General features: G+C 68.9%; 300 protein-coding genes, 4 pseudogenes and 1 riboswitch. Of the genes and pseudogenes, 149 read left to right on the top strand and 155 right to left on the bottom strand.

Going from position 1 to position 328677, the window contains the following annotated elements:
* The first annotated feature begins 119 nt into the window (after window positions 1-119).
* The 3 genes from IG04_RS0112455 (at window position 120) to IG04_RS0112440 (ending at window position 2954) form a co-directional block, all read left to right on the top strand.
* Entirely contained in the window at window positions 120-515 is a 396-nt protein-coding gene (locus tag IG04_RS0112455) for a mannosyltransferase YkcB-related protein (RefSeq protein WP_030476761.1), read from the top strand.
* A 218-nt stretch (window positions 516-733) separates the two neighbouring features.
* Window positions 734-2044 (top strand): DUF2252 domain-containing protein, encoded by a 1311-nt coding sequence (locus tag IG04_RS0112445; RefSeq protein ID WP_030476760.1) that lies wholly within the window; start codon window positions 734-736, stop codon window positions 2042-2044.
* A 46-nt stretch (window positions 2045-2090) separates the two neighbouring features.
* On the top strand, window positions 2091-2954 hold the full coding sequence (locus tag IG04_RS0112440) for a Scr1 family TA system antitoxin-like transcriptional regulator (RefSeq protein ID WP_030476759.1): 864 nt from the start codon (window positions 2091-2093) through the stop codon (window positions 2952-2954).
* 95 nt (window positions 2955-3049) lie between these two features.
* On the opposite strand, the gene IG04_RS46415 is transcribed toward IG04_RS0112440, so the two are convergent.
* Complete coding sequence (locus tag IG04_RS46415; RefSeq protein ID WP_169745992.1) at window positions 3050-3193, bottom strand: hypothetical protein; 144 nt, start codon at window positions 3191-3193, stop codon at window positions 3050-3052.
* 144 nt (window positions 3194-3337) lie between these two features.
* Window positions 3338-6301 (bottom strand): AfsR/SARP family transcriptional regulator, encoded by a 2964-nt coding sequence (locus IG04_RS43920; protein WP_051769678.1) that lies wholly within the window; start codon window positions 6299-6301, stop codon window positions 3338-3340.
* Window positions 6302-6535: 234 nt separating this feature from the next.
* Between IG04_RS43920 and IG04_RS0112425 the strand changes: the two genes are divergently transcribed.
* Window positions 6536-7657 (top strand): hypothetical protein, encoded by a 1122-nt coding sequence (locus IG04_RS0112425; RefSeq protein WP_051769698.1) that lies wholly within the window; start codon window positions 6536-6538, stop codon window positions 7655-7657.
* A 103-nt stretch (window positions 7658-7760) separates the two neighbouring features.
* Here the strand turns inward: IG04_RS0112425 and IG04_RS0112420 are convergent, their stop codons facing one another.
* Both IG04_RS0112420 and IG04_RS43915 read right to left on the bottom strand, forming a co-directional pair.
* On the bottom strand, window positions 7761-9776 hold the full coding sequence (locus tag IG04_RS0112420; protein WP_051769672.1) for a tetratricopeptide repeat protein: 2016 nt from the start codon (window positions 9774-9776) through the stop codon (window positions 7761-7763).
* Between the two features lie 226 nt (window positions 9777-10002).
* The gene (locus IG04_RS43915; RefSeq protein ID WP_051769670.1) at window positions 10003-10812 is read right to left on the bottom strand and encodes a GGDEF domain-containing protein; all 810 of its coding nucleotides are present in this window, start codon (window positions 10810-10812) and stop codon (window positions 10003-10005) included.
* Between the two features lie 336 nt (window positions 10813-11148).
* Between IG04_RS43915 and IG04_RS43910 the strand changes: the two genes are divergently transcribed.
* From IG04_RS43910 to IG04_RS0112395, 4 genes are all read left to right on the top strand, one after another.
* Window positions 11149-11856 (top strand): helix-turn-helix transcriptional regulator, encoded by a 708-nt coding sequence (locus IG04_RS43910; protein ID WP_051769665.1) that lies wholly within the window; start codon window positions 11149-11151, stop codon window positions 11854-11856.
* Between the two features lie 64 nt (window positions 11857-11920).
* Window positions 11921-12478 (top strand): hypothetical protein, encoded by a 558-nt coding sequence (locus IG04_RS43905; RefSeq protein WP_144065215.1) that lies wholly within the window; start codon window positions 11921-11923, stop codon window positions 12476-12478.
* Window positions 12465-13682: an MAB_1171c family putative transporter gene (locus tag IG04_RS0112400; RefSeq protein WP_030476752.1), complete on the top strand. Its 1218-nt coding sequence runs from the start codon at window positions 12465-12467 to the stop codon at window positions 13680-13682. Before IG04_RS43905 ends, IG04_RS0112400 begins: the two co-directional genes overlap by 14 nt.
* Window positions 13683-15050, top strand: a complete 1368-nt coding sequence (locus IG04_RS0112395) for an FAD-dependent oxidoreductase (RefSeq protein ID WP_030476751.1) — start codon at window positions 13683-13685, stop codon at window positions 15048-15050. It abuts the gene before it with no gap.
* A 27-nt stretch (window positions 15051-15077) separates the two neighbouring features.
* On the opposite strand, the gene IG04_RS0112390 is transcribed toward IG04_RS0112395, so the two are convergent.
* A complete protein-coding gene (locus IG04_RS0112390) occupies window positions 15078-15551 on the bottom strand; it encodes a VOC family protein (RefSeq protein WP_030476750.1) in 474 nt (157 codons plus the stop codon).
* Between the two features lie 82 nt (window positions 15552-15633).
* On the opposite strand from IG04_RS0112390, the gene IG04_RS0112385 reads away from it, so the two are divergent.
* A complete protein-coding gene (locus IG04_RS0112385; protein ID WP_030476749.1) occupies window positions 15634-16587 on the top strand; it encodes a helix-turn-helix transcriptional regulator in 954 nt (317 codons plus the stop codon).
* Between the two features lie 110 nt (window positions 16588-16697).
* Here IG04_RS0112385 and IG04_RS0112380 read toward each other — a convergent pair whose 3' ends face one another.
* On the bottom strand, window positions 16698-17177 hold the full coding sequence (locus IG04_RS0112380; RefSeq protein ID WP_030476748.1) for a DUF4262 domain-containing protein: 480 nt from the start codon (window positions 17175-17177) through the stop codon (window positions 16698-16700).
* Window positions 17178-17430: 253 nt separating this feature from the next.
* Here IG04_RS0112380 and IG04_RS0112370 point away from each other — a divergent pair, with 253 nt between their 5' ends.
* The 5 genes and pseudogenes from IG04_RS0112370 (at window position 17431) to IG04_RS0112355 (ending at window position 22964) form a co-directional block, all read left to right on the top strand.
* Window positions 17431-20484 (top strand): TIR domain-containing protein, encoded by a 3054-nt coding sequence (locus IG04_RS0112370; RefSeq protein ID WP_030476747.1) that lies wholly within the window; start codon window positions 17431-17433, stop codon window positions 20482-20484.
* A gap of 95 nt (window positions 20485-20579) precedes the next feature.
* Window positions 20580-20822 (top strand): annotated as a pseudogene (locus tag IG04_RS48905) (sigma factor); the annotation flags it as partial.
* A gap of 94 nt (window positions 20823-20916) precedes the next feature.
* Window positions 20917-21078: pseudogene (locus IG04_RS48075) on the top strand (RNA polymerase sigma factor); the annotation flags it as partial.
* Entirely contained in the window at window positions 21071-22102 is a 1032-nt protein-coding gene (locus IG04_RS43900) for an NsdA family TPR-like regulatory protein (protein WP_030476746.1), read from the top strand. The pseudogene IG04_RS48075 and the gene IG04_RS43900, both read left to right, overlap by 8 nt.
* 58 nt (window positions 22103-22160) lie before the next feature.
* Window positions 22161-22964, top strand: coding sequence for an SAM-dependent methyltransferase (locus IG04_RS0112355; protein ID WP_030476745.1), 804 nt, complete (start codon window positions 22161-22163; stop codon window positions 22962-22964).
* Window positions 22965-22970: 6 nt separating this feature from the next.
* Here IG04_RS0112355 and IG04_RS48070 read toward each other — a convergent pair whose 3' ends face one another.
* The gene (locus IG04_RS48070; protein ID WP_063758253.1) at window positions 22971-24584 is read right to left on the bottom strand and encodes a PI-PLC domain-containing protein; all 1614 of its coding nucleotides are present in this window, start codon (window positions 24582-24584) and stop codon (window positions 22971-22973) included.
* 162 nt (window positions 24585-24746) lie between these two features.
* On the opposite strand from IG04_RS48070, the gene IG04_RS0112345 reads away from it, so the two are divergent.
* The 6 genes from IG04_RS0112345 (at window position 24747) to IG04_RS0112320 (ending at window position 32402) form a co-directional block, all read left to right on the top strand.
* Complete coding sequence (locus IG04_RS0112345) at window positions 24747-25253, top strand: SigE family RNA polymerase sigma factor (RefSeq protein ID WP_030476743.1); 507 nt, start codon at window positions 24747-24749, stop codon at window positions 25251-25253.
* Entirely contained in the window at window positions 25250-26125 is an 876-nt protein-coding gene (locus tag IG04_RS0112340) for an LCP family protein (RefSeq protein WP_051769659.1), read from the top strand. Before IG04_RS0112345 ends, IG04_RS0112340 begins: the two co-directional genes overlap by 4 nt.
* 86 nt (window positions 26126-26211) lie before the next feature.
* Entirely contained in the window at window positions 26212-28971 is a 2760-nt protein-coding gene (locus IG04_RS0112335) for a helix-turn-helix transcriptional regulator (RefSeq protein WP_030476741.1), read from the top strand.
* Window positions 28972-29114: 143 nt separating this feature from the next.
* Window positions 29115-30035, top strand: coding sequence for a hypothetical protein (locus IG04_RS0112330; RefSeq protein WP_030476740.1), 921 nt, complete (start codon window positions 29115-29117; stop codon window positions 30033-30035).
* Window positions 30036-30158: 123 nt separating this feature from the next.
* A complete protein-coding gene (locus tag IG04_RS0112325; protein ID WP_030476739.1) occupies window positions 30159-31235 on the top strand; it encodes a nucleotide disphospho-sugar-binding domain-containing protein in 1077 nt (358 codons plus the stop codon).
* Between the two features lie 21 nt (window positions 31236-31256).
* Window positions 31257-32402, top strand: coding sequence for a glycosyltransferase (locus IG04_RS0112320; protein ID WP_030476738.1), 1146 nt, complete (start codon window positions 31257-31259; stop codon window positions 32400-32402).
* 15 nt (window positions 32403-32417) lie between these two features.
* Here IG04_RS0112320 and IG04_RS0112315 read toward each other — a convergent pair whose 3' ends face one another.
* The gene (locus tag IG04_RS0112315) at window positions 32418-32801 is read right to left on the bottom strand and encodes an STAS domain-containing protein (protein WP_051769656.1); all 384 of its coding nucleotides are present in this window, start codon (window positions 32799-32801) and stop codon (window positions 32418-32420) included.
* Between the two features lie 361 nt (window positions 32802-33162).
* On the opposite strand from IG04_RS0112315, the gene tuf reads away from it, so the two are divergent.
* Window positions 33163-34344: an elongation factor Tu gene (gene tuf, locus IG04_RS0112305; protein ID WP_030476736.1), complete on the top strand. Its 1182-nt coding sequence runs from the start codon at window positions 33163-33165 to the stop codon at window positions 34342-34344.
* 89 nt (window positions 34345-34433) lie between these two features.
* Here the strand turns inward: tuf and IG04_RS0112300 are convergent, their stop codons facing one another.
* The 7 genes from IG04_RS0112300 to IG04_RS0112270 are packed head-to-tail and all read right to left on the bottom strand — an operon-like array spanning window position 34434 to window position 39888.
* A complete protein-coding gene (locus IG04_RS0112300) occupies window positions 34434-35099 on the bottom strand; it encodes a DUF6766 family protein (protein ID WP_030476735.1) in 666 nt (221 codons plus the stop codon).
* 27 nt (window positions 35100-35126) lie between these two features.
* Window positions 35127-36077, bottom strand: coding sequence for a TIGR03557 family F420-dependent LLM class oxidoreductase (locus IG04_RS0112295; RefSeq protein ID WP_030476734.1), 951 nt, complete (start codon window positions 36075-36077; stop codon window positions 35127-35129).
* Window positions 36074-37831, bottom strand: coding sequence for a thiamine pyrophosphate-requiring protein (locus tag IG04_RS0112290; RefSeq protein WP_030476733.1), 1758 nt, complete (start codon window positions 37829-37831; stop codon window positions 36074-36076). The genes IG04_RS0112295 and IG04_RS0112290 overlap by 4 nt, the downstream gene beginning before the upstream one ends.
* Window positions 37828-38550: a metallophosphoesterase family protein gene (locus tag IG04_RS0112285; RefSeq protein WP_030476732.1), complete on the bottom strand. Its 723-nt coding sequence runs from the start codon at window positions 38548-38550 to the stop codon at window positions 37828-37830. Before IG04_RS0112285 ends, IG04_RS0112290 begins: the two co-directional genes overlap by 4 nt.
* Window positions 38547-38753: a BON domain-containing protein gene (locus tag IG04_RS0112280; RefSeq protein ID WP_420843949.1), complete on the bottom strand. Its 207-nt coding sequence runs from the start codon at window positions 38751-38753 to the stop codon at window positions 38547-38549. The genes IG04_RS0112285 and IG04_RS0112280 overlap by 4 nt, the downstream gene beginning before the upstream one ends.
* A 4-nt stretch (window positions 38754-38757) precedes the next feature.
* Window positions 38758-39348: a nucleotidyltransferase family protein gene (locus tag IG04_RS0112275; RefSeq protein WP_030476730.1), complete on the bottom strand. Its 591-nt coding sequence runs from the start codon at window positions 39346-39348 to the stop codon at window positions 38758-38760.
* Window positions 39349-39384: 36 nt separating this feature from the next.
* On the bottom strand, window positions 39385-39888 hold the full coding sequence (locus tag IG04_RS0112270) for a GNAT family N-acetyltransferase (RefSeq protein WP_030476729.1): 504 nt from the start codon (window positions 39886-39888) through the stop codon (window positions 39385-39387).
* Window positions 39889-39973: 85 nt separating this feature from the next.
* Here IG04_RS0112270 and IG04_RS0112265 point away from each other — a divergent pair, with 85 nt between their 5' ends.
* The 3 genes from IG04_RS0112265 (at window position 39974) to IG04_RS0112250 (ending at window position 42025) form a co-directional block, all read left to right on the top strand.
* Window positions 39974-40198, top strand: a complete 225-nt coding sequence (locus tag IG04_RS0112265) for a zinc-ribbon domain-containing protein (RefSeq protein WP_030476728.1) — start codon at window positions 39974-39976, stop codon at window positions 40196-40198.
* Window positions 40199-40517: 319 nt separating this feature from the next.
* On the top strand, window positions 40518-41201 hold the full coding sequence (locus tag IG04_RS0112255; protein ID WP_030476727.1) for an SRPBCC family protein: 684 nt from the start codon (window positions 40518-40520) through the stop codon (window positions 41199-41201).
* Complete coding sequence (locus IG04_RS0112250) at window positions 41198-42025, top strand: alpha/beta fold hydrolase (RefSeq protein WP_030476726.1); 828 nt, start codon at window positions 41198-41200, stop codon at window positions 42023-42025. Before IG04_RS0112255 ends, IG04_RS0112250 begins: the two co-directional genes overlap by 4 nt.
* A 22-nt stretch (window positions 42026-42047) precedes the next feature.
* On the opposite strand, the gene IG04_RS0112245 is transcribed toward IG04_RS0112250, so the two are convergent.
* Window positions 42048-42644, bottom strand: a complete 597-nt coding sequence (locus IG04_RS0112245; protein WP_051769653.1) for a Pr6Pr family membrane protein — start codon at window positions 42642-42644, stop codon at window positions 42048-42050.
* A gap of 23 nt (window positions 42645-42667) precedes the next feature.
* Window positions 42668-43066, bottom strand: coding sequence for a DUF2000 domain-containing protein (locus IG04_RS0112240; RefSeq protein WP_030476724.1), 399 nt, complete (start codon window positions 43064-43066; stop codon window positions 42668-42670).
* Between the two features lie 99 nt (window positions 43067-43165).
* Between IG04_RS0112240 and IG04_RS42535 the strand changes: the two genes are divergently transcribed.
* A complete protein-coding gene (locus tag IG04_RS42535; RefSeq protein ID WP_338043524.1) occupies window positions 43166-43882 on the top strand; it encodes an AraC family ligand binding domain-containing protein in 717 nt (238 codons plus the stop codon).
* A gap of 57 nt (window positions 43883-43939) precedes the next feature.
* A complete protein-coding gene (locus tag IG04_RS0112230; RefSeq protein ID WP_030476723.1) occupies window positions 43940-46537 on the top strand; it encodes an AfsR/SARP family transcriptional regulator in 2598 nt (865 codons plus the stop codon).
* Here the strand turns inward: IG04_RS0112230 and IG04_RS0112225 are convergent.
* From IG04_RS0112225 to IG04_RS0112215, 3 genes are read right to left on the bottom strand one after another with little or no spacing between them, the layout of a single operon-like run.
* Entirely contained in the window at window positions 46506-47528 is a 1023-nt protein-coding gene (locus IG04_RS0112225; RefSeq protein ID WP_051769650.1) for an FAD-dependent monooxygenase, read from the bottom strand. The two genes, IG04_RS0112230 and IG04_RS0112225, sit on opposite strands and share 32 nt — an antisense overlap.
* Window positions 47529-47578: 50 nt before the next feature.
* On the bottom strand, window positions 47579-48175 hold the full coding sequence (locus IG04_RS0112220) for a DUF305 domain-containing protein (RefSeq protein ID WP_030476721.1): 597 nt from the start codon (window positions 48173-48175) through the stop codon (window positions 47579-47581).
* A 4-nt stretch (window positions 48176-48179) separates the two neighbouring features.
* Window positions 48180-48929: a lytic polysaccharide monooxygenase gene (locus IG04_RS0112215; protein ID WP_051769644.1), complete on the bottom strand. Its 750-nt coding sequence runs from the start codon at window positions 48927-48929 to the stop codon at window positions 48180-48182.
* A 279-nt stretch (window positions 48930-49208) separates the two neighbouring features.
* Between IG04_RS0112215 and IG04_RS0112210 the strand changes: the two genes are divergently transcribed.
* The 3 genes from IG04_RS0112210 (at window position 49209) to pip (ending at window position 51478) form a co-directional block, all read left to right on the top strand.
* Entirely contained in the window at window positions 49209-49682 is a 474-nt protein-coding gene (locus IG04_RS0112210) for a hypothetical protein (RefSeq protein WP_030476719.1), read from the top strand.
* A 75-nt stretch (window positions 49683-49757) separates the two neighbouring features.
* On the top strand, window positions 49758-50300 hold the full coding sequence (locus IG04_RS0112205; RefSeq protein ID WP_030476718.1) for a DUF305 domain-containing protein: 543 nt from the start codon (window positions 49758-49760) through the stop codon (window positions 50298-50300).
* Window positions 50301-50473: 173 nt separating this feature from the next.
* Window positions 50474-51478 carry a prolyl aminopeptidase gene (gene pip / locus IG04_RS0112200; protein ID WP_084589998.1) on the top strand — a complete coding sequence of 335 codons (1005 nt, stop codon included), beginning with the start codon at window positions 50474-50476 and terminating at the stop codon, window positions 51476-51478.
* Here the strand turns inward: pip and IG04_RS0112195 are convergent.
* The 3 genes from IG04_RS0112195 to IG04_RS42530 all read right to left on the bottom strand — a co-directional run bounded on the left by IG04_RS0112195 (window position 51475) and on the right by IG04_RS42530 (window position 57188).
* Window positions 51475-52908 (bottom strand): tannase/feruloyl esterase family alpha/beta hydrolase, encoded by a 1434-nt coding sequence (locus tag IG04_RS0112195; protein WP_245815946.1) that lies wholly within the window; start codon window positions 52906-52908, stop codon window positions 51475-51477. The two genes, pip and IG04_RS0112195, sit on opposite strands and share 4 nt — an antisense overlap.
* 149 nt (window positions 52909-53057) lie before the next feature.
* On the bottom strand, window positions 53058-55031 hold the full coding sequence (locus IG04_RS0112190) for an APC family permease (RefSeq protein WP_030476715.1): 1974 nt from the start codon (window positions 55029-55031) through the stop codon (window positions 53058-53060).
* 27 nt (window positions 55032-55058) lie between these two features.
* The gene (locus IG04_RS42530) at window positions 55059-57188 is read right to left on the bottom strand and encodes a bifunctional diguanylate cyclase/phosphohydrolase (protein ID WP_245815944.1); all 2130 of its coding nucleotides are present in this window, start codon (window positions 57186-57188) and stop codon (window positions 55059-55061) included.
* A 353-nt stretch (window positions 57189-57541) separates the two neighbouring features.
* Here IG04_RS42530 and IG04_RS43895 point away from each other — a divergent pair, with 353 nt between their 5' ends.
* Window positions 57542-60214: an AfsR/SARP family transcriptional regulator gene (locus tag IG04_RS43895; RefSeq protein ID WP_051769640.1), complete on the top strand. Its 2673-nt coding sequence runs from the start codon at window positions 57542-57544 to the stop codon at window positions 60212-60214.
* Here the strand turns inward: IG04_RS43895 and IG04_RS0112175 are convergent, their stop codons facing one another.
* From IG04_RS0112175 to IG04_RS43890, 3 genes are all read right to left on the bottom strand, one after another.
* Window positions 60215-61081: a M23 family metallopeptidase gene (locus IG04_RS0112175; RefSeq protein WP_030476712.1), complete on the bottom strand. Its 867-nt coding sequence runs from the start codon at window positions 61079-61081 to the stop codon at window positions 60215-60217.
* Window positions 61082-61270: 189 nt separating this feature from the next.
* On the bottom strand, window positions 61271-61702 hold the full coding sequence (locus tag IG04_RS42525; protein ID WP_036014404.1) for a hypothetical protein: 432 nt from the start codon (window positions 61700-61702) through the stop codon (window positions 61271-61273).
* A gap of 77 nt (window positions 61703-61779) precedes the next feature.
* Window positions 61780-62199 carry a DUF2690 domain-containing protein gene (locus tag IG04_RS43890; protein WP_051769638.1) on the bottom strand — a complete coding sequence of 140 codons (420 nt, stop codon included), beginning with the start codon at window positions 62197-62199 and terminating at the stop codon, window positions 61780-61782.
* 130 nt (window positions 62200-62329) lie between these two features.
* Between IG04_RS43890 and IG04_RS0112160 the strand changes: the two genes are divergently transcribed.
* The 7 genes from IG04_RS0112160 (at window position 62330) to cobF (ending at window position 70637) form a co-directional block, all read left to right on the top strand.
* Window positions 62330-62992, top strand: coding sequence for a DUF2306 domain-containing protein (locus IG04_RS0112160; RefSeq protein ID WP_051769632.1), 663 nt, complete (start codon window positions 62330-62332; stop codon window positions 62990-62992).
* Window positions 62993-63025: 33 nt separating this feature from the next.
* Window positions 63026-63664 (top strand): peptidylprolyl isomerase, encoded by a 639-nt coding sequence (locus IG04_RS0112155; protein WP_030476708.1) that lies wholly within the window; start codon window positions 63026-63028, stop codon window positions 63662-63664.
* Between the two features lie 269 nt (window positions 63665-63933).
* A complete protein-coding gene (locus IG04_RS0112150) occupies window positions 63934-65055 on the top strand; it encodes a GNAT family N-acetyltransferase (protein ID WP_030476707.1) in 1122 nt (373 codons plus the stop codon).
* A 23-nt stretch (window positions 65056-65078) separates the two neighbouring features.
* Window positions 65079-66188, top strand: coding sequence for a LuxE/PaaK family acyltransferase (locus tag IG04_RS0112145; protein ID WP_211257739.1), 1110 nt, complete (start codon window positions 65079-65081; stop codon window positions 66186-66188).
* A complete protein-coding gene (locus IG04_RS0112140) occupies window positions 66185-68656 on the top strand; it encodes an acyl-CoA reductase (RefSeq protein WP_030476705.1) in 2472 nt (823 codons plus the stop codon). The genes IG04_RS0112145 and IG04_RS0112140 overlap by 4 nt, the downstream gene beginning before the upstream one ends.
* Before the next feature lie 3 nt (window positions 68657-68659).
* Window positions 68660-69880, top strand: a complete 1221-nt coding sequence (locus tag IG04_RS0112135) for a phenylacetate--CoA ligase family protein (protein ID WP_030476704.1) — start codon at window positions 68660-68662, stop codon at window positions 69878-69880.
* Window positions 69881-69893: 13 nt separating this feature from the next.
* On the top strand, window positions 69894-70637 hold the full coding sequence (cobF, locus tag IG04_RS0112130) for a precorrin-6A synthase (deacetylating) (protein WP_030476703.1): 744 nt from the start codon (window positions 69894-69896) through the stop codon (window positions 70635-70637).
* Between the two features lie 12 nt (window positions 70638-70649).
* On the opposite strand, the gene IG04_RS0112125 is transcribed toward cobF, so the two are convergent.
* Window positions 70650-71177, bottom strand: a complete 528-nt coding sequence (locus IG04_RS0112125; RefSeq protein ID WP_030476702.1) for a TetR/AcrR family transcriptional regulator — start codon at window positions 71175-71177, stop codon at window positions 70650-70652.
* Between the two features lie 205 nt (window positions 71178-71382).
* Between IG04_RS0112125 and IG04_RS0112120 the strand changes: the two genes are divergently transcribed.
* A complete protein-coding gene (locus tag IG04_RS0112120) occupies window positions 71383-72273 on the top strand; it encodes a helix-turn-helix transcriptional regulator (protein WP_245815942.1) in 891 nt (296 codons plus the stop codon).
* A gap of 176 nt (window positions 72274-72449) precedes the next feature.
* Window positions 72450-74219 carry an alpha/beta hydrolase gene (locus IG04_RS0112115; protein WP_245815940.1) on the top strand — a complete coding sequence of 590 codons (1770 nt, stop codon included), beginning with the start codon at window positions 72450-72452 and terminating at the stop codon, window positions 74217-74219.
* Between the two features lie 105 nt (window positions 74220-74324).
* Here IG04_RS0112115 and IG04_RS0112110 read toward each other — a convergent pair whose 3' ends face one another.
* Window positions 74325-75020, bottom strand: a complete 696-nt coding sequence (locus tag IG04_RS0112110; RefSeq protein ID WP_036014401.1) for a PP2C family protein-serine/threonine phosphatase — start codon at window positions 75018-75020, stop codon at window positions 74325-74327.
* A 54-nt stretch (window positions 75021-75074) separates the two neighbouring features.
* Here IG04_RS0112110 and IG04_RS0112105 point away from each other — a divergent pair, with 54 nt between their 5' ends.
* Both IG04_RS0112105 and IG04_RS0112100 read left to right on the top strand, forming a co-directional pair.
* Window positions 75075-76457, top strand: a complete 1383-nt coding sequence (locus IG04_RS0112105) for an HsdM family class I SAM-dependent methyltransferase (protein ID WP_030476698.1) — start codon at window positions 75075-75077, stop codon at window positions 76455-76457.
* A gap of 107 nt (window positions 76458-76564) precedes the next feature.
* Window positions 76565-77512: a serine/threonine-protein kinase gene (locus IG04_RS0112100; RefSeq protein ID WP_084400926.1), complete on the top strand. Its 948-nt coding sequence runs from the start codon at window positions 76565-76567 to the stop codon at window positions 77510-77512.
* Here IG04_RS0112100 and IG04_RS45145 read toward each other — a convergent pair.
* Window positions 77418-78329, bottom strand: a complete 912-nt coding sequence (locus IG04_RS45145) for a DNA-3-methyladenine glycosylase family protein (RefSeq protein ID WP_245815938.1) — start codon at window positions 78327-78329, stop codon at window positions 77418-77420. The genes IG04_RS0112100 and IG04_RS45145 overlap by 95 nt on opposite strands.
* A gap of 91 nt (window positions 78330-78420) precedes the next feature.
* On the bottom strand, window positions 78421-79134 hold the full coding sequence (locus IG04_RS0112090; protein WP_084400924.1) for a response regulator: 714 nt from the start codon (window positions 79132-79134) through the stop codon (window positions 78421-78423).
* A gap of 204 nt (window positions 79135-79338) precedes the next feature.
* Between IG04_RS0112090 and IG04_RS0112085 the strand changes: the two genes are divergently transcribed.
* Window positions 79339-81747 carry an ATP-binding protein gene (locus tag IG04_RS0112085; protein WP_030476694.1) on the top strand — a complete coding sequence of 803 codons (2409 nt, stop codon included), beginning with the start codon at window positions 79339-79341 and terminating at the stop codon, window positions 81745-81747.
* Here the strand turns inward: IG04_RS0112085 and IG04_RS0112080 are convergent.
* From IG04_RS0112080 to IG04_RS0112070, 3 genes are read right to left on the bottom strand one after another with little or no spacing between them, the layout of a single operon-like run.
* The gene (locus IG04_RS0112080; protein WP_084400962.1) at window positions 81737-82402 is read right to left on the bottom strand and encodes an HAD family hydrolase; all 666 of its coding nucleotides are present in this window, start codon (window positions 82400-82402) and stop codon (window positions 81737-81739) included. The two genes, IG04_RS0112085 and IG04_RS0112080, sit on opposite strands and share 11 nt — an antisense overlap.
* A gap of 43 nt (window positions 82403-82445) precedes the next feature.
* The gene (locus tag IG04_RS0112075; protein WP_030476692.1) at window positions 82446-82625 is read right to left on the bottom strand and encodes a DUF397 domain-containing protein; all 180 of its coding nucleotides are present in this window, start codon (window positions 82623-82625) and stop codon (window positions 82446-82448) included.
* A gap of 11 nt (window positions 82626-82636) precedes the next feature.
* Window positions 82637-83470, bottom strand: a complete 834-nt coding sequence (locus IG04_RS0112070) for a helix-turn-helix domain-containing protein (RefSeq protein ID WP_030476691.1) — start codon at window positions 83468-83470, stop codon at window positions 82637-82639.
* A 235-nt stretch (window positions 83471-83705) separates the two neighbouring features.
* Between IG04_RS0112070 and IG04_RS0112065 the strand changes: the two genes are divergently transcribed.
* Window positions 83706-85316 (top strand): glycosyl hydrolase family 18 protein, encoded by a 1611-nt coding sequence (locus IG04_RS0112065; protein WP_030476690.1) that lies wholly within the window; start codon window positions 83706-83708, stop codon window positions 85314-85316.
* 62 nt (window positions 85317-85378) lie between these two features.
* On the opposite strand, the gene IG04_RS0112060 is transcribed toward IG04_RS0112065, so the two are convergent.
* The 4 genes from IG04_RS0112060 to recD2 all read right to left on the bottom strand — a co-directional run bounded on the left by IG04_RS0112060 (window position 85379) and on the right by recD2 (window position 91180).
* On the bottom strand, window positions 85379-86443 hold the full coding sequence (locus IG04_RS0112060) for a serine hydrolase domain-containing protein (protein WP_030476689.1): 1065 nt from the start codon (window positions 86441-86443) through the stop codon (window positions 85379-85381).
* A gap of 2 nt (window positions 86444-86445) precedes the next feature.
* A complete protein-coding gene (locus IG04_RS0112055; RefSeq protein WP_030476688.1) occupies window positions 86446-87537 on the bottom strand; it encodes a serine hydrolase domain-containing protein in 1092 nt (363 codons plus the stop codon).
* Between the two features lie 140 nt (window positions 87538-87677).
* Entirely contained in the window at window positions 87678-88955 is a 1278-nt protein-coding gene (locus IG04_RS0112050) for a M14 family zinc carboxypeptidase (protein WP_030476687.1), read from the bottom strand.
* A gap of 59 nt (window positions 88956-89014) precedes the next feature.
* Entirely contained in the window at window positions 89015-91180 is a 2166-nt protein-coding gene (recD2, locus tag IG04_RS0112045) for an SF1B family DNA helicase RecD2 (RefSeq protein ID WP_030476686.1), read from the bottom strand.
* Window positions 91181-91264: 84 nt separating this feature from the next.
* Between recD2 and IG04_RS0112040 the strand changes: the two genes are divergently transcribed.
* The 5 genes from IG04_RS0112040 to IG04_RS0112020 all read left to right on the top strand — a co-directional run bounded on the left by IG04_RS0112040 (window position 91265) and on the right by IG04_RS0112020 (window position 99938).
* Window positions 91265-91954 carry a response regulator transcription factor gene (locus IG04_RS0112040; RefSeq protein ID WP_084400923.1) on the top strand — a complete coding sequence of 230 codons (690 nt, stop codon included), beginning with the start codon at window positions 91265-91267 and terminating at the stop codon, window positions 91952-91954.
* 23 nt (window positions 91955-91977) lie between these two features.
* On the top strand, window positions 91978-92949 hold the full coding sequence (locus IG04_RS0112035; RefSeq protein WP_030476684.1) for a HAMP domain-containing sensor histidine kinase: 972 nt from the start codon (window positions 91978-91980) through the stop codon (window positions 92947-92949).
* 71 nt (window positions 92950-93020) lie between these two features.
* Window positions 93021-94907 (top strand): DUF4153 domain-containing protein, encoded by a 1887-nt coding sequence (locus tag IG04_RS0112030; RefSeq protein ID WP_084400922.1) that lies wholly within the window; start codon window positions 93021-93023, stop codon window positions 94905-94907.
* A gap of 100 nt (window positions 94908-95007) precedes the next feature.
* A complete protein-coding gene (locus IG04_RS0112025) occupies window positions 95008-98745 on the top strand; it encodes a Pls/PosA family non-ribosomal peptide synthetase (RefSeq protein WP_084400921.1) in 3738 nt (1245 codons plus the stop codon).
* Window positions 98742-99938 carry a M1 family metallopeptidase gene (locus tag IG04_RS0112020; RefSeq protein WP_036014454.1) on the top strand — a complete coding sequence of 399 codons (1197 nt, stop codon included), beginning with the start codon at window positions 98742-98744 and terminating at the stop codon, window positions 99936-99938. Before IG04_RS0112025 ends, IG04_RS0112020 begins: the two co-directional genes overlap by 4 nt.
* Before the next feature lie 121 nt (window positions 99939-100059).
* Here the strand turns inward: IG04_RS0112020 and IG04_RS0112015 are convergent, their stop codons facing one another.
* The 4 genes from IG04_RS0112015 to IG04_RS0112000 are packed head-to-tail and all read right to left on the bottom strand — an operon-like array spanning window position 100060 to window position 103877.
* Window positions 100060-100689: an NUDIX hydrolase gene (locus tag IG04_RS0112015; protein ID WP_248782521.1), complete on the bottom strand. Its 630-nt coding sequence runs from the start codon at window positions 100687-100689 to the stop codon at window positions 100060-100062.
* A complete protein-coding gene (locus tag IG04_RS0112010; RefSeq protein WP_051769626.1) occupies window positions 100676-101890 on the bottom strand; it encodes an adenylosuccinate synthetase in 1215 nt (404 codons plus the stop codon). The genes IG04_RS0112015 and IG04_RS0112010 overlap by 14 nt, the downstream gene beginning before the upstream one ends.
* Window positions 101890-102870, bottom strand: coding sequence for a hypothetical protein (locus IG04_RS0112005; protein ID WP_030476678.1), 981 nt, complete (start codon window positions 102868-102870; stop codon window positions 101890-101892). The genes IG04_RS0112010 and IG04_RS0112005 overlap by 1 nt, the downstream gene beginning before the upstream one ends.
* Before the next feature lie 2 nt (window positions 102871-102872).
* On the bottom strand, window positions 102873-103877 hold the full coding sequence (locus IG04_RS0112000; protein ID WP_030476677.1) for a protein kinase family protein: 1005 nt from the start codon (window positions 103875-103877) through the stop codon (window positions 102873-102875).
* A gap of 106 nt (window positions 103878-103983) precedes the next feature.
* Here IG04_RS0112000 and IG04_RS0111995 point away from each other — a divergent pair, with 106 nt between their 5' ends.
* Together IG04_RS0111995 and IG04_RS0111990 are read left to right on the top strand one after the other, a co-directional pair.
* Complete coding sequence (locus tag IG04_RS0111995) at window positions 103984-105066, top strand: mechanosensitive ion channel family protein (RefSeq protein WP_051769624.1); 1083 nt, start codon at window positions 103984-103986, stop codon at window positions 105064-105066.
* 148 nt (window positions 105067-105214) lie between these two features.
* A complete protein-coding gene (locus tag IG04_RS0111990) occupies window positions 105215-105490 on the top strand; it encodes a hypothetical protein (protein WP_144065214.1) in 276 nt (91 codons plus the stop codon).
* 51 nt (window positions 105491-105541) lie between these two features.
* On the opposite strand, the gene IG04_RS0111985 is transcribed toward IG04_RS0111990, so the two are convergent.
* A complete protein-coding gene (locus IG04_RS0111985) occupies window positions 105542-108775 on the bottom strand; it encodes a S8 family serine peptidase (protein ID WP_030476674.1) in 3234 nt (1077 codons plus the stop codon).
* 254 nt (window positions 108776-109029) lie between these two features.
* Window positions 109030-109620: a hypothetical protein gene (locus IG04_RS0111980; protein WP_169745991.1), complete on the bottom strand. Its 591-nt coding sequence runs from the start codon at window positions 109618-109620 to the stop codon at window positions 109030-109032.
* A 55-nt stretch (window positions 109621-109675) separates the two neighbouring features.
* Here IG04_RS0111980 and IG04_RS0111975 point away from each other — a divergent pair, with 55 nt between their 5' ends.
* Window positions 109676-110362, top strand: coding sequence for a hypothetical protein (locus IG04_RS0111975; protein ID WP_051769622.1), 687 nt, complete (start codon window positions 109676-109678; stop codon window positions 110360-110362).
* Here IG04_RS0111975 and IG04_RS0111970 read toward each other — a convergent pair.
* Both IG04_RS0111970 and IG04_RS0111965 read right to left on the bottom strand, forming a co-directional pair.
* Window positions 110346-110789, bottom strand: a complete 444-nt coding sequence (locus tag IG04_RS0111970) for a DUF6098 family protein (protein WP_030476671.1) — start codon at window positions 110787-110789, stop codon at window positions 110346-110348. The two genes, IG04_RS0111975 and IG04_RS0111970, sit on opposite strands and share 17 nt — an antisense overlap.
* 275 nt (window positions 110790-111064) lie before the next feature.
* Complete coding sequence (locus IG04_RS0111965) at window positions 111065-111484, bottom strand: cupin domain-containing protein (protein ID WP_051769619.1); 420 nt, start codon at window positions 111482-111484, stop codon at window positions 111065-111067.
* Window positions 111485-111556: 72 nt separating this feature from the next.
* On the opposite strand from IG04_RS0111965, the gene IG04_RS0111960 reads away from it, so the two are divergent.
* The 3 genes from IG04_RS0111960 (at window position 111557) to IG04_RS0111950 (ending at window position 116432) form a co-directional block, all read left to right on the top strand.
* Window positions 111557-113212: an FAD-binding dehydrogenase gene (locus IG04_RS0111960; RefSeq protein ID WP_030476669.1), complete on the top strand. Its 1656-nt coding sequence runs from the start codon at window positions 111557-111559 to the stop codon at window positions 113210-113212.
* A gap of 289 nt (window positions 113213-113501) precedes the next feature.
* Entirely contained in the window at window positions 113502-115535 is a 2034-nt protein-coding gene (locus tag IG04_RS0111955) for a putative bifunctional diguanylate cyclase/phosphodiesterase (RefSeq protein WP_159460430.1), read from the top strand.
* A 66-nt stretch (window positions 115536-115601) separates the two neighbouring features.
* Window positions 115602-116432: a S1C family serine protease gene (locus tag IG04_RS0111950; protein WP_030476667.1), complete on the top strand. Its 831-nt coding sequence runs from the start codon at window positions 115602-115604 to the stop codon at window positions 116430-116432.
* A 50-nt stretch (window positions 116433-116482) separates the two neighbouring features.
* Here the strand turns inward: IG04_RS0111950 and IG04_RS0111945 are convergent, their stop codons facing one another.
* Entirely contained in the window at window positions 116483-117715 is a 1233-nt protein-coding gene (locus IG04_RS0111945; protein WP_030476666.1) for an SAM-dependent methyltransferase, read from the bottom strand.
* Complete coding sequence (locus IG04_RS0111940) at window positions 117716-118966, bottom strand: FAD-binding oxidoreductase (RefSeq protein WP_084400960.1); 1251 nt, start codon at window positions 118964-118966, stop codon at window positions 117716-117718. It abuts the gene before it with no gap.
* 170 nt (window positions 118967-119136) lie between these two features.
* Here IG04_RS0111940 and IG04_RS0111935 point away from each other — a divergent pair, with 170 nt between their 5' ends.
* A complete protein-coding gene (locus IG04_RS0111935; protein WP_030476664.1) occupies window positions 119137-120672 on the top strand; it encodes an acyl-CoA dehydrogenase family protein in 1536 nt (511 codons plus the stop codon).
* Here the strand turns inward: IG04_RS0111935 and IG04_RS0111930 are convergent.
* From IG04_RS0111930 to IG04_RS0111910, 5 genes are all read right to left on the bottom strand, one after another.
* A complete protein-coding gene (locus tag IG04_RS0111930) occupies window positions 120669-123392 on the bottom strand; it encodes a hypothetical protein (protein WP_245815933.1) in 2724 nt (907 codons plus the stop codon). The two genes, IG04_RS0111935 and IG04_RS0111930, sit on opposite strands and share 4 nt — an antisense overlap.
* Window positions 123393-123536: 144 nt before the next feature.
* A complete protein-coding gene (locus IG04_RS0111925; protein ID WP_030476662.1) occupies window positions 123537-124688 on the bottom strand; it encodes an acyl-CoA dehydrogenase family protein in 1152 nt (383 codons plus the stop codon).
* A 5-nt stretch (window positions 124689-124693) separates the two neighbouring features.
* The gene (locus tag IG04_RS0111920) at window positions 124694-126607 is read right to left on the bottom strand and encodes an acetyl/propionyl/methylcrotonyl-CoA carboxylase subunit alpha (protein ID WP_030476661.1); all 1914 of its coding nucleotides are present in this window, start codon (window positions 126605-126607) and stop codon (window positions 124694-124696) included.
* Window positions 126608-126609: 2 nt separating this feature from the next.
* Window positions 126610-128199, bottom strand: coding sequence for a carboxyl transferase domain-containing protein (locus IG04_RS0111915; RefSeq protein ID WP_030476660.1), 1590 nt, complete (start codon window positions 128197-128199; stop codon window positions 126610-126612).
* Between the two features lie 141 nt (window positions 128200-128340).
* Window positions 128341-128796, bottom strand: coding sequence for a hypothetical protein (locus tag IG04_RS0111910; protein WP_144065213.1), 456 nt, complete (start codon window positions 128794-128796; stop codon window positions 128341-128343).
* 204 nt (window positions 128797-129000) lie between these two features.
* Between IG04_RS0111910 and IG04_RS0111905 the strand changes: the two genes are divergently transcribed.
* Complete coding sequence (locus IG04_RS0111905; protein WP_051769610.1) at window positions 129001-130605, top strand: helix-turn-helix domain-containing protein; 1605 nt, start codon at window positions 129001-129003, stop codon at window positions 130603-130605.
* Between the two features lie 166 nt (window positions 130606-130771).
* Here the strand turns inward: IG04_RS0111905 and IG04_RS0111900 are convergent, their stop codons facing one another.
* Window positions 130772-131557: an SGNH/GDSL hydrolase family protein gene (locus IG04_RS0111900; protein ID WP_030476657.1), complete on the bottom strand. Its 786-nt coding sequence runs from the start codon at window positions 131555-131557 to the stop codon at window positions 130772-130774.
* Between the two features lie 164 nt (window positions 131558-131721).
* Here IG04_RS0111900 and IG04_RS0111895 point away from each other — a divergent pair, with 164 nt between their 5' ends.
* Window positions 131722-132294: an SACE_7040 family transcriptional regulator gene (locus tag IG04_RS0111895; RefSeq protein WP_030476656.1), complete on the top strand. Its 573-nt coding sequence runs from the start codon at window positions 131722-131724 to the stop codon at window positions 132292-132294.
* On the opposite strand, the gene IG04_RS0111890 is transcribed toward IG04_RS0111895, so the two are convergent.
* Genes IG04_RS0111890 through IG04_RS0111880 form a run of 3 tightly spaced genes read right to left on the bottom strand, consistent with a single transcriptional unit; the run spans window position 132291 to window position 135117 of the window.
* Entirely contained in the window at window positions 132291-132911 is a 621-nt protein-coding gene (locus IG04_RS0111890; RefSeq protein WP_030476655.1) for a response regulator, read from the bottom strand. The two genes, IG04_RS0111895 and IG04_RS0111890, sit on opposite strands and share 4 nt — an antisense overlap.
* Entirely contained in the window at window positions 132908-134029 is a 1122-nt protein-coding gene (locus IG04_RS0111885; protein WP_063758257.1) for a sensor histidine kinase, read from the bottom strand. The genes IG04_RS0111890 and IG04_RS0111885 overlap by 4 nt, the downstream gene beginning before the upstream one ends.
* 5 nt (window positions 134030-134034) lie before the next feature.
* Window positions 134035-135117: a DUF418 domain-containing protein gene (locus tag IG04_RS0111880; protein WP_245815932.1), complete on the bottom strand. Its 1083-nt coding sequence runs from the start codon at window positions 135115-135117 to the stop codon at window positions 134035-134037.
* A gap of 159 nt (window positions 135118-135276) precedes the next feature.
* Between IG04_RS0111880 and IG04_RS48795 the strand changes: the two are divergent.
* Window positions 135277-135744, top strand: a pseudogene (locus tag IG04_RS48795) (hypothetical protein); the annotation flags it as partial.
* 1354 nt (window positions 135745-137098) lie between these two features.
* Here the strand turns inward: IG04_RS48795 and IG04_RS48055 are convergent.
* The 4 genes from IG04_RS48055 to IG04_RS0111850 form a co-directional block, all read right to left on the bottom strand.
* Window positions 137099-138121 (bottom strand): acyltransferase family protein, encoded by a 1023-nt coding sequence (locus tag IG04_RS48055; protein ID WP_084400920.1) that lies wholly within the window; start codon window positions 138119-138121, stop codon window positions 137099-137101.
* Complete coding sequence (locus IG04_RS0111860) at window positions 138118-138828, bottom strand: alpha/beta hydrolase (protein ID WP_030476650.1); 711 nt, start codon at window positions 138826-138828, stop codon at window positions 138118-138120. The genes IG04_RS48055 and IG04_RS0111860 overlap by 4 nt, the downstream gene beginning before the upstream one ends.
* Before the next feature lie 62 nt (window positions 138829-138890).
* Entirely contained in the window at window positions 138891-139544 is a 654-nt protein-coding gene (locus IG04_RS0111855) for a response regulator transcription factor (protein ID WP_030476649.1), read from the bottom strand.
* A complete protein-coding gene (locus IG04_RS0111850) occupies window positions 139541-140659 on the bottom strand; it encodes a sensor histidine kinase (protein ID WP_030476648.1) in 1119 nt (372 codons plus the stop codon). The genes IG04_RS0111855 and IG04_RS0111850 overlap by 4 nt, the downstream gene beginning before the upstream one ends.
* A gap of 120 nt (window positions 140660-140779) precedes the next feature.
* On the opposite strand from IG04_RS0111850, the gene IG04_RS0111845 reads away from it, so the two are divergent.
* Window positions 140780-141286: a hypothetical protein gene (locus tag IG04_RS0111845; RefSeq protein WP_030476647.1), complete on the top strand. Its 507-nt coding sequence runs from the start codon at window positions 140780-140782 to the stop codon at window positions 141284-141286.
* On the opposite strand, the gene IG04_RS0111840 is transcribed toward IG04_RS0111845, so the two are convergent.
* Window positions 141258-142385 (bottom strand): erythromycin esterase family protein, encoded by a 1128-nt coding sequence (locus IG04_RS0111840; RefSeq protein WP_030476646.1) that lies wholly within the window; start codon window positions 142383-142385, stop codon window positions 141258-141260. The genes IG04_RS0111845 and IG04_RS0111840 overlap by 29 nt on opposite strands.
* A gap of 78 nt (window positions 142386-142463) precedes the next feature.
* On the opposite strand from IG04_RS0111840, the gene IG04_RS0111835 reads away from it, so the two are divergent.
* Window positions 142464-143144: a TioE family transcriptional regulator gene (locus IG04_RS0111835; RefSeq protein WP_030476645.1), complete on the top strand. Its 681-nt coding sequence runs from the start codon at window positions 142464-142466 to the stop codon at window positions 143142-143144.
* Between the two features lie 122 nt (window positions 143145-143266).
* Complete coding sequence (locus IG04_RS0111830) at window positions 143267-144274, top strand: Gfo/Idh/MocA family protein (RefSeq protein ID WP_030476644.1); 1008 nt, start codon at window positions 143267-143269, stop codon at window positions 144272-144274.
* A 261-nt stretch (window positions 144275-144535) separates the two neighbouring features.
* Here the strand turns inward: IG04_RS0111830 and IG04_RS0111825 are convergent, their stop codons facing one another.
* A complete protein-coding gene (locus tag IG04_RS0111825; protein WP_063758251.1) occupies window positions 144536-145813 on the bottom strand; it encodes an MFS transporter in 1278 nt (425 codons plus the stop codon).
* A gap of 87 nt (window positions 145814-145900) precedes the next feature.
* Between IG04_RS0111825 and IG04_RS0111820 the strand changes: the two genes are divergently transcribed.
* Both IG04_RS0111820 and IG04_RS0111815 read left to right on the top strand, forming a co-directional pair.
* Entirely contained in the window at window positions 145901-146770 is an 870-nt protein-coding gene (locus tag IG04_RS0111820) for an SGNH/GDSL hydrolase family protein (protein WP_036014395.1), read from the top strand.
* A gap of 87 nt (window positions 146771-146857) precedes the next feature.
* Window positions 146858-147253 carry an SSI family serine proteinase inhibitor gene (locus tag IG04_RS0111815; RefSeq protein WP_030476641.1) on the top strand — a complete coding sequence of 132 codons (396 nt, stop codon included), beginning with the start codon at window positions 146858-146860 and terminating at the stop codon, window positions 147251-147253.
* Between the two features lie 56 nt (window positions 147254-147309).
* On the opposite strand, the gene IG04_RS0111810 is transcribed toward IG04_RS0111815, so the two are convergent.
* The gene (locus tag IG04_RS0111810; protein ID WP_245815930.1) at window positions 147310-149433 is read right to left on the bottom strand and encodes a glycosyl hydrolase family 95 catalytic domain-containing protein; all 2124 of its coding nucleotides are present in this window, start codon (window positions 149431-149433) and stop codon (window positions 147310-147312) included.
* A 252-nt stretch (window positions 149434-149685) separates the two neighbouring features.
* On the opposite strand from IG04_RS0111810, the gene IG04_RS0111805 reads away from it, so the two are divergent.
* The gene (locus IG04_RS0111805; protein WP_030476639.1) at window positions 149686-151563 is read left to right on the top strand and encodes an ABC1 kinase family protein; all 1878 of its coding nucleotides are present in this window, start codon (window positions 149686-149688) and stop codon (window positions 151561-151563) included.
* 14 nt (window positions 151564-151577) lie between these two features.
* Here IG04_RS0111805 and IG04_RS0111800 read toward each other — a convergent pair whose 3' ends face one another.
* Entirely contained in the window at window positions 151578-151982 is a 405-nt protein-coding gene (locus IG04_RS0111800; RefSeq protein ID WP_030476638.1) for a hypothetical protein, read from the bottom strand.
* Between the two features lie 70 nt (window positions 151983-152052).
* On the opposite strand from IG04_RS0111800, the gene IG04_RS0111795 reads away from it, so the two are divergent.
* The 3 genes from IG04_RS0111795 (at window position 152053) to IG04_RS0111785 (ending at window position 155215) form a co-directional block, all read left to right on the top strand.
* A complete protein-coding gene (locus IG04_RS0111795) occupies window positions 152053-152703 on the top strand; it encodes a TVP38/TMEM64 family protein (RefSeq protein WP_159460429.1) in 651 nt (216 codons plus the stop codon).
* 489 nt (window positions 152704-153192) lie between these two features.
* Window positions 153193-154782, top strand: a complete 1590-nt coding sequence (locus IG04_RS0111790) for a TROVE domain-containing protein (RefSeq protein ID WP_030476636.1) — start codon at window positions 153193-153195, stop codon at window positions 154780-154782.
* Window positions 154783-154858: 76 nt separating this feature from the next.
* The gene (locus tag IG04_RS0111785) at window positions 154859-155215 is read left to right on the top strand and encodes a winged helix-turn-helix transcriptional regulator (protein ID WP_051769602.1); all 357 of its coding nucleotides are present in this window, start codon (window positions 154859-154861) and stop codon (window positions 155213-155215) included.
* On the opposite strand, the gene IG04_RS0111780 is transcribed toward IG04_RS0111785, so the two are convergent.
* Window positions 155216-156580 carry an L-serine ammonia-lyase gene (locus IG04_RS0111780; RefSeq protein WP_030476634.1) on the bottom strand — a complete coding sequence of 455 codons (1365 nt, stop codon included), beginning with the start codon at window positions 156578-156580 and terminating at the stop codon, window positions 155216-155218.
* Window positions 156581-156608: 28 nt separating this feature from the next.
* Window positions 156609-156992: a glycine cleavage system protein GcvH gene (gene gcvH / locus IG04_RS0111775; RefSeq protein WP_030476633.1), complete on the bottom strand. Its 384-nt coding sequence runs from the start codon at window positions 156990-156992 to the stop codon at window positions 156609-156611.
* A 63-nt stretch (window positions 156993-157055) separates the two neighbouring features.
* Window positions 157056-157148, bottom strand: a riboswitch (glycine riboswitch).
* A 225-nt stretch (window positions 157149-157373) separates the two neighbouring features.
* On the opposite strand from gcvH, the gene ald reads away from it, so the two are divergent.
* A complete protein-coding gene (ald, locus tag IG04_RS0111770) occupies window positions 157374-158486 on the top strand; it encodes an alanine dehydrogenase (protein ID WP_030476632.1) in 1113 nt (370 codons plus the stop codon).
* A gap of 55 nt (window positions 158487-158541) precedes the next feature.
* Here the strand turns inward: ald and IG04_RS0111765 are convergent, their stop codons facing one another.
* Both IG04_RS0111765 and IG04_RS0111760 read right to left on the bottom strand, forming a co-directional pair.
* Window positions 158542-159222, bottom strand: a complete 681-nt coding sequence (locus IG04_RS0111765) for a TetR/AcrR family transcriptional regulator (protein ID WP_084400919.1) — start codon at window positions 159220-159222, stop codon at window positions 158542-158544.
* A 9-nt stretch (window positions 159223-159231) separates the two neighbouring features.
* On the bottom strand, window positions 159232-160680 hold the full coding sequence (locus tag IG04_RS0111760) for an MFS transporter (protein WP_030476630.1): 1449 nt from the start codon (window positions 160678-160680) through the stop codon (window positions 159232-159234).
* A 358-nt stretch (window positions 160681-161038) separates the two neighbouring features.
* Between IG04_RS0111760 and IG04_RS0111755 the strand changes: the two genes are divergently transcribed.
* The 9 genes from IG04_RS0111755 (at window position 161039) to IG04_RS0111715 (ending at window position 173613) form a co-directional block, all read left to right on the top strand.
* Window positions 161039-161221, top strand: coding sequence for a hypothetical protein (locus IG04_RS0111755; protein ID WP_045312139.1), 183 nt, complete (start codon window positions 161039-161041; stop codon window positions 161219-161221).
* The gene (locus tag IG04_RS0111750) at window positions 161221-161658 is read left to right on the top strand and encodes a hypothetical protein (protein ID WP_030476628.1); all 438 of its coding nucleotides are present in this window, start codon (window positions 161221-161223) and stop codon (window positions 161656-161658) included. Before IG04_RS0111755 ends, IG04_RS0111750 begins: the two co-directional genes overlap by 1 nt.
* Before the next feature lie 22 nt (window positions 161659-161680).
* Complete coding sequence (locus IG04_RS0111745; RefSeq protein WP_084400959.1) at window positions 161681-162634, top strand: ABC transporter ATP-binding protein; 954 nt, start codon at window positions 161681-161683, stop codon at window positions 162632-162634.
* The gene (locus tag IG04_RS0111740) at window positions 162634-163509 is read left to right on the top strand and encodes a hypothetical protein (RefSeq protein ID WP_030476626.1); all 876 of its coding nucleotides are present in this window, start codon (window positions 162634-162636) and stop codon (window positions 163507-163509) included. Before IG04_RS0111745 ends, IG04_RS0111740 begins: the two co-directional genes overlap by 1 nt.
* Window positions 163510-163535: 26 nt before the next feature.
* Entirely contained in the window at window positions 163536-167273 is a 3738-nt protein-coding gene (locus IG04_RS0111735; RefSeq protein ID WP_030476625.1) for an ABC transporter ATP-binding protein, read from the top strand.
* A gap of 633 nt (window positions 167274-167906) precedes the next feature.
* Window positions 167907-168725, top strand: a complete 819-nt coding sequence (locus IG04_RS0111730; protein ID WP_030476624.1) for an ATP-grasp domain-containing protein — start codon at window positions 167907-167909, stop codon at window positions 168723-168725.
* A 301-nt stretch (window positions 168726-169026) separates the two neighbouring features.
* A complete protein-coding gene (locus IG04_RS0111725) occupies window positions 169027-172722 on the top strand; it encodes a multifunctional oxoglutarate decarboxylase/oxoglutarate dehydrogenase thiamine pyrophosphate-binding subunit/dihydrolipoyllysine-residue succinyltransferase subunit (protein WP_030476623.1) in 3696 nt (1231 codons plus the stop codon).
* An 80-nt stretch (window positions 172723-172802) separates the two neighbouring features.
* A complete protein-coding gene (locus IG04_RS0111720) occupies window positions 172803-172982 on the top strand; it encodes a DUF6104 family protein (protein ID WP_030471325.1) in 180 nt (59 codons plus the stop codon).
* Window positions 172983-173100: 118 nt separating this feature from the next.
* Window positions 173101-173613 carry an RICIN domain-containing protein gene (locus tag IG04_RS0111715; RefSeq protein ID WP_030476622.1) on the top strand — a complete coding sequence of 171 codons (513 nt, stop codon included), beginning with the start codon at window positions 173101-173103 and terminating at the stop codon, window positions 173611-173613.
* Between the two features lie 56 nt (window positions 173614-173669).
* Here IG04_RS0111715 and IG04_RS0111710 read toward each other — a convergent pair whose 3' ends face one another.
* Entirely contained in the window at window positions 173670-174662 is a 993-nt protein-coding gene (locus IG04_RS0111710) for an aldo/keto reductase (protein WP_030476621.1), read from the bottom strand.
* Window positions 174663-174817: 155 nt separating this feature from the next.
* On the opposite strand from IG04_RS0111710, the gene IG04_RS0111705 reads away from it, so the two are divergent.
* Window positions 174818-175987 carry a S8 family peptidase gene (locus tag IG04_RS0111705; RefSeq protein WP_084400918.1) on the top strand — a complete coding sequence of 390 codons (1170 nt, stop codon included), beginning with the start codon at window positions 174818-174820 and terminating at the stop codon, window positions 175985-175987.
* Window positions 175988-176035: 48 nt separating this feature from the next.
* Here IG04_RS0111705 and IG04_RS0111700 read toward each other — a convergent pair whose 3' ends face one another.
* The gene (locus IG04_RS0111700; protein WP_144065212.1) at window positions 176036-176920 is read right to left on the bottom strand and encodes a hypothetical protein; all 885 of its coding nucleotides are present in this window, start codon (window positions 176918-176920) and stop codon (window positions 176036-176038) included.
* Between the two features lie 179 nt (window positions 176921-177099).
* Between IG04_RS0111700 and IG04_RS0111695 the strand changes: the two genes are divergently transcribed.
* On the top strand, window positions 177100-178272 hold the full coding sequence (locus IG04_RS0111695; protein WP_030476618.1) for a S8 family peptidase: 1173 nt from the start codon (window positions 177100-177102) through the stop codon (window positions 178270-178272).
* Window positions 178273-178401: 129 nt separating this feature from the next.
* Here the strand turns inward: IG04_RS0111695 and IG04_RS42520 are convergent, their stop codons facing one another.
* The 8 genes from IG04_RS42520 to IG04_RS0111655 all read right to left on the bottom strand — a co-directional run bounded on the left by IG04_RS42520 (window position 178402) and on the right by IG04_RS0111655 (window position 187578).
* Window positions 178402-179283, bottom strand: coding sequence for a hypothetical protein (locus IG04_RS42520; protein WP_144065211.1), 882 nt, complete (start codon window positions 179281-179283; stop codon window positions 178402-178404).
* A 66-nt stretch (window positions 179284-179349) separates the two neighbouring features.
* The gene (gene hutI, locus IG04_RS0111685) at window positions 179350-180483 is read right to left on the bottom strand and encodes an imidazolonepropionase (RefSeq protein ID WP_030476616.1); all 1134 of its coding nucleotides are present in this window, start codon (window positions 180481-180483) and stop codon (window positions 179350-179352) included.
* A complete protein-coding gene (locus IG04_RS0111680; protein WP_030476615.1) occupies window positions 180480-181754 on the bottom strand; it encodes a formimidoylglutamate deiminase in 1275 nt (424 codons plus the stop codon). The genes hutI and IG04_RS0111680 overlap by 4 nt, the downstream gene beginning before the upstream one ends.
* The gene (locus IG04_RS0111675; RefSeq protein ID WP_030476614.1) at window positions 181751-182920 is read right to left on the bottom strand and encodes an allantoate amidohydrolase; all 1170 of its coding nucleotides are present in this window, start codon (window positions 182918-182920) and stop codon (window positions 181751-181753) included. The genes IG04_RS0111680 and IG04_RS0111675 overlap by 4 nt, the downstream gene beginning before the upstream one ends.
* Window positions 182920-184560, bottom strand: a complete 1641-nt coding sequence (hutU, locus tag IG04_RS0111670) for a urocanate hydratase (RefSeq protein ID WP_030476613.1) — start codon at window positions 184558-184560, stop codon at window positions 182920-182922. Before hutU ends, IG04_RS0111675 begins: the two co-directional genes overlap by 1 nt.
* Window positions 184560-186065 (bottom strand): histidine ammonia-lyase, encoded by a 1506-nt coding sequence (gene hutH / locus IG04_RS0111665; RefSeq protein WP_030476612.1) that lies wholly within the window; start codon window positions 186063-186065, stop codon window positions 184560-184562. The genes hutU and hutH overlap by 1 nt, the downstream gene beginning before the upstream one ends.
* A gap of 77 nt (window positions 186066-186142) precedes the next feature.
* Complete coding sequence (locus tag IG04_RS0111660; RefSeq protein WP_030476611.1) at window positions 186143-187054, bottom strand: hypothetical protein; 912 nt, start codon at window positions 187052-187054, stop codon at window positions 186143-186145.
* Window positions 187051-187578 (bottom strand): SigE family RNA polymerase sigma factor, encoded by a 528-nt coding sequence (locus tag IG04_RS0111655; protein WP_030476610.1) that lies wholly within the window; start codon window positions 187576-187578, stop codon window positions 187051-187053. Before IG04_RS0111655 ends, IG04_RS0111660 begins: the two co-directional genes overlap by 4 nt.
* 113 nt (window positions 187579-187691) lie before the next feature.
* Between IG04_RS0111655 and IG04_RS0111650 the strand changes: the two genes are divergently transcribed.
* From IG04_RS0111650 to IG04_RS0111635, 4 genes are read left to right on the top strand one after another with little or no spacing between them, the layout of a single operon-like run.
* Window positions 187692-188477 (top strand): IclR family transcriptional regulator, encoded by a 786-nt coding sequence (locus IG04_RS0111650; protein ID WP_030476609.1) that lies wholly within the window; start codon window positions 187692-187694, stop codon window positions 188475-188477.
* Window positions 188478-188498: 21 nt separating this feature from the next.
* Window positions 188499-188918 (top strand): MarR family winged helix-turn-helix transcriptional regulator, encoded by a 420-nt coding sequence (locus tag IG04_RS0111645; RefSeq protein ID WP_030476608.1) that lies wholly within the window; start codon window positions 188499-188501, stop codon window positions 188916-188918.
* 9 nt (window positions 188919-188927) lie between these two features.
* Window positions 188928-189773 (top strand): haloalkane dehalogenase, encoded by an 846-nt coding sequence (locus IG04_RS0111640; RefSeq protein ID WP_030476607.1) that lies wholly within the window; start codon window positions 188928-188930, stop codon window positions 189771-189773.
* A 5-nt stretch (window positions 189774-189778) separates the two neighbouring features.
* Complete coding sequence (locus IG04_RS0111635) at window positions 189779-190750, top strand: GNAT family N-acetyltransferase (RefSeq protein ID WP_144065210.1); 972 nt, start codon at window positions 189779-189781, stop codon at window positions 190748-190750.
* Window positions 190751-190802: 52 nt separating this feature from the next.
* Here IG04_RS0111635 and IG04_RS0111630 read toward each other — a convergent pair whose 3' ends face one another.
* From IG04_RS0111630 to IG04_RS0111615, 4 genes are read right to left on the bottom strand one after another with little or no spacing between them, the layout of a single operon-like run.
* On the bottom strand, window positions 190803-191699 hold the full coding sequence (locus IG04_RS0111630; protein WP_030476605.1) for an ABC transporter substrate-binding protein: 897 nt from the start codon (window positions 191697-191699) through the stop codon (window positions 190803-190805).
* Window positions 191696-192358, bottom strand: a complete 663-nt coding sequence (locus IG04_RS0111625) for an ABC transporter permease (RefSeq protein WP_030476604.1) — start codon at window positions 192356-192358, stop codon at window positions 191696-191698. The genes IG04_RS0111630 and IG04_RS0111625 overlap by 4 nt, the downstream gene beginning before the upstream one ends.
* A gap of 6 nt (window positions 192359-192364) precedes the next feature.
* Window positions 192365-193003 (bottom strand): ABC transporter permease, encoded by a 639-nt coding sequence (locus tag IG04_RS0111620; protein ID WP_030476603.1) that lies wholly within the window; start codon window positions 193001-193003, stop codon window positions 192365-192367.
* Window positions 193000-194082 carry an ABC transporter ATP-binding protein gene (locus IG04_RS0111615; protein ID WP_030476602.1) on the bottom strand — a complete coding sequence of 361 codons (1083 nt, stop codon included), beginning with the start codon at window positions 194080-194082 and terminating at the stop codon, window positions 193000-193002. Before IG04_RS0111615 ends, IG04_RS0111620 begins: the two co-directional genes overlap by 4 nt.
* Window positions 194083-194214: 132 nt before the next feature.
* Here IG04_RS0111615 and IG04_RS0111610 point away from each other — a divergent pair, with 132 nt between their 5' ends.
* A complete protein-coding gene (locus IG04_RS0111610) occupies window positions 194215-195765 on the top strand; it encodes a bis-aminopropyl spermidine synthase family protein (RefSeq protein ID WP_051769590.1) in 1551 nt (516 codons plus the stop codon).
* On the opposite strand, the gene IG04_RS42515 is transcribed toward IG04_RS0111610, so the two are convergent.
* Together IG04_RS42515 and IG04_RS0111600 are read right to left on the bottom strand one after the other, a co-directional pair.
* Window positions 195727-198903 carry a bifunctional diguanylate cyclase/phosphodiesterase gene (locus IG04_RS42515; RefSeq protein ID WP_030476600.1) on the bottom strand — a complete coding sequence of 1059 codons (3177 nt, stop codon included), beginning with the start codon at window positions 198901-198903 and terminating at the stop codon, window positions 195727-195729. The two genes, IG04_RS0111610 and IG04_RS42515, sit on opposite strands and share 39 nt — an antisense overlap.
* Before the next feature lie 224 nt (window positions 198904-199127).
* Window positions 199128-200324 (bottom strand): NAD(P)-dependent malic enzyme, encoded by a 1197-nt coding sequence (locus IG04_RS0111600; protein WP_420843948.1) that lies wholly within the window; start codon window positions 200322-200324, stop codon window positions 199128-199130.
* 333 nt (window positions 200325-200657) lie between these two features.
* On the opposite strand from IG04_RS0111600, the gene IG04_RS0111595 reads away from it, so the two are divergent.
* The gene (locus IG04_RS0111595) at window positions 200658-201257 is read left to right on the top strand and encodes a dTDP-4-dehydrorhamnose 3,5-epimerase family protein (protein WP_030476598.1); all 600 of its coding nucleotides are present in this window, start codon (window positions 200658-200660) and stop codon (window positions 201255-201257) included.
* Here IG04_RS0111595 and IG04_RS45135 read toward each other — a convergent pair.
* Window positions 201247-201522: a S24 family peptidase gene (locus tag IG04_RS45135; RefSeq protein ID WP_276326668.1), complete on the bottom strand. Its 276-nt coding sequence runs from the start codon at window positions 201520-201522 to the stop codon at window positions 201247-201249. The two genes, IG04_RS0111595 and IG04_RS45135, sit on opposite strands and share 11 nt — an antisense overlap.
* Before the next feature lie 102 nt (window positions 201523-201624).
* Here IG04_RS45135 and sodN point away from each other — a divergent pair, with 102 nt between their 5' ends.
* Window positions 201625-202032: a superoxide dismutase, Ni gene (sodN, locus tag IG04_RS0111590; protein WP_030476597.1), complete on the top strand. Its 408-nt coding sequence runs from the start codon at window positions 201625-201627 to the stop codon at window positions 202030-202032.
* Window positions 202033-202109: 77 nt separating this feature from the next.
* Here sodN and IG04_RS0111585 read toward each other — a convergent pair whose 3' ends face one another.
* Both IG04_RS0111585 and IG04_RS46405 read right to left on the bottom strand, forming a co-directional pair.
* Window positions 202110-204770 (bottom strand): alpha/beta hydrolase family protein, encoded by a 2661-nt coding sequence (locus IG04_RS0111585; RefSeq protein ID WP_051769587.1) that lies wholly within the window; start codon window positions 204768-204770, stop codon window positions 202110-202112.
* 354 nt (window positions 204771-205124) lie between these two features.
* Window positions 205125-205286: a hypothetical protein gene (locus tag IG04_RS46405; RefSeq protein WP_157512905.1), complete on the bottom strand. Its 162-nt coding sequence runs from the start codon at window positions 205284-205286 to the stop codon at window positions 205125-205127.
* 68 nt (window positions 205287-205354) lie between these two features.
* Between IG04_RS46405 and IG04_RS0111570 the strand changes: the two genes are divergently transcribed.
* The 3 genes from IG04_RS0111570 (at window position 205355) to IG04_RS0111560 (ending at window position 206979) form a co-directional block, all read left to right on the top strand.
* Window positions 205355-205951 carry a histidine phosphatase family protein gene (locus IG04_RS0111570; protein WP_030476595.1) on the top strand — a complete coding sequence of 199 codons (597 nt, stop codon included), beginning with the start codon at window positions 205355-205357 and terminating at the stop codon, window positions 205949-205951.
* Window positions 205951-206424: a GNAT family N-acetyltransferase gene (locus IG04_RS0111565; protein WP_030476594.1), complete on the top strand. Its 474-nt coding sequence runs from the start codon at window positions 205951-205953 to the stop codon at window positions 206422-206424. Before IG04_RS0111570 ends, IG04_RS0111565 begins: the two co-directional genes overlap by 1 nt.
* 126 nt (window positions 206425-206550) lie before the next feature.
* Entirely contained in the window at window positions 206551-206979 is a 429-nt protein-coding gene (locus IG04_RS0111560; protein ID WP_211257737.1) for a DUF5684 domain-containing protein, read from the top strand.
* Between the two features lie 97 nt (window positions 206980-207076).
* On the opposite strand, the gene IG04_RS0111555 is transcribed toward IG04_RS0111560, so the two are convergent.
* From IG04_RS0111555 to IG04_RS0111545, 3 genes are all read right to left on the bottom strand, one after another.
* Window positions 207077-207892 (bottom strand): SAM-dependent methyltransferase, encoded by an 816-nt coding sequence (locus tag IG04_RS0111555; RefSeq protein WP_063758256.1) that lies wholly within the window; start codon window positions 207890-207892, stop codon window positions 207077-207079.
* Between the two features lie 142 nt (window positions 207893-208034).
* On the bottom strand, window positions 208035-208745 hold the full coding sequence (locus IG04_RS0111550) for a S1 family peptidase (protein ID WP_030476591.1): 711 nt from the start codon (window positions 208743-208745) through the stop codon (window positions 208035-208037).
* 83 nt (window positions 208746-208828) lie between these two features.
* Window positions 208829-209248 (bottom strand): hypothetical protein, encoded by a 420-nt coding sequence (locus IG04_RS0111545; RefSeq protein WP_030476590.1) that lies wholly within the window; start codon window positions 209246-209248, stop codon window positions 208829-208831.
* 251 nt (window positions 209249-209499) lie between these two features.
* On the opposite strand from IG04_RS0111545, the gene IG04_RS0111540 reads away from it, so the two are divergent.
* Window positions 209500-210435 carry a diacylglycerol/lipid kinase family protein gene (locus IG04_RS0111540; protein ID WP_030476589.1) on the top strand — a complete coding sequence of 312 codons (936 nt, stop codon included), beginning with the start codon at window positions 209500-209502 and terminating at the stop codon, window positions 210433-210435.
* Between the two features lie 245 nt (window positions 210436-210680).
* Window positions 210681-210935 (top strand): WhiB family transcriptional regulator, encoded by a 255-nt coding sequence (locus IG04_RS0111535; RefSeq protein WP_015104912.1) that lies wholly within the window; start codon window positions 210681-210683, stop codon window positions 210933-210935.
* A 141-nt stretch (window positions 210936-211076) separates the two neighbouring features.
* Here IG04_RS0111535 and IG04_RS0111530 read toward each other — a convergent pair whose 3' ends face one another.
* Complete coding sequence (locus tag IG04_RS0111530) at window positions 211077-212555, bottom strand: PAS domain-containing sensor histidine kinase (protein ID WP_030476588.1); 1479 nt, start codon at window positions 212553-212555, stop codon at window positions 211077-211079.
* 55 nt (window positions 212556-212610) lie between these two features.
* Here IG04_RS0111530 and IG04_RS48900 point away from each other — a divergent pair, with 55 nt between their 5' ends.
* Complete coding sequence (locus IG04_RS48900; protein ID WP_369809028.1) at window positions 212611-212685, top strand: 50S ribosomal protein bL37; 75 nt, start codon at window positions 212611-212613, stop codon at window positions 212683-212685.
* A gap of 72 nt (window positions 212686-212757) precedes the next feature.
* Here the strand turns inward: IG04_RS48900 and rsrA are convergent, their stop codons facing one another.
* Window positions 212758-213018, bottom strand: coding sequence for a mycothiol system anti-sigma-R factor (gene rsrA, locus IG04_RS0111525; protein WP_030476587.1), 261 nt, complete (start codon window positions 213016-213018; stop codon window positions 212758-212760).
* Window positions 213015-213689: a sigma-70 family RNA polymerase sigma factor gene (locus IG04_RS0111520; protein ID WP_084400915.1), complete on the bottom strand. Its 675-nt coding sequence runs from the start codon at window positions 213687-213689 to the stop codon at window positions 213015-213017. Before IG04_RS0111520 ends, rsrA begins: the two co-directional genes overlap by 4 nt.
* 50 nt (window positions 213690-213739) lie before the next feature.
* Here IG04_RS0111520 and ybaK point away from each other — a divergent pair, with 50 nt between their 5' ends.
* Window positions 213740-214216 (top strand): Cys-tRNA(Pro) deacylase, encoded by a 477-nt coding sequence (gene ybaK / locus IG04_RS0111515; RefSeq protein WP_030476585.1) that lies wholly within the window; start codon window positions 213740-213742, stop codon window positions 214214-214216.
* On the opposite strand, the gene IG04_RS0111510 is transcribed toward ybaK, so the two are convergent.
* From IG04_RS0111510 to IG04_RS0111495, 4 genes are all read right to left on the bottom strand, one after another.
* On the bottom strand, window positions 214213-214401 hold the full coding sequence (locus IG04_RS0111510) for a hypothetical protein (protein WP_144065209.1): 189 nt from the start codon (window positions 214399-214401) through the stop codon (window positions 214213-214215). The two genes, ybaK and IG04_RS0111510, sit on opposite strands and share 4 nt — an antisense overlap.
* Before the next feature lie 134 nt (window positions 214402-214535).
* The gene (locus tag IG04_RS0111505) at window positions 214536-215078 is read right to left on the bottom strand and encodes a DinB family protein (RefSeq protein WP_030476583.1); all 543 of its coding nucleotides are present in this window, start codon (window positions 215076-215078) and stop codon (window positions 214536-214538) included.
* A 10-nt stretch (window positions 215079-215088) separates the two neighbouring features.
* Complete coding sequence (locus tag IG04_RS0111500) at window positions 215089-215700, bottom strand: alpha/beta hydrolase family protein (protein ID WP_030476582.1); 612 nt, start codon at window positions 215698-215700, stop codon at window positions 215089-215091.
* Entirely contained in the window at window positions 215697-216425 is a 729-nt protein-coding gene (locus IG04_RS0111495; RefSeq protein ID WP_030476581.1) for an SOS response-associated peptidase, read from the bottom strand. Before IG04_RS0111495 ends, IG04_RS0111500 begins: the two co-directional genes overlap by 4 nt.
* 84 nt (window positions 216426-216509) lie before the next feature.
* Here IG04_RS0111495 and aroA point away from each other — a divergent pair, with 84 nt between their 5' ends.
* From aroA to IG04_RS0111475, 4 genes are all read left to right on the top strand, one after another.
* Window positions 216510-217778 carry a 3-phosphoshikimate 1-carboxyvinyltransferase gene (gene aroA, locus IG04_RS0111490; protein WP_030476580.1) on the top strand — a complete coding sequence of 423 codons (1269 nt, stop codon included), beginning with the start codon at window positions 216510-216512 and terminating at the stop codon, window positions 217776-217778.
* Window positions 217779-217780: 2 nt separating this feature from the next.
* Window positions 217781-218785 carry a ribosome small subunit-dependent GTPase A gene (rsgA, locus tag IG04_RS0111485; protein WP_030476579.1) on the top strand — a complete coding sequence of 335 codons (1005 nt, stop codon included), beginning with the start codon at window positions 217781-217783 and terminating at the stop codon, window positions 218783-218785.
* Complete coding sequence (locus IG04_RS0111480) at window positions 218782-219237, top strand: hypothetical protein (RefSeq protein ID WP_144065208.1); 456 nt, start codon at window positions 218782-218784, stop codon at window positions 219235-219237. The genes rsgA and IG04_RS0111480 overlap by 4 nt, the downstream gene beginning before the upstream one ends.
* A gap of 78 nt (window positions 219238-219315) precedes the next feature.
* The gene (locus IG04_RS0111475) at window positions 219316-220044 is read left to right on the top strand and encodes an NAD-dependent epimerase/dehydratase family protein (protein WP_030476577.1); all 729 of its coding nucleotides are present in this window, start codon (window positions 219316-219318) and stop codon (window positions 220042-220044) included.
* On the opposite strand, the gene pruA is transcribed toward IG04_RS0111475, so the two are convergent.
* Window positions 220041-221669 (bottom strand): L-glutamate gamma-semialdehyde dehydrogenase, encoded by a 1629-nt coding sequence (pruA, locus tag IG04_RS0111470; protein ID WP_030476576.1) that lies wholly within the window; start codon window positions 221667-221669, stop codon window positions 220041-220043. The genes IG04_RS0111475 and pruA overlap by 4 nt on opposite strands.
* Before the next feature lie 36 nt (window positions 221670-221705).
* On the opposite strand from pruA, the gene IG04_RS0111465 reads away from it, so the two are divergent.
* Entirely contained in the window at window positions 221706-222092 is a 387-nt protein-coding gene (locus tag IG04_RS0111465) for a VOC family protein (RefSeq protein WP_030476575.1), read from the top strand.
* A 124-nt stretch (window positions 222093-222216) separates the two neighbouring features.
* Here IG04_RS0111465 and IG04_RS0111460 read toward each other — a convergent pair whose 3' ends face one another.
* Genes IG04_RS0111460 through IG04_RS0111450 form a run of 3 tightly spaced genes read right to left on the bottom strand, consistent with a single transcriptional unit; the run spans window position 222217 to window position 224772 of the window.
* Complete coding sequence (locus tag IG04_RS0111460) at window positions 222217-222708, bottom strand: DUF6912 family protein (RefSeq protein WP_030476574.1); 492 nt, start codon at window positions 222706-222708, stop codon at window positions 222217-222219.
* Entirely contained in the window at window positions 222705-224096 is a 1392-nt protein-coding gene (locus tag IG04_RS0111455; RefSeq protein WP_030476573.1) for a WS/DGAT/MGAT family O-acyltransferase, read from the bottom strand. The genes IG04_RS0111460 and IG04_RS0111455 overlap by 4 nt, the downstream gene beginning before the upstream one ends.
* Window positions 224097-224106: 10 nt before the next feature.
* A complete protein-coding gene (locus tag IG04_RS0111450; RefSeq protein WP_030476572.1) occupies window positions 224107-224772 on the bottom strand; it encodes a phosphotransferase in 666 nt (221 codons plus the stop codon).
* A 105-nt stretch (window positions 224773-224877) separates the two neighbouring features.
* Here IG04_RS0111450 and IG04_RS0111445 point away from each other — a divergent pair, with 105 nt between their 5' ends.
* Entirely contained in the window at window positions 224878-225624 is a 747-nt protein-coding gene (locus IG04_RS0111445) for a TrmH family RNA methyltransferase (protein WP_030476571.1), read from the top strand.
* Here IG04_RS0111445 and IG04_RS0111440 read toward each other — a convergent pair whose 3' ends face one another.
* Window positions 225625-225924, bottom strand: coding sequence for a hypothetical protein (locus IG04_RS0111440; protein WP_030476570.1), 300 nt, complete (start codon window positions 225922-225924; stop codon window positions 225625-225627).
* Between the two features lie 84 nt (window positions 225925-226008).
* Window positions 226009-226419 carry an HAD-IA family hydrolase gene (locus IG04_RS0111435; protein WP_030476569.1) on the bottom strand — a complete coding sequence of 137 codons (411 nt, stop codon included), beginning with the start codon at window positions 226417-226419 and terminating at the stop codon, window positions 226009-226011.
* Window positions 226420-226488: 69 nt separating this feature from the next.
* On the opposite strand from IG04_RS0111435, the gene IG04_RS0111430 reads away from it, so the two are divergent.
* On the top strand, window positions 226489-226896 hold the full coding sequence (locus IG04_RS0111430) for an Rv3235 family protein (RefSeq protein ID WP_144065207.1): 408 nt from the start codon (window positions 226489-226491) through the stop codon (window positions 226894-226896).
* Window positions 226897-226967: 71 nt separating this feature from the next.
* Here the strand turns inward: IG04_RS0111430 and secA are convergent, their stop codons facing one another.
* Together secA and hpf are read right to left on the bottom strand one after the other, a co-directional pair.
* Window positions 226968-229910, bottom strand: a complete 2943-nt coding sequence (gene secA, locus IG04_RS0111425; protein WP_030476567.1) for a preprotein translocase subunit SecA — start codon at window positions 229908-229910, stop codon at window positions 226968-226970.
* A 366-nt stretch (window positions 229911-230276) separates the two neighbouring features.
* Window positions 230277-230942: a ribosome hibernation-promoting factor, HPF/YfiA family gene (gene hpf, locus IG04_RS0111420; RefSeq protein ID WP_030476566.1), complete on the bottom strand. Its 666-nt coding sequence runs from the start codon at window positions 230940-230942 to the stop codon at window positions 230277-230279.
* A 953-nt stretch (window positions 230943-231895) separates the two neighbouring features.
* Here hpf and IG04_RS0111415 point away from each other — a divergent pair.
* Window positions 231896-232513, top strand: coding sequence for a ComF family protein (locus tag IG04_RS0111415; protein WP_030476565.1), 618 nt, complete (start codon window positions 231896-231898; stop codon window positions 232511-232513).
* A gap of 365 nt (window positions 232514-232878) precedes the next feature.
* Here IG04_RS0111415 and IG04_RS0111410 read toward each other — a convergent pair whose 3' ends face one another.
* From IG04_RS0111410 to IG04_RS0111390, 5 genes are all read right to left on the bottom strand, one after another.
* Window positions 232879-234615, bottom strand: a complete 1737-nt coding sequence (locus IG04_RS0111410; RefSeq protein ID WP_030476564.1) for an LpqB family beta-propeller domain-containing protein — start codon at window positions 234613-234615, stop codon at window positions 232879-232881.
* Window positions 234612-236366, bottom strand: coding sequence for an MtrAB system histidine kinase MtrB (gene mtrB / locus IG04_RS0111405; protein ID WP_051769585.1), 1755 nt, complete (start codon window positions 236364-236366; stop codon window positions 234612-234614). Before mtrB ends, IG04_RS0111410 begins: the two co-directional genes overlap by 4 nt.
* A gap of 10 nt (window positions 236367-236376) precedes the next feature.
* On the bottom strand, window positions 236377-237054 hold the full coding sequence (gene mtrA, locus IG04_RS0111400) for an MtrAB system response regulator MtrA (protein ID WP_030476562.1): 678 nt from the start codon (window positions 237052-237054) through the stop codon (window positions 236377-236379).
* 185 nt (window positions 237055-237239) lie between these two features.
* Window positions 237240-238070, bottom strand: coding sequence for an SAM-dependent methyltransferase (locus tag IG04_RS0111395; RefSeq protein ID WP_211257736.1), 831 nt, complete (start codon window positions 238068-238070; stop codon window positions 237240-237242).
* Window positions 238071-238145: 75 nt separating this feature from the next.
* A complete protein-coding gene (locus IG04_RS0111390; protein ID WP_030476560.1) occupies window positions 238146-238790 on the bottom strand; it encodes a dTMP kinase in 645 nt (214 codons plus the stop codon).
* A 142-nt stretch (window positions 238791-238932) separates the two neighbouring features.
* Here IG04_RS0111390 and IG04_RS0111385 point away from each other — a divergent pair, with 142 nt between their 5' ends.
* The gene (locus tag IG04_RS0111385; protein WP_030476559.1) at window positions 238933-239901 is read left to right on the top strand and encodes a hypothetical protein; all 969 of its coding nucleotides are present in this window, start codon (window positions 238933-238935) and stop codon (window positions 239899-239901) included.
* Between the two features lie 192 nt (window positions 239902-240093).
* On the opposite strand, the gene IG04_RS0111380 is transcribed toward IG04_RS0111385, so the two are convergent.
* On the bottom strand, window positions 240094-242136 hold the full coding sequence (locus IG04_RS0111380; RefSeq protein WP_051769583.1) for a TerD family protein: 2043 nt from the start codon (window positions 242134-242136) through the stop codon (window positions 240094-240096).
* On the opposite strand from IG04_RS0111380, the gene IG04_RS43885 reads away from it, so the two are divergent.
* From IG04_RS43885 to IG04_RS48895, 3 genes and pseudogenes are all read left to right on the top strand, one after another.
* Window positions 242120-243073, top strand: a complete 954-nt coding sequence (locus tag IG04_RS43885; protein ID WP_144065206.1) for a DUF5753 domain-containing protein — start codon at window positions 242120-242122, stop codon at window positions 243071-243073. The two genes, IG04_RS0111380 and IG04_RS43885, sit on opposite strands and share 17 nt — an antisense overlap.
* A complete protein-coding gene (locus IG04_RS45130) occupies window positions 243048-243227 on the top strand; it encodes a DUF397 domain-containing protein (protein WP_245815927.1) in 180 nt (59 codons plus the stop codon). Before IG04_RS43885 ends, IG04_RS45130 begins: the two co-directional genes overlap by 26 nt.
* Window positions 243228-243330: 103 nt before the next feature.
* Window positions 243331-243540: pseudogene (locus IG04_RS48895) on the top strand (Imm1 family immunity protein); the annotation flags it as partial.
* Between the two features lie 178 nt (window positions 243541-243718).
* Here IG04_RS48895 and IG04_RS47145 read toward each other — a convergent pair.
* From IG04_RS47145 to ahcY, 3 genes are all read right to left on the bottom strand, one after another.
* Window positions 243719-244144 carry an Imm1 family immunity protein gene (locus tag IG04_RS47145; RefSeq protein WP_159460428.1) on the bottom strand — a complete coding sequence of 142 codons (426 nt, stop codon included), beginning with the start codon at window positions 244142-244144 and terminating at the stop codon, window positions 243719-243721.
* A gap of 385 nt (window positions 244145-244529) precedes the next feature.
* Window positions 244530-244997, bottom strand: a complete 468-nt coding sequence (locus IG04_RS0111355) for a hypothetical protein (protein ID WP_030476555.1) — start codon at window positions 244995-244997, stop codon at window positions 244530-244532.
* 48 nt (window positions 244998-245045) lie between these two features.
* A complete protein-coding gene (ahcY, locus tag IG04_RS0111350) occupies window positions 245046-246509 on the bottom strand; it encodes an adenosylhomocysteinase (protein WP_030476554.1) in 1464 nt (487 codons plus the stop codon).
* A gap of 98 nt (window positions 246510-246607) precedes the next feature.
* Here ahcY and IG04_RS0111345 point away from each other — a divergent pair, with 98 nt between their 5' ends.
* Window positions 246608-249013: a hypothetical protein gene (locus IG04_RS0111345; protein ID WP_030476553.1), complete on the top strand. Its 2406-nt coding sequence runs from the start codon at window positions 246608-246610 to the stop codon at window positions 249011-249013.
* A 10-nt stretch (window positions 249014-249023) separates the two neighbouring features.
* Window positions 249024-249548: a GNAT family N-acetyltransferase gene (locus tag IG04_RS0111340; protein ID WP_030476552.1), complete on the top strand. Its 525-nt coding sequence runs from the start codon at window positions 249024-249026 to the stop codon at window positions 249546-249548.
* Here IG04_RS0111340 and IG04_RS0111335 read toward each other — a convergent pair.
* The gene (locus IG04_RS0111335) at window positions 249541-250119 is read right to left on the bottom strand and encodes a TetR/AcrR family transcriptional regulator (RefSeq protein ID WP_245815925.1); all 579 of its coding nucleotides are present in this window, start codon (window positions 250117-250119) and stop codon (window positions 249541-249543) included. The two genes, IG04_RS0111340 and IG04_RS0111335, sit on opposite strands and share 8 nt — an antisense overlap.
* Before the next feature lie 77 nt (window positions 250120-250196).
* On the opposite strand from IG04_RS0111335, the gene IG04_RS0111330 reads away from it, so the two are divergent.
* Complete coding sequence (locus IG04_RS0111330) at window positions 250197-250676, top strand: DUF2975 domain-containing protein (protein ID WP_030476550.1); 480 nt, start codon at window positions 250197-250199, stop codon at window positions 250674-250676.
* Entirely contained in the window at window positions 250676-250894 is a 219-nt protein-coding gene (locus tag IG04_RS0111325) for a helix-turn-helix domain-containing protein (RefSeq protein ID WP_030476549.1), read from the top strand. The genes IG04_RS0111330 and IG04_RS0111325 overlap by 1 nt, the downstream gene beginning before the upstream one ends.
* On the opposite strand, the gene IG04_RS0111320 is transcribed toward IG04_RS0111325, so the two are convergent.
* Complete coding sequence (locus IG04_RS0111320; RefSeq protein WP_036014380.1) at window positions 250891-252126, bottom strand: glutamate mutase L; 1236 nt, start codon at window positions 252124-252126, stop codon at window positions 250891-250893. The two genes, IG04_RS0111325 and IG04_RS0111320, sit on opposite strands and share 4 nt — an antisense overlap.
* Before the next feature lie 394 nt (window positions 252127-252520).
* Between IG04_RS0111320 and IG04_RS0111315 the strand changes: the two genes are divergently transcribed.
* The gene (locus IG04_RS0111315) at window positions 252521-252667 is read left to right on the top strand and encodes a hypothetical protein (protein WP_157512903.1); all 147 of its coding nucleotides are present in this window, start codon (window positions 252521-252523) and stop codon (window positions 252665-252667) included.
* On the opposite strand, the gene IG04_RS0111310 is transcribed toward IG04_RS0111315, so the two are convergent.
* The 8 genes from IG04_RS0111310 to IG04_RS0111275 all read right to left on the bottom strand — a co-directional run bounded on the left by IG04_RS0111310 (window position 252664) and on the right by IG04_RS0111275 (window position 260254).
* Entirely contained in the window at window positions 252664-253119 is a 456-nt protein-coding gene (locus IG04_RS0111310; RefSeq protein WP_036014378.1) for a MarR family winged helix-turn-helix transcriptional regulator, read from the bottom strand. The two genes, IG04_RS0111315 and IG04_RS0111310, sit on opposite strands and share 4 nt — an antisense overlap.
* A 25-nt stretch (window positions 253120-253144) precedes the next feature.
* A complete protein-coding gene (locus tag IG04_RS0111305; protein WP_030476545.1) occupies window positions 253145-254680 on the bottom strand; it encodes an amino acid permease in 1536 nt (511 codons plus the stop codon).
* Between the two features lie 293 nt (window positions 254681-254973).
* Window positions 254974-255897 (bottom strand): cation diffusion facilitator family transporter, encoded by a 924-nt coding sequence (locus IG04_RS0111300; protein ID WP_030476544.1) that lies wholly within the window; start codon window positions 255895-255897, stop codon window positions 254974-254976.
* 47 nt (window positions 255898-255944) lie between these two features.
* Window positions 255945-257159, bottom strand: a complete 1215-nt coding sequence (gene manA, locus IG04_RS0111295; protein ID WP_030476543.1) for a mannose-6-phosphate isomerase, class I — start codon at window positions 257157-257159, stop codon at window positions 255945-255947.
* A 19-nt stretch (window positions 257160-257178) separates the two neighbouring features.
* Entirely contained in the window at window positions 257179-258243 is a 1065-nt protein-coding gene (locus tag IG04_RS0111290; protein ID WP_030476542.1) for a hypothetical protein, read from the bottom strand.
* A gap of 5 nt (window positions 258244-258248) precedes the next feature.
* The gene (locus IG04_RS0111285) at window positions 258249-258449 is read right to left on the bottom strand and encodes a Trm112 family protein (protein WP_030476541.1); all 201 of its coding nucleotides are present in this window, start codon (window positions 258447-258449) and stop codon (window positions 258249-258251) included.
* A 10-nt stretch (window positions 258450-258459) separates the two neighbouring features.
* Window positions 258460-259812, bottom strand: coding sequence for a phosphomannomutase/phosphoglucomutase (locus IG04_RS0111280; protein ID WP_030476540.1), 1353 nt, complete (start codon window positions 259810-259812; stop codon window positions 258460-258462).
* Between the two features lie 82 nt (window positions 259813-259894).
* Window positions 259895-260254, bottom strand: coding sequence for a DUF3499 domain-containing protein (locus tag IG04_RS0111275; protein ID WP_189154299.1), 360 nt, complete (start codon window positions 260252-260254; stop codon window positions 259895-259897).
* Between the two features lie 93 nt (window positions 260255-260347).
* Here IG04_RS0111275 and IG04_RS0111270 point away from each other — a divergent pair, with 93 nt between their 5' ends.
* Window positions 260348-260791 (top strand): metallopeptidase family protein, encoded by a 444-nt coding sequence (locus IG04_RS0111270; RefSeq protein ID WP_030476538.1) that lies wholly within the window; start codon window positions 260348-260350, stop codon window positions 260789-260791.
* 25 nt (window positions 260792-260816) lie between these two features.
* On the opposite strand, the gene IG04_RS0111265 is transcribed toward IG04_RS0111270, so the two are convergent.
* Both IG04_RS0111265 and IG04_RS47140 read right to left on the bottom strand, forming a co-directional pair.
* A complete protein-coding gene (locus IG04_RS0111265; RefSeq protein WP_030476537.1) occupies window positions 260817-263987 on the bottom strand; it encodes a glycosyltransferase family 2 protein in 3171 nt (1056 codons plus the stop codon).
* 39 nt (window positions 263988-264026) lie between these two features.
* Window positions 264027-264332, bottom strand: coding sequence for a WhiB family transcriptional regulator (locus IG04_RS47140; protein WP_051769582.1), 306 nt, complete (start codon window positions 264330-264332; stop codon window positions 264027-264029).
* A 245-nt stretch (window positions 264333-264577) separates the two neighbouring features.
* Here IG04_RS47140 and IG04_RS0111255 point away from each other — a divergent pair, with 245 nt between their 5' ends.
* Genes IG04_RS0111255 through IG04_RS0111240 form a run of 4 tightly spaced genes read left to right on the top strand, consistent with a single transcriptional unit; the run spans window position 264578 to window position 268159 of the window.
* Window positions 264578-265333, top strand: a complete 756-nt coding sequence (locus IG04_RS0111255) for a site-2 protease family protein (RefSeq protein ID WP_030476535.1) — start codon at window positions 264578-264580, stop codon at window positions 265331-265333.
* 33 nt (window positions 265334-265366) lie between these two features.
* Window positions 265367-266320: a 2-phospho-L-lactate transferase gene (cofD, locus tag IG04_RS0111250; RefSeq protein WP_030476534.1), complete on the top strand. Its 954-nt coding sequence runs from the start codon at window positions 265367-265369 to the stop codon at window positions 266318-266320.
* The gene (locus tag IG04_RS0111245) at window positions 266313-267635 is read left to right on the top strand and encodes a coenzyme F420-0:L-glutamate ligase (RefSeq protein ID WP_030476533.1); all 1323 of its coding nucleotides are present in this window, start codon (window positions 266313-266315) and stop codon (window positions 267633-267635) included. Before cofD ends, IG04_RS0111245 begins: the two co-directional genes overlap by 8 nt.
* On the top strand, window positions 267632-268159 hold the full coding sequence (locus IG04_RS0111240; protein ID WP_030476532.1) for an NUDIX hydrolase: 528 nt from the start codon (window positions 267632-267634) through the stop codon (window positions 268157-268159). The genes IG04_RS0111245 and IG04_RS0111240 overlap by 4 nt, the downstream gene beginning before the upstream one ends.
* On the opposite strand, the gene IG04_RS0111235 is transcribed toward IG04_RS0111240, so the two are convergent.
* Window positions 268156-269037, bottom strand: a complete 882-nt coding sequence (locus IG04_RS0111235) for a DNA-3-methyladenine glycosylase family protein (protein WP_030476531.1) — start codon at window positions 269035-269037, stop codon at window positions 268156-268158. The genes IG04_RS0111240 and IG04_RS0111235 overlap by 4 nt on opposite strands.
* Window positions 269030-270097, bottom strand: coding sequence for a mannose-1-phosphate guanylyltransferase (manB, locus tag IG04_RS0111230; protein ID WP_030476530.1), 1068 nt, complete (start codon window positions 270095-270097; stop codon window positions 269030-269032). The genes IG04_RS0111235 and manB overlap by 8 nt, the downstream gene beginning before the upstream one ends.
* A 101-nt stretch (window positions 270098-270198) precedes the next feature.
* Between manB and IG04_RS0111225 the strand changes: the two genes are divergently transcribed.
* A complete protein-coding gene (locus tag IG04_RS0111225; RefSeq protein ID WP_030476529.1) occupies window positions 270199-270585 on the top strand; it encodes a hypothetical protein in 387 nt (128 codons plus the stop codon).
* Window positions 270586-270605: 20 nt separating this feature from the next.
* On the opposite strand, the gene IG04_RS0111220 is transcribed toward IG04_RS0111225, so the two are convergent.
* The 3 genes from IG04_RS0111220 to IG04_RS0111210 all read right to left on the bottom strand — a co-directional run bounded on the left by IG04_RS0111220 (window position 270606) and on the right by IG04_RS0111210 (window position 273661).
* Window positions 270606-271460, bottom strand: coding sequence for a glycosyltransferase family 2 protein (locus IG04_RS0111220; protein ID WP_173849961.1), 855 nt, complete (start codon window positions 271458-271460; stop codon window positions 270606-270608).
* Window positions 271461-271481: 21 nt separating this feature from the next.
* A complete protein-coding gene (locus tag IG04_RS0111215) occupies window positions 271482-272609 on the bottom strand; it encodes a glycosyltransferase family 4 protein (protein ID WP_030476527.1) in 1128 nt (375 codons plus the stop codon).
* Between the two features lie 80 nt (window positions 272610-272689).
* Window positions 272690-273661, bottom strand: a complete 972-nt coding sequence (locus IG04_RS0111210; protein WP_030476526.1) for a glycosyltransferase family 4 protein — start codon at window positions 273659-273661, stop codon at window positions 272690-272692.
* 20 nt (window positions 273662-273681) lie between these two features.
* On the opposite strand from IG04_RS0111210, the gene IG04_RS0111205 reads away from it, so the two are divergent.
* The 4 genes from IG04_RS0111205 (at window position 273682) to IG04_RS0111190 (ending at window position 278803) form a co-directional block, all read left to right on the top strand.
* A complete protein-coding gene (locus IG04_RS0111205) occupies window positions 273682-274584 on the top strand; it encodes a glycosyltransferase family 2 protein (RefSeq protein ID WP_245815923.1) in 903 nt (300 codons plus the stop codon).
* Window positions 274585-274654: 70 nt separating this feature from the next.
* The gene (locus tag IG04_RS0111200; RefSeq protein WP_144065204.1) at window positions 274655-275206 is read left to right on the top strand and encodes a hypothetical protein; all 552 of its coding nucleotides are present in this window, start codon (window positions 274655-274657) and stop codon (window positions 275204-275206) included.
* 3 nt (window positions 275207-275209) lie between these two features.
* A complete protein-coding gene (locus tag IG04_RS0111195) occupies window positions 275210-277696 on the top strand; it encodes a glycosyltransferase (RefSeq protein ID WP_030476523.1) in 2487 nt (828 codons plus the stop codon).
* A complete protein-coding gene (locus IG04_RS0111190) occupies window positions 277697-278803 on the top strand; it encodes a glycosyltransferase family 4 protein (protein WP_030476522.1) in 1107 nt (368 codons plus the stop codon).
* Window positions 278804-279040: 237 nt separating this feature from the next.
* On the opposite strand, the gene rfbD is transcribed toward IG04_RS0111190, so the two are convergent.
* Both rfbD and rfbB read right to left on the bottom strand, forming a co-directional pair.
* Entirely contained in the window at window positions 279041-279889 is an 849-nt protein-coding gene (rfbD, locus tag IG04_RS0111185) for a dTDP-4-dehydrorhamnose reductase (protein WP_030476521.1), read from the bottom strand.
* A 4-nt stretch (window positions 279890-279893) separates the two neighbouring features.
* The gene (rfbB, locus tag IG04_RS0111180) at window positions 279894-280880 is read right to left on the bottom strand and encodes a dTDP-glucose 4,6-dehydratase (protein ID WP_030476520.1); all 987 of its coding nucleotides are present in this window, start codon (window positions 280878-280880) and stop codon (window positions 279894-279896) included.
* 195 nt (window positions 280881-281075) lie between these two features.
* On the opposite strand from rfbB, the gene IG04_RS0111175 reads away from it, so the two are divergent.
* From IG04_RS0111175 to IG04_RS0111165, 3 genes are all read left to right on the top strand, one after another.
* Complete coding sequence (locus IG04_RS0111175; RefSeq protein ID WP_245815921.1) at window positions 281076-282545, top strand: LCP family protein; 1470 nt, start codon at window positions 281076-281078, stop codon at window positions 282543-282545.
* A 69-nt stretch (window positions 282546-282614) separates the two neighbouring features.
* Entirely contained in the window at window positions 282615-283805 is a 1191-nt protein-coding gene (locus IG04_RS0111170; protein ID WP_036014370.1) for an LCP family protein, read from the top strand.
* Window positions 283806-283814: 9 nt separating this feature from the next.
* Entirely contained in the window at window positions 283815-284501 is a 687-nt protein-coding gene (locus tag IG04_RS0111165; protein ID WP_030476517.1) for a TIGR03089 family protein, read from the top strand.
* Here IG04_RS0111165 and IG04_RS0111160 read toward each other — a convergent pair.
* A complete protein-coding gene (locus IG04_RS0111160; protein ID WP_036014367.1) occupies window positions 284482-284898 on the bottom strand; it encodes a DoxX family protein in 417 nt (138 codons plus the stop codon). The two genes, IG04_RS0111165 and IG04_RS0111160, sit on opposite strands and share 20 nt — an antisense overlap.
* A gap of 300 nt (window positions 284899-285198) precedes the next feature.
* Here IG04_RS0111160 and IG04_RS42500 point away from each other — a divergent pair, with 300 nt between their 5' ends.
* Together IG04_RS42500 and IG04_RS0111150 are read left to right on the top strand one after the other, a co-directional pair.
* Window positions 285199-289392, top strand: coding sequence for an ALF repeat-containing protein (locus tag IG04_RS42500; protein WP_084400911.1), 4194 nt, complete (start codon window positions 285199-285201; stop codon window positions 289390-289392).
* Between the two features lie 13 nt (window positions 289393-289405).
* Window positions 289406-289666 carry a hypothetical protein gene (locus tag IG04_RS0111150; protein ID WP_030476515.1) on the top strand — a complete coding sequence of 87 codons (261 nt, stop codon included), beginning with the start codon at window positions 289406-289408 and terminating at the stop codon, window positions 289664-289666.
* A gap of 44 nt (window positions 289667-289710) precedes the next feature.
* Here IG04_RS0111150 and IG04_RS0111145 read toward each other — a convergent pair whose 3' ends face one another.
* Together IG04_RS0111145 and IG04_RS0111140 are read right to left on the bottom strand one after the other, a co-directional pair.
* The gene (locus tag IG04_RS0111145) at window positions 289711-290484 is read right to left on the bottom strand and encodes an META domain-containing protein (protein WP_144065202.1); all 774 of its coding nucleotides are present in this window, start codon (window positions 290482-290484) and stop codon (window positions 289711-289713) included.
* Between the two features lie 8 nt (window positions 290485-290492).
* Window positions 290493-291254: an META domain-containing protein gene (locus IG04_RS0111140; protein ID WP_030476513.1), complete on the bottom strand. Its 762-nt coding sequence runs from the start codon at window positions 291252-291254 to the stop codon at window positions 290493-290495.
* Window positions 291255-291389: 135 nt separating this feature from the next.
* On the opposite strand from IG04_RS0111140, the gene IG04_RS0111135 reads away from it, so the two are divergent.
* From IG04_RS0111135 to IG04_RS0111120, 4 genes are all read left to right on the top strand, one after another.
* Window positions 291390-291716, top strand: a complete 327-nt coding sequence (locus tag IG04_RS0111135; RefSeq protein ID WP_030476512.1) for an ArsR/SmtB family transcription factor — start codon at window positions 291390-291392, stop codon at window positions 291714-291716.
* Window positions 291713-292192 (top strand): SRPBCC family protein, encoded by a 480-nt coding sequence (locus tag IG04_RS0111130; protein WP_030476511.1) that lies wholly within the window; start codon window positions 291713-291715, stop codon window positions 292190-292192. The genes IG04_RS0111135 and IG04_RS0111130 overlap by 4 nt, the downstream gene beginning before the upstream one ends.
* Window positions 292193-292283: 91 nt before the next feature.
* A complete protein-coding gene (locus IG04_RS0111125; RefSeq protein ID WP_030476510.1) occupies window positions 292284-292643 on the top strand; it encodes a hypothetical protein in 360 nt (119 codons plus the stop codon).
* A gap of 60 nt (window positions 292644-292703) precedes the next feature.
* On the top strand, window positions 292704-293159 hold the full coding sequence (locus tag IG04_RS0111120; RefSeq protein ID WP_030476509.1) for a macro domain-containing protein: 456 nt from the start codon (window positions 292704-292706) through the stop codon (window positions 293157-293159).
* A gap of 30 nt (window positions 293160-293189) precedes the next feature.
* On the opposite strand, the gene IG04_RS0111115 is transcribed toward IG04_RS0111120, so the two are convergent.
* Window positions 293190-294425 carry a hypothetical protein gene (locus tag IG04_RS0111115; RefSeq protein WP_051769580.1) on the bottom strand — a complete coding sequence of 412 codons (1236 nt, stop codon included), beginning with the start codon at window positions 294423-294425 and terminating at the stop codon, window positions 293190-293192.
* 192 nt (window positions 294426-294617) lie between these two features.
* Between IG04_RS0111115 and IG04_RS0111110 the strand changes: the two genes are divergently transcribed.
* Together IG04_RS0111110 and IG04_RS0111105 are read left to right on the top strand one after the other, a co-directional pair.
* Window positions 294618-295382 (top strand): GntR family transcriptional regulator, encoded by a 765-nt coding sequence (locus IG04_RS0111110; protein ID WP_030476507.1) that lies wholly within the window; start codon window positions 294618-294620, stop codon window positions 295380-295382.
* A 70-nt stretch (window positions 295383-295452) separates the two neighbouring features.
* Window positions 295453-296082, top strand: coding sequence for a hypothetical protein (locus IG04_RS0111105; RefSeq protein WP_030476506.1), 630 nt, complete (start codon window positions 295453-295455; stop codon window positions 296080-296082).
* Here the strand turns inward: IG04_RS0111105 and IG04_RS0111100 are convergent.
* From IG04_RS0111100 to IG04_RS0111070, 7 genes are all read right to left on the bottom strand, one after another.
* Window positions 296072-297235 (bottom strand): acyl-CoA dehydrogenase, encoded by a 1164-nt coding sequence (locus IG04_RS0111100; RefSeq protein WP_030476505.1) that lies wholly within the window; start codon window positions 297233-297235, stop codon window positions 296072-296074. The genes IG04_RS0111105 and IG04_RS0111100 overlap by 11 nt on opposite strands.
* A gap of 78 nt (window positions 297236-297313) precedes the next feature.
* Entirely contained in the window at window positions 297314-297802 is a 489-nt protein-coding gene (gene purE / locus IG04_RS0111095) for a 5-(carboxyamino)imidazole ribonucleotide mutase (RefSeq protein WP_030476504.1), read from the bottom strand.
* Entirely contained in the window at window positions 297799-298986 is a 1188-nt protein-coding gene (locus tag IG04_RS0111090; RefSeq protein WP_030476503.1) for a 5-(carboxyamino)imidazole ribonucleotide synthase, read from the bottom strand. The genes purE and IG04_RS0111090 overlap by 4 nt, the downstream gene beginning before the upstream one ends.
* A 62-nt stretch (window positions 298987-299048) precedes the next feature.
* Window positions 299049-300071, bottom strand: coding sequence for an ABC transporter domain-containing protein (locus tag IG04_RS0111085; protein ID WP_030476502.1), 1023 nt, complete (start codon window positions 300069-300071; stop codon window positions 299049-299051).
* Window positions 300068-300862, bottom strand: coding sequence for an ATP-binding cassette domain-containing protein (locus IG04_RS0111080; protein WP_030476501.1), 795 nt, complete (start codon window positions 300860-300862; stop codon window positions 300068-300070). The genes IG04_RS0111085 and IG04_RS0111080 overlap by 4 nt, the downstream gene beginning before the upstream one ends.
* Window positions 300859-301239 carry a GntR family transcriptional regulator gene (locus tag IG04_RS0111075; protein WP_030476500.1) on the bottom strand — a complete coding sequence of 127 codons (381 nt, stop codon included), beginning with the start codon at window positions 301237-301239 and terminating at the stop codon, window positions 300859-300861. The genes IG04_RS0111080 and IG04_RS0111075 overlap by 4 nt, the downstream gene beginning before the upstream one ends.
* 113 nt (window positions 301240-301352) lie before the next feature.
* A complete protein-coding gene (locus tag IG04_RS0111070) occupies window positions 301353-302120 on the bottom strand; it encodes a GGDEF domain-containing protein (RefSeq protein WP_245815918.1) in 768 nt (255 codons plus the stop codon).
* A gap of 142 nt (window positions 302121-302262) precedes the next feature.
* On the opposite strand from IG04_RS0111070, the gene IG04_RS0111065 reads away from it, so the two are divergent.
* The 3 genes from IG04_RS0111065 to IG04_RS0111055 all read left to right on the top strand — a co-directional run bounded on the left by IG04_RS0111065 (window position 302263) and on the right by IG04_RS0111055 (window position 305654).
* Complete coding sequence (locus IG04_RS0111065) at window positions 302263-304479, top strand: sigma-70 family RNA polymerase sigma factor (RefSeq protein WP_030476498.1); 2217 nt, start codon at window positions 302263-302265, stop codon at window positions 304477-304479.
* A 112-nt stretch (window positions 304480-304591) separates the two neighbouring features.
* Window positions 304592-305191 carry a GtrA family protein gene (locus IG04_RS0111060; protein WP_051769683.1) on the top strand — a complete coding sequence of 200 codons (600 nt, stop codon included), beginning with the start codon at window positions 304592-304594 and terminating at the stop codon, window positions 305189-305191.
* Window positions 305121-305654 carry a GtrA family protein gene (locus IG04_RS0111055; RefSeq protein WP_030476496.1) on the top strand — a complete coding sequence of 178 codons (534 nt, stop codon included), beginning with the start codon at window positions 305121-305123 and terminating at the stop codon, window positions 305652-305654. The genes IG04_RS0111060 and IG04_RS0111055 overlap by 71 nt, the downstream gene beginning before the upstream one ends.
* 53 nt (window positions 305655-305707) lie before the next feature.
* Here IG04_RS0111055 and IG04_RS0111050 read toward each other — a convergent pair whose 3' ends face one another.
* The gene (locus IG04_RS0111050) at window positions 305708-306982 is read right to left on the bottom strand and encodes an ATP-binding protein (protein ID WP_030476495.1); all 1275 of its coding nucleotides are present in this window, start codon (window positions 306980-306982) and stop codon (window positions 305708-305710) included.
* Complete coding sequence (locus IG04_RS0111045) at window positions 306982-307656, bottom strand: response regulator transcription factor (protein ID WP_030476494.1); 675 nt, start codon at window positions 307654-307656, stop codon at window positions 306982-306984. The genes IG04_RS0111050 and IG04_RS0111045 overlap by 1 nt, the downstream gene beginning before the upstream one ends.
* 32 nt (window positions 307657-307688) lie before the next feature.
* Here IG04_RS0111045 and hisN point away from each other — a divergent pair, with 32 nt between their 5' ends.
* Window positions 307689-308468: a histidinol-phosphatase gene (gene hisN, locus IG04_RS0111040; RefSeq protein ID WP_030476493.1), complete on the top strand. Its 780-nt coding sequence runs from the start codon at window positions 307689-307691 to the stop codon at window positions 308466-308468.
* On the opposite strand, the gene IG04_RS0111035 is transcribed toward hisN, so the two are convergent.
* Genes IG04_RS0111035 through IG04_RS42485 form a run of 4 tightly spaced genes read right to left on the bottom strand, consistent with a single transcriptional unit; the run spans window position 308449 to window position 312020 of the window.
* Entirely contained in the window at window positions 308449-308709 is a 261-nt protein-coding gene (locus IG04_RS0111035) for a hypothetical protein (RefSeq protein ID WP_030476492.1), read from the bottom strand. The genes hisN and IG04_RS0111035 overlap by 20 nt on opposite strands.
* Window positions 308706-311222, bottom strand: coding sequence for a TNT domain-containing protein (locus IG04_RS43880; RefSeq protein ID WP_051769578.1), 2517 nt, complete (start codon window positions 311220-311222; stop codon window positions 308706-308708). Before IG04_RS43880 ends, IG04_RS0111035 begins: the two co-directional genes overlap by 4 nt.
* A 1-nt stretch (window position 311223) precedes the next feature.
* Window positions 311224-311538: a WXG100 family type VII secretion target gene (locus IG04_RS42490; RefSeq protein ID WP_036014362.1), complete on the bottom strand. Its 315-nt coding sequence runs from the start codon at window positions 311536-311538 to the stop codon at window positions 311224-311226.
* Window positions 311535-312020 carry a YbaB/EbfC family nucleoid-associated protein gene (locus IG04_RS42485; protein WP_036014360.1) on the bottom strand — a complete coding sequence of 162 codons (486 nt, stop codon included), beginning with the start codon at window positions 312018-312020 and terminating at the stop codon, window positions 311535-311537. Before IG04_RS42485 ends, IG04_RS42490 begins: the two co-directional genes overlap by 4 nt.
* A gap of 97 nt (window positions 312021-312117) precedes the next feature.
* On the opposite strand from IG04_RS42485, the gene IG04_RS0111015 reads away from it, so the two are divergent.
* Window positions 312118-312555 (top strand): MaoC family dehydratase, encoded by a 438-nt coding sequence (locus tag IG04_RS0111015; RefSeq protein ID WP_030476488.1) that lies wholly within the window; start codon window positions 312118-312120, stop codon window positions 312553-312555.
* Between the two features lies 1 nt (window position 312556).
* Here the strand turns inward: IG04_RS0111015 and IG04_RS0111010 are convergent, their stop codons facing one another.
* The 3 genes from IG04_RS0111010 to IG04_RS0111000 are packed head-to-tail and all read right to left on the bottom strand — an operon-like array spanning window position 312557 to window position 314814.
* On the bottom strand, window positions 312557-313486 hold the full coding sequence (locus IG04_RS0111010; protein ID WP_030476487.1) for a hydroxymethylglutaryl-CoA lyase: 930 nt from the start codon (window positions 313484-313486) through the stop codon (window positions 312557-312559).
* Complete coding sequence (locus IG04_RS0111005) at window positions 313473-313997, bottom strand: PH domain-containing protein (RefSeq protein WP_030476486.1); 525 nt, start codon at window positions 313995-313997, stop codon at window positions 313473-313475. Before IG04_RS0111005 ends, IG04_RS0111010 begins: the two co-directional genes overlap by 14 nt.
* A 13-nt stretch (window positions 313998-314010) precedes the next feature.
* Complete coding sequence (locus tag IG04_RS0111000) at window positions 314011-314814, bottom strand: biotin--[acetyl-CoA-carboxylase] ligase (RefSeq protein WP_030476485.1); 804 nt, start codon at window positions 314812-314814, stop codon at window positions 314011-314013.
* 117 nt (window positions 314815-314931) lie between these two features.
* Here IG04_RS0111000 and IG04_RS0110995 point away from each other — a divergent pair, with 117 nt between their 5' ends.
* Both IG04_RS0110995 and IG04_RS0110990 read left to right on the top strand, forming a co-directional pair.
* Window positions 314932-316578 (top strand): acyl-CoA carboxylase subunit beta, encoded by a 1647-nt coding sequence (locus IG04_RS0110995; protein WP_030476484.1) that lies wholly within the window; start codon window positions 314932-314934, stop codon window positions 316576-316578.
* On the top strand, window positions 316575-316796 hold the full coding sequence (locus tag IG04_RS0110990) for an acyl-CoA carboxylase subunit epsilon (protein WP_030476483.1): 222 nt from the start codon (window positions 316575-316577) through the stop codon (window positions 316794-316796). Before IG04_RS0110995 ends, IG04_RS0110990 begins: the two co-directional genes overlap by 4 nt.
* 89 nt (window positions 316797-316885) lie before the next feature.
* Here IG04_RS0110990 and IG04_RS0110985 read toward each other — a convergent pair whose 3' ends face one another.
* Window positions 316886-317275 (bottom strand): hypothetical protein, encoded by a 390-nt coding sequence (locus IG04_RS0110985; RefSeq protein ID WP_030476482.1) that lies wholly within the window; start codon window positions 317273-317275, stop codon window positions 316886-316888.
* 77 nt (window positions 317276-317352) lie between these two features.
* Between IG04_RS0110985 and IG04_RS0110980 the strand changes: the two genes are divergently transcribed.
* The 3 genes from IG04_RS0110980 to IG04_RS0110970 all read left to right on the top strand — a co-directional run bounded on the left by IG04_RS0110980 (window position 317353) and on the right by IG04_RS0110970 (window position 320789).
* Window positions 317353-318762 carry an MFS transporter gene (locus tag IG04_RS0110980; protein WP_245815916.1) on the top strand — a complete coding sequence of 470 codons (1410 nt, stop codon included), beginning with the start codon at window positions 317353-317355 and terminating at the stop codon, window positions 318760-318762.
* Window positions 318722-319321, top strand: a complete 600-nt coding sequence (locus tag IG04_RS0110975; protein ID WP_030476480.1) for a Maf family protein — start codon at window positions 318722-318724, stop codon at window positions 319319-319321. The genes IG04_RS0110980 and IG04_RS0110975 overlap by 41 nt, the downstream gene beginning before the upstream one ends.
* A gap of 181 nt (window positions 319322-319502) precedes the next feature.
* On the top strand, window positions 319503-320789 hold the full coding sequence (locus IG04_RS0110970; RefSeq protein ID WP_030476479.1) for a dicarboxylate/amino acid:cation symporter: 1287 nt from the start codon (window positions 319503-319505) through the stop codon (window positions 320787-320789).
* On the opposite strand, the gene IG04_RS0110965 is transcribed toward IG04_RS0110970, so the two are convergent.
* Window positions 320786-321442: a hypothetical protein gene (locus IG04_RS0110965; RefSeq protein ID WP_030476478.1), complete on the bottom strand. Its 657-nt coding sequence runs from the start codon at window positions 321440-321442 to the stop codon at window positions 320786-320788. The two genes, IG04_RS0110970 and IG04_RS0110965, sit on opposite strands and share 4 nt — an antisense overlap.
* A 134-nt stretch (window positions 321443-321576) precedes the next feature.
* Here IG04_RS0110965 and IG04_RS0110960 point away from each other — a divergent pair, with 134 nt between their 5' ends.
* The 8 genes from IG04_RS0110960 (at window position 321577) to IG04_RS0110920 (ending at window position 328429) form a co-directional block, all read left to right on the top strand.
* Window positions 321577-323340, top strand: a complete 1764-nt coding sequence (locus tag IG04_RS0110960) for an acetyl/propionyl/methylcrotonyl-CoA carboxylase subunit alpha (RefSeq protein ID WP_030476477.1) — start codon at window positions 321577-321579, stop codon at window positions 323338-323340.
* Between the two features lie 293 nt (window positions 323341-323633).
* Window positions 323634-324020, top strand: a complete 387-nt coding sequence (locus tag IG04_RS0110955) for a DUF1707 SHOCT-like domain-containing protein (protein ID WP_036014357.1) — start codon at window positions 323634-323636, stop codon at window positions 324018-324020.
* 5 nt (window positions 324021-324025) lie between these two features.
* Window positions 324026-324775: an HAD family hydrolase gene (locus IG04_RS48050; protein WP_245815914.1), complete on the top strand. Its 750-nt coding sequence runs from the start codon at window positions 324026-324028 to the stop codon at window positions 324773-324775.
* A gap of 10 nt (window positions 324776-324785) precedes the next feature.
* Entirely contained in the window at window positions 324786-325352 is a 567-nt protein-coding gene (locus IG04_RS0110940; protein ID WP_051769574.1) for a GNAT family N-acetyltransferase, read from the top strand.
* Between the two features lie 6 nt (window positions 325353-325358).
* A complete protein-coding gene (locus IG04_RS0110935) occupies window positions 325359-325943 on the top strand; it encodes a DUF3558 domain-containing protein (RefSeq protein ID WP_030476474.1) in 585 nt (194 codons plus the stop codon).
* A 157-nt stretch (window positions 325944-326100) separates the two neighbouring features.
* On the top strand, window positions 326101-326406 hold the full coding sequence (locus tag IG04_RS0110930; protein WP_245815912.1) for a transcriptional regulator: 306 nt from the start codon (window positions 326101-326103) through the stop codon (window positions 326404-326406).
* Window positions 326407-326408: 2 nt separating this feature from the next.
* The gene (locus IG04_RS0110925; RefSeq protein WP_030476472.1) at window positions 326409-327623 is read left to right on the top strand and encodes a PPE domain-containing protein; all 1215 of its coding nucleotides are present in this window, start codon (window positions 326409-326411) and stop codon (window positions 327621-327623) included.
* Window positions 327623-328429, top strand: coding sequence for an ESX secretion-associated protein EspG (locus IG04_RS0110920; protein ID WP_030476471.1), 807 nt, complete (start codon window positions 327623-327625; stop codon window positions 328427-328429). Before IG04_RS0110925 ends, IG04_RS0110920 begins: the two co-directional genes overlap by 1 nt.
* Window positions 328430-328677 lie beyond the last annotated feature (248 nt).

Below are 328677 nucleotides of genomic sequence, written 5' to 3'. Positions count from 1 at the left end.
GAGGTGTTCGCGGCGGAGGCTTCGGCCGACGCGTTCCGCGGTCAGTCCGGGCTGCTGTCCTCGTTGCAGGGCAAGGACGTCGTCTTCACGTTCGTGGAGTTCGCGGTGGCCGGCAGCCGATGCAGGGTGGCCCTCCCGGCGGTGGCCGAGGTGAACTCACCGACGAACAGAAGCGAATCCTCAGCTACGCCAAGGAGAACAGCGGTGGCGCGGGGATCACGCTGGCGGTCGCCGGTCCGGCGCAGATGGCGTCGCCGTTCATCATGGGTTCCGACGAGGTGGTGATCGGCATGGGCGGGTTCTCCGGCTCGGACGACGCGCCGTCGGTCGGCCAGTTGCAGGCGTGGCTCACCGAGGGCAGGCTCAAGTTCGTGCTCGGCGGTGAGATGGGTGGCCGCGGTCCTGGCGGCCGTGGTGACAACGGCCGTCAGGAGTGGATCGCCGTGCACTGCTCCACAGTGGACCCGAGCGCCTACGGTGGCGGGTCCGCGCAACTGCTGGAGTGCCGCGCGTGACATCGATCCCTAGTCTTGAGGCCGGTCTTCGGCCTCGACCTCCTCGTCGGCCTGCCGCGCCTCTTCGAGGACGCGACGCACCTGCTCCTCACTCGCACCGAACATGAAGCACATGCCTGCGACGTTAGGCGCCTCGTCCTCGTGAGTGCTTCTCGATTCCTGCTCGCTCTTTTGCGCGCCCGGCTTCTCTCGCGGACATCGGCGTGCTGTTATGCACCATGACAGATCGCGGCGACCGCATCGTGAGCGTGCTCGAGGAGGCCTTCGCCGGCCTGATGGCCGCCGACCCCGCCGCGTTCCGGCACAAGTTCCGCAAGATGGCGGCCGAACCGTTCACGTTCTACCGGGGCAGCGCGTGCCTGTTCTACGCCGACATGGCCGACCTGCCCGACGAGTGGGCTGACGAACGCACCGGCCGCATCTGGATCCAGGGCGACCTGCACGCGCAGAACTTCGGGACCTACATGGACTCCGAGGGCACGCTGGTGTTCGACGTGAACGACTTCGACGAGGCCTACCTCGGCTCGTTCACCTGGGACCTCCGCCGCTTCGCCGCCTCGATGGCCCTCCTCGGCTGGCGCAAGGCCCTGCCCGACAGCGCGATCACCGACCTGATCCGCACCTACGTCGCTTCCTACGTCGCGCAGGTCCGTTCGTTCGCCGAGCGCCCGGACGACGAGCTCTTCAGCCTCCGCCTCGACAACACCGACGGCGCCCTGCACCGCGTACTGCAACACGCCCGCCTCGCCACCCGAATCGGCCTGCTGGACGAGAAGACCACGATCGTCGGCTACGAACGCCGCTTCCGCCGCGACCGCGAAGGCACCCACGAACTGCCGTCCGACGTCCTGGCAGCCGTCCTGCTCGCCTACGAGTCCTACCTGGACACCATCCCGACCGGCAAACGGGCGTCGAGCCGCACCTACGCCGTGAAGGACGTGGTGGGCCGCAGCGGTTTCGGCATCGGCTCAGCCGGCCTGCACGCCTACAACATCCTGGTGGAGGGCCGCTCCCAGGCGTTGGAGAACGACGTCGTGCTGTCCATGAAGCAGGCCAACGTCGCCGCCCCCAGCCGCATCGTCCCGGACGCCAGGATCCGCGAGTACTTCACCGACCACGGCCACCGCACCGCCGTCTCGCAGCGGGCCCTGCAAGCCCACGCCGACCCGTGGCTCGGCCACACCGAGATCGGCGGCGTCGGCTACGTCGTCTCCGAGCTCTCCCCGTACGAGGCCGACCTGGACTGGTCGGACCTCACCGAGCCCGCCGACATGCTGCCCGTGCTCGGCTACCTCGGCCGCGCCACCGCGAAGATGCACTGCGTGGCCGACTCCGACTCCGCGCAGACCCTCGTCGACTTCCAGTGCGAGGAGGCGATCGCTGCGGCGATCGGGGGCCGGGACGCCGAGTTCTCCGAGTCCGTCGTGGCGTTCGCCCTCGGCTACGCGCGGCAGACCAGGGAGGATCACCGGCTGTTCGTGGACGCGTTCCGGGACGGCCGGATCAAGGGCGTGGGCTCGACGGCCTAGGCCGTCCAGCGGTACGTTTGCGGCCAATCGAACGACAGGAACCTCGATGGCCCGCTCCGACGACGCCCAGCACGACCTCGACGACCTGGGCGCCCTCCTCCGTGTGCACCGCAAGAAGGCCCAACTCACGGGTGTCGAAGCGGCGCGGCGGGCCGGGTTCACGCAGTCCAAGCTCTCCAAGATCGAGAACGGTGTCCTGCTGCCGAGCCAGGACGACGTGCGTCGCCTCACGACGGCTCTGGGCATGGATTCCGTCGCGGCGGCGCACGCGCTTGAGTTGATCGACCGCCTGCAGGACGATCCGGCCGCGCGGCGAATCGTGATACGCCGTGGAGCACTCACCGAGCACACGGCGCTGTTGGCGAAGTTCGGCGACGCCGGCTGCGTCGTGGCCGCCGATCCCGCCGTCGTGCCGGACTGGCTGCGCACCCGCGAGTACCTGCTGGCGGCGACCGGTCCGTTGTCCGAGCGCAACACCAGAACAGCGATGGCGTTGCTGCGCAAGCGGAAGCGGCTGATGGCAACGCCGGGCCTGCGGTTCGAGTTCTTCGTGTTCGAGTCGGCACTGGGTACCCACGTCGGTTCGGCGCGGATCATGAGCGAGCAGATACTCGAACTCTCCGCAGTCGGCGAGCGTCACCCGGACGTTGTCGTGCGCGTGATTCCCGCGCGGACCACTGTCACTCCCGCGCTTCTGCACGGCTTCGAGGTCCACGGCGACCAGCAGGTGGTGCTCACGCTGATGCCGGGCGTCGTGGTGATCACGTCGGAGGACGACGTGCAGCCGTTCCGGCGGATGGTTGCCGCGCTGCGGGTCTGTGCGCTGAGCGAGGACGCGTCGCGGCACCGCCTGCGCCACTTCGGGCTGGCTTACCGGTTGAACGCGCTGACCGAGAAGTTCGCGAGTTGATCCCAGGCGGGCGTGCGACCGCCCACCTGGAAAAGCAATCAACCTGAAGCGATTTCGACTGCCGGAGCGGGGGAACACCCGGCGTCGGGACCAGCTCAGACCAACGGACCTGACTGCTCGATCATGTTGATCCAGAAACGGCTGGCCACGATCGCTGACAGCGGATTGGTGTAGACCAGCGCGACAACAACCGCGAGCATGCCGGACATGGGCAGCAGGCGGCGCAGGACCTTCTTCAACTGGTTGTACTCCTGCATCTTCGGGGAGATTCCGGGTTCAGCTGGAATCGGATACTCACAGAGATGAGATGCAAAAGTCAAATTCCTACTAACGGGCGACACCCATCAGGTACGAGCTGGTTCAATTACCTACCGGTAGTACCACTAACTTCCAGGCTCGCAGCCGGGTTCGAGCACCGGCGACTCGGAGCGAGCGGTCGGCAATGCCAGCTCCACCTGGAGTTCCCGCAGCTCAGCAGCAATAACCTCCGCGCGTTCCCGATCCAGGTCGGCGAATATGACATGCGCACGCTCCAGCGCCTCGACGGCACCGTCGAACTGCGCCACCCGTTCGAGGATCCTGCTGAGCACGTGCAGCGCCGTCGCCTCGTGGAGCGACGCGCCCGCTCTGCCGCAGAGTCTGATCGCCTGGCGGGCATATTGCTTCGCCTCAAACAACCTTCCGTCTTCCAGTTCGATCTCGCTGAGAAGGGCGCAAACCTCACCAGCGAGGGCGACCGCGTGCAGCCGGGCATACTTGAGGAGTGAGGCCTCTGCGAATCCGCGGGCCTCTGCCGCATGTTCACGAGCGAAATTCAACGCTCCGAGCAGGTGCAGGACCGTCGCCTCAGACGCCTCGTCGCCCACTTCACGCGCGAGCGCGAGAGCTTGGTGGTAATAGGACGCGGCGCGCGCGTATTCAAAAGCGTGCTTGTACGCCTCACCTGCGCGATAGAGAAAACCAATCTCCATGCTGCGAGCCTCGGACCCTGACTGGCGCAGCATCAGCAATGCACGTTCATGTGAGTCTATTCCCATGACGATACTGCCGGTCGCGACCAGAATGCGGGCACCGGTGTGCAGACAGGTGGCGATGGCCAGGCTTTGGTCACCCTCGGCACGGGCGAACCCCAGATGTGCCAGGTGCACGTGATGTTCCGCGCGTCCGTACTCCTGCCTGAGCAGATAGGTGAAGCCGATCTGGAGCAGCAACGCAGAGGACTCCTCCTCGGCGGACGCACCGAGGAACTTCGCCGCGGCGAGTCCGGCGTGCAGGAGGTTGAGCACCTCCACCGTGTTCCCCTGCCGCAGCCATATCTCACCGACCAACTGCGGGATCGACACGGCGTGCTCGTAGTGCCCCGCGTGAAAAGCGAGGCGCACCGAGGCAAGGAGGTTTTGCGCTTCGGCCGAGCACCAGTGATGCGCGGCGGCCGCGCTCTCGAACTCGATCGCTCCGGCGTCCTGCTCGCTGTCGGGCGTGGGCACCCTGACCCTCGTCGAGAACATCATCTGGTCCGCGCGCTCGGCCGTCCGGAGGTAGTGCTCCAGCATGCGGAGTTCGAGCGCGCTCCGTTCCTGTTCATCCTCGAGCAGACCCGCGGAGAACTCACGCAGCAGGTCGTGCAGTTTGAAACGGTCCAACTCCCCCGCCTGCTCCAGCAAATGAGCCTCAGCCAAGGCGTCCATCGCCTCGTGGACCCTCCGCCTGGGCAACTCCGCCATCACGGCCGCCAAGCCGACCGTGATGCTCGGCCCCGGATGCGCGCCGATCGTCCGGAAGAGCACACCCGCGTCGGAATCCAATGCGCGCAACGACTGCATGAACACCGCCCGTGGACCGTGGGTGGCGCCGAGGTCGAGCACATCGCGTTCGCGGAAGTGCTTGACGAACTCGCTCAGCGGCACCGCGGGCCGCGTGGCGATGTGATTCGCAAGCACCTTCAAGACGATCGGCAGGCCCTGACACACCCTCGTCAACTCGACGAGTTCCACACGGTCGCGAGCACGCCCTCCGATGCGGTCGACCAGAAGCGCGCCAGCGTCGTCCATGCTGAGGGGGCCGATCGAGATCCGTTGCGGTGCAAGGCGTGCCGACAGTCCGGACAGTCGCGAACGGCTCGTCACGATCACCACGCTCGACGAGAACAACGGCAGCAGTGAATGGATCTGCGTGGTGTTGCGGACGTTGTCCAGCACCACCAGAACTTCGCGTCCGGACAACACGGACTGCAGCTTCGCCATGCGGTGGTCCGGATTCGCGATGCGGTCCGGCGGAACACCCAAGCCCTGCAGGAACCGGTCGACGACGAACGACGCATCCACGATCGCGCTGTCGGAGAAACCTTGCAGGTCAGCGAAAAGCACGCCGCCAGGGAACTGTTGCCGCCGGGTGTGGGACCAGTGCACGGCGAACGCGGTCTTGCCGACGCCACCAACGCCGTCGATGACCACCACGCCGGGATTCGCGGCTGCGGTGTCGAGTTCGGTGAACTTCTCCTCGTGGCCGACGAACATCGGCACGTCGAGCGGGAGTTGTTCGGGTACGAGCACGCCCGCGACGCTTTCCCGTTGCCGACTGCCGGCGATGCCGTACTCCTTCAAGTGGTCGTGGAACTCGCGCAGGTCATCAGCCGCGGCGTCGTTGACGTCGGCCTTGAAACCCTTGTAAGCGCTGAAGAACAGCTCAGTGGCCTCCTCGGTGCGGGAGAGCCGGTAGAGCGCCTCAAGGCGCCGCTTCAGCAACGCCGGGTGTTCCTTGTGATCCAGGTCTTCCAGCACTTCCAGGACCTCGGGGTAGTAGCCCAGGACCAGGTACTCCCCGCACAGCAGGTCGTAGGCGGGCAGCAGGACGTTCAGGCGGATCCGATGCCGCCAGGCGTCGGCCCGCCCGGATCTGAGGTCTTCGAGCAGGCGCTGATCACCCCAGAGGGAGAATGCGCCGCGAATGACGTCCAGAGCCTGTTGATGATCTCCGCGGCGCACCAGACCTCGCGCACGTTCCAGGCGATCGCGAAACTGGAAGTAGTCCACGGATCTGCGGTCGACGTCGAGCCGATAAGCGCCGTTCGCGACCACCAATTCCACTCGATCCTGCATGGAATCGAGTGCGCGCCGGATCCGCCAGGAATACGAGTACAGGGTTTGCACGGGGTTCCGCGGGAGGTCACCGTCGTCCGACCAGACCCAGTCGGCCAGCTCCGCCGCAGGTAACGACACTCGAGGCTGTGCCAGCAACGCCCCGAGCATGGCCCTGAGCTTGAGCGGGCCCCACTGCCTGTCGACCGCGTCGCCGACCCGTATTCCCGTCTGTCCCAAAATCATGAATCGCGCATCCACCAGCGCCACCCCTCGAGTCCCCGACCAAAGAGTGTCCTCCCAGTTCAGCATCAATGCAATGCACTCGATCGGCCCAAGATGACAGTTCCGTGACAGTCCATTGACATATGGACATGAATTGCCCCCCGGAGAGGACACGGGACTTGATCGAAAGCGCATTGAAGTGCGCGAAGAGTTTCTGACAGCTCGATGAACACTCGGGCCGGGACGGTCTTGGCATTGCTTCGACCGATGGAGGCCGCGATGAACTGGTTCACCACCCCGCTCGGTGCGGGAGGCGCGCACCGGGTGACGGTGCCGGGATGCCGCAAGGTGCTCGTGATCGTGCCCAGCGTGGTGGCGGGTACGCGCCTGTTCGACCTGTTGCCCCTGCTGGACAGCGATTTCCGGGTCCAGACCTACTTCACGCTGCCCGAGCCGGACGCGGCCACCGCACGGTTCGTCAGTGCGGCCGGAGGGTTGGTGATCGGATGGGAGATGGCTCTGCAGCACGAGTTCGACCTCGTGCTCGCGGCCAGCTACCGGTTCATCGACCGGGCGCCGGGGCCTGTGCTCGTGTTGCCGCACGGGGCGGGCTCGATGAAGTCACGCCGGCGGGTCCGGGCTGCGGGACCGGAAGCGGAGCCCGTGCACGGGCTCGACCGGCAGATGCTGACGCGCGACGGGAAGGTGCAGGCCTCGGCGATCGTGCTGTCACACGACGACGAACTCGAAGTGCTCGCCGAGTCGTGCCCTGAGGCGCTGCCCGCCGCTGTGGTCGCGGGTGACATCTGCCTCGACCGGATGCGGGCCAGCCTGCCCTTCCGCGAGCAGTACCGGCGGGCGCTGGGTGTGGAGCCGGGCGACACGCTCGTCACGATCAGTTCTACGTGGACCGCGGAATCGACCTTCTACCAGCGCCCTGAGCTGTATCGGGAGCTGACCGGCAAGGCACGGGTGGCCGCGGTGCTGCACCCGAACATCTGGGCCGTGCACGGCGCCTGGCAGGTGCGGTCCTGGCTCGCCGACTGCGATGTGGTCGTCGTTCCGCCCGAGGAAGGCTGGCGCGCGACGATGATCGCGAGCGACGTCGTCATCGGTGACCACGGTTCGACGACGCAGTACGCCGCGGCTGTCGGTGCACGGGTGCTGCTCGCCACCTGTCCCGACGTCCGTCACGGCAGCCTCGCGTACACGATCAGCGAGAGGGTGCCGAGGTACACCGGCGACATCGCGGAGGCCGTCGCCGTCCCGGACTTCGCGTGCCTGATCAGCTCGCGACTCGACCGGTCCGGCGAGATCCTGCGCGCGGCCATGTACCGCCTGCTCGGCATCCCGGAGCCGGCGCACGCCGTGCCGGTCTCGCCGGTGCGCCATGGTCGTTGACGAAGGTGTGGTCAGGCACAACGGCGTGTTGCTCGTCCGCGGCGACCGGGCGGCACCGAGGTGGCGCACGCTGGCGGACGTGCTGCTGGCCGGGCCCGAGCCGTCAGCCGAGATCGCGCTCGCGGTCGCCGGGCTGCTGCTGTCGCGGTACGTCGGGTGTTCGCTCGTCGTCGTGCCGATCCAGCGCCGCGAGCCGGCCCCGGACGCGGTCGGCGCTGGGATCGAAGGATTCGCCGTAGCAAGCGAGCGCGGAGCGGTAGTGGTCACGAGCGTGCACGAGCTCGCCCTGCCGCTCGGCGATCTCGCCCTTGAGCTCGAAGGCATCGGCCACGTGCAGCGGTGATCCGGCGGCACGGACGTCGGCGAGCACACCGTCAGCGAGGCGCGCGGCTTCGTCGCACCGGTCCGCATGGAGAAGCGCACGGGACTGGAACAGCCGTGCGCGCGCCTTGTCGATGACGTTGTCGAGCAGTGTCTCGGACTCACCGAGTTCGGTGATCGCCTCGTCGAGGCGGCCCATCTCGATGAGCACCTCGCCGACGCGCCGCCGGGCCAGGCCGATGCCGCGGATCCGTCCGTGGCGGGTCTCCAGGTCGACTGCCTCGCGGAAGTACCGGAGCGCGATCTCGAACTCGCCCTTCAACCTGTAGGTGTAGCCGAGCTGCACCAACGCGGTCGCCCTGCTGCCGAGATCGTGCTCGCCTGCGAGGTCGAGCACGATCCGGACCTGGGCGGTCGCCTCGTCGAGCCGCCCGAGGTTGCGGAACGCGACGGCGAGCTGGTTGCGCAGCCGGGCTTCGGCGGTCTTCTCTCCGCACGACTGCGCGGCCCGCACGCCGAGCTCGTGGGTGAACAGCCAGTCGGAGTAGTGGTGCCGGCGCTGGAACAGCGCGAACATCGCCTCGGCCAGTTGCCAGACGAGGTCCGGCCGGCCGTAACCATCGGCGGCACGCAGCGACTGCACGAGGTTGTCGCGTTCGTGGTCGAGCCAGTCCAGAGCCTCGGCTCGCGAGGCGAACACGTCCGGATCGGCGGACTCGAAGCGCGGCCCCACGCGCGGCCGGCCAGGGATCGCGGCCGCGTCCGCGACAACCGCCTTGTCCAGGTAGAACTCCACGGCCCGTCGGACCGCCTCTTCGCGTTCGTCGTCGTTCTGCCCGCGAGCGTGGAGGCGCAGGAGGTCGTGGAACCGGAACCTGTCGTCGCCCGCCTCGATGAGGAGGTTCTTCTCCACCAGGTCGTCGAGGTCGTCCTCGACCTCACCGACGTCGTCCGCGAGCATCGCCGCCGCGGCCCCCACACCGAAGCTGACACCCGGATGCCACGAACTCAAGCGGTAGAGCCGGGCCTGACGCGGCGGCAGTTCCACATAGGACAGGTCGAGCACCGCGCTCACCGACGTGGCGCCGCCGCCGAGGTCGAGGCCGGCGAGCCGGCGGTTCTCCGCGCTCAGCTCGTCGACCTCCTTGGCCAGCGTGCGCCGCGGCCGCCGGGACAACCGCGCTCCGATCACCCCGAGCGCGATCGGCATTCCGCCGCACAGCCGCGCAAGCTCCCGTGCCGCGTCGGCCTCCACGGCGAGCCGGGGCTCCCCCACCACCCGCTCCAGCAGTGCGACCGAATCCCGCAGGTCCATCGGATCGACTTCGATGAACCGGGCGCCGTCCATGCCGAGCGGACTGAGCCTCCACCGGCTGGTCACCACCACCGCACAGCTCGGCGACGCCGGGAGCAGCGGCCTGACCTGGGCCGCACTGGCGGCGTTGTCCAGCAGGATCGCGAACGACCTGCCCGCGGTCAGCGACCGGAACAGCGCCTGCCGCTGGGCCAGGGTCGGAGGCACCACCTCGACGCCGAGCGCACCGAGGAACCACTCGAGCACGTCGTCGGGCTGCGCGGCTTCCGCGTGGGCGCCGAGATCGACGTACAGCTGTCCGTCGGGGAACTGGTCGCGTGTGTCGTGCAGCCATCTCAGCGCCAGCGAGGTCTTGCCGACACCGCCGGGCCCGCTGACCACGACGAGCAGCTGGTGATCACGCCCGTGCCAACTGTCGAGTTCGGTCAGCTCGTCCGCCCGCCTGACGAACAGCCTGGGCGCCGGTGGAAGCTGTTGGGGCACAGGTTTTCCAGGTGATCCGGAATGGACGTGCACCGTTCCGATCGATCCTGCCTGCACCAGGTTCCCGTAGGAGGCCCCGGACACGGTGTTCTCGACTCTTGCCACCCGGCATCACCCCGAAGACCACGCTACGACTTCGTGCGCCTCCAAAACACCCGCCCTACGGCGTGATCCCGCGAAAATGACTGATCGAGGCAACCGCTGACACAGGCGAACGGGTGACGTTCTAGTGGACGAGGCCGTGGTGGCGGTTCGTCCACGCGGCGACGGCCGGCAGCACGTCGGTGATCCATTCGCGGGCGGCGGCCGTGAGTTCGTAGCGGGCCGCGCGGCGTAGCACGAAGCCGTTGTCCTGCAGGCGTTCCAGCGTGAGGATCACCTTCGGGCCGAGGATCGAGAGCAGCTCTTCCGCGTTCTTGGCGCCGTCGGACAGCGCGACGAGGACCTGCGGCAGCTGGTCGCTGCTCATCAGGTCCTGCAACGCGAGCAGGTGGTGCAGGGCCGCGGAGTCCGCCTTGCGCTCGGCGGCGAACGCGCTCGGGTCGTGGACCTGGACGCGGGCCCGGCCGCCACGCTTGGCTCGCTGCAGGGCCGCGTCGGTGTCACGGACCAGGTCGATCAGCGTGTCGTCGGCGGTGGGCACGTGCGAAGCGACGCCGATGGACGCCGTCTGGCCGTGCAGGGTGACGTGGTAGCCGTCGTTCGTGGTGATCTCGGTCTGCAGTGCGCGGATGCCGCGCAGGATGCGGTCGGCCACCATGGCCGCTTCTCCGCCCGTGGTGCGGGGCAGCAGCACGAGGAACTCGTCGCCACCATGGCGGCACACGAGGTCCGTAGGGCGCGTGTGGGCGGTCAGCACGGCGGCGACATCGCTGAGCACGACGTCGCCTGCGGGGTGGCCGTACTCGTCGTTGATCTTCTTGAACCGGTCGAGGTCGATCATGAGCAGCGCGACCTGTTCCCACCGGCGCTGGGCCCGGCGGTACGTCGCGGGCGCCTGGTCGTCCCAGCCCCAACGGCCGAGGAGGCCCGTCAAGCGGTCAGTTGCCCACGCGCCAACGGGTTGTGCGCACGAACCGCAGCGCGAGGGAGCGCTCTCGTCGTGCAGGCGCAGAGAACCGTGGTCCACCGGTAGCCCCATCCGCACAGTCGCCATGAGTCCCCCCAGACTTCAGCTCTGACTGGCCCGATCTGCCCCTTTCAACTGAGGTGACGTCGTTCGGATCAAACGCGACACATCAGTGCAAGCGGCGGAGTGTGATCATAGGGCTACTGACAGGTGGATTCAACCCTTGTGATGCCATATGCTCTTCGGGTTCCACAGCAGTGGAAAGATCCCCCGGGCCCTTGGTCGCTCCAGCGGAGGTGTGGCGTGAGGCCGTTCGCCGAGGTCCTCAACGAGCTGTGCAACAACCCGCCCGATGGCCGAGGCAAGGTCACCAACGTAGCGCTTGCGGCCGCGGTGAAGTCGCGAGGCGGGGACATCGGGCACGGCTACATCTCGCAGCTGCGGCTCGGTGTGAAGGACAACCCGACGTGCCAGGCGATCGTCGACCTCGCCGACGCGCTCGGCGTGCACCCAGCGGCGTTCCTGAATGGTCGCCGTGACCTGCACACGGCAGAACAGCCCGGTTGGCGCCCAACGGCGTTGAGCACGCTCTTCGAGGCAGTGCACCCGCCGGACCGCGGGCCCTGGTCACCGGAGGAGGTCGCGGCCGCGATCAGCTCGTCCGGTCAGTTCGGCAGCATCTCCGCCAGCTACATCCGCGAACTCCTGAGCAACACCAGCGACAACCCGCGGCTCAAGCACATCCTCGGCCTGGCCGACCACTTCGGCGCCGATCCGGCGTACTTCTTCGACGACGACCTGGCGGCACGGGTCGACTCGGAGCTGACGGACTTCCTCGCCCTGCGCGAGCTCGGCGTCGTCGAGTTCGTCACCCGTCTGGCCGAACGTACCGGCGATCTGTCCCCACAGGCCAGGGCCGCTGCGGTAGAAGGGTTCCGGCAGGCGCTCGAAGTCGGCGAGGGGTGGTCGTTCCCACTGAACAGCCGCCGTACGTCCGCGGACCACACTTGATGACGACGCCCGCGTGAAGATCTCGGCCTGGACCGCTGCAGACGACATCGAGAGGAGGCGACGGGTGAACCGCAGGAAACTGCGCAAGCTGGTCGACGAGGTCGCCCGGGACCTCGACCTGCCGCCCGACGCCACGCACCAGGAGGCGAGCCGCCGGGTCTGCGAGCTGATGAGTGAACGGCTCGGGCGTGCTGTCGACGTCCGCTTCTCCGCCATCACGAACGCGGTCTGCCTGAGCGGTGCGACCGCGTTGCTCGAGAACGGCACGTACCTCGTCATCTGCGCGGACTCCCCGTCCTGGTACCACCGCCTGCACGTGCTGCTGCACGAGTTCGCGCACGTACTGCTGAAGCACCAGCCCGTCGCGCTGACCCGCGACGAGGGCATGCGCAGGCTCGCGCCGCACCTGCTGCCGCGGATGGCGAAGATCATCGCCGGGCGGACGACGCTGACCGAGGACGAGGAGCGCGAGGCCGAGAACCTCGCCGACCACCTGCTGGAAAGGCTGACGGAACACCGGGTGTGGGCCGACACGGCCACCACCGAGGAGCCCGCGCACGTGCGCCGGGTGGCCGAGTCGCTCGAGGGAAGATCTCGCTGGGTGCGTCGTGGCGATCTTTAACCTGATCTACCTCTCCTGCGGCATCGTCGGTCTGCTCCTCCTCGCGTACAAGATCCGCGCGCTGCGGTCCAGCTGGGGCAGTCCCCGTGTCGTCGCGCTGATCTCGACCGTGTTCTTCTCGGCGTTCGCCGTGCTCTTCGCGGCTCCCGCGAACATCACCTGGATCAACTGGACGAGTGGCGTGCCGAACTTCGCCGCCCTGCTCGTCTACAGCCTGGTGGTCTGCTTCGCCGGAGCGGCGTTCGCGCTGGTGATCTACTGGCGGTACCCGGCGACCCAGGCGTGGCAACGGGTCCGGCTGATCGTCGTCAGCTACAGCACGATCGTCGCGGCGATGGTCGTGCTGTTCTTCAAGTCCGAGGTCGGCGAGGAACGCCAGGTCGACTTCGACACCTACTACGCGACGCAGCCGACGATCGCGGTCTTCCTGTTCATCTACTTCGTCGCGACCATGGTCGGCTGCGGCGGTCAGGCCTACCACTGCTGGCAGGGCTCGCGGGACGAGGCGATCTCCGCGCGGCGGTGGCTTCGCCTCGGGCTGCGCTGGTACTGCGCGGCGGCGCTGTTTCCCATGGCGTTCGCGGTAATCAAGCTGTTCGTGCTGCTGATGGACTGGGCCGGTGAGCGCAGCTTCGACGTATTGAGCACGGCGGCGCCGCTGATGGCATCCCTGAGCATGTTCCCGCTGGTGATCGCGATGGCGCTGCCGGTCTTCGGGCCGCGCCGCCCGTCGCCCTCACTGTGGGTGCGGCGGTGGCGCACGTACTTCGCGCTGCGGCCGCTGCACCGCGCGCTGGTGCACGTGAACCCCGGCATCGTGCTGGTGGCGCCGGGCAAGTTCCTCAACCCGCACCACCGCGTGCGCCGGCAGATCATCGAGCTCAACGACTGGCGCTGGGCGCTCACGCCGTACTTCGACCTGAGCGTCGGCGAGGCCGCGACGTGCCTCGCGCGCCAGGCCTCGCTGCCCACGGACGAACTCGCCGCCGTCGTGGAGGCCGCCCAGCTGCGCGCCGCGGGTTCGTCCGACGGCCGCGCGCGGGCGCCCGAACGCCGTCCCGCCTCGGTGATCGTCGACGGCACCGACCTCGCCGCCGAACACGACAGGTGGGTCCGGATCTCGCGTGCGTACCAGCACTCGCCGATCGTCGACGCAGCCGTCGCCGGCGCGGCACGCGTCGAAGCAGCAGGGGGAATGGATTAGATGGCACCCACACACGCCGTAGTCCTCGGCGGTGGACTCGCGGGCATGCTCGCGGCGTCCGTCCTCGTCCGGCACTTCGACGAAGTCACCGTGGTGGAGCGCGACAAGCTGCCGGACGGCCCGTCGCCGCGTTCCGGCGTGCCCCAGGCCCGGCACGCGCACCTGCTGATGTCCGGTGGCGCGCGGGCGATCGAGTCGTTGCTGCCGGGCACGCTGGACGCGTTGCTCGCCGCCGGGGCGCACCGGATCGGGGTGCCGAACGACCTGGTGTCGCTGAGCGCCCAGGGCTGGGTGCCGCGGTTCCCCGAGATGCAGTTCATCGTCTCGTGCAGCCGCGGGCTGCTGGACTGGGTGGTGCGCAGCCAGGCGTTGCGGGACAACAAGATCTCGGTGCTGACCGGCACCGAACCGGTGTCGTTGCTCGGTGACCGGCACGCGGTGGCCGGGGTGCTGGTCGAGGACAGGATCTCCCGCGAGCAGATCTCGCTGGAGGCCGACCTGGTCGTGGACGCGACCGGGCGCGGCTCCCGGTTGCCCGCCTGGCTGGTGGACTTCGGGCTGCCCACCGTGCACTCCGAGAGCGTGGACTCCGGACTTGCCTACGCCACGCGGATCTTCCAGGCGCCGCCGACGGCCGCCTCCGGTTTCCCGATCGTCAACGTGCAGGCGAACCCGCGTGACCCGTTCCCCGGTCGCACCGCGACCCTGCTGCCCGTCGAGGACGGCAAGTGGCTGGTCACGCTGTCCGGGACGCGCGGCGGTGAGCCGTCGACCGACGAGTCGGAGTTCGTGTCGTTCGCCCGCTCGGTGCGCAACCCGGTCGTGGGCGAGCTGATCGCCGAGGCCGAGCCGCTGTCGCCGGTGTACGGGTCGCACAGCACCGCGAACCGGCGGATGTTCTTCGAGCGCTTGAAGTCGTGGCCGCGCGGCCTGCTGGCGCTGGGCGACTCGGTGGCCACCTACAACCCCGTTTACGGGCACGGCATGTCGATCGCGGCGCAGAGCGCACAGACACTGGACGCCGGTCTGGCGGCCGGGCACTCCGCGCAGCAGGTCCAGCGCGGCATCGGCAAGGTGGTCGACGAGGCCTGGGCGATGGCGACCAACCAGGACATCCTGTACCCCGGTGCGGTCGGGAAGCCGTTGCCGCTGGCCGGCCGGGTGCTGCAGCGTTATGTGGACCGGCTCGTCCGCACGGCGACCACGGAGGCGGCGGTGACGCGGGCGTTCCTGGACGCGTTCACGTTGTCCGCGCCGATGGCGAACCTGGTCAGCCCCAAGATGATCTGGGCGACGATGCGCGGGCCCCGGTCGGCGGCACCGGAGCCGACGCTGACCGCGGACGAACGGGATCGGGTCACCGGCTGACGTTGTCCGGACGCTCCGGTGGCTCGGTCACGTCCGCGGGGTGAACTCGGCGCTCTGCACGTAGTTCATGGCCTCGACGAACTTCGGGTCCGCCATCCTGGCGGCCAGCTCGTCCCCGGTGGGTTCCGCGACCCGCTGGTGCAGCCACCACAGGTTGCCGACCGGGTCGGCGAACCGGCTGACCCGGTCTCCCCAGAACAGCTCGGTGGGCTCGGTGACGACCCTGCTGCCGAGTTCCACGGCGCGCTTGAGCGTGGCCGCGTCGTCGGCGATGTAGAGGCGCAGGAATGCGGGCGTGGGCTGCCAGTTCGGCTGGTCGAACAGCATCACGACCGAGTCGCCGATGCGGACCTCCGCGTGGCCGATCTCCGGTGCCTCGCCGACGCGGCCGAGTTCGGTGGCGTCGAACACCTCGGTGATGAAGTCGATCAGCTCGGCCGTCCTGCCTCGGCTGATCAGCCACGGCGTCACGGTGTGGTAGCCCTCGGGCACGATGTTCATCTGGTCTCCCCTTTGCTCGTCGGGATGACCGTATGAGCCATGTAGGACGATGTCGGTCCTAGTTCTTGACTAGGTTCCTGGCATGAGTGATGCGGCCCGGTTGTTGCGCCTGCTGTCGTTGCTGCAGACACCGCGCGAGTGGCCCGGCAGCGAGCTCGCGGCACGGCTGGAGGTCACGCCGCGAACGGTGCGGCGCGACATCGACCGGCTGCGCGACCTCGGCTATCCCGTTGAGGCGTCGATGGGCGTGCTCGGCGGGTACCGGCTCGGCGCGGGCGCGGCGATGCCGCCGTTGCTGCTCGACGACGAGGAGGCCGTGGCCATCGCGGTCGGCCTGCGCACCGCCGCCCGGCAACCGGTGGCGGGCATCGCCGAGGCGTCGTTGCGCGCCCTGGCGAAGCTGCAGCAGGTGCTGCCGCCCCGGCTGGCGCGGCGCGTCTCGTCGCTCACGGCGGCCACCGCACCCGCCCCGGCCTCGTACGCCGCGCTGGTCGACCCCGGCCAGCTGACCGTGATCGCCGGCGCGGTCGCCGCCCGCGAACGGGTGCGGTTCGCCTACGTCGCCCACGAGAACGTGGTGTCGAAACGGCACGTGGAGCCCATTCAGTTGGTAGCGCTCGGCCGGCGCTGGTACCTCCTCGCTTTCGACGTGGACCGTGACGACTGGCGGATCTTCCGGCTGGACCGCGTCTCAGCCGCGCTGGCCACCGGGGCCCGCTTCACACCCCGCGTGCCGCCCGGCGGGGACGCGACGGAGTTCGTGACGCGGAAGATGTACGACTCGGCCCCGACCTTCCGGGCCCGCGCGACTCTGCGGCTGCCCGTGGAACTGGCACGGGCCCGGCTGGCGGACTTCGCCGGCGACCTGACCGCCGTCGACGACGGGTCGTGCTCCTGGCACAGCGTCGAGGACACGATCGACTACCTCGCGTTCCGCCTGACCTTGCTGGGATGCGACTTCGTGGTGCACGGGCCCGGCGAACTGGTGGAGCACCTGCGGGGGCTGGGTGAGCGGATCAGCCGGGCAGTGGGCTGAACCTCCTGCGCTGGCGGGCCGCGTGGTCGAGAACTGCGGCGCCGGGCGGTGGGCTGAGCCTCTGCACAAGCAGATGTCGCGTGGCTGGGGACTGCCGGCGGCGGCGCGGCTCACCCGTCCGGCGGCCCCGCTCTCACCCCCAGCACCGGCTGGCCTCCCACCACCCCCTCGTAGGACCGGTCCCAGGGCCAGCGCCCGGACTCGTCGGCGTGCACGAGTTGCAAGGCCTCGATGCCCTCCCCGTACAGCCGCGCGGACACCAGCAGGTGGGCCCAGGGGCGCGCCACGCGGACGACCTCCAGCAGCGGGCCGCCGGGCACGGTGAAGCGGTGGCCGGGTGCGGGCAGGCAGCTGTGGACCAGGTGTTCGGCCATGTCGTCGAGCAGGCGGCCCGCTTCCAGGACAGCCATGCCCGTCACGACGAGTTCCGGGAGGCCGCGCGGGGTCAGGCCGACGGTGTAGGCCCAGGGTGGATGAGCTCGGTCCCGTTCGATCGCCTGCACGGCCCAGCCCCGCACGTCGATGCAGCGGCGCAGGGTCGCCAGGTGTTCTTCCATGCGGCCGGCGGGGTGGTCGCAGTTCCAGCACATGACGGTCTCCTCGGATCGGTGGTGGATCCAGTGTGCCGAGGAGCACCGACAAGATCGTTTGAGCAGTTCGTTGACAGAAAGTGGACAAACGATCTGTGGGCCGTCTGGATCGTTAATCTGCGACGCACGGAGGATCGTGCATGCGCCAACGAACGCTTCTCATCGCGTTGGCCGCGGCCGTGCTCGTCGCGGCCGTGGGCAGCGGCAAGCCGACCACAAAGGACAGTGCAGGCATTCTGGGCTGCGGGAACTGATGCACTTCGAACCCGGTACCCCACTCACGGACGCGGTCAAGGCCGCCAGGTCCGCCGCACTGCGCGGCAACGTCCTCGGCGTCGACCTCGCCTACGCGAGGGCCGCGAAGATCAGCCCGGCCGTCGCCCACGACCACTGCACGACCCTGCTCAACCTCGGTGCCATCGCCAAGGCCGCACGGCGCTGCGACGAGTACCTGGGCGCGGGCAACGACACCACCCTGAGGATCCTCCGGGCACAGATCCGCAGTGCCGCAACGGATCACGTCGCGGCCGAACGGGACGTGCGCGAGCTGCGGAAGCTGAAACTCACCGAGCTGGAGCAGGCGAGGCTCGCGCGCGTCGCCGCGCTGGCCGCCGCCGACCGCTACGACTACCCCACCGCGGAAAGCGAGCTCGACGCCGCCGAACGCCACTTCCGCCGCGCCGGCCATCCCGAACACCTGGAGCACATCGGCAGGGACCGGCTCCTGCTGGACGTGCGCAGGGGCGCCCGCGTCTCGAAGCTCCGCGACCGGACTCCCCGCACGCCGGCCGAGTTCCTGCAACGCGCCGCCGCGCTGCGGCGCGAGGTCCGGTACGAGGAAGCGCTGGCGTTGATGACGAGGTGCGTCACCAGCTACCAGATCGAACCCGCGCTGAGGTTCGCCGTCCTGTACGAGCTGACCGTGCTGCTCGTCATGACGCGGCAGGCGGGCACGGCTCGCAGACTCTTCCCGCTGCTGGCCGCCGCGGCCGGTCCGGAGGTGATCTCACAGCTCCCCGACGCCACCCACACGCTCCGGCCGGAACGACGGCTCACCCACGTGCGCCGCCTGATCGCCAGGGACGAGCTGCTCAAGGCCGAAGGCATGCTGGGCGAGGGGAACTCGCCGCTGTGGCACCTGACCGCCGCCGAACTCGCCTACGCGCAGGGCCGGCTCGAACAGGCCGCGCAGCACTTCGAGATCGCGAGCCGGGCGGGCCACGCCGAGCTCACCGCGCTGGCGCTGCGCAAACTCGGCGACACGTTCGCCGACGCGGGCCACGAGGACATCGCCGCCCGGCACTGGGCCGAGTCGCACCGACTCGAGGAGGACCTCGCGGACCACCGGGACAGCCCCAGCGTCAAGCTCCGGATGCTGCGCGCCGCCCCCGACGTGCGGGACGGCCGCGTGTGTGCCGCGGCTCGCCGAGCCAGGCGCGACGGCCGCAAAGCATTGGCGGGCCTGGTGGTCGCCGTCGAGGCGGCACGGGCCGGACCTGGCCCCACCGAGCCCGGGCCGCGCGAGCTCCCGGGTTTCGCCGACCTGCGGGCGGCCAGACGCTGGCTGGCCGGGACGACGAGGCACCTGCCGAAGGACCAGGTCGTGTGGATGATGCACGCGACGCCGGACCAGCTCCACCACGTGCTCGTCGGCCGCCGCAAGATCACGCACGTGACGACCTCCGTCCACATCGGCGACCTCACCGACACGATCCGCCGGCTCAAGACCTGGAAACCCAAGTACGACAAGGCGATCCTCGGCGCACTGCTCGCCGAGCTGGCCCGCCTGATCGGGCTGCGGGACGTCGTCGCGGCCCTGCCGCCCAAGACCGCCAGGATCGTCGTCGTGGCGGGCGACGTCCTCGCGGACGTCCCGCTGGCCGGCCTGCCCGTCCCCGGCACGAACCTCTTCCTCGGCATGACCCACGCGCTGTCCAGCCTGCCGTGCCTGTCCGCGCTGCGCCCCCGGCAACGCGGCGCCCGCGGGCAAAGGGGCGACGAGGCGGCGACCTGCGAGGAAGCCTCGCAGCTGCGGCGAACTCTCGAAGAAGGCCGCTCCCAACGCGTCCGCATCGACGCCCAGGCCGCACACGACCACATGAACCCCGATCAGTCGTGGCTGCAGTTCGCCGACGAACGGGTGTCCGTGGAAGCACTGGGAAAGATGGACTTCAGCGCGTGCGGCACGGTCGTACTCGGCGCCTGCGAGTCCGGCATCGTCCACGCGGTCACGTCCGCGGGGGCCGGAGCGGTCGTCGCCGCCCGCTGGCAGGCGGAGGAAACGGCCGCACGGCAGGTGCTCGACGCGTTCGACCGCCACCTGGCGAAGCTCCCCCGAGATCGCGCTCTGCAGCACGCGCTGGTCGAAGTCGCCGATCGGCACCCGGCGGACTGGGCGTGCTGGTCCCTGCACGGCGACGCGGGCTTCCAGACCTCAGCGGGCCCGCTGCGCAGAAGACTCAGGAAGAACGGAGACCCCGTGCCGCTCGAAACCCGTCCCAAGGTGTTCCTGTCGTTCGCCGGAAAGGACCGTGCGCACGCCGAGCAACTCCGTGCCGAACTGGAGTCCCGCAACGTCAGCGCCTATCTGGCCGAGGACGAGATCGCGCCCGGTGACAACGCCGCCACCGCCATCGACGAGGCACTGGCCACCTCCGACTACCACGTCCTGCTGTGGTCGGCGAACACCCCGCGACGCGAACCGGCCGCGGAGTGGACTGCGGCGTTCACCCTGGAGATGACGCGCCGCCGCGCCTTCCTGTTCATCGTGCGGCTGGACGAGGAGCCGCTGCCGCCCCTTCTCGCGCCCCGCAAGCACATCGACCTCGTGGACGCCGCCGACCGTCTCGTCGCCACCTGGCGCTCCGACCGCAAGTCGGAGCTTCCCGTGTTCCCGCAACCGGTCCCGCCGAAGCCGGGCGGCCCGACCGTCGCGATCGCGGTGCGCAGCCACGACCTGGGCACCACGCACGTCGTGATGACCCCGCTGCACCTCACCGGCGCCTCGTTGTACCGGGCGGTGTTCGACGCGATGCGGCTGCCGACCGAGCAGATCACCTTCGACGGCACGATCGGCATGCGGTTCTCCTACGAGCTGTACCAGCAGAACGAACCGATCCCGGACGACGAGTCCATTGTGGAACTGGCGTCGGACGTCGTGGACATCGCCGTGCGCGTCGAGTCGTTCGGTGGGCAAGGCTCCCCCGGCAACCGGGAGTACCGCCAGGACGAGGAGCTGGACGAGGGCGTGGACGTCGACCAACAACGCATGCTGCTGGTCGCCGCCTTCCGCCACCTACTCCCCTAGGACGTCCGAACGGGTGAATTCCCTTCCGTCTGTCAGCCTTCGCTGGTTTCAACGCCTGTAACCGGTGAAGGTCGCCCCAGGGCGGTTAACGACACGTGCGGACGCTGAAGGGAAGGCCGTTGAGCGCACCGGATCTGGGCTTCGCGGAGTTCTTCCGCGAGTGCCTGCCCGTGGTCACCAGGACGCTGACGGCTCTGAGCAGCGACACTCGCGCGGTAGACGACATCGCGCAGGACGCCATGCTGATCGCACAGCACCGATGGAGCGACATCCAGGCGTACGACAAGCCCGAGGCGTGGGTGCTCAAGGTCGCAATCCGGCTCATGAGGCGCTGGCAGCAGCGGTACGGACGCGAAACGCTGCTGGCAGAGGTGCCCGAGGTCGTTCAGCCGGCGCACGACGTGGAAGCGCTGCACGCGGCGTTGCGCGAACTCTCCCCCCAGGCACCGCGAGACCGTGGCGCTGCACCACCTGCTCGGTTACTCGGTCAGCGAGATCGCCGCGGTGCTGGTGGTCGGCGAGTCGACCGTGCGCACGCACCTCACCCGCGGCCGCGCCGAGCTGCGGCGAATCCTCGGAGGCAGTGATGAGTGAGCTGCTGGCCCAGTTCGAGCTCGACGACGCCGTCGAGCGGCAGTACCGCCTGGGAGAGGCCGCGGAACGGGCCGGTCGTCTGCGCGAGGCGGCCGTGCACTTCCGGGTCGCCGCCGACCAACGCCTCGGTGACGCCGCCGTGCGGCTGGCGCACGTCCTGTTCGCGCTCGGCGAGGAACCCGAGGCCGCGCAGTGGTGCACGGCCGCCGTGGCGGACGGGTTCCCCGAGGCCGAGGAGCTGGGCAGGGAGAACTCGCAGGCGCGGCAACGGTTCCTGGAGCACGCCGCCCGGATCACGGTCGGCGCGCCCACGTTCGACTGGCTGCCGCCCGCGATGCCGTCTCGCCGCCTCTCCCCCGAAGCGATCGCGGCGCGCACCCAGGCATTGCGGGTCCTGGACCAGCGTTACGGCGGCATCGCCTGCCACAGCTCGGTTCTGGAACACCTCGCCGCCGTCGAACCGATGATCGTCGTGGACGACACCTCGTGGACCGCCGTCGCCGAGGTCCACGAACTGGCGGGCTGGACGGCGTTCGACAGCGGCCAGCCCGGCACGGCCCTGCCGCACTTCGCGAAGGCGCTGACGTTGGCGCGACAGGCGGAGAACGAGGCACTCATCGCCTCCGTGCTGACCCGCGTGGGCCGAATGTTCCTGCACCACAACGCTCCCGACGACGCGCTGAAGGCGTTTCAGCTCGGATTCGTGGCGGCGCACAACGCCTGGGCCGACCGGCGCGCGTTGAGCAATCCCGCGCAAGCCGTTGCCGCGCTGGCCACAAAGGTCGGCACATATGGCGAAGGCCGGGCACGCACCCTGACGTTGACGGCGCTGGCCCGCAACCATCTCGCTCTGGGCGATCTCCCCGCGGCGACCGAGTTCGCGGAAGAAGCCGTGGAGTCGGCCAGGAACCTCCGTTCGGCACGAGCGGAGGACCACCTGCGCTGGCTCGACCAGGAAGCGCGGGCGGCCGGCGCTTTCCTGCTGGCAGAGCAGATCTCGGCTCGTTTCACGCGTTCCGGATGACGCTTTCACCCGATCCGGGCCGATACACGCGTGCGCGCGAGCTAGTAAGTTCTGCGGCATGTCCGAGCCTTTCTCCTGGGTGCCCGCAGAAATCAACACGGATGTGCCCAGCGCGGCGCGTGTCTACGACTTCCTGCTGGGAGGTGGCCACAACTTCGCCTCGGACCGCATGGTCGGCGACAAGGTGCTGCAAATCCTGCGAGACGGCCGTGCGATCGCCGCGTCGAACCGCTCGTTCATGCGCCGCGCCGTCCTGCTGATGATGGAACAGGGCATCACGCAGTTCCTCGACCTCGGCTCAGGCATTCCCACGGTCGGCAACGTGCACGAGATCGCACAACAGGCAAACCCCGACGCACGAGTCGTGTACGTGGATTACGACGAGGTGGCGGTCTCGCACAGCCAGCTCATCCTGGAGGGCAACGACAACGCGGGCGTGGTGCAGGCGGACATGTGCCGCCCGGACGACGTCCTGTCCGACCCGGTCGTGAAGGACCTGATCGACTTCTCGAAGCCCGTCGGCCTGCTCATGATCGCCGTGCTGCACTTCGTCTCGGACGCGAAGGGCCCGGCCGAGGTCGTCGCCCGCTACCGCGACGCCGTGCCCGAGGGCAGCCTCATCGCGCTGTCGCACCTCACCGCCGACTTCAAGCCGGACGAGATGGGCGCCGTCGTCGAGGCCATGCAGCACAGCCGCGACCCGATGTACTTCCGCACCTTCACGGAGTTCGAGCCGATGTTCGCCGGCATGGAGGTCCTCCAGCCGGGCGTCGTCCCGGCGCCGAACTGGCACCCGGAACTCGGCCCGGCCGGAGAAGGCGGCCCGGAGGACGTCTACGTCGGAATCGGCCGCAAGAACTAACGAGGTCTAGCGGAACTTCCAGGCCTGGGCCGCGGAACCGTTGCAGCTCCAGATGTTCAGGCGCGTACCGGGAGTGGTGGACGCACCGGGGTTGTCCAGGCACAGCCCCGACTGCGGGTTCTGCACGGAGCCGTCCGACCGCACGCGCCATTGCTGCGCGCCCGTGCCGTTGCACTCCCACAGCTGAACGCTCGTGCCGTTGGTGGTGCCGCCGTTGTTGACGTCGAGACACTTGCCGGCGATGGCGATGGTGCCGTCGGCGACGACGCGCCACTTCTGCGCGTAGGTGTTGTTGCAGCTCCAGATCTGGACCGGGTTGCCATTGGCGGTGCCGCCCTTGTCGTTGTCCAGGCAGAGGGTCGAGGTGGCCGACAGCGCGACGGATCCGGCGCCGGACGGGTGGCGTTCGGCCGGGAGTGACGGCGTGTTGAGGTGGTAGAAGTCGACGGCCAGGTAGTTCGGGGTCTTGCGGGCCGCGGGTTCGCAGAAGCGCTGGGCCCTGTTGACGAGCTTGGAGTTGTCCGTGGCGACGGTGCCCTGCATCGGGACGTCGCGGAAGTGGTTCATCACGAACAGCGGGCGGAAGCCGGTTTCGGTTGCGGTGAGCGGCTTCTCGCCCCAGCGGGAGTAGCAGGACCAGTCGGAGGCGCCGGTTCCGGAACCCATCGACCAGTAGTTCTCGACGGTCCAGTCCCGCTGGTAGAGGACGCCGGAGTTCTCGCGGCCGTCGCGGCTGTGGTCGGTGAAGATGAGCAAACGCTTGCCGGATGCCCTCATCTGCGACAACGTCGGCCAGCCGTTCTCCCGGACGCCCTCGGCGCGGAACAGGACGTCGTTGAGGCCCTGCACGCGGGCGAGTTCGTTGCGCAGGACGTCGGCGGAGACGTAGTCCTCGAGGAACACCGTGACGACTTCGGTGGGGCGTGCCTTGAGGAAGTCGACGATGCGCTGGATGTCGACGTTCAACGCCACGGGCCTGCTGACGGCCGTGCAGCTGTTGTGGCAGAGGATCGCGCCGTCAGGGGTCTGGTGGATGTCGAGCATGAAGCCGCGGACGCCGTCGTTGAGCTGCTGCACGATGCCGCGGGACTGGTTCGGGGCGATGTTGGCGAACATGAAACCGCCGTCGACGCCGTTCGCGTAGGCGTTGTGGGAGGTCAGGAACGTCATCTCGTCCAGGCGCGGATCGGCCGGGGGCTGGACGCGGACCGGGTTGACCGGGGTGAGGAACCACCTGTCGTTGCCGGTACCGACGCGGATCTGGTCGGTGCCGGACGCGATGAGGTAGCGGTCGGCGCCGGGGTCCTTGAAGCGGTATCTGTCCTGGTCGTCTAGGAGCCCGACCCACTTGGCCTCGGCACTGGAGCAACTGACCATCTGGGCAGCGTCGCCTGACCGGCCGAGGCACTGGCCGCCCTCGGAGAGGGTGCTGCCGTTCCAGGAGAACTGCTGGCGGTCCTCGTTGCCCTTGGGGCGGTGCTGGACCACGGACGAGCCGGAGACGGCGGCGTTCTGGCCGGTCACGGCGCTTTGCAGGTAGTAGTTGCCGTTGGGAGCGGCCGCCGCGTCCACAGGGACGAGCAGCAGCGACAACAGCGCGAGCACAGGGATGATGCGCATGGGGTGAAGGCTCGACCATGGACGTGAACATGAAAAGACTTCACTTCGAAATCCGTCCAAACCGAGACATCTGTGGTCCGGGCCACAAAAGCCGATGCAGCGGATCGAGGGGTGAAGGGGGTTTCCCACACCGCAAACGACCAAGGACGAGAAGGGGGCGGCGTGGGGTTCGACCAGTTCGTGGCTGATCGCCTCGACCGGCTGTTGGGGTACGCCACAGCCATCACCTGTGACAAACACCTGGCGCAGGACATCGTGCAGAACGTGCTCATGCGCGCGCAGGGCAAGTGGGAACGCATCGGGGCGATGGACGCGCCCTATCTCTACGTGAAGCGCATGGTGACCAACGACTACCTGTCGTGGCGGCACCGCAGGGCCGCGCGGGAGATCGCCGTGGAACGCGGTGAGCTCGCAAGGCACGTGCCGTCGATGGCCGATCCGGCTGAAGCGCACGCCGAACGCGAGGCCATGCGCGCACGGATCGCCATCCTGCCGCGTAAGCAACGTGCCGCGTTGGTGCTGCGGTTCTACGAGGACTGCAGCGACGCGGAGATCGCACAGGTGCTCGGGTGCACGGAATCGACCGTGCGCAGCCAACTCTCTCGCGCATTGCAAACGCTGCGCACTCACGAACTCGCCCGGTCCGTCACCCTGGGGGTGCACTCATGAACGAACTGATCCGTCAGGCCATCAACGCTGAGGCCGAGGAGCGTGTCGACTCCCGGACGGTGCTGGCCAACCTGCACAAGGCCAGGAAGCGCAAGCCGCTGGGCCTGATCGTCGGCGTCGCGACGCTGACGGCGGCTGCCGCGGCCGCCGCCGTGATCATCCCGGCGACGATCAAGAAGACCGAGGCCGCGCCGCCGGCGGCGCAGACGACGCCCGCGCAGAGCGTGCTGCTGCTCGGCACCGACGACCGCAACCGCACCGACGCGATCGTCCTCGCGCGCTTCGGCGAGGACGGCTCGGTCGACGCCCTCTCGCTGTCCCGGGAACTCGAGTACCAGTCGACCAGGCTCAGCCAACTGGAGTCCCCGGCGAAGGTCGTCGAGGCCGTCGAGAACCTGACCGGGACCAGGGCCGATCACCACGCCGTGATCAAGATGGCCGACTTCGGCAAGATCTCGCAGGCCGTCGGAGGCGTCGAGGTCTGCCTGAACTCGGCGACGAACGACCCGTACAGCGGCGCGAACTTCCCCGCCGGCAAGAGCACCCTGGCGGGCGACCAGGCGCTCGCGTTCCTGCGTCAGCGCTTCAACCTTCCCCGCGGTGACCTGGACCGGATCGCACGCCACCAGGCGTTCCTCGCCGGGATCGGCGCGAAGCTCACCAAGGACAACGCGGTCGCGATGGCCCGTGAGGTGAGCAAGTCGATCCAGGTCGACGCCGGCTGGGACGTGCTGGAGTTCGCCCAGAGGTTCCGGGGGCCGGTCAAGGTCCGGACGAAGACGTTCGAGAGCGCCGCCGGGAACCCGAACGGGCAGGCTCCCGAATCCGGCGCCCCGGAGCCGGACAAGGGCCCCTCGGGATGCGTGAACTGACGATCACTCCAATGGAGCATCAAGTCGCCCTTCTGCGCAGCCGATGATCTGCATGTAGCGCGCGAGACGGCCGCTACGATCAATTCGTGCGCGAACCACTTGAACGTGACTCCGAGATCGCGCACATTCGTGAAGCTCTGGACGCAGCCACCCGTGGTGAGGGTCGCGTCGTCGTCATCGAGGGCCGTGCGGGCATCGGCAAGACCAGGCTCGTGCACGAGTGCCGCGAGCTGGCCAAGGAGCGCGGATTCGGGCGGCTGCAGGCCGTTGGGGACGCCATGGAGAGCGCGATGGCGTGGGGCGTCGTCCGGCAGATGGTCGAGCGGTCGGTGTCGCGGTACTCCGGCGAGCTGCGCGAGAAGATCCTCGCAGGGCCGTCCGGGGCGGCGCTGAAGGCCCTGGACGACGCCGCGCTCGACCCGAGCCAGGCCGAGCTCGCCCGCACGCTGCACTCGTTGTGGTGGGTCGCGGTGGACCTCTCGTCCACCCGGCCGCTGCTGATCACGGTGGACGACGCGCACTGGGCCGACCACTCGTCGCTGCAGTTCCTCGTCTACCTGTCGCGCCGGATCGCGGACCTGCCGATCGCGCTGGTCGTCGCGACCAGGCCGCCGATGGACAACTTCGGGCCGCTCGCGCAGCTCAGCGTGTCCGCCGACCGCTTGCTGCCGCGTCCGCTCACCACGGAGGCGCTCAGCGCGCTCGTCGGCGGGCACCCCGAGGTGATCACCGCCCTGCACGCGGCCAGCGGCGGGAACCCGTTCCTGTCCGGCGTCCTGGTCGACGAACTCGCGGCGCTCGGGCTACCGCTGGACGACGCCGCGACGGCCGGGAAGGTCGGCACGCTCGGCCCCAGCACCGTCTTCCGCGCCACGCTCGGGCGCCTGCCGGCACCGGCGGTCAAGCTCGCCGGCGCGGTCGCCGTGCTCGGCACGCACGCCGATCCGTGGCAGGCCGCGGAACTGGCGGAGGTCACCGATCTCCCGGCCGCGGCCGAGGCGTTGACGGCGGCGAACGTGCTGATCACCGGCGAGCACCTGGAGTTCGTGCATCCCGTTGTGCGCGAGGCGGTGCTGACCAGTCTCGGGCCGATCGCGCGTGCCTCGTTGCACGCACGGGCCGCGACGTCGTTGCAGGAGGCGCACGCATCGGCTGATCGCGTGGCCGCACACCTCGTCCACGCTCCCAAAGGGACGTTGCCGAACGCCGCGGACGTGCTGAGGAAAGCCGCGGCGACGTTGCTCTCGGCCGGCGATCCGCGCACTGCCGCAGGACATCTGGCACGAGCGGTGGACGAGCGGCCCACCGACGCCGGACTGCGTGCGGAACTCGGGCGCGCGTTGCTGCGGCTCGGCGACGCGGTCAACGCCCACCGGCACCTGAAGGCGGCGGCGCAAGGACTTCCGGACGCGGAACTGGTGGCGGCCGCGGCCTCGGCGACGGCCGCACTCGAAGGCCCCGCGGCGGCGATCGCGGAACTCACCGAAGCCATCGACGCCCGCCCGGACGGCGAGTCGCGCCTGCACCTGGAGGCACGGCTGGCGGTGTTCCGCTCGTTCCTCCCCGACCAGCGCCAGATCGCGTCCGCGCACCTCAGCGGCTACTCCGGCCTCGCGGGCGGCACCCCGGACGAACGCACGCTGCTCGGCCTGCTCGCCCAGATGGGCCGCTACGAGGTGTGGCCGCACGACGAGGTCGCCGCGACCGCGACGCGCGCGCTGGCGAACGGTGCGTACCTGGACGACGCGACGGGCAGCACGGACGCGATGGTCGCGTGGCTGGTGGCGTTGCTCGCGCTGATGGCGGCGGACGGCGTCGGCACCGCACGGCACGAGATCGAGCGGGCCAGGCTGAAGGTGCGGGCCCACGGGTCACCGATCGAGTTCGCGATGGTGGCGAACGCGTCGCTGTTCCTGAACTGGCGCTGCGGCAACATGCAGGCCGTCGAGGCGGAGGCCGAGGGCGCGCTGGCCGCCGTCGCGCTCGAGGACCCGGTGTCCGAGGTGATCAGCCTGCGCGCCACCTCGACGCACTTCGCGGTCTACGCGGCGCTCGAACGAGGTGACATCGCGGCGGCGTCCGCGTTCATCGGCGCGTTCGAGGGTGCACACGCCGATGCCCGGCTGACCATGCCGATGATCTGGTTGCACGAGGTGCGCGCGTTGATCGCACTGGCCGAGGGCGACGCACGGCGGGCAATGTCCGAGGCCTACCGCCAGCGCGACGCGATGCACCAGGTGCACGTCGATCCGCCCACGATCCCGTGGCGCGGGCCGGCCGCGCGCGCGGCGTTGCTGCTCAACCAGCAGGAACTCGCGCTGGAACTGGCCGCCGAACAACTCGAGGTGGCCCGCAAGTGGGGCGCGGCCACAGAGGTCGGCGCGGCTCTGCGGTTGCTCTCGAACGCCGACGCGGACTCGCGGCTGGAGCTGCTGACCGAGTCCGTGACCGTGCTGGAGGCCTCGCCTTCACGCCTGGAACTCGCCCGGTCGCTGGTGGACCTGGGCGAGGCCCTCAGGGTGGCGCGGCGGCGGACCGATGCGCGGGAGCCGTTGCACAGGGCGATCGAACTGGCGGGCGACTGCGGTTCGGCGGTGCTGCAGACCCGCGCGGTCGAGGCGCTGGAAGCCCTCGGCGACCGGCCGCGAAGGCAGATCGTGCTGGGGGCGGAGGCGCTGACGGCATCCGAACGGCGGGTGGCCGACCTGGCGGCGGTGGGCCGGGCGAACAGGGAGATCGCGCAGGAGCTGTTCGTGACGCCCAAGACCGTCGAGAACCACCTCGGCCGGATCTACACGAAGCTCGGAATCGCAGGTCGCAGGGATCTCGCACGCGTCCTTGCCTAAGGCAGAGCGACGTGGGGGTGTCCCTGATACACCCATCTTTCCGGTTGGAGGGTTGAGGGATCTCCCCTCATGCCCTTGGGGGGTCGCCTCGGCGAATCTTGTGTCACCGCAGGGGAACACAAGATCTCAAAGGGGAAACCGAAATGATCCGCAACGCTCTGATCGCCGCCGCCGCTCTCACCGCCGTCGTCGCTCCCGCCACCGCGGTGGCCGACCCGATCATCGGCACGCCGCCCCCGTGCGTCGGTGCCGCCGACCTGGCCGGTGCGGACTTCAACGTCAAGAAGTGCGGTGTCAGCGACGTGGATCAGCACCGCGCCGGCCTGGAGAGCAACGGCGGCGCCTACTGCGGCCCCGCGTCGCTCTACAACGTCCTGCACTACTGGGGTCACCAGAAGGACGCCCCGGTCGGCTGGCTGACCACCAAGGTCGGCAACCTCAACCCGAAGGACCCGGCCGACTTCGGCGTCATCACCAACTCGATCGGACGCATCGGCGTCGACGCCCAGTACAACGGCGGCACGAACCTCACGAACCTGCGCAAGGCGTGGGACATCGCCACCAAGCCCGCCCGTGACGCCGGTTGGACCACCTCCACGGGCGTCACGAGCACCCACAACAACGCCGACTTCGCCGGTGAGCTCGCGAAGAAGCTCAACGAGGGCCCGTTGCAGCTCGTGTACGGCCGCTACAAGGCCGGTCCCACCACGGGTTCGTTGCAGCGCAGCGGTGGCCACATCGTCACCGTCGTGTCCGCGACCGGTTCGTTCAACGGCAGCACGATCAAGCTGAAGCTGGCCGACCCGGGCCGTGCGCTCGACAGCGGTGAGGGCAACTACCTCTACACGCAGTCCGCGTACGAGTCGCTCGACGTCACCCTGGCCAAGAAGTCCATCAAGGAGTACATCCCGGTCAAGGACGACGAGAACACCCGCGCGGACGAGTCGCTGGAGCCGGGCACCTACCGCACCGTGACGCGCTGGGAGCTCACCGGCCCGCGCTACGTCAGCGACACCACCCGTCAGATGGTCGAGGGCTTCAACTGGTTCGACATGGCCAAGTAGTTCTCCAGCAAGACCGGGGCCGCACTCTTCAAGGGTGCGGCCCCTTCGCCATAGCCTGGTTCCATGCTCAGCCGCGATCGGGAACGCATCGAGGCACCCAGCGCGTGCGGTTAGCCTGGATTCATGCGTGTTCTCGTGGTCGCCGCTCCCCTCCTGGGTCATGTGTTCCCGTTGATGCCGCTGGCCCTGGCGTTGCGCGAGGCGGGTCACGAGGTCGTGGTCGCGACGGGCGGCGAGGCGCTGCGGGTCCGCGACTCCGGCCTGCGGGTCGAGGACGTCGTGCCGTCCGGCGTCCGATTCGGACCGATCGCGCTGCGCATCATGCTCGCGCATCCGCTGGTGGCCAAGAGGGAGCTGCGGGGTAGCGGCCGGCTCGACTTCGTGTCGCGGATGTTCGGCACGGTCGGCGACGCGATGACCGAGCCGCTGCGGACGTTCGCCCGCGGGTGGCGCCCGGACGTCGTGGTGCACGAACCGCTCGCCGCCGCCGGGTCGGCGCTGGGCGTGCCGTCGATCGTCCACGACGTGTCGCTGTTCGACGGGCTGGTGCTGACGGCCGCGGTCGGCGCGCGTATGAAGGCCGAAGTGCGTTCTCCCGCAACGGTTCTGCGCACCGCGCCGCCGTCGCTCGCGGAGTTCCCCGGCGGTGAGCGGATGCGGTTCGTGCCGTACAGCGGCGACGGCGAGGTGCCGCAGTGGCTCGCGGAACCGTCCGGCACGCCGCGCATCCTGGTCAGCCGCAGCACCGCGCCCGGTCCCGGCGCCGGGCGGATGATGGCGGCCGTGGTCAGGGCAGCCAGGCAGGTGGACGCCGAGTTCGTGCTGGTCCGCCCGGACCGGACCGAGGGCCTGCCGGGCAACGTCCGCACGGTCGGATGGGTGCCGATTCCGCAGGTGCTGCCGTTCTGCGACGGGATCGTGCACCACGGTGGGGCGGGAACGGTGCTCGGCTCGCTCGCGGCCGGGGTGCCTCAGCTGGTCGAGCCCGGGCCCGGCGACCGGACCGTGCACGCGACGGCGATCACCGGACGCGGGGCAGGGTTGCGGGCCGAGCCGCGTGAGGTCACGGCTGCGCTGCTCACCCGGCTGATCGAGGACTCGAAGCTGCAGCGGGCCGCCGGCGAGGTGCGCGCCGAGATGGCGGCGATGCCTTCACCCGGCGAGGTAGCTGAACGCTGGGAAAGTCTCGCGATGCAATAGAACAGCACCTAATCTGGCCGGGTGCGCATTCTCTTCTCGAGCTTAGGCTCGCACGGACACGTTTATCCGTTACTTCCGCTCGCGATCGCCGCGCGAGCGCAAGGACATGACGTTCTCTACGCCGTCGACCCGGGATTCCACCCGACCGTGGGAAAGCTCGGGTTCACGGTGGTCGACGCGGGCATCAGCATCTGGGACGCGTTCCGCCAGGCGAACGCGCTGCACGGCACGGCCGGGTTCCGCCGGGACATGCTGCGGCAGACCGCCGTGGACGCCTTCGGGTCCTTACTGCCCAGGGCCTTCGTGACCGATCTGGAACCGGTACTCGAACGGGACAAGCCCGACCTCGTCGTCTTCGAGCTCATCAACCCCGGCGCGGGCCTCGCCGCCCTGCGGGCCGGGATTCCGGCGGTCTGCCACGGGTTCGGCAAGATGGACGGAACCCTCGTTCCGGAGGCAATGAGCGACCTCCTTCTGGAGTACGTCGCCGAGCTCGGTATCACGCTGCCCAATGGGCACCATTACGGACTCGGATCGACGTATCTGGACGTCTTCCCGCCGTCATTGCAGGATCTGGACTTTCTTGCGGACGTGGATCGAATTCCGATGCGGCCGGTTCCGTTCGCCGAACCGGGCGATTTGCCCGATTGGGTTGTCGAGCACGAGAGGCCGCTGGTCTACCTGACGTTCGGCACCGCGTTCTCGAACCCGGACGTGCTGCGCACCGCGATCGCCGGGCTGTCCGGAGTCGACGCCGAGGTGCTGGTCGCGACCGGGCCGCAGGTCGACCCGTCCGTGCTGACCGACGTGCCGGGCAACGTGCACGTGCTCCCGTGGGTGCCCCAGGCGGATCTGCTCGCGCACGCAGATCTCGTCGTGCACCACGGCGGCGCCGGCACCACGGTCGCCGCGATGACGCGCGGCCTGCCTCAGCTCGTGCTGCCGCAGGGTGCCGACCAGTTCCGTAATGCCGAGATCGTCACGAACACCGGGCTGGGCTCCCAGCTCGCCGGTGAGGACTTCACGACGGACGCGGTGCAGGAGGTCGCGCGGAAGTTGCTGCGGGACAACGATGTTCGAGCCGCGAACGCCGGTATCGCAGCGGAGATCGCCGCCATGCCGTCCCCGGACGACGTGGTGCCGAAGCTGGTCGACCTGGCCGGTTGAGGACGGGGCCGGTGCCTACTCGCTGGGCACCGGTTTCAACGCCGACACCGCCTCCTCGACGGAGTCGTACAGCGAGAGGACGTCCGCCACTCCCGTGACCTGCAGCGGTCTGCGGACGGCGCGCTGCGGGGCGACGATGTGGAGCTTCTTGCCGTGCTCCTCGGCCAGTTCGTGGGCCGAGATCAACGTCGAGATGCCGGTGGAGCCGAAGAAGCTGACCAGCGTGAGATCGGCGATCAGAGCGGGCCTCTCGGAGGCGAACCCGAGACGAACGGCGTTCAGCACGTCGTCGGCGGTGTCGACGTCGATCTCGCCTTCGACTGCGACGACCATCAGCCCGGCCACCTCGGCGGCACGCACTGTGAGCAGCGATGACTCCTTGAACTGTTCTTCGTTCACCAGCACTCCCCGGTGGCCGAAGCGCTTGGGACTCTGACTCCGAGCACGCTGCTGAACCCGGCTACATCCCCGACGTTACGGCCGTTGCTTCCCCACCACAACCTACCCGCCCGCGGAAAACCAGGTGACAACGATCCAGCCGCGCTGTCACGATCACCGCATGTTCCTGACGGCTGAGCACAACACGTTCGCAGGTGTTCCTGCGGGCGCGCTCGCCGTTGCACTCGCCGATGTCTCGGCACAGCTGGCCGGCGCCCGACTCTGACCCTTCTCCAGTCCATCCTTCAGGACCACTGGAGGAGGGTGGCAGCGGTCCATCGGTTCTGAACCTCCAGCTGTGACTCCTGAGGGACATAGGGCAATGAAGCAAGAGTTCGTGCGTGCCAAGCCGCACCTCAACATCGGCACGATGGGGCACGTCGACCACGGCAAGACCACGCTGACCGCGGCCATCACCAAGGTTCTGTCCGAAATGGACCCTTCGGGCACCACCTTCACGGCGTTCGACCGGATCGACCGGGCGCCCGAGGAGCTGGCCCGCGGCATCACGATCAACATCGCGCACGTCGAGTACGAGACGCCGACGCGTCACTACGCGCACGTCGACATGCCCGGCCACGCCGACTACGTGAAGAACATGATCACGGGGGCGGCGCAGCTGGACGGCGCGATTCTCGTGGTGTCCGCGGAGGACGGCACGATGCCGCAGACGCGCGAACACGTGGTGCTGGCGCACCGGGTGGGCGTGCCGTACGTGGTGGTGGCGCTGAACAAGGCCGACGCGGTGAGCGACCCGGAGCTGCTCGACCTGGTGGAGCTGGAGATTCGTGACCTGCTCTCGCAGTACGGCTTCGACGGCGACGCCACGCCGGTCGTGCGGGTCTCCGGCCTGCGCGCGCTGCAGGGCGACCCGGAGTGGGTGCGGTCGGTGGTGTCGTTGCTCGACGCCGTGGACTCGCACGTGCCGGTGCCCGAGCGGGATCTGAATGGCGCGTTCCTGATGCCGATCGAGAACGTCCTGACCATCACCGGCCGCGGCACCGTCGTGACCGGTGCGGTCGAGCGCGGTGTGCTCGGCCTCGGCGACACGGTCGAGGTGCTCGGCCTGGGCGACTCCGTGTCGTCCGTGGCCACCGGCATCGAGACGTTCGGCAAGCCCATGCAGCAGGCCCAGGCGGGCGACAACGCCGCGATCCTGCTGCGCGGGGTGAAGCGCGGTGACGTCCGGCGCGGCCAGGTGCTGGCCCTGCCGGGCAGCGTCGCGCCGCACACCCGGTTCCGCGCGTCCGTGTACCTGCTCTCGCACGCCGAGGGCGGCAGGCACACGGGTATCGCGTCGAACTACCGCCCGCAGTTCCACTTCCGCACCGGCGACGTCGTCGGCGTGGTGGAGCTCGACAGGACGCTGGCCCTGCCAGGTGACACCGTCGAGGTCACGGTGGAGCTGGGCAAGGCGGTGGCGATGGACACCGGGCTGGGCTTCGCGATCCGCGAGGGCGGCAAGACCGTGGGTGCCGGCACGGTCGGCGAGATCCTCGCCTAGGGCGGCGGCGACGACCCGCGAAGGTGGTCGCGCTGCCTTGGAGAGCGCGGCAGGACAGCCTTGTCCTGCCGCGCTTTTCGTCAGGCGTGCTAGCCCGACTCGTCGCTCACGGAGTGCGCGGTGCCGACCGGCTTCGACTCGGGCGACCCGCGCTGCCGCAGGTAGACGCTGAGGATCGCCATCGACGCGATCGCGAGGAACTCGGACTGCCAGTTCTGCAGCGACCGGTTCCAGAAGTCGGCGGAGAGGAAGTAGCCGAACAGCCCCATCTTCTCGGCCAGCGGGTCGGAGTTGTTGGCGTACCAGCCGGCGACCCACTGCAGGGTCCAGGAGAACAGGAACAGGACCAGCATCGCGAGGCCGAGCGACTTCGAGAACACCGCGGTGCGCCAGCCACCGGCGCGAGCCCACTTCGGCGACGACTCGTCGGCGTACCGGCCGACCTGCTGGTCCTTGTCAGTCCCCTCGCCGACCTTGCCGGCCGGCTTGGACTCGGGCGATCCCTTCTGGATCAACCAGACGGTCGCCGTGACGTACAGGAAGAACTGCAGGTACTCGGACTGCCAGTTCTCCACGACGTCGACGAGGAAGTCGGCGGAGAACAGGTACGTCCCCAGAGTCAGCAACGGCCGCCCCAACGCGGCCTGACGCTCGTTGAAGTCGGCGTGGCCCGTGAAGAACTGTCCGACCAGAGCCGCGAGGAACAACCCGGCGAAGACGAGCGTCAGGCTGTGCTCGCGCAGGAAACTCCTCATAGGACCGGGTGCCCTGCGCCAAAAGCATCAAACATCGATCAAAGGCACTACTTCCTTGGCCCAGAACTCGAAGAATTCCTGCTGCTGCGGCCCGATCTGCTGCACGTGGAGCTCGTCGAACCCGGCCTCGGCGAACTCCTTGACCTTCTCCGCGTACTTCTCCGGATCCGGGCCGCACGGGATCGCCTTCGCGATCATCTCGGGCGTGACCAGCTCCGACGCCTGCTCGAAGTGCTTGGGCGTCGGCAGCACCTGGGCCAGCTCGCCGGGCAGGCCGTCGTTGGGCCACACCCGGTGTGCGGTCGCCACCGCGTCCTCCTCGGACGCCGCGTAACAGACCTTCAGCCCGCTCTGCGCCGGGCCGCGGCCGCCCTCGGCGCGGTACTTCTCCACCAGGTCGCCGGCCGGGCCGACGCTGACGTAGCCGTCGCCGCAGCGGGCCGCGAGCCGGACCGCCTTCGGGCCGAACGCCGAGACGTAGATCGGCACCGGGCGTTCGGGCACGGTGTAGACGCGGGCGTTCTCGACTGTGTAGTGCTTGCCGTGGTGGGTGACCTCGTCGCCCTGGTGCAGCGTGCGGATGAGGCCGATCGCCTCCTCCAGCATCTCGAGCCGCACGTCGGCGGACGGCCAGCGGTCGCCCAGCACGTGTTCGTTCAGGGCCTCGCCGCTGCCGACGCCGAGCACGAACCGGCCTTCGGTCTGGACGGCCGCGGTGGCGGCGGCCTGTGCGATGACGGCCGGGTGGATGCGGACGGTCGGGCAGGTCACGGCCGTGGTGATGGGCAGCGACACGGTCTCGGACAGCGCGCCGATCGTGCCCCAGACGAACGGTGACTGGCCCTGCTCGTCGTTCCACGGGTGGTAGTGGTCCGAGATCCACAGCGACTCGAAGCCGTGCTCCTCGGCCATCTTCGCGTTCCTGACCAGCTCACGCGGTCCGTGTTCTTCTGAAGAGAGGAAATAGCCCAGTTTCACGGCAGCAACTCCTGGATCTTGGTCTTGAGGCCGCGCGTCATGAACTGCCAGGCGTCCGGGTCGCCGCGCAGCACCGCCTCGGTCATGTCCTTGATCTGTTCGAACGTCGCGTGGGGCGGGATCGGCGGCACGTTCGGATCGCAGTGCACGTCGAGGACGGTCGTGCCGTCGAACGCGAGCGCCGTCTCCCACGCCGTGCCGAGCTGCGTGGGGTCGTTGATCTCGATGCCGTGCAGGCCGATCGACCGTGCGAAGGCGGCGTACGAGATGTCCGGAAGGGTTTGCGACTCCTCGAACTTCGGCGCTCCGCCCATCGCGCGCAGCTCCCACGTGACCTGGTTGAGGTCGTTGTTGTGGAACACACACACGACGCAACGGATGCCGTATCGCCGCAGTGTCAGCAACTCGGCCATGCCGTTCATCTGCATCGCCCCGTCGCCGACCAGCGCGATCAACGGCCTGTTCGGCTGCGCGAAAGCGGCACCCAGCGCGTACGGGACGGCGCAGCCCATGGTGGCCAGCGTGCCGGACAGCGAGGAGCGCACGTTGCCACGGATCTTGAGCAGCCGCGCGTACCAGTTCGTCGCGGAACCCGAGTCCGCCGTGACGATCGCGTTGTGGGGCAGGCGTTTCGAGAGCTCGGAGACGATCCGCATCGGGTTGACGGGATCGGCCGGCACCTGCGCCTGCCGTTCTACGACCTCCCACCAGCGCTCGACGTTCGCCTCGATCGTCTCCCGCCAGGAGCGGTCGGTCTTGTTGTCCAGCAACGGGATCAGCGCCCGCAACGTCTCCCGCGCGTCGCCGACGAGGTTGACCTCCGTCGGGTAGCGCATGCCGATCGCGCGGCCGTCGAGGTCGATCTGCACTCCGCGCGCTTTGCCGTACTGCGGCAGGAACTGCGAGTACGGGAAGTTCGATCCGATGATCAGCAACCGGTCGCAGTCCCGCATGAGCTCGTAGGACGGCCTGGTGCCGAGCAGTCCGATCGACCCCGTGACGTACGGCAGGTCGTCGGGTAGCACGTCCTTGCCCAGCAACGCCTTCGCGACGCCGGCACCGAGCAGGTCGGCGACCGCGCGCACCTCCTCGGCGGCGTCGCGGGCGCCCTGCCCGATCAGGATCGCGACCTTCTCGCCGCTGTTGAGCACCTCGGCCGCGCGCCGGATGTCGTCGAGGGCCGGCACGACGAACGACACCGGACGGGACGGCGGGCTCGACGGGATGTACTTGAACTCGTGCTTGGGCGCGGCGTACTCCTGCTCCTGCACGTCGTTCGGGATGATCAGCACGGCGGGCGCGCGGTCGGCGGCGGCCGTGCGCATCGCCCGGTCCAGCGCGTTCGGCAACTGCTCGGGCACCGTCACGTCGACCAGGTACGAGGCCACGTCGCGGAACAACGAGTGCAGGTCGACTTCCTGCTGGTAGCTGCCGCCCTGAGCGGTGCGGGCTGTCTGGCCGACGATCGCGACGACCGGCACGTGATCGAGCTTCGCGTCGTACAGCCCGTTGAGCAGGTGGATCGCACCGGGACCGCTGGTGGCCAGGCACACGCCGACGTCGCCGCTGAACTTCGCGAAGCCGACCGCGGCGAACGCGGCCATCTCCTCGTGGCGGGTCTGGATGAACCTCGGGTCGTTGTCCGCCTTGCCGAACGCCGCCACGATCCCGTTGATGCCGTCGCCGGGATACGCGAACACCTGCTTCACGTCCCAGTCGCGCAGGCGTTGGACGATGAAGTCCCCGACGGTCATGAGGTGTTCCCTTCCAGTACGTAGACCGTGTAGGCGGAGCGGATGATCGGCTGCGCGACGTTGCGGACCCGCACACCGCCCGGCGTGATGCCCTGCTCGGTGCCGAAGTGCGCGTGACCGTGCACGGCGAGATGCGTGCCCGTCGCGTCGATGGCCTCGCCGAGCAGGTACGAGCCGAGGAACGGGTAGATCTCCGGCGGTTCGCCGCGCAACGTGTCCGGCACGGGCGCGTAGTGCATCAGCGCGACCTTGATGTCGGTGTCCAGTTCCGACAGGGCCTGTTCGAGGTTCTCCGCGATGTCGGAGGTGTGCTGGATGAACGCCTTCATCTCGCGCTCGCCGAACGCGCTCCCGCATTTGCCCGCGAACCCGCCGCCGAACCCCTTCACACCCGCGATGCCGATCGAGCAGCCGTTGACCCGGTAGGTGAACGTCGTGCCCTCCAGCACGTGGATGCCCTTGTCCTGCAACGTCTTCGTGACTTCGAGCGGCTTGTCGTCGTGATGGTCGTGGTTGCCCAGCACGGCGACCACGGGCACCGGCAGGTCCGCGAACTCGTCCGCGACCACCTCGGCCTCGACGACCGTGCCGTGCCGGGTCAGGTCACCGGCCAGCAGCAGGATGTCCGCGTGCTCGCCGACCTTCTCCAACGCCGGGCGGAGGTGCCCGCGCATGTCCTCGCCGAGGTGGATGTCCCCGACCGCTGCGACTCGGATCATCGCAGGTCCTCCTCACCCTCCGGTTCGCCCGCAGGTGTCACGCGCACGTCGTTGAAGATCGTCAGCTCGGGGGCGGCCTCGTGCAGGACCTCCTCCAGTGCGGCCCGCCGTTCGGCGCAGGCGACATCTCCGGAAAGCATCACGTGGTCGCCGCGCACGGTGACGCGCACGCCGAGTTCGGCGGTCCGCGGGTCCTCGGCCACCGCCCTACGCAGATTTGCCGCCAGATACTGCTCGGAACTCATGGCCTCTCCCGATGATGTCCAGGCGTTCGATGAGCATCAGGAACGCTTCGGCGTAAGGCGACTCCTTGGTCTCCTCGCGCACCTGCTCCCAGTCGATCTGTTCGCGCAGCGCTCGGGCGAACGGCAGCAGCTCGCTGAAGTCGCACCGGTGGCCGTCCAGCACGAGCAGCTTGCTGGTCAGCACGAACGTCGCCGGCATCACCGGCAGCATCACCGAACCGACCGGCATCTCCTCGGCCATCGCGAGGGTCTCGTCGGTGACGATGCGCTCGTTCGGCCGGAACAGCAGATCCACCAGCGAGTCCCCGTCGTAGACCTTGAGCAGCCAGTCCTCCGGCGGTTCGGCGGCGCGAAGCCCGCGCTTCACCAGCACGCGCACGGCCTCCGTGGCGTCCTCCGGGCGCACGAGAAGATCGACGTCGTGCTCACTCGCCGGCCCGCCGCGCGCGTAGCCCGCACAGCCGCCTGTCAGCGCGAAGGGGATCTCCGCGCCACGTAGAGCGTTCGCGACCTTGACCAACGTCCGCAGCAGCTTGTCCTGCAGTCCGCTCATGCACTCCGGGCTACCCGCCGATCAGCGGCGTGAACCTCAGTCGGTGGCGAGTCGCGCGTGGGTCTCCGTGTCGAAACGGACGCCGTCGTAGAGCAGCCTGGCCCGTTCGACACCTTCCACCGCGAAGCCGGCGCCCGTCGCGACGCGGCAGGAAGCGGGGTTGTCCAGCCGATGCGCGAGCTCCAGGCGGAACAGGCCGAGCTCGGCGAAGGCGAACTCGCTGACCTCGCGGCACGCCCTGGTCGCCAGCCCCTTGCCCCGCGCCTGCTCCCGCATCCAGTAGGAGACCCACCCGGTCAGGTGACGGCGCTCGACGCTCGACACGGCGACGTTGCCCACGGGAACGCCCTCGTGCAGCACGGCGAACGAATAGGCGGTGTCCTCGTTCCGGCGGGACGTGAGCAGCGCGATCCACTCCTCGGCGGCGGGGAGCGAGTCGATCTGCGAGGTGAACTGGCGGTCCATCATCTCCTCGCCCGACGCGGCCAGGATGATCGGTGCGTCGTCGGGGCGCCAGGGCCGCAGCAGAGTGTCGTCCACCCGTCCACCTTCCGAATTCCGCGGGCCGGCTGCAACTCAGCGGGGTACTCAGACGTCAGAAGGACATCCGGCACAAGGAGAGCAGATGGTCATTTTCGGCTGGCGGACGACGATCGAGCAGCTGCGGATGCTGACGCTGGTGTGCGGGCACTGCCACCACCAGTCGGCGCACAACCTGTTCCGGCGCTACACGAAGCCGACCATCTTCTTCATCCCGCTGTTCACCATCCGCAGCACGTACGGGCTGCAGTGCACGTTCTGCGGGGTCTCGTACGACATCAGCAGGATGCACGCACATCAGCTCGTCTGACAGGCAGGGCACCCAGGCGCGTACTCGTCGGTGGTGACGCGCCCGCACTCCGGGCAGATCAGCTCGAGAAGGCAGGCCGGCTCAGCTTCGGGGACACGACCGAGGTCCACACCCAGCCGATCGTCGCGACCGCGTAGAGCACGCCCGTCAGGGCGCTCGTCTCCGTCAGCCATCTCCCGAGCCTACGCGTCCAGGAGTTCGGTGAGGCGAGGACGGCACCACCGACAACTTTTTTTGTCCAGACTAGTGTCACTGTCTTGACGAAGAGAATCGTCGGCGGCAGGATGGGACCATCCACGAACCAGGACAGGGAGAACCGATGGGCCACGAGTTCAAGAGCACCGACGAGATCGAGGTGCCGGCGTCCGTCGACGACGTCTGGACGGCCATCGCGACGGGGCCGGGCATCGACTCGTGGTTCATGGGCCGCAACGAGGTCGCGAACGGCCAGGTCAAGATGGCCTTCGGCGGGTACGAGCCGACGAGCGAGATCACCGCGTCGGAGCCGGGGCGCCACTTCGCGTACGACAGCGGCAAGGCACCCGACGGCCGGTTCATCGCCTACGAGTTCCTCGTCGAGGGCCGCGAGCACAGCAGCACCGTGCTCCGCATGGTCACGAGCGGCTTCCTGCCCGGCGACGACTGGGCCGACGAGTTCGAGGCGATGACGCTGGGTGGCGCGCTGTTCCGGCGCACGCTGCTCGAGTACCTGACGCACTTCCCCGGCCGCACGGCCCGTCCGCTCACGGTCTTCGGGCCGATGATCGGCGACTGGGACGAGGCCTGGAAGAAGCTCGACGTGGCGATCGCGGCCAAGCTGCCGGACGCCGTCGAGTTCCACCGCAACGAACACACGCTCGGCCTGCGCACCGACAACGGCATGTACCGGTTCATGCGCGGGTTCTTCGGGCCGGTCATCGCCGCCCATCACGTCTTCGGGGGCGACGAGACCGAGCAGGACTGGCAGGAGTTCCTCGACACCACCCTGGGAGAGCAGAAATGACGCGCTTCACGACTTCCGCAGACGGCACCGAGGTCGCCTACTCGATCACCGGCTCCGGCCCCGCGCTGATCATCGTGGACGGCGCGATGTGCCACCGCATGTTCGGCCCGACGACCGAGCTCGCCTCGGTGCTGGACAAGAACTTCACCGTCTACACCTACGACCGGCGCGGCCGCGGCGAGACCGGTGGCGGCGCGACGCCGTGGTCCCTGGAGCGCGAGGTCGAGGACATCGACGCCGTGATCAGTGAGGCCGGCGGCAGCGCGTTCGTCTTCGGCGTGTCCTCGGGCGCGGTGCTCGCTCTCGAAGCGGCCTCACGGCTGCCGGGCATCTCACGGCTCGCGATCTACGAGGCGCCGTTCGTCGTGGACGACACCTACCAGCCGCGTCCCGCGGACATCGTGCGGCAGATGAACGACATGCTCGCCCGTGACGACCGCTCCGGCATGCTCTCGACGTTCATGAAGATGGTCGGCGCGCCCGGCTTCGGTGTCGCGATCATGAAGCTGACGCCGGTGTGGAAGAAGCTCAAGCTGGTCGCGCACACGCTGCCGTGGGACCTGACGATCCTCGGCGACGACGGCCGCGGCTCGAAGCTCCCGGCCGACCGCTGGACCGTCAAGGTGCCGACGCTCGCGATGGACGGCGGCAAGAGCCCCGAGTACCTCCGCAACGCCATGAAGAACGTCTCGGAAGTGCTCGGGGCGGACACGGAGTACCGGACGCTGCCGGGTCAGACGCACATGTACAAGCCGTCGGTCATGGCGCCGGAACTGGTGGAGTTCTTCTCGCGGGCCCAGCGCGCCGCCGGTCCCATCGCATAACCGGCCACGACGATCGAGCTCGTCAGCTAGGCGTACGCGAGTCGCCGTGGGACATCGACAAGCTGCGTTTCCCAGCCAGTTTGTTGCCGGTCCACGACACCGCGTACGCCAGCAGGCCGAACACCACCGCGACGAACACGCAGCTCACGAGTACCTCGCCGTAGCCGTTCTGGCGCGGATCCATGAACGGGTAGGGGTACCAGCCCACGATCGGGCCCCTGACCAGCGTGTACGTGAGGTAGGCGAGCGGGAACGACAGCCAGATCCACGCCCGCTTGGTCTTCTCCGGAGCGAGCAACCACTCCACGACGACGAGGATCGGCACGATGGTGTGCAGCACCCAGTTCGCGTAGGAGGGTGTCTGCACGTCGATGCCTCGCAGCAGCAGCCAGTACACGATTCCCGTGGTGCCCATGTAGAGCACGGCCGCGCCCCTGACCTGCGCTGACACCGGACTGAACACGCCCAGCAACGCCACGCACGCCGCGAAGACGTTCGAGAGCACGGTGAAGTAGCTGAAGTGGTTGACCGGCTGGAACCGGTCCCCCAGCACGACGATCAGGTAGATCTCTGCCGAAAGTACCAGCAGGAACACGGCCATCCGGAGCAGCTTGATCACGCACGCATTAGAACCCGGTTTCGTCAGGGGTGCATCCGGGCGCCCTTGAAGATCTTGTCGACGGCGTTCTTCTGACCGTGGATCGCGAGGCCGACCAGGTCGAGGTCCTGGGTGTGCACCTTGCGGACGGCTGCGCGGTTGTCGTCGTCGTTGCCGGTGGCGAACAGATCGGCGGTGAAGATGCTCATCGGCTGCTTGCGACTGAGGGCGCGTTCGTGGGCCTTCTTGAGCAGGTCCTGGTCACCCTGCAGGACCACGACGGGCTGGCCGAACATCGACAGGTAGTGCACGTCGTCGGCGTCGATGTAGGGCTCGCCGCGCAGCGTCTCGGGCAGCCCGCTGACGAGGAAGGCGGTGACGTTCAGCGCCTGCCAGCCGGCCAGGTCGTCCCGCAGCAACACAGCGATCTTGGTGTCGAACATGGACTCAACGATCGCGGTCACGCCTGTCGCGCGTCTTGTACGTTTCTTACATGAGCGTCGCAGCCTGGCGACTGTGTTAGGAACGAGTAACCAGTACAGATGGGGCTTGAGCAGAGCTCGGCCTGGCGGCCGGCCATCGAGGGCGTGAGGGAGGTCTTCCACGCCTCCTTCACCACGCACGTCTACCCAGCGCACACGCACGACGCGTGGACGTTGATGGTGCTCGACACCGGTGCCGTGCGGTACGAACTGGACCGTCATGAGCACGGCGCGCTCGTGGATGGCGTCACGCTGTTGCCGCCGCACGTGCCGCACGACGGCCGCTCCGCGCACCCGGCTGGGTTCCACAAGCGCGTGCTGTACCTGGACGACTCGGTGCTGCCGTCCTATCTGATCGGCAAGGCCGTCGACACGCCTATGCTGCCCGATCCGCTGCTGCGGCAACGGGTCCATCAGCTGCACCTGACGCTGGACGAGCCCTTCGAGGCGGCGAGCAGGCTGGCGTTGATCACCGAACGTCTCACCCACCACTTCGCCGGCACCGCACCCGTCGTGCACTCGGACCCGACGCTCGCCGACCGGTTGCGGCAGCTGCTGGACGCCTCCCTTCCGGACGGGATGACCCTGAACGCGGCCGCGCGGGAGTTGCAGACCAGCCCGACGCACCTGGTGCGGGCGTTCAGCCGCCGGTTCGGGTTGCCGCCGCACAAGTACCTGACCGGCCGCCGGGTGGATCTCGCACGTGGCCACCTGGTCGGGGGACGGTCGGCGGCGGAGGCGGCGGTGCTGGCCGGGTTCACGACCAGTCTCACCTGACGCGTCACTTTCGCCGGGTCCTGGGTACGAGTCCCGGGCGCTTCGTACGCTGACACCGTGCACATCGGCATCCTCGGGCCAGTTGAAGCGCACTCTCCCGACGGCAAGATCGCGGTAGGCGGCCCACGGCCGCGCACTCTGCTGGCGTTGCTCGCGATCCGGGCGGGCGAAATCGTCCCGCTCGGCCGCCTGGTCGACGAGCTCTACGGCTCCGAGCCGCCGTCGGACGCCGCGAACGCCCTGCAGGGCCAGGTCTCGCGCCTGCGCCGGGCGCTCGGGGACGCGTCGCTGATCGAGTTCCACCCGGCCGGCTACCTCCTGGCGCTGCCCGCCTCGCAGGTCGACGCGCACCGGTTCGTCGCGCTGGCGACGGATGGCCGGCAGGCGTTGGAGCAGGGCGATCCGCAGGCAGCGGAATCCCTTTTGTCCGAAGCACTTCGGCTCTGGCGCGGCCCCGCGCTCGCCGACGTCGCCCTGGCCGACCACACGACCCGCCTGGAACAGCAACGCTCCGCCGCCGCGGGTTCGCTGGTCGCGGCACGGATCCGGCTCGGCAAGGCCGACGTGGCCGAGATCGGGGACCTGGTGCGGCAGAACCCGTTGGACGAACGCCTCCGCGGTTACCTGATGCAGGCGCTGAACCAGCAGGGCCGCCAAGCCGAGGCGCTGCAGGCGTTCGAGGACGCGCGCGCCCTGCTGGCCGACGAACTGGGCACCGACCCGTCGCCCGAACTGCGTGCCGTGCACCTGCAGGTCCTGCGCGGACAGACACATCGCGAACTACCGGCCCAGCTCACCAGTTTCGTTGGCAGGCAAGAAGAACTCACGCGGATCGCCTCGCTTTCCGCCCGGCTCATCACCCTCACCGGCCCAGGAGGCGCGGGCAAGACCAGGCTCGCGCTGCAGGCCGCCGGTCCGGGCGCGATCTTCGTGGACCTGGCACCGGCCAAGGACGTCGCGGCGGCGACCCTGCAGGCGTTGGGGCTCAAGGAGACCGTGCTGGAGCCGGAGGACCGGCTGACGCTGGCGCTGCGCGAGCGCGACACGTTGCTGGTCCTGGACAACTGCGAGCACCTGATCGTCCAGGCCGCGCAGCTGGCCCAGCACCTGCTCAGCACGTGCCCGTCGGTGCGCATCCTCGCCACGAGCCGGGAGGCGCTCGGCATCACCGGCGAGACGCTGTGCCCGGTGCCACCGCTGGACCCCGAGCAGAGCGTGGCGCTGTTCGCCGACCGCGCCCGGCTGGTCAACCCCGCGTTCGTGCGCGACCGGCACACGATCGACATCTGCCGGGAGCTGGACGGCCTGCCGCTGGCGATCGAACTGGCCGCGGCGCGCACCCGCACGTTGACGACCGAGGAGATCGCCGCCCGCCTGAACGACCGCTTCCGCCTGCTCACCAAGGGAAACCGTGCGGCCGCGCCCCGCCACCAGACGCTGCGGGCCGTCGTGGAGTGGAGCTGGGACCTGCTGACGGAGGACGAACGCGACCTGGCCGCGTGCCTCGCGACGTTCAGCGGCGGGGCGAGCCTGGAGGCCGTCGAGGAGGTCTGCCGGCACGACATCGGGACGCTGGAAGCGTTGGTGGACAAGTCCTTGGTGGAAGCCGCCGACGGGCGCTACCGGATGCTGGAGACCATCCGCGAGTTCTGCTCGGAGCACAAGCGCGTCGACGCCTTGCACGCCACTTACTTCCAGGAGCTGGCTCGCCGTGCGGATCCCGAGCTGCGCCGGCGGGACCAGGTGCGGTGGTTCACCCGGCTGACCGCCGAGCACGCGAACCTGATGCAGGCCCTGGAATGGACCACCTCGTTCGCGCCCGAGCAGGCGTTGCGGCTCGTCAGCGATCTGGCCTGGTACTGGTACCTGAAGGGCAGCCGCACAGAGGTCCGGGGCGCGGCCCGCCGGCTGCTGGACCGGGTGCCCGAACAGTCCACAGAGGAATACACGGTCCTGCTCGCCCTGGCCGAACCCGAACACGTCCAGGAGAAGCTCCTGGCGTTGTGCGGCCCGATCAAGCAACCGTTCGTACTCATCGCCTGGGCCATGCTCAGCGGCCCGCCCGACCCGTCCGAGCCGCGCACCGCGCTGCAGGACGAGGTCGAGAACAGCGAGGACCCGTGGATCCAGGGCCTGATCGGCTTCAGCAACGCCTACACCACATGGGCTGCCAGCGGCGACCGCGCCGTCGCGATCGAGCAGTCCCGCGAAGCCCTGCGGCGGTTCCAGGACCTGGGCGAACGCTGGGGATCGGCCCAGGTCCTGGACGTACTGGCCACCATGACCGAGGACCCGGCCGAAGCTCTCGCGCTGACGGACCAGGCACTCCAGGCCGTCGCCGAACTGGGCGCGGTGGAGGAGTTGGCCGAACTGCGGGGCCGGCGCGCGGACCGGTTGCTCGACATCGACCAGGACCAGGCCGAGCGTGACTACCTCCAGGCGCTGGAGATGGCGGCACAGGCAGGCCTGGCCGCCACTCGGGCGCTCGCCAACGCCGGACTGGCCAAGATCGCCCAACGCCGGGGAGATCCGGCACGGGCCGAGGAGCTCCTGCTGGCAGCACAGCAGGAGCTCGGGTTCGGGTGGATGCACACAGCGGCCAAGCAGCAGGTGGACGAGGCGCTCAGTGAACTGTGGCGTAGTCGGGAAGTGTGATCGCGGTAGCGGCCCGCAGATCCATCCGCGCGAACATCGGCATCTTCGGGAGCAGCCCGAACATCCGGTCCCGCACCCACATCCCGAGCCTGCTGCCGGGTGCGAGGAACGGCCCAGGGTTACCCTGGCTGCCGCGGGCGTACGGCCCGATCAGTGCCTCGTACCGGGCGAAGGCGTCGCCTCCCGCCGCCATCTCCCCCGCCAGGACGTAGGCCGAGACGACCGCGAGCCCGGTTCCCATGCCGCCCAGCGTGGATCCGTATCCGGCGTCGCCGATCAGCGTGACCCGCCCGGAACTCACCGCGGGCATGCGCACCTGGCTGATCGAGTCGAAGTAGACGCCCTGCGCCACCACCTCGTCCGGCATCAGTTCGGGAGGGATCGGCGACTTGTACAGCAGCCACCCCGGTGAGGTCAGCACTCCCGGTGAGCAGGTCAGGTCCCGGTCGTCGCCCTCCGCGTCCCAGATCGCGAAGTAGTAGCCCTGGAACTTCGGCCGGTACTCCGGGAAGACCAGCCGCCGCACCCCGGACCGCATCCCGTCCGCGCCGATCACGAAGTCGAACCGCCGTGATCTCCCGTGCGCGAACGTGACGTCCACGCCGGCGCCGTCGTCGTGCAGCGCCGTGATCCAGTCGCCGAACACGTACTCCACGTCGGAGGCGGTCTGCTCGTACAGCAGACGCGACAGATCACCGCGGCGGATCTCCACGTCCCCGGCGGTGAACGCTGCGGGCAGCCGTGCCCGCTCGCGTCCGTCGACGCCGCGGAACACCATGTCACGCGGCGTGGTCTGCGCGGCGAACACCGCGTCGAGCACACCCATCCGCCTGAGCACGGACAGGTGCGCCTCGCCACGGAAGTCCACGGCCTGACCACCGTCACGCAGCGACGGCGCCCGCTCGACCACCACCGGGGAGAAGCCGAAACGCGTCAGCCAGTGCGCGAGAGCGGGCCCGGCGATTCCCGCTCCCGAGATCAGTACGTCCATGCTCGGGATGCAACGCCGGGCCGCTGACCAAACCCTGGTGAAACGCTGACCTACGCCCCGCCGATGATCTTCAGCATCTGCGAGATCTGGCCTTGCCGGGTGTTGACCACCCGTTCCGCGTAGGCCGTCGTCTCGGGGTTCATGCCGTCCTTCTTCTCCGTGAGCGCCATCTCCACGCCGGCACCCTGATGCCCGGTCATCAGGTTGAGGAAGAGCTGGTCGAACTCGGCTCCGCTCTTCTCCTTGGTCTCGTTGATGACCTTGTCGTCGAGCAGCGGCTGGCCGCCGTGGGCGGCGTGCAGGTCGGCACCGTCGCCCTCCGGCTTGCCCCAGAGCTTCAGCCACGACTTGAGCATCGTGAGTTCCTCGCGCTGCGTCACGTCGATCGCGCCCGCGAGGTCCTTCGCCTCCTGCGTGGTCGCCTTCGCCAGGCCGACCTGCGAGAGGCTGATGCCGAGTTGCAGGTGGTCCACCATCATCTGCACGAACATCACGTCCGCGTCGTTGAACCTCGCACTGGCGGCAGGAACGGGTGGTGCGGCGGAGCTCGCGCCGTGCCCGTGGGCTCCTTGGCCCTCCGGCACGACCGCCTCTCCGCCGCACCCCGCCAGCGCCAGGACCGCGGCCGCGATCACCAGGCGCTTCATCAGGTCAGACCTTCTCCCACAGCGCCGCCACGTTCGGCGGTTCCCAGCCGGTCAGTGACGTGTGCGCCTGCCGGCAGCGGTAGGTCGAACCGCCGTAGGTGACGGTCGATCCGGTCGCGTAGGAGGTGTTCGCCGCCCACGTGCCACCGGCGGGCGGTGGCGTCGTGGTGCTGGACGTCGTGGTGGGAGGAGGGGTGGTGGTCGTGGTGGTGGGCGGCGGGGTCGTGCCTCCACCACCGTTGATGTTGAGGTCGATGCACGAGTAGAACGCGTTGACCGTGTCGCCGATGTTCCAGATCGCGTACAGCTTCTGGCGGCCGGAGAACCCGCCGAGGTTGATCGTGTGCGTGGTCGGGTTGGTCGGCTGCTGGTTGTTGCCGGCGACGTAACCGACGCGCGTGCCGCCGATGAAGTACTCGTAGTCACGCGTGGCGTGGCGGGCGGTGAAGGTCCACGTCAGCGACAGGGTCTGACCGGTGTTGGTGACCTTCCAGGGCAGCCCGTCGTTGTCGAGAGGCGCGAAAGCACCGTTCGCACCGCTGCAGTTCTTCAGGCCCTTGGGGCCTTCGGCACTCTGCGGCTCGTACTTCGCCTGGCCGCAGAGGTCGACGGAGACGTCTCCCCTGGCACACTGCGCCGAACGGCTGGCCGGCGACGACACGTAACCGTGCGCGCTCGCCGAACCGACCGGCGTGATGAAGACGATGGCAGGGACAGCGGCCATGACGAGCGCCGCTTTACGCATGAGTTTCATTCGTCCGAACTCCTTGGATCGTTCCCGAACGGGTTGACCCGTAGGCAGGGGGAGGGAACCGGGAGCGCTCTAGATCGCTCGCCGATCCAGTTTCGGTCTGTGGTCTAGACCATAAACCGGGATTCGGAAAACGGTCAAGCAATCACCGGACACGAACGAAAAAGTGCCGCCTGCCAACAAGTTCACTCGAATCGATGACTTCGACTCCACCATTCGGGTCACAGGATCAGACCAGTCGGCTCATTGGTACGAACTCCGCCCAGTGGGTATCCCCGTGCCATGCGCGAATTCGACGAGCCCAGCAGGGCAGCCGGCCCCGGCGTTGTCACCGACGGACCCGCAGGTGCCCCGACTGTCCTCGTGATCGATCCAGCGGGAGAATCAGTCCACCACGAGATTCCCGCGACCTGGCGACCGCTGACCGAACACCTGCGGATCGTGTGGCTGCGAGTCCCCGCCGCGCCGACCTGGAAGTCCACAGTGGACACCGTGCTGACCAGGCACCGCGACGACACGCCGACCGTGTTCGACATCGTCACGAGCGGACCGCTCGCGGCCGACGTCCTCGATCTCGTGGCGGCTCACCGCGACCTCGTGCGCTCGGTCCTGCTGGTGGACCCCGAAATCCAGGTGCACGCGCCGTTCGCCCAGGTCATCCCCCACACCAACACCACCCCGGTACCGCTCCCGCTCGGCCACCCCGACGTCGTCCAGGGCGTGCTCGCGGCACTCGAACTCCACCGAACCACTTAGGCTCCGAAAGTTTCGCTGAACCGGACACTTCGGCCACCCGTATCCCTCGGCAGGGAACACGAGACGGGAGGCTTCATGCGAGCGCGTCTGCTCATCATCGTGCTGGGGCTGCTTGCGCTGACGGGCTGTTCATCTGTCGGCGGCAGCAGTTCGGGCGAACCGGCGGCCAACGAGGCGGACGCGACGTTCTCGTTGCGAATGATCCCCCACCACCGCCAGACGATCGAGATCGCCAAGGTCGCCAGGCAGAAGTCCAAGGACGAGTTCGTCGTCAACGTGGCCGACAAGATCGCCACCGCCGAGTCGGGCGAAATCGAGCAGATGGCAACCTACTTGCGCAGCTGGAACATCCAGGTGCCCGGCGACGACGCCAACGCCACGCACAAGATGGCGGGCATGATGACCGTCAAGGACGTCGAGGCGCTGAAGTCCGCCACCGGCAAGCAGTACGACGACCTCTTCCTCGCCACCCTCTCCCGCCACCTCCGCAGTGGCGTGGACATGGCGAAGGACGCGCAGGCCAAGGGCGAGCACATCGGCTCCAAGGCCCTTGCCGGGAAGATCATCGTGTCGCAGACCGAGGTGCTGGACCAGATCAGCGCCAAGCAGAAGTCCTGACGCCACACCAGGACTCGCACGCCAGTCACACGTCCACGGCCGCCGCGGCAGTGGGCGTGTCGGCGTATCCGCTGTGACCAGCCCGCTGAAACGCGACACGCGAACGCAAGCCGACCCGCCCGCCCTCAAAATCCGGTCGGCCCCCGCCCCACACCCCCAATAACCTCCCCGGCATGTACCCACAGGTGGAGCCCTACGCCCAAGGCATGCTCGACGTAGGAGACGGTCAGCAAATCCACTGGGAAGCCAGCGGCAATCCCAACGGCAAACCGGCGTGCGTCTTCCACGGCGGTCCAGGGTCAGGCTCGAACCCCAGATGGCGCGAGGACTTCGACCCGGACCACTGGAACCTGATCCTCTGGGACCAGCGCGGCAGCGGTCAGAGCACCCCTTCGGTGGCAGACCCGGCGACCAGCATGGAACACAACACCACCCAGCACCTGATCGACGACGCCGAGAAGCTCCGCGAGCACCTCGACATCGACAAGTGGCTGCTGGTCGGCGGTTCCTGGGGCTCCACCCTCATCCTCGCCTACGCCATCCAGCACCCCACCAGGGTCAGCGAGATCATCATCCCGGCGGTCACCACCAGCCGTCCCGAAGAGCACGCGTGGATCACCCGCGGCCTCGGCATGTTCTTCCCGGACCACTTCGACGCCTTCCGCGACGGCGTCCCGGAGGAGGACCGCGACGGCAACCTGGCACTGGCCTACAACAAGCTCCTCAACTCACCGGATCCGGCGGTCAGGGACAAAGCCGCCTGGGACTGGAGCAAGTGGGACCTGTCCACGATCACAGGCGGCGACAACGACTTCGAAGGTACGAGGTACGCCGACCCCGTCACGCGCTACCGGCTCGCGCGGACCGTGACCCACTACTGGGGCAACGAGGCGTTCCTGGAGCCGAACCACATCTTCGACAACCTCGACAGGCTTCAAGGCATCCCAGGTGTGCTCATCCACGGCCGCAACGACTTCGGTGGGCCGTTGTACACGGCGTGGGAAGTGGCGAAGCGGTGGCCCGACGCCGAACTGGTCATCCTGAACGACGCCGGGCACGTCATCATGGAGGGCAACAGCATGCCCGAGTACTGGACGTACGGGGGCGCGGGGACGGTGCCGCGAGGCGCCCTGCTGAGCGCCGGAAGACCCGGTGAAGGTTCGTGGTCACCGCACTAGGGCGCGACGGGTCCGGACCGGTAGAGGTCCTCGCCCGCCCACCTGATCCGGTCGTTGAAGCCGAAGCCTGGTGCGGCAACGAAGTTCGTCGCGTCGTCCACCGAACCCGAACCGTCGTACTCGGCGCGCAACGGGTACGGGAACACCGGGCGGGTGCGCACGACGTTGCCGTCCGAGTCACGTCCCGTGGCCAAGATCCGGGACGGTGCCTGGCCTCCTTCGACCCACGAGACGAGTGCGCGGAACGGGTCGAATTCGGTCAGGGTGTCGCCGCCGGCGCAGTGCCACATCGACGGCACGACGAAAAGCCTTGCCCAGGACGGGGTCTTGCCGCCGGTGAGGCGTTGCCAGTAGTCGAGCGTGCCCTCGAACGGGATGCCCTGGTCGCCCGCGCCGTGCCAGATGATCAGCTTGCCCCCTGCGCGCTGGAACGCCCGCAGGTCCAGCGAGAGCGAGTTCGCCTTCACGGTTTCGGGCACCAGGCGACGGAACTCGCGCACGGTGAACTCGAAGGACTCCAGTGACGAGTGCGGCCTGCCGATCGGATAGACGAGGTGCTTCAGGCCGTTGTCGGCGAGTTCGGGGGCGATGCCCCTGCCCAGTCCGGGAGACGGGTTGAGCCAGAACGTCCACGAGATCTCGGAACCGTAGGGCTGGCCGCCGGGGTAGAGCCGCACGCCGCCGTCGGACGGGCCGGCGTAGAGGCGGCGGACGCGGGCGATCTCGTCGTCGGTGAGCCGGCCTGCCAACGAACCCGGATCGAAGGTGCACAGGCGCGGATCGTCGATCTGGCCGTCGACGAGGCCGTCCAGGCCGTCGCAGGCCGCCATCACCGCGTTGTGCAGCACGACGATCTTGTCGTTCGGGATTGTGTTGCGCGCGATCCACGCCTGGTAGCCGATCAGCGCGGTGTAGTACGCGCCCGGTGCGGCCGCGATGACGCCGTCGAAGTCGCGCGGGTAGCGCTGGGCCAGCAACAGGCCCTCCCGGCCGCCGTTGGAGCAGCCGCTGAAGTACGACTTCGACGGCGCCTTGCCGTAGAAGACCGAGATGATGTGCTTCGACACCTTCGACAACGCGTGGGGCGCGCGGAAGAAGTAGTCGTCACGGGCCTTCTGGTCCGACACGGCCCACGTCGTGTCGAACGGGTTCTCCGGCGGGGCTTGGTGTCCGTCGTCGGTCGCGGCCACCGCGGCGTCACCGAAGGCGGGCCCGCAGCCGGCGGGAAAGGCCGGATCGCCGATGGCCCCGCAGAATCCGCCACAGCCGTACTGGAGGTAGCGGCCCTGGTAGCCGCGCACCGGCAGCTTCAGCTGGAAGCCGATGTTCGGTTCGATCGTGCCGCGCACGTCGCAGAACTCCGTGGCACCCGTGACAACCGCGGCTGACGTGACGCGCGTGCGGGCGTCCGGCACGTCGAACGATCGCATCAGATCGGCGCACGAACGCGTTGGACCGGTGGCGGTGGCGGGAGCGATCCCCGCCGCCACCGTTCCCAGGACAGTGAGTGATGTCAACAAACTGCGGAGCATGGAGCGTCCTTCCCCCTGTAGTAGGACGTACGGGGGGAGTTTTCCAGCTAACTGACGTGCACGCGTGGCCTTCGAGTCGGATCCGACTCAGCCGAGCGGATGATCTCGCGTACGACCGGAGGCGTGTCGCCGCGCCCGAGGATCAGGTAGCGGAAGAGGTGCGCCAGCGGATTCCCCTCCGACCACTCGAAGTGCGCGTGCGGGATCACGCCGGTCGAGTCGCGCAACGCCAGCAGGATCGCCGCGATCGCGTTCGGTGAGGCGGGAGCGGAGGCGCGCAGGACGCGGTGGCCGTCCACCTCGGCGCCGGACACGCACAGGACGTTGCTGAACGCCGACGGGTCGACGATCTCGATCTCCAGGAAGAGCACGTCCGCGGATCCCGGCACCGGGTTCATGCCGCGCTGTTCCGCCTCCTTCTCGTCGTACTCCGCCTTGTCGCCGACCTGGCGGCGGTTCGCGATCAACGTGATCAGGCCGTCGTTCTCGATCGTGTCGGTGACGAACCGGCGGGCCTGCTCGTCGAACTTGATGCTGTCGACACGCAGTTCGGTCGTGCGCGAGATGCGCGACACCAGGGAGATCACCACGATGCCGATGATGAAGCCGAACGAGATCGTGATGCCGTCCGGCTTCTCGATCACGTTCTCCACCAACGCGTACAGCAGCACCAGCGTCAGCACGGTGAACCCCATTCCCGCGCCGCGCTGCCTCTTGCGCCACGCGGACACCGCCACCGCGAACGAACCCGACACCATCATCGCCAGGATTCCGGTGGCGTAGGCACCGGCCTGCGCGTTCACGTCGGCGTTGAAGATGATCGTGATGATGATGCAGATGATCGTGTAGACGATCACGACGGGGCGGACGGCACGGCCCCATTCCGGTGCCATGCCGTAGGAAGGCAGATAGCGCGGCACGATGTTGATGAGGCCGGCCATCGCCGAGGCGCCGGCGAACCACAGGATCAGGATGCTGCTGATGTCGTAGACCGTGCCGAACACCTCGCCGAGCATTTCGTGCGCGAGATATGCCAGAGCACGCCCGTTCGCGGGACCACCGGAAGCGAACTTCTCCTGCGGCACCAGCACGGTGGTGATGAACGACGTCGCGACCAGGTACACCGACATGATCAGCGCGGCGGTCGTCAGCAGCTTGCGCGTGTTGCGCACACGGCTGTCGAGGCGCTTCTCCGGCGTGTCACCGGACGCCGCGACCAGCGGCATCATGCTCACGCCGGTCTCGAAGCCGGACAAACCGAGCACCAGCAACGGAAACGCCAGAATCGCCGGGCCGATGACGCCGAAGAACCCGTCGCCGTGCGCGCCCAGCGCCGACACCCAGTGGTCAAGCGCGTCCGGCGTCGCGAAGACGTCCACGAGGCCCACCACGACCACGACGGCGTTCAGCGTGAGGAACACCGCCACCAGCGGGATCGCGACGCCCACGGCCTCGCTGAAGCCCATCAGGAACACGCCGCCGAGGATCAACAACAGCACGATCGTCAGCCAGAGCTCGGCGCCGTGCAACGACTCCGGCACGTACGGGTTCTCCAGCGCGTGCACGGAGGCGTCGGCGGCGGACAGCGTGATCGTGATGATCCACGACGTCGCCACGAAACCGAGCAGCACCAGCACGAAGATCTTGCCCCGCCAGAACGGCAGCAGGTTCTCCAGCATCGCCACGGAGCCCTGGCCGTGGGGACTCTCCCGCGCCACCCGCCGGTACATCGGCAGCATGCCGAGCAGCGTCAGCGCCACGATGAGCAACGTCGCCAGCGGGGACAGCGCGCCGGCGGCCAGAGCGGCGATGCCGGGCAGGTACGACAGGGTGGAGAAGTAGTCGACGCCGGTGAGCGTCATGACCTTCCACCACGGATGCGGCCTGGCGTGCGACTCGTGGCTTTCGGGACCCGAAGGCGCCACCCGGTCCGCGAGCAACCACCTGCCCAGAGGTCCGCCGGGAGGCGCCGGGCGTTCCGGGCTCGGAACCTCGGCGGGGATGGCGAACTCCGTGCTCATGGCGCAGAGCATGCCACCGTCAGCTGATCACGGCCGGAACTCAGCCGGAAAACCAGCCTCCTGAACAGACAATCCGGACGGACGCAGCGTTCCGATGCTGCCCTGCGTGTGCAGGTCGAGAAAAAGGTCCACAACGTCCGGATCGAACTGCTGCCCGCGACCCGACCAGAGTTCGCGCCGCGCGCGGTTCTCGTCCAGCGCGGTCTGATGTGGACGGTTCGACCTCATCGCGGCCCACGCCACGCACACGGACAGGATCCTTGCTTCCGCACGGATGTCGGCGCCGCGCAGGCCGTCCGGATAACCGGCGCCGTCGTAGCGCTCGTGCTGCTGCCTGATCACGTACGCCACGCCCGCGAACCCCGGCACCATCCGCGCGAGCCGGTAGCCGAAGTCGGGGTGCTGGCGCAGCAGCCGCCATTCCTCTTCGGACAGTGCGCCGGGCTTGGTGAGCACCACCTCGGGGATGATGACCTTGCCGATGTCGTGCAGGCGCCCGGCGAGCTGGGTGACCCTGATCGTGGGCGCGTCGAGCCCGAACTCCCCCGCGGCCACGCCGGCCCAGCGCGACACCGACCGGCTGTGGTCGTAGCGGTGCAGCCAGCCGTCCACGCGGTCGGCGACCTGGCAGAGGAACTCCGCCATCGCGCCGTCGGTGTCCGGATCGACCGCGGGCAGCGGCTCCGGACCGACCGCGATCCTGTTGCGTCCCGCCGCTTTCGCCGCGTACAGGGCCCGGTCCGCGATCACCACGATGTCGTCGGGACCGTCGCCGTGCGTCGGGAAGCTCGCCGAGCCGACCGACACCGTGACGAACAACGGGATGTCGTCGTTGCCCGCGTTGACCGGAATCGGTTTCTCCGCAACGCGTTCGCGCAGCCGGTTCGCGATCACGGACAACCGGCCGGGACCGGCGTCCGGCACCAGCAGCGCGAATTCCTCGCCGCCGTACCGAGCGAGCACCTCACCGGCTCTGGACGCCGCGCGCAGCCGCGCCGCGACCTCGATCAGCACGTCGTCGCCGGCGGGGTGGCCGTAGTTGTCGTTGATCGACTTGAAGCGGTCCACGTCGATGATGAACACCGCGACCGACCCGTCGCCCCGCCGGGCGCGGGAGATCTCCAGCGGCAGCTGGGCCTCGAAGAACCTGCGGGTGTGCAGCCCGGTAAGACTGTCGGTGATCGCGAGCTTGCGCTGGTCCGCGACCAGCCCCGCGAGGCGCGCGATGATGAGCAGCGACAGCAGCCCGCTGCCGGCGGCGATCACCAGGACGTCCTGCGACGACTGGCCCACGTCGTGCACCAGCATCAGGATCGGGGCGGCGAGAGCGGCCGAGCACAGCGCGATGATCCGCCCGCGGCTCAGCCCGACGTCCTTGACGTGCGCGCGGTCCACGAGCCGCGCCATCGTCGGGTGCAGTGCCGCCGCGCCCATGCACAGGTTCGCCGACAGCCAGATGGCGTCGAGGAAGTTGCCCGCGTGGTAGCTGCCGTCGAGGCGCTGCAGCACGTAGATCGTGTCCGCGGTCAGGATGCCCAGCAGGTTGCACGTCAGCAGGATGAACGCGCGCGGCCGGGGGCCCGCCCCGAAGATCAGCCGCAACGCCACCACGAACAGCGCCAGGTCCATCATCGGGTAGCCGAGCGACGCGATCTTCACCAGAACCGGTGAGGTGAGGCGGGCCTGCGGGCCGATCACGTAGAGCCAGGACGCCATGCCCGCGACGACCGCGAGCACCGCGGCGTCGAGCAGGCTCGGCAGGTCGAGGCCCGGGGTGCGGCGGCGGATCAGCAGGATCACACCCGCGACCATCAACGGGTAATGACCCAGGTAGAAGATGTCCGCGTACGAGGGGTAAAGCGTGTTCTCGAAGATGTAGTGCGATGCGTAGAACGTCAGGTCGGCGATCGCGTAAACGACCTGGCTGAGTGCGAGGAACACCCATGGCCGCCTCCATTGGGGGCGGTTGCGCTTGACACCCGCGAATGTCGCGATCGCTGCCGAAGCGCTGATCGTGCAGTAGAGCACCACCCGTACCGTTTGGCCCGCTGTCCCCGCGGGACTCACCGGAATCAGGTAGTAGACGCCCAGCAGCAGGTGACCCGCCACCAGGTACATCCACCACGCCCCGGTGTGGCCGGTACGGAAGATGGTCACACGAGACCCCTCGTTCTACGACATCGGTCGAGCCAGGTGATGATGCCCGACTTGGGATGATCGCGGCACCGTCGTTACTCCAATGAGGTGACCCACCATTACGGACGCTACCGCGAATCCCTGTTCTGTTTTCCACCACTGCGACTGCGGTGATCTCGCCGATCGCCGATCCGTGCCTGCGGGTGGTACCCAACGATTTTCGCACGACTTTTCGCTGCTCGACGGTGATTCGTGCACCTTGTGCCACTGATATTTCCGACCTGTTGGTCGGTAAACGGGTTCACCAGACGTTCGTCGTTGACCGTTGCTCGTGTGCGGGCCGGGAGCGACGATCAACGGACTATCGTGAGCCGGTGGACGGCGTTCGGTTCGGGGTGCTTGGGCCGCTGCTCGTCACGTACGAGGGGCGGGACGTCCGCATTCCCGCAGGCCAGCCGCAGCAGGTCCTGGTGCTGCTGCTCCTGCACACCGGTCAGACCGTCAGCGTCGACCACCTCATGTCGATCCTCTGGGACGGCGATCCGCCCGCCAGCGCGCGCAAGGCCGTGCAGGTGCACGTCTCGCAGCTCAGGAGGGCCCTGAAGGACCTTCCCGGGGTGTCGCTGGAGTGGTCGCGGCAGGGGTACCGGCTCGACATCCCCGAGCGGTCGCTCGACCTGCGGCTCTTCCGCGACGCGCAGGACCCGGACGAGGCGCTGGGGTACTGGCGCGGGCCCGCGCTGGCCGAGCTGACCACGAACACCCAGCTCGCGAACCAGCTGGAGGAGGAACGGCTCGCGGCCGTCGAGCGCCGTGCCGACAGGGCGATCAGGGACGGCCGGCACCACGAGATCATCGGCGAGCTGACCGGGTACGTCACGCAACACCCGACCAGGGAACGGCTGCGGGGCGCGTTGATGGTCGCCCTGCACCGGAGCGGACGGCAGGCGGACGCGCTCAGGACGTACGACGAGGGCCGTCGCCGGCTCGCCGAGGAGCTCGGGCTCGATCCCGGCCAGGAGCTCCAGGACCTGCACGCCGCGATCCTGCAGGGCGACATCCCCGCCGTGCCGCGCGAACTGCCCGCCAGACCTGACCCGTTCGTGGGCCGCCGCGCGGAGATCGAGTTGATCACGGGCTCGGCCGAGACGGTGATCGCCGTGCACGGGCCGGGCGGGCAGGGCAAGAGCGCGCTCGCCACCACCGCCGCGCACGCGATGGCCGAACGTTTCCCGGACGGACAGTTGTACGCCGACCTGCACGGCGCCACGCCGGGCCGGTCGCCGCTGTCCCCCGCCGAGGTGATCAGGCGGTTCCTGCGCGCCCTGGGCACGCCACCGCTGGCCGTCCCGACGGACGTCTCCGAGGCCGCCGCGCTCTACCGGTCGACGCTGGCCAGGCGGAAAGTCCTGGTACTGCTCGACAACGCGGTGGACGCGGCGCAGGTCGGCCCGCTGCTGCCCGGCGAGCCGGGTTCCACCGTGCTGATCACCAGCCGCCGGATGCTGGCGACGCTGAGCGCCCGGCACGTCCGGCTCGACCCGTTGCCGGAGGCCGACGCGCTGCGGTTGCTGGGCGACGACAGCGAGGCGGCGAAGCAGGTCGCCCGGGCCTGCGACCACCTGCCGCTGGCGCTCACGATCGCGGCCGCGCGGCTGCGGTCACGGCCGGACTGGACGACCGGGACGCTCGCGAGACGGCTCGCGGACCAGCGTCATCGGCTGGACGAGCTCGACTTCGACGACCTCGGTGTGCGGTCGAGCTTCCAGCTGGGCTTCGAGGGCCTGAACGCCGTCTCGACCAGGGCGTTCATCCTGTTGTGCTGCCTCAACGTGCCGACCGTCGGCGAGCCGGTGGTCCGGGCGTTGCTCGGGCAGGACGACGTGGACCGCGCGCTGGACCCGTTGGTGGACGCCAGACTCGTGGAGCCGTGCGGGCCGGAGCGGTACCGGGTGCACGACCTGCTGCGGTTGTTCGGCGCCGAGCACGTGAACGACGAGAAGCAGGACGCGCTCGCCCGTGCGCTCACGCACTACCGCTCCACGCTCGCCGCTGCCCTGAAGAAGCTGCGGCCACACGCTTACGGCGCGCTCACGTACTCCGCGACCAAGCAGGACATCGACGAACCGTTGCGGTGGCTGACCGACGAGGCCGAGAACCTGCTGGCCGCGGCGCGTTCCACCGTGGCGTCCGCCGCGTTGGCCGAGCACGGGCTGGCCATCGCGCACATGCTCTACCCGCACCTGTTCAAACAGGACAGGGTCGCGGACCTGGTCGAGCTGGGCCAGATCGCGGACCAGGCCGCTCGCACCGTCGGCACCTCGGCCGCGTTGCAGACGGCGCTCCTGGTGCGGTCGGCCGCGAACCGCAGGATCGGCGCGTTCGAGATCGCCCTCGCCCAGCTGGAAGAAGTGCTGGAGGCGCGCGCCGACGACCCGTTCGGGCAGGGTCGTGCGCTGTCCGGCATCGGCACGATCCAGCGCGAACTGGGTGAGCTGGAGCAGGCCGAGTCGACCCTGGCGCGGGCGATCGAGCTCACGTCGGAGCACGGACCCGCCGGCGCGCAACGGGTTCCGTTGTCCGCACTGGCCCAGGTGCACCAGGTCGCCGGACGGTACGAACAGGCGCTCGACGCCGCCGAGCTGAGCCTGAAGCTCGCCCGTGAGCACGCGGACGAGGCTGGAACGGCGTACGCGCTGGCCTCGCAGGGACAGGCGTTGTTCAAGCTCGGCAGGCCGGCGGAGGCCGAGGCCTCGCTGAGCGAGTGCATCGAGCTGTGCCGGGTCACGGGCGAGCACAACGACGAGTGGCAGGCGCTGCTGTGCCGCGCGGAAGTGTTGCTGGCCGCGGGAAAGCCCGAACGGGCCACAGTGGACGCCGAACGCTGCCTGGAGATCACCGCCGCTCGCGGCGACCGGTACGGCGAGGGGGTCGCCCACCTCGTGCTCGCCAGGACAGGCCGGGAAAAACACGCGGACCGGGCGGCCGAACTGCTCGGCACACCCGGTCTGCGCAGGGACAACCTCCTGGACAGCCTGATCGGCTGATCAGGCGCAGTGCTCGAAACCGCTGGTGTAGCTGGAGGAACCGACCATGCCGCCCCACTTGACGCACTTGCCGGGCGCCTTCTTCTTCACCGGGCCGGCGTAGTAGCCGTACTTGTCACGGTCGGTCGTGCGTGCGGCGCCCTGCACCTCGAGGAACGCGCCGACGTCGGACGCCGTGCCGATCTTGGTGGTCTTGATCGCGACCACGCAGTTGTAGCCGTTGGAAGCGTTGTACAGCAGGGAGACCCGCGCACCGGTCACGTTCGCGCCGTCGATGACCTTGTAGCCGTCGCCGCAGGCCTCTTCCGGCGTGTACGGGTTGGTGGCGCCACCGCCGCCGCAGTTGTTGCTCTTGTAGCTCTTGGAGCCGTAGTACAGCGCCTGCGAGCCGTTCATCACGACGCGCTGCGGGGTGCCGTTCTTCAGCTGTTCGAAGTGCAGGTGCGGGCCGGTCGAGCCGCCGGTGCTGCCGACGTTGCCGATCTTCTGGCCCTGCGTGACGCTCTGGCCGACCGAGACGCTCTGCACGGACAGGTGGGCGTAACGGGTGGTCCAGCCGCTGCCGTGGTCGATCTCGATCCAGCGGCCGTAGCTGGTGTTGCCCTCGTTGCGGACCTTGCTGACCTTGCCTGCCGCCGACGCGACGACGACGTCGCCCTGGGCGTTGGCGCGGCTGAAGTCGATGGCGGCCAGCGGCTTGTGCGGGTTCGCGTCGTTCGGACCGCGGGTCTGGCCCGTCCACGTCTGCCCGCACGGGAACGGCATCTGCCAGTTGGTGGCGGCCGAGGCCTGCGGCGCGATGGCCACGAGCACCCCGATTCCGACGGCGAGGCCCGCGACGGCGGACACGATTCTCTTGACGTTCATGACTTCCCCTCGTTCACCCGAAGATCCGGCGGACCTTGGAGTACGGCGTGCCATGGCTGTTGAGCTCGCAGATCCGGACGCTCCGCCCGTCGCGGTGAACGTGCGGACCTCGGCCTGGGCCGTGCCGGCGCTCGTGAGAGGCACCGGCACGGCCAGGCTGCGACCGCCGCGAGGACGGTCGTCCGCATGTCAGCAGCGGATGCTGGTCCGGGCGGTCGGCGTGTTGCCGCTCCACTTGATGTTGCCGACGGCGTGGGTGCACACGCTCAGCGTGTTCGTGCCCGACGACCAGTTGTCAGCCTTGTTGCTGATGCACTTCAGGCCTTCGAGCATGTACGGGGCGCTGGAACCGGTCGCGACCGAGACGCAGACCTCCCAGTTGGAGTGCGAGGAGCGGAAGCCCTGCCACACGTAGACGTAGGCCCAGTTCTTGTTGCAGCCCTTGAACTGCTTGACCGAGCCGATGTTGGTGCCGCCGCTCGTGATGTAGGCGGTGGAACCGATCTGCGTCACCGGGCCACAGCCAGGCGCCGACTCGGCCTGCGCGGGCGAGGTGAGCCCGAGCATCGCGCCACCGACGATCACGGCTGCCCCGAGCGTACTGGCGATCTTGCTGAACATGCTTCTCCCTCAATGGTTCTGCGATGGTGCTGCGGAGATTGGTCAGTCGGTGATGTAGCCGGTCACGGCGCGCCCCCTCAGCAAGCGCTCGACGCGAGACGGGCGGTGCGGTGCACGCCGTTCTTGTCGACGTAGAGCACCTCGCCACGGGCGCAGCCGGGCGCGTAGACCATGTTTCCCCAGTGGTTGCCGGGCGTTCCCGCCGCGACGAAGCCGACGCGGTCGCTGCTCGACCACACGGTGATGCGCAGAGCCGAGTCGCCGCCCGAGTAGTTCGAGACCCGCACCCAGTTCGTCCGGCAACCGGGCGACCACCGCAGCTCCGCCGTACCGCCCGTGTACATGGGCGCGGTGTCCGCGGTCGTCGAACCACTGCTGCACCCGGCGGACACCGGGTCCTTGTCGTTGCACCCGCGTCCGCTGCAGGACGCGGCCTGCGCGTCCGGCGCCATGAGGAGCGTGAACGCGGCCGCGGCGATCAGGGCTGTCGACTTCATGGCGCTGACACTGCCGACCGGCGCTCACAGCGACCTGACAGCTACACCCCGTCCGGTGTCAGCGAGGTGTCAGAAGGCCACGTCAGCGAGCGGTGCGCGATCGGTCAGCGGCGGTGGCCATGGTGTCGCCATGACGTGGTTGCGCAAGCCCTGGGTAGGCCCGTTGGCGTTCGTGGTGGTGGCCTTCGTGGCGTTCTCCGTGCCGCCGTACCTGACCGGTGATCGTCTGCAAGCACGCGTGCAGTCGGACTGGGGACCGCACTACCCCCTGCTGGTGATGCACGTCGTCTGCGCGTCGATCGCCATCGTCACGTGCGTGGTGCAGATCTGGCCGTGGTTCCGTGGTCGTTTCCCCGTGTGGCACCGCCGCATCGGCCGTGTGTACGTGTTCGCCGGTGTGCTGCCGGCCGGGTTGTCCGGGCTGGTGATCGGCTGGATGACGCCGTTCGGCCCGGTCGCTCAGGTGAGCAGCGTGCTGTTGTCCGTGCTGTGGCTGGCGTTCACGTTGCTGGCGTGGCGCGCGGCCCGGCAGCGCCAGTTCCGCGACCACCGAAAGTGGATGATCCGCAGCTTCGTGCTGACCGTCTCGACCATCACGAACCGGATCTGGGGCACCGTCGCGTTCCTGCTGCTGGCGGACCGCGTGCCGGAGGCGGACCTGCCGCAGACGATCGCCGGGATCTCGACTTGGGCCGGGTGGACGATTCCGTTGCTGCTTTCGCAGTGGTGGCTGGAGCGCAAGCCTCGCCGGCGTGCCGTGGTCGAGCAGCGGGAGGCGGTCAGCGTGAGCTGACAAGGGGTTACGCGGCGACTACGGTCGGCACTCATGAGGCTACTGCTCGCTGTCCTGATGATGGTCGTCCTCGCCCCGGTCGCATCAGCCGCACCGACCGCACCGCCGACCGCGAGGTGCGAGTTCATCCCGACGCCGGAGAACCCGGCCGCCCGCCCGGTCCAGCCGCCCAAGGCCGTCGTGCCGGCTCGCGGCATCGTGAAGGTCACCATCGTGACGAACTACGGGGTGGTCGTCGCGAACCTCGACCGCGCCAACGCCCCGTGCGGCGTGGAGAACTTCGCCCACCTGGCGCGGAGCTGGTTCTACACGATGTCGCAGTGCTGGCGCCTGACCGACACTTCGCGCCTGGGCGTGCTGCAGTGCGGTGACATCTACCGCGCCGAGGAGGGTGGGCCCGGTTACCGGTTCGCCGACGAGGTGACTGGCAAGGAGACCTACCCGCGCGGCACCATCGCGTACGGGAACCAGGGGCCGGGCACGAACGGCAGCGAGTTCTTCATCGTGCACTCGTTCGCCAACATCAAGCCGCTCTACACCGTGATGGGTCACGTCACCTACGGCATGGACACGCTGGACCGGATCGTGAAGGCCGGGATCGTGCCGCAGCCGGACGGCCTGCTCGACGGCGCGCCGAAGAAGCCGGTGCGGATTCTGCACGTGCTCGCCTAGTTGCTCATTTTCCGAGTAGTCGCCGTTTTGCTGAAACGGCGACTACTTTGCGTTTCAACCAGTTAGGGCGAAATTCCGGTAAGCGATCTTGGTCACACGGCCTACCTGCGCATATTGAGCCATTCGCACCATCGCGCATTAAGGCGGATTTGATACTGGTTGTGATCCCGCTCGCCCCCAGGAATCAATTCCGCAGCTCCTACGCTTCTGTCACCTGAATGGCGGCTGTACCAGCCAGTAGCCTCATTTCGGTCAAAGGAGGCACACAGGTGACACCCGAGTTCGAGCCGGCTCGACTCGACGACGTCGACGATCTACTCAGGCTCTACCGGCGGGCGCACGGCGCGAACTACCCCATCGCGATGGGCACCGACCCCGACGTCATGGCCGCCGAGATCGAGGCCCCGCACACCACGTGGCTGGTGTGGCGCAGGGACGGCCGGGTCGTCGCCTCGATCACCGGGCACATCGAGAGCGCGGACCGCCTCGGCAAGATCGCCGGGCTGGTCGTGGACCCGGACGTGCAGGGCGGCGGCATCGCGCACCACGCCGTCGGGCAGATCACCGGCCGCATGCTCGCGAGCGGCGATGTCGACTCGGTCTACGGCACCGCGCGGACGATCCACCTCGCGCCGCAGCGGGTGTGCCTGCGCAACGGGTTCCACCCGCTCGGGCTCGTGCCGAACCTGTTCAAGCACGCCAAGCGCGAGACGATGACGTTGCTGGCCAAGCACCGCGACGGCGTACTGGAGCAGCGGGCGGAGGTGCACAAGGTGCCCCAGAGCCTGGAAAGGCTCGTCAGGGCCACGCACGCGACGATGCCCACGCTGCCCGAGTTCGTCGAGGACACCACCTTCACCGCCGCCGAGGTGTCGCGGCTGGAGGTCATCGAGGCGCCGCAGTTCGTGCAGCGGCACTTCGAGCACACGATCAACGACCCGGCACGGCGGTTCTACCCGTTGCACAGGCCGAACGTGCTGCTGGCCGACGAGCGCGGCGAGTACCAGATCTACGGGCACCTCAACCGGCACGACGGCTACTGCACGATCTTCGGTGCCACGCCGAGCCCCCAGGCACTGCTCCCGCACCTCGGCGGCGTGATCGACACGCTGGCCGGGCTGGGCGCGCCGCACGTCGAGACGCTCGTGCCGCTGCACGAGTTCGACGAGCTGAGTGCGTTGGTGGCCTTCGGCTTCCTGCCTGTCGCGCTGTACCCGGCGATGCGCAAGGACGGCGAGGTCTACCACGACTACGTGGTCATGGTGCACACACCGCAGCCGCCGGACTTCCGCGGACTCGCGATCGACGAGGCGTTCCGGCCCTTCACCGAGCAGTACATCGAGCTGTGGACGCAGAAGTTCCTCAACACCAACGGAGTCTTTCGAGCATGAACCCGCATTTAGGTCCAGCAACAGTGCCGGACCCATCGCTGCGCGCCGTCCAGGCGCTGTGCGACATCGCGGCGCCGTACGACCACAGCGACGAGGACCTGTTCCTGGAAGCGATGAACGAGTCGAACCGCTGGCACGCCCAGCGCAACGAGTTCTTCCGCAGCCTCTGGAACGGCAAGCCGCTCAAGGACATCACCGACCAGCCGTTCGTGCACGCCAACTTCTTCAAGATGCACGAGGTGCTGTCGGTACCGCGCGCCGAGGTCGTCGTGCACGCCACCTCCTCCGGCACGACCGGGCAGAAGTCGCAGATGTTCTGGGACGCCTGGACTCTGCGGGCGGGTCAGCGGATGGTCGCGCGGATCTACGACCACAACGGGTTCATCTCCCGCGAGCCGGCGCACTACCTGATCAACCTGAACCAGCCGGCATCCGACGTCAAGCTCGGCAGCTCGTTCACCGGCCAGTTCATGACGGACTTCGCGCCCGTGGAGTCCGTCGACTACGGCCTCGCGCACACCGGCAGCGGGCACGAGTTCGACGCGTTCGGCAGCATCCGTGCGCTGCAACGGTTCGCGGACAGCGGCCGGCCGGTGCGGATCTTCGGGTTCCCGGCGTTCCTGAGCTTCACCATCGACCGCATGCGCGCGATGGGGATAGAACCGTTGCGGCTCAACGACCGCTCGATGGTGTGGTTCGGCGGCGGCTGGAAGGGCAACGCGGACAAGCAGATCTCCAAGTCCGAGTTGCGCGCGAAGGTGACCGGCATGCTCGGCATCCCGGACGCGCGGATCCGTGACAGCTACGGCTCTGTCGAGCACTCGGTGCCCTATGTCGAATGCGCGCACCACAACCTGCACGTGCCGACGTGGTCACGTGCGATCGTCCGGGACGTCCGGACGCTGGAACCGTTGCCGTACGGCGAGTCCGGCTACATCCAGTTCGTGTCCCCCTACATCACCTCGGCGCCCGCGCAGAGCGTGCTGATGGGTGACCTGGCCGCGCTTCACGCACCTGAGGAGTGCGGTTGCGGCAACAAGACCCCGTGGTTCGAGATCCTCGGCCGCGCCGGCGTCTCCCGCAACCGTTCCTGCGCCATCGCGGCAGCAGAGCTCCTGAAAGGCAGGGCATGAGACACTTCTGGCAGGGCGAGTGGGTCGGCGACGAGGCTGTGGCGCTGCGGCTCGACACGCTGGACGACCGCACCCAGCAGGTCATCACCGGACCGCGCCTGAACCCGCTCGTCGTACTGGCCGCCGCCGAGAAGCTGGATCTGGAGCAGCACCGCGCGTCGCTGGTCTCGTGGGGCCTCGACGAGGTGGAGGTCGACGAGACGCTGGACGCGCTGCGGCACGCGTTGAGCCGTGATTCGCTGGAACGCAAGCTGAAGCGCGAGCTCGGCAACCTCGACCCGGCCCGCATGGTCCGCTTCGACTTCCGCACTCCCACCTACGAGGCCTGGGTGCCGCTCGGCCTGCTGGCTCACGTGACGGCGGGCAACGCACCCGCCGCCGGCGTCCTGAGCGCCGTCGAGGGCCTGCTCTCGGGCAACCTCAACGTCATCAAGGTCGCGTCGGACGACTCGGGCTTCACCGCCGAGGTGCTCGCCGCGCTGGCCTCACACGACCAGACCGGTCAGATCGCCGCGCGGCTCGTCGTACTGCACTTCTCCTCTTCGCGCACCGACTGGATGACACGCATGCTCGGCGCCGCCGACGCCGTCGCGGTGTGGGGCGGCGAGGAGGCGATCACCGGCGTCACCGAGCTGGTCAAGCCCGGCGCGCGGGTGATCGACTGGGGACCGAAGCTGTCGTTCGCCTACCTGACCCGCGACTCGTGGTCCGATGTGGACACCCTGCGCGCGCTGGCCGCCGACGTGTGCCGGCTGGAACAGCAGGCCTGTTCCAGCCCACAGGTGATCTACCTCGACACCGAGGACTCGTCCCAGGTCTTCGCCTTCGCCGAGCGCTTCGCCTCCGTGCTGGAGCAGGCGGGACCACCGACCCGCGAGCCGTCACAGGCCGAATGGGCGGAGATCACGAACACCGTCCTCGTCACGCAACTGGAAGAACACCTCGGGTTCACGAAGGTGCACGCCGGCGGGAACTGGCGCGTGCTGGCGGACGTGCGGTTCGCGCCGCGCACCTCGCCGCTGTACCGGACGGTGTGGGTCAAGCCCCTGCCGCGCAAGCAGATCACCTCCGTGCTGCGGCCGATGCGCCGTTACCTGCAGACCGTCGGCCTCGCGGCGGACCGGCCCGACACGGCCGCGCTCGCGCGTTCGTTCGTCTCGGTCGGCGTGCAGCGGATCACCACGCCGGGTTCGATGCTCGGCGGCTACAGCGGTGAGCCGCACGACGGCGTCTACGCGTTGCAGCGCTACAGCAACCGGGTGTCCGTGCAGCTCGACGACAGGTTCGCCACGGACGCCTCGCTGGACGACCTGGCCGAGTCGCGCCAGCTTCCGGTTCCTCCGGTTCCGGTGACCCTGAAGTCGGACTTCGAGACGCTGCAGGACCGTCCGGCGGACGTGTACTTCCGCAGCGGTGGCAGCTCCGGCGCGCCCAAGCTGTCCGCGTACACCTGGGCCGACTGGGACGAGCAGATGTGGGTCGGCGCCGAGGCGTTGCTCGCCACCGGACTCGACCCGCGCCACGACCGCGTCATGAACCTGTTCTTCAACGGCCACATGTACGCGAGCTTCGTGAGCTTCTTCTCCGCGCTGGAGCGGATGAACGCCGTGCAGTTCCCGATGGGCGGCGAGTGGGACCAGCTCGACGCGATCGCCCAGGCCATTGTGGACAACCGTGTCGACACGCTGCTGACCGCGCCGTCGTTCGTGCAGCGGCTCTTCGCCGAGCACGGTTCGATGCTGAAGGAGTACGGCGGCATCCGCAAGATCTTCTACGCGGGCGAGCACTTCGGTGCGCAGGCCATCGCGCGGTTGCGGGACGAGTTCGGCGTCGAGACCATCCGTTCGGCGGCATACGCGACCGTCGACGCGGGGCCCGTCGGCTACCAGTGCCAGGCTTCGGCCGGCAAGGTGCACCACCTGTTCACCAGTCTGCACACGCTGGAAATCCTTGATCGCGAGACGGACCGTCTCGTCTCGTCGGGCGAACCCGGCAGGCTCGTCTTCACCACGCACACGCGACGGGGCCAGCGGCTGGAGCGCTACGAGATCGGCGACCTGGGCCGCTGGGTCCCCGGTGACTGCCCGTGCGGCCGTCAGACGCCCCGGTTCGAGCTGCTGGGACGCACCGGAGACGTGTTCCGGGCCGCCGCGCAGACGCTGAACTACCGGCGGTTCCTCACGATCCTGGAGGACGAGCACAGCTACTCCGGCGCGTTCCAGGTCGAGCTGAACGAGGACGCTCGCGGCGAAGAGCTGGTCGTACGGCTGGAAAACGGCCGCGCGCCGGAGCCCGCGGTCACCCACCGCACGCTGCTGTCGTTGTATCCGGAGGTGTCCGAGGCCGTCGAGCAGGACGGGCTGCTGACCGTGCGCGTCGAGAACGTTCCACTCGCGGAATTCCAGCGGACGAAGAGCAGCGGCAAGTTGATCGCGGTCGTCGACCGGCGCAGCAGCAGGAGTGTGTGAACGATGTCCGTGCTCGACCTCGTCTGCTACGCCCGCACGCACTCCCCGTTCTACAGGGACCTGTACGACGGCTACGACTCCTCGACGCCGTTGTCCGAGCTGCCGGCGGTCGACCAGGCCGCGTTCTGGGCCGCGAACACCGTCCGCGACAACCACGTGCTGACCAGCGCGCACACCGACGGCCTGATCTTCAAGACCGGCGGCACCACCAAGGCCCCTCGCGTCTCCTTCTACACCAACGGGGAATGGGACGCGATGTGCCGCACGTACGCGGAAACGCTGCCCGCGGCCGGACTGCGGCACGGCGACCGCGTCGCGAACCTCTTCGCCGCCGGTGAGCTCTACTCCAGCTTCATCTTCGCCCTGAACGCGTTGCAACACTCCCCGATCGACCTGGTGCAGCTGCCGATCACCGGCAGCGCGCCGGTCGAGTTCACGCTGACCACGATGCAGGACTTCGACGCCACCGTCGTGGCGGGCTTCCCGACGACGCTGTGCCGGCTGGCCGCGCACGTTCGTTCCGAGGCCGGCTCACTGCCGTCGGTGCGGCTGGTCCTGTTCAGCGGTGAGGCTCTGTACGACGACCAGCGCGCACTCCTGCTCGAGGCGTTTCCCGGCGCCGAGTTCCGTTCGTTCGTCTACGGCAGCGTGGACGGCGGGATCATCGGCACGGCGGTGCTCGGCTCGGACGACCCGAGGGTGTTCCGTTCCTTTGTGGACAGCTCGGTGCTGGAGATCGTCGACGCCGACACCGGCAAGCCGATCACCTCGCCGGGCCGGCCGGGCCGGTTGCTGCAGACCGACCTCACCCGGCGACTGCAGCCGATGATCCGTTACCCGGTCGGCGACCTGGCCGAATGGGTCGACGTGGAGGACGGGATCTTCCGCCTGCTCGGCCGCGCCGACGAGGGCGCACGGGTCGGCCCCGTGACTTTGCACCTCGACCACCTGCGGGCCGCCGTCGACCGCGCCGGGATCACGCACAACGGCGTGCAGGTCGTCATCCGCCGGATCGACGCGCGGGACCAGCTGGTGCTGCGCATCGCCGGTGCGGCACAGGACGTCTCCGCCGTCCAGGACGAGGTGCACCGGATCAGCCCGCGGTTCGCGCTGCAGGCCGGTCGGGGTGTCGTGGCACCGCTCGCGGTGGAGTGGGTGCACGCGCTGGAGGTGAATCCCCGCACAGGCAAGACCGTGCGGCTCCTCGACGAGCGCCCCGTGTAGTTAGTGTGTGCCGGTGCGAAAGATCCTGGTCATCGGTATCGGCGCGGGCAATCCCGACCACCTGACGGTGCAGGCCGTCAAGGCGTTGCAGACGGTCGACGTGTATTTCGTGCTGGACAAGGGTTCGGTGAAGCAGGAACTCGTCGACCTGCGCGCGTCGATCCTGGCGGAGCACGTGACGCGCCCGTACCGCTGGGTCGAGGGCCGGGATCCGGAACGCGACCGCAACCCCGCCGACTACAAGGCGACGATCGACGCCTGGCGCCGCGACCGCGCGGACGTCGTCCGGGGGCTGCTCGCGGAACTGGGCGAGGACGAGGTCGGGGCGTTCCTGGTGTGGGGCGACCCGTCCCTGTACGACTCGACGCTGGCGATCCTCGACGACCTGCTGGCCCGCGGCGAGTCGTTCGAGGTAGAGGTCATCCCCGGCGTGACGTCGGTGGCCGCGTTGACCGCGGGCCACCGCGTGTCGCTGAACCAGGTCGGCAAGCCGGTGCAGATCACGACCGGCCGCCGGCTGGCCGCCGGATGGCCGTCCGGTGTGGACGACGTGGCCGTGATGCTGGACGCGACGTACTCGTTCGAGGGCGTCGACCCGGACACGTGGATCTACTGGGGCGCCTACCTCGGAATGCCGGACGAGATCCTGGTGTCGGGGCGGGTCGGGGACGTGGCGGCGCGGATCCGCGAGGTGCGTGACGAGGCCCGTGCGCGCAAGGGCTGGATCATGGACACCTACCTGCTGCGCCGTAGCTGACGAGGAAACCCCCTACTCTGCGATCAGGCGGCTGACCGAGCGTTCGACGAGTGCACGGGTCGCATTCGGGGTGGTGAACGCCAGGATCGACATGTGCACGACCATGTCCAAGAGATCGTTGGCGTTGAACTCGGCCGAGATCTTGCCTTCCATCTGCGCCAGCCCGATGGCCTCGACCTTGTGCCGGTACGCCTCGGCCTCGGCCTCGGGGATGGCCTCGAAGCCGTTCTCGAGCCGGTGGTAGGCCGCGAGCCTGAGCAGCCGCGGCTGGTCACGGTAGGAGTCGAACAACCGGCCCGCGTAGCCGGGCAGGTCGTCGGGCGTGATCGGGACCTGCTGGATCATGCGGTCGATCTGGATCTTCAGCAGCTCGTCGTACAGCCTCTCCTTGCTGCCGAAGTAGGCGTAGATCATCGCCTTGTTGCACCCGGCCTTGGCCGCGATGCGATCGACCCGCGCGCCGGCGAGGCCGTACTGGGCGAACTCGTCCATCGCCGCGTCGAGGAGGTTGGCCTTGGTCGCTTCCTTGTCCCTCACCACGCCTCGCATTCTAACCAACCGGTTGGTCGAGACAACTAACCGGTTGGTTGACGGCTCGGGGCGCAGCAGATCCTGTTCGCGCGCAGGGTGTTGTCCGACCGGGCGTTCGACGCCCTGTTCGTCGGGGCGATGCGCCGGTTCGTCTAAGGCGGGTTCCTACTGTCTGACCAGGTACCTTCGGTTCAGAACCATCGAGGGGAGTCGTGTGCACGAGGGGCTGTCGCCAGAGGCCGAGAAGCTCTACCTGGCGATGCTGCGCGGAGCCGTCACCGAGCCCGGCCCGGCACACGAGGAGCTCGAACAGCTCGGGCTGCTCCGGAACGACGACGTGCGCCCGCCGCGTTCCGCGCTGGCCGCGATCGCGTCGGGGCATGAGGTCGCGGCAGCGCGGGCCAGGGAGACCGCCGAGGTCCTGGCCGCCGCCTATGCCGAGCGCGGTGCGAAAGAGGTCGACTTCGTCGAGGTCCTCAAGGACGCGGACGAGGTGATCAGCGCGTTCGAGGAGATGCAGAGCCAGGCCAAGTCGGAGATCCGGGCGCTCGATCCCGGTTCGTACCTGAGCCCTCAGCCGGAGGCGAGTCCCGCGCAGCCTCCGGCGCTGGCCCGCGGTGTCGCCTACCGGGTCGTGTACGAGTCGGCGTTGCTGCAGACCGAACGCGGGTTCGCGTCCGTGCAGGAGAGCATCGCGGTGGGCGAGCAGGCGCGGACGTTCCCCGGCGTGCCGCTGAAACTCGTGATCGCCGACTCGGACCGGGCGTTGATCGCGGTGCCGACCGTCACGGGCGGGAACGTGGTCGCGCTTCTCATTCACCCGTCCGTGCTACTGAGCGCGTTGATCGAGTTGTTCGAGGCGTTCTGGCGGATGGCGGTGTCGATCACCCCCGGTGGTCAGGGGGACGCCCAGCAGGAGCCGACCACGGCTACCCGGAGGTTGATGGCGCTGCTCAGCGCCGGTCTGACGGACGAGTCGATCGCACGCGAGCTCGGCGTCAGCGAACGCACGGTGCACCGCCGGGTGAGCCGGCTGCAGCAGTTGCTGGGGGCGCAGACCCGGTTCCAGCTCGGCGTCCAGGCATCACGGCGAGGTTGGCTGTAGTCACCCAATGTCACAGAGTTGACGATCTTCATCACTCTGTGAACACGATCGGTGACGGTTTCCAGACATGGCGACTTTCTGCCATCACCCAGGAGTGTTAAACGCAGTTTTTTCCTTTCTCCTCTGTTGCAAGCGCGGTCTTACCCAGGCCGTGCGGGGGCAGGAAGGGATCTACCGTGAGGCAGTACTTCAGAGGCGGCATCGCCGCGGTCACAGGGGCGCTGATCGCGACGAGCATCGTGCTCACGCCGACGGCGAGCGCGGCCGCCAAGCAGGACCCGGACACCCAGGCAATCGCGGGTGCCCTCGCCACGCAGAAGGTGACCTGGGAGGAGTGCACCTTCCCCGGCGTGGCAGAGGAGACCGTCAAGAGGTTCAAGACCGTCAAGGGTCTCGCCTGCGCGACCATCCAGGTCCCGCGAGACTGGCACAACCCGGCCGACGGCAACACGATCGGCATCCGCGTCTCCAAGACCGAGACCGCGCACAAGGGCACCAGCCGTCAGGGCATCGCGCTGGTCAACCCCGGTGGCCCCGGCGGCTCCGGCCTGCCGTGGGGCGCGGCGATGGCCCTGCGCACCCCGGTCCTCGCCGGCCAGTACGACTTCATCGGCTTCGACCCGCGCGGTGTCGGCCTCTCCACGCCGCTCAAGTGCAGCTACACCGTCCCGAGCAGCACCGACATCAACGTGCTGAACAAGGCGAAGGTCGACGGCTGCCTCGAGAACCCGCTGACCAAGTTCATCACCACCGAGCAGACCGCATACGACATGGACTTCATCCGCGTCGTGCTCGGCGAGAAGAAGATGAGCTACATCGGCTACTCCTACGGCACGTGGCTCGGCACCTGGTACGCCGCCACGTTCCCGAGCAAGGCGCACCGCTTCCTGCTCGACTCGGCCGTCGACGCCTCGCAGACGACCCTCGAGAACACCTGGGATCTGCAGCCGCGCACCCGCGACCGCCAGTTCCAGGAGGCGCTGCTGCCGTACATGGCGCGCAACGACGCCGAGTACGGCCAGGGCACCGACCCGATGGAGATCCGCCGCAACTGGGAGAAGACCGGCGGCACGCGTGAGTTCCTGGGTCAGCTGTTCGTCGCGTGGTTCGTGATCCCGGCCATGTACGACACCTCCCAGTACCCGACCGCCGCCGCCGCGGTGTCCGCGGTGATCGGCACCCCGGCCGCCGGCACGGACGCGGAGAAGGTCGAGCAGCTCGTCTCGAAGATGCTGGCCACCAAGGGCCTCACCGACGAGAACAAGGCGTTCATCGCGAAGGCCAAGTCCAACGCGCTCGCCGCGATCGCCAAGAAGGAGCGCGTCGCGGTGAAGACCACGACCGCCGCCGCCGAGGTCGAGACCTGGGACGCGACGTTCGAGGCGATCCGCTGCCAGGACGGTCAGTGGAACCAGAACCTGCACTACTGGAACTACTGGCTCGCCGACCTGACCGTGAACGCGCCGTTCATCGCGCCGTTCATGGGCACCCCGCTGTGCGCGTACTGGCCGACGAAGAACGCGATGCCGAAGCCGGACAAGAAGACGTTCCCGCGTCTGCTGGTCGCGCAGTCCGAGCTCGACGCCGCCACCGCCTACGAGGGCGGCCTCGCCACGGCGAAGGCTCTGCCGAAGGCCAAGCTGATCAGCGTCGACAACGAGGGCTCGCACGGCCTGTTCCCGTACAACACGGACTGCGTCGACGACCCGATCGTCTTCTTCTTCCAGACCGGCGCCACCCCGCGCAAGCAGTTCACGGGCTGCCAGGCGCTTCCGCTGCCCGGTGAGGACAAGACGTTCGACGTCGGCGGCAAGCTCACCAACGGCAAGGTCAAGATCAAGATGATCACGCCCGCGGTGAAGGAAGCCAACAAGATCGTCAAGGACCTGCTGAGCGGTTCCTCGACGGCGGCTGCCGACGAGTCGGGCATGCCGGCCAACCTGTAACACCCTTGTAGAGCAACGGTCTCCGGCACGCTGTGCCGGGGACCGTTTCCATTTGCAGGTAGTCACATACGAGGATCAAACCAGCGTGTCGATGATCAGCGGACCCTAACGCTGCCACCACTTCTTGCGGACCACGTCGATGACGACGCAGGTGATGTTGTCCGGGCCGCCGTTGCCGTTCGCCAGTGCGATCAGCTGCCAGGCCGCCTCGGTTCCGTCCTCAGTGGACAGGAGGACCTCGTGGACGTCACCGAGGTCGGTGTAGTCGGTCAGGCCGTCGCTGCAGAGCAGGTAGCGGTCCTCGACCTTGGCCTGGTGCCACGAGAGATCCGGGTCGTGCGAGTTGCCGGACTGCAGGGCGCGCAGCACGTAGGCGCGGCGCGGGTGCACCAGGGCTTCTTCCGGTGTCATGCGACCGGCGTCCACCAGAGCCTGGACCATCGTGTGGTCGTGGGAGATCTGGCGGAGTTCGCCTTCCCTGAGGACGTACGCGCGCGAGTCGCCGATGTGCGCCAATTGGAAGGCGAGGCCCTCCCACCGGATGGCGGTCAGCGTGGTGCCGGCGCCCTGGGGTGTTTCGGCGTCGAGTCTGCGCGCGATCTCGGCCACGGCCGGCCCCAGGTCGCCCTCCCAGCCCGCGAGGACGTTGACCGCGAGTGCGCTGGCCACTTCGCCGTGCTCGTGGCCGCCCATGCCGTCCGCCACGGCCTGCAGATCCGCGCGGACGTAGACCGAATCCTCGTTGTGCTCGCGGACGAGCCCAGGATCGGTCGCCACGGCGATGCGCAGCTCGTGTGTCATGTTCTCCAGTAGATCAGTTGTGAAGTGAGTTCACAAGCAATACGGTTGTGAACCATGGATGAGACTGTCAACGCCGGTGACATAGCGCGCCTCGCCGATGTGGGGCGGGCGGCCGTGTCGAACTGGCGGCGGCGGTTCGAGGACTTCCCGTCGCCGGTCGGTGGGACTGCCTCCAGTCCGTTGTACCTGTTGCGCGACGTGGAGTCATGGCTTCGGCGCAACGGAAAGCCGTTCCGGGTCTCCCCGGCCGAGCGGCTGTGGACGCGGTTGCGGACCGCGGACGACCTGAAGCTCGGCGAGGCACTGGCCGCGGTCGAGGCCGACGCAGAGACGTTCGAGTTCCTGCACGAGCGGTACCTGGAGGCCCACTCGCGGCTGCTGAACCCCACTCCGCCCGAGGTCGTCGAGGTCGTCCTGGCCACGACGGACGGTGACACGGTGATCGATCCGGCGTGCGGCACGGGGAGTCTGCTGAAGGCGTCCAGGGCGCGGAACAAGATCGGGCAGGAGCTCGATCCCGTGTCGGCGGTCATCGCGCGGCGCCGGATGCCGGCCGCGCAGATCTTCACCGGCGACTCGTTGCGGCACAACGGGGTGCAGGTGAAGGCCGACGCGGTGGTGTGCGATCCGCCGTGGCACGACCGGGCCTGGGGACACGAGGAACTGGTCGGCGACGCCCGGTGGACCTACGGCCTGCCGCCCCGCGGCGAACCGGAGCTGGCCTGGTTGCAGCACGCCCTGTCGCTGGCGAAGCCCGGCGGGCTGGTGGCGGTGCTGCTGCCGTCCGCGACGGCGTCGAGGAGGCCGGGCAAGCGGATCCGCGGCAACCTGCTGCGCGCCGGGGCGTTGCGCGCGGTGATGACCGTGCAGCCGGGACGCGATCTGTGGCTGCTGCGCAACCCGATCGGCCGCGCGCCCGAACACATCGCGCTCCTGGAGGCACCGGGTCCGCTCGACCCGAACACGCGGGTCATCGACCTGCTGGACGACGACGTCGACCTCAGTCCGTCGCGCCGCAGCGGCACGGACGCGTCCGCCTACCTCGCGGCGCAACCGACGTTCGGTCTGCCCCCGCTGCCCGAGTTGCAGCAACAGGACGCTCCCCCGATGACCACGATCGGCGAGCTGGTCCGCGCGGCCCCCGGCCGGCACGTCGTCACGTCCCCCACCGGCGCGACGTACGAGATCGACCCGCGCAAGCTCGACCCTGACTTCCTCGAAGGCGTGCTGCGCGCCGCGTTCGCCAGGACGCCGACCGGCTCGACCCGGCTCGACGTGCGCCGGACGCAGGTGCCGTCACTGCCGCTGGCGGGACAACAGCGGTACGGACGGGCGTTCGCGCAGCTCAAAGCGCTGGAAGCGGGCCTGGACGAGGCCGCCACGCTGGTCCGTTTGGGCTACAGTGGACTCCTGAGCGGACAGGTCGGGCCGGCGTGATGGCGGCAGATTCACCCGATCGGGATGTCCTGAAACGCTGTTACCGTCGCCTCGCGTACGAGGAAGCGCGGGGTGGGCGAACAGGTGACGGCAGTTAGGCTCCCGGGGTGCTGATCGCCGACCGCTATGAGATCGACGACCTGCCGCTGGGGCGGGGTGGCATGGGTGCCGTGCACAAGGGCCGGGACCTGCGGCTGGATCGGCGCGTCGCGGTCAAGCTGCTGCGGCTGCCCGGCAGCGACGACGAGGTGGCGCAGCGCTTCGCGCGCGAAGCGCGGATCGTCGCCAGGCTGGAACACCCCGGAGTGCCCGTCCTGTACGACTTCGGGACGTTCGAGCAGCGCCTCTTCCAGGTCATGCAGTTCGTCGACGGCGTCACGGTCGCGGACCTGGTCGGCGAGTTCGGCCCGCTGCCGCAGGCCTGGGCCGCGAACATCGCCGCGCAGACCGCCGCGGTGCTGGCCGCGGCGCACGAACGCGGCATCTGCCACCGGGATCTCAAGCCCACCAACCTGATGCTGTGCCCGGACGGGGCGGTGAAGGTGCTGGACTTCGGCCTCGCGCTGCTGCGGGAGAGCGACGTCGCGCCGTTCAGCCGAGCCGGCCAGATCCTCGGCACACCCTCGTACATGGCGCCGGAACAGATCCAGCGCGGCACCGCCGAGCCGCGCAGCGACCTGTACGCGCTGGGGTGCGTGCTGCACGAGATGCTGACGGGCGAACAACTCTTCACCGGGCCGACGGCCTACGCGGTGTTCGACAAGCACGTCAAAGAGGCGCCGCGCCCGGTCGAGGGCGCGCTCGACCCGTTGGTGCAACGGTTGCTGGCCAAGGAACCCGACGGGCGGCCGGCGACGTCGCTGGAGGTTTTCGAGGACCTGCAAGGGTTTGCGCAGGACCCGCCGGCGTTGCCCGGCTTCGTGCGGGACGGCTCGACGGCGATGTACTCGAGCGTGCAGGTCAGGCCGGGATTCGGTTCACTTCGTGATCACCGGTCGCCCATAGGTGCTGCACCGCGTACGCACGCCACGGCCGCCACGCCTCCGAACGCCTGACCAGCGCCGCGGGCGTCGACGGCAGCCCCAAGGCCTCCGCGGCCAGCCGGATCCCGAGATCGGTCGGCAGGAACGCGTCGGGATCGCCCAAAGAGCGCATCAGGATCGACTCCACGGTCCACGGACCGAAGCCCGGCAGCGACGAAAGCCATTCGCGCGCAACGGCTCGGTCCGCGCCGGGAGACAGGTCCAAACCGGACTCGAGGGCATCCAGCAACGCGGCCATCGTGCGACGGCGGGACTCGGGCATCGCCAGCGCCGCGGGATCGAACGACAGCGGGAACAGGTACAGGTCCCCCACCGGCGTACCGAAAGCCGCCACGAGACGTGCGGCGTGCGTGCGCGCGGCCTTCGTCGATACCTGTTGACCCAGCACGGCGCGAATAGCGAACTCCGCGCCGTCGACCGTGCGCGGCACACGACGCCCCGGAGCAGCCGAAACCAACGGCGCCAAAAGAGGATCCGCGGACAACGCCGCATCGACCGCCAATGGATCGGCGTCGAGGTCCAGCAGAAACCGGCAAAGGTCTAGAGCACTAGCCGAATCGCGAGAATCCGACAGTTCCAGCGTGCACGCGACGTGATCCGGGAACGGCCGCAAAGACGCGATGCCGACACCGCGAGGAAGTCGCAAGGATCGCCGATAGACACCGTTCCGCCACTCCTCCACCCCGGGTACGGCGGTGGCGATGAGGTGGCCGAACAGGTTGTCGGGCCACAACGGTGCTTGAAAGTACAACTGTTCCGAGAACGTGGCCGGCGGCATACCCGCCAGCATGACGCCATTCCAATCGGGACGCTGGCGGGAAAGCGACATCATTCCGGACGGGGCCAACCGGGTGACCTGCTTCGCGGCGCGAAAATCCGTGGCTAGGCTGACCGTCGCGCCGTGGCAACAGTTGTCGGTTTCAGCATGGAAGGGCGGCGTCGCGTGCGATGAGAGCGGCCTGGACGCGGTTGTCGCATCGAAGTTTCGTCAGCAGTCGGCTGACGTGGGCCTTGATAGCCCCTTCTGAGAGGTACATGAGCCGTGCGATCCGTGCATTCGCCATGCCCTGCGCCAGGTACACCAACACTTCCTGCTCGCGTCGGGTGAGCAGGCCGATGCGGCTGCGCGCGGCGTCACGGCGTTCCGAGTCGGCGCCGGTGAAGTGGTCGATCAACGCACGCGTCGCGGACGGCGAGAGGATCGCCTCTCCGGCGGCGACGGCGCGCACGGCGTTCACCAACGCGTCGGGTTCGCCGCTCTTGAACAGGAATCCCGCCGCGCCGGCGCGCAACGCGGGGAAGAGCATCTCCTCGGTCGGCGGGGTGCACAGCATGATCACCTGCGTACCCGGCACGTGCCTGCGCACCAGCCGCACCGCCGCGAGGCCTTCCATGCCCGGCATGGAGGCGTCCATCAGCAGTACCTGTGGACGCTGGCGCCGCGCGAGTTCGAGCGCTCCGCCGCCGTCGCCGGCCTCGCCGACCACCACGACGTTGCCGGAACGCTCCAGCACACCGCGTACTCCCGTGCGGATCAGAACCTCGTCGTCGGCGATGCCGACCGTGATCGTGCGCGGTTTGTCCACCAGTTGCAGACCTGCGCTCGCCCACGAGGTGCTCGTCGTCAACGTCATGCGCACTCCCTGTCAGACCGGACCAGTCACCAGTTTGTTCCCGAACGAGGACTCCGGGAAGGCAGGCATAACGAAGAGGTTGCGAACCGTCTCACGCACACGCAGGCGTAACGGGTTGCACATAACGGGTCACCACACACGACCTGCGAGAACGCCGGACCGAGACAGGAACAGCCTGCCGTTACGGCTTGAGGAGAGGGACTCATGACCAGCAACGGACGTTGCGCGCTGTGCGACGGCACGATGCCTCCCGCCACCTCCGAGCAACGCAGGTCCTACTGCTCCAACGCATGCCGCCAACGCGCGTATCGCCGCCGGGTCACCGTGTCCACGGCAACGCCCGTCACCAGGCAGAACATGCGCGTGCTCTCGAACCTGCCCGCCGCGCGCGACACGTTCATCGGCCGCCAGCAGGAGCTCTCGAAACTCGACCAGCTCCTGCGCAGGCATCGTCTCGTTACGCTCGTCGGCAGTGCGGGTGCGGGCAAGACGAGGCTCGCGCTGGAGGCCGCCGGAAGACTGCGGCGCGGGAGAACCGACCGGGTCCTCCTCGTCGCGCTGGGCGAGATCACCGCTTCCCGAGACGTCATGCCAGCCCTCGCTGACGCGCTCGGGGTCACCGTTCAGTCCGACGAACCGTTGCGCGACACCGTGGTCGAGACGCTCGTGAACATGAAAGTGCTCGTGGTCCTCGACAACTGCGAGCACCTCCTCGACACGTGCGCCGAACTCACCGACATGCTGCTCAACCGCTGCCCCGGCGTCCGGGTGCTCGCGACGTCACGCGAAGCCCTCTGGATCACCGGCGAGGTCAGCTTCCACGTCGAGGGTCTGCCTGTTCCCTCAACGGATCGGGACCTGGTCACGATGGCAGCACCACGCTCGGAGGCCGTGAAGCTGTTCGTGGACAGGGCTCGTGAGCGCAAGCCCGACTTCCGGCTGACCCTCGACGACACCGCCGCGGTCGCCCTGTTGTGCGCACGGCTGGAAGGCATGCCGCTCGCGATCGAACTCGCGGCGCGCTGGGTGCAGTTGTTGCCGGTCACGGCCATCTGCGACCGCATGGACGAGCCGCTGGAACTGCTGACGCTGGGCTGCCGCAAGTCGCCGTCGCGCCAGAGTTCGCTGCGCGAGGCCATCGACTGGAGCTACCAGCTGCTGCAGCCGGACGAGCAGTTCGCGCTGCGACGGCTTTCCGTCTTCGACGGCGGGTTCGACCTCGCCGCCGCCAACGAGGTCTGCTCGTCGGAACGCTCCGCGGAACCCGTGCTCGACGTGCTGTCGCGGCTGCAGGCGAAGTCGTTGCTGGCGGCCATCCCCGGTACGACGCGGTTTCGCCAGCTGGAAACGATTCGCTTGCACGCCAGGGAGAAGCTGCTGGCGGCCGGCGAGCTGGACGTCGCCTACGAGGCACTGGCCCGCTGGTTCACGGACCTGTCGGACGTGCTGATCACCGCGCCGCTGTCGATGCCCGCGGACGTGCAGCACAAGCTCGACAACCACGTCGACAGCCTGCTCGGCACCGTCGAGTGGGCGGCCGATCGCGCCGACGAACGGTTGCTGCTGCTCACCGCGGCTCTGGCGGACTGCACCGCTCGGCGCGGACTGCTCGGCCAGGCGCGGGTGATGCTGCGGGACGCGCTGCGGCGACCGTCCACCCGGGACGACTACCGCTGCGTGGCGCTGAACCACGCCGCCAGGTTCGCGGCCGAGCAGGGCGATCACGACGAGGCCGCCGAACTCTCCGCCGAGGCGTCGCGGCTGGTCAGGGACATCGGACAGCCCGCGCTCGTGATGAGCAGCCGCAGCACGCTGGCGGCCGTCCAGCAGTCGTCCGGCGAGTGGGAGGCGTCGGTCGAGAACAACACCGAGTGCCTGCGCGTCGCGGAGTTGCTGGGCGAACCCCTCGCCCGTGCGACGGCGTTGGTCGATCTGGCACGCACGGCGTTGTCGCTGGGCAAACACGAACGCGCCGAGAAGAACGTCATGTCCGCGTTGCCCATCTCGCGCGCGTCAGGCGTTCCCGCGCGCATCGCCTCCGCTCTCAACACGCGCGGCGCCGTCGCGTTGGTGCAGGGCGACCTGGACGAGGCCACGCACGCCTTCCAGGAGGCGCTGCGGATGGACGGCCTCAACCCGATGACCGCGCCTGACGCCCTGGAAGGTCTCGCCGTGGTCGCGTTGACGCGCGGTCAGGCCGAGCGCGCGCTACGGCTCGAAGCGACCGGACGGGCCATGCGCCGGTCTGTCGGTGTGGTGCCGAACCCGTTCTGGGCGGAGAAGGTCGCTGGGGCCATGCGAACCGCACGGCTGATGCTGCCCGTCGCGCGCGCAGAGGCTGCGGCTACCCCGTTGACCGCCGCCGACACCGAGGCGTTCATCCAGGACGAGGTGTGGCTGGACCGCACCGAGGCGGCGTTCGACTCGCTCGACGACCACGAGCGGCGGGTGATCGCGTTGCTGGCGAGCGGGCTCACGAACCAGCAGATCGCGAACCGGCTCAACGTGTCCGTGCGGACCGTGGCCTCCCGGCTGCAGCGGCTGCGGGACAAGCTGGGGCTGCAGAGCCGGGAGGACATCGCGGCCTGGGGTGCGGAGCGCGCTATCGGCTGAGCGTGTAGACGTCCAACCACAGCTGACACATCACCTTCGCCGCCAGCCTGGCGTCGGCGGCCTGGTCGGCGGCGAGCCCGAGCGCCTCGAAGTCGGTGGTCGCGCCGGGAATGGCGAGGACCGTCATCCCGGCCGCGTGCGCCGAACGGATGCCCGGCCCGGAATCCTCGACCGCGAGGCACTGCGCGGGCTCCAGCCCCAGCTTGCGCGCGGCCACCAGGTACGGGTCCGGCGAAGGCTTGCCGTTCGCGACCTCCTCGCCGCTCACGATCACCTGCACGTGCCGCAGGAGCCCGGATGCCGACGCGGCAGCCCGCACGTACCGCCGCGGCGCCGCCGACACCAGTCCGACGGCACCGAGTTCCGCCGCGAGGCCGACGAGTTCCGCGGCGCCCGGCTGAAGCCCGAACGTCCCGCGCGCGATCGCGTCGACCATGCCGTCCACGCACTCCGCCACGGCGCGTTCCGGCGTGAGGCCGTCGCACCGGCCGGCGAGGTAGGCACCCCAGCTCGTCCTGCCCTGGATCGCGGCCCAGTCGGCGCGCGTCCAGGAACGGTCGTGGCGGGCAGCGACAGCGCCGATGACCTGGTTCCAGGTCGCCGCGCTGTCCACGAGGGTGTCGTCGAGGTTGAAGACGGTCGCGAGAAGCGTCACGTCGATCATGGTTGGGGCATGACGCGCGGGGACGCTCGGCGGACTAGCCGGTTTGACCCGATGGTGCGAACTCGCCGGCCTTCACGGAGAGCAGGAACGCGGACCACGAGCCGGGCGCGACAGCGAGGTGGGTGGCGGGGGCCTTGGTGTCGCGGATCCCGACGCCACGGCCGATCTCAACACAGTTGCTGGCTCCGGCGCTGTAGCTGCTCTTGCGCCACATGTGGCGCCTCCTCAGGTCGCTAGCTTGGAGATCCTCTCTCGGGATTCTTCCGCACTCAAAGCGATCCGATCGAGTGCTTTGAGGATCTCCTCGTAGTCCTTGACCGAGTCCTTGCGCTCGATGATGAAGTTGGAGTTCTCGCCCTCCAGGAAGACCATGGGCTCGAACCGGTCGAACCTCATCAGCTCGAAGCTTCCGCAGAGTCCAGCGTGAGCACCCGCGTCAACCGGAACGACCCGCAGCTCGATGTACGGCCGCACCAGCATCATCAGCAGGTGGTGCAACTGTGTGCGCATCGCGTCCTGGCCGCCCACCGGCAGTACCAGCGCCTGTTCGTGGATGTAGAACTTGCACTTGAGCCCCTGCCGGAAGACTTGTTGCATGGCCATACGCGCGGCCACTCGCTGCTCGACCTCATCTCGGGGACAGGTCGCAGACGCGAGGCAGAGTGCCCTGACGTAGTCAGCGATCTGGAGCAGGCCAGGGATCAACAGCGGCATCCAGCTGATGAACGTCGAGGCTGTCCTCAGGTGCTCCTGGAAGGTTCTGATCCGAACCGGCAGAGGAGCACCGTTGTGGTGTTGCCACCAATCCTTCATGTCGGTCTCGCGGTAGATGGTAAGCAGGTGCTCACGTTCGTCCGGCGGTGTGCGGCAGAAGCCGAGGAGAACGGCCAGGTCCACCTCTGAGCAACCGCCCTTGCCGTTGACGAGGTCGGACAACTTCCCTGGGTCCCAGTCGATCTTCTCGCAGATCTCGCGCGCGGTCATGCCCGTGGCGGACAGCGCGGCTCGTACCGCGTCGCCGAACTCGCGCCCGCGCGCCGTGGAGAAACGCTTTGGCATGGAACGAAGTTAGGGCCGACCGTCCTCTTTGTGCAGTCACCGGCCGAAACTCGACCCGAAGGGCTGTCGTCTCGGAACCCCTCCAATGGTTAACCAACTAGACCGAAACAGGACATCCGGACCTTACTAAACCGTTTTCGAACTACTCCATTCGAGTGACGGCAGAGGTCTAGACCTTGACCATTGAGTGGTCTAAACCACATCGTTCCGGTACCCCCTGCGACTGAGGAGACCGATGTCCAAGTCCCGATGGCATCTAGCTGCTCTCTTCGCGGCTGTCGCCGCGATGGTCCTCGGAATCGTCGTCGTGCCCGCTGCTAGCGGCGCCGGTGGCGTTTCCGCCACGTTCTCCAAGGGTTCTGACTGGGGAACGGGCTTCGAGGGCAAGTACACGATCAAGAACAACAGCGCGGCGGCCCTGACCGCGTGGACCGTCGAGTTCACGCTCCCCGCCAACCACAAGGTCACCTCGCTGTGGGACGGCTCGTACACGACGAGCGGTCAGACCGTCACGGTCAAGAACACCTGGAACGGCAGCATCGGTGTCGGCGGGACGGTGAGCTTCGGCTTCAACGGCTCCTACTCCGGCACGTTCGGTGCGCCGACCAACTGCAAGCTCAACGGTGGCTCGTGTGAGGCCGGCGGGACCGACCCGACGACGACCACGACGACCAGCACCACGACTACGACCACCACCACGACGACCACGACCGGCCCGCCCCCGCCTCCGGGGAAGATCAACCTGGGCTACTTCGCGGAGTGGGGTGTCTACCCGGCGCGCAACTACCAGGTGAAGAACATCGACACCTCCGGTTCGGCGTCGAAGCTCACGCACATCAACTACGCGTTCGGCAACGTGGTCGGCGGCAAGTGCACCATCGGCGAGACCTACCCTGCCATCGAGAAGTCGATGACGGCGGCGGAGAGCGTCGACGGCGTCGCTGACACCTGGGACGCGCCGGTGCGCGGCAACTTCAACCAGCTGCTCAAGCTGAAGAAGAAGTACCCGCACCTCAAGGTGCTGTACTCGTTCGGCGGCTGGACCTGGTCCGGTGGCTTCGGCGATGCGTCCAAGGACCTGAACACGTTCGTGAACTCCTGCTACAACCTGCTCAAGGACCCCCGCTGGGCGGGCCTGTTCGACGGCATCGACATCGACTGGGAGTACCCGAACGCCTGTGGTCTGAGCTGCGACACCAGTGGTCGGGCGGCGTTCGCGAACATGGCGTCGGCGCTGCGCACCAGGTTCGGCCAGAACTTCCTCGTGACCGCGGCCATCACGGCTGACGGTTCCGCCGGCGGCAAGATCGACGCCGCCGACTACGGTCCCGCGGCGGCGCACCTCGACTGGTACAACGTCATGACGTACGACTACTTCGGTGCGTGGGCGGCTCAGGGCCCGACGGCTCCGCACTCCCCGCTGACGTCGTACACCGGCATCCCGCAGGCCGGCTTCAACTCCGAGGCCGCGATCTCCAAGTTGCGCTCCAAGGGCGTTCCGGCCAGCAAGCTCCTGCTCGGCATCGGCTTCTACGGCCGTGGCTGGACGGGTGTGACGCAGGCTGCCCCCGGTGGCACGGCGACGGGTCCGGCTCCGGGCACCTTCGAGGCGGGTATCGAGGACTACAAGGTCCTGAAGACCAAGTGCCCCGCCACCGGCACCGTCGCCGGTACGGCCTACGCGTTCTGCAACGGCCAGTGGTGGAGCTACGACACCCCGCAGACGATCACCAGCAAGATCCAGTGGGCACGCGGCCAGGGTCTCGGCGGCGCGTTCTTCTGGGAGCTCACGGGTGACACCGCGAACGGTGAGTTGATCACAGCGATGAAGAACGCCCTCGGGTAGTCCTTCTCAACGCCGGGAGGGGAGCTGGGTCAACCCAGCTCCCCTTTTGTTTTGCCGGAAAGTCAGCAGAACACCTGGTCCAGCAGCCTGCGGTAGCCGTCGCCAGGGGTACCGCCGTCGGCGGCCTCGGTGATGGACAGTTCGAGGCGCTTGCCGTTCGGCGAGCCGACCATCATCGTCCCGTAGCCGTGGATCTGGCCGTCGTGGCCGTAGATCTTCGTACCGCAGGGCAACGACGCGACCGCGACGCCCAGGCCGTAGTCAGGGCTCACCGCCGACGTCTTCGTCAGCTCCTTCTGCTGCACGGGTTCGAGCAGCTTTCCGGCCAGCAGGGCCGTCAGGAACGTGTCCAGGTCGCGGGTCGTCGAGATCATCTCCCCCGCCGCCCAGCCCCACGACGGGTTGAGCCGCGTGACGTCCACGGGCTTGCCGGAGGCATCGGGGTAGTAGCCGTGCGCGTGCGGTCCGGGCACCTCCACCGAGTTCCTCGGCAGCACAGTGTCCTTGAGTCGCAACGGCTTGAGGATCCGCTGCTCGACCTCATGCTGGAACGGCCTGCCGGTGACCTTCTCGACCAGCAGGCCCGCCACGACGTAGTTCGTGTTGGAGTAGCTCCATCGCGTGCCGGGCTCGAAGTCGAGCGGCTTGCCCGTGGAGAACGCGAGCAGCTCCTGCGGCGTCCAGGTCCTGAAGCGGATCGACGGGAACCCGGCCGGGTCGAGCGGCATCGAGTCCGTGTAGTTGTGGAGGCCGCTGGTGTGCTGCAACAACTGCCGGACGGTGATGCGGTTGTCGACCAGGCCGGGCAGGTGGCGCGACACCGGCGCGTCCAGGCCGAGCTTCCCCTCCCCCGCGAGCTGCAGGACCACGGTCGAGACGAACGGCTTGGTGACGCTGCCGATGCGGAAGGTTCCGTTGTTCGGCACGGGTTTGCGAGAGCCCAGCTCGGCGATGCCGGAGCGGACGGTGTCACGGCCGTTGATCCGCGCCTGGATGCCCAGTGCGCCACCGGACTTCGTCAGCTGGTCCATGATCTCCTGCACGGCACCCTGCCGGGCCGGTGCCGCGGAGGCGACACCGGCCGTGGCGAGCAGGGTGGCCGCGGTGAGTGCGGCTACCAGTCTCATGATCAGCAGAAGACCTCGGTCAGGAGCTTGTTGAAGGCTTCACCGGGGTCGCCGTCGGTGGGCCCGCTGGTGGCGTTCATCTCGAAGCGCTTCTTGCTGTCCGGCGTGGTCAGCAGCTGCGACGAGTAGCCGGGGATGCCGCCGCCGTGGCCCCACACCTTGGTGCCGCACGGCAGGGTCTCCACCTGCAGGCCGAGACCGTACTGCGGGCTCACGGCCGTGGTCTTGCTGATCTCCTGCTGTTGCGCGGGCTTGAGCAGCTTGCCGCTCGACAGGGCGGTGATAAAGGTGTCGAGGTCACGCGTCGTGGAGATCATCTCGCCGGCGGCCCAGGCGACCGACGGGTTCATGCGGGTGATCTCGGCCGGCTTGCCCGCCACGGTCCAGTAGGCGCGGGCGTGCGGGCCGCTGATGCCGACCTTGCCGCCCGGCACCTCGGTGTCGTTGAGGCGCAACGGCTTCAGGATCCGCTGCTCGACGGCCTTCTCGTACGGCTTGCCGGTGATCTTCTCGACCAGCAGGCCGGCGACGACGTAATTGGTGTTGGAGTAGCTCCACTGCGTGCCGGGCTCGAAGTCGAGCGGCTTCGAGGTCGAGAGTGCGAGGAGCTCCTGCGGCGACCAGTTCTTGTAGCGGATCTGCTCGAACTCGTCCGGGCTGAGCGGCAACGTGCTGGTGTAGTTGAAGAGTCCGCTCGTGTGCTGCAGGATCTGGCGGACGGTGATGCGGCTGTCGACCAGGCCGGGCAGGTAGCGGACGACCGGTGCGTCCAGGTCGACCTTCCCCTCGCCGGCGAGCTGCAACGTCACCGTCGACACGAACGTCTTGGTGATGCTGCCGACGCGGAACCGGCCGTTCTCCGGCACCGGCCTGGCACTGTTCAGGTCGGCCTTGCCGGAACCGGCGGTGAAGCGCTGCCGCCCGTCCGTGATCCTGGCCTGCACGCCGAGCGCCGCCCCGCTCTGCGTGATCTGGTCCAGAGCCTGCTGGACGACCTGGCGGTCGACGCTCGACGTGTCCGCCGACGCGACGCCCACCGTGGTCAGAGCCAGCAGGCTCGTCGCGGTGACTGTGGCTACCAATCGAATCCCCATGCGCACACCTTGTCGGGGCAGGGCACCGGCGCGCATCCACCTTCAGTCGTACGAAGGCCCTAGGGGTTTTGCTGAGAACGTCGGCGAAAGACCCTTGCTCCGTTCAGCAGAAGAGCGTGTCCCCATGCCTCCACACTGCTTCAGTACGGCTGTTTCGCCGCATTCATGGCCGAAACGAGCATGGGACGCACTTTCGGCCAATGCACGTCCTTCTGGCAGGAGAACGGCGGCAGGAAGCCGCCGCACCTGCCGGAGCCGGCGCCGATCTCCCAGACGAAGCTCGGCACGCCCAGGTCGTCGTACACCCAGTCGTCGGTGGCTCCGGACGCGTTGTAGAGCACCTCGCCCGGCTGGCCGGCCGTGAAGCCGGACAGCGCGGCCATGTCGTTCGCGATCCGGCGCAGGGCGGCGTCGTTGCCTGTCTTCTGCGTGCTCCAGCCCCACGGGAAGAGCACGTAGTCGCCGTAGCTGTGCATGGAGATCACGGCGCCGGTCGTGTCGGCGGAGGCCGCCGCGGTGTCGCCCGGCGCGCGGGTGTCGCGGTAGAGCTTGCGCCACAACGACTCCAGCGCCTGCACCTCCACCTCCGAGTCGGCGCGCGAGCCGCGGTAGGTCTCGCTGCACTTGTTCGTGGACGAGCCGACCTCGCCCCAGTGCGAGCCCGCGTTGCGGTTGAGGTCGACGCCGCGCGGGCCGGAGGTGCACGTGCCGTTGGCGTTCTTGCGCTGCAGCACGGGCGAGTCGCCGCCGGACTCGACGATCTCGACGCCGTCCGGGTTGGCGATCGGGACGACCCAGACCTCCAGGTCACCGAGCATCGTGGTGAGGTTCGAGCCGACCAGGTCGTCGATGAACCGCCACGCCATGTCGCCGGTGGTGATCTCGCGGGCGTGCAGCTGACCCATCACGAACAGGCGCGGTTTCGGCGCGGTGGGCGTCAACGCGCAGTCACCTGGGCTCTTCCGGGTGATGCAGATGGCTTTCAGGTCGTGTCCGCCGCTGCCCTGGGTCTTGCGCCAGGAGTCGCCGTAGTCGACGACGGTCGCGAGCCCGGGGTGTGCCCGGGCGACCTCGTCTAGGTGGGCGAGCTGCGCGGTGATGGTCCGGTAGCCGCCGTAGTACGTCGTGTCTCCGAGTGAACGTGGTGCCCATTGAGCCGGGGGCATCGCCGTCTCGACAGTGGACGGGAAGCCGTCGGCGCGGAGCTCCTGTGAGGTCTGCGGGTCGCCGACGACGAACAGGTCGTCGCCGTCGCGCTGCTCCAGCACGTCGTAACCGAGGCCCAGCAACCGTTGCGCGGAGTCACCCAGCGGTGCGGGCACACGCAGCACGTATGTCGCTTGTGGACCCTCCGCTGGAGCCGGGGCGGGACTGAACAGGAGGGCCAGACAGGCGAGCAGGGCGACGGCGGTCCGCATGATCAACGATGATCGACTGTTCGGCCGAGTACCGCCAGTCCGTTCGACCGACCGGATGACTACCGTTCGGTGCTGAGGCGGTGGGCCAGTGCCGTGTGGCGGCGGCCCGCGCCGACGGTGCGCACGGCCTGGCCGATGGCTCTCTTGCTGCCCACGAGCACCACGAGCTTCTTCGCGCGCGTGACGGCGGTGTAGAGCAGGTTCCGTTGCAGCATCATCCACGCGCTGGTCGTGATCGGGATGACCACGCACGGGTATTCGCTGCCCTGTGAGCGGTGGATGGTCATGGCGTAGGCGTGGCTGAGCTCGTCCAGCTCGGAGAACTCGTAGTCGACCTCCTCGTCCTCGTCGGTGCGGATGGTCAGCTTCTGCTCGACGGTGTCGAGCGCGATGACGACGCCCAGGGTGCCGTTGAAGACGCCGTTCTTGCCTTTGTCGTAGTTGTTGCGGATCTGGGTGACCTTGTCGCCGAGCTTGAACACCCTGCCGCCGAAGCGCTTCTCCGGCAGGTTGTCGCGGGAGGGCGTGAGGGCTTCCTGGAGCACTGTGTTGAGCGCGCCCGCACCGGCCGGGCCGCGGTGCATCGGGGCCAGGACCTGGATGTCCTTGCGCGGGTCGAGGCGGAACTTGCGCGGGATGCGGTTCGCGACGACGTCGACGGTCAGCGTGGCCGCGTCCTCGGCCTCGTCGGCGCTGAAGAGGAAGAAGTCCGGGAGTCCCTGGATGATCGGGTAGTCGCCGCTGTTGATGCGGTGGGCGTTCGTGACCACGCCGGACTCCTGGGCCTGGCGGAAGATGTGCGTCAGGCGGACGTTCGGGATCGGGCTGCCCTGTGCCAGCACGTCCCTGAGCACCTCACCCGCGCCGACGGACGGCAGCTGGTCGACGTCGCCGACCAGGAGGAGGTGCGCTCCGGGCGGGACGGCCTTCACGAGTTTGTTGGCCAGCAACAGGTCCAGCATCGAGGCCTCGTCGACGACCACCAGGTCGGCGTCGAGTGGGTGGTCGCGGTCGTACGCCGCGTCGCCGCCGGGCCTGAGTTCTAGCAGGCGGTGGACGGTCCGGGCCTCGTGGCCGGTCAGCTCGGCGAGGCGTTTCGCGGCGCGTCCGGTGGGAGCGGCCAGGACGATCTTGGCGCCTTTCGCCTGGGCCAGGCGGACGATCGAGCGGACCGTGAAGCTCTTGCCGCAGCCGGGGCCGCCGGTCAGCACGGCGACCTTCCGCGTCAGAGCCAGCTTGACCGCTGCCGCCTGGTGTTCCTCGAGGTCGCTGCCGAGCCAGGCGAGTGCCTTGTCCCAGTCGACGGTGGCGAAGCTCGGCATCCGGTCGGTGTCCGCGTGCAGCAGGCGTTTGAGCTGCGCCGCCATCGAGATCTCGGCGCGATGGAACGGGACCAGGTAGACGGCGATCTCGTCGTCCGGGAGCTCCTCGCGGACCACGCCTTCTTCCTCGACGAGCTCCGCCAGGCAGTCGATGACCAGGCCGGTGTCGACCTGGAGGATCTTGATGGCGTCCGCGATGAGGGCCTGCTCCGGCAGGTAGCAGTTGCCGTCGGTGGTGGCCTCCGAGAGCGTGAACTGCAGGCCTGCCTTGACGCGTTGCGGGCTGTCGTGCGGGATGCCGACGGCCTTCGCGATCACGTCGGCGGTCTTGAAGCCGATCCCCCAGACGTCGCCTGCCAGCCGGTACGGCTCCTCCCGGACGACCTCGATGGCCTTGTCCCCGTACTGCTTGTAGACGCGGACGGCGAGGCTCGTGGATACGCCGACGCCCTGCAGGAAGACCATGACCTCCTTGATGGCCTTCTGCTCCTCCCAGGCGTCCGCGATGAGCTTGGTGCGCTTGGGGCCGAGCTTCGGGACCTCGATCAGGCGTTCCGGAGAGTGCTCGATGACGTCCAGGGCGTCCACGCCGAAGTGGGTGACGATCTTGTCCGCCAGCACCGGGCCGATGCCCTTGATCAGGCCGGAGCCGAGGTAGCGGCGGATGCCCTGGATCGTCGCGGGCAGGATCGTCGTGTAGTCGTCGACGTGGAACTGCTTGCCGTACTGCGGGTGCGAACCCCAGGTACCGCGCATGCGGATCGACTCGCCGGGTTGCGCGCCGAGCAGCGCGCCGACGACCGTGACCAGGTCACCGCGGCCGGTGTCGACCTTGGCGACGGTGTAGCCGTTGTCCTCGTTGGCGTACGTGATCCTCTCCAGGACCGCTTCGAGGACGTTCATGGTGCGAACCTACAGCGCGGGTCTGCACACGATCTTCACAACTTGTTCCGGCGTCCTCCACGACATACCCATAAAGTCGCCGTCATGACAGGTCAGCGCAGGGTGCTCGTCGTGGAGGACGACATCACGATCGCCGAGTCCGTGGCCGTGCGGCTGCGGGCCGAGGGGTTCCTGGTGTCGGTGGCTCATGACGGGCCCTCCGGGGTCGCCCAGGCGGCCGCGTTCCTCCCTGACCTGGTCGTTCTCGACGTGATGCTGCCGGGGTTCGACGGACTCGAGGTGTGCCGGCGGATCCAGGCGTCGCGGTCGGTGCCGGTGCTGATGCTGACCGCGCGGGGGGACGAGACCGATCTGCTGGTCGGGCTCGCCGTGGGGGCGGACGACTACCTGACGAAGCCGTTCTCGATGCGCGAGCTGGCGGCACGGGTGCACGTGCTGCTGCGCCGGGTGTCGCGGGCGACGTCGACGCAGTCGATGGAGCTGGGTGATCTGCTGATCGACCTGGCTTCGCGGCGGGTGTCGCGGTCCGGGGTCGAGGCCCATCTGACGCCCACCGAGTACGACCTGCTGGTGTTCCTGGCCGAACGGCCGTCCGCCGTGCAGGCCAGGGAACGGTTGCTGGCGGAGGCGTGCGGGTGGCACGAGGGGGCTTCGTCGCGGACGGTCGACAGCCACGTGAAGGCGCTGCGGCGCAAGCTCGGGGCCGACCTGATCCGGACCGTGCACGGGGTGGGGTACGCGCTGGAGGTACCCGTGAAGAAGGTGTCCTCGTGAGGCGGTTGCTGGATCTGCTGGACATGCTGCCGCGCCCGCTGGACTCGGTGGAGTCGATCAAGCTCAAGCTCGGCATCGTGATCGTGGTGTCCGGGTGTGTTTCGTTCGCCTACTTCCGTTACGTGACCGGATGGTTGCCGCCCCGTACGACGCTGATCGCTCTCGTGCTGGGGTTGCTGACCTCGCAGTTGCTGGCGCACGGCATGACCTCGCCGTTGCGGGAGATGACCTCTGCCGCCCGGTCGATGGCTTCCGGGGACTACTCACGGTCGGTCCGCGCCACGTCCTCGGACGAGGTCGGGCAGCTGGCCGAGGCGTTCACGGTGATGGCCGCCGATCTCGCCGCCGCGGACCAGCAGCGTCGGGAGTTGATCGCGAACGTGTCGCACGAGCTCCGGACCCCGATCACGGCGTTGCAGGCCGTGCTGGAGAACGTGGTCGACGGGGTGGCGGTGGCCGACGCGGCGACCATGCGGACCGCGCTGGCGCAGACCGAACGGCTGGGGCGGCTGGTCACCGAGCTGCTGGACCTGTCGAAGATCGATGCGGGCGTGCTGTCCCTGAACCGGGAGTCGCTGTCCGTTTCGTCCCTGGTCGCCGACGTGGTGGCGGAGGCAGCGGTGGCCGCCCCTTCGGCCTCGTTCTCGATCGACGTCGCCGGAGATCTGACCGTTCTCGCCGATGGGGAGCGACTGCACCAGGTGCTGGTGAACCTGGTGGACAACGCTGCCCGGCACGGACCCACCGGGGGGTTGGTGTCCGTGGCCGGGTACTCCACGGCTTCGGCTGTGGTGCTGGAGGTCCGGGACGAGGGGCCCGGCATCGCGCCGGCCGACCGGTCGCGGATCTTCGAGAGGTTCACCCGAGGGGAGAGGGCGGGCGGTGGCGGGACCGGGCTCGGGCTCGCCATCGCCCAGTGGGTGGTGGACCTGCACGGCGGGACGATCGCCGTGGTGGAGCCCGGATCCTGCATCCGGGTGACCTTGCCTCGCTGACGTTTGCCCCGTACTGACCGCTTGCTTGTGTGGCGATGAAGCACGCCCGTTTCCGGGCTTGGGAGAGAGACATGACTGACGACAAGGCCGCTGGGCGGCCGAAGTACCGGAACTTCCGCAAGTCCGGGTACCGGCCGGTGTCCGGGAGCGGGAAGCCGGTGGGCACTGGGGGCTCACCGGAACCCGCAGAGGGTGCGGACGTTGAAGCCCCGAAGGTTTCGGAGAAGAAGCCCGTCGAGGGGGGCGTTGACGAACGCGCTGGTGAGGCCGCCGGCGAGGCCGGGGCAGGCTCGCGCAGGGGTACCCCCGAGCCGGGAACCCCTGCGACTCAACCTACTCACGAGGTCCGACAAGATCAGCCGGCGAAGGCGAAGCCTGCCGCGGTCGCGGAGAAGCCCAAGCCCGCGGAAACGCCGCAGCCCGCTCAGCCGGCCGCGGTCGTCACCGCCACCCTGCCCCCGCCGTCCCCGTGGCAGGGCCCGCCCGGCTACCCGGCCCCGGTGTCCGCCATGGCGGCCCCAGGGGTTCCGTTCATGCCCTGGTGGCGGCCACCCACGACCGGCGCACCGAGCAAAGCCCTGGTCGCGGGCCTCGTGGCGGGTCTGGGCGGCGCGTTCCTCGCGGTGCCGAACAACGGCATCGGCTGGTTCCTGGCGGGTCTGGCCGGCGTCGGCGGGGTGCTGTTCTACGCGGGCAGGCCTACCGTCGAGCGGGCGCTGTGGCTGGCGGGTGCGCTGGCGTTCCTCGCGATGGGCTTCCTGCGCGCCGCGGAGTGGGTGTTCCCGCTGGCGCTGATGGCGTCGATGTTGTGCGGTTCGATCGCCATGGCCGGCGGCAGGACCGTGCGGGGGCTCGTGTTCGGCACTCTGGGTGTCGGGCTGGGTGGGCTTCGGTCCATTCCCTGGGTTGCCAAGGGGGTCCGCAGGCGGGGGCGGATCGGCATCCGGCCGTTCGTCTCCGCCGGTGTGGCGCTGGTGTTGCTGGTGGTCTTCGGGTCGTTGCTGGCCGGGGCGGACAAGGGGTTCAACGACTTCCTCGAAGGCCTCGTGCCGGACCTCGACATCGACACGTACGTGCAGAAGGCGTTCTTCGGGATCGTTGCGGCGCTTGGTGCTCTGGGGGCCTGCTATCTGGTGGCGGCGCCGCCGGAGATCGACGAGGACGCCGAGGTGAAGCCGGGATCGTTGCGGCTCAAGGACTACGGGCTGCCCGTCGGTGTGCTCGTGTTGCTGTTCACCGGGTTCGTGGGCACGCAGCTCGCGGTGTTGTTCGGCGGCGAGGCCTACGTGATGAGGACGGCGGGCGTGACGTTCGCCGAGTACGCGCGGACCGGGTTCTGGCAGCTGCTGTGGGTCGCCGTTCTCACGCTCGGCGTAATCGCGGGTGTCGCGCGGTTCGCCGTGAAGAAGACGAAGCAGGAACAGTTGTGGCTGCGGGTGTTGCTCGGTTCGCTGGCTGTTCTCACGCTGGTCATCGTGGCGAGTGCCTTGAGCCGCATGTGGTTCTACCAGCAGGCGTACGGTTGGACGGTGCTGCGGCTGCTCGTCGCGTCGTGCGAGGTGTGGCTGGCGGTCGTGTACCTGATGGTGATCGCGAGCGGGATCTCGTTGCGCGCCAACTGGTTGCCCAAGGCGATCGTGGCCACCGGTGCCGCGTTCTTCCTTGCGGTGGTGGCGATGAACCCCGAACGGGTGGTCGCCGACTACAACGTGTCGCGGTTCGAGGCGACACAGAAGATCGACACGTACTACCTGTCGAAGTTGTCGGAGGACGCGGTGCCCGCGTTGATCAGGCTGCCCGCGCACGAACGCTCGTGTGCCTTGCGGTGGATGAAGAATCGCACCGTCGAGCAGGACTGGCGGGAGTGGAACCTCGCGCGCCACAACGCAAGGAAGTCACTCGAAAGTGTTGCGGTGACTGAGGTCACCTGTGAGGGTCGGTACTCCGGAGAGAGGTAGTCCTTTACACGGCTGTAAAGTTGTACAGCTACCGGTTGCCGAGAGGGTGAGAAGTGACGCTGACGTGACGATCGCGGCTGAACCCGTTGTCCTTCGATCGATGTTCACCGCAGGCGAGGCGCCCACACCGCGCACCCTCCTGGACATCCTGCGCGCGAGTGCCGAGAAGCACCCGGACGCGCTGGCCGTCGACGACGGCACCACCGCGCTGACGTACCGCGCACTGATCACGGAAGTACTGGAACTCAAAGAAAAGCTCGCCGCCGAGGGCGTCGGGGTCGGCGACCGGGTCGGCATTCGCGTGCCGTCCGGCACGGTCGACCTCTACGTCTCGATCCTGGCGGCCCTCGCGGCCGGCGCGGCCTACGTGCCCGTCGACTTCGAGGACCCGGACGAGCGGGCAGAGCTCGTTTTCGGTGAGGCACAAGTGGGTGCCGTGCTCAGCGAGGGCCGTTCCCTCGTGCGGCACGGCACCACGCTCGGCGTGCCCGGCGAGCCGGGTCTGGACAACGACGCGTGGATCATCTTCACGTCCGGCTCGACCGGTAAGCCCAAGGGCGTCGCGGTGACGCACCGCAACGCCGCCGCGTTCGTCGACGCCGAGGCGCGTCTGTTCCTGCGGGACGAGCCGATCGGGCCGGAAGATCGTGTGCTGGCCGGGCTTTCCGTCGCGTTCGACGCCTCCTGCGAGGAGATGTGGCTCGCGTGGCGCTACGGCGCCTGCCTGGTGCCCGCGCCGCGCTCCTTGGTGCGCACGGGCATGGACCTGGGCCCGTGGCTGGTCGAGCAGGAGATCACCGTCGTCTCCACGGTGCCGACGCTGGCCGCGCTGTGGCCCGTCGAGGCGCTGGACGACGTCCGGTTGCTGATCTTCGGCGGCGAGGCCTGCCCACCCGAACTGGCCGAGCGGCTCGCCGTCGACGGTCGCGAGGTCTGGAACACCTACGGGCCCACGGAAGCGACGGTCGTGGCCTGTGCCGCGCAGATGTCCGGCACCGGTCCCGTGCGCATCGGCCTCCCGCTGGACGGCTGGGACCTCGTCGTCGTGGACGCTCAGGGCGAGGTCCTGCCCATGGGCGAGTCCGGCGAACTGGTGATCGGCGGCGTCGGCCTGGCGCGCTACCTCGACGTCGAGAAGGACGCGCAGAAGTACGCGCCGCTGCCCTCGATGGGCTGGGACCGCGCGTACCGCAGCGGTGACATGGTCCGCGCCGAGCCGGAGGGCCTCGTCTTCCTCGGCCGCGCGGACGAGCAGATCAAGCTCGGCGGCCGCCGCATCGAACTCGGCGAGGTCGACGCGGCGCTGGCCGCGTTGCCCGGTATCGCCGGTGCCGCCGCTGCCGTGCGCACGACGCGGGGCGGCAACCAGATCCTCGTCGGTTACGTGGTGACCGACGGCGAGTTCGACCAGGAAACGGCTGTCGATCAGCTGCGTTCCGAGCTGCCGGCCGCGCTGGTGCCGTTGGTCGCGGTGGTCGAGACCCTGCCCACGCGCACGTCGGGCAAGGTCGACCGCGCCGCGCTGCCGTGGCCGCTGGAGTCGATGGACACCGCGGGCGTGGTGTTCTCCGGTCTCGAAGGCTGGCTCGCGGAGCAGTGGGCCGCCGTGCTCGGCTCCGGTCCCGCCTCCGAGGGCGCGAACTTCTTCTCGTCCGGCGGTAGCTCGCTGGGCGCCGCGCAGCTGGTCTCCCTGATCCGCACGCGGTACCCGAGCACGTCGGTGCAGGACATCTACCAGAACCCGACGCTGTACAAGCTGGCCCGCCGGCTCGAGTCGTACGGCGAGACGGCCGAGGTCCACGAGGTCGCGCCGACGCCGCGCTGGACCGGCGTCGTCCAGACGCTGCTGATGATCCCGCTGCTCACGATCTCCGGCGCCCGCTGGGTCGTCGCGCTGACGGCGCTGTCGAACGTGCTGGGCTGGACGTCCGTGTCGTGGTGGTGGGTGGCCGCGGGGTTCGCGGTCTTCCTCAGCCCCGCCGGACGCCTCGCGATCTCCGCCGGTGGCGCCCGGTTGCTGCTGCGCGGTGTGAAGCCCGGCGAGTACCCGCGCGGCGGAACCGTGCACTTGCGACTGTGGACCGCCGAGATGCTGGCGCGGATGTCGCGCGCCACCGAGCTTTCCGGCTCCTGGGTCACGCACTACGCGCGGGCGCTGGGCGCGAAGATCGGCCCCGGCGTCGACCTGCACTCGCTGCCGCCGGTCACGGGCATGCTGAAGGTCGGGCGCGGTGCCGCCGTCGAACCCGAGGTCGACCTGTCCGGCTGGTGGCTGGACGGCGACCGGCTGCGCATCGGCCGCATCCGGATCGGCGCGGGCGCGACGGTCGGTGCGCGCAGCACGCTGCTCCCCGGCGCGCGGATCGGCAAGAAGGCCGAGGTGGCGCCCGGTTCGGGTGTCGTCAGGTCCGTACCGACCGGTCAACGCTGGTCCGGCGTGCCCGCCACCCGCGAGGGCAAGGCGGCGCGCTCGTTCCCGTCGCGTCGCCCGGAGCGGTCGCGCTTCTGGAACCTCATGTACGGCGTCTCGTCCGGCCTGCTGGCCGCGCTGCCGCTGCTGGCGGCGGCTCCGGCCCTCCTCTACGTGCTGCGCCGGCCGGTGACCCTGACGTCGGCGCTGTGGGACGTTCCGGTCGCCTCGGCGATCTGGTTCGGCACCTACGCGCTGCTGATCCTGGTCTCGGTGCGGCTGCTGGGCATCGGCATGCGCGAGGGCCACTACCCCGTGCACAGCCGCGGCGCGTGGGCGGCGTGGACGACCGAGCGGTTGATGAACAACGCGCGCACGGCCCTGTTCCCGCTGTACGCGTCGCTGTTCACGCCGGTGTGGCTGCGGCTGCTCGGCATGAAGGTCGGCCGCCACGTGGAGGCCTCGACCGTGGTCGCGCTGCCGAAGATGACCCGCGTGGGCGACGGGGCGTTCCTGGCCGACGACACGATGGTCGCGACGTACGAGCTCGGCGGTGGCTGGCTGCGCATCGCCAACGCACGCGTGGGCAAGCGGGCGTTCCTGGGCAACTCGGGCATGACCGCGCCTGGCCGCAACGTGCCGAAGGGCGGGCTCGTCGGCGTGCTGTCGGCGGCGCCGAAGCGGGCCAAGGCCGGCTCGTCGTACCTGGGCATGCCGCCGATGAAGCTGCCCCGCGCCGCCGAGGTGTCGGACCAGTCGCGCACGTTCAACCCGCCGAAGCACCTGATGTGGGCGCGGGCGCTGGTCGAGCTGTGCCGGTTCGTCCCGGTGATGCTGAACGTCGCTCTCGTCGTGCTGGTGCTGTTCGCGCTGAAGGAGTTCGGGCTCTGGTGGTCCGGCGTCGTGCTGCTGGGCGCGGGCGTCGCCGCGTGTCTGGTCGCCGTCGTTGCCAAGTGGACGCTCGTGGGCCGTTTCAAGGTGCGTGAGTACCCGCTGTGGTCGGCGTTCGTGTGGCGCAACGAGCTGGCGGACACGTTCGTCGAGGTGCTCGCGGTGCCGTGGCTCGTCGGGTTCTCCGGCGGCACGCCGCTGATGAACCTGTGGCTGCGCTCGCTGGGCGCGTCGGTCGGCCGTGGCGTGTGGTGCGAGTCGTACTGGCTGCCCGAGGCGGATCTGGTGAAGCTGGGTGCCGGCGCGTCGGTGAACCGGGGCTGCGTCGTGCAGACGCACCTGTTCCACGACCGGATCCTGCGGATGGACCGCGTGGAGCTGGGCGCCGGTTCTACTTTGGGCCCGCACGGCATCGTGCTGCCCGGAGCGTCCGTGGGCGCTCACACCACGATCGGACCCGCCTCGCTCGTCATGCGCGGAGAGGATGTACCGTCGGGAACCCGTTGGCTGGGCAACCCGATCTCCGCGTGGACATGAGCCTCTCCGTACAGCATTACGCACTGGAGCTTGACTACAAGCCGTACTCCGCGCGCCTCTCCGGACGTGCGGTGTTGCAGGCTTCCTGCACCTCGCTGTCGTCGTTCTCGTTGTCCTTCGGTCCTCTGCGGATCTCGAAGGTGCTGGTGAACGGCAAACCCGCGCGCTACGGCCACGCTGGTGGCGTTCTGAACATCCGTGCCGCCGTACGAGGGGCTTTCTCGGTCGAGATCCGCTATTCGGGCATGCCGGTGCCGGTCTCGACGCCCGAGTGGGGCGATCTCGGCTGGGACCAGCTCACCGACGGCTCGATCGTGGCGTCCCAGCCGATCGGGGCGCCGTCGTGGTTCCCGTGCCTGGACGACCCGTCCTCGAAGGCCTCCTACCACCTGGAGGTCACGGCGCCCTCGCCGTACACGGTGGTGTGCAACGGGGTGCTGGTGGACGGCAAGGTGTCCGGCAGCACGACCCGGTGGACGTACTCGATGGCCGCGCCGATGGCGACCTACCTGGCGACCGTCCAGATCGGACAGTACGTCGAGGCCCTGCCGGACGTGTGGGCGCCTGTCCGGCTTGGTCGGCTCGTGGCGCACGACTTCGGCCGCCAGAACGCGATGATCGAGCTGTTCTCGTCGTTGTTCGGGCCGTACCCGTTCGAGAGGTACTCGGTCGTCGTCACCGATGACGAGCTGGACGTTCCCGTTGAGGCGCAAGGGTTGTCGACGTTCGGGGCGAACCACGTGGACGGCCGCCGCGGTTCGGAACGGCTGGTGGCGCACGAGCTGGCGCACCAGTGGTTCGGCAACTCCGTCGGGATCGCCGCGTGGGAGCACATCTGGCTCAACGAGGGCTTCGCCTGCTACTCGGAGTGGCTCTGGTCCGAGGCTTCCGGCGGCCGGTCCGCAGACGCTTGTGCTGCCGCAGCACGAGATCTGCTGCGCCGGTTGCCGCAGAACCTGGTGATCGGACGGCCGCCGCGCGCGGACTGGTTCGACGACCGGGTCTACAAGCGCGGTGCTTTGACGTTGCACGCGCTGCGCCGCGAAATGGGCGACGACTCGTTCTTCGCGCTGCTGCGGGAGTGGTGCGCCCGCCACCGGCACGGCGTGGTGACGACCGAGGACTTCCTCTCGCTGGCCGGGCACCGCGAGTTGCTCAACAGCTGGCTCTTCAAGCCCGAGTTGCCTCGTTAGGGGCCTGTATCGAAGTCTGGTCCGCGATAGCCGGGCCCGAGGCGGCCCCTGGCGGCACAGCCGAATGGCCCACATACAACACCGGTATGCGGGCCATTCGGCCGCACCACCAGGAACCACCTCAAGCGCGACTCTCATCGGACCAGACTTCGATACAGGCCCCAGACCACTTCCACACCAGCGGCGGGCGGCCTCCCTTGGGCAACGCGGCCGCGTGCTCACTGGTGCGGCCGAGGCCCGGCACGCGGTCCATCGTGCGGCCCAGGTTGGCCGGGTAGGGCCGGTCGCCGGTCAGCGACTCGGTCACGTCGAGCGCCTGCGCCGTGGTGAACTCGGGCCCGAGCAGGCCCGCGGTGAACGGCACGTCGCGCCAGAGCTTGTCCGCGAACAACGGCCGGCAGTCGGCGACGATCCGGTCGTGGTCGAAGGCGAGCGCGGGCATGGCGTCGAGCCGGCTCCAGACGGCCAGGTCGCCGGTCGCCCTGGTCACCGTGGCCCACAGCGCGATCGACAACGTCGGGCCACGCGGGTCACGCGACGGCTCGTCGAACGTGGCGAGCTGGCCGGTCGCGGTCACCGACTTCTCGCTGAGGCCCAGCTTCCCGGTGACGGCCCTGGCGGTCGCGTCCCGCAGCCGCTCACCCCTGCCCAGCAGCACGCCGGGCAGTGCCAGCTCACCCGCGAACGGCTCCTGTGCGCGCGGTGCGACCCCCACGAGCACCGTGCGTGCCTCCGGATCAAACCGGAGCACGATCACATCTACCGAGACCAACGTCGACTCGATCATGTCGTGGATTGTCCCGCACCGCGTAGTCCGTCCTGGCCGGCCCCGCGCCGGTGACGAGCACGTCGACATCGAGCAGATCCTCCAGGTACGCGACGGGGTCGGACATGTCCTCCAGGCTCGACCCGGTGGCGACCTTCAGGCCGTCGGCGTCCAGGTGCGTCACGGCCAGCCCGTCGATACCCCCACAGCAATCGACGGAATAGCGCAGCAACGCGGCGTCCAGGTGCCCGGCCCGCCATGCGCCCTGGAACTCCCCTGTGCCGTTGTGCAACTCCGGGAAGCGCTCCAGGACGGCCTGGTCCTCGGTCGGCAGCGGACCGGCGCCGTGGCGCGTCTGGTAGGTCCTGGTCACGCCGATCACGCGGGCCGGACGTCCTTGCAGCAGTTCCCGGGCGTTGCGCGGCACGACCGTGGACCAGGTGGTGTGCGGGTGGAAGCCGTAGGTCTCGTCGAGCAGGACGCCCTGCGCGCCCTCGAAGACGACTCGGCCCGCGTCGAGCAGCCCTTCGTGGCCCTCGGTGATCCGGACGGCGTCCGCGAACGCGCCGTAGAGCCCGACCAGTTCGTCGACGTCCGGGCCGTCGCCGATCAGCGGCTCGTAGAACCTGGCGAGCGCGTCCAGCCTCGTGCGCAGCACCGCGGGGTTCAGGCAGTCGCCAACGGTCGGGGCGGGGCCCGGCTCGCCGAGCACCCGCTGCCCCTCGACCACGTCCCCCTCGCTCGCCCCGGCGAGCAGCCCGTACCAGGCGGTTTCGCCGATCCCCTTACCGCACGACCCGTGCCGGTCGCCGCCCCTGGCCCTCTCCCTGGCCCGGTTCGCGGCGACGTGGAACGGCGTGGTGAGCAGCGCTCCGGCGTCGATCGACATCAGCGAGAGCGGGTTCGCCACGCCGAGCGCCTCCAGTTCGCGTGACTCGGTCGCCAGCGCGATCGGCTCGACGAGCACGTACCGCGACAGCCAGGTCGGCACACCCGCGAGCGTGCCGGACCCGAACTGGCTGAAGGTGTGGTGCCTGCCGCCGGCGATCACGTTGTGCGCGGCCTGCGCTCCCCCGTTGAACCGCACGACGGCGGATACCGGCCCGTCGGCGCACAACGCGTCGACGACGGCTCCCTTGCCCTCGTCGCCGAACCCCAGCCCGACGACGATCACGTGGTCGTTCATCAGCTCAGCGCCACGTCGTCAGGACCGTCGATGCCGAGCGGTGCGGCGACGACCGGCCGTGCGGCGTTGCCGACGGCGACCAGGGCCTTGCCGACGGCCTTGCTCTCGGCGACCGACCCGATCTCGGCGAGGTCCACCAGGGCCTGGTCGAGGTCGACCACGCGTTCCTCCATGCCGATCGTCGCCGCGATGAGCTCGCACACCGCGCCGGGGTCGTCCAGCTTGAGGAAGTTCTGCCCGAGGATCGTCCGCCAGTGGTCGCCGATGCTGTCGTCGTTGAAGTACGACGACTGGTTGGGCAGGATGAAGTAGACGTTCCACTTGAGAGCGAGCTCGCGGTAGACCGACACCGGGTCGATGTCCTGCTTCACGTCGTCACCGATGATCCGGCGGATGTGCTTGGCCTCCAGCCGCGGCTTGTTCAGCTCGTCGCCGATGATGAACAGGTAGCCCTTGCGACCCCGCTTCTGCCACGCGTCGGTGACGACGTGCCGTGCGACGAAGTACGCGGCAAGCTCGTAGGACTCGCTCTTCTGCCCGCCGCCGTTGCCTTCGAGGAAGATGTCCCGCAACTGCTCGTCCATGCGGTTGTCCGACTCGAACTGGCCGACCTGCAGCGGCACGCGGTCGCTGTCGGCGTCACCGATCCCGCCGAACATCAGCTGCGGGTCGGCGAGATATCCCTTGCGCTGCAACAGTCCGTGCAGCTTACCGAGCTTGCCCTGCATGATCCGCGGCACCGCGCCCATCGACCCGGTCACGTCGAACAGCACCGCGATCGGTGTCGAGTCGGCGTGGTCGGGCGAGTCGCGGCACTCGCGGTACTCGACGTTCAGCGGGTCGAGTGACGGCGCTGCCTTCCAGCTCGACGAGGGCGCCGACTTGATCGAGGCGGTGTAGCCGAAGTCCGCGATTCCCTTCGCCGCGCGGAAGGTCTTCGCCGCCGCGTAGGCATTGTCATCCCACTTGCCGTGTCCCATGGTCATTCTCCTTTTGGCAGAGCGAACGGGCGGAAAACCCTTGGTCCGTACAGTTCTTCGAGCAGTTCGTCGTACTCGCGCAGCAGGTCGGCGGCGTCAGGCCGGCGCGACGGGCGTTCCTGCAGACATCCGCGGGCGAACGCGATCTGCCGATTTTCTTCGTGTCGCAACAGATCGATCATCAGCGTGTGTGCCATGTGGACGTCCGTCGCGGCCGTGACCGGTTCTCCCGCTTGGACTTCCGGTGGATAGCTGATGGTGCGACTGGTCGCGAGGAGTCGCTGGCCTTCCTCGACGGCGAACGACCAGCCGGCCAGCACGATCCCGTGCTGTTCCGGGTGCACCATGACGTTCTCGGCCGTGACGGCTCCATGCACCAGCCCGATCCGGTGTGCGCCGGCCAACGCCTTGAGCAGCCTGCGATGCATCCACGCGTAGTCGCGCCCGTCCAGCCCTCGCGGGAAAGCGTTCTTGACGTCGGCGAGCGTCACGAACCCGTCCACCAGCGGGTCGAGCACCGTGAAGGCCCTGGAGCCCTTGGCGACATCGCCCGACGTGTCGAGCAGCCGCGGGTAGAAGGGCCGCAACCAGTGGTGCACGTCGGTGAAACGCTCCAGCCTGCGCAGGGCCTGCCACTCGCCGTGCAGCAGCGGGTTGAGCGCCGGATTGCGCACGACCTTCACGACGTACGGCCCGTCGGCCTCGTACAGGTTCGCGATGCTGCCGACCGCGAACGGCTCCCCGATGCGGTAGACGCCGGTCTTTGTTTTCAGTTCGACGCTCGTGCTGTGCGTCCACTCGTGGTGCAGCCGCGTCAGGTTCGCCGAGGCCGCGTGCGCCCGAGCGTTGGCTGGTCCGACCACGTCGGGGTGCAGCACCGAGGCCAGCGCGTGGTATCTGCGCCGCACCTCCCTGCGTCTGCCGGGATCGGCGCTGCGAGGCCCGAACAGGGCCTCGGCCGATGCGGCGCGCTCGACCAGTTCCAGCGCCTCCGATGTGGTGAACATGGGTTTGAGTCTATAAGACTCAAACCTGGAACGCAATGGTGAGCCGCGACATGGTGTTCCCCGCCCCGAAGGCCGGGTACCCGGCCTCGACACAGGAGGAGGCACAGTGCTGTTCGTCGTCATAGGCTGTTCGGTGGTCTTCGCGCTGCTCGCGGTGGAAGTGATCCACCGCCTGGTCCGCCGCTTCACCCACAGCGGCAGGATGTACCGGCCCGGCCAGGTGTTCGGAGCGTTGCTGGCCGCACAGATAAGCCTGAGCGCGTACCCGGTCGACGCCCCGGTCGCGTTGCACGCGCTGGGAATCGCGTTGATCCTGGCGGGAGCGTGGCTGCTGGCCGCGCTGATCAGCACCCTTGTGGACGTTTCGCTGTCGCGGATTCGCACTGATGTCATGGACAACCGGCACGCGCGGCGGGTGCACACGCAGGTCGTGCTGGTGCGGCGGCTGGTGCTGGTGGTCATCGGGGTGCTGGCAGCCGGCGCGATCCTGATGACGTTCCCCGGTGCGCGGGCGGTCGGATCGACCGTGCTGGCCTCCGCCGCGGTCATCGGTGCGGTGGCGGCGTTCTCCGCGCAGTCGTTGCTGGGCAACCTGATCGCGGGGCTGCAGATCGCGTTCAGCGACGCGGTGCGGCTCGACGACGTCGTGGTGGTCGAGGGCGAGTGGGGGCGGGTCGAGGACGTCACGCTGACGTACGTGGTGCTGCACCTGTGGGACGACCGGCGGATGGTGTTGCCGACCTCGTACTTCCTCAAGACGCCCTTCGAGAACTGGACGCGCACGCAGTCGGCGTTGCTCGGGACCGTGGAGCTCGATCTGGACTGGACGGTGCCGGTCGAGGCGATGCGGCAGGAGATGCGGTCCATGCTGGAGGGCAGCGACCTGTGGGACGGGCGGGTGTCCGTTCTGCAGGTCACGCAGGCCACGCACGGGTTCGTGCGGTTGCGTGCGCTGGTGAGTGCCGCTGATGCCGGAAAGCTCTGGGACCTGCGGTGCCTGACGCGCGAGCACCTGGTGGATTGGGTGCAGCGGCAGCACGGCGGTGCGTTGCCGCAGGTCAGGACCAAGACCGTGACCGGGGTCAAGAAGGCCCAGCCCGCCGGTGACCAGCACACGGACGCTCGGGTGTTCGGCGAGAGCGCCGACGGGACGCTGCGGGAGCAAGCGTTTGCGGGACCCAAGCAGTGACCGGCGGAAAACAGGATGCAACCGCCCGTGGAGCCCGTCCCGTCCTCACCACATGAGAAGACCGCTCGCCGTCGCGTTCTGCGCGCTGGCTCTCGGCAGTTGTGGTACGAACGGGTCTCCAGCCGTGCTCTTGGCGGAGGTGCCGACCGTGTCCTCAGCGAAACCGGACAAGCTCCGGGTCGAGCAGGCGAAGCGCGACGGCCACCTCACAGTGCCACTGATGATCTCCGTGCAGCCGGGACGCGACAAGGAGGTCGAGCAGGCACTGGAGAGGCTGGGCGCGACCGTCGAGTCGCGGGATCCCAGAATCGGCTACCTGCGCGCCGAGATGCCGGTCGACAAGGTGGAAGACGCGTATCTGATCATCGGCGTGTCCAAGGTGGACTTGGACGAGCCCCTCGGCAACAAGCTGCCCGAACCGTAGAAAGCCCCAGGATCTCGTGGACCCTGGGGCTTTCTACGTTCAACCGAACTACTAGCTGACTGCCTGGATGATCACGGCCCCGCCACCGACGACGGTGTTGTCGGCCGTGCGCACCTCGAGCTCACCGCGCAGCACGCGGCCGGCACCGGGCTGGCCCAGCGGCGTGATGACGCCCGTCGCGTTCCACGACGCACCGGCGGCGCGGTCGGCGTTGTTGTCCGCGATGGACAGCGTGCCGAGACCGGCCGAGGTGAAGACGTCGAAGTAGTCGAACGCCGTGGTGCCCGCGGGCACCGCGTAGCCGTCCACCAGGGCGACCCAGTTGCCTGCGGCCGGGTTGGTGATCGTCACCGACTCCTCGGAGTCCGCGTCCGCCGACTGACCGGCGAGCACACAGCTGCCCGACGTGCAGTTGTAGACGGACAGGTCGAGGTCAGCGCCCTGGTCGGCGGTCTTGCCGATCGTGACGGTGAGCTTCGACGCGCCGGCCGAGACCGCGATCGGGTACTGCTGGGACTCCAGGTTCGCGATCGTCGGACGGGCCGTCTTGGCACTGCCGACAGCGCCCGCCGCGAGCCGGCCGTTGAAACCGGCCTGCGTGTTCGTGACGGTGTAGGAGCGCTCGATCGGGGTGCCCAGCGTGCCGGACGCGATGGTGTCCGGGTTCGGGCTGACCGTCGTGCCGAGCACGGACGCGGTCACCGAGTACGGCGCCACGTCGGCGTCGGAGGTGCGACGCGCCTCGATCACGATCTCCCACACGCCGGCCATCGGGCTGGCCACCGTGCGGCTGGTCGGCGTGCCACCGGCACAACCGGCGCCCGCGTCCGGGTTGTAACAGTTGAGCGAACTGGTCGAGTCGGCCGCCGTGCCCTGCGGGGTGTAGCGCAGGAAGCGGACCTGACCCTTGCCGGCCTCGGCGCCACCGGCGTTCATGTCGATCTTCAGCGCGGTCGTGCCCTTGGGCACGTTCACGAAGAGGCTCGTCGACTGGTTGCGCGCGATCGTGCCGGACTTGGTGACCGAGAACTTGTTGGCGGCGTTGAAGTTCTCCGCCGCGAACACGGTGTTCAGGGTCTGCGAGTCGACGCCGGGGGTCTCCGGGTTGTCGAGCTGCAGGACGGCGCTGTGCACGCCCGCGGTCTTGGCCTTGACCTTGACGGCGAACTGGACCGGCTTGTTCAGCGGCAGGTCGACCTTCTTCGGCGCCGAGAACGTGCCGTCGTTGCCCTTCCACGAGACGTTGTAGCGCTCGTCGTCGTGGCCCGTGGTGCGGGTCAGCGTGTAGGTGCGGGTGTACTCCTGGCCCGCGGTCACGCCTTCACGGTCGTGGATGCCGACACCGACGTTCGGGGTGGCCAGCAGTCCACTGAGGACGGTGTTGACCGCGACGGACGTGGTGACCTGGTCCGGCACGGAGTGCTTGTCCAGCAGCTTCCACGCGGCGTTGGTGTTGAAGAGGCCCGCGCCCTGCTCGTACGCACCGAGGTCGGCGACATAGTTCGCGCTGCGCTGGATCGCGTAGCGCAGCTCGGCGCTGGTGGGCCTCTGGCCGTCGTGCGTGGCCTTGAACGCGCTCACGAGCAGCGCGGCGGCACCGGTCGCCTGCGGGGCGGCCATCGAGGTGCCGTTGAACATCGCGTAACCGGCGGGGAGGGCGAAGGTGCCCGCCACCGGGCCGCCGGCCTGCCAGCGCGGCGTGGTGGAGATCGCCGAGCCGGGCGCGATGATGTTCGGCTTGAAGCCGCCGTCCTCACGCGGGCCGCGTGAGGAGAAGCCGTGCAGGTTCTGCTTCTGCTCGGTCTTCGAGCCGTAGTTGGAGAGCCAGGTCTCCTTGGTGATGGACGAGCCGACGCTCAGCGCGTTCGTCGCCACTGACGGGTCACCGACGGTGTTCGCGCCCGCACCCGAGTTGCCCGCCGAGATGAAGAGCTGGACGTTGTACTCGTCGATCGTGCGGTTGTAGAGCTCCGCACGGGCGTTGTTGCCGTCGTTGAGCGCCGGGAGGCCACCGATGGAAATGTTCACGACGTCTGCGCCGTTGCGCGCGGCGTAGAGGACACCGTCGATGAGACCGGAGCTCGTGCAGGCCGGCGTAGAGAGGCAGGCCTTGATGGACATCAGCTTCGCGCCGGGTGCCGCACCGGCCATCTTGCCGTCGAACAGCCTGTGCGCCGAGGTGATGCCGGCGACGTGGGTGCCGTGCGCACCGGCGGAGATGCCGAGGCTGACGTACGGCGTGCCGCCCGTGTCGTAGATCGACTTGTCGGTCTGCACGACGAACGCCACGCGGTCGATGACCGGCGTCGCGGGGTTGTCGGTGCCGAAGAACCCGGAGTCCTTCTTGACCTTGTAGTCGATCATCCGCGGGTTGTTGGTGAAGTTGGCGTCACCATCGGTGTCGACGAAGACTTCCTTCGTCGTGATGTCCTGGATGACACCCCACGAGTCGAGGCGGTCGCCATCGCGGTTGATGTCACCGCCGATCTCGCTGCCGGCGCCGCCGAGGTCGCCGGCGATCTCACGGAAGAGACCGAACGAGTAGGGGCCACCGGTCGCCGGCGCCGTCCACTCCTTGCCGCCCTCGACGAACTTGCCGACCTTGCCGGTCTTGGTCATGGTGACCCAGGTGCCGTCGCCGGACGCCGGGTTGTTGGCCGTGAACCAGTCGACGATCTTGCGGTCGCCGGTGCTGGTGGTCGCCAGCGCGGGGTGGTCCAGGTCGATGCCGGAGTCGATCACGGCGATCGTGGTGCCGCGGCCGTCCCACTTCGGGTTCGCGACGGCGAACTGCGCCGCCTGCGTGTCCTTCGTCGGCATGTACGGGTTGGTGCGCGGCGTCTTCGAGTCCGGCGCCTTCTGCGGCGCGGGCTGCTCCATGCCTTCGGGACGCGGGTCGTCGAGGGCGACGAGGCCGTCGACGTCCACGGTGCTGACCGAGGCCAGCTTGGCGGCCTTCGCCGCGTTCTCCCGCGGGATGGTCACCTTGACGTAGTCGACGTCCTTCTCGGTCTTCTGGACCGTGGCGCCGAGCGCCTTGAGGTCGTTGACCGCGGCGTCGGCCTTGCCGTCCTCGGCGGCGACCAGCAGGTCGACGGTCGGCTTGCCCTCGCGGGCCGCCTGGTCGACGAGTGCCCGGTCCTGCTTGTCCAGCTGCTTGTCAGCGGCCGGCTGCTGCTGCGGTGCGTTCTGCGCAATGGCAGGGGTGGCGGCGAAGCCGAACCCGGTAGTGCCCAGCACCGCGGTCAGCAAGACCGTGCCGGTGCGGCGTCTCCAGTTCTTCACGGCGCATGTGCCCTTCGTGGGGTAAAGAGTGCTCCGAAGCACATCTCTTCGCCTCGCGATGGGCAATCGTCGGACTGGACTAACTTTCAGATCCACATTGGACTGTTCAGCGGCTTGAACGGGCACGCTTTTAATGCTGCACGTTTCTTTTCCATCACGGAACGAGCAACCGTCCTCCAGTCAAGGGCTGATGGAGGGGAATGTCAAGGCTCCGTCAACGGTGAACGGCGTTGGCGTGTAACAGGATCCCGGTATCAGGCGATGGACTGATCGCTATTTCCGCCCATTAGCCCACGCAATCTCGCCCGCAGGCGACCGACGATCCCCTGCGGGGTGGCGAGCACTTTAGGCTGCGCTCCACACGCGGGACAGTGGGCGCGATGTGCGACGAGGACCTGCTGGAGTTCCGTCACGTGCTTCGCGGTCCGTTCGGGCACCGAGTCCTTTTTGATCGAGAGCAGGCTCAGCTCGGTCAGCGCGTGGCGGCCCCGGCGCAGTCGTGCCGTGGGCGCGATGGTGTGAAAGAAGATCAGGTTTCTCTTGCGCGCGGGTTCGATCACCTCGACGTCACACCATTCGACGGTGACCTGCCGGTCGAGCCCGTTCGACGTGATGCCCTCGCTAGTGACCTTGGTGCCCATCTTGAAGGTCCGCCACGCCACCGTGCCGCCCATGAGGAACCACAGGCCGCCGAAGACGTAGCCGTACCAGGGACCGTCCACGGCCGCGAGCGGACCGACCGCGGCCACGGCGGCGCCGAGGCCGAACAGGACCCATCTCCACCTGGTATGCATCTCCCCATCCTGTTTACCCGATCCTGCCTCTTGAACGCCGCCGGAGCTCATCTCGTTGAACGCCGTTCGGCAGGACTGGGGGCCGGTCAGGCGCTACCTTGCGCCCATGGACCTGAAGCCGGTCGCCGACGAGCTCTACGGCCTGCCTCCGAAGGACTTCACCGCGGCCCGCAACGCCGCGGCCAAGCAGGCCGACGACAAGGATCTGGCCAAGGCCATCCAGGAGCTCCGCAAGCCCACCGTGGGCGCCTGGGCGGTCAACAAGCTCGTGCGGGACGCGCCTGAGGGCCTGGAGGAGGCGCTGGGCCTCTCCACGGCGCAGCTGACCATGCGGGAGCTGGGCCGCAAGCGCAAAGAGCTCATGGAGGCGCTGGTCTATCGCACGCTGGAGCTGACCGGACCGCTCGCGGACGACGCCGTCACGCAGGTGCGCAACACGCTGACGGCCGCGATGGCCGACCCGGAGTCCGCCGAACAGGTGCGCGACGGCCACCTGACCAAGGCGCTGGAGTACTCGGGCTTCGGGTTCGCACTCCCCACGCCCGAGCCGGCTCAGGCCGGCGAGGACGCGCTGGCCCGCAAGCGGCGGGAACGGCAGGAACGCAAGCGGGCCGAGGCCCAGCAGGCACTGGACGAGGCCGAGCAGGCGCTCGGGGAGGCCCAGGCCGACCAACTGGCGGCGCAGCGGGCGTTCGACCGCGCCGCGGAACGGCTGGAGGACGCCAAGCGGGTCACGAGCGGGGCGGAGAAGGCGCGGAAGGCCGCCGAACGCAAGCTCAATGATCTGAGTTAGAACGGTCGAGCGGTCCCCACTCGTCGGAACGCTGGGCGCCGACCAGCTCCGAGCACTCCCGCAGTGCGCTGTCAGCCACCCAGGCGAGCGGCTCCCGGCAGCGGACCAGGGGTTCGTTGTCCGGGCCGCGGCCCACCTCGGTGCCGCGCAGCACCCACGCGCGGACGTCGGGCCCGCGCAGGTCGCGCAGGTGGCGGTAGTCGAAGAGGCGGCGGGCCACCCACAGCTCGCGGGAGCGGTCGCCCCACCACGGTTCGATGTGCAGCGGGCTCGCGGACAGGCCAGGGAGTTCCACGCCGGTCAGCGAGTCGCTCGACGTCGAGGCTTCGTCGGCCTCGGGGCCCTGGGACCAGCGCAGGTAGACGTCGTCGCCGATGAAGCACGTGAGCTCGGCGAGGCTTGTGATCGTCGGCAGCCGTGCTGTCACACCCGGTGACTTACCCGGCCGAAACTGAGGGAAACCTGAAGACCGGCTGAAGGAATTGAGCCTGGTCACAGTGAAAGCCGACCGGAACACCACGCTCCGGTTGTACGTTCAACAATGTGGTTGGCCGCTGGCGCTCGAGCCGGTCGCCAGGGCGATCCGGCACCCCCAGGCCGGAAAAGCCCTTCCGCAGGCGTCGCGTGCTCGCGCCGCGGTCAACCCGCCGTCGACCGGCACTCCGGTAAACCCCCCTCACCGGCAGTGACGGTCGACGGCACTTAGAGGTTGTACTGGTCATGGCTCTCGTAGAACGCGACCAGTTCGTCCGGCGAGAGCCCCTTCGCGTTCCGGACCTCCAGGAAGAAGTTCTCCCGGGCGATCCCGGGCGAGAACAGGATCAGCATCCGCACCGGAGCGTCGCTGTCGTTGCGGAACGCGTGCGGGCGGTCCGGCGGGACGTAGAGGAAGTCACCCTCGCCTGCCGTCACCCACTCCTCGCCGTCGAGCAGCGTGATCTCGCCTTCGAGCACGTAGAACGACTCCGAGAAGGTCTTGTGGAAGTGCGGCCGGGCTCCGGGCTGACGGGCCTCCATCCGCCACTCGAACAGGCCGAACTCACCGTTCGTGACGGATCCCGGCGCCACAAAACGCGTGGTCGACGTCGTGAAACCCACCTCGGAAGCAGGTCGGAAGCTCATCGAGCACCATCCCCAAAAAGTGAAACTGACTCAGGTCTCGTGCGTGACCAGCGGTAGTTCTAGACTCGCCCGATGGCACATGACGCGGATGTCATCGTCGTCGGCGCGGGCCTCGCAGGTCTCGTGGCGACCGCAGAACTCGCGGACGCGGGTCGCAAGGTCATTCTCCTCGACCAGGAGCCGGAGGCGTCGCTCGGCGGCCAGGCCTGGTGGTCGTTCGGCGGGTTGTTCATGGTGGACACCCCCGAGCAGCGCAGGCTCCGGGTCAAGGACTCGCACGACCTGGCGTTGCAGGACTGGATGGGCTCGGCGGCGTTCGACCGGGAGGCCGACCACTGGCCGCGGCTGTGGGCGCAGGCCTATGTGGACTTCGCCTCCGGCGAGAAGCGCTCCTGGCTGCACAACATGGGGATGCGCTGGTTCCCGTTCGTGCAGTGGGCCGAGCGGGGCGGCTACCTGGCGGACGGGCACGGCAACTCGGTACCGCGCTTCCACGTCACGTGGGGCACCGGGCCGGGCGTCGTCGAGCCGTTCGAGCGCCGGGTGCGGGAGGCCGTCGCGAAGGGACTCGTGACGCTCAAGTTCCGCCACAAGGTCACGAACGTCAACGTCACCAACGGCGTGTGCGACGGCGTGTCCGGCGACGTGCTGGAGGCCTCGTCGACCGGCAGGGCCGAACCGAGCTCGCGGACGGTGGCGGGCGACTTCTCGTTCAGCGCCCAGGCCGTGATCGTCACGTCCGGCGGCATCGGCGGCAACCACGACCTGGTGCGCAGGAACTGGCCCGAGCGGATGGGCACGCCACCGAAGTTCATGCTGGCCGGTGTGCCGGACTTCGTCGACGGCTCGATGATGGAGATCACCCAGAAGGCCGGCGGCGCGATCATCAACGCCGACCGCATGTGGCACTACCCCGAGGGCATCGCGAACTACGCCCCGGTGTGGTCGCGGCACGGCATCCGCATCCTGCCCGGCCCGTCGTCGCTGTGGCTCGACGCCGAGGGCAAGAGGCTGCCGATCCCGCTGTTCCCCGGTTTCGACGCGCTGGGGTCGTTGCAGCACATCACCTCCCACGGCCATGAGCACTCGTGGTTCGTGCTGAACAAGAGGATCATCGGCAAGGAGTTCGCGCTGTCGGGCTCCGAGCAGAACCCGGACCTCACGGGCAAGGACACGAGGGCCGTCCTCAAGCGCGCGCTGCCGGGCGCCGTGGCACCCGTGGAGGCGTTCGCGCAGAAGTCCAAGGAGTTCATCCAGGCGGGCACGGTCGCGGACCTGGCCCGCGGCATGAACGCGCTGACCGGCGACTCGCGCATCGACGCGGCCGAGCTCGAGAAGACGATCGTCGAGCGCGACCGCCAGGTCACCGCGGGCCTCAGCAAGGACATGCAGGTCAACGCGATCCGCGCGGCACGGCACTTCCTCACCGACAAGCTGATCCGCGTCGTCGAGCCGCACCGGTTGCTCGACCCCAAGGCCGGTCCGCTGATCGCGGTCAGGCTCTCGGTGGTCACGCGCAAGACGCTGGGCGGCCTGCACACCGACCTGTCGTCGCGGGTGCTCGACACGTCCGGCGAGGTGCTGCCGGGCCTGTACGCCGCCGGTGAGGCCGCCGGGTTCGGTGGCGGTGGCGTGCACGGCTACCGCGCGCTGGAGGGCACGTTCCTCGGCGGCTGCCTGTTCTCCGGCCGGGTGGCCGGGCGTGCGGCGGCGGAGGCCGTCAAGTAGGTCCGCGTGGTGGACGCGGGTTGACGGTCCCCGAGCTTGCGGTCGTGCTGGAAGGCATGACACAGATCGGGGACCGTCAACCCGCGACCCGCGGCGCCATTCACTAGTTCAAACGAGTGAATTCGTGGCCGATCCGTCGATTCTCGACCGGGGTTCGGGGTTCGGTTGGACCCGTCCTGACTGATCAGTAAGCTTTCGCGCTGGACCCACTCCTGGTGGTGGTACCGCGCCAGCCGATCGAGCAGATCACCCCCGGTCCCCCACGAACGGCCACCTGAGCTGAATGAACATGGTCGACAGCCGAGAGCCCGCCGTTCGCTGGGCGGCGACGATCTCCAACACCCTCATCGCGAACTTCACGCGCGAGAAGCTCGAGCAACTGCTCGGCGGCTACGTCGAGCAGTTGCTCAGTGGCGGTGTGGACGAGGCGCGGCAGGTCGGCCGGTCCATGGTCGAGCACGACTTCATCGCCTCGGCGACGCTGGAGCACTCGCTCACGTTCCTGGGTGAGCACACCCCGGTCACGCCGGCGCAGCTGGCCGCGCTCGCCGCCGGGTACGCGGAGGGGCTGCGCGACCGCACGCTCGACCAGCAGGAGCTGAGCCGCACGGCCGCGATCACCACGATGCGCCGGGCCGAGGCCGCGGTCAGGGCGAGCGAGGCCAAGTTCCGCGCGGTCTTCGAGAGCTCGGCGTTCGGCATCATCGTGAGCGGCCTCAAGGGCAAGATCATCGACGTCAACGAGGCGTTGCTCGCCATGCTCGACTACCGGCACGAGGACCTGCGCAGGATGAGCGGCCGCGACATCGTGCACCCGGACGACAGGGCCGGGCTGCGGGAGCTGACGAAGCAGCTGATCGCGTCCGAGCACGACAACATCCGGGTCGAGAAGCGGATGGTCCGCAGCGACGGCGAGACGATCCAGACGCACATGGCGATCTCCGTGGTGCGCGAGGAGGACGGCACGCCGCCGTACCTCGTCACCATGATCGAGAACATGAGCGAGATGCGCGCGCTGCAGACGCAGCTCGTGCGGCAGAGCCTCAACGACGTGCAGACGGGCCTGCCGAACCGCGCGCAGTTCCTCGGCTGGCTGGAGGGCGTGGCCGGCTCCAAGGGGCCGGAGACGCTCGCGCTCGTGCAGGTCGACATCGACGGGTTCCGCGGCGTGAACGACGCGTTCGGGCACGAGGCCGGCAACCGGGTGCTGATGCACGTCGCGACGCACCTGCGGGCGGTGTTCTCCGAGGGAGTCGCCAAGGTCGCGCGCATCGGCGACGACGAGTTCGGCGTGCTGGTCAAGGACCCGCAGGACGTGCGGAGCGTGGTCGCCCTGGTCGAGGACTTCACCGCACGCCTGGAAGAGCCGATCTGGATCGGCTCGCACGGCGTCGGCGTGACCACGAGCGTCGGCATCGTGGCGCGGGCGGCGCGCGGCGGCGACTCGACGGACCTGTTGCGCGCGGCGGACGTCACGGTCGGCTGGGCCAAGCGCGACGGCAAGGCGCAGTGGGCGCTGTACGACCACGAACGGGACGTGCACGACAAGGAGAGGTACGCGCTCGCGGCCTCGATCCCCGGCGCGCTGGAAGAAGGCCAGTTCCGCGTCGACTACCTGCCCGTCCACTCGCTGGCCGACGGCTCGGTGCTCGCGCTGGAGGCCAAAATCGTCTGGGACCACCCCGAACGCGGGGTGCTGTGCCTGGACACGTTCCTCGACCAGTCGTCGAACAACGGCATGGTCGTCCGCCTGATGCACTGGGCGCTGGAGGCCGCGTGCCGGCACGCGGCCGACTGGCACCTGGCGCTGGGCTCGCGGATGCCCGCGCTCTCGATCGACCTGCCGCCAAGGCTGTGCCAGGAGCCCGAACTCGTCGCCGAGGTCGCCCGCGTGCTGGAGCGCACCGGCCTGCCCGCGACGTTGCTGCGCTTCGAACTGCACGAGCACCTGCCGGCGTTGCTGAACGACGAACAGCTCGACGAGCTCACGATCCTCGCCGAGCGCGGCATCGGGCTGGTGCTGGACCAGATGAACGGCGGCAACGTCGGCGTCGACCGGCTGCGCCAGCTGCCGTTGAGCGGCGTGAAGTTCACCGGCACCGTCGTGCACGGTCTCGACGAGGGCGCGAACCGCGTGGAGGAGAGTGCTTCGGTGGCCCTGCTGCGGTGGGCAACGTTGCTCAAGCTGCCGCTCTACGCCGAGGACGTACGGACTCCCGCCGAGGCCGCAAGGCTGGCGAAGCTGGGCGTGACGGGCGGGCAGGGCGCGCACTTCGGGCCGGCGCTGTCGGCCTCCGAGGTCTCCGCGCTTCTTCTCAGCTAGTTCTTATCAGGGTATTCCAGGGTTTCGGCACAGCTGGTTCACATGATGGGGGTCCATCGTGGAGTCATGACCGAGCAGAGCTTCCCCGCGATGAGCGGGTCACTGGTGGAACCGCAGCCCGCCGTCGTCGCCCCGAAGTTCTGGCGCCGAACGGCCCCGATGCTCACGGCCGCGGCACTCGTCGCCGGCCTGTTCGGGGGCGTCACCGGAGCGGTGATCGCCTCGCCGGACTCCACCCCCACGACTTCCTCCGTCTCCGCGCAGACGATCGCGAACACGTCCACACTGGACTGGAGCGCCGTCGCCTCCGACGTGCTGCCCTCGGTCGTCCAGGTGAACGTCGGCAACGGTCTCGGCTCCGGCGTGATCCTCTCCGCGGACGGCAAGATCCTCACCAACAACCACGTCGTCGCCTCGTCCGGCGGCCAGATCACGGTGAAGTTCAACGACGGCCGCGAACTGCCGGCCACCGTCGTCAACACCGACCCGACCTCGGACCTCGCCGTGCTGCAGGTCTCCGGGGCGTCCGGTCTCACGCCGATCAAGTGGGCGAACTCCGGTTCGGTGAAGGTCGGTGACGCGGTGATGGCCATCGGCTCGCCGTCCGGGCTGCAGGGCACCGTGACGACCGGCATCGTGTCCGCGCTGGACCGCAAGGTGACCGTGCCCGGCGAGACCCGCCGCGCGTCTTCCGTGTCGTACCAGGCGATCCAGACCGACGCGTCGATCAACCCCGGCAACTCCGGTGGCGCGCTGGTGAACGCGGCCGGTGAGCTGATCGGGATCAACTCGGCGATCTACTCGCCGGCGTCGAGCAGCGGTGAGGCCGGGAGCGTCGGCATCGGGTTCGCGATCCCGTCCAACACGGCCAAGCAGATCGTCGACCGGCTGAGCTGACCGGCGAAACGACCAGGGGCCGCGGCGACGCCGCGGCCCTCAGCCGAAGATCAGGACAGCCAGTCCGGGCGCAACGGCATGTGCGACGTCGTCCCGTCCAGCCTCACCCCGAGCACCTGGTGCAGCTGGATGTTGTTGCGCTCGAACCCGAGCCGTGAGGCCGCGAGGTACAGCCGCCACACCCGCGCCCGAGCCTCGCCGACCTCGTCGACCGCCTCTTCCCAGTGCGTGTCGAGGTTGTGGCTCCAGGCGGCGAGTGTGAGGGCGTAGTGCTCGCGGATGTTCTCCTCGTGCCGCACCTCGAACCCGGTGTCGTGCATCAGCGACACGAGATGGCCGGGCCCGACCAGCTCACCGTCCGGGAACACGTACCGGTCGATGAACGGCCCCGACAACGCCCGCTGCTTGTTGTCCGGCCGGGTGATGCAGTGGTTCAGCAGCCGGCCGCCGGGCTTGAGCTTCCCGTGCAGGGACGAGAAGTACGCGGGCAGCTTCGCCTTGCCGATGTGCTCGGTGAGGCCGATGGACGACACCGCGTCGAAACCGGTCTCCCGCACGTCGCGGTAGTCGAGGTGCCGCACCTCGGCCAGGTCCGACAACCCGGCCTCGACGATCGCCTTCTGCGCCCATTCCGCCTGGTTGCGCGACAACGTCACGCCGATCGCCCGCACGCCGTACTCGCGGGCCGCGTGCATGACCATGCCGCCCCAGCCGCAGCCGACGTCCAGCAGTCTCATGCCGGACTTCAGCCCCAGCTTGCGCGCCACCAGATCGTGCTTGGCGAACTGCGCTTCCTCCAAAGTGGACTGCAGGGTCGGGTACACCGCACAGGTGTAGGCCATCGACGGGCCGAGGACCCACTCGTAGAACTGGTTCGAGACGTCGTAGTGGTGCGCGATGGCCTGCGAGTCGCGGGCCTTGGAGTGCCGCAGGCCACGCAGGCGCGTCTCCTGCGGCGGCGGAGACACCTTGTGCGACAACCGGATCCGGCCGAGGAACCGCAACAGCTCTACCCGTTGCAGCCACGGGAGCTCTCGCAGCGAGAACTCCGACAGCCGGGAGAGACCGGCGTGCACGTCGCCGAGTATCTCCAGGTGACCCGTCACGTAGGCACGGGCCAGACCCAGTTCACCGGGCGCGGAAGCCAGGTAGGACAGGGCTTCCGGTGTTTTGATGTCGATGGACACCGAGGCTGCCGACGGCCCGGCGGTACTGCCGTCGTAGGCCTGGAAGCGAACGTCGCTGCCACCTGTGATGCTCTGGAAAATGGAGGCCAACCGCATTCATCGTCCCCTGACACACTTGGCGTACAGATCAGGCAGGCGGTTCGTCTGGTCGTACCGGGCCTTCACGGACCGGTAGTGCGAACCGTTGTAGTGCCGCCAGAACTCGTCCTCGGTGTAGTAGGAGTCCGAGTACAGCGACTTGTGGCCGCCCAGCCGCGCCACCTCGCGCTCGATCAGCCGGTTGCGGTCACCCATCTTCTCCCCCGGTCGTACCGGGACCTCCGACCAGAACCCGACGTTGACGTACAAGGTGTCCTTGTCCATCGGGTACAGCGGCCAGCCTGTGGTGTCCCGCAGGCGAACGGGACACAGCCACACCGGCGTGATGCCGATCTCGCGGTCGAAGAAGTCGAGGAAGTCGGCCAGGCCGGCGACCGGGATCTCCACGTCCTGGATCACCGGCTCGACGTCCGTGCGCGGCCTCAGCCGCCGGTGCTTCGCGACGAGCCCGCGGTACACGTCCGAACGCAGGTAGCGCTTCGGCCACATGCGACGGACGACCGGGTTCTGCGCGCCGAACGCCCGCGAGCACCAGAACCAGTCGGTGTCCCAGCGCCACAGGTAGTCGTGGATCGTCAGGTGGTCCGTGCGGCGTTTCTGGATGGACCGGTAGTAGATCTGGTTGCCGGTGTAGTCCGACGTGTAGGGCGCGATGTCGGTGTAATGGCCCAGCGTCAGGTACATCTCGCCCCGTGAGAACACGGTGCCGTCGACGAAGTCCGCCGAGCCGTCCTCGCAGACCTCCTCGATGACGGCGGCGCATTCCGCGAAGGAGCCGAACGGCACATGCCGCAGCCGGACGTACTGGCGCACCGGCTCCAGCTCGATCTCCAGCCGCAGCGCGTAGCCCAGCGTCCCGTAGGAGTTGGGGAACGCGCGGAACAGGTCGTCGTCCGGTTTGGCGACGACCACCTCGCCGTCGCCGGTGAGGATCTCCAGCTCCCGCACGGACTCGTGCGGCAGCCCGTTGCGGAAGGACGTGGACTCGATGCCGAGTCCGGCGACCGCACCGCCGATGGTGATGGTTTTGAGCTGCGGCACCACCAACGGCATCATGCCGTGGGGAAGTGTCGCGGCGACGAGGTTCTCGTAGGTGGTCATGCCCTGCACCTGTGCGGTGCGTCCGACCGGGTCCACGGACAGGACCTGGTCGAACCTGCCGACGTCGAGCCCGCCGGCCTGGTCGGCCCGGAACCGGAAGAGGTTCGACGTCTTCTTCGCGAGCCGCACTGGCGCACCTTCGCGCATCGCGGCGTACTGCGCGCTCAGCGCAGCCACGGCCGAGCTGTGCCCATGGTCACTCACCAGAACGACGTTATTCCTCGTCAGCGTCCTTGGCACGCCCAAAAGCCCGAATGGGCCAGCGATCTTCACCGGCACCCTGCCCAAAGTTACTTACGAGTAGTAACGTGCGGGGCATGGCTACGCACGAGGTGACCAACCAGGTCCCGCCGCTGAGCGGCCACGACGTCGCGGACGACCCGGCCCTGCTCAGCTGGGTCGACGACGCCGAACTGCACTCGCTGGGCAGGCTCGCGGGCAGCCCCGAGTGGCAGGAGCACGGCAGGCTCGCAAACGCCTACCCGCCGGTGCTGCACACCCATGACCGGTTCGGGAACAGGATCGACGAGGTCGAGTTCCACCCCGCCTGGCACGAACTGATGGACGTCGCCGTTTCGCACGGTTTGCACGCCTACGTCGACGGTGGGCACCTGGAGCGGGCGGCCAGGTTCTACGTGTGGTCCCAGGTCGAGGCCGGCCACGGATGCCCGATTTCGATGACTTACGCATCAGTACCCGCTTTGCGCGTCGCGCCGGATCTGGCCGAAAGCTACGAACCTCTTCTCACTGCGCGGAACTACGACTTCGGGCTGCGCGCACCGCTGTCCAAGCATGGCCTGATCGCCGGCATGTCGATGACCGAGAAGCAGGGCGGATCGGACGTCCGCGCGAACACCACCGTCGCGAAGCCGGTCGCCGACGGCTACCTGCTGACCGGGCACAAGTGGTTCACCTCGGCACCGATGTCGGACGTGTTCCTGACCCTCGCGCAGGCCCCCGGCGGGCTGACGTGCTTCCTCGTGCCGCGAGTGCTCCCGGACGGCACGCGCAACCGGTTCTTCCTGCAGCGCCTGAAGGACAAGCTGGGCAACAAGTCCAACGCCTCCGCCGAGATCGAGTACGACGAGGCGTTCGCGCACCGGGTCGGCGACGAGGGCCGAGGCGTGCGGACCATCATCGAGATGGTCAACATGACCCGGCTCGACTGCGTTCTCGGCAGCGCCGCGGGCATGCGCGCCGGACTCAGGCAGGCCGCGCACCACGCCGCGCACCGCAAGGCGTTCGGCAGCTACCTGATCGACCAGCCCGCCATGCGCAACGTGCTGGCGGACCTCGCGATCGAGTCCGAGGCGGCGACCACGGCCGCGATGTGGCTCGCGCAGCACCGGCCGCGGCTCGGCCTCGCGGTCACCAAGTACTGGGTGTGCAAGCGCGGCCCGGTGCACGCCGCCGAGGCGTTGGAGTGTCTGGGCGGCAACGGGTACATCGAGGACAGCGGGATGCCGCGGCTGTTCCGCGAGTCGCCGCTGATGTCGATCTGGGAGGGCTCCGGCAACGTCGCCGCGCTGGACGTCCTGCGCGCGATGAAGAAGGAACCCGACTCGGTGCAGGAGTTCCTCGCCGCCGTCACCGGGGTCGACCAGCGCATCGACAGGGCGTTGAACGATCTCGGCACCGCACTGTCCGATGTGGACGAGTCGCAGGCGCGCCGGGTCGTGGAGAAGATGGCGCTGATCCTGCAGGGTGCCCTGCTGGTGAAGCACGGGCACCCCGCCGTCGCGGACGCGTTCCTCGGTTCACGGCTGGGCGGGGACTGGGGAGTCGCGTTCGGCACGCTCCCCAAGTCCACCGACTTCGCCTCGATCATCGACCGAGCTGTCACAAAAACCTAGGCAGGGCAACCGTTGGCCAGCTTCGGCGAATCCGTGCTGTAGAGGTCACCGGTCGCGAACACGCACGTGGGCTGCTCCTCGAAGTCGTGGATGTTCTTGAGTTCGAGGATCGTGAAGTTGCGCCGCTCCCCAACGCGAGACGCGGCGAAGTCCGTGCGTCCGGTGGCTCCGTGGGAGTTCAGCTCCCGCAGCTCACCTCCGATCGCACCCCGCTGTGGCGTGCGCCCGGGCTGGTTGCCCAGGCGCTTCTGGGCGTTGCGCACGGCGTCGAGGAACAGTCCGGCCGCGTCGTAGGCGACACCCATGTGCTCACCGGGCCACGGCTTGGCAGGTTTGTCCTCCGGCGCGAGCGGGGTCTCCTGGATCTCCTTGGCTAGCCTGCTGTAGCCGGCACAGAACGCGTCCAGCGGCTGGCCGCCACGCACCTTCGTCGGATCCGGTTTGCCCTGCACGCAGTCCTTTCCCGCGAGCACGATCAGCCCGGCCATGCTCACGTAGGACACCCGCATACCGGCCAGTGAGTCGTGCGTGCGGCTGGCCTTCTGCGCGATGAACCGGATGATGGCGTCGTCGGCGAGGATGCGGGGCAGCCGGCTCTTGTCGTAGCAGTCCCTGCCGACCGCACGCAGGAACTCGCCGAAGTCCTCCTCCCGCCCCGCGAAGAACGCCATCTCGCTGGAGTGGTCGTCCGCGCACTGCGACTGCAGTTCCTGCGGGCTGTTGACCCACGGGACGGCCTGGGCGTTGACGGACGCGGCTGCCAGGTGCTTGCCCAGCACGTCGACCAGGTCGGTGAGGTAGATGTCGTTCTTGCCCAGCGGCGGGTGGTAGATCGTCACCTTGCTCACGCCGAGGTGCTGCGCGTACTTCTGGACCAGGTCGGCCTGCCGGACGTTGCCGGGGATCAGCTGGAAGTACGTCGCCGACTTGCCCGGCAGCGAGGCCTCGGTGAGCGTGGTGCCGACGGTCGGCACCCCCAGCGCTCCGAGTTCGGTGATGACGGCCTGGGTCTCCGCGACGCTGCGGTCGAGCCCGATCACGCCGATGATGCTGGGATCGCGTTCCAGCAACGGGGTCAGCATGTCCCGCAGCACCTCGGGCGCCTTCTTCATCGTCGCGCCGCCGTTCGCGATCACGATGCGCAGCAACGGTTCCGAACGCGACCTGTCGTTCTGCTGCCGTTGCTTGAGCAGCATGCCCTCCAGTTCCTCGGCACGGGAGTGGTCGGCGTCGGGGTTGGCGTCGCGGTGGGTGAGACTGGAGAAGTACAGCAACGAGACCAGTGGACGGCCGGGAGCGTCCTCGTGCAGCCGTTCGGCCACCGCGTTCTGCGCGAAGACCGCCTGCTGCGTCCACCGCAGCCGTTCGTTCGAGCCGAACACCTGGTTGTCGTTGTCGCTGTAGCCGACGCACTCCAGGTGGCCGTCGACGTCCATCAGCCTCGTCGACACTCCCGGCGAGATCGCGGAGCCGACGATCGAGCAGTTCGCCTCGATGTTCGCCTGCACCTTCGTGAACCCCGGCACCAGCAGCAACAGCACCATCGCCGAAATGATCAGCTCCAGCCTGCGCGACTTCGCGAGCCACCGCACGGGCGGCGCCCGGAAGACCGGTGCGCCCAGCCACGTCGCCCGCTCCGGGTCGGGGAACGGCAGCTTGATCATGAGGTAGCGCGCGGCCACGTCGAGCTGCTGACGCTTGCCCGGCAGCTTCTGCTGCCACGTCGCCAGCGCTTCGGCGGCGTTCTCCGCACGCCACGGCCTGGTCTTGAACATCTCCGACAGCGCAGGCTGCGCCGAGCTCGCCGCGATCACCAGCAGCGGGTCCAGTTCGCCGGTCCGGTTGCGCACCTCGTTGATCAGCTGGAGCAGCTCCCAGCCACCGTTGCTCTCGTTCACGCCGTCGAGCAGCACGGGAACGTACGCGGTGCGCCGCCAGCCGACCCTGCGCGGCAGGAACCGTCCGCGCCGCCGGTACGCGATCCGCAGGTCCTCCAGGAACGCGTGCACGAGCAGCAGCTTGATCTGCTTCTCGCTCTCGGCCTCGCGCCGGCCCAGCGTGAGCCGCTCAGCGAACCCGAGGAACTCGATGGAGTGGTTGGGCAGCGCGAAGTTCTGTCCCTTCATGAACCACTTCGACTCGCGCGCGAGCCCGGGCACCCTCTTGGCCAGCCATCGGAAGCCCAGCTTCGTGCCGACCCAGGCGACGAGCCCGAGCCCCAGCCTCGTCACGAGACCCGGGATGAACGCGTCGACGGCCCGGTTGACCGCCTCGCCGTCCTGGCCCGTCCGGCCGGTCCAGCTGCGCAACAGCTCGATGACGCTCGCCCGGTCGTCCTGCCGTCCCGGTTTGCTCGGCAGCTTCTTGCCGGTGAGCCAGTCGGCGAGCCGGTAGTGGTCGAACCTGGTCAGTCGTTCGGTGCCGATGTGGATCTGGGACAGCCGAAAGGACAGTTCGTCCAGCAACGGCAGCAGCGGTGGCGTCTCCCGCGACTTCGGTGGCCATCTTTTGTCAACTTCTCCGGCCACCGCGGACACGTCGACATATGCGTGCGGTATTCCCGGAACGCCGGTGTCGAGCTTCGCCTCCAACGCGCGCAGGAAATCCGTCGGACTGGCTTCGCTCTCCACGTAGAGCAGCGGAAGCGGCTGGTCACCGACCACTTCCTCGGTCGGACTCCGATAGAAGAACCCCGGCCGGTCGCACAGCCCGCGAATCACTTCGAGGAGCTGGTTCAATCCGGGAAAGACCGGTTCTGGCCGACTACCTGTCATCTGCACCCTCACACTCGTGCGGAAGGCAAACGACGGTAGCCGGACAGCTCGATTCGGACCGGCGTTTTGAAGTTATTTAGATGGAACGGCCTAAAGGCCCAGTTCGCGAGCGATCAACATCTTCTGCACCTCGGAGGTGCCCTCGCCGATCTCCAGGATCTTGGCGTCGCGGTAGAACCGGCCGACCGGGTACTCGTTCATGAAGCCGTAGCCGCCGAAGATCTGCGTGGCGTCGCGGGCGTTGTCCATCGCCGCCTCGGACGAGACGAGCTTCGCGATGGCCGCCTGCTTCTTGAACGGCTCGCCGCGCAGCATCCGGGACGCGGCCTCGTAGTAGGCCAGACGCGCGGTGTGCACGCGGGCCTCCATCTCCGCGATCTTGAACTGGATGGCCTGGTAGGTGCCGATCTTCGCGCCGAACGTCTCGCGCTCGTGGGCGTAGCGGACCGACTCGTCCACGCAGCCCTGGGCGAGGCCGACCGACAGCGCGGCGATGGCGACGCGGCCCTCGTCCAGCGTGCGCAGGAACTGGGCGAAGCCGCGGCCTCGCGTGCCGAGCAGGTTCGCCGCGGGCACGCGGCAGTCCTGGAAGGACAGTTCGCGGGTGTCGGAGGCGCTCCAGCCGACCTTGGAGTACTTCTTCGACACCGTGAAGCCCGGGGTGCCGGACGGGACGATGATCGAGGAGATCTCCTTGCGGCCGTCGGGCCGGGTGCCCGTGACCGCGGCGACCGTCACCAGGCCGGTGATGTCCGTGCCGGAGTTCGTGATGAACGCCTTGGTGCCGTTGATGACCCACTCGTCGCCTTCGAGGCGCGCGGTGGTGGCCAGGGCGGCCGCGTCGGAGCCGGAACCGGGTTCGGTGAGGCCGAACGCGCCGAGCTTCTGGCCGGACGTCAGGGAAGGCAGCCACTCGGCCTTCTGCTCGTCGGTGCCGTAGCGGTAGATGGGCATGGCGCCCAGCGACGTCGCCGCCTCCACCGTGATCGCGACCGACGAGTCGACGCGCGCGAGCTCTTCGAGCGTGATGCACAGGGCGAAGTAGTCGCCGCCCATGCCGCCGTGCTCCTCGGGGAACGGCAGGCCGAGCAGGCCCATCTGCCCCATCTTCGCGACGATCGGGTACGGGAACTCGCAGCGCTCGTAGTAGTCGCCGATGACCGGCGCCACCTCGTCGCGCGCGAACTCCTCGACGGTCTTGCGCAGGTCCTCGTACTCGCTCGGGAGCCTGAAGTCCAACATTGCTGTCACTCCTCGTGAGAGACGACGAGGGCCAGTACCTGGTCGAGTGCGACCTGCTGGCCTGCTTGCACGTTCACTTCGGCGAGCACGCCGTCGACCGGTGCGGTCACGGTGTGCTCCATCTTCATGGCCTCGACCACGAACAACGCTTGACCGGCGGTCACTTCCTCGCCCTGCTGAGCGCGGACGACCAGCACGGTGCCGGGCATCGGCGACTTCACCGGGCCACCGGAGGCGGCGGCACCAACCGCGGCACCCACCAGGAACTCGGCCTCGACCAGCGCCCAGGAGGCACCGTCGTGGCCCAGCCACAGCACGTCACCGTCGCGGGCCATCGAGTAGCGGCGCGAGCCGACGAGCAGGTCGGCGCCTTCGCGGCGGGCCCGAGCACGGACCGGTTCTCCCGCGCCCACAGCGACTTCCTCGCCGCGCACGCGCACGTCGACGTCGTTGATCCGCCAGGTCGTCCAGGCGTGTTCACCGACGCGCCAGCCGCCCAACTGGTCCCACGGGTCGGCACCGTGTGGCTGCAGCGAACGCTCCAGGCCGGCCGCCACGTACACCTCGTCCGGAATCTCGGCCGAGGTCAGTGAATCCAGCTTCCGCTCGACCAGACCGGTGTCCAGGGCGCCGGAACGCACGTCCTCGTCACGCAGAAGCGCGCGCAGGAACGGGATGTTCGTCGTGACGCCGAGCAGCACCATCCGGCCCAGCGCGTGATCCAGGCGCCTGAGAGCTTCCTCGCGGGTGCGGCCGTGTGCGATGACCTTGGCAAGCATCGGGTCGTAGTCCGAACCGACGACAAGCCCTTCGTACAGACCGGAATCCACACGGACATCCGTCGGCTCGCTCAGCGCCAGCACGCGTCCGCCGGTCGGCAGGAAGCCGCGCGCCGGGTCCTCGGCGTAGACGCGGGCCTCGACCGAATGGCCGTTCAGCTCGACCTTGAGATCCAGTTCTTCACCGGAAGCCACGCGGAGCTGCCACTCGACGAGGTCGACGCCCGTGACCATCTCGGTCACCGGGTGCTCGACCTGCAGCCGGGTGTTCATCTCCATGAAGAAGTAGTCGCCGGACGCACCGTCCACAATGAACTCGACGGTGCCCGCGCCGACATAGCCGACGGCCTTCGCCGCGTCGACCGCGGCGGAGCCCATGGCCTCGCGGACCTCGGGCGTGAGGAACGGCGACGGGGCTTCCTCGATGATCTTCTGGTGCCGGCGCTGGAGGCTGCACTCGCGTTCGCCGAGGTGGATCACGTTGCCGTGCGCGTCACCGAGAACCTGGATCTCGATGTGGCGCGGGTTCGTGATGAACCGTTCGATCAGCAGCGTGTCGTCACCGAACGAACCGCGCGCCTCACGCCGTGCGGACTCGATCGCCTCGCGCAGCGCCGATTCCTCGTGCACCAGCCGCATGCCCTTGCCGCCGCCACCCGCGGAAGGCTTGAGCAGCACCGGAAAGCCGATCTCCAGGGCCGCTTCGACGATCTCGTCGTCGGACATGTCCGGACGAGTGCGGCCCGGCACGACGGGCACGTCCGCCGCCGACACGGTCAGCTTCGCGCGGATCTTGTCGCCCATCGCGTCGATCGCCGACGCGGGCGGTCCGACGAACACGATTCCGGCCTCGGAGCAGGCCGTCGCGAACGCCGTGTTCTCGGCGAGGAAGCCGTAGCCGGGGTGGATCGCCTGCGCGCCAGTGGAAACGGCGGCCGCAACGATCTTCTCGATGGACAGGTAGCTCTCGCGGGCGGCCGCAGGACCGATCCGCACGGCCTCGTCGGCCAGCTTGACGTGCAACGCCTCGGCGTCCGCGTCGGAGTACACGGCGACGGAACGAACCCCGAGCGACCGCAACGCGCGGATCACCCTGACCGCGATCTCTCCGCGGTTCGCCACCAGAACGCTGTCGAACATGATCACATCCGGAAGACGCCGTAGGAAACATCGTCGATGGGGGCGTTCGCCGCACTGGACAAGGCAAGTCCTAGCACCGTGCGGGTGTCACGCGGGTCGATCACGCCGTCGTCCCAGAGCCGCGCGGTCGAGTAGTACGGGTTGCCCTGGTCCTCGTACTGCTGGCGGATCGGCGCCTTGAACGCCTCCTCGTCCTCCGCGGACCACTCGTCACCGAGCTGGTCGCGGCGGACGGTCGCGAGCACGGACGCCGCCTGCTCACCGCCCATCACGGAGATGCGGGCGTTGGGCCACATCCACAGGAAGCGCGGCGAGTACGCCCGGCCGCACATGGAGTAGTTGCCGGCACCGAAGCTGCCGCCGATGATCACGGTGAACTTCGGGACACGAGCACACGCGACCGCCGTCACCATCTTGGCGCCGTGCTTGGCGATGCCGCCCGCCTCGTACTCGCGGCCGACCATGAACCCGGTGATGTTCTGCAGGAAGACCAGCGGGATGGACCGCTTGTCGCACAGCTGGATGAAGTGCGCGCCCTTCACGGCGGACTCGCCGAACAGGATGCCGTTGTTGGCGATGATGCCGACAGGGTGGCCGTGGATGCGCGCGAAGCCGGTGACGAGCGTCTGCCCGTACTCCTTCTTGAACTCCTGGAACTTGGAGCCGTCGACGACCCGTGCGATCACCTCGCGCACGTCGTAGGGCGTCCGGGAGTCCGTCGGCACGACACCGTAGAGGTCGTCCTTGACCACCGGCGCCTCGACGGGCGCGACGTCCCAGGGCTTGTGGATTCGCGGTCCCAGCGTCGAGATGATCGAGCGGACCATCCTCAACGCGTGCGCGTCGTTCTCCGCGAGGTGGTCCGTGACACCGGACGTGCGGGAGTGCAGGTCGCCGCCGCCGAGGTCCTCGGCGCTGACCACTTCACCGGTGGCTGCCTTCACCAGCGGCGGACCGCCGAGGAAGATCGTGCCCTGGTTGCGGACGATGATCGCTTCATCACTCATCGCCGGCACGTACGCGCCACCGGCGGTGCACGAGCCCAGCACGGCGGCGATCTGCGGAATCCCGCGCGCCGACATCGTGGCCTGGTTGTAGAAGATGCGGCCGAAGTGCTCGCGGTCGGGGAACACGTCGTCCTGCTTGGGCAGGAACGCGCCGCCGGAGTCGACGAGGTAGATACACGGAAGGTTGTTCTGCAGCGCCACTTCCTGCGCGCGCAGGTGCTTCTTGACCGTGATCGGGTAGTAGGTGCCGCCCTTGACCGTGGCGTCGTTCGCGACGATCACGCACTCACGGCCGGAAACGCGTCCGACGCCCGTGATGATGCCCGCGGCCGGTGCGTCGTCGCCGTACATGCCGTTGGCGGCCAGCGGCGACAACTCCAGGAACGGCGAACCGGGGTCGACCAGCGTGTCGACGCGCTCACGCGGCAGCAGCTTGCCGCGGTCGACGTGCCGCTGACGTGCCTTCTCGGGACCGCCGAGAGCGGCGGTGGCGAGCTTGCCGCGCAGCTCGTCGACGAGCGCGGTGTGCTCCTTGGCGTAGCGGTCCGACGGCTCGGCTGCGCTGCGCAGGACAGGTGCGTCCATGCTCCCCAGACCTCAGGTTAGCGGGCGTTAACAAGGCCATGTTAACGCCCGCTCACCCAGCGGTCCACAGAAACAGGTCGAGAGTGACCCGAACGCAGGTCAAGCGGCCTTTCGGGCACTCTCACGTTCCGGAATCAACCCTCAGCAGTTGATGTCGTAGATGAACACCGAGTTCCGGATGCGGATCCACTCACCCGGCTCGTGCCAGCCGAGGTAGAAGACCCGGCAGGTGGTCGAGCGGAAGCAGTCGGTGTCCTTGAAGTACTCCGGGGACTGGTTCGAGTTCCGCCCCGGCGGCACCTGCTTGCGGGGGTGGGCGCTGCTGTCCGGCCACAGACTGCAGCCGGTCGACGACGACGAGTCCCTGGCGGCCTCAAGTGACCGGTTCGTGCGGTTGTTCACGATTCCGCACGGGTCGAAGAGCCCACCACAGTCGGAACCGAAGGTGGTGGCCTGGTTGTCGGCGGCCACGACCATCATCGCGCCGGGCGCGGGCTCCGCGAGGCTCGGCTGCGCCATGGTCAGCATGGCCATGATGACGGCCAGCGCCACCGCTGCGCCGCGCCTGAGCCTGGAACCCTCGTGTGCCAATGACATGTTTCTCCCCCTTTGGGTGATCCCTTCACCGGCCTCTGGGCCGGCGGCCAAACCTTGCGGAAGGCTGTCCCCTCGCGGCAAGCCCTGCGCCGTCCCGGCCTGGTCGCGGGACGAGGAAAGGGACGCTTACCGGCCGTTTTGCCGTAACGATGGGACGGCGTGTGGCACGCTCCGGCGCAAGGCCGATCATGGGGGAGCGTTGGTATGGCCGTAGTGCGGGACGGACACGACCTGGCCGGGTTCCTGTCGGAGCTGAAGCGGCGCAGCGGACTGAGCTATGCGGAACTCGCCCGGCGCACCTACACCAGCAGCTCCGCGCTGCACCGCTACTGCTCGGGGCACAGCACCCCGGCGGACTACCAGGTGTTGGCGCGGATCGGCCTGGAGTGCGGCGCCTCGGACGTCGAACTGAACGAGTTGCTGCGCCGGTGGCGTGATGTGAACGATGGTCCGCCGCAGCCGCCGGTCGAGCACCCGGCACCGGCCCGGCACCCGGCACCGGTCAACCAGCGACCCGCGGCCCGGCGCCGCACAGGGGTCGGCGTGCTGATCGCGGTCGCCCTGCTGCTGGTCCCCATCCTGAGCGCATCGAGCCCGGACACCGGCCCGGCGCGGGCCGAGCCGATCACCGCACCCTCCTGGGTGACGCACCCCAGCCCGGTGTCCGCGGCGTCGTTCGGCGTCACGCTCAACAGCACCACGGGGGCGATGCCCTCGTTCCGCATCGGCAGTGTCCGGTTGTGGGACAGCCGCACCCGGTGGGCGAACCTGCAGCCGCGCCGCGACCGGTTCGACTGGGCCACGCTCGACCGGCTGGTCGACGGCTCGCAGCGAGCCGGTCTGCCCGCGTTGTTCGTGGCGGGCGGCACGCCGGAGTGGGCGGCGCCGAACTCACCGAAGACCGCCTACGACGACGACTCGCGGACGGGGGCACCGGACGACCTAGCCGACTGGGACCGCTTCGTCCGCGCAGTCGCCGAGCGGTATCGGGGCAGGATCGAGGCGTACGAGCTCTGGGCGTACGCCAACGACACGAGGTTCTACTCGGGCTCTGTCGAGACACTCGTGGCCATGACACGGCAGGCAGCGGCGATCGTGCGCTCCATCGACGGCAAGGCCGTCGTCGTGTGTCCCTCGATGGGACGCCTGTGGCACTCCGCCGGACGCGACTTCCTGCTCCGGTTCGCCGAACTGGGCGGGTACCAGCACTGCGATGCCGCGGGGGTGAAGCTGCACCAGCGCGACGCCGCCGACCCGCCGGAGACACTCATGCAGTTGATCACGGAGATCGACCGCGTCATGCACGCCGCCGGCGTGCATCCTCCGCTCTGGAACACAGGCACCACGTACGACCTCCCACTGCAGAAACCGCTGGCCCCACAGCGCTCGGCCGACTACGCGATGCGGTTCTACCTCACCGGCCTCTACGGCAGAAAGTTCGGCCTGGCCCGGATGTACTTCTACAACTGGGGTTCCAGCCGGTTGCCACTGGTGCTCCAGGCGGAGGGCACGGCGCCGACCGAGGCTGCGATCGCCGTCGAGACGCTCCAGCGCTGGCTGGCCGGCGCCCGGCTGCGGAGCTGCGGCCAGGGTCTTGCCGCCGGACTTCCCGGCAACGTATGGCAGTGCGAGTTCATCGGGGAGACGAACCGCCGACTGGTCATCCGCTGGACCCACGCGGGAACCGCCGACACGACCGCTGGGCCCGGCGCCGAGTCGGTCACCCGTGCGGACGGCGCGACGACCGCGTTGCGCGTGGGTGACCCGGTCGAGATCACCGAGTCACCCACGTTGATCGGCTACCGCTAGTGTCCCGAGTCCGAAATCCGCGATGGAAGTCCCGCCTCGCCGCTGGTGGCACGCGGGGGCCTTTTGTGCGGTCACAGCGCACGAACGCTCCCCGCGTGCGCACCGGCGACAACGTGGCGCAGCCCGACACACCGTCGAGAGTCGGCTGCTTTTGGCGCTGAAGAAGCTAGCCGATCGCTGACCGCAGAGCGGGCAGGTAGCCGCTCTGGTGCCCTGCCCTGTTCGGGTGGTACGACTCCTCGACCGGCCAGCTCAGGCTGTTGAGCCACCAGCTCGACGAGCAGATCTCGTGCCCGGTGAACACCCCGCGCACGTCGACGTAGCGGAACCCGGCCGCCGCCGCCCGCGCGCCGATGGTGTTGTGCAGCGCGTCGGAACCGGAGTTGATCGCGGCACGCTTGGTGTCGCTCAGGCCGACGTTGCACGAGCCCGGCACCTTGTAGAGGCGCGGGTAGCCGAGCACGACCACGCGTGCCGACGGGGACTTCGACTTGATCGTGTTGTAGACGTTGGTGAGCAGGCCGGGAAGCGTGTTCGCGGCATAGGTCTTGGCCTGGTTCACCCGGTTGGTGCAGTCCTGGTCCGAGCCGAAGGTGCACGTGGTGATGACATCGGTGAAGCCGGCGTCGTTGCCGCCGACCTGCACGGTGACCAGGTTCGTCGCCGCCGTGAGGTTGCCGGCCTGGGTGATGACGTCGCCTGTTCGCGCGCCGGAGCAGGCCACGGACTTGAATGTCGCGGGCGCTGTCGCAGCCGCATACAGGGCCGGATACGCGAGCGGACCGCGCTTGCAGCCACCGCTGGAACCGTCGTAACTGCCGGTCCCGAGCCCGGAGGCGTAGGAATCGCCGAGCGCGACGTAGTTGATCGGGGCCGCGCTGGCGGGGTTGGCGAGCGCGATGACGGCCGCGGCGGCGGTGACCACCGAGGCGATGAGGTGAGCAGGACGCATCGAAGACTCCCGAAGGGGCCGCAGGGGTGTGATGCAGTGCACGTCAATGGTTACCCACGAGTAAGGCCTGTGTGAAGTATTGGTCAATAGTCAACAATCAGGGCTTGCACCTGCGTGAATTCCACCCATCGGACGACAAAGTGAACGGCTGCTAACCTCCTTCCGTGGTCGAGAAACCCTCACGTCGGGACCAGATCCTCAACGCCGCGGCCGAACTCTTCGCGCGCCACGGCTTCCACGGCGTGGGCATCGACGACATCGGTGCGGCCGTGGGCATCTCCGGCCCAGCCCTCTACCGGCACTTCCGCAGCAAGGACGCGATGCTCGGCGAGATGCTGACGTCGATCTCCGAACGGCTGCTCGACGGCGGCCAGGCTCGGGTGGACGCGGCCTCGGACGCCGAGGAGGCGTTGCGGGAACTGGTCGGCTGGCACGTCGACTTCGCGCTGGACGACCCCGCGCTCATCACCGTGCAGATGCGCAACCTGGCGAACCTCACCGATCCGGACCGCCGGCGCGTGCGTGCCTTACAACGCCGGTACGTCGAGGTGTGGGTGGAGACGATCCGGCGCACGGTGCCGGGCTTCGACGAACCGACCGCACGGGCCGCCGCGCACGCCGTGTTCGGGCTCATCAACTCGACGCCGCACAGCGCCCACCTCGACCGCGACCAGATGGCCGCGCTGCTCTCTCGCATGGCGCTCGCCTCGCTCACGCCCGCAGTGGTGGCGTCCTAAAGCAACCCTCGCTGGTGCGCAGCAGAGACCGCGGAGGCCCGGTCCGGCACCTCGAGCTTGGCGTAGACGTGCTGCAGGTGCGTCTTCACCGTCGCCTCGCTGATGTGCAGCACCGCACCCACCTCGCGGTTCGTCTTCCCTTGTGCGACAAGGGTCAGCACCTCCCGCTCCCGGTTGCTCAGCGGTGCGGCCGACACCGGCGTGCGCACCCGCTGCACCAGCCTCGCCGCGACCGAGGGCGACAACACCGTCTCGTCGCGCGCCGCCGCCCGCACCGCGCGGAACAGCTCCTCCCGTGGCGCGTCCTTGAGCAGGTAGCCGGTCGCGCCCGCCTCGATCGTCGACAGCACGTCGGCGTCGGTGTCGTGCGTCGTCAGCACCAGCACCCGCGTCGAGGGCGCGCGTGAGCGGATCAGCCGCACCAGCTCGGCCCCGCTCGGCGCGGGCAGCCGCAGGTCGGTGACCGCGACGTCCGGGCGCACGGCCGCGATCACGGTCAGCGCCTCCGTTCCGCTCGCGGCCTCGCCGACGACCTCGAAGTCGTCCTGCGTGCCGAGCATGCCGCGCAGGCCGTCCCGCACGACCGGGTGGTCGTCGACGACCACCACGCGGATCATCGGGCGTCCAGCGTGACGTTGACCGCGGTTCCGTTGCCGTACGCGGATTCCACGGTCACGGTGCCGCCCAGCAACGCCACCCGTTCCTCCATCGCGGTCAGGCCGAAGCCGCGCACCGACGGGTCGAACCCGACGCCGTCGTCGAGAACGTCCAGCACCACCACGTCCTCCATGTAGGACAGTGTGACGTCCACCCTCCCGGCACGGGCGTGCCTTCCCGCATTCGCCAGGGCCTCCTGGGCCGCGCGCAGCACCGCGACCTCGGTCTCCGCCGCCAACGGACGTGCGTCGCCGGTCACCGTGCAGTGCACCGGCACGCCGTGTTCCTCGCGCCACGCCACCACGGCCCGTTCCACCGCCTCGCCGAGCCGGGCGTCGCGCAACGGGCCCGGCCGCAGGGCCTCGATCGACCGGCGCACCTCGACCAGGCTGTCCCTGGCGAGCCGGCGGGCGGTGGCGATGCGGCCGCGCACCGGATCGCCGGCGGACGTCAGCTCCTCGGCGACCTCCAGCTGCGTCACGATGCCGGTGAGGCCCTGGGCGACGGTGTCGTGCATCTCGCGCGCCACCCGCGCCCGTTCCTCCAGCACCTGCAGCCTCGCGTTCTCGGCGGACAGCACGGTGAGCCGCTCGTTCATCTCGCGGCGGCGGATCACCTCGCGTTCCATCACGCGGATGATCCAGCCGATCAGGATCGCCATCGGGGTGGTGACGCCGAAGTTGACCAGCAGGGTCACGCCGAGGTCGGTGCCCTGCGGCACCAGCCACAATCCGCTCACCACCAGCACGCCCGCGTAGGCGAGCCAGCCCGGCAGCGCCAGGAACGCGAGGCCGTAGCAAGCCGGTACGAAGATCGCGAACGCGCCGTCGTGCCACAGCAGCGAGGAGGTCGCGGCGAGCAGGCCGGCGAAGTACAGCAGCATCAGCCCGGTCCTGTGCTCCCACCATTCGGGGTGCGCCATCACGAACCACCAGTGCCACACCGCCAGCGCGGCGACCACGACCAGAGGCGCCGGGGTGACCGGCCGGCTCACCAGGTAGACGCCCGTCGCCACGGCCAGCAGGCCGTACGGCGCGAGCGCCCACACCAGGTTCCACCGGCGTTCCTGCTCCACCATGGACTTCACGCCCGTGAGCTTCGCAGCTCCCGCGCCTTCCGGAGCACGGTCTCGGCTGGTCCGCGCATGTCCCTGCGCCGCAGTAGATCCGCGAGCAGCACCGAGACCAGCCACGTCGCCAGCGCCAGCACCGCGACCTCCGCGGACCCGAGCGTCCCGCCCAGCCCGAGCGTGTAGGGCTTGAGCAGCAGCACGAAGACGACGGACTGGAACAGGTAGCAGCTCAGCGACCGTTCCCCGCACGCCGCGATCGCCCGCACGACCGCGTTCGGCCGCCTGATCCGCATCGCGATCAACCCCATCAACGCGGCGTACCCGAGTCCGCCGGCGACACCGGTGACCGCGTGCACCGCGGCCAGAAGCCACAGCCCGCCGGGGTGCCAGACGCCCGCGACCGCGAGGCCGCTGGGCAGTCCGCCGAGCATCGCCGCGGTGATGCCCCAGGTCGCGACGTGCCGCAGCAGCCGCCGGTGCCGTTCCGGCTCGGCCAGGACCTCGCGGCGAGCGGCCCAGACGCCGACGAGAGCGGCCGCACCGACCCCGAGCAGCCCGAACGGCGTCATCAGCCATTCGACCGGGTGCAGCGCGAGCGCGGCCAGCGGGTCCGCGGTCTCGAACGACCAGAAGAACGACCGCTCACCGTTCGACGGCATCGAGTAGGCCCCTCCCTGGATCACGGCGGTCAGCACGAGCCAGCCGCCCGCGAGCACGAGCAGGGTCCTGTCCCGCAGCCTGCTCATCGCGATCACCCCGAAGCCGAGCAGGCCGTAGAGCCCGAGCACGTCGCCGGGGAACAGCAGCACGGCGTGCACGAACCCGAAGACGATCAACCAGAGGTTCCGCGACCGGGCCCGCTCCGGCGCCATCCGCGCGACGCCGTACGCGAACAGGAAGGCGAACATCGGATAGGCACGGGAGTCGGCGAACACCACCACCAGGGCACTGATCACCCGGTCTGTCAGGTCCGTCTCGACGATGTGATTGCGCACTCCGTACGGGCGGCCGTAGAGGTAGACGGCCGAGTTCACCAGCGCGATCAACGCCAGCATGGCGCCTCGAGCGAGATCGGGTGTGAGCAGGCGTTTCATGCTTCGAGCCTGTCGCCGAGACCGGCCGGGCAACATCGTCCGTGTCGTGCACCCCGCCCTCCACCGGGGCTGGCCCGGGATCCACCGATCGGTGGATGGCGTGCGCCTGACCTGGTGAACTGGCAATCTGCCGAGACCCTTCCGTAACCTGACGCGACAATGGGTGCGCGCAAACTCCTCCTCCGACTCCCGGCCTGGTTCCGGTTCACGGTGATCACGCTCGCGGTGTTCGTCTGCGGGGTGATCGCCTCCCGCCCGGCGACCGGTGACAACGGGGTTCCGCCCAGCGCCGACGTGATCGCCGCGGCCAACGCCGTCGACGCGTTCGTGGCGCCGTCCGCGACGCACGACCCGCACCTCAACCTGCCGTCGGACTTCGCGCGCGAGATGGGGCGCGATCCCAAGACCATCACGGCACCGGACGGCACGCTCCGGGTCGTCGACGCGGGTGGCGGGTGCTCCGGGCCGGCCGGTGACACGGAGTGGGACTTCAGTGCCGCGTGCCGGGCGCACGACCTGGGCTACGACCTGTTGCGCTACGCCGACCACAAGGGCGATCCGCTCGGGCAGCAGGCGCGCAAGGCGTTGGACGACAGGCTGGCGACGGACCTGCACGCTCAGTGCCGGCTGAACCCGCGCGGTGCCGAGCAGAGCTGTCACGCGGTGGCCGAGACCTACGCGATGGGGCTGAAGTTCAACTCCTGGCGGCAGCGGTGGGGAGCGCCCGGCCACGAACCCGTGGTGGCGTGGGCGTTCGGCAGCGCTGTCGTGGTGTTCCTCCTGCTGGCGCGGCTGCACGGCCGGCGCCGCGAGAGCACGACCGCGAACTCGCTGCCGCTGGTGCTGGCCCACGCGGAGCAGGACCGGTACGCGACCTTCTTGCGGCTCTTCAGCCTCGCGCTGCTCGTGCTCGGCGAGACGGTGGCGACGCTCGCGCACCTCAGAGGGTTCGGCACGTCGTGGTTGTGGGCGTTGCAGGCGGTACCGCTGTTCTTCTTCGCCGGCGGGCACGCGAACCTGCGCAGCTGGCAGGCGCACCAGGGCGGCTTCGGCTGCTGGGTGTCGAGCCGGACGTCCTGGCTGCTGCGGCCCGTGATGGCGTTCGTGCTGCTGTGGGTGGTGCTGTTCGCGGCGCTGAACCTGATGGACGTCGAGGTCGAGGCGTACAGCCGGTTGATCACGCATCCGTTGTGGTTCCTCGGGGTCTACCTGCTCGCCGTGGCGGCGACGCCGGCGGCCGCGTGGCTGCACAAGCACCTCCGCCGGACCACGCCGTTCGTGCTGGTGCTGCTGACGCTCGCGGTCGAGATCGCGCGCACGTCGACGGACTGGAAGACCGGCGGGTACGTGAACCTGATCGTCGGCGCGTTGCTGATGCAGCAGATCGGTTTCTTCTACGCGGACGGCACGCTGACCGGTCTCTCCCGCAGGCTGCTGGCCGCGCTGGGCGCCGTCACGCTGCCCGCGCTGGTGTTCTTCAGCGACTACCCGCGCTCGATGATGGTGCTCGGGGTGGCGCAGGTGTGCCTGGCGCTGCTGGCCCGCGGGCGGGTCACCTCGTGGCTCGACGGTCGGTGGTGGCACGTCGTGGACTTCGCCCGCCGTGCGCCGATGACGGTGTACCTCGCGTACCTGGCCGGGGTCGGTGCGCTGGTCGGGTTGCTCGGGCTGACGCAGGCGCCGGTCTGGCTGGTGTTCGGGCTGGTGCCGCTCATCCTGCTGTTCCACCGGTTCGAACGGCGCCTGGTCCGGCTCCAGCTCCTGCCGCACGAGTCGCACCGCACCCGTCTGGCGACGGCCATGGGCGTGTCGTTCGGAACGCTCGGCGTGCTCGGGTTCGTGGTGAGCGGGTTCCTCGGCGACGGGGTGCTGGTGCTGCTGCCCGTGGACCCGTTGCAGAACGTCATCCACCTGCTGCTCGGGTGGTACCTGATCCACACCGCCCGTACCGGCAGCTGTGACACCCGGCTGCCGTGGCTGCTCACGGCGCTGGCGTGCGTACCGCCGATGCTGGCGCTGGCCCCGGGCCCGCCGGTGGTGGTGCTGCACGCCGTGGCGATCGGCCTTGCAGCGCTCGGAGCCATCCCCAGGTCACGGCCGCGCACACCGGCAGCCACAGCAGTCGCTGCCACACCCAGTCCGGATGATCTGGTGGCTGCTGGAGCCCCGGCAGCGAGCCCCACGCGCTGAGCACCAGCGTGACGGTGATCAACGCGCTCTGGTGCGCCAGGAAGATCCCGAGTGCCCGCTTGTTCAGCCACGCCACGGGTTTCGCCGTGCCGAGCCTGGTCAGCAGCGGTGCGATCGTGAGCACCAGGCCGATCTGCGCGAACGCCAGCGCGAGCGTCGCGTAGTTCGGCGGGTTCAGGTTCGAGACGGCCTCGCCGGGGATGCCCACCGCCGACAGCGGATAGCCCCCGAACGTCGTCAGCAGCGCGTACCCGAGCACGCCCAGCACCAGCAGCGGCGGTCCTGGAATCCTCCTGCGCGCCAGGGAGTAGCCGAGCTGCCACGCCGCCCACCACACCGCGTACGGCACGACCAGCACCAGCAGGACCGGGACGAGCACACCCCATGAGTGCTCGTCCAGCCTGCGCACCAACGGTTTCAGCGCGAGCAGCACCAGGTAGACGCCGAAGAACCACAGCGGGGTCGTGACCAGGAACCCGATGTTCCAGGCGGTGCCCTGGTCCACGCCACGCAACGTCAGTCCAAAGAGGACAGCGGCCCAGCAGCCGAGCATCAGCACCGTGGGCACGGCGAGCTGCTTCAGCCGGACGAAGAACGGCGTCTTCGAGTGCGCGGCCGCATATCCGCCCACGAAGAAGAACAGGCCGAGCGTTTGCAGCACCCACGAAACCGGTGTCAGCGAAGACAAGTGCTTCAACGGACTGTCGATGTACATGCCGGCGGGTGTGTCGACGAGCGCGGTCACCAGCCAGTGACCGAGCACGACCGTGACGACGGCGATCGCCCGCACGGCGTCGATGAACGGATTCCTCACAGCTTCTCCCCCGAACCCGAAGCGATCCGGACGAGTGCGTTCAACGTCTCGCTGCCCGGCTCGTAGTACGTGTCATGCTTTCCGCCCTCGAACCGCAGCACGGTCGCCCCGAAGCCGTCCGACGCCGGATCGGTGCCGTGCCCGAGGTCGAACAACCGCGCGTTGGGCACGAACCTCATCCAGTCCCCGCTGGACCGCAACGCCCAGACCCGAGCCCCGGTCCCGAGGTCCGCGACGGAATTCGCTCGCACACCAGGACTTCCGGTGAACACGATGTCCGCCACGTCCAGCTCGTGTGCCGCGAGTCCGACCACCACCGACCCGTAGCTGTGGCCGATGACGTGCACATGCGCCTGGGTTTGCAACGACCGCACGAAGTCGACGAGCGCGGCCGCTCCTTGGCGCGCCAAGGAGCCGGTCATCGCGTCCACGCCGAGCCCTTGCGGCGTCCGGTACCCGAGCCAGGCGATCACCGCGAGATCGTCGCGGTGTGCCTGCTCGTAGAGGTTGGACGCCATCCGCCCGACCGTGCGCTCGAACCTGCCGACGTCCACATCGGACCCCGGCACGAGGACCACGACGTCACGCGCGGTGCTCAGGTCACCGACGATCGCGACGCGGCGGGCGACGTCGGAACGCCACTGCGCGATCGACGGCGCGACCGACGGGAGGGCGATCAGCAGGAGGAAAAGGACGGCTCGGCGCATGAACCGAAACTAGGAAGACCACAGGCCCCGGATCGTCACCCCGGCGTGCCGTTTTCCCGTTGCTACCCCGGTATCACGAGCCCGCTCTCGTAGGCCGCGATGACGGCCTGGGCGCGGTCACGCAGGCCGAGTTTGGTGAGCACGCGGCTCACGTGCGTCTTGACGGTCTGCTCGGCCAGCACCAGGTGCGCGGCGATCTCGGTGTTCGACAGGCCCTGCGCGACCAGCACGAGGATCTCTGTCTCGCGTTCGGTCAGGACCGACAACTGCGCGGGCCGGACGCGGTCGGAGCGCCGTGACCGCACGAAGTCCTCGATCAGGCGCTTGGTGATCGACGGCGCCAGCAGGGCTTCGCCCGCGGCCACCACGCGGACGGCGTTGAGCAGCTCACGGGCGGGCGCGTGCTTGAGCAGGAACCCGCTCGCGCCCGCCTGCAACGCCTCGTAGACGTAGTCGTCGAGGTCGAACGTGGTCAGCACGAGGACCTTCAGGTCGTCCGACCCGTTGAGCAGCAACCGCGTCGCCGTCAGTCCGTCCATTTCGGGCATGCGGATGTCCATCAGCACGACGTCCGGCCTGACCGTACGCGCCAGTGCGACGCCCTGCACGCCGTCGCCCGCGGCGCCGACGACCTCGATGTCGTCCTGCGCGTCGAGCAGTGCGGAGAACCCCTCGCGCACCATCTCCTGGTCGTCGACCACGACCACCCTGATCACTTGTCCCCCAACGGAATTCTCGCCCTGACCAGGAACCCGCCGTCCTCGGTCGACTGCACGGTCAGCGTGCCACCGTGCACGGCGACGCGTTCACGCATCCCCACTAGGCCCTGCCCGCTGCCGCCGCCCCTGGACGGTCCACCGGCGGTGTTGACCACCAGCACCTCGAGCACGCCCTCGTCCTCGTGCACGTGGACGGACGCCTTCGAACCCGGCGCGTGCCTGGTGGCGTTCGTGAGCGCCTCCTGCACGATCCGGTACGCGGTCAGGCCGACCGCCTCCGGGATGTCGCCCACGTCGACCTCGGCCTCGTCGCCGGGCCGCACCAGTTCCGTGATGCGGCTGACGCCCGGCTGCGGTTCCCGTTGGGGAACCTCACCGTTCGTCCGCAGCACGCCCAGCAGCCGTTGCATGTCGGTGATCGCCTCTCGCGCCGCTTCACCGACTTCCGCGAACTCCTGCTGCGCTTCCTCGTTCAGTCCCTTGAGACGGTAGGGCGCGGTCTCGCACCTGACCACCACCAGCGACATGTGGTGTGCCACGACGTCGTGCATCTCGCGCGCGATGCGGGCACGTTCTTCCAGCGCGGCCTTGGCGTCGCGCTCTTCCTCAAGTTCGCGTTCCGCCCTGCCGCGCGCACCGAACAGGTAGACCGTCGCGGCAATGACGGGCACGGCGAACGCCCTGTCCGCTGCTGTGGGCTGGGCGCACGCGAACACCACCGTGCTGATCAACGTGGCCGTGACGACGATCGGTCGCGAGTAGAACGCCGCGACCACGGCGAAGAGCGGCGCCACCGTCCAGTACTGGAAGATTGCTACGCGGTCGCCCGCCATGAGAAAGCTCACGAAGATGAACCCGGCCGCCGCCGCCCGCCAGGCGTAGAGCGGGGACCAGACCAGCAGCACGTACGGACCGAGCGTCACGAGGAAGATGACGACCCACCAGCCGTCCGAGTCCACCTGGCGCACGTACATGGCGCTCGCGACGATCGCCCAGACGAAGGCGTAGATGATCAGCGCCGCGTGCACTGGGACGCGCCAGCGCCCGAGCGACCTGGTGAGGACCTGGGTGCGATCGGGGCCGAGAACGGTTCGGTACAACGCGCGGAACACCAGCCGATGCTAGGTGGATCCGTTCATTCGCACATTGACCTGCGGAGTGACATACCCCGGTAGCACTCTGATCAAGATGGGGCATTGCGAACGCGTGACACCGCGCGGTAGGCAGTACCTGTGACACCACCACAGGATCCAGATCGCTGGTCACGGCTGACGGCCGTGGCCGGTGAGGCGCTGGCTGCCGCCAGTGCCGGGGAAGACGCTGTGGCGGTAGACCTCGTGACCGGGTACCTCAGCGGGTCGCCCGAGGGCAACGAGGAGATCCGTGAGCTCGTGCTGCTGCTGTTCGCCGAGTGCAGCAGCATGGTCAGCGCGCTCGGTTCCGGCGGCGCCACCCCGGTGAAGATGCAGGTCTTCGACGAGGAGGGCAACGAGGTCCAGATCGACGACGCGGACCCGCCCGTCCGCACGGCGATCCGCGCGTTGCTGGCCGAGGTGCACGGCGACCAGGACGCGGCCTCGGAGCAGATCGAGATCGCCCTGGCCAACGGGCAACCGCAGGAGCTTGCGACAGTCGTTTTACAAGCCCTGCGGTGGACCCTGAAGCTGGCGATCGAGTGCGACACGCGCGACCTGCCCGTCGCGCCGTGGATCACCGCGTCGCTGGACGACCAACCCTGATGTGCAGCAGAGCGTCCACACCGTCCATGAGGTGCTGGTCGAGCGGGAAGTAGGCCATCGCCAGCATCGGGTCGGCGCCGGTGTCGGTGCGCGACGCACCCTCCGGCTTGTCCTTCGTGATGCCCCAGGTCGTGAACCGGTCCTGCAACCGGCCTTCGAAGGTGGCTTTGTCCGGTTCACCCAGCCCGATCGAGTCGTTGCGGCCGAGCGTGCCGCCGATCACGGTGTACTGGTCACCGAGGATCGGCGCCACGAGCGCGCCCGCGGAGAACCACTCGATCCGTTCGCCGGCCATCTCCATCGAACTGTTGGTGCGCTGCAGGTGGGCGTTGTGCCCGAACACGAACGTCGGTCCGTTCGCGGCCTCGGCGCGCCGGATCTCCAGCAGGTTCCGCGCCATCACGCCGTCCCTCAGCTGGCACAGGCGGTTGAGGCGCACGCCCAGCGGGCTCGGTTCCGCGCACTCCCGGTGGTACTGGAGCAGGCTCAGCCCGGCCACCAGGTACGTCTCCGCGCGGGCCCAGGCCTCGTCGGTGGTCCTGCGCTCGTGCAGCCGCCTGAGCATCCCGGTGCCGATCTCACGCAGCCTGATCGCTTCCTCCGACCGCCCCGGCGACTGGGTGAGGTCGAGGACGGCTTCGTCGCGGCTCCACTTCTCGTCGTCGGTCGTCAGGTCCACGTCCTCGCTCAGGTAGTCGCGGGCGTGTTCGAGGTAGGGACGCGGGCTGGGCGCGCTGGTCGTCTCGGTCTGGAAGTCGAAGCCGTGGAACGACAGGCGTTCCCGCGGTGCTTTGCCCGCGTTGTACTCGCGCATCCACTGGACGAGCTCGCGATTGGCGGGCCAGTTCTCCCCGAACGTGTGGGAGAAGCCCTCCTTCATGATCGTGTCGAGGTCGCCAGGGCCGCCGTGGACGTAGTCGTTGACACTCAGGCCCCGGATCCGGCAGGTCTCCAGGGCGATCGAGCGGAAGCCCAGGCCTGCGAGCTGCTCGAACAGCTCGTTGCGGATCCAGGTGTGGGCGTGCTCGAGGTGCGTCGGCTCCCCGAACCCCAGCAGCTCGGTGAAGGGGGTGATGAACTCGCGAATGTCCTGGCTCATGTGGCTCAACCGTAACATTGAAAGCTCTGTTGAGACTTTGACGCGATCTTCTCGACATTTACGCCTAAAGTCTCAACCGTGCGACCAACCGACCTCGCCCGCGAGCACGGCCTTTCAACCCAGGCGGTGCGCAACTACGAGGAATCCGGCTTCCTCCCGCCCGCCGAGCGAACGCCGTCCGGCTACCGCGTCTACACCGAGGTCCACGCCACCGCGCTGCGCACGTTCCTCGCGCTGATCCCTGCCTTCGGACACGCCACCGCCGGCCAGATCATGAACGCGATCCACGCCGGCTCGCTGGACGACGTGCTCACGGCGATCGACCGGGGCCACGAACAACTGCTGCGCGACCGCTCGACCCTCGACTCGGTCAGCCGCGCGGTGCAGGACCTGACCGACTTCGAACCGGTCCTGGAACCACGCACGATCGGCGAGCTGGCCCGGCGCCTCGGCGTGACCCCGGCGACGCTGCGCGCATGGGAGGAGGCCGGCATCCTCGTGCCGTCCCGCGAACCGACCGGCTACCGCCTGTTCCGGGCAGAGGACGTCCGCGACGCCGAACTCGCGCACCTGCTCCGGCGCGGCGGCTATCCGTTGGCCCGCATCGCTTTGGTGGTCGACCAGATCCGCACCGCAGGCGGCACCGACACCCTCGGCACCGCCCTCACCGACTGGCGCCGCCGCCTCACCGCACGGGGCTTGGCGATGCTCGCCGCCTCCGCACGTCTCAACGAGTACCTGACCACACACCGGCGATGATCGTACGCGCGGTGGTCCAAATAGGACTCGACCTCGAACGGCGTGGTCATGGTCACGAACGCAGGGGGCCGGACGTCCCTCCAACACCCCGTCCACCAGGTGAGACCGCTTAGGCTGACCGCATGCGCACAGCTCTGGTCGGCTACGGACTAGGTGGGGCGGCCTTCCACGCCCCGTTCATCGAGGCAACGGAAGGCCTGGACCTCTCCGCCGTCGTAACGTCGAACCCGAGGCGCCAAGCCGAGGTAGCGGCCCGCTACCCGAACGCAAGCCTTCTGTCCTCTCTGGACGAAGTCTGGGCAGGCAACTTCGACCTGGTGGTCATCACCACCCCGAACCGCTTCCACGCAACGCACGCCCGCCAGGTCCTGGAACACGGCCTCAACGTGGTGGTGGACAAACCCTTCGCAGGCTCAGCAATGGAAGCAAGAGCCCTGGCCTCAATAGCCTCTTCCCGAGGCCTGATGCTCGTCCCGTTCCACAACCGCCGCTGGGACGGCGACTTCCTGACGGTAAAGCGCCTGCTAACCGAAAACACCCTGGGCACAGTCCACAAGTTCGAGTCCCGCTTCGAACGCTACCGCCCAGAGATCAAGTCCTCCTGGAAGGAATCAGGCGACCCGGCAGACCTGGGCAGCATCCTCTTCGACCTGGGCACCCACCTGGTAGACCAGTCAGTAGCCCTGTTCGGCCGCCCAACAGCAGTCCACGCCGAAATCGCCACCGTCCGTCCAGGCGCAAAGGCAGACGACGACGTCTTCCTCTCCCTGACGCACGAGCACGGCGTCCGCTCCCACCTCTGGATGAGCGCCCTGGCAGCAGACCAGGGCCCACGCTTCCGCGTACTGGGCCACGACGCCGCCTACGTGAAGTACGGCATGGACCCCCAGGAAGACCGCCTGAAGGCAGGCGAAACCCCCGCAGGCCCAGGCTGGGGCGAAGAACCCGAAGCGGCCTGGGGCACCCTGAACGGCAAGCCCCACCGCACAGAACCAGGCGCATACCAAGCCTTCTACGCCGACGTAGCAGCAGGCAAGGCCCCAGTATCACCCCAAGACGCAGTAGCAGGCCTAGAGGTAATCGAGGCAGCAAAGCAGTCGGCAACGACAGGCGACTCAGTCCACCTCTAACCACGCGATGCCGAAGGCGAGCCTCCTCCCGACGCGATGCCGAAGGCGAGCCGTCCTTACCGAACGAGCCGGGCGGTGGGGTCCCATCGCCAACGCAACCCTCTAAGCAACCGGCGGCCGCCCAACTCAACAGGCGTGCCATCAACCCACAGGCGGCGCTACCCCCTGATCAGATTGCCGGGGGTCTGGGGGCAGCGCCCCCAGGGGAAGCACGCAAGGCGACCAGGCCGCCCGCAAGGTGACCACAGCACAAGAGTCGCGCTAAAACCCCGCCGGAGACAACGGCGAAGCACCAGACTCCCCACCCACCGGCTCAGCCTCATGCGCCGCCCCAATCACCAACAAACAAACCCCGGACACCACAGCACCCAAGATCAAATACAGCGCAACAGCCCAAGTCCCGGTACGCAGCAACGACTGCGCAACCAACGGCGCCAGCCCACCACCCAACACCGCCCCAAGCTGGAAGCTCAACGCCACCCCGCTGTACCGCACCCGAGTCCGGAAGAGCTCAGCAAAGTAAGCGGCCGAAGGCCCGAACAACGCCGCCGACCCCACGAACCCAAGCACCATCGCGAACGTGAACCAGCCGGAATCCGTCAACCAGAACAGCGGAAACGCGAACGCGGCCTGGAAGATCGCCCCACCGAACATCACCGGCAACCGCCCAACACGGTCGGACAGCAACGCGAACGCGGGCACCGCGACAACCTGAGCCAAAGACCCCACCACCGTCGCGATCAGCAGGTCGTCCGCGGAGATCTTCAACGCCGTGCGCCCGTACCCGATCATGAACACGCTCAGCACGTAGATGAAGATCGTGAAGCCGAGGTTCACACCGGCACCCAGCAGCACGACGCGCCACCGGTCACGCAGCACCTCGGCGATCGGCAGCCGCGACTTCTCCGCCCGCACGAACTGCGGCGACTCCGACACGCGCAGCCGGATGTAGAGGCCGATCCCGACCAGCACGATCGAGAACAGGAACGGCAGCCGCCAGCCCCAGCTCAGGAAGTCCGGCCCGGAAGCGCGCGACGACACGTACATCGCGAGGTTCGCCAGCACGAGCCCGACCGGCGACCCGATGAACACCCAGCTGCCGTACCAGCCCCAGCGCCCCGGCGGCGCGTGCTCGACGGCCATCAGCGACGCGCCGCCCTGCTCGCCGCCCATGAAGAAGCCCTGCACGATCCGCAACAGCACCAGCAGCACCGGCGCGAGGATGCCGACCTGGGCGTACGTCGGCAGCAGGCCGATCAACGCCGTCGACAGACCGGTCGCGGACAGGGTCACCACGAGCATCGAGCGGCGCCCGATCCGGTCGCCGAGGTGACCGATCACCGCACCGCCCAGCGGCCGGGCGAAGAAGCCCGCGCCGAACGTGGCGAACGCGAGCAGCACGCCGACGCGTGAGTCGAACTGCGGGAAGAAGATCTTGTCGAACACGAGCGCCGATGCCGTGCCGTAAAGCAGGAAGTCGTACAGCTCGATCGTGTTACCGACCGCGGATGCGGCCGCTACTTTGCGTACCCCCGTCATCGTTCCAGCCTGGTCGAGGGATTGACACTGCGCAATGGCCCGGTCACCCTTCGTCCTACGTTCCTACTCTTCAGTAACGAGGTAGCAATGACGCGCCGAGTGACTGTCGTTTCCCTGCTCACGGCCCTGATCGCGGCAATGTTGGCACCGCACGCCAGCGCCGCCCCGCAGTACCGGAACTACGTCTCGCTCGGAGATTCGTTCGTGTCGGGACCGTTCATCCCCCTGCAGCGGCTCGACCCGCTGAGCTGTTTCAAGTCCACCCAGAACTACCCGTCCGTCCTCGCGAAGAGGCTCGGCATCGCCAACTTCACCGACATCTCCTGCGGTGGCGCGCAGACCAAGGACATGGCGGGTGTCCAGAGCGGCATCCCCGGCCAGTCCGTGCCGCAGTTCTCCGCCCTCAAGCCCGACACGGACCTCGTCACCGTCTCCATCGGTGGCAACGACATCGGCTTCTCCGACATCATCCTGACCTGCGCCGGCAAGAGCGTGCTCGACCCGCACGGCGCTCCCTGCAAGGCGAACTACGGCGACTCGCTCGCCCAGCGCGTCGGCGCCACCGCCGCCAAGGTGGCCGCCGTGCTCGCCGGCATCAAGCAGCGTTCGCCCAAGGCCAAGATCGTCGTCGTGGGCTACCTGCGCATCCTGCCGTCGTCCGGCGGGTGCTGGCCGATCGTGCCGATCTCGAAGGGCGACGTGCCGTACCTCGACAACGTGCAGAAGCAGCTCAACGGAATGCTCGGCGCCCAGGCGAAAGCCGCAGGCGCCACGTTCGTGAACCCGTACGACATCAGCTCCGGTCGCGATACGTGTGCGGCACCGTGGGACAAGTGGGTCGAGGGCATCATCCCGACGAGCCTCGCGTTCCCGGTTCACCCGAATGCCAATGGCATGGCAGCGGTGGGTAAGCAGGTGGCCGCCGCGCTCGCCGGGACGGAACTGACCGGCGTCTAGTTGCACGCACTTTCGGCGGTTTACACGATCTGGTGTTACCGCTCGGTTGAATGGAATTCCGGGTCCTTGCCGCGCCAGAGTGTTGGCATGGCAAGGACCCGACTTCTGTTTGCCTGTCTCGCGCTCGCCGCACCGCTCGTCCCCGCGACGGCCCAGGCGGCACCCCTGACAGCGCCCCTCCTTCCCGCATCCGGCCTGGTGCTGTCGGTGCAGCCGGAGATGGGCACACTCAGCACCACGCAGCTGACCTGCGAACCCGCAGGCGGACTGCACAAGAACGCCGAACAGGCGTGCGAACAGCTCATGCCCGTCGAAGGTGACTTCCGCAGACTGGAAGAGACCGGCGCGATGTGCACGATGGAGCTGAACCCGACCAAGGCCACGTTGCGCGGCAAGTGGCGCACCAAGAAGATCGATTTCCAGCAGGTGTTCTCGAACCCGTGCGTGCTGCGGGCGTACACCGGCAAGGTCTTCGACTTCTAGACCGCACGGCCGGTGTCCCGCCGCACCGCCGTCGCGGCGGGGCACCGGCCGTGTTTCTAACCCGGCAGACCCCAGGACGGCGCCGGAGCGCCGGCCACGGGGCCTACCTTGAGATCAGGCTTGTCTCCGTTGCCGTGGATGACAGCCTCCTCACCACGCCGCAGGTCGATGCGCAGATCCCCGTTGGGCAGCAACGAGAACCGCTTCGCACGCCCGGCGCGGTCCCTCACGACCGGATCCTTGATGTCCGTGCGCACAACGCAAGGCGCACCGGCCTCACTGCGCAGCTTGATCCACCGCGTGACGCCGTTCTCCCGTGACGCGGAGAGCAGGAACGCGCCCTGCGTCCGGAAGTCGTCGAGCGAGATGTCCGGCCACGGCACCGCCGGGAACACCCGGATCACGCCACCCCAGCTCTGGCAGAGCATGTCGTACATCGACTGCACGGCGCTCAACGGCGTTTCGATGACCGGCCCGGACTCCTGGTACATCGTGTTCGGCTTGATGTACCGGCGCATCAGTTCACCGAGGTAGAAGTCCGCCCTGTCGCCGCGCAGCATCTGCGCGCTGATCGACGCCGCACCCGTGAACGTGTAGCCCTGCAACGCGCCTTCGAAGCTGACCCAGTGGTTCAGCGAGGTCTCGATGAGCTGACGACTGGCGGCGTCCTCCCACGTGACCTCGTACAGCGGGTAGATCTGCAGCAGGTGCGAGTAGTGCCGGTGCGACTTCGCGAACGGCACCCCGGCACCGATCATGTACCCGTTGGCGTCCACCGGGTACGGCGTCAGGTGCGCGAGCGTGTCCTGCCACTTCGGGATCAGCGGATCGTTGACGCGCAACGACTTCGCGGCCTCCAGCAACGTCCGGCAGCCCCACCGGAGCAACGCGAGGTCGTAGGTGCAGTCGGGCGCGTTCACGCCGTACTCGGGCGAGAACGTGAACGGCAGGTGCCACTTCCCGTCCGGTCCCTTGGTCAGGAAGTGGAAGTAGTAGTTGACGGCCCTGCGCAGCAACGGGAACAGCACGCCCCGCAGGACACGGTCGTCCATCGTGTGCCGGTAGGTGAGCCAGACGTTGTGCAGCGTCCAGGTCAGGTTGCCGACCTCGGGCGTCGGCACGTCCCTGCCGGGAACGCCCACGCCGTAACCGGAGTTGCCGATGCCCGCGCCGTTGTTCAGCACGGTGTCGGTGGTGCGCGGGATGCCCGCCGAGTCGTGCCGGTACTCGGCGGGCACCTGCTCGACCAGGGCGTCGCGGTACCTGTCGACGGAGTAGGTGACGGCGTCGAAGTCGACGTGGTTGGAGCCGTGGATCAGCCAGTACTCCAGCTGCACGTTGAGGTTCCACCACGTGTTCGGCCACGGCGTGTTCTCGAGCCACGGCCCGCAGGTCGCGATCGCGGGTGCCTCTTTTCTTGCTGCCGAAGCGAACTTGTAGAGCTGGATCCAGTAGAACGCCTCCAGCCGTTTGTCCGGAATGGACAGGAAGCTCCTGCGGTAGAAGTCGTGCCACCACAACCGGTGGTCGACCGCAAGAGCGTCGATCGAGCCGCACCGGACGTTGGTGATCGCCTTGCACACAGCCGTTTTCGCCGGATGTGACCACGCGACGCTCGTGAACAGCGTGCGCCGAGTGCCACGGGTGACCTCGCGCCACGCCGTCACGTGCTCGCCGCCGGAGTTGAGCGGCTGCACGGCGAGTTGCACGTCGCCGGCGCTGGCCCGCTGCACGGGCGGGTTGTCGGTGAACCCGGCCGGCGGTGGACGGTTCCACTTCGGGTCTGTGCGCGGGCTGATCGCCTTCAGCGGGTGGAACACCCACTGGAACGCTCTCTCGCCCTCGCTGGCCTGGACGTCGATCGCGTAGAGGTCGCGGCGGGTGTGGATGAACGCCCGCACCCGGAGGCTGCCCGCGGCCGTGGTGATCGTGCCGGTCAGCTCGGCGTTCCAGAGGTCGAGCCGCAGGTCGACACCGGTGATCGCGCCGACGGGTTCGAGCGTGAAGTAGCCGATGGGCAGCCGCGCGAGGCCGAACAGCGCCCCGAACTCCGGGCGGTGGTCCTGCACCTGGGAGTGCTGGACGTTGAACCGGACGGCGTTGGCGCCTGGCTCGGCGTAGATGCCTGAGCCGAGGTAGCCGTTGCCGAGGAACGGGCCCTCGAACCAGGTCGCGGGCATTTTCTTCCAGATCAGATCGGATGACCCGATGAAGTCCTTCCAGCTGAACCCATCACCTGCGGACGCACTCCCCGAGAGCAGCGCGCCACCCGCTACCCCAGCTAGAGCGCCTCCGAGTACCGTGCGCCGGTTGATTTCGCCCACTGCCGAGCACCTCACTTCGCTGTGCGGTCAGATCAACGCTGGCGGCGATTCATCGGATCTTTCGCGACCTGCCAACCTGAGTCAAGGGGCACGCCTAGGCTGCCGATCATGGGGGATTTCCTCGTCTACACGATCGGCTTCCCGATCACGTTCCTGCTGCTGGTCATGGGCATGGCCCTGGCCGCGCGGCGAATTCTCGGGCTGCGCATCGGCCTGATCCGCACCGCGCTGACGTGCGGGCTCGCGATGTCGATCGCGACGAGCATCTTCGGCGAGGCGGCCACCGAGCCGTCCGCCGCGCTGGTCACCGTGCAGCTCGGGCTGGCGATCCTGGTGGTCATCGGGCTGCTGGCGTTCGCCGAGATCATCGTGCCGACCGGCTCGATCCCGCCGCCCACCGAGTGGTGGGGCATGGCGCGGCGCCGGATCGCGCGGACCCGGCGGTATTCGCGGATCACCGCGATCGCGTTCCGGCACGGCCTGGGGCCCTACCTGCGCGGCCGGGAGCGGACGTCCACGGGGCTCTCGCGGTCGCTGCGGCTCGCGTTGCAGGACGCCGGCGTGACGTTCGTGAAACTCGGGCAGGTGCTGTCCACGCGCGCCGATCTGCTGCCCCAGGACTTCGTCGACGAACTGAGCCTGCTCCAGGACAAGGTGCCGGCGGCGAAGTGGGACCAGGTCCGGGCGGTGCTCGACGCCGAGGTCGGGCTCGACGCGTTCCAGGAGGTCGATCCCGAACCCCTGGCGGCGGCCTCGATCGCCCAGGTGCACCGGGCGGTGCTGAAGTCCGGCGCCGAGGTCGTCGTGAAGGTGCAACGCCCGGACGTCCGGGCGACCGCGGAGGGCGATCTGGACATCGTCACGCGGCTCGCCGAGAAGCTGCAACGCACGCGGTGGGGCTCGGCGCTGGGCATCCGCGACCTCGCGGCGGGGTTCGCGGCGGCGTTGCGCGAGGAGCTCGACTTCAAGATCGAGGCCCGCAACATCATGACGGTGGCGGCGGCGTCGGACTCGTCCGTCGGGCTGCCCCACGTCCACCTGTCGACGTCTCGCGTCCTGGTCATGGACCGGCTCCACGGAGTGCCGTTGCGCGGCGCCTCGGAGGACGTGGGGCTCGCACGCACCCTGCTGCGGTTCGTGCTGCGCCAGGTGATGCTGGACGGCGTCTTCCACGCCGATCCGCATCCCGGCAACGTGCTGCTGCTCGCCGACGGACGCCTCGGTCTGCTCGACTTCGGCTCGGTCGGGCGGATCGACTCCGCGCTGCGCTCGGCGTTGCAACGGCTGCTGCTGGCCATCGACCGCAGTGACCCGGCGGGGCTCACGGACGCGCTGCTGGAGCTGACCTCACGGCCCGAGGACATCGACGAGCAACGGCTGGAGCGCGCTCTCGGCCAGTTCATGGCCCGCCACCTCGGCGCGGGCATGCGGCCGGACGTGGAGATGTTCGGCGACCTGTTCCTGATCGTGTCGCGGTTCGGCCTGAGCATTCCGCCGGAGATCGCGGCGGTGTTCCGGGCCCTGGCGACGCTGGAGGGCACGCTGGCGGTGCTCGCGCCCGGCTTCAACATCGTCGTGGAGTCGCGGTCGTTCGCCGCCGAGCAGATCTCCGAACGGCTCACACCGGAGTCGATGCAGCGGACCATGGCCGAGGAACTGCAGGCCGTGCTGCCGATGCTGCGCCGGTTGCCGCGGCGGATCGACCGGATCACCGGGGCGATGGAGCAGGGCCGCCTGAGCATGTCGATGAGGCTGTTCGCGGACGAGCGCGACAGGTCGTTCATCACGGGCCTGCTGCACCAGGTGATGCTGACCGCGCTGGGCGCGACCGCGGGCGTGATGGCGGTGTTGCTGCTCGGCTCGTCCGGAGGACCGCAGATCGCCGCGGACGTCGGGCTGCACCAGGTGCTCGGCTACAACCTGCTGATCATCGCCGTGCTGCTGGGCCTGCGCGTCGTCGTCGCGGTGCTCAGACCACGCGCCTAGATCAGACCAGGCGCCTAGAACTGCCTGCGGTACACCGAGACGTCGTCACGCCACACGCCGAACACGTCGGGCGCGGACTGGACGACCGTCATCTCGTTGAGGTGACCGAGCACCCTCCAGGCGCGCGCAACCGCTTGCGCACCCGCGTAGGCGATCGTGCAGAAACGACGCGGCTCGACGACCGTACGCACGCGGTCGACGTGGCCGACGCTCATCGGCGTGTCCTGCCACAGGTCCAATGTGTACCCGGTGCGGATGGGATCACCGGACCCCAGCACGCCCTCGATGCTGACGACCAGCCGGTCACGTTCGAGCCTCAGGTCGTAGTGACCACTTCGTGGCGGAGTGCCACCGGTGTACGCGGAGCGTGCCGGGTCGAGCACCCAGTGCCCGAGAAAAGGCACGAGATCGTCACTCATGTGTGTCCCTTCGCGGAACCTGCGCCACTGGCGGATTGTCCGGCGCATCGGCGTGGGCGACCATCACCCGATGAGTTATGAGACGGGCGTTCGGTGGAAGTGGATACCGGCCGTCGTGCTCGGCTTCGTGCTGCTGAGCTGGATCGTGTTCGAGGCACTGGACCTCATCGACTTCGACGGGGTCGTGACGTGGGTGCGCGGCATCGACCCTGTGTGGGCGGCGGTGGCGATCTTCGCCCTGCTGGTCGTGGACGTGCTGCTGCCCGTGCCGTCCACCCCGCTCATCGTGCTGGCCGGAACGGCACTCGGCCTGCCTCTCGGGCTGGCACTCGCAATCGTCGGATCACTGGGTTCCTCTGCCGCAGGGTACGCCCTGGGCCGGTTCGCGGGCCCGTGGCTGGTGCGCCGGGTGGTCACCATCGAGGAACTGACCGAGATGCGGCGTTGGGGCCGTCAGTTCGGGCCCTGGTTCTTCGGGGTGGCGCGCGGCATTCCGATGATGGCGGAGACGGTGTCGGTGTCCGCCGGGGTGTCGAGGGTGTCCTTCCGGACCTTCATGTCGTTCACCCTCGTCGGCACCATCCCGATCTGCGCCGCCTACGTGTTCGCCGGATCGCAGGCCGACACCGTCGAGCAGATCGTGATGATCAGCGCCGTCGGTTTCCTGCTGACGGTCGGCCTGTTCTACCTGCTGCGCCGGCTCGTGAAGACGGCGCCCTAGGAAAACCCTTTGCGCGCTGTGGTTGTATGAATGTGCGCCCGGTGCGCAGCGAAGGGTTACTTCGGTGATTACTCAGGTTCAACTCCTGAGGCCGGTTCCGGCCGGTCTCTGCTCACCCCGGTGAGCACGTCACCCTCCGCGATTTGATCTCGGGCGTCCAAAACTCCACATCTGCCGGAACTAAAATCGCTGGCCAGGTGTGGTTGCATAGAAATCGCACCCGGTGCGAAGCCAACGGTTACTTCGTCTTGAAAACGCAAACACACCGTTGGCGATTTTGATCTCGGGAGCACACAACTTCACACGTGTCCGGTGCGAAGCAGAGGGTTACTTCCACTGTTAATGGGCGGGTTGCGGGTTCGAGTCCCGCCAGCCGGGAAACCGGCTGTAGCTCAACTGGCAGAGCAGCTACGTACCTTCCGCGACCTTGATCTCGGACACGTGTGGGGTTTGTGGGCTCCCTTTGTTTTCTTCGAGGGGGAAGAGCCAATGGCGAAGTTCAACATCTTCCGCGCGCGTCCGGCGGCTACCAGCCCCGTCACGACCGCGCCGGTTCCGGCCAGCGTCACCTACGAGGGCGGCGACGGCTTCGTGCGCGACACGAAGTCCGAACTTTTCTTGCTTGCCGTGTCGAACATGGGCGGCGAGGACACCTTCTACGAGTCCGGCGCCCAGCGCGACAACCGCTTCGCCCAGCTCGTGCACCAGGCCGCTCTGTCGGATCCCGAGTGGACCGCGCGCCTGCTCCAGTGGCTGCGCAACGAGGCCAACATGCGCACGGCGTCGCTCGTCGGCGCGGCCGAGTTCGTGCTCGCGCGGCTCGTGGCCGAGTCCGACGCCGGCGTCACCAACCGCGCCGTCGTGGCATCCGTGCTGCAGCGCGCCGACGAGCCGGGCGAACTCCTCGCCTACTGGACGAGCCAGAACGGCCGGCGCGTGCCGAAGCCGATCAAGCGCGGCATCTCCGACGCCGTCCAGCGCCTCTACAACGAGCGTGCGGTCCTCAAGTGGGACAGCGACGCCCGCGGTTTCCGGATGGCCGACGTGCTGAACCTCGCTCACCCCTCGCCCGCCGCACCGTGGCAGGGCGCGCTCTTCCAGCACGTGCTGGACCGCCGCCGTTCCGCCGACGCCGACGTGCCCGCCGACCTGCGGGTGATCGCGGCACGGCGGGAGCTGATGGCGTGGCCGGTCGAGCAGCGCCGCGCGTTGTTCGAGCGCCCCGACGCGGTCGACGTGCTGCGCCGGGCGGGGATGACGTGGGAGTCCGTGGCCGGCTGGCTGCAGGGACCGCTGACTCGTGAGGTGTGGGAGGCGCTCGCGCCGTCCATGGGTTACATGGCGCTTTTGAGGAACCTCAGGAACTTCGACGAGGCCGGCATGTCCGACGAGGCGGCAGCCGCCGTCGCGGCACGACTGGCCGACCCCGGCCAGGTCGCGCGCTCGCGACAGTTCCCGTTCCGCTTCCTGTCCGCCTACGAGGCGGCGCCGAGCCTGCGCTGGGGCCACGCCCTGGACCAGGCGCTGCAGGCGTCGCTGGAGAACCTGCCCGCCCTGCCCGGCCGCTCGCTGATCCTCGTCGACACCTCGGCGTCGATGACGACCGGTGCGATCTCGGCGCGTTCGAAGGTCACCCCGGCGAAGGCCGCGGCGGTGTTCGGCGTCGCGCTGGGCGCGAAGGGTGAGCAGGTGGACGTGGTCGGGTTCGCGGACAGCACGTTCCGGCACGACATCAAGCCGGGCGCTTCGGTCATCCGCGAGGTGGACCGGTTCCTCAAGCGGATCGGCGAGGTCGGGCACGGCACCGACATCGTCGGGTCGCTGAAGCGCACCTTCCGGGGCCACGACCGCGTGTTCGTCATCTCGGACATGCAGACGATGTCCGGGTACTACGGGCAGGGCGTCTCGGACGTCGTGCCCGCGCACGTGCCGATCTACGGGTTCAACCTCGGTGGCTACCGGAACGCCGCGTACGCCACCGGCAAGGCGAACCGCCACGAGTTCGGCGGCCTGACGGACGCAACTTTTCGTATGGTGCCCTTGCTCGAAGCAGGTCAGAACGCCACCTGGCCGTTCTGAGGTGTGAGAGCTCTCATGACGCGGAGAGCTCTCACACTTACTTTCCGTTAGCGTTGTGACCAGGTATGATGCCGGTATGGACTACAACGTGTTCGCGAAAGCGTGCCCGTCTCGTCCCACGCTGGAGCACATCACCGGCAGGTGGGGCAGCCTGACGCTGACCGCGCTCGCCGACGGGCAGCTGCGCTTCAACGAGCTGCGCCGCCGCGTCGACGGGGTCAGCGAGAAGATGCTGTCCCAGACGTTGCAGGCGCTGGAGCGCGACGGGCTCGTGCTCCGGGAAGCCCAGAACACGAACCCGCCGCGCGTCGACTACAGCCTCACGCCGCTGGGCCGCGAGACGGCCGAGCGGTTGCTGGCGCTGATCCACCTGCTCGAGGGCCGGATGCCGGAAGTGCTCGAAGCTCAGCGCCTCTACGACGCCAGGGCCTGATCAGCACTCGATGACGTTCACGGCGAGTCCGCCGCGAGCTGTCTCCTTGTACTTCACCGACATGTCCTTGCCGGTGTCCCGCATGGTCTTGATGACCTTGTCGAGCGACACGAAGTGCGAGCCGTCGCCGCGCAAAGCCATGCGCACAGCCGTGATGGCCTTGATGGACGCGACGGCGTTGCGTTCGATGCACGGGATCTGCACCAGGCCGCCGATCGGGTCGCAGGTCAGGCCGAGGTTGTGCTCCATGGCGATCTCGGCGGCGTTCTCGACCTGTTCGGGGGTGCCGCCGAGCACCTCGGCGAGGCCGCCGGCGGCCATCGAGCAGGCCGAGCCGACCTCGCCCTGGCAGCCGACCTCGGCGCCGGAGATGGACGCGTTCTCCTTGAACAGCACGCCGATCGCGGCGGCCGTGAGCAGGAAGCGCACCACGCCGTCGTCGGACGCTCCGGGCACGAACTTGGTGTAGTAGTGCAGGACCGCCGGGACGATGCCGGCCGCGCCGTTGGTCGGTGCGGTGACGACACGGCCGCCTGCCGCGTTCTCCTCGTTGACCGCGAGCGCGAAGAGCGTCACCCAGTCCATGACCCGCAACGGGTCGGTGACGAAGTGTTCGCCCTCCAGGCTTTTGCGCATCTCGGCGGCACGGCGGCGGACCTTCAGGCCGCCGGGCAGGATGCCTTGTTCGTTGCAGCCGCGTTCCACACACTCCTGCATGACGTGCCAGATGTGCAGAAGTCCTTGGCGGATCTCGGCTTCCGTGCGCCACGACTGCTCGTTGGCCATCATGATCTCGCTGATCGACAGGCCGGTCTCGCGGCAGCGCGCGAGGAGCTGGTCGCCGGTCAGGAACGGGTGCGGCAACGGCGTGGAGTCCGGCTTGATCCGGTCGGTGCCGCTGGCGTTCTCGTCGACGACGAACCCGCCGCCGATCGAGTAGTAGACGGCGTGCTCGACCGGCTTGCCGTCCGCGTACGCCTCGAAGCGCATTCCGTTGGGGTGCAACGGGAGTGACTTGCGGCGGTGCATGACGAGGTCGCGGTCGTGCACGAAGTCGATCTCGTGCGTGCCGCCGAGCCTCAGCCGGCGGCTGGAGATGATCTCCTCGACGCGGACGGCCGCGGCGGCGGGATCGACTTCTTCTGGGAGGTTGCCTTCGAGGCCAAGGAACACGGCCTTGGGGCTGCCGTGGCCATGGCCGGTCGCGCCGAGTGAGCCGAACAGCTCGACGTGCACGCGGTCCACTTCGGACGCACGCGCACCGAGTTTCTCGACGAACATCGCGGCCGCGCGCATCGGTCCGACCGTGTGGGAGCTGGACGGTCCGATGCCGACGGAGAACAGGTCGAAAACGCTGATCGCCACTGATCAGTCCTTCGTGGTGGTGGTGCGGTCAGTCAGTCTTGGTGAGTTCGGCGTACTTCGCCGCCGTGAGCAGGTTCTCGGCCGAGTCCACCCGGACCCTGAACAGCCAGCCGGCGCCGTACGGGTCGCTGTTCACCACGGCCGGGTCGTCCACGACGGCGCTGTTGACCTCGATCACCTCACCGGTGACGGGCGAGAACAGGTCGCTCACGGACTTGGTGGACTCCAGTTCGCCGCAGACCTCGTTGGTGACGACCTTGGCACCGACCTCAGGCAGCTGGATGTAGACGATGTCGCCGAGCGCATCAGCCGCGTACTCGGTGATTCCGCAGGTCAGCGGGTCCTGGGTGCCCGGCGTCCAGTCGACCCACTCGTGCTCGACGGTGTAGAGCAGGTTCTCGGGGAACTCCACGGCGCGACTCCTCTGGCTGTGACGGGTCAGGAAACTTGCGCCCCCTCCGCCGTGCAGAGTTGCCTACCCCGGGTGGTCTTGCTGCCTGAGAGTGTGCGGGAGCTTGCCCCTTCGGCGCCTCGACCAGTTCGTCGAGGTCTCTCCCACGCGGGTTCTGGCGCTGGCGCGCCGCGGCCGGTGTTCAGTTGTCCGGGTCGAACGCTATGTGTGGCCCCCGCCGAGTGTCAACGCGGGACGGTCGAGCGGAACGCGAACGGGGCTCAGGTCGCTTTGTTCCAGGTGAACAACCAGGCGGGTATCAGATAGTGCGACCGTCACAGTGACATGACCTTGCGACTGCCCCACATTGTGAGATGTCGGCCACCGAACGGAGGAGTAATCGTGCGGATCGCAGTTCCTCGCGAGATCAAGAACCACGAGTACCGCGTCGCTCTCACGCCTGCCGGTGCGCACGAACTGACCAGCCGCGGGCACGACGTCTACGTCGAGCAGGGCGCCGGTCTCGGTTCCGCGATCACCGACGAGGAGTACCTCGCCGCGGGCGCCAAGATCCTCCCGACCGCCGACGACGTGTGGGCGGAAGGTGACCTGGTTCTCAAGGTCAAGGAGCCGATCGCCGAGGAGTACCCCCGTCTCCGCGCCGGCCAGACCCTCTTCACGTACCTGCACCTCGCCGCCGACAAGCCGCTGACCGAGGCGCTACTGGCGTCCGGCACCACGGCCATCGCCTACGAGACCGTGCAGCTGCCGAACCGCTCGCTGCCGCTGCTCGCCCCGATGTCCGAGGTCGCGGGCCGGCTGGCCCCGCAGGTCGGCGCGTTCTCGCTGATGAAGCCCTCCGGCGGCCGCGGCGTGCTGCCCGGCGGCGTTCCCGGTGTCGCCCCGGCCCGCGTGGTCGTGATCGGCGGCGGCGTGGCCGGCATCAACGCGGCCACCATCGCCGTCGGCATGGGCGCGGACGTGCAGATCCTCGACACCAACGTCGACCGCCTGCGCCAGATCGACGCCCAGTTCCAGGGCCGTCTGCGCACGCTCGCCTCGAACTCGTTCGCGATCGAGCAGGCCGTCCGTGAGGCCGACCTGGTCATCGGCGCCGTGCTGGTGCCCGGTGCCGCGGCTCCGAAGCTCGTGTCGAACGCGCTGGTCGCCGACATGAAGCCCGGTTCGGTGCTCGTCGACATCGCCATCGACCAGGGCGGCTGCTTCGAGGACTCCCGCGCGACCACGCACGCCGAGCCGACCTACGAGGTCCACAACTCGGTGTTCTACTGCGTCGCGAACATGCCGGGCGCCGTCCCGCGCACCTCGACCTACGCGCTGACCAACGTGACGCTGCCGTACGCCGTCGCGCTGGCAGGCAAGGGCTGGGAGAAGGCGCTCAAGGACGACCGTTCGCTCGCCCTGGGCCTGAACGTCCACGCAGGCCAGCTGACCTACGGCCCGGTGGCCGAGGCGACCGGCCTCGTGCACACGCCGCTGGAGACCGTCGTCTGAAAGCCAACTGAATGATTGAGGCCCCCGCACGCGTGAATCGCTGCGGGGGTTTCGCCTATCTGAGGGCGGCGACGCGCGCCTTGATGCCGTCGATCACGCAGTCCAGTCCGAACTCGAACTGCCCCTCCAACGTCCAGATCTCCTGCACGTCGAGCATCCTGACGTAGTTCGGGTGCTTCTCCCGGTACATGTCGGCGATCTTCGCCACGTCCGGCGGCGGCGAGTCCATTCCGCCGCGGGCGATGAAGTTGACCTCGGCGATCGAGTACCCGACGACGAAGCTCGACACCGTGGAGATCGACTGCGCCGCCGCGCCCAGCGACAGGCCAGCCCGCAGCAGGGGTTCGAACATCGAGTCGGACATCGCCACCGCCTTCGGGCCGATGCTGTTGAACTCGCCGATGCCGCGCACCCACCACGGGTGCTTGAGCGCGAGATGACGCAACGCGTGCATCATCCCGCGCACCGCGCTCTCCCAGTCCGCGTCGGGGTCCGGCAGGGGGAACTCGCCGTAGATCTCGTCGAGGCAGAGTTCGATCAGCGCGTCCTTCGTCGGCACGTGCCAGTACAGCGACATGGGGGCCGCGCCCAGTTCCGCCGCGAGCTTGCGCATGGAGAGCTTCTGCCTGCCGTGCGCGTCCAGCATCTCCATCGCCTTGCGGACGATCGCCTCCCGGCTCAGGCCGAGGGGCTGACCGCCGCCGGGCCTGGGCTTGCTGAACCACACGCTCTCCACGGACCGATCCTATGCACGCCGCAGCAGGACGCTCGCCACAACACCTCCCAGGAACACGGCCACGGCGCCGATGATCAGGCTGACGCTCATGCCGTTCGAGAACGCCTCACGTACGACCGTGACGTCCGCGCCGCTGTGCAAGGCCTCGCTCAGCGACCGCCCCGGAACGCCGTCCGGCAGCGACGCCACGAACCGCGCCGACAGCAACGCACCGAGCACCGCGATGCCGAACGAGGAGCCCAGTTCCGTCAGCGTGCCCGACAGCCCGGACGCGATTCCGGCGCGTTCCGGTGGGATCGAGCCCATCAGCGCGTTGACCGCAACCGGTTGGGAGACACCGACACCCACGCCGATGAGGATCAGCCCGGCCAGCGTCGGCGGGTAGGTGGTGCCGATGGACAGCAGTGCCACGCCGCCCGCGACGATCGTCATGCCGAGCAGCATCGCCCGGCCCGCGCCGAGCTTCATCACGAGCTGTCCCAACGTATTGCTGGTGACGAGCAACGCGATCGCCATCGGCGCCACCCGGAGACCCGCTTCCAACGGGCTGTAGCCGAGCACGCCCTGAAGGTGTTGCGTCAGCAGGAAGAGCGAGCCCGCCATGCCGAACGCCGCCAGCACTCCCGACGCCACCGCGCCGGTGAAACGGCGGTTCCGGAAGAACCCGAGATCTAGCATCGGATCGTCGGTGTGCCGTTCCCACAACGCGAATCCCGTCATGGCCGCCAGCCCGATCGCGACCGGCACGCCGAACTCCGACGAGCCGAACCCGTGCTCCGGCACCTCGATCACCGCGTACACGATCGACACCATGCCGATGACCGACAGCACCGAGCCGAGCACGTCCGGCTTGCGCACCGTCGGGTCCTTGGACTCCGGCACCAGCATCGCGACGGCCGCGATCGCGAGGACCGCCACCGGCACGTTGATCAGGAACACCGAGCCCCACCAGAAGTGCTTGATCAGCGCGCCACCGATCACCGGCCCCGCCGCGAAGCCGAGACTCGTGACGGCGGCCCAGATGCCGATGGCCTTCGGGCGTTCCCGGTCGTCGAACAACTGCATCAGCACGGCCAGCGTGCCCGGCATCAGCACCGCGGCGCCGATGCCCATGAACCCGCGGGCCGCGATCAGCGCCTCGGACGAGCTCGCGTACGCCGCGACCGCGCTGCCCGTGCCGAACAGCACCAGGCCGGTCAGGAGGGCGCGCTTGCGGCCGAACCTGTCGCTGAGCGAACCGGTCGTGAGCAGCAGGCCCGCCAGTGCCAGCGAGTAGGCGTTGATCATCCACTGGATGTCCGCGGTGCTCGCGTCCAAGCCCGTCGAGATCGACGGGATCGCCACGTTCAGGACGGTGTTGTCCAGCACCACGACCATCACGGACAGGCAGAGCACGCCGAGCACGGCCCAGCGTTGAGGGTGCGGGTGCACCACGGCCTTCTCGGTCGTCGAAGTCATCGTTCTCCCCCCTTACGGTGTACGAGCAACTTACAGCGTACGAGGCGAGAGAACGCAAGAGATTTTCACTGCGAGAAGAAAGTGGAGAGGGAGGAGAGGGGAGAGAGAAAATAAAGGGGCGGCCGCGCTCAACCAGCCTGGGGGTCACTGGGAGCGGGGCCGCCGTGTCCAAATATAGCGGGCTTTGGCGCGCGGCGCCCAGCACCCCCACCGAAACGCGACCCGAAAGTTTCCCCGAGTGGACCACTGCCCGTGTCCGACCCATCCAGCAAACGAGTGAAATACCGAGATCGCGGTGCGGCGAGCAGCGGGTTCGGCCGATGAAGACGGAGTCGGGTGTCCCTCGAAGGGAGATTCCATGGCTGAACCACAGGGATGGATCCACTGCCACGACCCGTTCGGGCGGGACAGATCGATGACCGTTCTGGTGGAGAACGACCGGGTCCTGCTGGTCACGCCACCGGGCGAGACCGCTGTGATGTCCGCCACTCAGACGCGTCGACTGGGCTCTTTGCTCGACCAGGCCACGGCGAAGATGTGATGGACGAGACCCTGCGCGACGCGGTGCTGCAACGCCTGGCACTGCTGGACAAAGTCGCGGAGCACGGAGAAGCCGAAGCACTGGTTCCGTTGGCCCGCGCGGAGATCCACCGCCTCGCGGACGGCTGGCGGCTGTTGCTGACGGTGCACCAGCCCGACGAGGACGGCCGGTGCAGGGCCTGTCCCGGCTGGCTGCGCCGCCGCCGATGGCCGTGCCAGATCTGGAACATGGCGCACCAGCACCTGATCGGCGAGGGGCTGCCCCACCGCGACCGGCGGCGGCCGTTGCGCAACCCTTTCACTCGATCAGGTGTGATCGAACTGCCGGAGGAGACACCGGCCGAGATGACCACCGAACTGCCGGTCCTGGTGGCCGGACCGCCGGTGGTGCACCGCGCGCCCGTCGTGTCTCGTCCCAAGCACGCCTTGCCGGACTGACGTTTCAGGCAGGATGGGCCGCATGCATGACGGCAGCGGCCTCATCGCGGTCCAGAACCTGACCAAGCAGTTCGGTTCGGTGACCGCGGTGCAGAACCTGAGCTTCACCGTGTCACCCGGCAGCGTGACGGGCTTCCTCGGCCCGAACGGCGCGGGCAAGACGACGACCCTGCGAATGCTGCTGGGACTGGTGAAGCCGACGAGCGGTACGGCGACGATCAACGGACGGCCGTTCCACCAACTCGGCCGGCCCGGCCGCGTGGTGGGCGCGGTGCTGGAGGCGCAGGGGTTCCATCCGAACAGGACGGCGCGCAACCACCTGCGCGTGTACGCGTCGGCGATCGGTGTGCCGGACGCTCAGGCGGACCAGGTCCTCGGCCTGGTCGGTCTGAGCACCGCCGCAGGCCGGAACGTCGGCGGGTTCTCGCTGGGCATGAAGCAGCGGATGGCGGTCGCCACCGCGTTGCTCGGCGATCCGCAGGTGCTGGTCCTCGACGAACCGGCGAACGGGCTGGACCCCGAAGGCATCGCGTGGCTGCGGAACTTCCTGCAGTCGTTCGCGCGCATGGGCCGCACCGTGCTGATCTCGAGCCACCTGCTGGCCGAGGTGGAGCAGACCGTCGACCAGGTCGTGATCGTCTCGCGCGGGCAGACGATGTACTACGGGCCGCTGGAGCACCTTCGCCAGCAGCAACAACGCCGCGTCTTCGTGCAACCGTCGGACGTCGGCGCCCTCGCGACGGCGTTGCGGGAAGCCGGTGTCCAGGCGCTCGAACAGCTGCCGGACGGACGTCTCGCCGTGTCCGGAGTGGACGCCAAGCAGGTCGCGGACACCGCGTTGCGCGCGGGCGTGTCGGTCTACGGCATCCAGGAGGAGCAGGCCGATCTGGAACAGATCTTCTTCCGGCTCACCAGCGGCCAGTTCGCCGGACACGCGCCGGCTCCGTACCAGCAGCAGCAGGGTGGTTGGGCCTGATGGGCGACCTCGTACAGGCGGAGCTCCGCAAGACCACGACGACCACGCTGTGGTGGGCTCTGCTCATCCCGACCGTGCTGATCGCGCTGGGCGGGGGCCTGCTGTCCGGCCTGGCCGGCCAGACGTTCGTCGAGGTCTTCTCGTCGTCCGAGGCGGAGCAGCTCTCCGACGCGCTCGGGGTGACGCCGGACCAGTGGAAGTTCTCCCTGCTCGGCATCGGGCGGACGATCAACCTCGCCACGATGTTCCCGTTGATCTTCGGTGCGCTGGCGATCGCCAATGAGGTCGGCACGCGCACCATCACGACGACGTTCCTCACTGCGCCGTCGCGCGTGCACGCCATGGCGGCCAAGATGATGGTCTACGCGCTCTGGGGCGCGATCTACGGCCTCGCGATCATCGGGTTCACCGCGCTCGGCATCGTCCTCACCAGCAACTCCGGCCAGATGCCCGACGCGGGTGGCTGGGCGATGCTCGCCCTGGTGTGCGTGCTGTCCTCGATCCTCATGACGATGTTCGGCGTCGGCCTCGGCGCACTGATCCCGAACTCCGCCGGCGTGGTCGTGCTGCTGATCATGTACTTCCTGGTGATCGAGAACGCGCTGCAGTTCGGGCTCCGGCTCGCGGGCGTGCCGGAGACGGCCGTCGGGTTCCTGCCGAACGGGTCGGTGGACGGGCTGACCGGTTCGGTCGCGGTCGACCTGTTCCTCGCCGACGCGGGGGTCGTGCCGGAGGACGGCGTCTACTGGCTGCGGGTCCTCGCGGGAGCGGGTGGCGCGCAGGCGTGGTGGCTGTCCGGGCTGATCTTCTTCGCCTGGGTCGCCGCCGCGTTCGGTGGCGGCTGGGCCCGGATGACCCAGAAGGACATCACCTGACCTGCGGTTTCTGACGTCACAATTTTATGTCGGACCCCGAACGTACTGTGAGTCCCGTGACGAAGGGCTGGATCCGCCGACTGACCGCAGCGTGCTGGCAGCACCCCCGACTGGTGGTGCTGTCGGTCCTCGCCGCGGTCGTCGGCGTGGGTCTGCAGGCGGCGGGGCCGTTGCTGCTCAAGACTGCGATCGACGACTCGACGGGCGGCCGCACCGATCGGTTGTGGCCGTTGATGGTGGCGTTGATCGTGCTCGAGGTGCTGACGTTCGGGTCGGCGTTCCTGCGGCGCTACCTGGGCGGGCGGCTGGCGCTGGGCGTGCAGCACGACCTGCGGCTCGGCGTGTTCTCGGCGGTGCAGCGGCTCGACGGCGCGAAGCAGGACGAGCTGCGGACCGGGCAGATCGTGTCGCGCTCGATCACCGACCTGCAGCTGGTGCAGTCGCTGCTGATGATGGCGCCGCTGGCCGTGGGCACGGTGGTGTTCGCACTGGCCGCGCTGGCGGCGATGATCTACCTGTCGATCCCGCTGACGATCATCGCGGTGATCGTGCTGCCGCTGGTGGCGTGGCTGGCCGGGCGCACCCGGCTGACGCTGTTCCCCGCCACGTGGTCGGCTCAGCAGCGGGCAGCGGATCTGGCGCAGCACGTCGAGGAGACCGTCACCGGTGTCCGCGTCGTGAAGGGCTTCGGCCAGGAGGCGCGTGAGGTCGCCCGGCTGGAGAAGCACGCCAAGTTCCTGTTCGCGGAACGGATGCGCGCTGCCCGGCTGTCGTCGAAGCCGCTCGCGACCGTGACGGCGCTGCCGTTGCTCGGCCAGGTCGCGGTGCTGGGCCTGGGCGGCTGGCTGGCGTTGCACGGCCAGGTCACGCTGGGCACGTTCCTGGCCTTCACGACGTACGTGGCGAACCTCGTCGGCCCGACGCGGCTGCTGTCGAGCCTGATGGTGTCCGCCCAGCTGGCGAGGGCCGGTGTGGAGCGGGTCTACGAACTGATCGACTCGCAGCCGGACGTGACGGACGGCCCCGACGAGGTGCCTTCGGGTCCGCTCGGCGTCTCGTTCTCCGGCGTGTCCTTCGGTTATGCCCGCAGTGAGCCAGTTCTGAAGGACTTCTCGATCTCGGTCGAGCCGGGCGAAACGCTGGCGCTGGTGGGCACCGCGGGTTCGGGCAAGTCGACGGTGTCGTTGCTGCTGCCGCGTTTCTACGACGTGCACAGCGGCTCGGTCCGGGTCGGCGGCGCGGACGTGCGCACACTGAAGCTGGAGTCGTTGCGTGGCGCGGTGGGCGTGGTGTTCGAGGAGGCTTTCCTCTTCTCCGACACGGTGTTCTCGAACATCGCGTACGGCAGCCCCGACGCCTCGCGCGAGGAGGTCGAGCGCGCCGCGAAGGCCGCCGAGGCCCACGACTTCATCGAGGCCCTGCCGCTCGGCTACGACACGGTGGTCGGCGAACGCGGCCTCACCCTGTCCGGCGGCCAGCGCCAGCGCGTCGCCCTGGCCCGCGCCCTGCTCTCCGACCCGCGCATCCTCGTGCTGGACGACGCGACGTCCGCGGTGGACAACGCGACGGAGGCCGCGATCCACGCGACGCTCGCCTCGGTCACGGCCAACCGCACGACTCTTCTGGTGGCACACCGGCGTTCGACGCTGTCGCTGGCCGACCGGATCGCCGTCCTGGACGCGGGCCGCGTGATCGACATCGGCACGCACGCCGAACTGACCGCGCGCTGCGCCCTCTACCGCGACCTGCTGGCGGGGCCGGGCGAGGCGATCGAGTCCGCCGCGCCGGCCACGGCCGGCGAACTGTGGCCGAAGCTGTCGCAAGAGGACCTCGACGAGCGCCTGATCGCCGAAGCGAAGACCTCGACGCCCGCCGCGCCTGGCCGGCGTGGCGGTGGCGGAGGTGGCACAGGCGGCGGCATGGCGGCGCTGGCAGGCGGCCCACCCACTCCCGAGTTGCTTGCCCAGGTCCGTTCGCTGCCACCGGCCACCGAAGTCCCGGTCCTGCACGGCGAAGACCCGCGCGCTCCGGACCCGGCCTTCCGCCTCGCCCGCCTCCTGCGCCCGGTCCGCTGGGCCCTGGGCGGCGTGACGGCGCTGGTGGTGCTGGACGCACTGGTCGGCATGGGCATGCCCTCGCTCGTGCGCCTCGGCATCGACGGCGGCGTCGTGGGCGGCGCCGAGTCGGCGCTGTGGCAGGCCGTGGTCCTGGGCATCGGCCTGGTCGTGGTCGGCTGGCTGACCACGGCGGGCAGCACGGTCTTCGCCGCCCGCCTGGGCGAACGCCTGCTCTACCTGCTCCGCGTCCGCAGCTACGCCCACCTGCAACGCCTCGGCCTCGACTACTACGAGCGCGAGATGGCCGGCCGCATCATGACGAGGATGACGACGGACGTCGACGCCCTCTCGACGTTCCTGCAGACCGGCCTCGTCACCGCCGTGATCAGCCTGATCACCGTGGTGGGCATCACCGCGGCCCTGGTCGTCACCGACGCCTCACTGGCCCTGATCGCCCTCTCGGTGCTCCCGCTCCTGGCCGCCGCCACGGTGCTCTTCCAACGCCTCTCCTCCACCGCCTACGCGGAAGCCCGCGAACGAGTCAGCGCGGTGAACGCCGACCTCCAGGAGAACGTCTCGGGCCTCCGCGTCTCCCAGGCCTACACAAGAGAACGCCGCTCAGCAGAAGCCTTCGCCGAACGCAGCGACGCCTACCGCCGCACCCGCCTGCGAGCCCAGCGCTACATCGCCACCTACTTCCCGTTCGTGGCAATGCTCTCCGGCGTGGCCCAGGCAGTCGTCCTGGCCGTAGGCGCCCACCGAGTAGCGGCAGGCACCATGACCCCGGGCGTCCTGCTCGCCTTCCTCCTCTACCTGGGCCTGTTCTTCAGCCCGATCCAGCAACTCTCCGGCGTCTTCGACGGCTACCAGCAGGCCAGGGTGGGCCTCCGCAGGATCGGCGACCTCCTCCGCACCCCGAGCACAGTCGAACCGTCATCAAGCCCGATCGAGGTCCCACCCCGCCTGCAGGGCGAGGTGGAACTCCGCAACGTCTCCTTCACCTACGCAGGGGCGGAAACCCCGGCCCTGGACAACGTCACGCTCCACGTGAGCCCAGGCGAAACCATCGCCCTCGTAGGCGAAACAGGCGCAGGCAAATCGACCCTCGTCAAACTCATAGCCCGCTTCTACGACGCCACCAAGGGCACGGTCCTGATCGACGGCGTCGACGTCCGCACCTACGACCTCTCCGCCTACCGCCAACGCCTGGGCGTAGTCCCCCAGGAAGCCCACCTCTTCGGCGGCGACCTGGCCACCAACGTCGCCTACGGCCGCCCCACAGCCACAGAACAAGAAATCCAACAGGCAACAGAAGCCGTAGGCGCCCTCCCGATGGTCGCCACCCTCCAGAACGGCTTCCACCAACCGGTGGGCGAACGAGGCAACCACCTCTCCGCAGGCCAACGCCAACTCGTAGCGCTGGCGAGAGCAGAACTGGTCAACCCAGACCTCTTACTCCTCGACGAGGCAACAGCAGCCCTGGACCCGGCCACCGAGTCCGCAGTGCTGCGCGCCAGCGACCACCTCGCAGGCGCCAGAACCACCTTCGTAGTGGCCCACCGCCTGGCCACCGCAGCAAGGGCCGACCGAATAGTCGTCCTGGCCAACGGCCGAATAATCGAACAGGGCACCCACGCCGACCTCATGAAGTCCAACGGCACCTACGCCCGCCTATGGCGCCACGGCGACACTCCAGAAGCCGCGTAACCACCCCCAAGCGCAAGGCACAACGGCAACGCCAAGCCCTGTCCGGTCCTGTCCTGCCCCCTGCCAACGCAACGGCGGAGCCGAGGCGTCCCTCCGCACCAACGGGCAACGGCGAAGCCGAGCCGCCCTGCCGCCAACGGCAATGGCGAAGCCGAGGCGTGTGAACCTCTACGCCCTGGTCAAGCGGTGGTGAGCCACGCACTCGGCGATTGGGGCTTTACCTTGAGTGGGCGGGATGCTCCCCTCATGGGCACGGCCGGGCGCTTTCAGCCCGGCCCTTTTCCGGCCGTCAAGCATCCCGCCAGAGGCTCAAGGTCAAGCCCCAATCGCTATCGACGCGAAGCGGCGATGACCGGCACCGACCCGGTACTGCCTGAGAGACCACCCTCGCAAGGTGACCGCCCGCACGGCAGGTGACCACCCCGCTGGAACGCGACAAGCCAACGCAAGCCGACCCGTTGGTGCCCATGTGGCAAGCCCAGACAAACCGACCCGCTCGGTGCCCATGGGCGAGCCACAGAAAGCCAACCCGCAATCCCAACCCCGTGGCCCCCACCACGAACCCTCGTCCCCACCCCACCCAATCCCGTAGAAACCATCTCCCCAGACCACCAAGGTCAAGGAGCACGAACGATGCCCTCCCGCCCCTCAATCCTCTACGTCTCCAACCTGGCCTACCCAGCCAAAGGCCGCCGCTACTGCGACGAGGACATCTACCTGACCTCCCACCTCAGACAGCACTTCGACCTGGCCATCTGCCATCCGGAAGACGCCGCGGCCGTGATGGCGAACTTCGACACGGTGGTGGTTCGCAACAGCGGGCCGGTGATCGACTACCTCCCCGCCTACCACCACTTCCGCGAGCAGGCGAAGGCGACGAACCAGCGCGTCTACAACCCGCTGACCGGCAAGGCCGACATGACCGGCAAGCAGTACCTGATCGACCTGACCGAGCAGGGCTACCCGGTCATCCCCACGGTCGGCGACGCCAGTGCCCTGAACCGCCTTCCGCGGACCGGCACCTACGTCGTGAAACCCAAGACGGGCGCCGACTCGCACGGCCTCGAGTTCGTCGTCCGCGACGAAATAGCGAACAAAGCCGGTGACCTGCTCATCCAGCCCAAGATCGATTTCCGGTACGAGGTGTCGTTCTACTTCGTGGACCACGACTTCCAATACGCCCTGCACGCGCCGGACCCGGCCAAGCGCTGGGAACTCACGCGGTACGCGCCCGGCAAGGAAGACCTGGAGTTCGCGCAGAGGTTCATCGACTGGAACGCGCTCGGCCACGGCGTGCAGCGGGTCGACGCCTGCCGGACCCAGGCCGGTGACCTGCTCCTGGTCGAGTTGGAGGACCTGAACCCGTACCTGTCGCTGGACCGGACGACGGACGAGACCAGAACCGCCTTCACCAGAGCGTTCACGGCCTCGATCAGGCATTCACTGGCGTGAACGAGATGCAAGATCAATCCGCAGGGCGACCGCGTTGTACCTATCGTGAACTGATCACCACTCCCGGTGCGTATGCCCGTCCGACGGCCACGTGAGCATTGCTCGAAAGTGAGGCGACGATGTGAGACGCACATCAAGAACTGCTCAATTGCGGGTGACGACAGGCCCGTCCTGATCGATCCTGTGACAGAGCACTCCTTGCCATGTGCCTCCAGCGTGTGAAGGCCCGGGCCAGGGGGACTAACCTGACTACCGCATGAGTCAACACCAAGAGCGAGATGGATAGAGGCGAGCGCCAGCCGTGTCCAGCAGCAGTCCTGCGTCACAGTTCGGGCCGAACGAATGGCTCGTCGAGGAGATGTACGATCAGTTCCTCGCGGACCCGTCATCCGTAGACCCGGCATGGCACGACTTCTTTGCCGACTACAAGCGTGGGGGCGGCAACGGTAGCGCCGCCACGGCCAGCGCGGGTGGCTCCACGGCCACCACGACCGCGACCGTGACGCCGCCGGCCGCCGACAACGGCAAGCCCGCGCCCGCCACCGCACCCAAGCCGGCCGCAGCGCCGCCGAAGTCCGCGGCCACGCTGCCGCAGACCGGCAAGCCCGCGCCGCAGCAGGCAGCGAAGGCCGCCCCGGTCAAGCCGCCGAGCGCGCAGCCCGAGCAGAAGCAGTTGCGTGGTGCCTCCGCCGCGATCGCGAAGAACATGGAGCTCTCGCTCACTGTTCCGACCGCGACCAGCGTGCGTGCCGTGCCCGCGAAGCTGCTGGCGGACAACCGCATCGTCATCAACAACCACCTGAAGCGGACGCGCGGCGGGAAGGTCTCCTTCACGCACGTCATCGGCTACGCGGTCGTCCGGGCGCTGCAGGCGTACCCGAACATGAACCGCCACTACGCCGAGGTCGACGGCAAGCCGTTCGTCGTCACGCCGGAGCACGTCAACTTCGGTCTGGCGATCGACCTGCCCGGCAAGGACGGCAGCCGCACGCTGGTCGTCGCGTCGGTCAAGGGCTGCGAGAACATGACGTTCACGCAGTTCTGGCAGGCCTACGAGGACCTGATCCGCAAGGCCCGCGGCGGTTCGCTGACGGCGGACGACTTCTCCGGCACCACGATCTCGCTGACCAACCCCGGCACGATCGGCACGAACCACTCGGTGCCGCGTCTGCAGGCAGGTCAGGGCGCGATCATCGGCGTCGGCGCGATGGAGTACCCCGCGCACTTCCAGGGCACCAGCGAGCAGGCGCTCACCGACATGGGCGTCAGCAAGATCATCACGCTGACCAGCACGTACGACCACCGCATCATCCAGGGTGCGGAGTCGGGCGAGTTCCTCAAGCGCATCCACCAGCTGCTGCTCGGCGAGGACGGCTTCTACGACGAGATCTTCGCGTCGCTGCGTCTGCCCTACGAGCCGATCCGCTGGGTCGCGGACATCCCCGAGGGCGCTGTCGACAAGACCGCGCGCGTCATCGAGCTGATCGACGCGTTCCGTACGCGCGGTCACCTGATGGCCGACACGGACCCGCTGAACTACCGCCAGCGCTCCCACGCCGACCTGGACGTGCTCAGCCACGGCCTGACGCTGTGGGACCTGGACCGCGAGTTCCCGGTCGGCGGCTTCGCCGGCAAGGAGCGGATGAAGCTCCGCGACATCCTGGGTGTGCTGCGCAACTCGTACTGCCGCACCGTCGGCGTCGAGTACATGCACATCCTCGAGCCCGAAGAGCGCCGCTGGATCCAGGAGCGCGTCGAGGTTCCGCACGAGAAGCCGCCGGCCACCGTGCAGAAGTACATCCTCAGCAAGCTGAACGCGGCTGAGGCCTTCGAGACGTTCCTGCAGACGAAGTACGTCGGCCAGAAGCGCTTCTCGCTGGAGGGCGGCGAGACCGTCATCCCGCTGCTCGACGCGGTGCTGGACAAGGCCGCCGAGCACGAGCTCGACGAGGTCGTCATCGGCATGCCGCACCGCGGCCGCCTGAACGTCCTCGCGAACATCGTCGGCAAGCCGATCTCGCAGATCTTCCGCGAGTTCGAGGGCAACCTCGATCCCGGTCAGGCGCACGGCTCCGGCGACGTGAAGTACCACCTCGGTGCCGAGGGCAAGTACTTCCGCATGTTCGGCGACGGCGAGACCAAGGTGTCGCTGACGGCGAACCCGTCGCACCTCGAGGCCGTCGACCCGGTCCTCGAAGGCATCGTGCGCGCCAAGCAGGACATGATCGACAAGGGCGGCGACTTCTTCCCCGTCCTGCCGGTCGCCATGCACGGTGACGCGGCGTTCGCGGGTCAGGGTGTCGTCGCCGAGACGCTGAACCTGGCGCTCGTGCGCGGCTACCGCACCGGTGGCACGGTCCACATCGTCGTGAACAACCAGGTCGGCTTCACCACGGCACCGGAGCACTCGCGGTCCTCGAAGTACTCGACCGACGTCGCGAAGATGATCGGCTCGCCGGTCTTCCACGTGAACGGCGACGACCCCGAGGCCTGCTACTGGGTCGCGAAGCTGGCCGTCGAGTACCGCCAGGCGTTCCACAAGGACGTCGTGATCGACATGGTCTGCTACCGCCGCCGCGGCCACAACGAGGGCGACGACCCCTCGATGACGCAGCCGGCGATGTACGACGTGATCGACCAGAAGCGCTCGGTGCGCAAGACCTACACCGAGTCCCTGATCGGCCGCGGCGACATCACGGTCGAAGAGGCCGAGAAGGCGCTGCAGGACTTCTCCAGCCAGCTGGAGCACGTCTTCAACGAGGTCCGCGAGCTCGAGAAGCACCCGGTGACGGTCAGCCCGTCGGTGGAGGCCGAGCAGCAGATCCCGGCGAAGCTGCCCACGGGCATCAGCCGCGAGGTGCTGGAGCACATCGCCGACGCCCACGTGAACCTGCCGGAGGGCTTCACGCCGCACGCGCGCGTCAAGCCGGTGCTCGAACGCCGCGCCAAGATGGCGCGCGAGGGCGGCATCGACTGGGCGTTCGCCGAGCTGCTCGCCTTCGGCTCGCTCGCGATCGAGGGCCGCAACATCCGTCTGGCCGGCCAGGACTCGCGCCGCGGCACGTTCGTGCAGCGCCACGCGACCCTGATCGACCGCAAGACGGGTGCGGAGCACACGCCGCTGCAGCACCTGTCCGACGACCAGGGCAAGTTCATGGTCTACGACTCGGTGCTGTCGGAGTTCGCGGCCGTCGGCTTCGAGTACGGCTACTCGGTGGCGAACCCGCAGGCGCTGGTCCTGTGGGAGGCGCAGTTCGGTGACTTCGTCAACGGCGCGCAGCCGATCATCGACGAGTTCATCTCGTCCGGTGAGGCGAAGTGGGGTCAGCGTTCCGACGTCGTGATCCTGCTGCCGCACGGCCACGAGGGCCAGGGTCCCGACCACACGTCGGGCCGCATCGAGCGCTGGCTGCAGCTGTGCGCCGAGGGCTCCATGACCGTCGCGGTGCCGTCGACTCCGGCGAACTACTTCCACCTGCTGCGTCGCCACGCCCTCGACGGCGTCGACCGGCCGCTGATCGTGTTCACGCCGAAGTCGATGCTGCGTCTCAAGGCAGCGGTGTCCGGCACGGACGAGTTCATCAACGACCGCTTCCAGTCGGTCATGGACGACCCGACGATCAAGGACCCGAACGCGGTCACGAAGGTCCTGCTGTGCAGCGGCAAGATCTCCTACGAGCTGCACGCCGAGCGCGAGAAGCGCGGCGGCGGCGACGTGGCGATCGTGCGCGTCGAGCAGCTCTACCCGGTCCCGGCCCGCAAGCTGACCGAGACCCTGGAGCGCTACCCGAACGCGAAGGACGTCCGCTGGGTGCAGGAGGAGCCGGCGAACCAGGGTGCCTGGCCGTTTTACGGTCTGGCCCTGCCGGAGCTGCTGCCCGAGCATCTGGGCACCGTCCGCCGCGTGTCGCGCCGCCCGATGGCCGCCCCGTCGGCCGGTTCGAGCAAGGTGCACGAGGTCGAGCAGCGCGAGATCATCACGCGCGCGTTCGACTAAGTCCCGCCTGAAGCGAACGAGCCGCCGGATCCCCAGGGGTCCGGCGGCTCGTTTTCTAAAGCCCCCACAGGAGTTTCGCCATGTACCACACCGATCGCGGCATCGAGGAGCTCGAGAAGCGGCGCGGCGAGGAAGAGGTCACGTTCGCGTGGCTCGCCGACAAGCTGCGGGAGTTCGTCGACGCCAATCCCGACTTCGAGACGCCCATCGAGCGCTTCGCCACCTTCCTGGCGCGCGACGACGACGACTTCGAGGACTGAGCTTTCGGGACCTTTTGGCTTTTTGCCAACGTTTTTGAGCATCCCGATGCTCAGGTGCTCCCCCTCGGCCGCCGCGATGATCGGTTCGTTCGATCACCGCGATTCCTGAGGGGGAGTTTTGCTGAAGAAGACGATGATCGCCGCTGCGGCACTCACGATGGCGGCGTTGCCGGCGGTGGCGTCCGCCGCACCGGCGCCGGTGGGCGCGCAGGCCGTGGCCGGACCGTACGTGCTGCAGGTCGGCACCCCGCCGGGCTTGGTGCTGGAGGCGTTGCGCAGCCAGATCGGCACGAACGGCGGCCTGGTGCGGCAGTACAACCGCGACGGCACCGATGAGCAGAAGTGGCTGTTCTTCGACGACCGGACCATCCGGCCGGCCCTGAACACCTCGATGTGCCTCGACGCCAACCCGAACGAGAACTGGGACGGCGGCAAGGTCTGGGTGTGGGGGTGCAACGGCACCCCGTTCCAGAAGTGGACGCAGGCGCCGGGACTGCCCGGCACGCTGCAGAACGAGCACAGCCTGAGGTGCCTCGACGCCGATCCCAACGAGAACCGCAACGGCGGCAAGATCTGGCAGTGGCGCTGCTGGGGCGGCAACCCGCAGGTCTGGAAGCGCATCGCCGCCTGACCTGACGGCGTCTGCGAGGACTGCCTGACGCCCTCCTCGCAGACGCCGGTCAGCGGCTACCAGGCGTAGGCCTCCGGGGCCGGCTTCGACCCGTTCGGAGCCGGTGCCGGGAACAGCTCGTCGAGCTTCGCCAGCACGTCCGCGTCGAGCTTCAACTCCGCGGCACGCAACGAGTTGTCGAGCTGCTCGATGGTGCGCGGCCCGATGATCGGCGCGGTCACACCCTCCTGGTGCAGCAACCACGCGAGGCCGACGTTGGCCGGGTCCTCGCCGATGTCCGCGCACAGCTTCTCGTAGGCGTCGATCGTGTCGCGGTGCTTCTCCAACGCATCCGCGGAACGGCCGGACGCGCTACGGGACGTGCCACCTTCACGCTGCTTGCGCAACACACCGCCCAGAAGGCCGCCGTGCAGCGGTGACCACGGGATCACGCCGAGGCCGTAGTGCTTGGCCGCCGGCAGGACCTCCAACTCGACCCAGCGGGTCATCAGGTTGTAGATCGACTGCTCGGACACCAGCCCGAGGAACCCGCGGGTGCGCGCGGCCTCGGCAGCCTGGGCGATGTGCCAGCCGGCGAAGTTGGACGAGCCGAAGTAGATGACCTTGCCCTGCTGGCGCAGCACGGAGAAGGCTTCCCAGATCTCGTCCCACGGCGTGTCACGGTCGACGTGGTGCATCTGGTAGAGGTCGATGTAGTCGGTCTGCAGGCGCTTGAGCGACGCGTCGGCGGCGCGGCGGATGTTCAGCGCCGACAGCTTGGTCTCGTTCGGCCAGTCGCCCATGCTGCCGTAGAGCTTGGTGGCGACGACGGTCCGTTCGCGCCGCGTGCCGCCCTGGGCGAACCAGTTGCCGATGATGTTCTCGGTGACTCCCTCGCCCTTCTTCCAGCCGTAGACGTTGGCCGTGTCGAAGAAGTTCAGGCCGTGTTCGTGGGCGCGGTCCATGATCGCGTGGCTGTCGGCCTCGGACGTCTCGGGACCGAAGTTCATCGTGCCGAGGCACAGGCGGGAGACGGACAGGCCGCTGCGACCGAGGTTGGTGTACTCCATACCTCTCACCCTGCCTCGCGGCGCGGCATTGTGCCACGTGGAGTTGCTCCAGCTCGCCACAGTCTTGACAGTATTGGCGACCAAATTTTCTCCACTGTCATTTCACCCACTCGTGAAGTTACTTTTCATCGCGTCAAGCCTGCCTGGAGGACCCGATGAGAATCAACACCTGCATTGCCGTGGCATTGTTCGGAACCGTTCTCTGCACTCCCACCGCCAATGCGCAGCAAGCACTGCGCGGCGAGGGCGAGGCCGTTCCCGGCAGCTACATCGTCGTCCTCAAGGACGGCGTCAGCGCCTCCCCGCAGAGCCTGCTGAGCAAGTACGAGGGCAGGCTCAAGCGCACCTACAAGGCCGTGCTCAACGGCTTCTCCGTGCGGGACATGTCCGAACTGCAGGCCAGGCGGCTCGCCGCGGACCCGAATGTCTCCTACGTCCAGCGCAACCTGGTCCTCTCCGGCCAGACCACGCAGTGGAACGCGCCGTGGAACCTGGACCGGATCGACCAGGGCACCCTGCCCCTCAACAACCGGTACACCTACCCGGACAATGCGGCGGCAGGTGTTCGCGCTTACGTTCTCGACAGCGGCGTGCGAATCACGCACAACGAATTCGAAGGTCGCGCGTCGCACGGTTTCGACTTCATCGACGACGACGCTGACGCCAGTGACTGCGCGGGCCACGGCACCCACGTCGCCGGCACGATCGCGGGCCGGACGTCCGGTGTCGCCAAGCGGGCGCGGGTCGTCAGCGTGCGGGTGCTCGGCTGCAACAACAGGTCCGACCAGGACAGCGTGGTCGCCGGCATCGACTGGGTCACTCTCAACGGCGTGCGTCCCGCGGTGGTCAACATGAGCCTCGGCGGGCTGGGCCAGGACGAGCTCATGGAGAACGCCATCAGGCGGTCGATCGCGGCCGGGTTCACCTACGTGCTCGCGGCGGGCAACGACGGCCGTGACGCGTGCGGTTTCACCCCGGCCCGGCTGCCGGAGGCGATCACGGTCGGGGCCACCGACCGCAACGACAACCGGTCGGTCTGGCCGCAGTGGGGCACGGCGTCGAACTGGGGCCGTTGCGTCGACGTCTGGGCGCCCGGCTCGGACATCAGTTCGGCCTCGCACGTCAACAACTTCGGTCTCCGGCTCGACAGCGGCACGTCGATGGCGGCGCCCGCCGTGGCCGGGGCGGCGGCGCTGCACCTGAGCGCGAACCCGAACGCGACGAACCAGCAGGTGCGGGACGCGCTCGTGAACGGCGCGAGCGCGAACACCCTGCGCGGCCTGCAGTTCGGCTCGCCCAACAGGCTGCTGCGCATCGGGCAGTAGGGAACAGGTAACCCGATGCGCAGTCGTGGGAGTAGCGAGCGAGGGCCGCTACTCCCACTCCCATTTGATGCCGTGCACGGAGCCCGCCTGGGCTTCGTGCACGACCAGGTGCGCGGACGCGGTCGTGCCGATCCAGAGGTCCCCCGTCTCCACCTCGGGCGCCCCCTTCTCGGACCGCGTGAAGCTGTAGCAGCGCACCGGCACCGCGTCAGGGTGGAACTCGACCTCCAGCACGTAGTCGCGCAGGTTGCGGATGAACGTGCGGTCCGCCGAGGCGCTGTCCGCACCGGGGTCGGCGATCATCCTGAGGTCGACGAGCGCGGTGTCGCCCGCCCGCAGCACCCGGTCGAGGATGATCTCGGCGACGAGCAGGTTGTGCTCGTCGTCCCTGCGCACACGACCTACCCGGCACGACCTCTTGGCGACGATGTCGCCGGTGGAGAGGTCGGTGTCCTCGGCGACCTTCGCGACGAGGAGCCGGTCGACGCCGTCCTCGAACGCCTCGATCACCGAACTGGTCCGCATCTCGATCTCACGCCGGTCGGAACCGATCACGACCACGTCTCGCAGGCTGATGTACTTCGCGGGGGACGCCAGCAGCCTGTCGACGCGGTTGATGGCACGACCGAGGTCGACCGCAGCCTCCTGCCAGATCCCCTCCAGCGCGGCGGCGCGCTCGACCCATCGCCCGCGCGGTCGCTTGTCGCCGAGGCTCCCGGTCAACGTTCCCGGCTGCAGCTTCAGGATCTCTTCGAGCACCGCGACGGCGTGCAGCGACTCCGGCCGTTCCGGGCGGCTGCGGCCCCGGCGCCAGTAGCTCAGCGTCGACTGGCTCACCTGCACGCCGCGCAACTCGAGGTGGCGCTGGATCCGTTCCAGACTGAGCCCGCTCGCCTCCACGGCCTTCGCCAGCGCCACAGCGAAATCCTGCATGGAGGAATGCTACGGCCAGTGATCAGAACCGGCTCGCCCAGCACTGCGAGTGCGCAAAACTCCAGTGCGCCACAGTTTTGACAGTATTGCGCACTGAAGTTTCGAACCTGTTATCCGGAGCACAACTCGCGTTAGTTTCTTGGTGTTCCCCAGTTCATTCCCTGCCAGGAGGAACCCCCATGGCACTTCGGCGTCATGTCGCCATCGCGGCGGCATTGGGCATCGCTTCCACAGCTCTGTGGACGCCCACCGCGATCGCTGAAGAAGCAGTGCTGCCCGGTGCGGGCACACAGGCGGTCGAGGGCAGCTACATCGTGGTCCTGAAGGACGGAGCGCGCACCCCTGCCAGCGCGTTGGCGTCCCGCTACCAGGGCAACGTCAAGCACACCTACAGCGCCGCGCTGAACGGGTTCTCGGTCACCGGAATGTCCGAACGTCAGGCGCGGAGGCTCGCGGCGGACCCGGACGTGCAATTCGTCGAGCGGAACACGTTCGCCACGATCCAGGAGACACAGTCGAACCCGGTCTGGGGTCTCGACCGGATCGATCAGGCGAACCTGCCGCTCAACCGGGCCTACACGTACCCGAACACCGCGTCCAACGTGACGGCGTACGTTCTCGACACCGGAATCAGGAAAACGCATTCCGAATTCGAGGGCCGTGCATCCGACGGTTACGACTTCATCGACAACGACGCCGTCGCGCAGGACTGCCAGGGCCACGGCTCGCACGTCGCCGGCACGGTCGCGGGCAGGACCTACGGCGTCGCGAAGAAGGCCAAGCTCGTCGGCGTCCGCGTCCTCGACTGCAACGGCAGCGGCCCGTGGGACGGCATCATCCGCGGCATCGACTGGGTGACGGCCAACGGCAAGAAGCCCGCCGTCGTCAACATGAGCCTCGGTGGCAGCGGCACGAACACCTCGCTGGAGAACGCCGTCAGGCGCTCGATCAGCGCGGGCTTCACCTACGTGCTGGCGGGCGGCAACAGCGGCCAGGACGCGTGCAACTTCACCCCGGCCCGCACGCCGGAGGCGATCACGGTCGGTGCGTCGGACCGTGCCGACAAGCGTTCGATCTGGACGGCCGGCTCGTCGAACTACGGCAGGTGCCTCGACATCTGGGCACCCGGTAGCGACATCGTGAGCGCCTCGCACAGCAGCGATACCGGCACGCGGTCCATGGGCGGCACGTCGATGGCCTCCCCGCACGTCGCCGGAGCGGCCGCGCTCTACCTGAGCGCGAACCCGGCCGCGACGCCCGCCCAGGTGCGCAACGCCCTGGTCGGCGCCGCGACGCCGAACAAGCTGACCGACATCAGGACGGGTTCACCGAACCTGTTGCTGAAGGTCTAGGAACTCGCTGTCGCCGCCCCCTGCAGCGGTGACGGCCATCCTGGGCGCCCTTGATGAGCAGGCCGAATGCGGCTCGGCCGAGCGCATCGTTCCGACTGGGGGCGCTTGCGGTGGGAGTGGGAGTGGGAGCTACTCCCACTCCCACCGCACTCCATAGATTCCGGGCTTCGAGTTCCGCACGTGGATGTGCGTCGAGGCCGTCGTACCGATCCACAGGTCGTTCAGCGCGGTTTCCGGTTCGTGCAGCGACGGCCGCGCGAACTGGAAACATCGTGCGGGCACCGCGTCCGGGTGGAAGTCGATCTGCAGCGTGTACTCGTTCACCGGCCGCAGGAACCGCCGGTCGCAGACCTCGCTGTCCGCGCCGGGTCTCATCCGGACCGTGTAGTCGACGAGAGCCGTCTCACCCGCTCTGAGCATCCGGTCGAAGAGGATCTCCGCGACGAGGAACCCGGTGGAGTCCTCACTGCGCACCCTGCCGAGCCGGCACGGCGGCCCCGCCTCGATCGACGGCACGCCGAGGTCCGTGGCGTCGGCCAGCTGGATCGCGAGGAACCTGTCGACGCCGTCCTCCAGCGCCTGGATCACGCCGGTGCAGCGGTTGCGGACCTCACGGCGGTCCGGCCCGACCACCTGCCGGTCCTGCACGCTGAGGTACGTCGTCGCCGTCGGCTGCAGCCGGTCGATCCGCGACATGACCTCGCCGAGGTCGGTCGCCCGCGAGTCCCACATGTCCTCGATCGACAGCGACTGGTCCACCCAGCGCCCACGCGGCCGTTTGTCGCCCAGCCGGTCGGTCAGGAAGCCCTCACCGAGGTCGAGCAACTCCTCCAGGGCGGCGACGACCTTCAACGACTCCGGGCGTTCCGGGCGGCTGCGGCCGCGGCGCCAGTAGCTGAGCGTCGAGATGCTGACCTGCATGCCCCTGGCGGCCAGGTGGTGCTGGATGCGTTCGAGGCTGAGGCCGCTGTTGTCGACGGCTTTCGTCAGGGCCTCCGCGAAATCCACCACAGTGACACCGTACGGCCCCGCACCTTCCGCCAATAGGCCCACACGGAGGGTAATGAGACGCCAGTCTCAATTGGTGCGTTCCCCCTGACGCCACACCGAGTGGGTCAACGGGACGCCGGGGCGGTAGGCCAGATGCGTGATCGAGGGTGCGTCCAGCACGTGGAGATCCGCGCGCGCACCAGGCCTGATGACGCCGACGTCGGTGCGCCGCAACGCCTGCGCGCCGCCCGCTGTGGCCGCCCAGACCGCTTCCTCGACGCTCATCCGCATCTGCAGGACCGCTGTCGTCACGCAGAACGCCATCGACGAGGTGTACGACGAGCCGGGGTTGCAGTTGCTGGCGAGCGCGACCGTCGCGCCGGCGTCGAGCAGGGCGCGGGCGGGCGGCAGCGACTGGCGGGTCGAGAGGTCGCACGCCGGGAGCAGCGTGGCGACGGTGTCCGACGACGCCAGCGCGTCGATGTCCGCAGCGGACAGGTACGTGCAGTGGTCTACCGAGGCGGCGCCGAGTTCCACGGCCAGCCGCACGCCGGGACCCTCGCCGAGCTGGTTGCCGTGGACGCGCAGGCCGAGGCCCTTCGCCGCGGCCGCCTGGAGCACGGCCTTCGACTGGTCGTAGTCGAAGGCGCCCTTCTCGCAGAACACGTCGGCCCAGCGCACGAGGGGCGCGACGGCGTCGAGCATCTCGCCGCGGACCAGGTCGACGTAGGTGTCGGCGTCCTCGCCGGGCGGCACGAGGTGGGCGCCCAGGAACGTGACCTCGTCGGCCTCCTCGGCGGCGATACGGGCACTGCGGACCTCGTCGGCCACGTTCAGGCCGTAGCCGGTCTTGGTCTCGATGAACGTCGTTCCCTGGCGAAGGGCTTCGGCGATGTGCTTGCGCACGACCGCGGCCAGCTCCTCATCGGTCGCGGCACGGGTCGCATTGACGGTCACGGCGATGCCGCCCGCGGTGTACGGCTTGCCGGCCATGCGGGCACCGAACTCGGCGGTCCGGTCGCCCGCGAACACCAGGTGGGTATGGCTGTCGACCCAGCCGGGCAGGACCGCGCGGCCCTCGACGTCGACGCGCTCGTCCGCCGCCGGGGCGTCGCCCACGTTGCCGACCCAGGCGATCTCCGCGCCGTCGATCACCAGCGCGTCACCGGTGACCTCGCTGTTCGTGGTCAGCTCACCGATGCCGGTGATCAGCACGCTCATTCCCACAGCTCCTCGATCGCGTCCGCCAGCAGCCTGCCGACGTCACCCAGAGTCTCGTGCACTCCCCCTGCGGCGACCACCCGGCCGCCGACGACCACGGTGTCCACATCGGACGCCGTCGCCGACAGGAGAACCTGCTGCGGCAACGAACCCGCGGTGCGCGGCGTCGAGCAGCTGATCGCCACGAGGTCGCACGGCGCACCCGGCTCGATCCGCCCGCCGTCCCGGCCGAGCGCCGAGTGACGGGTGGCCGCGCCGAGCAGTTCGGCCGGTGAGAAACGGCCGCGCTGACCGGTGCGGAGCCGCTCGTTGTGTTCCAGGGCGCGGGTTTCCAGCAGTGGGTCGATCACCGCGTGCTGGTCGCTGCCCAGCGAGAGGGGACTGCCCGCGTCGGCCAGTTCGCGTGCCGGGCCGATGCCGTCGGCCAGGTCCGCCTCGGTCGTCGGGCAGAAGCACGCGCCCGTGCCGGAGCCGCCCAGCAACGCGATGTCCTCGGGCGTCAGGTGTGTGGCGTGCACGGCCGTTGTGCGAGGTGAGAGTGCACCAGCTTCGTGCAGGAGCCCGGTCGGCGTGAGGCCGTACGCGGCCAGGCACGCTTCGTTCTCGGCGGGCTGCTCGGAGAGGTGGACGTGCAGCGGGGCGTCCGGGAACGCCTGCGCCACTACGGAGAGCTCGGCTCGCGGCACGGCGCGGACCGAGTGGATCGCGGCACCGACGCGCATCACGTCGTCGGACTTCAGCTCGGCGACCCGCGAAGCCCACGCCTCGGCGGTGCCGTCGGAGAACCGTTGCTGCACCTCGTTGACGGGTTGGTCGATGCCACCCGCGAGGTAGCAGGTGTCGAGCAGCGTCAGGCGGATGCCGGCGTCTTTCGCCGCCTCGCGCAGGGCGTAGCCGAACTCGTTCGACCTGTCGTGGACGTAGTGGAACTCACCCACGGCCGACACTCCGGCGAGTGCCATCTCGCCGTAGACCGCGCGGGCCAGGCGGTAGTACGACTGCGGGGTGAGGCGGGAGGCCAGCGCGTACATGCCCTCGCGCCACGTCCAGAACGTGCCGCCGCCGTCGTGCGTACGGCCCCTGAGGGCACGGTGGAACGCGTGCGAGTGGGCGTTCGCGAAGCCCGGCACCACGATGCCGTGCAGCCGCCGCACACCCAGGGGAATCGTGTCCACTGTAGACACGTTGGCGATCACGCCGTTCTCGACCCTGATCAGGACGCGCTCGGCGAGCCCGGCGGGCAACCAGGCTCGCTCGCACCAGAAGTTCACGAGCCGAGGTGTTCGATAGTCGCGGCCAGCGCCCTGACGCCCTCGTCGACGTCGGCCTGCTCGGCGAACTCCTCCGGCGCGTGGCTCACGCCGGTGGGGTTGCGCACGAACAGCATCGCGGTCGGCACGTGCGCGGCGAGGATGCCGGCGTCGTGACCCGCCCCGGTCGGTAGCGCCGGAACGCCACCGAGCGCCCCAGCGATGTCGTCCCGCAGTGCGGAGTCGAAGTACACCGTGTCGCCGTACGACTCCTCGGTGATGGTGATCTCGCAGCCTTCCTCCTTGGCGGCCTGGTGGGCCGCCTCGGAGATCTCCGCGACCATCGCACGGGTGCGTGCGTCGTCGCTGTCCCGCGCGTCCAGCCAGACGTCCACAGTGGACGCGATGACGTTGGTGCCACCGGGGTTGGGGACGAGCCTTCCCACGGTGGCACGCCCGCCTGCCCTGGCCGCCTTCCTGGCGGCGAGGACGAGTTGGGAGGCCGGAAGCATCGGGTCGCGGCGGTCTTCGATCAACGTCGCACCGGCGTGGTTACCCTCACCGGAGAACGTGAAGCGCCACCGGCCATGCGCGAGAATGCTGCTCGCCACGCCGACCGGCACCGTCAGGCCGCGGCCCTGTTCGACGTGCAGCTCGACGAACTGCCCGATGCGCCTCAACGCCCGTTCGTCGCGGCCGGCCAGGTCGGGGTTGTAACCGGCGGCCTTCATCGCCTCGGCCAGCGTGATGCCGTCCGGGTCCTTGAGCGCCAGCGCCTTCTCCGGCGAGATGGCGCCGGTCAGCAGCCGCGAACCGAGGCAGGCGACACCGAACCGGCCGCCTTCCTCCTCGGCGAAGACCGTGATCGCGAACGGCCGCGCGGGCTTGAACCCCTTGGCCTGCAGGAGGTCCACGGCTTCCAGCGCCGACGTCACCCCCAGCGGGCCGTCGAACGCGCCGCCACCGGGCACCGAGTCCAGGTGGCTGCCGGTGATGAGCGCGTTGTCGCCGCGCTCGCCCCACCACGCCCAGAGGTTGCCGTTCTGGTCGGTCTCGACGTTCAGGCCGCGCTTGACGGCCTGCTCGACGAACCAGTGCCGCAGCTCCAGCTCCGGCTTGTCGTAGCCGTGGCGGGAGTAGCCGCCGCGCTTGGTGTCACGCCCGACGTCCGCGATCTGGTCGAGCATCAGCCCTCCATCGGAATGCGCACGCCCTTGTCGGCGGCCACCGACTTCGCCTCGTCGTACCCGGCGTCCACGTGCCGGATGACGCCCATGCCGGGGTCGTTGGTCAGCACGCGCTCGATCTTCTGCGCGGCCAGCGGAGTGCCGTCCGCGACCGTCACCTGGCCGGCGTGGATCGAACGGCCGATGCCGACGCCACCGCCGTGGTGGATCGACACCCAGGTGGCGCCGGAGGCCGTGTTGACCAGGGCGTTGAGCAGCGGCCAGTCCGCGATCGCGTCGGAACCGTCGGCCATCGCCTCGGTCTCGCGGTACGGGGAGGCCACCGAGCCGCAGTCGAGGTGGTCGCGGCCGATGACGATCGGCGCGGACAGCTCGCCCGACGCCACCATCTCGTTGAACTTGAGGCCCGCGAGGTGCCGTTCGCCGTAACCGAGCCAGCAGATGCGGGCGGGCAGGCCCTGGAACTCGACGCGCTCACCGGCCATCTTGATCCACCGGTGCAGCTGCTCGTTCTCCGGGAAGAGCTCCAGGATCGCGCGGTCCGTGGCAGCGATGTCGGCGGGGTCGCCGGACAGCGCGGCCCAGCGGAACGGGCCCTTGCCCTCGCAGAACAGCGGCCGGATGTAGGCGGGCACGAAGCCGGGGAACGCGAACGCGCGGTCGTAGCCGCCGAGCTGCGCCTCGCCGCGGATCGAGTTGCCGTAGTCGAACACCTCGGCGCCGCGGTCCATGAACCCGACCATGGCCTCGACGTGCGCGGCCATCGACTCGCGGGCGCGCTCGGTGAACTCCTCGGGCTTCGCGGCGGCGTAGTCCTGCCACTCCTCCAGCGGGACGCCGACGGGCAGGTACGCCAACGGGTCGTGCGCCGAGGTCTGGTCCGTGACGATGTCGACGGCGACCTCGCGGCGGAGCAGTTCGGGCAGGATCTCGGCCGCGTTGCCCACGACACCGACGGACACGGCCTCACCGGCAGCCTTGGCGGCCAGCACGCGCTCGATCGCCGAGTCCAGGTCGTCCGCGACCTCGTCGAGGTAGCGGGTCTCCAGACGACGCTGGGCGCGGTGCGGGTCGACCTCGATGCACAGCGCGACGCCCTCGTTCATCGTCACGGCCAGCGGCTGCGCGCCACCCATGCCGCCGAGGCCCGCGGTGACCGTGAGCGTGCCGCGCAGCGTGCCGTTGAAGCGCTTGGTGGCGACGGCGGCGAACGTCTCGAACGTGCCCTGCAGGATGCCCTGCGTGCCGATGTAGATCCACGAACCGGCGGTCATCTGCCCGTACATCGTGAGGCCCTCGGCCTCCAGGCGGCGGAACTCGGGCCAGTTCGCCCAGTCCGGCACGAGGTTCGAGTTCGCGATGAGCACGCGCGGCGCCCACTCGTTCGTGCGCATGACGCCGACCGGGCGTCCGGACTGCACGAGCAGCGTCTCGTCGGCTTCGAGGTTCTTGAGCTCGCGGGTGATCGCGTCGAACGACGGCCAGTCGCGCGCGGCCTTGCCGGTGCCGCCGTAGACGACGAGGTCCTCGGGACGCTCGGCGACGTCCGGGTCGAGGTTGTTGTGGAACATCCGCAGGGCAGCCTCGGTCGACCAGTTCTTCGCGGTCAGCTCGGTGCCGCGGTCAGCGCGAACAACCATTACAGGGCTCCACTTCGGATCAGGGCCTCGGCGGCGGCGATCTCGGGCGCGAGGTGACGGTCGGGACCGGGTCCCTGGACCGTCTCGCGCAGCTTCGCCACGGCGGCGGCCGTCGCGGGGGCGGGCTTGAGGGGCGCGCGCAGGTCGAGGGCCCGTGCGGCGGTGAGCAGTTCGATGGCCAGCACGGTGGTGAGTCCGTCCACGGCCTTGCGCAGCTTGCGGGCGGCGGACCAGCCCATCGACACGTGGTCCTCCTGCATCGCGGAGGACGGGATCGAGTCGACGGACGCCGGTACGGCCAGGCGCTTGAGCTCGGACACGATCGCCGCCTGGGTGTACTGGGCGATCATGTGGCCGGAGTCGACGCCGGGGTCGTCGGCGAGGAACGGCGGCAGGCCGTGCGAACGCGAGACGTCGAGCATGCGGTCGGTGCGGCGCTCGGCGATCGACGCCACGTCCGCGAGCGGGATGGCGAGGAAGTCCAGCACGTAGGCGACCGGGGCGCCGTGGAAGTTGCCGTTGGACTCGACGCGGCCGTCCGCCAGCACCACCGGGTTGTCGATCACGGACGACAGCTCGCGGTCGGCCACCGTCGCCGCGTACGCCACGGTGTCGCGCGCCGCGCCGTGCACCTGCGGTGAGCAGCGCAGCGAGTACGCGTCCTGCACGCGCGTGCAGTCCGGACCGCGGTGGGAGGCGACGATCTCGGAGTTCTTGAGGAAGGCGAGCATCCGGGCGGCGCTGACGTTCTGCCCGGGGTGCGGGCGCAGGGCGTGCAGCTCCGGGGAGAAGACGCGGTCGGTGCCCAGCAGGGCCTCGACGCTCATCGCGGCGGTGAGGTCGGCGATGTCCAGCAGCCTCGTGAAGTCGGCGATCGCCAGCGACAGCATGCCGAGCATGCCGTCGGTGCCGTTGATCAGCGCGAGGCCTTCCTTCTCGGCCAGCTGAACCGGTTCGATGCCTGCTTCGGCGAGTGCTTCGGCCGCGGGCACGAGCTCGTTGCGCGAGTTACGGACCATGCCCTCGCCCATCAACGCCAGCGCGCTCGCCGACAACGGCGCGAGGTCGCCGGAGCAGCCCAGCGAGCCGTACTCGTGCACGATCGGCGTGATGCCGGCGTTCAGCATCCCGGCCATCGCGTCCACAGTGGACAAGCGGACGCCGGTGTGGCCGGTCGAGAGCGTGCGCAGGCGCAGCAACATCAGCGCCCGGACGACCTCGCGTTCGACCTCGGGACCGGCACCGGCGGCGTGCGAGCGGATCAGCGACCGCTGCAGCTGGGCACGGCTGTCCGGCGGGATGTGCCGGACGGCGAGCGCGCCGAACCCGGTCGAGACGCCGTAGGTGGGGCGTTCGGCCGTGGCGAGCTGTTCGATGTGGCCGCGGGCGGTGGTGACCGCCTCGCGGGCCGCCGCGGTGATCTCCACCGGGGCGCCGTCGCGGGCGACGGCATGAACGTCCTCGAGGGTCAAAGGCTTCGGACCCAGCTCCACCGGTTGTCGCATGGAGACATCACAGCGCTCCGGGGCCGGATCAGCGACCCCGGAGCGCCCGATGGTGTCTGGGACCCCAGACAGGCTGCCTAGAGGCCCTTGCCGATCCAGCCCGTGTCCGGCTGGCCGGCGATCTCGACCTTGTTCACCAGCTCGATCAGCTCGTCGGACCAGGCGCTGGAGGTCGCCGAGATCCACAGGCCGCCGTCCTGAACCGCCACGGTGTTGCCGCTGCGCACGCCCTGCTTGCCGCGCACGGTCAGCGCCTCGTTCGGCGCGGGCAGCTCCGGCCTGTCCGTCGCCACCTGCACGGAGATCGAGTTCCTGCCCAGCGACGAGTGCCACTTGTCCGGCGCGGTGCCGCGCACGAGCTCGGCGTACCTGCCTTCGAGCTTGAACGGCGGCTCGTGGGTGATCTTGGCGTCGGCTCGCACCGACTCGGCCACGCGCAGAGCGACCTCACGTGCGTCGCTCACCCCGCTCATGGTCACCTCCAGGACGTCCTGCGCCTTCCAGACGACGGTTGCGGCGTCCCCCCTGACCTGCACCCACGCCTCCAGGCCGCGGACATTGGCCGGCTCCCACCCGTGGGTGTCCGGCATCCCGCCGAGCGCTCTGATCACGAGGCTCGGATTGTTGTAGGGCGTAGCGCCCGCGGGACCCCACACCCTGGTGGGCCCCACGTTCGTGGCGCGAAGGCTCTCGACGAACCCGGACGGCAACCAGTGCGGTGCGTACTTGAACGCGACGCTCTTGCCGTTGTCCTGCACGAGCGCCGCGGCGGCGTCGTTGGCGTTCGGCGGCGTGTACCTGTCGCTGGCGATGACGCCCGCGAAGATCAGGACGACGACCGCGGCCATGCCGGCCGTGGCGATCAGGAAGATGTTGTTCCGCTGCCTCTTCCGCTTGCGCCGCAGGGCGTTGAGCGTCGGGCCCGGATGCGGAGTGCGTTCGGCCAGCTGGCCGAGTGCCTCCTTGATGAGCTGTTCGGTGTCGTTCACGACAGGCCCTCCCCTAGCCGCAACCCGACACCAGCGGGTTCCGGCGTGTGGTCCAGGCGGAGTGTGGCCAGCGCACGCGAGATGTGGCTGCGCACGGTTCCCTCGGCACAACCGAGCATCTGTGCGATCTCCGAGTCCTCGTAGTTCTCGTAGTAGCGGAGCACGACGGCGGCCCGCTGTTTGCGGGGCAGCTTCGCGATCCGCTGCAACATTGCTTCCCGCTCGTCGTAGTGGTGCGTCTTGTCGCCGACGGGCGGGGTGACGGACTCGAGCGTCGTCATGCAGAGAGCGACGTCCTTCGCGGCCCTGCGTCTGCGCCACGAGAGGTACTCGTTGGTCACCATGCGCTTGACGTAGGCGTTGGGGAGGTCGACTGAACCGATGCGGTCCCACTTCTGCTGCGCGCGCAGCAGCACTTCCTGGACCACGTCCTGGGCCAGGTGCGGGTCGCACGTGAGCACGGTGGCGTAGCGCAGCAACGGGGTCACCTGTGCTGCCACGAAGTCATCGAAACTCGGTGTCAATCCCGACCCCCTTCAAAACCGTCACGCCCCTCTAACGCACCTCAGGCCTGTTCTGTTGAGTGTGCCCTGATGTCGTAACGGCGTGGGCTGCATCACGTGGGAAAATCACGGATGTGGGCAGCAGCAGTGACGTTCCCGCGCTGCGGCGAGGGTTGGCGGTCCTCCGGCTGCTGGCGGGCAGACCGGGGCCCGTCTCCGCGGCGTCCGTCGCGCGCGAGCTGAATCTGCCCAGGTCCACGACCTATCACCTGCTGGCGGAGCTGACCGAGGCCGGCTTCGCGACGCACTTCCCCGAGGAGAAGCGCTACGGCCTGGGCGTCGCGGCGTTCGAGCTCGGCTCCGCCTACCTGCGCCACGATCCGCTGGAACGCCTGGCCCGGCCGCTGCTGCGCAGGCTCGCCGATCGGATGGAGAAGGTCGCGCACCTGGGCGTCCTGCATGGCGCCGAGGCCCTGTACCTCGTCCGCGAGCAGCCCCGGCAGCCGCAGTCGATCGTGTCCGACGTCGGCGTCCGGCTGCCCGCCCACCTGACGGCCTCGGGCCGCGCGATGCTGGCGAACCTGCCTCCGGCGCAGGTCAGGGCGTTGCTACCGTCCGTGGCCTCGTTCGTCGACCGCACCGGTCGCGGCCCGCACAACCTGCCGGCGTTGCGCCGGCTGCTGACGCTGGAACGGCGGCAGGGCTGGTCGGTCGAGGACGGGTTCGTGACGGCCGGGTTCGCCTCGGTGGCCGCGCCGGTGTTCGACCACGGTGAGCGGCCGATCGCGGCCATCACGCTGACGTTCCGGCACGTCTGCGACACGCCCTGCGGGCAGACGTGGCCCGACCTGGCCAAAGAAGTACTCAAGGCGGCCGAGGAACTGACCGTGCGGATCGGTGGGCACGCGGCTTCAGGATAGTAGCCATGTACAGTATCTGCCATGAGCAGCGCGGAACCGACGGCTGGGCACCTCGTGTGGCGCCTGGCGATGAAGTGGCGGACGGCCGTTGACCGCGCGTTGGACCCTCTCGGGCTGACGCACGCGCAGTACGTCGTGCTGTCGTCGCTGCTGGCCCTGGACCGGCCCTCCCAACGCGAACTGGCCGATCACACGGGCCTGGAAGCGTTGTACGTCTCGAAGCTGGCGCGCTCACTGGAGGCGTCGGGATTCATCTCGCGCACACGGGACGCCGTCGACACACGGACCGTGCGGCTTGCTCTGACCCCACACGGCCTCTCCACTGTCGAACCTGCCATCGAGCTGGTCCGTTCGCTGCTGGACCGCCTGCTGGAGCCGCTGGGCGACCGGACCGACGCGCTGTCCCGCGACCTGACCGCACTGCTGGCCGTTCCCCTCTGAGGAGCCCCGATGCCCGCTGTTCCCGTCCTCGACTCCTCGATCCACTACCTGGAGTCCGGCTCGGCGCCGTACGTGTTCCTGCACGGCAACCCGGGCTCGTCCCACTCCTGGCGCAACGTGCTGCCGGAACTGGGTGGCCTGGCACCCGACCTGATCGGCATGGGCCGCTCCGGCAAGCCGGACGTCGCGTACTCGTTCGCCGACCACGCCCGCTACCTCGACGCGTGGTTCGACGCCCTCGAACTGGACCGCGTGGTGCTGGTGGGCCACGACTGGGGCGGCGCGCTCGCGTTCGACTGGGCGGCCCGGCATCCCTCGCGCGTGGCCGGCATCGCGTTCTTCGAGACGATCGTGAAGCCGATGACCGGGTCCGAACTTCCCCTGCCCGCACAGGAACGGGTGCGCCGCTTCCGCACACCGGGGCTGGGCGAGGAACTGGTGCTGTCCGGCGACGGGTTCGTGCGGCAGGCGTTCACCGGTGGTGTCCGCACACCGGTGTCCGAGGAGGACATGGCGGCCTACCTGGCGCCGTTCCCCGATTCCGCGAGCCGCCGGCCGGTGCTGGCGTGGGCGCGGCAGATGCCGTTCGACGGCGAACCCGCCGAACTGGTGCTGCGGATCGAGGCCTACGGCGAGTGGCTCGGCACGTCCGAGGTGCCGAAGCTGCTGGTGACGTTCGAGAACTCGCCGACGTTGCTCATCGGGCGGCAGCTTCAGGACTGGTGCTCGGAGAACATCGCCGCGTTGGACGTGGTGGCTGTCGGTGAGGCCGGGCATCACGCTCAGGAGGACCGGCCGAAGGAGATCGCGGCCGCCATCGCCGCTTGGGCGGAGCGCCACAGCCTGCTTGCATAGTGCGCATGGGGGACATTCACATCGAGGAACTCGACTTCGCCAGTGCCGGTGAAGCCGATCAGCGCGCTCTGTTCGACCTGCAGGTGGCCTGGTGGACGAGCGCCGTACCGGCACGTGAGCTGCCGGACTTCAGCGGATGGGTGCGGCGGCGGCAGGTGTCTGAAGTCGGCTGGGGCCGCCCGCGGTTCGCCGTTGCCCGGGAGAACGGGCGCATCGTCGGCTATGCGGACGGATATCTGCCGACGGCAGACAACGTGCACCTCGTCGCGGGCAACGTCGTGGTGGATCCGCGGTGGCGAGGCCGGGGCATCGGTACCGCCCTGCTCCGGTTCGCCCTGCGCCAGGCAAACCGGGAAACGGCGGAAGTGTCATGGGTTCCTGAAGGCAGCGAGGGTGTGCGGTGGGCCGCCAACCGCGGTTTCGCCGTCGTCAGCGCGCTCACCCTGCAGGAGCTCGTGCTCACCGATCCGCTGCCCGAGGTGGGCGAGGTACCGGCCGGGTACCGCCTGACGCAGTGGACGGGACGGGCGCCGGACGAACTCCTCGACGCCTACGTCGACGCGCTCAACTCGGCGAAGGACCAGCCCATGGGCGACAGTGCGATCGAGCTCGCCACGTACACACGAGAACGAGTGCGGCTGGAAGAAGAAAGCCTGTCAGCCACAGGCATCGACGTGTGGGTGGTCCTCGCGACACACGGCGACGAAGCTGCCGCGGTGACGGTGCTGCACCGGACCCTCTCGCGGCCTTCTGTTGGCCACCAACGGCATACCAGCGTGCTTCCCGCGCATCGTGGCAAGGGCCTCGGCCGGCTGGTCAAAGCACACTTGCTCCGCCAGCTGACCGGCATCGAGATCATCGAGACCGAGACGAACAGCACCAACGAGCACATGCGGCGGATCAACCACTCGCTCGGCTTCACCGACCGGATCACGACCGTCGACCTGAGCGCCCGCGTGGCCGATCTGAAGCTCTAGGAACGACAACGGGGCGGACACCCGAAGGTGCCCGCCCCGTCCGTTCGTCAGGTCAGATGCCCGCGGAGGCGAGCCACTCCTTGGCGACCTTCTCCGGTTCCGGCTTGTCCGGCGCCGAGAGCTTCTGGTTCAGCTCCAGCAGCACCTTCGTGTCGAGCTTCTTCGAGATGGCGTTGAGCGTGTCGCGGACCTGCTGCGACGCCTTCTTCTCGTTGATGAGCGGCAACACGTTCTGCGCGGCGAAGACGTTCTTCGGGTCTTCCAGCACCACGAACTCGTTGGCCTTGATGGCCGCGTCCGTCGTGAACAGGTCGGCCGCCTGCACCGTGTTGTCCTTCAGGCCGGCGACGGTCAGCGGGCCGCCGACGTCGAGGGACTTGAACTCCTTGAACTCGCAGGCGTACTTGGCCTTCAGGCCCGGCAGGCCGTCCGGGCGGTTCTGGAACTCCGGCGGGCCGCCGAAGACCAGGTCCTTGCAGTACGGCACGAGATCGTCGATCGACTTCAGGCTGTACTGGGCCGCGATCTGCTTCGTGACGACGACGGCGTCCTTGTCCTCGGCGGAGGACTTGTCGAGCACGATGAGGTTCTGCGGCAGAGCCTTCTTCAGCGCCGCGTACACCTCGTCGGAGCCGACTTCCTGCGCCTCCTTGTTGATGTACTTGAGCAGTACGCCGGTGTACTCGGGGATCAGGTCGATCGAGCCGTCCTGCACGCCCTTGTAGTACAGCTCCCGGTTGCCGATGTTCAGCTTCTTGGACACCTTGACGCCCTTACTGGACAACGCTTCCGCGTAGATCTCCGCGAGCAGGCGCGACTCGGGGAAGTTGCCCGAACCCACGACGATGGTGTCCGTCGGGGCCGGGTTGTCGGCGCCGCCCGTCAGCGGGTCACCACCGCACGCCGACAGAAGCATCACGGCAGCGACAGCCGTGGCAATGCGCTTCATCTCTTTCCTCCGGTTCCCACTGGACGCAGTCCTGGCGAGACCGTCAGCCTTTGCAGGCCGGCGAACCCCAGGTCGACGAGTACGGCGAGCAGTGCCACGAGCACCGCGCCGGCGAGCATCTGTCCGAAATCCTGCAGGGCGAGGCCGTCGAAGACGAACCTGCCGAGACCACCGGCGCCGGTGTAGGCGGCGATGGTGGCGGTCGCGACCACTTGCAGTGCGGCGCCGCGAAAACCGCCGTAGATCAACGGAAGCGCGTTCGGGATCTCCACCTGGAGCAGCACGCCCGACTCCCGCATGCCGACGCCTCTCGCGGCGTCGACCGTCACCGGGTCGACCGCGCGGACGCCCGCGTACGTGCCCGCCATGATCGGCGGGATCGCCAGCAGCACCAGCGCGACGTACACCGGGAAGTCACCCAGGCCCGCCCACAGCACGACGAGGATCAGCACCGCCGTGGTCGGCAACGCCCTCAGGGCGTTCGAGAGTCCGACGATCACGAACCCGCCCTTGCCGGTGTGCCCGACGAACGCGCCGAGCGGGATCGCGATCAGCGCCGCGATCACCAGGGTCAGCAACGTGTAGCCGAGGTGTTCCAGCAACCGCAGTGGAATCCCGGTCGAGCCGGACCAGTGCGCGGGATCGAAGAGCCAGCCCATCTCAGCTCACCTCCCCGCCCGTGCCCACGGCGTGAGCAGCCGTCCGATCAGCAACAGCAGTCCGTCCGCGAGCACCGCCAGCACGACGGTGCCGATCAGGCCCGCGAGGACCTTCGGGGTGTTGTCCGTCTGGTAGCCCTCGGTGAAGAGCTGGCCGTAACCGCCGAGCCCGACGAGCGCGCCCACGCTCACCATGCTGATGTTCGACACGGTCGCGACGCGCAGGCCCGCGATCGTGACCGGCAGTGCCAGCGGGAAGTCGACGGTGAGGAAGCGCCGCAGCGGCCGGAACCCCATCGCGTTCGCCGCGGCGATCACGTTGCCCGGCACCGCGGACAGCGCGTCCGCGACCGAGCGCAACATCAGCGCGACGGTGTAGACCACCAGCGGCACGATGACGTTGATCTCGTCGAGGATCTTCACGCCGATCAGCACCGGCGTGATCACGATCAGCGCGATGGACGGGATCGTGAACAGGACGTTGGCCAGCGGGAAGAGGACCGCGCGCGCCGTCTGCGACCGGTTCGCCCACCACCCGAGGGGGATCGAGAGCACGAAACCGATCAGCACCGGCACGGCGGAGAGCCGGAGGTGCACCTCGGTGACTTCCCAGAACCTTTCCCAGTTCTCGAAAATCCAGGTCACTTCGGGACCTCACCCGCCGCGCGGGCCTTCGCGAGCGCCTGGATCACGTCGCCGGCCTGGACCACGCCCGTGACCGCGCCGACGCCGTCGACGACCACGCCGAGCGCGGACGGCGAGCTGAGCGCCGCGTCGAGCGCGCCGCGCAACGTCGTGCCGTCGTAGAGCGAGCCGCCGGAGATCAGGTCCTTCTCCCTGACCTCGACCTCACCGTCCACACCGGACAGCCAGCCCTTCGGCCGGTTCTCCTCGTCGACGACGAGGGTCCAGCCGGCGACGGTGATGCGCTCGCCGAGCTTCGCGGTGGTGACGGGGTGCACGGGCACGTCCGCGTGCAGGAACGTGAGGGTGCGGTAGCCGCGGTCACGTCCGACGAACGAGGCCACGAAGTCGTTGGCGGGGGCGGCCAGCAGCTCGGTCGGCCGCGCGTACTGCGCGAGGTGCCCGCCCGTCTGGAACACCGCGACGCGCTCGCCGAGCTTGAGCGCCTCGTCGATGTCGTGCGTGACGAACACGATCGTCTTGTCGAGTTCCGCTTGCAGGCGAAGGAGTTCGTTCTGCAGGTCCTCGCGGACCACCGGGTCGACGGCGCTGAACGGTTCGTCCATCAGCAGCACCGGCGGGTCGGCCGCGAGCGCGCGGGCGACACCCACGCGTTGCTGCTGGCCGCCGGAGAGCTGCGCCGGGTAGCGCTTGCCGAAGTTCGCGTCGAGCCCGACGATCTCCAGCAACTCCGCCGCACGCGTGCGGGCCCTGCGTTTGTCCCAACCGGACAGAAGAGGAACGGTCGCGATGTTGTCGAGCACGGTCCGATGCGGGAAGAGGCCCGCCTGCTGGATCACGTAGCCGATGCCGCGCCTGAGAGTGGGCGGGTCGACGGTCAGGACGTCCTTGCCGTCCACCAGGATCGTGCCCGACGTGGGGTCGATCATGCGGTTGACCATGCGCAGGGACGTCGTCTTGCCACAGCCGGAAGGACCGACGAACACCGTGATGGTGCCCGCCTCGACCGTGAGGTCGAGCTCGTCGACAGCGATGGTCCCGTCCTCGAACCGCTTGGTTACGGCCCGGAACTCGATCACCCTTCGGATCCCTCCGGTCGCGACGACCACCCCGATTGGGCCGCCCTGGATGTAGATCCCAACGACCTTAACTCGTTCGGCGTACCCCGGCACAGCCTTCCACCATGTGACGGCCCGTATGGTTTACCGCTTGTGACGATCGATCAGGTCCGGCAGTTGGTAACAGAGCGCGGCGTGCACGCCCGCAAGCTTCGCGAAGTGTTGTCCCTGCTCACTGAGGACTGGCACCCGCTGGCCGAACTCGTACGCCTGCCCGCTGTGCCCCGCCGCACCGTCCAGGACCTGCTCAAGGCCCTCGGCGACGACGCCGAATCTTCAGGCGATCGTTACCGCATCGCTCCCGGCCTGGTCGCCTCGTACCGGTCGGCCTTCGGTGTTTCGGGTGTCCGAGACCACACGGACGTGCTGCGCCAGATCCTCGTGGACATCGCCGACGTCCCGCCGCCTTTGTCCTCGTTGGACCATGTGCAGGCCACGGCCGAGACGGCGCTGAACCGCGCGGTGTGGCTGGACTCGGCGTACGACCTGACGGGCAGGCGCCTGCTGTGCCTGGGCGACCACGACCTGACGTCGCTGGCCGTCGCCGCGGTCAACCCGCACGTGTCGATCACGGTCGTGGACCTGGACGAACGCCTGCTGGAGTTCATCGACTCGCGGGCCGCCGCACGCGGGCTCGACATCCGAACGTTGCACTGCGACATGCGTTTCGGTCTGCCCGCCTCGATTCTCGAGTCCTTCGACCTCGTTTTCAGCGACCCGCCCTACTCGCCGGAGGGCATGGGCCTGTTCGCCGGCCGCGGCATCGAGGCGTTGGAGGACATCGCATCGGGACGGCTGCTGCTCGCGTACGGCTTCTCGGACCGCACGCCGGCCCTGGGCCTGAAGGTGCAGCAGGAACTGCAGAAGCTCGGCCTGGTGTTCGAGGCGATCCTGCCCGCGTTCCACCGCTTCGACGGCGCGCAGGCCATCGGCTCGGCCGCCGACCTCTACGTGTGCCGTCCCACGGGACGTCGCGCGGTGTCCGGTGGCACGCGGATCTACACGCACGGCGCGCAGTCCGTGGAGTCGTCCGGCCCCTCGCAGGAAGCTTTGTCCGCGTTGTCGGACCTCGCTCCCCGCCCGGAGTCCTCCCCGCCGCCGAAGCCCCGTCCGGCGGGCTGGGCCGAGCCGGTCGGCAAGGGTGCGGCCTCCCTGGCCGTCGACCTGTCGGCGGATCCCGGCCCGTGGCTGCTGCGCACGCTCCTCGCCTCGTCACCCGCGCGGCTGGCCTGCCTGGTGCCGAACAACCACCCGGCGGTGTCGTCGGAGGCCGGGCAGAAGGAACTGCAGGAGCTGGTGCGCACCCGGTTCAAGTTGAAGTTCCTGCGCAACAACCCAGATGGCAGGACGACGATCGTCGTCGCCGATCAGGTGCTGACCGGAGGGCTGTCACTGGGCGAGCGCGCGGTCCGCGAGGTCCTGATGAAGGCGCACGGCAAGCTGCGCAACAGCTGGCGTGAGGCCTTGATCACCGCGTCGCAGGGCGTGCTGACCAAGAAGCAGGCAGCGGAGATCATCGACAACGCCCCGGTGGGGCAGGACGACCTCGAACTGCGGTTGATCGACCTGCCCAAGCACCGGATCGCGGCACTGCTGCCGGAGATCTCAGCCAGCGCGGGGTATGTGGAGCGGCCCGAGAGCTAGCACCGCGCGGAACTCCTTGGGCGGCACGGGACGCGAGAACAGCCAGCCCTGATAAGCGTCCACGCCGACACCGCGCAGGACGTGGAACTGGGTGGCGGTCTCCACGCCCTCCGCGACGCACTTGCGTCCCATCGCGCGGGCCATGTCCACGACGGCGCGGGCGACGGCGAAGTCCGAGGAGTCGTTGCCCACGCCCGAAACGAAGCGCCGGTCCACCTTGATGATCTGGGCCGGCAGGTCCTTCAGGCGGGCCAGTGACGAGTAGCCGGTGCCGAAGTCGTCGACGGCGAACTGCACGCCGCGCTTCACCAGTTCGTCCATCGACTGGCGGACTCGGGACGGCAGGTCGACGAACGCCGTCTCGACCAGTTCCAGCACCACGCGTTCCCACGGGACACCGGACTCCATGATCGCGGTCGACACGATGTCGACGAACTCCGGATCGCCCGGCACCAGGCCGGCGAGGTTCACGGCGACCGACACCGGGCGGCCGTCGGGCGCGGGCCAGGTCGCGGCCTCCTTCAACGCCGTCCGCAGCACCCAGCGGTCGAGTTCGCGCATCAGGTCACCCTGCTCGGCGACCGGCAGGAACACGTCCGGCGGCAGCAGTCCGCGATCGGGGTGCGGCCAGCGCACGAGGGCCTCTGCGGTGAGGATGGCGCCGTCGACGCCCACGACGGGCTGGTAGTGCAGCGCCAGGCCATCGTTCTGCAGGGCCTCGCGGAGCTGGCCTTCGAGGTGCACCTGGCGGTCCGCGGACGCGATCAACGCGGCCGAGGCCAGCGAGACCCGTCCGGCGCCGGCGCGCTTCGCCTCGAACATCGCGGCGTCGGCGAACCTGAGCAGGTCGGCGCCGTTGGCGCGCGAGCCGTTCGGGACAGCCGCGCCGATCGAGGCCGAGACCCGGACCAGCTGGCCGTGCACCGGAACCGCGGTCCTCAACAGCGACGCGACCCGTGTCGCCAGGGCGTCGACGCCGCCCACGGCGTCGAGGTCCTCGGCGATGATCACGTACTCGTCACCGGACAGCCGGGCCGCGGTGCAGCCGTCCGGCAGACCGCCTTCCAGGCGTCGCGCCAGGGCGACCAGGAGCTCGTCGCCCGCGTCGTGGCCGAGGGAGTCGTTGACGCGCTTGAAGTTGTCGATGTCGCAGAAGAGGACGGCGACCTTGGAGCGGCCGGGACCCTCCAGCAGCTTGCCGAGGATCTCCTTCACCAGCGCGCGGTTCGGCAGGCCGGTCAGTTCGTCGTGGGTGGCCTGGTGGCGCAACGCCTCGGCGGCGCGACGGCGTTCGGTGATGTCCAGGAACACGATCAGCCAGAAGCGGCGGCCGTCGTCCTGCACGGACAGCGCGATGTGCAGTTCGCAGTAGACCTTCTCGCCGTCCGGGCGGACGAGGATGCGCTGCGGGATCTTCTGCGTGCGCTCGGCCGCCCACTGCAGGCCGGGCGAGGTGTCGTCGGGGTGGGTGAGCTGTTCGGCGGTCATGCCGCGCAGCTGCTCCAGTTCCATGCCGAGCAGGTCGCACAACGCGTCGTTGGCGTCGACCAGGCGCTCGCCCTCGTCGAACAGGCCGATGCCCACCGGCGTCACGGACACGAGGTCGGTGAAGCGCTGCGAGGAACGCTTCATGCGCGTCTCGGCGGCACGTTGTTCGGTGACGTCCTGGGCGGTGCCGACAGCGAGCTGCTTGCCGTGCGGGTCGTGGACGATCATGCCGTGGCAGCGGAAGATCCGCATCGAGCCGTCGTGGCGCACCACCCGGTGTTCGCACTGCACGGCGACCTCGTCGACGGCCAGCTGGCGCCACAGGTCGTCGACCCAGCTGCGGTCCTCGGGGTGCACGAGTCCGAGGTAGGTCTCGTAGTTGCCCACGGCTTCGCCCGGGATGCCGAAGAGCTCGCTCAACATGTCCGACCACACGACGGCGCCGGTCGCCGGATTCCACTCCCACATGCCCAGGCGCGCGGCCTGCTGCGCGTCGGCCAGCCTTCGGCGGTCCTCGCGCATCTGACGTTCCAGCGCACGAGCCTCGGTGACGTCCTGGATCGTGCCGTGGTAGCGCTCGATGCGGCCGGACGGCGCGATCTCCGCACGGGCGCGGCACATGTAGACGCGCTCGCCGACCTCGCTGCGGACCTCGACCTCGACCGGTTCGCCGTCGCTGGCGTGCAGCAACGAGTGGCGGATCGCCTTGACGGCCTCGCGGTCGTCCGGGTGCACGCCGCTGAGCAGGTCGTCGTCCGGGTGCATGCCCAGCTCGGCGTACATCTCCATCAGCACTTCGCTGCGGTGCACGGCGCGCGTGCCCGTCTCGTACGCCCAGCTGCCGATGCGGGCGATGCGCTGCGCCTCCAGCAGCCGCGCCCGTTCCTGGGCGAGGTCGGTGGCCGCGCGCTTCGACTCGGTCATGTCGCGGATGTAGCCGGTGATCTTGTCCAGGGCGCCGGCGTCGTCCAGCCTCGCCTCGGCGACGCCGCGGATCCACCGCAGCTGGCCGTCCGGGCGCACGATCCGGTACTCGATGTCGATCGGGTCGCCGGTGATCTCGCGACCGTGCCAGTACGTCTCCACCATCCGGTAGTCGTCCGGGTGCACGACGTCGAGAACGGCCTGCGCGCCCGGCACGACGGTGCCGCGTTCGAGACCGAGGAGCTCGTAGTGCGTGTCCGACCAGACGGTCAGGCCGGTCCGGGGGTCGAACTCCCACGAGCCCAGGTTCGCGACCCGCTGCACCTTGCGCAGCCGGCGCTGTTCGTCGCGCAGCGCGTCCGCGACGGAGGCGAGGTCGGAGACGTCGATCAGCAGGACGGCCTGCAGGCCCGTGCCGGGAACGGCGTGCCGGGCGACGCGCACCGGCAGTTCGGTGCCGTCCGCGCGCAGCAGTCTCAGGTCGGCGGAGTTGCCCAGGAGCAGGTCACCGAGCGCATGCCCGACCAGGTCGTCGGCGCCCTGCGCGACCGCGAGCTCCACGGCGGCGGGGTTCGCCTGCATGACGACGCCCTTGGCGTCGACGAGCAACGACGGTGCGTCGGGCAGGGTCAGGCCGTCCAGTGTCATCGGAGGTTTCCTGCTCTCCGAGACAGCCGTCCGTGCACGGCCGTTCACCACCGTCGCGCGTCCCACCCACTTGGGCACCGGCCCACCCTCTCCCGCATCCACCGCCCGCGGCAATTCAGGTGGGCACGACAACGGCACCCGAACGGCGGCAAACACGAACCCTCTCCTCGGGTGAACACCCGAGGAGAGGGACGGTAGCGCTTCGGAGCGTCATCGCCCACCCCTGCACGGGTTAACGAAAAACCACGTTCGTGGTTCCGGTACCCGTGCACTTGCAAAAGGGTGGCGAATAAACGGGTGGATCAGGCGACTCCGTCGGCCTTCGCGGCCACGGCCACAGCCGCCGCGACCTCGGGTCCGACGCGCGGGTCCAATGCCGAGGGCACAATTCGGTCTGGACCCAAATCATCCTTCGCGACCGCGAGAATGGCATCCGCGGCGGCGAGTTTCATGCCTTCCGTGATCCGTCGCGCGCCCGCGTCGAGAGCCCCGCGGAAAATGCCGGGGAACGCGAGCACGTTGTTGATCTGGTTCGGGAAGTCGCTGCGGCCGGTGGCCACGATCGCGGCGTGCCGGGCGGCGACCTCCGGATGCACCTCGGGGTCCGGGTTCGACAGCGCGAAGACGATCGAGCCGCTCGCCATGCTCGCGATCAGGTCCTCGGAGACCTTGGACGACGAGACACCGATGAAGACATCGGCGCCCCGCAGCGCCACGTCGATGCCCCCGTCGAGGTCGCTGGAGTTCGTGACCGCGGCGATCTCCTCCTTGACCGGGTTGAGACCGGCCCGGCCCGTGCGGACGATGCCGCGCGAGTCGAGCAGCGTGATGTCGCCGGCACCGGCGGCGATGAGGATCTTGGCGATCGCGATGCCCGCGGCGCCCGCACCGGAGATGACCACCCGCTGGTCACTGATGTCCTTGCCGAGCACCGTGTTCGCGCCGTTGAGCGCGGCGAGCGACACGACGGCCGTGCCGTGCTGGTCGTCGTGCATGACCGGGCAGTCGAGCGCCTCGATCAGCTTCCGCTCCAGCTCGAAGCAGCGCGGCGCGGAGACGTCCTCCAGGTTGACCGCGCCGAACGACGGGCGCAGCCGCACGAGCGTCTCGACGATCTCGTCCACGTCCGTCGTGTTGAGCACGAGCGGGATGGAGTCGAGGCCGCCGAACGTCTTGAACAGCGCGGACTTGCCCTCCATGACGGGCAGCGACGCGCTCGGGCCGATGTCGCCGAGACCGAGCACCGCGGTGCCGTCGCTGACGACGACGACCAGGCGGTGCGCCCACGTGTACTTCGCGGCCAGCGAGGGGTCCTGCGCGATGGCCTTGCTCACTCGTGCGACACCAGGTGTGTACGCGATGGACAGCGCCTTCGGGTCAGCGAGCGAGGCGGTCGCGCCGACCTCGAGCTTCCCGCCCAGATGCGCATTGAAGATCTCGTCGTCCGTCAACTGCGTCGGATCGGAGTTCTCGGTGCGGGCTTCGTTCACTGCTGTCACGGCGTCCCTCCTGCGGTGCGGGCGGCGTAGTGGCCCAACATGGGCTCATCACCAAACGGCGCACCGGCCCAGCGTTGTCACGCCGGGTACACGGGGCCTGGAAACTCGGTCGATGCCCTCCGACGAGTTGCGTCGGAGAACCGCCCGAGGGGTGCGGATGACGGGAAGTGTGGCAGGGTCGCGCGTTGCTGTCTGCGGCGGGGATCACACTTTTTCCGCAGGTCAGAGGGCATGTAGCAAGACGTCCGTCCGGTTTTCTGCACCGACCGGTCGGTTTCTGCAGGCAGGAAGCACCCGATCGGTCAAGAAAAATTGACGCCTTAGAGTGACGCCATGCAGGCGAGTTCGCTGAAAATTGACGGCGCGTTCGAGTTCACCCCTCGGACATTTCCCGACGACCGCGGTGTGTTCGTCTCGCCGTACCAGGAGGCCGCCTTCGTGGAGGCGGTCGGGCACCCGTTCCGGGTAGCCCAGACCAACCACAGCGTCTCCCGGGCGGGGACGATCCGCGGCATCCACTACGCGGACGTGCCGCCGTCCCAGGCGAAGTACGTCTTCTGCCCGCGCGGCTCGTTCATCGACGTGATCGTGGACATCCGCGTCGGCTCCCCCACCTTCGGCCAGTGGGACGCCGTGCTGGTGAACTCCGAGAAGTGCAACGCGGTCTACCTCGCCGAGGGCCTGGGCCACGCGATGATCGCTCTCGAAGACGACACGACGATGAACTACCTCTGCTCCACCGCCTACAACCCGTCCGGCGAACACGGCCTGACGCCACTCGACCCGGCGCTTGACCTGCCGTGGCCGCGCGAGCTCGAGTTCCAGCTGTCGGAGAAGGACACCTCGGCCCCCACCCTGGCCGAGGCCTACGAAGCCGGCGTGCTGCCGCGCTACGAGGACTGCCTGGCCCTGCACGCGTCCCTCAAAGCCTGAAACCCGGCCTCGGCCATAGTCGAGCTTTGACGACTCCGAGCACCTCCGCAGGTCCGAGGTGTTCGGAGTCAGTGCTCGCGAACGGGTTGTCTCCCACCACGTGCCACCCCCCGTCCACTTCGTGGGAGGCACGCTTCACCGACAGCTGGCCAGGTCTGCTCGCCCACCGCACCAGCACGACCTGCCCCGGCCTGGGCGTCGCACCCCACCTGACCAGCACGATGTCGTCGTCGCGCAGGGCAGGGACCATCGACGGACCCCGCACGAGCACGGTGGAGAGACGCGGTCTCAACGATCACCCTTCGGTCGGCCGGAGTAAGGTCCTACCTGTCGGAGCATCCACTGTTTTTTCATTCTGGGAGGAACGATGCGACTCGTGTCGCGCATTCTCCGCCCGCGCGTCGAAGCCACCGCGCACTGCGACCTGCCGTGCGGTGTCTACGACCCGGCGCAGGCCCGCATCGAGGCCGAGTCGGTCAAGGCGGTCCAGGAGAAGTACCAGGCCAACGAGGACCCGGAGTTCCGGGAGCGCGCTGTCCTGATCAAGGAGCAGCGCAGCGAGCTCGTCAAGCACCACCTGTGGGTGCTGTGGACGGACTACTTCAAGCCGCCGCACTTCGAGAAGTACCCCGAGCTGCACGACCTGTTCAACCGCGCCACCAAGGCCGCGGGTGCGAGCGGCACGAAGGGGTCCATGGACCCGGCTTCGGGTCAGGCGCTGCTCGACCTGATCGCGCAGATCGACAAGATCTTCTGGGAGACCAAGCAGGGCTGAGCCCTTCCTGGTCTTGCTGAACGGCGCCGCTCCCCTGTTCGGGGGCGGCGCCGTTCGTCGTTGCGGGGCAGACGTGGTTACGCCGCCTCCCTGACCTTGCCAATCACCTCGAAGTCCGTGCCGGTGGGCGAGACGCCCTCGAACTTCAGCCTGACCTGCTCCTCACCCTCGGTCTCGCTGTCGGCCACGGTCGGCACCGAGAACTCGACCGAGGTCTCGCCCGGGCGGATGAAGGCGTAGAACCCGAGCTGGGTGGCGGACAACGGCCGTGACGGCAGCGCTTCCTCGCCCGAGTTCCGCAGGAGCCACTCGGCGTTGACGTCCGTTGTGGACAGTTCGGTGCCGGAGACGGGTGCCACCGGCGCTCCGCTGAGCGTGACCGGCGAATCGACCGGTTCGGACAGGGTCAGCTTCCACTTCAGGGCGCCGCCCTCCACCACGCTGTCGGCGACGGGCGTGACCGTCACCTTGGGCGCGGGGTCGTCGTTGCGCACCAGCAGGCCACCGGTCGCGGAACCGACGACCGCGTTCGAGATCGCCTGCACCGACACGGGATGGCGGACGTCGGCACTCCACTTCGTGTTGCCGGTGTAGGTCACCGGCACCTCGGCGCGGTGCTCGCCCGGCTTGAGCGTCACGAGCCTGGTCGCGGGCTGGTTGCCCGGCTCGTTGCAGAAGAGCCTGATCACGCGGGTGCCGTTGCCGGTCGCGGTGACGACGATGTTGTGGGTCTGCGTGCCGGAGTCGCCCTCGTCGACGGCCGTGACGACGGCGTCGACACGGGCCAGGCGCGTGGGAACCACCGGGACGAGTCCCCTGTCCCAGCCGTAGGCGTCGATCAGCCACGCCTCGCCGGACGCGGACTCGGGAACCAGTTCCAGCGAAGCGACGCGGCCTACGCCCGAGGGCAGCGGCACGCGGACTTCCTGCGCCCACAACGAACTCGTGCGGTCCGAGCCGGGAAGCCCGGTCACCGAGACGGAGCCGAGCGGGTGCTTCCGTCCACTGTGGTCGGTCACGGAGACTCCGAAGCGGGTGGCCGCGGCGTTCGGCGGAACGGCCAGGCGGAGTGCCAGGTCGCGCGAGTCGTTCAGCGACACCGGCGCGGAAGGCGTGACCACCCCGGTCTGACCGGCGGCTGACCACTTCAGCGCGACCGACAGGCGTTCGGGCTGCGCCACCGCACCGCGGAAGCCGACGAAGTGCGGCGAACGCGTGGTGCTGCAGGCGAGAGCGGCGTCACGGGACGTCTGCTGGCAGACCCGCGCGCTGCCGGACACCTGGGTGGAACCGTCCGGCACCACGAACGACCTGCGGTCGCCTCCGATGGCGTGCGAGAGGACGCGGGCCGGGTCGGCGGACGGCGCACGGACACCGGAGCCGTCGAGCAGGGGCAGCACGGACTCGTCGCGGCCGAGGAACAAGCGCGCGGACGCCGCGACGTAGGTGGCGCCCATGGCCTGCTGCTGGTCGGCGGTCAGGCGGGTCGGGGCACCGGGCGTGCACAGCGGGTCCGGCTGCTGGCCTGGCCAGAAGTCGTCGAACGCCGGCGCCTGGGCCTGGCCGGGAGTCCACTCGCTGTTGAAGTAGTTGTGGTTCGCGCCGACCATGTAGAGCGCGCTGTGCAACGCGTCGCCACGGCTCAGGCCGCGCGTCTGGTCCACGAAGATCTGGCCCTGCAGGTCGGACACGTCACCGTCGCAACCGGGCAGGAACGTCACCGAGGGCACGTCCGGCGCCGGGTTGTGACCGAAGATCGTGGGGCCGATCAGCACGTCACCGCGGATGTTCCAGCGCACCGGGCCGCTGAACCCGGTGTCGCCGGGCGGCGGGGTGAGGCTGTCGGTGGCGGCGCGGTTGACGCCCTCGCCGCCACGGGAGTGGCCCACCAGCAGCACCTTCGTCATGTCGGCGGCCGGGGCGGACTTCACGGCCGCGGGCACGGTGCCCCGGCCGGACGCCCAGTCCGCCCACTTCGCCAGGTGGTGGCGCACCAGCGACGAACGCCCCTGCGCACCCGCGTCGGCGGTCAGCGCGTCCTGGGCGTTGACACCGTTGGCGGAGATCGACACCGTCAGATATCCCTGCGACGCCAGCAACTGCTGCGCCTTCAGGTATCCCTTGTGGCTCGGCACGGCCGTCGAACCGCTGGGACACGGCCAGGTCATCAGGATCTTGTTCGGATCGGACTTGCTGTAGCAGGTGAAGTGCCTGCCGTGCAGGAAGAGCACGAGCGGCCGCTTGCCCGGCGCACCCTTGGGCGCGACGACGACGGCCTCCATCTCGATCGGCGCCGCGTACTCGGGCAGCTTGATCGGGTCGAGCGCGTACTCGCCGGTGCCGGTGGCGTACGGCCCCGGCGTGCCGGGATCCACGTCCGCCGGTGGCTGCAACGCCGGCAGTTCGGGCACGGAGAGCCCGGCCGCCGGCGGCTGCACCACGTCCAGGCGCTTGCCGGCCGACCGCACCTGGAGCGCGGCGGGGTCGGTCAGGGCGGCCTTCAACGTGAAGGTCCGCAGGTTCGCCGACTCCTGGGCACGCCCCAGGAACCGGTCGCCCTCCCAGAACTCCACGCCCGCGTCGAGCAACGGCATGGGTGTGGAGGTGGTCCACCGGATCACGTCTCCGGAGACGGTCCAGCCGGGCGAGGAAGGTGATTCCGGCGCGGCCGACGCGGGCAGCGCCGGTAGTACCGCTGCCAGCAGAACAGGTATCAAAAACGCGACTGTGCGACGCATGTGCGGGTCCCCCTCAAAAAGGACGATCCACTCCGTTCTAGCCATGTCGCACAGCACACGGCACGCAATTCCGCCCGGAATCCACCAATTAAAACGGCAACCATCCGGGAGTATTACGCCATTCAGCCCAAGATCGGGGTTTCATCGTCTTCCGGCCGGAAGACGGTGGTCCAGGTCGACTCCAGCACGGACACGACGGTCCCCATCGCGGCGCCGCACTCTTCCGACCCGATTCGATGCGACCTCCCAGGAAAGCAGGCGGTCCCGGCCGCGCGCCCGCATTTCGAGCACAGCCGAAATGCCACCGGCGTTCGGTCCTCTGGGATTTCCGCGCGAGTCAGCCGCAGTGCGGCCTCACTGCTTTCTGGTGTCCGTGTCGCGCTCGTTCTGGCTCAGCTTGTTCCAGGTGGAGGTCAGCTCCGCGCGAATGCGTGCGACGCGAACCCCGAAGGCCTCGCGGATCTCCTGGGCGTCGACCTCGTCGGGGGCGCCGTGGTTCGGGTGCTCGGCGGTCATGGCGCGCTGGGTACCTCGAAGGAGGACTCCCCCAAACGTGCTCCCCGTCACTCCCTAGGATCGAACAGGTGAGCACCCACCTCTACCTGCTGCGGCACGGCCAGACCGAGTGGTCCGAAAGCGGCAGGCACACGGGACGCACTGACATCGAGCTGACGCCCGAGGGCGAGCAGCAAGCACGCCGCGCGGGCGCCACGCTCGCACGGCTCAGAGGCACCGACCAGGCACCCGCACTCGTGCTGACGAGTCCCCGGCAGCGCGCCACCAGGACGGCCGCACTGGCCGGGCTGGAGGTCAGCGCGACGACCGAGGACCTGGCCGAGTGGGACTACGGCGACTACGAGGGCATCACCACGCCGCAGATCCGCGAGCGCGTGGCCGGCTGGACGGTGTGGTCGCACCCGATGCCGAACGGCGAGTCGCACGCCGAGGTGCAGGACCGGGCACGCAAGGTGCTCGGCGAGGTGCGCAAGATCCTGCCCGGCGGCGACGTCGTGCTGGTCGGCCACGGGCACTTCAGCCGCGTGCTGATCGCGGCGTGGCTCGGCCTCGCGCCCGACCAGGGCGTCCACTTCGGACTGGACCCGGCCGGCATCTGCCAGCTGGGCGACGAGCGGGGCGACCCGCAGGTGCGCAGGCTCAACGTGCCCGCGTGGGAGATGTGATGATCCGGCGGGTCGAACCGCGTGACATCGACGCGGTCGTGGGCCTGGTCCACGAACTGGCGCTGTACGAGAAGGCGCCCGAGCTGTGCCACCTCACCGCGGAACAGCTGCACACCGCACTGTTCAACGAGAGCCCCGCGCTGTTCGGCCATGTGGCCGAAGTGGACGGTCAGGTCGCCGGCATCGCGTTGTGGTTCCTCAACTTCTCGACGTGGGACGGCGTGCACGGCATCTACCTCGAAGACCTCTACGTCACGCCGGACCAGCGCGGCAACGGCCTGGGCAAGCAACTCCTGGAAGCGCTTGCCCAGGAGTGCGTCGCGAAGGGATACACCCGCCTGCAGTGGTGGGTGCTCAACTGGAACGAGCCCAGCATCGGCTTCTACAAGTCGCTGGGCGCCGTGCCGATGGACGAGTGGACGACGATGCGCGTCGCGGACGAAGCCCTGGTCAAGCTCGGCTCTGCACGCTGAAGGTTGACGGAAGGTCTCAAAAGGCTCACGAAACGGGTATTCCACTCAGGACGGGTCCACGACCCTGGCAGCGTCCCCGCACGCCGATCCCCCGGCACAAAGTAAGCGTGGAAAGAAGGAAAGACCGTGGACCCGTCACAGCAGCCGACTCTCACTGAGGCCGACACCGCCGCACTGCTCGGCACGCTCGCCTTCGTCGGCATCATCAGCCTCGTCATCGTCGTCGCGGCCATCGTCGTCATGTGGAAGACCTTCGCGAAGGCCGGCCAGCCGGGCTGGGCCGCGATCATCCCGATCTACAACCTCTACGTGATGACGCAGATCGGCGGCCGTCCGGCCTGGTGGACCGTCCTGCTGCTGATCCCCGGCGTGAACGTCGTGGTGCTCGCGATCCTGTCGATCGACATCGCGAAGTCCTTCGGCAAGGACGCCGTCTTCGGCATCGTGGGCCTGTGGCTGTTCAGCATCGTCGGCTACGCGATCCTCGGCTTCGGCAACGCGCAGTACCGCGGCCCGGCGGCCCTCGCCGGCGCCCAGGGCGCGTACCGGGGCTGAAACGCCTGAGCACGACCAGGCCGGGCCACGAAGTCACCCTGTACTTCGGGCCCGGCCTTCGTCATGTCCGGAAGTCCGCGCTGCCGGCCAAGAAGAGCTAGACCATCCCGACGGCGCCGTATGTCGACGCGTCGGCGGCGGCGGACGTACCGGGAAGTTCGCCGTCCGCCCTCCAGTGGGCGGCGAGCACCAGGCCGGGCTCCAGCAGTTTCAGGCCACAGAGGAACTCCTCCACGTCCTGCTTGGACCGCGGCACGAGCTTCGACCCCATGTCGTCCCCGAGGCCGACCAGCCGGCCGACGAGCTCGGGCTCCACGTCCTTCGTGAGGTGCGTCAAAGCGAGGATGCTGCCTTCGGACAACGCGGCCTGGTAGCGCGCGACGACGCCCGCGGGCTCGTCGGTGACGTACGGCAGGACTCCGACCATCAGCACGGCGGCCGGCTGGGTGAAGTCGATGAGGCGGCGCGTTTCCGGGTGCCGCAGCACGGCGCCGACGTCGCAGATGTCGGACTGCACGATGGCGGCGTTGAGGTTGTCGCGCAGCATCGTGCGTGCGTGGGCCACGGTCACCGGGTCGCTGTCGACGTAGACGACGTTGCACGACGGGTCGAGCGACTGGGCGACCTCGTGGACGTTGCCGGCGGTCGGAATGCCGCTGCCCAGGTCGAGGAACTGACGGATGCCGTACTCCTCGACGCACAGGCGCACCACGCGGCGGGAGAAGGACCTGATCGTGCGCGCCATCTCGGCGACGGGGAACTTCTTGATGATCTGCTCGGCCACCACGCGGTCGACCGCGAAGTTGTGTGCTCCGCCGAGGTAGTAGTCGAACAGGCGAGCCACGTTCGGGCGTTCGGAATCGCCGTTTGTCGTCACCCGCTTCGGGCCGTCCTGCACTGGGCACCTCACCATGCTCCCGAGCGGCGCGAACGCTGGAGGCACGGTAACTGGCTACTCCGTTCGTGTCCATCCACCATTAGTGGTCACGTAGGGTGATGGCCCCCGGCCGGAGCCGGGGGCCATCGCAGGGTTACCGCTGGTCAATCAGGGTTGGTCACACTCCCGCGTGCTGGCGGATCCAGGTGCGGTAGGGGCCGTGGTTGACGCTGGTGTAGTTGGAACGCGTGGAACGGTCCGACGTCGAGGCGACGCCGACCTGGCGGCCGTTGGCGAACATCGGACCGCCGGAGTCACCGCCGGCCGCGATGCCGTCGACCCTGGACACCGAGATGGCGACGCCACCGCGGTAGTCACGGCCGTTGGTGTTCGTGACGCGCGTGTTCGCGACCTTCAGGTAGCGCGACTGGCAGTTGATCTCCGGCTGGTTCGTGCACGTGGCACCCCACCCGTAGAGCTGCACGGTCTGGCCGGTCCTGACCTCCGCGACGAGCGGGGAGAACGGGCCGGACATCGCCGGCGAGACCCTTGCCAGCGCGAGGTCCGCCGACGAGTGCTTGATGATCTGGCTGGCGGTGACCATCTGGCCACCGGAGTGCTGGTCCAGGCTGCCCGCGCGGAACGTGTACGTGGCGTTGCTCGCCACGCAGTGCTCAGCCGTCAGGATCCAGTTGGGCGCGATCTTCGTGGCGGAGCAGTTCTCCCGTCCGTTGGCGAACAGGCGCGCCGCGTACGGGAAGTTCTGGGCGTAGCTGCCGCCAATGATCATCGGCGACATGTCCGGGTTCTCCGGAGCGGCCGTGGCGGTGGCAGGGGCGAGGGAGAGAGCCGTCAGGACGGCGCCCGCGATCGCAATGGTGAAACGCATGGTTGGTCACCTCGGTGAGTGCAGGGAGTGGTTAAGCAACCACCCACAGCTTCACCCGGCCGTGTGACTGTGACCACCCTCCGTTAGTCGGCTTTGTCGCCTTCCGATACGTCGTCCAGGCCCAAAGCCCACTTGCGCCCGTCGCTGGTGAACAGGAACACCAGCACGACGACGCAGTAGATGCCACCCAGCGAGCCGAGCAGCGGCTGCTCCGAAGGCCCGTACGCGTACCAGGCACAGCCGAGCAGCAGCAGCTGCGTGACGATGACGGGCGTACGGGCGCCATGATGGCCGCGGAACAACATGACCGTCGCCAAGAGCACCCCGCCGAACCAGATCACCAGCACGCCGGCGGCGCCGAGGATCGGTCCGGCGGGCGTTGATCCCCCGATCACCCGGATGACGAGCGCGACGGCCAGCGCGATGCCGCCCAGGGCCTGCACAAAGGTGAGCGCGGACGCGATGCGCACCGCGCGCGGCGGCGCCTGGATCTGAGTGGTCACGGGAGACCTTTCATCACGTTCTGTACTGGTCACGGATCGTAGGCCACCCGGTTGGAGGGCTCTCCGAGCACGTCCCGCGCGGGAAGATCAAGGGGCCTTCAGCGAGCCGGCGGTCGTCCGGGGTGCACTCGGCTGCGAGGTGAACGCGGTGCTGACGGAGGGGAGATTTACGCCACTTTCGTGAGGCTGTAGCCACCCTGAGGGAGGACATGCGAGCCGCGGACGGTCACGCACTGTCTTACTCTCAAGTTGTGCGCGCTCTTCTCGTGGTGAACCCGCAGGCGACTACAACGACGCCGGCGGGTCGTGACGTATTGGCGCACGCACTCGCCAGCGACGTGAAGCTGGAGGTCATCGAGACCTCCTACCGCGGCCATGCGGCGGACGCCGCCCACCAGGCCGCGGCGGACGGGGTCGACCTGGTCATCGCCCACGGCGGCGACGGCACGGTCAACGAGGTGGTCAACGGCATCCTGCTCGGCGGTCCCCGCCCCGAGAAGCCGATGCTGGGCGTCGTGCCCGGCGGTTCGGCCAATGTCTTCGCGGGCGCGCTCGGCATTCCGCGCGACCCCGTCGAGGCCACACACGTCCTGCTGCAGGCGATCGAGCACGGCACCAGGCGCCGCATCGGGCTCGGCCAGGTCTTCGCGGACGTCATCGAGGGCGGCCGCTGGTTCACCTTCAACGCGGGCATGGGCCTCGACGCCGATGTCGTCGCCGCTGTGGAACGCAAGCGCGCCAAGGGCTACAACGCCAGTCCCGCTCTCTATTTGAGCGTCGCCCTCAAGGCTTATGCGCAGAACGTGCGCAAGCCGCAGCACTTCACCGTCGAGGTGCCGGACGAGGCGCCGTTCGACGACGTCGGCATGGTGTTCGTGTCGAACACCGATCCGTGGACGTACTTCGGTGACAGGGCGATCCAGCTCAACCCCAGCACGTCGTTCGACGGCGGCCTCGGCCTGAGTGCGTTGAGGACGTTGCGGGTGCCCACGGTCGGGCGCTACGTGGCCCAGGTCCTGGCGACGGGGAATCCGAAGAGCGCGAATCTCGTTCGGCGTGATGACGTGGGTTATGTCAGAGTGAAGTGCGAGGAACCCGCGAACCTCCAGGTTGACGGAGATTTCCTCGGAACGACCACGGCGGTGGAGTTCCGTGCGGTCGCCGATGCATTGACTGTTGCCGTATAAGGAACTTGACAGTCCGTGATCGCTTCGTGACCGTCTCGGTATCCAGCCGGGATGTACTGCGGTCGAGTGACAGCAGAGCGTGAAACCCCAGGTGAACGCTGTCGATCTTTTGGGTGAGTTCACTCACCGGGTCAGTGGTTACCCCTTGACATCCCAGCCGTTCGTGAAAGCATTCACAAGCACCCCAAACCGACCGCTGACAACCGGCGTGCCTTTGTGCGCGCCTAGGCTGAGGAGTAGTTCCAATGGACTGGCGCCACCGCGCGATCTGCCGCGACGAGGACCCCGAGCTGTTCTTCCCCGTTGGGAACAGTGGTCCCGCGCTGCTTCAGATCGCCGAGGCGAAGACCGTCTGCCGCCGGTGCCCCGTCGTCTCCGACTGCCTCGCGTGGGCGCTCGAGAGCGGCCAGGACGCCGGTGTGTGGGGCGGGATGAGCGAAGACGAGCGCCGCGCCCTCAAGCGCCGCAACGCCCGCACGCGGGCCCGCAGCAACGCCTGACCAGGCAGTTAGCCGCGAACTAGCGATAAAGAAGAAGCCCGACACCGTGCCAGGTGTCGGGCTTTTTCTTTTGTTTGCACACCCTCCCGCATGACCACGTGAGACCGCTGAGGCTGGTCGTCACGTGTGCACGGCGTTAGTTTAGCGCCGCCCTCTGAGCGGCACGCGCAGGACCGCCTCTGTACCGCCTCGGGGCCTTCGCCGCAAGCTCAGAGAGCCTCTCAATTCGGAATCGACAAGGGTCCGAACGATCTGCAGACCCAGCCGATCGGTGCGTTCCAGGGAGAAACCCTGCGGAAGGCCCTTGCCATCGTCGGTGATCGTCACGTCGAGCCATTTCGCGGACCGCTCCGAGTGCACGACAACCTCCCCGCGCTGGCCAGGCGCGTAGGCGTGCTCAAAGGCGTTCTGCACGAGTTCGGTCAGCACCATCACCAGTGGGGTGGCGATCTCGGCCGGCACGATGCCGAACCCACCCTCACGGCGCACGCTGACCTGGGTCTCGGTGACCGCCACATCGCTCATCATCGGGATGACCTTGTCGACGACGTCGTCGAGGTCGACCCGCTCGTCGACGCTCATCGACAACGTCTCGTGAACCAGTGCGATCGAGGTCACACGGCGAACGGACTCGGCCAGTGCCTCCTTCGCCTCCGGGTTGCTCAACCTGCGGCTTTGCAGCCTCAGCAGGGCCGCGACGGTCTGCAGGTTGTTCTTCACGCGGTGGTGGATCTCGCGGATCGTGGCGTCCTTGGACATCAACGCGCGGTCGCGGCGGCGCACCTCGGTGACGTCGCGGCACAACACGATGGCGCCTGCGGCCTGTCCGCGTGGCCTAAGGGGCAAAGAGCGGAACAACACGGCGGCGCCACGGCGTGACTCGGCCTCCATCCGCATCGACGGCTGGCCGTCCAGCGCCTGCCTGATGCGCTGAGCGACCTCGGTGGCGTCGAACGGGTCGCCGATCAGGCTGCGCGTCAGCGGTGCGAGATGCACGCCGACGAGATCTGATGCGTGTCCCATGCGGTGGTAGGCGGACAGCGCGTTCGGCGAGGCGAACACGACCGCACCGGACGGATCGAGCCTGATCAGGCCGTCACCGACGCGCGGGCTGGTGTGGACGTCCGGCGAGGGTTCGGGCGCGGGGAACGTGCCGTCCGCGATCATCTGGCACAGGTCGGCCGCACTGCCGAGGTACGAGATCTCCAACGGCGACGGCACGCGCGGCACCGCCAGGTTGGTGCTGCGGCTCAGCACCGCGATGACCTGCCTGCCCAGTCGCACCGGGATGGTCTCGCGCCGCACCGGCACGCCCAGGTGCCAGCGCGGGTCCTCCTCGCGGCAGATCCGCGACTCGTCGATGGCCCGGCGCAGCTGCGGATGGTCCTCCGTGTCGACCTCGCTGCCGACGACGTCCTCCGGGTGGGCCGTGGGCGCCGTCGTGGGACGGGCCTGGGCGACGCAGAGGAACCTGTCGTCTTCGAGCGGGACCCACATGACGAAGTCCGCGAACGACAGGTCGGAGAGGAGTTGCCACTCCGCGACGACCAACTGGAGGTGGTCGACGGCGGCGCCGGAGAGCTTGGTGTGCTCGGCCAGCAGGTCCGTGAGCGTGCTCAGAACTCCTCCATGAGAAACTGGTCGGTGAAGCAAGTTCTGATCCTAGGAGACTCCCATGTCGAAGCGTGCTCGCAAGCGCCGCGACCGCAAAAAGGGCGGCGCCAACCGAGGCAAGCGCCCCAACGCCTGAGTACTGCGAAAGGCCCTGGCCACCACCACGGTGACCAGGGCCTTTCGTCTTGCTGGGGGCTTGCTGGGGCGTTCAGTCCTCGGCGCGGATCTCCACGATCGTGGCTCGGATGCGCGCCTTCAGATCGGCCGGCGCGTAGTCTCCGCCACACTTGCGGGCCAGCAGCGCCTTGAGGTGCTCCTCCAGCCCGAACTGTTCCAGGCACGGATGGCACTCGTCGAGGTGCGTCTGCAGCGCCGCGCGCCGGCCCTGGTCGCATTCCTGGTCCAGGAACAGCCAGACCTCGGACAGCACCTCCGAGCAGTCGGTGTCGTGGGGTTCGCCGCAGTTCATGACGCGCCTCCGTTGCTACCGTTGCCGCCTCGGAGGAAACCGCGGTCGCGGGCGACGTCCGCCAGCATGTCGCGGAGCTGGCGACGGCCCCGGTGCAACCGGGACATCACCGTGCCGATCGGGGTGCCCATGATGTCTGCGATCTCCTTGTACGCGAAGCCTTCGACATCGGCGAGGTAGACCGCGATCCGGAACTCCTCCGGCAACCGCTGCAATGCTTCCTTGACGTCGCTGTCGGGCAGGTTGTCGAGTGCCTCGACCTCGGCGCTGCGCAGCCCGGACGAGGTGTGGCTCTCCGCTCGCGCCAGCTGCCAGTCCGTGATCTCGTCGGTCGGCTGCTGGAGCGGCTGGCGCTGCTTCTTGCGGTAGCCGTTGATGTAGGTGTTCGTCAGGATCCGGTACAGCCAGGCCTTGAGGTTCGTGCCCTCCGAGAAGGACGCGAACGCCGAATAGGCCTTGAGGAACGTCTCCTGCACCAGGTCCTCGGCGTCCGCCGGATTGCGCGTCATGCGCAGGGCAGCCGAGTACAGCTGGTCGAGCATGGGCATCGCGTCGCGCTCGAAACGTGCAGCGCGCTCCGCCGTCGTCTCTGTCGTGCCGGTGGCGGGCACCGCGCTCCCTTCCCACAGGTTCTGGGTCGGGACTGACTTTACGCGTGACCGCTCAAGCATGTTCGTTGCCACGTTCTCAGTAACAACCGTGGTGCTGGTAGTAATTCCGCATGGCCGGACGTGGGACCCCCGCCACAGCGCTGCTGGACAAGCAGCGGGTGGCGCACACCTTGCACTCGTACGAGCACGACCCCCGCCACGAGTCCTACGGGCTGGAGGCGGCCGAGGCTCTCGGGCTGGTGCCGGAGCGTGTCTTCAAGACGCTCGTGGCCGAGGTGGACGGCAAGCTCGCGGTCGGCGTCGTGCCGGTGACGGTGCAGCTCGACCTGAAGGGTCTCGCCGCCGCGCTGAAGGGCAAGAAAGCGAAGATGGCGGTCGTCGCCGACGCCGAACGCGCAACCGGTTATGTCGCCGGAGGTATTTCACCTCTCGGCCAGAAAAAGCGCCTGCCGGTGGTGGTCGACGCTTCTGCTCTGGAGTTCGACACCCTGTTCTGCAGTGCCGGCCGGCGCGGACTCGAAGTCGAGCTCGCGCCGGCCGAACTGGTGCGACTCACCAACGCGGTGGTCGCGAATATCAGCGCCTAGCTGACCGGCCACGTGACGGTGACCCGGTCACCGAGGCTGCCCTGGCCGGGCAGGTCGAACTGGATGGACGCGGGGACCACGTGCGGGCCACTGACCCGCGAGCCCACGCAGAGGACGGCGTGGAGGTACCCGTGGATGGTCGCCTCGCTGTATTCGCCCTGGCCACCGGTCAGTGGGACGTTCATGTCCGACCTCTGGCACATGTCGTGGGCGCTGATCACCAGGTCATCTCCGGTACACCACCGCGCCTCGTCGGCCTGCGCCGTCGATGAGCATTCGGTTGTCACGAAAATAGAACTACCGTGCTTTCGGCCAGGCGCTATTCGCCCGTCTGGCCGTCGATCGCTTCCCTGATCAGGTCGGCGTGACCATTGTGGCGGGCGTACTCCTCGATCATGTGAGTGAGGATCCACCGCAGGCTGGGGACGCGCCCGTCACGCCACGGCGCTCGCTTCGCCGGTTGGCTCAGGTCGCCGCGCCTGAGCGCCTCGATGAGGTCCTTCCTGGCGCCGTCGACAGCGCGCAGCCACAACGCACGCAACTGCTCCGGGGTGTCGTCGGCAGCCGAGCACCAGTCCCAGTCGTTGTCGGTCTTCCAGTCGACGCTCGCCCACGGTTCCAGCGGCTCACGGTCGTGCAGGACGACGCGGAACCACTGCTGCTCCACGTAGGCGAGATGCTTGACCATCCCGCCCAGGGTCATCGTGGACTTCGCGGCGGTCGCGTTGAGCTGCTCCGCGGTGAGGCCCTCGATCTTCCAGATGAGGGTGGCGCGGTGGAACTCGAGGAAGCCTTTGAGGGTGGCGAGCTCGTCGCCGCCCATCGGTGGTTCTGGCCTGCCCTGCTCATCGAAAACCGTCATGCGCCGCACGTTAGTCGAGCGGACGCAACACCCGGTCCATCCACTCGCCGACATAGCGGCCGACGTCCGCGACCGACGCCTTCAGGGAGTGGTCGCCCTTGAGCAGCACGACCTCACGGTGGTGGGCGTGGCCGGGCTGGCCGAACGGGTCGTTCTCGCCCTGTACGACCAGCGTGGCGACCTCGACACCGTCCAGCTCGGCCATCCGCGACTTCTCCGGCTTGCCCGGCGGGTGCACCGGGAACGCCAGGCACAGCACCGCCACGGCCTGGCCCTCGACCGAGGTCCGGCAGGCCACGCGCGCGCCCGACGACCTGCCCCCGAACACCAGGGGCAGGCCGTCGAACCAGCGTTCGCCCAGGTCCTCGACCACCGACAGCCACGCCGTGTCGAGCTGGCCGGCCGGCGCCGGGGCACGACGGCCCGCGACGCGGTAGGGCTGTTCGATCAACGCCACGTGCACTCCGACGGAGTTCGCGGCGCGGCACGCGGCGACGAGATCCGGGGCCTCGACGCCGCCACCGGCGCCGTGACCCAGGAGCAGTGCCGCACGCGGTTCGTGGGCACAGTGCAGTGAGGCCCGTGCGGGGCCGTGCGGCGTGTCCACCAACAGCGTGGTCATGACAGCTCGAACAACGTGGGTGAGGGCTTCTCGTCTTCGGTGAGCGAGACGCGGTCCATCAGGGACGGCCCGTTGTTCTTCACGCTGTTCACCTCGGTCGACACCGGACGCAGCTCGAGCGCCTCGACGATCGACGGGTCGGGGGCCAGCAGCTCGCTCGGGTCGAGCGACGTCGGGTCGAGCCACGCCGACCATCGGTCCTGAGGCAGCAGCAACGGCATGCGGTGGTGCACCTCGGTCATCGCGCCGATGGCGTCCGTGGTGAGCACAGCGCACGTCACGGTCGGAACGTCGTCCTTCCACCACACGGACCACAGGCCCGCCATCGCCAGCGACGTGTCGTCCCCGAGCGTGATGAAGTACGGCTGTTTGCGCCCCTCACCTGGCTGCCACTCGTACCAACCGGCGGCGGGGATGATGCAGCGCCGCTTGATCGCCGACTGCTTGTACGCGGGCTTGGTCAGCACGCTCTCGGCGCGAGCGTTGATCATCTTGGCCGCGCCGGAGAGGTCCTTGGCCCAGTGCGGGACGAGACCCCAGCGCATGACGCGGATGCTGCGTTCCAGCTCCTCGTCCTCGGGCTGCCGCTCGACCACGGCCATGACGCGCTTGGTGGGAGCGATGTTGTAGTCCGCCCCCGGTGCCTCGTCGCCGGTCCCGTCCACCGCGTCGAACTCGGCCGCAAGCAGCGCCGGGTCCTTGGTGGAGGCGTACCTACCACACAAATCCGATCACCTCCGAAGTCCCAATTGTCCCACGACCGGAACACCTGTGCGAGCTTGCCAAGGCCGATGCGGGATCATTCATGCATGACTCAGCACTGGTCAGCCCCCAGCGCGCCCGGCCCAGTCCACTCGACGGTGCCGGTGCCCGGCTCGAAGTCGATCACGAACCGCGTTCTGGTCCTCGCGGCACTGGCCGATGGACCGTCCACGGTCCACACGCCGCTGCGCAGCCGCGACACGGTGCTGATGACGGCCGCACTCTCGTCGCTGGGTGTCGGCATCACCGATCGCGAGGACGGCGGCTGGGACGTACTGCCCGGTCTGCTGCGCGGGCCGGCCGAGGTCGACTGCGGTCTCGCGGGCACGGTCATGCGCTTCCTGCCGCCCGCCGCCGCGCTGGCCGAGGGCGAGATCCGGTTCGACGGCGACCCGCACGCGCGGACGCGGCCGATGAGCACCGTGCTGGGTGCGCTGCGGTCGCTGGGCGTCGAGATCGACGGGGACGCGCTGCCGTTCACGTTGCACGGCACGGGATCGGTGCCCGGTGGCGAGGTGACGATCGACGCGTCGGGCTCGTCCCAGTTCGTCTCCGGGCTGCTGCTGTCCGCCGCCCGGTTCGACAAGGGTGTGACGATCCGGCACGACGGCAAGCCCGTGCCCTCGTTGCCGCACATCGACATGACGGTCGAGACGCTGCGGTCGGTCGGCGTCGGGGTGGACACGAGCGTGCCGAACGTGTGGCGCGTCGAGCCCGGTGTGATCAGGGCACGCACGTGGCACGTGGAGCCGGACCTGTCGAACGCGACGGTGTTCCTCGCGGCGGCCGCGGTGACCGGTGGCGAGGTGACGATCCCGCACTGGCCCGCCGTCACGACCCAGCCCGGCGACGCGGTGCGCGGCATCCTGGAGCGCATGGGCTGTGCGGTCGAGGTGTCGGAGCGCGGCCTGACCGTGCGGGGCCCGGCGAAGCTGTCCGGTGTGGACATCGACCTGCGGGACGAGAGCGAGCTCACGCCGACCGTCGCCGCGCTCGCGGCGCTGGCCGAGGGCCGCACGACCATCCGGGGCGTGGCGCACATCCGCGGCCACGAGACCGACCGGATCGCCGCGCTCGTCAACGAGATCAACGCGGTCGGCGGCAACGCGACCGAGACCGAGGACGGGCTGGTCATCGACCCCGCTCCGCTGCACGGCGGCGTGTGGAAGGCCTACGCGGACCACCGGATGGCGACCGCGGGCGCGATCATCGGGCTGGTGGTGCCGGGCATGTCGGTCGACGACATCGGCAGCACCACCAAGACGATCCCGGACTTCCCCGGCATGTGGGACGCCATGCTCACCGGGGGCGCGTAGAAGTGAGCAAGCGGGACTGGCGCAAACTCGACGAGTCCGACGTGCGCGTGCGCCCCGGCAGGGGGACGCGCCCACGCAGCAAGAGGCGGCCGGAACATGCCGACGCCGAGACCGCCATGGTCATCGGCGTGGACCGGGGCCGCTGGACGTGCGCGATGGAGTCCGGCGCCGTCGTCACGGCGATGCGCGCACGGGAACTGGGCCGCACCCCGGTCGTGGTCGGCGACCAGGTCGGCATCGTCGGCGACACGTCGGGCCAGCCGGACACGCTGGCCCGCATCGTGCGCGTCGAGGAGCGGACCTCGGTCCTGCGCCGGACCGCGGACGACACCGACCCGTTCGAACGGGTCGTCGTCGCGAACGCGTCCCAGCTCATCATGGTCGTCGCGCTGGCGGATCCCCCGCCGCGCACGGGTTTCATCGACCGCTGCCTGGTCGCCGCGTACGCCGGCGGCCTGGAACCGGTGCTGTGCCTGACGAAGTCGGACCTGGCGTCGCCGGAGGAGTTGCTGGCGCTCTACACCGAACTCGACGTGCCGGTGGTCGTGACACGCTCCGACGAGGAGCCCGCCGAACTACGCGCCCGGCTGACGAACACGGTGTCGTGCCTCATCGGCCACTCGGGCGTCGGCAAATCTACTTTGGTCAACAAACTCGTGCCGGACGCGAACCGCGCGGTGGGCGTGGTGTCCGGCGTCGGCAAGGGCCGGCACACCTCCACCCAGGCCGTCGCCCTGTGGCTGCCCGAGGGCGGCTGGGTCGTGGACACGCCGGGCATCCGCTCGTTCGGCCTCGCCCACATCACGCCGGACGACATCGTGAAGGCCTTCCCGGACTTCGCCGAGGCCGCCGAGGAGTGCCCGCCCGGCTGTGGCCACCTGGGCTCGCCCGAGGACCCCGGCTGCATGCTGGACGAACTGGTGCCGGACGCGCCGGGCCGGTTGACGTCGTTGCGGCGGTTGCTCGCGTCCCGTGCCGGCATGGACGACTACACGGACGGATCATGAGCATGCGCTGGACGTTGCCCCTGCTGGTCGCTCTCGCCGCGTGCTCTACCCCGGAGGAACCCAAGGCGCCGGCGTTCACGGAGGTCGATCCCTGCACACTGCTCGCGTCCGGGGACGCGGGGCAGTTGAACGGGTCTCCCACCAGGACCGAGCGGGCCTGCGACTTCCCGTTCGACTCGCTGACCGTGCGCCTCACGCTGCTGACAGCGAAGTACGCGGACGAGTCGCAGAAGCTGCTGTCCGACGGCGGCTACGGCGGGGTGATCAACGACCGTCCGCTCACGCGCAAATGCGTCGACACCTCGGGCGAGGTGACGTGCGACGCCGTCGTCGAGGTGAAGGAAGGGCAGCTCATCGGGCTGAAGGTCCTGCAGCGCAACCACGACCTCAACCTGGTCGGGCAGGTCACGCAGGGGCTGGCGGCGAAGGCGCTGGAAAGGCTCCCGAAGTGAAGCGTTTGCTGCCGCTCGCGCAGGACGCCTTCGCATGGGTGGTTGTCACAACCTGACGTGCTGTCTCGTCCACTGGCCATGAAGGTATTCGTGATCGGTGCGACGGGCGTGCTCGGACGGGAAGCGGTCCCCCAGTTGCGGGCGGCCGGGCACGAGGTCGGCGTGCTGGACCGGCACACGACCTCGGTGTTCGACGTGGACCAGCTCACGGCCGCGTTCACGGGCTACGACGCCGTCCTCAACCTCGCCACCCGCATCCCGCTCAGCGCGAAGGCCGCGCTCGCGAGCGCGTGGGCGGAGAACAACCGCCTTCGCACCGAGGGCAGTGCCGCCGTGGCCGAGGCCGCGATCAGGGCCGGGGTCGGGCGGGTCGTGCAGGAGGGCATCTCGTTCGTCTACGCGGACGGTGGTGACCGCGAGCTCGACGAGAGCGCGCCGATCAAGCCCGTCGGGCACATCGCCAGTTCGGTCATGGCGCAGCACAACGTCCTTAGGCACCCCGGCGGCGTGTTCCTGCGCATCGGGATGCTGGTCGGGGGCGAGGCCCAGTCGCCGCCGGTGCTCGTGGGCGACGGCTGGATGTCGGTCGTGCACCCCGCGGACGCGGCAGCCGCGGCGATTGCCGCGCTGGATGCGCCTGCGGGCGTCTACAACGTCGGGACGCCGGTTCTCAAGCGGGACATGGGAATCACACGCCTGCCGAAGTTCATGGGCAAGCTCGCCGCGTCGTTCGAGGTCTTCGGCAGGTCGCAGCGGGTGGTGAGCACGAAGCTCACCGAGGCCACCGGCTGGAAACCGCGGCACTAACCCATGTGCGGGTACCGGTGGTCCGTGTGCGGCACCAGGGTCTCCTTGATGGCGCGCGGGCTCGTCCACCGCTGCAGGTTGTAGATCGAGCCCGCCTTGTCGTTGGTGCCGGAACCGCGCGACCCGCCGAACGGCTGCTGCCCGACGACGGCGCCGGTCGGTTTGTCGTTGACGTAGAAGTTGCCCGCGGCGAACCGCAACGCGCGGTGTGCCTGGTCGATGGCGGCCCGGTCGCGCGCGAAGATCGCGCCGGTCAGCGCGTACGGCGTCGCGGTGTCGATGGTCTCCATGATCCTCGGGAAGTCCGCGTCCTCGTAGACGTGCACGGCGAGGATCGGGCCGAAGTACTCGGTCGTGAAGATGTCGTGGCGCGGGTCGTTGCCGAGCAGCACGGTCGGGTCGACGAAGTAGCCCACCGAGTCGTCGCACGAGCCGCCGGCGAGCACCTCGACCGAGGTGGACGCGGACGCCATCAGCAACGCCTCCTTGTGCTTGGCGAACGCGCGGTGGTCGATCACCGCTCCGCCGAACACCGACAGGTCCGTGACATCGCCGTAGGACAACGACTTCGTGACGTCGAGCAGCTGGTCGCGCACGCCGCCCTCCCACAACGACCGCGCGATGTACGACCGCGAGGCCGCTGAGCACTTCTGGCCCTGGTACTCGAAAGCACCGCGCACCAACCCGGTGACGAGCGCCTGGGGATCTGCGGAAGCGTGAGCCAGCACGAAGTCCTTGCCGCCGGTCTCGCCGACGACGCGCGGGTAGGCGCGGTAGTTGTCGAGGTTGCCCGCCATGGTCTGCCACAGCGCCTTGAACGTGCGGGTGGAGCCGGTGAAGTGCAGACCGGCGAAGAACCTGTCCCGCAACGCGACCTGGCTCAACGCCTGGCCGTCGCCGGTCACGAGGTTGATCACGCCCGGCGGCAGGCCCGCTTCCTCGAGCAGCCGCATGGTGAAGTGCGCGGCCAGCTGCTGTGTCGGCGACGGCTTCCACAGCACCGCGTTGCCCATCAGGGCGGGCGCCAGCGGCAGGTTGCCCGCGATGGCGGTGAAGTTGAACGGCGTGATCGCCACGACGAACCCGTCGAGCGGCCGGTGGTCCATCCGGTTCCACACGCCCGGCGACGACACCGGCTGCTCTTCGAGGATGCGGCGGCCGAAGTGGACGTTGAAGCGCAGAAAGTCGATGAGCTCGCACGCCGCGTCGATCTCGGCCTGCTGCACGGACTTCGACTGGCCGAGGATCGTGGCGGCGTTGAGGGTGTCGCGCCACGGCCCCGCGAGCAGGTCGGCCGCCCGCAGCAGCACCGCGGCCCGTTCGTCGAACGGCAGCTCCTGCCAGCCCGGTGCGGCGTGCTGGGCGGCGCGCATGGCATCGGCGACGTCGGAGTTCGTGGCCTGCGCCGTCACGCCGAGAACGTGCCTGTGGTCGTGCGGCTTGACCACGTCGATGCGGTCGCCACCGCCCATCCGCTGCTCACCGCTGATGGTCATCGTCAGCTCGTGCGTGGTGCCTTCGAGCTCCGCGATGCGTGCCTGCAGGCTGGCCCGTTCGGCGCTACCGGGTGCATAGGTGCGCACGGGCTCGTTGACCGGTTCGGGTGCAGACGTGACGGCGTCCATTCCCCCATCGTGGCACGCGGTAGTAGGGTCCGTCGGGTGGCGCGGGTGACTGGCATCGGCGGGGTTTTCCTGCGTTCAAGGGACCCTGTGCGCTTGGCCGCCTGGTATCGCGACAACCTGGGCGTGCCGATGAGCGAGAAGGGCACCGTCACCTTCCACTGGCTCGACACGGCGACGAACGAGTACCCCGGCACGACGACGATGGCGTTGTTCGCGCAGGACACGCAGTACATCGGCGAGCCCCACCAGCGCACCATGCTGAACCTGCGCGTGGACGACCTGGCGTCGTTGATGGCCAAGCTGAAGGCGCGCGGTGTCGAGGTGCTGCCCGACACCGAGGATTCGGAGTTCGGCATGTTCGGGTGGTGTGTCGACCCCGAGGGCAACCGGATCGAGCTGTGGGAGCCCGCGGAGGGAATGTGATGCTGGACGAGGCCGTGCACGGCCCTGCGTGAATGGCAGCACGACGACCTGCCGTTCCAGCTCCACCCCGGGGATCTGGGCTGGTACCGGCCACCTACCGGGCAGCCGGGTTCGACCAGCGGCGCTAGAGCAGTTCCAGGACGAACGGGAGCTCCTGCGCCGCGTACCAGGCCAGTTCGTGGTCCTCGGCGCTGCCCAGGACGAACTCCGCGTCCGGGTCGCCCAGGTCCGCCGCGTCGATGACGTCCGCGGCCGCGCGCACGTCCTGTTCGGCCTCGGCCGTGTCGAGGTGCACGGCGGCGACGTCCTTCAGGGTGAACGAACCGCCGACCTTCACGACCGAGAAGTCGAGGTCCGGACGCAACGTCACGTCGTCCATGTCCACCGCGAGCACCGCGCGCCGCGGCTCGGCCTTCTCGTCGGCCGCGAGCAGCCGCAGGGAGGCACGGGCGGCGTCGAGCATCGCCGCGTACTCCAGCTCCTCCGTGTCGCCCGCCGCGTAGGACTCGCGCAACGCCGGCGTCAGCGCGAACGCCGTACCGGTGATCGGAGCCAGTTCGCCGCTGTCGACGAACGCGCGCAGCATCGGCACCGTGGCCGGGATGTAGACCCTCATGCGCTGGCCGTCCCCATCAATTCCTCCACCGACTCCTCGACCATGGTCGCGAGAACGTCCACATCGGACATGGCGTCGCGGTCGCCGTTCAAACCGAAGTACACACCGCCGTCGTAAGAGGTCACCCCGATGGCCAGCGCCTGGTTCTTGGCGAGCGGGACGACCGGGAAGATCTCGGTCATTCTCGCCCCCGCCGCGTACAGCGGCACCTGCGGGCCGGGAACGTTGGTGACGATGACGTTGAACAGCCGGCGGCTGAACGAGCTGGCGGCGCGTGCGCCGAGCGCGTGCAACGTCGGCGGGGCGAAGCCGGAGACCTTCACCAGCGCGTCGGCGGCGACGGACTGGCCGGACTCCTGGTGCGCGCGCATCGCGTGGCTCACGTGGTGCAGGCGGACGACCGGGTTCGGCTCGCCGACCGGGAGGTCGACCAGGTAGGCGCTCACGTTGTTGCCCGAGTCCGGGTCGGCCTCGCGGACGCTCAGCGGGGCCATGGCGCGGATCGTGGTGCTGCCGGTGACGTTCTCGCCGCGGCTGAGCAGCCAGTTGCGCAGGGCGCCGCTCAGGGCCGCGAGCACCACGTCGTTGACCGTGCCGCCGTGCTGCTTGCGGATGGCGCGCAGGTCGTCGAGCTGGGCACGCGCGACGGCGAACCGGCGCTGCGGTGAGGTGATGCGGACGTTCAGCGGGGAGCCCGGCGCGGGCGTGGCGGCGGTGCGGACGGCCGAGGCGAGCACGCCGAACGCGTTGAAGACCTTCTCGACCGTGTTGAAGGTGTCGAGGGCGGCGCTGCGCACGTTCTCCACGAGCTCGCCGGGGCTGTGCACGATGTCGGTGACCGCGTCGGCCACGAGCTGCAGCGAACCGGGCTCGGGCTGCGGCATCCAGAGGTTCTCGACGTTGGTGCGCGGCGTCGGCGAGACGTCCAGCATGACCTGGCCGATCTCCAGCGACGCGATGCCGTCGATCATGGCCTGGTGGGTCTTGGTGATGACCGCGGTCTGGTTCTTCTCCAGGCCCTCGACCAGGTAGATCTCCCACAGCGGGCGGGAGTGGTCGAGCGGGCGCGACATCAGGCGCGCGATCAGGTCGTGCAGCTGCGTCTCGTTGCCCGGCTTGGGCAGGGCGCTCCGGCGAACGTGGTAGGTGACGTCGAAGTCCGGGTCGTCAACCCACACGGGGCGTGCGATGCGTCCGGGGACGTGCACGACCTTCTGCCGGTAGCGCGGCACGAGGCTGAGGCGTTGCTCGATGAGATCAACGAGCTTGTCGTAGTCGAAGCCCGCCTTGGGCCGCCGGAACACCGCCACTCCGCCGACGTGCATCGGCGTCTTGGCGTCCTCCAGGTACAGGAACGAGGCGTCCAACGCTGACAGGCGGTCCGGCATGCACCCCAGCCTAGTGGCGTTCGCGGTCCATCAGCTTCTGAAGTGCGGCGCGTTCGCGCGGATCGCGGTCGTGCCGCTCCAGCCGGATGCGCGCGGCCTCCGGAATCGCGTCCCTCGCCTCCGGGTCGACGTTGGCCATGAACGAGCGGAGGAACCGCCAGCGCGTGAGCTTCATGACCGGTGCGAGGTGCGCGACGGCGAGCGACACCCAGCTCAGTGCGACGTCGAGCCTGCGGTCGCCCTTGGTGGCGCTCGCCCAGTCCAGGACCACGGGACCGTCCGGGCCGAGCACGACGTTGCCGGGGTGCAGGTCGAGGTGCAGCAGATCGCCCTCGCCGCTGAGGAAGCCGGGCGCCGGGATGACGTCGAGACGGTGGTGCAGGTCCGCGAGCTCCTCGCCGAGGCTGCCCGCGAGCCACGGCTTGCGGCCGATCTCCTCGGACATCCGCGGGCCCGGCACGTACTGCATGACCAGTTCGTCTTCCGTGGCCTCGTGCACGCGCGGGACGGGGATGCCGTAGCCGCTCAGGTACAGCATCATCTCGGCCTCGCGCCGCAGGTCACGGCCTGTGCGCGTGCGTTTGACGAGCAGCCCGTCGGACCGGATGAACACATCCGAGTCCTGACCGCTCGCGAGATGTTGACGTTGCGCGACGCTGCGCATACCTGACGTCATGTGACGATCATCATCGATATGATCCAAAGCACAAGGGCCGAACGGCTCTAGTGGAGCTCTTCACCCGTTTGAGCCCGCTGTGCCCGCCTCTGTCACCCTCTTCCCGTGGAGATCTCGCCCAAGGACCGCTTCGTCACCGTCTACGGCCGCAAGCCAGTGCTGGAGGCGCTGGACGACCCGGCGCTCACGGTCGACAAGGTGGTGCTCGCCGACACGGCCCGTGGCCCGGCCGCGCGCGAGATCCTCGACGCGGCCCGTACGCGTGGCGTCGCCGTGCAGCGGGCGACCGCGCAGCGCGTGAAGGTGCTGGCCGGCAACGGCAAGCAGGACCAGGGCGTGCTCGCCGACGTGGTCGCGCCGCGCATGAAGCCGCTGGCGCTGGCCCTGGAAGAGGGTTCGCTGCGGTCCGTGCTCGTGCTGGACGGCATCACGACCCCCGCGAACGTGGGCATGATCCTGCGCACCGCGACCGCCGCGGGCATCGACGGCATCGTCGTGCCCCGCCGAGGCGTCGCCTCGATCGACCCGCTCGTGGTGAAGGCCTCCGCCGGAGTGGCTTTCCGCGCGCCCGTTCTGCGCTGCGGCACCTCGGCGGAGGCCTCTGCTTTGTTGCGCGCGTCCGGTTATTCGCTCCACGCGCTCGATTCCCACGCGTCCGACACGATTTATTCCGCTTCTTTCCCGCAGCGCGCGGCTTTCGTGCTGGGCAGCGAAACGTCCGGAATCACCGAGGACGTGCGTCCGCACATCACGTCCTGGCTGTCGATTCCGATGGCGGCGGGCGTGGAATCCCTGAACGTCGCGTCAGCGGCGGCTGTGCTCTGCTTCGAGCTGGTGCGCCGGGCTCAGTGATCAGATCCAGTCGACGTGGTACCCGTTGACCCGCGGGTACCCCAGCAGTGACGTGCACTCCGCCACCGAGGGCTCGCCCCTGACCCGGCCGATCGTCCCGTACTGGTCCCAGACCCCGAGCCCGTTCGTGCAGTGCGCGACGGCCCGGAACCGCCCTGGCCGGCCTTCGTCACAGAAGACCTCGATGGTGCGCCCGTCCCTCAGATAGTCCTCGTAGCAGCCGCGTTCCTGCGCCTGCGCGGGTGATGCAATTGCCGTGGCTGCAATGGCGAGCGCAACACAAGCGACAATTCTTCGCATTTTCTCCCCTATTCAATCGACTACCGGCAAATTCAACGCTAGTGCCTGGCCGAAAAAGGGGCAATGACGCGCCGGGGTGAACCCTTAATCGCGGAGCGCGATCGCTAGCAGGATTTCCAGCTCCTCGAGGGTGGACCGTGTCGACCGATGGTGGACACCGACCATGCCCGCCTTGGCAGCCCCTCGGACGTTGACCGCGAGGTCGTCGACGAAGACGCACTCCTCCGGCTTCACGTTCAGCTTGGTGGCCGTGAGCAGGTAGATCTCGGTGTCCGGCTTGACGAGCCCGACCTCGCCGGAGATGACCGCGGCGTCCAGTACCGCGGTCAGCGCGCCGGGCGGCTGCCACCACCCGTCCGCATTGGACAGCAGGGCGGTCTTGAGCCCGTGCTGCCTGGCCTTGCGCAGGGCGGTGAGCAGCGGCGGTTCGGCGGGGTTGTCCTCGCCGGGGTCGGTCAGGACGCCGCCGTAGTCGAGCACCAGGGCTTTCAGCATGGTGGCGACCGTAACCCCACTTTCGGGTGTTCGGTGTCCTGATCTCGTTGCCGGCTCGCCAGGTCAACCATGCCCCCAGTTGTTCGCCGCCTGCCCGCCTACGAGCCTCCGGTCGGAGGCCCCTCCCGGATTCCCCTGCCCCGGCCGCGCCCGGTGTGGGTCCCGGTGCCGGAGCCACCGTCCCCCGCGCTGGATGCCGCACGGCTGCTCTCGGCGGTGCTGGAGGTGCTGGACGGACGGCGCCCTGCCCGGTTGTTGCGGGAGATCGCGGTGCCCGTGCTGGCGGCCCGGCTCGGCGGGTCGGTCCGTGCCCGGACCACGCGGATGGTGCGGGCGCCTCGGGTCTGCCATCCGTCGCGGCTGGTGGCGGAGATGTCGGTGACCTTGCGGCGGGAGGGGCGGGTGCTGGCCGCGGCCGGTCGGGCCGAGCACGCCGGCGGGAGGTGGTGGTTCACGTCGTTCACGGTGCTGGAGTGAGGCCCCCCAAACGCCACGTGGGCCGCGGTCCCGGAGGAACGCGGCCCACGCAGTGGTGGTGCGGTGGGGCGTCAGCCCTTCTTGCGGTTGTTCTTCGCCGCCTGGCGGGCAGCCTCGCGGCGCTCCTTGCGGGTGCCGCCGCCCTGCTGGCCGGCCGCGCCGCCCGTCTCGCCGTGCTCGTCGACGCCGCCGTCCTCGGCCGGGCCGCTGTAGCTCAGGTTCTGCTGACCGGGGCTGCCGAGGCCCTTGCCGCGCAGGGCGGGCGGGATGGCGTTGCCGCTGGCCAGCTGGGCCATGGCCGGGCCTGCGGGGGCGTCGGGCTCGCGCTGGGCCTGCTGCTGGGCAGCCGCCGCGGCGCGGGCACGGGCGCGTGCGCCTCCGCCGTTGCCCGACACCTGCGGGAGGGCCTGCGGGGCCGCGCCCAGGGTCACGGGGACCTCGGGCTCGGCGGGCTCCGGCTCCGCCGCTTCGACCTGGAGGTTGAAGAGGAAGCCGACGGTCTCCTCGCGCAACGCGTCGAGCATCGCGTTGAACATCTCGAAGCCCTCGCGCTGGTACTCGATGAGGGGGTCGCGCTGCGCCATCGCGCGCAGGCCGATGCCCTCCTTCAAGTAGTCCATCTCGTACAGGTGCTCACGCCACTTGCGGTCCAGGACGGACAGCAGGACGCGACGCTCCAGTTCGCGCATGGCGCCTTCGCCGACACGGCCCTCGATGTCGGTCTCGCGGGCGCGGTAGGCGTCCATCGCGTCGTTCACCAGGAGGTCGCGCAGGTACTCGCGCGTGACGTCCTCGTCGGACTCGAGGATCTCCTTCGGGTCCAGCGAGATCGGGTAGAGGGTCTTGAGGGCGGTCCAGAGCTTCTCGAAGTCCCAGTCCTCGGCGTAACCGTCGGCCGTGGCGCCGTTGACGTACTCCTCGACGACGCTCTCGATCATGTGCTCGACCTGGTCGCGGAGGTCCTCTCCGGCGAGAACGCGGTGGCGCTCGGCGTAGATCACCGTGCGCTGGCGGTTCATGACCTCGTCGTACTTGAGGACGTTCTTGCGGATCTCGAAGTTCTGCTGCTCGACCTGGGTCTGCGCGCTGCGGATGGCGCGGGTGACCATCTTGTGCTCGATCGGCACGTCGTCCGGCACGTTCAGGCGCGTCATGACCATCTCGACCATGGTGGCGTTGAAGCGGCGCATCAGTTCGTCCTGCAGGGACAGGTAGAAGCGCGACTCACCGGGGTCGCCCTGACGGCCGGTGCGGCCGCGGAGCTGGTTGTCGATGCGGCGCGACTCGTGGCGCTCGGTGCCGAGCACGTAGAGACCGCCCGCCTCGCGGACCTCGTCGGCCTCCGCCTTGCCCTGGGTCGTCAGTTCCTCGACGACCTTGGCCCACTCGGTCTCGTACTCCTCCGGCGTGGTCACCGGGTCGAGGCCGCGGTCGCGCAGCTCGTGGTCGGCGATGATGTCCGGGTTGCCGCCCAGCACGATGTCGGTACCACGACCGGCCATGTTCGTGGCGACCGTGACGGCGCCCTTGCGGCCGGCCTTCGCGATGATCAGCGCCTCGCGGTCGTGGTGCTTCGCGTTCAGCACCTCGTGCGGGATGCCCTTGCGCACCAGCAGCTTCGACAGGTACTCGGAGCGCTCGACGCTCGTCGTACCGATCAGGACCGGCTGGCCCTTCGCGTGCCTCTCGACGATGTCCTCGGCGACCGCCTCGAACTTCGCCTCCTCGCTCTTGTAGACGAGGTCGGGCTGGTCGGTGCGCCGCGGCGGGCGGTTCGTCGGGATCGGGACGACGCCCAGCTTGTAGGTCTGGTGGAACTCGGCCGCCTCGGTCTCGGCGGTACCGGTCATGCCGCCGAGCTTCTCGTAGAGGCGGAAGTAGTTCTGCAGCGTGATCGTGGCGAGAGTCTGGTTCTCCGCCTTGATCTCGACGCCTTCCTTGGCCTCGATGGCCTGGTGCATGCCCTCGTTGTAACGGCGACCGGAGAGCACACGACCCGTGAACTCGTCGACGATCATGACTTCACCGTTGCGGAGGATGTAGTCCTTGTCGCGGTTGTAGAGCTCCTTCGCCTTGAGGGCGTTGTTCAGGTAGCCCACCAACGGCGTGTTCGCCGCCTCGTACAGGTTGTCGATGCCGAGCTGGTCCTCGATGAACTCCACGCCGAGCTCGGTGACGGCGACCGTGCGCTTCTTCTCGTCGTACTGGTAGTGGTACGACTTCGACTTCTCCTCGATGACCTCGATGCGGTCCTTCTGGGAGAGCTGGGTGACGTCGATGCCGCGCATGCGCGGCACGAGCCGGGCGAACTCGGTGTACCAGCGGGCCGACTGCTCGGCCGGGCCGGAGATGATCAGCGGCGTGCGCGCCTCGTCGATGAGGATCGAGTCGACCTCGTCGACGATCGCGAAGTGGTGGCCGCGCTGCACGCACTCGTCCAGGCTCCACGCCATGTTGTCGCGCAGGTAGTCGAAGCCGAACTCGTTGTTCGTGCCGTAAGTGATGTCCGAGTTGTACGACGCGCGCCGCTGCTCCGGAGTCATCTCGGAGAGGATCGCGCCGACGGTCATGCCCAGGAAGCGGTGAACACGGCCCATCCAGTCCGCGTCGCGCTTGGCCAGGTAGTCGTTCGTGGTGATGACGTGAACGCCCTTGCCGGCGATGGCGTTGAGGTAGACGGGCATGACCGAGGTCAGCGTCTTGCCCTCACCCGTGCGCATCTCGGAGATCTGACCGAGGTGCAGCGCCGCGCCACCCATCATCTGGACGTCGTAGGGGCGCTGGCCGAGGGTGCGCTTCGCGGCCTCGCGGGCCACGGCGAACGCCTCCGGCAGCAGCTCGTCCAGCGACTCGCCCTCGGCGTGGCGCTTCCTGAACTCCTCGGTCTTGCCGCGAAGCTCTGCGTCGGAGAGGTCCACCACCTCGTCTTCCAGGTGGTTGATGTGCTGTGCGATGTTGCGGAGGCGCTTGAGCATCTTGCCCTCGCCGGAGCGGAGCAGTCGGGACAGCACCATCTGGATAGACCTCATCACCTGTATCGCGGCGCGCCCACGTCGGACGCCTTTCCCCTGCCCATCGTAGGCAAGTCGCCAAGATGTGTGCACGGACACAGGCGGATTGGGTTACGCGACCTTGTCTGTGCAGGTCAGGTGCCGTTTCTGCGATCTTCCGCAGTCCGCCTGGCGCCGGTGCCCCCACCTCGGCTACTGGAGTGAAGAACGTACGAGTGCCGCGCAAAGGTTCCTGGCCCGGCCAAGTTCACCTTCACGGTGAACGTCCATGCGCGGAATGGGGGGCCGGGTGGCCGCAGACGCACACCGCCGCCCCGCACACGAGGGGTGCGGGGCGGCGGCGGTCGAAGGAACGTGGGTCGAGCGGGGTCAGGCCAGCCTGATCACGCCGTAGTCGAATCCCTTCCGGCGGTAGACGACACTCGGGCGTCCGCACTCGGCGTCGGCGAACAGGTAGAAGTCGTGTCCGACCAGTTCCATCTCGTAGAGGGCCTGGTCGACGGTCATCGGTTTGGCGGCGTGCTCCTTCTCGCGTACGACGCGTCCGGGCAACTTTTCTTCGAGGCCGTCGTCCCAACGCTGCGTGGGCACTTCCGCCATGCCCTCGTAGTCGGCCTCGGGTGCGTCGAGCACCGCGGTCTTGGCGCGGCGCGACGTCATGCTTTCGCCTGCGGACCGGTCAGCCAGTCCGCTTGTCGCTTCGGCCACCGAGATCGGGGCGCGGGCCCCGTGGTGGACGCGCCTGCGGTCGTGTGACCGACGCAGACGGTTCTCGAGCTTCGCGACCGCAGCATCGAGCGCGGCGTAGAAGTCACCCGCGCAGGCTTCGGAACGGACCACGGGTCCACGTCCCTTGCCGGTGATTTCGACCCGCTGACAGTTCTTCGACTGACGGCGGTTCGGCTCGTGGAAGAGTTCCACGTCGAAGCGGATGACCTTGCGGTCGTAGCGCTCAAGCCGGGCCAGCTTTTCGGCGACGTGAACCCTGTAGTGATCGGGCACCTCGACGTTGCGGCCCTTAACGACGATGTCCATACACGACCTCCCTCGCTTTGTTGCGAGCTATGGCTGGACTGCATTAAAGCGCCGTGGCGATCTTCGATCGCGGATGTGTCGCAGAGGGTCGTCTCCCTCAGCTCTCACGGCGCCAGGGTCATGGGCTGTTCGCCTCCTCCCCGTGGGCCGGGAACGCTGATAGCGGTGCACGTTAGCTTGGGATTCACCGTCGCGTAAGCCCCCTTGCCGGGGGAACGACGAGATTTTTTGATGACTACGCAGCGCGACGACAGCGCGTTGCCAGTCGTTTCCCGAGCGTGCCCCGAACCAAACCTCCCGGCACTCCACTCACCCGAACGGCGCACACCCGGACCGGCACTCGACGGCAGTCTCGCTGCGTCGAACGGGTCCAGTCGCGGCCTCATACCCAGCCAACGGGCGACCCGCGCGTCATGTTCCCGAAACCTGGAAGAGATCGATTCCGAGCCTCTCGGCGGCCCCGCCGCACTTCTTCGCACCGAACTGAGCGCCGCGGATGCCCGATCACAGCCCAGTCACGCCTGGCTGAACGGTAGATTTCGCCCAATGGCGGACAAGGCAGTCGATCACCGTCGGCACGGACGTACCGCTATTGCCCAGTAATAACCGCTGGTCAGCTCCATACGTGAATAATCGTTAACAAGTCGGGGGCGTGAGGCGCACGTCCGAGGCCGCCTCAGGCGCGTGATCGCTCGGGTCCGAGGCCGTTGATCGACGCCTCATGTGCGGACGCCTCAGTTCTGAAACACCGGCTGGGACAAACGGGTCGAAACAAGTTACTTCGTCTCGCAAGATCGTCACAGAACGCGCGCCGAGCAGGGGATTCTCGTCGCGCCGAACCGTCTCGGAGATCGACAACGTCACCGGAACTTCACCCTTGTGGGCGGTGCCGAAAGACCCCGCCGAGCCTCTCCCCCGAATTTTCTGTCAGACCTCGCCGCCATCCTGATCCCATGACAGCTTTCGACCTGCTCGTGCCGGCCACCTGCTCCGGCTGCGGCCGCGCCGGCTCCCAGTGCTGCGCCACGTGCTTCGCCTCGTTCGGCCCACCCACACGGCTCCAGGTCCCCGGTGTGGGCCCGCCAGTGTGGACGCTGGCCGCCTATCACGGCGCCGCAAGGGAACTGGTGCTCGCCTTCAAGGAACGAGGCGCACGGCCCCTCGCAGCGTGGTTCGGCGCCCTGGTCGCGGCAGCCCTCGTCGCTCTCGGGCCTCCACCGTGGACGCTCATCCCCGCGCCTTCACGCCGCAGTGCCGCGCGGGATCGCGGCGGCGACCACATGCTGCGCATCGCGAGGGAGGCGGAGATCGCCGCCGTCGCACCCGTGCTGCGCCTGGCTGCCGGAGTGGCCGACTCGGTGGGGCTCGGCGCCGGAGCGCGGAGGCGGAACCTGGACGGGCGGGTGCAGGTCTGTGGTCCGGCGCCGCCGGGCACCACCGTGCTGCTGGACGACGTGGTCACCACCGGGGCCACGGCGTCGGCCTGTGTTCGCGCTCTGCGGCAGGCAGGGGTGCGGACGAACGCGGTGCTGGTGCTGACGTCGGCCCGGCCGCACCGGCCTGGGCAGTGAGGGCCGCGGCAGTGAGGGCGTCTGCAGTCAGGGTCTGAGGTCCTGGATAGCGACGCCTGTGGTCGGGTGGCGTGGGGCGGGACGCTTCGGCAGGCGGTGAAAACTCGCAACAACGACTCGCCACGTCGGCACCGCCGACCAGTCCGCGCCGCGCCATCCGCCTGGCCACGCCAACTCAGCCACCAACCAGCCCAGACCACCTCAGTCCAGCCGCCCCGACCGCGCCGCACGCCGCTGTCCAGCCATCCCCAGCCGCGTCAGCCCAGCCGCGTCAGCCCAGCCGCGTCAGCCCAGCCGCGTCAGCCCAGCCGCGTCAGCCCAGCCGCGTCAGCCCAGCCACCCAGCGCCACGCCAACTCAGACGCATCAGCCTGGGTAGAACACCAGCGCACCCATCGGCACCCGGATCCCGCTCGACCTCCACACATCAGTGATGTCCGAAGCCGACCACAGCCCGGAAGGGTCCACCACCTGCACCTGACGCGCCGGCGCCGCCGCCACTGAACCCACCGGCACGTTGAGGTTCGACTGGCTGTAGCGGTCCATCCGATAGCCGTCGGTGTAGACCTTGGTGACCGGCCACGAAGGCAGCGAGGAGGAGACCACCAGCACGTCCTGCGAGAGCCAGTCGATGGACTGCACGGCCGAGCCCAGGATCGACGGCTGCAGCTGCCGCGGTGAGCGCAGCGCCACGTCCTGGTTGTTGCGCACCACCGAAGCGATGTAGAGCTTGCCGGCGATCACCAGGGCGGCTCGGGTGCCGTCGCGGGAGAGGCGCAGTTCGCTGATCGAGCCGAACGGCACGATGTCGGTGATGTTGACGCCCTTGGCGGTCCAGCTGCCGTTGTCGGAGCGGGTCACCCTGGTCACCGAGGTGCCGTCGACCGCCGTCCAGACCTCGGTGCCCGGTTCCTTCGGGCCGCTCGAGAGCTGCCACGTCGGTCTCGACAGGGTGGTCGCGGTCAGGTCCACTTCGGACAGTTCCTGTTCCAGCTCGCCGACTCGCAGCCGCATTCCGCCGCCGGAGCGGGAGACCACGGCCAGGCGTGAGCCGTCCAGGGACTGTGCGGCGGAGGCGACGCTGTACGCGCCTGTGCCCGCGGGGCCCTTGATCGGGGCGCCGTCGGTCAGCGAACGGACCGAGCCGTCCGCCACGATCATGCCCTGGAGGTTCGCGTTCAGCGCCAGCAACGCCTCGCCCGCGGTCGCCGACACGTCGGACGGCCGGTAGTCGCGCTGGTCGGGCAGGATCTGCTGGCCGTCCACCAGGACGCGCACGCGCGAAGAGGTGACGCCCAAGTACGACTTCACGACCTGCGCGACGATCTGCTTGCGCTTTTCCGGGGTGAGGTCCTTGCCGACGTTGGTGAGGTTCACCTCCAGTGCGCCGTCGTCGGATTCGCGAGTGTCCGAGAACTTGTCGGCGTCCGGGCCCAGCGCGCTCACCAAGGTGTCGCGGACGGCGTCGCCAGGGCCCGCGATCAGCAGTTCGGTCACGCGCGTCGGAATCGACGTCGCCGGCGGGATCACGACGTAACGCGGATCCGGCACCAGCACGGTGAACTCGGGGTTGTAGAAGTACAGCGTGATGCGGCGGTACGTGGTGTTGAAGAGGTTCTGCGGCATGTAGATGCCCGCGGGCGGTTCGGAGATCCGCCACTGGTTCTCGCTGTTGCGCTCGACCTTCACCGGCTTCTGGAAGTCGCCGAGCTGCGGGACGAACGCGTTGTCGCTGCCGAGCCGGCCGACGTACTTGCCCTGCAGGAGAACGGTCTGCGTCTTGTCCTGCGGCGCCTGCGAGGTCGGCACGGTGGAGAACGCGGTCTCGATGATCGTGGGGTTCTTGGTGTCCCACTTCCGGCTGGCGTCCGGCGTCATGAACGCGCGGGCGGCCGCGTAGTTGTTGTCCGGGTTCGACGTCGCCTCGATGAAGTCGCGCACGAGCGTGAACGGGTCGATGTTCTGGAGCGGTTCCGGCGCGGCGGGGGTGTTGGACGCCTTGCTGTCCTTCGACCCGATCGGTTTCGGCTGGGTGTTCGTCGGGATCGCGGCGCACCCGGACAGGGTCACGAGGACGAGCAGCAGCAATGCCAGCCGTTTCACCGCACTTCCTCCGAAACCTCGTCCGACGACGCGGGCGGCCCGTCCACGGGCTCCGCGGGCTGCCAGGTGATCTCCTCTGGCCGCAGCTCGATCTCGCCGGGCTCCTCCTCGACGACAGGCTCGTCGACCACGGAGCCGGGTTCGAGTTCGATCGCGGGCGCCAGCGGCAGCGGGCTCTCGCGCAGCTCCTCGCCGTGCCTGCGGGGCAACGTCAAGCGGAACACGGCACCGTGGCCGGGCTCGCCCCACGCCTCCAGCCAGCCGCCGTGCAGACGGGCGTCCTCCAGCGAGATCGACAGACCCAGGCCGGTGCCGCCGGTGCGGCGGTTGCGCGACGGGTCGGCACGCCAGAAGCGGCTGAACACCAGTTCGGCCTCGCCCTTGCGCAGACCGACGCCGTGGTCCCGCACGGTGATCGCGACGGCGTCGTCGTTGCCGCGCATGGTGAGTTCGACCGGCTGGCCCTCGCTGTGGTCGATGGCGTTCGCGAGCAGATTGCGCAGAATCCGTTCCACGCGGCGCGAATCAAGCTCGGCGACGAGTTCGGAATCGGGCAGGTCCAGCACCACCGGCGAGTTGGCGCTCGTGGAGATCGCCCGCACCGAGTCATGCGCGCGACGCGCCAGCACGCGGATGTCGACCTGGTCGGCGGACAGCTCCTCGACGCCGGCGTCCAGGCGGGAGATCTCCAGCAGGTCGCCCAGCAGCGACTCGAACCTGTCGAGTTCGTCCACCAGCAGCTCGGTGGACCGGGCGAGCCCGGCGGGGAACTGTTCGCGCGAGGCGTGCAGGACGTCCGCGGCCATGCGCACCGTCGTCAACGGCGTGCGCAGCTCGTGCGAGACGTCGGAGGTGAACCGGCGCTGCAGCTGGCCGAACTCCTCCAGCTGCTTGAACTGCGCCTGGATCGACTCGGCCATCTCGTTGAACGACTCGGCCAGGCGCGCCACGTCGTCCTCTCCGACGACGTGCATGCGTTCGTGCAGGGTGCCGTCCGCGAACCGCTCGGCGACCTCGGCGGCCTGCCGCACCGGCCGCACCACCTGGCGCGTCACCAGGTTCGCGATCAACGCGAGCAGGACCAGCAGCACGATGCCGCCGACCGCCAGAGTGGACTGCACGACCTCGGCCGTGCGTTGCTCGGCGGTCAGCGGGAAGATCAGGTACAGCTGCATCGAGCGCGCGGACGTGCTGATCGGCAGGCCCACGACGAACAACGTGGTCTGCACGCCGTCGCGCTGCACGGTGTGGATCTGGGTGCCGGAACCGCCGTCCTCGACCATCTCGCGCAGCCCGCGCGGCACGTCGTCGAGCTTGCCGACGGACGGCACGCGCCCCGCGCCGGCGGAACCCAGTCCGTCGGCCAGGACTGGTTCGAACGCGCCGGCACCCGCCGTCGTGGCGTCCGTACCGGCGCCACCGACAGCGAGCTTGTTGATCGCGCTGGTGAACCGCGTCTGCACGCTGTCCGGCCCGGGATTCAGACCGACCAGGTCGGACTGGATCAGGCTGCGCGAGGCGATCGCCTGGCGCACCGCGGCCTCGTCCTTGGTGTTCAGCAGCTGGTTGGTGATCTGCATCTGCAGCACCATGCCCAGCACGAACACCACGGCCGACGAGAGAGCGAGCGTGGACACGACGACGCGCAACTGCAGCGAACGACGCCAGAGGTCACCAAACGCGGACCACCGCTTACGCGCTTCCTCGACGAGGAACTGCGCCTTCGCGATGGCCGGCCGAACGAACTTCATACGTCACCTGTCACGGAGGGCCGGCCTTGTACCCGACACCGCGGACAGTCAACACCACCTCGGGGTGTTCCGGGTCCCGCTCGACCTTGGACCGCAGCCGCTGCACGTGGACGTTCACCAGACGCGTGTCGGCGGCGTGGCGGTAACCCCACACCTGCTCGAGCAGCACCTCGCGGGTGAACACCTGGCGCGGCTTGCGGGCCAGCGCGACGAGGAGATCGAACTCCAGCGGCGTGAGCTGGATCGGCCTGCCCTCGCGCAGCACCTCGTGGCCGGGGACGTCGATCGTCAGATCGCCGATCTGCAGCACCTCGGACGGCTCGGCCTCGGTGCGCCGCAGGCGCGCCCGGATGCGAGCCACGAGCTCCTTGGGCTTGAACGGCTTGACGACGTAGTCGTCCGCACCGGACTCGAGGCCCAGCACCACGTCGACCGTGTCGCTCTTCGCCGTGAGCATCACGATCGGCACGCCCGACTCGGTCCTGATCGCCTTGCAGACGTCGATGCCGTTCATGCCCGGCAACATCAGGTCGAGCAGCACGATGTCGGGCTTGAGCTCGCGCAGCGCGGGCAGAGCACGAGCACCGTCGGCGACCACCGCGGTGTCGAAGCCCTCCCCGCGCAACACGATCGTCAGCATCTCCGCCAGGGCGGGGTCGTCATCGACGACGAGCACGCGTGCCTTCATACCCAACATCGTCGCACTGCCGGTCGCGCGTTCGCGCACCGCCCACGTTCCGTTGCTGCTGGTGGCGATGTGCGCTCGTTCGGTAACCGGCCGGAACTGTCGTTCCACGTACCCCACCTCGCCCCGTTTGACCTGTTCGTCGCGGGAGTATCCGCCAGAGGATCACCTTTCGTTACCAAGTGCTCTCAGGCAGTGCGAACGGCGGAGGCCAGCCAGATGCGCGCGTCACCCACCTTCCGGGGGTCGGTGATCGCCGGGACGGCGCGGTCGTGCCGCGCGGCCAGGTCGACCTGGTGCGTCACCGTCGCGTGCCAGCCGTAGCCGTCGAGCCACTCGACGGGGTCCTCCACGTCGGACAGCCAGCGGGCGTCCAGCGCGTCGAACCGCTGGTGCACGGGCTTCATCTGCGGCAACTCGCGGAAGGCGCGGTTGACGTGTTCGAGCGCGAGCGTGCTGCCACGGGCGGACAGCGCGCTCACCCAGTACAGGACCTGCTCGCCCGCGTCCGGCGGCAGGAACATGAAGAGGCCCTCCAGCAACCACGCTGTGGGCCTCTTCGGGTCGAAACCAGCTCCTATCAGCGCTGTCGCCCAGTCGTCCCGCAGATCGCACGGGACGACGACACGTTCACAGGCGGGCTGTGCGAGCTGGTCGCGCAGAGCGTCTTCCTTGAACTCGACCAACTCGGGCAGGTCGAGTTCGAAGAGTGTCGTGCCCGGCGGCCACTGCAGCCGGAACGCTCTTGTGTCGAGGCCCGCCGCCATGATCACTACCTGGGGTTGCGGCGTGCCGAGGAGTTCGTCGTCGAAATACCGGGTGCGCAGGACGAAGTGATCACCTGCGAGGGTCCGGACGCCGTTCAGGTCGCTCGCGGAGCCGGCGGCCTCCACGAGTCCTGCGGCCAGCGGGTCGTCGAAGAGGCGGCGGAGACGACCTTGCTCGTTGGCGCGGGCGGCAGCGATCAGCACCGCCGTCCGGGCGACACCGACCGGGGTTCGCTGCAGTACACGCTTCAAATTGCGATCTCCTATTCACTCACAGTGACAACCGGACACTCGATCGTGTCAATCGGTACGCACGTGAGCGACCACTCAAGGAGTGAACAGCGGTTCCAGAAGCGAATGAAAGTTCACGTTTGACCGCCCATCGACCACTTGCCACGGGGAGAGCCAGCCGATGTTCGCCAATCCGTCGTAAACGACGCCGCATCTGGCCTGCAGCGAGCCATCGGATTCGTAAATGTCTCGGGCGCGTGATTCGTCGGCCTGCTCCCGCTTCGCCGCCCGTTCGGCCGCGACCTCCACCGGCACCCGCAGCAGCAGTTGAAGATCGGGAACGGGCAGCCCGAAGCGTTCGATCTCCAGCTCGTGCACCCACCGCACGAACTCGCCGTGCTCGTCCTGGTGCAGCCGCGCGGCGCTGTACGCGGCACTCGACGCCACGTACCGATCGAGCAGAACGACGTCGTGCTCCTCGAGGTCCTTGCGGATCTCGTCGGCCGCGCCGCGCCGGTCGAGCGCGTAGAGGACGGCCATCCCGTAGACGGACTCGCTCAGGTCGCCGAGCCTGCCGTAGAGGCCGTCGCGGACCAGGTCAGCGTGCACGCTGACGCCGTAGCGCGGGAACGCGTGGCCGGCCACCGTCCTGCCCTGAGCGGCCAACGCCTCGGTCAGTCCGTTGGCGAGCGTGCGCTTGCCGGCCCCGTCCAGACCTTCGATCACCACGAGCTTTCCCACGCCAGAACCCTAACTGGACCGGTTCCGGCCACTCACACGGCCGCAGCGCGTCCCCCACACGGGCGAAATCCGATCTTTCGATCACCAGAACGAGTGACTACGGTGAACAGTCACACGGCGCGTGTGAAGGGTAGGTGCCGCGGTGACCGCGGATTCCGGGCACGCCGGGTCGGTCGACGAACCGACCGGGCACCCGACCGGGGGTCTGCCGACCCCCCTCGCCGAGACGCTGCGCTACGGGCCGTTCCACCGCGCTTTGCGCGAGTCGATCGCCCACCGGGGCCTCTCGCTCGCACGGCTGCGCGCACATCTCGAACAGCTGGGTGTCCAAGTTGGCCAGTCGACGCTCTCGTACTGGCAACGCGGCTTGCGCCATCCCGAGGTGCCACGCGCCATCAGCACAGTGCGCGCGCTGGAGACCGTGCTGCGCCTACCGCCTTCGTCCTTGTTGGACCTCATCGGCCCTCGCACCGCGAACACCTACGCGCCACGCCCGGTCGCGACCTGGCCCGATCACGCGCCACTGCTCGCAACGTTCGACTCCGTACCAGAGGCCGCCCGGGGCAACGCCGACCTCGAAGTGCTCTCCGTGCACGACACCGTCCAGATAGGCATGCACCGCGAGCAACGCTCCATCACCACACGGCTGGTCGTGCGCGCGGTGCGTCAGGGACCGGACCGATACCTGGCGACGCACCACGGCGACGACGGCTCGTTGATCGAGAACGCGATGGTCAGATCAGGCGAAGGCTGCCGGCAGGGGCGACTGCGCCGGGAAAGCGCTTCCCGCAACCTCGCCGTGGAGATGCTGTTCGACCGGCGGCTCGCGGCGGGCGAGGAGCACGTCTTCAGCTTCACGATCGTCGACGACACCGGCAGCGCGACCCCTGGCCACCACCGGACGTTCCGCGACACCTGCGGCTCGTACCTCGTGCAGCTCTCGTTCCACCGGCGCGCGATGCCCGCGCGCTGCATGAAGCAGTTCCTGGCCTCGGCCGACGCGACGCCGGTCGACGTCGACGAGCTGGTGTGCGGGCTCGGCGGCGTCGTCAGCGCGTACTTCGGCGACGTCGGGCCTGGGATCGCGGGCATCGCCGTCGAGTGGAGCTAGACCTGGGGTCTGGGGTGTCCCCAGAGGGCACCCCGAGCGACGCGGTCCGCGCGTTCCGCGGACGCACGTCCCCTGAGCTAGGGCGAGGAAAGCGAGGGAGCTAAAGACCGGCGGTCCGAAGACCAGACCGGTTCCAGATTTAGGAGGAAGCTCTCTCATGGCCTCGCTGGGACCACGTTAGCGCGATTCGGATCAGTCCGACAGCAGTTTCCCGAGTTCTGACACCGTGGTGACGGTTCCGGTCTCATCCTGCACCAAACCGATGCGGAACGCCGGAGCGTCCTTTGTGGATGCCTTGCGGGCGAACAGGTCCCGAAGCCTCGCCACGGTGAAGTACTTGCGCCGCAACGCCGCCGCGGCGATCAGCTTCACGACGTCGCGGTTCTCCTCGACCCGGTTGCCCCACGACGCGCCGCGCAGGTAGAGGTGCAGCCACGTGCCGAACCAGGCGTCACCCTCCCGTTCGAACATCACCGGTAAAGCGACCTTTCCCTTGCCTCGCATGGCAGAGCGCGCCCGCACCGTGCTCGGTTCGAACGGCTTGCCCATCTGGCCGAGGTCGCGGCTCATGAACCCGAACATCGACTCGGCGACGTCGTCGAACCCCTCCCCCGAGTAGATGTTCACCTGCGGCACGACGTACTTGGCCTTCAACCCGTCCCGATGCAGGTCGATGAACTCCGTCGCGCCGTCCGAGGCATCGGTGACGTCACCCGAGTAGTACGCACCTTTGCGCTTCAGCCACGTCCACGACACCTGCCCCTGGTACTCGAACTTCTCGTCGAGCAGCACCGCGGACAGGTCGTAGTCGGTCCGCTTCGCGTGCTGCCGCCAGTGCACGAAGAACCGCAGCACGTCACCTTCGAGCCAGAGCTTCGACCCGCGCGGCAGCACGCCGAAACCTTCCTCGGTACCGGAAACCGGCACCACGACGTCGAGCACCTCGTCGTCCACGACCAGCTCGGAGTAGTCCGGAAGCCGGCGGATCAGCTCGTTCTCGACCACCTCGACGATCTCCGCGACCGCCTTCGCATCGAGCGGCTCGCGGTCGTCGTCGGCGATCCACACCCTGCGCGCACGGGTCGCGAACACGCGTGCGGTGTCCGGCGTCGTGCGGTTCGACAGGTGCTCCAGCACCGAGATGAGCACGCGGCTGGACACCTCCGGCACCGCGGCTTCGACGCGCTCGGCGAGGTTGCCCGCCCCGTGCCGGAGCAGCCTGTCGAGCTGCCGCAGCAACAGTCCGGGCGCCTTGGCCAGGACCTCGGCGGCACGTTCGACGTCGTTCTCCGCGAACGCCAGCTCGACCTGCCCGGCGAACGACCGCGCGACCTTCTCCCCGCGCGCCACCGCGAACACGTCCTGCGCCCGTTCGAACGGGTACTCGTGCGGGTGCAACCGCTCACCAAGACGCTTCCACGCCTCACGGTTCTGGCCGACGTCACCGAGCTTGCTCTCCGCCACCTCGTTCAACGCACCGAGCAACGCCCTGCGCTCAGGCCGGCGGAACGACCGGAAGCGCGTCGGCTCCTTGAGCGTGACGTCTCCCCCGGACGCCTCGGCGGCGAGCCGCAGTACGTCGGTGACGGTGTCGATGTCCTGAAGAGGCCGCTGCGCCACCAGCCGGGCGGCGTTGAGGATCGCGCGGTTCTCCCGGACGGGCACGTCCAGTTCGCCGTCGGGGCAGAGCACGGCCAGCTCCCCGAGCAACGCCCTGTCGTTCTCGGCCAACGGAATCGGACTCGTGGCGAGCTCTTCGAACAGACGCTGCGCCTCTTCTTCGAGCGTGCCACCGAGATGCACGAGCGTGATGCGGTCCTTCAACGACGGGATCAGCTCGTCGTGCGCCCGCAACATCTCCTCGTAGGAGTGCTGAACGCGCCCGTACTTCGGCAGGTCAAGGAGGTTGTTCGTCGGTGCGATGCCCTGCTCCAGCGCGTCCCGCAGGCACTCCCGCCAGAACGCGAGGGTGTCCGGCACGTTGTGCGGGAACTCCTTGAAGTACGGGTTGTGCTGCCCCCGCGCACCGATCAACTCCTTGACCGCGCGCACGACCTCCGCGGCGTAGTCCTCGGCATCAGCCAGGCCGGAAACGTGTTCGAGCAGCTCCCGCGAGGCCTTGAAGCCCGACGTGATCAGCGCGGCGTCCAACTGCCTCGCGACGGCGGCACCGTCCCCCGGCGCGCCGTCCGAAGTGGGCACGCGCAGGGTCTTCTTGATGATGGTCGTCCGCACCCGGTCAGTAAAACCCGCACGTCAACGCAATTCCACCCGTTTGGGCACGATGTTGTTCCTGCTCCATCGCCTAACGTCGAATTTCATGAACGGCGATCCGTCCACCCCGTACAGCCGTGACCTGGGCGATGAGTTGCGCCAGGTGCGCGAGCGCTTCACGACCTTCCGCGGCAGGAAGATCGCCCGGATGCTCGGGTGGGATCCGGGGAAGGTCTCCAACATCGAGCACGGCAAGGTGCGCGCCACCGAGATCGACATCATCCAGTACCTGGGGCGGTGCGGGCGCAGTCAGGCCTTCATCACGGACTTCCTGGAGCGGTACCGGTCCGCGTTCAACCCCTACTTCGTGCAGGTGCCGACCAACCTCCGCACAATGGCGATGGCCGAGTCGACGGCGGACAAGATCACCAGCTACGACATGACGTCCATACCTGGCCTTGTGCAGTCGGAGGACTATGCAGCCGCACTGTTCGAGGCTCGCCTCGCCGCTCCGGATGTGATCGAGAGGAATGTCCGCTTCCGCATCGAGCGGCAGGCGATCCTCCGGCGACACAACCGCCCGCAGTGCACCTTCTACATCCACGAGCACGCGCTGAGGTTCAAGGTCGGCAGCGACGAGATCATGGAGGACCAGCTCATGCGGCTGCTCTTCCACACTCACGTCATCCGGGTCGTGCCTGCGGCAATCGGCATGTCAGGCGTCTTCGCGGCCAACTACGTGCTCTGGGAGTGGGAGAAACGCAGCAGCACGGCCTACACGGAGTCGGATCTCGCGCAGGTGTTCGTGCAGGATCTGGCCGGGATCAAGCAGTGCAAACTGATCTTCGCGCACCTGGATGCGCTCGCGCTCGATGAGGAACAATCGCGATCGATGGTGGCGGATCTCGCCAGCCGATCGCGGGAGGACCTCAGTGACCGGAAACTGCACCTGGCGTAAGAGCAGCTACAGCGGCGGCACCGATGGGAGCAACTGCGTCGAGGTGGCGTTCGCCCAGGTCGTGCGCGTCCGTGACTCCAAGAACACCGCAGGCCCCGAGCTCGGGTTCAGCGCTGACGCATGGGAAACCTTCGTGGGGGCCTTCCATCGATAGAGGAGGCCTGGCGTGGCGTCACTGGGCGATGTGGCCGACGCGCTGTGGCGCGTGCTGGACACGATCGACCAGTCGATAGCAGCCCACTACCGACCGAGGCTACGTCCGCATCAGCGGAGCGGACGACCTGCGGGCGACACAAGGTGATCTGAACGCGACCGGAGACCTGGTTTACGACTTTCAAGGCCACGAGACGCTGATTCCGGCGAACTACGAGGTTCCGCTGGACACCGTCCGATCAGTGCTGACGGCCTACTTCGATCACGGCGGGTTGGTTCCTGCGGACTTCCCGCACCTGGCGAGCGTCAGCTGAGCCCGTCCGGCACCGGCAGGTCCAGCGCAGCGAGGAACCGCCGACTCTTGACCTCGACGAACACCTCGGCCAGGAACGCGAGCAGTTCGGCCTGCTTGGCGGGAACGTCACCGGAGTAGGAAATCGCCTACCACTCCGCCAGGCCGGACGATGGCTGTATCGAAGCCCGGCAGGGGGCTCACCGTAGCTCGGTAGCCGCTTGCCACGACAAGCCCTCAGGCCGCGTTCCCTCGTTCGACAGCAGCTCCCGCAGGGCTTGCCGCACCACGTCGAGCGGCACCTCCGAGTCAGCCGGGAACTCGTGCGCCGTCCCGTAGTACAGGTAGCGGACGCCGTCCGGGTTGACCTGTTCTCCCTTGCTGAACCACTCGCCGTCATCACCGGCGAACCGAACAGCACCGAGCGCGCTGGCCTGGTCGACGCCAACCACCAACTCGTGCGTCGGGTCCTCGTCGGCGGACTCGTCCATGGCGTAGACCGTCGCCGACTGGTAGTCCGGCCCTGCGTTCAGCAGCTCAGTCAGAAAGCCGTCGATGTCGTCGTTGGTGCGCAACAGACTCACGCCCGCGCCGTGTTTGTACGAAGCCTCCAAGACATAGCTCATGTCTGGGCCTCCATTCCCCGGTAGGTCTGCTCGCCACCCGGCCAAGGCGGTCACACACGTCGAGGTCAAGCTCATTGCCGGGCCGCCACCCAGAAGGTGCCGCGAGCGGACCGATTCGGAGTTCTGCCAACACATCGATAGCCTGCTGCCAGTCGTGCTCGCCGCCGACGACGTCGTGTTCGACGCCGCTCTCGGCCGCTTTCCCCCGAAGCGGTTGACCGCACCGGTCACGCCGGCGTGAATCGCGGTCAGCTGATGTTGCAGCTGATCAATCTCACTGATGACCTGGCTGAACCAGTCGAGCACCCGATGAAATTCGGACTGACCGCTTCCCGCGAGACCTGCTCGATGAGGCTGCGGGCCTTCTCAGCGGCCCCGGTGAGCGTCAGCTGAGCCCGTCGGGCACCGGCAGGTCCAGCGCAGCGAGGAACCGCCGAGTCTTCACCTCAACGAACACCTCACCGTCGTCGATCTCGGCGACATCCTCGGACTCGGCCCACTCGAACGCGTTCGGATCCTCGTCCTCGGCCAGGAACGCGAGCAGCTCGGCCTGCTTGGCCGGAACGTCACCGGAGCGGGAAAGCGCCCACCACTCGGCCAGACCCGCAGCCTCCTGCAGGACGTCCGTCGGGTCGGACGCGCTGGGGTTCTCGAAGTACGTGCGCGGCGTCAGGCCCAGGTAGGCGACACCGGAACCGGTGCCGGCCGGGGCGTAGACGACCGAGGTGATGTCGCTGTCGTGGATGTCAATCCACAGGAACGGCTCCGCGAGGGGCGGCAGTTCGCCCTCGGACAGCGTCTTCCAGGAACCGTGCTCGTAGGCGTACGTGCCGAAGAATCCCACGGTGAACATGAAACAGGGGCCTCCCGCGGCGCGCGCGGGAGGCCCCTGTCAAAGAAGTCAGTAGCGGTAGTGCTCCGGCTTGAACGGGCCCTCGACGTCGACGTCGATGTACTCGGCCTGGTCCTTGGTGAGCTTGGTCAGCTCGCCGCCGAGTGCCTCGAGGTGGATGCGCGCGACCTTCTCGTCCAGCACCTTGGGCAGGCGGTAGACCTCGTTGTCGTACTCCTTGAACTTGGTGAACAGCTCGACCTGAGCGATCACCTGGTTCGAGAAGGAGTTCGACATGACGAACGACGGGTGGCCCGTGGCGTTGCCCAGGTTCATCAGGCGGCCCTCGGACAGCACGATGATCGTGCGGCCCGTCGGGAAGATCCACTCGTCTACCTGCGGCTTGATGTTGTTCTTGCGGATGCCGGGGTAGCGCTGCAGGCCGGCCATGTCGAGCTCGTTGTCGAAGTGGCCGACGTTGCCCAGGATCGCCTGGTGCTTCATCTGCGCCATGTGCTCGACGGTGACGACGTTCTTGTTGCCCGTCGTCGTGATGATGATGTCGGCGGTCGGCAGGACCGACTCCAGGCGAGCGACCTGGTAGCCGTCCATCGCGGCCTGCAGGGCGCAGATCGGGTCGATCTCGGTGACGATGACGCGGGCCCCCTGGCCGCGCAGGGACTCGGCCGAGCCCTTGCCGACGTCGCCGTAGCCGCAGACGACCGCGACCTTGCCGCCCATGAGGACGTCGGTGCCGCGGTTGATGCCGTCGATCAGCGAGTGGCGGATGCCGTAGCGGTTGTCGAACTTCGACTTGGTGACCGCGTCGTTGACGTTGATCGCGGGGAAGAGCAGCTCACCGGCGGCGGCCAGCTGGTACAGGCGCATGACGCCCGTCGTGGTCTCCTCGGTGACGCCGCGGACGCCCTCGGCGATCTTGGTCCACTTGCCGTTGTCCGCCTCGAGCGACTTCTTCAGCAGGGCGAGGAAGACCTTCCACTCGTCGGAGTCGTCGGCCTCCGGCGAGGGCACGACACCCTGGGTCTCGTACTGCTTGCCCTTGTGGACGAGCATGGTGGCGTCGCCGCCGTCGTCCAGGATCATGTTCGGGCCGCCGCCGTCCGGCCAGGTCAGCATCTGCTCGGCCGTCCACCAGTACTCCGGCAGGGTCTCGCCCTTCCAGGCGAAGCAGGCGACGCCCTTGGGCTCCTCCTCCGTGCCGTGGGGGCCGACGACGACGGCAGCCGCCGCGTGGTCCTGCGTCGAGAAGATGTTGCAGGAGGCCCAGCGCACCTCGGCGCCCAGGTCAACCAGGGTCTCGATGAGGACGGCCGTCTGGATCGTCATGTGCAGCGAGCCGGAGATGCGGGCGCCCTTGAGCGGGTACACCCCGGAGTACTCGCGGCGGAACGCCATGAGGCCGGGCATCTCATGCTCGGCCAGCCGGATCTCCTTGCGGCCGAACTCGTGGAGCGACAGGTCGGCCACTGCGAAGTCGATGCCGTTGCGGGTCTGCAACCGTTCCGCGGTCATTACGAAGTCCTCCAGGGCACTTCAGCGAGGGTGTCGTCCGACCATACCGCCCGCTGATGCACCACTATGTCCCCCACGTTGGGTGAGGGAGGTCTCGGGTGTTGATTGCCGGCCCGGACACACGTGTCGTCGAGCTGCGCGTGCACGGCGTACAAGGAACGACGCCGCAGACGTTGGTCGACGCCGTTGCGGCCGTGGACGTTGCGGGAGACGGTCTCGGGCGCATCGTGCGCCCGGCTGACAGACTCCGCAGGCCCGCGCCTGGACCAGTTTTGCAGACCGAGGGCCGTCCCATCCCCCGCGTGGTCGAGGGGTATTTGTGGGGTGGAATGACGTCCGGCGGTGTGGCCAAGGCCACGTGGGCGCTGCTCTTCCCGTTCAGCATCGCGAACGTCGCGCACTGGATGCTCCCTCCCGTTCCCGAGCAGAACCTGCCCGCTCACCTGCTCGGCATCGGCCTGCGGTCGTTGTTGCGAGTGTTCGCGCTGCTGTTGACGGCGTTGCTGGTCGCGCAGATCTCGGTGGTCAGCCTCGACCTGCTCGCCGCCCAGTGCCTGCGGCCCGCTACCGCGTGTTTGACCAGCATTCCGGCCGACGTGCGCGCTTTTCCCTGGTTCCGGACCTTCCTGGGGTTGCTGCCGATCCTGGTGGTGATCGCGGTGATGCGACGCGTCTCGCACGTCGAATGGCGGATCGAGCGCAAGGAGATCGCCGACGCCGAGGAGCAGGACAGGCAGCCCCCGTCCGGACTGCCCGGCGCGCACGTGGCGACCGACCCGGACACGCCGGCGTTGCGGTCGCTGCACATCGTGGCCGCGCTCGCGGTGACGTCGCTGATCGCGCTGGGCGGGCCGTTGCAGCAGCTCACGGCCACCGGCGGCATGGGTGTCGCGATCACGGCGGCGTGGACTGTCTCGCTGGTGCTCATCGGCCTGTCCGTGCTCGGCGTGTTGTTGTTGGACGACCCCACGGGCGGTGCGCCTCATCGCGGCGGACGGTGGCTGCGGGCGGCGTTGAGTCGTAAGCCGCGGCGGCTGCTGCTGATGTCCTCGGTGCTTCTGGTGCTGACGACGCTGGGACTGCAGGAGCAGTTGCCGTTGCGGGTGCCCGGCGCGGACGTGACCGTGCAGGTCGTGGCGTTGCTGATGGCGTTCGTGCTGGTGCTGTTCGGGCTGCTGCTGGTGCCCGCCGCGCTGCTGGCCCGCAAGTCGTGGCGCTCGCTGCCGCGCGAACTGCGGCCGTGGGCCGGCGGCTGGTTCGCGGCCCCGGTGCTGGCGATCGCCGGACTGCTCGGCGGCGGCTTCGGCGCCGGAGTGGCGTTGCCGGTGCGCAAGGCGCTGGGCGGCGATCTGGACCTGCCGGTCGGCTACAACTACATCACTCTGCTGTGGGGCGTGGCGGGTGCGTTGGCGCTGCTGAGCATGCTCGCGGTGGCTTCGTTCACCGGTGCCGTGCGATGGCGGGCGTTCCGCAAGGGCAAGGTGTGGGCGCGTGAGGCTTCGCTGCTGCACTCGGGCCGGATGCGTGACCTCCGCATGGCGACGCGGGCATGGTGGTGGGCGCGCTGGGAACGCAACCACGGCCATCACATGATCCTGATTATCGCGTCCGTGCTGGTGGTCGGCGCCGTGCTCGCTTCCTTGCTCCGGTTGAGCAACGTGCCGCTGGCGTCGTGGACGTATCCGTTCTCCGCGTTCGGCGTGTTCGTGCTCGGTCTGCTGGCCGTGTCACTGCTGCGCGCGGTGTACCTGGCGGCGCGGCAGCCGGAGTCCGGGCGACGGCTCGGGGTCATCGCGGACATCGCGCAGTTCTGGCCGCGTGAGGCGCATCCGATCGTGCCGCCCTGCTACGCGCTGAAGGTCGTGCCGGAGCTCGTGGCCCGCGTGCAGGACCACCTGCGCGACCCCGGCACCCGAGTCGTCCTCTGCGGACACTCGCAGGGCTCCCTGCTGGTCGCCGTCGCCGCTGCCCGGTTGCTGGAGGAACTGCCTGCGCACGACCGCGAACGGATCGGGCTGCTGACGGCCGGTTCGCAGCTGCAGTGGGCGTACCCGCGGGCGTTCCCGGCCGTGGTGCCGCACGCGTCGCTGGCCCGGCTGGCCGGTGGGCTGGACGGGCGCTGGCGCGCGCTGTGCCGGGGCACCGATCCGCTGGGCGGCGCCGTGACGACGTGGCGGCGTCAGGTGTTCGACGGCATGTTGCTCGGCGTCGGCTATCGCGAGGACGGTTCGGAGGGTGCTTTGGCGCCTGCCTTGCGCGGACCCACCGGGGCGTTGGTGCTGGGTGGCGACCACTGGCTGCCGGATCCGCAGCGCGGGCCGTTCCCCGGACGGCGGTGGCGGTCCGGGGTGTCGGCGCACTCGGACTACACGTCGGACCCGGAGTGGGATCGGGCGGTGGCGATCGCGGCGGGGCTGTTGCGGGTGGACGCGCCGGAGTCGCCTGCGCTGCCGTTCGCGCGCAAGCCGGAAACTCGGTCGCGGGACGCGTTGGGCGGCTCCTAGTCTGCGGATCATGCTGACCGGGGATCTCGTCCGACTGCGGCCCGTCGAGCCGGAGGACGCCGACGCGTTCCACCGCTGGCACAACGACGAGGAAGTGATGCGGTGGCTGCAGAGCTACTACCACTCGTCGCTGGCGTCGGCGCGCAAACGCTTCGCCGACCGTCAGGAGAACTCGTACGAGAAGGTCACCTTCTGCATCGAGACGCTGAAGGACGGCAAGCTCATCGGCGTCGTCGTGCTGCGGGACGCGGACCCGGTCAACGCACGGGCCGAGGTCGACATCTACATCGGCGAGAAGGACCACTGGGGCGGCGGCTACGGCACCGATGCCCTGCGCACGGCCTGCCGGTACGGGTTCGGCACCATGCGGCTGCACTCGATCGAACTCGGCGTCGTGGAGGCGAACACCCGCGCCATCCGGTCCTACGAGAAGGTCGGTTTCCAGGTCGACGGACGGTTCCGGCAGTCGTTCTTCCGCGACGGCGAGTGGCACGACGCGCTGCTCATGTGCGTGCTGAAGGACGAACTCACCTGAGCGCGGGCGCGAGGTGGCCGATCGCCTCGCGCAGGTGGTCCTCGATCGAGGCCGCCGAGACCACGACCAGACCGGACGGGCGCAGGTCCACCCACCGTTGCACGGCGAGACGGGCGGCTGCGGACACCGCGGCCGCCAGCACCTCGGCGCCCTGGCCGGACTTGCCGAGCCTCGACGCGATCACGTCGGCGATCGGCGGTTCCAGCTCCGCCACCGAGTCGAGGTAGGCCGCGCGCAACGCAGGTGCCGAGGTGATCAGGGCGAGGGCCTCGGTCGGCGGTTCGCGGTACTGCGCGGCGAACGCGGCGATGATCGAGTCGACCAGGGGTTCGTCGGATGGCCTGGCCCGCAACGCCTCCGCGACCTGGAGCGCGCGGGTGGCCGTGATGCCGGCGACGATCGCGTGCTCGCGGCTGGCGAAGTAGTTGTTGTAGGTGCGCGGTGAGACGTTCGCGGCCTCGGCGATCTCGTCGACGCGCACGTCGTCCACGCCCTTCTCCAGGGCGAGCCGCAGTGCGGCGGCCGACAGCGCCGCTCGGGTCTCGGTCTTCTTGCGCTCGCGCAGTCCCACGGCGATCACTGTAGAGACCTGCCGCGACACGATCACTACCGATTGACTTTCGATAGATGACTACCGATACTCGATGCATGATTGCTGAACGTTGGGCGGTGACGGCGCTCCGGGTGTTCCTGGTGGCGCTGTTCGGGATCCTCGTCGTGCTGGAGACGTTGTCGATCCCCGGCTCCTACGCCCACATGGCAGAGCAGAACCCGGACCAGGCCCATCTGAGGTGGCCCTCGACGATCGTGTCGGTCTTCTGGGTCGTGTGCGTGCAGGTCGTGATCGTGGCCACCTGGAAACTGCTCACGTTGGTGCGCAAGGATCTGATCTTCACCGAAGGCGCGATCAAGTGGGTCAACGTGATGGTGTGGGCGATCGCCGCGGCGTGGGCCGTGCTCGTGGGCGTGTTCATCTGGGTCGGTGTCAACGCCGATGACCCCGGTGTGATCGTGTTGTTCTTCCTGTTCACATCGGCGGTCTCGGTGGTCGGGCTCGTGCTCGTGGTGATGCGGGCGCTGCTCAAGCGCGCCACGGAACTGCGGGCTGACATGGAATCGGTGATCTGATGGCCATCGTCGTGCGCATCGACGTCGAGCTGGCCAAGCGCAAGATGAGCGTCGGCGAGTTCGCGGAGAAGGTCGGGCTGACACCCGCCAACGTCGCGGTGCTGAAGAACGGGCGCGCGAAAGCCGTGCGGTTCAGCACCCTGGAGGCCATGTGCCGGGTGCTGGAGTGCCAGCCGGGCGACCTCCTCGAGTTCGTGGACGACGAGGAGTCCGCCTAACCCAGCCGTTTCGCCAGTCGGTCGGCGGCTTCCAGCCGCCCCGACTCGGCGAGCAGGCCCACCGGCGCCAGCACGTAGTCGCGGTCGACGGTGATCTCGGCGGTCTTGAGCACCGGCCGCAGCACCGGGTCGGCCCGCAGCGCCTCTACGATCGGCCCGATGTCGGGCGTGTGCCGGAAAACTCCGCCCGACAACACCAGCAGGCCCGCGCCGTGCGGTCCGAGCTGCCCGTCGACCTGCCTGAGATGCCTGCGCACGGCCAGGATCGCCGCGAACGACGCCAGCTTCACGTCGACGGCCGGATCGTCCGGCAGCCAGCCGACGTTCTCGGCCCGTTTCTGGGCCTCTGCGGCCAGGTCCTCGGTCGTCAGGCGTTCGGTCAGCGCTTCCTTGACCACACCCGGCGCGGACCAGCGCATGCCCAGATCACCCTCGACGGTGCGCCGGTCCGGCGGCAGCGCGACCGTCCTCTCCAGACCTTCACTGTCCGCTGTGGACACCGCCGAGTACACGTCCGTGGTCGCGCCACCGACGTCGACCACCAGCACGGCACCTTCACGGTCCTGTGCCGCGAGCCGGGAAACGCCTGCCAGCACGGCATCCGGCGTCACGGCCCGCACGAGCTGACGGAACCTCGGGCCTCTCGAAAGCCCCTTGCCGCCGATCACGTGCTGCAGGAACGCCTCTCGAATCGCCTTGCGTGCGGGTTCCGGGGCGAGCTGACCGACGTCCGGCAGTACGTTCGGACAGGCCACCACGGTGCGCTTGGCCAGCAGTTCCAACGCTTCCGGCTGCGCCTCGATGTTGCCCGCCAGCACGATCGGCACGGCCACGCGGGCGAGCCTCGCGGCGTTGTGCAACAGGACCGACCGGTCGCCACCGTCCGTGCCGCCGACCAGCAGGATCAGGTCCGGGGCCGACGCGCGCAACGCCCTCACGTCGACCGGGCCCGCGCTGACGTGCACGATCTTGGCGCCCGCGCTGAGCGCGACCCGGTAGCCGGCCTCGGCGCTCACCACCCGTTCCTGGCCGACGACGGCAAGCCTGAGGCCACCGCCTGCCGACGAGCACGCGAGGATGTCGCCGTCACCGACTTCGGAGCGCAGCGCGTCGATGCCCCGCAGCACTTCCGGCGGCGTGGTCGGGTGCTGCCCGGTCCTGACCAGTTCGCCCTCGGGTGTGACGAGAGCGGCCTTGGTCCAGGTGGAACCGACGTCGAGACAGAGGATCACGAGGCAAGCTAGCACTGTGAAGCTCAGCAACGGCTCCTGCTAGGATCGCCAGCGGCGCGGAAACCGCGCCACCACCAGCCACACTGGTTGGAACAACATGCACTACGGGTACCGGTGGTCGACCGGGAGCCTGCCCCGCATCGGGGTGAATGCCTGCGGAGGCGACGTAAGGCGACCAGGCTCTGCCTGGCGCAGTTGCCGATGAAACAGGAACCCTGCGCCGCGAGGCGCGCCCCGCCAGGGGCGTCCGGCCCCAAGGACGGACGGGAATCCCGCTCCTTCAAGGGCGGGAGTAGTCAAGCCCAAGGTGATCCTCTAGGGCACGCGACTGGTCTGCGGAACGGGACCTGTCCTCTTGGTGGTTTGCGCGAACGTCGTTCGCGCAAACACCGACTTGCTGGAGCCGTTCATCGAGGAACAGCACCAACTCCGCGCGCTCGCGGCGAAGTCGATCCTGCCAGTCTTCGAGTTCGACGTGACGCGGCACGGACGTGACGACGTGGCTGACTTCCTGGCGGAACGCGGCCTGCTGACGCTCTAGTCGTCCGCTTTCTCGTGCACGGTCTGCATGAACGACCCGAGCTGCGCGAGCTGGTCCGGCGTGAAGAGGTCGATCAGGTACTCGCGGACCGTGGTGACGTGGCCGGGCGCGGCGGCTTGCAGCAGGGCTTTGCCCTCGTCGGTGAGCACGGCGAGGATGCCGCGTTCGTCGGACTCGTGCGGTTCGCGCCGCACGAGTCCCGTCTTCTCCAGCTTGCCGATCTGGTAGGTCAGCGAACTCTTCGACACCACGACCCTGCGCGCCAGTTCGGTCATGCGCATGCGGTTGCCCGGCCGTTCGGACAGCACGACCAGCACGTTGTACTGCGCGTGCGAAAGGCCCGCGTCGCGCTGCAACTGCTGTTCGATCTGCCTCTCGAGGAGGTGGTACGCCTGGACGAAGTGGTGCCAGGCGCTGCCCTCCTCCTCGGAGAGCCACCGTGCGTTTTCCATGGTGCGCAGGTTAGTTGGTGACGAGCTAGATACCGGGTTCTTCGCCGTGCTTGATCACTGGTTCGGGCTCGACCTTGCCCTGGCCTGTCCTGCCCAGCACCGAGTTGCGCCGGCTGTAGACGAAGTAGACGACGACACCGAGCGCCATCCAGATGAGGAACCGGATCCACGTGAGCGCGGTCAGGTTCAGCATCAGCCACAGGCAGGCGAGGATCGCGAGGATCGGCACCAGCGGCACAAGCGGCACGCGGAAACCGCGCGGCAGGTCGGGCCTCGTCTTGCGCAGCACCAGCACACCCGCGGAGACGAGGATGAACGCGAACAGCGTGCCGACGTTCACCATCTCTTCGAGCTTGCCCGCCGGGAAGAAGCCGGCGGCGACCGCGACGAGCACACCGATGATGATCGTGATGCGCGTCGGCGTGCCGTGGCTGCCGGTCCTGGCGAGCTTGCGCGGCAGCAGTCCGTCCCGCGACATCGCGAACAGCACACGACTCTGGCCGAGCATCAGCACCATGACGACGGTGGTCAGACCAGCCAACGCACCGACCGAGATCACCGTCGCCGCCCAGTCGACACCGTTGTCCGCGAACGCGGTCGCGAGCGTTGCGCGCGTGCCGTCAGGCTGCGTCCTGAGCCGCTCGTACGGCACCATGCCGGTGATCACCAGCGTGACGGCGACGTACAACACCGTGACGATGGCCAGCGAGCCGAGGATGCCGCGCGGCACGGCCTTCTGCGGGTTCTTCGTCTCCTCCGCCGTGGTCGCCACGACGTCGAACCCGATGAACGCGAAGAACACGATGCTCGCCGCCGCGAGCATGCCGAGCACGCCGTACGTGCTGCCCGAGTAGCCGGTGATCAGCGAGAACAGCGACTGCTCGACACCCGCGTGCACGGCAGGACCACTTTCGGCGGCCGGCGGGATGAACGGCGAGTAGTTCTCGGCCTTGATGTAGGTGATGCCGAGCACGATCACGAGCAGCACCACCGCGACCTTGATGGCCGTGATGACCGCACTGACCCGCGAACTCAGCTTCGTGCCGACGACCAGCAGCACCGTGAGCACCGCGACCAGGAGCACCGCGCCCCAGTCGAACTTGATGCCGTCGCCCACCTCGGTCTTCACGTCGAAACCCATGAGCCCCAACGTCGTCTGCAGGTAGGCAGACCACCCCTTGGCGACCGCGGCCGAACCGACCGCGAACTCCAGCACCAGGTCCCACCCGATGATCCACGCGGCGAACTCGCCGAACGTCGCGTAGGAGAAGGTGTACGCACTACCCGCGACCGGCACCGTCGAGGCGAACTCGGCGTAACACAACGCGGCCAGCGCACAGGCGATCGCCGCCAGCACGAACGACAGCGAGACCGACGGCCCCGCGATGTTGCCCGCGGCGCTCGCGGTGAGTGTGAAGATGCCGGCACCGATGACCACCGCGACACCGAAGACCGTGAGGTCCCACGCCGTCAGATCCTTGCGGAGCTTGGTGCCCGGCTCGTCCGTGTCCGCGATCGACTGCTCGATCGACTTCGTGCGCCACAACCCGTTCCCCGGCACGGTGCATACCTCCTTGATGGATCCGATTCGGACCACCCTAGAGGTAACCGCCAGGTGAGATGCCTATAGCTCTTGTCCGCAGGTTGTCCTGCGTTCTGTCTCGACCCGACGGAGCCGCCCTGGGGGAAGGCCGGGCCCTGCCACCCTCGCAAGGTGACCACTCGCACGGCAGGTGACCACCCCGCTGGAACGCGACACGCCCACGCAAGCCGACCCGCGCGCCCCCAACCCACCCCCGAACACGACGAAGCCGCCCCAGGCATTCACCCAGAGCGGCTTCGACAATCCCGAAATCAGGAGCTGGGAACCGCGGACCGGTCCAAATCAGGCTCCAGGTAGATCAACCGAGCATGCGGCACCTTGGCCCGAACCCGCTGCTCCGCATCGTTGATCGCCTGAGCCACCTCGTCCAGCGACAACCGGGGCTCCAGCGCGATCTTCGCCGCCACGAGCATCTCGTCCGGACCGATGTACTGGGTCTTGATGTGGATGACCCGCTGCACCTTGCCGGCGGCCAGCTCGTCGATGATCACGTCGAGGTCCTTGTCGGACGCGCCCTCACCGATGAGCAGCGACTTCATCTCGATGATCAGGATCACCGCGATGATGCCCAGCAGCACGCCGATGGCGACCGTGCCGAGCGCGTCGAAGATCGGGTTGCCGGTGATCGTCGCGAGGCTGACACCGATCAGTGCCAGCACCAGGCCGATCAGCGCGCCCGCGTCCTCCAGCAGCACCACCGGCAGTTCCGGCGTGCGGGAGTTGCGGATGAACTGCCACCAGGTGGCGTCGCCCTTGATCTTCTTCGACTCGACGATCGCGGTGTAGAAGCTGTAGCACTCCAGGCCGATCGCGACGACGAGGATGCCGACCGCGACGAGCGGGCTGGAGAGTTCCTCGGGGTGCTGCAGCTTGTGGATGCCCTCGTACAGCGCGAACACCGAGCCGAGGGTGAACAGCATCAGTGCCACCACGAACGACCAGAAGTAGCGGTCGCGGCCGAAGCCGAACGGGTGCAGCCTGGTCGCCTTGCGCTGGGCCGTCTTCTGGCCGAGCAGCAACAGGCCCTGGTTCGACGTGTCGGCGACCGAGTGCACCGACTCGGCGAGCATCGACGACGAGCCGGTGATCAGGAATCCGATGAACTTGGCCACCGCGATTCCGGCATTCGCGACCAAGGCCGCGACGATGGCCTTGGTTCCGCCCCCTGCTGACACGCCTGTCTCCTTGCTGAGAACCAGTCCGGTTTGTCCGGTCGTGAACCTTAGTCTGTTCCGGCCGTGGCGCGGAAAAGTTCAGCGGATTCAACACCATCCGGTCGCACGAGCACCGCCGGGTCCGACGCGGGGAGCCACACGGACTCGCCACGCGCCAGCCGCAACTGCTCGCCACGGACGTTGGTGAGTACCACGACGCCTTCGGTGCAGATCATGATCTGCGGGCCCTCGTGGTTGATCCGGGTCTCGCCGGCCAGGTCCAACCTGGACAGTTCGAACTCCGGCGCGGACGTGCGGTACACGCGGACGCCGGGCTGGACCTCTTCGCCCAGCAGCACGTCCATGTCACCGCACGTGAAGTCGAGCACTCGCAGCAGCTCGGGCACGTCGACGTGCTTCGGCGTGAGGCCGCAGCGCAGGATGTTGTCCGAGTTCGCCAGGATTTCGATGCCCGTTCCCCGCAGGTACGCGTGCAGGTTGCCGGCGGGCAGGTAAATGGCCTCGCCCGCCTGCAGCACGATCCGGTTCAGCAGCAGGGCCGCGAGGACGCCCGCGTCGCCGGGATAGGACTCGCCCAGTTCGAGGATCGTGCGGCACTCCAGGTCGAACTCGCCGTGCTCCTTCACGTGCAGCACGCACGCGTCCAGCACCTGCGGGAGCAGCGACGACAGCGACGTCTGCGGCAGCGTGATCAGCATCGTGAACAGCGCGCGCAGACCCGCCGAGTCCGGCTGCGCGACCAGCATCTCGGTGTACGGCGAGAGCGCGGGCGCGTCCAGCGTGCGCAGCAACGAGACGGTCCGCGACGGCTCGCGGAACCCGGCCAGGGCGTGGAACTCCGTCAGGGCGCAGACCAGTTCCGGCTTGGCGGCCGGGTCCTTGTAGTTGCGGACCGCGGCGTCGAGCGGAACGCCTCGGCGCTCCTCAGCTGCGAAGCCCTCCGCCGCCTGTGCGGCGGACGGGTGCGCCTGCAGGCTCAGCGCCTCGTCGGCGGCGAGCACCTTGAGCAGGAACGGGAGTCTGCTGCCCCACCTCTCGGCCACGTGCGGGCCGAGTTGGCCGTCGGGGTCCGCCGACAGCAGGTCGAGCAGCGAGCGCTCGATCCCGTCCGCGCCGCGAACGCGGGACGGGTCGCCGGGGTGGGCGCCCATCCACAGTTCGGCTTCGGGATGGGGTGCGGGCACCTCCTTCCCGAGCAGCTCGGCGATGGCCGTGCGTGAACCCCACGCGTACGGCCTTACCGCGTTGTGCAGCAGGTCCACTTCTAAGTCAGCTCCCAAATCAGTACGGGTTGCCGCCGAGAGTCCCGGTGGCGAGCCCGAGGTACAGCGCGGCCAGTTCGAAGCGGAGTGCGAGCAGCGCGGCACTGACCGCGTCGCCTCCCGCCACCTCGACGGCGGGCTCCAGCACGTCGGCGCCCGGCAGGGCGTCCTCGGCGACTTGCCGCACGGCATCGGCCATGGGGCCCTGGCGCACGGCCACCAACAACACGCGCACGAGTCCGCTGCCCGGCTCGTCGTCCGGGTCGGCGAAGAGGTCCGCGCCCGACGTTCCCTGCACCGCCCGGCGGTGAAGCACCGGGCGGGTCAGCGCCTGCGAGTACCCGGAGACGTCGCACGCCACACCGGCGAACGCCCCCAGCACGCCGGCGCCGTGCACGCCGACCGACGTGGCGACCTCGTCGAGGCCCCACAGCAGCGGCGTGCGGTCGGCGACGCGCAACGCGAGCGACTTCGCCGGGTTCACGAACGACTCGTGCATCGGGTGGTCGCGCTCGGCCTCCCGGTCGAGTTCGTCCGCGATCAGTTGGACGTCGGCCTTGAGCAGGCCGAGTGAGTGCAGCACCAGCAGCCACGCGGCGAACGCGCGCGGGAAGCTGAAGCCCGGTGGTACGTCGATGCGGGGCGGCAGCAGCACGGCCCGGCCGGCTGCGGCCGCGGCGATCGGACCGGAGTCCGGCGCCGTCAGCAGTGTGCGGGCGCCCCTGCGGACGGCCCTGTCGATCGACTCGGCGAGCACCCGGTCGCCAGGGTCCTCGGTGTGTGCGAGCACCACGTCGAGAGCGCCCACCCACGGCGGCACCTCGTCGGACACCACGACCGGCACCGAGCAGCCGGGGCCGAGCAACGCCATGACGACGTGGGCGACGGCGACCGAGTGGCCGGGCCGGGTGATGAGCACGACCGCGCGCGGGCGTTCGGAGAAGATCCGCTCCACCCCCGCCTCGGCCGCGGCCTCGGCGGTGGAACGGACCTGTGCCCCCGCCCGTGCGGCGGCGCGCAGCCAGCCGCCCGTGTCGGCATCGGCGAGGCGGCTCTGGTCGTCGAGCAGCGTGTCGTCGAGCACCTACGTCACCCAGCCGGCGGCGGCTCGACCGCCTCGTCCAGCAGCAGCACCGGGATGCCGTCGCGCACCGGGAACGAACGACCGCACGCGGTGCACGTGAGGAAGTCCGCCTCCGGGTCGGACGGCGTACCGACCTGCAACGGCGCGTGCTCGGGGCACGGGCACGCGAGGATCTCCAGCAACTGCTCTTCGATCTTGACGGCCATGATGTTCTCCTCAGGCCCGCACGATCGCGAGGACCTCGTCGCTGAGCGCGGCGACGGCCTCGGGAGTGGCGGCTTCGACGTTCAGGCGCAGCAGCGGCTCGGTGTTCGAAGCCCGCAGGTTGAACCACGACCCGTCCGCCAACTGCACGGTGAGACCGTCCAGCTCGTCGATCGTGACGCCGTCCTTGGAGCCGTACGCGTCCTTGATGGCGGCGATCCGACCGGCCTGGTCGTCGACCGTCGAGTTGATCTCACCGGAGGCGGCGTAGCGGTTGTAGATCGCGGTCAGCGTCGACAGAGGACCGTCCTGCTCACCCAGCGCGGCCAGCACGTGCAGCGCGGCCAGCATGCCGGTGTCGGCCTTCCAGAAGTCGCGGAAGTAGTAGTGCGCGGAGTGCTCGCCACCGAAGATGGCGCCGGTCCTGGCCATCTCCTCCTTGATGAACGAGTGGCCGACGCGCGTGCGCACGGGCTTGCCACCGTGCTCGGCGACGATCTCCGGCACGGCGTGCGAGGTGATCAGGTTGTGGATGATCGTGCCGCCGGGGTCCTTCGCGAGCTCGCGCACGGCCACCAGCGCGGTGATCGCGGACGGGCTGACCGGGTCGCCGTTCTCGTCCACGACGAAGCAGCGGTCGGCGTCGCCGTCGAACGCGACACCGGCGTCGGCACCCTCGGCCTTGGTGCGGGCTTGCAGGTCGACGATGTTCTTTGGGTCGAGCGGGTTCGCCTCGTGGTTCGGGAAGCTGCCGTCCAGCTCGAAGTACATGGGGATCACCTCGATGGGCAGGCCCTCGAAGACCTGCGGCACCGTGTAGCCGCCCATGCCGTTGCCCGCGTCCACGACGATCTTGAGCGGGCGGATGTTCTTCAGGTCGACCAGGGCGTTGAGGTACGCCGCGTAGTCGACGAGCATGTTGCGCTCCTCGAACGTGCCCGGCTCGACGCCCTCGGCGTCCGGGACCTGGTTCTCGGCGTCCTGGCGGATCTGCGCGAGACCGGTGTCCTGGCCGACCGGCGAGGCACCCGCGCGGCACAGCTTGATGCCGTTGTACTGCGCCGGGTTGTGACTCGCGGTGAACATGGCGCCGGGCAGGTCGAGCCGGCCGGACGCGAAGTACAGCATGTCCGTGCTGGCCAGGCCGATGCTGATCACGTTGACGCCCTGCGCCTGAGCACCCTCGGCGAACGCACGGGACAGCCCCGGCGAGGAGTCACGCATGTCGTGACCGATCACGATGGTCGGTCCACCGACCAGGCGCGCGAAGGCGGCGCCGAAATCCCGGACCAGGCCGGCGTCCAGCTGTTCGCCGACCACCCCGCGGATGTCGTACGCCTTGACGATGCCGGACAGGTCACGCACGCCGCACACTCCCGAAACTCGCTCTTGACGGCCACTGCCTGGGCAGCCTACCGGCGAGAGGATTAGTGGTGCGTGTGGTCGGTCAGTCCTCGTGCGGATCGGGCAGTACCCGCAGGTGGCCACGCCGATGAGAGCCCGCGGGCACGTCGGGCAGCTTCGGGCTCACATCAGCCCGCCCAGCCTCCCGCACGGCCTCTGCCAGGGCCGTCAGGTCGTCCACCGTCGGCTCGGGCGCCGCGAACTCACCCTGATGCCTCACGACCTCCCACCCCCGCGGCGCAGTGAGCCGCAAGGCGTGCTCCTCGCACAGGTCGTAGCTGTGCGGTTCGGAGTACGTGGCAAGCGGCCCGACGACCGCGGTGGAGTCCGCATAGGCGTAGGTGAGCGTGGCGACAGCCGGGTTAGCACACCCGGTTCGCGAGCACCGTCTCACGCTCCGCACGATCGGGGACGATAGCGCGTCCACGGGAGGCTGTGTGTGAGGCACGCTGTGTTTAGTCGTCAGGGGTAGCAACTAGGCTGCTTGGTTGTGGTGATGGCACGGGGTTCTCAGCGGCAGGATTCGCCGCGCCGACGCAACCGCGATCGGCACGGGCGAGGTCTGCGCGGCCCTCTCTACCCGGCCACGCTCCCGGCGGCCCGTTCCCGCGCCGAACGCTTCGACGCCCTGGTCATCGAGGCCCTGGAGCCCATCGAGGCTCGCTGGCGCACCGAACTCACCCAGCTCGACGTGGCCGTCGACGACGTGCCGGACGTCCAGGTGGAGGGCGAGGACGGCGTGGTGGAGGACGGCAACGTCCCCCTGGCCCGCCTGCTGCCCGCAGGCTCGGACAACCGTGCCCGGATCGTTCTCTACCGCCGCCCGCTGGAAGCGCGCGCGAAGGACGGCGCCGACCTGTCCGACCTGGTGCACGACGTCCTGGTGGAACAGATCGCGAACTACCTGGGCCTGGACCCGGACGTGGTGGACGAGGGCTGAGCCCTCTCTCACATCAGCCGACCAGCTACGGGACCGGCGCGCCCCGCCGCCGGGTAGGCACCGCGGTCAGCAACGTGAACAACGCCGCCGCAGCCTGACCGAGCAACAAGAAGTCGCGCAACGTACTGGCCATGGAAACCCGGACCTCGGCCCCGCCGGACGGCAACGGCACCCCGACCAGGTGCCCCCAGGCCCGAACAACAGGCACCTGAGCCCCGTCCACGGAAACCTGCCACCCAGGCTCGTCCTCGGCGGCCAGCACCAACACCCGCCCCTCCCCGCCAGGCGACACCCGGACAGCCACATCAGGCAGCGACACGTTCACCGGCGCCACCCCGTCCAGGCCGAGCTCGGCCGGCGGCTCACCACCGGTCCGGGCACGACGGGCAAGGTCAGGCGCCAGCAGAACCCCGGTGTCCGCGACCAGCCGCATCCGCAACACAGGCCGCCCGTCCAAAGCACGTGGCGCCTCGGACACCAGCTCCCCGGCGGCCGACCGAACCCGAGCGGATGCCTCCTCGGACGGCAGCACCACGAATGTGACCCCGGACGAAGCGGCCTGTCCCAGCGCCACCTTCACCGCCGGCGGCGCCCCGTCGAGCAACGATGAGTTCCACCGCCGCAACCGGGCAGGCGACGACACAGTGGGCACGAGGTCGTCATCCCCGAACGCAGGCATCCGACCGGCGACCTGACGAGCCGGCGCCCCGAGGATCAGCACAGAGCGCCCGGTCCGTTCCAGCTCGGCGGTCAGCGACGCGTTCAACGCAAGCCCGCCACCGGACTTCAACGGCCCGGAACGCAGGTCCAGGAACCCGGCCACCCCCAGGCTGACCAGCGTCACCACCCCGACGACGTACACGGCCCGCCGCACCCGAGCCTGCCCGGCCACACCCGGCGGCACCCCGCGCTGACACCCGGCCAGCACCACGCAGACGAGTCCCCAGGCCAAGATCACCAACGGCGCCCCGGGCCAGGCCCCCACCGCGGCCACCGCCGCCAGCGCCCCGATGGCCAGCACGACCACCGTCAGTCCCGGCAACATCGAGGCGTTCGGCCGCAGGACGGCGGCGGCGAACGCGGCAGCGACGAAGACCGAGCACACGATCAGGTTCGGCGGTGGCGACTCGAACGCGGCACCAAGGCCGTTGAGAACCATCTCCGGGTGCTGCAGCAAGACGGCGGGCCACGGCACAAGCAGCCCCATAGGCAGAAGCACGATCACGAACAGAGCCGCGATCCGGCGCGCACCACCGGTCACCGCGATGAAGCCACCCAACGAGCCGATGATCACGACTACATGCGTCAGCGGTGAGAAGGCTCCGAGGACCGCGACACCGATGGCGGTGCCGGACGCCATGGGCAACCAGGCGTGCGTGGACGACGCGCGCAAGACCGCGTACACGCCCGCGAAGACCACGGGCGTGACGATGTGCACGACGACGACGTCCAGACGACCTTCGGCCACGGCGGTCGTGGCGACCGGCAGCAGGCCGTAGAAGGCAGCCACCACCGCGCGCACGGAACGGCGTACGCGCAAGCCGCGTGACGCGATGTAGGCGGACAACGCGGCGAGGGGGATATCGCCGAGCAACAACAAAGCGACGGCGAACGACGGTCCGCCGGGAATCAGGCCCAACACGGCCAACGCCGCGGGGGCGGGCGCCGCGGTGCCACCGAAGACCGGGTGCCAGGAGGACAGGTAGGTCGACCAGACCGACCCCACCGACCCGACCGGGAGCAGCCGGCCACCGGCGAGGTCGAGCCCGAGCCGGGACCAGTTCGCGATCACCGCGACGGCCGAGAGCGACAGCAGCAACAGGACCGGGGGCGCCAGCAGCAGGGAGCGCAGCACCCTGGACTGGTCGACCTCGACGAAGACCATGCCGGACGCGGCACGCGGGCCGGGCGACGGGCGGCGCCGCGGCGAAGGACGCAGCGCACCGGGCAGTGCGGCGTCGACGGGAACGACGACGGGCGGGCGGCGCAGACCGGCTACACGCGGACGACCGCGCGACGCACCGGCCGGCAGGGCGGACGGGCCGACGAGCCGGGAGTCCACTTCGGACGGTTCGAGCCACGCCGAGCCGGAATCGGTTGCGGGCAAACGACCCAGCGCGGCGTCGGCCTCGACCCGGCGGCGGATCAGGAAGGCGGCGCCGGCGCGCACCGCGTTGCGCAGCCGGGTGAGTCTGCTGGTGAAGAGGCCACGCACGACGGCGGAGCCGCGACGGGCGCGCCGCCCCTGCAGCAAACGGCCACGCGTCAGGAGGTAGCGGGCCGCGCCGACTTCGGCGTGTGCGTCCGCGAAACGCCGTAGCAACAGGAAGCCCAGTGCGCGCAGCAGCGACAGGAACAGCAGCCGCGGAACTCCGACGAGAAACGAGGTAGTTGAACAATTAACCAAGAAAGTGCGCATGCCGTGCGCGCGGTCGACGCCACGAAATGACGGACCCGGCCGTGCCATCGTCGCGTCCAAACGGCGTGAGCCTTTAGTCGCGGCGCGTGCATGTCGCATGCGTGCGACAGGTACGCATAGGACCAAATGACCCGCGCGATTAGCGCGCCAGCCGAAGTCGACATCGTCGCGCAGGAGCGGCATCGCTTCGTCGTAACCGCCGAGAGCGTGCCACACCTCACGTTTGATCAACGATCCCGCGGACGATACGGCGAGAACCTCGGTGCTCTGCTGAAACGATGCTGAATGTTCGGCGGATGACAGACCAGTCTGTCGATGTCCTGAAGAATCCGTCGACAGACCCGCCTCGACGACCAGACGAGAATCCACCCAATCGAGGCACAACGGACCGAGCACAGCGGCCGACGGCGACACCTCGGTCGCGGTCAGCAGAGCCGCCAGGCAGTCCGGTTCGGGCGCGCTGTCGTCGTGCAGCAGCCACAGCCACTTGCCAGGGTCACCCCACCGTTCGACGGCGTGGTCGACCGCAATACGCAAGGCGGTGCCGTAGCCCGTGCCACGCGGCGCGGTCAGCACTCCGTCCAGCAGATCTCCCGCCTCCGCCAGGACTTTTGCCGTCCGGTCCGTCGATCCGGTGTCGACCGCGATCACGTGCCGGGGACGAACTCGCTGGCGCCGCAAGGCAGACAGCGCCGTGCTGAGCCACTGGTCGCCGTCGTGGCAGACCAGGACGCACAGCACCGGCGCTGTCCGGAGCCTCGGATGAGGACTTGTCACGTCCTCAAGTTAAGGCAGAAAGATCACGCTTCTGACCGTCTAGACGACTCGCTTCTTCAGCTTGCGGCGCTCTCTCTCCGAGAGACCACCCCAGATGCCGAAGCGTTCGTCGTGCTGGAGTGCGTACTCCAGACACTCCGAACGAACCTCGCAGCCCAGGCAGATGCGCTTGGCCTCCCGCGTCGAACCACCCTTTTCGGGGAAGAACGCCTCGGGATCCGTCTGGGCGCAGAGCGCGCGCTCCTGCCAGTCCTGCTCGTCGGCAGGGTCGAACAGGTACGACAGCTCGCCCTGTACGACCGGCTGCGTGACGTGATCTTCTTCGAGCTCTTCGAATTCCTGCATTTCGTCCGCCTCCTCGCCTTCCGCTCTCCCCGGTTGGCGGACGCCAGACGCCGTTCCCACAACGACGAATGACACCGATGTGATTACACCTGCGTCACAGCGGGCGGTCAAGCGGAGTCCACACGTCGGGGGATATTCCCGCAGATGGCCGCAAAAACCTTGACTCACTGCACAGACAGTGATTCAGGTATCGCAACGGGTCCCCGAACGGCCCACCACGCCAGGCGACACGCCACACTGGAGGGGTGAAGCGATCAGCGGTTCGCCCCAGCCCACTGTTCCTCGGCCTGCTCGCGGCGACCGTCGCCGGAGCCGCGCTCACCCTGCTCGAAGGTGACGTCGCCATCATCTCGGGCACCATCCTCTTCGTACTCGCCGGGTGGGCGGTGACGCTGTGCCTGCACGAGTTCGGGCATGCCGCCGTCGCGTACAAGGGCGGCGATTTTTCCGTACGTGACAAGGGTTATCTGACCCTCGACATCCGTCGTTACACCGACCCGGTGCTCAGCATCGTGCTGCCGCTGGTGCTGCTGGTCATGGGCGGAATCCCCCTTCCGGGTGGCGCGGTGTGGATCAACCACCACGCGCTCCGGTCGAAGAAGATCGACTCGTTGGTCTCACTCGCGGGACCGTTCTCGAACCTCGTGATCGGTGTCCTGCTCGCGCTGGTCGTCACGATCTTCTCGCCGCCCGCCGCCCTCGCCGCCGCGATTTCGTACCTTGCTTTGTTGCAGGTGTTCGCGTTCGTGCTGAACATCCTGCCGGTTCCCGGTCTGGACGGCTGGGGTGCTTTGGAACCGTTCCTCTCCTACGAGGCGCAGCGGTTCGGCGCGAAGGCCCGGCCGTGGGCGCCGCTGGTCCTGTTCGCCGTCCTGATCGGCTTCTCCGAGGTCAGCCGACTGTTCTTCGACGTGTCGACCTGGCTGTTCGAGCTTCTCGGCGGCGACTCGTTCGCGGCGTACCTCGGCTCCGCGACGTTCTCGTTCTGGCGCTCCCTGTAGGCCACTCACCGAGCTGTGGAAGCATGGGCGGGCGTGAAGGTCGTAGCACTCGTCGGCGGGGTCGGCGGCGCGAGGTTCCTACAGGGACTCAAAGCTCTTGGAGCGGACGTCACGGCGGTGGTGAACACCGGCGACGACGTGTGGATGCACGGGCTGCGCATCACGCCCGACCTCGACACCTGCATGTACACGCTGGGCGGTGGCATCGACGTCGAACGCGGCTGGGGCCGTGAGGACGAGTCGTGGACCGTCAAGGAGGAACTCGCGGCGTACGGCGCCGAGCCGTCGTGGTTCGGCCTGGGTGACCGGGACATCGCGACGCACCTCGTTCGCACCCGCATGTTGCGGGCCGGCTATCCGCTGTCGGCCGTGACGGAGGCCCTGTGCGACCGGTGGAAGCCGGGCGTGAGGCTCCTGCCGATGTCGGACGACCGGGTCGAGACGCACGTCGTCGTCGAGCTCGACGACGAGACGAAGGCCATCCACTTCCAGGAGTGGTGGGTCAAGCACCGGGCCGGTCTGCCCGCGCAGTCGTTCGCGTTCGTCGGCGCCGAGACCGCCACCGCCGGACCCGGTGTGCTGGACGCCATCGCCGAGGCCGACGCGGTGATCCTGGCCCCGTCCAACCCCGTGGTGAGCATCGGCACGATCCTCAACGTGCCGGGTGTGCGCGACGCGTTGCGCAAAACCGACGCCGGGGTCGTGGGCCTGTCGCCGATCATCGGCGGGAAACCGTTGCGTGGCATGGCCGACGCCTGCCTGGACGCGATCGGCGTGGAGACCTCCGCCGAGGCGGTCGGGCGGCTCTACGGCTCCCGCAAGTGCTCCGAGGACGGCATCCTCGACGCGTGGCTGGTGCACACCGGCGACCGCGCGGACGTGCCGGGTGTCGCGGTCCGCGCGGTTCCGCTGCTGATGTCCGATGTGGACGCCACGGCGCAGATGGCCCGCGACGCGCTGGAACTGGCCGGAGTCGACGTTGACTGATCACGCCGCGGCGGCGCTGGAGCTGCTGCCGGTCGCGGGCCTGCCGGAATTTCGCCCCGGCGACGACCTGGCCGGCGCGATCACGAAGGCCGCGCCCTGGCTGCGCGACGGTGATGTGCTGGTCGTCACGTCCAAGATTCTGTCCAAAGTAGAGGGACGGCTCGTCCGCGTGCCGGCCGATCCCGAGGAGCGGGACCGGATCCGGCGCGAACACGTCGACGCGGAGTCCGTGCGGGTGCTCGCCCGCAAGATGCGCACGCTGATCACCGAGAACAAGCTCGGCATCGTGCAGGCAGCGTCCGGCGTCGACGCCTCGAACGTGGCGGGCGACGAGATCGCGCTGCTCCCCGTGGACCCGGACGGCTCCGCGGCGACCCTCCGCTCCGCGCTGAAGAAGTCGCTGGGCGTCGAGGTCGCCGTGGTGATCACCGACACGATGGGCCGCGCGTGGCGGATGGGCCAGACCGACGCCGCGATCGGCGCCGCCGGCATCCGCGTGCTGCACGACTACGCGGGTTCGGTGGACGAGCACGGCAACCAGCTCGCGGTGACGATGGTCGCGATCGCCGACGAGATCGCCGCGGCCGCCGACCTGGTGAAGGGCAAGCTCGGCGCGGTGCCGGTGGCGGTGCTGCGCGGTTTCGACGTGGTGGACGACGGTTCCACGGCCCGCGACCTGAACCGGCCGGTCGAGGAGGACCTCTTCAGTCTCGGCACGGAGGAGGCGCTGGCTGCGGGCCGTGCGCAGGCCGTGCTGATGCGCAGGTCCGTGCGGTTCTACTCGGACGAGCCCGTCGATCCGGCTGTGCTGCGGCGGGCCGTCGGTGCGGCACTGACCGCGCCCGCACCGCACCACACGAAGCCGCTGCGCTTCGTGCTGGTGCGGGAGAAGCGCGCGGAACTGCTGAAGGCCATGCGCGAGCAGTGGGAGACCGACCTGCGCGCCGACGGGTTCACCGACGAGCAGATCGCGCGCCGGGTGCGCCGGGGCGACCTGCTCGTGGAGGCACCGGAAATCGTCGTGCCGTTCCTCGTGCGCGACGGCGCGCACTCCTACCCCGACGCCCGCCGCGCGGACGCCGAGAAGACGATGTTCACGGTCGCCGGTGGCGCCGCCGTGCAGGGCCTGCTGGTGGCACTGGCCGCCGAGGGGCTCGGCTCGTGCTGGGTGTCGTCGACGATCTTCTGCGCGGACGTCGTGCGTGCGGTGCTGGGCGTTCCCGCCGACTGGGAACCGCTGGGCGCCGTCGCGGTCGGGCACCCGACCGAGCCGCTGACGCCGCGCGAACCTCTGGAAGGGCTGATCGAACTGTGACGCTGCACGCCGACGCCGTCTCGACGCTGAGCCGGTTCTCGGGACAGGACGCCCTGCGCGAGGCCTACCTGGGCTTCCTGGCGGCCCGCGAGGACGCTTGCCGGCGATCCTGCGAGCCGGGGCACCTCACGGCCTCAGCGTTGGTCCTGGACGCCACGGCGGAGCACGCGTTGCTGACGCTGCACCCGCGCGTGGGCCGGTGGCTGCAGTTGGGCGGCCACTGCGAGCCCGAGGACGTGTCCCTGGCCGCGGCGGCTCTGCGCGAGGCGACCGAGGAGTCCGGCATGCGCGGGCTGCGGATCGAGCCGACGCCGATCCACCTCGACGTGCACCCGATCACGTGCTCGCTCGGCAAGCCGACGCGGCACTTCGACGTGCGGTTCCTGGTGCGCGCACCCGTCGGGGCACAGCCGGTGCGCTCCGCCGAGTCCGTCGACCTGCAGTGGTGGCCGCTGGACTCGTTGCCGGACAACGTGGACGACCTGCACCCGCTGATCGAGAGCGCTCTCGCGCGCCTGCGCTAGAACCTGCGGTAGTCGCGCGGCGAGAACCGCGGTGCCCGCCGCGGCCGCCGCAGGCCCGCCGCCTCCAGGTACATGACCGCGCGGTGGCGTTGCGGCTTGTAGGGCTCCAGCAACTCCATCATGCCGTCGTCGTCGCCCGGCGTGCCGGTCAAGGCCCACGTGACGTTCTTGGCGACGTGGTAGTCGCCGACGCTCACGGCGTCCGGGTCGCCCCAGGCCCGTTGCGCCACCTCGGCCGACGTCCAGACGCCGACGCCGGGCACCTTTTCGAGGAGTTCACGGCTGCGCGTCTCGGCGGCCTTCTCCAGCCGGTGCGCGACCTGGGCGACGTTGATCAACGTCCGGCGCCGGGCACCGTCGAGCCCGCACTGGTGCCACTCCCAGTCCTGCAGGCCCAGCAACCGTTGCGGCGTCGGCGGAACCTTCAGCGCCTTCGGTCCGGGAGCGCTCTCACCGAACCTGCGGCCCAGCTCGCGCCACGTGCGGAAGGCCTCCACGCCGGTGACCTTCTGCTCCAGGATCGAGGCGAACAGCAGGTCCCAGACACGTCCGGTGGCGCCGAGCCGCAGCCCTGGCCGTTGCCTGCGCGACTCGGCGATGACCGGGTGGTGGGCGACGAACTCGTCCACCGTGTCGTCCGCGCCGAGCAGCGCGGGCAGGCCGTCGAGCAGCCACGGCCCGCCCTCACCCCACGCTTCCGCCAGCACCTCACCGCTCGCTCTGGTGATGTGCAGCGTGCCGGGCCCGCACGGCGTGTTCGCCGCGAACCAGACGCCGCCCTCCGCGCTGAAGGACGGGTCGCCTGGCCCGCGGCGCAACCTGCCGAGCACCGCTCCCAGGTCGACCGGGAACGGTGGAGTCCAGGCTTTGCTAGGCATCCGTCGAGAAGCGCACGCCGGCCTCGGGCAACACGACGCCCGGCCACACCCGCGCTCCCCCGATCAACTCACACCGCGCACCGATCACCGCGGAGTCGCCGACCACGGCGTCCTTGAGGACCGCACCGGCCTGCACGAGAGCACCGGCACCCACGATCGAACGCTCGACCACCGCGCCTTCACCGACAACGGCACCGTCGAACAGAATCGCGCCATCGAGCACAGCGCCGTCCGCGACCGTGCAGTTCGCACCGACCGTGCTGCCGCCCTTGAGCGTTGCGCCCGCATGCACCGCAGAGCCTTCGAGCACCAAGTAGTCACCTGGCTGTGCAACCGCCGCCGACGGCGCAACGCCGCGCACGAGGTCCGCAGACCCCTGCACGAACGCCTCGGGCTTGCCGAGGTCCAGCCAGTACGTGGCGTCCACGTGCCCCTGCAACCTCTTCCCTGCCTCGAGCAGCCCGGGGAACGTCTCGCGCTCCACCGACACCGGCCGCCCGGCGGGAATCGCGTCGATCACCTCACGCCGGAACACGTAACAACCGGCGTTGATCTGGTCTGTCGGCGGGTTCTCGGTCTTCTCCAGGAACGCCTGGACGCGCCCCTCGTCGTCCGTCGGCACACACCCGAACGCCCTGGGGTCCTGCACCTTCACCAGGTGCAGCGTCACGTCCGCCTCGTGCTTGCGGTGCGTGTCCACGATCCCCGTCAGGTCGACGCCCGACAGGATGTCGCCGTTGAAGACCATCACGTCGGGCTCACGCAGCTTGTCCGCCACGTTGCGAATCGCCCCCGCCGTGTCCAGCGGCACCTCTTCCACCACGTACTCGAGCTCAAGTCCGAGCCTCGATCCGTCCCCGAAGTACTCCTCGAACACCTCGGCCTTGTAACTGGTACCCAGCACCACGTGGGTGATGCCGGCCTCCTTGATCCGCGACAGCAGGTGCGTCAGAAATGGCACCCCCGCAGTAGGGAGCATGGGCTTGGGAGCGGACAGGGTCAGCGGGCGAAGACGAGTGCCCTTGCCCCCGACCAGCACCACAGCTTCGACGCCGTGCACCTTTTTCCTCCTCCGCGTTACAGCGAGCCGTTCGACGGAATACTCTGACACGAAGCAGATCGTCAGATGGGATCTGGTCCCGGCAAGGAGCTAAATCCGACATGGACCCCCGCGACCGGGCCGACGCCATGCTCGCCCGCGCCCGTGCACGTGGGCGGAACATCGTGACGCCGGACAACATGACGTCCCCGATGGACAGCTCCGACACCCAACAGATCCCTCGCTCGCTGGTCAACGCCGTGGACCCACGCCGAGACCCGGACTCGACCATGATCCTCGCGCCCGCCCAGATGGGCCAGCAGCAGCCGCAGCGACCACCGCACCAAGCACCGCAGCAGCCCATGCCGACGCAGCCGCTGCCGCAGCAACAGGCCCCGGCGGATGACGCGGAGATCACGCAGGTGGTCCGGCCGGGCCTGATCCCGACGGTCTCGAACCACCAGCAGTCCCGCAACTCGCTGACGCAACGGCTGAGCGGCGACATGTAGAGGGCCCGGAGCCCCGCCGATCAGCGGGACTTCCGAGTGAGAATCTTCACCCGCGCCGCAAGCCCGGCCTTCAACGCCATCCGGAACGGCGCCCACAACATCCCGGCATGCCGGTCAGCCATGTACCGGTAAGCACTCCGATGGTGCTCCTTCAACATCCGGTCCGAAGACCGGGCGGTCGAGTGTCCCCCGATGTGCGTGACCTCGGCATCGGGCACGTAGACGTTCAACCACCCGGCCGCACCCACACGCTCCCCGAGGTCGACGTCCTCGAAGTACATGAAGTACCGCTCGTCGAACCCGCCGACGGAGTCGAAAGCCTCACGCCGCATCAGAAAACAGGACCCGGACAACCACCCGGCGGAACGCTCGACCGGAGCCTTCTCCTGCCGATAGGCCCGAGTCCAGGGGTTCGACTTCCAGACGGCACCGAAGAGCGCGTGCCCGGCCCCACGTCCCAGCGAGGGCAACAACCGGGCGGACGGGTAGATCTCCCCGGAGGGTTCCCGGATCAGCGGCCCGAACATCCCACCCCGGGGCCACCGCTGCGCCGCGTCGATCAACGCGTCCACGCTGCCGGGCGAGAACTCGATGTCGGGGTTGGAGATCAGCACCCACCCGACGTCGGAACCCAGCGCCGCGACACCGCGGTTGGCGCCGCCGCCGTACCCCAGATTGCCGCCGGTGGGCAGAAAAGTGACGTGGGAATGCGAAGCCGCAACGGACTCCGGCACCCCGTCGGTGGACCCGTTGTCGGCGAGGACCACCTGCGCCGGACGGGTGGTGGCCTTCGCAAGGGTGTCCACAAAGGGAGCCAGCGTCTCGCCCGGCGAGTACGTGACCGTCACGACACCAAGTCCGTCGCCGTAGTTCACGCGCGTCACCCTAGCGACGACTCAGCGTCGGCTACGCACCAGCATCGCGCGCTCGTAGGCCAGGCGGTGGCGATCGGCGCTGACGGCCCACGAGAAGTCCTTGGCTCGCTGCTGTCCCGAGGCCGCCAGCGAAGCACGGCGGGCCGGGTCGTCCAGGAGGTCGGCGATCGCGGCGGCGATGTCGCCCGCGCCTACGCCGCAGTACGCGACGGCCTCGCCGCCCACCTCGGGCAGTGACAGGCGCCGGGTGGTGAGCACGCAGGCGCCGCAGGCCATGGCCTCCAGCACGGGCAGCCCGAAGCCCTCGCCCAGAGACGGGTACGCCACCAGTTGGGCGCCGCCCAGGAAGCCCGCCAGTTGTTCGAACGGCAGGTAGCCGGCGCGGATCACGCGGATGCGGTGCGGGACGGAGTCCAGGGCGCGCTCGACCTGGCTGTCCCAGCCGGGCTGGCCCGCCAGCACCAGCGCGGGCGGTTCGGCGCGACCCACCATGGCCTGGGCGAAGCCGCGGATCAGCGCCGGGACGTTCTTGCGCGGTTCCAGTGCGCCCAGGAACGCGACGTACGGCGCGTCGCCGAGTGACAGGCTGCGGCGCACCGCGAGGACCTCGTCCGGTGACGGCGGGTGGAAGCGTTCGGTGTCCACGCCGTGCTGGGCGATGTGCAGGACGCGGCGGTCGGCCCCGGCGACGCGCACCAGTTCGTCGGCGGTCGCCTGCGACGGGACCACGCACAGGTCCGCGCGCCGCAACGACGCTCGGGTCCAGGCGCGGAAGAAGCGGGCCTTGACCGACGAGTGCAGCACCGGGTCGGTGAAGAAGGTGGCGTCGTGCAGCGTCACGACCGAGGCGGCCTTGCCGGCCAACGGGAGCGTGTAGTGCGGTGAGTGCACCACGTCCACGCCGAGGGTGCGGATCAGGCGCGGCAGTGTCGTCTGTTCCCAGGCCAGCCGGGCTGTCCTGGTGGCGACGGCGTCAGCGGCGCGGATCACGCGGGCGTTCGGCGCGATCTTGGTGAACAGGTCCTCGTCGCGCGGCTGGCAGACGACGGAGAGCCTGGTCCCGTCCGCGTCCAGCGCCGCGACGAGCGAATCCACGTAACGGCCGACGCCACCACGGTCTGCGGGGATCGCGGTGGCGTCGATCAGCACGCTGGGCTCGGCGGTCGGCACGATCAGCTAGCGTAATGTCATTCGCTAATGCGTTTAACGGGAATGCACCAATCCGATCGTCAAGCGTGTGCGCCCCACACCCCCTGTGCCGTCTTTGCCCAGGTGAACTCACTCGCGCGAGTGATCCCGGCCTCGACGGTGTGACGAGGATCCGCCAAAACGGCGCGCAGACCTTCCGTCAACGACGCCAGGTCGCCACGCCGCACGACGGTGCCGGCGCCGCCCGCGACCTCCACCAGAGCCGGGTCGTCGGAGTGGACGACGGGCACACGGGCGGCCATCGCCTCCAGCACCGGCAGCCCGAAACCCTCCGCCAGGCTGGGCGCGGCGAGCACGGAGGCACCGGCCAGCACCGAGGCGAGCCGCTCGTCGGACACCCTGCCGAGCAACGTCACGTGCGGCGCGCGCAGGTCGACGTCGCCCCAGCCCTGCGGCCCGACCACGACCAGCGGCACCCGAAGCCGTTCGGTCGCCCGCACCAGCAACCCGAAGCCCTTGCGCGGCTCCACGGTGCCGACGGCGAGCACGTACGACGAGGGCAGGTCATCGGCCGGTGAGCCGACCAGCCGCGTCACGCCGTTGGGCACCACGTGCACCGGCACTTCCACACGCACGCACTCCGCCAGTTGAGACGCCACGGCCTGCGTCGGCACCACCAGAGCGCGCGCCTCACGCGCAGCGCGCGCGATCACCTTGCGGTGCCAGGCGACCCCGCGCGGAGTCAGCGTCTCCGGGTGCGTCCACGGCACCACGTCGTGCACGGTGACGACGGCACCCGGCAGCGGCGCGAGCGGCGTCGGGGCGTGCACGTGCGGGCCGAGCTTCGGCGGCAGGCCGCGTTCCCACAACGCCACCAGCGCCCGGCGCGGCAGCCTGATCACGCGGTCGGCGCGGGCCGTCGCCGCGGTCGTCACGGTCCAGCCGGGAGGGGCGTTCTCCCCCAACGCCGCGAGCAACTCCGCCGTGTAGCGGCCGGTCCCGCCGGGGACCGGGGCGTTCAGTTGCTCGGTCAGCACTACTAGCTCGGGCACGTCGCGTACCGTCTCACGCCGTGTCGGCAGTCAGCACCGTGGTGGTCGTGACGTGGCGCGGCCGTGACCACATCACGGCGTGCCTGGACGCCCTCAAGGCCCAGAAGAGTCCTCATAGGACGATCATCGTCGACAACGCGTCCGACGACGGCACAGCCGAGCTGATCAGCGGACACGAGGTCGTGAGGCTGCCCCGCAACCGCGGTTACGCGGGCGGGCTCGCCGCCGTTCTCGGCATGGTCGACACCCCGTACGTCGCGTGGCTCAACGACGACGCGGCACCGGACCCGTCGTGGCTCACCGAACTGGAGAGCGCTCTGGACGGCGAGCCCGGCGCGGCCGCCGCCACCTCGTCGATCCTGCTCATGGACGGCTCGACGCAGTCCGTCGGCGTGGCGCTGACGGCGGACGGCCACGGCAGGGACGTCGTGCTCGCCGGCCGCGAGGTGTTCGGGTTCTGCGGTGGCGCGGCGCTGCTCAGGACGGCGGAACTCAAGGCCGTGGGCGGTGTCCCGGCGAGCTTCTTCTGCTACTACGAGGACACCGACACGGCCTGGCGGCTGCGGCTGGCCGGCCACCGGGTGATCTCGGTCGGACCGGCGCGGGTCCGGCACCGGCACGGCGCCAGCACGCGTCCCGGTTCGGCGCTCTTCCATCGCTGGAACGAACGCAACCGGCTGCTGATGCTGCTGCGGTGTGCGCCCGCCTCGGCGGCGTTCACCCAGCTCGCCCGGTTCCTGGTGATCACGGCGTTGCTGCCGTTGCGCGGGAACGTCCCGGACGCGGCCAACTTCCGGTTCGGACTGCGCACCCGCGTGCTGGCGGAGGTGCTGCTCCGACTGCCGGTGACGCTCGTCCAGCGCCTCGGAATCAGGACGAAGGTCTCACGCGCAAGCGTCTGGCGGGACTGGGCCGGCCGCTGATGTCCCGCGGCGATGGAACCTCCTGCCACCCACAGGCGTCCCCCGGGACGATGAACATCAGGAAGCAACCGTGAGGCGGCCAGTACCACTCATCGTGATCGGGCTCGTCGCCGTCGCCGCCGCGGTCCTGCTGGGTGCCGTCGTGCCCGAGCGGTACGAGCTCGCGGTGCTGGTGCCGTGCTGCCTGCTGTCGCTGGCGTTCGCGTGGGGCGTCGGCAAGCTCGGGCCGGCTTGGCTCATGCTGCCCGCGTTCATGGTCGTGATCCCCGGCACAGCGGTGCTCGTGGGCGACGGTCACCGTGCGTTGATGGACGTCCTCGCCACACCTCAGACGTGCGTGATCACCGGCGTCGAGGACGTCCCGGGGCCGGACAACCCGATCTTCGCGCACCTCGTGACCTGCCCGGACGGCGCCGAGCTGCGGATCGTCGTGCGGGGCGAGCAGGACAAGAGGATGCAGCCCGGTCCGGCCACCGTCCTGCGGTACCCGCTGATGCGGCCACTGCTCGCCGAACGCAACGACTGGTCCGCGGAGTGGGTCTTCGGGGTGCCTCTTGCTGTCGTCTTGCTCCTGATCTGTGCAACCACACTGCGGGCGCGCAGAGTGATGAGGCAGGCTTAGCGCGTGGATCGAGCCTCACTGCCCGTCGTGTCCGTCGTCGTCGTCAACTACCGCGGTGCGGACGACACCATCACCTGCGTGCGCGGACTGGCCGACGTCGACTACCCCGCAGAGCTGCTCCAGGTGATCGTCGTCGACAACGAGGCGCACGACACCGCACGGCTGCAGGCCGCGCTGCCCGGCGTCAAGATCGTCACCTCGCCGGAGAACCTCGGCTTCGCGGGCGGCTGCAACCTCGGCGTCGAGCACGCCACGGGCGGGGTGCTCGCGTTCCTCAACAACGACGCCCGCGCGGACCGGAACTGGATCAAGGCCGCGATCAGGGTGTTCCACACCGAACCGGCGGTCGCCTCGGTCGCGAGCAAGGTCCTCGACTGGGACGGCGAGAAGATCGACTTCGTCGACGGCGGGCTGACCTGGTTCGGCATGGGCTACAAGCGGCACGCCGGTCAGGACGACGACGGCAGCCACGACGGCCCCAAGGACGTGCTGTTCGGCACCGGCTCGGCGCTGTTCGTACGGGCAGAGGTCTACCGCGAGCTCGGCGGGTTCGACGACCGGTTCTTCATGTTCTACGAGGACGTCGACCTCGGCTGGCGGCTCAACCTGCGCGGCTGGCGGGTCCGCTACGAACCGGCGTCGCTCACGTTCCACCGCCACCACGCGTCGATGAGCTCGATCGACCACAGCCGCGAGCTGTACCTGCTGGAGCGCAACGCGCTCATGTCGCTGTACAAGAACTTCTCGGACGAGACGCTGACCAAGGTGCTGCCGGCCGCGCTCGCGCTGTGCGTGCGCCGGGCGACGGCGCGCGGTGAGATCGACCCCACGCAGCTGGAGATCACCCGCCGCCCGGCCGACCCCGCTGCCGACCGCGAGCCCGTCGGCATGTCGCGCCAGGCGCTCGCCGGGTTCCTCGCGATCGACCAGTTCGTCGAGTTGATGCCGTCGCTGGCCGAGTCGCGCAAGATCGAGCAGGCCGCCCGCCGGCTCTCGGACACCGACATCGTTCCGTTGATGCGCAAGGCGTTGGAGCCCGCCTATCCCCTGCCGCGCTACCTCGCCGCGCACGACATCCTGGTGGACGTCCTCGGTCTCGACGACGTGTTCGGCAAGCCGCGCAAGATCCTGGTGATCACCGGCGACGCCATCTCGGACCGGATGGCGGGTCCCGCGATCCGGGCCTGGCACATGGCCGACGTGCTGTCCGGCGAGCACCAGGTGCGGCTGGTCACGACGAACCCGCTGTGTGCTCCGCCCGACGCCCCGTTCGGCATCGAGCGCGCCCGGCCGAAGGAACTGCCGCCGCACGTCGCCTGGGCGGACGTGGTGGTGCTGCAGGGCCACGCGCTGGAGATGGTCACAGAGCTGAAGAAGCTGTCGTCGACCAAGATCGTGGTCTGCGACATGTACGACCCGATGCACCTGGAACTGCTGGAACAGGGCAAGGACCAGCCGGACGACAGGCGCGCCCTCGACCTGGCGGCCGTCACGAAGGTGCTGAACACACAGCTCGAACGCGGCGACTTCTTCCTGTGCGCGTCGGAACGGCAGCGGCACTTCTGGCTGGGTCACCTTGCCGCGCTGGGCAGGCTCACGCCGACGTTGTACGACAACGACCCGACGACGCAGTCGCTGCTCGGGATCGTCCCCTTCGGACTGTCGGGCAAGCCGCCGCAGCGCACCGGCCCGGCGATCAAGGGCGTCGTGCCGGGCGTCACGGACGCGGACAAGGTCGTGATCTGGGCCGGTGGCGTCTACAGCTGGTTCGACCCGCTGTCGCTGATCGAGGCGATGGACCACCTGCGCAGGCGGCAGCCGTCCGCGAAGCTGTACTTCCTGGGCATGAAGCACCCGAACCCCGAGGTCCCGGACATGGACATCGCCGGCCAGACGCGGGCGTTGTCCGCCCGGCTGGGGCTGACCGGCGAGACCGTGTTCTTCAACGACGGGTGGGTGCCCTACACCGAGCGGCAGAACTGGCTGCTCGACGCGAACTGCGGTGTCACCACGCACTACGAACACGTGGAGACCACGTTCGCGTTCCGCACGCGGGTGCTCGACTACCTGTGGGCGGGACTGCCGATCGTCACCACGTCCGGCGACTCGTTCGCGGACCTGGTGCTGCGGGAGGGTTTGGGCGTCGTCGTGCCACCGGAGGACCCGGAGGCACTGGCCGACGCACTGGAGAAGGTGCTCTACGACGAGGAGTTCGCGGCCGCGTGCCGTGAGCGCATCGCCGTCGTACGCGAACGGTTCACCTGGGAGACGGCACTCGCGCCACTGGCCGAGTTCTGCCGCAACCCCAGGCCCGCCGCGGACCGTCTGCCCGGCTCGGCTCCCATGGTGCGCACACCGGAGCTGAGCACGGGGGACAAGGTGAAGCGGGACCTGCTGCTGGTGCGCGAGTACCTGGACGCGGGTGGCCCGACCGAGTTGGCCAAGCGGGCGACGGGGCGTCTGCGGAAAATCGCGCGTGGTGGCAGGTAAATGGCGAGATCCCGCAAATCCCGAGAAGACAGGCCCCTCAGGGTGCTGCTCGACGGCACCCCCCTGCTCGGCAACCGCACCGGAATCGGCCGCTACACAGCGGCATTGGCCGAAGAACTGGCGTCGATGGCGGACTACGTCGACGTGCGAGCGGTGGCGTTCACCCTGCGCGGCTGGCGCGCGTTGCGGACGGTGCTGCCGCACGACGTGACGGCGCGCGGCCTGCCCGTCTCGGCACGGGCGTTGCGCCAGATGTGGCTGCGCGCCCCGTTCCCGCCGGTCGAGATGCTGGCCGGGTTCACCGATGTCATGCACGCCACGAACTTCGTGCTGCCGCCGACGATCCGGGCCGGCAAGGTCGTCACGATCCACGACCTCGCGTTCCTGGACGCGCCCGGTGACCTCCCGCCGTCGGACCGCCGGTTGCCTGAGCTGGTCCGGCTTTCGGCTCAGCGGGCGGACGTGATCTGCACGCCGACGGCGGCAGTCGCCTCCGTTGTGGCGGACCGGTTCTCGGTGCCGCTGGAGAAGATCATGGTGACGCCGCTGGGCGTCGACACCGCCTGGTTCGCCTCGCGGCCGCCGACGCCGACGTTGCGCGGCCGGCTGGGGCTGGGTTCGGAGTACCTGCTGTTCGTGGGTGCGGACGGGCCGCGCAAGGGCCTCGAATACCTGATCAAGGCGCACGCGTCCGATCCGTCGCTGCCGCCGCTCGTCATCGTCGGACCGGGCCGGGCCGGCGTGGACGGCCGGGTGCTGCGGACCGGCTACCTGCCGGACGTGCACCTGCGGTCGGTCGTGGCGGGCGCCACGGCTCTGGTGCTGCCGTCGCGGGACGAGGGTTTCGGGCTGCCGGTGCTGGAAGCGTTGGCCTGCAACGTTCCTGTGGTGTGCTCGGACGTGCCCGCGTTGCGCGAGGTCGCCGGTGGGCACGCGCTGCACGTGCCGGTCGGGGACATCGAGGGCCTGGCCGACGGCCTGGCTCAGGCCGTCGCGGCGCCGACCACCCCCGAGGCGCAGTCCGAACGGCGTGCGTACGCGTCCGGGTTCACCTGGCGGCGGTGCGCGGAGAAGACGGTCGAGGCGTACCGGCTCAGCCGGGCCTGACGTGCGCGCTGGAGGGCGTCAGGAAACCCTGACGCCCCAACGACTTCACCGAGAGTGCGGCCTCGGTGAACGCTTGTCGAGCTGGCCCATCGACACCTGCCGCGAACCCGTGACAACGGCAACGCACTTCAGGAAGCGCTGCCGATCGGAATCCTCTGTCGCGGGACGCTGAGGTTTGCGCCCGGAATCGAACATGCCGAAAAGGGTCCCGCATTTGGAACTACCGTGCCAGACCGGTCACTCCAATGGCGCAGCACCGGTACGGGGAGCTACCACCCCTGCCCGGAATGCCTCCGAAAGGGCGCTGCGCCAGTGCGGCAAAGGGCTTAGTCCCGCCGCTGCCCACGCAGCGCCCGACAGCACCGAGTAGGCGGGTCGCGGTGCGGGGCGCGGGAAGTCTGCCGTGGTGCAGGGCTGAACGCGCGAGGGCTCGGCGCCGAGCTCCTCGAAAATCGCCTGTGCGAAACGGAACCATGTCGTCTCACCGCCGCCGGTCGCGTGCAGCAACCGCTCGGAGGGCAGCACCGACGCCAGCTCCAGAAGTCCGGCGGCCAGGTCGTGCGACCACGTCGGCGAGCCGACCTGGTCGTCCACAACGGACAGAGTCGGTCGCGAGGATTCCAGCGCTGCCATGGTCTTCACGAAGTTCGAGCCGTTCACGCCGTACACCCACGAGGTGCGCACGACGTAACCGCCCGCATCCAGCACGCGGCGTTCGCCTTCGAGCTTCGTGCGGCCGTACGCGGACTTCGGGCCGACCGGGTCCGTCGTCTCGTACGGCCGCTCTCCGTCACCGGAGAACACGTAGTCCGTCGAGACCTGGATCATCGGGATGCCAAGGGAAGCACACGCCTGCGCCAGCAGGCCGGGGCCGACGGCGTTGACCGCGAACGCGCGTTCCTCGTCGGTCTCGGCGGCGTCGACGGCGGTGTACGCGGCACAGTTGATCACCGCGGAGGCGCCGGCCAGGTCGGCGGCCGTCACCGTCGTCACGTCCAGTTCGGCAGAGGACACCGCGCGGACGTCACTGGACAGAGCAGCGAGGTCGTGGCCGAGCTGGCCACGACCGCCGGGAACGAGGATCACCGGGTCAGCCCTTCACCAGCGCGGCGCGCTCCTTGAGCGGCTCCCACCAGGCGCGGTTCTCGCGGTACCACTCGACCGTGTCGGCGAGACCGACGGTGAAGTCGACCCGCGGTGCGTAGCCCAGTTCGGAGGCGATCTTGGAGATGTCGACCGAGTAGCGGCGGTCGTGGCCCTTGCGGTCCTGCACGGGCTCGACGGCCGACCAGTCGCGGCCCGTCGCCTCCAGCAGCTTCTCGGTCAGCTCGCGGTTGGTGAGCTCGGTGCCGCCGCCGATGTTGTAGATCTCACCCGGCCGGCCGGCCTCGGCGACGAGCTGGATGCCGCGGCAGTGGTCGGCCACGTGCAGCCAGTCACGGACGTTCAGGCCGTCGCCGTAGAGAGGCACGTTCCTGCCGTCGATCAGATTGGTGACGAAGAGCGGGATCACCTTTTCGGGGAACTGGTACGGCCCGTAATTGTTCGAACACCGTGTGATGCTCACGGGCAGTCCGTGAGTGCGGTGGAACGCACGGGCGAGCAGATCGGAAGAGGCCTTGGAGGCCGAGTACGGGGAGTTCGGTTCGAGGATGTGCGTCTCGGTCCAGGAGCCGTCCTCGATCGAGCCGTAGACCTCGTCCGTCGAGACGTGCACGAACTTGCCCACGCCCGCGTTCAGGGCCCCCTGCAGCAGCGTCTGCGTGCCCAGGACGTTCGTGAGGACGAAGTCCGCCGATCCCGTGATGGACCGGTCCACGTGCGACTCAGCCGCGAAGTGCACGACCACGTCGATGCCGCGCATCTGCTCGGCGACCACGGCGGCGTCGCAGATGTCGCCCTGGACGAACTCGAACTTGCCCGCGACCGGCGCGAGGTTGGTCTCGCTGCCCGCGTAGGTGAGCTTGTCGAGCACCACGACTTCGGCACCGGCGAACGCCGGGTAGGACCCGCTCACCAACTCCCGCACGTAGTGCGAGCCGATGAAACCGGCCCCACCTGTCACCAGTACGCGCATGCCATTTCCTCCCGTGGTGTACCCCTACAGCAGTCTGTCACCTACCTGATCGTTGCAACCCACAGCAACGTCACGTCGTGTGACTTATAAACGACTAAACTCAGTGTGGTGGGGGAGGAAACGGCTGTGGAAGGCAGGAGTCTGCCGGTCAGTGTGGTCGGAAACCGGCCATCGGCGGCCCTTCGCGCTTTCCTGGTGACAGGGAAGATCTTCGTGGCCCTCGTCTCGACAGCTGTGCTTCTCGTCACGTCGTACGGCTGGAACAAGCTGCGCACGGCGAACGAGGGGATCGTGAAGACCGAGGTCATCTCGGACGAGCTCAGCAAGCAGGGGCCCAGGCCGCTCGACGGCGCGGTCGACATCCTGCTGGTCGGCATGGACAGCCGCACGGACGCGCAGGGCAACCCGCTGTCGGACGAAGTGCTGGCCCTGCTCAACGGCGGCATCCCCGACGGCGAGCAGAACACGGACACGATGATCCTCGTGCACATCCCGGTCGACGGGACGCGCGCGGTCGCGATCTCGTTCCCGCGCGACGCCTACGTCGAGATGGCGGACGGGTTCGGCAAGCACAAGCTCAACTCGGCGTTCGCCCGCCAGCGCAACACGGTCGACCAGGAGCTGCGTTCACAGGGCGTGACGGACGAGGCACGCATCCGCACCGAGTCGATGGCCGCCGGCCGCAAGACGCTGATCAAGACGATCGAGGGCATGTCCGGCGGCGCGGTGCGCATCGACCGGTACGCCGAGGTCAACCTCGCCAGCTTCTACGAGGTCACCAAGGCCATCGGCGGCGTCGAGGTGTGCCTGAACGAGCCCACCTCCGACCGCGACTCCGGCGCGAACTTCCAGGCGGGTCAGCAGACGATCGAGGGTGCGGCCGCGCTGTCGTTCGTGCGGCAGCGCCAGAACCTTCCCGGCGGCGACCTCGACCGGATCGTGCGCCAGCAGGTGTTCATCGGGGCCCTCGCGAAGAAGGTCCTGTCGACCGGCACGCTGACCGACACGAGCAAGCTCAACGGGCTCGTCGAGGCCGTGCAGAAGTCCGTGATCCTCAGCTCCGGCTGGGACATCACCACGTTCGCCGAGCAGATGCAGGGCCTCGTGGGCGGCAACTTCGAGTTCAAGACCATTCCGGTGGGCGACCCGACGGACACGTACAGCGACGGCAACGTGCTGCCGGTGAACCCGGCGGAGGTCCGCAAGTTCCTCACCGGCCTCGCCTCGGACAAGAGCACGTCGAGCACCCCGCCGACGACGAGCACGAGCCTGCCCGCGCCGCCGAACTCCGCGATCACCGTGGCCGTCTACAACGCGGCGGGTGTGCAGGGTCTCGCGTCGCAGGTGATGAACACGTTGACGGCCAAGGGTTTCCAGCGCGGCCCGGTGGCGTCGGCCGTGCAGAACAGCGACACCACGGTCGTGCGGTACGCGGCCGGCGAGGAAGGCTCCGCGCGTAAGGTCGCCGCGGAACTCGGCCCCGGCGTGGGCGTCGAGGAGGACCCGTCCGTCCGAAAGGGACAGATTCAGGTCTTCGTCGGCGGCGACTATCAGGCGCAGGACGATTCCGACATCGATCCGCAGGGCGTTCCCGGCACGTCGACGGCCCCGAGCTCCAGCAGCACCCCGCCGATCACGGCGGGCGGACTGGTCTGTGTGAACTGAAACCCCCGGCGTAACGCTCTTCCGATAGTTACGCTGAGCACGCAAGTCCAGTCCACGGAGGGTCAGACGTTGAGCACTGCCGCACGCGCGAAGAAAACCGCACGGGTCACAGGCCGTACGGTGGTCGCGCTACTGGCCGTGACGACGTTGGTGTTCTCCGGCTACTTCTGGACCGCGCTGCGGCTGGTGAAGCAGAACACCAACACCACGCAGATCCTCCAGGTGCTGGAAGACATCCCGAACTCGCCGCCGGTCGAGGACGGAGCGATCGACATCCTGCTGGTGGGCAGCGACAGCCGGACGGACGCGCAGGGCCGGCCGCTTCCCGAGGACGTGCTGCGCAAGCTGCGCACCGAGGGCACGGACACGGTGAACACCGACACGATCATCGTGATGCGCGTGCCCCGCAACGGCGGCAAGGCCAGCGCGATCTCGATTCCGCGCGACACGTACGTCCCGATCGCCGGCTACCGCGAGGACAAGATCAATTCCGCGTACGGCGCGGTCAAGTACCTGACCGCCGAACGGCTGCAGGCCGAGGGCGTGAGCGATCAGCAGGAACGCGAACGCCAGTCGGACGAGGCCGGGCGCAAGGCGCTGGTGCAGACGGTGCAGGACCTGACGGGAATGCGCGTCGACCACTACGCGGAGATCAACCTCTACGGTTTCTACCTGCTGACCGAGGTGATCGGCGGCGTGCAGGTGTGCCTGAAGGCGGGCACGTCGGACCCGAACTCCGGCGCGAACTTCCGCGCGGGCCCGCAGACGATCTCGGGCGGCGACGCGCTGTCGTTCGTGCGGCAGCGGAACATGCCCGGTGGTGACCTGGGTCGCATCGCGCGGCAGCAGGTGTTCATGTCGCAGGCGATGAAGCAGTTGCTGTCGGCAGGCACGTTCACCGATCCGGGCAAGATGAGCGGACTGCTCGACGCGGTCTCGAAGTCCGTCGTCGTGGACCAGAAGCTCGACCTCGCGACGCTGGCGACGCAGGCGCAGGGCCTCGCGACGGGCAACGTGGAGTTCGCCACGATCCCGGTGACGAGCATCGACGGCCGCAACGAGCGCGGACAGAGCATCGTGACGGTCGACCGCGAGGCGGTGAAGGCGTGGGTGGCTCAGCTGATCGGCGAGACCCCGAAGCCCGCTCCCTCGTCGACGACCCCGGGTATCCCGTCGCGGTTCGGTCCTGAAAAGCTGCTCTCGCTGGACGGCGCGCACGCTGTCGCAGCCGCCCGACAGGATGTGCCCTGCGTCGACTAGGAGTGCCGCGTGAGCGTGACCGAGATCCTCTTCACGCCCTTGCTGAAGGCCGATCCGGGTCGTCCGCTGATCACGCACTACGACGACGCGGCGGGCACGCGGATCGAACTCTCGCGGGCGACGGTGAAGAACTGGGCCGCGAAGACGGCGAACTGGCTGCGCGACGAGCACGACGTCGAGCCCGGTGACCCGGTGGCGGTGCTGCTGCCCGCACACTGGCAGACCGTGGGCCTGCTGCTCGGCGCCTGGTGGTGCGGCGCCCGCGTGGTCGGTGCGGGCTTCTCCGATGCGAAGGTGGCCGTGGTGCCGCCCGGCGGCACGGCGGACGCGGACGTCGTGGCCGTGGCCTCGTTGCACCCCATGGGATTGGGCTCCGGCGCGCCGGTCGACTACGCCGACGACGTACGCGTGCACGGCGACGACTTCATGCCGTGGGCACCGGTCGCGGGCTCGACGCCGGCACTCGACGAGTCCACTGTGGATGAAGTCGTCGCTCAGGCACGCGAACTGGGCACCGCGCTCGGCTCCGAACCGCGCGTGCTGTCCACTCTGGAGTGGGACTCGCCTTCCGCTGTGCTGGAAGGCTTTCTGGCCGCGCTCGCGGCCGGTGGCTCACTCGTGCAGGTGAGCAATCCCGACGCGAGCCTGCTGGCCGCGCGCCGGGAGAGCGAGAAGGTCACGCGGCAGCTGGGTTGAGCACCTTGTTGTTCTTGAACAGCACGCGGTCCAGCGCGTAGGCGCCACCGTTGAAGCCGAGCGCGAGAGCGGCGGCGCCGAGCACGATCACCAGTTCCGCACCACCCTCTCCGAGCAGGCCGTTCGGCAGGTGGACGAGGAGCCACGCGCCGAGCATGTCGGCGGCGAGCAGGATGCCGGCGATCGGCAACGCCACCCCGGCGATCAGCGCGAGGCCACCGGCGAGTTCGACGGACGCGGCGAACCACGCGGACAACGACGGCAGTGGCACGCCCATCTTGTCGAACGACCCGGCGGTGCCGGCCATGCCGAACTCGGTGAACTTCTGCCAGCCGTGCGCGACGAACACGATGCCGACGGCGATGCGCCCGATGAGTGCGGCGACGTCCTTGACCATGATGTTTGCTCCCCGATCCGGTCGTTCGGCTGTAGGTCGTTCAGCCTCGAACCCAAACTAGTACAGCTTTGAACAACCTCATGATTTCGACAGGAAGCCAACAGCGAGTCGTTAGGTTCGCAGGTCGGCGCGGCGGCGCAGTTGAACAGGCCAGGTGTGCTGCGTGTTAAACAACGCGTGCCACATCGTGGTTCCTGGGGGGATTCAATGAGGCGTCGACCGCGCGTGCCCGCGCGTCCGCGGGCGGCAGCCATTCCCTCAGCGTGCCCGTGATCCGCACCTGTCTGGGGGAAGTGACGAGTGAGAGACGCAAGAGAGTTCAGCGCTGCCTGGTGGCGACGCAGAGCGAGCACGGCCGTGATCGTCGCGGTCCTGCTTGCACTGGCCGGGGGCGTCGCACCCGCCGTCGCCGCGCCTGCGCCCGTGCTCACGCAACAGAGCCAGGACCCGCCGCCGGCTGATCCGGTGGACGAGGAGCACGAGTTCTACAAGCAACTCGTGCAGGACATCGCCGAGCACGCCGAGGACGTCGAGGTCCGCGAGGCCGCCGCGGCGGCGCTTGCCGTCGGTACCAAGGAGAAACTGCTCTGGTTCCTCGACCACGGCGAAGCCGAGGCGAGGGCCAAGGCCGACGAGCGCAAGCGCGTCGAGGCCGCGCAGAACCGCGCCAAGGTCGTGGAGTGGGCACGCACCGGCGGTCCGAACGTCAAGGCGGGCGCGGAGGCGGCGCTGAACGCCGGCGACCGCGCGATCAGGGACTTCGTGGCGTACGGCTACGAGATCGCGTTGACGCGGGACAAGCAGCAGGCCGAGGACGACAAGGCCGAGCGGGACCGCATCATCGCCCGCGTCCGGATGATGGTCGAGATGGGCGGCCCGCAGGTCAAGATCGAGGGCACGCCGCTGCTCCTGCGCGGTGACTACGCCCTGATCCGCGAGTTCTACCTCACCGGATACCACGTCGCGAACCAGCGCGACCACGACTTCCAGGCCGTCATCGAGCAGGCGCTGATCGACCGCAACAAGGCGATCACCGACCTGGAGGCGCACGCACGGCGTGCCGAGAAGGCGGCGAACGCGCGGGCGGAAATCCTGCGCGCCAACATCGACGCGGTCAAGAACCTCGACGACGTGACGCTGGCGCTGAATATGGCCGCCAGGGCCGCGCACAAGGCCGACGAGATCCACCGCGACGACAAGCCCGGCCGGGCGCACGGTCAGCGGGGCCGTGCGGCGGAGATCGACGCGTTGCGCGCCGAGGCGACGGAGTGGTCGAACAGGGCGGCACGGACCGCACTGAACTCCGCGGGAACGACTGCCCGTGCGCAGAACGCGGGCGTGCAACTGGTCGAGACCGGCATGACCAACGGCGCGGACTGGGCCAAGGTCACCATCGCCATCGGTGCCGCCGTGGAGGCCGCGGCCAGGGCCGCCGAGACCTCGCAGCACGCCGCCGAGGCCACGCTGGCCGACAGCCGTGCGCTGGACGCGAACGCCGGTGCGCAGGAGCACGCCGAGAACGCGAAGAAGTACCGGCAGGAAGCCGAACGCGGAGCCGAACAGGCCGCCGCTCTCGCCACGGCCGCCCGCGTGCAGCTCGGCATCGCGACCGCCGCGCGGGACAAGGCCGCGGAGCAGAAGCGGGTGGCGGAGGCCGCTTCCGCCAAGGCACGCCAGCACGCCGTCAACGCACGCAACCAGCGCCTCGCCGCGCAGTCCGCGTCGGCGAACGCGGTCAGCAGGTCGCAGGCCGCCGTCGGCGCGCGCAACGACGCCGTCAAGGCGGGCGTGCGCGAGCAGGAGACGATCGAGGCCGTCCAGCGCACCGGCCGTGAGCTCAAGACGGCGACCTCGGTCTGCCAGGGCCAGATGACCTTCGCCGAGCAGGCCGAGGCGGGCCTCAAGAAGGCACGCGAAGAGGCCATCGCGGCGGGCAAGGACGCCGACGAGGCGACGAAGGACATCGCGGAGGCGGCGGGCAGGGCCCGTGCCGAGGCAAACGCCTCCGCCGCGTGGGCGAGCCGTGCCCAGTCGGCCGCCGCGGCTGCGGCCGCCGAGGCGCAGAAGGCGGCGAAGGCGGCCCAGGACGCCCGCGCGGCCGCCAACCGTGCCGAGCAGGAGGCCGTGACCGCCCGCCGTGCCGCGGACGACGCGAACCGTTTGGCCATGGAGGCGGCCAACGTCGCCATCGCCACGATGGCCGCCGCCGAGCAGACGCAGTACGAGGCGGAAGCCGCCATCTCCGAGGCCAACTCGGCGGTCTGGCAGTCCGCGATCGCCGACCGGGCGGCAGCGGCGGCGGCCGCGTCCGCCTCGTTGATCATCGATCCGGCCCGGATGACCGACCTCGTCGCGAGGCCGTACGCGGGGATCAACGCCGACGCCCGCAAGGCGCTGGCGCTGGCCGCCAAGGCACTGCTGATCGGCGAGGAGCAGTCCCGCGCCGCGCAGGAGAAGGCCGCCGAGGCACAGAAGGCGGCACAGGACGCCACTCTCGCGGCGGACCGCGCGATCGCCGAGGTCAAGCCCGCCTACGAAGCCGCTGCCCGTGCCGCCAAGTCGGCGCAGCAGGCCGCCGAGGACGCGGTCGCCGCCACCACCGCGGCGAACGCGGCCACGCAGTTCGCGGCGGGCGCACACGCCGCCGCGAACACCGCGTCACAGCACGCGTCGTCAGCGCGCGCGGACGCCGTCGGTGCGGCGAGCGCGGCGGCCGTCGCGACGAGTGCCGCGCAGACGGCGGGTCAGGCCGCGGCCGCCGCCGAGCAGATCCACCGGTGGGCGATCAACGCCACGGCGTCGATCCACAAGTTCAGCGACGAGGTCGGCGCGGCGCTCGACCAGTTCAACGACTTCAAGAAGCGCGCGGAGGAAGCGCAGAAGAAGGCCGCGGAGGACGCCCAGCGCAAGCAGAACGAGCTCAACGCGCAGTTCACCGACGGCCTCGGGAAGCTGCTGCAGTGCGGGATCTCGCCGCTCGCGCCGGGCTGCGTCGAGATGCAGGTGCGGTACGCCGAGCTCTGGCTCGACGGCATCAACGGCACCGGCAACTACATCGCGAAGGGCATCAACTGCCAGGGCGGCGACCAGCAGGCGTGCCGTGACTTCGAGGACGCCACCCGGAAGATCGGGGAGTTCGCGAAGAACGCCGTCGACGGCTTCGTCGAGGGCGCGAAGAACACCTGGCAGGGCATCGTCACGCTCGGCAACTGCCTGAACATCGGCGGTCAGGCGATGGTCGCGTCCTGCGCGCAGATCGTCGCGGGCCTCAAGGACGTCGCCCAGAACCCGTACAAGCTGGTGCACCTCGACGTCTGGCACGACAACCCCGGCAAGGCGTTCGGCCTGTCGATGTTCGACGTGCTGGCGACCGTCGTCACCAGTCCGCTGGGCGGCAACGCGTTGTCCGGCGCGCTCAACGCCGTCCGGAACACGATCAGGCGGGCGACCGCCATCATCGCCAAGGACGTCGGCGAGTTCGGCACGTTCCTGATCAAGGTCTCGGACAACGTCCCGAACCGGCTGCCCGGCGACTTCGCCCAGATCAACCGGTTGCAGGTCGCGGTCAACAACGGCGTGGCCAAGCTGACCGGCGGGTTCGTGCACCTCGACGGCAGGCTCTACAAGCTTCGCGACGTCGAGTTGGCCGCCGAGGGTGATCTGTCCAAGTTGGACGGTTCGGTCGCGCGCATCGAGAAGGACCCGAAAGCGACCGAGCTGCAGATCACCATCGAGAACGGCCTCGCCAAGATCGAGGGCGCGAAGTTCAAGTTCGAGAAGATCGAGAAGATCGAGCCGCCGGACACGGCGAAGAACGTGGAGGGCGTCGAGGACAAGGTCACCGGCGTCTGGACCGCGGAGGAGTTCGGCCAGCCGCTCAGGCTGGAAGCAGGCCCCAACACGGCCGTGAACGACTTCCGCAAGATCGCGGTGAAGCTCGAGGCGGACCTCACCCCCAAGATGAGGACGCTCGCCGGCAAGGTGGACACCGGCCGGCTGTACGGCGAGAACCAGGCCCTCAAGTCGGTCGACTCGCTCAAGCGCAAGGTCGCCGGCAAGTACGCCGAGAAGCCTGACATGTCGAAGATCCTCCCCTACATCAACGACAGCGTCCGGTACACCATCGTGCTGGACGACGCCGCCTACGTCGCGGGCGTCGAGTCGGCCATCAGGCAGATGGAGGTGGACTTCGACAAGGTCGAGGTGAAGAACGCCTGGTTGAAGAGCGCCAACGTCCACGAGTACAAAGGCGTCAACACGACCTGGCGCGATCGTGAGACCGGTCACCTCTTCGAGATGCAGTTCCACACGGAGAGCAGCCTGCTCGCGAAAACGATCGAGCACCCGTGGTACCAACTGACCCGCATCCCCGGTCTCACCCGGCTGGAGGTGGACTTCGCGAAGGCGCAGTCGGCGCTGCTCTTCGCCGACGTGAAGGTCTCGCCGGGGTTCCTGAGCATCCCCGACTTCGAGTGGGTCGGAAAACCGAAGTAGGTGAGCAACAGCGATGGCCAGGAAGTACAGGTACTACGCGTTGATCGGCATCCCGGACACGCTCGACGACCCGTTCGCCGTGGTGCGCGTGGGTGGTGAGTTCGCGGAGAGCTTCAAGATCGACCTCAAGTGGTCCCGCACCGATCTGATGGACCGCATCAGGACAGGCCGGGACGACTACGAGGTCGTGGAGATCAGCGAGGAGGACGCCACGCGTTTCGAGGCGACCCAGGCCCGCCGGACCGCGGAAGCACGCGAGCGCGACGGCTGGTGATCCACCCGTGAACCGGGCCGGGCACTCCGCCCGGCCCGGTTCCGTCATGTCCGGAGCTTCAGGCCGGACCCTTCGGCGTTCATCAGGGTCATGGTGTCGCGGTCGATCTCGAAGGTGACCTCGCCCAGTTCGAGCGTGTCGGCGATGGCGCCCTCCACCTTCATCTTGTCCGCGTCGCACATCATCGCGGTCGTGGTGAGGCTGCTGCCGAACGTGATCTTCTGACCGTCCACTTCGTACTTCTCGGCGCCCGTGACGTCCGTCGACCCGCTGTTGCAGCCGCCCTGCACGTAGATGAAGCCGTTCTTGAAGGAGATCGTGCCCGTCACGCCGTCCGGCACCGACGACACGACGTCCTTCGTGATGATGCCTTCGACGGTCCAGGTGACGCCTTCCAGCGGCGCCTGGGGTTCCGGCGCGAGCACGATCTCGGCGTTCGCTCCGGTAAGCACGAGGTTCGGGCCGTCGAGCCTCCAGGACGGCTTCCCGTTGAGCAGCTTGGACAGCCACTCGTCCTGCTCCTGCAGGCCCTGGGCGGGACAGGCCATGTCGGTGGTGCTGAGGTCGGTGACCGTGAGCTTGCCGTCGTCGAGCGTCACCGGGCCCTGCATCTGGTTGCAGCCGGCGTTGGCGAGCAGCCTGCCGTCGGCGGTGAACCTCAGTTCCACCTTCGTGCCTGCGACCAACGTGCGCGGCTGGCCCTGTTCGGTGACGGACGTGGACGTGAACACCTTGCCCTGCACGCCGTTCCCTCCTCCCCCAGCCGATCCACATGCGGTGACCAGCAGGACGACGGCGATGAGAATCCGGGAACCCATGTGCGGCACTACTTCCCGAGTTTCAGGCCCGCGCCGGACGCGTTGGTCAGGCTCAGCGTGGCGCGATCGATTTCGTGAGTGGCCTCGCCGTTCTCGAACGTCGCGCGGACGGCGTTCTCCACCTCGTCCACCGGGCCACACGACTTCAGGGTGCTCGCCCCCAGCTTGGCCTTGATCGTCTGGCCGTCCAGCACGTACGGCGTTTCGGCGCCGTTCAGGTTGCAGCCTGTGTCCACGAGCATGTTGCCGCCCTTGAAGGTGATCGTGACCTTCACGCCCGCAGGTACGGACGAGACGGCGTCCTGGGTGACAAGGCTGTTGACGGTCCAGGTGCCCTCCAGGGTGGCGGGCTGTTCCGGTGCGAGCACGATCTCGGCGTTCGAGCCGGTGATCACGAGGTTCGTGCCGTCGAGCTTCCAGGACGGTGTCGCGCTGAGCAGCTTCGACAGCCACTCGTCCTGCTGGTGCAGCTCGGGCTTGGGGCACCCCATCGCGGTCATGCCGAGATCGGCGACGGAGAGCTTGCCGTCGTCGAGCTGCACCGGGCCCTGCATCTGGTTGCAGCCGGCGTTGGCCATGAGCCTGCCGTCGTCGGTGAACCTCAGTTCCACCCGCGTGCCCTCGACCATGGCGCGCGGCTGGCCCTTTTCGGTCACGGAGGACGAGACGTACACCTTGCCCCGCAGGTCGGCGCCCTGGCCCGCGGAGGGGCTGCCACAGGCCGTGGTGACGGCCAGGAGCAGGACGGCGAGCGCGATTCGGTAGCTCATGTAGGTAGGACGGAACGTCGTGGCGTTGGGGTTGCCCGAAGGCGAGGTCGTAGAGGCTCCTAGGGGGGTTGACAGTCAACGCGGCCGGCGCTCTACTTAACCCAGAGGTTAGATAACCAAGTGGTTAGGTACGAGATGGACCAGCTGAGCTCCACCTTCGCCGCACTGGCGGACCCGACCCGCCGGGCGATCCTCGCGCGGCTCACCGAGGGACCGGCAACGGTGAAGGAGCTCTCCGAGCCGTTCGACATCAGCGGCCCGGCGATCTCCAAACACCTGCGCGTGCTGGAGAAGGCAGGCCTGATCACCCGCGGCAGGGAGGCCCAGTGGCGTCCCTGCCAGCTCGACGCGACACCACTGAAGGAGGTTGCCGTGTGGGCTGAGAACTACCGCCGCTTCTGGGATGCGAGCTACGCGCGCCTGGACGCACTCTTGACCGAGATGAAGGAGACGGACCGATGACCACCACCAAGTTCGGCACCACCGTGACCCTCCCGTCGGACACCGAGATCGCGATGTCGCGCACGTTCGACGCCCCCGCTTCGTTGGTGTGGAAGGCTTTCACGACGCCTTCGTTGCTGCGCCGCTGGCTGCTCGGCCCGGACGGCTGGGAGATGCCGATCTGCGAGGTCGACCTGCGCGTGGGCGGCAAGTGGCGCTACGGCTGGGCGCAGCCGGACGGCTCCGGCGCGTTCGAGATGCACGGCGAATACACCGAGGTCACGCCGCACTCTCGCCTCGCGAACACGGAGATCTTCGAGGACTACCCACCGGCCATCACGACGGTCTCACTCGTCGAGGAGGACGGCCGCACGACGATGACCACCACGATGCGCCTGGTGTCGCAGGAAGCGCGGGACGCGGTGCTGGCGTCCGGCATGTCGGACGGCGCGGGACGCAGCTACGAGCGCCTGGGCGAGATCCTGGCTGCGCTCTGACAGTCCACTGTGGCTGTTCTCCCTGCGTAATCACCTTTTGTGGCACCGTTTCCCCCGGTCGGGTTGCGGATTCGTGGTTACCTTCGGGCGCATGGGACGTTTCTTCGTGGCTCTGGCCATCATGCTCGGCTTCGCCGTGCTGTCCGCTCCCCTCGCTCACGCAGCCCCAGGCACCCGCTGGGAAGTCGCCCCGTGCGCGTCCGGCACGAAGGCCCTGTGGCTGCCACGCGTCGACAAGTTCGGCACGGACCTGTCCTGCACGACCGAGGAAGCCCGTTCCGCGGCGGTGAAGGCGGCCAGGGACAGCGGCAGTTTGACGCGGATGGCGAACGTGGCCATCGCGTTCTCGCAGCAGCTCGCCGACAAGTCGCTGACCGCCACCTCGCCTTGCGTGCTGGGTGCCAAGGGGGCTGTGGGCGAGGCGATCGGCACCTGCGTGGCTTCGAGTTAGCGATCTTGTCGGTGGTGTCCTGCATGATGCGGTTTCGGGACACCACCGAGGGGATGGCTCGTGATCGTGCAGGGTTCCGGCGACCTGTTGGACGCCGATGTCGACGCGTTGGTGAACGCGGTGAACTGCGTCGGCGTGATGGGCAAGGGGTTGGCGTTGCAGTTCAAGCAGCGCTTCCCCGGCTACTTCGCGGCCTACGCAGCCGCCTGCGCTGCCGGAGAGGTGCGGCTGGGGCAGGTGCACGTGGTGTCTCTGGACCGGTGCTTCATCAGCTTTCCGACCAAGGGGCACTTCCGGTCGCGTTCGAAGCTGTCCGACGTGGCTTCCGGACTGGACGACCTGGTCCGGGTGATCGACTCGCTCGGTCTGCGGTCGGTGGCGGTGCCGCCGCTCGGGGCCGGGCTGGGCGGGCTCTCGTGGGCCGACGTGGAGCCGTTGATCGCGGCGAAGCTCGGGCCGCTGGACGCGACCGTCTTGGTCTACCGCCCGGAAAACGCTGTGCGGCTGGGGTTGTGACGGCTGCGGCAGCGGCTCCGGTTCGCTGACCTACGGCCCGATCTCCAGTCGAAGCAAACGTTCACGCACGGCGGAGCGTGCCTGCGCACCTTCATCGGCAAGCTGGCTCAGCGCTGCTCCCAGCGGCACCGACATGCGTGCGCGGTGCTCGAGCGGCAACATCGCGGCGGGCGAGGCCGGATCCCACTGGGACAAGGACTGGGCGAACCGCAGGGAGACCGTCCTCGCGGTGTAGGTCAGCTCTGCCCGCCTGATGCGCTTCTGCTTCACAGCATGCGAGTCGATGTTCAGGAACGTGACGCACAGCAGCTCGCCGCGGCCCGCCATGTCGAGCCACCTCCCGTAGCCGAGGAGATAGGACTGCGCCATCTCCTCGGGCTCGATGCCGGTCTCCTCGGTGAGCTCCCTCGTGGCGGCGTTGATGCCGAGCTGTGCCAGTGTCAGCCGTTGCTCGCCGTTGAAGTCCTTCGGCTCGACGCTGCCGGAACCGCTGGGTGCGAGCAGTTTCGGGCTGGAGATGTTCGTCTCCGCCTGCATCGTGCCGACCAGTCTGCCGTCGGTCGTGATGGCCACCGTCGACGCGCCGATCAGGTTGAACAGCCAGCTGTCGCGGAAGTTCCGGATGCGCCCGTCTCGCTGGACGAACAGCGACCGGCCGAACTCCGGCAGCACCCGGCCTTCGACTTCAACGTCCCACGTGGACAGTTCATCGGACTGCACGAAGCCGAAGTGGTTGCCGGCGACCACTTCGATGTCACGGCTCGCCCACGTCGGGTCGGTGAAGTTGGTGTTCCAGCCGACGCAGGGGCCGTTGAACCGGTGCGGGTTCCTCCCCAGCACGTACTTGAGGAACTTTCGCGCGTGAGGCTGCAGTTGCGAGGGAGCGACGTAGGACCGGCTGGCCAGCCGCACATACTGCTCGGGCGACCTCATCCGAGCACTGGTGTGCCGATCGTGGATGAACGTTCCTGCCTGTGTGGCCAGCACGCGGACGCTCTCGTCTCCCACCAGCCGGCTGGTCACGTCCTCGAACCCGTCGTTCGGCCTTGGCAGAAACTCGGTCTTCCTGGCCTCGCGCACGTTCTTGCGCACCTCCAGCACGATGAGCAGGATCGACAGCAGGGCCTCCACGACCAGCACACCGACCGGGATCGTGACGAAGGTTGACACGACACCGACCACCACGACGATCAGGCCGAGCAACGTCCAACGGTATTCGCTCGTGAAGCGGAGCATCCGGTAGCAGACGGTGTTGATCGTACGCATCGTTGTGGCCACGCGACCAAGATCGTGTGGCTGCTACAAGGCGTTACCCCTGCGTGCACCAGCCGCTCGTCGGGCGTGCAGCCGAGCCGAGCGGCAGTCGTTCGTCTCGTCTGCAAGGCTTCCAAGTCGTCCCACACGCGCCAGGTAGGTTGGTCGCTGTACAGAACCAAGCACCCGCCGAGGAGGTAGCTCGTGACCGACAACGCCCAGCCAGGGCGGGTTGGCTATCGCGAGATCGCGGACGACCTCCGGCGGCAGATCGACTCCGGCGAGCTTCCGCCCGGCAGCAAGGTTCCGGGCGAGAACGACCTCACGAGCCGATACGGCGTCGCGCAACTGACCGCGCGCCATGCCCTCGATGTACTGAAGACCGAAGGCCTGATCGTCGCGAAGCGCGGGTCGGGAACGTTCGTTCGCGAGTTCAAGCCGATCAGGCGCGTGTCGCCAGACCGGTTGCGGGCAAGCAACTCGTGGGGCTCGGGCCAGCCGATCTGGGCGACTGACATCGGCACTCGCCCGAGGACGGAGAACGTCGCTGTCGACGTCGAACTCCCGCTTACCTCGATCGCCGAGGTACTCGGCCTCGACGAGGGCGCCCGCGTGGTCGTCCGGCGCCGTACCTACGTGGTCGACGACAAGCCGGTGCAGCTCGCGACGTCCTACTACCCGGAAGCACTGGTCGCGGGATCCGCGATCAACGAGATCAACACGGGCGAGGGCGGTGCCTACGCCAGGCTCAGGGATCTGGGCTACGAGCCGGTCAGATTCCGCGAGGAGTTGCGGGTCCGCATGCCGCGCGAAGCCGAGCGCAGGGCTCTCGACATCACTCAGGACACGCCGATCATCTTGATCGTGCGGACGGCGTACACGGCCGATGACCAGCCAGTCGAGGTCAACGAGATGGTTCTCGACTCAGCGGCGTACATCCTCGAGTACAAGTTCACGTCGCAGGACTGACACTTGCGCTTCTATATAGAACTGCGCTTCACTGTCGAAGCCAAGTTCTATATAGAGATTGGGCGCCTCCATGTCGGGCATCATCGCGCCGTACATCACCGCGTGGAGCGCGGAGCAGGATCTGCCGTGCGCGCTCGTGGAGCGGTCTGACCACAGCATCGGGTACGCCAACGAACTGCTGAGCGACCGCGATCGGCATGGTGTGTTGTGGCGCCAGACCGCACTGCGCCACCGAGTCGGACGACCCGAGTTCGCCAGGGTTCATCCGTCGCGGCAGCGGCGGGCAATGGAACTGTTGCTGTGTCAGGTTTGCGGCGAGCCGGCGGACCGGAATGACGACGGTGTCCTGTGGCTGCAACGAGATTGCCGCGACGACTGGCCACAGTGGCCGGACGGGATGGCTTCGGCGGAGCCGCCGGTGTGCGTGCCGTGCGTGCCGATCGCGAGGCGCATGTGCCCTGCGTTGCAACGGGGAGCTGTCACGGTCCGCGTGAGGGACTGCCCAGTCGTCGGTGTCCGGGGCGTGTTCTACCGGCAGAGCGTGCTGGCGCCTACAGCCGCCAAGGCAGGGAACTTCGCCTACGACGATCCCGCGGTGCGCCGGGTTCTTGCCTCCGCGCTGATCCGCGAGCTGCGCGGCTGCGTCATCGTCCCGCTCGAAGAGGTGAGCGGGACGATGACTCGAAGCCTCAGCCGTTGAGCACGGCGCGCGACATGACCACGCGCTGCACCTGGTTCGTGCCCTCGTAGATCTGCGTGATCTTCGCGTCCCGCATCATCCGCTCGACCGGGAAGTCGCGCGTGTAGCCAGCACCGCCGAAGAGCTGCACCGCGTCCGTCGTGACCTCCATGGCCACGTCGGAGGCGAAGCACTTGGCGGCGGCGGTGATGAAGCCGATGTTCGGCTCGCCGCGCTCCGCCTTGGCGGCCGCCACGTAGACCATGTGGCGGGCTGCCTCGATCTTCATCGCCATGTCGGCGAGCATGAACTGGACGCCCTGGAAGTCCGAAATGGACTTTCCAAACTGCTTGCGGTCCTTGACGTACGCGACCGCGGCTTCCAGTGCGCCCTGCGCGATGCCGACTGCCTGGGCGCCGATGGTCGGGCGGGTGTGGTCCAGGGTCCGCAGAGCGGTCTTCAGGCCGGTGCCCGGCTCGCCGATGATGCGGTTGGCGGGGATCGTGCAGTTCTCGAAGTAGATCTCGCGGGTCGGCGAGCCCTTGATGCCGAGCTTGCGTTCCTTCGGGCCCACCGAGAAGCCCTCGTCGTCCTTGTGCACGACGAACGCCGAGATGCCCTGCGACTTCTTCGGTGCCTGCGGGTCCGTCACGGCCATGACGGTGTACCAGGTGGACTCGCCCGCGTTGGTGATCCAACACTTGGTGCCGTTGAGCACCCAGTGGTCACCGTCGAGCAGGGCCCTGGTGCGCATCGACGCGGTGTCGGAGCCCGCCTCGCGTTCGGACAGCGCGTACGACGCCATGGCCTCGCCCGAGGCGATGGACGGCATGACGAGCTGCTTGAGCTCGTCGGAGGCCGAGAGCAGGATCGGCATGGTGCCGAGCTTGTTCACCGCCGGGATCAGCGAGGACGACGCGCAGACGCGGGCCACTTCCTCGATGACGATGCACGTGGCGACGGAGTCGGCGCCCTGGCCGTCGTAGTCCTCGGGCACGTGGACGGCCGCGAAGCCTGCCTTGACCAGGGCGTTGTGTGCCTCTACCGGGAAGCGCTCGTTCTCGTCGACCTCGGCCGCGTACGGCTTGATCTCCTTCTCGGCAAGCGAGCGGACGGCCTCTCGCAGCGCCTCGTGCTCCTCGGCGAGCTGATAGGTGCCGAAGCTCGGGTTCACCTTATTACCTCCCAGTAGCGAGTACTCGGCACGATGTTAGCGCTCGTTCACGTCGGGCGCCGCTGTGCTGTTGAGCACTCAGAGGGACTTCTGCAGCGCCGCGTCCTTGTCTAGTACGAGCTGCTCGAGTTCTGCCTGGAAGCGGGCCATGCGCTCCTGCAACCCGGCATCCGAGGAGGCCAGCACGCGGACGGCCAGCAGGCCGGCGTTGCGTGCGCCACCGACTGAGACCGTGGCGACCGGGACGCCCGCGGGCATCTGCACGATCGACAGCAGCGAGTCCATGCCGTCGAGGTACTTCAACGGCACCGGAACGCCGATCACCGGGAGCACGGTGGCGGAGGCGACCATGCCGGGCAGGTGGGCGGCACCGCCCGCACCCGCGATGATCACTCGCAGGCCGCGGGACGCAGCCGACGTCGCGTAGTCGAGCATGCGCTGCGGGGTGCGGTGCGCGGAGACGACACTCACCTCGAACGGTACGTCGAACTCGGCGAGCGCCTCGGTGGCCGCCTTCATCACCGGCCAGTCCGAGTCGCTGCCCATGATCACGCCAACCTGAGTCACTCCGCGCTCCCGTGAATGTCGTATCCGTCTGACCAAACACCCGTGGACAGCCAGTCGGCGGCAAGCCGCGCGCGCCGGCGGACCTCGGGCATGTCGTTGCCGAGGAACGTCACGTGCCCGATCTTGCGACCCGGCCGTTCCTCCTTGCCGTACAGGTGCACGTGCGCGTCCGGGTACCGGGCGAACAGGTGGTGCACGCGCTCGTCGGGGCCCATCGCGGGCGTCTCGGTCGCGCCGAGGACGTTCGCCATCACGACGGCCGGCGCCATCAGGTCGGTGCGGCCGAGCGGATAGTCGAGGACGGCGCGCAGGTGCTGCTCGAACTGCGACGTGCGTGCGCCCTCGATCGACCAGTGGCCGGAGTTGTGCGGGCGCATCGCGAGCTCGTTCACGACCACGCCGTTCGCGGTCTCGAACAGCTCGACGGCCAGCACGCCCACGACGCCCAGCGCGTCGGCGACCTTCAGCGCCAGTTCCTGGGCCGCGGCTCCGTCCAGCGCGGGCGCGGGTGCCAGCACCTCGACGCAGATGCCGTCGGACTGCACGGTCTCGACGACCGGCCACGCCGCGCCCTGCCCGAACGGCGAGCGCGCCACGACGGCCGCCAGCTCGCGGCGCATCGGCACGCACTGCTCGACCATCAACGGCGTGCCGGACTCCAGCAGCTCGGGAACGACCCGCTCGGCGCTCTGCGGCGTGTTCAGCATCCACACGCCACGCCCGTCGTAACCGCCGCGGATCGCCTTCAGCACGCACGGCCAGCCGTGCTCCGCGCCGAAGCGGAGCACGTCACGAACCTCGTGCACCTCGGTGAACGGCGGCACCGGCAGGCCCAGCTCGGCCAGCCGCACGCGCATCTTCAGCTTGTCCTGCGCGAACTGCAGCGCGTCCGGGCCGGGGTGCACCTTCACGCCCTCGGCGACCAGCGCGCGCAGGTGGTCCTGAGGCACGTGCTCGTGGTCGAAGGTGACCACCTCGCAGCCCTTGGCGAACGAGCGCAGCGCTTCGAGGTCGGTGTGCGTGCCGAGCACCACCTCCCGCGCGACGAGCGCGGCAGGGTCGTTCTCGGAGACTGCGAGCACGCGCAGCGACTGACCGAGCGGGATCGCGGCCTGGTGCGTCATGCGGGCGAGCTGCCCGCCGCCGATCATTCCGACGACGGGGAGACGGGTACGAGAGTCCACGGTTCAGGCATTCTACCTGCGGCTACAGCGACACTCACCACCACGCCCAGCTCGCGCCCGCGCTAGCCCTCGGCCTTGGTGGCGGTGGAATCCGACGTGCTCTCCGCGCTCTCCTCGCCCGAAGCGGACTTCGGCTCCTCGGCCTCGATTGCCGCTCCGACCAGGACCGCGGCCGGCGCGGAAGCGGCGACCTGCGATGGCTTCCCGATGCGACGGTGCGAGCGGGAGGGCTTCCACCCGCCGCCGTGCCGCATCAACCGGAACACGAGCAAGAACAGCCCCAAGGCCAGTAACGCACAGATGACGAACTCGATGATCTGGAACGTCGCGAGCCGCTCGACCGGCTGGTATTCGACGTACGTGCCGATGGCGGCCTTCTCGTTGCGCATGCAGGTGTTCGTGTTGATCGCCTGCATGCACTTGTCCAGCACGCTCACCGGTTCGAAGTCGGGGCCGACGAAGCCGTTGCCGAGCTCAAGTCCGCGGTCCGGCACGACGGGGGTGTTCTCCCAGCGCACGATCACGCGTTCCGGCGGCAGGTAGTAGTCGCGCGCCACCACGGACACGAGGACGCGCGCGAGCATGAAGAACACCAGGGTGCCCGCGACCGCCGTCATGACGTGCCTGGTCAGCAGGCCGACGAGCACGCCGACCGCCAGCCCGAGGACGGCGTAACCGGCCTGCACGAGCGGGTTGGCCTCGAACGAGGACCACGACCTCCTCGTGCCGACGTAACCGTCGCCGGTTCCGACGAGCGCGCCAAGCAGGACGGCCAGGACGCCGAACACGAGCAGCTTGCCGCGCAACCACTGCACGGGCGTGACGTCCTGGCCCCAGGCCACGAAGTAGGTGCGTTCCTCCAGCTCACGGGCGATGAGCGGCGCGCCCCAGAACATGCCGATCACGCCGCCGAACCCGAGCTGCACCATGAGGGCGTAGAAGCCGACGATCGGCATCGTGACCGCCCCGCCCTCGTACTCCGTCGAGACGAGGCCGTACACGGCGAGCAGGGCGACGGCCATGACGCCGATGATGGGCCAGCGGTGCTGACGCCAGGTCAGCCAGATGATCGAGTCCAGTTTCACGCCGCACGCTCCAGGTGCGCCACGACCAGCTCCTCCAGCGTCACGTACCGCGCGGTCCATGGCTCGTCGATCCGCGTGCCGCCAGAACGCACTAAGTACGACGATTGCGATTGGCCGTGCTTCGCGAGCACCACGGGCCCCTCCACGGGTGATTTCGAGGCGTGCGGGCCGGTGTAGAGAACGTGCTCTTCCAGCAACTCGTCCGTGTCGCCGTTCACCAGCAGCCGTCCGCCGGACAGCAGCAGCAACCGGTCGGCCACGCCACCGATCTCGGCGACGACGTGCGTGGAGAAGACCAGCGTCATGCCGTTGTCGTTGACCTCGGTCAGCAACTCCCGCATGACCTTGTGGCGCGCGAGAGGGTCCAATTCGGACAGTGGCTCGTCCAGCAGCATGACGTCCGGGCGAGAGCCCAACGCCAGCGCGAGCGTCACGTGCGTGCGCTGGCCGCCGGACAGGTCACCGATCTGGAGCCTGCGCGGCACCTTGAACCGGGTGAGCCACTCGTCGGCGCGGTCGTCGTCCCAGATGTCGTTCATGCGGCGGCCGAACTGCAGCACGTCCGCGACCTTGAACGACCTGTACATCGGCTTGTGCTGCGGCACGTACGCCACCCGGCCCGCGATCGACGAGTGACCCGAGTCCGGTGGCAGGTGCCCGGCCAGCACGTTGAGCAGCGTCGACTTGCCGGAGCCGTTGGCCCCGACCATCGCCGTGACGCTTCCCGGCGGCAGCTCGAAGGAGACGTTCCGCAACGCCCACTTCGACACTTCGGCCGCGACCACGCTCATTGCGCTCCCCCACTCAGCACTTCGCGCATCAGCGCGTAGATGTCCTCGTCCTCCAACCCGGCGGAGCGTGCCTCCGCGACCCACGTGGCGAGCTTGGCGCGCAACGGGTCCAGGTCCTCGGGGGCGGCGGACCCCAAGGTGGCCTTGACGAAGGTGCCGGAGCCCTGACGGGCTTCGACGAGGCCGGCGAGCTCCAGCTCGCGGTAGGCCTTGAGCACGGTGTTCGCGTTCACGCCGCTCGTGGCGACGACGTCGCGGACCGTCGGCAGCCGATCACCCGGCTGCAACCAGCCGAGCCTCAGAGCCTCCCTGACCTGCTGCCCCAGCTGCAGGTACGCGGGAAACCCGCTGCCGCGGTCAACGTGGAACTCGACCACGCACGCTCCCCAGATTGTTCTAGTGAGCTAGCACAATAGAACACTTCTGGGAGAGTTGGGAAGCTACCCCGGTGGGGACATGGGGAAGGGCCGCCGGGCGCGGGACAGGGGGGTCAGCGCCCGAGGGAGGTGAGCAGCGCACGGGCCTCGGCGTGCGTGTCCGGCAACTGTTCGACCCAGACCTTCGCGGGCCCGACCGGCCGGACGTGGGGGTCGTCGGCGAGCCGGTCGGCCGCCAGGACCCTGAGGTTCGAGACTCTTCGGGCAAGAAGTCCGTCGCGACGGACCAGCACCGCGGCCACGCACGGACCGAGGGACGCCAGCGTCTCGCCACCGTCGAAAACGATGCGCAACGCGTCCGACGCGAGCGTCATCGCGACGACACGGGACCAGCCCGACGCACGGTGCACGTCGAGCCGCAGCAGGACGAGGGCGTAGTCGAGGGAAGCGACCGGCGTCTCCCGGTACACCTCGCCCAGCCGTGTCCTCAGGTAGGCGGCAGTCGCCAGCCCGGTCAGAGGATCTTCGGCCGCGCAGTCGCCGGCCTGCTTCGTCACCACGTCCGCCCATCCCAGTGCTGTCATGCGCACCATCTGCGAAGGGAGCGCGTCGACGTCCGGCGACACGACGTGCGACACCTCTGTCAGCACGGCGTGCAGCGCGGCCAGGTCCAGCAGCGTCTCGCTCAGGCCCGCTCCGGCCTCGGCGCGTGCGCGGCCCAGCCGGACCAGCGCGTCGCCGGGGTCGGCGCCGTCCAGCATCGCCGCGCACACGTCGTCGACCTCGGCGAGCGGCCAGTCTGCGGGGAACGCCCAGCCGGCGGCCATGGTGGCGGTGCGCCACCTCGACTTCAGCAGGCGCTCCGCTTGTGCGACACCCACCCGGTCTCCCTTCAGTTCGCCCGATTCCAGGTGGGAGACGCAGCCGTCGCTGATTCGTGACGCAACCCGCGCGGGGGATTGAGATGACTGCGCCAGGCGTCGTAAGTCACACTGGGCGCCGCGTGGGAGGGAAACAAAGACTGTGGCGATCGTTTCTGCAGACGTCCAGGGGCCGAGCGACGCGGAACTCATCGAGTCCGTTCGCGGCGGGACCATCGACGCCTACGGCAAGTTGTACGAACGCCACGTCTCGGCGGCCTACAACCTCGCGCGCCAGCTGGCGCGCTCCCCGGCGGAAGCCGACGACCTCGTCTCCGAGGCGTTCGCGAAGGTCCTCGACACGCTCCGCGGCGGTCGCGGCCCCGACTCGGCGTTCCGCGCGTACCTGCTCACGGCGTTGCGCCATACCGCGTACGACAAGACGCGCCGCGACAAGAAGATCGACCTCACCGAGGACATGACCGACGTCGCGCCGGCCGTGCAGTTCAGCGACACCGCGGTGGCCGGGCTGGAGCGCTCGCTCGCCGCCCGCGCGTTCGCCGCCCTGCCCGAGCGCTGGCAGATGGTGCTCTGGCACACCGAGATCGAGGGCCAGTCGCCCGCCGAGGTCGCCCCGTTGCTCGGGCTGACGGCCAACGGCGTGTCCGCGCTCGCCTATCGCGCCCGTGAGGGCCTCAAGCAGCAGTACCTGCAGATGCACCTGGCCGACACGGAGGGGGAACGCTGCAGGGCGACCGTCGACCGGCTCGGCGCCTGGACCCGCGCGGGCCTGTCCAAGCGCGAGGCGACCCAGGTCGAGGCGCACCTCGATGAGTGCGGCCGGTGCCGGGCGCTGGCCGCCGAACTCGCGGACGTCAACGGCGCGCTGCGGATCTTCGTCGCCCCGCTCGTGCTGGGCATCGGTGCCACGACGTACCTGGTGGCCGCCGGCACGACGACGGCCGTCGTCGGTGCCGGAGCGGCCGCGGGTGGTGCGGGCGCCGTCGGTGCCGCGATCCCCCGCCAGCTCGTCACGGTCGGAGGTTCCGCGGCCGCCGTGGCCGCAGCCGTGATGATCGCGCTGGCGGCCGGCGGCGAGCAGCAGGCGCCGGTGGTGCAGGCCGTCCAGCCCCCGCCGGCGCAGACGCAGGTCCAGTCGCCGAGGCCACCGGTGCCCCCGGTTCCGCCCGCTCCCGCCCCTGCCACGGAACCGCCGCCGACGACGGTGCCGCCGCCCCCGGTGACCCCGCCCGCGCCGCCGGCACCGCCACCCGCTCCGGAACCTCCCGCGCCCGCACCGCCGTTGCTCACGCCGACCACGCCGATCGGGTACTCGCTGACGCCGGGCGAGGAGCCCAAGGACTTCCCGATCACCGTCCGGAACACCGGCGGCACCGCGTCGTCGCCCGCGAGCATGGTGCTGAACCTGCCGCCGGGCGTCGTGTCGACGGGCGGGCCGTCGGGCTTCGGCGCCGCGCGCCTGCTGCAGCCGGACGGCTCCGCCGACCAGACCGTGAACTGCCCCGCCGGTACCGGCACGATCACGTGCGTGACGCCGCAGGGCATCGCACCGGGCGGGCAGGCGACGTTCCACTTCCTGCTGCGGGCCACCGACGCCGCCGTGCCCGGCACGATCACCGGTGTCATCAGCGCGGGCACGGCGGTCACGGTCGACATCAGGGTCGAGGTCAACGTGCCGCCGGTGAACGACGACATCGACCTCTTCGTGAAGACGTGGAGCCAGGTGTGGTGGCACCACCCGCGAGCGGACGTCGTGGTGCGCAACAAGGGCCCGCGCGCGGGCACGCTGAAGCTGGACATCTCGTCGACGAAGGACCTGGTGATCTTCGCGCCGTACCGGCAGTGCGCGCAGGTGGACAAGAGGTCGATCCGCTGCGTCGCCGACCTGGACAAGGACGACAGGTTCCGGATGTCCTTCTGGGCGTTCGGACGCCACGGCGGGGACATCACCGTGACGGCCGCGCTGGGCAACGCGACGAAGTCCGTGACCGTGCCGATGAAGGGCTGGCCGGAGCACCCGCCGGGCGAGGAACCGCCGAACCCGCCGACGTCCAGCACGACGGTGCCGCCGACGACCACGACCACGGAGCCCACGAAGCCGACGCGGCCGACCGAGCCCACGAAACCGACCGTGCCCACCGAACCGACGCCGACGACCACGCCGCCCCAGCCAACGGAGCCCTCGACGCCGGAGGCCCCGCCGTCGACGACGCCGCCACCGTCCCTGCCCCCGTCGACACCGCCGACGACCACGCCACCGCCAAGGACCGAAGAGCCGTGCGAGCGGCCGCCGCGCCTGTTTCCGCGACTGATCGGCGGCCTGATCGGCCGGCCGGACTGCGAACCGCCGCGAAGTTGATCAGAAGTTGATCTTTGATTGTCACTGAACGTGCAGGTCATGCACCTCTGTGTCGCGGTATGTAACACCCGGAGGCAGGCACCGTTACCTAGATCCGTAAGCTGGCGCGGTGCTGCCAGTCGTTCGCCGTGCCATGAGCCGGCTGCCGGAACCGGTCCAGTTCCTGATGCACAAGCACCGCGAGTTGCTCCGGTTCGCGCTGGTAGGCGGCACGACGTTCGTCATCGACAACGGTGTCTGGTACGCGCTCAAGCTCACCGTGCTGACCGACAAGGTCGTCACGGCGAAGGTCATCGGCGTGCTGGTGGCGATCATCGCCTCGTACGTGCTGTCGCGCGAGTGGTCCTTCCACACCCGCGGCGGCCGCGAACGCCACCACGAGGCCGCCCTGTTCTTCTTGGTGAGCGGCGTCGCCGTGGGCATCAACATCGCCCCGCTGTGGCTGTCACGGCACCTGTTCGGCCTGCAGGCCCCGTTCGTGTCGGTCATGACCGAGGAGATCGCGGACTTCGTCTCGGGCTCGATCCTCGGCATGTTGCTCGCGACCGGCTTCAAGTTCTGGGCGATGCGCCGCTGGGTCTTCCCCGACGCGGGCGCTCGGCCGGACCGGCGTGTTCACCCGATCTCCGTAGACTCGTCGCGTGTCCCTAGCCGAAACAGTGGTCTCGCGGTTCCCGGAGCCGATTCGGTCGATCGCGCTGAAGCATCGTGAACTAGTCAAGTTCGCCCTGGTCGGGGGCACCTGCTTCGTGATCGACACGGTCCTGTTCTTCGGGATCAAGACGGTGGTCCTGCCGAACAACCCGGTGACGGCGAAGATCATCGCGACGCTGGTCGCCACGATCGTGTCGTACATCCTGAACAGGGAGTGGTCGTTCCGCACCCGCGGCGGCCGCGAGCGTCACCACGAGGCGTTGCTGTTCTTCCTGGTCAACGGCATCGGCATCGTGCTGAACTCGATCCCGCTCTACGTCGCGCGGTACGCGTTCCACCTGCAGGAACCGCACGTGTCGCGGCTCACCGAGGAGATCTCGGACTTCCTGAGCGCGCAGATCATCGGCACGCTCATCGCGATGGCGTTCCGCTGGTACGGCTACAAGAACTGGGTCTTCCCCGACGAGAACGGCCGCAAGGGCCGGTCGATCGAGGACGAGAAGGAACTCGGCCACTCCTAGGGCCTGTATCGAAGTCTGATCCGCGATAGCCGGGCCAGACTTCGATACAGGCCCTAACGGGGTGTGCTCGGCTTCTTCCAGGAGATCCCCACCACGTCCTGGGCCTTCGGCACCGGCAGGAACACGGCGAACGTCGCCGGCCGCGCCGTGGACAGCTCCAACCGGCCGCCGTCCGCGTCGACCAGCGCCCGTGCGAGCGCCAGGCCCACACCGGTCGAGCCGCCGCCGGAGACGCCGCGCTCGAAGATGTGCGCCGCGAGCTCGTCCGGAACGCCCGCTCCGCCGTCGCTGACCTCTACGACGACGGTGCCCTCCTCGCTGCGTGCGGAGACCACGACCGACCCCTCGCCGTGGCGCAGGGCGTTGTCCAGCAGCACCCCGATGGCCTCGCGGAGGCGAGCGGGGGTGGCGCGGGCCAGCAGGCCGTCCGGGACGCGGACGCGCAGTGCCCGGCCCTGGCCCTTGACCTGCTCGCGCCACTCGTCGGCGATCAGGTTCAGCGCGGGCCGCAGCTCCAGCGGCTCGGCGTCGACGGCTCGGGCCGCGCGGGCGGCGGCGAGGAGTTCGTCCAGCACGGCGGCGAGGCGTTCGGCCTGTTCCAGGGCCGCGCGGGCCTCGGCGGCCGTCTCGGGTTCCGGGTGCTCGGCGAGGGCTTCCAGGCGCAGCTGGAGGGCCGTGAGGCGGCTGCGGAGCTGGTGGGAGACGTCGCCGACCAGCTCGCGTTCGCGCTGGACAAGCCTCGCCAGCGCGGTGGCGGACGTGTCGAGTGCGTCGGAGACCGCGTCGAGCTCCTGGATGTTGTAGCGCTGCTCGTCGGCGCGGAAGTCGCCGGCGCCGAGCCGGGACGCGCGGGCGGCCACGTGGCCCAGCGGGCGGGCAAGCGTTTGCGCAGTCACCAGGGCGACGACCGTGCCGGTGCCGACGGAGAGCGCCAGCAGGAGCAGCACCAGGCCTGCCACCTGGGCCTGCGAGGTGTGCATCGGGCCGGAGGGGATCTCCAGGCGGACGGTGCCCTGCTGCGCGATCGGCAGTTCGACGGTCAGCGGGTCGTCGCCCGGCGAGGGACCCGTGGACTTGGTGGTGCCCGCGGACACGACGGTGAGACGGCCATCGGTCGGGATGGCGATCCGGACGGCGTCGATGTCGAGGCTCTGCTGCTTGGCGAGCTGGTCGTCGAGCGTCGTCGCGATCCGCTGGGCGCTTTCGCTCAGGTCGGCGCGGGCCGTGTCCTCGACGAGCTGCAGCGCGGTGTAGCCGAGCGGGAGGCCCAGCACGATTCCGGTGACGGCGACGGCGAGCAGGATCGCCCGCAGGATCCGGCGGCGCACTAGTCGGCGTTGAAGCGGAAGCCGCGGCCGCGCACGGTCGCGATGTGCTTCTCGGCGGAGTTCGGGATGCCGTCGCTGAGCTTCCTGCGCAGCCACGACATGTGCATGTCGAGGGTCTTGCTGCCCTTGAGGTCCGGGTCGTTCCAGACCTCGGACAGGATCTCGTCGCGGCTCACGACCTGGCCCGCGCGCTGGATCAGCACCTTGAGCAGCTCGAACTCCTTGTTCGCGAGCTGGATCTCGCCGCCGTCGACGGTGACACGGCGGGCGGCCAGGTCGACGCGCACGCCGTTGACCTCCAGCGTTCCCGGCGCGCGGCGGCGCAGCAGCGCCCGGATGCGGGCCATCAGCTCGGCCAGGCGGAACGGCTTGGCGACGTAGTCGTCCGCGCCCGCGTCGAGCCCGACCACGAAGTCGACCTCGTCGGCCCGGGCCGTGAGCATCAGCACGGGCACGCCCCTGCCGCTCTGGCGCAGCCGCCGGCACACCTCCAGCCCGTCCATGCCCGGCAGGCCGAGGTCCAGCACCAGGAGGTCGATGCCCCCGGCGAGGGCGGTGTCGAAGGCACTTGGCCCGTCACTGACGACCTGCACGGAATAACCCTCCCGCGTCAACGCGCGGGAGAGAGGTTCCGCGATGGCCGGGTCGTCCTCGGCCAGCAACACCACGCTCACGGGCCCCAGCGTATTCGTGGAACGATCGCCGCGTGTCACGCCACGATGCTGATCTCGAACTCGCCCTCCGCCTCGCCGACGCCGCCGACGCGATCACCGCGACCCGGTTCCGCGCGCACGACCTCGCCGTGGAGCGCAAGCCGGACCGCACGCCCGTCACCGACGCCGACGTCGCCGTGGAGGACGCGGTGCGTGCCGTGCTGGCTTCCGAGCGCCCGGACGACGTCGTCATGGGCGAGGAACGCGGCGGCACGCTGGACGCGTCCCGCGTCTGGGTGCTCGACCCGATCGACGGCACCAAGAACTTCCTGCGCGGCGTGCCGATCTGGGCGACGCTGATCGCCCTGGTCGAGGACGGCGTGCCGGTCGTGGGCGTCGTGTCCGCGCCCGCCATGAGCCGCCGCTGGTGGGCTGCCGCCGGCGGTGGCGCATTCGCGTCGGACGCCTCCGGTGAACGCGCGATCTCCGTGTCGGGTGTGCGCTCTCTCGAAGACGCCTACGTGTCGACGACGGACATCAAGTCGTGGGTCGAGTACCACTCTCGCGAGGCGTACCTGCGTTTGGTGGACGCGACCTGGGAGAGCCGCGCGTTCGGCGACTTCTACCAGCACTGCCTGGTCGCCGAGGGCGCCATCGACCTGGCGCCCGAGTGCGTGGCGAACCCGTGGGACATCGCCCCGTTCCAGGTGCTGGTGACCGAGGCGGGTGGCCGTTTCACCTCGCTGGACGGCGAGGAGCGCTACGACGGCGGCAGCGTGCTGACGTCGAACGGCCACCTGCACGAGGCCGCGCTCAAGCTGTTGGCACGGTGAGACTTCCGCGCGCGACCTGGGCCCAGGCCAGCCGGCCGAAGAGGTAGTGGCACGCCACGCTCTCGTCGTCGAACCGGGCCCAGTCGTAGCGGTTGCCCTGCTCCTGCCAGAACACCTCGTGACCCTTGCCGTCCTCGTCGGCGAGGAGGCACCAGCGCTGGTCCGCCTCCTCGCCGATGCTGACGACGTCGTCGGGCACGCCGATCCTGGTCAGCCACTCCGGCAGCGACTCGACGTTCATGCGGTGATCTCCGTGAGGTAGCCGAGCGCGACGAGGTCCGCGACGGGATGGGTGGTCCGGTACCGGCTGCCACCACCGGGCTGGCCGAACCAGGGCGCGCTGATCGTGCGGTGGACGGGCAGGTCCCTGGTGACGCGGTACCTGCGGTAGCCCTCGTCCGCTGCCTGGGGCGGCAGGGACCGTTGCGCGAACGGGGTGCCCGCCGCGCTCAGGACGCGGCCCTCCGGCGTGCCGAACCTGTCGAGTTCGGCGCCTGCCTGGAGAACTTCCGCCTGGCTGTCCTCGTAGCCGCCCTCGCGTTCCGCGGGCCAGCGCGGGGTGCCGTCCTCGTGCTGGAACAGGCTTTCCCAGTCGCGTTCGTGCATGCCCGCGAGCGGGTCGTGGCCGGCCAGGAGTTCCTGCACGATCGGGTGATCCCTGCCGAGACCGGTGCTGGGACGGACCGGCTGCGCTGTGGACGTGTCGATCGCCTGCGGGTGGTCGTCCGGGGCGAACCTCGGGACGGCCTGCTGGTCCTCCTCCTGCGGGGGCGGCGGGAGCTGGCGGGCCGGCTTCGGGGCGAGGGACGGGGCCCGTCCGGCGCTCAGGAAGATGGCCATGAACCAACTGCCGGCCGCGGCCGCCGTGTAGGTGTGGCGGGCGATCTCGCCGGCGATGCCGGGCGCCAACGCCAGGTCGTTCCGGTTCTCGAGGCGGTCGCTCAGTGCGTGCGAGCCACCGAGGTCCACCGTCGCCAGCGGGCCCGAGGTGGTGGTCCGGGCTCCGAGGTCCACGTCGGCGCCAGGCGCGGCCGGGCCGGCGACGGTGTCGCCGGCCTGGCGCTCGCCGCGTTCCTCCACGGTCGCGACGTCGCCGTCCAGCAGCGCGTCCGCGGTGTCCTTCGCCAGGTCCTTGGCGGCGGCGTCCTTGGCCGTCACCGCTGTCGGCGAAGTCTGCCCCTGGGCGGAGACCTGCGTGCCGGACTGGGTGTGGCCCGGCCCCTGTACCTGGCTCGGCTGGGTTGCGACCTGGCCACCGAACTGGGTGGGCTGGCTCGGTACCGCACCGGGGAAACCGGTCTTGGCCGCGGCTGCCTGCGCACCCGCCTTGGCCTCGCCGGACTTGAGTTCGGCGGCCTTCGCGTCGGCCGCGGCCTTGGCGGCCTGCTGGCCCTGCTGAGCGGCCTGGCCCTGCTGGCCGGGTGCCTGCGCGGCACCGTGCTGGCCCACGACCGCACCGACCTGGGACGCGGCCACCGGAACACCACCGGCAGCGCCGCCGATCGGACCGCCCATCGGGCCACCGGCCGGAGCCGCGCCCATCGCCGGGGCAGCGGGTGCGGACGGGGCCGCGGGCGCTGCGGCCTGAGGTGCGGACGGAGCCTGGCTCGGCAGTTCGCCACCTCGGACGAGAGGCGGGTCGAGCACGGCGGCGGACGCCTGGGTCGTGCCTTCGGTGATGGGGCCGAGAGTGCCCGCGACGCTCGGGATCGCGCCGGCCACCGGCTGCGCGACGGGCGCGACGACCTGGCCCATCGCCTGGCCCGCGTTGGCCACCAGGCCGGGCACCGGGCCCTTGCCCTCGCCACGACCGGAGCCTTCACCACGGCCGTGTCCGTCACCGTTGCCCTGGCCGTCACCCCGGCCGTCGAACACCGGACCGGCGGCGTCGCGGCCACCGGGCACCGCGTCCACCACCGGCTGCACGACGGCAGCGGCGGGTGCGGTCACGGGAGCGGCGGCGTCGAGGACCGGCGCGGCGACCTCGGTCACGGCACCGACGACAGGTGCGAGAGGAGCCGTCACGGCACCGACCACGGGCGCGACCGGAGCAGTCACGGCGCCGGCGACCGGGGCCACCGCTTCGGTCACGGGGGCGACCACGGCGGCGACGGGCTCGACGATCGGAGCGACCACGCCCGCTACCGGAGCCACCACGCCACCGACGAGGTTCGTGACCGGCGACAGCAGGCCACCGCCGGGCCCGTGGGCGCCGGGCGCGGTGTTGACGGGATGCGTGCCCTGGCTCATGTCGATGCCGCTGTCCAGGCGGATCGCGGAGGTCAGCGTGCTCTGGAGGTTCGCGACGTTGGCCGCGGCACCCTTCGTCAGCGTGTCGAGGCCGAGCAACGCGTTGGGGTTGCCGGCACTGGCCGAGGCCGTCGCGGCGTCGTTGTTCTTGGCCAGCGCCACGAGCTCGCGGACGATCTCGACCTTCGCGGCACCGACCTGCTTGGCGGCGTGGTCGAGGCGGTCGGCGGCGGCGTGGCAGCCGCGGGCGGCGCGGTGGAAGTCGCCGTCCGGAGCCACGACCTTGGCCCAGCGACCGCGTGCCGCGTCAGCGGTGCTACCGGTCATGCCGCCCAGTGCGCGGTTCGCGGCGCCGTCGGACGTGGTGCCGAGGCTCTTGATCTTGTCGCCCGCCTCGCGCCACGCGGTGGCGCTGGAACGCATGGCGTCCTCGTCGGCCTTGGGCCAGGAGACACCGGCCTTGGCCGCGACGGCGGTGAGTTCGGCGGGAAGCTCGATGCCCATGTCAGCCTTCCAACCTTCTCATCCCGGCCGCGTTCTGCTCCTCGACATGCCGGTACGTGGAGGCCGTCGCGGTGAGCTTGTCGCTCACGTCCCCCAACGTCGTCGCAAGTCCCGACAACGCCCCGGTGGCGTCCCCGGACGGCTTGTCGTGCGAGGCGGCGAAACTCTGCCCGACGGCGTCGTCACCCCAGCAGGCACCGAACGAGGCGAGCGCCCGGTCGAGCGACCCCGCGATCTCGCCTGCCTGCCCCGCGAACCCCTTGAGCTCGTGAGCCCCGGCGTCCAGCCGCTCGAGGTCGGCCGAGTACCCGGTCATCGGACCCTCCTGTCGATGAGCTCGGAGTCGAGCCAGCTCTCCCGTTGTTCGTTGTCCTCGTCGTCGTCCCTGCGCCCACGAACAGGCTGGCGCCCGAGATCAACTGTCTCGGTGTCGTCCACCGCGTACTCCGAGGGCAACAGGTCAGCGGTCCCGGCGACCAGCGCGGCCGGATCCGTGGCGGAGGGCAACACGGCACTCAACGCCTGATACGTGTCCTCGGCAGCACTCGCCGCGGCCGCGGCCACGGTCCGCACGATCAACTCGGCCAGCTGCTCCGGCCGATGCCTGCGATAGGCCGACTCGGAAAGCTCCAGTCCCACGAGCTTGCCGCCGGACCCCACGGTCGCTTCGACCGTCCCGTCAGGACTGGAGGCCCGCCCGCACACGGCGGCCAGCTCGCGCTGCACCGAAGCAAGCTGCTCGCGGCTACGCCGGTAGTCAGCGAGCAACTCCTCGACCTGCGCACGGTGGTCGTCCACCGAGTCCCCCTCACACGCATAGCCCTGGGCTTGGGCTCTAGGACGCCGTCGCACCTAGATCGGTTCCCAGCGGATTCAGTTACGTAGAATCAACGAGATGATCGCCTTCGAGGATCTGCCCGCAGGCCGCATCATCCCGCTTGGCGAGATCATCGTCGACCGGGACGACATGCTGGACTTCGCGAAGAAGTTCGACCCGCAACCGTTCCACCTGGACGAGGAAGCGGGCAAGAACTCGATTTTCGGCGGTTTGTCCGCCTCCGGCTGGTACACGGCCTCGCTCTGGATGCGCCGCTGGGTGGACGAGGTCCTGGCCGACTCCACCTCGCAGGGCTCGCCGGGCGGCCGCGAACTCTCGTGGCTGGCCCCGGTCTACCCCGGCGACAAGCTCACCTTCGAAGCCGAGGTGCTCACCGCACGACGCTCGAAGAAGCGGCCGGACCTGGGCCTGGTGGAGTTCGAGGGCAGGGCGAAACGGGGCGGCGAACTGGTCTACCGGTTCATCGCCACGGGCATGTTCACCGCACGCGGCTGAACTACTTCGACAGCGCCCGCACCACCCGAGAAGGACTGGGCCGCCCCAGCTGCTCGGCCATCCACGCCGACGTCTCGACCAGCTTGTCGAGGTCGACCCCGGTCTCCACACCAAGACCGTCGAGCATCCACACCAGGTCCTCAGTCGCAAGGTTGCCGGTAGCCGACTCGGCATACGGACACCCACCCAGCCCACCCGCCGAAGAGTCCACAGTCGTCACACCGCAACGCAAAGCAGCCAGCGTGTTGGACAACGCCTGGCCATAGGTGTCGTGGAAGTGCACGGCCAGCGGGGAAACGTCGCGGAAGCCCTCCAGCAACGACTCGACCTGACCGGGAGTCGCGACGCCGATGGTGTCGCCCAGCGACAGCTGCGAGCAGCCCATCTCCAGCAACCGCTCGCCGACGGCCACGACCTGGGACCGCGCGACCGGCCCCTCCCACGGGTCGCCGAAGCACATCGACACGTACCCGCGCACGTCCAGACCTGCTGCCAGCGCACGGGAAACGGTCGGTTCGAACATCTCGAACTGCGAGTCCAGCGTGCGATTGAGGTTGCGCGACGCGAACGTCTCGGTGGCCGAGGCGAAGATCGCGATGTGCGTGACCCCGGCCTCCAGGGCTCGGTCCAGGCCACGCTCGTTCGGCACCAGCACGGGATAGACCACGCCCGGCCGCTGCGTGAGCCCGGCCAGCAACTCGGCGGCGTCGGCCAGTTGCGGCACCCACTTGGGGTGCACGAAGGACGTGGCCTCCAAAACGGACAGTCCCGCCGCGGCCAGCCGGTCCAGGAACTCCAGCTTCACCGCCACCGGCACGACGACCGACTCGTTCTGCAGTCCGTCCCGCGCGCCGACCTCCCAGATCGTCACCCGCGAGGGCAGCGCTCCGGAGCCGACGACGTCCGGCAGCCCTACTTCACGCGCGCCCATCGACGGTCCCGGGGTAGAAGTCGTCGCCGGGGTTGTCGTTGACCTCTCGGTACAACATCGTGTGCACCTTCTCCACGGACGGGATGTCGTCGAACTCGAGCGGCTCGTCCGAGGCCGACTCGATGATCAGGGTGCCGCAGCCGAGCAGGCGGTCCATGAAACTGTGCTGGAAGCGGACGCTGTTCACACGAGCCAAAGGGATGTCGAGGCCTGTGCGCTTGAACACTCCCTCGCGGTACATCACGCGGTCCGACGTGATGATGAAGTGCGTCGTCCGCCAGCGCACGACCGGCGCCACCGTCAGCCACAGGATCAGCACGGCACCGACCACGGCCAGCGCGATCCACACCATCGTGGCCCACGACTGGTCGCCGAGGAGCCCGGCGAGATAGGTGCCGAGCGCGACCACCACCAGCAGCCAGAACACCGGGAAGATCAGCATCTTCCAGTGGGGGTGCTTGTGGATCACGACGTGCTCGCCGGAGCTGAGCAGGTCGTCGGGATAGGCCATGGAACAACCCTAACTACGCCGGGCGCAAATGCACCACGTCACCAGCGGACACGCCGTGCTCCACCCCGTCGGCGGCGCGCACGACCAGCGTGCCGTCGGCCTCGATGCGCTGCGCCACCCCGAGAAGCTGAACACCACCCGAAAGTTCGACCCGCACGTTCTGGCCCACGGTCGACGAGTGCTCCTCGTACTCCTCCAGGACACCGGACTCGACCGCGTCGCCGCCGTTCTTGCGCCACACGCCTTCCAGCCCGGCCAGCTCGACCAGGAGCCGGAACGCGAGCTCGCCGCGGTCGAGCTCCGCGGCACCCAGGTCCTCCAGCGAGGTCGGCGCGAGCCCACCCGGCGCCGGCTGGACGTCGGACGGCAGCTTCGCGACGTTCAGGCCGATACCGACCACGACCGAGCCGTCGGCGGTGATCTCGGACAGGATCCCCGCGCCCTTGCCCGCCTCGGAACCGAGCAGCAGGTCGTTCGGCCACTTCAGCGTCGCCTCGACACCGGCCGACTGGGCGACGCGCACCAGTGCCAGCCCGGCGATCAGGTTCAGCCACGGCAGCCGTTCGGCGGGCACACCGGCCGGGCGGAACAGCACGCTGACGTAGAGGCCGCCCGCGGGTGACGACCAGCTGCGTCCGCGCCGGCCCTGTCCCGCGCTCTGCTCCAGCGCGATCAGCACGGTGCGGTCCGCGGCGCCGGAGGCGGCCAGGTCCGCGTTGGTGGACGCCGTGGTCTCGACGACGTCGAGAGCGGCGTACGGGCCGTTGGGTGCGACGAGCCGTGAGCGCAGCTCTTCGGCGTCGAGTGCGGTGGTCATCGCGTCAGGTTATTGGAACGGAAGAGGGTACGTGCGATCGGAGATTGCCGACAGGTTGCCGTGACCTGGACAACTGCACGGGGCAGTTCAGCAATGGTCTCGTTAGGCTGCGAGCCCATGAGCAGTGCGACCGAGCCGATCGGGCACGTCCCCACCGGCGCTTCAGGCGTCCCGGACGTCCACACCACCGCGGGCAAGCTCGTTGACCTCTACCGGCGCAACGACGAGGCGGTTCACGCCGGCTCGGCACGCGCGGTCGAGAAGCAGCACGCGAAGGGCAAGAAAACAGCCCGCGAGCGCATCGACCTCCTGCTCGACCCCGGATCGTTCGTCGAGCTCGACGAACTCGCCCGGCACCGTTCCACGAACTTCGGGCAGGAGCGCAACCGCCCGTACGGCGACGGCGTGGTGACGGGCTACGGCACCGTCGACGGCCGTCCGGTGTGCGTGTTCTCCCAGGACGTCACCGTCTTCGGCGGCTCGCTCGGCGAGGTGTACGGCGAGAAGATCGTCAAGATCATGGACCTGGCCATCAAGACCGGCCGGCCGATCGTCGGCATCAACGAGGGCGGCGGAGCGCGCATCCAGGAGGGCGTCGTCTCGCTCGGCCTCTACGGCGAGATCTTCTCCCGCAACGTCAAGGCCTCCGGCGTGATCCCGCAGATCTCGCTGATCATGGGCTCGAACGCGGGCGGGCACGTCTACTCCCCCGCGCTGACCGACTTCGTGGTGATGGTCGACCAGACCTCGCACATGTTCATCACCGGCCCCGACGTCATCAAGACCGTCACCGGCGAGGACGTGACGATGGAGGAGCTCGGCGGCGGTCGCACGCACAACACCAAGTCCGGCAACGCGCACTACCTCGGCAACGACGAGGAGGACGCGATCGCGTACGTCAAGGAACTCCTCTCGTACCTGCCGTCCAACAACCTCTCCGACTCGCCCGCGTTCGAGGGCACGCTGACCGAGGGGTCGATCTCGGACGCGATCACGGACGATGACCGCGAGCTCGACACGTTGATCCCGGACTCCGCGAACCAGCCGTACGACATGCACGAGGTCATCAACCGCGTGCTCGACGACGGCGACTTCCTGGAGGTGCAGCCGCTGTTCGCGCCGAACATCCTCGTCGGCTTCGGCCGCGTGGACGGCCACTCCGTCGGTGTCGTCGCGAACCAGCCCACCCAGTTCGCCGGCTGCCTCGACATCAACGCCTCCGAGAAGGCCGCGCGGTTCGTCCGCACCTGCGACGCGTTCAACATCCCGGTGCTGACGTTCGTCGACGTGCCCGGCTTCCTGCCCGGCACCGACCAGGAGTGGAACGGCATCATCCGGCGCGGCGCCAAGCTGATCTACGCCTACGCCGAGGCCACCGTTCCGCTGGTCACCGTGATCACGCGCAAGGCGTACGGCGGCGCGTACGACGTCATGGGGTCCAAGCACCTCGGTGCCGACATCAACCTCGCATGGCCCACCGCGCAGATCGCCGTCATGGGCGCGTCGGGCGCGGCGAACATCGTGCACCGCAAGACCCTCGCGGCCGCGGCTGCCAACGGCGAGGACGTCGACGCCCTGCGCGCGCAGCTGCAACAGGAGTACGAGGACACGCTGTGCAACCCGTACGTCGCCGCTGAGCGTGGTTACGTCGACTCGGTGATCCCGCCGGCGTACACCCGCGGTTACGTGGCGCGGGCGTTGTCGATGCTGCGGGACAAGCGCGAGACGATGCCGCCCAGGAAGCACGGGAACATCCCGCTGTGACCGCGCCAGAGGAAAAGCCGCTGCTCAAGGTCGTCAAGGGCACGCCGGACGACTACCAGTTGGCCGCGTTGACCGCGGTCATCGCGGGGCTGGCTTCGGCCGCGCCCGCCGAGGACAAGCCTTCGCCACGCTCGGAGTGGGCGAACCCGGCTCGCCGGGTTCGCCGTCCCCTCCAGCCCGGCCCCGGCGCCTGGCGCGCTTCCGGTTTCCCGGGTTAGTGCCGTGACCGGCAGCCTTTGCCCCGTATTTCGGTGGTCAGACGGGTGCTGAGCGCCGGAAGACGCGGCGAAGGTTGCCGGTCACGGCACTAAGAGCACTCGACTCGGCGGCTGGTCACGTTCAGGCCGACGGCGACCTCGCGACAGCGGGGCTCGCCGTCGACCTCCAGCCGCAACGTCCAGAACGCGCTGCCGTAGGCGTTGGTCCGGCGCAGCACCTGCACACCGGCGTGGTCGAGCGGCAGGTTGGCGCGCACGGCGGGCACGATCTGCGTCAGCAGCGCGTTCTCCGCGCGATCGGCGGTGTCGGCGAACGGCCAAATGGGCACTCCATAGCCGATCGGGTCACTCGCGAGCACGCTTCCAACGCCGAATGATCCGATGAGCCCGCCGAGCACGACGAGCAGTGCCGCGATCCGTCTGCGCTTGCCTTCGCGATCGGAGCCGCGTTCGGTGAGGACAAGCACCCAGCGCTTCACTCTTCCGAGAGTGCCGACCGAAGAGGTGATCGCGCATCAGCAGTACTACTCAAACGGACCGTGCGAACTGGCGGACCGTGTACGCGCTGTGCATCGGCTTCTTCATGACCCTGCTGGACACGACCATCGTCAACGTCGCGCTGCCGTCGATGATCACCGACCTGAACGCGTCCCTGAACGACGTCATCTGGGTCGTCAGCGCCTACCTGCTCGCGTTCGCGGTGCCGTTGCTGCTGACCGGGCGGCTGGGCGACCGGTACGGGCCCAAGCGGCTCTACGGCATCGGGCTCGTGCTGTTCATCGGGGCGTCGCTGGCCTGCGGTCTCTCCACGAGCGCGGACGCGCTGATCACCGCGAGGGTGTTCCAGGGCCTCGGTGCCGCGGCCATGACCCCGCAGACGATGGCGTTCATCACGCACCTGTTCCCGCCGGTCAAGCGGGGTGCGGCGCTCGGCATGTGGGGCTCGGTCGCCGGGCTCGCGACGGTCTCCGGACCGTTGCTCGGCGGCGTGCTGGTCACGCACCTGGGCTGGGAGTGGATCTTCTTCGTGAACCTCCCGATCGGTGTGCTCGCGGTGGTACTGCTGTTCCTGTGGGTGCCCGACCTGCGGCAGGACCGCGCGCCGAAGTTCGACGTGCTCGGCGTCGTGCTGTGCTGCCTGGGCCTCGGCCTGCTGGTGTTCGGGATCCAGAACGGTGAGCACTACCAGTGGGGCCGGGTCGCCGGACCCGTCACGATCACCGAGATCATCGCCGCCGGGGTGTTGTCCCTCGCGGTGTTCGTGCTGTGGCAGGCGTCCTCACGCAACCCCGAGCCGCTGATGCCGCTGCGGATCTTCCGCAATCGCAACTTCTCGCTCGGCAACGTCGCGAACGTCGCCATCGGCATCACGGTGACCGGGGTGTTCGTGCCGCTGGCGCTGTTCCTGCAGACCGTGCCGAAGCTGTCCCCGCTGATGACGGGCCTGGTCACGGCGCCGGCGTCGCTGATGTCCGGCGTCGTGGCGATCTTCGCGGGCCGGCTGTCGAACCGGGCCGACGCCAAGTACCTGCCGATCACCGGGTTCGCCCTGATGGCGCTGGGCATCGTGGCGATGACGTTCCTGCTCGGCGACGGGTCCCAATGGGTGCTGCTGCCGTCGATGGTCGCCCTCGGCATCGGCATGGGACTCGTGTTCTCGCCGCTGACCAACATCTCCACGCGCACGCTCGACAGGTCGCTGCTCGGTGCCGGATCCGGCATCTACAACACCTCGCGGCAGTTCGGGAACGTGCTGGGCAGCGCCGCGACGGCGGCCGTGCTCCAGGTCGTGCTGGCGGCCACCGGCGACTTCACCTCGGCCGTGCGGGCGGCGTTCTACCTGCTGCTGGGGGTGCTGGCGGTCGGCATCGCCGCCGCGCTCGCCTTCCGCCGGGTCGCCGCGCCGGGCGTGACAGACTCGGCGCGTGCGTCTGATCCTGGCCTCCCAGTCACCCGCCCGTCTTAGCATCCTGCGGTCCGCGGGCATCGAACCCGTGGTCCGGGTCTCCGGTGTCGACGAGGACGCGTTGATCGAGTCGCTCGACAACCCGACGCCGGAGGAGACCGTCGTCGCGCTGTCCGCGGCCAAGGCCGAGGCGATCGAGCACGACGACGAGTGCGTGATCGTCGGCTGCGACTCGATGCTGCTGTTCGAGGGCGAACTCGTGGGCAAGCCCGGCACGCCCGAGGTCGCGCGTGAGCGGTGGCAGCGGGTGGCGGGCAAGAGCGGCGTGCTGATCACCGGGCACACCGTGCTGCGGGTCTCCGGAGGCGCCGTGACCGGCCGCGCCTCGGCCGCCGAGTCGACGACCGTGCGGTTCGGCACGCCGTCGGAGGAGGAGCTGGAGGCGTACATCGCGACGGGTGAGCCGTTGCACGTCGCCGGTGGCTTCACGATCGACGGGCGCGGCGGCTGGTTCATCGACGGCATCGACGGCGACCACACGTCCGTGATCGGCATCAGCCTGCCGCTGACCCGCAGGCTGCTCGGCCAGGTGGGCGTTCCCGTGTCCACACTCTGGTAGTGCTGGTCACAGTTCACCCGATCGGGGAAGACCGCCCTCAACGCCGGCGTTGAGGGCATCGGTGAACGAGTACTTGACGCGTCGCAGGCACATCGACCTGGCACGCAGGACGAGCACGGGCTGTCGGAGCTAACCGCTCCCGACGCCCCGTTTCGCTCATCCCTGCCCAGGAGATGTTCCAGTGTCGTTCGTCCAGACATACCGCAAGCCCAAGGTCTTCGGATTCACCGTCCTAGGCGCGCTCGTGCTCGGCGCACTCGCCGGCTGGCTCGGCAAGGGCACGTGGCTCGCGCCCGTCCTCGCCAAGATCGGCTCCACCTTCACCGCGCTGCTGCAGCTGACCGTGATCCCGCTGGTGTTCACCGCGATCGTCGTCGGCATCGCGTCGCTGCGGAACCTCGGCGGCGGCCGCACCGCCGCCCGCCTCGGCGGCAAGACGTTCCTGTGGTTCGCCATCACGTCGTTCGTCGCGGTGCTGATCGGCATCGCGGTCGCCACGATCCTCAAGCCCGGCGCGGGCCTGCAGATCGAACCCGCCGCGGGTGCCCTCGACAAGCTCGCCAAGCGCGCGTCCGGCTCGTGGCAGGCGCTGCTCGACAACCTGGTGCCCACCAACATCTTCAGCGCGTTCACCGAGGGCGAGGTGCTGCAGGTCGTGTTCGTCGCGGTGCTGGTCGGCTTCGCCGCCTACGCGCTCGGTGACAAGGCAGCGCCGTTCACGAACCTGGTGAAGTCGTTCTTCGAGATCGTCCAGAAGGTCGTCGGCTGGATCATCCTGCTGGCCCCGATCGGCATCTTCGGCCTCATCGGCAACGCCGTGGCGTCCTACGGCAACTCGTTCGTGCAGCCGCTGTTCTCGTTGATCCTCACCGTGTACCTCGGTACCGCGCTCGTGCTGTTCGTCGTCTACCCGGTCCTGCTGAAGTTCGTCGGCAAGACCTCGCCGCTCGAGTTCTTCCGCAAGGCGGGCACAGCACTGCAGTTCGCGTTCGTGTCGCGCTCCTCGGGCGCCACGCTTCCGTTGTCCCGCAAGGCCGCGGCGGACCTCGGCGTGCCGGACGAGTACGCGAACTTCGCCGTGCCGCTCGGCACCACGACCAAGATGGACGGATGCGCCGCGGTCTACCCGGCCGTCGCGACGATCTTCATCGCGAACATGTTCGGCATCCAGCTTTCGGTGTGGCAGTACGTCGGCATCGTGCTCGTCGCCGTGTTCGGCGCGCTGGCCACGGCCGGGACGACCGGCTGGTACACGATGCTCACGCTGACCCTGAGCGTCGTCGGCCTGCCGCCGGCCGTGATCGCGACCGGTGTGGCCGTGGTCTACGCGATCGACCCGATCCTCGACATGATGCGCACCGCGACCAACGTGGCCGGCCAGATCACCGTGCCGGTGCTGGTGGCGCGCAGCGAGAACCTGATCGAGGGGCCCGCGGCTCCCGCCGAGAAGGACCTCGTCAACGCCTAGCCGTTCGCGCAGGGGCGCAACTGCGACAACTTCGGCGCCGGTGCGGGCCAGCCAGCGAGCTGCTCCCGCGCCGGCGCCGGCGTCGTACAGCCGATGATCGGCCCGAGCGCCGAGAACACCTGCACGAACGAGTCGTTGCACTGACCGTCGCAGCCGCGCTGGGCCGAGACGACGTCCGCCGTGCCGTCGTCGTTGACGTCGTGCAGCCCGAGGTACCCGGCGCTGGACAGATAGGCGGCCTGCGCGCGCGACCACGTGCCGTCCTTGCGGATCAACACCTCGCCGAGCGCCTTGCCGTTCTGCTCGCCGCGCACGAGGCACACGCTGATGGTCGCCTCCGAGCACAGCAACGACTTGTCGTTCACCGTCGCGCCGGACTCGGCGATGGTCATCTCGAAGACGAACGGACCCGACTCGCCGGTCACCCTGATCCGCCCGCCGCCCGTTCCGGAGAGCAGCTCGACGAGGTCGCCGCCGACCGATCTGCCGATGACGACCTGGCAGACGGTGGTACCGCACCGCATTCCGGGATCGATGCCGGATTGACCTGAATCGGTGTTGTCAGGCCTCTGGAAATAGGCGAACACCAGCCCCGCTGCGAAGACCACGGCGGCAACGACGGCGACCACCTGCACGGACCTGGTTCCACCCACATCGCAGATTGTGCTCGATGGGCTCACGATGGGTGTGAAGTGAGGCGTCTCTCCCTCTCGGAGTTCACCTATTTCCGTAGACTGCGGCACCAGCCAGAGCCGTAATTAACCGGTCCAGCAGGAGGTACGACGCCGTGTCGCTGCGCAAGGTCCTCATCGCGAACCGCGGTGAGATCGCCGTCCGGGTCATCCGCGCCTGCCGTGACGCCGGTCTGACGAGCGTCGCCGTCTACGCCGATCCCGACCGCGACGCACCGTTCGTGCGGCTCGCCGACGAGGCGTTCGCGCTGGGCGGCAACACCCCCGGTGAGAGCTACCTGTCGTTCGAGAAGGTGCTGGCGGCCGCCGCTCAGTCCGGCGCCGACTCCGTGCACCCCGGCTACGGCTTCCTGTCCGAGAACGCCGAGTTCGCGCAGGCCGTGCTCGACGCCGGGCTGGTGTGGATCGGCCCGACCCCGCAGGCGATCCGCGACCTCGGCGACAAGGTGACGGCGCGGCACATCGCGATGCGCGCGGGCGCGCCGCTGGTGCCCGGCACCAAGGACCCGGTCAACGGGCCGGACGAGATCATCGCGTTCGCCTCGGAGCACGGGTTGCCGGTCGCGATCAAGGCGGCGTTCGGCGGTGGCGGCCGTGGCCTGAAGGTCGCGCGCACTCTCGAGGAAATCCCCGAACTGTTCGACTCCGCGGTCCGCGAGGCCGTCACGGCGTTCGGCCGCGGCGAGTGCTTCGTCGAGCGCTACCTGGACAAGCCGCGCCATGTCGAAGCGCAGGTCCTTGCCGACACCCACGGCAACGTGATCGTCGTCGGCACGCGCGACTGCTCGTTGCAGCGCCGCCACCAGAAGCTCGTCGAGGAGGCGCCCGCGCCGTTCCTGACCGACGAGCAGCGCGCCACGATCCACTCGTCGGCCCGCGCGATCTGCCTCGAAGCGGGCTACCACGGCGCCGGCACCGTCGAGTACCTCGTCGGCATGGACGGGTCGATCTCGTTCCTGGAGGTCAACACGCGCCTGCAGGTCGAACACCCGGTGTCGGAGGAGACGACGGGCCTCGACCTGGTGCGCGAGCAGTTCCGCATCGCCGCCGGCGAGAAGCTGCGTTTCACCGAGGACCCGGCGCCGCGCGCGCACTCGATCGAGTTCCGCATCAACGGCGAGGACGCCGGCCGCGGCTTCCTGCCCGCGCCCGGCACCGTCACGACGTTCATCGCGCCGTCCGGCCCCGGTGTCCGCGTCGACGCCGGTGTCGAGTCGGGTTCGGTGATCGGCGGGCAGTTCGACTCGTTGCTGGCCAAGCTGATCGTGACCGGCGAGACCCGCGAAGAGGCCCTGGCCCGCGCGCGGCGGGCGCTGGACGAGATGGTCGTCGAGGGCATGGCGACGGTGCTGCCGTTCCACCGCGTGATCGTGCGCGACGCGGCGTTCACCGCCGAGAAGCCCGAGGGCTTCACCGTCCACACGCGGTGGATCGAGACGGAGTTCGACAACCAGATCGCACCGTTCGCGGGCGCTTTTGAGGCTGCGGACGAGGAGACGCCGCGGCAGACCGTCGTCGTCGAGGTCGGCGGGCGTCGCCTGGAGGTGTCGCTGCCGGGCGATCTCGCGGTTGGTTCACGACCTGCTGCCGCCGCGAAGAAGCCGAAGGCCAAGCGCGCGGGTGGCAGCGGCGCGGCCGTGTCGGGTGACGCGGTGGCGGCGCCGATGCAGGGCACGATCGTGAAGGTGGCCGTCGAGGACGGGCAGACCGTCGAGGCGGGCGACCTGATCGTGGTGCTGGAGGCCATGAAGATGGAGAACCCGGTGACCGCGCACAAGGCCGGCACGGTGACGGGTCTCGCGGCCGCGCCCGGCGACCCGATCACGCAGGGCACCGTCATCTGCGAACTGAAGGACTGAGGGCGCAGGCTCGCGCAGGGGTCCCCCTGGGTGGTGGGTCCCCCGCGACCCAACGTACTCAGGGGGTCTGACACTTGCGGTGGGCCGAGACTTGCGGCCGGTCGAGACTCGCGGCGGGCCGAGACTCGCGGCGGGCCGAGACTCGCGGCGGGCCGAGACTCGCGGCGGGTCTGGCACCCGCGGCGGATTCGACGCCCGCAGCGGGTCTGACGCTGGCGCCGGGACCGAGGCGGCTGCCTGTGATCTGCACGCTGAAGCACTGACCGGCCGGGTCGCTCACCTACGATTGGTTCGTGAGCGACCCGAGCAGGGACATCCGCATCGGTGACACCGAGCGTCAGCAGGCGTTGCAGGTGCTCGGTGAGCACATGAGCGCGGGCCGCATCGACATCAACGAGTACGGCGACCGGTCCGCGAAGATCACCACCGCGAAGACGCGCGGTGAACTGATGGCGTTGTTCTACGACCTGCCTGATCCGCGGCCGCAGTTCGTCTCGCCCGTGCCGATGTTCAACGAGCCCGCCAAGGCGCCCGCGCGCCGGTGGGAAAGTGCGGTCGTGCCCGTGGTGGGCATCGCCGTGGTGATCCTGTTCTTCGCGCTGGTGAAGAACCCGCTGATCTTCCTTCTCGTCCCCGCCGTGGCGATCCTGTGGGGCCAGTGGAACGGACGCCGACGCTGAAACCCTTGCTGTTGCTGGATCTCGACGGCGTGCTGCGGTCCTTTCCGCCGATGTCCGCCGAGCTGGCCGAGATCGCCTTCGAGCCGTCGCTGCTGCACCGCGCGATCACCGGGGAGATCTCCGACGAGCAGTGGCGGGAGGCGGTCGGCCCGGAGTTCGCGGCCACCTCCGGTGAGGTGATCGCGGAGGCGCTGGCGTTGGTGCGGGTGGCCCGGCGGCAGTGCTTCGTGGCGTTGCTGTCCAACGCGACCACCCGACTGGAGGCGGACCTCGCACTGCTCGGCCTCGACGGCGAGGTCGACGCGGTCTTCAACTCCTCCCGGCTCGGTGTGGCGAAGCCGGACCCCGCGATCTACCGCAGGGTGCTGGACGAACTCGGGTACTCGACGGGCGTGTTCTGCGACGACGACGCCAAGAACGCGGCCGCCGCACGTGAGGCGGGCCTGGACGGCGTGCACGTGCCGGACACGGCGGCCTTGCGGAGGGCGCTGGCGGTGCGCGAACTGATTCCGCCGACCGTGCTGCTGATCCTGCCGGACCGCGACGAGGCCGAGGGGGTGGCGGCGTCGCTGCTGGGGAGCGGCTGGGGTCCGTGCGCTGTGCACAGGGACATGCTGGCGGGCGAGGACGACGCCGAGGACGTGGACTGGGTGGTCGAGCTGACGACCGCGCCGGACGGTCTGCCCGCGTCCGCTCACCGCGCCGAGCTCGACGACCTGGCCGAGCAACACGACGGTTTCACGGGCGAGGGTTAGCCTGCTGGCCGTGGAGCCAGTTGAGATCAACGCGGGCGAGTACTACCTGCGCGCCTTTCGCAGCGACGACCGCATCGACGACGTGCCGGCGCTGGCCGAGGCCTTCGCGGACGCGGAGACCAAGCGGTACATGCCCCGCCTGACCGGAAACGACGCGCCGTCCGCGGAGACGCTCGTCCTGCTGCTGACCGACGGATGGGAGAAGGACTACCGCTGGTCGTGGGCGGTGTGCGAGGCCGTCACCGCCGAGGTGATGGCCGGGATCGTCATCCACAACGTCGACCACCACCTCCTCTCGGCCGAGGTGATGTGCTGGAGCCAGCCGCGGCACCGCGGCAAGGGCGTGCTGCCGGCGGCGCTGAACTCGGTGCTGGGCTGGGTCTACGGCGCGATGGAGATGCACCGGATCACCTACCGGCACGCGGTCTCGAACACGGCGTCACAGAGAGTCGCGGAGAAGTGCGGATTCACTCTTGAGGGTCGTCTTCGCGAGGAGGCGATCGTCGATGATCAGCGCGAAGACCAGTTGCTGTGGTCACGACTTGCGTCGGACCCCTTCCCAGAGCAGCTACGGTGACCGGCCATGCGGACGACCGGGCTCCTCATCGTCGCGTTGGCGCTCGCCGGGTGCACGGCGCTGCCCCAGCAGAGTGCGCTGACCACTCCGCCGCCCCCGCCGCCGTCCCCCACGACGACGCCCTCCGTGCTCGACTTCCCGCAGCGGCCGCGTGCGCTGCCGCTCGACGCGGTCGACCCGTGCGCGGTGCTCACCGCTGATCAGCGCATGTCGCTGAGCCTCGACAACCCGCCCAGCGCGTACGTCGAGCCGAGCTTCGGCAGCGCGCGGGCGTGCACGATCCGCAGCACGACGAGCGGGAACGTGGCGAGGATCGCACTCGTGCTGGTCTCCGGCGCCGACGTGTGGCTCTCGGAGAACGCTCAGGTCGACTACACCGTGAGCGCGATCGAGGGGTACACGGCGATCACTGTCCGCACACCCGACGTGAACAACGCCTGCAACGTCGAGGTAGACGTCGCCGACGGGCAGTTCCTCGACGTGATGTTCCGCGACGGCGGCAATTCCACTGCGGTGCAACAAGATCATCTTTGCCTCGGCGCCCAGCGGGTGGCAGAGGCGGCGATGGCCAGTCTGCTCAAGAAGCGCTGACCCACACGGGCGGATGTCACTGTTCGCACTCCACAGCGTTACCTTCAGTGGTTAGAGTGTCGAAGCGCTTGTAGGCACAACCGCCGGAGGTTTCACCATGCCGCCAGGGGGACGTAGCGGGGCAGACACCTCGCCACCCGGCCAGCACGAGTTGAACGTGGAGCCGGAGGCTATCCCCGCGTTGCGCAACACGTTCTCGGCCGCCTTGATCAAGCTGGACAAGCAGATCGAGATGGCGATCACCGAGTTCCGCGTGCGCCCGTGGGCGGGTGACCCGGTCAGCGCCGAGGCCGCCGAGAAGTTCAACGACCGTTCGATCGCGGACGGTGACTCGGCGCTGCAGGCCCTGCTGAACTACCAGCGCCAGCTCAAGACCGCGATGGACAACCTCAACCAGATCGAGCGGCAGTACAACCTGGTCGAGGGCGACAACACCGGCATGATGAACAAGAGCGGGTGCTGACGATGGCCGATCACCGCTGGCAGGGCTTCAGCCACAAAGAGCTGTACGAACGCATCCACGCGGGTCCCGGCGCCTCCGCGTCGTTCACGTCGATGGAGCGCTGGCAGGGCGTCTCGGCCGCGCTGTCCGAGATCAACGACGACCTGCACAAGGGCATCTCCCAGTCGGGCGCGAAGTGGCAGGGCAAGGCCGCCGACTTGGCGCAGGCCGGCCTGAACCCGATCGCTGCCTGGGCGGACGGCGCACGCACCGGCGCGGACGTCATGCGCTACTCGGCCGAACTGCAGGCCGGTTACGTCTCGAAGGCCCGCGCGGACATGCCGGCGCCGGTCAAGGTGACCGCCGAGCAGCCGGGTGCCCTCGTCACCGGCATCACGCACCTCTTCGGCGGCCAGACCGACCACGAGAAGCAGGAGGCGGCCCAGGACGCCGCCGAGCGCCGCGCCCGTGAGGTCATGTCGACCTACGCGTCGTCCACGACGGCGAACACCTCGACGCTCGGCCAGTTCTCCCAGCCGCCGCAGCTGCAGATCAGCGGCACCGGCCCCACGCACGGCGGTGGCGTCCAGATCGGCACGGCCGCTGTCTGGGGCGTCGGCCCGCACGGAACGGGTGGCAGCGCGACGCGTGGCCGCACCTCGTCCGGCACGCGCGGCTCCACCGCCCCGCCGCCCCGTGGCGGCACGCCCGCACCGGGTTCCACGACGAGCACCTCGGGCACCGGTACCAATACCGGCGCGGCTCCGGTGAAGAGCTCGAACACCTCGCTCTCGTCGGCAGGCACCACCGGCACCGCCGGGCCTGGCGGCACGGGCGCCGCGGGTGTCGGCCTGCCGGGCCAGCGCACGTCCAGCCGTTCGGGTTCGTCCACCGGCTCCGAGGCGAAGCAGATGGAGGAAGGCGCGACCGCCACCTCCAGCGCGGCCGCCATGGGCACGGTCATGCAGCAGGGCCAGACAGCCGGTGTCTCGGGCGCGGCGGGTTCCGCGATGGGCTCGATGGGCACGGTCGGTGCCTCGAACAACGACCAGGTCCACCGCAGGGCCGTGCCGATGCCACCGTCGTTCGACCCGTTCGGCGGCATGGGCGGCGCGCGCAAGGGAGAGGAAGAGGAGGACTTGGAACACAAGGCCGCCGACTACCTGCGCGAGCGCGACGACATCTATGGCGTGGGCAGCTACACGTTGCCCGTGATCGGGGAGAGCACGACCGACTGATGACTCTGTTCGGCTTGGACGTCGGGGCGAGCGACACGCGCGACCCTGTGGTGATCTCCACGCTGGAGTTCGACGTTCTCTGGGACCACCTGGGCCTGGAGACGATGCCACTCGTCCTGAAGGTCCCGTCACCGGGCAAGACCACCGAGGAACGCCGAGCCATCGAGGACCGCGTCTGGCTCCAGCTGGACGCCCGCGGCCTCGGCGGCCGCCGTTCCCTGGACCCGACCCTCGAAGACCTGCTGCACGTCCTGAACCGCCCGCAACAGGAGATCGACGCCCGCATGTGGCTGCACGAACGCAGCCTCCGCGTCCTGGCCGCCGGCAAGGGCCAGGCAGGCGTCCTGGCGATCCTCGACGGCACCCAGCTGATCCTCCGCCCAGCGGAAGCCGACGGCCTCCCCCGAGAGGCCCTGACAGCCCTCCCCACCGCCCCGGCGGGCGAGGGCCACTCCATCACCCTCCCGTCCGCGGACCTGGACGCAGCAGCAACCTCAGCGAGCACCCCGGAAGAGCTGGAAGAGGCACTACGCGGCACTCTCCGCGCCGACGACGCCCACACACTGGCCGAGATGATCCGCGACGCCTCGAACCGAGGCCAGTTCGGCGCAGCGGCCCGCGACAAGTGGGGCAAACGAGTCCGCCCAGACCGCGTGGTCGCGTTCTACGACACCCCGAAGGGCCGCTACCTGCAGATGCGCCGGGCGCCGGAGGGCCAGCCACCCTGGTCGACCATCACGCCGGTCGACTACCGCCGCATGCACCACCACCTGGTGGAACTGCTGGCGGAGGCCACCGGCTCCTGACAGGTCCAGGCCGGGATGGGGCAAAGCACCCGCCGTGGCAACGCTTCTACCGGCGTGTCGACACCCCGGCGAAGCGCAACGACCGCTCGCCCACCGCGCGACAGGGCGATGGCGAAGCCGAGCCACCCTGCCGCCCACGCCAATGGCGAAGCCGAGGCGTGTGAACCTCTTCGTGCTGGTCAAGCGGTGGTGACCCACGCACTCGGCGATTGGGGCTTTACCTTGAGTGGGCGGGATGCTCCCCTCAT

The organism is Lentzea albidocapillata, assembly GCF_000719115.1.
Lineage (GTDB): Bacteria > Actinomycetota > Actinomycetes > Mycobacteriales > Pseudonocardiaceae > Lentzea > Lentzea albidocapillata.
Note: the sequence above shows the minus strand (reverse complement) of the source record. Positions and strands in the feature narration are given on the sequence as shown.

Excerpts from the sequence above, each read along its gene's own strand:
- IG04_RS0112370 (WP_030476747.1), top strand. The coding sequence starts at position 17,431 with ATGCACTTCGAACCCGGTACCCCACTCACGGACGCGGTCAAGGCCGCC.
- rsrA (WP_030476587.1), bottom strand. The coding sequence starts at position 213,018 with ATGAACTGCGGCGAACCCCACGACACCGACTGCTCGGAGGTGCTGTCC.
- IG04_RS0112215 (WP_051769644.1), bottom strand. The coding sequence starts at position 48,929 with ATGAAACTCATGCGTAAAGCGGCGCTCGTCATGGCCGCTGTCCCTGCC.
- IG04_RS0111555 (WP_063758256.1), bottom strand. The coding sequence starts at position 207,892 with ATGGTGAGGTGCCCAGTGCAGGACGGCCCGAAGCGGGTGACGACAAAC.
- IG04_RS0111755 (WP_045312139.1), top strand. The coding sequence starts at position 161,039 with ATGGCTGAACCACAGGGATGGATCCACTGCCACGACCCGTTCGGGCGG.
- IG04_RS0111010 (WP_030476487.1), bottom strand. The coding sequence starts at position 313,486 with ATGGGCGCGCGTGAAGTAGGGCTGCCGGACGTCGTCGGCTCCGGAGCG.
- IG04_RS0111840 (WP_030476646.1), bottom strand. The coding sequence starts at position 142,385 with ATGAGCCAGGACATTCGCGAGTTCATCACCCCCTTCACCGAGCTGCTG.
- IG04_RS0112240 (WP_030476724.1), bottom strand. The coding sequence starts at position 43,066 with ATGTTCGACACCAAGATCGCTGTGTTGCTGCGGGACGACCTGGCCGGC.
- IG04_RS0112440 (WP_030476759.1), top strand. The coding sequence starts at position 2,091 with ATGGCCCGCTCCGACGACGCCCAGCACGACCTCGACGACCTGGGCGCC.
- IG04_RS43890 (WP_051769638.1), bottom strand. The coding sequence starts at position 62,199 with ATGAAGTCGACAGCCCTGATCGCCGCGGCCGCGTTCACGCTCCTCATG.
- pruA (WP_030476576.1), bottom strand. The coding sequence starts at position 221,669 with ATGGACGCCGTCACGTCTGCACCCGAACCGGTCAACGAGCCCGTGCGC.
- IG04_RS0111700 (WP_144065212.1), bottom strand. The coding sequence starts at position 176,920 with ATGCAGGATTTCGCTGTGGCGCTGGCGAAGGCCGTGGAGGCGAGCGGG.
- IG04_RS0112290 (WP_030476733.1), bottom strand. The coding sequence starts at position 37,831 with ATGACCGTCGGGGACTTCATCGTCCAACGCCTGCGCGACTGGGACGTG.
- IG04_RS0111625 (WP_030476604.1), bottom strand. The coding sequence starts at position 192,358 with ATGGGCTGGCTCTTCGATCCCGCGCACTGGTCCGGCTCGACCGGGATT.
- IG04_RS0111935 (WP_030476664.1), top strand. The coding sequence starts at position 119,137 with ATGGCTACGCACGAGGTGACCAACCAGGTCCCGCCGCTGAGCGGCCAC.
- IG04_RS0111640 (WP_030476607.1), top strand. The coding sequence starts at position 188,928 with ATGCCCGCTGTTCCCGTCCTCGACTCCTCGATCCACTACCTGGAGTCC.
- IG04_RS0112225 (WP_051769650.1), bottom strand. The coding sequence starts at position 47,528 with ATGGACGTACTGATCTCGGGAGCGGGAATCGCCGGGCCCGCTCTCGCG.
- IG04_RS0112255 (WP_030476727.1), top strand. The coding sequence starts at position 40,518 with ATGGGCCACGAGTTCAAGAGCACCGACGAGATCGAGGTGCCGGCGTCC.
- IG04_RS0111460 (WP_030476574.1), bottom strand. The coding sequence starts at position 222,708 with ATGAGGGTCTACATCCCGGCCACGGTGCCGATGCTGCGCGCGTTCGTC.
- IG04_RS0112330 (WP_030476740.1), top strand. The coding sequence starts at position 29,115 with ATGATCCGCAACGCTCTGATCGCCGCCGCCGCTCTCACCGCCGTCGTC.
- IG04_RS0111160 (WP_036014367.1), bottom strand. The coding sequence starts at position 284,898 with ATGGTCAAGGACGTCGCCGCACTCATCGGGCGCATCGCCGTCGGCATC.
- IG04_RS0111355 (WP_030476555.1), bottom strand. The coding sequence starts at position 244,997 with ATGTTCACCGTGGGATTCTTCGGCACGTACGCCTACGAGCACGGTTCC.
- ybaK (WP_030476585.1), top strand. The coding sequence starts at position 213,740 with ATGGCCGGACGTGGGACCCCCGCCACAGCGCTGCTGGACAAGCAGCGG.
- IG04_RS0111310 (WP_036014378.1), bottom strand. The coding sequence starts at position 253,119 with ATGGAAAACGCACGGTGGCTCTCCGAGGAGGAGGGCAGCGCCTGGCAC.
- IG04_RS0111535 (WP_015104912.1), top strand. The coding sequence starts at position 210,681 with ATGGACTGGCGCCACCGCGCGATCTGCCGCGACGAGGACCCCGAGCTG.
- recD2 (WP_030476686.1), bottom strand. The coding sequence starts at position 91,180 with ATGAACGTCCTCGAAGCGGTCCTGGAGAGGATCACGTACGCCAACGAG.
- IG04_RS0112065 (WP_030476690.1), top strand. The coding sequence starts at position 83,706 with ATGTCCAAGTCCCGATGGCATCTAGCTGCTCTCTTCGCGGCTGTCGCC.
- IG04_RS0111480 (WP_144065208.1), top strand. The coding sequence starts at position 218,782 with ATGAGCATGCGCTGGACGTTGCCCCTGCTGGTCGCTCTCGCCGCGTGC.
- IG04_RS0112035 (WP_030476684.1), top strand. The coding sequence starts at position 91,978 with ATGCTGCCGCGCCCGCTGGACTCGGTGGAGTCGATCAAGCTCAAGCTC.
- IG04_RS0111810 (WP_245815930.1), bottom strand. The coding sequence starts at position 149,433 with ATGCCCGCGACCTGGTTCGAGGGCCCGTTCCTCGGCAACGGCTACCTC.
- IG04_RS0111130 (WP_030476511.1), top strand. The coding sequence starts at position 291,713 with ATGACCACCACCAAGTTCGGCACCACCGTGACCCTCCCGTCGGACACC.
- IG04_RS0111270 (WP_030476538.1), top strand. The coding sequence starts at position 260,348 with ATGGCACGGGGTTCTCAGCGGCAGGATTCGCCGCGCCGACGCAACCGC.
- IG04_RS0111450 (WP_030476572.1), bottom strand. The coding sequence starts at position 224,772 with ATGACGTCAGGTATGCGCAGCGTCGCGCAACGTCAACATCTCGCGAGC.
- IG04_RS0112250 (WP_030476726.1), top strand. The coding sequence starts at position 41,198 with ATGACGCGCTTCACGACTTCCGCAGACGGCACCGAGGTCGCCTACTCG.
- IG04_RS0111520 (WP_084400915.1), bottom strand. The coding sequence starts at position 213,689 with ATGCTTGAGCGGTCACGCGTAAAGTCAGTCCCGACCCAGAACCTGTGG.
- IG04_RS0111565 (WP_030476594.1), top strand. The coding sequence starts at position 205,951 with ATGATCCGGCGGGTCGAACCGCGTGACATCGACGCGGTCGTGGGCCTG.
- hpf (WP_030476566.1), bottom strand. The coding sequence starts at position 230,942 with ATGGACATCGTCGTTAAGGGCCGCAACGTCGAGGTGCCCGATCACTAC.
- IG04_RS0112010 (WP_051769626.1), bottom strand. The coding sequence starts at position 101,890 with ATGAACGACCACGTGATCGTCGTCGGGCTGGGGTTCGGCGACGAGGGC.
- IG04_RS0112325 (WP_030476739.1), top strand. The coding sequence starts at position 30,159 with ATGCGTGTTCTCGTGGTCGCCGCTCCCCTCCTGGGTCATGTGTTCCCG.
- IG04_RS0112155 (WP_030476708.1), top strand. The coding sequence starts at position 63,026 with ATGAGGCTACTGCTCGCTGTCCTGATGATGGTCGTCCTCGCCCCGGTC.
- IG04_RS0111980 (WP_169745991.1), bottom strand. The coding sequence starts at position 109,620 with ATGAGCTCCGGCGGCGTTCAAGAGGCAGGATCGGGTAAACAGGATGGG.
- IG04_RS0111795 (WP_159460429.1), top strand. The coding sequence starts at position 152,053 with ATGAGTTATGAGACGGGCGTTCGGTGGAAGTGGATACCGGCCGTCGTG.
- IG04_RS0110995 (WP_030476484.1), top strand. The coding sequence starts at position 314,932 with ATGAGCAGTGCGACCGAGCCGATCGGGCACGTCCCCACCGGCGCTTCA.
- IG04_RS0112075 (WP_030476692.1), bottom strand. The coding sequence starts at position 82,625 with ATGTGGCGCAAGAGCAGCTACAGCGCCGGAGCCAGCAACTGTGTTGAG.
- IG04_RS0111940 (WP_084400960.1), bottom strand. The coding sequence starts at position 118,966 with ATGCGCGAAGGTGCGCCAGTGCGGCTCGCGAAGAAGACGTCGAACCTC.
- IG04_RS0111885 (WP_063758257.1), bottom strand. The coding sequence starts at position 134,029 with ATGGTGGAGCAGGAACGCCGGTGGAACCTGGTGTGGGCGCTCGCGCCG.
- IG04_RS0111145 (WP_144065202.1), bottom strand. The coding sequence starts at position 290,484 with ATGGGTTCCCGGATTCTCATCGCCGTCGTCCTGCTGGTCACCGCATGT.
- IG04_RS0112380 (WP_030476748.1), bottom strand. The coding sequence starts at position 17,177 with ATGTGCTGGAACTGCGACCACCCCGCCGGCCGCATGGAAGAACACCTG.
- IG04_RS0111945 (WP_030476666.1), bottom strand. The coding sequence starts at position 117,715 with ATGCGGTTGGCCTCCATTTTCCAGAGCATCACAGGTGGCAGCGACGTT.
- rfbB (WP_030476520.1), bottom strand. The coding sequence starts at position 280,880 with ATGCGCGTACTGGTGACAGGTGGGGCCGGTTTCATCGGCTCGCACTAC.
- IG04_RS0112220 (WP_030476721.1), bottom strand. The coding sequence starts at position 48,175 with ATGAAGCGCCTGGTGATCGCGGCCGCGGTCCTGGCGCTGGCGGGGTGC.
- IG04_RS0112285 (WP_030476732.1), bottom strand. The coding sequence starts at position 38,550 with ATGATCCGAGTCGCAGCGGTCGGGGACATCCACCTCGGCGAGGACATG.
- IG04_RS0111825 (WP_063758251.1), bottom strand. The coding sequence starts at position 145,813 with ATGACGGGGGTACGCAAAGTAGCGGCCGCATCCGCGGTCGGTAACACG.
- IG04_RS0111880 (WP_245815932.1), bottom strand. The coding sequence starts at position 135,117 with ATGAAACGCCTGCTCACACCCGATCTCGCTCGAGGCGCCATGCTGGCG.
- IG04_RS0112025 (WP_084400921.1), top strand. The coding sequence starts at position 95,008 with ATGTTCACCGCAGGCGAGGCGCCCACACCGCGCACCCTCCTGGACATC.
- IG04_RS0111740 (WP_030476626.1), top strand. The coding sequence starts at position 162,634 with ATGGGCGACCTCGTACAGGCGGAGCTCCGCAAGACCACGACGACCACG.
- IG04_RS0111505 (WP_030476583.1), bottom strand. The coding sequence starts at position 215,078 with ATGACGGTTTTCGATGAGCAGGGCAGGCCAGAACCACCGATGGGCGGC.
- IG04_RS0111925 (WP_030476662.1), bottom strand. The coding sequence starts at position 124,688 with ATGTTGGACTTCAGGCTCCCGAGCGAGTACGAGGACCTGCGCAAGACC.
- IG04_RS0111415 (WP_030476565.1), top strand. The coding sequence starts at position 231,896 with ATGACAGCTTTCGACCTGCTCGTGCCGGCCACCTGCTCCGGCTGCGGC.
- IG04_RS0111820 (WP_036014395.1), top strand. The coding sequence starts at position 145,901 with ATGACGCGCCGAGTGACTGTCGTTTCCCTGCTCACGGCCCTGATCGCG.
- IG04_RS0111745 (WP_084400959.1), top strand. The coding sequence starts at position 161,681 with ATGCATGACGGCAGCGGCCTCATCGCGGTCCAGAACCTGACCAAGCAG.
- sodN (WP_030476597.1), top strand. The coding sequence starts at position 201,625 with ATGCGACTCGTGTCGCGCATTCTCCGCCCGCGCGTCGAAGCCACCGCG.
- IG04_RS0111800 (WP_030476638.1), bottom strand. The coding sequence starts at position 151,982 with ATGAGTGACGATCTCGTGCCTTTTCTCGGGCACTGGGTGCTCGACCCG.
- IG04_RS0110925 (WP_030476472.1), top strand. The coding sequence starts at position 326,409 with ATGGCCGATCACCGCTGGCAGGGCTTCAGCCACAAAGAGCTGTACGAA.
- IG04_RS0112205 (WP_030476718.1), top strand. The coding sequence starts at position 49,758 with ATGCGAGCGCGTCTGCTCATCATCGTGCTGGGGCTGCTTGCGCTGACG.
- IG04_RS0111960 (WP_030476669.1), top strand. The coding sequence starts at position 111,557 with ATGGCACATGACGCGGATGTCATCGTCGTCGGCGCGGGCCTCGCAGGT.
- IG04_RS0112055 (WP_030476688.1), bottom strand. The coding sequence starts at position 87,537 with ATGGGGATTCGATTGGTAGCCACAGTCACCGCGACGAGCCTGCTGGCT.
- IG04_RS0111915 (WP_030476660.1), bottom strand. The coding sequence starts at position 128,199 with ATGGACGCACCTGTCCTGCGCAGCGCAGCCGAGCCGTCGGACCGCTAC.
- IG04_RS0112425 (WP_051769698.1), top strand. The coding sequence starts at position 6,536 with ATGAACTGGTTCACCACCCCGCTCGGTGCGGGAGGCGCGCACCGGGTG.
- IG04_RS43880 (WP_051769578.1), bottom strand. The coding sequence starts at position 311,222 with ATGGGCATCGAGCTTCCCGCCGAACTCACCGCCGTCGCGGCCAAGGCC.
- IG04_RS0111975 (WP_051769622.1), top strand. The coding sequence starts at position 109,676 with ATGGACCTGAAGCCGGTCGCCGACGAGCTCTACGGCCTGCCTCCGAAG.
- IG04_RS0112455 (WP_030476761.1), top strand. The coding sequence starts at position 120 with ATGCAGGGTGGCCCTCCCGGCGGTGGCCGAGGTGAACTCACCGACGAA.
- IG04_RS0112385 (WP_030476749.1), top strand. The coding sequence starts at position 15,634 with ATGAGTGATGCGGCCCGGTTGTTGCGCCTGCTGTCGTTGCTGCAGACA.
- IG04_RS0112060 (WP_030476689.1), bottom strand. The coding sequence starts at position 86,443 with ATGAGACTGGTAGCCGCACTCACCGCGGCCACCCTGCTCGCCACGGCC.
- IG04_RS0111285 (WP_030476541.1), bottom strand. The coding sequence starts at position 258,449 with ATGGCCGTCAAGATCGAAGAGCAGTTGCTGGAGATCCTCGCGTGCCCG.
- IG04_RS0111455 (WP_030476573.1), bottom strand. The coding sequence starts at position 224,096 with ATGCCGGACCGCCTGTCAGCGTTGGACGCCTCGTTCCTGTACCTGGAG.
- IG04_RS0112160 (WP_051769632.1), top strand. The coding sequence starts at position 62,330 with ATGACGTGGTTGCGCAAGCCCTGGGTAGGCCCGTTGGCGTTCGTGGTG.
- IG04_RS0111900 (WP_030476657.1), bottom strand. The coding sequence starts at position 131,557 with ATGCGTCCTGCTCACCTCATCGCCTCGGTGGTCACCGCCGCCGCGGCC.
- IG04_RS0111735 (WP_030476625.1), top strand. The coding sequence starts at position 163,536 with ATGTCGGACCCCGAACGTACTGTGAGTCCCGTGACGAAGGGCTGGATC.
- IG04_RS0111430 (WP_144065207.1), top strand. The coding sequence starts at position 226,489 with ATGCCCCCAGTTGTTCGCCGCCTGCCCGCCTACGAGCCTCCGGTCGGA.
- IG04_RS0112040 (WP_084400923.1), top strand. The coding sequence starts at position 91,265 with ATGACAGGTCAGCGCAGGGTGCTCGTCGTGGAGGACGACATCACGATC.
- IG04_RS0112340 (WP_051769659.1), top strand. The coding sequence starts at position 25,250 with ATGAACGAACTGATCCGTCAGGCCATCAACGCTGAGGCCGAGGAGCGT.
- IG04_RS0112005 (WP_030476678.1), bottom strand. The coding sequence starts at position 102,870 with ATGGGACACGGCAAGTGGGATGACAATGCCTACGCGGCGGCGAAGACC.
- IG04_RS0111035 (WP_030476492.1), bottom strand. The coding sequence starts at position 308,709 with ATGAACGTCGAGTCGCTGCCGGAGTGGCTGACCAGGATCGGCGTGCCC.
- IG04_RS0112395 (WP_030476751.1), top strand. The coding sequence starts at position 13,683 with ATGGCACCCACACACGCCGTAGTCCTCGGCGGTGGACTCGCGGGCATG.
- IG04_RS0111190 (WP_030476522.1), top strand. The coding sequence starts at position 277,697 with ATGGCGAGATCCCGCAAATCCCGAGAAGACAGGCCCCTCAGGGTGCTG.
- IG04_RS43900 (WP_030476746.1), top strand. The coding sequence starts at position 21,071 with ATGAGTGAGCTGCTGGCCCAGTTCGAGCTCGACGACGCCGTCGAGCGG.
- IG04_RS0112030 (WP_084400922.1), top strand. The coding sequence starts at position 93,021 with ATGACTGACGACAAGGCCGCTGGGCGGCCGAAGTACCGGAACTTCCGC.
- IG04_RS0112105 (WP_030476698.1), top strand. The coding sequence starts at position 75,075 with ATGGATGAGACTGTCAACGCCGGTGACATAGCGCGCCTCGCCGATGTG.
- IG04_RS0112210 (WP_030476719.1), top strand. The coding sequence starts at position 49,209 with ATGCGCGAATTCGACGAGCCCAGCAGGGCAGCCGGCCCCGGCGTTGTC.
- mtrA (WP_030476562.1), bottom strand. The coding sequence starts at position 237,054 with ATGAAGGCACGCGTGCTCGTCGTCGATGACGACCCCGCCCTGGCGGAG.
- hutH (WP_030476612.1), bottom strand. The coding sequence starts at position 186,065 with ATGCGACAACCGGTGGAGCTGGGTCCGAAGCCTTTGACCCTCGAGGAC.
- IG04_RS0111015 (WP_030476488.1), top strand. The coding sequence starts at position 312,118 with ATGATCGCCTTCGAGGATCTGCCCGCAGGCCGCATCATCCCGCTTGGC.
- IG04_RS0111500 (WP_030476582.1), bottom strand. The coding sequence starts at position 215,700 with ATGACCACGCTGTTGGTGGACACGCCGCACGGCCCCGCACGGGCCTCA.
- IG04_RS0111830 (WP_030476644.1), top strand. The coding sequence starts at position 143,267 with ATGCGCACAGCTCTGGTCGGCTACGGACTAGGTGGGGCGGCCTTCCAC.
- IG04_RS0111790 (WP_030476636.1), top strand. The coding sequence starts at position 153,193 with ATGGCGAAGTTCAACATCTTCCGCGCGCGTCCGGCGGCTACCAGCCCC.
- IG04_RS0110920 (WP_030476471.1), top strand. The coding sequence starts at position 327,623 with ATGACTCTGTTCGGCTTGGACGTCGGGGCGAGCGACACGCGCGACCCT.
- IG04_RS0111440 (WP_030476570.1), bottom strand. The coding sequence starts at position 225,924 with ATGCGAAGAATTGTCGCTTGTGTTGCGCTCGCCATTGCAGCCACGGCA.
- IG04_RS0111585 (WP_051769587.1), bottom strand. The coding sequence starts at position 204,770 with ATGCGTCGCACAGTCGCGTTTTTGATACCTGTTCTGCTGGCAGCGGTA.
- IG04_RS0112135 (WP_030476704.1), top strand. The coding sequence starts at position 68,660 with ATGTCCGTGCTCGACCTCGTCTGCTACGCCCGCACGCACTCCCCGTTC.
- IG04_RS0111235 (WP_030476531.1), bottom strand. The coding sequence starts at position 269,037 with ATGCCTAGCAAAGCCTGGACTCCACCGTTCCCGGTCGACCTGGGAGCG.
- IG04_RS43885 (WP_144065206.1), top strand. The coding sequence starts at position 242,120 with ATGATGGTCGTCCGCACCCGGTCAGTAAAACCCGCACGTCAACGCAAT.
- mtrB (WP_051769585.1), bottom strand. The coding sequence starts at position 236,366 with ATGAAGTTCGTTCGGCCGGCCATCGCGAAGGCGCAGTTCCTCGTCGAG.
- IG04_RS0112085 (WP_030476694.1), top strand. The coding sequence starts at position 79,339 with ATGACCAGCAACGGACGTTGCGCGCTGTGCGACGGCACGATGCCTCCC.
- IG04_RS0112000 (WP_030476677.1), bottom strand. The coding sequence starts at position 103,877 with ATGTTCACCACATCGGAGGCGCTGGAACTGGTCGAGCGCGCCGCATCG.
- IG04_RS0111150 (WP_030476515.1), top strand. The coding sequence starts at position 289,406 with ATGGCCAGGAAGTACAGGTACTACGCGTTGATCGGCATCCCGGACACG.
- IG04_RS0111910 (WP_144065213.1), bottom strand. The coding sequence starts at position 128,796 with ATGTCATTGGCACACGAGGGTTCCAGGCTCAGGCGCGGCGCAGCGGTG.
- IG04_RS0111225 (WP_030476529.1), top strand. The coding sequence starts at position 270,199 with ATGGACCCCCGCGACCGGGCCGACGCCATGCTCGCCCGCGCCCGTGCA.
- ahcY (WP_030476554.1), bottom strand. The coding sequence starts at position 246,509 with ATGACCGCGGAACGGTTGCAGACCCGCAACGGCATCGACTTCGCAGTG.
- IG04_RS47140 (WP_051769582.1), bottom strand. The coding sequence starts at position 264,332 with ATGCAGGAATTCGAAGAGCTCGAAGAAGATCACGTCACGCAGCCGGTC.
- hutI (WP_030476616.1), bottom strand. The coding sequence starts at position 180,483 with ATGAGCGTGCTGATCACCGGCATCGGTGAGCTGACCACGAACAGCGAG.
- IG04_RS0111920 (WP_030476661.1), bottom strand. The coding sequence starts at position 126,607 with ATGTTCGACAGCGTTCTGGTGGCGAACCGCGGAGAGATCGCGGTCAGG.
- IG04_RS0111705 (WP_084400918.1), top strand. The coding sequence starts at position 174,818 with ATGAGAATCAACACCTGCATTGCCGTGGCATTGTTCGGAACCGTTCTC.
- IG04_RS0111950 (WP_030476667.1), top strand. The coding sequence starts at position 115,602 with ATGACCGAGCAGAGCTTCCCCGCGATGAGCGGGTCACTGGTGGAACCG.
- IG04_RS0112355 (WP_030476745.1), top strand. The coding sequence starts at position 22,161 with ATGTCCGAGCCTTTCTCCTGGGTGCCCGCAGAAATCAACACGGATGTG.
- IG04_RS0111965 (WP_051769619.1), bottom strand. The coding sequence starts at position 111,484 with ATGAGCTTCCGACCTGCTTCCGAGGTGGGTTTCACGACGTCGACCACG.
- IG04_RS0111730 (WP_030476624.1), top strand. The coding sequence starts at position 167,907 with ATGCCCTCCCGCCCCTCAATCCTCTACGTCTCCAACCTGGCCTACCCA.
- IG04_RS0112275 (WP_030476730.1), bottom strand. The coding sequence starts at position 39,348 with ATGAGCGGACTGCAGGACAAGCTGCTGCGGACGTTGGTCAAGGTCGCG.
- IG04_RS0111330 (WP_030476550.1), top strand. The coding sequence starts at position 250,197 with ATGATTGCTGAACGTTGGGCGGTGACGGCGCTCCGGGTGTTCCTGGTG.
- IG04_RS0111005 (WP_030476486.1), bottom strand. The coding sequence starts at position 313,997 with ATGGCCTATCCCGACGACCTGCTCAGCTCCGGCGAGCACGTCGTGATC.
- IG04_RS0112140 (WP_030476705.1), top strand. The coding sequence starts at position 66,185 with ATGAGACACTTCTGGCAGGGCGAGTGGGTCGGCGACGAGGCTGTGGCG.
- IG04_RS0112300 (WP_030476735.1), bottom strand. The coding sequence starts at position 35,099 with ATGAGGAGTTTCCTGCGCGAGCACAGCCTGACGCTCGTCTTCGCCGGG.
- IG04_RS0111630 (WP_030476605.1), bottom strand. The coding sequence starts at position 191,699 with ATGAAGCGCATTGCCACGGCTGTCGCTGCCGTGATGCTTCTGTCGGCG.
- tuf (WP_030476736.1), top strand. The coding sequence starts at position 33,163 with ATGAAGCAAGAGTTCGTGCGTGCCAAGCCGCACCTCAACATCGGCACG.
- IG04_RS0111340 (WP_030476552.1), top strand. The coding sequence starts at position 249,024 with ATGCTGACCGGGGATCTCGTCCGACTGCGGCCCGTCGAGCCGGAGGAC.
- IG04_RS48070 (WP_063758253.1), bottom strand. The coding sequence starts at position 24,584 with ATGCGCATCATCCCTGTGCTCGCGCTGTTGTCGCTGCTGCTCGTCCCT.
- IG04_RS0111595 (WP_030476598.1), top strand. The coding sequence starts at position 200,658 with ATGCAGGCGAGTTCGCTGAAAATTGACGGCGCGTTCGAGTTCACCCCT.
- IG04_RS0112265 (WP_030476728.1), top strand. The coding sequence starts at position 39,974 with ATGGTCATTTTCGGCTGGCGGACGACGATCGAGCAGCTGCGGATGCTG.
- IG04_RS0111000 (WP_030476485.1), bottom strand. The coding sequence starts at position 314,814 with ATGACCACCGCACTCGACGCCGAAGAGCTGCGCTCACGGCTCGTCGCA.
- IG04_RS0112195 (WP_245815946.1), bottom strand. The coding sequence starts at position 52,908 with ATGCGATCGTTCGACGTGCCGGACGCCCGCACGCGCGTCACGTCAGCC.
- IG04_RS42535 (WP_338043524.1), top strand. The coding sequence starts at position 43,166 with ATGGGGCTTGAGCAGAGCTCGGCCTGGCGGCCGGCCATCGAGGGCGTG.
- IG04_RS0111105 (WP_030476506.1), top strand. The coding sequence starts at position 295,453 with ATGTCGGGCATCATCGCGCCGTACATCACCGCGTGGAGCGCGGAGCAG.
- IG04_RS0112445 (WP_030476760.1), top strand. The coding sequence starts at position 734 with ATGACAGATCGCGGCGACCGCATCGTGAGCGTGCTCGAGGAGGCCTTC.
- aroA (WP_030476580.1), top strand. The coding sequence starts at position 216,510 with ATGACTCAGCACTGGTCAGCCCCCAGCGCGCCCGGCCCAGTCCACTCG.
- IG04_RS0111635 (WP_144065210.1), top strand. The coding sequence starts at position 189,779 with ATGGGGGACATTCACATCGAGGAACTCGACTTCGCCAGTGCCGGTGAA.
- IG04_RS0111475 (WP_030476577.1), top strand. The coding sequence starts at position 219,316 with ATGAAGGTATTCGTGATCGGTGCGACGGGCGTGCTCGGACGGGAAGCG.
- IG04_RS0111710 (WP_030476621.1), bottom strand. The coding sequence starts at position 174,662 with ATGGAGTACACCAACCTCGGTCGCAGCGGCCTGTCCGTCTCCCGCCTG.
- secA (WP_030476567.1), bottom strand. The coding sequence starts at position 229,910 with ATGGTGCTGTCCCGACTGCTCCGCTCCGGCGAGGGCAAGATGCTCAAG.
- hutU (WP_030476613.1), bottom strand. The coding sequence starts at position 184,560 with ATGGTTGTTCGCGCTGACCGCGGCACCGAGCTGACCGCGAAGAACTGG.
- IG04_RS0111785 (WP_051769602.1), top strand. The coding sequence starts at position 154,859 with ATGGACTACAACGTGTTCGCGAAAGCGTGCCCGTCTCGTCCCACGCTG.
- IG04_RS0112110 (WP_036014401.1), bottom strand. The coding sequence starts at position 75,020 with ATGACACACGAGCTGCGCATCGCCGTGGCGACCGATCCTGGGCTCGTC.
- IG04_RS0110935 (WP_030476474.1), top strand. The coding sequence starts at position 325,359 with ATGCGGACGACCGGGCTCCTCATCGTCGCGTTGGCGCTCGCCGGGTGC.
- IG04_RS0112390 (WP_030476750.1), bottom strand. The coding sequence starts at position 15,551 with ATGAACATCGTGCCCGAGGGCTACCACACCGTGACGCCGTGGCTGATC.
- IG04_RS0111675 (WP_030476614.1), bottom strand. The coding sequence starts at position 182,920 with ATGCTCGACCAGATCGCGGACGTCGGGCGTGACACCAAGCGCGGCGGC.
- IG04_RS47145 (WP_159460428.1), bottom strand. The coding sequence starts at position 244,144 with ATGAGCTATGTCTTGGAGGCTTCGTACAAACACGGCGCGGGCGTGAGT.
- IG04_RS46405 (WP_157512905.1), bottom strand. The coding sequence starts at position 205,286 with ATGACCGCCGAGCACCCGAACCACGGCGCCCCCGACGAGGTCGACGCC.
- IG04_RS42525 (WP_036014404.1), bottom strand. The coding sequence starts at position 61,702 with ATGTTCAGCAAGATCGCCAGTACGCTCGGGGCAGCCGTGATCGTCGGT.
- IG04_RS0111890 (WP_030476655.1), bottom strand. The coding sequence starts at position 132,911 with ATGATCCGCGTGGTGGTCGTCGACGACCACCCGGTCGTGCGGGACGGC.
- IG04_RS0111905 (WP_051769610.1), top strand. The coding sequence starts at position 129,001 with ATGGCCGTAGTGCGGGACGGACACGACCTGGCCGGGTTCCTGTCGGAG.
- IG04_RS0111805 (WP_030476639.1), top strand. The coding sequence starts at position 149,686 with ATGGGGGATTTCCTCGTCTACACGATCGGCTTCCCGATCACGTTCCTG.
- IG04_RS0111695 (WP_030476618.1), top strand. The coding sequence starts at position 177,100 with ATGGCACTTCGGCGTCATGTCGCCATCGCGGCGGCATTGGGCATCGCT.
- IG04_RS0111115 (WP_051769580.1), bottom strand. The coding sequence starts at position 294,425 with ATGCGTACGATCAACACCGTCTGCTACCGGATGCTCCGCTTCACGAGC.
- IG04_RS0111750 (WP_030476628.1), top strand. The coding sequence starts at position 161,221 with ATGGACGAGACCCTGCGCGACGCGGTGCTGCAACGCCTGGCACTGCTG.
- IG04_RS0112090 (WP_084400924.1), bottom strand. The coding sequence starts at position 79,134 with ATGACGTTGACGACGAGCACCTCGTGGGCGAGCGCAGGTCTGCAACTG.
- IG04_RS0111125 (WP_030476510.1), top strand. The coding sequence starts at position 292,284 with ATGGGACGTTTCTTCGTGGCTCTGGCCATCATGCTCGGCTTCGCCGTG.
- IG04_RS0111510 (WP_144065209.1), bottom strand. The coding sequence starts at position 214,401 with ATGAACGTCCCACTGACCGGTGGCCAGGGCGAATACAGCGAGGCGACC.
- IG04_RS0112050 (WP_030476687.1), bottom strand. The coding sequence starts at position 88,955 with ATGCGGACCGCCGTCGCCCTGCTCGCCTGTCTGGCCCTCCTGTTCAGT.
- IG04_RS0112190 (WP_030476715.1), bottom strand. The coding sequence starts at position 55,031 with ATGAGCACGGAGTTCGCCATCCCCGCCGAGGTTCCGAGCCCGGAACGC.
- pip (WP_084589998.1), top strand. The coding sequence starts at position 50,474 with ATGTACCCACAGGTGGAGCCCTACGCCCAAGGCATGCTCGACGTAGGA.
- IG04_RS0111760 (WP_030476630.1), bottom strand. The coding sequence starts at position 160,680 with ATGACTTCGACGACCGAGAAGGCCGTGGTGCACCCGCACCCTCAACGC.
- IG04_RS0111815 (WP_030476641.1), top strand. The coding sequence starts at position 146,858 with ATGGCAAGGACCCGACTTCTGTTTGCCTGTCTCGCGCTCGCCGCACCG.
- IG04_RS0111325 (WP_030476549.1), top strand. The coding sequence starts at position 250,676 with ATGGCCATCGTCGTGCGCATCGACGTCGAGCTGGCCAAGCGCAAGATG.
- IG04_RS0111140 (WP_030476513.1), bottom strand. The coding sequence starts at position 291,254 with ATGAGCTACCGAATCGCGCTCGCCGTCCTGCTCCTGGCCGTCACCACG.
- IG04_RS0111720 (WP_030471325.1), top strand. The coding sequence starts at position 172,803 with ATGTACCACACCGATCGCGGCATCGAGGAGCTCGAGAAGCGGCGCGGC.
- IG04_RS0112020 (WP_036014454.1), top strand. The coding sequence starts at position 98,742 with ATGAGCCTCTCCGTACAGCATTACGCACTGGAGCTTGACTACAAGCCG.
- IG04_RS45145 (WP_245815938.1), bottom strand. The coding sequence starts at position 78,329 with ATGTCGCTTTCCCGCCAGCGTCCCGATTGGAATGGCGTCATGCTGGCG.
- IG04_RS0111080 (WP_030476501.1), bottom strand. The coding sequence starts at position 300,862 with ATGAGCGTGGTCGCGGCCGAAGTGTCGAAGTGGGCGTTGCGGAACGTC.
- IG04_RS0111435 (WP_030476569.1), bottom strand. The coding sequence starts at position 226,419 with ATGCTGAAAGCCCTGGTGCTCGACTACGGCGGCGTCCTGACCGACCCC.
- IG04_RS0111645 (WP_030476608.1), top strand. The coding sequence starts at position 188,499 with ATGAGCAGCGCGGAACCGACGGCTGGGCACCTCGTGTGGCGCCTGGCG.
- IG04_RS0111550 (WP_030476591.1), bottom strand. The coding sequence starts at position 208,745 with ATGCGTTTCACCATTGCGATCGCGGGCGCCGTCCTGACGGCTCTCTCC.
- IG04_RS0111955 (WP_159460430.1), top strand. The coding sequence starts at position 113,502 with ATGGTCGACAGCCGAGAGCCCGCCGTTCGCTGGGCGGCGACGATCTCC.
- IG04_RS0111135 (WP_030476512.1), top strand. The coding sequence starts at position 291,390 with ATGGACCAGCTGAGCTCCACCTTCGCCGCACTGGCGGACCCGACCCGC.
- IG04_RS42490 (WP_036014362.1), bottom strand. The coding sequence starts at position 311,538 with ATGACCGGGTACTCGGCCGACCTCGAGCGGCTGGACGCCGGGGCTCAC.
- IG04_RS0112175 (WP_030476712.1), bottom strand. The coding sequence starts at position 61,081 with ATGAACGTCAAGAGAATCGTGTCCGCCGTCGCGGGCCTCGCCGTCGGA.
- IG04_RS0111860 (WP_030476650.1), bottom strand. The coding sequence starts at position 138,828 with ATGCGCCGAGCCGTCCTTTTCCTCCTGCTGATCGCCCTCCCGTCGGTC.
- IG04_RS0112070 (WP_030476691.1), bottom strand. The coding sequence starts at position 83,470 with ATGCCAAAGCGTTTCTCCACGGCGCGCGGGCGCGAGTTCGGCGACGCG.